This is a genomic window from Actinomadura fulvescens (assembly GCF_039533225.1).
In the GTDB taxonomy this organism is placed as follows: Bacteria; Actinomycetota; Actinomycetes; order Streptosporangiales; family Streptosporangiaceae; genus Spirillospora; species Spirillospora fulvescens.
On the sequence record NZ_BAAATD010000011.1, the window covers coordinates 1 to 351,428 of the forward strand.

General features: G+C 71.1%; 301 protein-coding genes, 1 other RNA gene and 3 pseudogenes. 141 read left to right on the plus strand and 164 right to left on the minus strand.

Annotation, left to right across the window (positions count from 1 at the left end; all coding sequences use genetic code 11):
• Nucleotides 1-132 precede the first annotated feature (132 nt).
• On the minus strand, nucleotides 133-1,539 hold the full coding sequence (locus ABD333_RS33765) for a serine/threonine-protein kinase (RefSeq protein ID WP_344546612.1): 1,407 nt from the start codon (nucleotides 1,537-1,539) through the stop codon (nucleotides 133-135).
• Between the two features lie 133 nt (nucleotides 1,540-1,672).
• Nucleotides 1,673-3,409, minus strand: a complete 1,737-nt coding sequence (locus ABD333_RS33770; RefSeq protein WP_344546613.1) for a serine/threonine-protein kinase — start codon at nucleotides 3,407-3,409, stop codon at nucleotides 1,673-1,675.
• 186 nt (nucleotides 3,410-3,595) lie between these two features.
• Between ABD333_RS33770 and lysX the strand changes: the two genes are divergently transcribed.
• Nucleotides 3,596-6,898, plus strand: coding sequence for a bifunctional lysylphosphatidylglycerol synthetase/lysine--tRNA ligase LysX (lysX, locus tag ABD333_RS33775; protein ID WP_410555794.1), 3,303 nt, complete (start codon nucleotides 3,596-3,598; stop codon nucleotides 6,896-6,898).
• 4 nt (nucleotides 6,899-6,902) lie between these two features.
• On the opposite strand, the gene ABD333_RS33780 is transcribed toward lysX, so the two are convergent.
• The 6 genes from ABD333_RS33780 to ABD333_RS33805 all read right to left on the minus strand — a co-directional run bounded on the left by ABD333_RS33780 (nucleotide 6,903) and on the right by ABD333_RS33805 (nucleotide 13,325).
• Complete coding sequence (locus ABD333_RS33780) at nucleotides 6,903-7,496, minus strand: hypothetical protein (protein ID WP_344546615.1); 594 nt, start codon at nucleotides 7,494-7,496, stop codon at nucleotides 6,903-6,905.
• Between the two features lie 49 nt (nucleotides 7,497-7,545).
• Nucleotides 7,546-7,926 (minus strand): hypothetical protein, encoded by a 381-nt coding sequence (locus tag ABD333_RS33785; RefSeq protein ID WP_344546616.1) that lies wholly within the window; start codon nucleotides 7,924-7,926, stop codon nucleotides 7,546-7,548.
• A gap of 134 nt (nucleotides 7,927-8,060) precedes the next feature.
• Nucleotides 8,061-11,594 (minus strand): hypothetical protein, encoded by a 3,534-nt coding sequence (locus tag ABD333_RS33790; RefSeq protein ID WP_344546617.1) that lies wholly within the window; start codon nucleotides 11,592-11,594, stop codon nucleotides 8,061-8,063.
• A gap of 86 nt (nucleotides 11,595-11,680) precedes the next feature.
• Complete coding sequence (locus ABD333_RS33795) at nucleotides 11,681-11,887, minus strand: PspC domain-containing protein (protein WP_344546618.1); 207 nt, start codon at nucleotides 11,885-11,887, stop codon at nucleotides 11,681-11,683.
• Nucleotides 11,888-12,027: 140 nt separating this feature from the next.
• Entirely contained in the window at nucleotides 12,028-12,669 is a 642-nt protein-coding gene (locus ABD333_RS33800; RefSeq protein WP_344546619.1) for an HAD family hydrolase, read from the minus strand.
• Complete coding sequence (locus tag ABD333_RS33805; protein ID WP_344546620.1) at nucleotides 12,666-13,325, minus strand: MBL fold metallo-hydrolase; 660 nt, start codon at nucleotides 13,323-13,325, stop codon at nucleotides 12,666-12,668. Before ABD333_RS33805 ends, ABD333_RS33800 begins: the two co-directional genes overlap by 4 nt.
• Before the next feature lie 117 nt (nucleotides 13,326-13,442).
• On the opposite strand from ABD333_RS33805, the gene ABD333_RS33810 reads away from it, so the two are divergent.
• On the plus strand, nucleotides 13,443-14,507 hold the full coding sequence (locus ABD333_RS33810) for a phosphotransferase family protein (protein ID WP_344546621.1): 1,065 nt from the start codon (nucleotides 13,443-13,445) through the stop codon (nucleotides 14,505-14,507).
• Nucleotides 14,504-15,610: an Rv3169 family protein gene (locus ABD333_RS33815; protein WP_344546622.1), complete on the plus strand. Its 1,107-nt coding sequence runs from the start codon at nucleotides 14,504-14,506 to the stop codon at nucleotides 15,608-15,610. The genes ABD333_RS33810 and ABD333_RS33815 overlap by 4 nt, the downstream gene beginning before the upstream one ends.
• A 1-nt stretch (nucleotide 15,611) precedes the next feature.
• On the opposite strand, the gene ABD333_RS33820 is transcribed toward ABD333_RS33815, so the two are convergent.
• The 4 genes from ABD333_RS33820 to ABD333_RS33835 all read right to left on the minus strand — a co-directional run bounded on the left by ABD333_RS33820 (nucleotide 15,612) and on the right by ABD333_RS33835 (nucleotide 18,041).
• Nucleotides 15,612-15,809 carry a hypothetical protein gene (locus ABD333_RS33820; RefSeq protein ID WP_344546623.1) on the minus strand — a complete coding sequence of 66 codons (198 nt, stop codon included), beginning with the start codon at nucleotides 15,807-15,809 and terminating at the stop codon, nucleotides 15,612-15,614.
• Between the two features lie 112 nt (nucleotides 15,810-15,921).
• Nucleotides 15,922-16,212, minus strand: coding sequence for a Fe-S cluster assembly protein HesB (locus ABD333_RS33825; RefSeq protein ID WP_344546624.1), 291 nt, complete (start codon nucleotides 16,210-16,212; stop codon nucleotides 15,922-15,924).
• A 91-nt stretch (nucleotides 16,213-16,303) separates the two neighbouring features.
• A complete protein-coding gene (locus ABD333_RS33830; RefSeq protein ID WP_344546625.1) occupies nucleotides 16,304-17,260 on the minus strand; it encodes an LLM class F420-dependent oxidoreductase in 957 nt (318 codons plus the stop codon).
• Nucleotides 17,261-17,273: 13 nt separating this feature from the next.
• Entirely contained in the window at nucleotides 17,274-18,041 is a 768-nt protein-coding gene (locus ABD333_RS33835) for an SDR family oxidoreductase (protein WP_344546626.1), read from the minus strand.
• 163 nt (nucleotides 18,042-18,204) lie between these two features.
• Between ABD333_RS33835 and ABD333_RS33840 the strand changes: the two genes are divergently transcribed.
• On the plus strand, nucleotides 18,205-18,645 hold the full coding sequence (locus tag ABD333_RS33840; RefSeq protein WP_344546890.1) for a Zn-ribbon domain-containing OB-fold protein: 441 nt from the start codon (nucleotides 18,205-18,207) through the stop codon (nucleotides 18,643-18,645).
• A 25-nt stretch (nucleotides 18,646-18,670) separates the two neighbouring features.
• Nucleotides 18,671-19,828 carry a lipid-transfer protein gene (locus ABD333_RS33845; RefSeq protein ID WP_344546891.1) on the plus strand — a complete coding sequence of 386 codons (1,158 nt, stop codon included), beginning with the start codon at nucleotides 18,671-18,673 and terminating at the stop codon, nucleotides 19,826-19,828.
• On the opposite strand, the gene ABD333_RS33850 is transcribed toward ABD333_RS33845, so the two are convergent.
• Entirely contained in the window at nucleotides 19,815-20,222 is a 408-nt protein-coding gene (locus tag ABD333_RS33850; protein WP_344546627.1) for a DoxX family protein, read from the minus strand. The two genes, ABD333_RS33845 and ABD333_RS33850, sit on opposite strands and share 14 nt — an antisense overlap.
• 90 nt (nucleotides 20,223-20,312) lie before the next feature.
• Here ABD333_RS33850 and ABD333_RS33855 point away from each other — a divergent pair, with 90 nt between their 5' ends.
• Genes ABD333_RS33855 through ABD333_RS33865 form a run of 3 tightly spaced genes read left to right on the plus strand, consistent with a single transcriptional unit; the run spans nucleotide 20,313 to nucleotide 23,610 of the window.
• The gene (locus ABD333_RS33855) at nucleotides 20,313-20,954 is read left to right on the plus strand and encodes an ATP-binding cassette domain-containing protein (RefSeq protein WP_344546628.1); all 642 of its coding nucleotides are present in this window, start codon (nucleotides 20,313-20,315) and stop codon (nucleotides 20,952-20,954) included.
• Nucleotides 20,951-23,026 (plus strand): YhgE/Pip family protein, encoded by a 2,076-nt coding sequence (locus ABD333_RS33860; protein WP_344546629.1) that lies wholly within the window; start codon nucleotides 20,951-20,953, stop codon nucleotides 23,024-23,026. Before ABD333_RS33855 ends, ABD333_RS33860 begins: the two co-directional genes overlap by 4 nt.
• Nucleotides 23,027-23,031: 5 nt before the next feature.
• A complete protein-coding gene (locus ABD333_RS33865; RefSeq protein WP_344546630.1) occupies nucleotides 23,032-23,610 on the plus strand; it encodes a TetR/AcrR family transcriptional regulator in 579 nt (192 codons plus the stop codon).
• A gap of 7 nt (nucleotides 23,611-23,617) precedes the next feature.
• Here ABD333_RS33865 and ABD333_RS33870 read toward each other — a convergent pair whose 3' ends face one another.
• On the minus strand, nucleotides 23,618-25,192 hold the full coding sequence (locus ABD333_RS33870) for a serine/threonine-protein kinase (RefSeq protein WP_344546631.1): 1,575 nt from the start codon (nucleotides 25,190-25,192) through the stop codon (nucleotides 23,618-23,620).
• Between the two features lie 50 nt (nucleotides 25,193-25,242).
• Nucleotides 25,243-25,719, minus strand: coding sequence for a MarR family winged helix-turn-helix transcriptional regulator (locus ABD333_RS33875; RefSeq protein WP_344546632.1), 477 nt, complete (start codon nucleotides 25,717-25,719; stop codon nucleotides 25,243-25,245).
• Nucleotides 25,720-26,393: 674 nt separating this feature from the next.
• On the opposite strand from ABD333_RS33875, the gene ABD333_RS33880 reads away from it, so the two are divergent.
• The 3 genes and pseudogenes from ABD333_RS33880 (at nucleotide 26,394) to ABD333_RS33890 (ending at nucleotide 28,344) form a co-directional block, all read left to right on the plus strand.
• Nucleotides 26,394-26,558 carry a hypothetical protein gene (locus tag ABD333_RS33880; RefSeq protein ID WP_344546633.1) on the plus strand — a complete coding sequence of 55 codons (165 nt, stop codon included), beginning with the start codon at nucleotides 26,394-26,396 and terminating at the stop codon, nucleotides 26,556-26,558.
• Between the two features lie 433 nt (nucleotides 26,559-26,991).
• Nucleotides 26,992-27,189, plus strand: a pseudogene (locus ABD333_RS33885) (helix-turn-helix domain-containing protein); the annotation flags it as partial.
• A gap of 252 nt (nucleotides 27,190-27,441) precedes the next feature.
• On the plus strand, nucleotides 27,442-28,344 hold the full coding sequence (locus ABD333_RS33890) for a helix-turn-helix domain-containing protein (RefSeq protein WP_344546892.1): 903 nt from the start codon (nucleotides 27,442-27,444) through the stop codon (nucleotides 28,342-28,344).
• A gap of 18 nt (nucleotides 28,345-28,362) precedes the next feature.
• Here the strand turns inward: ABD333_RS33890 and ABD333_RS33895 are convergent, their stop codons facing one another.
• Genes ABD333_RS33895 through ABD333_RS33915 form a run of 5 tightly spaced genes read right to left on the minus strand, consistent with a single transcriptional unit; the run spans nucleotide 28,363 to nucleotide 34,687 of the window.
• A complete protein-coding gene (locus ABD333_RS33895) occupies nucleotides 28,363-29,937 on the minus strand; it encodes an acyl-CoA synthetase (RefSeq protein WP_344546634.1) in 1,575 nt (524 codons plus the stop codon).
• 39 nt (nucleotides 29,938-29,976) lie between these two features.
• Entirely contained in the window at nucleotides 29,977-31,134 is a 1,158-nt protein-coding gene (locus tag ABD333_RS33900; protein ID WP_344546635.1) for a thiolase domain-containing protein, read from the minus strand.
• Nucleotides 31,127-32,167, minus strand: coding sequence for a thiolase domain-containing protein (locus ABD333_RS33905; protein ID WP_344546636.1), 1,041 nt, complete (start codon nucleotides 32,165-32,167; stop codon nucleotides 31,127-31,129). The genes ABD333_RS33900 and ABD333_RS33905 overlap by 8 nt, the downstream gene beginning before the upstream one ends.
• The gene (locus tag ABD333_RS33910) at nucleotides 32,164-33,132 is read right to left on the minus strand and encodes a Zn-ribbon domain-containing OB-fold protein (protein ID WP_344546637.1); all 969 of its coding nucleotides are present in this window, start codon (nucleotides 33,130-33,132) and stop codon (nucleotides 32,164-32,166) included. Before ABD333_RS33910 ends, ABD333_RS33905 begins: the two co-directional genes overlap by 4 nt.
• On the minus strand, nucleotides 33,122-34,687 hold the full coding sequence (locus ABD333_RS33915) for an acyl-CoA synthetase (protein WP_344546638.1): 1,566 nt from the start codon (nucleotides 34,685-34,687) through the stop codon (nucleotides 33,122-33,124). Before ABD333_RS33915 ends, ABD333_RS33910 begins: the two co-directional genes overlap by 11 nt.
• A 135-nt stretch (nucleotides 34,688-34,822) precedes the next feature.
• Here ABD333_RS33915 and ABD333_RS33920 point away from each other — a divergent pair, with 135 nt between their 5' ends.
• Nucleotides 34,823-35,632 (plus strand): crotonase/enoyl-CoA hydratase family protein, encoded by an 810-nt coding sequence (locus tag ABD333_RS33920; protein ID WP_344546639.1) that lies wholly within the window; start codon nucleotides 34,823-34,825, stop codon nucleotides 35,630-35,632.
• Between the two features lie 90 nt (nucleotides 35,633-35,722).
• Entirely contained in the window at nucleotides 35,723-36,154 is a 432-nt protein-coding gene (locus ABD333_RS33925) for a hypothetical protein (RefSeq protein WP_344546640.1), read from the plus strand.
• Between the two features lie 121 nt (nucleotides 36,155-36,275).
• Here ABD333_RS33925 and ABD333_RS33930 read toward each other — a convergent pair whose 3' ends face one another.
• The gene (locus ABD333_RS33930; protein WP_344546641.1) at nucleotides 36,276-36,866 is read right to left on the minus strand and encodes a Uma2 family endonuclease; all 591 of its coding nucleotides are present in this window, start codon (nucleotides 36,864-36,866) and stop codon (nucleotides 36,276-36,278) included.
• A gap of 146 nt (nucleotides 36,867-37,012) precedes the next feature.
• Here ABD333_RS33930 and ABD333_RS33935 point away from each other — a divergent pair, with 146 nt between their 5' ends.
• Together ABD333_RS33935 and ABD333_RS33940 are read left to right on the plus strand one after the other, a co-directional pair.
• Nucleotides 37,013-37,390, plus strand: a complete 378-nt coding sequence (locus ABD333_RS33935; protein ID WP_344546642.1) for a helix-turn-helix transcriptional regulator — start codon at nucleotides 37,013-37,015, stop codon at nucleotides 37,388-37,390.
• 40 nt (nucleotides 37,391-37,430) lie between these two features.
• A complete protein-coding gene (locus tag ABD333_RS33940; RefSeq protein ID WP_344546643.1) occupies nucleotides 37,431-37,856 on the plus strand; it encodes a VOC family protein in 426 nt (141 codons plus the stop codon).
• A 47-nt stretch (nucleotides 37,857-37,903) separates the two neighbouring features.
• Here the strand turns inward: ABD333_RS33940 and ABD333_RS33945 are convergent, their stop codons facing one another.
• Together ABD333_RS33945 and pgfA are read right to left on the minus strand one after the other, a co-directional pair.
• Nucleotides 37,904-39,013, minus strand: a complete 1,110-nt coding sequence (locus tag ABD333_RS33945) for an NAD(P)H-dependent flavin oxidoreductase (RefSeq protein ID WP_344546644.1) — start codon at nucleotides 39,011-39,013, stop codon at nucleotides 37,904-37,906.
• Between the two features lie 95 nt (nucleotides 39,014-39,108).
• A complete protein-coding gene (gene pgfA / locus ABD333_RS33950) occupies nucleotides 39,109-40,149 on the minus strand; it encodes a cell envelope lipid trafficking protein PgfA (protein WP_344546645.1) in 1,041 nt (346 codons plus the stop codon).
• Between the two features lie 133 nt (nucleotides 40,150-40,282).
• On the opposite strand from pgfA, the gene ABD333_RS33955 reads away from it, so the two are divergent.
• Genes ABD333_RS33955 through ABD333_RS33965 form a run of 3 tightly spaced genes read left to right on the plus strand, consistent with a single transcriptional unit; the run spans nucleotide 40,283 to nucleotide 43,898 of the window.
• Nucleotides 40,283-41,782 (plus strand): MFS transporter, encoded by a 1,500-nt coding sequence (locus tag ABD333_RS33955; RefSeq protein WP_344546646.1) that lies wholly within the window; start codon nucleotides 40,283-40,285, stop codon nucleotides 41,780-41,782.
• Nucleotides 41,783-41,787: 5 nt separating this feature from the next.
• Nucleotides 41,788-42,600, plus strand: coding sequence for a glycosyltransferase family 2 protein (locus ABD333_RS33960; RefSeq protein ID WP_344546647.1), 813 nt, complete (start codon nucleotides 41,788-41,790; stop codon nucleotides 42,598-42,600).
• Nucleotides 42,597-43,898 carry an acyltransferase family protein gene (locus tag ABD333_RS33965; RefSeq protein WP_344546648.1) on the plus strand — a complete coding sequence of 434 codons (1,302 nt, stop codon included), beginning with the start codon at nucleotides 42,597-42,599 and terminating at the stop codon, nucleotides 43,896-43,898. Before ABD333_RS33960 ends, ABD333_RS33965 begins: the two co-directional genes overlap by 4 nt.
• A 1,002-nt stretch (nucleotides 43,899-44,900) precedes the next feature.
• Here ABD333_RS33965 and ABD333_RS47650 read toward each other — a convergent pair.
• The 9 genes and pseudogenes from ABD333_RS47650 to ABD333_RS34010 all read right to left on the minus strand — a co-directional run.
• Nucleotides 44,901-48,113 (minus strand): annotated as a pseudogene (locus tag ABD333_RS47650) (alpha-(1->3)-arabinofuranosyltransferase domain-containing protein); the annotation flags it as partial.
• Between the two features lie 54 nt (nucleotides 48,114-48,167).
• Nucleotides 48,168-49,559, minus strand: a complete 1,392-nt coding sequence (locus ABD333_RS33975) for a glycosyltransferase family 4 protein (RefSeq protein ID WP_344546649.1) — start codon at nucleotides 49,557-49,559, stop codon at nucleotides 48,168-48,170.
• Nucleotides 49,556-50,350 (minus strand): glycosyltransferase, encoded by a 795-nt coding sequence (locus tag ABD333_RS33980; RefSeq protein WP_344546650.1) that lies wholly within the window; start codon nucleotides 50,348-50,350, stop codon nucleotides 49,556-49,558. Before ABD333_RS33980 ends, ABD333_RS33975 begins: the two co-directional genes overlap by 4 nt.
• 30 nt (nucleotides 50,351-50,380) lie before the next feature.
• Complete coding sequence (locus tag ABD333_RS33985; protein ID WP_344546651.1) at nucleotides 50,381-50,512, minus strand: hypothetical protein; 132 nt, start codon at nucleotides 50,510-50,512, stop codon at nucleotides 50,381-50,383.
• Nucleotides 50,512-52,221 (minus strand): MmpA family trehalose lipid delivery protein, encoded by a 1,710-nt coding sequence (locus ABD333_RS33990; protein ID WP_344546652.1) that lies wholly within the window; start codon nucleotides 52,219-52,221, stop codon nucleotides 50,512-50,514. Before ABD333_RS33990 ends, ABD333_RS33985 begins: the two co-directional genes overlap by 1 nt.
• 70 nt (nucleotides 52,222-52,291) lie before the next feature.
• Entirely contained in the window at nucleotides 52,292-54,514 is a 2,223-nt protein-coding gene (locus tag ABD333_RS33995) for an acyl-CoA dehydrogenase family protein (protein WP_344546653.1), read from the minus strand.
• A gap of 55 nt (nucleotides 54,515-54,569) precedes the next feature.
• On the minus strand, nucleotides 54,570-56,093 hold the full coding sequence (locus ABD333_RS34000; RefSeq protein ID WP_344546654.1) for a hypothetical protein: 1,524 nt from the start codon (nucleotides 56,091-56,093) through the stop codon (nucleotides 54,570-54,572).
• 75 nt (nucleotides 56,094-56,168) lie between these two features.
• Nucleotides 56,169-57,137, minus strand: a complete 969-nt coding sequence (locus ABD333_RS34005) for an EI24 domain-containing protein (protein WP_344546655.1) — start codon at nucleotides 57,135-57,137, stop codon at nucleotides 56,169-56,171.
• A 57-nt stretch (nucleotides 57,138-57,194) separates the two neighbouring features.
• Complete coding sequence (locus ABD333_RS34010) at nucleotides 57,195-57,770, minus strand: TIGR03086 family metal-binding protein (RefSeq protein ID WP_344546656.1); 576 nt, start codon at nucleotides 57,768-57,770, stop codon at nucleotides 57,195-57,197.
• Nucleotides 57,771-57,835: 65 nt separating this feature from the next.
• Here ABD333_RS34010 and ABD333_RS34015 point away from each other — a divergent pair, with 65 nt between their 5' ends.
• The 3 genes from ABD333_RS34015 to ABD333_RS34025 all read left to right on the plus strand — a co-directional run bounded on the left by ABD333_RS34015 (nucleotide 57,836) and on the right by ABD333_RS34025 (nucleotide 61,679).
• Nucleotides 57,836-58,603, plus strand: coding sequence for an AraC family transcriptional regulator (locus ABD333_RS34015; protein ID WP_344546657.1), 768 nt, complete (start codon nucleotides 57,836-57,838; stop codon nucleotides 58,601-58,603).
• Nucleotides 58,604-58,811: 208 nt separating this feature from the next.
• Nucleotides 58,812-60,359 carry a peroxidase family protein gene (locus ABD333_RS34020; RefSeq protein ID WP_344546658.1) on the plus strand — a complete coding sequence of 516 codons (1,548 nt, stop codon included), beginning with the start codon at nucleotides 58,812-58,814 and terminating at the stop codon, nucleotides 60,357-60,359.
• A gap of 96 nt (nucleotides 60,360-60,455) precedes the next feature.
• Complete coding sequence (locus ABD333_RS34025) at nucleotides 60,456-61,679, plus strand: LuxR C-terminal-related transcriptional regulator (protein WP_344546659.1); 1,224 nt, start codon at nucleotides 60,456-60,458, stop codon at nucleotides 61,677-61,679.
• Here ABD333_RS34025 and ABD333_RS34030 read toward each other — a convergent pair.
• The 7 genes from ABD333_RS34030 to ftsE form a co-directional block, all read right to left on the minus strand.
• Complete coding sequence (locus tag ABD333_RS34030) at nucleotides 61,666-63,756, minus strand: glycoside hydrolase family 15 protein (protein ID WP_344546660.1); 2,091 nt, start codon at nucleotides 63,754-63,756, stop codon at nucleotides 61,666-61,668. The two genes, ABD333_RS34025 and ABD333_RS34030, sit on opposite strands and share 14 nt — an antisense overlap.
• 661 nt (nucleotides 63,757-64,417) lie before the next feature.
• Nucleotides 64,418-64,790, minus strand: a transfer-messenger RNA (tmRNA) gene (gene ssrA, locus ABD333_RS34035).
• 332 nt (nucleotides 64,791-65,122) lie between these two features.
• A complete protein-coding gene (locus ABD333_RS34040; RefSeq protein WP_344546661.1) occupies nucleotides 65,123-67,060 on the minus strand; it encodes a penicillin-binding transpeptidase domain-containing protein in 1,938 nt (645 codons plus the stop codon).
• 9 nt (nucleotides 67,061-67,069) lie between these two features.
• A complete protein-coding gene (gene smpB, locus ABD333_RS34045; protein ID WP_344546662.1) occupies nucleotides 67,070-67,543 on the minus strand; it encodes an SsrA-binding protein SmpB in 474 nt (157 codons plus the stop codon).
• 4 nt (nucleotides 67,544-67,547) lie between these two features.
• Complete coding sequence (locus ABD333_RS34050; protein ID WP_344546663.1) at nucleotides 67,548-68,753, minus strand: S41 family peptidase; 1,206 nt, start codon at nucleotides 68,751-68,753, stop codon at nucleotides 67,548-67,550.
• A gap of 87 nt (nucleotides 68,754-68,840) precedes the next feature.
• A complete protein-coding gene (gene ftsX / locus ABD333_RS34055; RefSeq protein ID WP_344546664.1) occupies nucleotides 68,841-69,746 on the minus strand; it encodes a permease-like cell division protein FtsX in 906 nt (301 codons plus the stop codon).
• A gap of 63 nt (nucleotides 69,747-69,809) precedes the next feature.
• Nucleotides 69,810-70,499 carry a cell division ATP-binding protein FtsE gene (gene ftsE, locus ABD333_RS34060; protein WP_344546665.1) on the minus strand — a complete coding sequence of 230 codons (690 nt, stop codon included), beginning with the start codon at nucleotides 70,497-70,499 and terminating at the stop codon, nucleotides 69,810-69,812.
• Nucleotides 70,500-70,848: 349 nt separating this feature from the next.
• On the opposite strand from ftsE, the gene ABD333_RS34065 reads away from it, so the two are divergent.
• Nucleotides 70,849-71,034, plus strand: a complete 186-nt coding sequence (locus tag ABD333_RS34065; RefSeq protein WP_344546666.1) for a hypothetical protein — start codon at nucleotides 70,849-70,851, stop codon at nucleotides 71,032-71,034.
• Between the two features lie 17 nt (nucleotides 71,035-71,051).
• Here ABD333_RS34065 and ABD333_RS34070 read toward each other — a convergent pair whose 3' ends face one another.
• Nucleotides 71,052-72,101, minus strand: a complete 1,050-nt coding sequence (locus ABD333_RS34070) for a DUF8094 domain-containing protein (protein ID WP_344546667.1) — start codon at nucleotides 72,099-72,101, stop codon at nucleotides 71,052-71,054.
• 115 nt (nucleotides 72,102-72,216) lie between these two features.
• On the opposite strand from ABD333_RS34070, the gene prfB reads away from it, so the two are divergent.
• Together prfB and ABD333_RS34080 are read left to right on the plus strand one after the other, a co-directional pair.
• The gene (prfB, locus tag ABD333_RS34075; RefSeq protein WP_344546668.1) at nucleotides 72,217-73,332 is read left to right on the plus strand and encodes a peptide chain release factor 2; all 1,116 of its coding nucleotides are present in this window, start codon (nucleotides 72,217-72,219) and stop codon (nucleotides 73,330-73,332) included.
• A 348-nt stretch (nucleotides 73,333-73,680) separates the two neighbouring features.
• Nucleotides 73,681-74,595: a DUF8094 domain-containing protein gene (locus tag ABD333_RS34080; protein ID WP_344546669.1), complete on the plus strand. Its 915-nt coding sequence runs from the start codon at nucleotides 73,681-73,683 to the stop codon at nucleotides 74,593-74,595.
• Nucleotides 74,596-74,603: 8 nt separating this feature from the next.
• Here the strand turns inward: ABD333_RS34080 and ABD333_RS34085 are convergent, their stop codons facing one another.
• A complete protein-coding gene (locus ABD333_RS34085) occupies nucleotides 74,604-79,436 on the minus strand; it encodes an NAD-glutamate dehydrogenase (protein WP_344546670.1) in 4,833 nt (1,610 codons plus the stop codon).
• 198 nt (nucleotides 79,437-79,634) lie between these two features.
• Nucleotides 79,635-81,395 (minus strand): serine/threonine-protein kinase, encoded by a 1,761-nt coding sequence (locus ABD333_RS34090; protein WP_344546671.1) that lies wholly within the window; start codon nucleotides 81,393-81,395, stop codon nucleotides 79,635-79,637.
• Between the two features lie 343 nt (nucleotides 81,396-81,738).
• Between ABD333_RS34090 and ABD333_RS34095 the strand changes: the two genes are divergently transcribed.
• Nucleotides 81,739-82,491 carry a C40 family peptidase gene (locus tag ABD333_RS34095; protein WP_344546672.1) on the plus strand — a complete coding sequence of 251 codons (753 nt, stop codon included), beginning with the start codon at nucleotides 81,739-81,741 and terminating at the stop codon, nucleotides 82,489-82,491.
• 55 nt (nucleotides 82,492-82,546) lie between these two features.
• Nucleotides 82,547-83,143, plus strand: a complete 597-nt coding sequence (locus ABD333_RS34100; RefSeq protein WP_344546673.1) for a hypothetical protein — start codon at nucleotides 82,547-82,549, stop codon at nucleotides 83,141-83,143.
• A gap of 248 nt (nucleotides 83,144-83,391) precedes the next feature.
• On the opposite strand, the gene ABD333_RS34105 is transcribed toward ABD333_RS34100, so the two are convergent.
• A complete protein-coding gene (locus ABD333_RS34105; RefSeq protein ID WP_344546674.1) occupies nucleotides 83,392-83,991 on the minus strand; it encodes a winged helix-turn-helix transcriptional regulator in 600 nt (199 codons plus the stop codon).
• 211 nt (nucleotides 83,992-84,202) lie between these two features.
• On the opposite strand from ABD333_RS34105, the gene ABD333_RS34110 reads away from it, so the two are divergent.
• Nucleotides 84,203-84,520 carry a hypothetical protein gene (locus ABD333_RS34110; RefSeq protein ID WP_344546675.1) on the plus strand — a complete coding sequence of 106 codons (318 nt, stop codon included), beginning with the start codon at nucleotides 84,203-84,205 and terminating at the stop codon, nucleotides 84,518-84,520.
• Between the two features lie 33 nt (nucleotides 84,521-84,553).
• On the opposite strand, the gene ABD333_RS34115 is transcribed toward ABD333_RS34110, so the two are convergent.
• Nucleotides 84,554-84,937, minus strand: coding sequence for a hypothetical protein (locus ABD333_RS34115; protein ID WP_344546676.1), 384 nt, complete (start codon nucleotides 84,935-84,937; stop codon nucleotides 84,554-84,556).
• On the minus strand, nucleotides 84,934-85,302 hold the full coding sequence (locus tag ABD333_RS34120; protein ID WP_344546677.1) for an ATP-binding protein: 369 nt from the start codon (nucleotides 85,300-85,302) through the stop codon (nucleotides 84,934-84,936). The genes ABD333_RS34115 and ABD333_RS34120 overlap by 4 nt, the downstream gene beginning before the upstream one ends.
• Before the next feature lie 148 nt (nucleotides 85,303-85,450).
• Between ABD333_RS34120 and ABD333_RS34125 the strand changes: the two genes are divergently transcribed.
• The 6 genes from ABD333_RS34125 (at nucleotide 85,451) to ABD333_RS34150 (ending at nucleotide 87,656) form a co-directional block, all read left to right on the plus strand.
• Entirely contained in the window at nucleotides 85,451-86,284 is an 834-nt protein-coding gene (locus tag ABD333_RS34125; protein WP_344546678.1) for a helix-turn-helix domain-containing protein, read from the plus strand.
• Complete coding sequence (locus tag ABD333_RS34130) at nucleotides 86,272-86,445, plus strand: DUF397 domain-containing protein (RefSeq protein WP_344546679.1); 174 nt, start codon at nucleotides 86,272-86,274, stop codon at nucleotides 86,443-86,445. The genes ABD333_RS34125 and ABD333_RS34130 overlap by 13 nt, the downstream gene beginning before the upstream one ends.
• Nucleotides 86,446-86,463: 18 nt before the next feature.
• A complete protein-coding gene (locus ABD333_RS34135) occupies nucleotides 86,464-86,637 on the plus strand; it encodes a DUF397 domain-containing protein (RefSeq protein WP_344546680.1) in 174 nt (57 codons plus the stop codon).
• A gap of 15 nt (nucleotides 86,638-86,652) precedes the next feature.
• Nucleotides 86,653-86,826 (plus strand): DUF397 domain-containing protein, encoded by a 174-nt coding sequence (locus ABD333_RS34140; RefSeq protein ID WP_344546681.1) that lies wholly within the window; start codon nucleotides 86,653-86,655, stop codon nucleotides 86,824-86,826.
• A gap of 18 nt (nucleotides 86,827-86,844) precedes the next feature.
• Nucleotides 86,845-87,042, plus strand: coding sequence for a DUF397 domain-containing protein (locus ABD333_RS34145; RefSeq protein WP_344546682.1), 198 nt, complete (start codon nucleotides 86,845-86,847; stop codon nucleotides 87,040-87,042).
• 95 nt (nucleotides 87,043-87,137) lie between these two features.
• A complete protein-coding gene (locus ABD333_RS34150; protein ID WP_344546893.1) occupies nucleotides 87,138-87,656 on the plus strand; it encodes a PepSY domain-containing protein in 519 nt (172 codons plus the stop codon).
• 72 nt (nucleotides 87,657-87,728) lie between these two features.
• Here the strand turns inward: ABD333_RS34150 and ABD333_RS34155 are convergent, their stop codons facing one another.
• From ABD333_RS34155 to ABD333_RS34175, 5 genes are all read right to left on the minus strand, one after another.
• Nucleotides 87,729-89,693: an acetoacetate--CoA ligase gene (locus ABD333_RS34155; RefSeq protein ID WP_344546683.1), complete on the minus strand. Its 1,965-nt coding sequence runs from the start codon at nucleotides 89,691-89,693 to the stop codon at nucleotides 87,729-87,731.
• Nucleotides 89,694-90,066: 373 nt separating this feature from the next.
• The gene (locus tag ABD333_RS34160; protein WP_344546684.1) at nucleotides 90,067-90,792 is read right to left on the minus strand and encodes an HAD family hydrolase; all 726 of its coding nucleotides are present in this window, start codon (nucleotides 90,790-90,792) and stop codon (nucleotides 90,067-90,069) included.
• Nucleotides 90,793-91,120: 328 nt separating this feature from the next.
• Nucleotides 91,121-92,749: an L-glutamate gamma-semialdehyde dehydrogenase gene (pruA, locus tag ABD333_RS34165; RefSeq protein ID WP_344546685.1), complete on the minus strand. Its 1,629-nt coding sequence runs from the start codon at nucleotides 92,747-92,749 to the stop codon at nucleotides 91,121-91,123.
• Between the two features lie 158 nt (nucleotides 92,750-92,907).
• A complete protein-coding gene (locus ABD333_RS34170) occupies nucleotides 92,908-93,417 on the minus strand; it encodes a DUF6912 family protein (RefSeq protein ID WP_344546686.1) in 510 nt (169 codons plus the stop codon).
• Between the two features lie 37 nt (nucleotides 93,418-93,454).
• A complete protein-coding gene (locus tag ABD333_RS34175; protein ID WP_344546687.1) occupies nucleotides 93,455-94,090 on the minus strand; it encodes an HAD family hydrolase in 636 nt (211 codons plus the stop codon).
• A 61-nt stretch (nucleotides 94,091-94,151) separates the two neighbouring features.
• Between ABD333_RS34175 and ABD333_RS34180 the strand changes: the two genes are divergently transcribed.
• Complete coding sequence (locus ABD333_RS34180) at nucleotides 94,152-95,354, plus strand: acyl-CoA dehydrogenase family protein (protein ID WP_344546688.1); 1,203 nt, start codon at nucleotides 94,152-94,154, stop codon at nucleotides 95,352-95,354.
• 459 nt (nucleotides 95,355-95,813) lie between these two features.
• Here ABD333_RS34180 and ABD333_RS34185 read toward each other — a convergent pair whose 3' ends face one another.
• On the minus strand, nucleotides 95,814-96,710 hold the full coding sequence (locus tag ABD333_RS34185) for an N-acetylmuramic acid 6-phosphate etherase (protein ID WP_344546689.1): 897 nt from the start codon (nucleotides 96,708-96,710) through the stop codon (nucleotides 95,814-95,816).
• Nucleotides 96,707-97,669 (minus strand): MurR/RpiR family transcriptional regulator, encoded by a 963-nt coding sequence (locus ABD333_RS34190; RefSeq protein WP_344546690.1) that lies wholly within the window; start codon nucleotides 97,667-97,669, stop codon nucleotides 96,707-96,709. Before ABD333_RS34190 ends, ABD333_RS34185 begins: the two co-directional genes overlap by 4 nt.
• A gap of 61 nt (nucleotides 97,670-97,730) precedes the next feature.
• Between ABD333_RS34190 and ABD333_RS34195 the strand changes: the two genes are divergently transcribed.
• The 3 genes from ABD333_RS34195 (at nucleotide 97,731) to ABD333_RS34205 (ending at nucleotide 101,401) form a co-directional block, all read left to right on the plus strand.
• Entirely contained in the window at nucleotides 97,731-98,858 is a 1,128-nt protein-coding gene (locus ABD333_RS34195; RefSeq protein WP_344546691.1) for an N-acetylglucosamine kinase, read from the plus strand.
• 252 nt (nucleotides 98,859-99,110) lie between these two features.
• Nucleotides 99,111-100,757: a glycoside hydrolase family 3 protein gene (locus ABD333_RS34200; RefSeq protein ID WP_344546692.1), complete on the plus strand. Its 1,647-nt coding sequence runs from the start codon at nucleotides 99,111-99,113 to the stop codon at nucleotides 100,755-100,757.
• Nucleotides 100,758-100,798: 41 nt separating this feature from the next.
• Nucleotides 100,799-101,401 carry a Uma2 family endonuclease gene (locus ABD333_RS34205; protein WP_344546693.1) on the plus strand — a complete coding sequence of 201 codons (603 nt, stop codon included), beginning with the start codon at nucleotides 100,799-100,801 and terminating at the stop codon, nucleotides 101,399-101,401.
• A gap of 48 nt (nucleotides 101,402-101,449) precedes the next feature.
• On the opposite strand, the gene ptsP is transcribed toward ABD333_RS34205, so the two are convergent.
• The 7 genes from ptsP to nagA all read right to left on the minus strand — a co-directional run bounded on the left by ptsP (nucleotide 101,450) and on the right by nagA (nucleotide 107,169).
• Nucleotides 101,450-103,147 carry a phosphoenolpyruvate--protein phosphotransferase gene (gene ptsP, locus ABD333_RS34210; RefSeq protein WP_344546694.1) on the minus strand — a complete coding sequence of 566 codons (1,698 nt, stop codon included), beginning with the start codon at nucleotides 103,145-103,147 and terminating at the stop codon, nucleotides 101,450-101,452.
• Between the two features lie 56 nt (nucleotides 103,148-103,203).
• Complete coding sequence (locus ABD333_RS34215; protein WP_344546695.1) at nucleotides 103,204-103,476, minus strand: HPr family phosphocarrier protein; 273 nt, start codon at nucleotides 103,474-103,476, stop codon at nucleotides 103,204-103,206.
• Nucleotides 103,477-103,494: 18 nt separating this feature from the next.
• Entirely contained in the window at nucleotides 103,495-104,187 is a 693-nt protein-coding gene (locus tag ABD333_RS34220) for an HAD family hydrolase (RefSeq protein ID WP_344546696.1), read from the minus strand.
• On the minus strand, nucleotides 104,178-104,627 hold the full coding sequence (locus ABD333_RS34225; protein ID WP_344546697.1) for a PTS sugar transporter subunit IIA: 450 nt from the start codon (nucleotides 104,625-104,627) through the stop codon (nucleotides 104,178-104,180). The genes ABD333_RS34220 and ABD333_RS34225 overlap by 10 nt, the downstream gene beginning before the upstream one ends.
• A gap of 34 nt (nucleotides 104,628-104,661) precedes the next feature.
• Nucleotides 104,662-104,898, minus strand: coding sequence for a PTS sugar transporter subunit IIB (locus ABD333_RS34230; protein WP_344546894.1), 237 nt, complete (start codon nucleotides 104,896-104,898; stop codon nucleotides 104,662-104,664).
• A 67-nt stretch (nucleotides 104,899-104,965) separates the two neighbouring features.
• Nucleotides 104,966-106,009: an SIS domain-containing protein gene (locus tag ABD333_RS34235; protein WP_344546698.1), complete on the minus strand. Its 1,044-nt coding sequence runs from the start codon at nucleotides 106,007-106,009 to the stop codon at nucleotides 104,966-104,968.
• An 8-nt stretch (nucleotides 106,010-106,017) separates the two neighbouring features.
• Entirely contained in the window at nucleotides 106,018-107,169 is a 1,152-nt protein-coding gene (gene nagA, locus ABD333_RS34240) for an N-acetylglucosamine-6-phosphate deacetylase (RefSeq protein WP_344546699.1), read from the minus strand.
• 163 nt (nucleotides 107,170-107,332) lie between these two features.
• Here nagA and ABD333_RS34245 point away from each other — a divergent pair, with 163 nt between their 5' ends.
• The 4 genes from ABD333_RS34245 (at nucleotide 107,333) to ABD333_RS34260 (ending at nucleotide 112,141) form a co-directional block, all read left to right on the plus strand.
• Nucleotides 107,333-108,712 (plus strand): PTS transporter subunit EIIC, encoded by a 1,380-nt coding sequence (locus tag ABD333_RS34245; RefSeq protein ID WP_344546700.1) that lies wholly within the window; start codon nucleotides 107,333-107,335, stop codon nucleotides 108,710-108,712.
• A 528-nt stretch (nucleotides 108,713-109,240) separates the two neighbouring features.
• Nucleotides 109,241-109,981 carry a GntR family transcriptional regulator gene (locus ABD333_RS34250; RefSeq protein ID WP_344546701.1) on the plus strand — a complete coding sequence of 247 codons (741 nt, stop codon included), beginning with the start codon at nucleotides 109,241-109,243 and terminating at the stop codon, nucleotides 109,979-109,981.
• Between the two features lie 35 nt (nucleotides 109,982-110,016).
• Complete coding sequence (locus tag ABD333_RS34255) at nucleotides 110,017-111,438, plus strand: PTS transporter subunit EIIC (protein ID WP_344546702.1); 1,422 nt, start codon at nucleotides 110,017-110,019, stop codon at nucleotides 111,436-111,438.
• A 262-nt stretch (nucleotides 111,439-111,700) separates the two neighbouring features.
• Nucleotides 111,701-112,141: an Rv3235 family protein gene (locus tag ABD333_RS34260; RefSeq protein ID WP_344546703.1), complete on the plus strand. Its 441-nt coding sequence runs from the start codon at nucleotides 111,701-111,703 to the stop codon at nucleotides 112,139-112,141.
• Between the two features lie 49 nt (nucleotides 112,142-112,190).
• Here the strand turns inward: ABD333_RS34260 and secA are convergent, their stop codons facing one another.
• Entirely contained in the window at nucleotides 112,191-115,043 is a 2,853-nt protein-coding gene (gene secA / locus ABD333_RS34265) for a preprotein translocase subunit SecA (protein ID WP_344546704.1), read from the minus strand.
• Between the two features lie 183 nt (nucleotides 115,044-115,226).
• Here secA and ABD333_RS34270 point away from each other — a divergent pair, with 183 nt between their 5' ends.
• Entirely contained in the window at nucleotides 115,227-115,565 is a 339-nt protein-coding gene (locus ABD333_RS34270) for an HGxxPAAW family protein (RefSeq protein ID WP_344546705.1), read from the plus strand.
• 137 nt (nucleotides 115,566-115,702) lie between these two features.
• Here the strand turns inward: ABD333_RS34270 and ABD333_RS34275 are convergent, their stop codons facing one another.
• The 7 genes from ABD333_RS34275 to mtrA form a co-directional block, all read right to left on the minus strand.
• Nucleotides 115,703-116,884 (minus strand): winged helix-turn-helix domain-containing protein, encoded by a 1,182-nt coding sequence (locus tag ABD333_RS34275; protein ID WP_344546706.1) that lies wholly within the window; start codon nucleotides 116,882-116,884, stop codon nucleotides 115,703-115,705.
• A gap of 79 nt (nucleotides 116,885-116,963) precedes the next feature.
• A complete protein-coding gene (locus ABD333_RS34280; RefSeq protein WP_344546895.1) occupies nucleotides 116,964-117,671 on the minus strand; it encodes a response regulator in 708 nt (235 codons plus the stop codon).
• Between the two features lie 222 nt (nucleotides 117,672-117,893).
• Nucleotides 117,894-118,571 (minus strand): ribosome hibernation-promoting factor, HPF/YfiA family, encoded by a 678-nt coding sequence (hpf, locus tag ABD333_RS34285; protein WP_344546707.1) that lies wholly within the window; start codon nucleotides 118,569-118,571, stop codon nucleotides 117,894-117,896.
• 672 nt (nucleotides 118,572-119,243) lie between these two features.
• Nucleotides 119,244-119,786, minus strand: a complete 543-nt coding sequence (locus ABD333_RS34290; RefSeq protein WP_344546708.1) for a ComF family protein — start codon at nucleotides 119,784-119,786, stop codon at nucleotides 119,244-119,246.
• Nucleotides 119,787-120,031: 245 nt separating this feature from the next.
• On the minus strand, nucleotides 120,032-121,816 hold the full coding sequence (locus ABD333_RS34295) for an LpqB family beta-propeller domain-containing protein (protein WP_344546709.1): 1,785 nt from the start codon (nucleotides 121,814-121,816) through the stop codon (nucleotides 120,032-120,034).
• Nucleotides 121,813-123,465 carry an MtrAB system histidine kinase MtrB gene (mtrB, locus tag ABD333_RS34300; RefSeq protein ID WP_344546896.1) on the minus strand — a complete coding sequence of 551 codons (1,653 nt, stop codon included), beginning with the start codon at nucleotides 123,463-123,465 and terminating at the stop codon, nucleotides 121,813-121,815. The genes ABD333_RS34295 and mtrB overlap by 4 nt, the downstream gene beginning before the upstream one ends.
• Nucleotides 123,466-123,520: 55 nt before the next feature.
• A complete protein-coding gene (mtrA, locus tag ABD333_RS34305) occupies nucleotides 123,521-124,198 on the minus strand; it encodes an MtrAB system response regulator MtrA (RefSeq protein ID WP_151558308.1) in 678 nt (225 codons plus the stop codon).
• 310 nt (nucleotides 124,199-124,508) lie between these two features.
• Here mtrA and ABD333_RS34310 point away from each other — a divergent pair, with 310 nt between their 5' ends.
• The 10 genes and pseudogenes from ABD333_RS34310 to ABD333_RS34355 form a co-directional block, all read left to right on the plus strand.
• Nucleotides 124,509-125,627: a hypothetical protein gene (locus ABD333_RS34310; RefSeq protein WP_344546710.1), complete on the plus strand. Its 1,119-nt coding sequence runs from the start codon at nucleotides 124,509-124,511 to the stop codon at nucleotides 125,625-125,627.
• Nucleotides 125,624-126,373 (plus strand): DUF4129 domain-containing protein, encoded by a 750-nt coding sequence (locus ABD333_RS34315; RefSeq protein WP_344546711.1) that lies wholly within the window; start codon nucleotides 125,624-125,626, stop codon nucleotides 126,371-126,373. The genes ABD333_RS34310 and ABD333_RS34315 overlap by 4 nt, the downstream gene beginning before the upstream one ends.
• Nucleotides 126,370-127,608, plus strand: coding sequence for a DUF4350 domain-containing protein (locus ABD333_RS34320; protein ID WP_344546712.1), 1,239 nt, complete (start codon nucleotides 126,370-126,372; stop codon nucleotides 127,606-127,608). The genes ABD333_RS34315 and ABD333_RS34320 overlap by 4 nt, the downstream gene beginning before the upstream one ends.
• Before the next feature lie 74 nt (nucleotides 127,609-127,682).
• On the plus strand, nucleotides 127,683-128,642 hold the full coding sequence (locus tag ABD333_RS34325; protein WP_344546897.1) for an AAA family ATPase: 960 nt from the start codon (nucleotides 127,683-127,685) through the stop codon (nucleotides 128,640-128,642).
• Complete coding sequence (locus ABD333_RS34330; protein WP_344546713.1) at nucleotides 128,642-129,952, plus strand: DUF58 domain-containing protein; 1,311 nt, start codon at nucleotides 128,642-128,644, stop codon at nucleotides 129,950-129,952. The genes ABD333_RS34325 and ABD333_RS34330 overlap by 1 nt, the downstream gene beginning before the upstream one ends.
• Nucleotides 129,953-130,530: 578 nt before the next feature.
• Complete coding sequence (locus tag ABD333_RS34335; protein WP_344546714.1) at nucleotides 130,531-131,043, plus strand: DUF6879 family protein; 513 nt, start codon at nucleotides 130,531-130,533, stop codon at nucleotides 131,041-131,043.
• Nucleotides 131,044-131,053: 10 nt separating this feature from the next.
• A complete protein-coding gene (locus tag ABD333_RS34340; protein WP_344546715.1) occupies nucleotides 131,054-131,911 on the plus strand; it encodes a helix-turn-helix domain-containing protein in 858 nt (285 codons plus the stop codon).
• Nucleotides 131,912-132,204: 293 nt separating this feature from the next.
• The gene (locus ABD333_RS34345; protein WP_344546716.1) at nucleotides 132,205-133,020 is read left to right on the plus strand and encodes a radical SAM/SPASM domain-containing protein; all 816 of its coding nucleotides are present in this window, start codon (nucleotides 132,205-132,207) and stop codon (nucleotides 133,018-133,020) included.
• An 8-nt stretch (nucleotides 133,021-133,028) separates the two neighbouring features.
• Nucleotides 133,029-133,856, plus strand: coding sequence for a protein kinase (locus tag ABD333_RS34350; protein ID WP_344546717.1), 828 nt, complete (start codon nucleotides 133,029-133,031; stop codon nucleotides 133,854-133,856).
• A gap of 501 nt (nucleotides 133,857-134,357) precedes the next feature.
• Nucleotides 134,358-134,507 (plus strand): annotated as a pseudogene (locus ABD333_RS34355) (DUF397 domain-containing protein); the annotation flags it as partial.
• A gap of 283 nt (nucleotides 134,508-134,790) precedes the next feature.
• Here ABD333_RS34355 and ABD333_RS34360 read toward each other — a convergent pair.
• Nucleotides 134,791-135,786, minus strand: coding sequence for a stage II sporulation protein M (locus tag ABD333_RS34360; protein WP_344546718.1), 996 nt, complete (start codon nucleotides 135,784-135,786; stop codon nucleotides 134,791-134,793).
• 73 nt (nucleotides 135,787-135,859) lie between these two features.
• Here ABD333_RS34360 and ABD333_RS34365 point away from each other — a divergent pair, with 73 nt between their 5' ends.
• Entirely contained in the window at nucleotides 135,860-136,996 is a 1,137-nt protein-coding gene (locus ABD333_RS34365; protein ID WP_344546719.1) for an RDD family protein, read from the plus strand.
• Between the two features lie 72 nt (nucleotides 136,997-137,068).
• On the opposite strand, the gene ABD333_RS34370 is transcribed toward ABD333_RS34365, so the two are convergent.
• The 4 genes from ABD333_RS34370 to ahcY (ABD333_RS34385) all read right to left on the minus strand — a co-directional run bounded on the left by ABD333_RS34370 (nucleotide 137,069) and on the right by ahcY (ABD333_RS34385) (nucleotide 142,151).
• On the minus strand, nucleotides 137,069-138,328 hold the full coding sequence (locus ABD333_RS34370; RefSeq protein WP_344546720.1) for a M14 family metallopeptidase: 1,260 nt from the start codon (nucleotides 138,326-138,328) through the stop codon (nucleotides 137,069-137,071).
• Nucleotides 138,329-138,554: 226 nt separating this feature from the next.
• Nucleotides 138,555-139,136, minus strand: a complete 582-nt coding sequence (locus ABD333_RS34375) for a hypothetical protein (protein WP_344546721.1) — start codon at nucleotides 139,134-139,136, stop codon at nucleotides 138,555-138,557.
• 25 nt (nucleotides 139,137-139,161) lie between these two features.
• On the minus strand, nucleotides 139,162-140,418 hold the full coding sequence (gene ahcY, locus ABD333_RS34380; protein ID WP_344546722.1) for an adenosylhomocysteinase: 1,257 nt from the start codon (nucleotides 140,416-140,418) through the stop codon (nucleotides 139,162-139,164).
• A 302-nt stretch (nucleotides 140,419-140,720) separates the two neighbouring features.
• On the minus strand, nucleotides 140,721-142,151 hold the full coding sequence (gene ahcY, locus ABD333_RS34385; protein ID WP_344546723.1) for an adenosylhomocysteinase: 1,431 nt from the start codon (nucleotides 142,149-142,151) through the stop codon (nucleotides 140,721-140,723).
• A 140-nt stretch (nucleotides 142,152-142,291) separates the two neighbouring features.
• Between ahcY (ABD333_RS34385) and ABD333_RS34390 the strand changes: the two genes are divergently transcribed.
• From ABD333_RS34390 to ABD333_RS34400, 3 genes are all read left to right on the plus strand, one after another.
• Entirely contained in the window at nucleotides 142,292-142,627 is a 336-nt protein-coding gene (locus ABD333_RS34390; protein ID WP_344546724.1) for a MerR family DNA-binding transcriptional regulator, read from the plus strand.
• A gap of 41 nt (nucleotides 142,628-142,668) precedes the next feature.
• A complete protein-coding gene (locus ABD333_RS34395) occupies nucleotides 142,669-143,385 on the plus strand; it encodes a TetR/AcrR family transcriptional regulator (RefSeq protein WP_344546725.1) in 717 nt (238 codons plus the stop codon).
• 138 nt (nucleotides 143,386-143,523) lie between these two features.
• Nucleotides 143,524-144,504: an NAD(P)-dependent alcohol dehydrogenase gene (locus ABD333_RS34400; protein ID WP_344546726.1), complete on the plus strand. Its 981-nt coding sequence runs from the start codon at nucleotides 143,524-143,526 to the stop codon at nucleotides 144,502-144,504.
• Nucleotides 144,505-144,519: 15 nt separating this feature from the next.
• Here the strand turns inward: ABD333_RS34400 and ABD333_RS34405 are convergent, their stop codons facing one another.
• Nucleotides 144,520-147,342, minus strand: a complete 2,823-nt coding sequence (locus ABD333_RS34405; protein WP_344546727.1) for an AAA family ATPase — start codon at nucleotides 147,340-147,342, stop codon at nucleotides 144,520-144,522.
• A 254-nt stretch (nucleotides 147,343-147,596) separates the two neighbouring features.
• On the opposite strand from ABD333_RS34405, the gene ABD333_RS34410 reads away from it, so the two are divergent.
• Nucleotides 147,597-148,820 carry a PucR family transcriptional regulator gene (locus tag ABD333_RS34410; RefSeq protein WP_344546728.1) on the plus strand — a complete coding sequence of 408 codons (1,224 nt, stop codon included), beginning with the start codon at nucleotides 147,597-147,599 and terminating at the stop codon, nucleotides 148,818-148,820.
• Between the two features lie 15 nt (nucleotides 148,821-148,835).
• Here the strand turns inward: ABD333_RS34410 and ABD333_RS34415 are convergent, their stop codons facing one another.
• From ABD333_RS34415 to ABD333_RS34465, 11 genes are all read right to left on the minus strand, one after another.
• The gene (locus tag ABD333_RS34415) at nucleotides 148,836-149,777 is read right to left on the minus strand and encodes a dienelactone hydrolase family protein (protein WP_410558534.1); all 942 of its coding nucleotides are present in this window, start codon (nucleotides 149,775-149,777) and stop codon (nucleotides 148,836-148,838) included.
• A 194-nt stretch (nucleotides 149,778-149,971) separates the two neighbouring features.
• Nucleotides 149,972-150,643, minus strand: coding sequence for a response regulator (locus ABD333_RS34420; RefSeq protein WP_344546729.1), 672 nt, complete (start codon nucleotides 150,641-150,643; stop codon nucleotides 149,972-149,974).
• Between the two features lie 21 nt (nucleotides 150,644-150,664).
• Nucleotides 150,665-152,326: a sensor histidine kinase gene (locus ABD333_RS34425; RefSeq protein WP_344546730.1), complete on the minus strand. Its 1,662-nt coding sequence runs from the start codon at nucleotides 152,324-152,326 to the stop codon at nucleotides 150,665-150,667.
• Nucleotides 152,327-152,771: 445 nt separating this feature from the next.
• Nucleotides 152,772-153,746, minus strand: coding sequence for a cation diffusion facilitator family transporter (locus tag ABD333_RS34430; RefSeq protein WP_344546731.1), 975 nt, complete (start codon nucleotides 153,744-153,746; stop codon nucleotides 152,772-152,774).
• On the minus strand, nucleotides 153,747-154,895 hold the full coding sequence (locus tag ABD333_RS34435; protein WP_344546732.1) for a bifunctional phosphoglucose/phosphomannose isomerase: 1,149 nt from the start codon (nucleotides 154,893-154,895) through the stop codon (nucleotides 153,747-153,749).
• 12 nt (nucleotides 154,896-154,907) lie between these two features.
• Entirely contained in the window at nucleotides 154,908-155,090 is a 183-nt protein-coding gene (locus tag ABD333_RS34440; protein WP_425546956.1) for a Trm112 family protein, read from the minus strand.
• Nucleotides 155,087-156,436, minus strand: coding sequence for a phosphomannomutase/phosphoglucomutase (locus ABD333_RS34445; protein WP_344546733.1), 1,350 nt, complete (start codon nucleotides 156,434-156,436; stop codon nucleotides 155,087-155,089). Before ABD333_RS34445 ends, ABD333_RS34440 begins: the two co-directional genes overlap by 4 nt.
• Nucleotides 156,437-156,546: 110 nt before the next feature.
• Nucleotides 156,547-156,927 carry a DUF3499 domain-containing protein gene (locus ABD333_RS34450; protein WP_344546734.1) on the minus strand — a complete coding sequence of 127 codons (381 nt, stop codon included), beginning with the start codon at nucleotides 156,925-156,927 and terminating at the stop codon, nucleotides 156,547-156,549.
• An 86-nt stretch (nucleotides 156,928-157,013) separates the two neighbouring features.
• Nucleotides 157,014-157,715, minus strand: a complete 702-nt coding sequence (locus tag ABD333_RS34455; protein WP_344546735.1) for a response regulator — start codon at nucleotides 157,713-157,715, stop codon at nucleotides 157,014-157,016.
• Nucleotides 157,712-158,947, minus strand: coding sequence for a sensor histidine kinase (locus ABD333_RS34460; protein ID WP_344546736.1), 1,236 nt, complete (start codon nucleotides 158,945-158,947; stop codon nucleotides 157,712-157,714). The genes ABD333_RS34455 and ABD333_RS34460 overlap by 4 nt, the downstream gene beginning before the upstream one ends.
• A complete protein-coding gene (locus ABD333_RS34465) occupies nucleotides 158,944-160,698 on the minus strand; it encodes a substrate-binding domain-containing protein (protein WP_344546737.1) in 1,755 nt (584 codons plus the stop codon). The genes ABD333_RS34460 and ABD333_RS34465 overlap by 4 nt, the downstream gene beginning before the upstream one ends.
• Nucleotides 160,699-160,909: 211 nt before the next feature.
• Between ABD333_RS34465 and ABD333_RS34470 the strand changes: the two genes are divergently transcribed.
• The 3 genes from ABD333_RS34470 (at nucleotide 160,910) to ABD333_RS34480 (ending at nucleotide 163,119) form a co-directional block, all read left to right on the plus strand.
• A complete protein-coding gene (locus ABD333_RS34470) occupies nucleotides 160,910-161,338 on the plus strand; it encodes a metallopeptidase family protein (RefSeq protein WP_344546738.1) in 429 nt (142 codons plus the stop codon).
• Nucleotides 161,339-161,599: 261 nt separating this feature from the next.
• Nucleotides 161,600-162,496, plus strand: a complete 897-nt coding sequence (locus tag ABD333_RS34475) for an esterase/lipase family protein (RefSeq protein WP_344546739.1) — start codon at nucleotides 161,600-161,602, stop codon at nucleotides 162,494-162,496.
• A 131-nt stretch (nucleotides 162,497-162,627) separates the two neighbouring features.
• A complete protein-coding gene (locus tag ABD333_RS34480) occupies nucleotides 162,628-163,119 on the plus strand; it encodes a winged helix-turn-helix domain-containing protein (RefSeq protein WP_344546740.1) in 492 nt (163 codons plus the stop codon).
• A gap of 10 nt (nucleotides 163,120-163,129) precedes the next feature.
• On the opposite strand, the gene ABD333_RS34485 is transcribed toward ABD333_RS34480, so the two are convergent.
• The 6 genes from ABD333_RS34485 to ABD333_RS34510 form a co-directional block, all read right to left on the minus strand.
• Nucleotides 163,130-163,666: a hypothetical protein gene (locus tag ABD333_RS34485; RefSeq protein ID WP_344546741.1), complete on the minus strand. Its 537-nt coding sequence runs from the start codon at nucleotides 163,664-163,666 to the stop codon at nucleotides 163,130-163,132.
• 114 nt (nucleotides 163,667-163,780) lie between these two features.
• Nucleotides 163,781-164,293: a hypothetical protein gene (locus ABD333_RS34490; RefSeq protein WP_344546742.1), complete on the minus strand. Its 513-nt coding sequence runs from the start codon at nucleotides 164,291-164,293 to the stop codon at nucleotides 163,781-163,783.
• Between the two features lie 178 nt (nucleotides 164,294-164,471).
• Nucleotides 164,472-165,935 (minus strand): DUF5719 family protein, encoded by a 1,464-nt coding sequence (locus tag ABD333_RS34495; protein ID WP_344546743.1) that lies wholly within the window; start codon nucleotides 165,933-165,935, stop codon nucleotides 164,472-164,474.
• On the minus strand, nucleotides 165,936-169,346 hold the full coding sequence (locus tag ABD333_RS34500; protein WP_344546744.1) for a glycosyltransferase: 3,411 nt from the start codon (nucleotides 169,344-169,346) through the stop codon (nucleotides 165,936-165,938).
• Nucleotides 169,347-169,582: 236 nt separating this feature from the next.
• The gene (locus tag ABD333_RS34505) at nucleotides 169,583-169,846 is read right to left on the minus strand and encodes a WhiB family transcriptional regulator (protein ID WP_067487041.1); all 264 of its coding nucleotides are present in this window, start codon (nucleotides 169,844-169,846) and stop codon (nucleotides 169,583-169,585) included.
• A 205-nt stretch (nucleotides 169,847-170,051) separates the two neighbouring features.
• Nucleotides 170,052-171,038 (minus strand): hypothetical protein, encoded by a 987-nt coding sequence (locus tag ABD333_RS34510; RefSeq protein WP_344546745.1) that lies wholly within the window; start codon nucleotides 171,036-171,038, stop codon nucleotides 170,052-170,054.
• 232 nt (nucleotides 171,039-171,270) lie between these two features.
• Between ABD333_RS34510 and cofD the strand changes: the two genes are divergently transcribed.
• Together cofD and ABD333_RS34520 are read left to right on the plus strand one after the other, a co-directional pair.
• Nucleotides 171,271-172,218 carry a 2-phospho-L-lactate transferase gene (gene cofD / locus ABD333_RS34515; RefSeq protein ID WP_344546746.1) on the plus strand — a complete coding sequence of 316 codons (948 nt, stop codon included), beginning with the start codon at nucleotides 171,271-171,273 and terminating at the stop codon, nucleotides 172,216-172,218.
• Entirely contained in the window at nucleotides 172,215-173,501 is a 1,287-nt protein-coding gene (locus tag ABD333_RS34520) for a coenzyme F420-0:L-glutamate ligase (RefSeq protein WP_344546747.1), read from the plus strand. Before cofD ends, ABD333_RS34520 begins: the two co-directional genes overlap by 4 nt.
• Before the next feature lie 6 nt (nucleotides 173,502-173,507).
• Here the strand turns inward: ABD333_RS34520 and ABD333_RS34525 are convergent, their stop codons facing one another.
• Entirely contained in the window at nucleotides 173,508-174,566 is a 1,059-nt protein-coding gene (locus ABD333_RS34525) for a substrate-binding domain-containing protein (protein ID WP_344546748.1), read from the minus strand.
• A 211-nt stretch (nucleotides 174,567-174,777) separates the two neighbouring features.
• Here ABD333_RS34525 and ABD333_RS34530 point away from each other — a divergent pair, with 211 nt between their 5' ends.
• The 4 genes from ABD333_RS34530 (at nucleotide 174,778) to ABD333_RS34545 (ending at nucleotide 180,635) form a co-directional block, all read left to right on the plus strand.
• On the plus strand, nucleotides 174,778-175,743 hold the full coding sequence (locus ABD333_RS34530; protein WP_344546749.1) for a C40 family peptidase: 966 nt from the start codon (nucleotides 174,778-174,780) through the stop codon (nucleotides 175,741-175,743).
• Between the two features lie 142 nt (nucleotides 175,744-175,885).
• Nucleotides 175,886-176,764 (plus strand): DNA-3-methyladenine glycosylase family protein, encoded by an 879-nt coding sequence (locus tag ABD333_RS34535; protein WP_344546750.1) that lies wholly within the window; start codon nucleotides 175,886-175,888, stop codon nucleotides 176,762-176,764.
• A gap of 260 nt (nucleotides 176,765-177,024) precedes the next feature.
• Nucleotides 177,025-177,984, plus strand: a complete 960-nt coding sequence (locus ABD333_RS34540) for a LysR family transcriptional regulator (protein ID WP_344546751.1) — start codon at nucleotides 177,025-177,027, stop codon at nucleotides 177,982-177,984.
• Nucleotides 177,985-178,073: 89 nt separating this feature from the next.
• On the plus strand, nucleotides 178,074-180,635 hold the full coding sequence (locus ABD333_RS34545; protein WP_344546752.1) for a bifunctional FO biosynthesis protein CofGH: 2,562 nt from the start codon (nucleotides 178,074-178,076) through the stop codon (nucleotides 180,633-180,635).
• A 78-nt stretch (nucleotides 180,636-180,713) separates the two neighbouring features.
• Here ABD333_RS34545 and manB read toward each other — a convergent pair whose 3' ends face one another.
• The 3 genes from manB to ABD333_RS34560 form a co-directional block, all read right to left on the minus strand.
• Nucleotides 180,714-181,781, minus strand: coding sequence for a mannose-1-phosphate guanylyltransferase (manB, locus tag ABD333_RS34550; RefSeq protein WP_344546753.1), 1,068 nt, complete (start codon nucleotides 181,779-181,781; stop codon nucleotides 180,714-180,716).
• Nucleotides 181,782-181,827: 46 nt separating this feature from the next.
• The gene (locus tag ABD333_RS34555; protein WP_344546754.1) at nucleotides 181,828-182,961 is read right to left on the minus strand and encodes a glycosyltransferase family 4 protein; all 1,134 of its coding nucleotides are present in this window, start codon (nucleotides 182,959-182,961) and stop codon (nucleotides 181,828-181,830) included.
• Nucleotides 182,962-183,113: 152 nt separating this feature from the next.
• Entirely contained in the window at nucleotides 183,114-183,821 is a 708-nt protein-coding gene (locus ABD333_RS34560) for a class I SAM-dependent methyltransferase (RefSeq protein ID WP_344546755.1), read from the minus strand.
• Nucleotides 183,822-183,913: 92 nt separating this feature from the next.
• On the opposite strand from ABD333_RS34560, the gene ABD333_RS34565 reads away from it, so the two are divergent.
• Nucleotides 183,914-184,906 carry a lysylphosphatidylglycerol synthase transmembrane domain-containing protein gene (locus ABD333_RS34565; protein WP_344546756.1) on the plus strand — a complete coding sequence of 331 codons (993 nt, stop codon included), beginning with the start codon at nucleotides 183,914-183,916 and terminating at the stop codon, nucleotides 184,904-184,906.
• A gap of 2 nt (nucleotides 184,907-184,908) precedes the next feature.
• Entirely contained in the window at nucleotides 184,909-185,232 is a 324-nt protein-coding gene (trxA, locus tag ABD333_RS34570; protein ID WP_344546757.1) for a thioredoxin, read from the plus strand.
• On the opposite strand, the gene ABD333_RS34575 is transcribed toward trxA, so the two are convergent.
• From ABD333_RS34575 to ABD333_RS34585, 3 genes are all read right to left on the minus strand, one after another.
• Nucleotides 185,207-186,298, minus strand: coding sequence for a glycosyltransferase family 4 protein (locus ABD333_RS34575; protein WP_344546758.1), 1,092 nt, complete (start codon nucleotides 186,296-186,298; stop codon nucleotides 185,207-185,209). The genes trxA and ABD333_RS34575 overlap by 26 nt on opposite strands.
• A gap of 13 nt (nucleotides 186,299-186,311) precedes the next feature.
• The gene (locus ABD333_RS34580) at nucleotides 186,312-187,223 is read right to left on the minus strand and encodes a glycosyltransferase family 2 protein (protein WP_344546759.1); all 912 of its coding nucleotides are present in this window, start codon (nucleotides 187,221-187,223) and stop codon (nucleotides 186,312-186,314) included.
• 81 nt (nucleotides 187,224-187,304) lie between these two features.
• Nucleotides 187,305-189,413 (minus strand): hypothetical protein, encoded by a 2,109-nt coding sequence (locus ABD333_RS34585; protein ID WP_344546760.1) that lies wholly within the window; start codon nucleotides 189,411-189,413, stop codon nucleotides 187,305-187,307.
• A 147-nt stretch (nucleotides 189,414-189,560) separates the two neighbouring features.
• Here ABD333_RS34585 and ABD333_RS34590 point away from each other — a divergent pair, with 147 nt between their 5' ends.
• The 5 genes from ABD333_RS34590 to ABD333_RS34610 all read left to right on the plus strand — a co-directional run bounded on the left by ABD333_RS34590 (nucleotide 189,561) and on the right by ABD333_RS34610 (nucleotide 197,945).
• Entirely contained in the window at nucleotides 189,561-190,448 is an 888-nt protein-coding gene (locus ABD333_RS34590; RefSeq protein WP_344546761.1) for a TIGR03089 family protein, read from the plus strand.
• Nucleotides 190,449-190,512: 64 nt separating this feature from the next.
• Nucleotides 190,513-191,937 carry an LCP family protein gene (locus tag ABD333_RS34595; protein WP_344546762.1) on the plus strand — a complete coding sequence of 475 codons (1,425 nt, stop codon included), beginning with the start codon at nucleotides 190,513-190,515 and terminating at the stop codon, nucleotides 191,935-191,937.
• A gap of 17 nt (nucleotides 191,938-191,954) precedes the next feature.
• Nucleotides 191,955-193,190: an acyltransferase family protein gene (locus ABD333_RS34600; protein ID WP_344546763.1), complete on the plus strand. Its 1,236-nt coding sequence runs from the start codon at nucleotides 191,955-191,957 to the stop codon at nucleotides 193,188-193,190.
• 78 nt (nucleotides 193,191-193,268) lie between these two features.
• Entirely contained in the window at nucleotides 193,269-196,775 is a 3,507-nt protein-coding gene (locus ABD333_RS34605) for a CDP-glycerol glycerophosphotransferase family protein (RefSeq protein ID WP_344546764.1), read from the plus strand.
• A 165-nt stretch (nucleotides 196,776-196,940) separates the two neighbouring features.
• A complete protein-coding gene (locus ABD333_RS34610) occupies nucleotides 196,941-197,945 on the plus strand; it encodes a CDP-alcohol phosphatidyltransferase family protein (RefSeq protein WP_344546765.1) in 1,005 nt (334 codons plus the stop codon).
• Nucleotides 197,946-197,955: 10 nt separating this feature from the next.
• Here ABD333_RS34610 and ABD333_RS34615 read toward each other — a convergent pair whose 3' ends face one another.
• Complete coding sequence (locus tag ABD333_RS34615; RefSeq protein WP_344546766.1) at nucleotides 197,956-199,539, minus strand: hypothetical protein; 1,584 nt, start codon at nucleotides 199,537-199,539, stop codon at nucleotides 197,956-197,958.
• A gap of 311 nt (nucleotides 199,540-199,850) precedes the next feature.
• Between ABD333_RS34615 and ABD333_RS34620 the strand changes: the two genes are divergently transcribed.
• Nucleotides 199,851-201,218 carry a glycosyltransferase family 39 protein gene (locus ABD333_RS34620; RefSeq protein WP_344546767.1) on the plus strand — a complete coding sequence of 456 codons (1,368 nt, stop codon included), beginning with the start codon at nucleotides 199,851-199,853 and terminating at the stop codon, nucleotides 201,216-201,218.
• Here ABD333_RS34620 and ABD333_RS34625 read toward each other — a convergent pair.
• The 3 genes from ABD333_RS34625 to ABD333_RS34635 are packed head-to-tail and all read right to left on the minus strand — an operon-like array spanning nucleotide 201,215 to nucleotide 204,900.
• Complete coding sequence (locus ABD333_RS34625) at nucleotides 201,215-203,185, minus strand: glycosyltransferase family 2 protein (RefSeq protein ID WP_344546768.1); 1,971 nt, start codon at nucleotides 203,183-203,185, stop codon at nucleotides 201,215-201,217. The genes ABD333_RS34620 and ABD333_RS34625 overlap by 4 nt on opposite strands.
• A 45-nt stretch (nucleotides 203,186-203,230) precedes the next feature.
• Entirely contained in the window at nucleotides 203,231-204,403 is a 1,173-nt protein-coding gene (locus tag ABD333_RS34630) for a glycosyltransferase family 4 protein (protein WP_344546769.1), read from the minus strand.
• Nucleotides 204,400-204,900: a hypothetical protein gene (locus tag ABD333_RS34635; protein ID WP_344546770.1), complete on the minus strand. Its 501-nt coding sequence runs from the start codon at nucleotides 204,898-204,900 to the stop codon at nucleotides 204,400-204,402. Before ABD333_RS34635 ends, ABD333_RS34630 begins: the two co-directional genes overlap by 4 nt.
• A gap of 313 nt (nucleotides 204,901-205,213) precedes the next feature.
• On the opposite strand from ABD333_RS34635, the gene ABD333_RS34640 reads away from it, so the two are divergent.
• Together ABD333_RS34640 and ABD333_RS34645 are read left to right on the plus strand one after the other, a co-directional pair.
• A complete protein-coding gene (locus ABD333_RS34640; RefSeq protein WP_344546771.1) occupies nucleotides 205,214-207,451 on the plus strand; it encodes a bifunctional glycosyltransferase/CDP-glycerol:glycerophosphate glycerophosphotransferase in 2,238 nt (745 codons plus the stop codon).
• 57 nt (nucleotides 207,452-207,508) lie between these two features.
• Nucleotides 207,509-210,931, plus strand: coding sequence for a bifunctional glycosyltransferase/CDP-glycerol:glycerophosphate glycerophosphotransferase (locus ABD333_RS34645; RefSeq protein ID WP_344546772.1), 3,423 nt, complete (start codon nucleotides 207,509-207,511; stop codon nucleotides 210,929-210,931).
• Nucleotides 210,932-210,943: 12 nt separating this feature from the next.
• On the opposite strand, the gene ABD333_RS34650 is transcribed toward ABD333_RS34645, so the two are convergent.
• The gene (locus ABD333_RS34650; protein WP_344546773.1) at nucleotides 210,944-212,932 is read right to left on the minus strand and encodes a PIG-L family deacetylase; all 1,989 of its coding nucleotides are present in this window, start codon (nucleotides 212,930-212,932) and stop codon (nucleotides 210,944-210,946) included.
• A gap of 273 nt (nucleotides 212,933-213,205) precedes the next feature.
• Here ABD333_RS34650 and ABD333_RS34655 point away from each other — a divergent pair, with 273 nt between their 5' ends.
• From ABD333_RS34655 to ABD333_RS34720, 14 genes are all read left to right on the plus strand, one after another.
• Nucleotides 213,206-213,958 (plus strand): glycosyltransferase family 2 protein, encoded by a 753-nt coding sequence (locus ABD333_RS34655; RefSeq protein ID WP_344546774.1) that lies wholly within the window; start codon nucleotides 213,206-213,208, stop codon nucleotides 213,956-213,958.
• Nucleotides 213,955-214,353, plus strand: a complete 399-nt coding sequence (locus ABD333_RS34660) for a DUF2304 family protein (protein ID WP_344546775.1) — start codon at nucleotides 213,955-213,957, stop codon at nucleotides 214,351-214,353. The genes ABD333_RS34655 and ABD333_RS34660 overlap by 4 nt, the downstream gene beginning before the upstream one ends.
• Entirely contained in the window at nucleotides 214,350-215,594 is a 1,245-nt protein-coding gene (locus ABD333_RS34665) for a lipopolysaccharide biosynthesis protein (protein ID WP_344546776.1), read from the plus strand. Before ABD333_RS34660 ends, ABD333_RS34665 begins: the two co-directional genes overlap by 4 nt.
• On the plus strand, nucleotides 215,591-217,618 hold the full coding sequence (locus ABD333_RS34670) for a DUF6077 domain-containing protein (protein ID WP_344546777.1): 2,028 nt from the start codon (nucleotides 215,591-215,593) through the stop codon (nucleotides 217,616-217,618). Before ABD333_RS34665 ends, ABD333_RS34670 begins: the two co-directional genes overlap by 4 nt.
• 51 nt (nucleotides 217,619-217,669) lie before the next feature.
• On the plus strand, nucleotides 217,670-218,032 hold the full coding sequence (locus ABD333_RS34675) for a phosphomannose isomerase type II C-terminal cupin domain (RefSeq protein WP_344546778.1): 363 nt from the start codon (nucleotides 217,670-217,672) through the stop codon (nucleotides 218,030-218,032).
• 12 nt (nucleotides 218,033-218,044) lie between these two features.
• Complete coding sequence (locus tag ABD333_RS34680) at nucleotides 218,045-219,094, plus strand: acyltransferase family protein (protein ID WP_344546779.1); 1,050 nt, start codon at nucleotides 218,045-218,047, stop codon at nucleotides 219,092-219,094.
• A gap of 110 nt (nucleotides 219,095-219,204) precedes the next feature.
• A complete protein-coding gene (locus ABD333_RS34685) occupies nucleotides 219,205-220,374 on the plus strand; it encodes a cytidylyltransferase domain-containing protein (RefSeq protein ID WP_344546780.1) in 1,170 nt (389 codons plus the stop codon).
• A 13-nt stretch (nucleotides 220,375-220,387) separates the two neighbouring features.
• Nucleotides 220,388-221,287: an N-acetylneuraminate synthase family protein gene (locus ABD333_RS34690; protein WP_344546781.1), complete on the plus strand. Its 900-nt coding sequence runs from the start codon at nucleotides 220,388-220,390 to the stop codon at nucleotides 221,285-221,287.
• Between the two features lie 69 nt (nucleotides 221,288-221,356).
• Nucleotides 221,357-222,316, plus strand: coding sequence for a glycosyltransferase family 2 protein (locus ABD333_RS34695; protein WP_344546782.1), 960 nt, complete (start codon nucleotides 221,357-221,359; stop codon nucleotides 222,314-222,316).
• Between the two features lie 18 nt (nucleotides 222,317-222,334).
• Nucleotides 222,335-223,699 (plus strand): alpha-2,8-polysialyltransferase family protein, encoded by a 1,365-nt coding sequence (locus tag ABD333_RS34700; RefSeq protein WP_344546783.1) that lies wholly within the window; start codon nucleotides 222,335-222,337, stop codon nucleotides 223,697-223,699.
• Complete coding sequence (locus tag ABD333_RS34705) at nucleotides 223,696-224,880, plus strand: acyltransferase family protein (protein ID WP_344546784.1); 1,185 nt, start codon at nucleotides 223,696-223,698, stop codon at nucleotides 224,878-224,880. Before ABD333_RS34700 ends, ABD333_RS34705 begins: the two co-directional genes overlap by 4 nt.
• A gap of 18 nt (nucleotides 224,881-224,898) precedes the next feature.
• Complete coding sequence (locus ABD333_RS34710) at nucleotides 224,899-226,512, plus strand: glycosyltransferase family 39 protein (RefSeq protein ID WP_344546785.1); 1,614 nt, start codon at nucleotides 224,899-224,901, stop codon at nucleotides 226,510-226,512.
• Entirely contained in the window at nucleotides 226,509-227,480 is a 972-nt protein-coding gene (locus tag ABD333_RS34715; RefSeq protein ID WP_344546786.1) for a glycosyltransferase family 2 protein, read from the plus strand. The genes ABD333_RS34710 and ABD333_RS34715 overlap by 4 nt, the downstream gene beginning before the upstream one ends.
• On the plus strand, nucleotides 227,477-228,619 hold the full coding sequence (locus ABD333_RS34720) for a hypothetical protein (RefSeq protein ID WP_344546787.1): 1,143 nt from the start codon (nucleotides 227,477-227,479) through the stop codon (nucleotides 228,617-228,619). The genes ABD333_RS34715 and ABD333_RS34720 overlap by 4 nt, the downstream gene beginning before the upstream one ends.
• Nucleotides 228,620-228,641: 22 nt before the next feature.
• Here the strand turns inward: ABD333_RS34720 and ABD333_RS34725 are convergent, their stop codons facing one another.
• Together ABD333_RS34725 and ABD333_RS34730 are read right to left on the minus strand one after the other, a co-directional pair.
• Nucleotides 228,642-229,871: a DUF6716 putative glycosyltransferase gene (locus ABD333_RS34725; RefSeq protein WP_344546901.1), complete on the minus strand. Its 1,230-nt coding sequence runs from the start codon at nucleotides 229,869-229,871 to the stop codon at nucleotides 228,642-228,644.
• A gap of 2 nt (nucleotides 229,872-229,873) precedes the next feature.
• Nucleotides 229,874-230,896 carry a hypothetical protein gene (locus tag ABD333_RS34730; protein ID WP_344546788.1) on the minus strand — a complete coding sequence of 341 codons (1,023 nt, stop codon included), beginning with the start codon at nucleotides 230,894-230,896 and terminating at the stop codon, nucleotides 229,874-229,876.
• 211 nt (nucleotides 230,897-231,107) lie between these two features.
• Here ABD333_RS34730 and ABD333_RS34735 point away from each other — a divergent pair, with 211 nt between their 5' ends.
• From ABD333_RS34735 to ABD333_RS34765, 7 genes are all read left to right on the plus strand, one after another.
• The gene (locus tag ABD333_RS34735) at nucleotides 231,108-232,232 is read left to right on the plus strand and encodes a glycosyltransferase family 4 protein (RefSeq protein WP_344546789.1); all 1,125 of its coding nucleotides are present in this window, start codon (nucleotides 231,108-231,110) and stop codon (nucleotides 232,230-232,232) included.
• A gap of 143 nt (nucleotides 232,233-232,375) precedes the next feature.
• Nucleotides 232,376-232,966 carry an HD domain-containing protein gene (locus tag ABD333_RS34740; protein ID WP_344546790.1) on the plus strand — a complete coding sequence of 197 codons (591 nt, stop codon included), beginning with the start codon at nucleotides 232,376-232,378 and terminating at the stop codon, nucleotides 232,964-232,966.
• A gap of 32 nt (nucleotides 232,967-232,998) precedes the next feature.
• Nucleotides 232,999-233,484: an SRPBCC family protein gene (locus tag ABD333_RS34745; protein WP_344546791.1), complete on the plus strand. Its 486-nt coding sequence runs from the start codon at nucleotides 232,999-233,001 to the stop codon at nucleotides 233,482-233,484.
• Nucleotides 233,485-233,528: 44 nt separating this feature from the next.
• Entirely contained in the window at nucleotides 233,529-234,227 is a 699-nt protein-coding gene (locus ABD333_RS34750) for an acetoacetate decarboxylase family protein (protein WP_344546792.1), read from the plus strand.
• The gene (locus ABD333_RS34755; protein ID WP_344546793.1) at nucleotides 234,224-235,060 is read left to right on the plus strand and encodes an SDR family NAD(P)-dependent oxidoreductase; all 837 of its coding nucleotides are present in this window, start codon (nucleotides 234,224-234,226) and stop codon (nucleotides 235,058-235,060) included. The genes ABD333_RS34750 and ABD333_RS34755 overlap by 4 nt, the downstream gene beginning before the upstream one ends.
• Nucleotides 235,061-235,154: 94 nt before the next feature.
• Nucleotides 235,155-237,710: a HelD family protein gene (locus ABD333_RS34760; RefSeq protein WP_344546794.1), complete on the plus strand. Its 2,556-nt coding sequence runs from the start codon at nucleotides 235,155-235,157 to the stop codon at nucleotides 237,708-237,710.
• A 74-nt stretch (nucleotides 237,711-237,784) separates the two neighbouring features.
• A complete protein-coding gene (locus ABD333_RS34765; protein WP_344546795.1) occupies nucleotides 237,785-238,444 on the plus strand; it encodes a TetR/AcrR family transcriptional regulator in 660 nt (219 codons plus the stop codon).
• Here ABD333_RS34765 and ABD333_RS34770 read toward each other — a convergent pair.
• The 3 genes from ABD333_RS34770 to ABD333_RS34780 are packed head-to-tail and all read right to left on the minus strand — an operon-like array spanning nucleotide 238,441 to nucleotide 240,802.
• Nucleotides 238,441-239,652 carry an NADH:flavin oxidoreductase/NADH oxidase family protein gene (locus tag ABD333_RS34770; RefSeq protein ID WP_344546796.1) on the minus strand — a complete coding sequence of 404 codons (1,212 nt, stop codon included), beginning with the start codon at nucleotides 239,650-239,652 and terminating at the stop codon, nucleotides 238,441-238,443. The two genes, ABD333_RS34765 and ABD333_RS34770, sit on opposite strands and share 4 nt — an antisense overlap.
• A gap of 47 nt (nucleotides 239,653-239,699) precedes the next feature.
• Nucleotides 239,700-240,110 (minus strand): ester cyclase, encoded by a 411-nt coding sequence (locus ABD333_RS34775; RefSeq protein ID WP_344546797.1) that lies wholly within the window; start codon nucleotides 240,108-240,110, stop codon nucleotides 239,700-239,702.
• Nucleotides 240,111-240,142: 32 nt separating this feature from the next.
• Nucleotides 240,143-240,802, minus strand: coding sequence for a TetR/AcrR family transcriptional regulator (locus tag ABD333_RS34780; RefSeq protein ID WP_344546798.1), 660 nt, complete (start codon nucleotides 240,800-240,802; stop codon nucleotides 240,143-240,145).
• 181 nt (nucleotides 240,803-240,983) lie between these two features.
• On the opposite strand from ABD333_RS34780, the gene ABD333_RS34785 reads away from it, so the two are divergent.
• Both ABD333_RS34785 and ABD333_RS34790 read left to right on the plus strand, forming a co-directional pair.
• Nucleotides 240,984-241,421 (plus strand): nuclear transport factor 2 family protein, encoded by a 438-nt coding sequence (locus ABD333_RS34785; protein ID WP_344546799.1) that lies wholly within the window; start codon nucleotides 240,984-240,986, stop codon nucleotides 241,419-241,421.
• Nucleotides 241,422-241,451: 30 nt separating this feature from the next.
• Complete coding sequence (locus tag ABD333_RS34790) at nucleotides 241,452-241,943, plus strand: metallophosphoesterase family protein (protein WP_344546800.1); 492 nt, start codon at nucleotides 241,452-241,454, stop codon at nucleotides 241,941-241,943.
• 2 nt (nucleotides 241,944-241,945) lie between these two features.
• Here ABD333_RS34790 and ABD333_RS34795 read toward each other — a convergent pair whose 3' ends face one another.
• From ABD333_RS34795 to ABD333_RS34820, 6 genes are all read right to left on the minus strand, one after another.
• The gene (locus ABD333_RS34795; RefSeq protein ID WP_410557638.1) at nucleotides 241,946-242,797 is read right to left on the minus strand and encodes a glycosyltransferase family 2 protein; all 852 of its coding nucleotides are present in this window, start codon (nucleotides 242,795-242,797) and stop codon (nucleotides 241,946-241,948) included.
• Nucleotides 242,798-242,935: 138 nt separating this feature from the next.
• Entirely contained in the window at nucleotides 242,936-243,778 is an 843-nt protein-coding gene (locus ABD333_RS34800) for a CDP-alcohol phosphatidyltransferase family protein (RefSeq protein ID WP_344546801.1), read from the minus strand.
• Nucleotides 243,779-243,785: 7 nt separating this feature from the next.
• The gene (locus tag ABD333_RS34805) at nucleotides 243,786-244,841 is read right to left on the minus strand and encodes an iron-containing alcohol dehydrogenase family protein (protein ID WP_344546903.1); all 1,056 of its coding nucleotides are present in this window, start codon (nucleotides 244,839-244,841) and stop codon (nucleotides 243,786-243,788) included.
• A 146-nt stretch (nucleotides 244,842-244,987) separates the two neighbouring features.
• Nucleotides 244,988-245,719 (minus strand): phosphocholine cytidylyltransferase family protein, encoded by a 732-nt coding sequence (locus tag ABD333_RS34810; RefSeq protein WP_344546802.1) that lies wholly within the window; start codon nucleotides 245,717-245,719, stop codon nucleotides 244,988-244,990.
• A gap of 2 nt (nucleotides 245,720-245,721) precedes the next feature.
• A complete protein-coding gene (locus tag ABD333_RS34815) occupies nucleotides 245,722-246,393 on the minus strand; it encodes a DUF5941 domain-containing protein (RefSeq protein ID WP_344546803.1) in 672 nt (223 codons plus the stop codon).
• Nucleotides 246,390-248,021, minus strand: a complete 1,632-nt coding sequence (locus tag ABD333_RS34820) for a CDP-alcohol phosphatidyltransferase family protein (RefSeq protein ID WP_344546804.1) — start codon at nucleotides 248,019-248,021, stop codon at nucleotides 246,390-246,392. Before ABD333_RS34820 ends, ABD333_RS34815 begins: the two co-directional genes overlap by 4 nt.
• A 130-nt stretch (nucleotides 248,022-248,151) precedes the next feature.
• Here ABD333_RS34820 and ispD point away from each other — a divergent pair, with 130 nt between their 5' ends.
• Nucleotides 248,152-249,681: a 2-C-methyl-D-erythritol 4-phosphate cytidylyltransferase gene (gene ispD, locus ABD333_RS34825; RefSeq protein ID WP_344546805.1), complete on the plus strand. Its 1,530-nt coding sequence runs from the start codon at nucleotides 248,152-248,154 to the stop codon at nucleotides 249,679-249,681.
• A gap of 3 nt (nucleotides 249,682-249,684) precedes the next feature.
• Here ispD and ABD333_RS34830 read toward each other — a convergent pair whose 3' ends face one another.
• Together ABD333_RS34830 and ABD333_RS34835 are read right to left on the minus strand one after the other, a co-directional pair.
• The gene (locus ABD333_RS34830; RefSeq protein ID WP_344546806.1) at nucleotides 249,685-250,482 is read right to left on the minus strand and encodes a hypothetical protein; all 798 of its coding nucleotides are present in this window, start codon (nucleotides 250,480-250,482) and stop codon (nucleotides 249,685-249,687) included.
• A gap of 114 nt (nucleotides 250,483-250,596) precedes the next feature.
• Entirely contained in the window at nucleotides 250,597-251,595 is a 999-nt protein-coding gene (locus tag ABD333_RS34835) for a glycosyltransferase family 2 protein (protein ID WP_344546807.1), read from the minus strand.
• A 292-nt stretch (nucleotides 251,596-251,887) separates the two neighbouring features.
• Between ABD333_RS34835 and ABD333_RS34840 the strand changes: the two genes are divergently transcribed.
• From ABD333_RS34840 to ABD333_RS34870, 7 genes are all read left to right on the plus strand, one after another.
• Nucleotides 251,888-253,561 (plus strand): LCP family protein, encoded by a 1,674-nt coding sequence (locus tag ABD333_RS34840; RefSeq protein ID WP_344546808.1) that lies wholly within the window; start codon nucleotides 251,888-251,890, stop codon nucleotides 253,559-253,561.
• A gap of 155 nt (nucleotides 253,562-253,716) precedes the next feature.
• Complete coding sequence (locus ABD333_RS34845; protein ID WP_344546809.1) at nucleotides 253,717-255,336, plus strand: aromatic acid exporter family protein; 1,620 nt, start codon at nucleotides 253,717-253,719, stop codon at nucleotides 255,334-255,336.
• 127 nt (nucleotides 255,337-255,463) lie between these two features.
• Nucleotides 255,464-256,903, plus strand: a complete 1,440-nt coding sequence (locus ABD333_RS34850; protein ID WP_344546810.1) for an MFS transporter — start codon at nucleotides 255,464-255,466, stop codon at nucleotides 256,901-256,903.
• A 4-nt stretch (nucleotides 256,904-256,907) separates the two neighbouring features.
• Nucleotides 256,908-258,266 carry a guanine deaminase gene (gene guaD, locus ABD333_RS34855; protein WP_344546811.1) on the plus strand — a complete coding sequence of 453 codons (1,359 nt, stop codon included), beginning with the start codon at nucleotides 256,908-256,910 and terminating at the stop codon, nucleotides 258,264-258,266.
• Nucleotides 258,267-258,309: 43 nt separating this feature from the next.
• The gene (locus ABD333_RS34860; protein ID WP_344546812.1) at nucleotides 258,310-258,861 is read left to right on the plus strand and encodes a 2Fe-2S iron-sulfur cluster-binding protein; all 552 of its coding nucleotides are present in this window, start codon (nucleotides 258,310-258,312) and stop codon (nucleotides 258,859-258,861) included.
• Nucleotides 258,858-259,844 (plus strand): FAD binding domain-containing protein, encoded by a 987-nt coding sequence (locus ABD333_RS34865; RefSeq protein WP_344546813.1) that lies wholly within the window; start codon nucleotides 258,858-258,860, stop codon nucleotides 259,842-259,844. Before ABD333_RS34860 ends, ABD333_RS34865 begins: the two co-directional genes overlap by 4 nt.
• Nucleotides 259,841-261,886, plus strand: coding sequence for a xanthine dehydrogenase family protein molybdopterin-binding subunit (locus ABD333_RS34870; protein WP_344546814.1), 2,046 nt, complete (start codon nucleotides 259,841-259,843; stop codon nucleotides 261,884-261,886). Before ABD333_RS34865 ends, ABD333_RS34870 begins: the two co-directional genes overlap by 4 nt.
• Before the next feature lie 168 nt (nucleotides 261,887-262,054).
• Here ABD333_RS34870 and ABD333_RS34875 read toward each other — a convergent pair whose 3' ends face one another.
• Complete coding sequence (locus ABD333_RS34875) at nucleotides 262,055-263,224, minus strand: acyl-CoA dehydrogenase (protein ID WP_344546815.1); 1,170 nt, start codon at nucleotides 263,222-263,224, stop codon at nucleotides 262,055-262,057.
• Between the two features lie 64 nt (nucleotides 263,225-263,288).
• On the opposite strand from ABD333_RS34875, the gene ABD333_RS34880 reads away from it, so the two are divergent.
• The 4 genes from ABD333_RS34880 to ABD333_RS34895 all read left to right on the plus strand — a co-directional run bounded on the left by ABD333_RS34880 (nucleotide 263,289) and on the right by ABD333_RS34895 (nucleotide 266,042).
• A complete protein-coding gene (locus ABD333_RS34880; protein WP_344546816.1) occupies nucleotides 263,289-264,632 on the plus strand; it encodes a UDP-glucose dehydrogenase family protein in 1,344 nt (447 codons plus the stop codon).
• Nucleotides 264,633-264,716: 84 nt separating this feature from the next.
• Nucleotides 264,717-265,370, plus strand: a complete 654-nt coding sequence (locus ABD333_RS34885; RefSeq protein WP_344546817.1) for a DUF2975 domain-containing protein — start codon at nucleotides 264,717-264,719, stop codon at nucleotides 265,368-265,370.
• Nucleotides 265,370-265,597: a helix-turn-helix domain-containing protein gene (locus ABD333_RS34890; protein ID WP_344546818.1), complete on the plus strand. Its 228-nt coding sequence runs from the start codon at nucleotides 265,370-265,372 to the stop codon at nucleotides 265,595-265,597. The genes ABD333_RS34885 and ABD333_RS34890 overlap by 1 nt, the downstream gene beginning before the upstream one ends.
• Before the next feature lie 25 nt (nucleotides 265,598-265,622).
• Nucleotides 265,623-266,042 carry a CoA-binding protein gene (locus ABD333_RS34895; RefSeq protein ID WP_344546819.1) on the plus strand — a complete coding sequence of 140 codons (420 nt, stop codon included), beginning with the start codon at nucleotides 265,623-265,625 and terminating at the stop codon, nucleotides 266,040-266,042.
• Between the two features lie 491 nt (nucleotides 266,043-266,533).
• Here the strand turns inward: ABD333_RS34895 and bfr are convergent, their stop codons facing one another.
• Both bfr and ABD333_RS34905 read right to left on the minus strand, forming a co-directional pair.
• Nucleotides 266,534-267,031: a bacterioferritin gene (bfr, locus tag ABD333_RS34900; protein WP_344546904.1), complete on the minus strand. Its 498-nt coding sequence runs from the start codon at nucleotides 267,029-267,031 to the stop codon at nucleotides 266,534-266,536.
• Nucleotides 267,032-267,133: 102 nt separating this feature from the next.
• Nucleotides 267,134-267,412, minus strand: a complete 279-nt coding sequence (locus ABD333_RS34905; protein WP_344546820.1) for a (2Fe-2S)-binding protein — start codon at nucleotides 267,410-267,412, stop codon at nucleotides 267,134-267,136.
• 165 nt (nucleotides 267,413-267,577) lie between these two features.
• Here ABD333_RS34905 and glgX point away from each other — a divergent pair, with 165 nt between their 5' ends.
• From glgX to ABD333_RS34930, 5 genes are all read left to right on the plus strand, one after another.
• The gene (gene glgX, locus ABD333_RS34910; RefSeq protein ID WP_344546821.1) at nucleotides 267,578-269,692 is read left to right on the plus strand and encodes a glycogen debranching protein GlgX; all 2,115 of its coding nucleotides are present in this window, start codon (nucleotides 267,578-267,580) and stop codon (nucleotides 269,690-269,692) included.
• On the plus strand, nucleotides 269,685-271,940 hold the full coding sequence (gene treY, locus ABD333_RS34915; RefSeq protein ID WP_344546822.1) for a malto-oligosyltrehalose synthase: 2,256 nt from the start codon (nucleotides 269,685-269,687) through the stop codon (nucleotides 271,938-271,940). The genes glgX and treY overlap by 8 nt, the downstream gene beginning before the upstream one ends.
• 3 nt (nucleotides 271,941-271,943) lie before the next feature.
• The gene (gene treZ / locus ABD333_RS34920; protein WP_344546823.1) at nucleotides 271,944-273,713 is read left to right on the plus strand and encodes a malto-oligosyltrehalose trehalohydrolase; all 1,770 of its coding nucleotides are present in this window, start codon (nucleotides 271,944-271,946) and stop codon (nucleotides 273,711-273,713) included.
• Between the two features lie 241 nt (nucleotides 273,714-273,954).
• The gene (locus ABD333_RS34925) at nucleotides 273,955-274,626 is read left to right on the plus strand and encodes a response regulator transcription factor (RefSeq protein ID WP_151558558.1); all 672 of its coding nucleotides are present in this window, start codon (nucleotides 273,955-273,957) and stop codon (nucleotides 274,624-274,626) included.
• Nucleotides 274,627-274,724: 98 nt separating this feature from the next.
• Nucleotides 274,725-276,002: an ATP-binding protein gene (locus ABD333_RS34930; RefSeq protein WP_344546824.1), complete on the plus strand. Its 1,278-nt coding sequence runs from the start codon at nucleotides 274,725-274,727 to the stop codon at nucleotides 276,000-276,002.
• Nucleotides 276,003-276,005: 3 nt separating this feature from the next.
• Here the strand turns inward: ABD333_RS34930 and ABD333_RS34935 are convergent, their stop codons facing one another.
• Nucleotides 276,006-276,593: a GtrA family protein gene (locus ABD333_RS34935; RefSeq protein ID WP_344546825.1), complete on the minus strand. Its 588-nt coding sequence runs from the start codon at nucleotides 276,591-276,593 to the stop codon at nucleotides 276,006-276,008.
• Between the two features lie 206 nt (nucleotides 276,594-276,799).
• On the opposite strand from ABD333_RS34935, the gene ABD333_RS34940 reads away from it, so the two are divergent.
• Both ABD333_RS34940 and purE read left to right on the plus strand, forming a co-directional pair.
• Complete coding sequence (locus ABD333_RS34940) at nucleotides 276,800-277,939, plus strand: 5-(carboxyamino)imidazole ribonucleotide synthase (RefSeq protein WP_344546826.1); 1,140 nt, start codon at nucleotides 276,800-276,802, stop codon at nucleotides 277,937-277,939.
• Nucleotides 277,936-278,427, plus strand: a complete 492-nt coding sequence (gene purE, locus ABD333_RS34945; protein ID WP_344546827.1) for a 5-(carboxyamino)imidazole ribonucleotide mutase — start codon at nucleotides 277,936-277,938, stop codon at nucleotides 278,425-278,427. Before ABD333_RS34940 ends, purE begins: the two co-directional genes overlap by 4 nt.
• Before the next feature lie 409 nt (nucleotides 278,428-278,836).
• On the opposite strand, the gene ABD333_RS34950 is transcribed toward purE, so the two are convergent.
• Both ABD333_RS34950 and ABD333_RS34955 read right to left on the minus strand, forming a co-directional pair.
• A complete protein-coding gene (locus tag ABD333_RS34950) occupies nucleotides 278,837-279,817 on the minus strand; it encodes an adenylate/guanylate cyclase domain-containing protein (RefSeq protein ID WP_344546828.1) in 981 nt (326 codons plus the stop codon).
• 63 nt (nucleotides 279,818-279,880) lie between these two features.
• Nucleotides 279,881-280,726, minus strand: coding sequence for a biotin--[acetyl-CoA-carboxylase] ligase (locus ABD333_RS34955; RefSeq protein WP_344546829.1), 846 nt, complete (start codon nucleotides 280,724-280,726; stop codon nucleotides 279,881-279,883).
• A gap of 299 nt (nucleotides 280,727-281,025) precedes the next feature.
• Between ABD333_RS34955 and ABD333_RS34960 the strand changes: the two genes are divergently transcribed.
• Nucleotides 281,026-281,805: an enoyl-CoA hydratase/isomerase family protein gene (locus ABD333_RS34960; RefSeq protein ID WP_344546830.1), complete on the plus strand. Its 780-nt coding sequence runs from the start codon at nucleotides 281,026-281,028 to the stop codon at nucleotides 281,803-281,805.
• Nucleotides 281,806-281,807: 2 nt separating this feature from the next.
• On the opposite strand, the gene ABD333_RS34965 is transcribed toward ABD333_RS34960, so the two are convergent.
• On the minus strand, nucleotides 281,808-284,405 hold the full coding sequence (locus ABD333_RS34965) for a phosphoenolpyruvate carboxylase (protein ID WP_344546905.1): 2,598 nt from the start codon (nucleotides 284,403-284,405) through the stop codon (nucleotides 281,808-281,810).
• Between the two features lie 133 nt (nucleotides 284,406-284,538).
• Between ABD333_RS34965 and ABD333_RS34970 the strand changes: the two genes are divergently transcribed.
• The 4 genes from ABD333_RS34970 (at nucleotide 284,539) to ABD333_RS34985 (ending at nucleotide 288,975) form a co-directional block, all read left to right on the plus strand.
• On the plus strand, nucleotides 284,539-286,131 hold the full coding sequence (locus tag ABD333_RS34970; protein ID WP_344546831.1) for an acyl-CoA carboxylase subunit beta: 1,593 nt from the start codon (nucleotides 284,539-284,541) through the stop codon (nucleotides 286,129-286,131).
• Nucleotides 286,128-286,394, plus strand: coding sequence for an acyl-CoA carboxylase subunit epsilon (locus ABD333_RS34975; protein WP_344546832.1), 267 nt, complete (start codon nucleotides 286,128-286,130; stop codon nucleotides 286,392-286,394). Before ABD333_RS34970 ends, ABD333_RS34975 begins: the two co-directional genes overlap by 4 nt.
• 177 nt (nucleotides 286,395-286,571) lie before the next feature.
• The gene (locus ABD333_RS34980) at nucleotides 286,572-287,621 is read left to right on the plus strand and encodes an NYN domain-containing protein (protein ID WP_344546833.1); all 1,050 of its coding nucleotides are present in this window, start codon (nucleotides 286,572-286,574) and stop codon (nucleotides 287,619-287,621) included.
• Nucleotides 287,622-287,709: 88 nt separating this feature from the next.
• A complete protein-coding gene (locus tag ABD333_RS34985; protein ID WP_344546834.1) occupies nucleotides 287,710-288,975 on the plus strand; it encodes a YncE family protein in 1,266 nt (421 codons plus the stop codon).
• A 114-nt stretch (nucleotides 288,976-289,089) separates the two neighbouring features.
• On the opposite strand, the gene ABD333_RS34990 is transcribed toward ABD333_RS34985, so the two are convergent.
• Both ABD333_RS34990 and ABD333_RS34995 read right to left on the minus strand, forming a co-directional pair.
• Nucleotides 289,090-289,575: an RrF2 family transcriptional regulator gene (locus tag ABD333_RS34990; protein ID WP_344546835.1), complete on the minus strand. Its 486-nt coding sequence runs from the start codon at nucleotides 289,573-289,575 to the stop codon at nucleotides 289,090-289,092.
• 64 nt (nucleotides 289,576-289,639) lie between these two features.
• A complete protein-coding gene (locus tag ABD333_RS34995) occupies nucleotides 289,640-292,669 on the minus strand; it encodes an AfsR/SARP family transcriptional regulator (protein ID WP_344546836.1) in 3,030 nt (1,009 codons plus the stop codon).
• A 315-nt stretch (nucleotides 292,670-292,984) separates the two neighbouring features.
• Here ABD333_RS34995 and ABD333_RS35000 point away from each other — a divergent pair, with 315 nt between their 5' ends.
• Nucleotides 292,985-293,800, plus strand: a complete 816-nt coding sequence (locus ABD333_RS35000) for a hypothetical protein (RefSeq protein ID WP_344546837.1) — start codon at nucleotides 292,985-292,987, stop codon at nucleotides 293,798-293,800.
• A 9-nt stretch (nucleotides 293,801-293,809) separates the two neighbouring features.
• Here ABD333_RS35000 and ABD333_RS35005 read toward each other — a convergent pair whose 3' ends face one another.
• The 10 genes from ABD333_RS35005 to ABD333_RS35050 all read right to left on the minus strand — a co-directional run bounded on the left by ABD333_RS35005 (nucleotide 293,810) and on the right by ABD333_RS35050 (nucleotide 301,301).
• On the minus strand, nucleotides 293,810-294,223 hold the full coding sequence (locus ABD333_RS35005; RefSeq protein WP_344546838.1) for a TadE/TadG family type IV pilus assembly protein: 414 nt from the start codon (nucleotides 294,221-294,223) through the stop codon (nucleotides 293,810-293,812).
• On the minus strand, nucleotides 294,220-294,666 hold the full coding sequence (locus tag ABD333_RS35010) for a TadE/TadG family type IV pilus assembly protein (protein ID WP_344546839.1): 447 nt from the start codon (nucleotides 294,664-294,666) through the stop codon (nucleotides 294,220-294,222). The genes ABD333_RS35005 and ABD333_RS35010 overlap by 4 nt, the downstream gene beginning before the upstream one ends.
• The gene (locus ABD333_RS35015; protein ID WP_344546840.1) at nucleotides 294,663-295,052 is read right to left on the minus strand and encodes a TadE/TadG family type IV pilus assembly protein; all 390 of its coding nucleotides are present in this window, start codon (nucleotides 295,050-295,052) and stop codon (nucleotides 294,663-294,665) included. Before ABD333_RS35015 ends, ABD333_RS35010 begins: the two co-directional genes overlap by 4 nt.
• 29 nt (nucleotides 295,053-295,081) lie before the next feature.
• Nucleotides 295,082-295,288, minus strand: coding sequence for a hypothetical protein (locus tag ABD333_RS35020; protein ID WP_344546841.1), 207 nt, complete (start codon nucleotides 295,286-295,288; stop codon nucleotides 295,082-295,084).
• 27 nt (nucleotides 295,289-295,315) lie between these two features.
• Nucleotides 295,316-296,233, minus strand: a complete 918-nt coding sequence (locus ABD333_RS35025) for a type II secretion system F family protein (protein ID WP_344546842.1) — start codon at nucleotides 296,231-296,233, stop codon at nucleotides 295,316-295,318.
• Nucleotides 296,230-297,201 carry a type II secretion system F family protein gene (locus ABD333_RS35030; RefSeq protein WP_344546843.1) on the minus strand — a complete coding sequence of 324 codons (972 nt, stop codon included), beginning with the start codon at nucleotides 297,199-297,201 and terminating at the stop codon, nucleotides 296,230-296,232. Before ABD333_RS35030 ends, ABD333_RS35025 begins: the two co-directional genes overlap by 4 nt.
• Nucleotides 297,202-297,217: 16 nt before the next feature.
• A complete protein-coding gene (locus ABD333_RS35035) occupies nucleotides 297,218-298,519 on the minus strand; it encodes a TadA family conjugal transfer-associated ATPase (RefSeq protein ID WP_344546844.1) in 1,302 nt (433 codons plus the stop codon).
• Nucleotides 298,520-299,431 carry a hypothetical protein gene (locus tag ABD333_RS35040; protein ID WP_344546845.1) on the minus strand — a complete coding sequence of 304 codons (912 nt, stop codon included), beginning with the start codon at nucleotides 299,429-299,431 and terminating at the stop codon, nucleotides 298,520-298,522.
• 2 nt (nucleotides 299,432-299,433) lie between these two features.
• Complete coding sequence (locus tag ABD333_RS35045; protein WP_344546846.1) at nucleotides 299,434-300,387, minus strand: hypothetical protein; 954 nt, start codon at nucleotides 300,385-300,387, stop codon at nucleotides 299,434-299,436.
• 212 nt (nucleotides 300,388-300,599) lie between these two features.
• On the minus strand, nucleotides 300,600-301,301 hold the full coding sequence (locus ABD333_RS35050; RefSeq protein ID WP_344546847.1) for a TetR/AcrR family transcriptional regulator: 702 nt from the start codon (nucleotides 301,299-301,301) through the stop codon (nucleotides 300,600-300,602).
• 131 nt (nucleotides 301,302-301,432) lie between these two features.
• On the opposite strand from ABD333_RS35050, the gene ABD333_RS35055 reads away from it, so the two are divergent.
• Together ABD333_RS35055 and ABD333_RS35060 are read left to right on the plus strand one after the other, a co-directional pair.
• Nucleotides 301,433-302,350 (plus strand): NAD-dependent epimerase/dehydratase family protein, encoded by a 918-nt coding sequence (locus tag ABD333_RS35055; protein ID WP_344546848.1) that lies wholly within the window; start codon nucleotides 301,433-301,435, stop codon nucleotides 302,348-302,350.
• Nucleotides 302,351-302,472: 122 nt separating this feature from the next.
• A complete protein-coding gene (locus tag ABD333_RS35060; protein WP_344546849.1) occupies nucleotides 302,473-307,134 on the plus strand; it encodes a type VII secretion EssC family protein in 4,662 nt (1,553 codons plus the stop codon).
• A gap of 19 nt (nucleotides 307,135-307,153) precedes the next feature.
• Here the strand turns inward: ABD333_RS35060 and sigJ are convergent, their stop codons facing one another.
• From sigJ to ABD333_RS35075, 3 genes are all read right to left on the minus strand, one after another.
• On the minus strand, nucleotides 307,154-308,017 hold the full coding sequence (gene sigJ, locus ABD333_RS35065) for an RNA polymerase sigma factor SigJ (RefSeq protein WP_344546850.1): 864 nt from the start codon (nucleotides 308,015-308,017) through the stop codon (nucleotides 307,154-307,156).
• 97 nt (nucleotides 308,018-308,114) lie between these two features.
• Complete coding sequence (locus ABD333_RS35070) at nucleotides 308,115-310,241, minus strand: helix-turn-helix transcriptional regulator (RefSeq protein ID WP_344546851.1); 2,127 nt, start codon at nucleotides 310,239-310,241, stop codon at nucleotides 308,115-308,117.
• A complete protein-coding gene (locus ABD333_RS35075) occupies nucleotides 310,238-310,945 on the minus strand; it encodes a TetR/AcrR family transcriptional regulator (RefSeq protein WP_344546852.1) in 708 nt (235 codons plus the stop codon). Before ABD333_RS35075 ends, ABD333_RS35070 begins: the two co-directional genes overlap by 4 nt.
• 151 nt (nucleotides 310,946-311,096) lie before the next feature.
• Between ABD333_RS35075 and ABD333_RS35080 the strand changes: the two genes are divergently transcribed.
• Nucleotides 311,097-311,447, plus strand: a complete 351-nt coding sequence (locus tag ABD333_RS35080; RefSeq protein WP_344546853.1) for a nuclear transport factor 2 family protein — start codon at nucleotides 311,097-311,099, stop codon at nucleotides 311,445-311,447.
• 33 nt (nucleotides 311,448-311,480) lie between these two features.
• Here ABD333_RS35080 and ABD333_RS35085 read toward each other — a convergent pair whose 3' ends face one another.
• Both ABD333_RS35085 and ABD333_RS35090 read right to left on the minus strand, forming a co-directional pair.
• Nucleotides 311,481-312,674, minus strand: a complete 1,194-nt coding sequence (locus tag ABD333_RS35085; RefSeq protein WP_344546854.1) for a threonine synthase — start codon at nucleotides 312,672-312,674, stop codon at nucleotides 311,481-311,483.
• A gap of 11 nt (nucleotides 312,675-312,685) precedes the next feature.
• Complete coding sequence (locus ABD333_RS35090) at nucleotides 312,686-313,144, minus strand: nuclear transport factor 2 family protein (RefSeq protein ID WP_344546855.1); 459 nt, start codon at nucleotides 313,142-313,144, stop codon at nucleotides 312,686-312,688.
• A gap of 150 nt (nucleotides 313,145-313,294) precedes the next feature.
• Here ABD333_RS35090 and ABD333_RS35095 point away from each other — a divergent pair, with 150 nt between their 5' ends.
• The gene (locus tag ABD333_RS35095) at nucleotides 313,295-313,792 is read left to right on the plus strand and encodes a VOC family protein (protein WP_344546856.1); all 498 of its coding nucleotides are present in this window, start codon (nucleotides 313,295-313,297) and stop codon (nucleotides 313,790-313,792) included.
• A gap of 29 nt (nucleotides 313,793-313,821) precedes the next feature.
• Here ABD333_RS35095 and ABD333_RS35100 read toward each other — a convergent pair whose 3' ends face one another.
• From ABD333_RS35100 to ABD333_RS35120, 5 genes are all read right to left on the minus strand, one after another.
• On the minus strand, nucleotides 313,822-314,589 hold the full coding sequence (locus ABD333_RS35100) for an MOSC domain-containing protein (RefSeq protein ID WP_344546857.1): 768 nt from the start codon (nucleotides 314,587-314,589) through the stop codon (nucleotides 313,822-313,824).
• Nucleotides 314,590-314,680: 91 nt separating this feature from the next.
• Entirely contained in the window at nucleotides 314,681-314,995 is a 315-nt protein-coding gene (locus tag ABD333_RS35105) for a hypothetical protein (RefSeq protein ID WP_344546858.1), read from the minus strand.
• 269 nt (nucleotides 314,996-315,264) lie between these two features.
• Nucleotides 315,265-317,295 carry a hypothetical protein gene (locus ABD333_RS35110; protein ID WP_344546859.1) on the minus strand — a complete coding sequence of 677 codons (2,031 nt, stop codon included), beginning with the start codon at nucleotides 317,293-317,295 and terminating at the stop codon, nucleotides 315,265-315,267.
• A gap of 46 nt (nucleotides 317,296-317,341) precedes the next feature.
• On the minus strand, nucleotides 317,342-317,584 hold the full coding sequence (locus ABD333_RS35115; RefSeq protein WP_344546860.1) for a hypothetical protein: 243 nt from the start codon (nucleotides 317,582-317,584) through the stop codon (nucleotides 317,342-317,344).
• A gap of 152 nt (nucleotides 317,585-317,736) precedes the next feature.
• Complete coding sequence (locus ABD333_RS35120) at nucleotides 317,737-318,009, minus strand: WXG100 family type VII secretion target (RefSeq protein ID WP_151558621.1); 273 nt, start codon at nucleotides 318,007-318,009, stop codon at nucleotides 317,737-317,739.
• A gap of 492 nt (nucleotides 318,010-318,501) precedes the next feature.
• Between ABD333_RS35120 and ABD333_RS35125 the strand changes: the two genes are divergently transcribed.
• Complete coding sequence (locus tag ABD333_RS35125) at nucleotides 318,502-319,290, plus strand: SAM-dependent methyltransferase (RefSeq protein WP_344546861.1); 789 nt, start codon at nucleotides 318,502-318,504, stop codon at nucleotides 319,288-319,290.
• A gap of 193 nt (nucleotides 319,291-319,483) precedes the next feature.
• On the opposite strand, the gene ABD333_RS35130 is transcribed toward ABD333_RS35125, so the two are convergent.
• Entirely contained in the window at nucleotides 319,484-320,023 is a 540-nt protein-coding gene (locus tag ABD333_RS35130) for a hypothetical protein (RefSeq protein ID WP_344546862.1), read from the minus strand.
• Between the two features lie 418 nt (nucleotides 320,024-320,441).
• Nucleotides 320,442-321,560, minus strand: a complete 1,119-nt coding sequence (locus tag ABD333_RS35135; protein ID WP_344546863.1) for a CobW family GTP-binding protein — start codon at nucleotides 321,558-321,560, stop codon at nucleotides 320,442-320,444.
• 79 nt (nucleotides 321,561-321,639) lie between these two features.
• Between ABD333_RS35135 and rpmG the strand changes: the two genes are divergently transcribed.
• The 4 genes from rpmG to rpsN are packed head-to-tail and all read left to right on the plus strand — an operon-like array spanning nucleotide 321,640 to nucleotide 322,593.
• Complete coding sequence (gene rpmG / locus ABD333_RS35140) at nucleotides 321,640-321,804, plus strand: 50S ribosomal protein L33 (RefSeq protein ID WP_344546864.1); 165 nt, start codon at nucleotides 321,640-321,642, stop codon at nucleotides 321,802-321,804.
• Nucleotides 321,801-322,052: a type B 50S ribosomal protein L31 gene (locus ABD333_RS35145; RefSeq protein ID WP_344546865.1), complete on the plus strand. Its 252-nt coding sequence runs from the start codon at nucleotides 321,801-321,803 to the stop codon at nucleotides 322,050-322,052. Before rpmG ends, ABD333_RS35145 begins: the two co-directional genes overlap by 4 nt.
• Nucleotides 322,052-322,288, plus strand: coding sequence for a 50S ribosomal protein L28 (gene rpmB / locus ABD333_RS35150; RefSeq protein WP_344546866.1), 237 nt, complete (start codon nucleotides 322,052-322,054; stop codon nucleotides 322,286-322,288). Before ABD333_RS35145 ends, rpmB begins: the two co-directional genes overlap by 1 nt.
• Nucleotides 322,288-322,593, plus strand: a complete 306-nt coding sequence (rpsN, locus tag ABD333_RS35155) for a 30S ribosomal protein S14 (protein ID WP_344546867.1) — start codon at nucleotides 322,288-322,290, stop codon at nucleotides 322,591-322,593. Before rpmB ends, rpsN begins: the two co-directional genes overlap by 1 nt.
• Nucleotides 322,594-322,709: 116 nt before the next feature.
• On the opposite strand, the gene ABD333_RS35160 is transcribed toward rpsN, so the two are convergent.
• Both ABD333_RS35160 and ABD333_RS35165 read right to left on the minus strand, forming a co-directional pair.
• Nucleotides 322,710-323,015 carry a hypothetical protein gene (locus tag ABD333_RS35160; RefSeq protein ID WP_344546868.1) on the minus strand — a complete coding sequence of 102 codons (306 nt, stop codon included), beginning with the start codon at nucleotides 323,013-323,015 and terminating at the stop codon, nucleotides 322,710-322,712.
• Between the two features lie 3 nt (nucleotides 323,016-323,018).
• Nucleotides 323,019-324,050 carry an SPFH domain-containing protein gene (locus ABD333_RS35165; RefSeq protein WP_344546869.1) on the minus strand — a complete coding sequence of 344 codons (1,032 nt, stop codon included), beginning with the start codon at nucleotides 324,048-324,050 and terminating at the stop codon, nucleotides 323,019-323,021.
• A gap of 174 nt (nucleotides 324,051-324,224) precedes the next feature.
• Between ABD333_RS35165 and ABD333_RS35170 the strand changes: the two genes are divergently transcribed.
• A complete protein-coding gene (locus ABD333_RS35170; protein ID WP_344546870.1) occupies nucleotides 324,225-325,997 on the plus strand; it encodes an acetyl/propionyl/methylcrotonyl-CoA carboxylase subunit alpha in 1,773 nt (590 codons plus the stop codon).
• 195 nt (nucleotides 325,998-326,192) lie between these two features.
• Nucleotides 326,193-327,521: a hypothetical protein gene (locus ABD333_RS35175; protein ID WP_344546871.1), complete on the plus strand. Its 1,329-nt coding sequence runs from the start codon at nucleotides 326,193-326,195 to the stop codon at nucleotides 327,519-327,521.
• Nucleotides 327,522-327,547: 26 nt separating this feature from the next.
• Here ABD333_RS35175 and ABD333_RS35180 read toward each other — a convergent pair whose 3' ends face one another.
• The gene (locus tag ABD333_RS35180) at nucleotides 327,548-327,988 is read right to left on the minus strand and encodes a GNAT family N-acetyltransferase (RefSeq protein WP_344546872.1); all 441 of its coding nucleotides are present in this window, start codon (nucleotides 327,986-327,988) and stop codon (nucleotides 327,548-327,550) included.
• An 18-nt stretch (nucleotides 327,989-328,006) separates the two neighbouring features.
• On the opposite strand from ABD333_RS35180, the gene ABD333_RS35185 reads away from it, so the two are divergent.
• The gene (locus tag ABD333_RS35185; protein ID WP_344546873.1) at nucleotides 328,007-328,351 is read left to right on the plus strand and encodes a DUF5313 family protein; all 345 of its coding nucleotides are present in this window, start codon (nucleotides 328,007-328,009) and stop codon (nucleotides 328,349-328,351) included.
• Nucleotides 328,352-328,377: 26 nt separating this feature from the next.
• On the opposite strand, the gene ABD333_RS35190 is transcribed toward ABD333_RS35185, so the two are convergent.
• Nucleotides 328,378-329,763, minus strand: a complete 1,386-nt coding sequence (locus ABD333_RS35190; protein WP_344546874.1) for an NAD(P)H-quinone dehydrogenase — start codon at nucleotides 329,761-329,763, stop codon at nucleotides 328,378-328,380.
• An 88-nt stretch (nucleotides 329,764-329,851) separates the two neighbouring features.
• Between ABD333_RS35190 and ABD333_RS35195 the strand changes: the two genes are divergently transcribed.
• The 3 genes from ABD333_RS35195 to ABD333_RS35205 all read left to right on the plus strand — a co-directional run bounded on the left by ABD333_RS35195 (nucleotide 329,852) and on the right by ABD333_RS35205 (nucleotide 332,917).
• Entirely contained in the window at nucleotides 329,852-330,304 is a 453-nt protein-coding gene (locus ABD333_RS35195; protein ID WP_344546875.1) for a gamma-glutamylcyclotransferase family protein, read from the plus strand.
• A gap of 115 nt (nucleotides 330,305-330,419) precedes the next feature.
• Nucleotides 330,420-331,220 (plus strand): purine-nucleoside phosphorylase, encoded by an 801-nt coding sequence (locus ABD333_RS35200; RefSeq protein WP_344546876.1) that lies wholly within the window; start codon nucleotides 330,420-330,422, stop codon nucleotides 331,218-331,220.
• The gene (locus ABD333_RS35205; RefSeq protein WP_344546877.1) at nucleotides 331,217-332,917 is read left to right on the plus strand and encodes a phospho-sugar mutase; all 1,701 of its coding nucleotides are present in this window, start codon (nucleotides 331,217-331,219) and stop codon (nucleotides 332,915-332,917) included. The genes ABD333_RS35200 and ABD333_RS35205 overlap by 4 nt, the downstream gene beginning before the upstream one ends.
• A 30-nt stretch (nucleotides 332,918-332,947) precedes the next feature.
• Here ABD333_RS35205 and ABD333_RS35210 read toward each other — a convergent pair whose 3' ends face one another.
• From ABD333_RS35210 to ABD333_RS35255, 10 genes are all read right to left on the minus strand, one after another.
• The gene (locus ABD333_RS35210) at nucleotides 332,948-333,601 is read right to left on the minus strand and encodes a PH domain-containing protein (RefSeq protein ID WP_344546878.1); all 654 of its coding nucleotides are present in this window, start codon (nucleotides 333,599-333,601) and stop codon (nucleotides 332,948-332,950) included.
• A gap of 96 nt (nucleotides 333,602-333,697) precedes the next feature.
• Entirely contained in the window at nucleotides 333,698-334,771 is a 1,074-nt protein-coding gene (locus ABD333_RS35215) for an adenosine deaminase (RefSeq protein WP_344546879.1), read from the minus strand.
• A 61-nt stretch (nucleotides 334,772-334,832) separates the two neighbouring features.
• Nucleotides 334,833-336,125: a thymidine phosphorylase gene (locus tag ABD333_RS35220; RefSeq protein ID WP_344546880.1), complete on the minus strand. Its 1,293-nt coding sequence runs from the start codon at nucleotides 336,123-336,125 to the stop codon at nucleotides 334,833-334,835.
• Nucleotides 336,126-336,138: 13 nt separating this feature from the next.
• Nucleotides 336,139-336,555: a cytidine deaminase gene (locus ABD333_RS35225; RefSeq protein WP_344546881.1), complete on the minus strand. Its 417-nt coding sequence runs from the start codon at nucleotides 336,553-336,555 to the stop codon at nucleotides 336,139-336,141.
• 77 nt (nucleotides 336,556-336,632) lie between these two features.
• Entirely contained in the window at nucleotides 336,633-337,874 is a 1,242-nt protein-coding gene (locus ABD333_RS35230; RefSeq protein ID WP_344546906.1) for an ABC transporter permease, read from the minus strand.
• 77 nt (nucleotides 337,875-337,951) lie between these two features.
• Nucleotides 337,952-339,064, minus strand: a complete 1,113-nt coding sequence (locus ABD333_RS35235) for an ABC transporter permease (RefSeq protein ID WP_344546882.1) — start codon at nucleotides 339,062-339,064, stop codon at nucleotides 337,952-337,954.
• Complete coding sequence (locus tag ABD333_RS35240; protein WP_344546883.1) at nucleotides 339,061-340,605, minus strand: ABC transporter ATP-binding protein; 1,545 nt, start codon at nucleotides 340,603-340,605, stop codon at nucleotides 339,061-339,063. The genes ABD333_RS35235 and ABD333_RS35240 overlap by 4 nt, the downstream gene beginning before the upstream one ends.
• Before the next feature lie 124 nt (nucleotides 340,606-340,729).
• Nucleotides 340,730-341,779 (minus strand): BMP family lipoprotein, encoded by a 1,050-nt coding sequence (locus tag ABD333_RS35245; RefSeq protein WP_344546884.1) that lies wholly within the window; start codon nucleotides 341,777-341,779, stop codon nucleotides 340,730-340,732.
• Nucleotides 341,780-342,154: 375 nt separating this feature from the next.
• Nucleotides 342,155-343,681, minus strand: coding sequence for a M20 family metallopeptidase (locus tag ABD333_RS35250; RefSeq protein WP_410558435.1), 1,527 nt, complete (start codon nucleotides 343,679-343,681; stop codon nucleotides 342,155-342,157).
• Nucleotides 343,668-344,834 carry a glutamate--cysteine ligase gene (locus ABD333_RS35255; RefSeq protein WP_344546908.1) on the minus strand — a complete coding sequence of 389 codons (1,167 nt, stop codon included), beginning with the start codon at nucleotides 344,832-344,834 and terminating at the stop codon, nucleotides 343,668-343,670. The genes ABD333_RS35250 and ABD333_RS35255 overlap by 14 nt, the downstream gene beginning before the upstream one ends.
• A 419-nt stretch (nucleotides 344,835-345,253) precedes the next feature.
• Here ABD333_RS35255 and ABD333_RS35260 point away from each other — a divergent pair, with 419 nt between their 5' ends.
• Entirely contained in the window at nucleotides 345,254-346,513 is a 1,260-nt protein-coding gene (locus ABD333_RS35260; RefSeq protein ID WP_344546885.1) for a D-alanyl-D-alanine carboxypeptidase family protein, read from the plus strand.
• A 177-nt stretch (nucleotides 346,514-346,690) separates the two neighbouring features.
• Nucleotides 346,691-347,131 (plus strand): nuclear transport factor 2 family protein, encoded by a 441-nt coding sequence (locus tag ABD333_RS35265; RefSeq protein WP_344546886.1) that lies wholly within the window; start codon nucleotides 346,691-346,693, stop codon nucleotides 347,129-347,131.
• Nucleotides 347,132-347,141: 10 nt separating this feature from the next.
• Here the strand turns inward: ABD333_RS35265 and ABD333_RS35270 are convergent, their stop codons facing one another.
• Genes ABD333_RS35270 through ABD333_RS35285 form a run of 4 tightly spaced genes read right to left on the minus strand, consistent with a single transcriptional unit; the run spans nucleotide 347,142 to nucleotide 350,910 of the window.
• Entirely contained in the window at nucleotides 347,142-348,203 is a 1,062-nt protein-coding gene (locus tag ABD333_RS35270) for a YihY/virulence factor BrkB family protein (RefSeq protein WP_344546887.1), read from the minus strand.
• A gap of 38 nt (nucleotides 348,204-348,241) precedes the next feature.
• Nucleotides 348,242-348,778 carry a 2'-5' RNA ligase family protein gene (locus ABD333_RS35275; RefSeq protein ID WP_344546888.1) on the minus strand — a complete coding sequence of 179 codons (537 nt, stop codon included), beginning with the start codon at nucleotides 348,776-348,778 and terminating at the stop codon, nucleotides 348,242-348,244.
• 58 nt (nucleotides 348,779-348,836) lie between these two features.
• On the minus strand, nucleotides 348,837-349,901 hold the full coding sequence (trpS, locus tag ABD333_RS35280; RefSeq protein ID WP_344546909.1) for a tryptophan--tRNA ligase: 1,065 nt from the start codon (nucleotides 349,899-349,901) through the stop codon (nucleotides 348,837-348,839).
• Between the two features lie 19 nt (nucleotides 349,902-349,920).
• Nucleotides 349,921-350,910, minus strand: a complete 990-nt coding sequence (locus ABD333_RS35285; protein WP_344546889.1) for a hemolysin family protein — start codon at nucleotides 350,908-350,910, stop codon at nucleotides 349,921-349,923.
• Between the last annotated feature and the right edge of the window lie 518 nt (nucleotides 350,911-351,428).

Sequence of the window (351,428 nt, forward strand, 5' to 3'; positions counted from 1 at the left end):
AGCGGCGTCCAGGTGCGTGCATCGCGGGGGCGGAGGAGGGAGTCGGCCCGGGTTTGGCCGTCGACTGACGACAACTCCGCGAGGTGCGTGCCTGGGCGTCGCGTAGTAGGGCAGCTGACTTCGAGACGCGCCCTAGGGCGCCTGGCGCCCCGCCTCGTGCACGATGGCCGAGTCGTGGCCCTGGACGCCCAGCGCCGTGCCGTTGCGCTTCTGGCGCAGGATGAACGCCCCGGCGAGGACGGCGACCACCACCAGGATCACCGCGATCGTGACGATCACGACGGTCTTCGTACGCTCGCGCCGACGGCCCTGCGGGGGCTCGATCGGCTGCGACCACCGCGCGGGCTGTGCCTCCCAGGGCGCCGCCGCGCCCTGCGGGGGCGGGGGCGGCGCCCACTCCGTCTCCGCCAGCGTCCGCGCTTCCGGCTCAGGTGCCCGGTAGGGGGCGGGCCGCTGCTGCCCGGAATCGCGCTGCTGAGGCTCGGGCCTGTGCCACTGCCCGTCGTTGCCGTGTCCGCCCGGGTGTCCGCCCGGGTGTCCGCCCGGGTGTCCGCCTGGGTGTCCGCCTGGGTGCCCGCCCGGGTGCCCGCCGGGGCCTCCGTCCTCGCGGGTGACGGCCTCGATCTCGGTCGAGTCCAGCACCGTCTCCGCGGCGAGCTCCACCGGCGCCGCGAACCGGTGCGACGGTTCGTCCAGCACGGTCTCGTCGGCCGCCGGCGGCGCCACCGGCATCGTGGCGACCTCGGTCAGCAGCGGCAACGCCTGCGGGCCGGTCATCCGGTACCGCGGCTCGCGCGCGAGCAGTCCCTGCAGGACGCGCGACAGCGGACCGGCGTTGCGCGGCGGCGGCACCGGCTCGCTCAGCGCCGCGGCCAGGGAGGACATCGCGTCGGACCGTTCGTACGGCGAACGCCCCTCGACCGCCGCGTACAGCGTCGCCCCGAGCGCCCACAGGTCCGACGCGGGCACCGCCCGCTCGCCCTGCGCCCGTTCGGGCGGGATGTAGGCGGGCGAGCCCATCACCAGCCCGGTCTGGGTGAGCGTCGCGTCGCCCTCCACCTGCGCGATGCCGAAGTCGGTCAGCACGACACGCCCGGCATCGGTGATCAGCACGTTGCTCGGCTTGACGTCGCGGTGCAGGATGCCCTTCTCGTGCGCGTGCCGCAGCGCCGCCAGCATCTGCAGCCCGATCTCGGCCGCCCGCCGCGGCGTCAGCGGCCCCTCCTCGATGACGTCCTGCAGCGACCGTGCCCGGACCAGCTCCATCACGATCCAGGGCCGCTCGCCCTCCTCGACCACGTCGTGCACGGTGACGACGCCCGGATGGGTGAGCCGCGCCGACGCCCGTGCCTCCCGGAACGTGCGCTGGTACAGGACATCGCGCTCGGACGTGCTCAATCCCGGCGGGAGAACGACCTCCTTGACCGCGACCTCGCGGTCCAGCATGACGTCGTACGCACGCCACACCGTGCCCATCCCGCCGCGGCCCACCACCGCCTCCAGGCGGTAGCGGTTGCCGAGCAGATGACCCTCTCCCATGGCTAAACGGTCCTCCGCCGGTCTTCCAGGTCGCCCACCACCATGAATGGCGACCTTACCGACTCGATCTAACAGATCGGCATACGTCCCCCGAGGTCAGCGGCCCTGAGCATGCCGCGCGGACCGGCCGGGGTCAGTCGCCGGCCGGCTTGAAGTGCTCGTAGACCGGCTGCAGGTCGGCGATGGTCTTGTCCCAGTCCTTGTCCGGAGCGCAGATCAGGATGGCGTAGCCGTAGCCGTTCGCCACGAAGCCCCGGTTGAGGACGTGCATCTTGCCGCGGGAGGTCCGGTGGGTGAACTCCCAGTCGGCGGACTTGGCGCCCTTGTCGGTGTCGGGCACCGGCGGGTGGTCTCCCGTCTTCTCCATCCGCAGGCGCTCGTACCCGCTGAACCCGCTGCCGCCCCTCTCCTGGTTCTGCCAGTCGACCAGGGCGCTGGGGTTCGGGTCTTTGGTCTGCCCGATCTGGATGTAGCTGCGCCGGTCGGGCGAGTAGAAGAAGTCGCCTCCGGACTTGCGTTCGGGGGTCCTGCTCCAGTCGTCCGGGATGGCGATCTGGTAGCCGGTCCGGTCCTTGTAGGGGCGGAAGCCTTCCGGGACTCCGGCGTTGGGCTTGGGAGTCGCGGAGTTGGTGGGCGTCGTGGACGGAGCGGTCTGCTTGGGCGTGCCCTTGCTGGTCGACGGGGTGGTCCGGGGCTTGTCATCGCTGCCGGGCTGGGCGAGGGCGAAGCCGATGATGGTGATCAGGACGACCACGACGACGGCGGCGACGATCAGGGCGTTGCGGCTCAGGGGCAGCGCGAGATCGCGGGAGGGGCCCTGGGAGGGCCTGTTGGAGACCGGCTCGGTCACCGGAGGGAGGCCGGGTGGCTCGGCCTTGGCGGCGGGGGCCGGAGCGGGGGTGAGGCGGGTCCTGGCTTCGGGGAGCGGCCGCTCGACGGCGGTCCGCTCCGCCCTCTCGGCGGCCGTTTCCCCGGCCGTCCCCTCGGCCATGAGGTCTTCGAGGGAGACCTCCACGGCGAGGGTGCGCTGGGTGTCGACGGTCTCGCGGCGGACGATCTCGTCGAGCAGGGCGCCGGCCTCGATGGCGTCCATGCGCTGGTCGGGGTTCTTCTTGAGCAGGCCCTCGATCACGGGGGCCAGCGGTCCGGCGTTGGCGGAGGGGTCCGGGTCGTCGGAGATGATCGCGACGAGGGCGGCCATGGGCTCGGCGCGTTCGAAGGGGGACTTGCCCTCGACCATCGCGTAGAGGGTGACGCCCAGGGACCACAGGTCGGAGGCCGGGCCGGCGACGCGGCCGCGGGCGCGTTCGGGGGCGATGTAGGCGGGGGAACCCATGACCAGGCCGGTCTGCGTCAGCGTGGCGTCGCCCGAAGCGGTGGCGATGCCGAAGTCGGTCAGGACGGCGCGGTCACCCCGGGTGACGAGGACGTTGCTCGGCTTGACGTCGCGGTGCAGCACGCCGGCGTCGTGCGCGGCGTGCAGGGCCGCGAGCATCTGGCGGCCGATTTCGGCCGCGCGCCGGGGCGCCAGCGGCCCCTCCTGCTTGATGACCTGGTCCAGGGAACGGGCGTGGATGAGCTCCATGATGATCCACGGCCGGCCGTCCTCCTCGACCACGTCGTAGACGGTGACGACGCCGGGATGTCCCAGCCGTGCGGCCGTGCGGGCTTCACGAAAAGTGCGCTTGTATTGGACGCCGCGTTCCTCATCGGTGAGACCATGCGGCAGGATGACCTCCTTCACCGCAACGTCACGACCGAGGACCTCATCGTGAGCCTGCCAGACCGTGCCCATGCCACCGCGACCGACCTGGGTCACCAGGCGGTAACGGCGAGCGAGCAACCGCTCCCCGGTGGTGTCATTCGGCATATCCGCGACCATACCGACTTTTGCTGACAACTCTTGTACCCGGCCCGTGAGCCGAGTCCCCCCACTCTCTCACTACGACGCCCGTCGCGCCCCAGAGGTTCGCGGACACTGATGATCGACAGAAGCGTGATGCCCGTGACACCCGGTACAAATAAGAGACCTAGGCAGCATCGCGACGGGGGGATGATGGCGGAGACCGGCCTGCGCAACGGTTGGCAGCGCCTCATCGAGGCGGTGCCGACCGGTTTCTTCTGGTACACGCGGCTGTCGGGCATCCTGTCGCTGGTGTCGTGGATCTCCTACGGCCTGATCGTCGACCTGCTGGAGTTCTGGGCGCTGCGGTGGCTCAACTTCCTGTTCATCATGCCGAGCGTGCCGGTCGCGCTGATGTGGATCCTGCTCTCGATGGGCGTACGGCGGCGCAAGAAGGCCGCCTGGCGGATCCTCATGCTGATGTACGGCTTCTTCGCGGTCGTGAGCGCCCTCGGCGTGCTGACGAAGGTGCTGGGCGCCGGCGACGGGGATCCCGACCAGCCCAAGCTGGTGGCCCTGGTCATCACCGCGGTCCTGTACGCGTCCGTCGTGTCGCTGCTGGTCGCCGCGCGCGGGCAGTTCACCACCGTGCCCGACCGGGCCAACCGGCGCATGGCGGCGATCGTCTTCTCGCTGCTGCTGATCGTGACCGGTGGCGTGGGCACGATGCTCGTCACCCTCACCGACACCAACCCGAAGGGCGGCTTCTGGACGCATCCGCTCTACGTGCTGGCGCAGACCGTGCTCGGTCCCCGGGCGACCGGCGCGCCGATCTCCGTCTCCGTCCCGATGTGGGTCGACGGGAGCCTGTGGGTGCTGGGCACGGGCCTGCTGCTGATCACGCTCTGGGCGCTGTTCAAGCCGGGGAGCCGCGACGCGGTGCTCAGCCCGGAGGAGGAGATCCCGGCGCGGGCGCTGCTGGCCGAGTACGGCGACCAGGACTCGCTGGGCTATTTCGCGTTGCGGCGTGACAAGGACTTCATCACCGCACCCAACGGCAAGGCGGGCATCGCCTACCGGGTAGAGGGTTCGGTCTCGCTCGCAAGCGGTGACCCGCTGGGCGATCCCGAGTCCTGGGACAAGGCGATCGAGGCGTGGCTGGGCGAGTGCCGCAACCACGCGTGGATCCCCGGCGCGGTGAGCGTCAGCGAGCGCGGCGCCCACATCTACCGGCGGCACGGCTTCGACGCGCTGGAGCTGGGCGACGAGGCGATCATCGATCTGACCGACTTCAGCCTGGACGGCCGCGAGATGCGCCAGGTCCGCCAGGCGGTGCGGCGGGTCGAACGGGCCGGTTACACGGTACGGATCCGGCGGCACTCGCAGATCCCCGACTGGGAGATGGCCAAGCTGATCCGCAGCGCCGACGCCTGGCGCGGGGAGAACACCGAACGCGGGTTCTCCATGGCGCTGGGACGGCTGGGCGACCCGACCGACGGCCGCTGCGTGATGCTGGAGGCGTTCGACGCCGACGGCGAGCTGCGCGGCCTGCTCAGCTTCGTGCCGTGGGGCCGGTCGGGACTGTCGCTGGACCTCATGCGCCGCGACCGGTCGGCGGAGAACGGCCTCAACGAGTTCATGGTCGCCAAGCTGGCCGAGCGGGCGGCGACCGTCGGGGCCCAGCAGCTGTCGCTCAACTTCGCGATGCTCCGGTCGGCCTTCGAACGCGGCTCGCAGATCGGCGCCGGGCCGGTCGCCCGCGTCTACTACCGGATGCTGTCGTTCGCCTCGAAGTTCTGGCAGCTGGAGTCGCTCTACATCTCCAACTCCAAGTACAACCCCCACTGGTATCCGCGTTTCATCTGCTACATGCAGAGCCGCGACCTGGTGCGGCTCGGTCTGGCGTACGCGCGCGCCGAGGGCTTCGTGCCCTCGCTCAACCGGCCCAAGCTGGAGCGGGTGGCCAACGCCGCGCCGCCGGCCTCGCTCGTCTCCAAGATCAAGGAGATCGAGGAGACCGCCGACGCCGCCCGCGCGCCACAGCGCCGGCTGTCGGAGCAGGAGCGGGTCCGGCACGCCAAGCTGGCACGGATCCGCGAGGCGGGCATGGAGCCCTATCCGCTGGGTTTCCGGCGCACCGACCACGCCGCCGAGATCCGCCGGCGGTTCGCCGGCCTGGCGCCCGATACCCGGACCGGCACGACGGCGGCGATCGCCGGGCGGGTGGTGCTGGCCCGCCAGCACGGCAAGCTGATCTTCGTGACGCTGCGCGACGAGACCGCCGACCTGCAGGTCATGCTGACGCAGGAAGCTCTCGGCGCCGAGTCCCTCCGATCGTGGAAGTCACTGATCGACCTCGGCGACCAGGTCGGCGTGCGCGGCGAGGTCGTCACCTCCAGGCACGGCGAGCTGTCGCTCCTGGCCGCCGACTGGCAGCTGACCGCCAAGTGCCTGCGCCCCCTGCCCAACAAGCGCAGCGGACTGTCCGACCCCGAGGCCAAGGTCCGGCAGCGGTACGTCGACTTCATCGTCAACGACGACTCGCGCAGGATGCTGCGGATGCGCGGCGACGCCGTCGCGGCCGTCCGCGACTGCCTGCGCGACCGCGGCTACCTCGAGGTCGAGACCCCGATGTTGCAGCCGATCCACGGCGGCGCGACGGCCCGCCCGTTCACCACGCGGATCAACGCCTACAACATGCAGCTCTACCTGCGGATCGCGCCGGAGCTCTACCTCAAGCGGCTGCTGGTCGGCGGCGTCGGCAAGGTCTTCGAGCTCAACCGCAACTTCCGGAACGAGGGCGTCTCGCACAAGCACAACCCGGAGTTCACGATGCTGGAGGCGTACGAGCCGTACGGCGACTACGACACCATGGCCGAGCTCACCCGGAGCCTCGTCGTGGCGGCGGCCAAGGCGGCGCTCGGCACGACCGTGGTGGTGCGCGACGGCGTGGAGTACGACCTGGCCGAGCCGTGGCAGGAGATCACCGTCTACGGCTCGGTGTCCGCCGCCCTCGGCGAGGAGATCACGACCGACACGCCCCTGCCGGCCGTCCATCGCATGGCCGAGAAGGCCGGGTTCACCTTCGACTCCGACTGGGGGCAGGGCAAGGTCGTCCAGGAGCTCTTCGAGGCCCTGGTCGAGGAGGAGCTCAAGGCGCCGACGTTCGTCCGCGACTACCCGGCCGAGACCTCGCCCCTCACCCGGCCGCACCGCGACGACCCCCGCCTCGCGGAGAAGTGGGACCTCATCGTCTTCGGGCTCGAACTGGGCACCGCCTACTCCGAGCTCATCGACCCCATCCTGCAGCGCAGGCGGCTCACCGAGCAGTCCCTCCAGGCGGCCGGCGGCGATCCGGAGGCGATGGAGCTCGACGAGGACTTCCTGCGGGCGCTCGAATACGCCATGCCGCCCGCGGGCGGCATGGGCATGGGCATCGACCGGCTTCTGATCACGCTCACGGGGCGCAGCATCCGCGAGACGATCCCGTTCCCGCTGGTCCGTCCGGGTTCCTGACGCGTCAGAGACGCCGCGGCGACGGACGGAGGCCGTAGGCGGCCAGCCACAGCCTGGCCCTGCCGCGCTCCCGTTCCTCGCGAACGAAAAGCGCGTCCGGCGACGCGTCGGTGGGAACGCCGGGAGCGGCGGGCTCGGGCGACAGCGTCAGCCAGCGCTCACGGTCGTCGCCGGGCTCCTCGCAGAGCAGCTCGCCGAACGCCTCGTCCGCCGGCACGACGTCGCCGAGCGCCAGATCGAGGACGAACGGGCCGTCACCGAGCCGTCCGTACAGCGCACCCGCGAGCTCACCGAGATCGATCGGCACCGGCGCGAGCCGTTCGCCTTCGCCGGCGCCGTCTCCCAGTGCCTGGACCAGCTGCTCCGCGAGCTCACGGTCACCCGCCTCGCCGCGCGCGTCCAGCGCCTGCAGGCACTTCTCGGCGAGCGGCCGCGCCTCCGGGACGGTCTGGCCGAGTGCGGCCACGAGAACGTCGCCCGCGTACTGCAAGACCGGCTCCAGCGGCCGGACGCGCAACAGCTCGACCCCGGCCGCGCCACGCCCCAGGCTCGCCGCGCCGCGCAGCGCCTCCCGTGCTCCCTCGTCCCAGTCGGTCACGAGTCCTTTGTACAGAACCCGGGTGACGGGTGATGAGGTGTGCGGAAATTCACCGGTCCGGGCGCTTGTCCTCGACGTGGACGACGGTGAGAGCGTGCCCGTCCTGGTCGCGCTTGGACCTGCCGAGCAGCCCGATCACCACGTCCTCCGGCGCCTCGACCTCCTCGGGCGAGACGTAGTTGAGCACGTCGTTGTGGTGGCCGTACACGACCCAGCCGGGGTCGACCTCCAGGTCGATGGTGCCGAAGTCGGCGGCCGGGCTCCCGGCCTCGACCGGCCCGTACTCCCGCAGGATCTCGGTGGCCTGCGCGGCCAGGTCGTCCTCCGGCTCCATGAGGATCACGCACGTGCCGTTCTCGAACATCACCCACGACTTCTCGTCGCCCACGATGACACGCCGCCACACGTCGACCATCTCGATCGTCTCCACGGGACGGATCATGCCTCATGCCTCCGACATCCGGCATCCCCATTTTGATCCGCCCTGATCCGGCCTGACCGATTCGCCTAGGGCGTGTCTCGAAGTCGGCGCCCGTAGTAGGGCAGCTGGCTTTGAGACGCGCCCTAGCCCGGCGCTGACTCGCGGTAGGCCTCGACCGCGTACCTCAGCCGCGCTCCCACGAGGAGGTCCTCGTCCTCGGGGCAGCCGAGCAGCTCGCGGGCCCGTTCGAGCAGGGCCTCGTCGGTCAGGCCCGGCTCCTCCTCGGCGATCTGGCGCACGATCTGGACCAGCTCCGGCCGCTTGTACGCGACGATCGACCGGCCTCGCGCCACGGTGACCGGCCCGGCGGGCGGCTCCGGGTCCGCCTCGGACGGCGGGGCGGGGGCGGCCTGCAGCGCCCCGGGCACCGGCGGGACGAAGCGCGTCAGAAGGATCTCGAACAGCGGCGCCGTCGGCGTGACCAGGTCGCGCAGGTCCTCCGGAAGGAGATCGGCGGGCACCTCGTCGTCCGGCGCGGGCAGCGGGTCACCGCTCTGACCGACCAGGATCACGCGCGGCGCGGGCCAGAGGAGGAAGAGCGCCTCGGCGCCCGCGTCGTGCTCGCCGTCGATGATGACGACGTCGAACGAGTCGGGCTCGACCGAGACGAGGCCGGGGATCTGCCAGAGCGGAGCGATCCAGGCGGGGACGGCGGGCGCGGCCGGGTCGAACCGCTCCAGGCAGGCCTCCCACGCCTGCGCCCCGGCGAGCGCGTCCGTGAGTCCCTCCAGCTGCGCCTCGGCCTCCGCGAGCGCGGCACGCAGGCGGGTCTCGGCGGCCGAACACGGCAGCTCGGCGAGACGCGACGAGGCGTACGCCCATGCCCACGCCTGCTCCCAGCGCCGTACGGCCGGCGCCCCTGCGAGCAGGCCCGCGAGTTCGGGGTGGGCCGCGCGAAGCCGCTCGTACAGCCCCTCGCAGCGGACCTGGAGCGCGCGTTCGTGCCGTACCTCGGCCAGCGCCGCCAGCGCGTTCGCGTACGCGGCGGCGTCGCGGTCGTCGATGGCGGTCACCGCGGCGACCAGCTCGGGCGGCGCGCCGTCGGGAAGGTTGCCGATCGAGTCGCGGAGCGCCGTCAGGTCGGCGGTGGCGCGGTTGACCCGAAGGCCGAGCAGCGCGTTCTCCAGCGCGACCAGATAGCCGTGCCACTGGAACGGGTGGGTGACCTGGACGCCCATGCCGGCGAGCAGCCCGCACGACTCCTCGATCGCGGGCAGCACCTCCCTGACGACGGTGAGGCGGTCGTGGGCGCGGGCGAAGAACTCGACCCGTTCCTCCGTCGACGCCTCGGGGAACGTCGCGCCGACCGCCTCCCACACGTAACGCAGCTCCTGGCACGACATGCGGATCATCAGGTGGACGAAGACGACGTCCAGCAGTTCCGGCGTGGTCGGCGGCAGGCCGTCGACCCTGGCGCCCTGCAGGAGCGGCTCCGCCTGCCGCTGCGCGGCGGACCGCAGCGGGCCGCGTTTGAGCATGCCGCCGTCGGCGAGGTGGTTGCGCAGTTCCTGCGCGGCGGCCGCGAGCCGCCGCAGATCCGGCTCGCCGGGCGGCAGGCGGACGTCGCGGCCGGCGATCGACGCGAGCGCGTGCCGCGCCCACTCGGCCTGGGGCGCCATCTCGGCGACGCGCGCCCAGACCGTCGGGCGGCGGTTGCTCAGCGCGTCGGCGAACGCGCGGGCTGCCGGGTCGGCCGGGTCCCAGTCGCGCGGATGGCCCGTGAGCCCCAGCCGTTCGAGGGCGCGGGTCACGGTGGCGGCGCATCCGTCGAGCCGGGCGAGGAAGGTGACGTCGCACTGGCGCAACCGCTGCGACAGCTCGGTCTGCGAACGCTCCGCCCGCGCGGCGGCCGCGGCCTCCGCCTCGATCAGGGTCCGGACGTACGCGGCGCTCGGCAGCGAGCCGGGATCGACGTCCCGCTGGATGGTGCGGGCGCGCCGCCGGGGCGTCTCCTCGCCCAGCAGCCGCTGGAGTTCGGCGGCCTGGGCCGCGTTGATCGGGGGCTTTTCCGGCATCCCCGCCAGCGGCGGCAGCCAGGAGTGTTCGGGGGCCTCGGCCGCCAGCCGCCGTTCCAGCTCGGCGCGGGCACCCCGGTAGCCCGGCGCGAGGTCGACCACGTCGGTCGCCTCGGTCAGCGCCAGCCGTTCGCGCAGCTCGGTCACGGTACGGTCGGCGGCGGCGCCGCGTTCGGCGAGGCTGTCCTCCCAGGCCCGGTGGCGGTGCGCGTCGTGCGCGATCCTCCGTGACCTCAGCCGCTCGACGACCTCGGCGTCGTCGGTCGTCGCGCACAGCATCCCGATCTCGGCGGGCAGCGCCGCGTGCAGCCGGTCGGCCTCGGGACTCGCGACGAGCACGCGACGCCCGCGCGTCAGCAGCCCGGTGAGCAGGTCGGCCGCCGAACGCGGCGTGCGTTCGGCGACGTGCAGGATGCGGGCGTTCGGCCCGGGCGCGAGCAGGCGGGCGATCCCGGCGGGCACGCGCGCGCCCGGCCGCGACAGCCAGGCCAGCAGCGCCTCGTAGTGGTCGGCCAGCCCGCCGCGGTCGGGTGGCCGCACGACGATCGCGGGTGCCAGGCGCAGCTGCGGGATGGGCGCCGCGCCCTGTCCCGGCACCCAGTCCTCACGGAAGACGGCCGCGACGTCGCTGGCGCTGAAGGCGACCGTGCACCACTTGCGGAGCACGTCGGAGACCGAGGCGCGCAGCCCGAAGCCCTGCCCGGCCTGCACCGCGTCCCACACCCAGTCGGTGCGCGCGGGCCGGAAGCCGGGCACTCCCCCGAGCAGCTCGCGATCGCGCAGCGCCGTGTGCCCGGCGAGGACGACGTCCACCCGTTCGGTCCGCTCGTCCACCACGATGCGCACGGGCGTGGTCAGCAGGTGGTCGCGGACACCCGGTCCTTCGCCCGGCTGCCACGTCAGCAGGCCGGTGGCGAGCACGACCTCCTGCCCCTGCGCGGCCAGGTCGCGCAACGTCCGGTACCAGTGCCGCAGGCCCAGCCAGCCGTCGAACTCCTCGATCACGGCGGGCGGCGACAGCGGGATCACCGGGATGCTGAACAGCACCTCGCCCGGTCCCGCCTCGGCCTCGACGTAGACGTCCCCCGGCAGCTCCGAAAGCCAGTGGACCTGCCCGTACGCGTCGACATCGCGCGCCACCCCGCGCCGTGCCCGGGACAGCTCACGCAGGTACCGCAGCAGGCCGACCGCCTCGTGCATGCTCCCGTCGTCCTCGCGGGTCGGCTCCGCCCCGCCGTGGAGATCTACCTGCGCCTCACGCGGCTCCCGGACGCGGTCGCGCGGCGCCCGCACGGTGTCGCGTGGCGGTGTGCCGGACGCTTCGTCCTCGACGGGCTCGACCGGCTCCACGTACGTCTCGGGCGCGTCGTACGACCGGCCGCCCTCACCCGGGCGCGGCCGTCCCGCTCCGGCCCCCCTGTAGAACGGCCTGGAGACGGCCGGGGGCGGCTGCGGGCGCTGTCGCGGAGCCCCGGGCGTTCCGGGCGTCCCGGGCATCCCGGACGACCCGGGTGGCGGCCACGGCAGGTCGCGGTGACGCCGCCCGCCCCCCGGCCGGGAGGGCGGCCCGGGAGGCTCGCGGAGCGGGCCCTGGTCCGGCACGGTGACACCTCTCGCCCGAAGCGAACTCTGTGCCCCGATCTAACACCCCGCAATGCCCTACTCCAAGAGGCTTCGTGGTCCTTTGATCAGTAGGACGTACGGGCGCGGTACTTGTCCTCACTGGGCAACATGACCCAGAGGACGAGGTAGACCACGAACTGCGGGCCCGGCAGGACGCAGGACAGCAACGCGAGCGCGCGGACGGCCCAGGCGCTCATCCCGAACCGCCGTGCCAGGCCCGCGCAGACCCCGCCGATCATCCGGCCGTGGCGCGGACGGTAAAGGCCGTTCATGTCGTTCTCCCCGCTTCAGATTGATCCGTATGTACCCGCTGAGCTGCGGCTACGTGTTCCACACTACGAATCGGAAAGGCGGGCCTGGATCGGCCGAACGGCTTGTTCTACCCCCATACTCCGGGATTAGGGGATTCCCCTTAGGGGGCCACCAGGGCGGGAAGCGCGGTCAGGTCGTCCAGTACGAAACGGCACCGCGCGAGGGCCTCGTCGTCCTCCTGGATGTGTCCCCACGGGCCGCGCCGGAGAAAGGCCACCTGCATCCCGAACGCGAGGGCCGGGCGCACGTCGTTGTCGATGCGGTCTCCCACATATAGAACACGTTCTGGTAGCAGGTCGGCCAACTGCGCGCAGCGTTCGAAGAACTCCTGGGCGGGCTTCTCGACGCCCCAGATCTCGGAGATCCCGATGACGTCGGCGTCGAGGCGGAGGGCCGCGAGCTGCTCGGCCGCCTCGGCGGGCTGGTTGCCCGCGATGCCCACGTAGACGCCCCGGGCGTGCAGGCGGGCCAGGCAGTCACGCGCGTCGGGGTAGAGGTCGGCGGCCCCGAAGCCGTTGGGAACGCCCGCCTCGGCCCGCTTCTTCTCCTCGACGGCCAGGTCGAAGCCCGGCCGGAAGTACTCGAAGAGGTCCATGTGCGTGCCGCCGGTGGCGAGGACGGCGCCGAGCTTGGTCAGGAACGTGTGCCGGGGCACGCCGAGCCAGTCGGCCCAGCGGCCGTAGATCTCACCCTCGTTGACGAGGGTCTCACCGATGTCGAAGAAGACGGCCTCGATCTTCACTCGGCGACCGGCCCGGCGCCCAGCTCGACGGAGTCGCCCGGCGTGAGGCGGCGGAAGTCCTTGCCGGCCTCCTTGGCCGCGTTGCCGACGTGGGTCTGCATCACCATCAGGCCGTTGTCGTTGAGCAGCCCGTCGTGGATGACGAAGGCACGTTCGGGGTGGACGGCGCGCGCGTACTCGTACAGCTCCGGGACCTTCATCCAGGGCGCGTTGCCGGGCAGGCAGAGCGTCGGAACGGGCTCGGACGGGACGGTGAGCGCGTCTCCGGGATGGAAGACCTCGCCGTCCACCAGGAAGCCCACGTTGGGGATCGGCGGGATGTCCGGGTGGAGGATCTCGTGGTCCTCGCCGTACACGTGGATCTCGAAGCCGGCGGCCGTCACGGCGTCGCCGTGCCCGACCTGGTGCACGCGGCTTCCGAGGTCGGCCAGGTTCTCGGCCACGACGCGCGAGGTCCACACCTCCAGCATCGGGTCGTCGGCCATCGCCTTGCGGAGCGCGTCGGGGTTGAAGTGGTCGAAGTGCTCGTGGGTGATCAGTACCGCGTCGGCGCCGGTGAGGGAGGTGGACTCGCTGAACGCACCCGGGTCGATGACGAGGGTCCGGTCGTCCTTCTCCAGCCGTACGCACGAGTGTCCGAACTTGGTGAGGCGCATTGACCGATTTTTTCATGCCGCCGAGTGGGCCTTCCACCGCCCGTATCGGAGCGACGGCATTGACCGCCCCGCGCCCGGTTGATAGAACACGTTTCAGTTTCTGTCTTGGAGGCGGCGATGCCCGTTCCCGACCAGCGCGACCCCGAACTGACCCGGCGGGTCCTGACGCAGTGGCTGGACCGGCATCTGCCCGGGGTCCGCATTCCCATGATCGAGACGCCGAAGACCAGCGGGTTCTCCAGCGAGACCCTGCTGTTCGACGCGTCCTGGACCGAGGACGGCGCGCAGCGGCACGAACCGTTCGTCGTGCGCGTGGCGCCCCTGCACTACCAGATCTTCCCCGAGCCGCGGTTCGCGGAGCAGTACCGCCTGATGCGGGTGCTCGACGAGCGGACGGACATCCCGGTACCGCCCATCCGGTGGTACGAACCGTCGGCGGAGCCGCTCGGCGCCCCGTTCTTCGTGATGGGCCGCGTCGAGGGCGACGTGCCGACCGACATGCCGCCGTACCACCAGGACGGCTGGGTCACCGAGGTCGCGCCCGAGGAGCGCGCGGCGATGTGGTGGTCACCGCTGGAGATCATGGCGACGCTGCACCGGCTGGACGTGGACGCGCTGGATCTGGGGTTCCTGGACCAGCCCGCCTGGGGCGCCACGGGCCTCGACCAGCGCCTCAACTACTACGAGCACTACCTGCACTGGGCCTACGACGGGCCGCAGGAGACGGCGCTCCGGGCGCTGGAGTGGCTGCGCGCCAACCGGGTCGACGAACCCGACCCGCCCGCCGTGCTGTGGGGCGACGCCCGGATCGGCAACATCATCTTCCGCAAGGGCGAGCCCCGCGCGGTCCTGGACTGGGAGACCGCGATGCTGGGCGCCCCCGAAGAGGACCTGGCCTGGTACATGTTCCTGGACCGGCACCATTCGGAGGGGATCGGCGTGCCGCGGCTGGTGGGCTTCCCCTCCTACGAGGACACGGTGACCCGCTACGAGACGCTGCTCGGCCGTCCAATGCGGCACCTGGACTACTACGAGGTGCTCTCGGGCTTCAAGTTCTCGGTCATCATGGCCCGCATCGGGCAGGCGATGATCGACTTCGGGTGGATCGAGCGCGACCACGACTTCCCCTACGACAACAACTGCACGCGGCTCCTGGCGCGCATCCTCGGAGGACTCCAGTGACGCTCTCCCCGCTCGACGACTACCCGATCCACCAGGCACCGGAGGTCATGCGGCACGTCACGACCTCCGACCGCAACTTCTACGACCGCTACTACTTCAACGTGCACGGCTGCTCCGACGAGCTGATGCTGATCATCGGCGTCGGGCAGTACCCGAACCTCGGCGTCGCCGACGCGTTCGCGGTCGTGCGGCGCGGTCCGGCGCACAAGGTCGTCCGGGCGTCGCGCGAGCTCGGGCTCGACCGGATGGACACCAGTGTCGGCCCGTTCCACGTCGAGGTGATCGAGGGCCTCAAGAGGCTGCGCGTCGTCCTGGACGACAACGAGCACGGCCTCGCGTTCGACCTCACCTGGGAGGGCACGATCCCGGCGCAGCTCGAACCGCGCCACTACCTGCGCTGGCAGGAACGGCTCACCTTCAACACCCAGCGGCTCGCCCAGACCGGCCGCTGGAGCGGCACCATCGTCGTGGACGGCGAGCGCGTCGATGTCACCCCCGACCGCTGGTGGGGGTCGCGGGACCGGTCGTGGGGCGTCCGTCCCGTCGGCGAGCCGGAGCCCCCGGGCATCCAGGTCAAGAACGCGGGCACGTTCTACTGGCTCTACACGCCGATCCAGTTCGCCGACCACACGATCCTCGGCATGATCCAGGAGGACGAGAAGGGGCGCCGGCTCATGGAGGAGGCCGTCCGCGTCTGGCCGGACGAGGCGCGCGACCCCGAGTACCTCGGCCGCATGGAGTACGCCCCCGTCTACGCGGAGGGCACGCGGGACGTGGTCACCGCGACGCTGGCGTTCAACCCGCCGGGCGGCAAGCCGTTCGAGATCCGGGCGACTCCGATCCTGCCCGTGCACCTGATGGTCGGCACCGGATACGGGCTGGAGTCCGACTGGAAGCACGGCATGTACCAGGGGCCGGAGCTGAAGGTGCAGGGTGTCTCCTACGACACCCGCAAGGAGGAGGACGCCGCGCGCATGTGGGGCCTGGTCGACGCCGTCGCGCGCTATGAGTACGCCGACGGCGCGGCTCCGACGGCTTCCGGGACCGGCCACGGCCTCTTCGAGTACTGGGCGCTCGGGCCGCACCCCAGCTTCCCCGAGTGAATCAGCGGGCGGCGAGCACGATGGCGAGGACGGCCAGCCCGAAGGCCACGGTGGTCAGCACGAGGAATGCGACGACGACCGCGCAAGCCAGGCCCTTGGGCTGGTCTCGCCAGGTCCCGTAACGGTCGCGCACCTGCTGGTCGAGCTCCTCACGCGTCGGCCCGCCGTCCGCCGGGTCGTCGGCATGCGGCGAAGTCACGCGGCCCAGTCTCGCAGACGACGCCGGGGCGTAGCCGCCCTTCCCGGTGACTGAACGTGGCGGGGCGCCGGCCCCACTGGACCGGCGCCCTCCGCGAAGCCTGTGGGGCGGGTCAGGCGGACGTCCCTTCGGCGATCGTGAAGGCCACGTCACCCTGCGGATCGACGGCCGCGTCGAGGGTCTTGTCGTCGAGGAGTTCGGCGACGCCCGACTCCAGGTAGACCCGGGCGCCCTCCTCCTCGACGACCTGGTCGCCCGCCTCGGGCGCCGGAGCGACCGAGAGCTGCAGCGCGTCGGACCCGTCGATCCCGGGCTCGATGCGGATGCCGGTCTCCGGCGGCATCTCGGGGTTGGCGGTCACGGTACGTATCACCTGAACGGCACCGCTGGTCAGCGTGAGCACGATCAGCTCCTCTGGAAATTCGCAGGTCGGGCGGTTGACCTGGCCCACCCTCCCCGCGAATCCCAGCCGTAAACCGCCGAGATGGAAGTGATCAGGCGTCCGGGGCGAGCGCGCGCACCGCCTCGACCGGCGACAGGCCGCCGCCGGGCACGACCGCGAGCACCGGCGTGGTGAGCCCGTTCGCCACGTACTCCCGGACGCGGGCGCGGCAGGCCTCGGGCGGGCCGTGCACGATCAGGTCGTCGACGACCTCGTCCGGGATGACTTCGAGCGCCTTCTTGCGGTCGCCCGCCGCCCAGGCGTCGTTCATCGCCTTGAGCGCCTCGCCGCGGCCCAGCCACTCGTGGAACGCCTTGTAGACCGGCACCGTCATGTACGCGGCGATCATCCAGCGGCCGATCGCGCGGGCCTCGTCGGCGTTCCCGGTCGGGCACACGAACAGGCGCGCGATCAGCTCCGGCTCCTCGCCGAGCTCGGCGCGGACGGTCCGGACGTCCTTGGGCGCCAGCCAGTTGGTGATCGCGCCGTCGGCCTCACGGGCGGCCAGCCGCAACATGCCGGGACGCAGCGCGGCCAGCACGATCGGCGGCGGGGTGTCCGGTGCCTTCTCCAGCTTGAAGCCCTTGACGGCGAAGGTGTCGTACTCCTCCTTCACCTTCTCCCCGCTGAGCACGCGGCGCAGGAAGCGCAGCGTGTCACGGGTGCGCTTGTAGGGCTCCTCGAACGGGATGCCGTTCCAGCGCTGGACGATGGTGTCGGACGAGGTGCCGATGCCCAGCACGAAACGGCCGGGCGCGAGGTCGGCGAGCGTGGCGGCCTGCTGCGCCAGCAACGCCGGACCGCGCGTGTAGACCGGCACGATGGCGGTGCCGAGGCGCGTTTCCGCCGCCCACTGCGAGGCGAGGGCGAGCGGGGTGAACGCGTCGGTGCCATTGGTCTCGGCGGACCACGCGTCGGTGTAGCCCAGGGCGGGCAGCGAGGCGACGATCTCCTGGTGCTCGGCCAGCGAGAGGCCGGTGAGCGGAACGGTGAGTCCCCAGCGCGACATGTGTCAGATCACCTCAGGCGATGGAGGGGCGGATGAGCGCGCCGCCGTCGACGACCATGGTCTGCCCGGTCATCCAGGAGGCGGTGTCGCCGGCCAGGAACACCGCGGCGTTGGCGATGTCCTCGGGCTCGCCGATGCGGCCGAGCGGCATGTACTTGCTGATCGCCTCCTCGTTGTTCTCCCACAGCGCGCGGGCGAGGGCGGTCTTGACCAGGCCGGGCGCGATGCAGTTGACGCGCACCTTCGGCGCGAGCTCCATGGCGAACTGCCGGGACAGGTGGATGACCGCGGCCTTGGTGGCGTTGTAGTAGCCGATGCCGTGCTCGGTCACCATGCCGCCGACCGACGCGATGTTGATGATCGAGCCGCCGCGCTCCTGCATGGACTTCTTCCAGGCCAGCTGGGTCCACTGGACGACCGCGAACTGGTTGACCTGGACGGTCTTCTCGGCGGCGGCGGGCTCGATGTCGACCATGTGGCCGAAGTGCGGGCTGGTCCCGGCGTTGTTGATCAGCACGTCCACGCCGCCGAACTCGGCGATCGCGGCGTCGAAGCAGGCGGCCGCCTGGTCGGCGTCGCCCACGTGGGCGGCCTTGGCCAGCACGCCGACCTGCGGATGGGCGGCCCGGATCTCCTTGGCCACCTCGTCGAGCGACTCCTGCCTGCGCGAGGACAGCACGACGTTCGCGCCCTCACCTGCCAGGGCGGTCGCGATCGCCTTGCCGATGCCGCGGGAGGCACCCGTGACCAGGGCCGTCTTTCCCTGCAGTCCAGTCCGCATTCGCACTCCTCGTGTCGCACCGAAGGCCGCCTCGCAGCCCCACCAGAATCCGGCTCGGTTTCACTGTACCGAAGTGACTGACGAGTCAGTTAGCTCAGGGGGCCGAAACGGGCCTCCTTGATTTGAGCGGTCGCTTGGTTGGTAAGCTGCCCCGGTGAGCACCATGAAGGAACGGCGCCCCGCCGTCGACGGCTGGTTCACGACCGACGCGGGGGACGTCCGGCTGCTGGGCACGCGCTGCGCGAGCTGCGGTACCCCCTACTTCCCCCGAAACGAGCTGGCCTGCCGCAACCCCGGCTGCACCGGCCCCAAGGACGGCTCCGAGCTGACGGAGTACGCGCTGTCCAACCGCGGCACGATCTGGTCGTACGCGGACGCCCGCTACCAGCCGCCGCCCCCGTACGTCTCACCCGCCCCCTTCGTGCCGTACACCATCGCCGCCGTGGAGCTCGCCGAGGAACGCATCGTCGTGCTCGGGCAGACGGTCCCGGGCGTCGGCGTGGACGACCTGGAGGTCGGCATGGAGGTCGAGCTGACCACCGGCACGCTGTTCGAGGACGACGAGGCCGAATACACGGTGTGGATGTGGAGGCCCTGTGGCTGACCAGATCGCCGTCCTGGGCGCCGGGATGCATCCCTGGGGCAAGTGGGGGCGCAACTTCGTCGAGTACGGGCTGGCGGCCGCTCGCGCCGCGCTCGCCGACGCTGGCCTGGCGTGGCCTGACATCCAGTACGTCGCCGGAGCCGACACCATCCGCAACGGCTACCCGGGGTTCATCGCGGGCGCGACCTTCGCCCAGGCCCTCGGCTGGTCCGGCGCCCGCGTCTCCAGCTGCTACGCCGCCTGCGCGTCAGGCGCGCAGGCCATCGACAACGCACGCGCCAGGATCCTGGCGGGACTGTGCGACGTCGCCCTCGTCGTGGGCGCCGACGCCGCGCCCAAGGGGTTCTTCAAGCCGGTCGGCGGCGACCGGCCCGATGATCCCGACTGGCTGCGCTTCCGGCTCCTCGGCGCCACCAACCCGATCTACTTCGCCCTCTACGCCCGCCGCCGGATGGCCCTGCACGGCGCGACGCTGGACGACTTCGCCGCGGTCAAGGTGAAGAACGCGCGGCACGGGCTGGCCAACCCCAACGCCCGCTACCGCAAGGAGGTCACGGCGGAGGACGTGGCCGGGTCGGCCGTGGTCGCCGACCCGCTGCGGCTGCTGGACATCTGCGCGACCAGCGACGGCGGCGCCGCCCTGGTGCTCTCGTCGATGGACTTCGCACGCCGGCACGCGGGCGGCGACCCGGTGCGCCTCGCGGCGTTGTCCACGGTGACGCCGACGTTCCCCAAGACCCTGCTCGACCTGCCTGACTTCGCCACCGACTCCGCGATGACGGTTCCCGAGCCGGACCGGCCGTTCCGCTCCGCGCTCGCGCACGCCGCGTACGAGGAGGCGGGCATCGGACCCGGGGACCTCTCCTTGGCCGAGGTGTACGACCTGTCCACGGCCCTTGAGCTGGACTGGTACGAGGACATCGGCCTGTGCGACGTCGGCGGGGCCGAGGAGCTGCTCCGTTCCGGCGCCACGGCGCTGGGCGGACGGGTCCCGGTCAATCCCTCGGGCGGCCTCGCCTCGTTCGGGGAGGCGATCCCCGCGCAGGCCATCGCCCAGGTCTGCGAGCTGACCTGGCAGCTGCGCGGGCAGGCCGAAGGCCGTCAGGTCGAGGACGCCCGGGCCGGCATCGCCGTCAACCAGGGCCTGTTCGGCCACGGCTCGGCGATCATCACCGTTCGCTGACGCCGTTGTCCTTGCCGGTGTCCTTGCCGGCACCGTAGGCGACCAGCAGGGCCCACCCGATCAACGGAGCCTGCACCGGCAGGCGGCCGTAGACGACGGCGCGCAGCGGGAGCGGGCGGTGGCGCCAGTCGCGCGCCATCTTCACGTTCGCCGGGAAGACCGCGGCGAAGAGCGCCGCCGCCGCGAGCGCGCCCTTACGGCGCGTCCTCGGGCAGGCGATGGCCGCCGCGACGGCCAGCTCGGCCGCGCCGCTGAGGTGGGTCCACGTCCGCGCCCTGCCCGGCAGCCGCTCGGGAACGATCGCGTCATAGGGCCACGGCACCAGGAAGTGGCTCGTCCCGGCACTGGCCATGAACGCGGCGAGCCGGCGGGCCGCGCGTGACGAATCAGACATGCGCCGAGTCTGGCAGAACCTGACGATCACCGTGGGCCGGCGGTATATTTGCTTTTGTACTGACCGGTCAGTTCAAAGGAGGCGGCGGCGATGGCGGCGCGGGTCGAAACGCGGGGACTCTCGCTCCGCGGGCCACGGGGATGGGTCTTCCGTGAGATGTCGCTGACCGTTCCGGCCGGGGGGCTGGCGGCGGTGAGCGGGATCGCGGGCACCGGGCGCACGGCCCTGCTGCTGACCCTGGGCGGCCGGATGAGGGCCACCGAGGGCAGCGGCACGGTCGGCGGCCGGCGGCTCGGGCGCGACGTCCAGCGGGTCGCCGCCCTGGGCGTGATCGCCGGGGTCACCGAGCTCGACGCCTCGCTGACGGTACGGGAGCACGTCAGCGAGGCCCTCGACCTGCATGAAGGGATCTTCGGCAGGTGGCGGGGACGCGACGCGCGCATCAGGGCGGCGCTCGGCCGGGCCGGGCTCGACGTCGACCCCGGCACGCTCGCCCAGGAGCTCGCCCCTGACGAAGCCCAGCTGCTCGGCGCGGCGCTCGCCCTGGCCGGCGGGCCCGGCCTGCTGCTCCTCGACGACGTGGACGAGGGCCTGCCCGCCGAGCGGCAACGCGGGCTGTGGCGGCGGCTGCGCACGATCGCCGATTCCGGCGTGACCGTCGTCGCGACGTGCCACGACCCCGCCCCGGCCCAGGACGTCGCCCAGATCATCGAAGTGGAGCCCTCCCGATGAGACTTCCCGCGCTGACGTCGGGCGCCCTGGAGCTGCGGCGCTTCGGGCGCAACCGGCTGACCCGGGTCGCGGTGGCCGGGCTGGTGCTGCTGCCCCTGCTCTACGCGGGCCTTTACCTGTGGTCGTTCTGGGACCCGTACGCCCGTCTCTCGCACGTTCCGGTCGCGCTCGTCGTCGACGACAAGCCGGTGACGGCGAACGGCAAGACGGTCCACGCGGGAGCGGACCTGGCCGACGAGCTCAGGAAGCGCAAGGTCTTCGACTGGCACACGGTCGGACAGGACGCGGCGGACGACGGCGTGCGGTCCGGCAAGTACTACCTTGCGCTCACCATCCCGTCCGACTTCAGCTCGCGGATCGCGTCCCCGAGCCGATCCGGAGCTCCCCAGGCGGCGGCTCTGCGGCTGCGGCTGAACGACGCCAACAACTACGTGGTCGGGACGCTCGCGCAGGCGGCGTTCAAGGAGGTCAGCACGGCGGCCGGAAGCGACGCGGTGCGCGGTTACCTCGACCAGATCTTCGTCTCGTTCGGCAAGCTGCACGGTGAGCTCGGCAAGGCCGCGAACGGCGCGGGACAGCTCGCGGACGGCTCCGGCAAGGCCCACGACGGCGCCGGCAAGCTGGCGGGCGGGCTCGGCAAGGCCCACTCGGCCGGCGAGCAGCTGACCTCTGGACTCGGCACGCTGCACGACGGCACCGGGCAGCTGGCGGACGGCAGCAGGCAGGTGTCCGACGGCATGAGCCAGTTGACGGCGGCGGTCGACAGGGCCGCGGAGGCGGTGGTGCCGCTGCTGCGCGAGAACGCCCCGCAGATCCGTTCGGCCGCCTTGCTGGTGGCGAAGGGAGCGGACCGACTGGCGGACGCCGCCGGAACGCTTCCCGCCCGTTCCAGCGAAGCCGTGCGCGACGCGGAGAAGGCACGGGCCGAGCTCGACCGCCATCTCGCCGCCCACCCGGAGATCCCGGCGGACGTCCGGCACAGGCTGACCCGGGCCGCCGAGCAGGTCGTGTCGGTGGCGCGCCAGGTCGACAGGTACGTCCAGGCGCACACCGCCGACCTCAGGAAGCTCGCGGCCGACGCCCGCGAGGCCGAGCGGCTGGCACGCGAGGTCGCCGCGAACGCGCCCACCCTCGCCGACAGGATCGAGGCGGCGCGGAGGAACGTGGACCGCCTGAACGGCGGCGCACGCCAGGTCGCCTCCGGTGCCGCCCGCATCGACGCGGGCACCGGCAAGGCGTTCACCGGGACGTCCGAGCTGACCAGCGGACTCGGGCGGCTGTCGGAGGGCGCCGTCACCCTCGACACCGCGCTGCTGCAGATCTCCGAAGGCAGCGGCGAGCTCGCGCGGGGGCTCAAGGACGGCGCGAAGCGGGTGCCGTCGTACGGCGAGGACGAACGCGGCGACCGCGCCGAAATAATGAGCAGCCCGGTCCGGTTGGCCAGCGCCACCGACAACAAGGCGCCCAACTACGGCACCGGCTTCGCCCCGTTCTTCGTGCCGCTCGCGCTGTGGGTCGGCGGGATGGTCATCTACATGATGCTGCGGCCGCTCAACCCGCGGGCCCTCGCCGGTACCGCGCCAGGCTGGCGTGTCGCCCTGGCCGGCTGGCTGCCCGCCGCCGCGATCGGGGTCGCGCAGGCCGGGGTCGTGCTCGCGGTCCTGCGCTTCGGCCTGGGCCTGGAGGCCGAGCACTGGGCCGGGCTGATCGCGTTCCTGGCGCTGGCGTCGGCCGCGTTCCTGGCCGTGATCCAGTGGGTGAACGCGCGCTTCGGGCCGGTCGGGCGCGTCCTCGCGCTCGCCCTGCTGATGGTGCAGCTGACGTCCGCCGCGGGTACGTACCCGATCGAGACGAGCCCCGGCTTCTTCCAGGCGGTCCAGCCCTTCCTGCCCATGCCGTGGGTGGTCTCCGCGGTCCGTCACCTGATCGGCGGCGGCGACCTGACGGCGGTGTGGCAGGGTGGTGCGGTGCTGGTGGCGTTCCTGGCGGGCGGGCTCGCGCTCACGGCGCTGGCCGCCCGGCACAACCGCGTGTGGACGATCGAGCGGCTCCACCCCGTACTGAGACTGTGAGGCCCATGAGCAGGACGGCGACCCGCGAACGGCTGTTCGCGGCGGCGATCGAGCTGATCGCCGCGCAGGGCTTCACCGCCACCACCGTCGACCAGATCGCCGAACGGGCGGGCGTCGCCAAGGGCACGGTCTACTACAACTTCGGGAGCAAGGCCGCGCTGTTCACGGCACTGCTCGACTACGGCATCGAGCGGCTGTCGACCACGCTGCGCGAGGCGGCCGAGGGCCGCAAGCCGCTGGACGCCCTGGAGGCGGTCGTCGGCGCCGAGCTGGCGTTCATCGGCGAGCACGAGTCGTTCGCCCGGCTGCTGATCGCCGAGGCGTGGCGGTCGGGCGGCGGCGACTGGCGGCACGCCGCGCGGCTCATCCGCGAGCAGGCGATCGGCGTGGTCGCCGAGGTGCTGCGCGCCGCCGTCACCGCCGGCGAGCTGCGCGAGGACCTCGACGTCGGCATCGCCGCCTCCGCGGTCTTCGGCATGGTCATCACCGTCGCGCTCGACTGGCGCACGCTCCAGCCGGAGCGCCCGCTCGACGACGTCCACGCCACGCTGATGGATCTCCTGCGCGGGCGCCTGGCGGGCTGAGGTCCCGCTAGCGGGGACGGAAGACGCCGCCGACGAGCTTCTGGTTGTACGGCACCTCTCCCACACAGCGGTACACGCGGTCGCCCCGTTCGAACTGGCTCTGGGAGGGCGGGATTATCGCCACGTCCCATTTCCACGACCGGTACTTGGCCGCCCGGCCCTGGAACGACCGCAGCAGGACGTTCCTGGAGCAGACCTTCCGCACGGTCGGGTTCCGTCCCAGCAGGTCCCGGTCGCCGGTCTCGCCGTCGGACGGCATGAGCGCGATCGCGAAGACCTGGCGGCCGTGCGGTTCCTTGCAGTCGACCCTGCTCATCGACAGGATCCAGCCGTTCACCCAGACACCGCCGCTCCAGCACTCCGCGGTCCGCGTGCAGCGGGCGCGGGCACCGGGCACGAGCGCGGCCGGGCAGTTGGCGGTCACGGTCTCCACGCCGTAGAGCTTCTTGTCGGCGGCCGCCGTGTTGGCGTTGCCGGTTCCGGTTCCGGTACCGCTGCCGGTGCCCTTGCCGGGCGTGGTCCCGCCTCCCGTGCCGTTCCCCGTGGCGCCCGGATTGTTCGGATTGGAGCCCGTACCCGAGCCGGAGTCCGGCGCGAAGGCGATGAGCGCGCCCGCGCCGAGGATGCCCGCTCCCACCAGCGCCGCCGCTCCGAGTACGAGGCCCTGCGACAGTCCCCGCGCCTGCGCCCCGGATGGCGCGGGATCGGACACCGGCTCGGTGGTGTGCCCGCCGAGCTCGGGAGGAGGTGCCAGGACGGTGCGCAGCGGCGTCTGCGACTGCAGGTCGGCGGCGGCCAGCGCGTCCCGGAGCGCCTCGGCGGTGGGGATGCGGGCGTTCCGGTCGAACGCCATGGCCCGCCGGAGGACGTCGGTCAGCGCGGTGGGCACGCCGGGCAGGTCGGGTACGGGCCGCTGCTGCGCCGCCATCAGCGCCGCGATGCTCAGCTGCCGGTCGGGCGGGAAGTGCGGCGGCCGGCCGGACAGCAGCGCGAACAACGAGGCCGCGAGGGAGTAGACGTCGCCCGCCGGGCCGGGCTCGTCCATCCGGAACGCCTCGGGCGGCGCGTACGCGGGCGTCAGCGCCTCGCGGGTGGCCGAGGACTCCATGCCGGGCGTGGGCATGCTGGCCAGCCCGAAGTCGGCGAGCCCGGGGTTGCCGTACTGGTCGACCAGGATGTTGGCGGGTTTGACGTCGCGGTGCAGCACCCCGGCGGCGTGGGCGGCGGCCAGTGCGTCGGCGATGTTCACCCCGATGTCGCGTACCTCGGCCGGCTGGAAGGGACCGCGGTCCTGGAGACGGTCGTTCAGCGAGCCGCCTGGGCACAGCTCCAGGACCATGTACGGCCGCCCGTCCGCGAGCACGCCCGCGTCGTACACCGCGACGACGTGCGGGTGACCGGACAGCCGCCCGGCCGCGGTGACCTCCCGCATGAAGCGGCGCCGGTCCCGCTCGGACGTGAGCGGACGGCTGTCGATCTTCAGTGCCACCTCGCGCCGCACGGAGAGCTGGCGGGCACGGTAGACGGTGCCGAACCCGCCCGTGCCCAGCGTCTCGACGAGCTCGTAGCCGGGGATGTTCATGATGCCGTGCCGCTCCTGGAATGCCGGGATTGCAGCACCCTAGTTGATCGCTACGGCAGCTCGCGGACCTCGTCGATGACCTTGGGCATCATCGCGTTGTTGTCGGTCACGTAGTCGAGCAGGAACCGCAGCTGCTCGTCGGTGAAGCCGTCCAGCTTCGCGCCGAAGGCCCGCCCGATCGGCTCGAAGTACCGCGCGAAGCGCCCGACGCTCTCAGGGACGAGCTCGATGATGACCCGGCGCCGGTCGTCGGGGTCGCGGGTGCGCCGGACGTAGCCGGCCTTCTCCAGCCGGTCGATGACGGCGGTGATCGCTCCCCCGGTGGTGATGCCCATGAGCTGCGCGAGCTGGCCCGGCGTCTGCGGCCCGTCCAGCGACAGCGCGTTGATGCACTGCGCGTCGGTGACGTTCATGCCGGCCTTGCTGGCGGTGGTGTGATGCAGCAGTACCGTCCACATGGTGCCGCGCTGGATCGCCTGCTGCAGCTCCCGCTCCATCCGCGCCCGCTCCGGGTTCGACACGTCCACCCCAACTCTCTCGTATACCGAGAGACCCTATCAGCCGGTCATGAGGGCGGACATGCTGAGGGGTCTCCTGCGGCAACAGGAGACCCCAACGCCAATCGGTCCCGCCCGAGCCATCAGACCGGATGCATCGATTGGGTGTCCCGGCTGCATGAACGCCTGAGCGGCCATGCTGGGGACACCCCAAGGAAAGTCGGGGCACGCCTTGTCCGGCAACCCCTTCGCAGTCCTGGAAACACCCGATCGGCAGGGGACGAACACTCTCCACTGGTTGACCTGCACTTATGCCCGTTCAATCGAACGTCGCCGTTGTTCCGTCCGTGCGCCGTCCAGTTGCTGCACGCACGTCTGGCCTCTTTGGCCGGGCAGATTGCGAACAACTTCGTCTTGACAGGACCGAGGAGCAGAAGCTAAGCGGACTCGCTTGTGCAGACTTCGAACAATGTGGAGAAGCCGAACGCTTCCCGATTCCGCGGAGAGTCGGCCACGATGAGGCAATAGGACGAAGGTGGGCCGGATCCGTCGCGGCGGCAACCGCGTGCGGTGACCACAGTTGCCTTCCCTCGTTCAAGAAATCCCGCCCGAGCCATTCAGAGAGGAATGCGCCCATGAATCGCTCCGCCACGCCGTGTGGAGACGCCTGCTTTCCCACACCTCGCGGACGTGCCGCTGTAAGGGTGTCGCTGGTCATCGTTCTCGTCGTGGTCCTCGTCGAACTGGGGATCGGCCTGCGAGAGGCCGGCCTGCTCGCGGTCTGCGCGGGCCTGGCCGCGACCGAGCTGGCCGCTCTTCTGTCAGCCGCCGTTGGCCGCCTGCCGCGACTGGTGCTTTCCCGGCGCTGAGGAAGGCCGCCGGTGAGCCCGCCGGCAGGAGTGTGCGATGCCACGACCGGAAAATCCTCTCGACTCCGCCTCCGGCCCGGTGGCTGCCTTTGCCATCGCGCTACGGCGACTTCGCGCTGAAGCCGGCGCACCGAGCTATAGAACCATGGCGGCCCGCTGCTTCTACGGATACACCACCCTGGCGACCGCAGCGTCAGGACGGCGGTTTCCGACGTGGGAGATAACGCGCGCTTACGTCGTCGCCTGCAATGGCGACCTGCGCGAATGGGAGCGACGATGGCGGGATACGGCCAGGGCGCTCGGTCTTTTGGGCAACGAACGGGAGGAGAGATCGCCGCCGGCCGGCCTACCGGAAGGAGGTCCGCCAGAACACGACCAGCCGGTCGCGGCCGTCGACCCGGCGCAGGCCAAAAGCCTGCCCGAATTGATGGGAATGCTGGGTCAGCTGCGTGGCCGGGCCGGGCTCAGCCTGCGACAGCTCGTCGAACGGTCCCGCGAGCATTCCGGCCCGGGGCGCGCCGCCACTGTGCTGGCGCGCACCACCGTGTCGGAGTTCCTGCGGGGAACGCGCCCGCCCCGGCTGCGGGATGTCGTGCGGATCGCACAGCTCTGCGGGGCGACGCCATCCGAGCTGGACGCCTGGGCCGCCGCCGCTCACCGCCTCCTGTCACCGGAGGCGTTGACGGCGACGTACGGAGAGGGCTCGCGTCCCGAGGTGCCGCCGCGGCCAGGTGGCCCGTCACGCCCAGGTGGCCCGTCACGCTCGGGTGATCGGAGCGAGGGCCTCAGCTCCGTTCCCCGCACACGTCCGAAACTTCTGGCGGCGAGCAGCCCGGACACCGGTACGGCCCGGACCGACACCGCTCAGTCCGAGACCGCCACCGTGCTCGACTTCTCGCGTCGGGGCGGCCCGACGGTGCTGCGCATCCTCCTCGGCTCGCAGCTGCGCAAGCTGCGTGAGGCCCGCGGCATCTCCACCGAAGAGGCCGGCTACGAGATCCGCGGCTCGCACTCCAAGATCAGCCGGATGGAGCTCGGCAGGGTCGGGTTCAAGGAACGTGACCTTTCCGTCCTCCTGACGCTGTACGGCGTCGACGACCCGGCCGAACGCGCGTCGTTGCTGGAGCTCGCCCGCGAGGCCAACACCCCCGGCTGGTGGCACCGCTACGGCGACATCCTCCCGAGCTGGTTCGAGGTCTACCTCGCGTTGGAGGAGGCCGCCTCTCTGATCCGTACGTACGAGGTCCAGTTCGTACCCGGGCTCTTGCAGACTGAGGATTACGCTCGCGCGGTGGTCCGGCTGGGCTTCCCTGAGGCGTCAGACGACGAAGTGCAACGCCGCGTACGGGTACGGATGACCCGCCAGGAACGCTTCACCTCACCGGACGCTCCCCCGCTCTGGGCCGTTATCGACGAAGCCGTGCTGCACCGTCCGCTCGGCGGCGGCAACGTGATGCGCGCCCAGATCGAACACCTGATCTCCATGGCCGAACTGCCGAACGTGACGCTCCAGGTGGTGCCGTTCGGCGCCGGCGGCCACGCGGCCGCGAGCGGCACGTTCACCGTCCTGCGGTTCGCCGAGCCCGGTCTGTCCGACGTCGTCTACCTGGAGCAGCTCACCACCGCTCTCTACCTCGACAAGCCCGCCGACGTCTGCAGCTACATGGAGGCCATGAACACGGTCTGCGTCTCCGCCTCGCGTCCTGACAAGACCGTCGGGCTCCTCAGAGAACTGCTCGACTCCGACAGTTTCCATCAGGAGACGCCGCACGCCGATGCTTCTTGATGCGGAGATCGGGGGTGTTCAGGCCTCCTCGGCTATCTTCTTCGCCCAGCGGTAGTCGGCCTTGCCCGCGGGAGAACGTTTCATCTCCGTGACGAACGCGTAGGTACGGGGGACCTTGTAGCCCGACAGCTCCTTGCGGCAGTGGGCGTCAAGGTCGGCGGGCGACGGAACCCTCCCGGGTTGCGGCTGGACGACGGCGGCCACGCGGCTGCCCCAGCGTTCGTCGGGGATGCCGGTGACCACGGCGTCGTAGACGGCCGGATGGCCCTTGAGGACCGCCTCGATCTCCTCGGGGAAGACCTTCTCCCCGCCGGTGTTGATGGCCTGCGAGCCGCGGCCGTAGACCGAGATCGAGCCGTCCTCCTCGACCGTGGCGATGTCGCCGGTCAGCAGCCAGCGCTTGCCGTCGACCACGGGGAACGTGCGGGCCGTCTTCTCGGGATCGTTGTAGTAGCCGCTCGCGATCCAGCCGGAACGCGCCACCTGGCCGATGACTCCGGAGCCCGGCTCGACCACCTTGAGGGCGTCGTCCAGGACCGTCACGTTCTCCACGTCGGGCGCGAAGCGCAGGCCCTTCTCCGGGGTCGAGCCCGCGACGGCCGCGGCGGTGGAGCCCGACTCGGTCGAGCCGAAGCGGTCCATGATCATGGCGTTCGGCAGCGCCCGCTCCAGGCGCTCGCGGACGGTGCCGGTCAGGATCGCGCCGGTGGAGACGTAGGCGAACAGGCTGGACACGTCGTAGGAGGAGCCCGGCCGCTCCAGCTCCTCCACCATGGGGATGGCCATGGCGTCACCGGTGATCGTGACGGAGTTGACCTTCTCGCGCTCGATCGTCCGCCAGACCTCGCCGGCGTCGAACTTGCGCGTGTAGACGACCGTGGCGCCCATCCACCAGGAGATGAACGTGGCCATCTGCGCCGCGCCGTGCATGAGCGGCGCGATCGGCATCATGATCATCGGGCCGGAGTTCACGGCCAGGTCGACCACGTCCCGCGGTTTGCCGGGACGCGGGAAGGTCGGGTTCCAGAATCCGAAGAGCAGGTTCTCCATGCTCCACATCACGCCCTTGGGCATGCCGGTCGTCCCGCCGGTGTAGATGATGTAGGTGTCGTCGCCGGACCGCGCAGGGAAGCCGCGCGTGGCGGGCTGCGCGGCGAGGGCCTCCTCGTACGGGACGGCGCCGGCGACGGCGGACGGGCCGTTCACCGCGATGAGGTGCCGCAGCTTCGGCACGTCCGGGACGGTCGCCGCGACCCGCTCGTCGAACTCGGCGTCGTAGACGAGCGCGACGCTGTCGGAGTCGCTGAGCACGTAGCGGAGCTCGCTCTCCACGTAGCGGTAGTTGACGTTGATGGACACGGCCCGGATCTTGAACGCGGCGAGGATAGCGACCGCGTACTCGATCCCGTTGTAGAGCTGGACGGCGACGTGCTGCCCCGGCCCGACGCCGGCGCCCCGCAGGTGGTGCGCGAGCCGGTTGGCCTCGGCGTCCAGCTCGGCGTAGGTGAGCCGCCGGTCGCCGCAGACGAGCGCGACGCGGTCCCCGATCGCGTCGGCGACTCCCTCGAACAGATCCGCGTGGTTGAACTCCATCGGGCTTCCTCCGGAGGGCGGGGTGGGTGGGAAGGGACGTCAGGGCTTCTCGCTGCCGACGATCCACATGGCGAAGAACTGGGCCCCTCCGCCGTACGCGTGGCCAAGGGCCCGGCGGGCGCCCTCGACCTGGTGTTCGCCGGCGAGACCGCGCACCTGCAGGGCCGCCTCGGCGAACCGGATCATCCCGGAGGCGCCGATCGGGTTGGACGAGAGCACGCCGCCGGAGGCGTTCCACGGGATGTCGCCGTCGAGCGCCGTCGCGCCGGACTCGGTGAGCTTCCAGCCCTCGCCCTCGCCGCAGAACCCGAGGTTCTCCAGCCACATCGGCTCGTACCAGGAGAACGGCACGTAGACCTCGGCGACGTCGAGCTCGCGGCGCGGATCGGCGATGCCGGCCTGCCGGTAGACGTCGGCCGCGGCGTCGATGCCGCCGCGCGGGTTCACCGTGTCACGGCCCGCGAAGAAGATCGGCTCGGACCGCATCGAGGTGCCGTGCACCCAGGCGGGCCTGTTCGGGGCCTTGCGCGCGGCGTCCTCGGAGGCGAGCACCATCGCGCACGCGCCGTCGGACGACGGGCAGGTCTCCAGGTAGCGGATCGGCTCCCAGAGCATCGGGGTCGACTCGACCATCTCGCGCGAGATCCCCGGGATCTTGAGGTGGGCGTAGGGGTTCTTCAGCGCGTTCTGCCGGTCCTTGACCGCGACGAGCGTGCCGATGTGTTCGGGGGCACCGGAACGCCGCATGTACGCGCGGATGTGCGGCGCGAAGTAGCCGCCCGCCCCGACGACCAGCGACGTCGAGTAGGGCGTGTTGACGGTGAGCGCCCAGGTGGCGTTGGACTCCGACTGCTTCTCCCACGCCACGGTGAGGACGCGGTCGTGCACGCCGCTCTGGATGAGGCTCGCCGCGACGTTGGCGGTGGAGCCGCCGACCGAGCCCGCCGTGTGCACGCGCATCATCGGCTTGCCGCGGGCGCCCAGCGCGTCGGCGAGGTAGGCCTCGGGCATCATGACGCCCTCGAAGAGGTCGGGCGCCTTGCCGATCACCACCGCGTCGATGTCGGACCAGGTCAGCCCGGCGTCATCGAGCGCGCGCCGTGCCGCCTCCCGGACCAGCCCGGCCATCGAGACGTCCAGCCGCTTGGTCTTGTAGGCGGTCTGTCCCACGCCGATGACCGCGCACGGGTTACCCATTGTCATCTCCCGAAAGGACGCACACGAGGTTCTGCTGGAGGCACGGGCCGGACGTCGCGTGGCCCAGCGTCCGGGTCGCGCTGCCGTCGTGAATGCGGGCGGCGGCCTCACCGATGCGGATGAGGCCGGTGGCCATCACCGGGTTGGCCGACAGCGCGCCGCCGGACGGGTTGACGGTCACCTCGTCGCCGAGGCCGAGCGCCTCGCGCAGGATCAGCTCCTCGTGCGTGAACTGCGCGTGCAGCTCGGCGACCTCGATGCCGGTGGCGCCCGCCTTCTCCCCCGCGATCCGGGTCGAGTCCGAGACGGTCAGATCGCGGACGCCGGGCAGGTGCGCCTCGCTGCGGTGATCGATGCCGGTGATCCACGCGGGCCGTTCGCACAGCTCGCGCGCCTTGTCTCCGGCGGCGAGGACGATCGCGGCGGCGCCGTCGGCGTCCGGCGCGATGTCGTACGGGCGCAGCGGTGCGACGTCGTGACCGGCGTCGTCCGGATCGGGCAGGTGCAGGGCGAACGGGTTGTCACGGCCCGCCGCGCGCGACCGGGCGGCGACGGCGCGCAGGTCGTCCTCCTTGGCGCCCGAGCGCTCCAGGTAGGCACGGGCCTGCACGGCGGCGAGCGAGACCTGGTCGATGCCGAGAGGCGCCAGGTAGTACGGGTCGTACTGCTGCGTCATGATCTTGCGCAGCGTGCCCTGCGACGGCTTGCCGAAGCCGTACACCAGAGCGGTGTCGATCTCGCCGTGCAGCAGCTTGACCCACGCCTCGTACAGGGCCCACGCCGCGTCCATCTCCACGTGCGACTCGGTGATCGGCGGCCAGGCGCCGACGGCGTCGAGCGCGGAGACGAACGAGAACGGCGCGCCGGCGAGGTAGTCGCACGAGCCCGAGCAGGTGAAGCCGAACCGGCGCAGCCCGGTGCGTTCCTTGATCTCGGTGATGACCGGCGCGAGCAGCTCGACCTCGGAGCTCCCGGTGTCCTCGGCGGTGTGCCGGGTCTGCACGAACGCGACGACGGCGATATCCCTGGTCATACGTAATCCTTGATCGCGTCGAAGGGGACGTCGGGCTCGTCGAGGGGCTCGAACCACTTGATGTTCGACATCGACCTGCCCCACTCGTCGCGGGGTCTCCAGGCCGCGCGCACCCGCATGCCCATCCGGACCTGGTCCGCCGGGATGCCCGCGACGAGGGCGAGCATCGTCAGGTCGGCGCCGTCGAGCAGGATGTAGGCCGACACGAACGGCACTTCGGGGGCGCGCGGGTCGGGCAGGTTGTTGACCGCGAACGTGGTGACCGTGCCGGTGTCGGCGACCTCGACCTCCTCGGTGGTCGGCACGCCGTCCTTGGGGCACAGGCCCTTCATCGGGACGATGACCTGCTCGCAGACCGCGCACCGATGGCCGATGAGCCTGCCCTGGGAGACGCCCTCCAGGAACCGGTCGAGCGCCCGCCCGGCCCGCAGGTCGTACTCCAGCCGGGTGGGCGAGTTGATCATCGTGACCTCGGGCTCGAAGCACGCGATGTCGTTGATCGATCCGGTCCGCTTGCCGCGCCCGCGGTATTTCGGCCGTACGCGCATCCCGGTCTTGAGGAAGCGCGGCGCCTCGGCACCCTCCGCCCGCGCTCCGACGTCCAGCGCGTGCAGCATCGCGGTGTCGGCGCCGTCCGGCTGGATGAGCGCCCAGGCGAACGGGTGGTCGAGCGGGTGCACGTCGAGCGGCCGCGGCACCCATGACCAGCTCCGCACCGTGCCCGCCGGGCCGACCTCGACGAACTCCGAGGTCACCTCCTCGCCGGTGTCCGGGTCGTACTCCAGCGGCGGGAAGAGCACCTTGCCCGCCCGCGTGCGCACGCCCACCAGGCGGCCGTCGCGCAGCTCGCTCAGGAACCGGCCGATGACCGGCCCGACCGACCGCGTGTAGCCGCCGGGGAACTCAAGGACGTGGTTGGGGGCTTCGGGGCTAGTCGGGGTGGGTTGGTCGGGCCTAGATCGCACTCTCGCGGTCCTTCCAGTACGGGTCGCGGAGCTTTCTCTTGAGGAGCTTGCCGTTGGGCTCGCGCGGCATGGTCTCGATGAAGTCGATCGACCGCGGCCACTTCATCCTGGCCAGGCGGCCCTCCAGGGAGGCGAGGATCTCGGCGGCCAGCCCAGGCCCCGGTTCGCAGCCCGCCGCGGGCTCGACGACGGCCTTGATCTGCTCGCCCCACTCGTCGTCGGGGATGCCGAAGACGGCCACGTCGGCGACCTTGGGATGCAGCGTGATCTCGTTCTCGATCTCGGCCGGGTAGATGTTGGCGCCGCCGGAGATGATCATGTCGGCCTTGCGGTCGGACAGGAAGAGGAAGCCGTCCTCGGTCAGGTAGCCGATGTCGCCGACCGTGAAGTGGTCGTCGAGCCGGTTCTTCTCCGTCTTCTCCTTGTCGCCCTTGTACTCGAAGGAGGTGCCGGCCATCTTCATGTAGATGGTGCCCGGCGTGCCCGCCGGCACCGGCCGTCCCTCGTCGTCCACGATGAGCAGCTCGCTGATCGGCCAGGCCTTGCCGACCGTGCCGGGGTGGGCGCGCCAGTCCGCGGGCGAGGCGATCGTGCCGCCGCCCTCGGTGGCCGCGTAGTACTCCCAGATGCAGTCGCCCCACCAGTCGAGCATCCGCTGCTTGATCGGGACCGGGCACGGCGCGGCGGCGTGGATGGCCCACTTCATGGACGAGACGTCGTAGCGCTTCTTGGTCTCGTCCGGCAACGCCAGCAGCCGCTTGAAGTGCGTGGGCACCATGTGGGTGTTGGTGACCTGGTAACGCTCGATCAGCCGGAGCGTCTCCTCGGCGTCCCACTTGTCGACGTACACCAGCGTGTGGCCCATCTGCAGCGCGGTGCCACCGAACTGGGTGACCGCGGTGTGGTAGTTCGGCGAGGTCACCAGGTGCGCCTGCGGCTCGTTCCCGGCGGGCCGCCCGGCGGGCATGCCGAACATCGACAGCAGGAACGTCATCAGTTCGGCGCTGTCGTCGGGGTCGATCCCGGCGAGCCTGCGCTTGACGCCCTTGGGCCGCCCGGTGGTCCCGGACGTGTAGTGCATGGTCGCGCCGTTGCTGCGGTCGGCGGGCAGGGTGTCCGGCTGCCCCTCGACCAGCTCGTCGAACGGGCGGAAGCCCTTGACGGCGCCGAACGCGAACGTGCGATGCGCCTCGATCCCCGACTCCTTGGCACCCCGCACGCCCTCCGCGGCGTACCGTTCGTGCACGAAGAACGCCTTGGCCTCGCTGTCGGCCACGATGTAGCCGATCTCGGGGCCGGTCAGATGCCAGTTGATCGGTGTGTAGTACCAGCCCGCCTGCAGCGCGGCCAGGTAGAGCACCAGCCCCTCGACGCCGTTCGGCACCAGGCCGCAGAAGCCGTCGCCGCCGCGCAGCCCGAGCTCCCGCAGGCCGTGCACCACCCGGTTGGCGCGGGCGAGCAGGTCACCGGCGGTGTATTCGGTTCCCTCCGGATCGACGGCCGCGATCCACTCCGGATCGGCCTGCGCCAGCCGCCAGAATCCCAACGATCCCATCGGATCTCCTTAGCACGGTCGGGATGCCAAAGTAGATCACGTTCTCGTTTTCTGAGGCAAGACCTGTTGACGCGCCGATCTCACTACTAGAATCTGTTCTTGTTTTGAATCCGCCGAGCGACCTGGGAGGACGCCGTGGAACGGCTGCCGATCAGCACCGAGCACTGCACCGTCGAGCGGGACGGCCACGTCGTCATCGTGACGATGAACCGGCCCGAGGCCCGCAACGCGCTGAGCTCGGCCATGCTCGTCGGTCTCGCCGACGCCTGGGCCTACATGTCCGAGACACCCGAGGTGCGCGCGGGAATCCTCACCGGCACCGGCGGCCAGTTCTGCGCGGGCGCTGACCTGAAGGCGATGGGCACTCCGCCCTCCGATCCGAAGGTCCAGGAGCGCATGCAGCAGATCTCCAACTTCCATTGGAAGGGCCTGCTCCGCGAGGGACGTCCTACCAAACCCCTCATCTGCGCGATCGAGGGCTACGCCGTGGCCGGTGGCACCGAACTCCTGGTCGGCACCGACCTTCGCGTCGTCGCCGAAGACGCCACCCTGGGCCTGTACGAGGCGAAGCGCGGCCTCTTTCCCATGGGCGGGTGCGCGATCCGGCTCCCCCGCCAGATCGGATACGCGGCCGCGATGGACATCCTGCTCACGGCCCGTTCGGTCACCCCGCAAGAAGCCCTCGCCATGGGGCTCATCAACAAGGTCGTCCCAAGCGGCACCGCACTCCAGGCGGCCCGCGAACTGGCAGCACAGATCGCCGAATGCGGCCCCCTCGCCGTCCAGGCGATCCTCCACACGTACCGCGAGACCGAACACCTCTCCGAGGAGGAGGCCCTCAAGATCTCCGACGAGATCGGCTGGCCGGTCATCGGTTCCGAGGACGCCAAGGAGGGCTCCAAGGCGTTCAAGGAGAAGCGCCCGCCCACCTTCAAGGGCAAGTGACCGAACCCCGGTTTAGGTCGCCCTAAAACCGGTGCCCCGATTGCCCATCCCTCCCGTGGCAATGCCACAGGTGTCACAGGAGGGCTGATCATGGCACTACACCTAGGACGCAGGCGGCGGGACGAGCCGGCCACGGAGCAGCGCCCGCCCCTGCGGCAGCGGCTGTGGCCCCGCCGCACGACCGCCGACGCCGAATCCACGGCGACGCGAACCGTGGTCGTAGAACGCCGCCCGCGCCGGTGGCCCCGGCGCCGGATCAACCCGGTGAGCACGATGATCATGGCCGCGGGCTGGGCGGCGGCCCTCATCCTCGCCCTCGGGATACTGCTCACCTGGGGCGACGCCAACCCGGGCAACACCCTGGTCGACGCGACCCTGGACGCCGGACGCTGGCTCGCGACCCCGTTCCACGACGCGTTCACCCGTTCCGACCCCGAACATCAGCTCTACCTCAACTGGGGGATCGCCGCCGCCGTCTACTACGCGATGGCACGCGTCGTCTCCTGGCTGATCCGCTTCTGATCGTCGGCGCGCCTGCCGACACCCGCTCTGATCCGAGCAGGCGCGCCGCACCAGCCCTGGACGGCCTGCGCTCCCCCGCCGCGCAGGCCGTTCAGCGCGCGTTTGCGGCAGGCGCGCGGGCCTACTGGAACTCGCTCGTCTCCAGCGCGAAACCGAACGGCTCGGGGAGGTCGATCGCCTTCCCGAAGCTCAGCCGGATGTCCTCGCGGTAATCCTCGCCCTCACCATCAGGGTCGCTGAACAGACACACCGTCTTGTTCATGCGGTCCACCAGCAAGTAGAGCGGAATCCCTGCCTTGGCATAGCAGTGCCGCTTGATCCAGCGGTCCATCTCAGGCTTCGCGGAGGTCACTTCGATCACCATCGCGACGCCGTCCGAGGGCATCCAGACGGGAGCGCCCCAGAACAGCCCGAGCTCATTGGGCCCGACGACACCATCGGGAACGAGATGGTTCTTCGTGCACTTGTCGCCGCGGACCAGCTCCAGACCTTTGTTGCCTGAGAAGTCCATGCGTCTACTGGAGCGCTGGGCGATCTGCCAGCCGATGACGGCCAGGATTCCCTCATGATCTCCAATGGGGGGTGGCGACACGACGATTTCCCCTTCGATGAACTCCGCGCGATATCCCTCCGGCGTGTCCAGCTTCAGGAACCCGTCGAGAAGCGCCTGCTCGTGAGCGCCCCTTGGGTCATGCTCCGCACTGGCGGTCATGCCACACTCCCTGTCCGGCCGTCCCTCCAGCATAGGGACCGGCACGGAGGAGGAGGCGTGGGACGCCGAACGGCGGCGGGGCATACTGGGGTGTGGTCTCTGTTCCGCCTGCTCGGCATCTTGTGCGTGCCAAGGACCTTGCTGACGTGCGTTACTTCGAGCGGTTGACGGTGGACGACCTGGCGCGGGCGGCGGGGCTTTCGCGTTCGCACTTCAGCGCGGAGTTCCGGCGGGCGTTCGGGGAGTCGCCGCACGCCTACCTGCTGACGCGCCGTCTGGAACGTGCCGCGGCCATGCTGCGCACGACCGACCGGTCGGTGGCCGACATCTGCGTGAGCGTGGGGCTGCAGAGCATCGGCTCGTTCACGACCAGCTTCAACCGCATGTACGGCATGTCGCCGACGGCCTACCGTGACTGCTTCCCGCCCGCGTCGGATTTCGCGCTGATACCCGCGTGCGTTCTGCGCGCCTACGGACGTCCGCAGAACAGGACGTTTCGAGAAGACGCGGCCCGACCTCGCTGATTAGCGTCGAGGGCGACGGATCAGAACGGACGGAGAGTTGATGATGAAGATCGCCAACGCGCAGTTGTGGGTGCACGACCAGGACGAGGCGCTCGCCTTCTACACGCGGAAGCTCGGCATGGAGGTCCGCGTCGACGTCACCATCCCCGAGATGGGTTTCCGGTGGCTCACCGTCGGGCCCGTCGGGCAGCCGGACGTCGCGATCGTGCTCATGGCGGTGCCCGGCCCGCCCGTCATGGACGCCGCCACGAACGAGCAGGTCCGTGACCTGATGGCGAAGGGCTTCGCGGGGACCGTCTTCTTGGCCACCGACGACTGCCGCGCCGCGTTCGAGGAGCTCACCGGGCGCGGGGTCGAGTTCGTGGAGGAGCCCGGCGAACGCCCGTACGGGGTCGATTCGGCCTTCCGCGACCCGTCCGGCAACCACATCCGGCTGACCGAGGTTCGTCATCCGGCCGTGGCCTGAGGTAGGGGACGCTCCGGCCGGGTGGGCGGCCGGAGCGTCTTCCGTGGTCAGGCTTCGGTGATGGTGTTGAGGCGTTCGATCGCCTCGACGTACTCCTCGATCAGGTCGTAGACCACCTGGGCGGCGGGCTTGACCTGGTTCATCGAGCCGACGATCTGGCCGACCGGGAACGTGACCAGCTCGCCGTCGCCCGACCGGGCGATGCGGGGCAGTGCGTCGGCGACCAGCATGAACTGCATGGGCATCGGGAGGTAGCCCGGCGACTTCTCGCTCTCCCAGGCGTCGGTCCAGGCGGTCTTGAGGAAGCGCGCGGGCTTGCCCGTCCACGCGCGGGACCGCACGGTGTCGCGGGAGGTCGCCTTGAGCAGCTTGGGCAGCGCACGTTCGGGGGTGTCGGCCTCGTCGACCGTCAGCCAGATCGAGCCGGTCCAGGCGCCGTCGGCGCCGAGCGCCATGCCCGCCGCGAGCTGGCGGCCACGGCCGATGCCGCCGGCGGCCAGGACGATCGTGTCCTTGCCGACCGCGTCCACGACCTCGGGGATGAGGACCATCGTCGAGACGTCGCCGGTGTGGCCGCCCGCCTCGGTGCCCTGCGCGACGATGATGTCGACGCCGACCTCGACCTGCTTGCGCGCGTGGCGGGCGTTGGAGGCCAGGCCCGCGACCTTGACGCCGTGCTGGTGGGCCAGCTCGACGACGTCGGCCGGGGGCGGGCCGAGGGCGTTGGCCAGTAGGGCGATGGGGTGCTTGAGGGCGACCTCGACCTGCGGGCGGGCGGTCTGGTCGGTCCAGCCGAGGAGCGCCTTGTTCGCCTTGTCGGTGGACGGCTCGACGCCGTGCTCGGCGAGGAGGTTCTCCAGGAACTCCCGGTGCTCCTTGGGGATCATGCCCTGGAGCTTGCCGAGCAGTTCGTCGGCGTCGCCCAAATCGGCGCCCTCGTACTTGGCGGGCATCACCACGTCCACGCCGTACGGCTTGCCGCCGACGTTCTCGTCGATCCATTTGAGCTCGAGCTCGAGCTCCTCGGGGGTGAAGTACAGCGCGCCAAGCACGCCCATGCCGCCGGCGCGGCTCACCGCCGCGACGACGTCGCGGCAGTGACTGAACGCGAAGATCGGGTACTCGATGCCGAATAGTTCGGTGACTCGTGTCCGCACACTCCGAACGATAGGGCCACGGTCATCAAACTGCAACAGGTTCTATTTTGGGGACTTTGCTTCGGCGGTGTTCTTAGAACACGTACTAGACGCGGTCAGGGGCGACCGATCGGCGGTGGCTCGGCGTTCTCCTCGGCCGGCTGGACCTCGCCGAACTTGCCGTCCGCCCGCCGGACCGGGTTCTTCGGCGGCAGCGCGGCCCTGCGCTCGGCGACGCGGCCCGCGACGACCCCGAGGACGACCAGGAGCAGACCCAGCAGGAGCGCGCCCACCGGCACGTAGACCCGGACCCCGGCGATCAGGAAGGCGTGCTCGTCGGCCTGCTCGACCAGGCTCTTCTCGCCCTGCTCGGTGGTCCGGAGATCGGCCGACGCGACCGTCATCCGCCCCCGGCCGTCCGGGGTCTGGACGAAGCTGTGGATCGCCTGCCGCACCTTGATCGGGACACCGGTGCGCGGGTCGACCCACTGGGTGATGGTCGACTCGAAGTAGCGGTCGACCTTCTGGGAGGGGCTCTTCTTGCCCAGCCCCAGCCACTCGCCCGGCATCTTGAAGTTGACCTTCTGGGTCAGGGTGACCGGGACCCGCCGGGTGAACCTGTAGGCCTTGACGCCCTGCACCCGCTCCTCGGCCTCGAAGCGCATCGGCACCTCGCGGCGGGTGGTCATGTCGAAGAACGGGTAGTCGCGCTTCTCCACGTTCGCCACCGGGAAGAGCAGGCCGTAGCCGGTCATCCGCACGTTGGTGTCGCCGCCGATGTTGGTGCCGCAGCAGTTGACCAGCTCCGAGGAGCGCCGGTCGAAGGCGATGCGGTAGCCCTGGACCTCGATCATCTTGTCCGGGTGGGCCTTGTCGAAGATGTTGGTCGAGGAGTCCCACACCGCGATGTCGTTGTCGCCGTTGTTGGCGCGCACGTCGCCGCGGACGGTGTTCTCGGCGACGAGCGTGACGTTCTTGCGCAGCTTGAGCGTCGCGGTGTCGAAGTAGGAGGCGTTCGGCGCCTCGAGCTGGGTGCGCTGGTAGCGGTTGAGCGGCGCGCGCACCAGCTGGTCGGCGACGTAGAACCGCACCAGCGGCACCAGCGCGAGGAAGAACGCCCCGAAAACGATCAGGACCAGGCCGAGATTCCGGCGCATGTCCAACCTCCCGGCGGGCGTCTCACGACAGGTCATCCACGATCACGAGGGTCCGGCCCCGGCGTGTGCGCGTTACCCTACAGGACCACCCAAACCACCCATCCAAAAGGCCATTTCCGCAGAAGGCGCCCTCGTGAACACCGGTATCCGCATCCCGGGCCGCCGCCGGCCGACGCCTTCGGGGCGCCGCCGGCCGGTGCTCGCGGGGCGCCGGCCGGGCCGCCGCTGGCTGGCGCTGGCGGCGGTGCTGACGGCCACGTTCATGGACCTGGTGGACGTGACGATCGTGAACGTGGCGCTTCCGGCGATCCAGCGCGACCTGCACGCGGGGTACGCCGCAGGCCAGTGGATGGCCGCGGTGTACGCGCTCGGCTACGCGCTGCTGTTGATCACAGGTGGGCGCCTCGGCGACATCTTCGGGCGGCGGCGGGTCTTCCTGGCCGGGATCGTCGGGTTCACGGCCGCCTCGGCGGTGGCGGGAGCGGCTTTCTCCCCCGGCATGCTGATCGGCGCCCGCGCCGCCCAGGGCGTGTTCGCCGGGATCATGGTGCCGCAGGCGCTGTCGGTGATCACCGTGCAGTTCGCGCCCGGACGCGAGCGCACGCTGGCGTTCAGCCTGTACGGGGGCTTGCTCGGCGTCGCCCAGGTCAGCGGGCCGATCCTGGGCGGCCTGCTGACCCAGTACGGGGGCACGCTCGGCTGGCGGGCGATCTTCTTCGTCAACCTCCCCGTGGGCCTGGCGGCGCTGGCCGGCGCCGCGCGGTGGATGGACGACTCCCGCGCCGAGCCGCCGCCCCGGCTCGATCCGGCCGGGGTCGTGCTGGTCGGCGCGGCGTCGCTGCTGCTGACGTTCCCCCTGGTGCAGGGGCGGGAGTACGGCTGGCCCTGGTGGTGCGCGGCCCTCCTCGCCGGCACCCTGCCCGTCCTGATCTTGTTCGCGGCGCACGAGCGGAGGAGCGCGAGTCCCCTCGTACCGCCGCTGTTGTTCGCCCGGCGTTCCTTCACCGCCGGGCTGGTTCTCACGCTGGCCCTCTTCTCCGGCGTCGCCGCGTGCTTCATCACGCTCACGTGGGGCCTGCAGTTCGGGCTCGGCTGGTCACCGATGCGGGTGGCGCTGACCGGCCTGGCGTGGCCCGCCGGGGTCGCGTGCACGGCCCAGTTCACGCACCGGCGCGGTCACCGCCACGCCCGCCGGCTCGTCGGCGCCGGGACCCTGATCATGGCCTCCGGCCTGGCCGGCCTCAGCGTCCTGACGATGACGGCGGGCCGGGATCTCACGCCCTGGCCGATGGTCCCGTGGCTCTTCGCGGCCGGGCTCGGGATGGGCCTCGCGCTGCCGATCCTGGCGAACGCGGTGATCAGCGAGGTTCCCCACCACAGCGCCGGGGCCGCCTCGGGCGTCTTCAACTCCATCACCCAGCTCGGCGGCGTCCTCGGGGTCGCGGCGGCCGGGCTCCTCTACTTCGGCGCGGCCCAGGCCCCCGAGGGCACGCCGCGGGCCCTGGCGTTCAGCTCGCTGGCCCTGCTGCTCGCCGCCGCACTCTCCGGTTTGCTACCGAGACGTATCGCATCCGGTGAGCCGGGCCGACTACCCTTCATCGACACCGCCGACACCTCCGGGAGGCCGCGCTGACGCCGATGCGGGTGACCGTCGTGGTCCCGACCCGGAACTCCGCCCGCACCCTGGAGCGGTGCCTGGCCTCGGTGCGCGCGCAGACCCACCCGGTGGAGCTGGTGGTGGTCGACAACGCCTCCGCCGACCCGACCCCCGAGATCGCGGCGGCGCACGCGGACGTGGTGGCGGACCACGGCCCCGAACGCAGCGCGCAGCGCAACCACGGCTGGCGGACCGGCACCGGGGAGATCATCGCCTTCGTCGACTCCGACATGGTGCTGGAACCCGAGGTCGTCGAGCAGGCGGTCAAGGTCTTCGCCACCGAACCCGACCTCGGCGGCCTCGTCATCCCGGAGCTCTCGTTCGGCGAAGGATTCCTGGCCCGCTGCCGGGCCGTCGAGAAGCGGTCCTACCTCGGGGACGAGACGGTCGAGGCGGCGCGGGTGTTCCGCCGGTCGGCGCTGGAGCGGGTCGGCGGGTACGACGAGGGCCTGAGCGCCTTCGAGGACTGGGACCTGGCCGACCGGGTGGCCGCGACCGGCCTGCGCATCGGCCGGGTGACGGCGGTCGTCTGGCATGACGAGGGCCGGATCACGCTGCGGTCCGCGTACCGCAAGCGCCGCTACTACGGCCGCTGGCTCCCGGCCTACCGGTCCCGTCCGCACGCCCGGTCGTTCGGCCGCGGCCGCTCCGCGCGCACGCTCCTGCGGCAGGGCTCGCCCCACCACGTGCTCGGCCTGGTCGCGCTCAAGATCGCCGAAGCGCTGGGGCTGCTGCGCGGCTCCCGCCGCCCCTCGGATGACCGCGCCCGCTCGGATAACCTTCGGCCACCGTGACACTCGCAGCCCCCCGACCCCAGGCCGCCCGGGACGATCGGCTTCCCACGATCTCCGGGCACCACGCCGCGCTCGACGGCCTCCGCGCCGTGGCGGCGCTCCTGGTGCTGCTCTTCCATGTGGCGGCGAGCACGGGCTATCTCAGCCGGCAGGGCGCACTGCCCGCGCTGCTGTCGCGCGGCGAGATCGGGGTGCCGATCTTCTTCACGCTGTCGGGGCTGCTGCTCTACCGGCCCTGGGCCGCGGCGGCGCTCGGACTCCGGCCTGCGCCGGGGACGGGCGGCTACCTCTGGAAACGCGCGCTCCGGCTACTGCCCGCCTACTGGGCGCTGGTGATCGTCACCATGGTGATGTACGCCGAGGACCACCTCACGGACTTCTGGACCTGGCTCACGCTCGGCACTCTCACCTACAGCTACGACCCGCATCCGTGGTGGAACAACTACCTCGGGCCCAATGGGATGGGTCAGATCTGGAGCCTGACGGTCGAGGCGGCGTTCTATGTGGCGCTGCCGCTCCTCGCCCTGCTGCTGCGGCTGTGGGCGGAGCGGGCCGGGGCGGACGTCGGCGCGCGCGCCCGGCGGCTGCTGTACGGGCTGGGCGGCTATTCGCTGGTCTCTTTGGTTTACGCGCTCGCGGTCTCCTACACCTCGAACGAGGGTTTCTACGGCAACTGGCTCCCGCGCTACCTGGCCTGGTTCGCCATCGGCATGGCCTTGGCCGTCCTGTCGGTCTGGGCCCATGCAGAAGCCGAACACGACCAGGCCTCAGGCGAGTACGGCCAGGGCCAGAGCAGCGAGCGGCCGGTGGGCCGGTTCTGCCGTACGGTCGCGGCGTCATGGGGCATGTGCTGGGTCACGGCCGCGCTGCTCTACTGCGTGGCTTCCACGCCGCTCACCGGAGTGTCCCGCTTCATCCCCGCGAACGCCTGGACGACCGAGCTGCACATCGTGCTGTACGGCCTCGTCGCCGCGTTCCTGATCGCCCCGGTGGCGCTGGCCCCGGCGGACCATCCGGCGATCCGGCGGGTGCTCGGCAACCGCGTGATGGCGTTCCTCGGCAAGATCTCCTACAGCGTGTTCCTGTGGCAGTTCGTGGTCATCTACGTGTGGTTCGACCTCACCGACCATCCGCCGTTCACGGGCAACCTGCTCGTGGACTTCCCCGTGTGCGCGCTACTCACGATCGGGGTCTCGACCCTGAGCTACCACCTGGTCGAAAGTCCCGCCCGGCGGCTGGGTTCGGGGCGGCGGCCCTCCGTTCACCGGGAGCCCGTCGGGGACGGTGTCGCGGGGTGACCGCCCGTCCTCGGCGTCGTCCGCCGGGGTGATCGGCACCCAGCGGAGCTCTCCAGCGCCGGGCAGCCAGATGTCGGGTTCGCGCGAGGCGGCGAGCAGGGCCACCAGATAACCCACCACCAGGAGCCCCAGCAGCTGCGGTACGGCGTCCCGCAGGACGTCCGGCACGGCGCCCTCCGCACCTCGGCGGGTCAGCCACGTGCCGAGGGCGACAGACCCGCCTCCGGCCACCATCGGCGCCGCGACCAGCCAGGACGAGCGCAGCCGACGGGCGGGAGCGGAGCTTCGGCCCTGCGCCCACTGCGCCACCACGGCCACGACCACGGTCAGCGCCAGACCCGCGAACCCCGCCAGCCAGAAGCCGAGGCCCGCGGCGAGCCCGAGCACCGCGACGCGGGCCGCCCGGCCCGGCCTCCCAGCGGGCGCCGGGACCTCCTCGCGGACGGGCTGGCGACGCCAGAACGCCACGAGGAAGAGCACGAGCAGCAGGTTCAGGCCGAGGAAGAGCGCGATCCGGTAGAGCCCGTCGGGCTTGTAGGTCAGCTTGACCACGCCCGCCGTGCCCGCCGGGACCTCCCAGGCCTGCCGCCACCCGTCCAGGCGGACGGGCCGCAGTTCCCGGCCGCCGACCTCGGCCTTCCACCCGGAGTTGAAGTTCTCGTTCACGACCAGGTACGAACGCCCCGGGGTGTCGACCTCGACCTCGCGCAGGCCCTTGTCCCAGCCGCGGACCTGCACGGCCTGGCTCGCCTGGGGCTTGGCCGTGGCGAGCCTGCCGCCTGGGTCCACGACCATCGAGTCCACCCGGTAGGCGGTGCCGCCGGCGCCGATCCGGTTGTCGCCCGCCACGACGCGGACCGGCTCGCAGGTCTGGAACCGCATCAGCCGCCCGCCCAGCACGTCGTCCACGGTCCCGGTGAGCCTGGTGCGGCTGGAGGCGCCGTTGACCTGCACGGTCGGCCCGTACCCGCAGGGCGTGGTGAACGGCTTGAAGCCCGAGGCCGTGAGCGGCGCCACGCCCGGCACGGTGACGTCGCTGATCTGGAGGGGCACCTGCGAGGACGTGAACCTGAGCGTGATCCGGTCGGTCCGGATCGGGTCGAAGCGCAACCGGCCGTTCTTGTCGACCAGGCCCTCCCGGACCTCGCCGTTCGCTCCGGTGACGGTGACGCGCAGCGCCGCCCGTGCCCCGGCGGGCCGGGCGACCGTCACCTCGCCGAGTTGCACCGCCCCGTCCCAGCCGATCTTGAGCGTGGGCGCGCGGTCGTCGCCGGCGGCCAGCCAGGTCGTCGCCGGATCGCCGTCGAACGCCGACCGCGGCAGACCGGCCGGTTCGCGCGTCCAGGACGAGCTCGCGCTCACGGTGACCTTGGACCCGGACCGGGTGAGCCGGTCGATCATCCCCGGCTCGGTCAGCACCGCGTTGCCGCTGACCCTCGCGGTCGTTCCGGCCGGTGAGGAGAAGATCCGGTTGAACGTGTTGCCCTCTTCGTCGTCCTTGCCCAGCTCAGGCGAGCAGACCCAGCGGGACGAGCCGCGCATGCACTCCGACCTGGGCGGCACGGAGCGCGCCATCAGCTGGGCGGGCGCCTCGTTCCGCTTGGCCGGCGCGGCGGGCATGCGGAGGTGGCGGGACGCCCGTACGCCCGGGACCGTGAGCTCGGAGACGGCCACCCGGGCGGCGGCGGGCGACACCGGCTCCTTGGCGAGCTTCAGAATCCGGACGCGCAGCCAGCTCGTCCGTCCCGCCGGGGCCCGCAGCCGCTGCGGCTGCGCCGTGGGCTGGACGTCCTGCTCGATCGTGCCCGCCTGGGTGTCGACCGCGACGCGGGCGGGCGCGGGGCCGAGGAACTCGTTGCGCACGAACGACGCGTCGACGCCCTGGCCGGGGTCGAGCGGCTCCTGGAAGTCCACGCGCAGCCACTGCTGGAGCGGGCCGTTCCAGCCGCCCGTCGTCCAGTGGGTGCGCGGGTCGCCGTCGAGGGCGGCCGACGGCAGCGCGCCCGGGTCGTCGAATCCGCCGAGCGTGCCGGGATCGGCCGCCGAGGACGAGGCCGTGACGTTCTTGATCCCCTCGTACGCGGCGGTCGTGCGGTAGCGCAGCCACCCGGGTTCCTCCGGGTCGGCGCCCTGCCCGCGCGTGTCCGCCCGGGTGCCGTCGGCCGTCTTCGTCGCGGCGATCTGGCTGCGGATCTCCCCGAGGTTGCGGTCGCGCCAGCGCAGGGCGTCCGACACGACGGGCGCGGCCGGGGCCGCCGGGTCGTCGTCGCCGAGCAGCACCGGGCGCCCTTTGAGCGCGCCGTTGTCGGCGAGCGAGAGCAGGCCCTCGGGCGAGCCGTACATCCGGACGGCCTGGCCCGCGTCGAGCATGCTGACGACGTCGTCGGCCTCGCCCACCTCGTAGATCTCGACCGGCAGGTACCGCTGGTCGAACGAGCCGACCGCCTCGTCGCCGCCCCAGCCGCCGACCGGCTGGTCGCCGAACGACGCCACGCGCCTGATGCCGGGCGAGGTCTCCAGGGCCGTGTGGACCCGGGCGGGCCAGGCGCCGCGCAGGTCCGGCCGGGCAAGATCGTTGCGGACGAGCAGGAAGCGCACGCCCATGCGGGCCAGCACCTCGGTCAGCCCGGCGGAGCCGCGCCCGGCCGACACACGCTGGTCGATGGCGTCCATCAGCCGTGCGTAGCCCGGGGAGCCCTGCGGGACGAGCTGCCGCGCTCCCCAGCGGGTGCTGAGCAGCGGCTGGACGATGTCGTCCATTGGGCGTCCCCAGGTGTACTCCCCGAAACGGGCACCCGGCACGGCCAGCACGGCCTGCTGCCCGGCCCGCCCGTTCAGCCAGTTCGCGGCCTGCTGCCAGTACTGCGGAACGGCCGGAAAGTCGCCCGGCCCGGCCAGGCCGTTGGTGAGCGCGGGGAACGACACCGCCGCCAGCGTGGCGCCCGAGACCGCGAACAGGCCCAGCCGTGCCCTCGGGCGTCGCAACGTCCTCGGCAGGTGAACGAGTCCGAGCGCGAGCGGCAACCGCACCAGGCCGTCGAACTTGTAGAGGTTGCGCAGCGGCGCCAGCGGCCCGTCCAGCAGGTCGCGCATCGGCGCCGCGAGCGGCCCCTCGATCCGGCTCACGTGCCCGGCCGCGATGATCGCGACGCCGGCGAGCAGGACGAGCAGCAGGAACGTGCGTTCGGGCAGGTCACGCCGGGCCAGCCCGGCCAGGCCGAGCGCGGCCAGCACGGCGGTCACGATGATCAGGAACGTGCCGGTGGAGAGCTGGAACCCGACCGGCAGCGACGAGGCGTCCAGGTAGTTGATCCAGCGCTCGGCGCCCCGCAGGACGTCGATCAGCCCGGTCGGGCCCGTCGTGGTGTCGGCCTTCTCGGTGTAGCCGAGCCAGGAGAAGCCGTACCGCCCGGTCAGCACCAGCGGGGCCAGCCACCACGCGGTGGCGAAGCCGACGGCGGCGCACCACCAGGCGAAGAGGCGCAGCCGTCCCGGCGTCCCGCGCGGACGGGTGAGGAGGTAGATCGCGGGCACGGCGAGCACGGCGATCGTCGCGGTGCCGTTGATCCCGCCGCACAGCGCCACGGCGACGCCGGACCGGGCGGCGGCCCGCATCCGGCTGCCGCGCCCGTCGCCGACCGAGACCAGCGGGAGGATGATCCACGGCAGCATCGCCAGCGGGAGGTACTCCCAGGAGGCCTGGCCGAGCGCCGAAAGCCCGTGCGGCCCGAGCGCGTAGGCCAGCGCGCCCACGAGCCGGCTGACCGGGCCGCCGAGCCCGAACCGTTCGGCCAGCCGCTTGGCGCCGAGGAAGGCCGCGCAGAGCAGCAGCGACAACCACAGCCGCTGCGTGATCCACGCGGGCAGCCCGATCAGGTCGCCGAGGGCGTAGAACGGGCCCATGGGGAAGAAGTAGCCGGCCGCCTGGTTCTGGAGCTGGCCGAACTGCGCGGGGTCCCACAGGTGCAGCGCCCGGCCGAGGAAGCCGAGCGGGTTGACCGCCATGTCGATCTTGGTGTCGGCGAGGATGCGGCCCGGCCGGGTGGAGGTCACCAGAACGATCAGTGCCAGACAGCAGATCGCGGTCCGGAACCGTTCGCGCAGCCGTTCGTCGAGGCCCTCCCCGTCGCGTTCGGGCCGCTGCGCCGGCTCACGGTCGGCGTCGGAGAGGCGGCTCGCCAGCCGGTCGGCCCACGCTCCGCTACCGGTGGCCATGCCGCTCGCCCTCCTCCCTGAACCGAACCCCTGACCGCACGGACCGGGTGCGCCTCAGCGGGCCGGACCCTCGCCGCGACCGGCCTCGCCTCGACCGGCCTCGCCGCGACCCGCCTCGCCGGGATCGGCCTTGCCGGGACCGGCACCGTCGTCGGGACGGCCGAGCAACCGCTCCGCCGGGGTGGCGATCCGTACCTGGAGCACGTCGCCGTGGTCGCGGAGCAGCTCGTCCCTGACCGGTCCCTCGACGACGCGGGGGTGGTCGTCACCGTACCCGCGTACGACGTGTGCGTCGGCATCCCGGGTGGCGCTCGTGCCCGTGCGGATCGCCGCCGCGATCAGCTCGCCCATCCGGCCGGCGGTACGGCTCCAGTCGAACTCCGCGGCCCAGGCACGGCAGTCGGCGGCGACCCGCGCCCGGCGCTCCGGGTCGCCCAGTTCCTTGAGCACCCGTTCGACGGTGCCGGCCAGCTCCTCCTCGTCCGGGACCAGCCAGCCCGTCACCCCGTCGCGGATCGCGTCGCGCAGGCCGTCCACGTCGTAGGCGACGGTCGGCACGCCCAGCGCGGCGGCCTCGGCCACGCACAGCCCCCAGCCCTCGCCCCGCGAGGCGCTCAGATGCAGGTCGGCCCGGCTCACCAGGGCCGCCTTCTCCTCCTCGGACACGAAACCGTGCAGGACGACGGTCCCGTCGAGCCCGCGCGCGGTGATCTCCGCCGCGAGCCGGTCGTGTTCGGGTCCGCGCCCGACGATGCCGATCCGCAGGCCGGGCCACTGCGGGCGGAGCCGTTCGGCGAGATCGAGCACCCGGTCGACCCGCTTGTGCGGCACGAGCCGGGTCACGCACACCAGGTCGGGATCACCGACCGGCTCGGCCCTGACGATCCGGTCCGGAAGCGTGACCCCGACCGGCACCAGGTAGACCGGTCCCGTCCAAGCCAGCCGTTCCCGGAGCGCGGTCAGCGTGGTCAGCGAGATGGCCGTGCACGCGTGCCGCCGGTAGGTCCGGCGCGCGACGGGGCCTTCGAGCATCCGTCCCACCCAGGCGAGCCAGGCGGGGAAGTAGAGGCCGAACTGCTCGTCGTGCACATGGAAGATCGAGCAGAAGACCGGCACCCGCCGCGGCAGCACCCAGGGGGTGAAGAACGGGATGCCGTTCTGGCAGTCGACCACCGCGTCGAACCGGCGCCGCCGGAGCAGCAGCCAGAGCAGCACCAGCGGATAGACCGTGAACCTGCCGCCCGTGCGCACGAAGTCCACGCCTTCGACCCGCTCGCGGCGCCGCTGCCCGGGCGCGCGGCACGTCACGTACGTCACCCGGGCGCCCTCGGCCGCCAGGCGCCGGGCCAGCTCCCAGGCATAACGTTCGGCACCCCCTGCCGAGGGGTGCCAGGGATCCCGCCAGTTGACGATCGCCAGCCGGCGGCCCGGGACGCCGCCGGTCATCCCGGCCCGGAACGGCTGGACTCGGTGACCGGGAACGCCGGAGCGACGGGCGCGGCCGTCCAGACCGGGGAGACCTCACGTGCGGCGCTGAAGCGGATCCGGGCCAGGTCGCGCAGGCACGAGAACGAGTGCCTGCGGACCGAGAAGGTGGTGCCCGGCACGTCCCGCCACTCGACCGGCAGATCGGTGATGGCGGCGCCGCGGCGGGCGCAGTGCATGAGCAGCTCGACGTCGAACGCGAACCCCGAGGTGCGCAGTTCGGCGGCGGCGGCCCGGGCCAGCGGCCCGGCGAAGAACTTGAAACCGCACTGGGTGTCGGTCACCCCGCCCGCGAGGTCGCGGATCAGCAGGTTGAACGTGACGGCCCCGAACTTGCGCAGCGGGTGGCTGTAGTCCTCGACGCGCGACTGCGGATGGCGGCGCGAGCCGACGACCACGGGATGGCCCGCGTGCAGCAGGCCGACCGCGGTCTCCAGCGCGCCCAGACCGGTGGCCATGTCGGCGTCGCAGAACCCGACGTACGGCGCCCGGGTGGCGAGCAGCCCCTCGCGGACCGCCGCGCCCTTGCCCCGCCGCGCGCATTGGACCAGCCGTACCGGCACCGGACCCGCCCAGCGACGGACGATCTCCGGGGTGCCGTCGTCGCTGGCGTTGTCGACCACGATCACACCGGTGGGGAAGGGCAGCGCCTCCAGCGCGGCGCTGAGCCGGGCCAGGCCGTCCGGAAGCCGGGTCGCCTCGTTGTACGCGGGGACCACGATCTCCAGGAGGGAGGACTCGGCTGCGTCCATGGCACCTTCGGTGACGCCTGGAGGCGTCGCTCAGCGCGAGCCGTAGTGGTAGAGCGGCTTGATGACGGGGTCGCTCTGGGAAGCGTTCGACACCTGCACGACGAACACCGACGCGAGGGCGGCCAGCACGACGCCGACCACGGCAGCGATCGTAATTCGCATCAGGGGGTCCTTCTACGTCGGGGGCGGCGGAGGAAGCAGGGGGTCAGCCTACTGGCTGGTACGAAAAATGACCAGAGAATCACGCCTATCACGATTGTCCATGCCAGTACCGCCGACCACACGGGGGCGCCGCCGTCCTCGGCCTTCACCGGGGCCTCGATCCGGTAGAGCACCAGATCCGGCCGGTCCAGGACCGGCGTCGCCCCGGCGAGCCTCTGCCGGGCCGGATTGGCCGCCGACGTCTCCGCGTCCAGGGCCACGTACCGGATGCCCGCCGCCCGCAGCCGTTCCGTCAGCGGCCCACCGGCGCGCACGGCCTCGTCCAGCCGCCGTGCCCGGGGGTCCTCCGCCCGGACCGTCAGCGAGCCGATCATGACGGCGTCACTGATGATCACCCGGCGGCCGAGATAGCGCGGCAGGGCGTCCAGGCTCGTCCGCCCGCCGTTCCAGCCGTACGAGCGGTACGTCGCCCACGGCAGCACCAGCACGTCACCGGGCACCGAGTCGGCCTCGACGAGCGTGCGCGCGGCGGCCCACTCCGCCGGGTAGTCCACGGCCTTGAGGCGGCCGGCCGCGCCCCAGGCCAGCGTGGGCAGCAGGACGACGGGCGCGAGGATCGCGAAGATCGCCAAGACGGCCCCGGAGGTGTCCGCCCAGCGCCCCGTGACGGCCCGTTCGACGAGGACGCCCAGGCCCACGGCCACCAGCACCGCAAGCGGCGCCACGTACTGCTGCCCGTCCCGCAACACCGCGAAGCCCGGCCAGAGACCGATCGCCCAGCGCAGCAGCCCCGGCACGACCGCCCCCAGGGAGGCCAGCACGAACCCGGCTCCCGCCGCCAGCGCCACGCCACGCGCCCAGGCCGAGCGGCACCACCGCCCGTACGCGAGGACGGCCGCCACGACGACGAGCAGCCAGGCGGCCGCGGTGATCGGCGCCCCGTAGCCCGCCGGCACCGTCTCCCGGTTCCACGCGCCGCCCAGCAGGAAGAGGCTCCCGAGCGCACCGAACGGCGTGTCGGCGCGCGCCGCGAAGGCCTCCACGCCCACCCCGTCGCCGGGCATGCCCGCCGGTCGCAACCATCCCGTCACCAGCCACGGCAGGCTCAGCACGACGAGGGCCGCGGCCGTCCGCGCCAGCGCCCGGCCCCGTTCCCCGCCCACCGCCGCGACGGCCAGCGCGGTCAGGGCGGAGATCGCCATGGCGGCGAAGCCACCGATCGCCGCCGGTATCAGCGCCCGGACGAGCCGCGCGCCGCCACCCGGTTCGGCCGACCGGGCCGCGGCGCCCACCACCCAGGGCAGCGCCGCGTACCCCAGCAGGAAGGCCCAGTGGCCCAGCAGCAGCCGCTCGGCGACGAACGGGTTCCAGGCGTAGAGGACTCCCGCCGCCAGCCTGGGCGCGAGCCGTTCTGAGGGCACCAGCGACGCCGCCGCCGTGCAGGCCATAACGAAGATCGCGAGGAGCACCAGCTTCTGCACCGCGTCGGCCGGCAACACCGTGGCCAGCGCGGTGACGAAGGCGTCGCTGGGCACGTGCCGGGGCACCGTGCCGGTCAGCCCGAAGGTCATCCGGGAGAACACCGGGTCCGGCACGAAGACCATGTCGAACGACAACACGAAGCCCGGCGCGAGACCCGGCCCGATCGCCAGCAGTCCCAGCACCAGGCCGGTGAATGCGGCCACCCCATGCCGCGCGCGCCCCATCATCGCGCTTGGACGCTACCCGATCTCCGCACCCCGCCGGTCGGCGCCCGGAGTTTCAGGAGCCGCAGGCGCGCTACGGGAGGCCCTGCGGTAGGTCGCGGGGCAGGCCGAGGATGCGTTCGCCGATGACGTTGAGGTTGACCTCCGTCGTACCGCCGCCGATCGTCATCGCCCGGGAGGCGAGCAGGTAGCGCGTCCATTTGCGGTGCAGGCCGGTGCCCTTGCCGCCCGCGCCGTGAACGGGCCGGTGTGACGTCAGCGCTCCCTCCGGCCCCAGCAGGCCGAAGCCGTACTCGGTGACCTGCTGCCCGTGCTCCATCGCGACCAGCTTGCGCACGTTCGCCGTCGCGCCCGGGTCGGTGCCCGAGAGCTGCTTGAGGGTGGCCCGCAGCCCGAGCAGGGCGAACGCGTGCTCGTCGCAGGCGAGGCGGCCGAGCTCGGCACGGACCAGCGGGTCGTCGGCGAGGCCGAGCCCGGTCGCGAGCCTGACCAGTTTGGGCAGGTCGCCGCCGAGCTGGAACGAGCTGGTCAGGCCGACCCGCTCGTTCGCCAGGGTGTTGCGGGCGACCCGCCAGCCCTCGTTGACCGGGCCGACCACGAGCTCGTCGGGCACGAGGACGCCGTCCAGGAAGACCTCGTTGAAGACCGCGTCACCGGTGCACTCGCGCAGCGGGCGGACGTCGATGCCGGGCGAGGTCATGTCCACCAGGAAGTAGGTGATGCCGTCGTGCTTGGGCCGGTCCGGGTCGGTGCGGGCGATGCAGATCCCCCACTGGGCGTCGCGGGCCAGCGAGGTCCAGATCTTCTGCCCGGTGATCCGCCAGCCTCCTTCGACGCGTTCGGCACGGGTGGTCAGCCCGGCCAGGTCGGACCCGGCGCCCGGCTCGCTGAACAGCTGGCACCAGATGATCTCGCCGCGCAGCGTCGGCGGCAGGAACCGTTCCCGCTGTTCGGACGTGCCGTACTGGACGAGCGAGGGCACCACCCAGGCGGCGATCATGAGCGGCACCGGACGGACCCCGGCGGCCTTGAGCTCCTGCTGGATCACGAGCTGCTCCAGCGGCCCGGCGGCCCTGCCCCACGGCTTGGGCAGGTGCGGTGTCACCCAGCCGCCGCCGGCCATCGCGGCGCGCTGGGTGAGCGGCTCCATCGCGGCCAGGTCGGCGACCTGGCCTCGGATCTCCGCCCGCAGTGTCTCGGCATCGGCCCCGGTCAGTTCGATGTCCATCGGACGCCGGACGCCCGCGACGGCGAGCGCCGCCACCTCGGCGTAGGCGGCGGACGTGCGGCCGAGCAGGGCCCGCAGCGTCAGCGCGCGGCGGTAGAGAAGGTGGGCGTCGTGCTCGAACGTGTAGCCGATGCCGCCGTGCACCTGGATGTTGCCCTCGGCGCATTCCACGGCCGCGTCCGCCGCGAGGGCGGCGGCCACGCCGACGGCGTAGGCGCGCTGCCGCTCGTCCGGCTCCCCGAGTGAACGCGCGGCGTCCCAGACGGCGGCGCGTGCCCGTTCGAGAGCGATGAGCATGCGGGCGCACCTGTGCTTGACGCCCTGGAACTGCCCGATCGGGCGGCCGAACTGCTCGCGCAGCTTGGCGTAGGCGACGGCGTCGTCCAGGGCGCGGCCCGCGACGCCGCACGCCTCGGCACCGAGGATCACCACGGCGAGGGCACGGGCGCCGCTCCCGGTGACGAGCCGTCCGGCGACGGGCACCTCGGTGACGGTCACCGCGCCGACCGGGCGGGTGAGGTCGAGCGCGTCGAGCGGCTCGACCGTGACGCCGGTGTGCGCGGCATCGACGACCGCCCAGCGGTCACCCTCGACCGGGAGCACGAAGAGCTCGGCGAGCTGCGCGCCGAGGACCGGCTGGACGGTGCCGGAGAGCCGCCCGTCCCGTTCGGTGAGCGCGCCGGCGAGCGCCACGGCGGCGATACGGGAGCCGTCGGCGAGACCGGGCAGTAGCTCGGCTCCGAGCTCGCCGGAGCCGCCCGAGGCGATGATCGCGGAGGCGAGGACGGTGGGCACGTAGGCGCCCGGCGCGACGGTCCGGCCCAGCTCTTCGAGCGCCACCGCCTGATCGAGGAGCCCGAACCCCTGCCCGCCGTGCTCCTCGGGCAGGTGCAGCCCCAGCAGTCCCTGCCGGGCGAGCGCGCTCCAGAACTCCGGGTGCGCCGGCGGCCGTCCCTCGTCGGCGGCGGCGACGGCCGCGCGCACGGCCCGCGACGTGACATGCCGCTCCGCGAACCCGCGTACGGACTCCGCCAGCGCCTCGTGCTCCTCGGTCAAGCCGATCGCCATGACTCGCACCTCTCGTCGGGGTGCGCCACAGCTTATTAGAACGTGGTTCGGCCGTTCAGGGCACCACCTTGAGCTGGGCCACGAACTGGTTGAGATCCGGCCACAGCTTGCGGTGGGTGTTGGGCAGCGACGCGAACACCACGGCCGGGGACGGCCGGCCGGTGTCGATGACCGCGGCCAGGACGACCTCGCCGGTGGCCCGCACGCCCGCGCGCTTGTAGGTGAGGTACGAGGCGATCAGCCAGCCCTTGTGGCCGCCGATCGTCAGCGGCTGCGAGGCCAGCGGCGCCTTCCTGTGCGGGAAGGCGTAGTAGTTCTGCTCGAAGCCGTTGGCGGCGAGCGCGGTGACCGTCTTGACGCTCTGCGGCCCCTTGTAGGCGCTCCGCAGCGTCGGGATCAGCGTGCCGGTGAGCAGCTGGCCGTACCACATCCGGCCGCCGCGCTTCTCGGTCACGAGGATCTGCTGGCCGGACCAGCCCGTGACGCCGAGCTTGTTCTTCTTGGTCGGAACCTGCCAGGGCGCGGCGAGCCTCGGGTAGGAGAGCCCCGAATGCGCGTCGGTGACCCGTCCGAGCGGCCTGCTCGGGCGTCCGGTGAACCTCTGGAGCGTCTTGTCGGGCGGAAACTGGACCTTGGGCACGTCCTGGGCCGGCGGGTTGCCGGCGGCCGGACGTCCGGGCTTGCCCTCGGAGGCGGCGGGCGCGGTGTCGTCGCGGTTCTTGAGGAAGTAGACGCCGCCTGCCGCCACGACGGCCACCGCCAGCAGCCCGACCCCGGCGATCAGGACCAGCCGCGACCGGCCGCCCTCGTCCTCTATCACGTCGTGACGGGACGGCGCGGACGGCGCGGACGGCGCGGACGGCGCGGGCGCGCTCGCACGTTCGGCCGCGCCGGAGTCACTGGAAGTGGCGGCGGCATCAGGAGCGGCGGACGCGCCAGACGCGGCGGCGTCCGGCGCACTCGGCTTGTCCGAACGCCCGGACCGGCCGAACCGGCTGCGCTTGCCGCCGTCGCCGGCGGTGCCCAGCATGGCGTCAGCGGAGTCTTCGTTGTCCATCCAGTCCGGCATCTGCCAGTTGCCGGAGCTCGGCTTGCCCGGCTTGGGCGGCGTGGCCGGCCCGGTCGGCGTGACCGGCGCGTACAGGCCGTTGCCCGCACCGCCGTCGCCGCCCTGCCCGTCGAAGAGCGAGCCCTCCCACGCCTGCTGGCCACCGGCCGTGGCGGCGTCGGCGGCGGCCGCGGGCTCCTCGGCCGACGCGGCGGGCTCCTCGGCGGGCTCGTCACCGGCCGGCACGGGGGCGACCATGACGTCGTCGGGTTCGGCGGTCGACTCGACCTTGCCCCACACGTCGTGCGGGGGCTCGGCGGCCGGTTCGGCGGCCGGCTCCGCAGCCGCGCGGGGCGGGGCCACCACCTCGGGCATCTTGGCCTCGGCCTCGGGGAACGTCATCCTGGCCGGGGGCTCCTCGCCGCCCGTCACGGCCGCCGCCCCCTCGCCCCGGTCCGCCTCCTGGTCACGCCCGGCGGCATCATCACTCGTTTCGGTCCAGCGCACGACGCGCTCCCCCTGATCGGACATGCGGCACACGTTACGCGAAGATCAGCATTTGCGGACCGGCCGGTAATCACGCTCAGGACACATCTTCCTATCGCATCAGTGATGTCCGGAGATGTCACGTTCACCCCCCGTGACCAGCGGATTGACCGCCAAACGCTCCCTGGCCAGCAACGTTCCGCCCGCCACGGCACCCGGCATGGCGAGCACGGCGCCGAGCGGGATGAGGAAGACCACAAATGTGGCCGCCCCGAATCCCACCGCCATCAGCCGGTTTTGCCTGAGGATCGCGAACCGCGTCTTGCGGCGAACGCCACGCCGTTCGAGCGCGATCGACGTGAGCTCGCCCGCCAGGAAGTAGCCGGAGACGCACGCCGCGACGACCGGCACCACGGTCTGGCCGACGACCGGCAAGAAGCCGCACGCGAAGAAGACGGCCGCGAAGCACAGCGCCACGGCGCCGAGGAGCAGCGCGTCCCTGATCGCCCGCCCGATCTGGACCATCAGCGGCTCGTCCGGGTCGGGCGGCGCGCCGCCCTGCGACTCCTCCACGCTCACCGCGATGCGTTCGTAGAACGGCTCGCCGACCAGCAGCGTGATGGCGGTGAACGTGATGATCGCCAGGAACAGCGCCGCACCGAAGATCGCGATCCCGGCGACCACCCGGACCGACGACCGCGCGGTCTGCGACCAGTCGTCGGCGAAGGGCGTCACCCAGCCGGCCAGCGCGTCCAGGTTCCACCCGAGCGCCGTCAGCGCCACCATGTAGACGATCAGCACGATGAGCGCCGGAATGAGCCCGAGCACCCACTGCCGGGGGTGCCGCGCCACCCAGGCGAGCCCGCGGAACAGGTAACCGACGCCGGTGAAGAAGGCGGCAGGCCCCCGCTTGGGCGGCGGCCCCTGCACCTGCTCGTGTGCGTGCCCCGGTCCGCGTCCCCGCGCCTGCCCTTGCCACTTCGCCTGCGGCGGTGGCTGCGGTGGCTGCGCACCGGGGCTCGGCGGCGAGCCGGAGTAGGACGCCGGGCCGGCGGGCTCGGGCCGCCCGGGATCGTACGGTTGGTTCACGCGCCCCACGCTATCGGGCCGGGCGGACGACCCGAGCGGAGTGCCTCGATCGAACGGTCAGGGGGTCCAGCGGGGGTCGCGTCCCGACAGCGCCAGCGCCCGCTCGAACGGGTCGCCGGAGTCCAGCGCCACGGGGTCGGCGAATCCGTCGTACTCCCGGTACATCTCGGCGTGCTCGTCCACGACCTTCAGCAACAGCTCGCCGACCGCGCCGGAGACGCGGAACTCCTGCCCGGTGGCCTTGGCCACGTCCCAGCCGTGCACCGCCATCTCCTTGATGATCAGTTGCGCGACCTCGGGAGCCGGGGACATCGCGAAGCCGAGATCGATCTCGCCCGTCCAGGCCGCCGGGTCCGACCAGGCGGCGACAGCCCGGTCGAGCTGCGCCGCGTACGCCTCGGCCCAGCCCTCCTCTCTCGCGAAGTCCCGTTCCAGCAGGGCTTCGGGAATCGGACGGCGCCGGGCCCGGCACTCAAGCCCGTGCGCGGTGTAGAGCACCCAGTGGTTGACGAGGGTCCGCACGTCGAACTCCGCGCACGGGGTCACCTCGTCCAGTTGGGCGGCCTTGACGCCACGCGCGATCCGAGCGGCCTCGGCGGCGCATTCCTGCATATGCGTGTGGAGTTCGTTCATAGGTAAAACCCTAGGTAAACGCACTGATCGCCCTCTTGAAGAAACGCGCCAAGTAGGCTGGGCCGATGAGCCCGCGAGGTCTGCTGCACCCGGACGAGAGCGCCTCGTTCGTCACCACGGCCACGCGCGAACCCGCCGCCGGGGCGGCTGCGTTCGTGGAGTTCTACTGGCACGTCCGCTGGCGCGCCCCGGAGCCGCACGACACGAAGGTCCTCGCCCATCCGAACGTGCACCTCGTCTTCGAGGAGCCCGAGCCGCTCGTCTACGGCGTCGACCGGGGGCTGTTCGTCCGGCGGCTGGAGGGCGAGGGGCACGTGCTGGGCGTCAAGTTCAGGCCGGGCGGCTTCCGCTCGTTCGCCGGCGGGCCCGTCCTCGACCTCGCCGACCGGCGCGTCCCCGCGAGCGAGTTCTTCGGTCCCGAGGTGACCGGCGCCCTCCGGGCCGTCCTCGACGCCGCCGACCCGGCGGCCGAGGCCGAGGCCTTCCTCCTGCCCCGCCTGCCCGCACGGCCGGACCCGCTGGCGGAGGAGGTCGCGGAGATGGTCGCCCGGATCACCGACGACCCCTCGCTCACCCGGGTGGCCGACGCCGCCCGTACCCTCGCCGTCTCGACCCGCACGCTCCAGCGCCTCTTCGCCGAGTACGTCGGCGCGAGCCCCAAGTGGGTGCTGCGCCGGGCGCGGCTCCATGAGGCCGCGGCCCGCGCCGACGAGGGCAGCACGGTCGACTGGGCCGAGCTGGCCGCTGACCTCGGCTACTCCGACCAGTCCCATCTGACCCGCGACTTCACCGCCACGGTAGGTACGTCACCGGCCGCGTACGCGAGGGCCTGACGGCGCGTACGCGCATGGCACGCGCCTCCGCTTTCGCACAAAGCCCCTAGGGGCGGGCAGATCCCCTGGGGGGATGCGAAACCCCTGGGGGAACGGGGTTCCCCTGGGGCGATTGCCCGCGCCGATCTCCCGGCCAGAAACTTCGCGCGACACGGAGCGAACTTCGCAGGCGCATGTGGCACCTGCTGCTCCGCGAGGGAGTTGCGCGATGAAGCCTTCGTATGAGGACACGGGGCACGAGAGCCGGGGGTTCAGCAGGAGGACGTTCCTGGGCGGCCTCGGGGCGGGGGCCGTCGTCGCCACGCTCGACCCGAACGCGGCGATCGCCGCGGCGAGCCGGGCCAGGGCCCAGGGCGTGCTGGCCAACAGCTTCGGGCGGATCTTCCGGCTGCCCGGGTTCGCGGAGGCGAACGACCGCGTGCGGGGCGGGCTCCTGGAGATGGGGAAGGCCGGCGGCCTGCTCGACGCCAAGGACCCGCTGCACGAGGGTCCGATCCGGCTCATCACCAATCCCGAGCTCAGCCCCAACAACGTCGACAACCCGTTCCATACCGCGGGCACCACGTTCCTGGGGCAGTTCCTCGACCACGACATGACGTTCGACGAGACCTCCCGGCTGGGAGTCCCCACGAGGCCCGAGGACTCCCCCAACACCCGTACCCCGTCGTTCGACCTCGACTCGGTGTACGGCGGCGGACCCACGGCGACCCCGCAGTACTACGACCCGGCGGACCGCGCGAAGTTCAGGCTGGAGAGCGGCGGGCTGTTCGAGGACCTGCCGCGCCGCGCCGACCGTTCCGCGATCATCCCGGACCCGCGCAACGACGAGAACCTGATGATCGCCGGCATGCACGCCGCGTTCCTGCGGTTCCACAACCGGGTCGTGGACCGGCTGCGCGCGCAGGGCACGCCGCCGACCCTGGTGTTCGACACCGCGAGGCGCACGGTCACCTGGCACTACCAGTGGATCATCCTGCACGAGTTCCTGCCGCAGATCGTGGGGCAGCCGCTCATCGACCACATCCTGCGGTTCGGGAGGCAGTTCTACCGGCCCGCCGCCCCCGCGTTCATCCCGGTGGAGTTCCAGATCGCCTACCGGTTCGGGCACAGCATGATCCGCCCCTCCTACCGGGCCAACCTCGCGGGCGACAACGGGCAGCCGTTCTTCGGCTTCATCTTCGACCAGGCCGGGCAGGGCCAGGCCGACCCGGTCGACCTGCGCGGCGGCGCCCGCGCGCCCCGGCGCTTCATCGGCTGGCAGACGTTCTTCGATTTCGGCGACGGTCAAGTGCGGACGAACAAGAGAATCGATACCAAACTCTCCACACCACTGTTCAACCTGCCGTTGCAGACCATCCCCAGCGGAGACCCGCCGACCTCCCTCGCCCAGCGCAACCTCCTGCGGCACCTCACCTGGTCGCTGCCGTCCGGGCAGCAGCTGGCCCGCACGATGGGCATCCCCACGGTGAGCACGAGCGAGCTCGCCACGTTCGGCATCGGCCTCGAGAGCAACGCCCCACTCTGGTACTACGTCCTCAAGGAGGGCGAAGCGCTCGGCGACGGCCGGCTCCTCGCGGGCGTCGGAGCGCGGCTCATCGGCGAGGTCTTCATCGGTCTCCTCCAGCTCGACAGGGCGTCCTACCTCGCGGCCGACCCACGGTGGCGGCCGACTCTGCCAAGTCGTTCGGCTGGCACGTTCGCCATGGTCGATCTGCTCAGGTTCGCGGGCGTCGACCCCGCGAGCCGTCGCCAATAGAAAGGTCTGGCCTTCGAGGTCGGCGAGTACCAAAATCCAATCCAAGCGCGGACACCACGACACTGGACTACTTACAGAACAGCTCCGAACATGGGCGTGACTCAGGTAGCCCTGCGATCACCCAACCGTCTACTGCGCGAGGCCCTCGCCACCTCGCTGGCCACCCGGCCCGACCTGGCCGTGATAGGTGCCACCGAGCGGCTGTCCGACCTGCTCTGGCTGTGCCGCCTGCGGCCGGCCGACGTCGTCCTGATCGACCTCGGCAGCGAGTTCGCCGAGGCCGATCTGGAAGGCGTGCACGCCCTCCGCGCGACGAGCCGGACCCTCGCCATCGTGCTCACCTACACGCGCCTGTCCCCCGACGCCGTCACCGCGGCCGGGCGGGCGGGCGCCACCCGCCTCGTCCCGCACTCCCGCGGCATCCAGGCCGTCATCGAGGCCGTCGTGCAGGGTCCCGCACCGCCCCGCGACGGCCCGCCGGCGCTCCTCACCGACCGGGACCTGCAGGTCCTCGCCCTGATGAGCGCCGGCTACAGCGTGAAGGAGATGGCCCGGCTCATGGGCGTGTCCACCTCCACGATCGAGAACCACAAACGCCGCATGTTCGCCAAGCTCAGCGCGCACAGCCAGGCCCACGTGGTGGCACGCGCCGCCCGCATGGGCCTGCTGTGGTCGGCGCCGCGCGGCACCGCGCCGCCCCGGCTCAGCCGCGCCCGCGTGGTCCTGGTGATCGGCGCTCCCGGCGAGCTGCGGGACACCGTCGTCCTTACGCTCCTGCGGCACGCGATCCCCGTCATGATGCTCGGCCGCGGGACCCTCACCGCCGAGGACGAGCTCATGCGGTTCCGCGAGCTGATCACCACGGTGCTCATCAGCGGCCCCGACAGCGACTGGCGTGCCGTCCGCCACCTCGGCACCCGCACCGTCACCGTGATCGCCGGCACCGAGCAGCCCACGATCGCCGAAGAGCTGATCCGCGGCGCGGACGCCGTCGTCCCGGCGGGCGACGTCCCCGAACAGCTGGCCTTCGTGGTCGCCCTCGCGTCCCAGGGCTACGCCACCACCGACGCCGCCCGCGAGATGATCCGCTCAATGGCCGCCCGCTTCCCCTCCGTCCGCGCCAGCCTGACCGCCCGCGAGATCGACATCCTGCGTTCGATCGCGAGCGGCCACTCCGTCCGCCAGACCGCCGCCGCCCTCGGCATCACCAGCAAGACCGTTGAGAACACCCAGGCCCGTCTCTTCCGCAAGCTCTCAGTCCGCAACCGCGCCGAGGCCCTGGCCGTGGCCTACTCCCTCGGCCTCATCACCCACGACTGACGCAGAGGGTCGTCTTGTAGCGGCAGGCGACGATGCGGGGCGTCTCCACCGGCCGGCCGGCGTCGATCGAGTGCGCGAGCCGGACGAACTGTGCGTGCGACCAGGCCAGCGGGGTGGCCGCGAAGGTGTTCTCGCCCGGTGTGAAACGTCCGCTCCCTGCCGGCGGGGTGTGGTCCCAGACCTGTTCGGCCATGACCTGGGACTCCTGGGCCACCCTGGCCATGGTGTCCAGATAGCGCTGGGCGGGCTGCCGGGCGGCGAGGGCGTACTCGCCCCGTTCCCCGGTCAGCAGGGGCCAGCCTCGTCCGACCGTCTCGCCGGACCCGGACGGCACCGGCTCCCACTGCGTGCCGTCACGCCGTTCGCCATACCCGTCGAAGCTCGACCGGTGCCAGAACGGGCCGTTGGACGTCCGGTACATCAACCTCGCGTCGATCACCCGCAGGGTCGACAGGATGCCGGGGTCCTTGGCGGACCTGACGCCCAGCCGGACCATCTCCAGGAAGCTCGGATCGACCACCCGGCGCTGGTCGACCAGCGGCCCGCCGTCGGCGATCTGGATGGGCGCGCCGGAGTTCGCGTCGCCGTTGTCGGTGATCCGCAGATAGTAGGGCTCCGCCGACAGCGGCCCGTTGCGCGTCAGCGTCCACCGGTCAAGATCGCGCCGCCACTGGTCGGCCGTGCGCAGATAGCGGGCGGCCAGGCCGGCCGCGCCGTTGCGGCGCGCGAGGTCGGCCGCGGCGACCAGCCCCGCGATCTCCGCGGCGATGGTGGCGGGCGAGTAGCCGCCGATGTTCTCCCATCGTTCCTGGTCGGTCCGGGGTCCGCGGGCCAGCAGGAAGTCCGCCGACCTGCGCACCCGAGCCCATTCGGCGCGCCCGAGCTGGTGGGACAGCACGATGGGGAAGGCGACCTCGTCCATCTGCAGCCCGCCGAAGACCGGTTCGCCGTCCAGCCGCGCGTTCTGCGGGAACGAGCCGTCCGGGCGCTGCTGCCGGGTCCACAGATGGTCCAGGGCACGGTTGGCCGCGGCCCGGTCGCCGGCCGCGAGCAGCGCCGTGGCGATCTGGTACTGGTCGCGGGACCAGACCGCGATGTAGACGGGCAGGTGCTGTAGCTCGTTCGCCCAAGCCCAGGGCCGGGAAGGAGCGGCGACGAACCCCCCTCGGAACGTCTTGTCCTCATGCGCCGCCAAGTGCATCACTGAGGCGGTGTAAGTAAAACGCCAAGCCTTGGCCGCCGAAGGGATCGGACGCAGCGAGGCGAGATAGTCATGCCACTCATCCGAGTAGGCCGACCGCGCCGATGAGAAGCCGCGCCCCAAAGATGCCTGGGCCGTCGCAAGCGCCGTCTGAGGCCGGGCATCGAATCCCAGGGCCAGAGTCAGCCGCTGGCCTCCCGGCAAGCCCGTGAGCCGCGTACGGCCGATCTGCACCACATTTCCACGCTGAGTGGCACTGTAGGACCAGTCCATCCGATGGTCGCCCTGCAGGTCCGTCCAGCCATCGCTGCGATCGGCATAACCGCTGGACATCTTGGTAAAGCCCGGAGAGACCAGCACCGCGCTGCTAAGCACTCCATCGGTGGCCACAAGCCCGCCCTCACTACGGCCGGTGTCGTCGTTGGCGTTGAGCCCCAAGCCGGCATCGTGCAGGACGTACACCGTGTACGGGCGGCCGGTGAGCGACTCGAACCGGACATCGGCCAGCACCGCCGACCGGCCCGGGTCGGCCACGTAGGTCTTGGTGATCCGGTACTTGCCGGACTTGGCCGTGTTGACCTGCTGGTAGACCAGGCTGCGCGGGTCGGCCAGCCGTACCCGGGAAACGGTGTCGCGGTCCTCCCGGTCGGTGAAGGTGGCGCCGTCCGACACCACCAGCTGGGTGTCACGGGTCGCCGGCGTGTCGATGCGCGGGAAGAAGACCTCGGTCAGAGCCCCGTCGTTCAGCGTGTACCAGACCTTGCTCCTGGTGTTCTTGGCCGTCCCGAACCCGTCCTTGTCCCCCGCCGCCCAGGTCGACGCCTTACCAGGAGCCCCAGGCGCAGGATCGGCCTGCGCGCCCCTCGCAAACCCCATCCCCGAGGCCACCAAGACCACGCTTACCGCCACCACGGTCATACGGCTGCGGACCAAAGAGTGACGGCGCATCGGGGCTCCCTCTCCTCAACGGCGACACCCCCAATCCTCTGCCGTCCCACCGGTTCCTCAACCCCATGTCCGCTTCCGGCCCGGTTCCGACCGGCCCCTAACACCAAAAAGGCTGTTGACCTGTGAGAACGCAGATCAACAGCCTTTAGAGGATCACTCAAACCGCGAACCCCAGCCCGCACGACCGGAGGCGGAGCTTCCTGGGACGAGTCTGGGGGCGTCCCAGGAAAACACTGCGGCCCACGGCGAGGGCGAGCGAAGCTCGCCGAGCGCCATGGGCCGACTCGCGGACTTCCAGGCTCATGCTCAAACCCCCCGCCCATCGGCGCAGCGCGCGCTAGCGCGCGAGCACCCCGGGGGTCTGGGGGTCGCCCCCCAGGTAAACACAGCGGCCCACGGGGAAGCCGACCGAAGGTCGGCGACCATCAAGGGCCGGCTCGTGGACTTCCAGGCTCATGCTCGAACCCCCGCCCACCGGCGCAGCGCGCGCTAGCGCGCGAGCACCTCGGGGGTCTGGGGGTCGCCCCCCAGGTAAACACTGCGGCCCACGGCGAAGGCGAGCGAAGCTCGCCGAGCACCATGGGCCGGCTCGTGGAGGTGGCGGGAATCGAACCCGCGTCCTTCGATGATGAGTCAGGGCTTCTCCGGGCGCAGCCTGCTAGTCGTTTTCTCAGCCCCGGCACTCACGCAGGCAAGTTGCCGACGGGCTCAGCCACTGTTAGATGTTCCTGTGATCCCCGCGGCCGGGATTACAGGTGGAGTCTCCTAGCGATGCCAGACCCCGGGTCGGAGACTCTCCCGGGCTGACAGAGTCGCTACTCGCCTCAGGCGGCGAGAGCGAACTCGGACTGCTTCTTGTTGGCAGTTATTGGTTTGCTGTCACAGGATTTACGAGGTCACGACAGCAACCCTCGGCCCGCTTCCCCTGGCTCGACCTACCGAAGTCGAAGCCGGTCACCCCCATGTTGAATTGTCAAGACGGACGCCGAGACGTCCGCAGCAAGACGCTACATGGATAACGCGGTCGGTGCCAACGGCATTCCCGGGGAGCCGGGGGGCCTGAAAAAAGTGACGCCCCGGTGGGCGACGATCTAGTCGCGCCCACCGGGGCCGACCGGCAGGGTCGGGCCGGTCCGGACGGCAGAGCCTCCCCCGAGACGAGGCTCTGGTCTCATCACGGCGACTGAGTCCGCAACCCCCCAAGCGGTGTCTCAGTCACCCATAAAGACGCACGGGACCCCCGCTCAGGTTGCGACCAGAACGTAAAGAGATAACAAAGTCGCAACGATTTGGCTCAGCGACCGGCGGTGGGGGCGATGCTCGGGATGCTGCGCGCCAGGAACCGCTGGACGAGGGCGGCGGTGTTGACCTTGCCCTCGACGGCGATCGCGAAGGCGTACTCGGGGCGGGAGCCCACGAACCACGAGACGGTCTTGCCGTTGGCGACGACGGTGGCGGTCACGCCGGACACCTGGCCGACGTTGGCGTCCCTGGCCGTGCCGCGCGAGACCGAGGAGCGCATCAGCGACTTGAGGTCGAGGACGGCGGTCGCCGCGAGCGGCTGGCCGGTCACGCCCGCCTGCGCGTCGCGGGGGTTCTTCAGCATGAACCCGGGACGCCAGTACCCGTTCCCGGCGGCGCTGGCGGCCAGGGCCATGGCCAGCGGGCTGACCTGCACCCCGCCCTCACCGATCATCATCGCGGCCTTGTCCGCCGCGTTGGCGGGCGCGGGCACCGTGCCGGTGAACGCCGGGACCGACATGCCCCAGTCCTTGCCGAGCCCGAACCTCGCGGCGGCCGCCATGAGGGCCGAGGTGTCCAGCCGGCTGCTCAGGGCGGCGAGCGTGGTCGCGCAGGACAGGGCGAAGTTGGATTCGAACGTGTTCTTGCCGCGAGCGGGGGCCGGGTTGGTGAACGTCCGGCCGCCCACCTGCACCGAGGCCGGGCAGTCGGTCTCGGTGTCCTTGGTCATGCCGCTGTTGAGCAGCGCCTCCGCGCCGACCATGCCGAACGCGAGCCCGGGCGGGTAGCGGCCTTCGAGGGCCTTGTTCTGCCCGTTGGTGCGGTGGTTGGCGACGGCCTGGACGGCGCCGCTCGCGGGATTGACCACGGCCATCGACGCCGGGTAGGGCAGGTCGGCGAGCGCGTAGTCGGCCCGCCTCTGCACGGCGCGCACCAGCGTCGTCTGGACGGGCTGCGGGTCGGTGCCGGGCCACGAGCGCAGCTCTTCGACACTGCGTCCGGTGGCGTCCTGGGCGATCACCCGGACGGTGGGGGTACCGGCGAGCCGGCGCTGCATGAGCAGCTGCAGGCCGCTGACGCCGATCGTGTCGCCCGGCTGGTACGGGGCGCCGACCTGCTGGAGCCGGTCGTTGGTGGCCGGGCCGAGCTTGCCGACGAACTCGGTCGCGGCGACGGGGTCGATGGGGGCGTTGACGGGCTTGACCTGCAGCCCGCGGACCTGGCCGAGCAGCCGCTCGATGCCGCCCGCGGACCCCGCCTCGACCGTCAGCAACTGCAGGAACTTCTCCGGCGGGGCGGAGCGGATCCGGCCCAGCAGCCGCTGGGTGTCGAGGGTGCGGTTGCCGCGGAACGGCAGCGCCTCGATCATCGCCTCGATGGTCTTCTTCGGATCGGCCAGCTCGCCGGGGACGACCCCGATGATGTACGCCGGAACGGTGCGCAGCAGGGAGGCGCCGTTGGTGTCCTGGATGGCGCTGCGCCGCGACGTCTGGGAGACCACCGCGAGCCGCTGACCCGCCCTGAGCCTCGGATGGATGATGGACGGATCCCAGACGACCTTCCACTTGCCCTTGATCCGCTTGAGCTTCATCACTCCGGTGTAGGTCCAGGGTTCGCCGTTCTCACCCAGGTCGATCTTGACCGCGAAGCGGGCCTCGGCGTTCTCCCCGTTCTTGGCGATGGCCCGGCCCGGCTTCTTGCCGGCCGGTACGGGCTGCCCCAGGGCCAGCTTCATCGAGGCCGCGTCGAGCTGGTTGCGCAGCCCGGCGAGCGCGCGCGCCACCTGGGCCCGGTCGGCGCCGACCGTGTGCTTGGCGGCGGCGGCGTAGTTCTCCACCTGCCATGCCACGAGGAAGTCGCGCACGGTCGGCATCGCCGACTGCTCGGCGAAACAGGCGGAGGTACCGGCGCCCACCAGCCCCGCGCAGGCCGCCACCGAGATCACCCGGCGCCGCACCGTCGGCACTCCCCTGCGGCCTCGGTTGCTCATGGACACCCTTCACCGTCTCCTGAGCCGGGCCGCGTTCGCTCGCTGCATCTCCCGGTCGGCTTCCCGCTTCGCGATGGCCTGGCGCTTGTCGTACGACTTCTTACCACGGGCCAGGCCGATCTCGACCTTGGCCTTACCGTCCTTGAAGTACAGCGCCAGCGGGATCAGCGTCCAGCCCGGCTCCTGCGACTTGACGATGATCTTATGGATCTCGCGTTTGTGCAGCAGGAGCTTGCGGGGGCGCTTTTCGGCGTGGTTGGTCCAGGTGCCCTGCACGTACTGCGGGATGTGGACGTTCTCCAGCCACACCTCGCCGTCCCGTACGTGGGCGTAGCCGTCGACGAGCGAGGCCCGTCCGGCGCGCAGGGCCTTCACCTCGGTGCCGAGCAGCACCATGCCCGCTTCCCACGTGTCGTCGATGTGGTAGTCGTAACGGGCACGCTTGTTCTGGGCGATGTTCCTACGCCCTGTCTCACGTGGCACTCAATCAGCCTCGGTCTCTGTTCATTGCGCCGCCCGAGCCCGCCTCCGGCAGCGTCGCGAGCAGTCCCCGCAGCACCGCCTGAGCCCGCTGCTCGGCCGCGCGGGGCGGGCGGTCGGCGGAGACCGCCACATCCGGGTCGATCCCGACACCGTCGAGGTTACGACCGCTCGGTGTCCGGTAGCGACCCACGGTGAGCTCGATCGCCGAACCGTCCGCCAGCCGGATCGGCTCCTGCACCGAGCCCTTCCCGTACGTACGCGATCCTACGATCACCGCGCGGTCGCGGTCGCTCAGGGAGCCCGCGACCACCTCGGCGGCGCTGGCCGTCCCCGCGTCCACCAGCACGACCAGCGGGGTGCCGGTGTCGCCCGGATCGGTCACGTTCATCCTCTCGGCCGGACGGCCCTGCCGCTCGTACGTCACCACGAGACCGCCCGGCAGGAACGCCGACGCCGTCTCGACCGCCTCCCGCAGCAGCCCGCCCGGGTTGCCGCGCAGGTCGAGCAGGACCCCGCCGCGGCGCCGGTCCGGGGTCTCGGCGAGGGCACCGCGCACCTGGCGGCCGACCCCCTGGGTGAACGCGCCGACGCGGATCAGCCGCATGTGGTCGTCGAGCGGCACCACGGACACGTCCGCGCTGGTCACAGCCGTACGAACGAGGGTGAACCGGTGCTCCCTGCGATCCCGGTCGACGGTCAGCCGCACATCGGAGTCCGGGGTGCCGCGCAGCGCCGTCGCGACCTTGGTGACGTCCCAGCCGTCGGCCCGGTCGCCCCCGACACCAGTGATCACATCGCCGACCCGGACGCCCGCGCGGGCCGCGGCCGAGCCGGGCTGGACGCTGGCCACGCGGACCCGCCTGTCGGTCGCCTCCGCGTCGTCGGCGGCGCCCAGCCAGAGCCCGACGCCGCTGTAGCGGCCGGTGAGCCGGCCGCGGAAGTCGTCGTACTCCCGCGCCGAGTAGTAGCGCGCCCACTTGTCGCCGAGACGCTTCAGCATGGCGTCGATCGCGGCGCGGTCGAGCTCGCCCCGGTCGACCGGCCGCGCCGCCTCCTGGCCGATCTTGGCGGCCGCCTCGTCCAGCAGGGACCGTCCGGCGGGCGCGGCCCGCTCGGCGTCTCCGCCGGTGACGACTCCGGCGGAGTAGGCACAGATGACGGCCACGGCCACGGCGGCTGCGCGCAGCACACGACCGCTGAACCGGAACATGCGGCCAAGTGTAGACACCACCGCTCCGGCCGGCGTCCCGCCGGGCTCACGCGCCGGGGCCGACCGCCGCGCGCCCGGCGGCGCTCATCAGATGCGCAGGTAGCGGCGGAGGGTGAGGAACGACGCGAGGGCGCAGAGCAGCACACCGAAACAGATCGTGGCGACGATGACCAGGAACACGGTGAACCAGGTGAGCTGGCTGGCGAACCCGATGTTGCCGGCCAGCCGGTCGACGAGCGCGACCTTGCTGCCTATCAGCAGGACCGCGGAGATGAGGCCACCGGCCAGGCCCGCGATCGCGCCCTCCATGATGAAGGGCAGCTGGATATAGGTGTTGGACGCGCCGACCAGCCGCATGATCCCGGTCTCCCGGCGGCGGTTGAACGCCGACAGCCGGACCGTGTTGGCCACCAGCAGCACCGCCGCGACGAGCTGGATTCCCGCGATCAGCAGCGCCGCCCACTGCAGGCCGCCGATGATCCTGAAGAACTTCTTCAGGATCTCCTGCTCGTTGATGACCTGGTCGACGCCCTGGCGGCCGAGCACGGCCTGGGCGACCTGCTTGTACTGCTCGGGGTCCTTCAGCCGGATCCGGAACGAGTCGGGGATGTCACCGGGCTTGGCGCTCTGCACGAAGCCGGGGGTGCTGGCGAAGCGGTCCTTGAACCGGGCGTACGCCGCCTCCTTGCTCTCGTACTCGATCTTCGCCACCTGGGGCAGCTTCTCCAGCTCGTCGCGGAGCGCCTCACGCTGCTGCGGCGTGATGTCCTTCTTGCCGCACGTGGTGTTGGAGCTGGTCTTGGCGCACAGGAAGACCGATACCTCGATCTTGTCGTACCAGTAGCTCTTGGAGGACTTGGCCTGTTGGCTGAGCAGGATCCCCGTGCCCAGCAGCGCCATGGCGATGGCGACGGTGATGACGAGGGAGATCGTCATCGTGAGGTTCCGGCGGAGACCGATCCAGATCTCCTGGAGAACGAACTGTGCGCGCATGCCTCGCTGTCCTTGATCGCCTGTGCCCCGACTGGAGCGTGGAAAACTGGGGGCCGGCCGGCCTCAGTAGGCCTGGCCGTAGACGCCGCGCGACTGGTCGCGGACGACCCTGCCGTCCTCCAGCTCGACGACGCGCTTGCGGAAGGCGTCGACGATCGCGGCGTCGTGGGTGGCCATCACCACGGTCGTTCCGGTGCGGTTGATCCGGTCGAGGACCTTCATGATGCCGATCGAGGTCGCCGGGTCGATGTTCCCGGTCGGCTCGTCGGCCAGCAGGATCATCGGCCGGTTGACGAACGCGCGGGCGATGGCGACGCGCTGCTGCTCACCGCCGGACAGCTCGTCCGGCATCCGGTTGGCCTTGCCCTCCAGCCCGACGAGGTCGATGACCTCGGGCACGACCTTGCCGATGAAGCGCCGCGGCTTGCCGATCACCTCGAGGGCGAACGCGACGTTCTCGAAGACGTTCTTGTTGGGCAGGAGCCGGAAGTCCTGGAAGACGCAACCGATCCGGCGCCGCAGGTGCGGCACCTTCCAGTTGGTCAACCGGCTGAGGTCCTTGCCCGCCACGTGCACGTGACCCTGGGTAGGACGCTCCTCCTTGAGGACGAGGCGCAGGAAGGTCGACTTGCCGGAACCCGACGGACCCACCAGGAACAGGAACTCGCCCTTCTCGATGGCGACGTTCACGTGCTGGAGGGCCGGCCGGTTCTGGGTCTTGTAGACCTTGGTGACGTTGTCGAAATGGATCACGGCTGCATCACGGCGGTTCAGTCTAGGGGTCTGAGAACGGTGACGCCGGGAACCCCGGACGAATCCGGGACGGGAGCGACTCCGCTGCGCCGCCCGGCCGGGTGACCAGGTGGCTTCCGAGCACTATAGAGGGGACCGTCAACTGCCTCGGCCCATATCGGGGCGTCTGAGGGCACGGGAAGCGCCACCGGGCACGGCGTGTCGGCCCCGGAACAACGAGCGCCTTCCATACCACCGACTCCCGACGTACGCCGGTTCATGCCCTTTGAGCTCTCGGACTTGCCGGAACGACCATACAGTCCGGCTACGCTGGATGATGGCGAATTGCACGGAGATAGGGGCCCACGACATGAGCTGCGAACACCTGATCTGCGCTCGATGCTCGGGCCCGGTGGTCGAGGGACGGTGCTCGACCTGCCGGATCGCCCGTGACGAGATGCACCGCCACGGCCTGTCCGTGCCACCGGCCCTCGTTCTGGCAAGCCTGGTGGCCCTGCTTTTCGTGGCACTCGTCCTGCAACGCCTCGCCGGCTGACCCCGCCGCCGGGGTCGTCATTTGGGGGGTGGGGTGACCGCCCGGGCGAGGGCGCCGGTTTCGGCGATCACGTCTGCCTTGCCCTGCACTTTGCCGTCTCCGCTCACCTTGACCGGGTCGTACGCGGCGAACTGGAAGATGTCCGTCGTCTGGATCTCGGTGCCCTTGACGGTGCCGTCCAGCAGGTGGGCGACGTCCGGCGGGATGGGCGGCTTGCTCTTGTCCTTCTCCTTGGCCTTGGTGATGCTGTTGCGCGAGAGCGCGTAAAGGACCAGGCCGCTGCCGTTCTGGGTGCGCAGCGGGAAGAACGGGAAGGGCGTGGCCACGAAGACCGTCTCCAGGACCAGGCCGTGGTCCTTGGCCTTCCGGCGGTCCTTGCGGGTCTGCGAGTAGTAGCCGGTGGTGAACGACCCGGCCTTCATGACCTTGGCGGCCACGCTGTCGGGGCCCTCGGCGGCGAGCGTGGCCTGGATGCCGGGCAGCGCCCGCGGCTGGATCAGCACCGAGGACTCGGTCGGCGCCAGCGCGGTGGCGTAGCCCTCGGCGTCCACGGCCACCTTGGGCGCGCGGGCCTTGGGCGCGAGCAGCGTGGTCAGGCTCAGCTTCCAGCCCTCGGCGGGGCTGCGGCGGACGAACGCCATGTAGGTCTCGCGGGTGCTCTTCCTGTCGCCCTTGACGGTCCTGGCCACCTGCGCCACGAACCAGTGGGGATAGGACGTCAGCTTCGGCACGTACAGCTTCGGGGTGCCGTACTCGTACTCCCGGACGGCATCGCCGTCGAAGGCGGCCTTGCGGTATTCGGCGGCGGTCAGCATGGCCTGGCCGTCGGTGACCCAGCTCAGCGCCAGGCGCTCGTCGCCCGCGGCCCTGGCCACGTTGTCGTCGATCGTGAACGTGCGGAAGTGGCGGGTGGCGACCTGCGGGGTGAGGGGCTCGGGGGTCGGCGTCGCCGTCGTGATCGTGGCCTTGGACGGCCGGGCGGCGGAGCCCTCGCCACCGGCGCAGCCGGTGACGGCGAACGGCACGGCCAGCAGCATCGCCGCCACCGTCCGCGAGACCCTCAGCACCCGCTCTCGCCCCCTGGTTCCGTCCCGGACCACACCTCGCTGACCCGTGATTCTGCCATCAGCCGGGGCATGGCCGGGCGTTCGGGCACTACCGGGACGGCGATAAGCTCGACCTGTGGCAGGCATCGAACCCGAAGAACAGCTCAAGGAGCTCGGCTCGACCCTCGCCGGCATCGAACAGGTGCTGGATCTCGACGGCATGCGGCGTGACATCGCCGAGCTGCGCGAGCAGTCGGCCGACCCTGACCTGTGGAACGACCAGGAGCGCGCCCAGTCGGTGACGCGCCGCCTGTCGTACCTGGAGAGCGAGCTGGGCAAGGTCGAGGGCCTCCGTCAGCGCCTCAACGACCTCCCCGTCATGTACGGGATGGCGGCTGAGGAAGGCGACGAGGACGTCCGCAAGGAGTGCGACGAGGAGCTCGCGTCGCTCGTCAAGGCCATCCAGGCCCTTGAGGTCCGGACGCTGATGTCGGGCGAGTACGACTCGCGTGAGGCGCTGGTCACGATCAACGCCCAGGCGGGCGGGGTGGACGCGGCCGACTGGGCCGAGCAGCTCCAGCGGATGTACCTGCGCTGGGCCGAACGCCACGGCTACCCGACCGAGGTCTACGACACCTCCTACGCCGAAGAGGCCGGGATCAAGTCGACCACGTTCACGGTCAAGGCCCCGTACGCCTACGGCACGCTGCGCGGCGAGCACGGCACGCACCGGCTGGTGCGCATCTCCCCGTTCGACAACCAGGGACGCCGCCAGACGTCGTTCGCCGGCCTGGACGTGGTGCCGGTCGTGGAGCAGAGCGACCACGTCGAGATCGACGAGAGCGAGCTGCGGATCGACGTCTACCGGTCCTCCGGCCCGGGCGGGCAGGGCGTCAACACCACCGACTCGGCGGTGCGGATCACCCACATCCCGAGCGGCATCGTGGTCTCCTGCCAAAACGAGCGCAGCCAGCTGCAGAACAAGGCCACCGCGATGAACGTGCTGCAGGCCAAGCTGCTGGAGCGCAAGCGGCAGGAGGAGGCGGACAAGATGTCCGCCCTGCGCGGTGAGGGCACCAGCAGCTGGGGCACGCAGATCCGCAACTACGTGCTGCATCCCTACCAGATCGTCAAGGACCTGCGCACCGGCGTGGAGGTCGGCAACCCGACCGCCGTTCTGGACGGGGACATCGACGACTTCATCGAGGCGGAGATCCGCTGGATGCGCCAGCAGGAGACCGCGGCTTCCTAACCGCCCGCGCGCGGCATGGTCCGCGCCCGTTCCCGCACCCCCGGGCCCGTCCGCGCACGCGTTACGGATTCCCCTGCGTGACCATTCGGTCACTCTGCGATGATGAAGTGGAACGAGGCGTACTCCCCGTTCAGGCGGGGCAGGCTGGCAATGACCGGTGATCACTTAGGCCACGATCACCGGGCCGTACCGCGAGGCCGTCTCGGCCGCGGGTTCCTGATCTCCGTCGGGCGCCGGGGCGGTTCCGCTCTTCCTGACCGCTGCAGTGGGATCAACCCGGCGCCCTTCGGGCCTTTCTCCGGTCTACACTGACGCGGCACACTTCCGAATCGTCCGCTGAGGTGGGAATTGCTCCGACTGTCGGCCCCGGTGCTCGCCGGGGGTGCGCTCGCGGTACTCGCCACGGCCTGCTCCGGCGACTCGCAGGTCCCGGCGGCCCGGGTCGCCGAACCCGCCGACAAGCCCGTGGTCACCGCGGACGAGGCCGGCCGGATCCTCAAGGACTGGACCGCCCGGCACAACAAGGCCGTCACGTCCGGCGACGAGCGGCTCTGGCGGTCCGCGGTCACCGGCGGGCTTGAGGCCCCGGTCAGCGCCCGCGTCCGGACGTACGGCCGCCTCGCCGCCTCGACGCGCATCACCCTGCTCAACCCGGTCCTGTACGTGCCGAGGCAGACCGGCGGGGCCGCGTCGAAATGGTTCGCGGTCGCCGCCCTGCAACGGTCCGGCGGCAAAGAGCAGCAGATCCTCGCCCTCTTCGTCCGTTCCGGTGACAAGGACCCGTGGCGCGCCGCTCACTGGCTCACGTTCAAGGGCAAGCCACCTGAGCTGGCCTACGACCCCCAGGGGTACGCCATCCCGGCCCCCGACCGCGGCCTGCCCACCGCCCACGCCGCCTTCCTGGCCTCGGGCGACCGGTCGGCGTTCACACCCGACGCCTACACCGCCGGCGCCCGTACCCCCTCGTACGGCAACTGGCGAGCCGACCCCGGCCGCGTCTCGCCCGACCGCGGCGGCTCCTGGGCCCTCCGCACCAAGGACGGCGGCTCGCTGGTCTGGTACGGCCTCACGCAGCAGCGCACACTCACCGGCGGGACAGAGCAGGCCCTCCCCACCGACATCCGCAACCACCTGATCCGGGCCAAGACGAAACCCGGCGGCACAGTCAGGGCCAACTGGCAGTGGCTGGCCATCGGCTACGCCCCGCCAACCGGCAAGGCCACCGTCCTAGGCGAATCAGTCTCCCTAACCGCCGCCCACTAACCAGCCTGCTAGAGCAGTGAACTCGCAGTAACCAGCGTGCGGATGGAGCCTAGGGCGACTGACAGGGTGGCCAGGTCGAAGCTGTCGCTCTCCCAGATCTCGGTGAGGGTCTGCTGTGCGCGCAGGACGGCGGTCTGGTTCTTCTGGACCCAGTTGGCCAGGCGTTCCTCAGGCTGGGCTCCCGGCATGCTGGCGACCAGCACGTCACGGGTGAGGGCCGCGTGCGCCGCGTAGAGGTCGTCGCGGAGGGCGGAACGGGCCATCGAACGCCAGCGGTCGTCGCGCGGGAGCGCGATGATGCGTTCGCGCAGGCGGCTGAGCTGGAGCCGGTCGGCTAGGTCGAAGTAGACCTCGGCGACCTCCTCGACCGCGCGCCCGGTCTCGTGCGCGACGCTGACCAGGTCGAACGTGGAGTAGGCGGGCACCATCATCGCGGCCCGTTCGGCCAGCTCATCCGGTACGCCGCGTCCGGCGAAGCCGTCGCGGCGCTGTTCGAAGCCGGCGAGGTCGAGGCCCACCAGGAGCTTGGGCAGCTGCGCGCCGAGCGTGTACGCGCCGGCGGCGAAGAAGTCGATCGAGTCGCGGATGTCGAACGGGGGCCGCCGGTTGTGCAGCAGCCAGCGGGCGCCGCGCTCGGTCAGCTTGCGCCCCTCCAGCAGCATCGCGATCTGGGTCGACTCGTCCACCTGGTAGGACATGGCCTCGACCGACTGCCAGAAGCGCGGCATGTCGAAGACCTCGCGGGCGACCAGGTAGGCCCGCGCCACGTCCTGCGGCGAGGCGCCGGTCTCCTCGTTCATGCGGAACATGAACGTGATGCCGCTGTTGTTGACCAGGTCGTTCACCACGGTGGTGGTGATGATCTCGCGGCGCAGCGGGTGCCGGTCCATGTAGTCGCGGAAGCGGTCGCGCAGCGGGGTCGGGAAGTAGTCGACCAGCCAGGACCGCAGGTACGGGTCGTCGGGCAGGTCGGAGGCGACCAGGTCCTCGTCGAGCGTGAGCTTGGAGTAGGCCAGCAGCACCGAGAACTCCGGTCCGGTGAGGCCACGCCCGGACTGGCGTCGCTCGGCCAGTGCCTTGTCGTCGGGCAGGAACTCCAGCCGCCGTTTGAGCCGCCCGGCCCGTTCGACCTTGCGCATGTAGCGGGCGTGGACGTGCAACATCGACGGCGCCTGGGCACGGGCCGCCGCGAGCGTCACGTTCTGGGCGTAGTTGTCGCGCAGGACGAGGTCGGCGACCTCGTCGGTCATCCCGTACAGGAGGTTGTCGCGCTGCTTGCCGGTCAGCTCGCCGTCCCGGACCACCTGGTCCAGCAGGATCTTGATGTTGACCTCGTGGTCGGAGGTGTCCACCCCGGCCGAGTTGTCGATGAAGTCGGTGTTGACCAGGCCCCCGGCACGGGCGAACTCGATGCGGCCGAGCTGGGTGAGGCCGAGGTTGCCGCCCTCGCCGATCACCTTGCAGCGCAGGTCGGACCCGTCGACCCGGACCGGGTCGTTGGCCTTGTCGCCGACGTCGGCGTTGTTCTCGACCGTGGCCTTGACGTAGGTGCCGATGCCGCCGTTCCAGAGCAGGTCGACGGGTGCGCGGAGCGCGGCGTGGATCAGCTCGAACGGGGTCATCGCGAGCACGTCGCCGGGGATGCCGAGGACCGCCCGGATCTCCGGCGTCAACTTGATCGACTTCAGCGTGCGCGGGAAGATCCCGCCGCCCCTGGACAGCAGCTCGGTGTTGTAGTCGGCCCACGAGCTGCGCGGCAGCGCGAACATGCGCCGGCGTTCCTGGAACGACACCGCCGGGTCGGGGTCGGGGTCGATGAAGATGTGCCGGTGGTCGAACGCGGCGACCAGCTTGATGTGCTCGCTGAGGAGCATCCCGTTGCCGAAGACGTCACCGGACATGTCGCCGATGCCGACGACCGTGAAGTCCTCTTTCTGGATGTCCTTGCCGAGCGACCGGAAGTGGTACTTCACCGACTCCCAGGCGCCGCGCGCGGTGATCCCCATCGCCTTGTGGTCGTAGCCGACCGAGCCGCCGGAGGCGAACGCGTCGCCGAGCCAGAAGCCGTACGAGGCAGCCACCTCGTTGGCGATGTCGGAGAACGTCGCGGTGCCCTTGTCGGCGGCGACCACCAGGTAGGTGTCGTCGCCGTCGTGCCGGACGACGTTGGGCGGTGGCACGACCTTGCCGTCGACGAGGTTGTCGGTGACGTCGAGCAGGCCGGAGATGAACTCCCTGTAGCACGCGATCCCCGCCTGCATGAACGCCTCACGGTCCGCGCCGGGATCGGGCAGTTGCTTGCCGACGAAGCCGCCCTTGGCACCGGCCGGGACGATGACGGTGTTCTTGACGGCCTGGGCCTTGGCCAGCCCGAGGATCTCGGTGCGGAAGTCCTCGCGCCGGTCGGACCAGCGCAGGCCGCCGCGCGCCACGGCGCCGAACCGCAGGTGCACGCCCTCGACCTTCGGCGAGTACACGAAGATCTCGTACTTGGGCCGCGGCTGCGGCAGGTCCGGGATGCGCTGCGGGTCGAACTTCAGCGACAGGTACGGCTTGCGCTGGTAGTGGTTGGTGCGCAGGGTCGCGTTGATCATCGACAGGTAGGCGCGCAGGATGCGGTCCTCGTCGAGGCTGGCGACCTCGTCGAGCTTGCCGTTCAGCTCCTCGGCGATGCCCGCGCTGCGTTCCTCCTCGCCGCCCGACAGCGTCGGCGCCAGCCGGCTCTCCCAGAACCGGATCAGCAGCCGGGTGATCGCGGCGTTGGCCAGCAGCACCTGTTCGATGTAGCGCTTGCTGAACGTGGTGCCCGTCTGGCGCAGGTAGAGCGCGTACGCGCGCAGCACCATCGCCTGCCGCCAGTTGAGGCCGACGTGCAGCACCAGGGCGTTGAAGCCGTCGTTCTCGATGTCGCCGCGCCAGAGCGCGGCGAACGCGTCCTGGAACAGCTCCTTGATGTCCTCTTCGGCCACGCCCGCGGGCGGTTTGTAGCGCAGGCCCAGGTCATAGATCCAGTACGGGCGGTCCGGCTCACCGGTGACGATCTCGTACGGGCGTTCGTCGACGACCTCGACGCCCATGTTGGTCAGCAGGGGGAGCACGCGCGACAGCGAGATCGGCGGCCCCAGCCGGTAGATCTTGAGGCGGCGCTCGCCCGGCTCGGCGCTGAACGGCTCGTACAGGTTGATGGAGGTCTCGCCGTCTCCGCTGAGCTCCTCCAGCCGCTTGAGGTCGGCGACCGCCGTGCGCGCCGGGAAGTCGGCCTTGTAGCCCTCGGGGAAGGCGTCGCCGTAGCGGCGGGCCAGCGCGCCGGAACGTTCCTCGCCGCACTGCTCGACGATCGCGTCGGCCAGGTCGTCCTCCCACGAACGGGTCGCGGCGGCGAGCCGTGCCTCCAGTTCGTCGGCGTCCACGTCCGGGAGCGGGCGGCCGCGCTCGCCGCGCACCACCACGTGCAGACGGGCGAGCATCGACTCGGTCACGTTCGCGCTGTAGTCGACGCTGACGCCGTCGAACGCGCGGCGCAGTATCTCCTGGATGCGCAGCCGGACCTTGGTCGTGTAGCGGTCGCGCGGCAGGTAGACCATGCACGACATGTAACGGCCGTACAGGTCCTTGCGCAGGAACAGCTTGAGCTGGCGGCGCTCACGCAGCCGCAGCACGCCGAGCGCTATCGGCAGCAGGTCGTCGACGGAGATCTGGAAGAGCTCGTCGCGCGGGTAGCTCTCCAGTATCTCGATGAGGTCCTGGCCGTCGTAGCTGTCGGCGGTGAACCCGGCGAGCTCCAGCACCTCGTCGAGCTTGCGCTTGAGCACCGGGACGTGGGCGATCGACTCGCTGTAGGCCACGTGCGTGAACAGGCCGAGGAACCGGCGTTCGCCGACGACCTCGCCGTTGTCGTCGAACTTCTTCACCCCGATGTAGTCGAGGTAGAGCGGCCGGTGCACCGTGGACCGCGAGTTGGCCTTGGTGAGGACCAGCAGGTGCTTCTCGGTGGCCTTCTCGCGCACCTCGGGCGGCAGCGCGGCGAAGCTGTCGGACTCGCGCTTGTCGCCGCGCAGGATGCCGAGGCCGGTGCCCGGCTCAGGACGCAACGCCGTGCCGTGCTCGGTCAGCGTGTAGTCGCGGTAGCCGAGGAACGTGAAGTGCCCGTCGGACAGCCAGTCGAGCAGCTCGACGCCCTCCGCGAGCTCCTTCTCCGGCAGCGGCGGCGCGTTCTCCCGGATCGCCAGCGCGATCTCACCGGCCCGGGAGCGCATCTTGGGCTCGTCCTCGACCGCGACCCGCACGTCCTGCAGGACCCGCAGCAGGTCACGCTCGACCTGCTCCAGGCGGGCGCGGTCGCTGGTGCGGTCGACCTCGATGTGGATCCAGGACTCGTCGATGTCGGCGTCGCTGTCGAGCTTGCCGCGGAAGGCCTTCATGTGGCCCGCCACGTCCCGGTCGACGCCCAGCAGCGGGTGGACGATGAGGTGGGCGGTCAGCTCGTGCCGGTTGAGCTCCATCGTCACGCTGTCGACGAGGAACGGCATGTCGTCGGTCACGACCTGGACGACCGTGTGGCCGGGGTCCCAGCCGTACTCCTCCAGCGTCGGCGTGAACACCCGGACCTTGGCGCGTCCCTGCGGCCGTTCCTCGCCCAGCACCCGGTGCGCCATGGCGGGGCCGCAGATGTCGGCCGGGTCACGGGAGAGGAGGTCTTCGGGTGCGACGTGCCGGTAGTACAACCGGAGGTACGCGACCGCCTCCTCGAGGTCGCCTCCACGGGCGCCGACTCCCTGTGCCCACGTCTCCGCCGCCCGCCGGAGCAGGTCGTCCTTCGCCTGATCGAGCTTGCCGCCCATCAATTCTCCCCTTGAGACCCTTCGCCACATCGTTGTGGCGCCGCTCACTGCGCCAGCGTAGCCAGGAATCGCCGCAAAGCCGACCAGCGGGGCCGCGACTCGATCGGGGCATCGCCCGCCGTGCGACCGGACGGTCGGTTCGTCATCCTTTGGTCGTTCTCAGACAATTCGCCGTTCTCAGACAATCCCTGCTCGTCCTCAGGCCGATCCGTTCGTTCCCCGGCCCGGCGACGCCTGACCGGTGCCGGAGCCCGCCGCGGCCGTGCCCGTCGTCTTGCCGCCGCCGCCTCCGCCTTCACCCTCGCCCGGATCGGTCGGCTCACTTGTCGGCGGCGTCGTGGGGGGCGTCGTGGGCGGCGTCGTCGGAGGTGTCGTCGGCGGCGTGGTGGGAGGCTTGGTCGGCGGCGTCGTGGGAGGCGTCGTCGGCGGCGTGGAGGGCGGCGTGGATGGGATCCGCGTGGGCGACGGGTTGGTGGTACGCGTCGACTGCTGCGGGCGGGGCACCGTGGTGGAGGGCGAATCGTCCGGCAGGCCGGAGTCGGCGGGCATGTCGGCCGGGAGGTTCTCGGCGGGGTTGCTCGCCGGGTTGGCCGGGCTCTCGCCGCCACCGAGCGCGAGGGCGATCGAGGTGACCGCCACGGCGAGCAGGACGGCCGCGGCCGCGCACAGCGCGGCGGCCTTGGCGGGAACCCTGCGCATCATTCGCGGACCCGGCCGCCTGGCGGCGGGCGCCACGCCATCGGCACCACCCGGAACGGTCTGCTCGCCGAGAACACCCGCGTTCTCCGCGATGAACTCGGCAGGAGTCGGCAGACGCTCGGACCCGCCGCGACCGGACTTGGCACGACCGAACGCGCCACGACGAGACTTGACGCGACCGGACCCGTCTCGTCCGGTCTCGACGCTGCCTGACTCGACGCGGCCGGAGTCAAAACGATCGGAGTCGCCGGAGTCGAAGCGATCGGAGTCGTCCGCCACGGCTCGTACCGCCTGGGTCTCGCCAGGTGCGGCAGCCGCTGCGGCGGCGGCCTTGCCCGCCGGAGCCGGTCCGTCGTCCTCGCCGAGCTCGGCGGCCAGAACGCTGCCGACGGCGAGGATCGCGGTGCCGTCGTCCTCCCCCGCCGCGGCGACGACCGGGGTGGAGACGGTGGTGTCCTCGTGACCGAGCAGCCGCATCAGCACCTGCCGTGCCTGCGGGCGGCCTGCGGGGTCCTTGCTGAGGCAGTCGCTCACCAGCTCGCGGAGCGGGCCCTCCAGCGTGCCGAGCCGGGGCTCGTGGTGCAGGATCCGGTTGATCACAGCGGGAATGGTGTCCTGGCCGAACGGGGCCTCGCCGGTCGCGGCGAACACCAGCGTCGCCGCCCAGCAGAACACGTCGGCCGCGGTGCCGATCTCGTCGCCCTGGAGCTGTTCGGGCGCCATGTACGAGGGGGTGCCGATGACCTTGCTGGTCAGCGTGGTGGAGCCGCTGATGGCCCGGGCCACGCCGAAGTCGATCACGCGCGGGCCGTCCGGGCCGATCAGCACGTTGTGCGGCTTGAAGTCGCGGTGGATGATCTTTGCCTGGTGGATCGCGGACAGCGCGGTCGCGGTGCCGACGGCCAGGCGTTCGAGGGCGGCGCCGCCCAGCGGACCGTCCCGCGTCACCAGCTGGTTGAGCGACGGGCCGGGGACGTACTCGCTGACGATGTAGGGACGCTCGCCGTCGGCGTCGGCGTCGATGACCTGCGCGGTACAGAACGGCGCGACCTGCTTGGCGACGGCGAGCTCGCGCAGGAAGCGCGCACGCGCCTTGTCGTCGGAGGTGAGCTCGGCGTGCAGGAGCTTGATGGCGACGCGCCTGCCGTCCTCGGCCTCACCCAGGAAGACGGTGCCCTGACCGCCCTCGCCCACGCGTCCTATCAGGGCGTACGACCCCAGTCGCTCCGGATCCCCGGATCGCAGCGCCCCAACCTCCATGCGTGGAACAGCCCCTCTCTCGACTTGATCGCACCAAACCGGACCGCGTCCCCGAACGGCGCAGGCCGACCTCCCGTTTGTGGGACGCCCCAAACCCAGGAAAAGTTGACCCGGCTCAGCGACCCTACGGTGTGATCTGCCCGGGCCGCTCCCTCTCCGGCCACATTTGACGCGGACGGCCAGCCTAGTCCCGAACACCCCTTCCGCGATACCGCCACGAAAAGACCATTGCACGCGAAACCGCAGGCAGCGAAGGGTTTTTTCAGGAATTTCATGAGTGTGGTTCGACCGCGCCGGGTAGATCGCCGCCTGACGATCTTCGTTGTGAGGAGGTTAGACAGGCATGTCCATCCCGTTAAAGACCGTCTGCTACGCGACCACCGTCGCGCTGGCGATGTCCCCGGGCATCGCCCAGGCGGCCGAGCTCACCCCGGCTGACCAGATCCACAAGCCGGCCGCGCCCGGAGCCGAGGGCGCTGTGCACGAGGCACCGGACGCACCCGCCCAGCACACGAGCCGGTCCGTATCCGGCAGGATCGCCGCGGCACAGGCCTCCGCCAGGATCGGCACCGCGAGAGCGGCGAGCCGATTCCACCTCGCCTGGGCCGCACAGCGCACGACACTGCTGCCAGGGCGCAAGGCCCGGACGCCGATGCAACAGGCCGTACGCAAGAAGCGAGCCCAGCTGGAGGCCAAGTGGCAGAGGCGCGCCGACCGTGCCATCAGGTTCGCACTCGCCCAGCGAGGCCGCCCGTACGTCTACGGCGACACCGGGCGCCGCGGCTTCGACTGTTCCGGCCTCGTCCAGCAGGCCTGGCGGCGCGCCGGGGTCTCCATGCCACGCGTCGCGGCCACCCAGTACAGGAAGATCCGCACGCGGGTCCCGCGCGCCAAGCTGCGTCCCGGCGACCTGGTCTTCTTCCACAGGCTCGGCCACGTCGGCATGTACCTCGGCAAGTCACGGTTCATCCATGCGCCGAGCACCGGACGCCGAGTGAGCGTCGAGCGGCTGAGGGGCCACTACCGCAGAAGCTACGTGGGGGCCGTGCGTCCCGGCTGGAAGCCGCTGCCGGCAATCCCGGCACGCCCGCACTGAAACCACGCCGGACGTGCGCCGGGCCGCCCGGCGCACGTTCGGCCACAATGACCCCATGACCACACTCGACGGGCGCCGTGTCTACACCCGCGCGGACCTCATGGAGGCGCACGGCCTCGGCCGCAGCACCCTGGAGAAGTGGTACCGGGAACGCACCGCGAACGGTCACCCGGAAGCCGCCGGAACGGTCGGCTCCCAACTCGCCTGGGACGCCGAGGCCTGGGACCGCTGGTACGCGTCCCGCGACGACGCCCTCCCACCTGGCCTGGTCACCCGTGACGACCTCATCGCCAGACACAACCTGTCCCGCCACACCCTCAAGAAGCTCTGGGCCGACCGTGCCGAGAACGGCCATCCCCAGCCCGTCCATCAGGTCGGCAAGGCTCTCTACTGGAATGAGTCGGAGTGGCTCGCCTGGTACGAGTCGTACGTCCGCCGAGCTCCCACCACCGCGCCGGACGACCTGGTCACCCTGGCGGAGGCCGCCCGCATCCTGGGCTTGGCCCAGTCAAGCGCCACGGTCTACGCCAAACGCCCGCCAGCCGGCTGGCCCGAGCCCGCCGAAGAGCAACCCTTGGGAGGCGGCCGGATACGCCGCCTCTACCGCCGCCAAGACATAGAAACCTACGCCGCCACCCGCCAAACCCCGTAGAGCAAGCCCCTCGCGAGCGCTCGGATGGCCCCATTAGGCCTACCGCCCCACCCCCAAACTGCGGCTCCGCCCCTAGACCCCCGTGGTGCAGCCCTTCGGTACGCATGCGCGGCCTCCCGCTGGCGCCGCCGGGCCGAGGCGTTTCACCTTTCAGTCCGGCCGAGTCGACCGCCGCCCAGGCCGTGATTCTCTGGAACCTTGATCCGATTGCCGGGAGATCCTCAGCGGGCTCTCCTCAGAACTGGCGGTCAACCCCCGTATAGCAACCGGTTGAGGGCCGCACGGTCGCCCACGAAGGCCACGGTCCCCTTGGTCAGCGCGGCGTCGAGCGAGTCTGGATCGGCCAGCAGGCCGCCGAGCGTCTTGGGGTCCGTACGGAGCGAGATGTCGGCCGTGGCGGGTTCACCGCTCTGTACCTGGACGTCCCCGGAGTCGACGGAGACCGTCCATACCGAGCCGTCGAGTTCGAGGCGACAAACGATCGGCGGCGCCGCCGGGTCGGGACGGGCATGACCGCGCAGGAAGATCAGCACCGAGGTGGCGCTGAGTGAGGTGGGCTCTGGAGGTTGGGGGGCGTCGATCCCCCAGTCGCTCAGAGCCAAGACGACCGGTTCGAGCTTCCGGCCCCACTCCGTCAGTTCGTAGACCTGCGGGCCTGTGGTCGACGCCAGTTTGCGGCGATGGATCACCTCGTGACGTTCGAGTTCGCGAAGCCGGTCGGCAAGCAGGTTCGAGCTGGCGTTGGGCAGAGCGTGCCGCAGCTCGGAGAAGCGTTGAGGCACCAGGAGCAACTCCCGGACGACCAGCAGGGCCCACCGCTCCCCGACGACGTCCAGGGCCCGAGCCATCCCACATGAGTCCCGATAGCTACGGCTGGTCGGCATGGCTCCCGCTCTCCTCGATCTGTCTTGATCCAAACGTACCACTCACAGAGGTTGTTTTTCACAACTCCTCATGGTTAGTGTTCAGCATCAACCCGACCGACAGGAGCATGCGATGAGCACTTCGCTTTCGACCCAGACCCCGGCCTCGGCTCACGAGCCCCAGCACGCGACAGTCGTGGACCCCGATGCGCACCAGGTCTTGTTCGAGAACGACCACGTTCGGGTGGTCCACGCCCGCGCCTCTCACGGCTGGGAAAGCGCGATGCACTCGCACCCGCCGATGCTGGTGGTCAACCTCGGCTCCGGGCGCCAGAAGGTGACCTGGGCGGATGGGTCAACGCAGATCGTGGATCTGAACCCTGGCGCGGTCGTCTGGCAAGAGGACGCTTTCGACCACGCCTGGGAGTTGCTGGCGGGCGAAGTGAACGTGATCCTCGTTGAGGTCAAGTCGGCATCCGCCGGAACACAGGCGTCAGGTAGCAGCCTTCAATGAGACACACCCAGGCGACGATGCGGCCATGGAGTCTCACTGAGGACGCCATGGCCCCGGGCCGTCATCAGAAGAAAGCGCCACGAAGAGTTCGAGGGTCTGTATGGCGCGCCTGATCGGCGTGCAGGGGACGTAGATATAAGTCGGCTGGCCGTCACCGCTCAGCACGTTGTAATGCCATCCCCGCCGGTCGATCTTCGCGGCGGCGACCCATAGCGCGCCATCGGCATTGTGGAGCCGCAGCGTAGGAATGTCGTGGTCGTAGAGTCGTGAGCACGCCCAGCCGCGCTTCTCCATGAGCGTGCCGAGCGTGTCCAGCCGAACGCATGCCCCGAACTGGTACTGCCAGGAGCGCTCGATTTTCACGTCAGACCGTGCACCCCACCATGCGTAGAGGCGTTCGAAGATGCGCGCGATCATTTGCCGATCTCCGCGAACACGATTTTTCCACCCTCGGCCACAGGACGCGTGCCCCAGCGAACGACCAGCTCAGAGATGATCATTAGTCCTCGACCGCCCTCCTCCATGCCGCCTGGAAACTGAATGACCGGAATCTTGTCTGATTGGTCCCATACTTCGATCACCAGGTGTTCCCGCCAGGGATAAGCCCGGACGACTATGTGATCATCTGGCGCTGACTGGCGCCACGCGTTCGTGGCCAGCTCCGACACGATCAGCCGGGGCAGGAAGTCATCGAAGTGGAGCGCCCCAGCGATCATCGCGACGTGATCCCGCGCCGATTTAATGGCTTCCGGCTCCGGCCTGAGAATGATCGTTTCGTTCATGCGGCGAACCTCCACTTCCGACTAAGAACATTCAGCCACCACGTTTGTGCTCTCCGTAATAAACTGCTGGTCACAGGCGACAAGAAACCGGGTGACCCGCCCACTTGGTTGGGTTCCGCTTGGGTCCCGGTTGAGGGAGGATGAGGACATGGGTGGCCAGCGCAAAACTCCAGAGCGCAAGCGCGGAACGGTGTCGCCTACGCTGCTCGCGTTCGGCCGGAGGTTCCGGCGCTTCCGGGAAGCGAAGGGATGGAGCCAAGAGAACGCCGCGCGCAGAGCCAACAATGGGGAGGGTGTGACAGGCCAATACATCGGGGCCGTCGAGAACGGTCGGACTCGATGTACGCGAGAGTTCGCGCGGAGCATGGACGACGCGATGGGAGCCGATGGCCAGCTCCTAGAGCTGTGGAACGACCTCGTTCAGGACGCGACCTTCCCGACGTGGTTCGACTGGCACACGGTCGAAGCGGCAGCCGCGCAACTCCAGGGCTATCAGCCGCTTCTGGTTCATGGCCTTCTCCAGACCCGCGCCTACGCCTGCGAGATACTTCGTGGGAACGAAACGCAAGTCGAGGCGCGAATGAAGCGACAGAGCATCCTCACGCGAGAGGAGGAACCACCTCCGGTGTTCTCCCTGGTGCTCGACCAGGTCGCTCTGGAGCGTCCCGTGGGACCGCCTGAGACGATGCGAGAGCAGTTGCAACACCTGGTGGCCATGAGCGCCCTCCACAACGTCACGATCCAGATCGTGCCGAGCAGCGGAACCCACGACGGAAACAGCGGAGCCTTTACGCTGGCAACGATGGAGGACAGGAGCGAGGTGGCCTACGCGGACATGGCGGCGCGCGGCATGACCCTCAGTGACCCGGAGGACATCGCCATCGTCACGAACTCTCTGATAGAGATCCGTTCCCTTGCCCTGCCGGTAGACCAGTCCCTAGAAGTGATTCATAGAACGGCGGAAGAACGATGGAGCAACTGAACTGGCGTAAGTCCAGCTACACGACGTCGAACGGCGGAGAGTGTGTCGAGCTGGCCAGCCTGAACAACGCGGTCGCCGTACGCGACTCCAAAGACCCCGACGGCCCGGTCATCCTTGTCCACCGAGCAGCCCTGAGGCGAGCCATCCGCGAAGCCAGCTAAAGGCGGCGAGGAAGAGCGATGGAGCAACTGAAGTGGCGCAAGTCCAGCTACACCACCTCGAACGGCGGAGCTTGCGTCGAGCTAGCCAGCCTGAACGATGCGGTCGCTGTGCGTGACTCCAAGAACCCGGAGGGTCCGGTCATCTTTGTCCACCGCGCGGTGCTGAGGCGGGCGATTCGCGAGGCGAGCTGAAGGCGGGGAAGAGCGATGGAGCAACTGAACTGGCGTAAGTCCAGCTACACAACGTCGAACGGCGGAGACTGCGTCGAGCTGGCCAGCCTGAACAACATGGTTGCCGTGCGCGACTCCAAAGACGCTGACGGCCCGGTCATCCTTGTCCACCGAGCAGCTCTGAGGCGAGCCATCCGCGAAGCCAGCTAAAGGCGGCGAGGAAGAGCGATGGAGCAACTGAAGTGGCGCAAGTCTAGCTACACGACGTCGAACGGCGGGAACTGCGTCGAGCTGGCGGGTTTGGACGACGCGGTTGCTGTGCGTGACTCCAAAGATCCTTACGGCCCGGTGATCCTTGTCCGCCGTGCGGCGCTGAGGCGGGCCATTCGCGAAGCGGCTGAAGGCAGCCTTTGGCGCGCAAGGTGACATAGTGCCAGCGGTCGGGGACGTGACGTAATCAGTGCAGCGTAATCGGGGTGTGACCAGGGTAGAGCTGGGGCATGAGGATCTCTACGTTGGTCATGGCCGTGACGGTTGCGGTGGCCGCGCCCGTCTTCGTGGCCGGGTGCGGGACCGAGCCCGAAGCCGCGATGTCGGTGTCGCCGACGTCCCAGCCGGCGGTCTCGAAGGCGGGCAACCTCGATCGGGCTGCCGTAACCGCGCTGAAGGCAGTGCCGGGAGGCTCGCTGACCTCCATTGAGACCGAGGGTCCCGGTTGGGAGGTACAGGTGGTGACGCCTGACGGCACCGAGCGAGAGCTGATGGTCACCGCCGACGGCGGCCGGGTCACCCGCAACGAGGCGAAGCAGGAAGACAAGGCCGACAAGGACAAGCACCGCAAGCGCATCCAAGCCGCGAAGCTCGATTACCGCGCAGCGGCCAGCAAGATGCTCTCGGCCGTGCCCAATTCCTCCATCACCGAGCTCAACCTGGACACGTATCGCGGTACGACGGTCTGGGAAGGCGACCTAGAGGACTCCAACAACGCCAAACACGAAGTGAAGATCGACGCCGCCTCCGGCAAGGTCCTGGTCAGCTAGTCACACACGCTGGATGCCCTCGTTCTGACGTGCGCCGTGGACGTGCACCGCTGAAGGGGTGAGGGTCTGGGGTCAGTCGGTTTTGGTGTAGTGCTTCAGGACTTCGGGGTTGGCCATGGAGTCGGGGTTGGCGGCCTGGTCGACCGGGGTTCCCAGGAGGATCTTGCGGACGGGGATCTCCAGCTTCTTGCCCGAGAGGGTGCGCGGGATGCCGGGGACCTCGTGGATCTCGTCCGGAACGTGGCGCGGCGAGAGGGCCGAACGGAGTGACCGCTTGAGGCGGGCGATCAGGTCGTCGGTGAGGGCGGCGTTCTCGGCGGGCTGGATGTAGAGGATCAGACGGCCCTCCCGGCCCAGGTGGCCGGTGTCGATGACCAGGCTGTCGGCGATCTCGTCGAAGGCCTCCACGACGCGGTAGAAGTCGGCGGTGCCCATGCGGATGCCGCCGCGGTTCAGGGTGGAGTCGGAACGGCCGTAGATGACGCAGCCGCCGTCATCGAGGATCTTGATCCAGTCACCGTGGCGCCAGATGCCCGGGAACGTGTCGAAATAGGACTCGCGGTAGCGCGCCATGTCCGGGTCGTTCCAGAAGAAGACGGGCATGGACGGCATCGGCTCGGTGAGGACCAGCTCGCCGACCTCGTCGATGACGGGGGTGCCGTCGCCCGTGTAGGCCTCGACCTTGGCGCCGAGGCCGCGGCACTGGATGACGCCCGCGCGCAGGGGCAGGAGCACGGAGGGGCCTACGAAGCCCGTACAGATGTCGGTGCCGCCGGAGAACGAGCCGAGGAGCAGGTCCTTGCCGATCGCTTCGTAGACCCAGCTGAAACCCTCGGGCGGCAGCGGGGAGCCGGTGGAGCCGATGCCGCGAAGGGCCGACAGGTCGAAGGTCTTGCCCGGCTGCTCGCCCGCCTTGAGCGAGGCCATGATGTAGGGCGCGCCCACGCCGAAGTAGGTGACATTGGTGTCGGCCGCGAGTTTCCAGAGGTCGACCGGAGCACCGTCGTACATGACGACGGTGGAGCCTACGAGCAGGCCGCCGATGAGGTAGTTCCACATCATCCAGCCGGTCGTGGTGTACCAGAAGAACACGTCGCCGTGGCCGAGGTCTTGGTGGAACGAGAGCGCCTTGAGGTGCTCCAGCACGACGCCACCGTGGCCGTGGACGATCGGCTTGGGAAGGCCGGTGGTACCCGAGGAGTAGACCACCCAGAGGGGATGGTCGAACGGGACGTCCTCGAACGCCAGGGGGTGGCCGTCGCGGGGAAGGTCGCTGTAGGGGACGCCTACGCGAAGGTCAGCGGCCGACGAGGCCGGGTCGAGGTAGGGGACGAGGACGGTCGCGGAGAGGGTCGGGAGGGCGTCTTCGATCTCGCGGACGACGTCCATGCGGTTGAAGTGCTGGCCGTTGTAGGCGTAGCCGTCGACGGCGATGAAGACCTTGGGTTCGATCTGCGCGAAACGGTCGATGACGCTGGACGAGCCGAAGTCCGGGGAGCAGGACGACCAGATTGCGCCGAGCGACGCGGTGGCGAGGAAGCAGACCAGTGCCTCGGGGATGTTGGGCAGGTAGGCCGCGACCCGGTCGCCCTTGCCGACGCCCAGCTCGGCCAGTCCGGCCCGTACCTCCGCCACGTGCAGCGCCAGCTCGCGATAGCTGAGCAGGCGGTGCCCGCCCGCCTCGGAGCGGAAGACCACGGCGGTCTCGTCGGGGGTCTCGTCGGCACGCCGGAGGGCGTTGGCGGCGTAGTTGACGGTCGCCCCGTCGAACCACCGCAGCCCGTCGACCGGCATGCGGCCCTCGGAACGGACCGGGCCGTCGCCCCGGTGGCCGACCACCTTGAAGTAGTCCCAGATGGAGTCCCAGAACGCGTCGACCTCGGTGACCGACCAGCGCCACAGCTCGTCGTAGGTGTCGGCCAGGATGCCGCGGTCCCACAGCCAGTGCAGGTAGTGCGTCACCTTCGCGTTGGCGACGACTTCCTCCGACGGCTCCCAGAGCCGAGCACCCTCGGGGGTCAGTTCGTCCTGCGACATTCGACCGGCCTCCTATCCCCACCGCGCCGCGCCGCGCGGTTTTCCCAGCATCAGGCCAGCATGCATGCCCCTGCAACCCGGCTTTCAACCGGGGTCGGCGATCATCATCCGCCGGCCCACCCAAGACGCCGCCCGCCGCCACCAGCGCACCACCCGAAACGGCGCCCCGACGCCGCTAGCGGACCATCCGCGACGGCGAACGGCGCCACCACCGCGCCACCCGCGACAGCGCACTGCGCCACCAGCGGGCCACCCGCGACAGCACACGGCGCCGCCAGCACGACGCCCGGGACGACGCATGGCGCCACCAGCGCGCCACCCGCGACAGCGCACTGCGCCACCAGCGGGCTGGTCGGGACGGCGCACGGAGCTGTTAGCGGGGCGCCGCGGGGCCTTCGGCGAGGGACGTCACCGCGCGGAGGACCGCGTCGGTGTCGGCGAGGGTCGGCAGGACGACCTCGGCACCGGCGGCACGCAGCTCGGTCTCGGTGGCGCTGCCGGTGGCGACGGCGATGATCGGCGAGCCCGCGATGTGGGCGGCCTGGACGTCGCGCGGGGAGTCGGCGATGAAGACCGTGGTCGACTCGGTGAAGCGGGCGCCGTGCTTCTCCCCCGCCCGGGACCGCGCCACCTCCAGCAGCGCGGCCTTGCTGTAGACGCCGTTCTCGTAGCCGCCGACCTCCAGGTCGAGAGGCCCGGCCAGGCCGAGCTCGGTCACCTTCAGAACGGCGTTGGGCTGGATTGACCCGGTCAGCACGGACTGGACGGTGCCGGGGAGGCGGGAGAGGGCGGACACGGCCTCGATCGCGCCCGGCAGTACCCGGCCGTGGGCCTTGAGGTCGGCGCGGCGGGCCGCGAAGGCCTCGGCGAGCGCGGGCATGAACGCGGGCAGATGATCGTCGGTGGTGACGATGTCGTTGAACGCGAGCGTCTCGAAGATGATCTCCGACTCGGTCCGGCCCGGCGTCGGGGCCAGCCGTACCAGCGGCCTGCCGGTGGTCCGCTGGAACGCCTCGGCGTAAGCCTCCCGGGTGACGCGCCCCACGTCCACCAGGGTGTGATCGATGTTCCACAGCACCAGGCGGTTCAGCGTTGCCATCCCGTTCCTTGCTCGCCGTCCAGAGACCAGCGTCGCGCGCGGCCCGCCCGCCGGTGCGGGCGAGCTAATGGTCGGCCCTCGGCCCTGCTCCCCGCAAGCCGACCACCCACGCCGCCGCCGCGACCACACCCCCACCGCCAGCGTCTGAGCGGACTACCAGGCCGGGCCGCTGCCGGGCGTGCGCGAACCCTGGAGTGCGGGGCCGGACGCATGCAGGGCAGGGCGAGCGGGTGCCGAACCAGTGCGGGCAGGTGTGGCAGGAGCCGGGCGGATGCGACCGGGCGGGGGTGGGTGCCGGGCGTTGGTGAGGGGCCCGGCACCCCGGGCGTCAGCCCATGTGCGGGTAGCGGTAGTCGGTCGGCGGGGCGAAGGTCTCCTTGATCGACCGGGTGTTGACCCAGCGGATCAGGTTGAACAGCGAACCGGCCTTGTCGTTGGTGCCGCTGGCGCGGGCGCCGCCGAACGGCTGCTGGCCGACGACCGCGCCGGTGGGCTTGTCGTTGACGTAGAAGTTGCCCGCCGCGAAGCGCAGCTTGTGGGTCGCCTCGGCGATCGCCTGCCGGTCCTGCGCGATCACTGCTCCGGTCAGCGCGTACTCCGCGATGCTCTCCATCTGGTCGAGCATCGTGTCGTAGTCGCGGTCCTCGTAGACGTGCACGCCGAGGATCGGGCCGAAGTACTCCTTGGTGAACAGGTCGTCGGTCGGGTCGGCGGACTCCAGCACGGTCGGGCGGACGAACCAGCCCTCGGAGTCGTCCAGGCCGCCACCGGCGAGGATCTTGATCGAGTCCAGGCCCTGGGCCCGCTCGATCGCCGCCTTGTGCTTGGCGAACGCCCGTTCGTCGATGACCGCGCCCATGAACGCCGACAGGTCCTCGGCGACGTTGCCCATCGTGAGCGCCTCGACCTCGTCGCAGAACTCGTCGCGCATCCGCTCCCAGATCGACCGCGGCACGTACGCGCGGGAGGCGGCCGAGCACTTCTGGCCCTGGTACTCGAACGCGCCGCGCACCATCGCGGTCTTGAGCACCGCCGGGTCGGCCGACGGGTGGGCGACGATGAAGTCCTTGCCGCCGGTCTCCCCCACCAGGCGCGGGTAGCCCTTGTAACCCGCGATGTTCTCGCCGACGGTCCGCCAGAGGTGCTGGAACGTCCCGGTGCTGCCGGTGAAGTGGATGCCGGCGAGCTCGGGGTGCGTCAACGCCACGTTCGACACCGCCTGGCCGTCGCCGGTGACCAGGTTGATCACGCCGGGCGGCAGGCCCGCCTCCTCCAGCAGCCGCATCGTGAAGTGCGCGGCGAACTGCTGCGTCGGCGAGGGCTTCCAGACCACCACGTTGCCCATGAGCGCGGCGGACGTGGGCAGGTTGCCCGCGATGGCGCTGAAGTTGAACGGGGTGATCGCGAGCACGAAGCCTTCGAGCGGACGGTACTCCATCCGGTTCCACACGCCGGGCGAGGAGGACGGCTGCTGGGTGTAGAGCCGGCGCGCGTAGTCGACGTTGAAACGCCAGAAGTCGATCAGCTCGCAGGCCGAGTCGATCTCCGCCTGCTGGACCGACTTGGACTGCCCCATGACGGTCGCGGCGTTCAGCGTCGACCGCCACGGCCCCGACAGCAGATCGGCGGCCTTGAGCAGGATCGCGGCCCGGTCGTCGAACGACAGCGCGCGCCACCCGGGCGCGGCCTCGCGCGCGGCGTCCACCGCGGCCCGCACGTCGTCGTCGGTCGCGTTCCTCAGCTGGCCGAGCACATGCCGATGGTTGTGCGGCTCCACCACGTCGACGGGCGCGCCGCCGCCGAGCCGCCGCTCGCCGCCGATCGTCATGGTCAGGTCGATCTGCTCGCCGCCGAGTTCCTTGATCTTGGCCTCGAGCGCGGCCCGCTCGCCGCTGCCCGGCGCATAGCCCTTGACCGGCTCGTTCACCGGTACGGGCACGTTGGTGACGGCATCCATCTGATCGCTCCCAGAAATCCGACATCGTTGTCGATACGCACGCTTCGTCGCACGGGACGGGTGCCTCATCGCGGCCCTGACGACCGGAGATCTACCCGCCTGGCGACGGCGTCTACCCGCACCCTATGAGATCTCGCCCAATCGCTCCGATTCGGCGCTCAGGCGGTCAGATCGCCCAGCTCCTGCGTGGCGTACCACATGAGCTCGTGGCCCTCGGCGCCGTCGACCGTGAAGCGCGCGTCCTCGTCGCCCGCGTCGGCGGCGGCCAGCGCCTCGACGGCCGCGCGCACGTCGGCCTCGGCGGCGGGGTCGTCCACGTGCCCGGATGCGATCTTCTGCCACGGAACGGCGGCGCTCACCCGGACCAGCGCACGGGAGTCGTCGGCCAGGGACGCGTGCCCCCGGGCCCATTCGACCTGCTGGTCGGGCACCTCGGCGGCCAGCACCACCCGGCGGGCGGGCACCTTCGGATCGTCGGCGAGCAGCCGCAGCGAGGCCCGGGCGGCGGCGGTCATCGCCGCGTACTCCAGCTCCTCAAGGTCGCCGCCGGCGTACCACTCGCGGAGGGCGGGCGTCACCGCGTAGGCGGCGAGCGGCGCGGGACCGGCCTCGCGGGCCTCCAGCAGGCGAGCGAGTCCGGCGAGGGTGGACGGCAGGTAGACGCGCATGACGATCAGCCAGTCTGCCAGACTGGACGCTCTGTGGTCAGACCGACAGGCCCAGCCCGCGGAGCGCGTCGAGGGTCTCCGCCGGGCCGGTGTGCAGGATGCCGCGCATGCCGAGAGCCTCGGCGGCGGCGACGTTGTGCTCGATGTCGTCGATGAAGACGCAGTCGGCGGCCGTCAGGCCGAGCAGCCGGACCGCGTGCTGGAAGATCGCCGCGTCGGGCTTGCGCAGCCCCACCTCGCAGGAGATGACCACCGCGTCGAACAGGTCCGCGAACAGGTCGCGCGGGTAGTCGTTGCCCCACGAGTTGGAGAGCAGGGCGGTGCGGGTGCCGCCGCCGCGCAGGGTGCGGAGCGCGTCGTACATCGGCTGGACGGGGGTGAACGCGGTGAACATGCGGGCGATGAGGCCCTCCGCGACGACCGGGCCGCCGTCCACGGTGAGCAGTTCGGCCGCCAGCAGGCGTTCGAACTCGGCCGGGTCGAGCGTGCCGTCCTCCAGGCCGTGGATCGGGTTGGTGCCCTCCCCGTCGTAGGCCTGCCTGACCCAGGCGCGCATCACCGTGCGGTACTGGTCGGTGTCGATCCGGTCGGCGGCCAGCCAGGTGGCGATGGCGTCGTTGAGCGGCGAGGTCAGCACCCCGCCCCAATCGGTGATCACAGCTTTGACGGTCACGGCCCGATCCTAGGCGCTCCCGGCCCATGGAACCGAACGGCGTTCTGCCACACTGGCGGCCATGGACTTCGAACCCAGCCCGAAGGCACGCGATCTCCAGGTCACACTTCAGGAGTTCATGGACGAGCACGTGTACCCGGCCGAGCCGGTCTACGCGGCCTGGCGCGCGGCGAACGATCCGCACGCGCTGCCTCCCGTCGTCGAGGAGCTGAAGGCCGAAGCCCGCCGCCGCGGCCTGTGGAACCTCTTCCTGCCGGACGTGTCGGGCCTGTCGAACCTGGAGTACGCGCCGCTCGCCGAGCTCACCGGACGGTCTCCCGACCTGGCGCCCGAGGCGGTCAACTGCGCCGCGCCGGACACCGGGAACATGGAGGTCCTGCACATGTTCGGCACCGAGGAGCAGCGGAAGCGGTGGCTGGAACCGCTGCTGAACGGTGAGATCCGGTCCGCGTTCGCGATGACCGAGCCGGAGGTGGCCTCGTCCGACGCCGCCAACATCACCACCTCGATCGTCCGGGACGGCGACGAGTACGTGATCAACGGACGCAAGTGGTTCATCACCGGCGCCGCCGACGAACGCTGCAAGATCTTCATCGTCATGGGCAAGACCGACCCGGACGCGCCGGCGCACCGGCAGCAGTCGCAGATCCTGGTGCCGCGCGACACCCCGGGCGTGCGCGTGCTGCGGCACCTGCCGGTCTTCGGCTACCAGGACCAGCACGGGCACTCGGAGATCCTCTTCGAGGACGTGCGCGTCCCGGCGGCCAACCTCATCGCGGGCGAGGGCGACGGGTTCATGATCGCCCAGGCGCGGCTGGGACCGGGCCGCATCCACCACTGCATGCGGGCGCTGGGCATGGCCGAACGGGCCCTGGAGCTGATGTGCCGCCGCGCCGTCGACCGCGTCGCGTTCGGCGGGCCGCTGGCCGAGCAGGGCGTCGTGCAGCAGCAGATCGCCGAGTCGCGGATGGCCGTCGAGCAGGCCCGGCTGATGACGCTCAAGACCGCCTGGCTGATCGACAAGCACGGCGCCAAGGGCGCGCGGACCGAGATCGCGGCCATCAAGGTGATCGTGCCGCGCGTCACGCACCAGGTGCTCGACCGGGCCATCCAGATCCACGGCGGCGCCGGCGTCTCTGACGACACCCCGTTGGCGGCGATGTACGCCTGGGTACGCGCCATGCGCATCTTCGACGGCCCAGACGAAGTCCACATCCGCACCGTGGCACGACAAGAGCTGCGTTCCTACCGCCCTCGGCCCTGAGCGCTCGCGTGACAGTGACAAGCGCATTGCCCGGCCGTCACGCGAGCGCGCGGCGCTGAGCGGAGAGCGAGCCGCAGGCGAAGCACTCCGCGAAGATCGCGAAGCGATGTCGCGCTCGCCGCTTTTGCGGTTCGGCGGCCGAGCCGCCAGGCGAGGCCGCTGAGGCCGCGAAAGCCAATGAACACAGCCAAAAAAGATCATGCGATCGGCGGAGGGATGCCGATCGCATGATCGTCAGGCGGGGACCGTCGGGTTCGGGAGCGTTCGGATTCGGGAGCGTTCGGACTCGGGGAACGTTCGCGTCAGGACACGTTCGGGTTGAGGACGTTTGGGTCGGAGACGTTTGGTCGGGTGGTCTTGCGTCGAGGGACGTTCGGGTCGGGGGGCAGGGAGCGGGGATCAGGGAGCGCGGGGCCGCGCCTCAGCCCGCGCGCTCGCGCGCGCCGGCCGAGCCGGGGCCTACGCGGATCTCAGGCGCTGTAGCGCCTCTCGTACTCCTCCGTGGGACTCCTCCAACGCGACTGTGGCGCGCGCTGCCGGGACCTCGCCCAGGAGCGAGACCAGCGCGACGCGGGTGTCGCCTCCGGCCTCGGTGAGCGCGTTCTCACAGGTGAGGGCGTCCAGGCCGGTCGCCTCGGTGAGAATGCGCACCAGCCGTGCGCGGAGCTTGGCATTGAGCGCGTTCACGCTGACCATCAGGTTGGAGTAGGTCCTACCCAGCCTGATCATCAGGGTGGTGGAGAAGGAGTTGAGCACCAGTTTGGTGGCGGTGCCCGCCTTCATCCGGGTGGAGCCGCTGATCACCTCGGGTCCGGTGGCCAGCCCGATGTGCACGTCGACCTCGTCGCCGTAGGGTGTGTGCGGATTGCAGCTGATGAGCGCCGTGTGCGCCCCGGCGGCCGTGGCGGCGCGCAGGGCGCCGACGACGTAGGGGGTGCGGCCGCTCGCGGCGACGCCGATGGCGACATCGCCCGGCTGGACCTCGGCGGCGTCCCGGGCGCCCTGCTCGTGGTCGTCCTCGGCCTCCGAGACCGCCTGGGACAGTGCGCGGGGTCCACCCGCGTGGTGTGCGACGACCCGGCCCCAGATGCCGAACGTCGGGGGCAGCTCGGCCGCGTCGAGCGCGGCGAGCCGTCCGGACGTTCCGGCGCCGAAGTAGTGCACTCTGCCGCCCGCCCGCAGGGATTCCACCGCGAGATCCACCAGCCGTGCCAGGTCGGGCAGCACGGCCGCCACCACCAGGTGGACCGTGGCGTCCTCGCTGTTGATACGGCGGAGCACCTCCAGGGTGGGCAGCGTGTCGACGTCAATGGTCCGTGGGTTCCGCCCCTCTGTGGGGAGTTCGCAGTCGATCACCGACGCCTCCGGTCGGGTCGCACGGTCCGCCCACGGACCGCCTCGTACGTGGCCTCAAGGGCCTTGCGGGTCTGCCCGAACGTGCGCTGGGCCACCCCGACGAAGACGCAGTCGACCACGGTCAACTGTGCCAGCCGGCTGGCGGTCGCGCCCGATCGGAACGTGGTCTCCCGGGCCGCCGTCGTCAGGATCAGGTCGGCTACTTCGGCGATCGGGGACTTGGGGAAATTGGTCAGGGCTACCGTCGTCACCCCCTTGCTCTTTGCTACCTCCAGCGCGTCGATGGTCTCCACCGTCGCGCCCGTGTGCGAGATCCCGATCGCGACGTCCCCGCTGCCCAGCACCGCGGCGCTGGTCAGCATGATGTGGGCGTCCGACCAGGCGTAGCAGACTCTTGCGATGCGATGCATCTTCTGCTGGAAGTCCTTGGCGACGAACGCGCTCGCACCGACGCCGTAGACGTCGACGCGTTCCGCGCCCACGATCGCGTCGACGACCTGCTCGAGCACCTTGATGTCGAGCTGGGCCGCGGTCTCTTCCACGGCCCGGGCGTCGGCGAAGGTCACCTTCTCCACGATCTGTTCGAGGGAGTCGTCAGGACTGATGTCGCTGCCGATGACCCGGCCGCCGGAGGCGCTCTGTGCCCTCCCCGCCTCCGTCGCCAGGGTCAACCGCAGCTCTGGATATCCATGAAACCCGATCGCCCGGCAGAACCTGATGACCGTGGTCTCGGAGGTGCCACAGTTCTGGGCGAGTTCGGTGATGGTGGAGTTGGCGACCCCTTCGGGATCGTCGATGACGCGTTGCGCGACGCGGCGCTCTGCGGGGGGAAGCGAAGGAAGCAGCGAACGCACCCGCACCACGGTGCTCAGCGGCGTCGTCTCCTTGACGACCGCGTCGACCTTGGGTGCCCCGGTCTCCCCTATGCCCCCGGGCTCTGAGCCGGTGGGTTTCCTCATGATGGAAATTTTCTTACTTGTCGGATGTCACGTCAACGGTAGAAAGGGCTACGGTCGCCATGTGTTGACCCATTTGGCCGGTCCTTACGTGATCGGCATAGACGCGGGTGGCACGAAGACCCGCTGTGTCGTACTAACGCTCGGGGGCGCTCTGGCCGGTTCCGGAACCGGTCCCGGAGCCAACCCCAATTCCGGCGGCGATACCGCGGGTGCGCTCACCACCGCTCTCCAGACGGCGCTCGGTGACCTGGATCGGTCCCACATCCTCGCCGGCGTCTTCGGGATCGCCGGGGCCGGGTCGGCCGGCCGTCCCGCCGCGGTCAGCGCGGCGCGGCGGGCCTGGCAGGCCGTCGGGCTGCGCGGCTCGCCCGCCGTCGTGACCGACATCGCGGTGGCCTTCGCCGCCGGCACCAGCGCACCGAAGGGCATCGTGGTGTTCTCCGGTACCGGTGCCGGGGCCGCGGTCATCAGCGACGGCGCGATCGTGCAGCGCGCCGACGGCTACGGCTGGCTGGTCGGCGACGAGGGCTCGGCCGTCTGGCTGGGCCGGGAGGCGGTCCGGGCCGCGCTGGCGGCCTACGACGGACGGGGGTCGCCGACCCTGCTCACCGAGTCGGTGCCGCGCGCGCTGCTCGGCGCGGCCGTCGTCACGGAGATCGACTCCAGTCGTCCACGGCCACGGCACGAACGGCCCCTGGCACTGGCAGGCGCACCCGCTCTCGCCTCCAGACCCGCTCCCAGGAGTACTCCGGCGACCGTTCCGAGAGCCTCTCCGCCGGGGGCGGCCACGGCGACGCTCGACGAGCCCCCGGCGCACGCCCAGGCGACGCCGAACCCGCAGCTCGCCCAGGCGATCATCAAGGAGGTGTACGGCCGCCCACCCGCCGCGCTGGGCCGTCTCGGCCCGGTCGTCGCGGCCGCCGCGGCCGCAGGTGATCCGGTGGCCCGGCGGATCACCGAGGAGGCGGCCCAGTGGTTGCTGCGCGACGTCGACGCGGTCCGGCCCGCGCTCGCCGATCCGTACGCCCCGGTCGTCATGCACGGCTCCGTGCTCCGCGACGGCCCGGTCGCCGAGGCCGTCCGCGACGGGCTGCGCGACCGGTTCGCCGCCGATCCGCGGCGGGCGGGCGACGGCGCCGTCGGCGCGGCAGGCCTGGCCCTGCGCCGCCTCGGCCACGCTCTGGCGTAGGTCCGAGCCGTCCGCGCACCGCCGATGCGCTTTGAGGCACCGGCCCCGGTGGTACCAACCGATATGGCTGCGTAACCCCGCGGCGTCACCCGGCCTGCTTTTCCGCGACGTGTTCTCGCGGTGGGCCCCCGCGTGTCCTCAGCATGCCGTGAGTCCGCCGCGCCGCGAGTCGACATGGCGCGCGAGAGCGGCTAACGTCGCGGGGTCAGATCACAAGACCGTAACAATGACCATGTCCGGGAGCCTGGTCCAGTGCGCGCTCCACGTTCATCCGCCGTCGTGACGTCCGCCGCGATCGCGCTCGCCGTGCCGCTCGCCGCGAGCTGCGGCGGCGACCCCGCCAAGGACGACTCACCGGGCGCCGGGCGCTCGTCCGCCGCCCCTGCCCCGGCCAGCCCGCAGGCCTCCTGGATTCCCGGGTTCGTCGCCGACATGAGCGTGCCCGAGAAGGTCGGGCAGCTCTTCGTGCCGACGTTCTCCAGCCAGGCCGACGCACAGTCGATGATCAAGCGCTACAAGGTCGGCGGGTTCATCTACTTTCCGGGCAACATGCGCACCCCGGAGCAGACCGCGGCGCAGTCCAACGCCCTGCAGAAGGCCTCGAAGATCCCGCTGGTGCTCGGCGTGGACGAGGAGCAGGGCATCGTCTCGCGCACCCCGTTCATCACCTCGTTCCCGGGCAACATGGCGCTCGGCGCGACCGGCCGTCCCGCCGACGCCCGCGCCGCCGCCCAGGTCACCGGCGCCGAGCTGCGCGCCGTCGGGATCAACCAGAACTACGCGCCGGTGGCCGACGTCAACGTCGACCCGGCCAACCCGGTGATCGGCGTCCGGTCCTTCGGCTCGGATCCGGCGCTCGTGTCGCGGCTGCTCGACGCCGCCATCCAGGGCTACCAAGCGGCGGGCGTCGCCGCGACGGCCAAGCACTTCCCCGGGCACGGCGACACCTCCACCGACAGCCACACCGGCCTGCCGGTGATCAAGCACTCCCGCGCCGAATGGGAACGGCTGGACGCGCCTCCGTTCAAGGCCGCGATCGCGAGCGACGTGGACGCCATCATGTCCGCGCACATCGTGGTGCCCAAGCTCGACGGCTCCGGCGACCCCTCGACGCTGTCGCGCAAGGTCCTGACCGGGCTGCTCCGCGACTCCCTCGGCTTCAGGGGCGTCATCGTCACCGACTCCCTGCAGATGCAGGGCGCGCGCACCAAGTACGGCGACGCCTCGGTCCCCGTGCGCGCGGTCAACGCCGGAGCCGACCAGCTCCTCATGCCGCCGAGCCTGCCGCGCGCCTACGACGCGGTGCTGACGGCCGTGCGCACCGGCAAGATCTCCGAACGCCGCCTGGACGAGGCGGTGTCGCGCATCCTGCGGCTCAAGGAGCGGCGCGGCCTGTTCCGCGGCACCCGCGCCGACCCCGGCCGCGCGAGCCAGATCGTCGGTTCCAGGGCCAGCAAGGCCACGGTCCGCCAGGTCGCCGAGCACGCGGTCACGCTCGTGCGCAACGAGGGCGGTCTGCTGCCGCTCAAACGGGGTTCCGTCTACGTGTCAGGTCCCCGGAGCGACGTTCTGGCCGCCGCCCTGCGCCGCGAGGGCGTCCGTACCGTCGGCTCGGCCACCGACGCCGACGCCGCCGTTCTCACCACCCTCGACGCGGGCGCCGCCACCACCGCCGACAGGGTCGGCGCCCTCGCCTCCCTACCGGTGATCGTCGCCGCGCTCGGCCGGCCGTACGACCTCGACAAGGCGGACCGGGCCAAAGCGGCGCTCGCCACCTACTCCTCCGGCTCGCCCTCCCTGGCGGCCCTCGCCAAGACACTGGCGGGCACGATCAAGCCGACCGGCAAACTCCCCGTCCCCGCCGCCGGCAACCCCCCAGGCACCGGCCTCACCTACTGACCCGCACCGGTAACGTGACGCGGAGAAGCGAGGTGCCACCCATGTCGTTGCCGAGCTGGGCCACGGACCCGAAGTCCTTGCTGCTCACGGAAGATCAGTATGAGAGCCTGCCCGACCACGTACGCCGGTCGATCGAGGTCATCGACAACCATGTGGTCTTCCTGCACTCGGGCTCACCGGAGCATTCGCGGGTGGCGCGCAGGCTGGCCGACATCATCGAACGCGCCCGGCCCATCGACCCGTGCGTCGAGGTGAGCACGGACGTCGACATGCATTTCCGCCGGCGGCGGCGCGACCCCGAGGGCACCTGGTTCTCGTTCCGTCGACCGGACGTCACAGTGCATCGCTGCCTGGAGCGCGGCAGCAGGCTCACCAGCCGAGACGCTCTCGCCGTCGTCGAAATCGTCTCTCCTGGCAGCGAGCACACCGACACCGTCCAGAAGGTGGCCGAGTACGCGCGCGAGCAGATTCCGGTCTATCTCGTCGTGACGCTCGACGAGAAGCTCTATGTGAAGGTCATCCGCGAGTACAGACTCGACTGGTCGGGGATGAGCTACCAGCTCGTCGCCGCCCACGAGGACGAGCTCGAACTCGACGTGCCGTTCCCGGTGGCGGTCCTCTTCAGCGAGCTCGATCGTCGGTGATGGAGGGCGGCCGCCGCGCAGTGCGGCCGCCGCGGGGCCGGAAAAGGCTTAGAGGCCTAGGGCGGTTAGGGCGGGGAGGTTCGCGCGGGCCGCTTCGCGGGCGGCGTCGGCCGTGCGGGCGTTGCGCGCGGCCACTGCGGCTTCGCGGCATTCGGCCAGGGTGTGCCGGGCGAGGGCGGCTCGTACGAACGGCAGGGACGGGGCGCCCATCGACAGGGAGGTGACGCCCAGGCCCGTGAGAACGCAGGCCAGGGCGGGGTCGCCGCCGGCCTCGCCGCAGACGCCGCAGCCCTTGCCCGCCTCGGCGGCGGCCTCGGCTGTGATCGCGATCAGGTCGAGCACGGCGGGCTGCCAGGGGTCCTGGAGGTGCGCGAGGCCGCCGATCTGGCGGTCGGCGGCGCAGGCGTACTGCGTGAGGTCGTTGGTGCCGAGGCTGAAGAACTCCACCTCGGCCGCCAGGTCACGGGCGCGCAGGGCGGCGGCCGGCACCTCGATCATGATGCCGGGGTGCTCGATCCGGGCGTCGCGGCAGGCCTTGGCGAAGTAGGCGGCCTCCGCCGCGTCGGTCACCATCGGCGCCATGACCTGCAGCTTGGCGGAGCGGCCCGCGGCGGCGCGGGCGAGGGCGCCGAGCTGGGCCGCCAGGACGTCGGGATGGTGCTGCATCATGCGCAGGCCGCGTTCGCCGAGGGCAGGGTTGGGCTCGTCACCGGGAGGCGGGAGGAAGGCGAGGGGTTTGTCGGCGCCGGCGTCGAGCGTACGCACGACCACGCGCCCGTCGGGGAACGCGTCGAGGACCTTGCGGTAGGCCTCTTCCTGCTCGGCGTCGGTGGGCGGTGCCGAACGGTCGAGGAAGAGGAACTCGGTCCGGTAGAGGCCCACGCCCTCGGCACCGTTGGCCAGCGCGGCCTCCACGTCCTGGGGGCCGCCGATGTTGGCCAGCAGCGGGACCCGGTGGCCGTCCTTGGTGGCGCCCGGACCGGTGGACTCGCCGAGCGCCGCCGCCCGGGCCTCCGCCGCGGCCAGCGCCGCCGCGACCTCGGGCTCGGACGGATCGACCTGGACGGTGCCGGCGGCGCCGTCCACCAGGACCCGGCTGCCGTCGGCGAGGCCGGTGGCGCCCGGCAGGGCGACCACGGCGGGCACGCCCATCGTGCGGGCGATGATCGCCGTGTGGCTGGTCGGGCCGCCCTCCTCGGTGACGAACGCGACCACCAGCCGCGGATCGAGCACCGCGGTGTCGGCGGGCGCCAGGTCACGCGCGACGAGGACGAACGGCTCGGCCGACTCAGGGACGCCGGGCATCGGCAGGTCGAGCAGGCGCGCGACCGTACGGTCCCGGATGTCGTCGAGGTCGGTCACCCGGGCCGCCAGGTACTCCCCGGCGCCGGCGAGCAGCTCGCGGTAGACGCCGAACGCCTCGAAGACGGCGCGGGCCGCGGCGACGCCCTCGCCGACCTTGGCCTTGACGCCGTCGGCGAGGCCGGGGTCGCGGGCCATCAGGGCCTGGGCGTTGAGCACGTCCTGCCCCTCCTTGTTGCCGGCCTCGGCGGCACGGACACCGCGCGACTCCAGGTCGGCGGCCACGGCGGCGAGCGCGCCGAGCGCCCGCTCGGTCTCCGCGGCCGCGTCCCCGGCATGGCGGGAATCGGGCTCGGGCTCGGGCACGGCGCCCGCGACGGCGCGTACCGGCCCGACACCGACGCCCGGGCTGACCCCGGCTCCCCGCAACACGCTGGGACTCATCTCGCGCACCCTCCGGCGATGAAATTCAGGACAGGGACGAAGCTGCAGGGGAAGGCTCAGGCCTGTTCGGGCTCGGGCTCGGAGAGCAGCGCTTCGAGCTCGTCCAGGAGGGTCTCGGCGCCGTCGCCCTCGGCGGCGATGACGATCTCCTCGCCGTGCCGGGCGTCCAGGCCGAGCACCGACAGGATGCTCTTGGCGTTGACCGGGTCGCCGCCGCGCTTGGCCACGGTGACGTCGCCGTCGGCCCTGGCCGCGGCCTGGACGAACAACGCCGCGGGCCGGGCGTGCAGACCCACCCTGGATTCGATCTTGACGTTACGCTGCGTCACTGGAACAACTCCTCATGTTCACTCCGCGCCCGGGAGGCCCCAGGCACGGAGGTCGACTTCCGTCATGTCCGCCACCACCCGGTCCGCCGCGGCCAGCGCCGCCGCGGGCTGGGTGGTGGTGATCCCCACGCAGGTCATACCCGCAGCCTTCACCGCGGCCACTCCGGCGGGGGCGTCCTCGAATCCGAGCGCGTCCCGCGGCGCCACCCCGAGGGCGTCGCACGCGGCCAGGAAGCCCTCGGGATCAGGCTTCCCGTTGGCCACGTCGTCGGCCGTGACCAGCACGTCCAGCAGGTCCTTGATGCCGAGCCCCTCCAGCAGGCCCTCGGCGTACCGCCGCACGCCCGAGGTCACCACCGCCAGCGGCACACCGCCGGCGTGCAGCGCACGGACGAGCTCGACCGCGCCCGGCACCGGCTGGACCGGCGGCATGTCCGGTCCCGTCTCGTACGAGACGACCTCGTGGAACAGGTCCTCGACGGTGCGTCCCGGGAACAGGTGCAGCAGCTCGGCCAGCACCTCCCGGCCGCGCCGCCCGGCGAACGAGGCGATCAGCTCGTCGTCGTAGGCGATGCCGTTCGCGGCGAACATGCGCGCCCACATCTCGCGGTTGCGCGGCTCGGTGTCGATCAGCGTTCCGTCGAGGTCGAAAACGGCGGCCTTGAGGTCGGTACGGCGCACGCCGGCGGAGTCGGTGGCCTTCAGCTCCATGTGAAGAGCTCGGCCCCCTTGTCGACCTCGCCGGACTCGGCCACGTCGGACAGTGCGTCGGCGTTCGCGTCCAGCGCCACCACCGCGCAGATCGGCGAGCGGCCGCCCGCCTCGATCGCGGCGGGGTCCCAGCCGATCAGCGGCTGCCCGGCGGTCACCGCGTCGCCCTCGGCGGCCAGCAGCTCGAAGCCCGCGCCCTTGAGCTGGACGGTGTCGATGCCCAGGTGCACCAGCACGCCGTGGCCCTCGGCGTCGACGACCACGTACGCGTGCGGGTGCAGCTTGACGATCGTGCCGGTGACCGGGGCGATGGCCTGGCCCGGCGCCCGCTCGGGGTCGACGGCGGTGCCCGGGCCCACCATGGCCTGGGCGAACACCGGGTCGGGCACGCCGGCAAGCCCGACGACGCGCCCGCTCACGGGCGACAGAACTCGCGTCATGAGAACACTCCTTGTCGAGCGTGGGATCGGGACGTCAGTCGAGAATGTCCTCGATGTCGCTGGCGATGGTGTCGGCCTCCGGGCCCACGACCACCTGGACGACGGTGCCGCTGCGCATGACGCCGAACGCGCCCGCGGCCTTCAGTGCCGGCTCGTCGACCTTGCCCGCGTCCTCGACCTCGGTGCGCAGCCGGGTGGCGCACGGCTCGATCTCGATGATGTTGTCGGCGCCGCCCAGCGCCGCGATGATGGCCTCGGCCTTGTCCATGATCATTTCCTGCCTTCGGTCTGTCAGGTGCGGTGCTGTGGTGGTGCGGTGCTGTGGTGCGGCGGCGGGCTCAGTCGGTCTGGGTGACCTTGTTGAGCCCGCGCGGCACGTCGGGGTCGAGCCCGAGCCGGCGGGCCAGGTTCTCGACCAGGATCTGGCCGGGCACGATCAGGCCGAGCGGCGCGACCCACTCGGGCAGCGCGGGACCGGGCAGGGCGAGCGAGGACGCCTCGGCCAGTCCCGTGCCGCCGCCGATGCCGTACGCGCGGGCACCGGCGGTCGTGACGCGGCGGGCCAGCGCGATCGTGCCGGACAGGGTCGGGCCCTCCTCGGCGGCGACCAGCAGCGCGGGCGTCTGGGCGTCCACCACCGCGATCGGGCCGTGCAGCAGGTCGGCGTACGAGAGGCCCATGGCGTGCAGGTAGCACGCCTCCTTGATCTTGAGGGCCAGCTCCAGCGCGGTGCCGAACGCGATGCCGCGGCCGGACACCACGGCACCCGGCACCTGGGCGAGCTCCTCGACGATCTCGGGCAGCGCCGGCGACGACTCGGTGATCGCGATGAGCCGCCGCACCTCGTCCGGTACCCGGCGCAGGTCGTCCACCTCGGTGTCGGCGCCCAGCCCGAGGCCCAGCACCGACAGCGCGGCCAGCTGGGTGGTGTAGGTCTTGGTGGCCGGCACCGCGAGCTCGTCGCCCGCCTCCGTCAGCAGCGCGACCTCGGCGGCCTCCGCGAGCGGCGAGCCGGCGCCGTTGGTGATCGCCACGGTCCGGGCGCCGTTGCCGGCGGCCCAGTCCAGGGTCTCGACGATCTCCTCGGTCTTGCCGGACTGGCTGATCGCGACGGCGAGCACACCGGACAGGTCCACCTGGCGCCGGTAGGTCGTCGCGATGGACGGCGCGGCCAGGGTGGCGAGGCGTCCCGTGTGCGCTTCGACCAGGTACCGCCCGTAGACGGCGGCGTTGTCGGACGAACCGCGTGCGATGAACAGCACCTGGCGCGTCTCGCGTGCGAGCCGCGCGATGTCGGCGGTCCGTGGCAGCAGGGCCTGGAGTGTACGGCGCAGCGCCTCGGGCTGCTCGCCGATCTCAGCCCGCATTCGGCTGGTGGTCATGATCCCCCTCAGAAGGCTTTCTGCCCGTTGATCCACGTCGTACGCGCCCGGAGGTCATCTCCGAGCCAGACCAGATCGGCGGCGGCGCCGGGGGCGATGCGGCCGAGGTCCGTACGTTCGATGAGGTCGGCCGGGACGCGGGTGGCGGCGTCCACGGCGGCGACCAGGTCGATGCCGATGCGCACCGCGTTGCCGACCGCCTCGTCCAGGCGGAGGCCGGAACCGGCGATCGTGCCGTCGGCGCGCAGCGGCGGCCCCGACTCGGGCAGCTCGATGGGTTCGCCGCCGAGCTCGTAGGTGCCGGGCGGCATCCCGGCGGCCGCGGCGGCGTCGGTGACGAGCACGACCCGGCCGGGCGCGGACCGGAAGACCAGCTTGCAGACGGCAGGCGCCACATGGTGCAGGTCGACGATGAGCCCCGGGTGCAGGCGGTGGTCGACCAGCGCCTGCACGGCGACGCCGGGATCACGGTGGTGGACGCCGCTCTGCGCGTTGAAGATGTGCGTGACCTTGCGGGCGCCCGCGTCGGCCGCGCGTTCGACCTGCTCGGCGGTGGCGTCGCTGTGACCGACGCTGACCAGGACGCCGTGGCGGGTCAGGGTCTCGATCGCCGCGAGCGCGCCGTCCCGCTCGGGGGCCAGCGTGACCAGCTTGACCAGGCCGGTCTCCAGCAGCGTCGCGATCGCCTCGGGCGTCGGGTCGGCGAGGAGGCCGGCGTTGTGCGCGCCCCTGCGCTTCTCCGCGAGGAACGGGCCTTCGAGGTGGACGCCGAGGACCTTGGCAGCGGCAGCGGGCAGACCCGGCAGCAGGTCACGCGTGCGGCGCAGCGCTTTGGCCTGGACGTCGACGGGGGCGGTGATGAACGTGGGGAGGAACGAGGTCACCCCGGTCTCGGGCAGGCGCCGGACGACGGTGTGCCAGCCGTCCTCGCCGGCGTCGGCCAGATCGTGCCCGAAGAACCCGTTGACCTGAAGATCGACCAGCCCGGGAGCGAGAACGCCGTCCCGAAGGTGCAGGTCAGGCGGGTCGTCCGGGACGCCCTCGCCGACCTCGGAGATCACACCGTTCTCGACGCAGACGAATCCCGGAGAGAGTACGCGGGTAGGACCACCATCGGCGGGGGCAGTGATCAAGCTGTTCGCAGTGATCAGTTGTGACATGCGCGATTACTCTCCGTGATGCTGGAGTCGCTCTCTGCTGTTGAACGACTACTGGTCTAGTCCGGACTAGACCAGTACGAACCATACTCCACACATCGGATAGAGCGAAGATGTCGGGCCGAACTTCATGTGCTCGGGCCCACTCGGGGGAGGTCATCCGCTCATGAGTTCCACGGCTGCCACGACCGGCGGCGGGGCGCGCGGCGCCTGGTCGGCCACGTTCGCGGTACTGCAGCGCATCGGCCGGAGCCTGATGCTCCCGATCGCGGTGCTGCCCGCGGCGGGCATCCTGCTCCGCCTGGGCCAGGACGATCTGCTCGGCAAGGACGGGCTCGGCTGGAACCGCATCGCCGAGGTCTTCGCGGCGGCCGGTGGCGCGCTGCTCGACAACCTGGCGATCCTCTTCGCTGTCGGCGTCGCGATCGGCTTCGCCAAGAAGGCCGACGGCTCCACCGCGCTGTCGGCGGTCGTCGCCTACCTGGTCTTCGACCGCGTCTCCAAGGTGATGTTCTCGCACACCGACACGCTCAAGGGCGACGTCGTCCAGTCGGTGATGCAGGACGGCGCGGCCAAGGAGGCCATCAACTACGGCGCCAAGAACCCGACCCAGGTGCTGGGCGGCATCGTGGTCGGCATCATGGTCGCCCTGCTCTACCAGCGCTTCTACAGGATCAAACTCCCGACGTGGCTGGCGTTCTTCGGCGGCCGGCGCTTCGTGCCGATCATCAGCGCGGCCTGTGCGCTGCTGCTGGGCGTGCTCTTCGGGTTGATCTGGCCCACGCTGGGCGGCTGGATCGACGACTTCGGAGACTGGATCACCGGCCTCGGAGCGGTCGGCGCCGGGGTCTACGGCATCTCCAACCGCCTGCTTCTCCCCTTCGGCCTGCACCACATCCTCAACACGCTCGTGTGGTTCACGTTCGGCTCGTACAAGGCGCCCGACGGCGCGGTCGCGCACGGCGAGATCAACCGCTACCTGGCCGGCGACCCGACCGCGGGCACCTTCCTGGCCGGGTTCTTCCCGGTGCTGATGTTCGGCCTGCCCGGCGCGGCGATGGCCATCTGGATGGCCGCGCCCAAGCACAAGCGCAGCGCCGTGGGCGGCCTCATGATCTCGGCGGCGCTCACCGCGTTCGTCTGCGGCGTGACCGAACCGATCGAGTTCTCGTTCATGTTCGTGGCGCCGGTGCTCTACGCCATCCACGTGGTGCTGACGGGCATCTCGATGTACATCCTCGCCGCGATCGACGCCCAGCTCGGCTTCGCGTTCTCCGCGGGCCTGATCGACATGCTGCTGAACGCGACCAAGAGCAACACCCGGCATCTGTGGGCCGTCATCGGCCTCGGCATCATCTACTTCTTCCTCTATTTCGCGATCTTCTACTTCGTGATCACGAAGTTCAACCTCCCCACCCCCGGCCGCGAACGCGAAGAAGCCGCAGCCGCCGACGGCACCGTAGGCGCCCTCATCGACCAACCCACCGACAACACCGACGGCAACACCAAGAGCCCCAAGAACAAGCCCCACCCACCCGGGGGCTGACCCTCTTCTATCGTCAACCCCGCAGGTGGGGCGATGGAAGTGAAACCACGTTCTGTGGATAACTCCGCGGGACCACCGGGGCATGGAGGCTGACGCGGCTGGCGCCACGCCTGCAGCCGACATGGCAGGCGCCACGCCTGCAGCCGACATGGCAGGCGCCACGCCTGCAGCGGGCATGGCAGGCGCCACGCCTGCAGCGGGCATGGCAGGCGCCACGCGCGGCGGGCACGGGGTCAGCGGGGAGTGGAGGGTGGGTTTACCACTGGTCTAGTGGCTGACCTTGGGTCGCATTGATCGGGGACTTTGAGCGACGGGACGGGGTGATGGGGCGGGAGGGGTTCGCCGGAGTTGGAATTGTGATCTTCTAGCGGTCTGACCTGCGGGTTTGCTGACCGTGACGTAATCCGGCCGTTATTCATCTGTGCATTGACAGAGGTTAATTTTGTGTGGTCTAGTCCGGCCTAGACCAGTACTGACCTGACTTGACCAGTACTCCCGACCGGACTCCCCGGCCCACGAGGATTCCCCGTGACAGCGATCGATCCACACAGTCCCGTACCCAAGTACTTCCAGCTCCGCGCCATCCTGCTCGACCTCATCGAGACCGCGGAACTGCCCGTCGACGCGCCGATTCCCTCGGAGCGGGAGTTGTGCGCGGAGTACGGACTGTCCCGGATGACCGTTCGCCAGGGGGTCGACCAGCTGGTGACCGAGGGGCGCCTCTACCGGGTGCCGGGCAAGGGCACGTTCGTGGCCCGGCCCAAGATCGAGATGCCGCTGCGGCTCGTCTCGTTCACCGAGGACATGCTCAGCCGCGGGTTGCGGCCGGGCGCGATCGACCTGGCCCGGCGCACCGTCGCGGCCGACGCACGGCTGGCCCGCCTCTTCGAGGTCGAGGCCGGTACCGCCATCCATGTGATCGAACGCCTCCGGACCGCCGACGGCGAGCCGATGGCGTTGGAACGTTCACACATCCTCGCCTCCTTCGCCCCCGATCTGCTCGACCGGCGTCTTGCGGACCGCTCCCTCTACGGCGTGCTCGAGGCGGTGTACGGGCTGGTCTTCGACGCCGGAGACCAGACGATCGACGCCGCGCTCGCCGACGCGGCGGAGGCCAAACAACTCCACATTCCCAGGGGCAGTGCCGTGCTGCTCCTTCAGCGGCGCTCCTATGCCGGGGGCGTCTGCGCGGAACTGGGCGTGTCGACCTACCGGGCCGACCGCTACCAGATCCACACGGCCCTCGGAAATCCCCCGACGCGCTCCTAGGCGCAGCCCCCCGGTAAATCGAGGAGGAACCCCTGATGAGTTCGACAACCGCCGTGGGCACCGTGCCCGGCGGCAGCTCCAAGACACTCGCGATCCTGCAGCGCATCGGACGCAGCCTCATGCTGCCGATCGCCGTCATGCCCGCGGCCGGCATCCTCTTCCGGCTCGGTCAGGGCGACGTGATCGGAAACGACGAGGCCAAGGACCCCTGGCTCAGCTTCGCCGGGGCCGACCGGGTGGCGGAGATCTTCCTCGCCGCCGGTGGCGCGATCTTCGACTGGCTGCCGCTGCTGTTCGCGGTGGGCGTGGCGATCGGCTTCGCCAAGAAGTCCGACGGCTCGACCGGCCTGGCGGCCGTGGTGGGCTACATGGTCTTCCACTACGTCAGCATGACGATGTTCTTCCACACCTTCGCCGACGACAAGCTGATCTTCCCGAGGATCACCAAGGCGCTGTTCGACCCGGACAACCCGGGTACGCCCAAGCCCGCCATCGACTACGCCGCCGCGAACCCCACCCGGGCCCTCGGCGGCATCGTCATCGGCATCGTGACCGCGCTGCTCTACCAGCGCTTCTACCGGATCAAGCTGCCGGTCTGGCTCGCCTTCTTCGGCGGCCGCCGGTTCGTGCCGATCATCACCTCGTTCGCCGCACTGGTGCTGGGCCTGCTCTTCGGCTGGATCTGGCCGGTCCTCGGCAAGTGGCTCACCAACTTCGGCGAGTGGATGGCCGACAACAGTGAGATCGGCGCGGGCATCTACGGCGTCATCAACCGCGTCCTGCTGCCGCTCGGCCTGCACCACATCCCGAACAACGTCGTGTGGACGCAGATCCCCGACTGCACCGTCAACGGCAAGGCCTACAGCGGCGACCTGCTGTGCTACCTCGCGGGCGCGCCGGACACCGGCTGGTCCATGACCGGCTACTTCCCCGTGCTGATGTTCGGTCTCCCCGCCGCCGCGATCGCGATGTGGCGCGCGGCTCCGAAGCACCGCCGTCCGGCCGTCGGCGGCATCATGCTCTCCGCCGCGCTGACCGCGTTCGTCACCGGCATCACCGAGCCGATCGAGTTCGCGTTCGTCTTCATCGCCCCGGTGCTCTTCGGCATCCACGCGGTCCTGACCGGCATCTCGATGGCCGTCGCGGACATCCTCGGCATGAAGCTGGGCTTCAGCTTCTCCGCGGGAGCCATCGACATGATCATCAACGGGTCCAAGGACAACACGAAGAACCTGATCGGGTTGATCATCATGGGCCTGATCTACGCGGTCATCTACTACGCGCTCTTCACCTTCGTGATCAAGAAGTTCAACCTCGCCACCCCGGGCCGCGAGCCCGAGGGCGAGGAGTCGGTGGCGGCCGACCCCGCCGCCGACCCGGAGCTGGCGGCCGGCGAGAACGAGAAGAAGGGCCGGTCCCGGCGTGAGAGCACGGCCGCGGACACCTCGGCTCCCTGACACATCCGGGACCTCCAGCCCACACCGGTCCCGACCCCGAGTCCTCTCCTGACTCCCTGAGAGGACTCACCCCGCGGCGGCGGGGCGTCCCGCGGACGCCCCGCCGCCGTTCTTCATGCTCAGCCCCATCTCCAAATGCTCGGCACCATCTCCGACACCCGAGCGGACCGGTGTTACAGCCGGGGCCGCAGGTGGCCATGGTGTATTCATCCGCCGGGCCGTGCCTCTTGTTGTCGTCGCCGAACGACAGGAGGTCAGCAGCATGCCAAGGCGTTACATCAGTGCCGAGGACGACCGTTCGGGCACTGCCACCGGCTACGCGATCGACGGGGCGCTCGCTCTGCAGGAGGTGCGGCGGCCGCCAGAGCTTCGGCATACCGTCGAGGCCACGTTACGGCTCGTGGCAGAAGTACTGGCCGGGATGAGGCCGGTACGCCAGCTCACCAGCCGCGCATTGCCCGAGGTCTGTCTCGCGGTTGCCGCGCACCAGGTTCCGCTGGCGGCGGGCGTACGGATCGTTCCGCCTCGCATTCTGACGTCGTGGCTGCAGCAACCCGTGCCGAACGCCGTGGAGACGGGAGCCGTCGTCGTCATCGACGGGCGGGTGCGGGCGTTGGCGCTGCGGCTGGAACACCGGAGGGGGCGCTGGCGATGCGTCACCGTCGAGACCGCCGACCGCGGAAGGCCCCAGGCGTTTCCGTGAGAACGACGAAGCGGCCTCCCGGTCACCCGGGAGGCCGCTTCAGGGTCGATCAGTTGTTGCGCGGGTCGCCGTGGCAGCGCTTGAACTTCCGGCCCGAACCACAGGGGCAGGGGTCGTTGCGGCCGACGCCGGCGTACTCGTCCGCAGCGTCTTCGCTGTGGGTCTCCACGCCGCCCTCACCGTCGACGGTGGGGCCGGTGTAGTCCAGCTTGGCCGGGCGCTTGGGCTCGTCGAGCCCCTTCGCCTTGATGTGCGGCGCGTCGTCCTCGGGGACCTCGTCCACCTCGGCGTCGTCCGCGGGCTCCGCGGTCTTGGAGACCTCGACCGGGGCGGCCCCGACGGTGGGGGTCTGCGGCTGGTCCTCGACCTCGACCTCGAGGTTGAAGAGGTAGCCGACCGACTCCTCCTTGATGCCGTCGAGCATGGCGTTGAACATGTCGAAGCCCTCGCGCTGGTACTCGACCAGCGGGTCGCGCTGCGCCATGGCCCGCAGGCCGATGCCCTCCTGGAGGTAGTCCATCTCGTAGAGGTGCTCGCGCCACTTGCGGTCGAGCACCGAGAGGACCACGCGCCGTTCGAGCTCGCGCATGACCTCGGAGCCGAGCTCCTCCTCGCGCTTGTCGTACGCGGCGTTGGCGTCGTCGCGGATGCGCTCGGCCAGCGTCTCGGCGTCGAGGCCGGAGATGTCGCCGCCGACCTCCTCGCTCAGGTCCTCGACCGTGATGGAGATCGGGTAGAGCTGCTTGAACGCCTTCCACAGCTTGTCGAGGTCCCACTCCTCGGCGAAGCCCTCGCCGGTGGCGCCCGCGACGTAGCCGTCCACCACCTCGTTGATCATCCGGCGGACCTGCTCGTGCAGGTCGGCGCCTTCGAGCACGCGGCGGCGCTCGGCGTAGATGACCGTGCGCTGGCGGTTGAGCACCTCGTCGTACTTCAAGACGTTCTTGCGCATCTCGAAGTTCTGCTGCTCGACCTGGCTCTGCGCCGACCTGATGGCGTTCGAGACGATCTTGGACTCGATCGGCACGTCGTCCGGGATGTTGAGCCGGGTCATGATCGACTCAACGCGGGCGGAGTTGAACAGCCGCATCAGGTCGTCCTCAAGGGACAGGTAGAAGCGGGACTCGCCCGGGTCGCCCTGACGGCCGGACCGGCCGCGCAGCTGGTTGTCGATACGGCGCGACTCGTGCCGCTCGGTGCCGAGGACGTAGAGCCCGCCGGCGTCGACGACCTCCTCGTGCTCGCCCTGGACGGCCTCCTTGGCCTTGTCGAGGGCCTCGGGCCAGGCGGCCTCGTACTCGTCGGGCGTCTCCAGCGGGCTGAGCCCGCGCTGGTGCAACTCCAGGTCGGCCCGGAAGTCGGGGTTGCCGCCGAGCATGATGTCGGTGCCTCGACCGGCCATGTTGGTGGCGACGGTGACGGCGCCCTTGCGGCCCGCCTCGGCGACGATCGCCGACTCCTGCTCGTGGTGCTTGGCGTTCAGCACCTGGTGCGGGATGCCGCGCCGCTTGAGCATCTTGGACAGGCGCTCGGACTTCTCGACCGAGGTGGTGCCGACCAGGACCGGCTGGCCCTTCTCGTGCCGCCCGGCGATGTCCTCGACGCACGCCTCGAACTTGGCCTGCTCGGTCTTGTAGACGACGTCGGCCACGTCATCGCGGATCATCGGCTGGTTCGTCGGGATCGGCACGACGTTGACCTTGTAGGTCTTGTTGAACTCCGCCGCCTCGGTCTGGGCGGTACCGGTCATGCCGGACAGCTTGCCGTAGAGACGGAAGTAGTTCTGGAGGGTGATCGTGGCGAGCGTCTGGTTCTCGTCCTTGATCGCCACCCCCTCCTTGGCCTCGATGGCCTGGTGCATGCCCTCGTTGTAGCGGCGCCCGTGCAGGATGCGGCCGGTGAACTCGTCGACGATCAGGACCTCGCCGTTCATGACGACGTAGTCCTTGTCCTTCTTGTAGAGCTCCTTGGCCTTGAGGGCGTTGTTGAGGAACGAGACGAGCGGCGTGTTCTCGGGCGCGTAGAGGTTGTCGATGCCGAGCCAGTCCTCGACCTTCTCGACACCGGCCTCGGTGATGCCGACCGTGCGCTTCTTCTCGTTGACCTCGTAGTCGCCGGGGCCGTACTCGTCGACCTGGCCGGCGGTGCTGACCAGCTCGGCCCGCTTGAGCCGCGGCGTGATCTTGGCGAACTCGCCGAACCACTTGGAGTTCTGCTCGGCCGGGCCGGAGATGATCAGCGGCGTCCGGGCCTCGTCGATCAGGATCGAGTCCACCTCGTCGACGATGGCGAAGTTGTGGCCGCGCTGGACGCACTCGTCCAGGCTCCACGCCATGTTGTCGCGCAGGTAGTCGAAGCCGAACTCGTTGTTGGTCCCGTAGGTGATGTCGGCGTTGTACGCGGCGCGCCGCTCTTCCGGCGTCATCTGCGGGAGGATGACGCCGACCTCGAGACCCAGGAACTGGTGAATGCGGCCCATCCACTCGGCGTCGCGCTTGGCCAGGTAGTCGTTCACCGTGACCACGTGGACGCCGTCGCCGGACAGCGCGTTCAGGTAGGCGGGGAGCACACAGGTGAGGGTCTTGCCCTCACCGGTCTTCATCTCCGCGATGTTGCCCAGATGCAGCGCGGCGCCACCCATGACCTGAACGTCATAGTGGCGCTGGCCGAGCACCCGCTTGGCGGCTTCTCGAGCCGTCGCGAACGCCTCGGGCAACAGCTCGTCCAGGGTCTCGCCCTCGGCGATGCGCTCCCGGTACTTGTCGGTCAGCTCACGCAACTCGGCGTCGCTCATCTCGAGGAAGTCTTCCTCGATCGAGTTGACCTGATCCGCGAGCTTCTTGAGCTTGCGCAGGGTCTTGCCTTCGCCCGCGCGAAGGATCTTATCGATGACTGGCGGCACTCTCGGAGGCTCCTTGCAGATCGTGGTTCACCGCGACCAGCGGCACGCACACCACACGTACGATGCCATCGTAGGCGAGTCCAAGGATGGTCTAGCTCACGCGACGGCGCAATCCAGGCCGCGTTCTGTTTGATCGGCGCGCTACGCGGAAGATCTACAAATGCACCTGAGGGGAGGCGCTTGATGTCTGACGAGTCGTTCGGATCGCATGCCGGCCGGCCCAGTTCGTGGGTCGCCGTCACGATCGTCTTCATCGGTTTCGTGGTGGGTGGGGTGGCCCTGACCTTGGGCCCCAACTGGGTGGTCTTCTGGATAGGGGCCGCGATCGTCGTGGTCGGCAGCGTGGTGATGGGCGCCGTCCACATCTTCTCCGACGTGGTGGTGGACGCTCCGCGTGTCATCCCGGAGATCGTGGACTATTCCCTCTTCGGCAGCCGGACCGACCGGCGCCGCGGCGGCAAAGCGGGCGAAACGCTCGACAAGCCCAAGGCCACCGATCCGCACCAGACACCGCACGGCTGAGCTTCCGCCCGGCTCGATCCCGGGTTTTCCAGCCGAGCAGCCCGTCTTGCCGACCGACGCAAGGCGGGCTTCCGCGTTCCTCGGCTCAGCTGGCCCAGCCGCGCCTCAGCGCCTTGTCTCACCCGGCCGACCTCGGCTCAGCTGGCCGCGGACAGGTTCAGGGCGGGGAGCAGGTGGGGCGGGTCGAGCCTTTCCACCCGGACGTTGTCGCAGGCGACCCAGGTGGCGGCTTGCCAGAGGGCGGTGGAGAGGGCCTGAAGGGTGGTCTCGGTGCGGGCGGGTGTCGCGGTCGCCCACGGTTCGAGAGAGACCTGGCGGGCGATGAGGGTCTTGCCCTCGCGCGCGGGATCGACGCGGCCCAGGAGCCGGCCGCCTGCCAGCAGGGGCATGGCGAAGTAGCCGTGCACGCGCTTGGCCTTGGGAACGTAGGCCTCAAGCCGGTGGTCGAACCCGAAGACGCGCGAGGTGCGGGCACGGTCCCAGACCAGGGAGTCGAACGGGGACAGCAAAGTGGTGGCGTGCCTGCCCCGTGGTGGAGCGGCCAGCGCCTCGGGATCTGCCCACGCGGGATGCTTCCACCCGTGCACCCGGACGGGAACCAGCTCCGTGGCGTCGATGACGGAGGCCACCTGGTCGCCCCTCAGCCGGAAGTAGTCGGCCAGGTCGGCGCGGGTGCCGACGCCCAGGGCGCGCCCGGCGTGGGAGACCAGGCGGGTCAGGCAGGCTTGGTCGTCCGGGTCCTGAGCGAGGAGCTCCTCGGGAACGGCTCGTTCGGCCAAGTCGTAGACGCGCCGCCAGCCGACGCGCTGGACGCAGACCACCTCGCCGATGTCCAGCAGCCACTCGATCGCGATCTTGGCGTCGCTCCACTGCCACCAGTCGCCGCCCGCCTTGGCGCCGCCGAGCTCCTTGGTCGTGAGCGGCCCGTCGGTGCGGAGGCGCCCAAGGATCTCCTCACGCGGTCCGTCGGGGACCTTGTGCCAGCGCAGCCCCCGGGCGCGGTAGGCGCGACGTCGGAACGCGAACGACGGCCACTCGGAGATGGGCAGGATGCTGGCGGCGTGGGCCCAGTATTCGAAGGTCGCGCCGCCGCCCCAGTAGGCGTCCTCGACGGTCGCGCGCCCGACCGCGCCCAGCCGGGAGTACGGGACGAGCTCGTGGGAACGCGCGAGCACGGAGATCGTGTCGAGCTGGACGGCACCGAGGTGCTCCAGCAGGGCCGGGACTCCCCCGCCGCGGCGTCCGGCGGCGCCCAGCAGGCCCTGCGCGCGCAGTTGGAGGCGGCGGACTTCGTCGGCGGTCAGTTCAACGTGGCTCACGCCGCGATCGTAAGGCACGACACCGACAAAACGCCTTCGGCGGTGGCGGTGGCGGTGGCGCCGGTGGCGGTGGCCAGGGTCAGGTGATCTCTAGGAGCTTCTCTCGGACGGCGTAGACCACGGCCTCCATCCGGGAGTGCAGCTGGAGCTTCTCCAGGATGTTGCGGACGTGGTTCTTCACGGTGTTCTCGGAGATGAAGAGCTCCTTGGCGATCTCCCGGTTGCCCAGGCCGCGGGCCACCAGGCGGAGCACCTCCATCTCGCGCTCGGTCAGCCGGGGCGCCGGGACCTGCTGGGTGCGCTCCTCGCTGCGCTTGGCGAGGGAGGCGAACTCGGTGATCAGCTTGGACGCCATCGAGGGGCTGATCAGGGACTGGCCGCCGTACACGGCGCGGACCGCCTGCGGGACCTCGTCGATGGAGATCTCCTTGAGCAGGTAGCCGCTGGCCCCCGCCTTGATCGCTTCGAAGAGATCCTCCTCCTCGTCGCTGATGGTCAGCATCACGATCTTGGCACTGGGCGCCGCGTCCTTGATCGCCGTGCAGGCCTCGATGCCGGAGCGGCGCGGCATGCGGATGTCCATCAGCACGACGTCGGGGAGCAGGTCGCCCGCCATCTGCACGGCCTCGTGGCCGTCGCCGCCCTCGCCGATGACCTCGATGTCGGCCTCGCCCTGCAGGACCATCTCAAGGCCGCGCCGGAAGAGCGCGTGATCGTCGACGATCAGGACCCGGATCGGATCGGCGGCGGCCTCGCTGTCGGCCGCGGCGGAGTCGCCGGCGGCCACCTGACGGGGTACCGCCGCGGCGCCGCGAGTCTCGGGATTCTCGCTCACCTGAGTCGCGACGTGGAGGAGACGCCGCTTCCCCCCTTCACTGTGCGTGATCTTGGGTCGTGTGGAGCGGAGTCCGGGGCCGTCCGGCGAGGACGGGCCCCGGACTCCGCGTCCGCGGCTTGCGCTTTCTAGATCATGACATGCTCTGGACGGTGACGTGACGCATGTGCCACATCACTCTTCGACAAGGCGGATGACGCCGTAGTCCCAGCCGCGCCGCCGGTAGACGACGGAGGGCTGACCGCTGGCCTTGTCGCGGAAGAGGAAGAAGTCGTGGCCCACCAGCTCCATCTCGAAGAGAGCCTGCTCAATGCCCATGGGCTCGGCCTTGTGGAACTTCTCGCGGACGACGATGGGACCGTCGCCCTCCATGGAGATCGGGACGAGATGCTCGTCCGCCGCGAGGTCGGCGGGCTCGTAGGCGTCGAAGTCGGGTTCGGGTTCGGCGACCTTCGTCGCGGTGGCCGGGGCGACCGGCTCGGCCGGGAGCTCGGGCGGCAGCTGCTCCATGGTGGCCAGCTTCGCCGGGGACTTGCCGTGGTGGGCCTTGTGGACCTTGCGCCGGTCGCTGTCACGGCGCAACCGGGACTCGAGCTTGTCGAGCGCCAGGTCCAGGGCACCGTATCGATCGTCCGCCGCGGCCTCGGCCCGGATGACCGGCCCGGTCTGGTGGATCGTGAGCTCGACCCGCTCACGCCGGTCGGCCTGGCGGGGATTACGCTCCTGCGACACCTCCACATCGACGCGGATGACCTTCTGGTTCAGCTTCTCGATCTTGGAGAGCTTGTTGTCGACATGCCGCCGGAACCTGTCGTTGACGTCCGTACGGCGGCCCTTCACGATGATGTCCACGCGGGACCCCCCTTCTCCCGGAAATAACGGGCTCCCGTTGTTCGGGGTCGCACCCGCCCGGCCGACCTGGTCTTCGTCCCCACATCCGCCTGCTGAGGGGCTCGCGGCGCTTTCGCCACTACTGCCCTTCTCTCGCTTCGGGGGATATCGGATCCCCCGGCGAGGCAGGACTTACCTCTAAGGCGCACCGTGATCGGTCGACGAGAAGTCGCCTTACGTGGGCCGTTTCGCCTGCGCCTGGCATCGGCTAGCCGGACCGCCTGTCGTGCCCTCTCAGAGCACTGCGATCCGACGCAACCACGGACCCGGGCGGGTGCCATGTCAGGAACGCTAACCCCTTACGCCACGAATGTCAGGGGGGTGAACGGAGGAAAAACTCACACACCGTCATCGGGCGAGGTCAGATCGCCACTCTCGAACGTCCCCTCGACGGCGCTCACATGCCGTGAATCCCCGCGTGCACAGGGCCTGCCGACCTCGGCACCGACCCAGGTCACAGGCATCTGACCACCCGGTGAGTTTGGAAAATTCGACCGTAATGATGACGGCACGTGACCGTTGATACCGCAAGCATCTACCCACTCGCGACATGTCGGGCGATGTTCCGTGACTGTGGGTAACTAGTTGCCGCCTCGGCAGCCGCGAGTGAAGAAAGTCACCATGCCCAGGTGGTCACCATCTTCGTGGCGTCGCGGCGACGGTCGCACCGCCGACGACGTCAGCCCCGGCCGCCCGCAGAGCCCGCGCCGCCTCCGCCAGGGTCGCCCCGCTCGTGACCACGTCGTCGGCCACCACGACCCGCCTTCCCGCCACCGGACTCACCACCTCGAAGGCGCCGGCCAGGTTGGCCGAGCGCGCCGTGCCGGACAGCCCCGCCTGATCGGCCACGTGCCGCCTCTGCCGCAACGCGTTCACCCGTACGGCCCGTACGCCCGCGGCGTGGATCTCCCGAACCGCCACGGCGGCCATCCGGCCGGTCGCGTCATGTCCACGCTGCCGCACCACCGCAGCCGAGGACGGCACCGGCACCACGACCGGCACTCCCGTGCTCTCCACGGCGCTCTCAGAGCCGCCCATGCCCCGTGCGCCGGCCTCCAGGGCGGCGAGGACGGCGAGGACGCTCCGGGCGAGGGCCCGGCCAAGCGGGCGGGCCAAGGCCGTACGGCCCCGTTCCTTGTGCGCGACGATCACGGCGCGGGCAACGCCCTCGTACATCGAGACGGTCCAGAGCGGCGGAAGCCCGGGCGGAGCAGGGGCGGGCCGCACCTGGCGAGCAGCTCCGCCCAAAAGCTCTCCGCAAGGCCCGCAGAGGGACCGGTCGCGGATGCCGCAGCCAGCGCAAGCCTGCGGAAGAACCAGGTCCAGAACGGTGTCAAGCAACCCCATGGCCGACAACATGCGGACGACGATGTCCGATGGCCCGAGGCAACACCAGAGCTCAAGCGAACTGTGGATAACTCTCAGCGGGAATAGCTGGGATCGGAGCCGTCGATGGGGCAGGTCCACTCGCTGAACTGGTCACGGGCCGACTGCTGGTAGCAGATCCGGTTGCGCGGGCCATTGCGGGTGCCGATGTAGACAGGCGCGCCGGGTGAGGCGGCGATGGATTTGGGCTCGCCCTGGATACCGCCGCCCAGCGGGCTTATGGCGCTGCCACTGACCGGGACGAGGTAAGGCAGTACCTGGGACTCGGACCGCCTGCGCCCGAGTACGGCGAGCGTTCCGAACTCGCGCCAGGCCAGGTCGATGGCGGCCTCCAGCTCGGAGCTGACGGGCAGGAACCCGCCCGCGTTGACGGCGCCGTTCTCCTCGTAGTCGATGCGCCCGAGCTGTACCTGGGTGCGCCCGTCGACCTTCACGATCGCGGCGGCCCGGACGCCGTCGCGGGCCACCCGGAACGCCAGGACCTCACGGCCGTCGAGGCCCCAGATCTCGACCTGCCGGAACGGCTGGCCGCGCTTGCGCATCCACAGCCAGGACTTGTTCTTGGCCGTCTCGACCACCCACAGCTGGTTGCTGCGATCCCACGTGGGCGCGGTGAAGTACGAACCGGGCCGCCGGTGCGTCAGCAGCGTCTGGAGCGCTCGTGCCTCTTGCAGGCCCTCGGTCAGGAGCACCTGGCCGCGGTCCTGGCTCAGGCCGGCCGCCTCCGCCATGTCGGGCGCGACCGCGGGGCGTATGAGGCGGTGGGCGAGGCTCTGGGTGAGCGGGTTCTCCTTGCCGGCGGCAAGCCCGCTCAGCAGGCCCTTGGACCCGATGAAGTAGGGCGTGTCGGTGCTCAGCACCTCGTCGCCGTCCGGGGTGTACTCCTGCCAGGACTGGATCGGCTGGGTGGCCTTGTGGCCGTCGGGCGCGACCTCCCTGCCGTCGATCTTGAGCCGCCACTGCTTGATCTCGGGCAGCTGGCGCATCGTCCAGCTGAGCTGGGCCGACATCTGCTCCGGATCGGCGCCGCGGGCCTCACGGCTGAGGTCGATGGTGGCGACGCCGTCGTCGATGCCGACGCCGCCGCGCAGCTTGGTGCCGGCCGGGAATGCGTTGACCACCGCGGGGCTGAGCCAGGACGTCGGCCCCGCCAGCAGCGCCCGGACCAGGTGGGAGGCCAGGTGCCGCCGGTTGGCCACCGGCAGGAAGATCCCGTTGGGAACGAGCCGGGTCCGGTCGGGCGTGAAGAAGTACAGGTTCATCGAGCGGAACGCGCGGTCGACGTCGGCCTTGGTGAGCAGCACCTCCGTGGGCAGCCCGGTGATCCGCCACGTTCCCGGCCGGGTGCGGGTCAGCTGGAAGGTGACGTCGACCGACCGGGGATCGGCGGTGTACTGGCCGTCGGCGGTGATCACGCCGAGCTGGTCTCCCGTGAGCTTCACGGTGGCCTGCGTGTCGCTCACCTTCTCGGTCCGCGGCTCGAACCTGGCGTCGCGGAAGACGGTGACCGTGGGCCGGGAGCCGGGCTGCCAGTTGGTGTTGCCGGCGAGGTACTCGCGCGCCACCCTGTGCCCGTCGTCGAAGCTCGCCGACGCGTACAGGAAACCGGAGACGATCTGCGTCGGCGACCAGCCCGCCCGCGGCCGGACCGGGATGAGCCGGACGTACTGGTCATCGGCCTGCTCGGCCCGGTCGGCGGCCTTGCCGGACAGGACCCGGCCGCCGCTGGGCACGGTCGCGCAGCCGGTCGCGCCGGCGCTCACGCACGCCGTCACGACCGCGGCGGTCACGAGGACGGCACGGCACGAGAAGCCGATCACTCGCCCACCTCCAGCTCCGCGAACAGGGGCCGCGAGGCCCCGGCGCCCGGCGGTACGAGCGGCAGCGGCGAGCCGCGCAGCTCGGCCCCGGCGACCCGCGGCAGCGACAGGCGGAACTGCGAGCCCACCCCGGGCTCGCCCCAGGCCTGCAGCCAGCCTCCGTGCAGCTGCGCGTCCTCGCGGGAGATCGACAGGCCGAGGCCGGTGCCGCCGGTGGTACGGGCGCGCGCCGGGTCGGCACGCCAGAACCGGTCGAACACCATCTGGCCCTCCCCCGGTTTCAGTCCGACGCCGTGGTCGCGCACCGCCACCGCCACCGCGTCGCGGTCGGCGGCGACCGACACCACGATGTCCTCGCCCTCGCCGTGCTCGACGGCGTTGACCAGCAGGTTGCGCAGGATGCGTTCGACCCGGCGGCGGTCGACCTCGGCCATGCACGGCTCGCCCGGCAGCTGGAGCACCACCTTGCTGCCCTTGCGCTCGGCCAGCGTCTGGGAGTCGCCCACGGCGCGCAGCACCAGGTCGCGGACGTCGACCGACTCGGCGTCCAGCGTCGCGGCCCCGGCGTCGTGGCGGCTGATCTCCAGCAGGTCCGCCAGCAGCGACTCGAACCGTTCGAGCTGGCTCTGCAGCAGCTCCGCCGACCGTCCCACCGACGCGTCCTCGAACGTGTCGCGGTGCTCGTAGAGCATGTCGGCGGCGATGCGGATGGTGGTCAGCGGCGTGCGCAGCTCGTGCGACACGTCCGACACGAACTGCCGCTGCACCTGCGACAGCTCCTCCAGCTCGCCGATCTTGTCCTGGAGGTTGGCGGCCATGTCGTTGAACGAGGTGGCGAGGCGGGCCAGGTCGTCCTCGCCGCGCACGCGCATCCGCTCCTCCAGCCGCCCGGCCGCCAGCCGCTGGGCGCCCTGGGCCGCCAGCCGCACCGGGATGACGACCTGCCGCGTGACCAGCGAGGCGATCGCGGCCAGCAGCAGCACGAGAACGGCGCCGACGACGATCAGGGTGCGCTGCACCTCGGTCAGCGTCCGCTGCTCCTCGGTGAGGGGGAACAGGTAGTAGAGCTCGAACTGCCCTGCCCGTCCGCCCACGATGAGGCCCCGCTGCGACGGCCGTTCGGAGTCGGTGTAGCGCAGCGTCCCGTACGTGCTGGCGGTGGTGAAGCGGGCATTGGCCTTCGCCTGCCAGAGCTCCTCGCGCAATCGCCGGGGCACGCTCTCGGGCTCCAGGCCGTTGGTGCCCCAGCCGTCGACGAACTCGTTGGTGGTGTCGCGGATGTAGACCTCGTACAGGCCGGACGGGCCGCTGCGCGCCCGGAGCCCGTTGACCACGCTCTCGACCCGGCTGCCGGTCTCGGCGGAGCTCGCCAGCTCGCGCCGGACCGCGGCGAGGCCCTCGTCGAGCTGGCCGATCGCCGTGTTGGTCTTGGTGTCCATGAGCGCCGCGGTGATCCGCAGCTGCAGGAAGACACCGAGGATCGCCACCACGATCGCCGAGATGACGAGCGTGGAGGTGACCACCCGGACCTGGATGGAGCGGCGCCACCGCGTGTAGAGACGCCGGGCCACACCGCGCACGACCCGGCGGAACGTGACGAGCCCGCGCCGCACGTTCCGCTTGATCGCCGTCCTGCCGATCGCGCTCATGGCCGCCATGGCCGTGGTTTCCTGCTGCTCACCGGGGGGGCCTGGACGGGGCCGGCTAGGCCGGTCCCGCCTTGTAGCCGACACCGCGGACGGTGACGACGATCTCCGGCCGCTCCGGATCCTTTTCGATCTTGGCTCGGAGCCGCTGCACGTGCACGTTGACCAGGCGGGTGTCGGCGGCGTGCCGGTAGCCCCAGACCTGCTCCAGCAGCACCTCGCGGGTGAACACCTGGCGCGGCTTGCGGGCCAGGGCGACCAGCAGGTCGAACTCCAGCGGGGTGAGCGGGATGTGCTTGTCGCCCCGCTTCACCGAGTGCCCCGCCACGTCGATCGTGATGTCGCCGATCAGCAGGGTCTCGGGCGCGGGCTCGTCGGTGCGGCGCAGGCGGGCGCGGACGCGCGCCACCAGTTCCTTGGGCTTGAACGGCTTGACGATGTAGTCGTCGGCGCCCGACTCCAGCCCGAGGACCACGTCGACGGTGTCGCTCTTGGCCGTCAGCATGACGATCGGGATGCCGGATTCGGCGCGGATCTGGCGGCAGACGTCGATGCCGTCCGCGCCGGGAAGCATCAGGTCGAGCAGCACGAGATCGGGCCGCGTCTCCCGGAACGCTTCGAGCGCCTTGTCGCCGTCGTGGACGAACGACGGCTCGAAGCCCTCGCCCCTCAGCACGATGCCAAGCATTTCGGCGAGCGCGAGGTCGTCATCGACGACCAGTACACGTCCTCTCATGGCCCTCATCGTCACAAAGTCGGGGTTCGGTGGAGTGGGGTGGTGAGAAACACACCTTGGCGTGCAAGGTTACCCGCGTTTGCCTTGTACATGACCCGTCCCGGAAGGCCGGATCGTAAACAGGGACTCCCGAACGCCGCCGCGGGTTGACCTGGATTCGCCCTGAATTCCGACACCGGTGGGGATGTGCTCCCGTCACCCGCCCTTTGTGCGGACAAGCCTCCCTTGGCTCATGACAGGATGACGAGAACTTCGACAGGCCGCACTTCGCACGTTCGCCACCGCACCGGGACGCACTGGGAGCAGAGAGATGCCGGGACCGAAAGGCTGGGAGCCGGGCGACGCCCCCCTGCTGGGTGGCGACGTCCCGTTCCGGCCGATGTCGATCTCGGAGATGATGGACGGCGCGATCGCCGGCATCCGCCGCCATCCGCGGGCGGCGCTGGGCTCCGCCGTGGCGGTGACCACGGTGATCCAGGTGATCGGCTCGCTCACGGCCTACTACCTGGTGGGGCCCGAGGCGAGCGGCGGCATCACGCGCAGCAGGTTCTGGCAGGACGTCGGCACCCAGCTCTGGCTCGGCGCGCTCGGCATGACCCTGTCGGCGTACGGGATCATCCTGCTGGCGGGGTTCCTCGGCCCGGTGCTGGGCCGCAGCATGTTCGAGCGGCCCGCCTCGTTGCGGCAGGCCTGGCGCGACACCCGGCCCCGGCTGGGCCGCCTCGCCGCCGTCTCGGCCGTGATCATCCTCGCCTCGCTGGCCGGCCTGGTGCTGCCGATGGTCCCGTTCGCCCTGCTCGTCGCCGCCGAGGCCCATCCGGCGCTGACCGTGCTGGCCGGGGTCATCGCGATCCCGGCGGGCGTGGCCCTCATGGTCTGGCTGTACAACCTGCTGCTGCTGGCCGCGCCCGCCGTGGTGCTGGAGCGGCAGACGTTCACCGGGGCGCTGCGGCGGGCCACCGCGCTGTCGCGGGGCCGCTGGTGGCGGACCTGCGGCACGCTGCTGCTCACCATGATGATCACGTTTTTCATGGGGTTCCTCGCGCTGCGGATTCCCTTCCTGGTCATCGACATGATCTTCTTCGACCGGGACCCGCACGGCACCGAGCTGGTCCTGAAGCTCGCCCTGGACACGGCCGGCCGCATCGTCAGCTGGTCGGTGGTGCTGCCGTTCGACGCGGGAGTGATCGCGCTGCTCTACTTCGACCGCCGGATGCGCCGCGAGGGCCTGGACCTCGACCTGCGCACCCGGCCTCCCGACGATCCGGTGCACGCGCCGGGCCGCGCGGCGGAGCAGGCGGCGCACGACGCGGCCGAGTCCGTTCCCGCGGGCGGCGGCTCCGGCGATGACGGATTCTTCGACCTGTGGCGGCCCAGCCCGCTGATCACCCAGCCCCCGCCGCCCGCCGACCCCCGGGGCTTCTCATGATCATCGATCCGATCGGGCGGGACGAGGCCCGGGAGCTGGCCCGCCGCGAGCTCGACAAGCCGATCTACAACCAGGACAGGCCGTCCTGGCTCGAACGGCTGTGGCAGCGCTTCACCGACTGGCTGAACGGCCTGTTCAGCGAGGCCTCGGCGCCGCAGGCGCACGGCAACGGCGGCGGCTGGATCTCGATCCTCATCATCGTCCTGATCCTGGCGGCGGCGATCGCGATCGTCGTGTGGCTCATGCGCGGCCGCCGCAACACCCGTTCCCGCAAGGCGCCGCTCCTTGAGGAGACGCCCTCCGCGGCGCGCGACCACCGCGACGCCGCCGAACGGCACGCCGCCGCGGGCGAGTGGGCGGAGGCGATCCGGGAACGGCTGCGCGCCATCGCCCGTGATCTGGAGGAGCGGGCCATCCTCGGGCCGAGGCCGGGCCGGACCGCCGACGAACTGGCCGCCGAGGCCGGGCAGGCGCTGCCGGATCTGGCCGCCGAGCTGCTCGCGGGCGTGCGGATCTTCGACGACGTCTGGTACGGCGATCGGCCGGGCACGGCGGAGGGCTACGCCACGCTGACCGCGCTTGAGGAACGTGTCCGCGCCACCCGTCCCCGCCCGCTCAAGGACAGCGACCAGGACGGCGGCGATGCGGAGGGCGGCGGCGGAGGCGTCCTCCAGGGCGCGGAAGCCGCGGCGGGCAGCTGGCGAGCACCGTACGTTCCGGCTGAGACCGGCGGTGAAGGACGATGAGCGACACGATCAGCGCGCCCGCGCGGCCCTCGTCCGGCGGCCCGGCTCCCAGCAGCGGAGGCGCGGGCAGCGGCGAGACGACGGCGCGGCAGGTCGCGGTGCGCCGCTGGCGGACATCGCGCGGCATCGTCTTCGTGATCCTCGCGATGGTGCTCGTGGCGATCATCCTCGCCGCGCTCAAGCCGACGGTCACGCCGCAGTTCCTCGACCCGACCGAGCCCGGCCCCGGCGGCAGCCGGGCCCTCGTCGAGCTCCTCAAGCAGCGAGGCACCCCCGTGACGGTGGCGCGCGGCGCGACCGACGCCGTGTCTCGGACCGGCCCCTCCTCCGTCCTGGTGGTCACCAGGCCGGAGCGCCTCACATCCGCCGACGTCGACCGCCTGCGCGGGGCGTCCGGCGACGTCCTGCTGGTCGAGCCGAGCCGCAGGCTGCTGGAGGCGCTGGCGCCCGGCGTGTCGCCGGCGGCCGAGTCCTTCGAGGACGTGGCCGAGCCGGGCTGCTCGCTGCCGGCGGCCACGCTCGCGGGCAAGGTCGACTTCGGGCGTTCGGAGACCTACGAGCCGCCGCGCGGCGCGACCGGCTGCTACCGCGCCGACGAGTACCCGCGGGTCGTCCAGCTGCCGGCCGCCACGGCGGGCGGCCGGACGGTGACGGTCCTCGGCGCCGCCGCCCCCCTCACCAACAGGTACCTCGCCGACGAGGGCAACGCGGCGCTGGCGATGAACCTCGCGGGCGCACGTTCGTCCGTGGTCTGGCTGATCCCCGACCTCCCGGCGGCGGGCACGGGCGGCGACCGGTCGATCCGCGACCTGCTCCCGCTCGGCGTCAACCTGTTCTTCTTCCAGCTGATCGTCGCGGTCGTGCTGATCGCGCTGTGGCGGGCGCGGCGGCTCGGCCCGGTGGTGGCCGAGGCGCTGCCGGTCGCCGTCCGTTCCGCCGAGACGGTCGAGGGACGCGCCCGGCTGTACCGTGCCCACCACGCCCGGGACCGCGCCGCCGCCGCCCTGCGCGCGGGCGCCCTCGAACGGCTCGTTCCCCTGCTCGGCCTGCCCCGCGGCGCCGCGCAGGACCCGGCCGCCGCGACGGAGATCGTCGCGGCGGTCGCCCGCCGCACCGACGCCGATGAGACGGCGGTCGGCGGGGCGCTGTACGGTCCTGAGCCCGCGGACGACGCGCAGCTGGTGTGGCTCGCCGACGTCCTCGACGACCTGGAAAGGCAGGTTCGGCAATCGTGAACAATCCCGTGGAGCTCGCCAAGGACGGCGGGCCGCCCGCCGACACGCCGGGGTACACCGGGGCCCCGGCCGCGGTGGACACCGAGCAGGCCGCGAGCGCGCGGGCGGCGCTGACCGCGCTGCGCGCCGAGGTGGCCAAGACGGTCGTCGGCCAGGACTCGGTGGTGACCGGCCTGGTCATCGCGCTGCTGTGCCGGGGCCACGTGCTGCTGGAGGGCGTGCCCGGCACGGCCAAGACGCTGATGATCCGTACGTTGTCGCACGCGCTCGACCTGGACTTCAAGCGGGTGCAGTTCACGCCCGACCTGATGCCCGGTGACGTCACCGGCTCGCTGATCTACGACAACCGGACCGCGGAGTTCGAGTTCCGCGAGGGCCCGGTGTTCACCAACCTGCTGCTGGCCGACGAGATCAACCGGACGCCGCCCAAGACGCAGGCCTCGCTGCTGGAGGCGATGGAGGAACGGCAGGTGTCGGTCGAGGGCTCCGCCCGCCCGCTGCCCGACCCGTTCGTCGTCTGCGCCACGCAGAACCCGATCGAGTACGAGGGCACCTACCCGCTGCCCGAGGCCCAGCTCGACCGGTTCCTGCTGAAGCTGACCGTTCCGGTGCCGGCCCGCGACGAGGAGATCGCGATGCTGCAGCGGCACGCCGCCGGGTTCGACCCGCGTGACCTGTCGGCGGTCACCGCGGTCGCGGGCGCGGCCGAGCTCGCCGCCGGACGCGCCGCCGTGCGCGGCGTCCACCTCGATCCCAAGGTCGCGGCCTACGTCGTGGACATCTGCCGGGCCACCCGGCAGTCCCCGTCGCTGCAGCTGGGCGTCTCGCCGCGTGGCGCGACCGCGCTGCTGGCGACGGCGCGGGCGTGGGCGTGGCTGTCCGGCCGCGACTACGTGACCCCGGACGACGTGAAGGCGCTGGCCCGCCCGACGCTCCGCCACCGGACGCAGCTGCGTCCCGAGGCCGAGCTTGAGGGCGCGACCGCGGACGGCGTGCTGGAGGGCATCCTCGCCCACGTCCCCGCACCGCGCTGATGGCACTGACCGGACGCCTGGGGCTGCTCGCGCTGCTCGCCGCGGCCGTCCCGATCTTCCTGCCGAGCTGGTGGACGCTGCTGGCGATCTGGGGCGTCCTGCTGCTCGGCGTGCTGCTCGACCTGGCACTGGCCGGCAACGTGCGCGCGCTGCGCTTTCACCGGACCGGCGACACGAACGTACGGCTCGGCCAGACCGCGCACGTGGCCCTCATCGTCGAGAACCTCGGTGACCGCCGGGTGAAGGCGCGCCTGCGCGACGTCTGGCCGCCGAGCGCCAACGCGACCCCGGACGGCTCCGGGGACGGGCGCACGGTCATCGTCAACGTGCCGCCGGGAGAACGCCGCCGCGTCGACATGACGCTGGTGCCGTCGCGGCGCGGCGACCGCAAGGCGGTGACCGTGACGGTCCGGTCGGTCGGCCCGCTGGGGCTGGCCGCCCGGCAGCTGTCGCGTTCCGCGCCCTGGACGCTGCGCGTGCTGCCCGGGTTCCCGTCGCGCCGCCATCTGCCCGCCAAGCTGGCCAGGCTGCGCGAGCTCACCGGGCAGCACGTGGCGCTCATCCGTGGCCAGGGCACCGAGTTCGACTCGCTGCGGGAGTACGTCGACGGCGACGACGTGCGTTCGATCGACTGGCGGGCCACCGCGCGCCGCGCCGACGTGGTCGTACGGACGTGGCGTCCCGAGCGCGACCGCCGCATCTACCTCGTCCTCGACACGGGCCGCACGTCCGCCGGACGCGTGGGCGACATCCCGCGCCTGGACTGCTCGATGGACGCGGCGTTGCTGCTCGGCGCCCTGGCGTCCCGCGCCGGAGACCGCGTCGACCTGCTCGCCTACGACCGCCGCCTGCGCGCCCGGGTGGAGGGCGCCTCGCGCACCGACCTGCTGCCCGCCATGGTGCAGGCCCTCGCGCCGATCGAGCCGGAGCTGATCGAGTGCGACGCCGCCGGGATGGTCTCCACGCTGATGTCGCGGGTCCGGCAGCGCTGCCTGGTGGTGCTGCTGACCGAGCTAAACACCGCCGCGATCGAGGAAGGCCTGCTGCCCGTACTGCCGCGGCTCACCGCGCGGCATCTGCTGATGATCGCCTCGGTGTCCGACCCGCGCGTGGGCGAGATGGCCGCCGCGCGCGGCGACCTGGCCGCCGTGTACGACGCCGCGGCCGCCGAGCACGCCCGGGCCGAACGCCGCCGCCTCACCGCCGAGCTGCGCAAGTACGGGGTCGAGGTCGTCGACGCCCCTCCGGACCAGCTGGCCCCCGCCCTCGCCGACGCGTACCTGGCCCTCAAGGCCGGCGGCCGCCTCTGACGCACCCGGCTCCCAAAGGCCCCCAAAGGCAAGGTCCCTCGCTCCGCTCGGGGCTCCCCCCATTGGGGCTCCCGCCCCAAACCCCAGCTGGGGGCTCCGCCCCCAGACCCCCGCCCCTTCCACTCCAGAGTGTCCTCTAGATCATTCTTTTTGGCGTATGGCGAAGTAGACCGGGGCTTCTGTGTTCGGGCCATCAGAGGATCTTCCTGGCTTCATTCGAGCCTGTTCGCGGGATCGTGCGTACGTGCCGTGGAGGAGTAGATGAATGGCCGATCGGCGTCTTGACGGCTTGAAGGTTCTCAGGTGAAGCTCCTCCTGGAGATGCAATCTGATGCAATCCCCCAATCTGGATGACGATCTTCGTCTTACCTTCTACGTCAAGGACCTTAATTCCAAGGGAACGCAGGACTGTCCGACCATCTACAGGACTAATCGGGACACGTGGGGAGTGCAGGGGGAGGAGCCGGCTGGAGAGGGGATCAGGGCTCAACTTCACGGCCTGAAACCGTCCGAGACGCTCGTCGAAGTCCCTGACACCCTGATGGACCCGTTCGTGCGCCAGTACGTGAAGGAGCGATATGGAGTCGATCTCGGCCCAGCGGCGGGGGGAACTGCTTAGCTCCGCCCGCGACGTGGTCAAGTTGGAGCTTCGTGACCACTACGCGATGGACGCGGAAACTCTGGAGGCATACCGGTGCGGAGATCACGACGTCGTGAAGGCGGCCTACGCGGAGACCGCTGAGGAGATCGCCGACATGCTCGCGTCGGGCCGGTCTTGGCGCCGGGTGCGGGTGGTGTCCGAGCCGCTCTCGGAGTATCAGCGGATGGCCGTGGAGTTCAGCGGGGTCGCCGTGGATGCCGGGGAAGAACTGCGTTGGCTGCCCAGGCGGCTCGTGTCGGCGGTCGCTCTACCGGGCAATGACTGCTTCGTGCTGGATGGGCTCGCCGCAATGTTCAACATTCTGGACGGAACGGGAGACCGGGCAGACATCCAGTACAGCGCTGACCCGGCCGTTGTGCGGTTTTGTGCTGATGCGTTCGCGACAGCATGGACACTCGCGACGCCGCACCGCGACTACCACCCCGAATAGGGCCCTCCGCGTGTCCGAATCGGCCGCCGCCGCCAGGAAGGCGTTCGGGATCAGACTTCGGGATATGCGTAAGGACGCACGGCTGACAGGCCGGGAGTTGGCAGAGGCGACCGGGATGCATCCCACGAAGGTGTCCCGAATCGAGCATGCCCGGCAGAACCCGTCTGAGGATGACATCCGGGCCTGGTGCATCGCCTGCGGCGTAGCCCGCCAGATTCCGGAGTTTATCGCTGTCCACCGCGAGGTGGGGCAAATGTGGGTAGAACACCGGCAGGCGCTCCGGCAGGGACAACGAAACCTTCAGGCGGCAGGGACTCCGCTGTACGAACGCACAAAGCGACTGTGCGCCTACGAGGCCATCGTGGTCCCAGGCATCTTGCAGACGCCTTCCTACGTGCGTGAGCTGTTGACGATCAACGCCATGTTGTACGGACTGCCCACAGACGAGATCGAAGCTGCCGTGCAGGCGCGTTTGTCGCGCCAGCACCTTGTGACGGCCGGTACCGGCAACAGGTATTCATTCGTTGTGGAGTCCGCCGTATTCGGCTACGTGTACGGCAATGCCCAGGTGATGTGCGAACAGCTCGATTTCCTTTTGACCGTGACACGGTTGCCGAACGTTGCCCTGGGCATCATCCCCTCCGGCCCCGCCCGCAAGGTATGGGGTGGCGAGTGCTTCTACATCTTCGATGACGCGATGGTGCGGAGCGATATGTGGTCTGGCGCCTTTCGCGCTTCAAGGCCGGATGAGATCGCGTTCTTCGTGAAGGTGTTCAATCTGCTTCGCGAACAGGCTGTGTACGGCCACGCAGCCCGAGAACTGATCGAGGCCGCGAAGATCCGCTTGCAATCTGGTGAAACCTTCTAGAGCTGGCCCTGAACAGGCGCTTAGCGTCCTGTGCATGAGGCAGCGGAATCACGACGAACACCTTCACAGACCGTACATGTGATGGCTGGCTGCCCTCAGTGCGCTGATACGCCGGAGCATTCCCCACCGTAGAGACTCCTCCGGCGGGCGGTGTCAGTTCGTTCCCAACGGCACCCCGTGACCCGTCCGTCTGGAGGCAGCAGGCGTGATAACCAGTCGCGCCCCGGGGCTTTCTTGAGGAGGAAGCCGTGACAGCTGTTCTTGAACCGCCTACCGAGGTGACCGCGCCAAGATTGCTGTGGCTTGACCTGACTCGACAGTGTCCACTCGGCTGCGTGCACTGCTACAACGCGTCGGGCACGGAAGGAACGCACGGCACGATGACCCGTGAGGACTGGGTCCGCGTGGTGGACCAGGCGGCGGGTGTGGGCACCCGCAAGATCCAGCTCATCGGCGGTGAGCCGACGATGCTCCCCGACGCCGCTGAACTGGTCGCCTACGCCCTGGACCTGGGCTTGGACGTCGAGGTTTTCAGCAACCTTGTCCACGTCTCCGACGGGTGGTGGAACCTGTTCCAGCGCGACCGGGTATCAGGCGCCACGTCGTACTATTCCGACGACGCCGACGAGCACAACGCGATCACCGGCCGTCCGAGCCATGCGCGGACACGGGCCAACATCGAAAAGGCGCTCGGGCTCGGTGTCTCGATGCGAGTCGGCATCGTGGCCGTCAGCGACACGCAGCGCGTGAGCCAGGCTCGACGAGAGCTGGAGGCCCTGGGAGTGACCAAGATCCGCGTCGATCGTGCTCGACAGTTCGGCCGAGCCGCCCAGGGGCAGCCTCCGGACATGGCTGAACTGTGCGGTCAGTGCGGCACCGGCAAGGCGTCGATCAGCCCGACCGGGGACGTCTCCCCATGTGTCATGTCCGCCTGGATGAGCGTGGGGAACGTCCATACCACGTCGCTGGCCGATATCGTCGGCGGCACTGCCATGGCCCAGGCCAACGCCTCCATCCGATGCGTCGCCGGTTCAGGCGACGGCTGCGACCCTGACAACGAAGAGTGCAGTCCTGGCTCTCCAGGTAGCTCATGCGACCCAAGGACGTGAAGGACTAGATGAGTCCCAGCCTTCCCGGCTCGGAGTTCACCGCGCTGATCCATCCGCACACGGGCGACGTGAGCGAGATGCAGCCGACCTCGCGGGGAAACAACTCGGCCGTCACAGCCCTGGTCGACTGCGAGAAGGGAGCGTTCTTCGTCAAGGCCGTCCCTAACCGGCCCGGCGGACGCCGCGACTCTCTGATCCGGGAAGGACTCATCAACCCCTTCGTGGTGCCTATCTCTCCGGCGCTGCGGTGGCAGGCCGAAGATTCCGAGTGGATCGCGCTCGGATTCGAGGTCATCGAAGGACGCCGCTCGGACTTCACACCAGGATCGGCAGACCTGCCAGCGATCATCGACATCCTCAACCGGATCGGCGAACTCTATCTACCCGAGATCGCCCAGGGCTGGCATGAGACGCGATGGAACCGCTTCGCCACTGAAGCCGACGCCGAACTGTTCCAGGGTCAGAGCCTGCTCTACACCGACATCAACCCCGACAACCTCTTGATCGGGCAGATCAGCACATGGGCCGTTGACTGGTCGTGGCCAACCCATGGTGCGGCGTTCATCGATCCCGCTTGTCTGGTCGTGCAGTTGATAGCGGCCGGGCACGACGCCGGACCCGCTGAGACGTGGGCGGCTGAATGCGCGGCTTGGACGAACGCAGACCGCCAAGCAATCGACGCCTTCGCTGCCGCGAATCTGCGTATGTACCGCAGGTTCGCAGACCGGAACCCTGACGCAACATGGCTCCAAGCCATGGCGACAGCCGCTCACGAATGGGCGGCATATCGAGATGTCCCGGTAGACCGTGACCAGGTCTACGACGCCCCTCGCTGAAACCAGCGTGTAGTACTTCCACAGTCAGTCTGCCGCAAAGCGCTCCCGGCCTGGTCGAGCTGGCGCCGGTTTCGTGTCGATCGTTTGTAGGTAGCCCACTAACGCATACAGCGGCACCTCCGGCCGGCTGATGGTTCGGAACCTGGTTCGTGTGGGCTCGGCGCTTCCAGACTGGCAGAGGTTTTCGACCGGCACGCCGCGAAGATGATGCGCTCCCAGGCCACTGGCATCAGCCGGCAGGACCGGTTCGGGCAGGCGCTGGCCGACCTGCAGGCCGACAACGACCTGTCGTGGGGCTTTCCCCTGATGTAGTAGTTCTGGCCACCGTCCGCCGAGGTGACCTCTACGGGCATCTTGTGCGCGCGGGCGGCGGCGAACAACGCGTTGAGACGCGTCATCGCCGCATCGCTCGTCCGTCTGGCGGTGTCGCTCTCGGATGGCTCGCGTGGCCGGTCGATGCTGGGCATTTGATGATCTCCTGTCTCTTCGTCTTCCTACAGCGAGGGAGGCGGAGGCGGCACCTGCGTTGAGCTGACATCGCTCGCCACTGACACCGTGGGCCTCAGAGAAAGCAAGGCCCCCGACATGCCATACCTGGAGATGAGCCGTAAGGCGCTGGGCTCTCTCCTCAAGGCTGTGAAGGCTCTCTAGAAGAGAACCGAAGGGGGAAGGCCGCTGACGAGGCGGCCTTTTCCATGCGTGAAACCTTCTGCGAGGTGTCCGATGTTGCGGTGGGTAACCGCCAGGCAAGAGCCTGGATCCGGCGGAGCGCTCTGGGATTCTTCTCGCTCTTCTGGATACAGCGGAGCGTGACACGGGGGGTGCGGGGGGCGGAGCTCCCCGCTGGGGTTTGGGGCGGAGCCCCAATGAGCGCAGCTCCGAGCGAAGCGAGGGACCGATTCGCTTAGGGGCAGCGGGGCTTTGGTCCGTTCGGTCAGCCTGCGGTGGGGACGGTGTCGGGACGTTCGGGGCTCTCTCCGGTCTCACCCTCGCGGACGGCGCGGCGGCCGAGCACGATGACGTACGCCAGGAACGTGACCTCGGCGACCACGCCGATGCCGATGCGGAGCCAGGTGTTGTGGACCCAGCCGGTCACGAAGCCCTCGATCAGCCCGGAGACCAGCAGGACGACGATCAGCCCGAGCGCGATGCTCATCATCGCCCGGCCCTCCTCGGCGAGTGCCTGGGCACGGGGCCGGCGGCCCGGGTCGACGATGGTCCAGCCGATCTTCAGCCCGGCGGCGACGGCCAGGTAGACCGCGGTCAGCTCCAGCAGCCCGTGCGGCAGGATCAGCCCGAAGAACACGTCCCCCTTGCCGTGGGCGATCATCAGCCCGGCCATCACCCCGAGATTGAGCTGGTTGGCGACCAGGACGATGATCGTCGGAATGCCCAGCAGGATTCCGAAGATCAGGGCGACCGCGGAGACCCAGGCGTTGTTGATCCAGACCTTGAACGCGAACGACGCCGCCGAGTGCTCGGTGTAGTAGTTGGCGAAGTCGTTCTCGACGATGTCCCGGATCTGGCTCGGCGTCCCGATCGCGGCCTGCACCTCCGGGTTCTTGACGATCCAGACGGCCAGCGCCAGGGCGAGCAGGTTGCCGAGCAGCGCGTTGCCGGCCCACCACCAGCGCAGCCGGTACGCGGCGGCCGGGAACGAGGCACTGAAGAACCGGGAGACGTCCCGCCACATCGGTGCCTGCGCGCCCGCCACCGCCGCGCGTCCACGCGCCACCAGGGACGTCAGGCGCCCCACGAGCAGCGGATCGGGCGAGCCCGACCGGACCACCGACAGGTGCGTCGCGGTGCGCTGGTAGAGCTCGACCAGCTCGTCGACCTCGGCACCGGTCAGCTTGCGGCTGTTGTTGACCAACCGCTCCAGACGCTGCCATTCGTCGTTATGGGCGGCCACATAGGCATCGACGTCCACCTGGGGAGAGTAACGTGTCCGGTCATCGACCGGGCAAAATGGACCTCCCCGGCGCCCGACGCAGGAGGAGTACATGGCCGAGCTCGTCACCGGTGAGGCCGTCGCGGTCGAGATCAAGGTCGCGCGGCTCGCCAGCCGGGCCTGCGCGCTGCTGCTGGACCTCATGCTCCAGCTCGTGGTCCTCAACTTCGCGCTGGGGCTGGCGCAGATGACGGCGCTGGTCGCCGACGACGCCTGGACCGCCGGGCTCGTCATCCTGATCACCGTCGTGGTGCAGGTGGGCTATCCCTGCGCCTTCGAGACGATGACCCGGGGCCGGACGATCGGCAAGCTCGCGCTGGGGCTGCGGGTCGTCTCCGACGACGGCGGGCCGATCCGGTTCCGGCAGGCGCTGGTCCGAGCGCTGGCGGGGTACGTGGAGTTCTGGGCGCTGGCGGGTGCTCCCGCGTTGCTCGCGTCGCTGTTCAGCAAGCGCGGCAAGCGCCTGGGCGACCTCTTCGCGGGCACGGTCGTCATCCAGGAACGGGTGTCCAGCACGTCGATCTACGGTCCGATCGCCGTGATGCCGCCGCAGCTGGCCGGGTGGGCTCAGACGCTGGAGCTCTCGCAGTTGCCGGACGAGCTGGCGATGACGGCCCGGCAGTACCTCGCCCGCTTCTGGGACCTGCTGCCCGAGGTGCGCGACGCGCTGGGCCAGCGGATCACCGACCAGGTCACCGCCCTGGTCAGCCCGCCCCCGCCGCCCGGCGTACGCCCCGAGATCCTGCTGTCGGCCATCCTGGCCGAACGGCGGCGCCGCGACGAGTGGCGGCTCGCGCAGCGCAGGGCCCGCCGGATGCGGATCGCCGGGCAACACCCGACCGGCTGGCCTGGTCAGGCCATTCCCGCCCCCGCGATGGCCATGGCGGGCCCGGCTCCCGTGCCCGCTGCGCCTATGGGTCCGCCCGCACCGCCGCCGTTCAGTGGCCCCGTGCCAGGCCGTCCCGCGTTCCTGCCTCCCACCAACTACGGCTCCGGCCCGTACCAGGAAGTCCTGACCCAGCCACCGCCTGGATACCGGCCGCCGCCCGGACCTCCGCGTCATCCACCGCCACACCCCTACCCGTACGGCTCTCAGCCTCAGGGTCAGCAGCCGCCCTATCCGCGGCAAGGCCCGCCCATGGGGCCTCCGCCGCAAGGGCCTCCTAGGCCTCCACAGGAGCATCCGTAACGGCTCACGCCGACCGTTCCCACCGGGGCTTAGCGGCTCCGGTGGGATCGGCCGGCGGGGGTTCCGAATCGGTTAGGGCGTGCCGCAGTACTGCTGCTGCTTGCCGATGGCCCGGTACGGGCAGTCGGCGTACTCGGTCAGCGTGAGCAGGGCCTCGCGGTTGCGGGAGGTCTCACGCTCGATGATGGACGGCGACGGGTAGAAGCTGCTGCCGTACATCTCGAACGTGTAGGAGAAGATGCGCTGGTTGCCCCAGAACCAGTCGTCGGTCGTGCCATCGGTGATGTAGAGGTCGCTGGACTGCTGGGGTGTGTAGCGGTTGGAGCTCGCCATCTGGCGTCCGATGGTGCGGTGGGTCGCCTCCTCGTCCGCCGACAGCGCGCCGGGCACGGTGTCGGCGTAGGTGTAGCCGAACGGCCACAGCACCAGCTCACCGTAGGAGTGGATGTCCAGGAAGATCTTCAGCTGCTGGACGCCGCCCACGACCCGGCTGCGGGTGAAGTTGGCCAGGGCCTTGGTTTCCGGCTCGGACTCGGCCGACGGGCCGCGGTAGGTCTCGCTGGCGGTGTTGCCCGACGAGCCGCCGCAGCAGCCCCACCGGTAGGCGAAGTTGCGGTTGAGGTCGATGCCGCTTCCCCGCCGGTTCTTGCGCCACATGCGGCCCGGCGAGGTGTCGCTGGTCATGTCGTAGACCTGGCCGTCGGGGTTGGAGATCGGGATGATCCAGATCTCCCGGGTGTTCACGATGTTGGTGATGCGGCTGGTGGCGTTGTACTCCTTGGTCAGGATGCCGATCAGGTAGAGCGCCTGCTCGTTGGTGAGCCGCTCCCGCGCGTGGATGTTGGCGATGTACAGCACCTCGGGCTCGGCCTCGTCGGCATTGACGTTGTCACTGATCTTGACGCCGACGATGTCCCTGCCCTGGTACGACTTGCCCGCGACGAACTTGCGCGCGATCTGCGGGTAGTTGGCGACGACCTGGTCGATCTCGGCCAGCGTCTCGGCGTAGGTGTGGTACGAGGTGGCGGCGCGCGGAGCCGGGCCGGGAGCGGGGAGCAGGCTGACCTTGAGCCCGAGCCGCTTGATGGCGCCGACCTCGGCCGGGATGGCGCTGACCTCGACCGAGCCGTCGGCGCGGACGTTGTCGATCGCGGCGCCGGTGCGGGCGAGCTGGGTTCGCTGCTGGGCCGTGGTCGCACCTGTCACCAGGTACTGCCTGGACGGCGAGTCGGGAGCCGGCGGCGCCGCTCCGGCACCGGACTGACCGGCCAGGACGATGAGGAACGCCGCGAGGACCGCGGCGATGGAAGCGAATCTTCGGGGGATCACCATGTGACGGGACACCTGCCATTCGCATGTGCGGGGTTTCCACAGGAACGAGCGCTCGCGGGTGCCGTCACGATGACCGGTACGGCGTTCTTTTACAATGGTGGCCGCCGTGCCCCAATAGAAGGCCAAGTTCGCCGTCCGGGCAGGTCAAGGCTGGTTTTGGTGGCCGCCGTTCAGTCCCAATCAAAATCGGACTGAAATTTCACCGGCCTCCATTGAAAATATGTGATCAGGTGAGATTGGGCGGCGATCCGAGCTCGGTCAGCTCGATTCCCGGCGCCGCCACGACCACGTCTCCGGCCAGATGGACCATGGCCACCTCGCCGGTCGCCAGATCGGTCACCTCGTACCGCTCGACCGGCAGCGGAGCGGTCTCGGTCTCGTGCGTCTCGATCTCCGCCAGCCGCCAGCGCCAGCTGCCGGTCAGCGCCGACAGCGCCGGCCCACTCAGCCGAACGAGCCGCACATCGGCCTGCTCGCCCTTGCCCAGCCGCAGCGTCCGGCCCACCGCGACGAGAAACCCGGGCGACTCCCCGATGAACGCCGCGGCGCGTTCGCCGTGCTCGGTCGCGGTGTCCGCGCCCGAGGCCGCCCGGACCCAGGCGAGCTCGTGACCGGTCACGCCGCCCCGGATCCACCAGTCGGGGGTGACCAGCTCCACCCGGATCTGCCGCCACCGTCCGTCCACGACCAGGTCGAGCCGCAGCCCGTCGGAGCGCTCCCCCACATACCGCCACCCGCCCGCGCCCGGGGCGCACTGAAAGCGCTCCTCAAGCTCTTCTTCGAGGTGAAGGTAGGTTCCACGCGGCACTCGGAGGACGTTACCCCAACGGCGGTCAGGAGCCGATGCGCCAGGAGAGGAGGTAGTCCTCCTGCTCCGGGGTCAGGGTGTCGATGCCGATCGACATGGAGGCCAGCTTGAGCCGCGCCACCTCGGTGTCGATCTCCTTCGGCACGTCGTGCAGGGCGGCCGCGAGCCCCTCGTGCTCCTTGGCCAGCCAGGCGCAGGTGAGGGCCTGGTCGGCGAACGACATGTCCATGACGGCCGCCGGATGGCCCTCGGCGGCGGCGAGGTTGACCAGGCGGCCCTCGGCCAGCAGCACCAGCCGCCGGCCGTCGGCGAGGACGTACTCGTCGGCCTGGGGCCGTACGCCGCGATGAACCTCGACGGCCAGCTCACCGAGAGCCCGCACATCGATCTCGATGTCGAAGTGGCCGGAGTTGGCCAGGATCGCGCCGTCCTTCATCACCGCGAGATGCTCGGCGGCGATCACGTCGCGGTTGCCGGTCACGGTGATGAAGACGTCGCCGTGCTCGGCGGCCTCGGCCATCGGCTCCACGGCGAAGCCCTGCAGCGCGGCGTCCAGTGCCTTCACGGGGTCGATCTCGGTGACGACGACGCGGGCTCCCAGACCACGCGCGCGCTCGGCCAGGCCCCGCCCGCAGTAGCCGAAGCCCGCGATGACGATCGTCTTGCCGGCGAGCAGGGTGTTGGTGGCCCGGATGATGCCGTCCAGCGTCGACTGGCCGGTGCCGTACCGGTTGTCGAACATGTGCTTGGTGTCGGTGTCGTTCACCGCCACCATCGGGAACCGCAGCACGCCCTCGCGCGCCATCTGGTGCAGCCGGATGACCCCGGTCGTCGTCTCCTCACAACCGCCCTTGACCGTGTCGAGCAGATCAGTCCGGTCGATGTGCAGCGTGTTGACGAGGTCGCAGCCGTCGTCGAGCACCAAATCCGGCCCCGTCTCCAGAGCCTGATGGATATGCCGGTAGTAACCCTCACGGTCGATGCCCGAGCGGGCGAACACCTCGGCGCCGTACTCCTGGACGAGCGCGGCCGCGGTGTCGTCCTGCGTGGACAGCGGATTGGAGGCCGCCAGCGCGACGCTGGCGCCGCCCGCCTGCAGCGTACGGATGAGGTTCGCGGTCTCGGTCGTCACGTGCATGCACGCCGCGATCCGGAACCCGTCCAGCGGCCGTTCGGCGGCGAACCGGTCCCGGATCTGCCGCAGCACAGGCATCGCCCGGTCGGCCCACTCGATCCGCTTGACGCCCTGGTACGCCAGCGAAGCGTCCGCAATGTCGCTCATCAACCCCCCTGAGAAGGAGCCGCCGGGGCGGACACAAGTCCGCCCCGGCTGCTTTTCACTTGCCCTGCATCAACCACAGACCAGCGTTGCGATCGCGTCCGAAGGCAGTTCCGAGCCTGCGAGGAACTGATCGCGGAGCGAGCCGCCAGGCGAGTCGGGCGCGATGCAGCGATCGCCGCGACGCCCGTTGAAGAAGGGCGCTCCAGCGCCCGACGCCGAGGGCAACGCAATAAAAACTGAGCGATCGCCGCGACGCCCGTTGAAGGAGGGCGCTCCAGCGCCCGACGCCAAGGGCGACGCAATCAGTACCTGTAGTGGTCGGGCTTGTAGGGGCCCTCTACGTCGACGCCGATGTATTCGGCCTGCTGCTTGGTGAGCGTGGTCAGCTTCACGCCGAGCGCGTCCAGGTGCAGGCGGGCGACCTTCTCGTCCAGGTGCTTGGGCAGCACGTAGACGCCGACCGGGTACTCCTCGGTCTTGGTGAACAGCTCGATCTGCGCGATCACCTGGTTGGTGAACGAGTTGGACATGACGAACGACGGGTGGCCGGTGGCGCAGCCCAGGTTCATCAGGCGGCCCTCGGCGAGCACGAGGACCGTGTGGCCGTCCGGGAAGCGCCACTCGTGCACCTGCGGCTTGATCTCGGTCTTGACGATGCCCGGGACGCGGCCGAGCCCGGCCATGTCGATCTCGTTGTCGAAGTGCCCGATGTTGGACACGATCGCCTGGTGCTTCATCCTGGCCATGTGGTCGGCCGTGATGATGTTGAAGTTGCCGGTCGTGGTCACGAAGATGTCGACCAGGTCGACGACGTCCTCCAGCGTGGTGACCTGGAAGCCGTCCATCGCGGCCTGCAGGGCGCAGATCGGGTCGATCTCGGTGACGATCACGCGGGCGCCCTGGCCCTTGAGCGCCTCGGCGACGCCCTTGCCCACGTCGCCGTAGCCGGCCACGAGCGCGACCTTGCCGCCGATCAGCACGTCGGTGGCGCGGTTGAGGCCGTCGATCACCGAGTGCCGGCAGCCGTACTTGTTGTCGAACTTGGACTTGGTGACCGAGTCGTTGACGTTGATCGCCGGGAACGCCAGCGTGCCGGCCTTGTGCATCTCGTACAGCCGGTGCACGCCGGTCGTGGTCTCCTCGGTCACGCCCTTGATCGCGGCGGCCGTCTCGGTCCAGCGGCCCGGACGCTCGCCGATCGTGCGGCGCAGCGTGTCGAGGACGATGCCCCACTCCTCGGGGTCACCCTCGTTGGCGGACGGGACGGCGCCCGCCTTCTCGTACTCGGTGCCCTTGTGGACCAGCATCGTGGCGTCGCCGCCGTCGTCGAGGATCATGTTCGGCGGGGTGCCGTCGGGCCAGGACAGCGCCTGGTCGGTGCACCACCAGTACTCCTCCAGCGTCTCGCCCTTCCAGGCGAACACCGGCACGCCCTTCGGGTCGTCGACGGTGCCGTCGCGGCCCACGACGACCGCGGCCGCGGCGTGGTCCTGCGTGGAGAAGATGTTGCACGACACCCAGCGGACGTCGGCGCCCAGCTCCACCAGCGTCTCGATCAGCACGGCGGTCTGGATCGTCATGTGCAGCGAGCCCATGATCTTGGCCCCGCGCAACGGCTTGGCCTCGGCGTACTCCTTGCGTACCGCCATCAGACCGGGCATCTCGTGCTCGGCGAGCCGGATCTCCCGGCGCCCGAAATCGGCGAGCGACAGATCGGCGACCTTGTAGTCCATGCTTTCGTTGCTCCTTGCGTCCCTGGATCGGCGCCCACCGCGCCCATGACTGTGGGTCCGTTCGCGAGTCTAGGCATGCCCGGGAGCCCAAGGCACGTCCGGGGGCGACTTTCTGACACTAATTTGTCAGAATCACCCTCATGCGTATCACGGAGGCCGCCCGGCGGCTCGGAACCTCGCCTCGAATGCTCCGGTACCGCGAGGCTCTCGGGCTGTTGCCGCCCACGCGCGAGCAGAGCGGCCACCGGCGCTTCGGTGACACCGAGCTGCGCGCGGTCGCGCTGGCGCTCGCGTTGGAGAAACGTTACGACGTAGGACCGGCCGAGCTGGCATTCGGTCTGCGCGTACTGGCCGAACCCGAGGTCCAGGCGCGCGTACGAGAGCTCGGTGAACGGATCGGCCGCCTCTCCGCCCCGCCCACGCGGGCTCTCGACTTCGAGAAGGAGAAGGCCCTCCGCCTGCTCCGCCGCCGTTGAGACTTACCGTGTACGGATAGAGTGCGCCGGGAGGAAGATCCATGACCCCACGGACCGACGCCGACGAGCCGGCCGAGCAGCCTCGTATCCCGCTGACCCGGCGGCGGGTGCTGCGTGCGGCCGTGCGGCTCGCCGACCGCGACGGCCTCGACGCGCTGACCATGCGGCGGCTCGCGCAGGAGGTCGGGGTCGAGGCGATGTCGCTCTACCACCACGTCGCCAACAAGGAGGCCGTCTTCGACGGCCTCGTCGAGGTGGTCCTGGGCGAGATCATGGCGGCGGTGGAGGAGGTCAAGGCCCCGTCGCCCGGCGAGGACTGGCAGGCGGCGTTGCGTGCGCGGATCCTCGCCGCCCGGGAGGTGCTCCTGCGGCACCGCTGGGCTCCGCAGGTACTCGAAACGCGCACCACCACGAGCCCGGTCTTCATCGCTTACGTCGACCACGTCGTCGCCATTCTCCGGGCGGGCGGGTTCTCCTTCGAGCTGGCCCACCGCGCGCTGCACGTCCTCGGCAGCCGCGCTCTCGGGTTCACCCAGGAGCTGTTCCGGCCCGACGGCGTCCAGACCGCGGGCGCCGAGGCCGCCGCGATGATCGAGCAGCTGGGCGGCCGGTTCCCCAACCTCGCCGGGATGCTGGCGGACGCCGTCCACGACGATCCGGACGGCACCCTGGGCTTCTGCGACGACCAGTTCGAGTTCGAGTTCGCGCTCGACCTGATCCTCGACGGGCTGGAACGGCGCCGCGCCGCCGGTTCGTGATCTTTTCCGAAAGGCATTCCGAACGGGACTGAGCGTCCCCGGCCTTGCGCGGCCCTTGACTCCCTTACGCCGTACGATAGCCTTACAACGTATGACGACCTTACGGCGTATGACGGCCGTTTTGTAGAGGGAGACGCCATGAAAGCCTGGAGCTGGGATCGTTATGGTCCGCCCGACGTGCTGGGTCTCAGGGACGTCGACGAGCCCCGCATCGCCCGGGACGAGGTGCTGGTGCGGGTACGGGCGGCGTCCGTCAACCCCTACGACTGGCGCCACGTGCGGGCCGACCCGAAGCTCGTCCGGCTCAGCATCGGCCTGCGGCGTCCGAGACCGGGCCTGGTCCCCGGCGCCGACCTCGCCGGTGTCGTCGAACGGGTGGGCGACGAGGTGACCGGACTGCGTCCCGGCGACGAGGTCTTCGGGGAGGTCCGGCTGGGCTCGTTCGCCGAGGCCGTCGCCGTCCCGCACGACAGGCTGGCCCTCAAGCCCGCCGACCTCACCTTCGAGCAGGCGGCGTCGGTGTCGATGGCCGCGCACACCGCGCTGCAGGGCCTGCGCGACGTGGGCGGGCTCGCCGCCGGGCAGCGGGTGCTCGTCAACGGGGCCTCCGGCGGCATCGGCACGTTCGCCGTCCAGCTCGCCAAGGCCCTCCAAGCCGAAGTCACCGGCGTGTGCAGCACCCGCAACCTCGAACTGGTCCGTTCCCTGGGCGCGGACGACGCCGTGGACTACACCCGCGAGGACTTCACCGAACGGAAGGGACGGTACGACCTGCTCCTGGACATCGTGGGCGACCGGCCGCTGGCGCGGCTGCGGCGTCCCCTGACCTCCCATGGAACGCTGGTGATCGTGGGCGGCATCGCCTCGCCGCGTGGCGGGTTCCTCGGCCCGGCGGCGCAGATGCTCCGTGGAGCGCTGGCCTCTCCCTTCGTCAGCCAGCGCATCGGCGCCGTCCGCTGGAAGCCCAACTCCGCGGACCTGCGGTTCCTGGCGGAGCTCATGGAGAAGGGCCAGGTCACGCCCGTCATCGACCGGACCTGGCCGTTCGCCGAGCTTCCCGAGGCGCTGCGCTACGTCGAGCGCGGCCACGCCCGGGGCAAGGTCGCCATCACCTTCTGATCGTGGCTTCGCGGCTCATCTGACCAGGCGGGCCAGTTCGACCCGGGAGCGGATGCCCAGGCGGGTGAAGACGTTGCGGAGGTGGTGGTCGACGGTGCGGGGGCTGATGACCAGACGGGTCGCGATCTCGCGGTTGGTGGCGCCGTCGGCGACGAGGCGGGCGATTCTCAACTGTTGCGCGGTGAGGGCCTCCAGGTCGGCGCTGTGCGCGGGAGGCGGGTCGACGGCCTCGCCCGCAGCGCGCAGTTCGGTCCGGGAACGCTCCGCCCAGCGTTCTGCGCCCTCCTGCTGGAACAGGTCCAGCGCGTTGCGCAGGTGCTCGCGGGCGTCCCGGGGCCGGCGGTCCCGGCGGAGGCGGTGGCCGTAGAGCAGTTCGGTGTGCGCGAACTCGTGCCTTGAGTCGCAGTCGCGGTGCAGCCGCAGTGCCTCCTCGAAGTGCGCGCTCGCCGTCGCGGCGTCGCCGGCCAACAGCGCGCGGCATCGTTCCGCGAGCGCGCGCCCGGCCCGGCTGCCCGCATCCGTCACCCATCTCTCGTACGCGGCGAACGCCCGCTCCGCTGATCGCTCCCAGTCGCAGCGGACGGCGGCTTCGACGAAGTGCGGGATCGCCATGATCCGGATGGTGCCGTGCGCCGACCCCGGCCCGGTCAGCTGCCGGAGCCGGGCCGCCGCGTCGGCGGGGCGGTCGTCGGCCAGCGCGAGGCAGGCCAGGGCCCAGGTCGCGGAGGCCGCCGCCCGGGCCAGACCACGGCGGCCCACAGCGTCCCCCATCTCGTCCAGGCGCCGCATGGCCGTCGCCGTATCGCCGTGGAAGGCCGCCAGGAGGGCGAGGATCGCGAGGAACTCGGCCTCGCGGTTCCGCTGCCCGGCGGCGCGCGCGGCCGACAGCCCCTCCGCGGCGACCGCCATCGCGACCGGGTAGCGCCCCAGCGAGATCTCGCATTGGGCGAGGATCGCCAGCGCGCCGGGAACCAGGGCCGCCCCGTTCCGCCGCGCGCCGGTCACGGCCTGGGTCGCCAGGGTCCGGGCTCGGTGGCGCCGCCCCAGCACCAGGGCCGCGATGCTCGCCCAGACGCGCGAGTCGCAGTCGTCGCCGGTCTCCGCCAGCAGCAGGACGCGGCCTAGGTGGGCGGCGGCCTCCCGGTGGTGTCCTTGGAAGGTGCTGTCCATCCCGGCGAGGAAGGCGCGCGCCAACTCGGCGCCGGTGCCGGTGCCGGGCCGCAGGTGTGCCGCCCGTTCGGTGACCAGCGCGTGCGAACGATGGTCGCCGGCCATGTCCGCGGCCTCTCCCGCGCGGACGAGCGCGTGTGCCGCCCGGTCATCGTCGAGCCGTTCGGCCGCCTGCAGCAGGAGGTCCACGGCGGTCGCCGGTACGCCGTCCGTCAGCTCGATCTCGCCCTGCAGAAGGTCGGCTCGGCCTGTCAGCTCGGCGGTGTCCGCGCAGGAACGGGCTTGGACGAGCAGGACGCGGGCTCGCCGGGGGCGTCCGGCCGTCCACGCGTCGGTGGCCGCGTCGAGAAGACGCTCGGCCTTGCTCCGCCCCGTCGTCAGGTGTGCCGCGCGTTCCCAGACACGGCTGGAGTCGGCGAAAGCGCCCAGTGCCCGGGCGTACGACGCCGCCTCCGCGAGCTCGTCGGCGAGGCGGGCGTCGGGTTCCTGGGCGAGCGCGGCGCGGTGAAGGCTCCGTTGGGGACGATGCCGTTCCTGGTCCAGGACCGAGGCCAGCAGGGCATGGGCCGACCTGCGTTCGGCGAGCGGCGCGTCGGCGTACAGGCAGGACCGGACCAGCGGGCTCGCCGTCTCGACCGTGTCGCCCTCGATCCGGATCAGCCCCGCGTTGCGCGCCGCTTCGAGTTCGCCCAGGTTCAGGCCCGCCGCGGCCGCGGCGCGGGCGGTCGTGGCGAGGTCGAGCCGTTCGCCGGCCGCGACCAGGACCGTGAGGCGCCGCGCGTCCGCAGGCAGCCGGCGGAGCCGCCGCCGGTAGTAGACGCGCAGCGCGCTGTCCCCCGGGAGTTCGCGAGGCGGCGGTGCGGCACCGGTCAGCTGCGCGGGCGTGAGGGCGCCGGCGAGATCGACCAGGGCGCGCGGGCAGCCGACGGCGAGCCCGGCCAGCTCTTCGGCCAGTCCTTCGCCGAGGACACCGCGTCCGCCGGACCGGTCCGCCAGGACGCGCAGGCTCGCCGTGTCGTCCAGCGGGCCGACGAGCAGCCGGGGGATGTCGTCGAGCGGCTGGCGCCCGGCGATGACCGGCGGATCGTCGCGCAGCGCGAAGAGCATCACGATCGGGTCGGCGGAGATCCGGCGGGCCGCGAACGCGAGCGCCTCCAGCGAGATCCGGTCCAGCCACTGGACGTCGTCGACCCAGCAGAGCAGCGGCCCGCCGCGCGCCGCCTCGACGAGGAGCGCGTGCACCGCCGCGGGCAGCGTGCGGGCCGCGTCGGCGGGATCGGCGCCGCCGGCCAGCGCGGCGGTCAGGCTCGCCGCCTGGCCGGCCGGCAGCCGCGCCAGGAGATCCGGAAGCCGCACCAGCGGCTGCACGAGCCCGAGCAGCCCGGCGAACGGCACCGCGGCCTCGTGCCGGACGCCCCGCGTGCCGAACGTCCGGACGTCCGGGGCCGCCCTCCGCACGGCCTCCGCCAGCAGTGCCGTCCGTCCGAGCCCGGGTCCGGCGGCGATCGTGAGCGCTCCGCCGCCCCCGCCGCGGGCCCGGTCGAGCAGGCGGCCGAGCACGTTCACCTCGCCGTCCCGGCCGTGCAGGACGACCGGTGCGGTCCTGTCCTCCGTGCGATCGTGGTCCGGCCCGGCGAACCGAAGCGGGAGCGGGCTTCCAGGTCCCATGGCGCACCTTCCTTCCACGGCGTGGCGCGGACCCGCCGCGGAGCGTGCGGGCCGCAGGACGCGTGTCGGCCCACAGACCAGCACGGCGGCCGGGGCCGGTCCAGAGCGGAGTCACAATTCGGGGACGCAGCGCAATGAGAGGGCCGCGCGGTTGTGTGCGAGCACAACCGGACCGCGCCCGGAATGTGCCAGGGTGGCCCTGTATCGCCGGGCGATGGCACCATGAGCCGGGTCCCGCGTGGAGGTGACGGGCGATGACGACGAACGGCCGGACCGGCTCCGACCGCCGCGCGATCATGCGCACGGTCGTGCTGCGGCTGTCGGACCGCCTTCCCCAGCTCGCGGACCGGCTCTCCACCGAGATCCGCGGCGGCGCGGGCGGGCATCGCCCGTGGAGCCGCGACGACGATCTCCGGGAGGCGTGCGTCACGGGGCTCGGGCACAGCCTGGCGACGATCCTGGACCCCGGCCGCGGGCGGGCCGATCTGTGGTGGGCCGAACGGCTCGGCCGGCGGCGGGCCGAGCAGGGTCAGCCGCTCGACCAGCTGCTGCGTTCGTACCGGCTGGCCGGGCGGGTGTTCTGGGAGGCGGTCGTCGAGGTGGCCGACCAGGAGGACCCGGCGTACCTGCCCGTCCTCCTGCGCGAGACCAGCCGTACGTGGGAGGCCATCGACCAGCAGTCCGGCGCGATCATCTCGGCCTACCACCGGACCGAGCAGGAGCTGCTCCGCCGCGGCGAGGAGAAGGTGCGGGCGGCGATCGACGCCCTGCTCGACGGGCGGGGCACCAACGGCGGTGTGCTCGCCGACGCGGTGTCGCTGCTCGGGCTCGCGGCGCAGGGCAGGTACGCGGTCGTCGTGCTGAGCCGGCCGCTGCCGGACGCCGCGGGACCGTCCCGGCCCGATGAGCGGAACGGGATGCGCTTCCTCTGGCGGATGCGCGCCCAGGGGCAGGTCGCCTTGGTCTCACTCGGCTCGGCGGATCTCGACGAGCTGGCCGAGGCGCTGCGTCCGCACGTCCTGGAACACGCGGGCGTGAGCACGGTCGTCGAATCCCTCGCCGACGTGGGAGCCGCCCGCCGCCTCGCCGAGACGGCCCTGCGCACCTGCCGGGCGGACGGCGCCGAGGTCGCCGTGCTCGAACGGCGGCTGCCGGAGTCGCTGCTGGCCGCCCAGCCCCGGCTCGCGGCACGGCTGGACGAAACGGTCCTCGGCGCGCTCGACACGCTGACGCCCGCGCACCGCGACGAACTGCTGGACACGCTGATCGCGTGGCTCGACGCCGACGGTTCGGCGGCTCAGGCGGCGAAGGCGCTCTACTGCCATCCCAACACCGTGCTCAGCCGCTTGCGCCGCATCGAACGGCTCACCGGGCGCCTGCGCGGGCGGCCACGCGATCTGGTGGAACTCGCCCTGGCGTCGAAGGCCAGACGCCTGTCCGGCGACGGCCGCGAGACGCGGCCGCCGCCGGAGCGGTGATCATCAGGAAGGACGTCAGGTGAGCGGGCAGGTCTCCTGGAACTCCGAGACGGTGGAGTCGCTCGGGATCGGGCAGAGGAACTTGTCGTAGCGGGTGTCGTCGTCAACGAACCGCTTCAGCCACGACAGGCTGTATTTCGCGATCGTGGTGTTGCTGGTGTTGGGAGCGAGGTGGGAGGCGCCCCTCAGCTCGATGTAGGCCCGTTCCCGCGCGGAGGTCAGCGACCGGTAGAACGGCTCGGAGTGCGACGAGACCGGGGCGACCGTGTCGTTCTGCGCTCCGATGATCATCGTGGGGACCCGGACGGACGACCAGTTCTTGGTCGTGTTCCAGGGGGTGAGCGGGATGGCGGCCTTGAGCGCGGGCATGTCGTTCGCGAGCTCCAGCGTGCCGCCGCCGCCCATCGAGTGGCCCATGGCCGCGAGCCTGCTCATGTCGATGCGGCTACGGACGGAGCTGCGCTGGGTCAGGTACTCCAGCGCGGCCGCGAGCTGGCGGCCACGGCTGGCGGGCTGGTCGAACCGGGAGAGGGTGTCGATGGTGAAGATGACGAAGCCCTGCGAGGCCAGCCGCGGCCCGTACCAGGCCATGGTGCTCTGGTCGGCGGTGAAGCCCGGCGCGATGGCGACGGCACCGAACGTGCCCTCGGCGGTGCTGGTCGGGTAGTAGATCGTCCCGCCGCCGAAGCCGGAGACGCTGATCGAGGAGACGCTGGTCTGGGACGTGGCGAACGAACCGCGCGATGCCGTGATGCTCTGCGGGGTCGGGTCCGGGCCGCGCTCGTAGGGGTTCTCGGCCGCCGCGGCGGCGCTCAGCGCGACGCTGGAGGCGGGGGTGTCCGCCGCGGTCACCACGGTGACGGCGGCGGTGGCCGTGCCCGTGAGGGCCAGCGCCGCCAGGCCGAGGCCGAACCGCTTGCGGGTACGCGTCGGGCGGGATGGGGTGGGGGGTCGCACGTCGATGCACTCCTGAGTGGGGGGAACCAGCCCGGTTTGACCCGTTTACGGCTGGCTTCTACGGATATCGACGTCCGCAATTGTCGAGACCCCGCATCATCCGCGCATCGGCGAAATCACCGGTCTCGCATCACCGGTCTCGCACCACCGCCGGCTCGGCGCGACCCCGGCGCACCAGATGCCGTCAGGTGCCGTCAGGTGCTGCTGGCCCCCGGGACCACCAGGCCCGACTCGTACGCCAGCATGACGGCCTGGGCGCGGTCGCGCAGGCCCAGCTTGGTGAAGACCCGGGCGACGTGCGTCTTGACGGTGTGCTCGCTGACCACCAGGCGGGCGGCGATCTCGCCGTTCGAGAGGCCTCCGGCGATCAGCACCAGCACCTCGGTCTCGCGGGCGGTCAGCGTGGCGAGCTCCGCGGGGGCCTGGGGACGGTTGCGGCGCTGCGTCGTGAACTCGCGGATCAGGCGCCCGGTGACCTGCGGGGCCAGCAGCGAGTCGCCGCGGGCGACGACGCGTACGGCCGAGACCAGCTCGTCGGCGGTGGCGTCCTTGAGGAGGAAGCCGCTGGCGCCCACCGACAGGGCCTCGTAGACGTACTCGTCCACGTCGAACGTGGTCAGCACCAGCACGCGGACGCCGTCGGCACCGGGCTGCGCCAGGATGCGCCTGGTGGCCTCGATGCCGTCCATGCCCGGCATCCGGATGTCCATGACCACGACGTCCGGCCGGCCGGCCTCGGCCAGCCGCACCGCCTCGCGGCCGTCACCGGCCTCGCCGATGACGGAGATGTCGGGCTGGGCGTCCAGCAGGGCGGCGAAGCCCGCGCGCACGATCGTCTGGTCATCGACGATGATCACCTTGATCATCGTGTCGGCTCCAGGCGGAGCTCAGCGATGGCCGGGTGCCTCAGAACCGGGATCACGGGTCGGGTTCCCTTCCCTCGACAGCGGGAGCTCGGCCTCCACCAGGTAACCGCCCGCCGTGGCCGGCCCCGCGGAGAAACGTCCGCCCAGCATGGTCGCACGTTCCCGCATCCCGACCAGCCCGTGTCCGCCGCCGGAGTCCGCGGGAGGCGCGGCTTGGAGACGAGTCTGCCCGGTCTGACGCTCCGGCGCGCCGCCGGGTTCCACGTCATCTCTCCGCGTGGCGGCCGGATCGCGGTTCAAGATCATGGTCGGCGCCGAACCGCCGTCGTCCCGTACCCGGACGGCCAGCCGGTCGGGCAGGTAGGTCAGATCCACGTGCACCTCGGCGCCGGGCGCGTGCCGCCGCGCGTTGGTGAGCGCCTCCTGCACGATCCGGTACGCCGACAGCTCGACCGTGGTCGACAGCGTGCGGGGGTCGCCGTGGACCTCCAGATCCACCCGGCCGCCCGCGCCGCGATGCTGGTCGATCAGGTCCGGCAGCCGGTCCAGCCGGGGCTGCGGCGCCGTCTGCGACTCGGGCTCCGGCTTGGCGTCGGCGCGCAGCACGCTGAGCAGCCGCCGCATCTCGACCAGCGCCTCCCGGGCGGTCTTGGCGATCTCGGTGTAGCCCTCGCGGGCCTCCGGGGACAGGTCGTCCATGGTGTACGGGGCGGTCTCGGCCTGTACGGCGATCATCGACACCGAGTGGGCGACCACGTCGTGCAGCTCACGGGCGATGCGGGCCCGTTCCCGCATGACCGCCTGCTCCCGCTGGACGGCGGTCAGGCGTGTAAGGGTCTCGTTGTTGCGTTCCGCCGCCGCCGCCTCCGTACGCCCGGCGCTCTCCACCGCGCGGCGGGCGTCGCCGAGCCCGATCGCGGCCAGTACCGCGACCACGGGCGCCGGCCAGGGGATCTCGTCCAGCGTGGTGGTCGCGAAGTAGACCACCGCGACCGTGGCCAGGCTGCCGACCGCGAGCGCCCCGGCGGACTGGCGCGGCAGCCGCCGTCCCAGCGCGTACAGCGTGTAGAGGGCCGCGAAGGTGGTGGTGATCAGCAGCCCCTGCCCGGTCAGCAGGCTCGCCGCGAACGCCGCGAGCGCCACCGCCGCGACGGGCCGCAGATACTCCTGCCGCCACACCAGCGGCAGCGTGGCCGCCACCGCGAACCCGCCGGCCACGCTCAACGGCGATCCGGTACGCGGCGCGAGCTCGGCGAGAGCGGCGATCGTCAACGCCAGCCCGGTGAGCGGCGCGAAGTACCAGGACGCGGTGAACTCTGCCCAGGCGTTGATCCACCGCGGCAGCGGCGCGGTGCGTGTCGTGGGTCCCGGCAGCACCGCGGTGCCGTCCGGCGCCATGGCGGGAGCGCCGTGCTGGCGGCGGCCCGGACCGTACAGCTTCGCGCCGAGGCTTCTGCCGACCGGGCTCAGCAACCGGCCGAGCCCCGTGATGATCCACAGGAGCAGCTGCCCGAGACCGGCGACGATCCGCCCGGACAGGCGCCAGGCATGGTGGGCGAGCGCCGGCCCGAACTCGGCGGCCATCGGCGTGGACTGCTCCCCCCGCGCGGCCGGATCGCCGGTAGGCGGTGGGTGGCCACGCGTACGGCGCGGGGCGTTGCCGGAGTGGTTGTCGCTGGTCACTCATCCATACTGTCCCTTTTACCCTGATGCTCACCTCACCGTGCGGTGTTATGCGCGAGCCCCGAGTCCCCCTAGAGGACGACACCGTTTCCCTCCTTTTGGGGGACGTAAGGACGATCCGGCCGAAAGTAATGTCTTAACTGTGACCGACGCGGCAGCCCCACCGACATAGGGGGTTCGGCGGAGCTGCCGTGGGTCACACCAAGAACCGTCCGGCTTCAGGGGTCCGGACGGGGAGCATGGGAAGGCGCCCTCGCTGGTCGTCCGTGGGCGTGTCTCTCCGAGACACGGCCGGTCCTACCTGGGCTGGGGTCGATCGGCGCGAAACGGCCGGCCGGCGAGGGAAACGCCTTCCCCTACCCCACCAAAGCCGTTCATCAAAAGAACACGAATCAAACAAACGGCTCCCGGGCGAGAAGTCTCGCCCGGGAGCCTTTGTGTGTCGTCACGAGGAGGGTGTGGGGGTCTCCGGGGTGGACGTGGGCCTCTTGGGCTGGGCGTCGTCGAGGGCGGGCTCAAGGTAGATCAGGCGGGCCTCGGGGAACTGGGCCCTGATCTTGGCTTCGGCGGCGTCGATGCCGCGGGCGACCTCGGCAGCCGTGTCGTCGTGCTGCACGGCGATCTTGGCCGCGATCAGCATCTCCTCCGGGCCGACGTACTGCGTCCGGATGTGGATGACGCGGTCGACCTCCTCGACCGACTCGAGCGCCTCGACGATCCGCTCCTCGGCCTCGGGGTCCGCGCCCTCACCGATGAGCAGGCTCTTGGTCTCGATGGCCAGGATGATCGCGATGGTCGCCAGCAGCACGCCGATGGCGATCGTGCCGACGCCGTCCCAGACGAGGTTCCCGGTCAGGACGGCCATGGTCACGCCGAGCAGCGCGAGGATCAGGCCGACGAGAGCGCCCAGGTCCTCCAGGAGGATGACCGGCAGCTCGGGAGCCTTGGACCGGCGGATGAACTGCCACCACCCGCGCTCACCGCGGACCGCGTTGGACTCCTTGATGGCGGTGCGGAACGAGAAGGACTCCATGATGATCGCGATGATCAGCACGCCGAACGCCCAGCCCGGGGAGCTCATCTTCTCGTCCTTGTTGTGCAGCGCGTGATCGATCTTGTGGTAGCCCTCGTACAGCGAGAACACCGCGCCGATCGTGAACAGCACGACGGCGACGACGAACGCGTAGAAGTACCGTTCCCGGCCGTATCCGAAGGGGTGCTGGGGCGTGCGCGCCCGCTTCGCGCGCTTGCCGCCGAGGAGCAGCAGGCCCTGGTTGCCGGAGTCGGCGACCGAGTGGATGCCCTCCGCCAGCATCGACGACGAACTGGTGAACGCGAACGCCACGAACTTGGCGGTCGCGATCCCCAGGTTGGCGACCAGCGCGGCGACGATCGCCTTCGTCCCGCCTTCTGCACTCATCTACGCAATCCTCGCCTTGAGCTCTTGGATGGCCGGCACGGGCGTGGGGTCCACGCCCAGCGCGATGGCCAAGTAAACCGTCACATAGTCCCCGAGCGCGATCAGCGTAGCGATCCTTTCCAGCGGATGCTCCCCCTCCGCGGCGATCTCGGTCACCGCGACGCCGCGGTCGCGGGCCAGGCCGATCGAGACCTCGCGCCGCTTGAGCACCTGCGGGTGCTCGTCGAGGTCGCGCAGCACGACCAGATGGAGCCCGTTGTCGACGTCGTCGGCGCGGTCGCGGAAGAAGTCGGCCGGATCCGCGGAGCCGCCGGAGCTCCCCGAACGCCCGAAGAAGCCGTCGAACGCCATCACCTGGTTGTGGTCGGCCTCGGGCAGCTCACCGTGCACGCCGGGGTATTTGGCGTTCTCGTTGAGCTGGCAGCAGAAGCGGTAGGCGGCGGTGCCGGCGAGCGGCGACGTGCCCCAGACCATCGGGATGTCACCGGCCAGCTCCAGCGCGACGCGCTTGGCCGGGTTGACGAACGACTCGCTCCCGGGACGGCAGCGATGGGAGACGTCCTCCAGGAGCGTGGCCGTGGACTCCAGCACCTCGTCCGGAACGTCGGCCAGCCCGAGCGTGCGGGCCGCGAGCAGCAGCGGCACGGTCAGCCCCCACAGCGTCGCGCGCGGCTGGCCCACCGAACGCACCGGGACGAACAGCGCACGGCTCTGCGCGGCCATCTCCGAGAGCGGGGAGTCGGCGCAGCCCACGAAGAGCAGCCGGGCCCCCCGGCGGGCGGCCTCGACGGCGACGGAGAGCGTCTCCTCCGTCCCGCCCGAACACGACACCGCGATCACCAGGTCGGCGGCGCCGACCCAGCCGGGCAGCCGGTAGCCGCGGACGGTCACGATGGGAGCCGCGCAGCCCAGACCGCAGACCGCGGCCAGGACGTCGCCGGAGATGCCCGAACCGCCCATGCCGGTGACGACGATCGCCCGCGGGCGGCCGTCCTCGGCGAGGCGGTCGATGCCCGCTTCGACGGCCGCGCGCGCGGCCTCGCGGATCTGCGCCGCCGACGACGCGACCTGGCGGAGCATCCCGCCCGGATCGGCCGCCTCGATGGCCGCGGGGTCGTCCAGTGCGGCCGGGTCGGCCGCGTCAGTCACCGTCCACCCCGTTCACGGGGCGGGGGTGCGGGCCTCGTCGACGAGGAGCACCGGGATGTCGTCGCGTACGGGATAGGCGTAGCCGCAGGAGCCGGTGCAGACCAGCTCGCTCGCCCGCTCGTCCTCCCGCAGCCCGCCGCCGCAGTTGGGGCAGGCCAGGATCTCCAGCAACCAGGAGTCGAGCCGCACGGTCACTTCCCCCTCACGATCGCCAGGACCTCGTCGCGGACGGCGGCCATGGTCTGCTCGTCGTCGGCCTCGGCGTTCAGCCGGAGCAGCGGCTCGGTGTTGGAGGGCCGCAGGTTGAACCACCAGTCGGCGGCGCCGACGGTGAGCCCGTCGAGCTCGTCGATCGTCACGCCCGGCCGGCCCGCGAACGCCTCCCGGACCTGCTCGGTGGTGGCGGCCTGGTCGGCCACCTCACTGTTGATCTCGCCGGACGCCGCGTACCGGTCGTACTCGGTGAGCAGTTCGGACAGCGGCTGCTCCTGCCCGCCGAGGGCGGCCAGCACGTGCATCGCGGCCAGCATCCCCGAGTCGGCGAACCAGAAGTCGCGGAAGTAGAAGTGCGCCGAGTGCTCGCCACCGAACACCGCGCCGGTCTCGGCCATCGTCTGCTTGATGAACGAGTGGCCCACCCGCGTGCGCACCGGGGTGCCGCCGTGCTCGGTGACGACCTCCGGCACGGACCTGGACGTGATCAGGTTGTGCACGATCTTGGAGCCGGGGTGCTTGGCCAGCTCGCGGGTGGCCACCAGGGCGGTGATCGCGGACGGCGAGACGATCTCGCCCCGTTCGTCCACGACGAAGCACCGGTCGGCGTCGCCGTCGAAGGCCAGGCCGATGTCGGCGCCGGTCTCGCGGACCTTGGCCTGCAGGTCGCGCAGGTTGGCCGGCTCGATCGGGTTGGCCTCGTGGTTGGGGAACGTGCCGTCCAGCTCGAAGTAGAGCGGCACCAGGTCGATCGGCAGGCCCTCGAACACCGACGGCACCGTGTGGCCGCCCATGCCGTTGCCCGCGTCCACCACGACCTTGAGCGGGCGGATGCCCGACAGGTCGACCAGCGTCTTGAGGTGGTCGGCGTAGCCCTTGAGCAGGTCGCGCTCCGTGACCGTGCCCGGCTTGCCGTCGTAGGCGGGCACGCCCTTCTCGACCAGCTCGCGGATCTCGCCGAGCCCGGTGTCGCGGCCGATCGGCTTGGCGCCCGCGCGGCACAGCTTGAGGCCGTTGTACTTGGCCGGGTTGTGGCTGGCGGTGAACATGGCGCCGGGCAGGTCGAGGCTGCCGCTGGCGTAGTAGAGCATGTCGGTGGAGCCGAGCCCCGCCTCGACGACGTCCGCGCCCTGGCCGGTCGCGCCGCGCGCGAAGGCCTCGGCCAGCGGAACCGAGGACTCCCGCATGTCGTGGGCGGTGACGACGGCGCTTGCGCCGGTCACGCGTACGAACGCGGCGCCGACCGCCTCGGCGGTCTCGGCGTCCAGTTCCTCCGGCACGATGCCGCGGATGTCGTACGCCTTGAAGATCTTGGCGAGGTCGCCCACTCCTGCTCCCTATCCGAAAAGGCTCTGCCGCGTGCGGCACTCCTCGTGCGAGTTCCGAGCCTACCGGTGACCGTCCCCACAGCCGGTCACGCCTGGGCGAACGCGCGTGGTCAGTCCTGAGGGGTGGGGGTCCCCGCGGAGTCGGAGCGCAGGACCCGCAGGTGGCCGCGGCGGCCGACCTCGGTGCCCTGGCCGACGGGTTCCTGACGGCCGCCGGTCGCGGGCTTGGCGGCCTCCCGTACGGCGTCCGCGAGGGCTTCCAGATCGTCGTCGCTGGGCTCGGTCTCGGCGCCGACGGGCAGCCGGACGAGTTCCCACCCCATGGGGGCGGTGAGCCGTTCGGAGTGCTCCGCGCACAGGTCATAGCAATGCGGCTCGGCGTACGTGGCGAGCGGCCCCAGTACCGCGGTCGAGTCGCGGTAGACGTACGTGAGCGTGAAAACTGCGGGCGCCTTGCAGGCGGTGCGGGAGCAGATGCGGACGGGGCTCACGATGGCCGACCGTACCCCCCTCCCGCCGCCTCCGCCACCACCCGCGTACACGTGTCGCCGTTACCGGGCTATTTCTGACGTAGCGGCTACATTCCGTGCGGTGATCGCGGCGGCGTGTCGGCGGTGCCGAGCCAGCGGGCGATGGCGGCGCCACGGGAACGGACGCCCAGCTTGGCGAAGATGCGGTTGACGTGGTTCTTGACGGTGTACTCGGAGACGACCAGCAGCGCGGCGATCTCGCCGTTGGAACGGCCGCGGGCGATGAGGTCCATCACCTCGGCCTCGCGCCGGGAGAGCCCGAGCTCGGCCCGCCGGTCGGCGGGCCGGGGCCGCCCCGGCGGCCCGTCGCCGCTCCCGTCGCGCAGCGCCGCCACGACGGCACGGCTGGCCTGCGGGGACAGGGGGCTGCTGCGATCCGAGACCGTGTCCACGATGGCCTGGACGAGCTCGTCCGCGCCGAACGCGCCGTGGACGAGGTAGCCCGACGCGCCGTTGCGGATCGCGGCGCCGATCACCTCGGCGTCCGAGTCGTACGAGAGCATGAGCACCTTGGCCAGCCCGCTCAGCGGCCCGGCCGCGGCCACCCCGTCCATCACGGGCATCCGCACGTCCAGCAGGACGAGGTCGGGGCGCACGCGCCGGGCCAGCTCGATCGCCTGGGCGCCGTCGGAGGCCTCCCCGACGACCTGGACGCCGCCCGACTCCAGCAGGGTCGTCAGGCCCGTCCGGACCACGGGATTGTCGTCCACCACGAGCACCCGGACCGGGCGCGGCTCCTGGGAGGTCATGAGGCCCGTCTTTCCGGCGGGGGCGCCGCCGCGGCCGGAGACGGCAGCGAGGGAACGGTGACCACGATGGTCGTCCCGGCCCCCGGGCGGGAGTCGACGGTGAGCCTGCCGCCCACCTGACGTGCGCGTTCTTCCATTCCGACGAGCCCGTAGTGGCCGTCACGCGTGTACAGGCGCAACCCCTCCCCCGACGGCACGGCGAACCCCCTGCCGTCGTCCCGTACGGCCAGCTCGACGCCCTCCGCCGCGCGGGCGAGGCGGACGTCGACCCGGCGCGCGCCGGCGTGCCTGGCGACGTTGGCGAGGGCCTCCCTCATGATCGAGATGACCTCGTACCGGACCATCAGCGGCACGTCGTGGTCGCCGGGCGTTCCGGGGACGACGTCGAAGCGGACCGGGATCCGGTGGTGCGCGCTCCATTCGGCGGTGATCCGCCGCACCGCCACGTCCAGCGGCAGCGTGCAGGCCTCGTCCCGCAGGTCGGCGATGAGCCCGCGGGCCTCGCGCGTGGCGACCTGGAGGGCGGCGACGATGTCGCGCGCGGTGTGCTCGGCCCTGTCGGGCGAACGGCGGATCCAGGTCGGCAGCGCGGTGGCCGACATCGTGATGCCGTGCAGGGTCTTGGCCAGCGAGTCGTGCATCTCACGGGCCAGCCGGGTGCGTTCCTCGGCCGCCGCGGCGGCGGTCCTGGCGTTGCGCAGCGCCGCCTCGGCGTCGGCGTACTGGTCGAGCAGCCGCCGCAGGCACACCCCGGCGCAGGCCGCGACCGGGTAGAAGCCCGACAGCAGGATCGCCGTGTCCGGACGTCCCGTGACCGGCTCCCCCAGTGCCACGGCCGCGTAGCTGAGGGCGATCTGGGTCACGCAGACCACCAGCACGGGGCGCCAGGAGTACAGGACGCCGGCGATCGCCGAGGTCGACACCGTGAACAGGAAGAACGCGCCGAAGACCCCGCCCTGGACGAGGACGGCGGCGGCCGGCACGGCGTCCGCGCAGCACAGCACCGGCCAGCGCACGAGCCAGGTCAGGACCGGCCGCCAGGCGAGGACGGCGGCGGTCGACAGCACGGCGATCGTCGCCGCGGTGAGGACGAGGCCCGCGTCCAGCCGGGCGGCGGGCATCAGTGCCAGCGCCATGGCGAGCCCGAGCAGCCGCAGCGAGAGCACCGACCGGAACGCGACCCCCAGCCGCACCCAGGTGGTCGAGCCGTTCACGGGCGCACCGGCGTTCATGGGCACACCGGGTCGCCGTCGGCGATGCGCATGCCGTCCGACCGCCGGAAGAGCCCGATGAGCCGGCGGAAGTTGTCGATCTTGAAGGCGCAGCCCGCGGTGGCCCGCGTCGCGGTGCGCAGCTCCGGCGCGATCGTGCCGTCGAAGTCCAGCACGATCACGTTCACCGGGCGCTTCCGGTCGTAGGACCGCCTGACCTGCCGCAACGCCGCGGGGTCGGCGGGTCCGCCGCCCTTGTCCGCCCCCGAGGTGAGCACCAGCACGACGTTGAGCCTGTCGGGCACGTAGGTGCGCGTCACCTCCCGCTGCGCCGCCCGGATCGCCTCGTACAGGCGAGCCCTGCCGTCCGTTCTCGGCCGGACCTTCCGCAACGCCCCCTGCAGCCGCAACCGGTGGGCCACACCGCCGGTGTCGACGTCGCCGAGCTCGCGGACGGGGGCCAGCGGGACGTACGGGCGCCCCCGGCCGGTCGACACCGTCCACAACCCGAACGCGCTGCGGTCGGCCATCGCCGCGAACCCCGCGCCCAGCGCGTTCATCATCTTGGTCAGCGGCTCGGCGGCCGGTTCGGCCCGCCCGCCCGCCGGGGGCCGACGGACGATCTTCGGCTGGTCCACCACGACCAGGATGTTGGTGACCCGCGCGAAGGCCTCCCAGACCCTGCGGATGCGTTCCGCCGCGCCCGGCCCGGCCACCGCCATCCCGCCGGGCGCCTGGGCGGTGCCGACGGGTCCGCGCAGCCCCACCCGCTGGAGGTCGCCGATCGTCCGGGCGGAACGCAGGGCGGCTCGGAACTCCAGGGCGATGCGCCTCTTGTCCGGGTTGGTCGTGACGACCGCGAAGGGAAAGTCGAGGTAGGGCGTGCGGTCGTCCGGGTAGACGGCGCGCATGCCGCCGGTGGCGGCGGCCGCACCGCGGTTCTGCGACCACACCAGCTGCTCGGGCAGGACGGCCACATGTACGTGCCCGTCGGTCTTGTTCTCGGCACGCAACCGTCGTCCGGCCCCCGCCGCGGGCAGGAGCTTGGTCGTACGGAGCTTCCTGGCGAAGCCGTCGAGCCCGCCGGACGTCTTCTCCAGCGCCAGCAGGGTCGCCATCCCGGTGCCCGTCCTGTCCGGGTCCAGCATCCGCAGACGCAACGTTCCAGCCGGACCGACGTTGCCGACGCCTGCCCTGCCGTTGCCGTTGCCGGGGGTCGCGTCGCCGCCGCCCTTGCGGGACCGGACGCCCGCCGTGAGTTCCTGCCAGGTCAGCTTCTCCAGGCCGGGCTCGGCGGAGCCGTCGGGCCGGGCCGGCAGCGCGAAGACCAGCGGCGAGGACGCGACCGAGACCACGTCCTTGCCGGGAGCCGCCCGCTTCGCCTTGGACCGTGCGAGGTCGACCCACAACGACGAGTCGGGAAGCCAGGCGTCCGGCGGAGTCCGGCCGCCGGCGAACGACGCCGAGGTGCGATCGGAGTCTCCGGCCGCGACCCGGACCATCGCGCACCGCGCCTTGGCCCGCTGGTCGGCGTTGTAGCGCTCGGCCACGGTGGTGGCGGCGGGGGCGATGACGGGATCCACCGTGACGGCGAGCCACTGCGTCCGCCCGTCGCAGCCGGGCCCGCCGCGTGTCAGCGCCCAGCCGCCGGCGCCGAGCAGCAGACCGGCGGCCAGCGCGATGGCCGCCGCGACGGTGAGGCGATCGTGGTTACGCCGGGGCTGGACCATCGGGCCGGCCCCCGGCGGGGACCATGGGGATGATCCATCCATGTCAGTCTCCCCGGACGGCGCCGTAGAGCAATGTCGTCCTCGCGCCGCCCACTGTGGCATAGCTTCCCGAACAAGATCAGACGAATGCGCTCAATTTCTGACGAAAGCGCCCAACTCCCCCTAGATCACCAGTCAGAGGGCGTGGGCGCTGACCCGTTGTCAATGGCCAGGGAAGGAGGAACCAGGGAGCCGGGCGGGTAGTCTGGTCCACGTGCGATCCCGTGTGGCAGGCGTGCGTCGCCGCGACCGGTACGGCCGCGGCCTCCGTGGCCCTCTGACACCCCCGCAGGCGCCGGTCTCCCGCACCCGCGCGGAGCGCTTCGACGACCTCGTCCGCGACGAGGTGCGCCGGCTGGAGCAGCGCTGGGGGCGCGAGCTCGCCCAGGTCGAGTTCGCCGTCGACGACGTCCCCGACCTCGAACCCTGGTTCGACGGCCCCGTCCCGCTCGGGCAGACCGTGCCCGGCGACAACGGCCGTCCCGTCCGGATCGCGGTCTTCCGGCGGCCGATCGAGGCCCGCGCCAACGGCGACCGCGAGCTCGGCAGGCTCATCCGCGACCTCCTCGTCGAGGAGGTCGCCGACCTGCTCGGCCTCTCCCCCGAGTCCGTGGACCCGAGCTACGACACCCCCGACGACTGACCCCGAACCCGACCGCCCGTAGCGCCCGTAGCGCCCGTAGCGCCCGCGAACCCTCGTGACGCGCTGCGGGCGTTTGTGCGCCCTGCGGCAGGGTCGCGGCGCCCTGCGCATGCTCACAAGGTGCGCGAATTCCGTGGTGACCTGCGGGGCCTTCGGGATGGTGCCCAGGGCCCTGGCGTGGCGCGACGGCGAGCCGTCATGATCACGGCATCGTCATGATCATCCGGGTCATGGCCATGTCGTGTCATGAAGGGCCCGCGCATGCCCCCCTCACCGCGCAAGGCCGCGTCGGCGATCGCCGTGCTGGCCGCCGCCGGCACCCTGAGCATCCCGGTCGACGCCGCCCACGCCGCCCACGCCGCCCACGCCGCCCACGCCGCGCCGTCCGGAGCCGTCTACTTCGTCCACGGAATCGACTGGAACCACTCGCGTGCGGGAGACGCGCGGGTCGACTGCGAGAGCGCCTGGAAGGCGGCGAAGGCCGCCCTCAAGCAGCGCGGCTGGACCGGCGGCCTGGTCACCTGGGGCTTCTACGCCAAGGACGCCCGGTGCACCCGCAAGTTCAACGGGAACCTCAACACCCGCGTCCAGGAACTCGGCCGCAGGCTCGCCTGGGACATCCACGACCACTACACCAAGCGGGGCGAGCCCGTCGACGTGGTCGCCCATTCGATGGGCGGCATGGTCGTCCGCGCCGCCATCGAGGGCGTACGGCGGTACGGCCGGAACGCCGACTGGCCCGACCGGCTCCAGATCAAGGACGTCGTCACGTTCAGCACCCCGCACACCGGCACCAACTGGGCCACCACGTGCGCGGTGCTCCGCCGCTGGAAGCAATGCGGCGACCTGCGTCCCGGCAGCGGCTTCATCAAGTGGGCCGGGCAGAACCCGCAGGCGAACGGGGGCACCGACTGGACCCTCATCGGCGCGAGCGACGACGACCTGGTCACCAGCGGCTCGGCGACCGGGATGCGCGCGAGGCACAAGTCGATCTACGCCTCCGGCCAGGGCCTGGAGCACGGCACCGTGAAGAACAAGGGCACCGGCAACGGCTGGAAGTCCCGTTACACCGACGACTACGGGACGACGTGGCGCAATCGCACCGGCCCCGGACCCCTCCGGCTGATGTACGACGCGCTTTTGTCCAGTGCCCATTGATTTGAGGGCCAGTTGATTCGAGGGCGCATTGATAGTGCCACGGCACTAGCGAAATGGGGCCGCCGGCGCCTTCCGGCGGCCCCGTGACGCCGACCAGAATCTGATCCGTGCCCCGGACCAGGAGGACCGCCGTGCCTTTCCGTTCGCCCGACAGGACCAAAGCATTTCCGAAGGCCGACTATGTGATCGTGGTCGCGGAGAACCTCGATGACGAGCACCGCGCATCGATCAACCGGTTGCTGAGCCATGGCGCGACGGTCGTGGTCGTGCGCGAGCTCGGCGCCGCTGCGCAGTGGCTCGCAGAGGCACCGCCGGAGGATCCCGGCCTCGTCCAGGTGGGCGATCTGGAGATCCATCTCGGCGAGCGGCGGGTCCGCTGGCGGGGCCGGCAGCTGGGACTCAGCCGGCGGGAGGTCGAGATCATGAGCCATCTGGCCCGGCCGCCGGGCCGGGCCAGCTCGTTCGCGGAGATCACCGAGCGGGTGTGGGGCACCCGGACCGGCGTCGAGCCGACCGTCGTGCACTGCGCCGTGCGGCGGCTGCGCCGCAAGCTCGAAGAGGCGCAGGCGACCGTACGGGTCGAGTCCGTGCGCGGTTTCGGCCTCCGGCTCGTCCCGGAGTGAGCGCGGCTCGTCACATCTCCGGGTCGCCGTCCTCCGCGCCCTGACCCGCGCAGGCCCTGAACCCGTACCGTTCGGCGAACGCACGCATGTTCTCCTCCAGCGGGTTCGCGGTCAGCGAGCCGTCGATGATCTTCCGTGCCGTGGTGCGGTCGCCCGCGCGGAAGGCCCGATCGGCCCGGCCCGCGTCCTCGGTGAGGCGCGCGGCCATCCGCTTGGCGGGCTCGACGAACTCCCGCCGCAGCCGCGCGGCGTCCGCGGGCGGTGGCGGGACGGCCTCGATGCGCGCGGCGGTGCCCGACATGGAACGCGCGGCCGCCGCGAGCTCGGCGACCTCGTCGGCGAAGGTGTCCACCCGCTGCCCTTCCAACGCGGTCTCGGCGGCGACGCAGAGCGCGTCCACCGTGGCGATGTACCTGGCCTTGGCGGCGGCGGCGTCCTTGTCGGCCGGGTCACCGCCCGCGGCGTGCGCCCATACCCCGGCGCCCGCCGTTCCCAGCAGGACGAACGCGGTCAGCGCGGTGACGCGGGCACGACGGCGAATGGTCACGGTCTCCTCCGTTCGCGCGGCGCCGGAGACCTCCGCCGGGCGTTCGCGGCGAACGCGAACGCCCGGACGGAGGCCGGCGCGGAGCAGGTCTTCTGTCCGAGGGCCAGGACGGCGTCAGCAGCGGATGCGCTTCTGGTCGGACTTGCCGTATAGGGAGCGGGTCTGGCTGCCGCGCAGGACGGACCAGGCGTGCACCTGCGCCTTGGTGCGGTACAGCTGGCTGCCGCCGGAGCACTTCCACGACGCGACCAGCTTCTTGGTCAGCGCGTGCGAGGCGTTGCCGTCCTTGTGGTTCTTCTTGGCCTTGCTCCGCCAGACGCCGAGGCCGCGGTACTGCTGCAGCTCGACCTTGAACTCGATCTTGCGGCCCCAGCCGCCCTTGTTGCAGTGGATCTGCCGGCCGGTCTTGATGTACTTGCCGGTCTTGTAGGGCTTGAGGGCCTTGTACCAGCCGCGGCACTGCGGGTGGTAGCCGGTGTCGAACTTCTTCTTGCCGGACCAGCCCGCCGCCGAGGCGGTGTCCTTGGAACCGGTGTCGGCCGCCGCGGCGACGGGGCCGGTCACCGCGAGCCCGGCACTGGCCGCGACGCCGACGACGGACAGTGCGAGGAGACGCTTCGTCTTCATCAGGTCTTTCGCCTTTCTGTGCGACAGGACCCGCCGACATCACGTCAACGGGAGCCGGGAACAGAATGACAATCCTGATAATGGCGTTTCAATGGCGGTTCGTCGTCGGCTCGACGTCATCCGGAAAATAGTGCCCAGGCATCAAAATAAATGGCCCCGGAGCATCTTTACCGGCCGTTCAGGGAATGAGCGCGGTCTGGGAGTCGCCGACCGGCGGCAGGGTGACGGTGGTGGCGGCCGGGCCGATGGGCAGGATCGTGAGGAGCCCGGTGTCGCCCTTGCCCGTGGAGAGGGTCCGCGCGGCGTGCACCGGGCCGGAGCCGGGTCGCGGAACGATCAGCGCCCCGTAACCGGCGCCGCCCGGGCGCGGCCCGGCGAGCTTGATCTCGACCGTCCTGCCCGCCCCGATCCGCACGTCCTGTGGCGTGCCCTGGCCCTGCGCGTCCACGGCGGTGACCCGGACGGTGGCCGCACCGGCGGGCGCGGTGAGCTGCAGGTACGCCGCGAAACGGTTGTCGGTGACCAGCCCGCCGTGCGGGCCGAGCGGGAGCGTGGCGGTGCCGAACGCGACGTCGGCGCCGCGCTGCGCGGACAGGCCCGCCACGATCGGCCGGTCGGACACGAGCCGGACCGCGGCGGGCTTGCCCGACAGGGCACGGTCGAGATCGAGCGGGGTCACCGTCTCGGCGGGGGCGTCCAGCACGTCCTGCCCCTGGGGCGCGAACGCGCCGCTGGTCGTGATCACCTGGATCCGGATCCTGGCGTCCTGCTCGCCGGGCACGCCGACCAGCAACTGCCGCCGCCCGCCGCCGCCCGGCACCCCGGGGACCACGAGCGACGTGGCGGGCGCCGGCGCCTGCGGCATCCACTCGATGCCCTTCTTCTCGCCGATCCGCACCCGGACGGAGGCGGCGACCCTGCCGGTCGTGGCGCGCACGCGCAACGCCAGGTCGCGCGCCGTGGTCACGATGTCCCCGAGCCCCTCGGCCGATCCGCCGATACGGACGATCTTGGTGCGGTACGGCTCGACCGGGGTGCCGTGGCCGTCCACGGTGTCGAGCGGGCCCTCGCCCGACAGCGCGGTGACGTCGACCGAGGCGGGCTGGGCGTCCACGTTGGTGAGGTAGAGCTCGATGCGCTCGGCGGCGACCGGACCGGGGCCGAGGAACCACGCGTCGGTACCCGGGCGGGCGCACCTGGTGCCGGCCAGCCCGCGATCGGGACCGCCGCCCCAGTGAACGGTCCGTTCGGCCTCCAGCCCGGCGGCGAGCGCGCCGCCGCCCCGGACGGTGTAGGAGTCGTTTTCGGCGCGGCGTACGTCCTTGGCCCAGGACGTTCCGGCGTTGGGCACCGAGGCGACGGGCTTGCCGTCCGTCGTCTGGACGACGTCCACCCGGCCGCCGCCGGACCCGGCTCCCGGCGAGCCCTTGGGCGGCGTGAGCACGCTCATCCGCCCGTCCTCGCCGCCCCAGGGGCAGACGAGCGACGCCCACGTCACCGGCGCCTCGGCGCTCTTGGCCGCGGCACGCGTGCGTTCGGCGGGCCGGGACAGCGTCGCGGCACCGTACAGCGCGAGCACGGCCACCAGAACGAGTGCCGCGGTGGCGTAGCGGAAGCCCAGCAAGCGCAGGATCTTGTCCATCTACGATCGCTCCTCGGACGGCCCGGTCTCCGGAACGTCCACGGCCTCGATCGGACCCGCGCCTTCCGGCGGCGGGGGAACGGCCGGCGCCGGGACCGTCACGCCCTCGGCCGGCTCGAACCCGGCCGCGGGCTCGTTTTCGGGCTCGGCCTCGGCTTCGGGCTCGGGCTGGGGCCGGACACGACGGCGAAGGCCCTCCGACCGGCGGGCCAGCGACCCCGCGGCGGCCCGTGCACGGCGGCCCCGCGCCCGGCCGTGCCGCCCGTGGCCGCCGGGCGCGAGCTGGCCTTCGAGCTGAACGCCCGGCAGCGCCAGCACGGCGACCACGAGGACGGCGATGCCCTGGACCGCGACCCACAGGTGCCGCAGCAGCATGCCGCGCGACAGCTCGAACTCGCCGCCGCCCGCGGGCAGCTCGTACCCCTGGGCCCAGCCGTCCACGGTCGTGGACTTGACCTCGGCGCCGTTGAACTCGGCGCGCCAGCCGCCGTCGGCGGGCTCGGCGAGCAGCAACGTCCGCGGCCCGGTCCCGGCCGGAACGGTCACGGTCGCGGAGGCCGCCGGGACCTGCCCGACGGCCAGCGGCGTCACGGTGTCGTCGTCCAGCACCATCAGCCGGCCCGCCGCCGAGGGAAGCCGCCAGGCACCGAAGTCGCGCGTGCGGCTGAGCCGGCTGAGCTCGGGGTTGGCGTCGAGGACCGCGGTGAGTGCGTCGCGTTCGGGCCGGGGCACGAGAACGTACTGGACGCCCATCCTGGTCAGCGCCCGGGCGTCGTCGGTGCGGCCGCCCGCGATCCCGGCGACGAGGCCGTCCATCCTGCGCCGGGCCGTCTCGTTCACCGGCGTCTCGGCCTCGCCGAGCATCGGCTCGCGTCCGCGCACCACGGTGTAGACGACCCGGCCGGAGCCTTCGCGGTGCATGACCAGCGTGCGCGGCGCGGTCGGCGCGTTCACGAACGCGGGGATGACGTCGGGGTCGACCTTGCCGATCGGGCCGCCCGCACCCTGGACGATCCAGACCCCGGCCGCGAGCGCGGGCACGCTGAGGGCGGCGAGCACGACCAGCGCCCCGCCCGCCTGGTAGGTGAGGTGCCGGCCGGCGAGGACCTCCACGCCGCGCTGCACCGCGGCGGTCGCGGCCAGCAGCACGCCCGCGGCGGCGAAGACGAGCGCCACGCCCGGCCAGGCGGGTGCCTCGTCGGCGCCCTTGGGCACCGTCGCCATGCTGACCAGGATCGCGGTGAGGCCGCCGAAGATGGCCAGCAGCCAGCCCGCCAGTACGGCGGTCCGGCGGCTGCGCAGCGGAAGGGCGCAGACCGCGATGAGGAGCAGCCCGTACATCGTCCAGCGCGCCGGGGTGCCCGGGCCGCCGGGGTTGAGCGCGAGCAGGTCGCGGGCGGTGGCGGCGGGCGTGGCCGCCGTGTGCAGTCCCGCTTCGAGCAGGAACCGGGACGGATGCAGCAGCAGCCCCACCGTCCACGGCAGGAGCAGCAACGGCGGCGTCGCCAGCGCGATGACCAGGTTGCGGCGGCTACGGACCCGGCCACGGCCACGCGTGCGCCCGGCGAAGAGCATCCAGGTCAGAGCGCCCGCGATGAGCGCGAGCAGCCAGGTCAGCGGCACGAACGCCATCGCCACCGTGAGCAGCAGCGCGACGCCCCAGGCCGCGCGCCTGGCCCGCTTGTGGCGCGCCACCGGGTCGGCGGGCGCCGTCTTGCGCGGCAGGCCGTACATCCGCGCCACCTGGACGGCGATCAGCGGGAGCAGCACGATCACCACGGCGGTACCGAGCCGGCCGCCAGCGATGGCACCGGTGGCGGCGGGCAGCAGCGCGTAGACGGCCGCGAACCAGGCCCGGACGTAGGGCGCGGGGATGCGCCGGCGGGGGTGGTGGACGCGGCGGCCGGACACCCGGTCGTCGGAGATGACCAGCCGGGCGGCGAAGTAGGCCGCGAGCCCGGCCATCGGAACGCTGCCGAGCAGCAGCACCGACACGACGATCCAGGGCTTGCCGAACGTGAACGTGGAGAGCAGCGCGAGCACGCCCACGTACGGCGGGCTGCCCTCGTCCGAGCCGAGGCCCACCGGATGCCATCCCGAGACGTACTGGCCCCACAGCTCGTCCGCGCCTCCCCAGGCGGGCACCAGCGCGCCGCCGCCCAGCCGTCCGGCGGCGGTGAGAAGCGACCGCTCGGCGGCGACCGAGACGGCGGTGAGGCCGAGGACGAGCACGAGGCCCGGATGCGCGAGCAGCCGCCGGACCACGCCCGGCCTGTCGGGGACGAAGGCGTCCTCGTCGTCGTGGCGGCGGCCTGCGGCGTTCTTGGCGGCGAGGTGGTCGGCCACCGCCTCGATGGTGCGGCGCAGCGCCACCCAGCGGGCCTGGTAGCGCTTGATGGAGTGGTAGACGTGCCGGCGGCCGTCGGACCGCGCCGCGCGTGCGCGCATCAACCGGCGCGGGCCGCGCAGCACGTCGCCGAGCGCGGCCAGCTCGTCCTTGGCCGCCTGCTGCTGCTTGACCAGGAGCAGGAACAGCACCCGGGCGAACGTCGACCACAGGTTGCGCGCCAGTGCCCTCGCCATCGGGAACGCGGGCAGGTTGGCCAGCAGCGTGTAGAGAGCGTTGCGCCGGTCGAGTCGCCGCGGCGACTCGACCGACAGGCCGATCTCGCGCAGGCCCCGCCGGGACGCCTCGGCGTGGAAGACCACGGCGTCGCTGACCGCGACCACGCGATGCCCGGCGGCGTGGGCCCGCCAGCAGAAGTCGAGGTCGTCGCGGAACAGCCCGTACTCGGTGTCGAAGCCGCCCAGCCGTTCCCACACGTCGCGGCGCACCAGCATCCCGGCGCTGCCGACCGACAGGACGTCCTTGATGCCGTCGTGCTGCCCCTGGTCGAACTCGCTGCGGTCGAGGCCGGTCTCGCGGCGTCCTGCGCCGTCGATGGTGACGCCCAGTTCGAGCAGCACGCGGCGATCGGTCCAGTCACGGAGCTTGGCGCCGAGGACGGTCGCGTTGGGATCGGTGTCGGCCACCCGCAGCAGCAGCGCGAGCGCGTCGTGCGCGGGCGCCGAGTCGTCGTGGAGCAGCCAGATCCACTCGGTGCGGGGCTCTCCCGGCGAGTCGTCGGGGACCGGGATCGAGGCCGCGGGGTGGCGCAGCGCGGCGGCCACCGCCGAGCCGTATCCGGTCGCCGCGGGCAGCGTGAGCACGTTGCCGGCGCCGACGACCTCCGCCAGCACGGCGGGGCCGCGGTCACGGCTGCCGGTGTCCACCGCGACGAGGCGCTGCACCGGTCGTGTCTGGGTCAGCAGCGCCTTGAGGGTCTCCGGCAGCCAGCGGGCACCCTCGTGCGCAACGAGGACGGCCGTGACGACGTGGCGGTCGGCTGGACGAGGGGGTGGGGTCGACAAGGGGCGCTCGCGGGGTCGACGGGCAGCAGCCGTGCCGGCCATGGGCCGGCACGGCTGACCACTGTACGCGTGCCCCGGGAGACCCGCCCGGTTATCCCCCTAGATCGGGGAGGGCCCCCTAGAACAGATCGGGGAGGTCCCTTCGGCCGAGGGGCGGGGGCTCACCCCGGTCCCTTGGCCGAAGGGGCTTCCGGACAGGCCCTGGCTCCCCGTCGCGGGGGCCAGTGCCTGCCATCTCAGACGGCCTGGCGCTTCAACTTACGGCGTTCGCGCTCGGACAGTCCTCCCCAAATACCGAAACGTTCATCGTGCTGAAGCGCGTACTCCAAGCACTCTGCCCGCACCTCGCATGCCCGGCACACCTTCTTGGCCTCGCGAGTGGAGCCGCCCTTCTCCGGAAAAAATGCCTCCGGGTCCGTCTGCGCGCACAGCGCGCGCTCCTGCCAGCCCAACTCTTCACCGTCTGTGCCGTGCGCCAGCGGGATCACTACCTCGCTCACAGCGCACCTCCTAGCCCGTGGAGCCCCCTGGTCAATGCCTTCCCTCAGCTCCATCCCCCGAGAAGGCATAGAACTACACGCACGAAATTACACGCGTGTGATGGCCGCTCCGTCAAGCGGAACAAGTTTCCGGGGGGACATAGGCGGCTATTTGGGTATCGACGCGATCGAGATTGACCAGTGATCAGTTACGGCCGTCAGAAATTCACTGCGGCGGACGGTTGTCGCGGTACCAGTCGCCGCCCTCTTCGGGCCGTTGCTCGCCCTGCTGCGGCTGTTGCCCGTATCCGGGCTGACCGTATCCGCCGGACTGGCCGCCCTCGCCCTCGGAGGAGCCACCGTAGGCCCGGGTCCACTCCCCGGCGCCCTCTTCTTCGGCCGGGGGCTGCTGCTGGTAACCGGGCTGGCCGTACTGCTGCTGGCCTTGGTCGTAACCGCCCTGCTGCTGCGCCTGCGGGTCGTAGCCCGCCTGCTGCTGCCCGTACTGCTGCTGCCCGTACTGCTGCTGGTCGCCGTAGCCCTGCTGCTGCTCGCCGTAACCCGGCTGAGGCTGGCCGTACCCCTGCTGGCCGTACTGCTGCTGGCCATAGCCCTGCTGCGCCTGCGGGTCGTAGGCGGCCTGCTGGCCGTACTGCTGCTGCTCGTAGCCCTGCTGCTGGCCGTACTGCTGCTGGCCCTGCTGGTAGCCGTAGTCGGGGTAGGCGCCGGGCACCTGCCCGGGAGCCGCCGCCTTGGGACGCGCGGGCTGCAGGCTCTGGAAGACCGTGAAGACGAACCAGCCGCCGATGCCGATCACCGCCAGCTTGGCCACGCCGACGAGGAACGCGGCGAGCTTGGTCGAAGCGCTGACCTTGAACCCGAGCTCGCTGTCACCGCCGGCGAGCATGCCCGCCAGCCAGGAGATCACGGTGAAGAGCGCGATGCCGCCGAGCACGCCGAGGGCGCCCAGCACGATCATGCGCGCCTGCGGGGTCGGCGGGTCCTGCCAGGTGACCAGGAACACGGCGAGCACCAGGAGGCCGACGACGGCGACGTGGGTGAAGGTCCCGTTGGAGATCTCGGACAGCGCGCTGTACTTGAAGCCGTCGCCGGACAGCAGGTCGATGATGCCGGCGAGCAGTTGCAGCCCGGCAGAGGCGACCAATACCCAGGCGGCCGGTTCACGCAGACGCTGGACGGCTTCCTTGTTCACGACCATCTCTCCAGACAGAGGAAATCGGTTTCCGACCCAAAGCTTTGCACATCGGGCCGCCCGGCGTCCGCCGGGCAATGATCGTCCCTACGTCTGTTTACCCATGGCGCGTCTCGTCCGCGTCTCGCCCGGCCCACGAAACGGCCAAGGAGAGCGCGCGGGTGCCTAGGAGCGGCACAAGAACGCCGACCGGCGTCGGAGCCGGGGGCCCGCGCGCCCTAGGCTGGCCCGCATGAGGATCGTGGCGCTGGCGGGCGGCATCGGCGGGGCCCGCTTCCTGCGCGGACTGCGGGCGGCCGCCCCCGAGGCCGAGATCACAGTGATCGGGAACACCGGAGACGACATCACGCTGTTCGGGCTGCGGGTCTGTCCCGATCTGGACACCGTGATGTACACGCTCGGCGGCGGCATCAACGAGGAGCAGGGCTGGGGCCGGACCGGCGAGAGCTTCACCGTCAAGGAGGAGCTGCTGGCGTACGGGGTCGGGCCGAGCTGGTTCGGGCTCGGCGACCGCGACTTCGCGACCCACATCGTGCGCACCCAGATGCTCGCGGCCGGCTACCCGCTGTCGGCCGTCACCGAGGCGCTGTGCGACCGCTGGCAGCCAGGCGTACGCCTGATCCCGATGACCGACGACCAGGTCGAGACGCACGTCGTGATCGACGACTCGGAGCAGGGCGGCCAGGGCCGCCGCGCGATCCACTTCCAGGAGTGGTGGGTGCGGCTGCGCGCCTCGGTCCCGGCCGAGTCGATCGCGCTCGTCGGCGCCGAGGACGCCAAGCCCGCGCCGGGCGTGCTGGAGGCGGTCGAGGCCGCCGACGTCGTGCTGTTCCCGCCGTCCAACCCGGTCGTGAGCATCGGCACGATCCTGTCCGTGCCGGGCGTCCGGGCCGCCGTCACGGCCAAGACCGTGGTCGGGGTCTCGCCGATCATCGGTGGCGCGCCGGTACGCGGTATGGCCGACGCGTGCCTCACCGCGATCGGCGTGGAGACCTCCGCCCAGGCCGTCGCCGAGCTGTACGGGCCTGAGCTGGTGAACGGCTGGCTGGTGGCCGAGGCCGACTCCGGCGTCCGGGTCGAGGGCATGCGGGTGCGGTCCCGTCCGCTGCTGATGAGCGACCCGGAGGCCACCGCCGCGCTCGCCCGCGCCGCGCTCGACCTCGCCGGGGAGCTGGCGTGAACGTGCGCGTCTTCGGGCTCCCGGGGCTTCCGGAAGTGCGGGAGGGCGACGACATCGCCGCCCTCGTCCCGGACGAGGCGATCGAGGACGGCGACATCCTCGTCATCACGTCCAAGATCGTGAGCAAGGCCGAGGGCCGGGTGCTGGTCGCCGCCGACCGGGAGAAGGCGATCGACGCCGAGACCGTGCGGGTGGTGGCCCGCCGCACGCACGCCCACGGCGAGACGCGGATCGTCGAGACCCGGCAGGGACTCGTGCTGGCCGCCGCCGGTGTGGACGCCTCCAACACCGCGCCCGGCACCGTGCTGCTCCTGCCCGCCGACCCGGACGAGTCGGCCCGCCGCGTCCGCGCCGCGCTGCGCGAACGCACCGGCGTCAACGTCGCCGTCATCGTGTCCGACACGCTCGGCCGCCCGTGGCGGATCGGCTTGACCGACGCCGCGATCGGGGTCGCGGGGCTGGCGCCGCTGGACGACCTGCGCGGCCGGGACGACGCGTACGGCAACCGCCTGGAGGCGACCGTCACGGCGGTCGCCGACGAGCTCGCCGCCGCCGCCGACCTGGTCAAGGGCAAGCTCGACGGCGTGCCGATCGCCGTGGTCCGCGGCATGGGCGGCCTGGTGACCGAGGAGGACGGCCCGGGTGCGCGCGCGCTGGTACGGCCGTCGTCGGAGGACATGTTCCGCTACGGGTCGTCCGACGTGCTGCACGCGCGGCGCACGATCCGGGAGTTCACCGACGAGCCGGTGGACCCGGCTGCGGTCCGCCGCGCGGTCGCCGCCGCGATCACCGCGCCCGCGCCGCACCACACGACGCCCTGGCGCTTCGTCCTGCTGGAGTCCGCCGGCGCCCGGATCGAGCTACTGGACGCGATGCGCGACGCGTGGGAGGCCGACCTGCGCCGCGACGGCTTCTCCGAGGAGTCGATCACCAGACGGCTGCGGCGCGGCGACGTGCTGCGCCGCGCCCCGTACCTGATCGTGCCGTGCCTGGTGATGGACGGCTCGCACGACTACCCGGACGCGCGGCGGGCGGGCGCCGAACGTGAGATGTTCGTCGTCGCGACCGGTGCGGGCGTGCAGAACCTGCTGGTCGGCCTGGCCGTCGAGGGGCTCGGTTCGTGCTGGGTGTCGAGCACGATGTTCTGCCGCGACGTCGTACGGGAGGCACTGGACCTGCCGGACGAGTGGGATCCCATGGGCGCGGTGGGCGTCGGGCACGCCGCCGCTCCGCCGCGCGACCGCCCGCCGCGCGGCCCCGAGGCGTTCATCGAGGTGCGTTAGAGCGGGTCAGCGGCTGGACCAGGAGCGGAGCGCCTGGTCGATCTCCTTCTGGGTGGGCAGGCGCAGGACGCGCGGCGCGGTCTCGCTGAGGCCGTGCTCGCGCGCGTACGCCGCTCCCATCGCCCCCTCGGGCGTACGGAAGCCGAAGCGCTGCAGCGTCTCGCGGGCCGACCGGGAGCCGAGCGCCGACAGGAAGGCCGCCGCGCCGTCGTGCCGGAGCGTGTCCCTGGTGGTGATCGCGAACGGATGGTCGAGCATCAGCGTCCCCTCGCGGGGAGGCAGCGCCACCACCGGATTGGGCCGGTGCGCGTCGTTGTAGGCGACCACGGCCTGTTCGGAGGTCACCGCCAGCGGGCGGACGAACCGTTCCATTCCGGCCAGGTCGTTCAGCGGGGTGACGTCCGTGCCGCGGCGCAGGTCGCCGACGACCCGCGCGTTCACCGGCTTCTTCTGGACCTGCGCGAGAGCGATCATGGCCACGGTGCCGGTCATGTCCTTCGCGGGATCGGCCGTGCGGCGCGCCAGCGAGATCCCCGACGCCTTCCGGCCGAGGAGGAGCCGCCAGCTGGGCACCACGCCGGCGTCGCGGAACTCGGCGTCCACCGGGCGGGTGGTGGCCAGCACCACGGCCGAGGTGGCGAAGGAGGGCCCGCCCACGGGGACCTCCTGGTGCCCGGCACGGCGCGCGACGCCGAGCCACAGCGACGACTCGGGGATCCAGGCGTCGCCGCGCCGGGCGTCCGTGTTCTTGGTCGCGTTCGTACGGACGTAGTCGGCCGGGGCGACCGCCGTGATCTGTGCCCGGACGCAACGGCCGCCGACCCGGCGGGACTCCACGTTGAAGCGCTCGGCCACGGTCCGCAGCGCCGGAGCGATCTCGGGCTGCGCGGCGATCGTCACCTCCAGCGGAGCGCCGCTGCACGGCTGCGAGAACGCGCCGAGCGCCCAGGCTCCGCCACCGCCCACGCCCACGGCGAGCAGGGCGCCGACCGCGAGGAAGACGGGCAGCCGGCGACGGCGCGCCGGTAGCCATCCGGCAGACCAGTCATTCGCCGTTCTTTCCACAGAAGCACTCATCCGTCGCAGAAGCCATGTCAAGATCGTTATGACCCTCGTCCGGGGGTCACCCGAAGAGATCCACCCAAAGATTACGAGTAATGCCGGCGGCAACGACCGACCGGCTTGTCATAGAGAGCGGCGATGGAGTGATCCACCGCCGTTCGCCCCGCTGGGCGCGGCGGCCATGCCGGCGCGCCCGAAAGGAGTTCGCTCCCCCATGAAGCAGCGAGCACGACTCATCATCGCCTCGGCGATAGCCATAGCCTGCGGCGCGGCGGCGCTCCTCGCCGTCGCCCTCGGCACCGGAGGGGGCTCGGCGACGGCCGGCAACGTCAGCGCCGCCGCCGACGGCCCGCGCGAGTTCCCGACCACCGCCGGCCTCGGTGGACGCAAGGTCAAGAACCTCAAGGCCGTGCAGTACAAGCAGTACCCCAAGGGCACCAAGGTCCAGATCAAGTGCCAGGCCTGGGGCACGCTGGCCTACGAGTCGTACATCTGGGACAAGACCACGGACGGCCTGTGGATCCCGGACCACTACGTCAAGACCGGCTACAGCAAGTTCGTGCCCGGCATCCCGAAGTGTGACAACGACAAGCCGACGGCCGGTCCCGGCTACGGCAAGCCCGTCTTCGAAGACCCGCGGTGCACCAAGCCGGGTGCGGTCCACGGCCGTCAGAGCCAGGCCGCGGCGCGCAAGGTGAAGGGCTCCACCAAGGGCACCTCCAAGCAGAAGGTCGAACGTGTCGTCAGGGCGGCCCTCTCCCAGACCGGCAAGAAGATCCCGTACGCCTGGGGCGGCGGCGGCTTGGGCGGCCCGAGCTGCGGCAACCCCAAGGGCCACTACCGCGAGAGCGCGGACGACTACCTCCGCTACGGATACGACTGCTCGGGCTTCACGGCCTACGCGTTCTGGAAGGGCGCCGGCAAGGACATCGGCCCGGCGACCGGATTCCAGTTCACGAAGGGCAAGAAGGTCTCCTACAAGAACCTGCGCCGCGGCGACCTGATCTTCTGGGGCGGCGGCACGAACGGCTGGAAGACCACCCACGTCGCGCTCTACCTCGGCAAGGGCAAGATCGTCGAAGCCAAGTGGCCGCGCACCACGACCAGTGTGCACGTCCGCAAGTTCACCAAGTCCGCGGAGAAGGACCTCGCCGCGTACGCCATCCGCGTCTTCGCCTGACCCCGAAGAAAGCGCGAGGCCCCAGAGAACGGCCGGGCAGGGGCTGAGGAGCCGCCTCGCGGCCGGGCGATCCCCGGCGGCGAGGCGGCTCCGCCGTTTCCGGGCGTGTCCGCTCCCCCGGCGGTGGCACACTTGCGATGCGATGTTGGAACGAGAGTGGCGGCCGCCCTGGCCGGTGGACGTGCGGCGGGCGCTGGCGCCGCACCGCCGGGGCCACGGCGATCCCGCGTTCCAGATCGATCGCGACGGCACGATCCGGCGCGCCTCGTTCACTCCGGACGGCCCCGGAACGCTCGCCCTGCGCGACTCCGGCGCCGTCATCCACGCGGCCGCCTGGGGACCGGGAGCCGCCTGGCTCCTCGACGGGCTCCCCGATCTCCTCGGCGCCCGGGACACCCCCGAGGACTTCGTGCCCGACCACCCGCTGCTCCGCGACCTGATCGGGCGGAGCCCCGGCCTGCGGATCAGCCGTACGAACCGGGTCTTCGAGGCGCTCGTGCCCGCCGTGCTGGAGCAGAAGGTCCTGGGCCTGGAGGCCTTCCGGGCCTGGCGCTATCTGCTGCGGCGGTTCGGCGCGCCCGCTCCCGGCGCCCCGGACATGCGAGTGCCCCCGCCGCCTGAGGTGTGGGCGCGCATCCCGTCGTGGGAGTGGCACCGCTCAGGTGCGGAGGCGGTACGGGCACGTACGATCATCGGCGCCGCCCGGGTGGCGGCCCGCCTGGAGGCCGATCCCACCGAACGCAAGCTGCGTTCGCTCCCGGGCATCGGGGTCTGGACGGCCGCGGAGATCAGGCAGCGGGCGCTCGGAGATCCCGACGCCGTCTCGGTCGGCGACTACCACCTGCCCGGGATCGTGGGCTGGGCTTTCACCGGCCGTAAGGTCGACGACGACGGGATGCTCGAACTACTGGAGCCGTACGCGGGGCATCGGTACCGGGTCACCCGGCTGCTGGGATCGTCCGGTGCCGGGCCCCCGAGACGCGGGCCGCGCCTGGCCGTGCGTGACTACCGCCACTTCTAGCCTGCCTGCGCCGCATCCAGAAGTTGTCGCGGGCCCAGTCGAGCCCGTCACGGGAGTCGGAGCCGAAGAGCGGGCCCAGCACGGCGAGTGCGGCGAAGAAGATCACGAAAGCGAGCATGGGACTGTCCTTTGGGTCGTGATGGATGAGCCCTGGCCGGGGCTCGGGGGACGTTCCCGCGCGGTGTGCCTCCAGTCTGACCTGCCGGAACCTTCAGGTCCAGCGACCATTTCTGCATGGAATGTGTAAGAATCTCTTCACTATGTTGGATCTGGCCAGGTTGCGGATACTTCGCGAGCTCAAACAACGCGGGACCGTAGGAGCCGTCGCCGACGCCCTCGGCTACAGCCCCTCGGCCGTCTCCCAGCAACTCGCCCAGCTGCAGAAGGACGTGCGCGTCCCCCTGGTCGAAAAGGTGGGCCGCCGCCTTCGCCTCACCGCCGCCGGCGAGATCCTCGCCCAGCACGCCGAGTCACTGCTCGCCCAGGCCCAGCGCGCCGAAGAGGCCACCGTCGCCGCCGGCGGCCGCGTAGCGGGCACCGTCAAGGTCGTCGGCTTCCAAACGGCCCTCCTCCACGTCCTGGCCCCCGCGCTGCCGGCGCTCAAGGCCGACTACCCCGACCTGTGCGTGGACGTCCTGGACGAGGAGCTCAGCCGGGTCCTGCAGTCCCTCATCCTCCAGGACATCGACATCGTCCTGACCGACGAGTACTCGCACCTCCCCCGGCCCATCCGTTCGGAGCTGACCGCCGAGGCGCTCATCACCGAGCACATGCGGATCGCCCTCCCCGAGAAACATCCCCTCGCCGTGTCCGGCGCCCCGGTCCGCCTTGCCGACCTCTCCACCGCCGCCTGGGCGACGGGCCACGTCGGCACCAATCACTCCGACCTGCTGGAGCGCACCTGCGTGGACGTGGCGGGCTTCCGTCCGGACATCCGCCACCGCTCCAACGACATCCTGCTCATCTTCGCGATGATCACTCACGGCGCCGTCGCGTTCGTTCCCGACCTGGCCCTCGCCGAACGCGAGCCCGGCATCGTCGTACGCGAGATCGCGGAGGCCGACGTCCTGCGCCGCATGGTGATGTGGACCCGGGCGGGCACCGGGCTGCGCCCCTCCGTCCGCGCCGTGATGGAGGCCCTCCGCCACTCCGCCGACACCCTGGTCGAAGCCCGCCCCAGCCTCATCCGCGGTCAGGGGCGGCAAGCGGATCACGGGTAGCAAGGGAATACGGGAGAGCGTGCGCGGGCTGTAGCCGACGGGCAGGGGCGCCTGGACGCACAATATGACGTTTGGCATAGAGTGCGGGCATGGACGCTGGTGTGACGGACTCCGCGCTTCGCCGGGCGTTGGCTCGTGCGCGGGACGGCAAGACGCTCGATGTTTCCGAGGCCACCACTCTGCTGCACGCGCGGGGCGCGCGGCTCGACGATCTGCTGACGTACGCGGCGCGCGTGCGCGACTCCGGGCTGGAGGCCGCGGGACGGCCCGGCATCATCACCTACAGCCGGGGCGTGTTCATCCCGTTGACCCGGCTGTGCCGGGATCGATGTGGTTACTGCACGTTCGCCACGGTGCCGCACAAGCTGGACGCTCCCTACCTGAGCCCGGACGAGGTCGTGGAGATCGCGCGGCAGGGCGCGGCGCTGGGGTGCAAGGAGGCGCTGTTCACGCTCGGCGACAAGCCCGAGGACCGGTGGAAGCCGGCGCGGGAATGGCTCGACGCGCACGGCTACGACGACACGATCTCGTACGTGCGGGCGATGGCGATCCGGGTGCTGGAAGAGACGGGATTGCTGCCGCACCTGAATCCCGGGGTGATGAGCTGGCGCGACTTCCAGCGGCTCAAGCCGGTCTCGGCGTCCATGGGGATGATGCTGGAGACGACGGCGACGCGGTTGTTCAGTGAGCGGGGCGGGCCGCACTTCGGGTCGCCCGACAAGGACCCCGCGGTCAGGCTGCGCGTGCTGGAGGACGCCGGGCGGACCAACACGCCGTTCACCACGGGCATCCTGATCGGGATCGGCGAGACGCTCCAGGAGCGGGCCGAGTCGATTTTCGCCATCAGGAAGACGATGCGGGAGTACGGGGCGATCCAGGAGGTCATCGTCCAGAACTTCCGCGCCAAGCCCGACACCAAGATGCGGGCCACGCCGGACGCCGGGCCGGAGGAGCTCGCGGCCACCATCGCGGTGGCGCGGCTGGTGCTCGGATCCAAGGCGCGCATTCAGGCGCCGCCCAACCTGGTGGGCGGCGAGTTCGCGTTGATGCTCCGGGCGGGGATCGACGACTGGGGCGGGGTCTCGCCGGTCACCATCGACCACGTGAACCCCGAAAAGCCGTGGCCGCAGATCGACGAGCTGACGGCCAGGACGGCGGAGCTGGGCTTCACGCTGAGGGAACGGCTGCCGGTCTATCCCGAGTACGTGAAGCGCGGCGAGCCCTGGCTCGACCCTCGGATGATGGGGCATGTCGCGGCGCTGGCCGAGGCCTCCACCGGGCTCGCCGATGAGGAGAAGATTCCGGAAGGGCGGCCCTGGCAGGAGCCGGACGGGGGTTTCGAGGCGTTCGGGCGCACCGAGCTCCACGTCGAGATCGACACGACCGGGCGGACGAGTGACCGGCGGGACGACTTCGACGAGGTCTACGGCGACTGGGACGCGCTCAAGGACCGCATGTCGGCGCCGCAGCGTTTCGACGCCGACATCAAGGCGGCGCTGGCGCGTGCGGAGGCCGATCCGGCCGGGCTCAGCGACGATGAGGCGCTGGCCCTCCTTCACGCGGACGGTCCCGAACTGGAGGCGCTGACCAGGCTGGCCGATGGGCTGCGGAAGGACGCGGTCGGCGACGACGTCACCTATGTGGTGACGCGCAACATCAACTTCACGAACGTCTGTTACACGGGCTGCCGGTTCTGCGCGTTCGCCCAGCGCCGGACCGACGCGGACGCCTACACGCTGTCGCTGGAGCAGGTCGGCGACCGGGTCGACCAGGCGTGGGCCGCGGGCGCCACCGAGATCTGCATGCAGGGCGGCATCCACCCCGACCTGCCCGGCACCGCCTACTTCGACCTCGCACGCGAGGTCAAGAAGCGGGCTCCGGAGATCCACCTCCACTCCTACAGCCCGATGGAAGTGGTCAACGGCGCCTCCCGCACCGACCTGTCGGTACGGGAGTGGCTACAGGAGGCCAAGGCCGCCGGTGTCGACTCGCTGCCCGGCACGGCCGCGGAGATCCTCGACGACGAGGTCCGGTGGGTGCTCACCAAGGGCAAGCTGCCGACCGAGCAGTGGATCGAGGTCGTCACCACCGCGCACGAGGTCGGCCTCCCGACCACCTCGACGATGATGTACGGGCACGTCGACACGCCCTCGCACTGGGTCGCGCACCTCAAGCTGCTGCGTTCACTGCAGGAGCGGACGGGCGGGTTCACCGAGTTCGTGCTTCTCCCGTTCGTGCACCACAACTCGCCCATCTACCTGGCCGGTCTGGCACGACCGGGGCCGACGGTACGGGAGAACCTCGCCGTCCACGCGCTGGCCCGGATCCTGCTGCACGGCGCCATCCACAACATCCAGACCTCATGGGTGAAGCTGGGCGACGAGGTGGCGACCCGGGTCCTGCAAGGCGGCGTCAACGACCTCGGCGGAACGCTGATGGAGGAGACCATCAGCCGGATGGCGGGCTCGGAGAACGGCTCGTTCAAGACCATCAGCTCGCTGGAGGCCATCGCCGCCGCCGCAGGACGGCCCGCCGTCCAACGCACGACCGAATACGGCCGCCCCTCCCCTGAACGCATCGAGGCCGCCCGCAAAACCGACGGCGTAGGCCACTTCGGCCGAGGCCTCTCGCTGCCACTCGTCGGAAGCTGAATGAGAGAGGCTCCCCGCTATCGCGTGGGGAGCCTCTCTCCTCCGATCCAGAGCCGTCGAACCGGTACCCATCTGACGTCAGGCATCGGTGCTGAAGCGGACGGCGGTGGGGGGGAGGGCGATGCCGGGCCATAGGCGCAGGCCGTCGCGCAGTTCGTTGCCGGGGCCGACCAGGGCGCCGTCGCCGAGGATGACGCCGTCGAGGACCGCGCCGGGGCCGACGCGGGCGCCGCGGCCGACGACCGAGTCGCGGACGGTCGCGCCTTCGGCGACGAACGCGCCGTCCTGCAGGACGCTGCCGATCACGGTGGCGCCCGCCTCGATCTCGGCGCCGCGGCCGATGGTGGTGCCGCCGCGGACGACGGCGCCGGGAGACACGATCGCGCCGTCGAGCGCGAGGCTCTCGCCGGGGTCGCCCGGCATCGCGGCCGAGGCGATCCGGCCGAGGACCAGGTCGCAGGAGCCCTGGACGAACGCCTGCGGGGTGCCGACGTCGAGCCAGTAGGCCGTCTCGACGTAGCCCATGACCATGGCGCCGGAGGAGATGAGGGAGGGGAAGGTCTCGCGCTCGACGGAGACGACCTCGTCCTCGGGGATGGTGTCGATCGCCGAGCGGCGGAAGACGTAGCAGCCCGCGTTGATCTGGTCGGTCACCGGGTGCGGGGTCTTCTCCAGGAACGCGGTGACGCGGCCGTCCGGATCGGTCGGCACGCAACCGAAGCGGGAGGGGTCGTCGACCCTGGTCAGGTGGAGCGTCGCGGCGGCGGCGGCCTTCTCGTGCAGCTCGACCTGGGCGGACACGTCGTGGCCTGACAGGATGTCGCCGTTGAGGATCAGCACAGGCTCGTCGGGACCGCAGGTCAGCGCGCGGGCCGCGTTGCGGATGGCGCCGCCGGTGCCGAGCGGCTCCTCCTCGCTGACGTAGGCGAGGTCGACGCCGTGCGCGCCGGTGCCGAACGCGGCCTCGAACATCTCCGCGCGGTACGAGGTCGCGAACACGATGCGGTCGACTCCGGCCGCCCGCGCGCGGGCGAGCTGGTGGGCGAGGAAGGCCACCCCGGCCGTGGGAAGCAGCGGTTTGGGGGTGGAGATCGTCAAAGGTCGCAGCCGGGTTCCCTGGCCCCCGACCAGAAGAATCGCTTCCACAAGCCTCCTTCGCATGGTCCGAGGCCCGAGCCTACTGGTCGGGCGGCTACCGGGGTGACGCGACGGCTCGTTCGAACGAGGCCATGTGCGCCTTCGCCGACGCCTCCCAGCTGAACTGCTGCGACCGTTCGTAGGCGGCGTCGGCGAGCGTCCGGCGGCCGGCCGGATCCTCGATCAGGGCGGAGAGCGCGCGGCAGATGTCCCAGGCGTCCGGCTCGGTGTAGGCCACGGCCTCGCCGCCGACCTCGGGCAGCGGGCCGCGCCGCGTGGTCAGGACCGGCGCGCCGCAGGCCATCGCCTCCAGCACGGGCAGTCCGAAGCCCTCCCCCCGGCTGGGCAGCGCCACGGCCAGCGCCCCGCCGAAGAAACCGGGCAGCATGGGCCAGGCCAGGTAACCGGGACGGACGACCTTCAGCTGGAGCGGGACCGTCGCGAGCGCCGCGTCGACCTCGTCGTCCCAGCCGCCGCTGCCGGCCAGCACCAGCGCGGGCGGATCGGGGTGGTCCGACACCGCTCGGACCCAGCCGCGGATCAGGTTGGGGACGTTCTTTCGCGGTTCCAAAGCCCCGAGATAGGCGATGTAGGAGCGGCCGTGCAGGCCGAGCCGGTCCGACACCTTCTTGATCTCGACCTCGTCGGGCCGGCGGAACACGTCGTGGTCGACGCCGTGGTAGGCCACGTCGATGTGCGCGGGGTCGGCGCCCAGCAGCCGCACCAGCTCGTCGCGGGTGGCCCGGGACGGGGCGATCATGCGGGTGGCGCGCCGCGCGGCGGTACGGGTCGCGGACTTGATGTAGGTCGACCGCACCGGGTCGTGGATCTCCGGCTCGGCGAACACCGTCACGTCGTGGATGGTGACGACGGTCGGGCGCCCGGCCCGGGTCGGCAGGATGTAGGCGGGCAGGTGGATGACGTCGGCGGCGACCTGCTGCGCCACGTACGGCAGTCCGGTCTGCTCCCACGCCAGCCGGGAGTCGCGGTGCGCCAGGGCGGCCGGGCCCGCCACGATCCGTGCGTTGGGCACCAGCTTGCCGTAGCGCTGCTCGTCCGCGCGCTGGCAGGCGATCGCCAGGTCGGCGCCGAGCCGGTCCAGCGCGACGAGCAGCCCGTCACAGTAACGGCCGAGCCCGCCGCGGTCGGCGGGTACGGCCGTGGCATCGACGAGGATCCGAGGCGCCACGTTGCCCCCTTTGATGTCCCGTTCTCGCGGCGTGGCAGGGATCACCCCCGCCTCTTCAGAGCCTACGCCGATCGTGCCCCAGCGGAAGTCAGACCGGCGCTCCAACACGGCTCAACATCGCTTGTGAGATCCGGGGAAAACCGCCGGGACGTTCAGGCGCGCTTGCGGGCGTGGATCAGGACGATGCTGCCGCGTTCGTTGGGCGCCCGGCGGTCGGTGAGGGCGACCAGCGGCGCGAGCGGGGCGGCGGCGTTGAAGCCGACCCTGCCGCCGTACGTCGACAGCGACAGGTAGAGCCGCTCGGCCGCCGGGGTCCGGAACTGGTAGGAGTGGCGGACCAGGTCGAGGCCGCGCTCGTCCATCAGCTTGCCCAGCGTCTCGTGCGTGTAGGTGTGCTGGACGTGGTACTTGGCCTTGTGCGCGTCGCGCAGCTTGGGCCACGCGTCGGCGCGGCTCAGCACGTCCGCCGACATGAAGATCTCGCCGCCCGGCCTCAGCACGCGTGCCATCTCGTCGAGGGACCGGCCGCCGTCGTCGAAGTGCTCGATCGCGCAGACCGAGAGGATCGCGTCGAACGAGCCCTCGCCGAACGGCAGCCGCAGCGCGTCGCACTCGATCAGCGCGGGCGGGTGCGCGAGCGTCCGGCCGTACAGCATCTTCTTGCGCGCGAGGTCGATCGACACGGCGTGCGCCCCGCGTTTGCGCGCCTGCCCGGCCCAGTAGCCGTCGCCGCCCGCGACGTCGAGGACCCGCTTGCCGTCGAGGTTCCGTCCCATCCAGGCCAGCAGCGTCCCTGCCTCGCGGTACCGGCAGACGTGCACCTGGTGCCCCATGAACGCGACCACATCCGAAAGTTTCATCGCCGACCACTCTAGAGCGGCCCTGCCGGTGGACCCGGCCGGTGTGCCCGCGATGACGCCGGTCGCGCGGTGGGCTGGCCTACCCTTGGCAGGTGATTTCCAAGGCCGTGGCGATGCGGATCGGGCGGGTGCTGCTCGTGCTGCTCGCGCTGGGCTTCTGCGCGTACAGCCTGATCGACCAGTGGGACGCCACGGTGCGCGCGTTCGAGCAGATGTCGGCCGTCACGCTGCTCGGCGCGTTCGCGGCGGGACTCGCCGGGCTCTTCGCGTGGACGCTGAGCTGGCGGGTCTTCCTCGCCGGTCTCGGCTCACCGCTCCCGGTCAAGGCCATGTACCGGATCTCGTCGATCTCGCAGCTCGGCAAGTACGTCCCGGGCAAGGTCTGGGCGCTCGTCACGCAGATGGAGCTCGCCCGCGAGTACGACGTGCCGCGGGCGCGCAGCTTCGGCTCCACGCTGCTCGCCATGGCCGCCTCGCAGGCGACCGGGCTGGCGATCGCCGCGAGCACGCTGCCGCTGACCTCGGCGGCCGCCCGCGACCGGTACTGGTGGCTGTTCCTGCTGACCCCGGTGGTCCTGGCCGGCCTGCACCCGAAGATCGTCACCTGGGGGCTGAACACGCTGCTCAGGCTCGTCCGGCGGCCACCGCTCGAACATGCGGTGAGCCTGCCCGAGACGTTGCTCGGGGCGTTCTGGGCGGTGCTGGGCTGGATGTTCTTCGGCGTGCACCTGTGGTCGCTGTGCGCGGCGGTGGGCGGTGACGGGCGCGGCCTGCCGTTCCTGGCCGTGGGCGCCTACGCGCTGGCCTTCGTCGCCGGGTTCCTGGTGTTCATCGCGCCCGGCGGGATCGGCGCCCGCGAGGCGGCCATGGTGCTGGTACTGACGCCGGCGCTGCCCGCGGGCGCGCCGATCGTGGTCGCGCTCGCGTCGCGCGTGCTGCTGACGCTGGCCGACCTGGTGAACGCCGGGCTCGCCGTGCTCATCGGCGGCCGGCCGCCCAAGGCGACGGCACGGCGTGTCCCGGGCGACGGGAATGAACCGGCACCCGGCACACTTGTCACGGGTACGCAGCCGAATAAGGAGTGACCGTGACCGCGCCGATTACCATCACCGACGCCACGTTCGAAGAGCAGGTGCTGAAGAGTGAGACCCCGGTCCTGGTGGACTTCTGGGCGGAATGGTGCGGTCCGTGCAAGATGATCGCGCCCGTGCTGGAGGAGATCGCCGAGGAGTACGCCGGCAGGCTCACGATCGCCAAGCTCGACACCGACGCCAACCCGGGCGCCATGGCCTCGCAGGGCGTGATGGGCCTGCCCACGCTGAACCTCTACAAGAACGGCGAGGTCGTCCAGCAGATCGTCGGCGCCAAGCCCAAGCGGGCGCTGCTCAAGCTGATCGACGAGCACCTGTGAGCGTGCCGAGGTAGGCGGTCCAGAGAGGCTCGTGGTCGACCGGGCGGACGCCCTCCCGGAGCCTCTCTGGCTCGCCCGTCGCGTAGAAGCGCTTGAGGGCGTCGGCCAGCGAGCCCACGTCGTCCGGCTCGCACACGAGGCCGTCGACGCCGTCGCGGATCTGGTCGGCGAATCCGCCGACGCGGGTGGCGATGACCGGCACCCCGTGTTCGTAGGCCATCCACACGTTCTGTGAGGCCGTGGCGGCGCGGTAGGGCAGCACGAGGGCGTCCGCCGCCTCGAACAGGCCCGGCACGTCGGCCGCCGGAACGTATCCCGGCCGCAGCTCGACCCGTCCCGTCAGCTTGAGCTCGGAGATCAGCCGTTCGGTCTCGTCGAGGCCGCCCCAGAACTCCCCCGCCACGGTGAGCGACACGTCCTCAGGACCGGCCGCCAGCGCCCGCAGCAGCACGTCCAAGCCCTTGTAAGGCCGGACGATCCCGAAGAACAACAGCCGGTTGCGCACCCCTGCCGCGCGTTCGGCGCCGCCGCTCGCAGGGGTCGGCAGGTGAGCGGGCATCTCGGCGACCCGTACAGGGTGGCCCGTCAGCCCCCGCGCCAGCTCGGCCTGCTGCTCCGAATGCACGAGAACGCCGTCCACGCGGCGCAGCAGCGCTTTCATCAACGGCCGGTCGTACGCCTTGCGCTCGTGCGGCAGCACGTTGTGGCACAGGGCCACCACCGGCGTCCTACGCCGGAGGCCCGCGAGAATCCCCAGATACGACGGGACCTGCACGGGGCTGAGGACGGCCAGCACCACCAGGTCGTACGCGCGCAGCGACCGGCCGGTGCGCCACCAGCCGTCCGGGCGGCGCCAGTCGAGCTCGTGCCGGGTGCCGGGGAACGGTTCGCCCTCCGGCTCGGAGATCGTCTGCTGTCCCGGATAGAGGCACGCGGGGTACTGGGCGCGCCACGACTCGATGGCGACGTCGTGGCCCGCCGCGGCGAGCCGGTGCGCCAGCTCGGTGGTGTGGTGCGCGCCGCCGCCCTTGTAGGGGAACGCCGGGCCGATGATCGCGATCCGCATGGGAGGCCGCCGCCTAGGTGTCGTTGCGCGAACGGACGATGAGGTCGGCCAGCAACGCCAGCGAGGCGATGAGCATGCCGGTGATGAAGATCATCACGGTGTTGTTGGCGAAGTAGCCGAAGTGCACGACCATGTCGAACACGCCCTTGACCAGCCCGATCACCAGCAGCCACAGCGCCGGCGGCATCAGCACCTTGAGCGGGTTGAAGTACATGACCATCCGCAGCACCTGCAGGATGTATCGGTAGGCGTCCTTGGTGAAGTGGAACTTGGACTTGCCCGCCCGCTTGAAGTAGTCGATCGGCACGTACCGCACGTCGTGCTGGTTCGACAGGAACGCGATGGTGATCGTCGTGACGCAGGAGAACCCTGGCGGCAGCAGCCGCAGGTAGGGCAGCGACACCTGGCGGCGGAACGCACGCAGCCCCGAGTTGAGGTCGGGGATCCTGGTGTTGGTGAGCCGCTCGGCGACCTTGCGGATGAACCACTTGGCGGGCACCCGCAGGAGCTTGTGCGTGCCCTCCTCGCTTTTGCGCGCGCCGACCACCTGGTCGACCGAGGGGTCGGTGTCGAGGATCTCGACCAGCTCGGGGATGCGCTCGTTGGGGTAGGTCATGTCGGCGTCGGTCCACACGACGATCTCGCCGCGCGCCTGCTGGGTGCCGATGCGCCGCACCGTGCCGGAGCCGCTGTTGTGGTGGAACGGGATGATCCGCATGTTGGGGAAGCGCGGCGCGGCCTCCTCCAGCCGGGCCAGCGTCGCGTCGGTCGAGCAGTCGTCGACGGCCAGCAGCTCGTAGCTCTTGCCGCTGCCGTCCATCGCCTTGCAGATGCGCTCGACCTCGTCGATGACGTGATCCTGCTCGTTGTAACACGGCAGCACGATCGTGACGTGCACGGCACTGTCGGTGGGCTGGGTACTCACGCACGGCGAGAATACTCGCCCTGAGCACCTCGCGAGGCCGTGTCCTGCCGGGGAGCGGCCCCAGAGGACGTTTCCAGCCCCCTACCGGGAGGGTTCGGACATCCAGACGTTGACGTTGAACGTCCAGGAGCCGTCCGGCGCGTCCACGAGCGTGCGCTCGTCCTGGCGCGTCCGCAACTCCACGATCTTGGTGGGCGTGCCGTAGAGCGCCACCTGCCCGGCCTCGGCGCCGAGGATCACCGGCCGCCGGCCGGCTGCCTGGATCCGGCCGACCACCCGCCAGACGTCGGCGGGCCGCGCCCGCTCCACGGTGCGCGCGGCGGGCAGGCCGCACATGCTGCGGATCACCTGCAGGAAACGGTCGGCGGTGACGCGCTCGACCACCACGATCGAACGGCCCGGGCCGAACTTCTCGCACATCCCGCGCACCGCCGCGACCTCGCCCTGGTCGACCCTGGTGAACATGAACTTCCCGGACGCGATCGCGATGGGCACCGCCAGCATGAGCACCCCGGTGATCGCCGCGGCGTTGGTGACGTGCCGCCCGTACCCGACCCTCCGTACCCGCCGGAACGTCCAGGCCAGTCCCCAGACCGCGAAGAGCAGCAGGCCGGGGATCACCACGCCGATCAGGCGCCGGGTCGCCCACGGGTGGTCGGGGGTGATGCCCGGCCTCCACAGCACCTGCAGCGTGGTGAAGACGATCACCGCGTACGGCAGCAGCCACTCCGGGGAGCGGCGCCGCAGCAGGCGGCGCGCCAGCAGGGCGGCGCCGAACGTGGCGAGCAGGACCGCCGGGATGCCGAGGTACCAGGTCACCCAGTAGAGGGAGAGCTCGGAGTACTGCCGGGTGCCGTCGAGCGGCAGTCCGGCGAGCTTCTGCGTCGCCTCGATGAACTGGGCGTTGAGCCTGTCGTCGTCGTTGGTCGGCACCCGCCGCACCGTCTGCACGTGCGGCCGGACGGCCAGCGCGATCATCACCAGCACGGTCAGCACCGCGGCCGCGTCCGGCAGCCGGCCGGCCGAGATCCGCGCGCCGAGCCGCCGGAGCCGCTCCCCGCTGCGCGGCGCGCGCAGCGCGACGACCATGACGGCGGTCAGCGCGACCAGGACGGCGGTGCCGAGCAGGAGCGGATCGACCGAGGCGTGCAGGTAGTCCAGGTAGGGGCGCGACAGCGTGAAGCCCTCGATCAGGCCCGCGCCGACGCCGATGGCCAGGCCGAGGATCAGCGGCACGCCGGTCCGGCGGCGGCGCGCGATCAGGAGCCCGGCGATCACCACCACCGGCAGCACGTCGCGCAGCCCGTCGATCCGCACCAGCACGATCAGCCCCAGTGACAGCCCGGCCAGGAAGGCCTTGACCCGTGCCGACCGCGGCAGGCCCCGGGTGGCTTCGGCGCGCACGTCGTACATCAGGCACAGGCCGCCGAGCAGCAGGATCAGCGCGGGCAGTTCGCTGAACGTGGAGCGGGAGATCCACAGCATGGGCAGCGTCAGCGCGAGGAAGAGGGCACCGGCCGGGGCCCATCGCGGACCCACCAGCCGGGCGGTGAGCCCCGCGAAGGCCAGCACGGCGCACGCGCCGAGCAGGGGCGCCATGGCCAGCAGGGCGGGGGTGCCGCCGATCCAGCCGCCGAGCGCCAGGATCATCGGCAGCCCGGCCATGAACTGGGGCCAGATCACGTCGCCGCGCTGGTAGAAGGCCGGGCTCTGGTACTCCAGCGCCGGGTCGCCGCCGCCGAACGCCCAGTGCGTCTGCGGGATCGGCAGGGAGCCGTGGTCGTTCAGCCAGGTGGCGAACTGCACGTACGAGGCCGGGTCACGCCGGACGATGACCTGCTCCGAGCACATGATCATCTGCAGGACCAGGAAGGCCAGCGCGATCGCCAGCACCGCGCCGGTCACCCACCAGGGCACCGGCACGCCCCGGTCCGCCGGGTCCGCTCGTTCCGGCGAGCCCGAGCCCGAGCCCGCCTTGTCCTGGTCCGCCGGGCGGTCGCGCAGGCCCAGCCAGACGACGACGGCGGCGACCGGCACGAACATCGCGATCGCCGGGCCAGGCCGGAACATGCCGGCCAGCAGCAACGGCAACGACACCATCAGCCACGCTACGACCAGCAGGGCCGGGGCCACGCTGATCCTGGCGAGCAGGCGGCCCGCGCTCGTCGTTCCGCTCTGTTGCGCCCCCATGGCTATGTCTCGCCACCCCGGTCTCGTCGTTCGTCGATGCGGAGCGTAGCGGTCCTGAGCACCGCCCTACCGTGATCGGGTGGCGAGTCGGGCCCTTCCTGCGGGCGGGCGGAACGGCGGCGCGGCACCCGGCGTACTGTCTGGCCCATGCCTGATCTCGGATCCGACCTGGGACGTGACGGGGGTCCCGAACGCGGCCCCGCGGACCTGCTCCGGCGGCGCGTCACGGCCGACCCGTCGCGCCCCCTGGTGACCTTCTACGACGACAAGAGCGGCGAACGCGTCGAGCTGTCGGCCCGGACGTTCGACAACTGGGTGGCCAAGACGGCCAACCTGCTGGTCGACGGGCTGGCCGCGGAGGCGGGCGGGCGCGCCGTGCTGGCGCTGCCGCCGCACTGGCAGAGCGCGGTGTGGCTGATGGCCTGCTGGTCCGCGGGCCTCCACGTCGAGGTGGTCGACCCGGAGGACGTCCGCTCCGGCGAACCGGCCGGGGGCTCCGGGCCGTACCTCCTGGCGGCCGCCGAGGAGGTGCTGGGAGACGTGGTCGACGACCGGGAGGCCGAAGAGATCATCGGGCTGTCGCTGCACGCGCTGGGCGGTCCGCTCACCGACTCCCCCGGCGGGGTGGTCGACTACGCGGTGGAGGTCCGCGCCTACGGAGACCGGTTCGTTCCCGGCCCGGACGTGACGCCGGAGTCGCCCGCGGTCACGCTGATCACGGCTACGGACGCACCCACAGGCACTGTGACAAAGACCACATTCAGTGGGGCGGAACTGGTGCGTGAGGCACGTGCGGCCGCCGCGAAATGGGGCCTGGACGGGCACGACAGGGTCTTGGTTGACATGTCGTTCGCCACACTTGACGGGCTTCTGACTGGCCTGCTTGCACCACTAGCCTCGGGTGCTTCCGTCATAATCCAACGAAACTTCCACAAAGACGCCCTAGATCGACGAGTGAGGCTGGAACATGTGACCGTGGTGGCCGGTGTGCCCGGATGGAATGACGCATCCGGGTCCGTGCGCCGGCTCACCTGACCTAGTCTCTGTCTCTGTTTCCCGACCCCCTGAGAGCGCGGGCCCGCCCCCACCCACGGAGCCGATGAACAGCAACCCCATGTACATGGAGTACGTCGACGACGCCGATCCCAGCGGACCGGCGCCGGAGCGACGTGGCTGGCGCATCCTCGGATGGGTGTCGGTCGGCCTGTCCGCCGTCATGGTCGCGGGCAGCCTCGCCGCGTACGGCGTCTACTACAAGACGATGGGCAACGTCGCGCGCGAGGACGTGAACGCCAACGTCGGCCCCAACCGGCCGAAGAAGCTCAACAACGCGCTCAACATCCTGCTCCTCGGGTCGGACACCCGCGCCGGCGGCAACGCCAAGTACGGCCGGAGCATGAAGAACGAGCCGCCGCGCTCGGACACCATGATCCTGCTCCACCTGTCGCCCGGCGGCGGCCAGGCCATGGGCATCAGCTTCCCGCGCGACCTGATGATCCCGATCCCGTCCTGCAAGACCAAGAACGGCACGACGCCCGCGACGAGCCGGGGGCAGATCAACTCCGCGTTCACCAACGGCGGCGCCTCCTGCGTCATCAAGACGATCGAGGGCATCTCCAACATCAAGATCGACCACTTCATGCAGGTCGACTTCAACGGCTTCAAGGCGATCACCAATGCCGTCGGCGGCGTCGAGGTGTGCCTGCCCAAGGCCGTCAACGACCGGCAGTCCCGGCTCAAGCTGGGCAAGGGCAAGCACACCATCAAGGGCGAGACCGCGCTGGCCTACGTGCGCGTGCGGCACGGCCTGGGCGACGGCTCCGACACCGACCGCATCAAGCGGCAGCAGAAGTTCATGGGCTCGCTCGCCAACAAGGCGCTCAGCGCCGGCGTGCTGAGCAACCCGAGCAAGCTGCTCTCGCTGATGAACGCGGCCACCAAGTCGCTGACCACCGACGAGGACCTGACGCCCCGGGTGATGATGCAGATCGCGCAGGGCATGCAGGGCATGACCTCCGGCAAGCTGCGCTTCGTCACGGTGCCGTCCGGCCCCGACCCGGCCGACCCCAACCGGGTGGCGCTCACCCAGCCCACCGCCACCAGCTTCTTCACCGCGGTGCGCAACGACAAGACCGTGGCGAGCGAGCCCAAGGCGGGCACGTCCAAGATCTCTCCAAGCCAGGTGCGGGTGCGGGTCTACAACGCCAGCGGGATCGAGGGCCAGGCCGGGCGGGTCATCACCGCGCTGGAGGCCCAGGGCTTCCACGCCAGTCTCGGCGGCAACAGCGGCAGCGCGGCGACGACCAAGGTGCTGTACGGCTCCGGTGCCGACCAGCAGGCCTCCTTCCTCGCCAAGCTGGTGCCCGGCGGGCCCAAGCCGGCCGCCCGCACCAGCGGCGGCAGCCCCGGCGTCGTCGACCTCGTGGTCGGCAAGGACTGGACCGCTCTCAAGAGTGTTAAGGCCGGTATCCCCAAGCAGCAGGGGGAGATCCGCGCGACCGACGACATCTGCAAGGGGAGCTGACCCACCCCGGGATATCAATGACCTACACCGCCAGGCCCTCTGCCGTACCCCAGCCCGCCGCCGGGGCCAACGCCGAGCCCGCTCCCGCCGCCGGGTCCGTTCCGGCCGCCGGGCCGGCCCCCACCGCCGATCCGGCCGCCACCGCCGCTCCCGCTCCCGCCCGCAAGGAACGCGACCCGTTCTTCGACAACGCCAAGTTCCTGGCGATCCTCCTGGTCGTGGTCGGCCACGCCATCGCGGGACTCATGCACGTCCCGCTGGCCAAGGGCCTGTACCTGTTCATCTACATGTTCCACATGCCGCTGTTCATCGTGATCACCGGCTACTTCTCGCGGAACTGGACGTTCGCCGGCGGCAAGGCGCGCAAGCTGATCACGAACGTGGGCGTGCCGTACGTGGTGTTCGAGTTCGCCTACTCGACCTACGACTGGCTGGTCGGGCGCAACGAGCTGGAGATCAGCCTGCTCAAGCCGTACTACCTGACGTGGTTCCTGTGCGCGCTGTTCCTGTGGCGGCTCTCCACGCCTGTCTGGCAGCAGATCCGCTGGCCGCTGGCGGTGGCGATGGGCTTCTCGCTGCTGTCGTACATGAGCGAGCTCGGCGGCACGTTCAACATCCACCGGGTCATCGGGCTGCTGCCGTTCTACGTGCTCGGCCTGATGCTCAAGCCCGAGCACTTCGAGCTGATCAAGAAGTCGAAGGCCCGGGTCGCCGGGTTCGCCGTGCTGGGCGCCGGGCTCGCCGCCGCGTACCTGGCCATGGACCGGATGTCCAAGGGCTGGGTCTACTGGCGCGACCCCCACTCGCACTTCAACGTCGACAACGTGACCGGCAGCGTCATGCGGCTCGCGATGTTCGCCTGCGCGACCGTGCTGCTGTTCGCGTTCCTGGCGATCGTGCCGCGGCGCCGGATGTGGTTCACCTCACTGGGCGCCGCGACGCTCTACGCCTACCTGCTGCACGGCTTCGTGACGCGGCTGCTGAGCTTCGCCGGCTGGTGGAAGCTCGACTGGATGGCGACCACCCCCGGCGTGCTGGTCGTCATCGCCGGGGCGCTGGTCGTCGGCACGCTCCTGTGCAGCCCGCCCGTCGTGCGCTGCATGAGCTGGGCCCTCGAACCCAAGATGACCTGGGCGTTCACCCCGCTCAAGCGGCCCGGCGGCCGGGCCCGCGCCGCCTCCGCGACGGGCAGTAAGATCGAAAGCACGACCGGTCACGAACAGGCTGGATATCCTTCGAGATTCGGAAGATAGTCGTCGTCCCGGCCGCAGGGTCACGCGTCTATACGTATATGAGCGTCTGCCTCCCGCCGGCGCATACCGAGGAGAACCGTGTCACCGCTGCTGAGCGTCGTTGTGCCGTTCTACAACGTCGAGCTGTACCTCGAGCCCTGCCTTGAGTCGCTGGCCCGGCAGACGCTTCGCGACCTCGAGGTCGTCATGGTCGACGACGGCTCCACCGACGGCAGCGCGGCGATCGCCAAGGAGTTCGCCGCCAAGGACGGCCGGTTCCGGCTCGTGCAGCAGGAGAACCAGGGGCTCGGCCCCGCCCGCAACGCGGGCGTTCCGCACTCTTCGGGCAAATACCTGGCCTTCGCCGACAGCGACGACATCATTCCCCGCTACGCCTACGACCTGATGGTGTCCTCTCTGGAGGAGACCGGGTCCGACATCGCCTGCGGCGGGGTGCGCCGGTTCGGGGCGAACGGGCTGCAGCTGTCGGCGATGCACGAAAAGATCTTCCCGATCGACCGGAAGGCCACCCACGTCCGGGAGTTCCCCGAGCTCCTGCGCGACCGCACCGCGTGGAACAAGGTCTTCCGCAAGTCGTTCTGGGACGCGCACGGCTTCACGTTCCCCGCCGGCCTGTATGAGGACGCTCCCGCCACCATCCCCGCGCACGTCCTCGCGAGCAGGGTCGACGTCCTGCGCGAGGTCGTCTACCACTGGCGGATCCGCGAGACCGGCGCGCGGTCGATCACGCAGCGCCGCACCGAGCCCGGCAACCTTGAGGACCGCATGCGCTCGGTACGCGCGGCGGCGGCCTTCCTGAGGGAGCACGCGCCCGACCTCAAGGACGCCTACGACGGGTTCGCGCTGTCCGACGACATCCGCATCTACGTCAACGTGTTCGACCAGGGCGACGACGTCTACCGCGAGACGTTCTTCGACCTCGTCAACGACTTCCTCGACACCGTCGACCCGGGGCTCTACGCCGGCCTGCCCGCCATCGACCGGCTGAAGTTCCACGCGGTCCGGCAGCGGCTGTCGCCCGAGCTGCTGGAGATCGTCTCGTTCGCCAAGAGCGACCCGATGCGCAACAGCGCGATCCAGCGGGCGGGTCACCCGGGCCGGTGGTACGGCGACTACCCGTTCCTCGGCGATCCGCGCTTCCCGGACGACCTCTACGAGCTCGGCGACGAGCTGGAGCTCAAGACCGGCATCGACGAGGTCACCTGGCACCAGGGCCGGCTGCGGATCGAGGGCCACGCCTACATCAAGCGGCTGGACGCGCCCGCGCAGGCCGACTCGGAGATCGAGGTGGAGATCCGCGGACGGGTCTTCCGGCTGATCCCCAAGGTCATCCGCCCCGCGGTGACCCGCGTCCGCCGGCCGGACGTGACCGCGGGCAGCGGGCAGGCCACCGCGTGCCTGGACTGGTCGGGGTTCGTGGTCGAGATCGACCCGGCCAAGCTGGGCACCGGCGGCGGCAACCGGCACGTCTACGTCACGGTCACCACGCACGGCGTCAAGCGCCGCGGCGCGCTCACCGGGCCCAAGGGCCACGGCTGGTATCCGAAGGCCCGCCTGGTCGAGTCCGGCCGCGTCGTCAAGCCCAAGTACGCCAACCGCGACCTGGTGATCGGCGTGCAGCCGGTCCGCAACCAGGTCACCGAGGTCACCGTCGAGGGGCCGCTGGTCCACCTCACCGGCTGGGTCCGGCGCGAGGACGCCGCGTACGTCACCGACGGCCATCTGGAGATCGCGTTCCGGCAGGGCATGACCACGGTGCGCCGCCCGGTCACCCGCACCGGCGACGGCCCCGGTGGACGCGTCCAGTTCACCTCCACCATCGACCTCGCCGAGCTCGCGGCCGAGACCGGCGCCGGTGACGCCACCGCCTCGCTCGACTCCATCGAGTGGGACGTGTCGGTGCGCGCGAAGGGACGCGCCAGGCTCCGGCTGGCGGTGTCGGCCGACCTGATGGACGTGCGCGGGCACGTCGCGGGCCACGAGTACGACATCATCGCCACCAAGTACGGCAACCTGACCCTGGTCGAGCGCACGCCGCGCCTGGTCGTGACCGACGTCGACTGGCTCGACGGCAGCACGGTCCGGCTCACCGGCTCGTACGCCGAGGAGGGCGACCGCCCGGACCGGCTCATCATGCGCCGGCGCCGCAGCAACGACTCGCACGAGCTCCCGCTGAGTTGGGAAGACCACTACTTCACGGCGCTCGTCAACGCCGAACGGCAGACGGCGCACGGCCTGCTGCCCCTGCCCAGCGGCCGCTGGGACCTCTACGCGCCCGGCCCGAACGGCGACGAGGTCAGCGTGGCCATGGACCGGGCGGGCCGCGACCGCCTGCCCGAGCCGCGCTTCGTCGGGATGCACGAACTCCAGCTGACGACGCAGCGCGGCGACCTGCTGCACCTGTGGATCCGCACCGCGCTGTCGGACGAGGAACGCGGCCAGTACAACCAGCGCGCCATGCAGCAGAAGTACTTCTCGCCCACGAGCACCGCGCCGTTCCGCGACCTGGTGGTGTTCGAGAGCTACTTCGCCCGCCAGTACTCCTGCAACCCGCAGGCGATCTACGAGGAGATGCTGCGGCGCGACCTCGGCTTCGACCTGGTCTGGGCGACCGCGGACGGGCAGTTCCGCGTCCCGGGCGACGGCAGGGTCGTGCTGCGCGGCAGCCGCGAATACTACGACCTCGTCGGCTCGGCCCGCTTCGTCGTCAACAACGTCCTGCAGATGCAGGGGTACGCCAAGCGTCCCGGCCAGACCTACCTGCAGACCTGGCACGGCACCCCGTACAAGCACATCGGCTACGACCTGGTGCAGAACGGCCGCATCGCCAGCGGCACCACCAAGCTCAGCCGGTTCCAGGAGGACGTGCCGCTCTGGGACTACCTCATCTCCCCCGCGCCGCACGTCACCGAGATGTTCCGGCGGGCGTTCCGGTACGAGGGCGAGGTGCTGGAGACCGGCTACCCGCGCAACGACATGCTCTTCGGCGCCGACCGCGAGGCGCGTGCCCGGGCCGTGCGCGAACGGCTGGGCATCCCGGCGGACCGCCGGACCGTGCTGTACGTGCCGACGTGGCGCGAGGACATCTGGCTCACCGGTGGCCGGCAGGCCGAGCTCGTCCTCGACACGGGCCTCATCGCCGGCGCGCTCGGCGACGACCACACCGTGCTCGTCCGGCAGCACCACATGGTCGCCGACCGGACCGTCGGCATCGGCAGCGAGGTCATCGACGTCACCCGCTACCCCGACATCAACGAGCTCTACCTGGTCGCGGACGTGGTCATCACCGACTACTCCTCGGTGATGTTCGACTATGCCGCCACCGGCCGGCCGATCCTGTTCTTCACGCCCGACCTGGACTTCTACCAGGACGAGCTCCGCGGTACCTACTTCGACCTGACGGAGGAGGCCCCCGGTCCGCTGCTGCGGGAGAACGACGAGGTCGTGGACGCCCTCAGGTCCCTCGACACCGTCACCTCCGAACACGCCGCCGCCTACCGGGCGTTCCGCGAGAAGTACTGCGCGATGGACGACGGTCACGCCGCCGCCCGCGTCGTCGACCGGCTCCTCGGTGTCACTCTGTGACGAGATGGTCACTATCGATGGTCACACCGGCACAGCGAGGTAACATCTTTACCCCCAGCCGGTGATTCCTGGGACGGCGCTGACCCGAAGCGACGATGATCTTGGGATATCGCCCCGTGCGGCGTAGGGAAGCCTCGTCTATCCGTCATGAAAGGACAGCTCTCCATGTCGAAATTCACGCTCGATGACGTTCGTGAGCGGACGTACAAAGCGCGTGACGCATGGTGGACGGTACTGCTGGTCGACCCGCTCGCCGCACGGCTGGTCCGGTTCACCGCCAACCGCACCAACATCACCCCCAACCAGCTCACCGTCGGCGCCCTCGTCCTCGGCCTCGGCGCGGGCGCGAGCTTCGCGCTGGCCTCCTGGCCCTACCTGCTGCTCGGCGCCCTGCTCTACCACCTGTCGTTCACGCTCGACTGCATGGACGGCAAGATCGCCCGGCTGAAGGGCACGGGCTCGGTCTTCGGCGCCTGGCTCGACTACATCTTCGACCGCGTCCGCGTCCTGGTCTGCGCGATCGCCCTCATGGGCGGGCAGTACGCGGCCACCGGCAACGTCGCCTACGTCTGGGCGGCCGTCGGCGTGGTCTTCCTCGACATGCTGCGCTACATGGACGCGCTGGAGATCTACAAGGTCCGCTCCCAGATGCGCGCCCAGCTCCGGCGCCTCCAGGAGGAGGCGGAGCTCCTCGAACTCGCCCACAAGCGCGCCAACGGCGAGGACACCCCGGTCATCGACCCGATCGAGCGGCTGCTGAGCCCGGACCCCGAGGCCGACATGGAAGACCAGGTCGTCGGCGACCAGCCGACCCCGGCCGCGCTGCTCCAGCAGGGCTTCAACCAGCAGTTCCCCTGGTACGCACGCATCCGCAACGTGCTGACCCGCACCCGCATCCGCCCGCACCTGATCAGCGGCATCGAGTTCCAGATGGGCGTCTTCATCGTCGCGCCGGTCGCCGCCGCGGTGATCTCCGGCGCGATCATCCCGGTGGCGGCGCTGGCCGGTGTGGGCATGCTGGCCTTCGAGCTGTTCATCATCTACAAGTTCTGGCTCTCCAGCCGCGACTACAGCCGTACCCTCGGCACGCTGGAGCGGAAGGTCGCCGACCTGCGCGCAGGCTTTCCCCACGAGCACCAGCCCAGCCTGACGGCCGCCGACAGCGCCTGAGACGGCGTTTCTAGGTCTCGGCGTTCTGTCGGCTCGGCTCGTCGTCCGCGTCGTCGTCCATGCCCTCGTCGTCGGCCTCGCCGTCGGCCTGCGGCGGAACGACCGGCGCGTCCTTGCGCTTGATGAGGGAGACGGGCTTGATGAGCGAAACGGGCTTGGGGACGACCGGTGCCACGGCCGTACGGGGACGGCGGGCGAGCGTCAGCCCGGCCGCCAGGGCGGCGAAGGGGATGGCCGGGAGAATGTAGCGGTAGTCGAAGTCCGCCGTCGCCGCCGGGACCACCAGCAGCGCGAGGGACACGCCGAACGGCAGCAGCACGTCGCCGCCCAGACGGCGCGCGCGAACGAGGACACCGAGCAGGCCGACGGCCATCAGCGCGCCCAGGTACGGCCCCCGCATGAAGAAACGATCCTGATAGTCCCGTACCCACGCGCCATGCGGCTCGACGACTCTGGCGTCGCTGGTCTCGCCGCCGTACGGGTAGGCGTACATGGCCTGCCAGCTCGTCAGCGAGGCGCCCACGGGGAACTCGTACTGCTCGACCGTGCCCCGGGTGGGGTAGTAGGTGCGGTCCCATTCGAACGAGCGGATCGTGTCGCGCCAGATGACGGCCACGTAGTCGCCGGGCTGCTTGGTGATGGCGGCCATCGCGAACTCACCCGCGAGCTTGTTGGCGTCCGGGTTGTACATCTTGCCGGGCAGCTGCTTGAAGCCGGAGTTCCAGCCCCAGAGGGCCTGGAAGGCGGGGGCCACGTCGGGGTCGCGCGGCAGGCCGTCGCGGCAGAAGATGGCCACCTCGGGCCGGGGCTTGATGATCGAGCAGTCCGCGAAGTCGACGGTCCGGCCGTACAACCACACCTTGTCGGTGGTCGTCAGCGCGAACTTGCCGTGCGCCTCCTGGAACCACGACATGTACACCACGAACGGGATCGCGGCCGTCACCACGGTGGCGGCCATGGCGCGCCACCCCGCGCGGCGGATCAGCATGCACAGCAGAACGACCAGCAGGAGCGGCAGCCCGATGGACCGGACGAGCGCGGAGAACGCCAGCAGCAGCCCCGCCAGCGCCCCCGTCCACCAGCTCATGCGGCGGCGCCACATCACCACCGTGATCCCGGCGACCAGCAGGAAGGTGAACAGGCCGTCCGACATCAGCAGGTGTTCGAGCTCGATCTGGTACGCGTCGTACAGCACCGGAACGGTGACCAGCGTCGCGAGGGCGCCCGGCGCCCACGTCCACCACCGGGGCCAACCGGCGCGCAGGCCCCGCCACACCAGCGCGTAGACCATGACGCCCGTCAGCACGCCGAGGGCGTGCTGGACGCTCAGCACGACGGTGAAACTGTGGAACGGCTTCAACAGCCACAGGAAGACCGAGTAACCGCTGGGACGCAGCCGGGCGGGTTCGAACTTCAGGGCGCCGTCGAGATAGGTGGGCGAATCCCCGAACCACAGAGGCGAGGGATAGCCGAGCATCACGACCCAGCGAACGGCGATCGACCCGCCGAGAACGACCAGGAAGAGCCCATGGGCCAGGAGGAAGCGGCCTCCGCCACGCGCGATCCCGAACAGTCGCCCTCTGTCAGCACCCACCGTGGTGGCACTGTCACTCAAACCGGCTCCGTGAACATGTAAAGGGCCTCCAGCACCGAGAGGCGCGACCACATCGAGCAGCATATCCGCGTCGGAGGCGACCACCGGACACGAACAGTGAGCTTCACACTTTCCGTCGCGCTTACGCGTTCCCTGGGTAAGATCTCGATCTCGATGCTGTCGCCGACATCGGGGGATGTGTGGCCGCGGGCTCTTGTCTGGCCGACCGTGTTCTGCGAGGACGCGCACGGTCGGAGGGCCTGCCCTGGTCTTGGTTCGTTCCACTTCTGCCGGCGGTCACCGCTCTGCTGGTGACCGGATGGCGGCTCGGCACGCCGACCTACTGGCGCGACGAGACGGCGACGATCACGGTCGCACGGCGGTCGCCCGGTGAGATCGTCGACCTGCTCGGCACCATCGACGCCGTGCACGGTCTGTACTACCTGCTGATGCACCCCGTGGTGACGCTGTTCGGCACCGGCGAGGTCGCGACCCGGCTGCCCTCCGTGCTGGCGGCGGCGGTCGCGGCGGCGATGACCGCGCTGATCGGCGCGCGGGTCGCGGACAGGTTCGTGGGACTCGTCGCGGGCCTTCTGGTGGCGGTGTCGCCGGCCATCTCCCGCTACGCGCAGGAGTGCCGCCAGTACATGCTCGCGACGGCACTGGCCGCCGTCGCCACCTACCTCCTCGTCCGTGCGCTGGAACGAGGTGATCGCCGCTGGTTCGCGGCCTACGCCGTCTCGATCGCGCTGCTCGGCTGGCTCCAGATCTTCTGCCTCCTGCTGCTGCCCGCCCACGCGGTGACGGTGGCGACCACGCGTGAACGCACGTTGCCGCTGATCCGTCGCTGGCTCGTCTCGGTCGCGTTCCCTCTGGCCGCCACCGTGCCGCTCGTTCTGGTGGCCCTTCCACAGCGACGGCTCCAGGTCGAGTGGATCAGCGAGCCCGACCGGGGCGCCGTGGAGCTACTGCTGAAGATGGTCTCGGGGTCGTCGTGGTCGATCGTCCCCGTGCTGGTGCTGCTGGGCCTGGCCCTGGTCCGGCCGGTCCGGCCCGCCGGTCCCGTCGACCCGCGCTGGACGGCCGCCGCCTGGGCCCTGCTGCCCCCCGCGATCCTGCTCGGCGCCTCGTTCGTCGTGCCGAGCTACGTCTTCCGGTACGTGCTCTTCTGCGTCCCCGCGATGGCGCTGATGATCGGCCTGGCGCTGCGCCGGCTTCCGGTCTGGGCCGCCGGCCCGGTGGCGCTCGCGCTGGCGCTGGCGGCGGTCCCGATGCATCTGGACGTCCGCGAGCCGGACGCCCGCATCGACGACACCCGTTCCCTGGCCGCCCTGCTGCGCGAGCACCAGGCCCCCGGCGACGCGATCGTCTTCAGCGACCAGCGGTTCCGCCGCGTCACCGCGCCCTATCCGGACGCCTACCGCGGCCTGAACGACCTCGCCCTGGCCAGGACCGGCGCCGCGACCGGCACGATCGACGGCAAAGAGGTGAGGCCCGCCGAACTGGCCCGCCGCCTGGCCACCGTCGATCGCGTCTGGTTCGTCTGGCGGAGATTCGTGTCCGCGGCCCCGGTCGACAAGGCCAAGTTCCGCCTGATCACCCGAGACCGCGACGGCTTCCGCAAGGTCGTCCGCTACCGCTACAAGGGCGGGACCGTGACCCTGTACGAACGTCGCTAGCGGGAGCGCAGGCGACGCGCGATGCGGCGGACCTTGCGGGCCATCGGACGCTCCACCACCTTGATGGCGAGGGCGCGGCGGTTGGTGCCGTACGGGGCGGCTTTGCGGAAGATGCCGCTGGGCGACGCGTCCGGCAGTCCGGCACGCGGCAGAGGCACGCGGCCGCGCAGGCGCACGCCGTCCACGGAGATCTCCAGCCACGTGTCCCACCGGCCGGGCGGGCAGCCGCGCAGGTCGAACTCCGCGGCCACCTCCAGCCGGTGCGCCGCGCTCACGCCCTCGGCGGCGGCCTGCCGGGCGGGTCCGTCGCCGCGGCGGACGGCCTCGGCCGAGACCCGTACGGCGTGGCCTTCGGGGAGGGCGCTCGGGATGCCGCCGCTCACCCGCAGGCGGCCGTGCCCGTCCCACCGCACCTCGTCGATCTCCAGCAGCCGGGCCGCCTCGTCCGGTACGACCCGGAGCGCCAGCGTGCGCCAGCCGGGGTCCACGACGGCGGTGACGACCGAGCCGGAGGCGACGAGCCGCGGGCCGGGCAGCGTGACGTCCTCGGCTGCGAGCAGCCGGCGGGTGACGGTGAACCCGCCCACCCGGACCTCGACGTGCACCTCCCAGACCCCGTCGGCCGGCGCGTCGCCGGGGCCCAGGGGGATCGCCGCCCGGAAGGCCCCCGGCCCCTCCTCCGGCACCCGGGACGCGCTGATCCGGCGCGTCCCCGGCTCTCCGGAGCCGTCCGGGCCGCCCTTGGCGCGCAGGACGATGGTGATCTCCTGCGGCTCGTCGACGCCGATCAGCTCCACCCGGCCCGCGAGCTCCAGCGCGCCGGGCCGCCAGGCCACCTCGGTGAACCGCCGCTGCACGCGCAGCAGCCGGTCGCTGATCTCGTAGCAGGAGTCGGGGATCGCCGACACCGGGTCCTGGAAGTAGGGATAGCGGGCGTAGAGGCCGTCGCCGACCACGGCCGGGGCCGCCCGCCCGCCGTGGTGCTGGAACTCGATGATCTCGCGGAGCTCGGTGCGGCGGCCGTGCTGCACGCAGTACGCGATCAGCTTGGTGTGCACCGGCAGCAGCGCCGCCACCGAGGGCGTCAGCCACCGCTTGAGGACGTCGGCCGCCGCCTCCTCCGCGCCGCGCTGCTCGGCCTCGTCCTGCGTGAGGTAGTGCAGGTGGAACCGATGGTGCAGCACGTCCCACTCGATGTGCCGGGCGATCAGGCGGTCGTACAGGGGCCCGGGCGGGACGTGCCGGTCGACCACCTCCATCAGCTCGACCATGCGCGGGAAGTAGGCCGCCGCCGGGGCCCCGCCGTTCTGCATGACGCTGGTGCCGTCCTCGCGGTCGACCCAGTAGTAGCAGTCGTAGTCGCCGACCACCGAGAACGAGCGCGCGTGCAGGAAGGCGTGCGCGGAGAAGATCACGTCCTCGCCCGACAGCACCCCCTCGGCGAACCGCACGCCGTTGCTCCGCAGCGGTTCCGTGCGGAACAGCTTCATCACCGCGAGCGTGCCGTACAGGTCCGGGGTCTTGGCCAGCGTGGTGGACGGCACCGTCCTCGCGAAGATCGCCTTGGGCACGCCCCGGCCGACCCCGACGTACTTGCCGAACACCACGTCGGTGCCGTTGGCGTCGGCCATGCCGCACATGCGCTCCAGCGCCTCGGGCCCGAGCCAGTCGTCGGCGTCCAGGAAGAAGACGTACTCCCCTGCCGCCCGGTCCAGGCCCACGTTGCGCGGTGCCCCCGGCCCACCCGAGTTGTCCTGGTGAACGACCGTCATCCGCGGGTGCCGCGCGGCCATCCGGTCGAGCTCGGCCCCGCTCCCGTCGGTGGAGCCGTCGTCCACCGCGATGATCTCAACGGCGTCCGTGCCCGGGCCGAGTGACTGATCGAAGACCGAGTCCAGTGCGCGGCCCAACGAGGCCAGGCAGTTGTAGACCGGTATGACGACGGTCACTTTAGGCCGTTGTTCCATACCGTTAACGCTAGCAACGCAGGGACACTGCCTAGGCTTTATCCGCTATTCAGCAACACCGGACGCACGGGCCTTGACGGCGAGCAGGTCGGTGAAGAGCCGCTCCCACTGGTCGACGATCGGCTCGGGGCCATAGCCCGCCGCGGTCTCCAGGCCCGCCGTGCGCAGCTTCTGGCGCAGCGGCTCGTCCTCGATCAGGCGGGCGATCCCCTCGGCCAGCGCGGTCACGTCACCGGTCGGCACGAGCAGGCCGTCGACCTCGTTGGTCAGGATCTCGCGCGGGCCCACCGGGCAGTCGAAGCTGACGACGGACAGGCCGCAGTTGAGGGCCTCCAGCAGCACCATGCCGAAGCCCTCGGACCGCGAGCTCATGGCGAAGATCGACGCCTTGGCGAGCTCCTGGTCGAGCCGGTCCGACGGGCCCATGACGTAGACGTGGTTGTAGAGGTGGCGCTTCAGGACCATCGCGCGGAGCCTCTTCTCCTCCGGGCCGTCACCGATGATCCGCAGCGTCCAGTCGGGGTGCCGTTCGATGACCTTCTCGAACGCCTCGACGAGCAGGTGGAAGCCCTTGTTCTTGTCCAGCCGGCCGGCCGCGACCACGATCTTGCGTGACTGGTCGGAGCGCGGCACGTCCAGGGAGTGCAGGGCGTTGGGGATGCGGCCGATCCGGAGGGAGTCGCCGAACGCCTCGGTGTAGGCGGCGTGGTCGTCCTCGGTGAGCGTGACCAGCGCGTCGAACGACGGGTAGGCGCGGTCGATGGCCTCCCGCCACTCCCCCTTGTGCGCGGAGAGGTGGGAGTGCTCCTGGATGACGCGGACCAGGGCGGGATCGGCGTACCGCTCCACCACCAGGTTGATCGTCGGACGGGTGGAGACGAGCACACCCTCCCGGGGCTCGCGCAGGTAGTTGATCAATCCGCTCACGCGGCGGCGCGACTCCTCGTCACCGGAGACGCCCGCCGGGAAGTGCCCGTGCCAGGAGGTGTCCTCGTCGGCCAGGTCGTACGGCCCGCGCGGGACCTCCGGGCGCACGTCCACGATCGGGACCAGCCGGACCCGGTCGTCCAGCGGGAAGACCGTGTCGTCCTTGCGGCGGTGCATGGAGCCGATCTCGACCTCGTGGCCGCGCGCGACCAGGGCGTTGGCCTGGTTGAAGACCGTGCGGATGGTGCCACCGAGGACGTAGGCGTTGAGGACCAGATAGGTGATCTTCATGTCGCGCCCTTGTCGCTCTTGTCATTGTGATGACACCGGATGGAGAGGTTGTCGCCGTCGGTGAAATAGGGCCGGATCGACAACCGGAACGGCTTGGTCATCGTCTGCATGGGAAAGGTGACGATGTGCTTTTTGCCGGGCATATCGTCGTCGTACTTGCCCACCCGGAGCGAACGGCGCTCTCCGTTCACGGACGCGACCAGGTGCAGATCCCAGTGCTCCCAGCGCAACGGGCCGGGGCACATGAGCGCGGAAAGCGGAATGTCCGCCTCGAAGCGGGCGCCGTCCATGGCGATCGGAATCGTGAAGTCGGCGGGATTGCCACCGGAATCGCGGCCCGCCAGGCCGCGCACCTTGCCGAGGGCGCGCCTCCAGATGGCCGGTCTCGCCTTCCGGCGTTCGCGCGAGGACAGCCGCAACCGCCAGGGCGCCTCCGCCCAAGGCTCGGCGGAGACGACCTCGCCGACGATTCTGATGCGGCCGTCGCGCGGCCACACCTGCGCCACTTCAGCGTGCGCTGTCATCGTCTCGGCACCCCCGTCCGGACGTCATTCAGGTCTTCTTCAGGTTTCACATCGAAGTGTGACAGATGACGTGTTGTGCCCGGAACCCAGAGATCGTTCTCATCTCGTCACCGTCTGTCGACCGGTGTTTCGCCACCGGGGCGGGAACAACAGGTAAAGCACCGCCATCCGGTAGATGGCCACCATCACCCCATATGTGCCGTTACAGTCGATCCTTACGGCAGTCCCATGCAGGCTGCCGCGCAGCGCGACCCCATCCCCCAGTCCCGAACCCGTTCCCGGAGCCATGGCAGACAACCCGAGCCCCGCCCCCGCCGCCGGCTGGCAGTCAGCGAACGCCACCGTTCCCTCACTGAGCGTCATCGTTCCCGTACACCGCGTACAGGGGTATATCCGGCAGTGCCTGGAATCAATCCTCGCCTGTGACCTCCCCGGCCTTGAGGTCATCGCGGTGAACGACGCCTCGCCGGACCGCTGCGGGGAGATCCTGGACGAGATCGCCGCCCGCGACCCGCGGGTACGGGTACGCCATCTCACCGAGAACGTGGGGCTCGGCGAGGCGCGCAACATCGGCCTGGACCTGGCGACCGGCGACTACGTCTGGTTCTTCGACAGCGACGACTACGCCACCGAGGGGGCCGTGCACGCGATCGTCGACCGGCTGGCCCGGACCCGGCCGGACGTGCTGCTCTTCGACTACGCGCGCGAGTACTGGTACGGCAAGGTCAAGCGCAGCGTGATCAACGAGCTGTTCCGGGTGCCCCCGCCGCCGGACGTGTTCACCTGCGCGGAGCGGCCGACCGTGCTGCGGTTGATGATGACCGCCTGGAACCGCGCCATCCGCCGCGAGTACCTGCTGGAGCTCGGCCTGCGGTTCAGCCGCGGCTACTACGAGGACTACAACGTCACCTACCCGGTGCTGCTGGCCGCCGAGAAGATCAGCCTGCTCGACCAGGTCTGTTACATCTACCGGCAGCGGCGGCGCGGCGCGATCACCAAGACGCGCAGCCAGAAGCACTTCGACGCGTTCCCCCAGTACGACCGGGTGTTCGCGTTCATGGACCGGATGGGGCCCGAGGCCGACCAGTTCCGCGCCCGGATGTTCGACCGGGCGATCTGGCATCTGCTGGTGATCATGGAGGCGGACGACCGGGTGCCCGAGGCGGACCGGGCCAGGTTCTTCGCCGGCATATCGGAGATCTACCGGCGCTACCGGCCGGCGGACCACGTCATGCCCGACGACCCGATCCTCGCCAAGAAATACGTGCTGATCGGGAAGAACGACTTCAAGGGCTTTGAGCGGCTGCACGCCAGGCTGCGGGCTCGGGCGCTGGCAGGCAAGGTCAAGCGCAAGGCCAAGGCGGTCGCCAACAACTCCAAGCGCCGCGGCATGCAGGCCTACTACCGTTCGCAGCTGCGGCGTCCGATCGACGAGCACCTCGCGGTGTACGCGGCGTACTGGTACCGCGGCTACGCCTGCAACCCCGCCGCGATCTACGAACGGGCCACGGAGCTCGCGCCGCACGTCAAGGGCGTCTGGGTGGTCAAGCCCGAGAACGTCGCGGACATGCCCAAGGGCGTGCGGTACGTCGTGCAGGGCTCCAAGGCGTACTGGCGCACGATGGCCCGCGCGAAGTACTTCGTCAACAACGTCAACTTCCCCAACGCCCTGGTGAAGCGGCGCGGCCAGGTCCACGTGATGACCCAGCACGGCACACCGCTCAAGAAGATGGGCCTCGACCAGATGCAGTACCCCGCCGGCGGCGGGACGATGGACTTCGAGGCGCTGATCAGGCGGGCCGACCGGTGGGACTACCACGTGTCGGCCAACCCCCTGACGACCGAGGTCTGGGAGCGCAGCTTCCCCTGCGACTACGAGATGCTGGAGATCGGCTACCCGCGCAACGACCGGCTGGTGCGCGCCACCGCCGACGAGCGCGACCGGCTGCGCGCCGAGATCGGCATCCCGGAGGGCAAGAAGGCCGTCCTCTACACCCCGACGCACCGCGACTACCGGCGCGACTTCTCGCCCACGTTCGACATCCGGCGGTTCGCCCAGGAGCTCGGCGACGAGTACGTGCTGCTGCTGCGCGCGCACTACTTCTACAAGCCGGAGGCCGAGCTCTGGGACCGGGAGCGCGTCATCGACGTCTCCGCGCACCCGTCGGTCGAGGACCTGTGCATCGCGTCCGACGCGCTGCTGACCGACTATTCGTCGATCATGTTCGACTACGCCGTGCTGCCGGACCGGCCGATCGTGATCTTCGCCGCCGACTGGGAGACCTACCGGCTCACCCGGGGCGTCAACTTCGACCTGACGGAGTTCCCGCCGGGTCTCGTGGCCCGTACCGAGGAGGACCTGCTGAAGGGCTTCCGGTCCGGCACGCCGTGGGGCGAGGCCGCGGCCCGGTCGCGCGCGGCCTTCCGGGAACGTTTCTGCCCTTGGGAGGACGGCCGGGCATCCGAACGGGCGGTCCGCCGGGTCTTTCTCGGTGAGGACGTCCCGAACCCGCCCCGCGGCTAGCCGTCCGCCGTCCCATCCTGCCCCTTCGCCCTTCGCCCCCGCTAAGGAGCTCCCTTGGTGCCCGACCTCATCAGCGTGATCGTCCTCGCCCGCCGTTCCGGCGCGGACCTGGCCGAGACGCTGGCCTCCCTCGCCGCGCAGACGTACGGCACGCTGGAAGTGCTGGTGGTGGACGGCGGCACCGGGGCCGGCGCGGACGTCACGCTTCCCGACGACCGGTTCCGGCTGATCCGGGAGGGCGCTCCGGGGCGCGGCACGGCGCGCAACATCGGCGTGCGCGCGGCGACCGGGGAGTTCCTGGCCTTCGCGGAGGACGGCGACGTCCTGCCGGAGAACGCCCTCGAAGTCCTCCACTCGGCTCTGGCCGCCGGTAAGTCGGACTTCGCGGCGGGCAACGTCGGCGTCCGGCACGAAGGGGGCACGCGCCCCTCGCCGGTTCACCGCGAGGCGTTCGCCAAGAGCCTGTCCGGTACGCACATCCGGCGGCACGAGGAACTCCTCCAGGACCGGTACGTCACCAACAAGCTGTTCCGCGCCTCGTTCTGGGAGCGGCACGGCCTGGAGTTCCCGGACGTCAACCGGGACGACGATCTCGCGGTCGCGGTGCCCGCGCACTTCCTGGCCGACGCGGTGGACGTCGTCGCGCGGATCGTGATGCGAAGGTCCGCCGACGTCCAGCCGGCGCCGAGCGCCGTCCCGCAGGACGCCGCCGACGGCTTCACCGCCGTGGAGGCCGTGCTCACCCGGCTCGACGGCCGGTGGAAGCCCAAGGAGCGGCGCCGGTTCCTCGCCGCCGTGCTCGACCGCGAGCTGCGCGCCTTCCTGGACGGGCTGCCGGACACGACCGACGAGGAACGCGACCAGGTCATCGCGCAGGCGGCGGCCCACGCCGAGTGGCTGGACCCCAAGGCGCTCGCCGAGGTACCGGCGATCACCCGGCTGAAGTGGCACCTGGCCGCCCAGAAGAAGCGGACCGAGCTGGTCAAGGTGGTCCGGTACGGGCGCGGCAAGCCCAACCCCTCGATCGTCCGCGAGGGCCTGCACCGCTACGTCGTCCATCCGTACTGGAAGGACGAGGCGATCGCGGTGCCGCAGGAGCTGTACCGCGCCCGCACCGAGGTGGCGCTGCGCGGCCGGGTGCACACGGTGGCGTGGCGCGACGGCAAGCTGGTCGTCTCCGGCGAGGCGTACATCAACTCGGTGAGCTCGCGCCGCCGCTGGGCCGCGATCAAGGGCGTCACGCTGCGGTCGGGGCGCCGCCGGATTCCGCTGCTCGCCCGCCAGACGCCCAAGCCCGGCAAGAAGTCCGGCGCGTGGACCGGGTTCGAGTTCACCCTCGACCCCAGGAAGCTGCGGCGGCGCGGCGCCTGGACCGACGGCGTCTGGGACGTGGAGGCCACGGTCTTCAACTCGGGTGTGCTCCGTTCGGCCCGCCTGCGCGGCGGTACGAGCGGCAGCGGCGCCCGTCCGCCGTACCACTACGTCACCGACGACGTGCGCGTCGTTCCGCAGGTCGTCGACGGGACGCTGCGCGTCGCGGTCGAGACCGTCACCGCCAAGGCCACCGCGCTCCGCTGGGCGGAGGACGCCCTGGAGGTGGAAGGCGTCGTCACCACCGGGGCCGCGCCCGCCGAGGTGTCCCTCGCGCTGGGTGACGACCTCGTCCGGACGCCCGTCAGCACGCACGGCGACGGCCGGTTCACCGCCGTCGTACCGCTGCCGCAGGGCTCCGGTGGCACCGACCCGCAGGCCATCGACGACACCCGCGACTGGGCGGTGCTGCTGGACGGCCGCCCCCTGGTGCTGGCGGAGGGCGTCGCCGACCTCGAACGGCTCGTCGGCGCGCAGGAGGTGTTCGCTGGACGCGGCGCCGCGGGTTACCTGCGGCTGCAACTGCGTACGGCACGGCTGCTGGTCACCGCGGCGGACTGGCGCGATGACGGCACCCTCGTGCTCGCCGGGACGCATCCGGTGTACGACGGCGGCGACATCCTGGTCCGCAGCCGGGGACGTCGCAAGGACTACCCCTTCACTATGGCGAAGGCCGAGGACGGCGTGCTGACCTGCGAGGTGCCCGTCGCGGCGGTGCCGAGCGTCGCCGGTGTGCTGCCGCTGCGCCAGGGCCGCTGGGACGTGCTCTTCCGGCCCCCGGGCGGCCGTCCGCTGGCCGTCCGGACGACCCCCGAGGTCGCGGCGGGACCGGCCGAGTCGATCGAGGTGGCACGGCGCGGCTACGCGCTGGAGCACCAGGGCACCGGCCTGGTCGTCCACGTGACCTCGGACCTCGGCCAGGACGAGAAGGGCAGCGCCGCCGCCATGCGCGCGGAGGCGCGCAAGCGCGTCGCCAAGGACGGGCTGCGCGACACCGTGCTGTTCTCCTGCTTCAACGGCCGCCAGTACTCCGACAGCCCGCGCGCGATCCACGAGGAGCTCGTGCGGCGCGGCGTGGACCTGGAGCAGCTGTGGGTCGTCAACGACGGCCAGGTGGAGCTGCCCGGCACGCTCCAGGCCGTCCGGCTGAACGGGCGGGAGTGGCACGAGGCGATGGCCTCGTCGCGCTACATCATCACCAACCACCGCCTCGGCGACTGGTTCCAGCGCCACCCCGACCAGATCGTGCTGCAGGCCTGGCACGGCACCCCGCTCAAGAAGATCGGCCGGGACCTCAAGGAGGTGCACTTCGCCTACGCGCCGGGCATGAAGAAGGCCCTCCAGGCGCAGACGCAGGCCAAGTCGGCCGACGTCCCGGCCACGCCCAACCTGCCGGAGTGGACGCACCTGCTGTCGCCCAACCCGTTCAGCACCGAGATCTTCCGGCGGGCGTTCGCGTTCAAGGGTGAGATCATCGAGGCCGGGTATCCGCGCAACGACGTGCTCCACCACCCCGAGGCCGACCGGATCGCCGCCTCCGTGCGCGCCAGGCTCGGCATCCCGGAGGGCAAGAAGGTCGTGCTGTACGCGCCGACCTGGCGGGACGACCAGTACTACAGCCGGGGCCGTTACAAGTTCGACCTGCGGCTCGACCTGGCGCGCGCGCAGGCCGCGCTGGGGCATGACCACGTGCTGCTGGTCCGCCTCCACAGCAACGTGGTGGACGGCGTTCCGGAGGACGGCAACGGCTTCGTCTTCGACGTCTCGCTGTATCCCGACATCGCCGAGCTCTACCTGGTCTCGGACATGATGGTCACGGACTACTCGTCGGTGATGTTCGACTTCGCCAACACCCGGCGGCCGTTGTTGTTCTTCACCTACGACCTCGCCGACTACCGGGACCGGCTGCGCGGCTTCTACTTCGACTTCGAGAAGGAGGCGCCGGGGCCGCTGCTGGAGACCTCGGACGCGCTCATCGAGGCGATCCGCGACGCCGGGACCGTGAGCGAGGACTTCGCGGGCGAGTACGACGCGTTCGTCCAGCGGTTCTGCCCGCTCGACGACGGCAAGGCGGCGGCCCGGGTCGTGGACCGGATCTTCAACGCCTGATCGCCGGGCCGGCTAGCCGGTCTCGGCGACCTCGCGCCAGCCGCCGAAGGCCGCCGCGCCCGGCGCCTGCTGCCGGTTGACCAGGAGGCGGCCGTGGTGGCCGAGCGTGACGACCATGGCCCGGCCGGTGGCGTCGACGGCGACGGCGGGCCCGCCGACGATCGGGCCGCCGAGGGGCGTCCACGGACCGAACGACCACCTCGTCGCGAGTGCGGACCGGCCGCCCCGCCCGGCCGCCGGGGCGTTCGTCACGGCGCAGTTGGTTCCGGTGGGCACGCTGCCGCGCGCACAGATCACGGCCCCCGTCCCCGTGGCCGCCAGCGCGGCTCCGTCGACCCCCTCGACCCCGCCCACGCGCCGCGGTGCCGAGAACGTGCCGTCCCGCTGGGCGGTCTGGAGCAGGTAGTCGCCGGAATGCGGGTCGCGGTGCATCAGCTGCGTGGCACCACCGGGCCCGACGGCCAGCCTGAGCGGCCCGGCGGGCGAGGTGTGGCCGATGTCCTCGCCACGGACCAGCCTGCCCGTGCCGTCCTCACGCCAGCGCACCACCGCGCCGGGGCCTGCCTGGTGGAGCCAGGGCGGGCCTTTCGGGTCGTCGTCGGAGGCGGCGAACACCTCGACGGGCGACCGGCCGGCGGGCGTCACGGCCAGGCCGTCGCGCAGGTTGCGGCCGCCCAGGTCGCGCCAGCGGCCGAACTCGTGCTGCCGCTTGCCCTGCTTTCGCATCGCGAGCGTCCCCGTGCCCGTGCGGACCAGCACCATCACCCTGCCGTCGGCGGTCGCCGTGACGGCCGGTGACCCGGTGAGCTTGCGGTCACGCTCACGGCCCGGCGTGCCCAGCTGCGTCACCTGCCACGCGTTCGCCCGGCCGGCCTGGAAGAGCACGATCCCGTGGGCGTCGTCGCTCCGGCGGGCGGCGACGGTCCAGCGGTCGCCGACGACGCCGACGCTGACCGAGGGGGTGAGCGGGAAACCCGGATCGATCCGGATCGGCCCGGTCCACTGCTCGGCCGTCCGCTGCGACCACACGTACAGTCCGCCCTGCTCGACCGCGAACGCGCGCAGCAGGCCGTCCGCGCCGCGGGCCAGCTGGACGCCGCCGCCGGGCCACCGGTGGTACATGCGCTGCGTCCAGGCCCAGTACTTGCGGAGCTTCTTGTCGCTGATCAGCCGGTCGTGGCTGCGGTAGGCCTCAAAGGCCAGCTTCTTGCGGGCCCGCTGGCCGGGACCGAGGTTCACCGGGAGCCGCAGGACCGGGTAATCGACATAGCCGACCTCGACCAGGCGCGGATCGCCCGCGCCGCGCACCGCCTCGGCGGTGAGCCGCGCGGCGGCGACGTGGTCCTTGTGGTCGTGCCCGTCCGGCTGCGTGTCCTGATAGCGGACCACCGTCGAGTCGAACGTCCTGATGAGCGACTGCAGGGCGGCCAGCAGCTCGGCGCGTGTCACGCAACGGGCGAACGGCGAGCCGGGAGGCACGACGGTCGGCACGCAGAACGTGCCCGTCGTGTCCTTCTGGAGGCGCCGCAACGCATGCTTGCCCTCTGTGCCGGGACGTGCGTCGGCTCCGTCCGGCAGCCGGAACCAGACCAGCCGCACCTTCGGCCGTTCCACGAGCGTGTCGACCTGGACGGTGAGCGGGCCCGCCGTCATGGCGTCGCGGCGCCAGCGGTCCTTGACGCCCGCCATGTTGGCGTACGCCAGCCGGATCCCGCGCTCGCGGCTGGCCGAGTACTCGTACGGGTCGTACGCCTTGGCACGGCCCTCGCCCGCGGTCACGAAGACCGTCGTCGTGTCATGCCCGGCGGCGACGACATCCTGGATGTCGGGATTCATGAACAGCAGATCGTCGTCCTCGTGCGCGACGACGTGCAGGAACCGGTCCGCCCGGCCGATGCCGTCGGGAACGGCCGCGGGCTGGGCGGGCACGGTCACCCGCCGCGTGCCGCTCTCCGTCCCGGCGAACCAGAAGCCTCCGAAGGCCAGGCCGGCGCCCAGCACACAGACCGTACCCGTAACGAAGCCCGGACCACGGGCACCCCCACGAACCCCCACGCGCGGCGCTCTCCCCGAGACGGGCGGGCTGGCGCGCCCGCGGTGACGTGAGACCTATGGGCGGCAAGTGTGGAGGAGATTGGCCTACCGCCGCAAGATCAAAACTTGCGGAAATTTCAGGCAACCTTCACAAGGGGTTAGGGCGTCATTAGTGCGAGATCCGCGCCGGGACCGTAGGGCTCCGGCGCTCACAGGGACGGGGGAGCCGCCATCATTGCGATGTCCGAACGCCGGGAGCCCGGCGTCCGACGGCTCGCGACGACGCTCGTCGTCGTACCGGCGCTGAACGAGGAGCACGCCATCGCCGGCGTCCTCAAGGAGCTGGCCGTCGCCTGCCCCGACGCCGACGTGCTCGTCATCGACGACGGTTCGTCCGACGGCACGGCGGCCCAGGCCGCCGCCCTCGGCGTGCCCGTGGTCCGGCTGCCGTTCAACCTCGGCGTCGGGGGCGCCATGCGGGCCGGCTACCGGTACGCGCTGCGCCAGGGCTACCAGGCGGTGGTCCAGGTCGACGCCGACGGCCAGCACGACGCCTCGTACATCCCGCGGCTCGTCGCCGAGCTCGACACCGCCGACCTGGTCATCGGGGCGCGCTTCGCGGGCGAGGGCGAGTACTCGGCCGGACGCGGGCCGCGCCGCTGGGCGATGAGCCTGCTCGCGGGCGTGCTGTCCAGGCTGGCCGGGACGCGGCTCACCGACACCACGAGCGGGTTCCGGGCCGCCGGACCCCGGGCCATCCAGCTGTTCGCCGAGCATTACCCGGCCGAGTACCTGGGCGACACGGTCGAGTCGATGGTCATCGCCGTGCGGTCCGGCTACCGGGTGCGGCAGGTGCCGGTCGCGATGCGGCCGCGCGCCGCCGGCCAGGCCAGCCAGTCCTCCCTGCGCGCGACGATCTACCTGTTCCGGGCGGTCGTCGCGCTCGGGCTGGCGCTGGTGCGCCGCTGGACGCCGGGCTCGCCCGCCGCATGAAGGCCTACCATCTGGGACTGATCGGTGCCGCGATCGCCCTCTTCGTCATCTTCGAGATGTTGCGCCGCCGCCGGCTGCGCGAGAAGTACGCGATCACGTGGGTCGTGCTCGCGGTCGTCATCGTGCTGCTCGCGGCGTTCCCCAGGATCCTGTTCTGGGCCGCCGACCTCACCGGGGTCGTGGTCCCGGCGAACCTGCTGTTCTTCGGCGCCAGCCTGCTGCTGCTCGCCATGAACGTGCAGCTCAGCTCCGAGGTGAGCCGGCTGGAGGACAAGGTGCGCACGCTCGCCGAGGAGCTCGGCCTGCAACGCCTGCGCATCGAGCAGATCGAGCGGGCCGGGGAAGCCGGAGAGGCCGAGCGGGCCGAGCGGGCCGAACCCTCCGACGGCCCATGACGGCTCGGACGCGCACGTCGGTCGCCTCCGGAACGATGACCGTCGGGGCCGGGCTCGTGCTGCTCGGCGTCTCGGCCACCGTCTATCTGGTGTTGTCGGCGCGGGCGGTCGGCCCGCGCGAGTTCGCCTCGGTGTCGACGTTGTGGACGCTGGTCTACACGTTCGGGATCGGCGCGTTCCTGCCGTTCGAGCAGGAGCTCGGCCGCGCCCTCGCTGGACGCACCGAGGTCGGCCGGGGCGGCGCGCCGGTCGTCGTGCGGACCGCCCAGGCGGCCATGGTGACCCTCGCCGTCCTGCTGGCGGCGGGCGCCCTGCTGTCCCAGGCCCTGGTCGGCCGGCTGTTCGACGGCAGATGGACGCTGCTGTTCGCGCTGGCGGTCGCGGTCGCCGCGATGGCGGCGCAGTACGTCACGCGCGGGGCGTTCTCCGGCTCGGGCCGGTTCGGCTGGTATTCGGCGCAGCTCGGAATCGAGGGCGGAGTCCGGATCGCCGGGTGCGCGGTGCTGTTCGTGGTGGGCGTGCATTCGGTCGGGCCGTACGCCTGGCTGCTGGCTCTGGCCCCGCTCGCGTCGGTGCTGCTGACCGTTCCGGGCACGCGTGGAGCACTGACCCCCGGGCCACCGGCGCCGTGGGCGGAGGTCTCCGCCAACCTGGGCTGGCTGCTGGTCGCCACCGTGTGCGCCCAGGGCGTCGCGAACGCGGCCATGGTCGCGATGGCGCTCCTGGCTCCTGGCGGCGACGCCGCCGGTCAGTTCCTCGCGGCGTTCGTGATCGCCCGGGTACCGCTGTTCCTCTTCCAGGCCGTCCAGGCCGTGCTGCTCCCCGGGCTGGCGCGGGCGCTGGCCACCGGCGACCGGGCCCGGTTCCGGCACGAGTCGCGCCGGGTGCTGACCGCCACGGGCGCGGTCGCGGTCGCGGGCGTGCTCGGCACCGCCGCGCTGGGACCCCAGGTGCTGCGGCTGGCGTTCGGCGCGGAGTTCGCGCTGGGCCGCGCCGACCTGGTCGTGCTGGCCGCCGCCACCGGGCTCTACATGATCGCCCTCGTCTTCCAGTCGGGCGTGGTCGCCCTCGAACGGCACCGCGACAACGCGGTCGGCTGGGCCGCCGCGCTGGCCGTCTTCGTGCTCTGCTGCCTGATCCCCGTGTCCGCCCTGCACCGGGTCGAGCTGGCCCTGGTGTCCTCGTGCGCCGTCGCCGCCTGCCTGCTCGCCGTGCGGCTCCGTGATGGAGTGAAGCCTTGACCGACCGTCTGCTCGACCGGCTCTCGGACCTGGCGGTCGTGGCCTTCGCGGTGTGGACGGCCGTCTACCACGCGGGGCTGCTGTTCGACCCGCCCACGTGGGTGCTGCTGGTCTGCTGGCTCGTGGTGCTGGCGGGGCTGGGCGGGCTGTACGCGTGGCGGCTCCCGTCGTGGACGGCGGAACGGGCTCCGGAGACGTCCCTTGACCGGCCGCCGCTGGGTTATTGGGCATTCGCCGCCATCGCCACCGGAGTAGTCGCGGGAACGGCGGCGGGGCTCCACAAGTCCGGCGTGCCGTGGTGGGTGGTCTGGGCGGCCGGGCTGCTGAGCGTCGCGGCCACCGCCGCGGTCTTCGTCGGCGCCCGGGGCGGCGCACACGTCCTGCGCGGCGGGGACGAGGAGGACGAACCCGCACGCGGCATGACGGCGGTGCCCGTGCTGACCGCCGCCGGTTTCGCGATCGCTTCGCTGTTCCTCGTCAACACCGATGGAGACGACGCGTTCTTCGTGTCCCGTTCGGTGTGGACGGCCGCCCACGGCCGGGTTCCGCTCCAGGACGTCATCTTCACGCAAGGCGAGCTCCCGCCGATCGCGGGCGAGCCGCCGGTCTCCTCCATCGAGGTCCTGGTCGGGGCGCTCGCCCGGGTGCTGGGCGTGCCCGCCGCGTCCTTCCTGTGGTACGTCGCGCTGCCGGTGGCCGTCTTCCTCGCGGTCTGGGCCCTCTGGCGGCTCGTCCGGGAATGGGCGCCGCGGCGCCTGCTCGCCTGCTTCGTGGTCGCCGTGGCGTACCTGGTCTGGGCGGGCGAGAGCGCGGGCTCGCTCGGGGCGTTCCACCTGCTGCGCATGTGGCAGGGCAAGGCGATGTTCGTGTCGGCGCTCATCCCGTTGCTGTACGTCTACCTGACCCGGTGGGCCGAGCGGCGTTCGCCCGCCGCGCTCGCGCTCGCCGCGACCGCCGGGGTCGCGGCGACCGGACTGTCGTCCACGGCGGCACTCCTGGTCCCGCTCGTGGTCGCGGCGGTGGCGGGACCACTGATCATCACGCGCCGGGTCGGTGCCGGGGTGGCGGCCGCGGCGGCGCTGGCGTACCCGGTGGGCGCGGGGCTGCTGGTCACGCTCACGCACAGCGGCGGCGAGATGGTCGAGGGCCGCGCCGCCGGCGCCGCCGCCAGTTACGCGGTGGTCCTGCTCGCCGGGGCGCTCGGCGTGATCGGCGGATGCGCGCTCTGGCTGAGCCCGTGGCTGGCCCGCCCGGGGGCGCCCGCCCTGATCGCCGGTGGGATCGCGGCCGTCACCACCGTGCTGCTGGTCACCGGGCTGCTGGAGTTCATGGGCTCCGCGACGGGCGCCGGACCGGTGATGTGGCGCACGCTGTGGGTCGTGCCCGCGCCCGTGCTGGTCGGCCTCCTCGCCACCGTCACCCTGCCCAGGGTGCTCGCGCGTGGCCCGGCGACGGCGCGCCGGTGGCTCGTCCTGGCACCCGCCGCCCTCGTCTGCGCCGCCCTCGTGGTGGGCGGCCTGCCGCTCTGGGCCCGGGACGCCGGGACGCTGGTCGAAGGTCGTCCCTCCTGGAAGGCCGTTCCCAAGGAACTGCGCACCTCGCGGGTGGTCGTGAGGGAAGCAAAGGCACACCAGGGACAGGCAGAGGGACAGCGAGACGGCGGCGCAGTGGTGCTGATGCCGCAGCGCTACATGCGGACGGTGCCGATGTTCGCGATCGGGGCGAACGCGGTCAGTCCCAACAGCCATCACCTGCACATCCTGGGTGCGTCACGTACGTTCACCGACGACCGGAAGCTGCTCACCCGCCTCGTCCAGTCGCCCAGGAGCCGCAAGCCGGCCGCCGGACCGGTCCGCGAAGCGCTGCGCCGCGTCCAGGTCACCGTGGCCTGCGCCCACCGCGCCGACACCGCGGCACTGCGGATCATCGCCGCCGCCGGGTACGGAGGGCGGCGCGAGATCGGTGGCCTCGTCTGCCTCTTTACAGGCGGCGTCGCGGGCGACGTTCACCCAGGGAAACCCTGACGTCCCCTCACGTACGACCGCAGTTAGCCGAGGACGTCCACCATCTCCGGGATGACCGACCAAGCAACGGACCTTTCGATCATTACCGACGAGCGGCCCTGGGGCCGCTTCGAGCGGTTCACCCTGAACGAGCGGTCCACCGTGAAGATCATCCACGTGGCGCCGGGGCAGCGTCTCAGCCTGCAGCGGCACCGCCACCGCGACGAGCTGTGGGTGGCGCTGGACCGTGGCGCGGTGTTCGAAGTGGCCGGGCAGCGGATCGTGCCCGAGGTCGGCGAACGCGTGCTGATCAAGGCCGGGGACACGCACCGGATGGGCTCCTCGGGCCCTGCCGTGCGCGTGCTGGAGATCGCGTTCGGCGAGTTCGACGAGGACGACATCGAACGCCTCGAAGACGCCTACGGCCGCACCTGACCCCGCCGTTCCGTGGCCGCCTCCGCGGGCAGAGACCCCTACTTCGACAACGCCAAGTTCCTGGCGATCCTCCTGGTCGTCGCCGGGCACGCCGTGGAGGACCTGCGGGACGTGCCCGCCGTCCGCGCCGCGTACCTGCTGGTCTACCTGTTCCACATGCCGGTCTTCATCATGCTCACCGGCTATCTGTCGCGGCGCTTCACCTTCTCGGGGGGCAAGGCGCGCAAACTGATCGGCAATCTGGCCGCGCCCTATGTGATCTTCGAAATCCTCTACTCCGTCTATTTCTGGTCGGTGTCGGGCGGCAAGCCGCTGGAGATCACACTGCTGCGGTCCTCGTACGTCATGTGGTTCCTCATGGCGTTGTTCTTCTGGCGGTTGTCCACCCCGGTATGGCAGCAGATCCGCTGGCCGCTGGGCGTGGCCATGGGCATCTCGCTGCTGTCGTACATGACCGCGCTGCCCAAGGAGCTGACGCTGCACCGGCTGCTGGGGCTGCTGCCGTTCTACGTCCTTGGGCTCATGCTCCGGCCCGAGCACTTCGAACCCCTGAAGACGGCGCGGGCCCGGCTCGTCGGCGCGGCGGCCATGTGCGGCGCCCTGATCGTCCTCGCGACGGCCGGCCGAGAACTGAACAACAGCTGGATCTACTGGGAGAAGGGGCACGAGGCCCTCGGCCTCAGCAACGTCGAGGGCACGGTCATGCGCACCGGGTTGCTGCTGGCGGGCACGGCCCTGGCGTTCGCCTTCCTGGCGATGGTGCCCGCGCGACGGACCTGGTTCACGCCGCTCGGCGCGACGACCCTCTACGCGTACCTGCTGCACGGCTTCGGAATCCAGGTGCTGCGCAAGACCGGCGTATACGACATCTCGGCACTGCACTCGGTGGCCAGTGCCGCCGTCGTGGCCGTGGTCGCCGCCATGATCGCCACGGTGCTGTGCGGCAGGCCGGTCGTCCGCGCCACCCGCTGGCTGATCGAACCCAGAATCGATTGGATCTTTACAGGCCTGACATATCCGGCAAAACCAGATCAACACCGGCCGGTCCGAGTCAAGCGTTAGAACGACCGACCACGGCCGTTCATATTCGGGTCACCCCTGCGCACACCAGCCTCTCTAGCGTGTTTTTGCCCTTTTCAAAAGCGTTACCCCATCAGTAAGGAAGAAGCCACGTGCGCGTTGTCTGCGTCATCCCCGCACGCGGCGGGTCAAAGGGCATCCCCCGCAAGAACCTCGCCCTGGTCGGCGGACGGCCGCTCGTCGTCCGCGCGGTCCAGGCCGCCCTGGCCGCGGCGCTCATCGACCTCGTCGTGGTCAGCACCGACGACGCGGAGATCGCCGCCGCCGCGCGGGCCGCCGGAGCCCGGGTGGTCGACCGGCCGGACGAGCTCAGCGGCGACGTCGCGTCCTCGGAGTCGGCCCTGCTGGACGCACTGGACCAGCTGGCCGGCGACGGGGGCGGCGCGCCCGAGGTCACGGTGATGGTCCAGTGCACCAGCCCGTTCATCGACCCGGCGGACCTCGACGCGGCCGTGCGGACGGTGCTCGACGGCGCGGCGGACTCGGTGTTCTCCGGGCTGGAGACGCACGAGTTCCAGTGGCGGTCGGTGGCCGACCGCGGCGTCACCGGGGTGGGCCACGATCCCGGCCACCGGCCCCGCCGGCAGGACCGGCCCCCGCACTACCGCGAGACGGGCGCGTTCTATGTGATGCGGACCGCGGAGATGCGCATCCACCGCCACCGCTTCTTCGGGCACATCGAGGTCCAGCCGGTGCCGCTCGCGCACGCCGTCGAGGTGGACACACCGGCCGACCTGGAGCTCGTCCGGCTCATCGCGCCGGTCGTCGACCGGCCCGGCCCGATCGACGTGGACGCCGTGGTCACCGATTTCGACGGCGTGCACACCGACGACCGCGCGACGGTCGACCAGGACGCCCGCGAGAGCGTCACCGTCAGCCGGTCCGACGGCATGGGCGTGTCGCGGCTGCGCGCCGCCGGCGTCCCGTTCCTCATCCTGTCCACCGAGGTCAACCCGGTGGTGGCGGCGCGCGCGGCGAAGCTCCGGGTGCCCGTGCTGCACGGCCTGGACGACAAGGCCGCCGCCCTGCGCAAGTGGATCGCCGACAACGGCCTGGACCCCGCGCGGGTGGCCTACGCCGGCAACGACGTCAACGATCTCGGCTGCCTGGCGCTCGTCGGCTGGCCGATCGCGGTCCCGGGCTCGCACCCGCTTGTGCTGGCAGCGGCCCGCGTCACCCTCACCCGACCCGGCGGCGCCGGGGCGGTCCGCGAGCTCTGCGAGCGCGTGCTCCAGGCCCGCACCTCCGAACCCAACTCCTAAGGACGAAGACGATATGAGCAAGGCAGCGACCGCCACCGTCCCCAAGCCGGTCCAGATCGGCGGCCGCACGGTCGGCGCCGGCCAGCCGGTCTACGTGATCGGTGAGATCGGCATCAACCACAACGGCGACGTCGACATCGCCCGCCGCCTCATCAACATCGCGGCCGACGCCGGCTGCCAGGCGGTCAAGTTCCAGAAGCGCACGCCGGAGATCTGCGTCCCGGTCGAGCAGCGCGGCAAGATCCGCCAGACTCCGTGGGGCGAGATGACCTACATGGAGTACAAGGAGCGGGTCGAGTTCGGCACCGACGAGTACCAGCAGATCGCCAAGTACGCCGCCGACCGCGGCATCGACTGGTTCGCCTCCCCGTGGGACGTGCCGTCGGTGGAGTTCCTGGAGAAGCTCGACGTCGTCACGCACAAGGTCGCCTCGGCCTCGGTCACCGACCACGAGCTGCTGCGCGCGCTGGCCGCCACCGGCAAGCCGATCATCCTGTCCACCGGCATGTCGACGCTGGCGGAGATCGACGCCGCCGTGGACATCCTCGGCACCGACGGGCTGGTCATCCTGCACTCCACCTCGACCTACCCGCTGCCGCCCGAGGAGGCCAACCTCCGGACGATCGGCACCCTCCAGGAGCGCTACGGTGTCCCGGTCGGCTACTCCGGCCACGAGCGCGGCCTGCAGATCTCGCTGGCGGCGGTGACCATGGGCGCGGTCATGGTGGAGCGGCACATCACCCTGGACCGCACCATGTGGGGCTCCGACCACGCCGCCTCGCTGGAGCCGACGGGCCTGGAGCACCTGGTCCGCGACATCCGGATCATCGGTGAGGCGCTCGGTGACGGCCAGAAGCGGGTATTCCCCGGCGAGGAGGAGCCGAGGGCGCGCCTGCGCCGCACCACCGCCTGAAGCCGTCCACCCGCGGGCCGGTGACGCCGCCGGGCCCGCGGTGTCGTTTCGCCGAACGGAGTCCACCAAGTGACCACCCTGTCGGTCATCGTGCCGATGCGCGACGTCGCGCCGTACCTGGGTGACCTGCTGCTCAGCCTGACCCGCAACACCCGGGACGACTTCGAGTTCATCGTGGTCGACGACGGGTCGCGGGACGCCACGCCTAGCATCCTCGCCGACCAGGCCGAGCGGGTGCCGGGCCTGACGGTGATCAGGAACGAGCGGTCGCTCGGCCTCAGCGGCGCGCGCAACCGGGGGCTGGCGGCCTCGTCGGGACGGCTCATCACCTATCTCGACGGGGACGACTGGCTGGCCCCCGGCTACCTGGCCCGGGCGGTCGAGGCGATCGACACGATCGGCTGCGACTACATCAAGACCGACCACATCCAGGTGTTCGGCCGGCGGCGCGAGCTGCACCGGGCGCCCCAGGGACGGCGCGGCGTGAAGCTCGACCCGCGCGACGGCATCATGCCCGCGCACGGCAAGACCATGGTCGACTTCCCGTACGCGTGGTCGGGGATCTACCGGCGCGAGCTCGCCGACGACGGGCTGCTGACCTTCGACGAGGAGCTGCTCACCGCCGAGGACCGACCGTGGATCTGGCGGCTGCACCGCACCGCCGCCTCGTACGCCGTCGTCTCGCTCACCGGCGTCTTCTACCGGCGCGAGGTCTCGGGCTCGCTCAGCCAGGTGGGCGACGCGCGGCAGCTGCACTTCTTCGACGCGTTCGACAAGGTGATGGCGCAGCTGGAGACCGACCCCGAACGCGACCGGTTCCGGCGCAAGGCGGTGCAGACCTACTGCGCGATCATCGCGCACCACCTGAACGAGCGGGAACGCCTGACCCCGTCCCTCAGACAGGCCCTGCGGACCAGGGCACGGGCCACGCTGCGGGCCCTCCCGCAGGAGACCCTCGCCGAGGTACGTCCCGGACTGGGCCGGGAACGCCTCACCCTGTTCGCCGAGACGCTGGGAATCGGGCTCTGAGCCGTGACGCAACTCTTCATGACCTCGACGCTGTTCAGCGCGATCACTCTGTCGGCCGCGATCGACGCCGGGGCGTTCGGCCCGCGCGACCGCCGGCGGGTGCTGCTGGTCAGCAACAACAGCGCGATGCCCGAGTTCGCCACGCCGGTCGACCAGGTGCCGGGCTTCGACACGCTCGCGCCGCGCTTCGACGACGTCATCTCGTGGAACGCCGAGATCGCCCCGCTGCATCCGAGCGGCTGGGAACCCCGGATGGAGGACCTGCCCGTCTGGGAACGGATGTTCCGTGACCGCTGGGGGCTCGGCGACGAGCCGGTCGAGCTGGTCACCGAGTCGATCGCGGTGCCGCCCGCGCGCTCGCTGGCCGCGATCTTCTTCGACGCGGTGGTGACGGTCTACTCCGACGGGCTGATGAGCTACGGCCCGACGCGCAACGCGCTCCCCCACGGCATCGGCACCAAGATCAGCCGTCAGCTGCATCTCGACCTCGTGCCCGGCCTCGAACCGCAGCTGCTGCGCGAGTACGGCGTGCCCGCCGAGGTCATCCCCGACGAGCCGTTCCGCTCGGTCCTCGACAAGTTCCACGCCGGGGTCGCCCCGGCCATCGCCGCGTACGGCGACGGCCTGGACGGCGCGCCGATCATCATCGGGCAGTACCTGTCGGCACTCGGCATCCTCACCGACGAGGAAGAGGACGACCTCCACCTGGAGATGCTGCGCGGCACCGCGGCGCGCGGCCACGGCACGATCCTGTTCAAACCGCACCCGGGCAGCCCCGTGCGCGCCACCGAGCGGCTGTCCGCCGAGGCCGCGCGGCTGAACGTCCGGCTGCTGATCATCGACGCGCCGGTGCCGGCCGAGGCGTGGTGCGCCGCGATCCGGCCCGAGCTGGTCGTCGGGTGCTTCTCCACGGCGCTGGTGACCGCGGCCCGTTACTACGGCGTGCCCGCGGCGGCGGTCGGCACCGGGCTGCTGCTGGAACGGCTGAAACCCTATGAGAACAGCAACCGCGTCCCGGTGACGATCGTCGACACGACGATCCCGCGACTGGCCGAGGACGGCACGCTGCACGAGCCCCGGATCGGCGCCGGCGCGATCGCCGCCGAACTCGTCCCGCTCGTCGCCGCCGTCACGTACTGCATGCGCGCCTCCGCCCGTCCCGACCTGCGGGCCCGGGCGATCGCCCATCTCGACGCCCATCAGGGCGCGGAGCTCACCCGCTACTTCAAGCGCCGCCGCCTGACGACGCTGGACCTGCCCGGCGGCCTCGCCCAGTCGCATCCGCGCGTGCTCAACTCCGTGCTGCCGCGCAGCAGCCGGCGGCGGCAGCTCGCGATCGCCGCGCTGCGCCGCGCCGAGCAACTGCGGGCGCGGCCGAAATGACCGACACGACGGCCGCCCGCACGACGGTGCTCGTGCCACCCGCACGAGACGAGCCGAGACCGGCCGAGACCACGCCGGGCCGGAGCCGTCAGGGCGGCGACCGCCTGCGCGCGCTCGACGGCATGCGCATCATCGCCGCGCTGATGGTCTGCTTCTACCACTACACCGGACGGGGCGGCACGGTGTCGGAGTCGTGGGGCGAGTCGCCCCGCGCGCTGTTCCCCGACCTGTCGTCGATCGCGGTCTACGGCAACCTCGGCGTCGAGTTCTTCTTCGTCATCAGCGGGTTCGTCATCTGCATGAGCTGCTGGGGACGGTCGCTCGGCGACTTCTTCCGCTCCCGCGTGAGCCGCCTCTACCCGGCGTACTGGGTCGCGATCGTCCTCGTCACCGCCGCGTCGCTCGTGCTGCCCGCGGTGGCCAAGCCGGTACGGCTGGACGAGTTCCTGGTCAACCTCACGATGCTGCAGCAGCCCGCGGGCGCCCACCGGGTGCTCGGCGTGTGCTGGACGCTCTGGGTGGAGCTGCGCTTCTACCTGCTGTTCGCGCTCTTCGTGGTCTGGCGCGGCGCGACGTACCGGCGGGTGGTGCTGTTCTGCTGCCTGTGGCTGGTGGCGGGCGTGCTGACCCGGGGCACCGACCTGGAGATCCTGCGCGAGATCACGGTCGACTCCTACGCGCCGTTCTTCACCGGCGGGCTCGCGCTCTACCTGATCCACCGGTACGGGAGCGACCTGCTGCTCTGGGGCATCGTGGTGATCAGCTGGCTGCTCGGCCAGTACTACGTCACCGGCGACATGTGGAGCCCCGACGCGACCGGATCGTTCGCGCAGCGGTCGCCGTACGTGATCCTGCTGGTGGTCACGCTCGCGTTCGCCTCCGTCGCCGCGGTCGCGCTGGGCTGGTTCCGCTGGGCGGGCTGGCGCTGGCTGACCACGGCGGGCGCCCTCACGTACCCGTTCTATCTCATCCACGAGCACCTGGGCTGGTTCGCGATCCGCGTCCTGCACCGCAAGCTGGACGTGGCCGCGCCGGTGACGCTGCTCGCCACCATCGCGGGCATGCTCCTGCTCGCGTACGCGATCCACCGGCTGGTGGAACGGCCGGGCGGCAAGCTGCTGAAACGGGTCCTGGTCAAGCAGGCCCGCGAGTTGCCGGCACGGCTGAAAGCCACGGGCTAGGCGCCGATGCTGAACCGGATGACGGGCGGCTCGGCAGGGGCGGCCACCGCCGCCTCCGAACCGGCGGCCGTCATGGAGCGCCGCCGCTTCACCTCGGTCCGGCGGCGCTTCACCGGAAGGTTCACGGTTCCGCTGATACCGGCGGTGGCGGCGCTCGTCATCTCGTTCCTCGGCATCTCGGGACCCTCGTTCTGGCTGGACGAGGCCGCGACGCTCAGCATGGCGCGCCGCGACCTGCCGGACTTCACCCGCGCCGTGACCGAGCACCTCGACCTGGTGCACGCCGGCTACTACCTGGTGATGCGGCAATGGCTGGAGATCTTCGGCTACACCGAGCTCGGCGCCCGCTCGCTGTCGGCGCTGGCGGCCTGCGTCGCCGCCGCGGGGATCACCGCCCTGGGCAGGCGCTGCGCCTCGACCTGGGTGGGACTGGTCGCGGGGCTGGTCTACGCGGGCAACGTCACGGTGACGCGGTACGCGCAGGAGGCACGGCCGTACGCGCTGGCCACCGCGATGGGCGTGGTCGCCACCTACGTGCTCGTCCGCGCCGTCCAGTCGCCGCGCTGGTGGTGGACCTGGCTGGCCGCGCACGCCGTCGCCATGGTCCTGGTCGGAGTGCTCAACCTCTTCGCGCTGCTCCTGGCCGCCGCGCACCTGCTGATGCTGGCCGGGGGATTCCTGTCGCGCGTGACCAGGATGCGGGTCTTCGTGGGCTGGTGCGTCTCAAGCCTGATCACCGGCCTGGTGCTCTACCCCTTCGTCACCAAGGCGCAGAGCCAGAAGCACCAGGTCGCCAGCATCCCCTACCCGACGTCCGAGGACGTCTGGAGGCTCGTGGAGTTCCTCTCCGGGCACGAATCGCTCATCTGGGTGTCGCTGGCGGCCAGCGGGCTGGGCCTGCTCGCCGGGCTGCGCCGCGCGGGCTGGGTCCGCCGCGAACGCGACGTTCCCGCGGCTGAGGGCCTGCCGGCGCCGACGTTGAGCGCGCTCGCCGCGCCATGGCTGTTGTTGCCGCCGGTCATCCTGCTGACGGTCTCCGTGGCGACGCCGCTCTACCGCCACCGCTACATGGTGGTCTGCCTGCCCGCGCTCGCGCTGCTGATGGCGGCGGGCCTGGTGTGGACGGCACGGCTCTGGCGTCCCCTGCCGCTCGCGGGCCTGGCGGCGTTCGCCGTGCTCGTCGTACCACCGCAGTTCAAGATCCGGGAAGCGGACGAACGGTGGGACGACCTGCGCACTCCGGCGGCCGTCCTGAAGAGGCACGCGCACAGTGGGGACGCGGTGCTCTTCCTCACGCCGGCGATGCGCTGGCGTTCGGCGGGATATCCGGACGCCTACCGCGGGCTGGACGACGTGATGCTGGCGCAGACCCCGGCCCAGGCGGGAAACCTCGTGGGCGCGGACACGCAGCTGGAAGTCATGAAGCGACGGCTGTGCCTGAAGCAGCGTGTCTGGGTCTTCTGGGACCTCGCGGGCAAGACGCCGCCTCCCGCCTGGGTGCAAGCCCGTCTGCGGTTCGTCGGCTACGCGGGGGCCTTCCTCCCATCCGGCGAGTGGCGCTTCAAGCGGGGCAAGCTCACTTTGATGACCCGGTCCATGGACGCCGGCCCGACGAAAGGATGCCGGTCATGAGCGACATCGCGGTCTCGGTCATCGTTCCGGCGCGCGACGTCGCGCCGTACGCGCCGGCGATGTTGCGCGGGCTGGCCGGGAACGTCCGCGACGACATCGAGTTCATCGTCGTCGACGACGGCTCCGCCGACCGCACCCCCGAGATCATCGACGACCACCGGGCGCGGCTGCCGGGCCTGGTGTCCATCCGCCACGACCGTCCGCTCGGCGTCAGCGCCGCCCGCAACCGAGGGCTGGCCGTGGCCTCAGGGCGCTACATCACGTTCCTGGACGGCGACGACTGGATGGCGCCGGGCCATCTCTTCGCGTTGCTGGCCGCGATCGAGGCCCTCGGGTGCGATTTCGTCCGCACCGACCACGTCCAGGTGTCGGGCCGCCGCCGGACGCTCTTCCGGGCCCCCGAAGGACGCCGCGACACGGTCTTCTCCCCGCGCGAGTCGATCATGCCGCCGCACGAGCCCACGATGGTGGACTACCCGCAGTGCTACAACGGCATCTACCGGCGGGAGCTGGCCGAGGCCGGGCTGCTCGGCTTCGACGAGCGGCTGCACACCGCGGAGGACCGGCCGTGGATCTGGCGGCTGCACCGTGCCGCCGCGTCGTACGCGGTCGTCTCGCTCGCGGGCGTCTTCTACCGGCGCGACGTGCCGGCCTCGCTCACCCAGATCGGCGACGAGCGCCAGCTGCACTTCTTCGAGGCGTTCGACAGCGTGCTGGCCGGGCTCGCCGACGACCCCGACGGCGACCGCCTCGCCCGCAAGGCCGTCCGCAACTACTTCGCGGTGATCGCGCATCATCTCAGGAAGGAGGAGCGCCTCACCGCCGAGATGCGCGCCCGCCTGCGCGAACGGGCCGCGACGGCGATGCTCGGCGTGCCCGGCCACCTGCGTACCGAGGTCCTTCCCGCCATGGGACGCGAACGCATGGAGCTCTTCGAGCGAACGCTCGGGATCGGACTGGAGCCATGACCGGTCTTTTCACCGCCCGCACGGCCTCGGGACTGTTCGCCCTCTGCGCCGCCGTGGACGCGGGCCTGCTCACCGGGGCGCCGCGGCGGATCCTCGTGCTGGCCCGCACGGGCGAGATCCCCGAGCAGGAGCCCGCGCTGGACGAGCTGCCGGGCTTCGCCACGCTGGCCTCGCGGTTCGACGAGGTGATCGACTGGTCGGCGGAGATCGCGCCCCTGCATCCGGGCGCCTGGGCTCCGCCGCGCGACGAGCAGCCGCTGCTGGCCCGGCTGCTGCGACGGAGCTGGGGGCTGGGCGCGGCACCGGTCGAGCTGGTGACCGACTCGATCACCGAGGGTCCCGCCCGCGCGCTCGCCTCGATCTTCCATGACGCCCCGCTGACCGTGTGCGAGCCGGGGCTCGCCGCCTACGGCCCCACCATGGGCGCCCTGCCGGGTGGCGTGGGCAGCCGCGTCGCGGGGCTGCTTCACCTTGATCTCGTCGAGGGCCTCCGGCCGCTGTTCCTGGCCGAGTACGCGCCGCCGGTCACGGCGATACCGGCCTCCTCCTTCCGCAAGACCGTGGCCGAGGTCGCCGACGCGGCCGACGAGCCCGCCGTACCGGAGGTGCTTCGGCTGGACGACGTCGAGGCCGACGGCACTACCCCGCCCGAAGTGCTGTTCGCCCGCTCCACCCCGTCCCTCGTCACCGGCTCGTCCAGCGCTCTGCTCACCGCGGCGCGCCTCTACGACCTGCCGGTGGCCGCCACCGGTGTCGCGCGGCGGCTGGAAGAGCTGCCGCGCTACGACCATCCCGACCGGATTCCACTGGCGATCCTGCACGCGACGCTTCCCGAGCTGACGAGCGACGGCGAGCTACGCGCTCCGGCCGCCGTTTCCGGCGATCGGCTGGCGTCGCTCGTCACCGCGATCGCCTACTGCATGCGCGCGACCGTCCACGCGGAGCGGCGTGAGGAGGCCCGCGCGTTCCTGGAGGAGATCGCCGACGGCCCGATGGCGCGGTACTTCTCGCGTTCGCGCCTGGACGAGCTGCGCCTGGTGCCGCGGCCGCTCGTGCCCGAGCCCGCTCCGGCTCCCGACCCGCCGCTCGACCAGAGGCGCCGCCGCGGCATCCGGCTGCGGCGGCGAACCGTCCCGTAGCCGCCCGCCGATCAGGGCGTGGTCAGGCCTTCAAGGCGCGCTGACGGGCCTGGCGCACGGCGGAGATGACCTCCATGGCGGCGGGCGCCTCCAGGCGCATCCTGGCCCTGCGGCGGGCACGGGCGCCACCGGGATACGGCAGGCGGACGGGAACGGGCAGGGCGCCGGTCCGTGCCTGCGCGACCAGGCCGGAGAGATGGGCGGTCCAGTCGTCGTCCACCGGGTCGTGGAAGTAGTTGGCGGCGCACCAGCTCTGGTCGGGGGTACGGAAGTCGGCGGCCTCAAGGTCGGCCAGGGTCCCGAGGCAGCCGCTGCCCTCGAACACCAGATTGATCATCTCGGCGTTCACCCCGAAGTCGGACAGGACGAGGAGGGGCACCTGAGCGGCGATGGCCTCCAGGGCGGCGGTGGAGCTGACCGTGACGAAGCCCGCGGCGTGCGAGAGGTGCTCGCGCATGGGACCGGTGTCGAAGGTCAGAGCGCCCGAACGCGCCGCCCCCTCGGCCACCAGCTCGCGCCAGAGGAGCTCGTAGTGGTGCAGCTCGCGGTGGGTCTGCTGCTCGTCGGCCCAGGCACGGAGCTTGACGACGGGGCGCAGGTCGGGGCGCCGCTCGGCCAGCGCCGCCAGCGCCAGGAGGACGCGCCGCCGTTCGCCGCGCGCGACGGGCACCTTGGCCTGCGTGGCGAAGACGACACGGTCGCGCCGCGCCTTGGGCGGCGCCGGATCGAGGAACGGCAGCCGGGCGCGGCCGACCGTGCCGCGGACGCCGAGGCCGCGGGCGATCTCGGTGAACTCGGCGACCTCGCGATGGCTGTGCACGATGAACAGGTCGGCGGCCGACCGGAACAGCCAGGCCCGCTCGCTGGCGGGCACCGAGATCCCGGGGAGCCCGGAGACCAGGACGGGCCGGGGTCCGCCGCGACCCAGGATGATGCCGGTCAGCGTCTCGACGACGGGGCCGGTGCAGGCGAGCAGGACCACGTCGGGTTCGTACTCGGCGAGCACGCGGCGCAACCTGCGGGCGGGGAGCACCTCCGCCTCGGCGGTCATGCTCCCGTTCAGCGCGGCGCGGATCTGGTCGGCGGACGGGGTGATCGGGGATCGCACGACCGCGGTGCGCGCGGTCCAGCCGGGCGGCAGCGCGTCGAGCAGGCAGGCCGCCCACTTGAGGTAGGAGTCGGAGTCGGCCAGCGCGAGCACCCGCACGGTGGACGGCCGCGCGCCCGAGGGGAGCTCGGTCGACGGGGACACGGTCAACGGGTGGTCCCCGGGCCGTCGAGGAAGAGACTCAGGTGCTCGCGCAGCGCGGCGTCGGCCCGCTCGGTCCACCATTCGGCGGGAACGGTCACGCCCTCGATCGTAGTGCCGTTGCCGCGCAGGACGAGCCGGAGCGACGTCAGCGCGGTCGACGGAAGGCTGATCACCCGGTGCTCGCGGGTGAGCCCGCGCAGGCAGACCTCGACCGGCGGTCCCGGCTCGGCCACCGAGACGCGCGGGTCGCGCCGCAGCTCGGCCAGGTCGGCCGGGTCTTCGCGCCGGTGCGGACGGTAGGCGATCGGCTCGACGGCCGCCAGACCGGCGATCCACTCCAGGTAACGCTCCCGGTGCACCAGGCCGTTCGCCACCAGGGAGCTGCCCAGGACGACCTGCCGTTCCTGCGGCGGGGGTCCGGCGGGCCGGCTCCGCAACCACGGGAAGTCGTGCGCGACGACCTCGATCCCGTGCGCGGTCACCGCCGTGCGCAGCTCCTCCGGGACCGGCAGCGCCGTGAAGACGACCACGCGGCCCGCCCGGCCGAGGGCGCGCAGCCGGGTGGCGGCCGCGAGGCCCAGCGCCTGCCGGGCCATCGTGGGCCGGGCACGCGCCCGGATCAGCGGGCGCGGGTCGGGGGCGGCGAGCAGTTCGAGCAGGTGGATGGTGGCCAGGCCGTCATCGGCGATCACCAGCCGCTGCGCCCGGAGCGTCAGCAGCCGCCGCTGCACGGTGCCCGAGAAGGCGTCGCCGATCACCAGTGTCCCCGTGCCCGCCGGCAGCGGCACCCGCGTGCCCACGTGCACGCCCGCGAGCCCCCGGTGCGGTCCGAGCCGTTCGACCTCGGCCGCCGTCGCCACCAGCGGGTCGACGCCCGACCGCAGCACGACCTCGGTCCCGTGGCCGAGCAGGCCGGCGTGGTGGGCCTCCACCGCCGACAGCAGCTGCAGCGGTGACTCCACCCAGGCCTTGGGGGCGTGCTGTCCCCGCCGGAGCGCGGGCGGCGACGATGAGAGTACGGACACTCTGCGCATTGTGGTTCGGTTTCGCGACGGGAAGGTGAACCTCCGTACAACGGCATGGGGACATTGCGTCTAGGAGGGGTCAGAAACGCCCATGGGGCCCGCTCACCGCCCTGCCGACGTTCATCCGCGGTCACCCTCCCGTACGGCGGGAATTCGCCCGGCGCGCCCACAATCGCCCGGAAGGACAGTGTCTCCCCCCAGGAGTGAGCCCATGCGGGTCTGCGTGTGCACCATCGCACGTCATCCCGAGGACGCCCGGGTACTGCACCGCCAGATTCGCGCCCTGCTCGACGCGGGTCACGAGATCACCTACATCGCGCCGTTCCGCGCCTGCAACGTGACGCCCTGGCGCGAGATCAGCCCGGTGGACGTGCCGCGGTCGACGGGCCGGCGGCGCCTGGCGGCCCTGCGTGCCGCGCACCGCGCCCTGGCCGAGCACTCCGTGTACGCCGACGTCGTGCTGCTGCACGACCCGGAGCTGCTGATCTCGCTGCCCAGGGCGGTGCGGCGGCGGACCGTGGTCTGGGACGTCCACGAGGACACCGTGGAGGCGCTGACCGAACGCGGGCACCTGCTCCGGCCCGTCCGCCCGCTGCTGCGCCCGTTCGCGCGGCGGCTGGAGGCGCGCGGCGAGCGCCGGCACCGGCTGCTGCTCGCGGAGGAGGGCCACCAGGCCCGGTTCGGCCGGCCGCACCCGGTGGTGCCGAACACCGCGCGCGTCGCGGCGGAGCCGCCCGCGCCCCCTGGCCCCGGCCGGGCGGTCTACGTCGGCCGGCTGTCGGCCGGGAGCGGCACCCACGAAATGATCGCGCTGGCCCGGCTGCTGGCCGCCGCGGGCGTGATGGTCGAGCTGATCGGCCCCGCCGACCCGCAGGTCAGGCCCGCGCTGCGGGAGGCCCAGCGGGAGGGCGTGCTGCGGTGGTACGGGTTCGTCCCGAACGACCGGGCCCTGCGCATCGCCGAAGGCGCGACGGCCGGGCTCTCGCTGCCGCGCCCCGAGGCGGAGGAAGCGCGCCCGGTGCCCGCCAAGGTCATGGAGTACATGGCCCACGGCGTACCGGTGGTCACCACGCCGCACCCCGCGACGGTGGCCGTGGTGAAGCCCGCCGGCGCCGGGATCGTCGTCCCGCACGGCGACCCGCGGGCCGCCGCGGACGCCGTGCTCGAACTCTCCAAAGACGCGAGCCTCCGCACCGGGATGGGCAAGCGGGGATACGAGACGGCCCGCGCGCGCTTCAACTGGGCCGTTCACGCCGGGGAGTTCGTCTCGCAGCTGGAAGCCTGGGCCGGACGGTCACCCGTTCCGCAGCCCGTCCCCACCGAACCGCTCGGCTGACGACCGCGCCGCTCCGCTGAACAAGGGCGGACCGCTCCACTGAACAGGCGGATCGCTCCGCTGAACAGGCGGGCCGTGAGCGCCGCCTGCCCGCCCTGTGTGAGGCTGGAGACCTGGCACAACGGGCAGAACGGAGCGCGCGAGTGGAGACCTTCACCTCCTGGCGGACCTGGGACGAGGCCAAGGCGGATCTGGCGGAGCTGCCCGTGGACCTGCCGGCCGTGGAGAAGGCGGCGACGGCGGCTCAGCGCTGGCACGGCGACCAGCGGCGGCCCACGGGCGTGCCGTACGTCGAGCACCTGCTCGAAGCCCTCGAAGTGCTGGTCCGCGGCCCTCAGGTGACCTCCTCCGACCTGCTCGCCGCCGTCCTGCTCCACGACGTCGTCGAGGACACCGGCGCCACCGTGAGCGAGGTGGAGGCCGAGTTCGGGCCGGTCGTCGCCGAGCTGGTCGACTGGGTCACCAAGCCCCCGGCGGCGGGCGCGGGCCGGCAGGCCAAGCGCGCGGCCAAGGCGGCGTACCTGCGGAGGCTCGGCGAGGCGCCGCGCGAGGCCGTGCTGGTCAAGCTGGCAGACCGGGTCAGCAACGTGCAGCGCCTCTACCAGATGCCGCCCGACTACCAGCGCCGCTACTACGCCGAGACGGTGACCTACATCCTGCCGCTCGCCGCGGCCGACCCCTGGTTCGAGCGGTGGTACGGCGAATGGCGTGAACGGTTCGCCCATCTGCGCTGACCGGTTCCGCCCGTCCCTGAGATGATCTCGGCATGGACAGGGAATGGGTGGTCGAGGAGAGCGTGGCCATCAAGGCGGAGCCCGCGGCGGTGTACGGCGCGATCGCGGATCTGCGGCGGATGGGCGAGTGGAGCCCGGAGACGTTCGCCGTGTGGGTACGCGGGCGTTCCATCGAGACGGGCACGCGGTTCGTGGGCTTCAACCGGATCGGCTGGCGGCTCTGGTTCACCACGGGAGAGGTGAGCGCCGCCGTGCCCGGGGAGGTCTTCGCGTTCCGGGTGGCGAGCTTCGGGATGCCGGTGGCGCTCTGGGGTTACCGGATCGAGGGCATCGGCGACGGCTCGACCCGCCTGACCGAGTACTGGGAGGACCTGCGCCGCGACAGCCGCGGGGCGGGGTTCGTCTCGCTGCTCGGCAAGGTCTTCACGGGCGTGCCGGCCGAACGGCGCGCTCAGGTCAACCGGGTCGGCATGCGCGCCACGCTGGAACGGCTGAAGGCCGCGCTCGAATCCCGGTGACCCCCGTAGTGACAGGAAAATAAGAACCTGTTCTACTAAGCGGTGTGAGTCATGTGATTCAGGGTGAGCGGGTCACCATGCCCGTCCGCATCCGGGACGCCGCGGTGGCCTCGGCGATGTTCGCCGTGCCCGCCGCCCCGGCCCAGGCCGTCATCGACTACTCCGGCCTGCGGGTGGCCACGCCGCTCCCTGGCCGCCGCCGTGCCGTCTGCTCGCTGGCCTTCATCCGCTACGCGGACGGTGATCTGGGCCCGTACCACGAGTTCGCGGTGGCCTTCCTCGTACGTCCACCGGGCGGCGGGCCCGTCGGCGCGTTCATCCACTGGCTGCCGGTCAACCAGGAGTTCACGCTCGACGCGGGCCGGACGATCTGGGGATTCCCCAAGGAGATCGCCGACATCCCCATGGACCTCACCAGCAGGATCAAGCGGTGCGCCGTGCGCCTGGGCGGCCGCACGGCGCTCGAGCTGGCCGTGAGGCCCGGCCTGCCGGTGCCGTCCGGAGCCGGGACACCGAAGGTCGACGCGTACTCCTGCCTGGACGGGGTCACCCGCCGCACCCCGTGGACGATGTCGCCTTCCGGGGTCCGGTTCCGGCCGGGCGGAGCGAGCCTCACGCTGGGCGATCACCCGGTGGCCGACCAGCTGCGCGGACTCGGTCTCCACCGTGCCCGCGCGCTCAGCAGCAGCACGGTCGCGCACCTGACGATGGAGTTCGCCGACGCCGCGGAGGTCCGGCCATGAACGAGGACGAGACGGCCGCCCGGACCGCGTGGGGGACGTTCCTCCCTCGGGGGACGCGGACGGCCCTGGTGACCGGCGCGGGCGGCGGGATGGGGGCGCTCGCGGCGCAGCGCCTGGCCGCCGCGGGCTGGGACGTCGTCGCCGTGGACGTGGACGAGGCGGGCCTCGGCCGCACGGCGGCACGTTCTCCCAACATGTACACGAGGGTGTGCGACGTCGCGGACCCTAAAGCCGTCGAGGCCGTCGTGGCCGAGACGGGCACGCCGCACCGGGTCCTGCACGCGGCGGCCATCGGACCCTTCGGCCCGGTCCTGGAGCAGCCCCTGGACGAGGTCGAACGGATCATGCGGGTCAACTACCTCGGCACCGTCCATGTCGTCCGGGCGACCCTGCCGGGCATGCTGGCTCTCGGCCAGGGGGAGCTGATCCTCTTCTCCTCCCTCGCGGGATGGCTGACCACCCCCATGACCGCGGCGTACGCGGCGGCCAAGGCGGCGGTCAACGCCTACGCCGAGGGGCTCGTCCGGGAGCACGGCGACAGCGGGGTGAAGATCCGCTGCGTGTGCCCCGCGCAGGTGGACACCCCGATGCTCCGCCAGATCGTGGCGCGGTACCCGGCGGTCGGCCGGACGCGGGCCATGCCGGCCCGGCGGGTCCTCGACGAGATCGACCGCTCGCTGGCGCGTCCGGCCCGTGACCTCTACGTTCTGCCCGGCGGCCGGGCCCGGACGGCGGTGTTCCTCCAGCGGCACGCCCCCGGCCTCGCCGAGCCCGCGCTGCGGCAGGCCGCCCGGCTCGGCCGGCGGCGTTCCGGGGCCGCCCGGACCGCGTGACAGGTCACCCTTACCGCATAAGCTGTCTCTTTCGCCCCTCCGTGGGGTACGGGGAGAAAACCCCCGTGGAGCACAGTCGCGAGGAGCCGCCTGCATGTCGTCCCCGGTCACCGGCCGGTCGGCCTCGGCCAAGACAACGGTCAAGGACCAAGAGATCGCCGCCGAGCAGCGGTACGTCGACCAGGCGTACGAACGGCTCGACGAGATGCGCGCCGACGCCCAGGCCATGCTCCGCGAGGGATACCGCCAGTCGCTCGCCGGCACCAAGGGGTCGCTGGTCGACCGGGACGCCATGGTGCACCAGGCCGCGCTGCGCGCCCAGGCGCTCGACATCGCCGACGACGGCCTGGTGTTCGGCCGGCTCGACCTGACCGGCCGGGAGATCCGCTATGTCGGGCGCATCGGGGTCCGCACGTCCGAGCACGACTCGCTCGTGATCGACTGGCGTGCCCCCGCCGCCGAGGACTTCTACCGCGCCACCCCCGAGGACCCGCGCGGCGTCGTCCGCCGCCGGGTGCTGCACTCGCGCGGCCACACGGTCGTCGACCTTGAGGACGATCTGCTCGATCCCGAGGCCGCCGACGGCCTCACGATCGTCGGCGACGGCGCGTTCCTCGCCTCCCTCGCCCGCACGCGCGAGGGCGCGATGCGCGACATCGTGGCCACCATCCAGCGTGAGCAGGACGAGGTGATCCGCGCTCCCGCCGACGGCACGGTGCTCGTCCGCGGCGCCCCCGGCACCGGCAAGACGGCGGTGGCGCTGCATCGCGTCGCCTACCTGCTGTTCCGGCACCGCCGCCGGTTCGGTTCCCGCGGCGTGCTGATCGTCGGCCCCAACCGCCGCTTCACCGCCTACATCGAGCGTGTCCTGCCCTCGCTCGGCGAGGGTTCGGCGAGCCTGCGCTCGCTCGGTGACCTGGTGGACGGCGTGACCGCCACCGGCCACGACTCCCCCGCGCTGGCCCGGCTCAAGGGTGCGGAGACCATGGTGCGGGTCCTGCGCCGCGCCGTCGCCGACCAGGCGCCGGGCGCGCCCGACGAGCTGCGCGTCGTCTACCGCGGCGTGGTCGTACGGCTCGACAGGCAGCGCCTCGACAAGCTGCGCAACGAGGTGCACCGGCGCAGCCGGGGCAGCGTCAACGCCGCCCGGGGCCGTGCCGCCGAAGTGCTGCTGGAGGCCCTGTGGCAGCAGTACACCGACATCGGCGGCCACGAGGAGCCCGCGCCGCCCGGCCAGGAGAACCTCGCGCTCTGGAACGACCTGCTCGCCGCCGACGGCCTCGGCGACCTGGACACGGCGGACGGCGGTGCGGCGGACGGCGGTGCGGCGGACGGCGCGACGGGCGGCGCGGCGGCTCAGGGCGGGAACGGCTCCGGCCCGGCCAAGAAGCCGGAAGGCAAGCAGGCCGAGTTCACCGCGCGCGTCCGGGAGCAACGGGCGTTCACCGACTTCCTCATCGCCTGGTGGCCGATCCGCCGGCCGCTCGACGTGCTGACCGCCCTCGGCGACGAGGACCGGCTGCGCCGCGCTGCCGCACGCGACCTCGACCGCGACGCCGTCGCCCTGCTGGCGGCCTCGTGGGCCGACCCCGGCACGCTCAGCTACCAGGACGTCGCGCTCCTCGACGAGATCGACGCGCTGCTCGGCTCGCTGCCCCGTCCCGCCCGCCGCAGGGCCAAGGCGGCCGACGACGACCCGTACGTCGTGGACGGCGTCAACATCCTCACCGGCGAGGAGGTCGCGGACGACGACTGGGAGCCGGAGATGCGCGAGCTCACCACCTCGATCGAGCGCCTCGAACAGTCCCGCCGGGTCGATGACGGCGTGGTCGACGAACGCCCCGAATACGCGCACATCGTCGTCGACGAGGCGCAGGACCTGTCGCCCATGCAGTGGCGCATGCTCGGCCGCCGGGGCCGCCAGGCCAGCTGGACGATCGTCGAGGACCCCGCGCAGAGCGCCTGGGAGGACCTCGCCGCCGCCCGCACGGCGATGGAGTCCGCGCTCGGCGCTGACCAGGCCGGGGGTCGTTCCTCCCGGTCGCGGCGGGGCAGGGGACGTTCCCGCAAGCCGCCTTCGACCGCGCGGCGGGCCCGCTACGAGTACGAGCTGACGACCAACTACCGCAACTCGACCGAGATCGCCGCGGTGGCGACCCGGGTGCTCGCGCTGGCCCTGCCCGAGGCACGCCCGGCCCGCGCGGTGCGCACCTCCGGCATCGACCCGATCGTCCGCGCCGTACCGGAGCGCGAGCTCGCCACGGCGGCCCGCGCGGCGGTCGAGGAGCTCCTCGACCAGGTCGAGGGCACGATCGGGCTGATCGTTCCGCTGCCCACGGCCCCGGCCCGCCCGGGGAACGCGCAGCCGGATCTCTTCTCCGCGCAGAGTGTGAACGGCGCCGGCGCCGCCTGGAGCGCCGCCGATCGGGAACGGCTCGCCGCCGGCCTGCCGGAGCGGGTCCAGGTGCTCGACGTGCTGGAGGCCAAGGGCCTGGAGTTCGACGCGGCGGTGATCGTCGCGCCCGAGACCGTGGCGGCCCAGTCGCCGCGCGGCCTGCGCGTGCTCTACGTCGCGGTCTCGCGTGCCACGCAGCGGCTGACCGTGCTCACCGGCGACCCGAAGTGGACCTCGATCCTCACCACGGGCTGACGGCACGGTAGTGGTGAGCGGCGACCGGCCGTTACGCTGACCAGAAAGCTGACCGCTTCGTGTCCTGGAGAGGTATGAGCGGCCGAAACCCCGCCCCACGCCGCAGCTATGGGGGCCGCACGGCCGAAGAGCGCCGTGCCGAACGGCGGGAACGGCTGCTGGGCGCGGGTCTGGAGCTCTTCGGCACCCAGGGTTACGCCGCGACGTCGATCGAACGGCTGTGCTCGGCCGCGAGCGTGTCGACCCGCAACTTCTACGAGGAGTTCAGCGGCCGTGAGGAACTGCTGGCGGCGCTCCACCTGGAGCTGAACGAGCGGGCCCACGCCGCACTGAGCGAGGCGGTCGCCGAGGCCGCCCCCGAAGACCTGCCCACCCGGGTCGAACGTATCGTGAGCGCCTATGTCAGGGTCACGGCCAGCGACCCGCGCTGGGCCCGGATCAGCTTCGTCGAGGTCATCGGGGTCAGCCCGGAACTGGAGGCCCTCCGGCTGGAGTGGCGGGAACGCTGGGCCGACATGATCGTCGCCCTGGCGGACGACGCCGCCGCGCGCGGCGAGGCCGTCGCCCGCGACTACCGGCTGACCGCGATCTCCATCATCGGCGCGGTCAACAACCTGGTCCACCACTGGTCCGCCCGCGGGCAGGACATCCCGCTGGACGCCATCACCGCCGAGCTCACCCATCTGATCCTGGCGGTCACCACCACCCCGGACCGGCGTGACGCGGCGCGCTAACGCCTGCGGCGGAACGCGTCGAGGCCGCTGACGGCGGTGTAGCGCAGCATGCTGCGCACGGGATGGCGACCGGGATCCGGATCCTGGCCGCGGCCCATGCGCCAGAGCTGTTCGGTGTGCCAGGCGAGCTCGCTCATGCCGTCCAGCCGCCGGATCCCCACCCGGCGAGGCGTCACGCCGCTGCTGACGCCGTCCCCCGCCAGCAGCCGTGCGGGTAGGTCGGGCGCCAGCGCCATCGGACGGCCCAGGCCGATCAGATCGACGGCCCCGCTCGTGACCGCCTCCTCCATCGCGGCCTTCGTCCGGAAGCCTCCGGTCAGCATCAGCGGAACGGACGTGCGGGCACGCACCCGCTCCGCGAAGTCCAGGAAGTAGGCCTCCCGTGCCCGCGTGCTTCCCCGCACGTCGCCGGTCAGCAGCGCGGGCGACTCGTACGTCCCGCCGGAGATCTCCAGCAGGTCCACGCCCTCGGCGCCGAGGACCCCGGCCACCTCCATCGACTCCTCCCAGGTCAGTCCGCCCCGCTGGAAGTCGGCGGAGTTGAGCTTCACCGACACCGGCACGTGCCCGCCCGTCGTGGACCGCACGGCCCGTACGACCTCGACGAGGAACCGGCGGCGCCGTCGCGGGTCCCCGCCCCACGCGTCGTCGCGCCGGTTGGTCAGCGGAGAGAGGAACTGGCTGATCAGATAGCCGTGCGCCGCGTGGATCTGCACTCCGGTGAAGCCGGCCCGCACCGCGATCCCCGCCGTGGTGGCGAACCGCGCGATCAGGCCTTCGATCTCCGCGTGCGTGAGCTCGCGCGGCCTCGCGAACGCGCCGCCCAGCCCGCGCACCGCCACCGGCGACGGCGCGACCGGCCGCCGGGAGAGATACCTCGGCGACTGCCGTCCGGCGTGGTTGATCTGCATCCACACCTCGGCGCCGCCCGACCCGGCCGCCGCGGCCCACGTCCGCAGGCCCGGCAGGTCCCGTTCGTCCTCGACCGACACGTTGAGCGGCTCGCTCAGCGCCGTCCGGTCGACCGCCACGTTGCCGGTCATCAGCAGCGAGGCCCCGGAGCCGGCCCACCGCCCGTACAGCCGCACCAGGTCGTCAGTGGGCGCGTTGGCGCGCGTGGCGAGCTGCTCGCTCAACGCCGCCTTCGCCAGGCGGTTGCGCAGCACAGCGCCGCAGGGCAGTTCCAAAGGCTTCGCCAGCACGCTCATCGGTCAAGCATGGGGACGGAGAACGGCCCGGCGCTTGAACGAACCTGCTATCCGCCGAGGGCGCCGAGGGCCGTCATCATGCCCATGGCGTCGGAGACCACCCAGTATTCGGCGAGCAGGCCGTTCTCCACGCGGAAGATGTCCTGGCCCTTGAGGGCGACGCGGGTGCCGGGCGGCGCGGTGGCGCCCGGGATGCCGCCCTTGTACGAGCCGTGCAGGGTCCACTGGGCGGCGATCATCCCGTCGCCGAGCACCGGCCCCACGTCCAGCGAGGTGCTGATGTCGTCGAACATCTCGTGCGACTGGCGGACCTGGGCGACGAACTCCCGCGGACCGTGCACGTCGAGCGCGGGCCAGTGCCCCACGGCCGCCGGGGCCAAGATCTCCTCCGCGACGGAGAAGTCCCCCTGCCACAGGTCGAACAACCACCGCCGGTAGAGCTTCTCGTTGGTGTCCATGACCCCATCGTGCGTACGCGTACGCAAAAATGTCAAACGGCCCGTGCGATCAGCGCGTCCACCAGCGCGGCGAGATCACCCGCGAACGAGTCCCCACGTCCGGGCGCCGTCCAGTAGCCGTGCAGGGCCGCCAGCGTCGGATAGGCCGCCGGGTCGACCGCCGCGGGCACCGAGACCTGGCGCGGCGCCCTCCCCTCCGGCCGTGCCCGTTCCGCCCGCTGCACCAGATCGCCCACCAGGAAGCCCCACACGATCCGGTTGGCCTCCGCCGCCTGCGCGAGCGTCAGCCCGCACGCCTGCCAGGCCGAGTAGATCTCCTCCAGCAGCCACAGGATCGACGGCGCCATCAGGTCGCCCTTGACCAGCACGTCCACGATCCATGGCCGGGCGGCCAGTTCGTCGTGCTGCCAGGTCAGCACCGCCAGCAGCCGTGCGCGCGGATCGTCCGGCAGCTCGGGCCGGGGCAGGTCGAGCACGACCCGGTCCATGACCAGGACGAGCAGTTCGTCCTTGTCGCGCACGTGCCGGTAGATGCTCATCGGCGCGGCGCCCACCGCCTCGGCGACCCGCCGCATCGACAGCGCGCCGCTGCCCTCGCGCTCGACGATCTCCTGCGCGGCGGCCACGATCCGGTCCCGTGACAACCGGGCAGGCCGTCCCCGCCGCCCCTGGGACACGTTCCGCTCGCTCACCCCCGCAGTCTGTCACCCGCCCAGACCACGATTCTTGATCTTGTTGTTTCGAAACCGGCCGGACTGGATGGACGGCTACAAGCGCCCAGTCCAAGCGGCTCGGCCTGAGCTCCATCCGCAAGCACGTCGACCTGCCCGCCGCACGCCAGGGATGCTGACCAAGCGCTTGCTATCATGCGGCATGCCCATGTCGCCCGCGGAACTGTCCGACCGCTTCGAGATCGGCGAGGTCCTCGCCCGCTACGCGCTGGCGGTCGACTCCGGCCGCTGGGACCTGCTGGACACCGTCTTCACCGCCGACGCCACGCTCGACTACAGCTCGTCCGGCGGCGTCACCGGCTCGCTGGAGGAGGCGAAGGCCTGGCTGGCGAAGGTGCTGCCGGCCTGGCCCGGCCGCCAGCACCTCATCGGGGCGACGCTGATCGCCTTCGGCGACGACCGGGCCGAGGTCACCGCCTCGTTCACCGACACCCTCGCGCCGAGCCGCGACGCCATCGAGGCCGACAGCCCCGGCCTCATCCGGGGCGGCGGCTGGTACCACCACCGCATGGTCCGGACGGCGGGCGGCTGGCGCAGCCGCGAGGTCGTCATGGAGCAGCTCTGGCGCACCATGCGGTGAGCAGGGCTCCCAGCTGGGCAGAATGGCCGGATGAGAGTCGTCGCGATCTCGGACACGCACGCGCCGCGCCACTGGAAGTCCTGCCCGCCCGCGGTCGCCGGGCACCTGCGGGACGCCGACCTGATCCTGCACGCCGGTGACGTCTGCACGGCCGACGTCCTCGACGAACTCTCCGCCTACGCGCCCGTCCACGCGGTGCTGGGCAACAACGACGGTCCCGACGTGGCGGCGTGGGGCGCCCCGGAGACCCTCCGGCTCGACCTGGACGGCCTCACCGTCGCGATGATCCACGACAGCGGCCAGGCCAAGGGCCGCACCGCCCGGATGCGGCGCACCTTCCCGGACGCCGACCTCGTGGTCTTCGGGCACTCCCACATCCCGATGGACGAGACCGGCGACGGGGTGCGCGTCTTCAACCCCGGCTCCCCCACCGACCGCCGCCGCCAGCCCCACGGCACGATCGGCCTCCTCGACATCGAGAACGCCCAGCTGCTGAAAGCCGAAATCGTCCCCGTGACCTGAGGTCAGATGATCGGTGGTCGGCCGGTGCGGGCCATGCGCCAGGCCGTGCGCCAGGAGATCGGGCGGCGCGGGCCGGCGGGCTTGCGCCAGCCTTCGGCGAAGCCCGTGAACCACGGCTTGAGGGCGCTCGGCTTGCGCTCACGCAGGACGGTCATGGCGACCCAGACCGCGAGGTAGGTCAGCGCCAGGGGCCACGGCAGGTTGCGGCGGGCGAGCCAGACGCGGTTGCGGGCGTTGTAGCGGTAGAACATGTCGTGCCGGGTGGGCAGCACGGCCGGGTGGAACATCACCGCGGAGGCGTCGTAGACGATCCGGTAGCCGGCGTTGAGGGCTTGCCAGGCCAGATCGGTCTCTTCGTGCGCGTAGAAGAAGTCCTCGGGAAGGCCGCCCGCGGCGTCCCAGGCGGCGCGGCGGACCGCGCAGGCACCGCCGAGGAACGTGGTGACCTCGGAGGAGCGTTCCGGGTCGCCCGCGCGCAGCCGCGGCACGTGCCGGCGCTCGCCGCGGCCGCCCTCGGGGTCGCGGACGCGGAACGAGATGATGCCGAGGTCCGGATCGGCGGCGAACCGGTCACGCAGGTAGGCGCCCAGGCGCGGGGACCGGTACCAGCCGTCGTCGTCCAGGAAGAGGATCACGTCGCCGCAGGACGCCTCGACGCCGCGGTTGCGCCCGGCGGGGATGCCGACGTTCCTCGGCAGCTGGACGGGTTTGACCCGCTCGTCGTCGAACGGGGGGAGCGCGGGGTCCGGCACCGGGTCGACACCGTTGCCGACCAGGACGACCTCGACGTCAACGTGCTCCTGTTCGAGGGCGCTGCGCACCGCCCTGGCCAGCTCCTCGGGACGGTTACCCATCGTCAGCACGACGACCGACAGCTTCAACGAGATGCTCCCTGCCACTCCGCGATCATGCACGAGTCTGTCACCTTGATGTCACCTTTGTGCAAGATCGCATTCGGCGCGCGGTGATCTCCCGTTCGTTGACGGGGGATCTCACTTGAGTCTCCGGGACGCCAGGATGCTGACCAGATGCAGGAGGGTCTGCAGGACGGCGACGGCGGCGACCGCGACCGTGAGCACCCGGATCGCGGCGGGCGTGTCGTTGCCGAGCACCGTGTCGAGCGCGGCGGCGGCGACGATCAGCAGCGAGAGCTCGACCGCGCCGATGATGCGGTGGAAGCGCAGCATGGACGCGGCCTGGCGGGCGAGCGCGATGCCGGTGGAACGGGGACGCAGCGCGCGGTCGCCGCCGACCGGGTCGGCGGGCAGGCCCGACTTGGCCCGGGCCACCACGACGTTGTCGGTCTCGGCCTTGATGAGCGCGGCACCGAGGGCGGCGAGCAGCCCGAGCTCGACCCAGCCGCCGTTCTCCCAGCCGCCCTGCGCGGCGAAGCCGAGGCCGATCAGCAGCGACACCTCCGACAGGTAGTGGCCGATGCGGTCGAGGTAGACCCCGGCGACCGAGGTCTGCCGCAGGTAACGGGCGACCTCGCCGTCCACGCAGTCGAGCAGCAGGTAGATCTGGATCAGCAGGGCCCCGCCGAGCGCGGTCCAGAGCGTGGCGGTGCCGGTGACCGGCAGCGACACCACGAGGCCCGCCACGATGCCGCTCAGCATCATCAGGTAGGTGAGCTGGTTGGGGCTGAGGCCGAGGCGGAGGAAGATCCACGCGAAGTACGGGGAGAGGGTCCGCATGTAGAGGCGGCCGGCCCAGTGTTCCTCGTTGCGCCGTTCCTTGAGCCCGGGCGGCTGCCCGTACCGGCGGATGTCGGCGATCGTGGCGGTCCGGCGCGACGGCCGAGGGTCGTGGTCGCCGGGCGCACGCGTGTCGGCCATGGGCCGCTCAGCCTCCGTGGACTTGGACAAACTCTTCCACCGCCTTGCGGACCTCGCCCTGGTCGAGGGCGAGATGCTCCAAGATCGTATAGCGGCCCGGCCGGGTCTGCGGGGCGTAGTGCACGGCTTCGGCGAACTGGCCGACGGTCAGCCCCACGTCGCCCGGCGCCTTGGGCAGGCCGTGCCGGTCGAGACAGGTGATGATCTCGGCCAGCCGTTCCCCGCCCACGCCGAGCCGCGTGGCGCGCAGGTGGTAGCAGAACGCGGCGCCGAGCCCCGCCAGCTCGCCGTGGTTGGCGGTGCCGGGGTAGAGCTGGTCGATGGCGTGCAGGATCTCGTGGTCGCCGCCGCTGGCCGGCCGCGAGTCGCCGGCGAACGACATCGCCATGCCCGACAGCACCAGGCTCTCGGCCAGCACGGTCAGGAACCGGTCGGACTCGATGGACTCGGGCTGGTGCAGCAGCGCCTCGGCGGCCGTCCGCGCGACCGTGAGCGCCATGCGGTCGACCGTCTCACCGACCTCCTCGGCGGCCAGCAGCCAGTCGTCGACCGCGGAGAAGTTGCTCACCACGTCGCCGATGCCCGCGCGCACGAGCCGTTCGGGCGCCGCCCGCACGTAGTCCAGATCGACGATCATGGCGAGGGGCATGATCACGCCGAACGAGCCCTTGCCCTTGTCGTGGGTGAGCGAGGCGACCGGGGAGCAGATGCCGTCGTGCGACAGGTTGGTGGCCACCGAGACCATCGGGATGCCGGACAACGTCGCCGCGTACTTGGTCGCGTCGATCGTCCGCCCGCCGCCGATGCCCACGACCGCCTCGTACGAGCCGGCCCGCAGCTTGGACCCCAGGCTGACCGCCGCGTCGACGGTGCCGCCGTCCACATGGAACACCTCGCAGTCCGCCAGCGACGGCCGCACGTGCTCGGTGATCTGGTCGCCCTGCCCCGGGCCGACCGCGATCGCCACCCGCCCCTCGGTGACTATCCGCTTGTCGGCGAGCAGCTCGCCGAGGGCCGCGATGGCGCCGCGGCGGACGTCGATGGACAGCGGTGCGTTGAGCATCCGCGTCAGCAGGGGCATGTGCCTTCCTTTTCCGGCGATCGCGGCGGTCACGCGGGGGCGCCGCCGCCGGATCCGGCGCCGGGGCGCCGGACGGGCCGGAGGTCGGGTGTCCGGTCAGGGCAGTGAGCGGTGCGAAGGCGAGCGGATCAGTACGTCCGGGCGATCCGGCGGGCCTTCTCCAGGTCGTCGTGGTTGTCGACCTCCACCCAGTCGACGGCGCCGATGGGAGCGACGCAGATCGTGCCGCCACGGTTGACGAGCTCCTGGTAGCCGTCCTCGTAGTAGAGGTCGGGGTCGCGTTCCCAGGTGGCCTTGAGCGCGTCGGCGAGGGGCTGCGCGGCGGCCGGCTCGATGAGCGTGGCGCCGATGTACTCGCCCGCCGCGGTGGCGGGGTCCATCAGCTTGGTGATGGTCTTGAGCTCGCCGGCCTCGTCGAGGGTCACCTTCATCTCCTCGTCGGCCAGAGTTTTCACGTTGTCCACGGCCAGGAGGATGTCCGGACCGCGGTTGCTCAGTAGCGTCTTCTCCACGCCCACCGGATGAACGGTGTCACCGTTGACCATGAGGACGCCCTTGGAGAAGTGCTCGCGCGCCAGCCACATGGAGTAGGCGTTGTTCCACTCCTCGGCCTTGTCGTTGTGGACGAGGGTGAGGGACACGCCGTACCGCTCCTCAAGGGCGGCCTTGCGTTCCTCGACCGCGCCCGCGCGGTAACCGACGACGATCACGACGTCGGTCAGCCCGACCTCGGCCAGGTTGCCCAGCGCGATGTCGAGGATGGTCGTCTCGCCGTCGACCGGCACCAACGCCTTGGGCAGCGTGTCGGTGTACGGCCGCAGCCTCCTGCCCGCGCCCGCCGCCAGCACCATCCCGATCATGCTTAATCTTCCTCCAGGTCGACGATCACGCCACTACCGCGTCCGGTCCGCGTCCACGTCGTGACGCTCTCGCTGCCGAACAACACGCCAAGGTAGGCGGCCAACGCAGCGTACGCGAACGGGAGAAGCCCGGAGAGGCCCACGAAGGCCACAAGGAGCATGCGGCCCTCCCAGCCGAAGCCGGCGCGGAAGACCCAGTCCTGTGGCCAGAGCCGCTGGCGGGTGCGGTACACGGTGTCGTAGTGGTGGTACGCGAGCACGGCGATCAGCGCGAAGATCAGCGGTGCCGACACGCCCTGTGCGAACCCCAGTACGGCGAGGTAACCATACTCGATCGCGCGGATGATCGGCGGGACAAGCCAGTCAAGTCGCCCGTTGTGCAGGTGACTGCAGGCGGGCCCGGTCAGCAGCAGCGCCACCACCGGGGCGAACAGCGCGGGGGTGTTGTCGTCGCCCACGCCGGTCGCCAGCAGCACGCCCGTGACCACCAGCGCGATCACGGCGCCCGGCAGCGGCGGCAGCAGACCGCGCGACAGCTTGCCCAGCCCCACGCAGATCGGCCCGTCGTCGCGGTAGGCCCGCAGCTGCCGGGTGGCGAACGCGGCGGCGTTCTGGGCGCCCGAGCCCGGCGTGCCCGGGTCCTGGGTCATCGAGTCCTCGGTCATGACGGTCATCGCGCGATCGACCTCATCACTCGTCCGGTCAGCGTGTAGAGGGCCGCGACACCGCCCCACAGCAGGAGCGCCACGAAGGTCACCCGGGCGTTGAACAGCGCGGCGGTGATCGCGATCAGGGCGAACCGCTCGCCGATGGGCAGGACGATGATCTTCTTGGCCCAGTGCAGCGCCCGGACCCGCGACGTGCTGCGGGACAGCCGTGCGGCGAGGCTGCCCGCCGGCTGCGCCCCCTGAGGCTCGTCCGCGGGCTGCTGCACGAGGCTCTGGTCGGGCTGGTCGGGCTGGTCGGGCTGGTCGGCCTGGCCGGTGGCCTGCGCCGTCGCGCCGTCGTCCGGCGAGGTGAGCGGCATCGTGGGCAGTGGACGGGCCGCCCGTACGCGGTTGCTCGCGCCGTACGAGAAGTCGATCATGTGACGGACCGTCTGCAGCGCCAGGGCGGCCACCGCCAGGCCCCAGACATCACCGCCGTGCACGCTGGTGCCGACCGCGGCGGCCGTGGATCCGACCGCCAGACCGGCGAACACGACGTACTCCTTGGCCCGGTCGAAGACGGCGTCGAGCCACGCCCCGAGCGTGCTGAACTGCCGGGTGTAGCGGGCGAGCTGGCCGTCGACGCAGTCGAAGACGAACGAGAAGTAGAAGAGCACCCCGCCGACGATCATGCCGGTGCGGGTGCCCGCCGCGAACCAGACGGCCGCCACCACCGCGATGCCCATGGAGATCGACGTCACCATGTTGGGCGTGAGCCCGCGCCGGGCCGCCCAGCGCGCGATGTAGCGCGAGTAGGTGCTGACCGCGAACGTGGTGAAGAAGCCGTCGTTGCTCTTGACCGCCGCCGCCAGGCGGATCTTGTCCTCGTTCACGGCGTCGAGCGCCGCCTTCGCGGCCGCCGCGTCCTCCTCGCTCGCGGCGCGGCGGCAGACCAGCCGCGGGTCGCCGCACCGCGCGACCGGCACCCCGGTACGCACCAGGCCGATGAGGAGCAGCTCGATCGTCTCCGGGGCGCGCCCCGCCGCGCGGCCACCTGGCTCCGGCTCGGGGGTCAGGCGTTCCAGCGCCTCGGGGTCGGCCAGGAGCGACGCCAGCTCGTCGGCGACGTCGGCGAGCGCGCCGACGCGGTTGCGGGCGACCCGCAGGGCGCCCGGGAACCCGGCGTTCGGCTCGGTCACCCGGTGGTACGGGGAGCCCGCCGAGGCGATCCGGCCGCGCTCGGACCGGACGGGGGTGGCCTCGTCCGGCGGCGGCCCGGTCAGCGCGGTGGCGGGTCCCCTGGAGTCGAGCAGCAGGCGGGCCAGCGGCTCGTCCCCCGTGACCAGGTCGCCGGTCAGGACGACGATCGGCTCCTCGGTCCGGCGGGCCAGCCAGGCGATCTCGCGCAGATCGCCGATCGTGCCGTCGGACTCGATGACGTCGTGGCCGTCCTTGCGCAGGGCGGGTGCCAGCTCCGGCCGGGTGATGATGTGGTGTTCCGGTACTTTGAGCGTGGCCAGCCGGGCGCACAGCCGCGCCAGCAGGGTCGGCCGTTCGGCGTCACCGGTCTCGTCCCCGTAGGGCAGGGCCGCCGTGGGACACGGATCATGGCCTCCGGCGATCCGTCCGGTCGCGAGGATTACCGCTACGGTCATCGGCGCCTCCGGCGGGCTGGGTGGTCGGGTCTGCGGGTGGACGGCGCCCCACGGCCGTCGGCCACGGCCTCAGGGGCAGTTGCTCAGCGTAGCGGTTTGACGACTATTTGAAGAGGAAAGGGGAACGGCGATGCGGACGGTCGCGGTGATCCTCGCCGGCGGCACCGGGCAGCGCATGGGCGCCTCGCGGCCCAAGCAGCTCATCGAGGTCGGTGGTCGGCCGATCCTGGCATACGCGATCGAGGCGTTCAATGGCCATCTGGGTGTGGACGAGGTACTGGTCGTCATGGCCGCCGGCCACGTCCGCACGGCCGCGACGATCGCCGCGCCGTTCCACAAGGTCACGGGGCTGATGGAGGGCGGTGACACCCGTACCGCCTCGACGGTGGCGGCGCTGACCGCGCTGACCGGCCGGTCCGACGACACCCGGGTGCTCTTCCACGACGCCGCCCGCCCGTTCGTGGACCCCGGCGTGATCGACCGCGTGCTGGAGGCGCTGGTGGCGTACGAGGCGGTCGCGGTGGGCGTGCCCTCCGCGGACACGATCGTGGCCGTCGAGGACGGTCTCGTGCTGTCCATGCCGCCGCGCGAGTCGCTGGCGCGTTTCCAGACCCCGCAGGGCTTCCGGCTCGGCACGATCCGCAAGGCCTACGAGCTCGCCCTGGCCGACCCGCTGCCCGCCGCGACCGACGACTGCGGGATCGTCCACCGTTACCTGCCGGACGTGCCCATCCGGGTCGTGACGGGCAGCGAGCGCAACCTCAAGGTCACCCACCCGCTCGACGTCGTCATCGCCGAGCACCTGGCCGCCGAACCCGAACGACGCCCCCGGCTCCCCGGAGGACAGATGATTTTCGAGAACGCGCCCGCCGTCATCGGCCACCGCGGTTCCGGCTCGGGAGACGTGCCCCTGCCGCCGCTACCGGTCGCCGGCGCGGCCGGGAACCCCGACCCGGAGACCGTCGCCGAGAACACGATCCCCTCGATGCTGGCCGCGCTCGACGCGGGCGCGTCGTGGATCGAGATCGACGTGACCCGCACGGCGGACGACGAGCTCGTGCTGCGCCACGATCCCACCCTTCCCGGCGGCGCCTTCCTGATCGACACGGCGGCGGCGGACAGCGGCCTGCCGCGGCTGGCGGAGGTGTTCGACGCGCTGCCGGCCGGGGTGCCGGTCGACGTGGACGTCAAGACGATCCTTGAGGACGCCGTGGACGCGCCGTCCAGGCGTACCGGAGCCCTCCTGGCGCCCGTGCTGCGCCGCGAGGCCGAGCGTCGCCCGCTGCTGGTGACCTCGTTCGACCCGTCCCTGCTTCTTTACCTGCGGGACGAACTGCCGGGCGTGCCGCTGGGGTTGCTGACCTGGCTGCGGTTCCCGCTGTGGCACGGTGTCGCCGCCGCGGCGGGCCTCGGCCTCCAGGCCATCGGCGTGCACACCGAGTCGTGCGGCTTCGGCCACCCCGACACCCGCCTACGCCCGCTGGAGCACATCGTGGACGTGGCACACAAGGCCGACCTGGAGTTCATCGCCTGGTGCCCGCCGCCGCAGGACGTCCACGCCTATGCGGCCGCGGGCGTGGACGCGCTGGTCGTCAACGACGTCCCCGGCGTCGTCGGTGCCCTCGAAGCCCTCGGAGCCGTCGAAAGCCCTTCCAGGTGAGCCCTAGCGGGAGCCGCCGCCGTCCCTGAGGTCGTCTCCGCCGTACATCCGGGTCCATTCCCCGGGCTCGTCGTCCGACGACGATGGGGAGCCCTGAGACGGCTTCGCGGGAGGCGGTGGCGGCGGTGGCGCTTGGGAGGACCCGGGTACGGGATAGCCGCCCGGACCAGGACTGGCGCTCGGGCTCGGGCTCGGGCTCGGGCTCCGGCTCGCGCTCGGGCTTGCTCCGGGGCTCTGCGGCTGCCCGTACGGCGGCGGGACCGCGCCAGGGCCATGACCGTACTGTTGCTGCTGCTCCCGCCCGTACATCGGCCTCGGCGCCCCGGGCATGCCAGGCGGCGGCCCCGCCAGGTGCTGAGGCGCCGCGGCGGCGTGCGCGCGGGAACGCCAGCGCGACGGCACCAGCGAGCCGGCCAGCAGCACCACGCCGACCAGGAACGGCACGCCGAGGAGCGACATCGTCATGACCGGAGAGGTGTAGCGGTCGGGAAGCACGTCGACCTTGTCCGACGCCCAGATCGGTTTCAGCAGCCAGACCACGCCGTACGCGGCGAAAGCCACGCCGGGGATGAGCGAGGCCAGCGGCGAGAGCCGCGACGCGACCAGGACCGCGACCACGACGGCGGTGAGGGCCAGGACGGCGCCCGCGACCAGCCCCGTGGACGTCGTCGAGGCGAACTGGACGTAGTGACGGCGGTGCTCTTCCAGGCGTTCGAATCCGAGGGCGAGCCCGGCGCCGACCAGGGGCGTGGCGATCACCCCGGCCAGGACCCCCAGCCCGTGACGCGCACCGTTCGACATGGCCACCTCCTCGTCCGGCCGGCGGCATGATCCGCCGACCTAATCCTGAGACGTGGCTTTATCTACCCGGGTTCGCCCGTTCGGTCTGGTTCTTCCGTTATCGAGAGGATCCGTTCAGGGTTTGTTGGGGGTGGGCTGGCCGAGCCCGGGCGGACTGGTCAGGAAACCGACCCCCCACGAGACGTGCATGGTGGCGAACACCAGCGGCAGCCGGACCCAGGCCGAAACCGGCAGTCCCCGGCCCTCCACGGCGGCGCCCGCGACCATGGCGACCGCGTAGCCGCCGGGCAGGAGCCAGCCCGGCCAGATGCCGAACGCGCCCGCGACCGTGCCCGCGGTCATCGCCAGGACCGCCAGCGGCGGCGCCAGATAGCGCAGGTTGAGCGTGCCCTGGTGCTCCCGGCCGACGACGCGGCGCCAGCGGCCGGTGTGGAAGTACTGCTTGGCCAGAGCGCGCAGGTTGGGGCGTGGCCGGTAGGTGACACGCATGCGCGGGGTAAAGAAGATCTTTCCGCCGCTCTGCCGGATCCGGTGGTTCATCTCCCAGTCCTGGGCGCGCACGAACGTCTCGTCGTAACCGCCGACGCGCTCCAGGGCGCTGCGCTTGAACGTGCCGAGGTAGACCGTCTCGACCTCGCCGGCCTCGCCGCCGGTGTGGAACCGCGCGTTGCCCACGCCCAGCTTGGAGGTCATCGCGCGGGCCACGGCCTGCTCGAACGGCGTGACGCCCTCCGCCGCCATGATCCCGCCGACGTTGTCCGCGCCGGTCTCCTCCATCGTCTCCACCGCGGCCCGCACGTAGTCGGCCGGCAGCAGGGAGTGGCCGTCCACCCGGACGATGATCGAGTACTGCGACGCCTTGATGGCGATGTTGAGACCCTGCGGGGTGCGGCCGGTCGGATTGGCCACCACGACGATGCGCGGATCCTCGGTCGCCAGTTTGGCGGCGATCTCCTCCGTGCGGTCCCGGGACGGTCCGATGGCGAGGACGAGCTCCAGCTCGCCGGGGTAGTCCTGGGTCACGATGCGCCGGACGGCATCGGTGAGATGCCGTTCTTCGTTGAGCACGGGCATCACGACCGACACCGCGGGCCAGGTCCGGTCTTGTGTCATCTGCTGGACGCCGTTCATTGGGCTGTGCGCTTGGGGAGACGGATTCATACAGTGCTCTGGGCCGTTACGGGCTGGCCGGAGGGCCCTTCCTCTCTCGTGCTGGCTCCGGTCATGACGCAGCTCACGACACCCTGGCCGGGTGTGGCCGCCTGGGAGGGAGGTCAAGACGGCGCCACGTTACTCCAAGGACACGAGTCCGAGGTAGCGAACGGACGGGTGTTCCCCACTTTAAGGTGGTGACGACGCGCGTCAGACGACGCCGATTCGGTCTCGGGAGGGGGCGGCGGCCAGCATGGCTGACGGTCACGACGCCGGCAGGGACTCCGGCAAGGACGCCGATCCGTTCGAGCGGTACTTCCGGCCCCGCCCGGGCGACGGCGCGGCGGAGGGCGATCACGAGGACGGCGAGGACGGCATCGAGGGCGTCACCGTCGACGGCACGCCCGCGCCCCGCGTGGCGGTCGAGACCCCGCGCGGCCCGCGCCGGCCCGGGCCGGGCCTCAGCCCCCGGGCCGCGATGAGCGCCCGGCGGCAGCGCCGCTTCCTGATGCTGACCGGCACCATGTCGGCGTTCGTGCTGCTGACCGCGGGCGGCGCCTGGGGCTTCCAGAACTACGTCACCAGCGCCATCGACAAGGTCAAGGTCGGCGGGCTCGGCAAGGACAAGGACGCCCCGAAGGGCGCCATGAACATCCTGGTCGCCGGCGTCGACCGCCGCGAGGGGCTCACCCGCGCGCAGCAGAAGGCCGCGCGCCTGGGCAACGAGCCGGGCGAACGCTCCGACACGATGCTGCTGGTGCACGTCTCCCGTAACCATGATCGCGTCACCGTCGTCAACCTTCCGCGCGACTCGTACGTGACGATCCCCGCGCACAAGTCCAACGGTTCGGAGGGCGCGAAGGGCAGCAAGGTGCCGGCCCGCGCCGGCAAGCTCACCTGGGCCTACCAGTTCGGCGGCCGTGATCTCATGGTCGACACGATCAAGCAGGCCACCAACGTCTCGATCGACCACCTCATCGAGGTCAACTTCTACGGCTTCGTGAGCATGGTCGACGCGCTCGGCGGCGTCGACGTGTGCACCGAGGAGCCCATCGACGACCGCAAGAGCGGCCTCAAGCTGGCCGCGGGCAAGTCCCATCTGGACGGGCTCAAGGCCCTGAGCTTCGCCCGTGCGCGCTACTCCCTGACCGGGGGCACCGACCTCGGCCGCATCGACCGGCAGCAGCAGTTCATGTCGGCGATGATGAAGCAGGCCCTCAGCAGCAAGACGCTGAGCGACCCGGTGAAGTCGACCAAGTTCCTCAACGCGGCGCTCAAGTCGCTGACGGTGGACGAGAAGCTCGCCAAGAACCTGCCCAAGCTCGCCGACCAGATGAAGAACCTGTCGACCGACCACGTCACGTTCGCCAAGATCCCGCTGTCCGACCCGGGCCACAACACGATGTTGTGGAACGCGCCGAGCCCGCAGTCGACCGTGCTGTGGGACCAGAACCGCGCCCGGGAGCTGTTCGGCCGGATCAAGCGCGACCAGCCGCTCGTCGAGCCGCCCAAGCCCGCGCCCAGCGCGACCCCGCAGGACCGGAACGCACCGACCGTGCCGCCCGGCGACATCCAGGTCCTCGTGCGCAACGCCGTCGGCACGCCGGGGCTGGCGCGCCGCGCGGGGGGCGACCTGGAGAAGGCCGGCTTCAACGTCACCGTCGTCCAGGGCGTCGCGCGCCGGGGCCTGGCGAGCACGGTGATCCAGTACGGCCCGGGCCGCAAGGACTCGGCGGCGACCCTGGCCGCCGCCATTCCCGGCGCCAAGATCAAGCAGGTCGACTCGCTCGGCTCGCGCGTGCAGGTCCTGGTCGGCGCGAACTGGAAGGGCGCCCAGAAGGTCAAGGTCAAGAAGCCCGCCACGCCCGGCGCCCCGTCGAACTCCGCCCTGGAGACCGGGACGGCGACGTCCAAGCTCTGCAAGTAGCCAAGCTCTGCAGGTAGCCAAGCTGCAGGTAGCGCGCCGGAGGCGGCCCGACCGGCGTGTCGGAGTTCACCCACGTAGGGCACGTTCGGGCGTTTTGCTGAAGGTTTGCCGGAAAGAGGAATTCGTCCGCCCCTGGATCGTATTAACACAGGTCTATGCCCTTGCGAACGTTCCAGACCATCTTTCCTCGTTCCGGACGGCCGCCCCTGCGGGTGGCCACCGAGACGCAGTCCACCGTCTACCGGATCGCGCGGCTCACGCTCACGGCCATGGCCGCGTACCTGCTGGCGCTCTGGCTCCTTCCCGCCGAGAGCCCCGCGCCGCTGCTGGCGCCGCTGACCGCGCTGCTCGTCGTCCAGCACTCGGTGTACGAGACGATCAAGTCCGGCATCACCCGGGTGGCGGCGGTGACCTCGGGCGTGGTGATCGCGCTGCTCTTCGCCGGGCTCGTCGGCTTCTCGTGGTGGAGCCTCGGGCTGAGCATCCTGGCCGCGCTGGTGCTCGGCCATGTGCTGCGCCTGGGCGACCACATGCTGGAGGTCCCGATCTCCGCGATGCTGATCTACGCGCTGGGCGCGGCGACCGGCGCGGGCGCGACCGAGCGGGTGGTGGAGACGCTGATCGGCTCCGCCGTCGGCCTGGTGGCGACCGTGGCGGTGCCGTCAATCCGGGTACGGCCCGCCGAGGAGGCCGTGCAGGATCTCAGCCACCGGCTGTGCACGCTGGTGACGAGCATGGCCGACGACCTGCGGCGCGGGCCCTCGGAGACCGACGCCGACCACTGGCTCAGGGAGTCGCAGGGGCTGTTCCACGACATCGGCCGGGCGGACGAGGCGCTCGACGCCGCCGAGGAGAGCGTCCGGCTCAACCCGCGCGCCCGCCAGCTGATCGACGCGGGCGTGGCGCTGCGCAACGCCGTGGAGACGATGGAGCACTTCACGCTCTCGCTGCGCGGGCTGGCCCGCGCCCTGGTCGACAGCGCGAAGGTCGAGACCGGCGACCAGCTCATCCACGAGCCCGAGATCCGTGACCAGCTCGCCGACACGCTGGGCGAGGTCGCCGCGAGCATCGTCGCGTACGGCCGGCTGGCCCGATCCGACCTGCGCCGCAACGCCCAGCCCGTCGACGCCGAGCGGGAGCTCGAACACCACGTGGCGGCCGCGCGCGGGCTTCGCGACCAGTTCTTCGCGATGCTGCGCAGGCGCCCCGTGAACGATCTCCAGTGGCCGCTCTACGGGGAGGTCGTCACGCAACTCGACCGCCTGACCGACCAGCTGCGCGCCGAGCACCGCGCGCGTGCCCGCGAGCAGTGGCGGCGGCGGCGCGACACGGCGGAGCGCCACCTGGCGCCGCGCCAGGCCGACGCTCTCCGCCAGGCACGGATGCGGCTGCGCCGGGCCGCCGGGATCGCCTCCAGGCCCACGCCCGCGAACGCCGACGAGGCCGGTGCCCACCGCGACGAGAACCCGCGCGAGCACACCGGTGAACGCGAGGGCGGGCGCGGTCTTGAGCGCGGTCTTGAGCGCGGTCTTGAGCGCGAGCGCGGCCGTGGGCCCGTCCGCGGGCCTGGGCGCGACCGTGGGTCCGGCCATGAGCGCGGGCGTGACCGCGAGCGCGACCGTGGACCCGGACGTGGCTCCGGGCGCGAGCGCACGGCGGGTCACGATCGGGAACGCCGTTTCGCTCGCGAGCACGACCGCGAGCACGGGCAGGAACAGGCCCGCGCACAGACCCGTCGAACCGCCGCATACCTGGACAGATACCGCCTCCGCTAGGCCAGGCCATCCAGGTCAAAGGTCGTTAAGCAGACACACCCCTCCCGGTCAGACGAGGTTTGATCGACTCTGGATCGACGAGATACGCAGCGGCGTGCATGTCGTCGAGCGAACGTGGGGAGTCGCCATGACCGACGTGATGACCGACCGCGTTCGGACCGAGATCCCGGCGAGGCTGGACCGGCTGCCCTGGTCGCGCTGGCATCTCATGATCGTCGTCGGTCTCGGGACCGTCTGGATCCTGGACGGCCTTGAGGTCACCATCGTCGGCAACCTGGCCCCGCAGCTGGCCAAGCCCGGCAGCGGCCTCGACATCACGGCCCAGCAGGTCTCCGGGCTCGGCGCCGCCATCTACGTGGCCGGGTCCTGTACCGGCGCGCTGTTCTTCGGGTGGCTCACCGACCGGTTCGGCCGCAAGAAGCTCTTCATGATCACGCTGGCCGTCTATCTGGCCGGCACGGCGCTCACCTCGCTGTCGTGGACGCCCTGGTGGTTCTTCCTGTGCCGGTTCATCACCGGGCTCGGCATCGGCGGCGAGTACGCGGCCATCAACTCGGCGGTGGACGAGCTGATCCCGAGCAGGCACCGCGGGCGCATCGACATCATCATCAACGGCAGCTACTGGCTCGGCGCGGCCGGCGGCGCGCTGCTCACCGTGCCGGTCCTCACGCTGCTGCCGGTCGGCGTCGGCTGGCGCGCGGCGTTCGGCCTGGGCGTGGTGCTGGGGCTGCTGATCCTGGTCGTCCGGCGGCACGTGCCGGAGAGCCCGCGCTGGCTGATCATCCACGGCCGTACGAAACAGGCCGAGGACCTGGTCGGCGGCGTGGAACGCGAGGTCGAGAAGGACACCGGCGAGTCCCTGGCGAAGCCGGGCAAGAGCATGGTCATCCAGCAGCGCACGAGCGTGGGCTTCGGCGAGATCGCCTCCACGCTCTGGCGGCGCTACCCCCGGCGGGCGATCCTCGGCTTCTCGCTCTTCATCGGGCAGGCGTTCCTCTACAACGCGATCACGTTCGGCTACGCCGACATCCTGACGTCGTTCTACGACATCGACACCCACACCGGCTACTTCTACGCGGTGATCGCGTTCGGCAACTTCCTCGGGCCGCTCCTGCTGGCGCCGCTGTTCGACTCGGTCGGCCGCAAGCCCATGATCAGCGGCTGCTACATCGGTTCCGGCGTCCTGCTGCTCGGCACGGCCTGGTTGTTCGACGCCGGGGTGCTGACCGCGGTGACCCTGACCGCGTGCTGGTGCGTGGTGCTGTTCTTCGCGTCGGCCGGCGCCAGCTCCGCGTACCTGACGGTCAGCGAGATCTTTCCGATGGAGACCCGCGCGCTCGCCATCGCGTTCTTCTACGCGATCGGCACCGCGGCCGGCGGCATCAGCGGCCCGCTGATCTTCTCGACGCTGGTCGGCAGCGGCGTGCCGCGCGACACCGCCCTCGCGTTCTGCATCGGCGCGCTGCTGATGATCGCGGCCGGGCTGGTGGAGGCGATCCTCGGGATCAAGGCGGAACGCAAGGGCCTGGAGGAGATCGCCGAACCGCTGACGGCACGGCGGGACTGAACGGGTGAAGGCCTACCGCGGCATCGTCCTGCACTTCACCGGAGATCCCGCCGCCGACCCCGCGAACGCCCGGTTGCTCGACGACGGCGCGCTGGTCGTCACCGACGAGGGGCTGGTCGACCGGGTGACGCCGTGGGCGGAGCTGCCCGGACGACTCCGCGACGAGGCCGTCCAGGACTACCGCGACGACCTGATCCTGCCGGGGTTCGTGGACGCGCACGTCCATTCGGGCCAGATCGACGCGATCGCGAGTCCGGGCGGCGATCTGCGGGACTGGCTGGAGCGTCATGTCTACCCGGCCGAGCGCAGGTTCGCCGACGAGGAGTACGCGCGCCAGGCCGCCGGAGACTTCCTCGACCGGCTGCTGGCGGCCGGAACCACGACCGCGTGCGTGCACACCACGACCTTCGCCTCCTCCACCGGCGCCTTCTTCGCCGCCGCGCACGAGCGTGACCTGCGCATGGTGGCCGGAAAGGTGCTCATGGACGCGGGCGGCCACGCCGAGGGCGGCCCCGTTCCCGACGACTACCTCGACCCGAGCGTCCAGCAGGCCGAGCAGGACTGCCGCGAGCTGATCGACGCGTGGCATGGCAAGGGCCGATGCCTTTATGCGATCACGCCGCGCTTCGGGCCGACCTCGACCCTGGAGTTGCTGCGGATGGCCGGCCGCCTCTTCCAGGAGTACGCGGACCGCGGGCAGCCCGTCTGGGCGCAGTCCCACCTCGCGGAGACCAAGGACGAGGTCGACACGGTGCTCGAACGATTCGCCGCTCTCACGCCGCGTTCATATCTGGACGTGTACGACAAGTGCGGTCTGGTCGGGCCGCGGAGCGTCTGGGCGCACTGCCTCTGGCCGGACGACGTCTACCGGACCAGTGCCGGCGGCGGGCAGGACTGGCAGGTGCTGAAGGCCCGTCAGGCCGGCGTCGCGTTCTGCCCCACGTCCAATCTCTTCCTCGGGAGCGGCCTGTTCCCGTTGGAGCGGACGCGTAGGGCAGGTGTACGCGTGGGGCTCGGAACGGACGTCGGCGCCGGAACCAGTTTCTCGATGCTCGAAACCATGAACGAGGCGTACAAGGTGATGGCGTTGCAAGGCGACCACCTGCCGGCCCTGCGCGGTTTCTATCTGGCCACGCGGGGCGGCGCGGAGGCGCTGTGCCTGGAGGACCGGATCGGCGGCTTCCAGCCCGGTGGCGAGGCGGACTTCGTCGTCCTGGACTTCGCGGCGACCCCGGTGCTCGAACGCCGCACCGGTACCGCCGGCGACCTCGTCGAACGGCTCTTCGCGCTGGCGATGCTCGGCGACGAACGCGCCGTCAAGGCGACCTACGTGATGGGCCGCCGTACCTGGGAGAACACGTGAACAGCCACGGAATCGAGCATGTGATCCAGGGTAGGAGCGTCCTATGAACAGCACGAACACCTCGGCCGAGCCGCCGGTGCACGCCGAGATCACCTTGATCGTCAACGGGCGCGAGCATCGGCTCGCGGTCGACACCCGGGCGTCCCTGCTGGACGTGCTGCGCGAGGAGCTCGGGCTCACGGGGACGAAGAAGGGCTGCGACCACGGCCAGTGCGGCGCCTGCACGATCCTGGTCGGCGGGCGGCGGGCGAACGGCTGCCTGGCGCTCGCGGTCGCGCACGACGGCGCCGACATCGTGACCGTCGAGGGTCTCGCCGACGGCGGCGAGCTCAGCCCGATGCAGGCCGCGTTCGTCGAACGGGACGCCTTCCAGTGCGGCTACTGCACGCCGGGCCAGCTGTGCTCGGCGACCGCGGTCCTCGACGAGGTGGCGCGGGGCTGGCCGAGCGTGGTCACGCCGGACGTGGCCGCCCAGCCCGAGCTCGACGAGGACGAGATCCGCGAACGGATGAGCGGCAACATCTGCCGCTGCGGCGCGTACCCCAACATCGTCGCCGCCGTCCGGGAGGCCGCTGGGCACGGGGGCGGGCGATGAGGCCGTTCGCCTACGCACGCGCGCAGAGCGCGGACGAGGCCGTCTCCCTGCACGACGGCGACACGCACTACCTGGGTGGCGGCACCAACCTGGTCGATCTGATGCGGCTCGGGGTCGAGCGGCCCGCCAAGCTCATCGACGTCACCCGGCTGCCGTACGACCGGATCGAGGAGAACGGCGGCGGGCTGTTCATCGGCGCCGCGGTCTGCAACAGCGACCTGGCCGCCGACCGGACCGTCCGCGACCGCTACCCCGTGCTCGCGGAGGCCGTGCTGGCCGGCGCGTCCGGGCAGATCCGCAACAAGGCGACCGTCGGCGGCAACCTGCTCCAGCGCACACGCTGCTCCTACTTCCAGGACGTCACCAAGCCCTGCAACAAGCGCGATCCCGGGAGCGGCTGCCCGGCCCGCGAGGGCGAACACCACAACCTCGCGATCCTGGGCCACTCCCCGCACTGCGTCGCCACCCATCCGTCCGACATGGCGGTGGCGCTCACGGCGCTCGACGCGTCCGTCCGGGTGCTCGGGAGTGCGGGCGAGCGCGGCGTTCCGCTGAGCGACCTCTACCGCCTGCCCGGCGACGACCCGTCCCGCGACACGACGCTGGAGCTCGGCGATCTCATCACCGGCATCCAGACGCCGCCGCTCGGTATGGCGTCGCGTTACCGCAAGGTCCGTGAACGCGCCTCGTTCGCGTTCGCGCTCGTCTCGGTCGCCGTCGCGCTGGACATCGCGGACGGCACGGTCCGCGACTGCCGGGTGGCGCTCGGCGGCGTCGCGCACCGGCCCTGGCGGGCCCGGCGCGCCGAGGAACTGCTGCGCGGCGCCCCGGCCACCGAGGCGAGCTACCTGCGCGCCGCGCAGGCCGAGCTGGAGGCCGCGCGGCCGCTTCGCGACAACGGCTTCAAGGTGCCGCTCGCGACCAATCTGATCGTACGCACGCTGTCCGAGCTGACGGCGTCCGAACAGGGGGATGAGTCATGAGGTCGCTGGAACGGGTGGAGGCCCGCGCCAAGGTGACCGGCGCCGCCCGTTACGCGGTCGAGTATCCGGTCGAGAACGCCGCGAACGTGGTGGCCGTGGCGGCGACGGTCGCGCGCGGTGAGATCGAATCCGTCGGCGCCGAGGAGGTGCTGGCGCTGCCCGGCGTCCTGGCGGTGCTGTCGTGCGAGAACGCGCCGAAGCTGCAGTCGGTCGACGACGCCGAGCTGGAGGTCTTCCAGTCCCGCAGGGTCGCCTACCGGGGACAGCTGGTCGCGGCCGTGGTCGCCGAGAGCCTGGAGACGGCCCGTGCCGCCGCGGCCCGGCTGCGGATCGGCTACCGGGCCGAGGACCACCACGTTCTCCTGGAGGACGCATCTGACGACTCTGACGACTCCGACTTCTCCGTCGACATCGAGCAGGGCGACCCGGAGACCGCGTTCGCCGGGGCCGCCGTCTCGGTCGACGCGACGTACACGACCCCCGCCGAGCACAACAACCCGATGGAACCGCACGCCACGCTCGCGGCGTGGGACGGTGACGAGCTCACCGTCCACGACTCCAACCAGGGCTCGACGACCGTGCGGGACGCGCTCGCCCAGATCTTCGACCTCGACCCGGCCCGGGTGCACGTCGTCTCGCCGCACGTGGGCGGCGGCTTCGGCTCCAAGGGCACGCCACGCCCGACCGTCGTCCTGGCCGCGATGGCCGCCCGCGCGGTGGGACGGCCGGTGAAGCTGGCGTTCACCCGGCAGCAGATGTTCCCGATGACCGGCTACCGGACGCCGACGATCCAGCGGGTGCGGCTCGGCGCCGACGCCGACGGCACGCTGACCACGATCGTGCACGAGGTGACCCAGCAGGCGTCGACGATCCGCGACTTCGACGAGGGGGCGACCAAGCCCATGCGGATCATGTACCGGGCGCCGCACCGCCGGGCCGCCCACCGGCTCGTCAGGCTCGATGTGCCCTCGCCCTCGTGGATGCGCGCGCCCGGCGAGTGCCCGGGCATGTGGGCCCTGGAATCGGCGATGGACGAGCTGGCCGTCACGACCGGGATCGACCCCGTCGAGCTGCGCGTCCGCAACGAGCCGGAGACGTCCCCGGAGGACGGCTCGCCGTGGAGCTCCCGCAACCTGGTGGCGTGCCTGCGCGAAGGCGCCGAACGTTTCGGGTGGGCCGATCGCGATCCCATGCCCTGCGCCCGCCGCGAAGGCCGCACCCTCGTCGGCACGGGCGTCGCGTCCGCCACGTATCCGGTGAACCGGGAACCCAACGAGGCCACGGCGCGCGCCGAGCCGGACGGCCGCTTCACCATCCGCATCGCCGCCGCCGACATCGGCACCGGCGCCCGCACCGCCCTCACGGTGATCGCCGCCGAGGCGCTCAAGGCCGAGCCGGACCGGGTCACGGTCGAGATCGGCGACAGCGATCTGCCCAGGGCCTCCCTCGCGGGCGGTTCGACGGGCACCATGAGCTGGGGCACCGCCGTGCACCGCGCCTGCGAGGCCCTCCTGGCCGAGCTGGACGTGCCCGTACCGCCGGAGGGCGTCGAGGTCACCGTCGGCACCGAGGACGAGCTGAAGGCCGAGGAGAAGTACGCCCGCCACGCGTTCGGCGCCCACTTCGTCGAGGTCAGCGTCGACATCGACACCGGAGAGATCCGCGTGCCCCGCATGCTGGGCGTCTTCGCCGCCGGGCGGATCGTCAACCCCGTGACCGCGCGCTCCCAGCTCCTCGGCGGCATGATCATGGGGCTGGGCATGGCGCTCATGGAGGAGAGCACCACGGACCGCGAGTTCGGCGGCTTCCTCAACCACGACCTCGCGCAGTACCACGTGCCGGTCTGCGCCGACGTCCGCGGGCTGGAGGCGGTCTGGCTCGACGAGGAGGACCGGCACCTGAACCCGATGGGGGCGAAGGGCATCGGCGAGATCGGCATCGTCGGCGCCGCCGCGGCCGTCGCCAACGCCGTCCACCACGCCACCGGCGTCCGCGTGCGCGACCTCCCCATCACCCCGTCCCGCCTCCTGCCGTCCCTATGAGGCCAGGGCCCGCTCGACCTCCTCGTCCACCAGGTCAAGATTGATCGCGAACGCGGCCGCGCAACGATCACCTCCGCCGCCCAGGATGTGATCATCCGATCCGTCCGGCAACCTTTGTTGCAATTACCGGGAATCGGAGCGCCGTGCCGGCGGAGGCGCCGATCGCGGCTACTTGAGGAGCTGGCGGGCCATGACCATGCGCTGGATCTGGTTGGTGCCCTCGTAGATCTGGGTGATCTTGGCGTCGCGCATCATGCGTTCGACGGGGAACTCGCGGGTGTAGCCGTAGCCGCCGAGGAGCTGGACGGCGTCGGTGGTGACGTCCATGGCGACGTCGGAGGCGAGGCACTTGCAGGCGGACGAGACGAAGGTCAGGTCGGGGACCTTGTCGCCGTGCATGGCGCGCTCGGACTTGATGGCGGCGTGGTAGGTGAGCTGGCGGGCGCCTTCGAGGCGCATGGCCATGTCGGCGAGCATGAACTGCACGCCCTGGAAGTCGGCGATCGCCTTGCCGAACTGCTTGCGCTCCTTGACGTAGCCGACGGCGTAGTCGAGCGCGCCCTGGGCGATGCCGAGGGCCTGCGCGGCGATGGTGATGCGGGTGTGGTCGAGGGTGGCGAGCGCGGTCTTGAAGCCGGTGCCCTCCGCGCCGATGATGCGGTCGGCGGGGATGCGGACGTTCTCCAGGATGACCTGGCGGGTGGGTGAGCCCTTGATCCCGAGCTTCTTCTCCTTGGGACCGAACGAGACGCCCTCGTCGGACTTCTCGACGACGAAGGCGGAGATGCCGCGAGTCCCGGCGGCAGGGTCGGTGACGGCCATCACCGTGTAGTAGTCCGACACCCCGGCGTTAGTGATCCACATCTTGGCGCCGTTGAGGACCCAGTGATCTCCGTCACGGACGGCCCGGGTCTTCATGCCCGCGGCGTCGGACCCGGCCTCAGCCTCCGACAGGGCGTAGGAGAACATCGCCTCGCCCTTGGCAACGGGATTCAGATACTTTTTCTTCAGCTCTTCGGAACCCGACAACAGGATCGGCACCGTGCCGAGCTTGTTGACAGCCGGGATCAACGAGGAGGAGGCGCAGGCGCGGGCCACCTCCTCGATCACGATCACGGTGGCCAGGGCGTCGGCACCGGCGCCCCCGTACGCCTCCGGGACGTGCACCGCGTGCAACTCGTTCTGCACCAGCGCGTCCAGGGCCTCCTGGGGGAAGCGGGAATCCTCGTCGACCTCCGCTGCATGCGGGGCAATCTTGGCATCGGCGAGCTCGCGGACCGTCCGGCGGAGGAGCTCCTGCTCCTCGGACGGGGCGTACGTGGGAAAGTCGGGACTCATAACACGCATGCTACCGGCCGGTACACTCCCCCGGTCTAGCAGGAAGAAGTCGAGAGGAGACACCGTGGCCCATCGCCTCACGGTGATCGGAACCGGATATCTGGGCGCCACCCACGCGGCCTGCATGGCGGATCTGGGTTTCGAGGTCATCGGTCTCGACGTCGACGAACGCAAGATCGCGCGGCTGTCCGCGGGCGATCTCCCGTTCTACGAGCCCGGGCTCGAACCCGTGCTGCGGCGGAACCTGGAGAACGGGCGGCTTCGCTTCACCACGTCCTACGACGAGATCGCCGAGTTCGGTGACGTGCACTTCCTGTGCGTGGGCACGCCCCAGAAGCTCGGCGAGTACGCGGCCGACCTGACGTACGTGGACGAGGCCGTCAACGCGCTGGCGCCGCTGCTCCGGCGGCCGTGCCTGATCGTCGGCAAGTCCACCGTGCCCGTGGGCACCGCGGAACGGCTGGCCGAACGCATCGCCCGGCGGGCCCCAGCGGCCGGCGACGCGGTGCTCGCCTGGAACCCGGAGTTCCTCCGTGAGGGCTTCGCCGTCCAGGACACCCTGCACCCGGACCGGATCGTCATCGGCGTGCCCGGCGACCAGGGCGCCGCCGACCACGCCGAGAAGGTGCTCCGAGCGGTGTACGCGCCGATGCTGGCCGCGGGCACGCCGTTCATCGTCGCCGACTACCCGACCTCCGAGCTGGTGAAGGTCTCCGCCAACGCCTTCCTGGCCACCAAGATCTCGTTCATCAACGCGATGGCCGAGGTCTGCGAGGCCGCGCACGCCGACGTGACCAAACTCTCCGAGGCGCTGTCCTACGACGACCGCATCGGCGGCAAGTTCCTGGGAGCGGGGCTGGGGTTCGGGGGCGGCTGCCTGCCCAAGGACATCCGCGCGTTCATGGCCCGGGCCGGTGAGCTCGGCGCCGACCAGGCCCTGACGTTCCTGCGCGAGGTGGACGAGATCAACATCCGCCGCCGGATCCGCATGGTCGATCTGGCCCGCCACCAGCTCGGCGGCTCGTTCATCGGCCGTACGGTCGGCGTCCTCGGCGCGGCGTTCAAGCCCAACTCCGACGACATCCGCGACTCGCCCGCCCTCGACGTGGCCGCGTCCATCCGCGGGCAGGGCGCCACGGTGACCGTGTACGACCCGCAGGCGATGGACAACGCCCGGGGCGCCCAGCCCGACCTCACGTTCGGCGGCTCCGCCCTGGAGGCGGCCAAGGGCGCGCACGTGGTGCTCCTGCTGACCGAGTGGCCGGAGTTCCGCGACATGGACCCCGCGGAGCTCGGGGCCGTCGTGGCCGAGAAGAACATCCTGGACGGCCGCAACGCCCTGGACCCCGAACGCTGGCGCGCCGCGGGCTGGAACTACCGAGCCCTCGGCCGCCCCCAGGTCCCCTGACCCGTGGCCGCACCCGGCCGTTGACATATCGAAAGTCGATGTTATCGAATAACGATAGCATCGACTTTCGATATGGAGGCAGCCATGCGCCTCAAGTCCACCGACCAGCCCCCCAGGTACGCCAACCTCTTCGAGCCCTTCGCGACGATCATCAGCTTCATGCTGGCCCTGGTGGCGGGCATCGTGGTCGTCTTCGGCCTGACCACCGCCTTCGGGAGCGGCAGCCTGCTCGGACTGGGCGACTCGTCGGTCTGCGTGACCGGACGGCCCGGCGCCTACATCCCCGATCAGGAGAGCCTGCCGCCCTTCCTGAAGCCGGGGGTACGGCTCTCCATGACCGAGCTGGACGTCTGCCAGGACGACGCGGGCCCGGGATTGCAGGCGCTCCACGTGGCCACCCGGCTCCCCTCCTTCCTGGTGTACACCGGCGCCCTGGTGCTGCTCTGGCGGCTCGTCCGCGCCGCCATGCGGTTCGGCCCGTTCAGCCGGGTCAACGCCCGGCGGCTGCGCTTCATCGGCTGGTGGGTCGGGGGCGGTGGCGCCGTGGCCGTGATCTGCGAACGCACGGCGCACTGGGCGCTGGCCCAGCGGATGTTCAAGGACGGCCCCGAACTGGTCGCCACCGTGACCGCCGCCATCCCGTGGACGCTGATCGTCACAGGCGTCGGCCTGCTGACCGTCGCCCGGATCCTGGAGGTCGGCGTGCGGATGCACGAAGACCTCGAAGGCACGGTGTGATGGACGAGCACGCCGTCGAGGTGCACCTCGACACGATGCTGGAGCGGCGCGGGATGACCCTCGCAGAACTCTCGGCCCAGGTCGGGGTCACCGTGGTGAACCTCTCGATCCTCAAGAACGGGCGTGCCAAGGCGATCCGCTTCACCACCCTGACCCGGATCTGCGAGGTCCTCGGCTGCCAGCCGGGCGACCTGCTGACGGTCCGTTCCGTCCCGCCGGAATCCTGATGCGGACGGTGATGTTGTCGTGGACATGGCTGACTACGCTGACCCGGCGGTGATCCGGCGGCTGCTGAACGAGACGAGGACGTGGGCGTTCGTGGGCCTGGGAGACAACCCCGCCCGCGAGGTCCACACCCAGGCGCGGCTCCTCCAGCAACGCGGCAAAAGGATCATTCCCGTCCATCCGGACGGACGGACCGTGCTGAACGAGCCGGGCTACGCGTCACTGGCCGACATCCCCGCCGCGGAGGGCCCCATCGATGTCGTCGGCGTCTACCGGCGAGCCGAATACGCGGGCGCGGTCGTGGACGAGGCGATCGCCGCCGGAGCCAAGGCCGTCTGGCTCCCCCTGGACGTGATCGACGAAGCCGCCGCCGAACGCGCCCAGGAAGCAGGCCTGGACGTGGTCATGGACCGCTGCCCCGCAGTCGAATGGGCGTTGCGTAGATAGGCTTTCGCGGCCTCGAGGTCCTCGCCTGGCGGCTCGGACCCCGAACCGCAAAAGCGGCAAGCACGACATCGCTTCGCGATCTTCGCGGGGAGCTTCGCCTGCGGCTCGCTCCCCGCTCAGCGCCGCGCGCTTGCGTCGCACACTGAGGTGGGCGTCATGCCTGCGGGGCACACTGAGGCCGATGCCAAGCCTCGTTGAAAGCCCCTCGCCACCGTGGTGGCGAGGGGCTGAAACACAAGCGGCCCAACGGCGGAGAGGGTCTCAGCCGCCGTCATGCATTCTCGGCTTGATCAAGTGTCGCAGCGAACGCGCTACCTGAGTGGGGAGCGAGCCGGAGGCGAAGCTTCCCGCGAAGATCGCGAAGCGATGTCGCCCTCCCGCTACACCCCCCACCCAACCGCCCTTCCAAAGGACAAGCTTCGCTTGGCAGCCGCTTTGCGGTTCGGGTTGGAGCCGCCAGGCGACAACCAGAGGCCGCGAAAGCAATGAATTCAGACTGGTTCGGAGATGCTTTCGCCGGGGCCTTCGGTCAGGCGGAGCAGGTAGTTCTGCTCGCCTAGCGCCTTGACCAGGGCCAGCTCGGTCTCCAGGTAGTCGACGTGCTCCTCCTCGTTGGCGAGGATGTCCTCGAAGATCCGGGCCGAGGTGACGTCGCCGCGGGAGCGCATGAGCTCGATGCCGGGGCGCAGGCGGGCGACCGCCTCCATCTCCAGCTCCAGGTCCGCCTTCAGCGTCTCGACGACGGTCTGGCCGATCTTGAGGGTGTTGAGCTTCTGGTAGTTCGGGAGCCCGTCGAGGAAGAGGATGCGGTCGGTCAGCCGCTCCGCGTGCTTCATCTCCTCGATGGACTCTTCGCGGCTGTGCTTGGCCAGGCGGGTGAAGCCCCAGTTGTCCTGCATCTTGGCATGCAGGAAGTACTGGTTGATCGCGGTGAGCTCCGCGGTGAGCTGCTCGTTGAGCAGCGCGATGATGTCCTTGTCGCCTTCCATATCGCCCATGCTTCCATGTCCGGATCGATGTGGACAGCACTAGGGCCCGCCCGGCGCGTGTTTTCTCGATCACGGTCGGGGCGGGTGCCCGGGGGACGCGGCTCAGGCGGCGGTCGTGACGGTGCTCCCTCTCTCGGCCATTTCCGGTACGAGAGGCTGCTCCGGAACGACCTCCAGCGGGAGGGGGCCGCCGGTCATGGCGTCCACCAGGTCGCTGGCGGTCCGGTACTCGCTGACCATCGCGTGCAGACGCTTGGTGCAGGAGCCACAACCAGGCTTCATGCCGCAGGCCGTCTTGACGTCCTTGGCGGTCCTGCAGCCGTCCGCCATACAGCCGCGTACGTCGTCCTCTGTGACGGCGTTGCAGATGCAGACGTACATGAGCCTGGGGCCTTTCTCGTTAGGGCAGCCTCAATAAGGTTAGGCAAGCCTAACGGTACCCAGGAATGTCCGATCTGGCCAGTAGCCTCCCTTTCGGTGTGAGCCAACCCTCATGGGGAAGCATCCGTTCGCGACTAGGACCCCTCGGCCTGGAAGGCGAACGACATGGCGGACGTTTGGCCCGGCGACGCTTACCCCCTGGGAGCTCATTTCGACGGCGCGGGCACCAACTTCGCCGTCTTCGCCGAGGCCGCGGACCGCGTGGAGCTGTGCCTGTTCGAGGACGGGACGGAGTCGCGCATCCCGCTGCCGGAGGTGGACGCCTTCGTCTGGCACGGGTACCTGCCGGGGATCATGCCGGGGCAGCGCTACGGCTACCGGGTGCACGGGCCGTACGAGCCGCGGGAGGGCCACCGCTGCAATCCGAGCAAGCTCCTGCTCGACCCGTACTCGATGGCCATCGAGGGCAAGGTGAGCTGGCACGAGTCCTGCTTCGGCTACGACTTCGGGAACCCCTGGTCGCGCAACGATCTCGACTCGGCGCCGCACACCATGCGGTCGGTGGTGGTCAGTCCGTACTTCGACTGGGGGGACGACCGGCCGCCGCGCACCCCGTACCACGAGACGGTGATCTACGAGGCCCATGTGAAGGGCCTCACGATGCGCCATCCCGAGGTCCCGCCGGAGGCGCGGGGGACGTACGCGGCGCTGGGGCATCCGGTGATGATCGACTACTTCCGCGATCTCGGGATCACCGCGGTCGAGCTCATGCCGGTGCACCAGTTCGTGCACGACGACTTCCTGCTCAAACGGGGCCTGCGCAACTACTGGGGCTACAACACGATCGGCTTCTTCGCCCCGCACAACGACTACTCCGCCGGCGGCCAGCGCGGCGAGCAGGTGCTGGAGTTCAAGGCCATGGTCAAGGCCCTGCACGAGGCCGGGATCGAGGTCATCCTCGACGTCGTCTACAACCACACCGCCGAGGGCAACCACCTGGGGCCGACGCTGTCGTTCCGGGGGCTCGACAACGCCTCGTACTACCGGCTGGTCGACGACGATCCGCGGTTCTACATGGACACGACGGGCACGGGTAACAGCCTGCTCATGCGGAGCCCCCACGTCCTCCAGATGATCATGGATTCGCTGCGGTACTGGGTCACCGAGATGCACGTCGACGGGTTCCGGTTCGACCTCGCGGCCACGCTGGCCCGGCAGTTCCACGAGGTGGACCGGCTGTCGGCGTTCTTCGATCTCGTTCAGCAGGACCCGGTGGTCTCGCAGGTCAAGCTGATCGCCGAGCCGTGGGACGTGGGCGAGGGCGGCTACCAGGTCGGCAACTTCCCGCCGTTGTGGTCGGAGTGGAACGGCAAGTACCGCGACACGGTGCGGGACTTCTGGCGCGGCCGGCCCGCGACGATGCCGGAGTTCGCGTCGCGCCTGGCCGGGTCGAGCGACCTGTACGCCGAGGACGGCCGCAAGCCGTTCGCCTCGATCAACTTCGTCACCTGCCACGACGGCTTCACGCTCAACGACCTCGTCTCGTACAACGTCAAACACAACGACGCCAACGGCGAGGCCAACCGGGACGGCACCGACGACAACCGTTCGTGGAACTGCGGGTACGAGGGCATGGTCGAGGATCTTGAGGTCCTGTCCCTGCGCGAACGGCAGAAGCGCAACCTTCTCGCGACCATGTTCCTGTCGCAGGGCGTCCCGATGTTGTCGCACGGTGACGAGCTCGGCCGTACGCAGCGCGGCAACAACAACGCCTACTGCCAGGACAACGAGCTGACCTGGGTCAACTGGGACGACCTGCTCGTGCACTTCCCGCTGCAGGACTTCGTGCGGCGGCTGTCGCGGCTGCGCGCCAAGCATCCGGTGTTCCGGCGCCGCCGCTTCTTCCAGGGCAAGCGCGTCATGCGGGCGGAGACCGAGCTCCAGGATCTGGTCTGGTTCACTCCCGGAGGGCGGCAGATGTCCGAGGCCGACTGGTCGGCCGCGTTCGCCAAGTCGATGCAGGTCTTCCTGAACGGCAACGCGATCATCGAACCCGGCCGTCGCGGCGAGCACATCCGCGACGACTCGTTCCTGCTGATGTTCAACGCGCACCACGAGGATCTGAGCTTCACGCTGCCGCCGGGGCGGTACGGGGGGATGTGGGCCAAGGTGATCGACACGGCTGATCCGATGCTCGCCGAGGACCAGGGTGCCGCCGTCAAGGCCGGTGAGTCCGTCCTGGTCGAGCAGCGTTCGGTGCAGGTGTTGCGCCGTGTCTGAGCCCCCGGAGTTCCCCGCCGGCACGTACCGGCTGCAGTTGTGCGGGGTCGGTGACGAACCAGGCCGCAGGTTCGGCTTCCCCGAGGCGGCGGCGCTCGCCCCGTACCTCGTCGCGCTCGGCGTCTCGCACGTCTACCTGTCGCCGGTGCTGCGGGCGGCGCCCGGATCGACGCACGGGTACGACGTGATCGATCACGAACGGCTCGCGGCGGAGCTCGGCGGCGAGGACGGCTTCCGGGCGATGGTGGCGCGGTACCGTGCGCACGGCCTGAAGGTGCTCGTGGACATCGTTCCCAACCACATGGCCGTGCCGATGCCGGTGGACCTCAACCGGCCGCTGGCCGCGGTGCTGGCGGACGGCCCGTCCTCGCCGTACGCGCGGTGGTTCGACATCGACTGGGAGGCCGGCGGCGGCCGGATCGTGCTGCCGTGGGACGGCGAGCCCAACTACCGGCGGTTCTTCGACATCTCCGGGCTGATCGGATTGCGGCAGGAAGATCCCGAGGTCTTCGACCGCACCCATGACCTGACGCTGCGGCTGGTGGACGAGGGGCTCGTCGACGGACTGCGCGTCGACCACCCGGACGGGCTCGCCGACCCGCGCGGCTACCTGGGGCGGCTGGGCTCGCGGGCGCCCGCGGCCTGGGTCCTGGTCGAAAAGATCACCACGGGTGAGGAGGAGCTTCCGGGCGACTGGCGGTGCGCGGGCACGACCGGCTACGACGCGCTCGGCATGGTCGGCGGGCTGTTCGTCGATCCGGACGGGGAGAAGCCGCTCACCGACGCCTACGTCTCGTTCACCGGCGGGCCGCCGGGGTTCACCGAGGTGGAGAACGCGTCGCGGCGGTACGTGGCGGAGCACGGGCTGCGTCCGGAGATGGCGCGGCTGCACAAGGTGCTCTGCAGGACGCTGCCGTCAGAGTCGCCCGAGGCCTTGGAACGGGTGCTGTTCGAGCTGCTGATCGCGGTCCCCGTCTACCGCGCCTATGTGGTTCCCGGCGAGGAGCGTGCGGGGGCACCCGGGCAGGCGGCTGAAATCTTGGACCAGGCCGCTCAGACGGCGCGGGCTCACCTGCCCGAGGAGCTGCACGGGCTGCTGGAGAGGGTCGTGCGGCTCGCGCTAGGGCTGGATCGCCCGGACGGAGAGGACGAAGGCGACGAGTTCGTGGTGCGGTTCCAGCAGACGTCGGCGCCGCTGGCCGCCAAGGGGGTGGAGGACACCGCGTTCTACCGCTGGTCGCGGATGGCGGTGCTGAACGAGGTGGGCGGCGACCCGGAGCGGTTCTCGGTGGGCGCGGCCGACTTCCACTCGTTCTGCGGCAGGATCGCGCGCGACTGGCCGCGCACGATGACGACGCTCTCCACGCACGACACCAAGCGGCAGGAGGACGTGCGTGCCCGGCTGGCGGTGCTGGCCGAGCTGCCCGCGGTGTGGGCCGAGGCCGTACGGCACTGGCACACCTGGTTTCCCGAGGGGGTCCCGCTGGAGCCGGACCTGGAATACCTGCTGTGGCAGACGCTCGTCGGAGCGTGGCCGGTCACCGAGGACCGGCTGGCCGGCTTTCTGACCAAGGCCATGAGGGAGGCCAAGACCCGCACGTCCTGGGTCGACGGCGACCCGACGTACGAGGAGGCCGTCCTCGCGTACGCCCGCCGGGTCCTGGCGGACGCGGACCTGGTCGGGAGCATCACCGACCTCGTCGGGCGCCTCGCGCCCTACGCCCGGGTCAACAGCCTCGGCCAGAAGCTCGTCCAGCTCACCATGCCGGGCGTTCCGGACGTCTACCAGGGCTGCGAGCTGACCGGCCTGTCGCTGGTCGATCCCGACAACCGGCGGCCGGTCGACTACGGGCGGCGGCGTGCGCGGCTCACGCGGCTCGACAGCGGCCGCGGGCCGAGCGACATGGACGACGAGAAGCTCCTGGTGACGGCGCGGGCGTTGCGGCTGCGGCGCGACCATCCGGAGTGGTTCGGCGGCGCGTACGACCCGGTGACCGTGGCCGGTCCCGCCGCCGATCACGCGGTGGCGTTCCGGCGCGGCGCGGCGGTGACCGTGGTGACCCGGCTGCCCGCCGGGCTGGAGCGGCGCGGCGGCTGGGGCGGCACCGCCGTCGAGGTCACCGCCGAGGCCTGGCGCGACGTCCTGACCGGCGTGGTGCACCAGGGGCCGCGGCCGCCCCTCTCCGAGGTGCTCGATCCGCTGCCGGTGGCCCTGCTGATCCCCGATCGAATCCCCGCGAGTGAGTGATCGATGACCATGACGTTCGAGGTGTGGGCGCCGGGCGCCGAACGGGTTCGGCTGGCGACGGGCAGCGGTACTGAGCTCGTACGCCATGCGATGCGGCCTGTGCGAGGACGAGCGGGCCGTTGGCAGGCCGAGGTCGCTGACGCCGGTCACGGTACGGACTACGGCTTCGTCTTGGACGACGCTGATGAGGTGCTGCCGGACCCTCGTTCCCTCTGGCAGCCCTACGGGGCGCATGGCGTGAGCCGAGTGTACGAGCACGACCGCTTTCCCTGGACGGACCAGCGGTGGCGGGGCCGGCCGCTGCGGGGCAGCGTTCTGTACGAGTTGCACGTCGGCACGTTCACTCCCGAAGGCACCCTCGACGCGGCCATCGGCAAGCTCGACCACTTGGTGTCCCTCGGCGTGGACGCCGTGGAACTGATGCCGATGGCCTCTTTCCCGGGGACGCAGGGGTGGGGCTACGACGGCGTTCACTTGTGGGCGGTGCATGAGCCGTACGGCGGCCCCGACGCGCTGAAACGCTTCGTCGACGCGGCGCACGGGCGCGGGCTGGCCGTCGTGCTGGACGTCGTCTACAACCACCTCGGGCCCAGCGGCAACCGGCTGGGGAGTTACGGCCCCTACTTCACCGACTTCTACGCCACGCCCTGGGGTGACGCGGTGAACTTCGACCGTGCGGGTGCGGACGAGGTCCGGGCGTTCGTCGTCGAGAACGCGCTCATGTGGCTGCGCGACCACCACATCGACGGGCTGCGCCTCGACGCGGTGCACGCCATCGCCGATGGCCAGGCCGTTCACATCCTGGAGGAGCTGGCGATCGCGGTGGACGGGCTCTCCGCGAGCCTCGGCCGGGAGCTGTTCCTGATCGCCGAATCCGACCTCAACGACCCGCGGCTGGTCAGCGCGCGGGAGGCGGGCGGTCACGGGCTCGACGCGCAGTGGAGCGACGACTTCCACCACGCCCTGCACGCCGCGCTGACCGGCGAGCGCCAGGGCTACTACTCCGACTTCGGGTCGATGGAGACGCTTGCCAAGGCCCTCACGCGGGTGTTCGTTCACGACGGCACCTGGTCGACGTTCCGCGGCCGGCATCACGGGCGGCCCGTGGACGTGCACAGGATTCCCGGCCACCGCTTCCTGGCGTACCTCCAGAACCACGACCAGGTCGGCAACCGGGCGACGGGCGACCGGATCGGCGCCACCGTGCCGCCCGGTCTGCTCAAGGTCGGCGCGGCGCTGGTCCTGACCTCGCCGTTCACCCCGATGCTGTTCATGGGAGAGGAATGGGCGGCCGGCACGCCCTGGTGCTACTTCACCGACCATGTCGAGCCCGAGCTGGGCCGCGCGATCAGTGAGGGCCGGCGGCGGGAGTTCGGCCGGCACGGCTGGGCGGGCGAGGTTCCCGATCCACAGGCTGTGGACACCTACCGGCGATCGATCCTCGACTGGGCCGAACCGGGCAAGCCCCGGCACCGCGAGCTGCTCGAATGGCACCGGTCGCTGATCGCGCTCCGGCGTGCCTCGCCGGAGCTGACGGACCCGCGCCTGAACGAGGTGAACGTCGCCTTCGACGAGGAGGCGCGCTGGCTGGTCGTCCGCCGTGGCCGGCTCACGGTCGCCGCGAACCTCGGCACCGGCGCGGCACGCCCGCCCGTCACCGGCACGCGCGTGGTCCTCGCCTCGGACCCCGGCGTGCACCTCGACCGCTCCGGAGCGGGCGCCGCCGGAGCGGGTCTCACCCTTCCGGGTGCCTCCGTCGCGATCGTCGCCTAGACGGTCCGCTGTCGCGATCATCTCCGTTCCGGGAGTGAGACCCCGGTCTAGATCGTCGTCCAGGCCGTTCCGGGGACCGCGACGAGGGCCGCGCCAGAGGGACTGGTGGGGCAAGAGTGGCGATTATTTCCCATTTCGTTGCGAAACGTATGTGTTCATGGATGTACTACGAGTGGCAAACCGCAGGTCAAGAGCGTGGCGGTAGCCGGGAAACGTTCATGAATGGCCATACGATCGGTCCATGACCTCAGTACTGCTCGCCGAGGACGACACGTCCATCTCCGAGCCTCTCGCCCGTGCGCTCCGGCGAGAGGGCTACACCGTCGAAGTGAGCCCGGACGGGCCGCAGGCCCTGGAGCGTGCGCTCGGCGGTGGCGTGGACCTGATCGTCCTCGATCTTGGACTGCCCGAGCTCGACGGGCTCGAGGTGGCACGCCGGGTCCGTTCGGAGGGCCACGGAGTGCCCATCCTCATCCTGACCGCCCGTGCCGACGAGGTCGACACGGTCGTCGGTCTGGACGCCGGCGCCGACGACTACGTCACCAAGCCGTTCCGGCTGGCCGAACTGCTCGCCCGGGTCCGGGCCCTGCTGCGCCGCGGCAGCACCGAGACCCCGATCGTCCAGGGGGTGCGGATCGACGCCGAGTCGCGCCGGGCCTGGATGGGCGACCAGGAGCTCCAGCTGACCACCAAGGAGTTCGACCTGCTGCGGGTGCTGGTCCGGGACGCCGGGAAGGTGGTGACCCGCGAACAGATCATGCGTGAGGTGTGGGACACCAACTGGTGGGGCTCGACCAAGACCCTCGACATGCACATTTCCTGGCTGCGCCGCAAGCTCGGCGACGACGCCGGCAGCCCGCGCTACATCACCACCGTGCGGGGTGTCGGGTTCCGTTTCGAGCGAGGCGACTAGCTTCCCGTCCTGATCACGCAGTCCTGCACCGGGCCGCCGCCGTACGCGGCGCGGGTGCAGGGCTGCACGGTCATGGCTTCACCCCGTTAAGGAGCCAGATGAGGCGTCGGCTGCTCTTCTCGACGCTCGCGGTGGCGGTCGTCGCGATCCTCCTGCTCGGCATACCTCTCGCGTACGCGACGCACAAGCTGATCTACGAGGAGGCCCAGCAGTCGCTGGAACGTGAGGCGTCCTCGATCGTCGGCGGCGTGCTGTTCAGCCTGGAGTCCGGGCAGAACATCACCAGCGAGAAGATCGCGCAGGAGTACCACGGCCGCTACATCGTGATCACCATGCCGGGCAACAAGGTGATCACCGCGGGCGCCCGGCCACCGGACGGCGCGGGCCTGCTGACCGACTCGCGGACCCAGTCGGGCGTGCACGTCCAGGTCTCCCAGGAGGCGTCGGAGGTGCAGGACGAGGCGCTGCGGCAGCTGCTGCTCATCGGCGGCCTCGCCGCGCTCGGCATGGCCGTGACGGTCGGTCTGGCCATGTTCCAGGCCCGCAAGCTGACCGTTCCGCTCACCGATCTGGCCGAGACCGCCGACCGGCTCGGCTCGGGCAACGCCCGGCCACGACGGCGGCGGTACGGGATTCCCGAGGTCGACCGGGTGGCCGAGGTGCTCGACCGCAGCGCGGTCCGGATCGCCGACCTGCTGGCCGCCAGCCGCGAGTTCGCCTCCGACGCCAGCCACCAGCTGCGCACGCCGCTGACCGCGCTGTCCATGCGGCTGGAAGAGATGATCGAGGCGGCCGAGTATCCCGACGTGGTCCGCGAGGAGGGCGCCGCGGCCGTCGCCCAGACCGAACGCCTCGTCGCCGTCGTGGAACAGCTCCTGGCCCGGGCCCGGCACGACCGCACCGGCGCCGCCGCGGCCCTGCCCATCGACGACATCATCGCCCAGCAGGTCGAGGAGTGGCAGCCGATCTTCCGCCGCGACGGCCGGGAGCTGCGCGTCACCGGCGACCGGAGCCTGATCGGCATGACCAACCCCGAGGGGCTCTCCCAGATCATCGCCACCCTCCTGGACAACTCGCTGGTCCACGGCGGCGGCACCGTCACGATCAACACCAAGCCGGGCGTCGGCTCGGTCATGGTGGAGGTCGGCGACGAGGGCCCGGGCATCCCGCCCGAGCTGGAGCACCGGATCTTCGAACGCAGCGTCAGCAGCGGCCGGGGCACGGGCCTCGGGCTCTATCTGGCCCGTTCGCTCGCGATCGTGGACGGCGGCAGGCTGGAGCTGATGTCGCCGAGGCCCGCAGTCTTCGGCGTCTTCCTGCGCCAGCCCGCCGAGGCCCAGCTGGCCGAGCAGCGGGTGGTCGTCGGCCCCACCTGAGCGTCAGTGGCTCTGGGTGTACTCCGCGACGCCCTCGGACCGGTGGGCGTCGATCGGGCGGCCGAGCGGCGACAGCGAGTGCCCGTTGACCGGCTGGTGACCGGGCGCCGGGGCCGCCTCGGGGAGCCCGGAGGCAGGGTCGACCTGCGGCGAGGTGACGGGCAGGAACACCCACTTCTTGTACGACCAGAAGCGGAACAGCGTGGCCACGCCGGTCCCGATGATCAGCGCGGCGTTGTAGGCGATCGCGCCGGTCTGGTCCAGGACGTAGTGGGTGAAGCCGATGAACAGCTGGGTGATCACCAGTCCGACGCCGTTCAGCGCGAAGAACAGCACGTACTCGCGGCCGAGGCCGGTGCGGTCACGGTGCCGGAAGGTCCAGAAGCGGTTGGCCACGTAGGCGAACGTGGTGGCGACCACCGTGGCGATGGCGTTCGACGACAGCGGGCCCATGCCGAGGCCGGAGTCTGCGTGCAGGACGTTGCTGAGCCCGATCGTGATGACGAACGCGACCGCGCCGACGCTGCCGAACTTCATGAGCTCGTGCACAATGTGCGCGAAACGGCGATAGAGGTTGGCGACGAGGCTCACGAAGGGGAGTCCTTCCGGGCTGCGGCTATTGCACGGTGGCTGCGAAGGCACAACGAGAATAGACGTATGGTGCCCCCGGGACGCCAGAACATGAACGTTTCACACTACCTGGGCGATTCCCTGCCCAGAGTTCAGACGGCCACACCCAGTCCGACGCTTGAGACGCCACGTTCGTTCACTCTTTGGCGGCCGATAACCTTTCCATCGTGAGAGATCCAGCTCAGGGCCCCGTCGTGGGGATGGCCGGGGGCGGGCAGCTGGCCCGGATGACCCAGCAGGCGGCGATCGGGCTCGGCGTCAACCTGCGGGTGCTCGCCGGTTCGCCCGGCGAGTCGGCCGCGAGGGTCTGCGCCGACACCCGGATCGGCGATGATCGTTCTCTGGACGACCTCGCCGCGTTCGCCAAGGGATGTGACGTCGTCACGTTCGACCACGAACACGTGCCCGGGGACCACATCCAGGCCCTGGAGGCCGCCGGAATCCCCTGCCGGCCCGGGGCCGGCGCCCTCCTGCACGCCCAGGACAAGCTGATCATGCGCGACCGGCTGAGCGCACTCGGGGCGCCCTGCCCGCGGTACGGGGACGTGGCGGACATCGAGGCGTTCGCCCGCGAGACCGGCTGGCCGGTGGTGCTGAAGGCCACCCGGGGCGGCTACGACGGCAAGGGCGTCTGGGTGCTCGACGGACCGGACGACGATCTCGTGCAAGACCTCCTCGCACGCGGTCTGAGCCTGATGGTCGAGGAGCACGTCCCGTTCCGCCGCGAGCTGGCGGCCCTGGTCGCCCGTTCACCGCACGGCCAGGGCGCCGCGTACCCCGTCGTCGAGACCGTCCAGGAGAACGGGATCTGCGTCGAGGTGATCGCCCCCGCGCCCGGCCTGGACGACGAGCTCGCCGCGCAGGCCCAGCGGCTCGCCCTGGAGATCGCCGAGAGACTGGACGTGACCGGCCTGCTGGCGGTCGAGCTGTTCGAGACCGACCGTGGCCTCCTGGTGAACGAACTGGCCATGCGTCCGCACAACTCCGGCCACTGGACGATCGAGGGTTCGCGCACCTCCCAGTTCGAGCAGCACCTGCGGGCCGTCCTGGACCTGCCGCTCGGCGACACCAGGCCGACGGCGCCGTACGTCGTGATGGCGAACGTGCTGGGCGGCGACGACCCGGACGTCTACTCCCGCTACATCCACGTCATGGCGCACGATCCGGGCGTCAAGGTCAACCTCTACGGCAAGGAGGCGCGCCCCGGCCGCAAGATCGGCCATGTCACCGCGCTCGGTGATGATCTCGCCGACGTCCGTGCCCGGGCCCGCCACGCCGCCGACTACCTTCGCTGGGGGCCGAGATGACACTGGTCGGTGTGGTGATGGGCAGCGACTCCGACTGGCCGGTCATGAAGGCCGCCGCCGAGGCGCTGGACGAGTTCGGCGTGCCCTACGAGGCCGACGTCGTCTCCGCGCACCGCATGCCGCACGACATGATGCGGTACGGCACGGACGCGGCCGACCGGGGTTTGCGCGTGATCATCGCCGGGGCGGGCGGCGCCGCCCACCTGCCCGGCATGCTGGCCTCGGTGACCCCGCTGCCCGTCATCGGCGTTCCCGTGCCGCTGAAGTACCTGGACGGCATGGATTCGCTGCTGTCGATCGTCCAGATGCCCGCCGGAGTCCCGGTGGCGACCGTCGCCGTCGGAGCCGCCCGCAACGCGGGCCTCCTGGCCGTCCGCATCCTGGCCGCCTCCGACGAAGCCCTCCAGACGAAGATGAAGGCCTTCCAGCAAGACCTGTACGCCCAAGCCAAAGCCAAAGGCACCCGCCTCCGCGAAACCCTCCAGTAACCGCCGCCGCAGGTCAACGCCCGCCTCAACGTGTCCTCTGGCCCGTCTGAGTCCATCGCTTTCGGGCCCTAGCGGCCTAGCGGCCTCCCGCGCCCCGGCGCTCTCGCCCGGGGCGCTTTTCTCTGCCGGACGTGGTCCACGAAACGAGATTCCACTTCCCCGCGCCTACCTGGGCGTTTGACATCCCAGGCCCGCGTGGGGAGCGACATCGGCCTTCCCCAACAAGCCCAGCCCGGCGTACGGGTGGGGGGCTTGTCTCTCTCGTCTCCCGCCCGACAACCGCAACCCCGCGCGCGAACGCGTTGGCTGAGCTGGAACGAGCCGCAGGCGAAGTTTCACGCGAAGATCGCGAAGCGATGCCGCGTTCGCCCCGGGCACGGTTTGGCCCATGAGCCGCCAGGCGAGGCGGTCAAGGCCGGGACCGGCGAAGAACAAAAGGCTGGATGATGCCCAGGCCGCGGACGGGGCGGCGGACTATGCGGGTGATCTCGAAGGCGGGGTCGTCGGCCAGTTCGGTGGCGAGGGCGTCGTCGATCACGACCGAGCCGGGGCGGGCCAGCGAGGTGAGGCGGGCGGCGAGGTTGACCGTGGTGCCGAAGACGTCGCCCATCAGCGGGAGGACGGGGCCGTAGGCCACGCCCACGCGGACGTCGGGGACCTCGGTCTCGTCCTTGATCGCCTCGGCGATGGTGAGGGCGATCTCGCCGCCTAGGCGGGGGGAGTCGGCGCTGAAGAGCACCTCGTCCCCGAGGGTCTTGACCAGGCGGCCGCCGCTCGCGGCGACGATGTCGGCGGCGGTCTCCTCGAAGCGTTCGACGACGCGGGCGAGCTCCAGTTCTTCCAGTTCGCGGCTCATCTGGGTGAACGAGACCATGTCCGCGAAGCCGACCGTGGTCTGCAGGCGGGAGGCGCCGTCCTGGGTGGCGACCGCCGCCATGGCGCGGGTGCCCGCGGCGGCCAGCTGGCGGCGCCAGGCGTGCACGACGAGCGGTTCGAAGTCGTCGATGTGCTTCTCGGCGATCTCGACGATCATCTTGACCGCCTCGTTGGTGGGGGGTTCCTCGTTGCCCATCATGCTGCTGAGGAGGTTGACCTGCCATTCGGCGAGCCGGGTCATGGTCTGGCCGAACGCCCGGACCAGCCGGATCACGCCCTCCTCGTCCAGCACCCCGTCGTCCATGAGGCGCTTGATGCGGGTCAGCGCGGCGACGTCGCCCTCGGTGTAGGCGATGGCCTCGTCCGGCATGGAGGGGTAGCCGAAGGCCCGCCAGAGGCGGCCGGAGAACTCCTTCGTCACACCCGACAGGCGGACGGCGTCGACCCGGGTGTAGCGCAGCTCGCCGCCGAGCAGAAGCTCCTCGATCTCCTTCGGGTCCGGCATCTCAGCCATCTCCCGCACCTCCTCCCCCGCGACATATCGTGGCAGACTCGGCACCGCCGAGGCGATCAGACCTCAGCGGACATGCACCACATCCCCGGCGCTCACCGCGCGGTCGCCGACGACCAGGCGGCCCGCGTGGTCCACGTCGCCGGCCACGCCGCTCAGCGTCTCGGCACCGGGCAGGTCCACGCGGACCGTCCGGCCCAGGGTGACGCAGAGTTCCTTGTAGGCCGTACGCAGCCCGCTCTTCTCGGGATCACCGTCCAGCTCCGTCCATTCGCGGTACCAGCCCTCGAACCGCCGCAGGATCGCGCGCAGCAGGGTCGCCCGGTCGGCGAGGGGGGCGCCCTCGATCGCCAGGGAGGTGGCGGTGGGCACGGGGAGCTCGTCCTCGCGCAGGCTCACGTTGAGGCCGACGCCCACGATCACTGCGTCGTCCACCCGCTCGGCCAGGATCCCGGCGAGCTTGCGTTCGCCGACGAGCAGGTCGTTGGGCCATTTGAGCCGTACGTCCACGGCGACGTCGCCGTGTGCCTCGCCGAACTCCCCGGCCTCCACGCGGGCGGTCATCCGCTGTACGGCCGAGGCCGCCGACACGCCGGTCAGCAGCGGGATCCAGCCCAGGCGGTCGACCGGCACCGCGGGCCGCAACAAGATCGAGAACATCAGGCCGGAACGGGCGGGCGCCGCCCAGCGGCGGCCCTGGCGGCCGCGGCCCGCCGTCTGGAGCTCGGTGGCCAGCACCGTGCCCTCCGGGGCGCCCTCGCGCGCCGCCACCGCGAGGTCGGCGTTGGTGGAGCCGGTCTCGGCGACCACGCGGACGTCCCGCCAGAGCCCGCCGTCCCGGACGAGCGCGCGTCGCAGCGCCGTCTCGTGCAGCGGCGGCCGACCAAGATCACCATATGCGGACTCGCTCACCCGTCCCATCCAACCCCACTGCCGTCCGATGGCAATCCCCCACCCCGCCCGCGATCACTGGCGCCGAGGGTGTGTTTCATAGGTCGCGTCCGTAGCGAGCGGCGTCCAGGTGCGTGCATCGCAAGGCGGAGGAGGGAGTCAGCCCGGGTTTGGCTGTCGACCGCTTGTCCGGGGTCCCCGCCGAAACGCGGAGCTCTGCGGAGCGTTTTGGTGGGGTGGGGCGACAACGCGGCGAGGCGCGTGCCTGGGCGTCGCGCAGTAGGACAGGGGCCTATGAAACGCGCCCTAGAGTGGCGGACGTGGATGGAGTGACGCTACGGCGCGACGAACTGAACGAACACGTCGCTGAGATCGTGCTGGACCGGCCGGAGGCGCTGAACGCGCTGTCGACGGCGATGGCGCGGCGCCTCGCCGCCGTGTGCGCCGAGGTCGCCGCCGAACGTTCGGTGCGGGCGGTGGTGCTGAGCGCGGCGGGTGAGAAGGCCTTCTGCGTCGGTGCCGACCTCAAGGAACGCAACGCCATGACCGACGAGGAGATCATGGCGCAGCGCCCGGTCTTCCGGGCCGCGTTCGGCGCGGTGCTGGACCTGCCGCAGCCGGTCGTCGCCGCGGTGCACGGCTACGCGCTCGGTGGCGGGTGCGAGTTCGCGCTGTCGTGCGACCTGATCGTGGCCGACGAGACCGCGGTGTTCGGGTTGCCGGAGGTCGGCGTGGGTCTGGTGCCGGGCGGCGGCGGAACGCAGCTCGCGCTGCGGCGGCTCGGGCCCGGCCGGGCGGCCGATCTGGTGCTGACCGGCCGCCGGCTGGGCATCGAGGAGGCGCAGGCGTACGGGCTGGTCGACCGGCGGGTTCCGGCCGGGACGGCGGGCGACGCGGCACGGACGCTGGCCGCGTTGATCGCGCGCAACTCCCCGACCGCGGTACGGGCGGCCAAGCGGGCCATGCGCCTCGGCGCGGGCAAGGACCTGCCCTCGGCGCTGGACGTGGAGGAGAACGCCTGGCGCACGGTCGCGTTCTCGCCCGACCGCCGTGAGGGCATCGCCGCGTTCAACGAGAAGCGCACGCCCGACTGGCCCTGACCTCAGCCGGTGTTCTGGAGGCCTGCCGCCACGCCGTTCACCGACAGCAGCAGGAGCTCCTCCAGGTGGCCGCGTTCGGCCTCGTCGGTGACGCCGTCGCGGAGCGCGGACAGGGCGCGCAGCTGCAGGTGCGAGAGCGCGTCCACGTACGGGTTGCGCAGCTCGACCGCCCGCGACAGGACCTTGCGGTTCTCCAGCAGGCGCTGATGGCCGGTGACCGCGAGGACGAGGGATCGTGTGCGGTCGTATTCGGCGAGGACGGCCTCGGCCATCTCGGGCCGCCCGCCGAGCGCGAGATAGCGTTCGGCGATGGCGCGGTCGGACTTGGCCAGGCTCATCTCGGCGTTGTCGAGCAGGGTGGCGAACAGCGGCCACGCGTCGTACGCCTCCTGGAGCTCGCCCAGGTCGGCGCCGTCGCCCGAGACGGCCGCGAGCCCGCTGCCCAGGCCGTACCAGCCGGGCAGGTTGACGCGCGTCTGCGTCCAGGCGAACACCCACGGGATGGCCCGCAGGTCCTCCAGGCCGCGGGCGGCCTTGCGCCGGGACGGGCGGGAGCCGATGCGCAGCTCCGCGATCTCCTCCAGGGGGCTGACGCGGGCGAACCACTCCGCGAACCCCTCGGTCTCGATCAGCTCGCGGAACGCGGCGCGGGCCGCGTCGCTGATCTTGTCGGCGAGCGGCCGGAACCGAGCCGCGGCCTCGCGGGCACGGTCCTGCACGGCGTCGGTGGACGCCATCAGGATGGCGTTGGTGACCTGTTCGACATGGCGGCGGGCGATCTGCGGGTGGCCGTACCGGGCGAAGATGACCTCACCCTGTTCGGTGACCTTGAACCGGCCCGCGACCGAGCCCGGCGCCTGCGCCAGGATCGCGCGGTTGGCGGGGCCTCCGCCGCGGCCGAGTGAGCCGCCGCGGCCGTGGAACATGGTCAGCTTGACGTCGTTGCGGGCCGCCCACGCGGTCAGCGCCTCCTGGGTGTCGTAGAGCCGCAGGGTGGCGCTGGTCGGACCGAGCTGCTTGGCCGAGTCGGAGTAGCCGAGCATGACCTCCATGCGCCGTCCGGTGCCGGCCAGCCGCCGCTGGACGGCGGGGATCGCCAGCATGCCTTCGAGCACGGCGGGCGCGCGCTCCAGGTCCTCGCCGGTCTCGAACAGCGGGATCACGTCGAGCACGGGCGCGTGGTCGGCGCCGAGCGAGGCGGCCAGCTCGTGGACGTTGGCGATGTCCTGCTCGGAACGGGTGAACGAGACGACGTAGCGGCTGCACGCCCGGACCCCGAAGCGCCGCTGGATCCAGGCCACCACGCGCAGGGTGTCGAGGATCTCCTCGGTCATCTCGCTGCGCTCACCGCCACCGCGCAGCTCGGCGAGGGCCTTCTCGTGCAGCTCGCTATGCTGGCGGATCTCCAGCTCGGCCAGGTGGAACCCGAACGTCTCGACCTGCCAGATCAGGTCCTGAAGCTTGCCGTACGCCTGGCGGTCGGCCCCGGCCTCGACCAGCGAGTCCTGAACGAGGCGCAGGTCGGCGAGCAGGTCGTCGGGCGAGCCGTAGGCCAGGTCGGCGTCGCGCTCGCGCGTCGCCGCGATCCGGTCCGCCGCGTACAGCAGGAACTGGCGGTGCGGCTCCTCCGGGGAACGCTTGGCGATCTCGCGGATGCGTCCCGGCTGGCCGGTCCGCGCCGCCGCGAGCGCGTTGCGGAGCGCGGCCGAGGGCGGCGTGGTGCCCTCGTGGACGGTCAGCTCGCGGCCGATGCGGGTACAGGCGTGCTCCAGGCCGAGCAGCACGTGGTCCGCCTGGATCATGACGGCCTCACGCGTGACCTGGGCGGTCACATACGGATTGCCGTCGCGGTCACCGCCGATCCAGCTGCCGAAGCGGAGATAGGGGCGGACGCGAGGCGGGCGCGCCCCGGCCCTTTCCGGGTCCAGTGCGGCGTCCAGCGACCGGTAGATCCGCGGCACCACCCGGAAGATCGTCTCGTCGAACGCGGCCATCGCGGTACGGACCTCGTCGAGCGGGTCCATCTGGGCGTGGCGGCGCAGCGCCGTGCGCCAGAGGAGGTCGATCTCCTCGCGCAGCCGCCGTTCCAGCTCGTCGCTCTCGCCCGCGCCGGGCTCGGCGTTCAGCCGGGTCAGCAGGTCACTGATGCGCTGGATCGCGGTCACGACGGCGCGGCGGCGTGCCTCGGTCGGGTGCGCGGTGAAGACCGGCCGGAACTCCAGCCCCTCGATCACCTCCGCGAGCCGGTCGCCGCCCGCCGCGCGGATCTCCTCGACGGCTGCCTCCACCGAGCTGCGCACCGGCTCGGCGTCGCGGGTGTCGCGTTCGCGCAGCGTGCGGACGCGGTGGTGCTCCTCGGCCAGGTTGGTGAGGTGGAAGTACACGGTGAACGCCCGCGCGACCTGTTCGGCACGTTCCAGCGACCAGCCGTCGACCAGCGCCGCCACGTCCTCGATGCCGGTCTCGCCGCGGCGGGCCGCGATCACGGCGTGGCGCAGCCGTTCGACGTCGTCGAGCAGTTCCCTGCCGCCGTACTCGACCAGGCTGTCGCCGAGCATGGCGCCCAGCAGCCGGACATCGCGGCGGAGCGGTTCGGGCATGTCCTGCCGGAGGGTGTCGCGCGTGTTCGTAGCCACGGAAACCAGCCTAGTGAGGCACGGAACCGGCACCCGACACCGCGTCCGTACGACCCGGTAGCGAGGCCCCGGTCAGCGTGCGGTTACCCTGACCCCCATGGCGATGGAAGCCCCTGAACCCGCCGTGGACATCGACATCCACACCACGGCCGGAAAGATCGCGGATCTGGAACGGCGCCGGTACGAGGCCGTGCACGCGGGCTCCGCGCGCGCGGTGGAGAAGCAGCACGCCAAGGGCAAGATGACCGCCCGGGAACGGATCGACGCGCTGCTCGACCCAGGCTCGTTCGTCGAATTCGACGAGCTGGCCCGGCACCGCTCGACCAACTTCGGCATGGAGAAGAACCGCCCCTACGGCGACGGCGTGGTGACCGGCTACGGCACCGTCGACGGCCGGCCGGTGGCGATCTTCAGCCAGGACTTCACGGTCTCGGGCGGGTCGCTCGGCGAGGTCTTCGGCGAGAAGATCTGCAAGGTCATGGACCACGCCCTCAAGACCGGCTGCCCGGTGATCGGGATCAACGACTCCGGTGGCGCGCGGATCCAGGAGGGCGTGGTGGCCCTCGGCCTCTACGCGGAGATCTTCAAGCGCAACGTGCACGCGTCCGGCGTGATCCCGCAGATCTCCCTCGTCATGGGACCGTGCGCGGGCGGCGCGGTGTACTCCCCCGCGATCACCGACTTCATCGTCATGGTCGACCAGACCTCGCACATGTTCATCACCGGGCCGGACGTGATCAAGACGGTCACCGGCGAAGAGGTGACGATGGAGGAGCTGGGCGGCGCGCACTCGCACAACTCCAAGTCGGGGGTGGCGCACTACCAGGGCTCCGACGAGGACGACGCGATCGAGTACGTCAAGGCGCTCCTGTCGTACCTGCCGTCCAACAACCTCGGCGACGCGCCGGTGTTCGACACGGCGGCGGACGACGGCGAGGCCGGCGACGGGCTCGACCTCCTCATCCCCGACTCGCCCAACCAGCCGTACGACATGCACACCGCCATCGAGCACGTGCTCGACGACGGCGAGTTCCTGGAGGTTCAGGAGCAGTTCGCGCCCAACATCATCGTCGGCTTCGGCCGGGTGGAGGGCCGCTCGGTCGGCGTGGTCGCCAACCAGCCGATGCAGTTCGCCGGCACGCTGGACATCGACGCCTCCGAGAAGGCGGCGCGCTTCGTGCGCACCTGCGACGCGTTCAACATCCCGGTGCTGACGTTCGTGGACGTGCCCGGCTTCCTGCCCGGCACCGACCAGGAGTGGAACGGGATCATCCGGCGCGGCGCCAAGCTCCTGTACGCCTACGCCGAGGCGACCGTGCCGCTCGTCACGGTGATCACGCGCAAGGCGTACGGCGGCGCGTACGACGTCATGGGCTCCAAGCACCTCGGCGCCGACATCAACCTGGCCTGGCCGACCGCGCAGATCGCCGTCATGGGCGCGCAGGGCGCGGTCAACATCCTCTACCGGCGCGAGCTGGCCGCGGCCGACGACGCCGACGCGCGCCGCGCCGAGCTGATCACCGAGTACGAGGACAGGCTGGCCAATCCCTACGTCGCGGCCGAGCGCGGTTACGTCGACGCGGTGATCAAGCCGTCCGAGACGCGCGGCCAGGTCATCAAGGCCCTGCGCGCGCTGCGCGACAAGCGCAAGAGCCTGCCGCCCAAAAAGCATGGGAACATACCACTGTGAGCACCGCCGGAGAGGACTCGACGCGCGCCCCGTTCCTGCGGGTCGTCCGGGGCGAGCCGACTGCCGAGGAGATCGCGGCGCTCGTGGCCGTGCTCACCGCCCGGGCGCGGACCGCCGCCGCCGCGCGGGCCCGGGCCGAGGAGCACGCCGCCGCCCGGCCCTCGCGCTGGGCCGACCATTCCCGGCGGCTGCGCGGACCGGCGGCCGAGGGGCTCCGGCAACGCGGCGCGGGCGCGTGGCGGGCGAGCGCCTTCCCGCGCTGACCGGACGTGACGGGCGCGCCTTCCCGCGCTGACCGGACGCGGCGAACGGGCAGCGCCTTCGCACGCTGACGGGTCGTCCCGCGCAGGTGTGCCGTGACGGCGAGCGGAAATCATCCAAGGACATGTAACCGTGGTTCGCGCCCTCGGAAGGCCTCTGCACGAATAAGGTGAAAGGCCATGGCCACCTCGGAGTTCGTCCCACAGCCCGCTCGATACGCCGTCTTCGTCGATGCGGGGTACCTCTACGCGGCCTCCGGTGCGCTGCTGCTGAGCTGTAGCTCCAGACGCGAATACCGGGTGGCCGCGGAAAAGCTGATCAAGGCGTTGACCACCCATGCCGACGATCAGTTGGTGGGCGAACTGCTGCGGGTCTACTGGTTCGACGCGGCGCCCAAGCGGCAGCCGACGGTCGACCAGCGAGTGATCGCCAATCTGCCGCTGGTGAAGCTCCGGCTGGGCAATCTCAACGCGCAGGGCCAGCAGAAGGGCGTGGACGCGCAGTTGCGCGCCGACCTTGAGGCCCTGGCGCGGCATCGTGCGATCACCGATGCGGTGCTGCTGGCCGGCGACGAGGACATGCTCCCCGCGGTGGAGGCCGCGCAGCGCTACGGCGTGCGCGTGCACCTGTGGGGAGTGGAGCCGACGCACGGCTCCAACCAGGCCGAGTGGCTGGTCTGGGAGTCCGACACCGTCGAGGTCCTGCCGGCCGACTTCCTGCGCCCGTACTTCACCAAGGCCAAGGTCCTGCCCGTTCCCACCTCCGCCGCGGCGGCCGCCGTACGCGACGCCGCCGCCGTCGCGCAGGAAGGCGCCCGCACGGCTCCGGTGCCGTCGCCGTCCCAGGTGTTCGCGGGCCGCGCCCCGGCGGTCAAGCCCGTGCCCGCCGCGGCCCTGAAGAACGCGGTGCCCCACGCCGGCCACCATGTGATCCCGGCCGCCACGACGTCCACGACCGACGGCAAGCTCGGGCCCGACCGCGACCACATGCTGGAGATCGGCGAGCATGTCGCCCAGAAGTGGATCTTCGAGCGGGGCCGGGACAACATCCGGGACCTGCTCCCCGGCCCGATCCTGCCGCCCGTCATCGACAAGGAACTGCTGATCGAGGCGGAGAAGGAGCTGGGCAGCTCGCTGCGGCCCTACCAGGAGGCCCGGACCTGGCTGCGGGACGGCTTCTGGGAGCGCGTCTACCGCGAGTTCGGCATCGGGATCGGCAAGTCCGACTGATCCCGCTACGCCACACCGTGCACCCCGCCTCAGAACTTTTTGTGACGAGTTCGACACGCCGCGTCGCGGAACCGATACAGTCCCGGCCGTGAGTGGGGGAACCGCCATGGCCGGACACGACACCGGACGCCGCGCCCGGCACCGCACGGCCACCGTGACCATGGTCGGCATGGCGGTCGTCGTGGCGCCGGTCGCCGCCGCCTGCGAGTCGCCGGCGCCGTTCTATCCGCCGGGCGCCGGCTCGCCCGACGCCCCGGTGATCGGGCTGGGCGGGCCCGCTCCGTACATCCGGAGCCCGTCGCCCGCGCCCGACGCGACGCGCAGGACGAGGTTCAGGTCACCGGCCGGGGAGGGTGCGCCCGCGGCCGGCGTCTACGCGGCCACCGCCCCCGGCCGGCTCGAACCGGCCGTCCGGCGGTTGCCGGCACGGCTCTTCGTGCCGAACGGGCGCACCGGCACGATCGACGTCGTCGACCTGCGCAGCCTCAAGGTCATCGGACGCCTGCCCGTCGGCGGCACGCCGCGCCGGATCGTGGCGTCCTGGGACCTGCGCCGCCTGTGGGTCATCGACGGCCACGACGGCACGCTCGTGCCGATGAGCCCGCGAAGCGGCCGTCGTGGCCGTCCGGTCAAGGTCGGCGGCCAGGGCGTCCGCCTCTACTTCACCCCTGACGGCGGCGAGGCGCTCGTGCTGACGGGACGGCCGGGGCGGATCGAGCTGCGCGATCCCCTCACCATGCGGTCGCGCGGCCGGATGCGGTTGCCCTGCGACGGCGCCGAGCACGCCGACTTCTCGGTCACGGGCACGTTCATGGTGGCCAGCTGCACCCCGTCCGGGCGCCTGGTCCGCGTCGACCCCGCGCTCCGCGAGGTCACCGGCACGCTGGAGCTGCCGCGTGGTTCGGCTCCCGGTTCGGTACGGCTCGCGCCGGACGGCCGTTCCTTCTACGTGGCGGACTCCGCCAAGGGCGGGGTCTGGGTGATCGACGCTCTGGCGTTCACGGTGCGGAGGTTCATGCCGACCCGGCCGGGCGCGTACGGGCTCACGTTCAGCCGCGACGCGCGACGGCTATTCGTCCTCGGCACCGGGACGTTGTCCGCCATCGACCTCGCCGCCCGGCGGGTCGCCGCCCACTGGCGGTTGCCGGGAGGCGGTTCGCCGGAGCCGGGCGGGATCTCCTCCGACGGCACCGCGTTGTGGCTGTGCGAGCCGCGAACGGGCGTGGTGTACGCGATGTCCACGCGTACGGGACGGCTCGTCCACACCGCGAGGGTCGGCGGCGTGCCGCAGGGCATGATCGTCTATCCGCAGCCGGGCCGCCATTCGCTGGGAGGCACGAGCATCTACCGCTGACCTCTCCAGAACGTGCGGAGGCCCGTCCCCGGGGGTGGGGCGGGCCTCCGTGCCACACCGGGACAATGTCTAGAAATCACTCGTCGGCAGTCCCCGGTCGCATGGCCGGAAGGCTCAGGTCCGCAGGTTGGCGAACCAGTTACGGGTGTCGCCGGGCACGTGCGGGAACCTGCCCTCCACCGTCGCCTTGAGGTCGGCGATCGTCTGCCCCGCCAGCTCCGCACGCCAGGCGAGCTCCGCACGGCGCATGGACTGGGAGATCACGCACGTCGCCCGGTAGTCGGCGTCCTCGCGCCCTCCCGGACCCTGCCGCAGGATCTCCTCGCAGCGGAACGCCTCCTCCGGGCCTTCGATCGCGGTCACCACGTCCATCACCGTGATGTCCTCGGGCTTGCGCGCGAGCCGGAACCCGCCGCGCGGCCCGGACGTGGACGTGAGGATGCCGGCGCGCGCGAGCGCCTGCAGCTGCTTGTTGAGGTAGGCCGCAGGCAGCTGGTAGAACGCCGCCAGCTTGGCCGCCGTCACAGCCTGCCCGTCGTCCACCCAGGTCAGGTTGAGGCAACTGTGGAGCGCCCACTCGACGCCCTCGTTCATCCGCATAACCTGGACATTACACATCCAGGATGACGGCTCGCAAGCTCGCCCGCCTCGCACGGACGTCGGGTCAGCGGGCGGAGACCTGGTGCCACTGCGGGAGGAGCTCCTCCATCAGGGCCTCGGTCTCCGGCTGAAGCTGGTCGAGGAGAGGGTCGCGGGCCACGCGGTAGCGCAACTCGTCGACGACCACCTGGACCTGGGCCTCGTCGCCGGTGGCATGGGTGGCACGGAGCAGATCGCGCCAGAGGCCCTCGTCCTCGGGAGCCAGGCGGAGTCCCGCACGGGCCGCGCCGACGGCGCCCCGGGCGTCGCCCTCTTCGAGGCGGAGGACGACCAGGCGATGGGCGACGTCGATGACGCGGGCGCTCGCCTCGTACTCCAGATCGTCGGACGCCAGCCAGCCGTAGCGGCCCCGGGGCCGGTCGGCGAGTACCGGGCCGCGGACCAGGTCGAGGGCGTAGGACATGTAGGCGGTCTCCGAGGACGGCTCGGCCGCGGAACGCCAGACCAGCCAGCGGAAGACCGCCCAGTCGACCCGGACCTCGGAGCCGAGGCGGATGCGGCCCCGGTCGTCGTAGTAGAGGTTGGGGCGGCCGCGCGCGTCGCGGCCCAGCCAGTCGGAGACGCGGGCGACGCAGGCGTCACGGACGCCGGTGGTCACGCCGCGAGGCCAGATCGCGCCGCTGAGGACCGTGGGATGCACGCCCCCGGGATGGGTCGCCAGGTAGACCAGGACCTCGGTGCACAGGGCACGGCGGCTCTCGTCCATCGGGCCCGGGGCGTCGACCTCGATCGGGCCGAGGAGGCGGATGTCGACCGAGGACTGGCGGGTGCCGGGCGGTTCGGCGCCCGCGATGTCGGACGGGTCGGCCAGCGGCACCGAGTCGAGGCGCCTGGCGGTGCGGAAGAGCTCGAACACGCCCCGGTAGTGCTCCTCGGGGATCAGCTGCGCGTCCACCTGGAAGCCGAGGACCCCGGCCTGGAGCCGCGCGTCGGCATCGACCTCCCAGGTCCAGGTCGCGCCCTGCACCTCGCCGGGGACGATGTAGCCGGCGGCCATCCGGGTACCGGTACGGGCGAGCGCCACCAGGCGGTCGGCCTCCCGTTCGGTGGGCTGGTCCGCCATGATCAGGTAGTGCGGCATCCACGCCTCGCCGAACACCCCGCGGCACCGGCCCGTGAGCACCGAGTCGACACCGGAGGCGGCTAGCGCCTGCCGCACCTCCTCGCTGCGGCCTTCGAGCTCGGGCAGGGCCTGGTCGAGGGACGCGACGGTCCGGACGCGGTCGGGCGCGATGTCGGCGAGCCCCTCGCCCAGCTCGGCGCCGAAGCCGACGAGGGTGATGCGCATGTGGTCCGACCAGCGGTTGGTCGCCAGCTCCAGCGCGAGGGCGGCGAGCACGGCACGGCGGGTCTCCACGGGTCCCTGCAGGGCGATCAGCCCGTGCGCGGCCTCCAGGTCGACCAGGATGCGGCCGTTCTCGTTGGTGCCGATCGAGACGAGGCCGGGGTACGGGGCGAGGACGTCGCCTAGCTCGGCGGCCCGCAGGCCGGTCGTGGCGTCACCGCGCAGCCGCCACACCTGCCCGTCGTCGTAGGCCTCCCACGGCGCGGGCGGGTTGCGGTCGGCCGGGGCGATCCACAGGTCGAGGCTCTCCTTGCCCAGATGCACCCCGTACACCGTCGGCATGGCGCGGCCCTGACCGCCTCCCTCGGCGGCCATCGCCCTGGACAGCTGCCGCAGGCCGAGGTCGAGCAGCTCGACGGCCGCGGGGTCGGCGCCGACGCGCAGGGCCTGCTCGGCCTTCGCGGCCCGGCCCTCCGGTCGTGCGATCATCTGCCCGAACGCGCGGTGCCACAGCTGCGTGCGGCGCCGCCTGCCGAGCGCGCTGAGCAGCCCGGCGGCGAGGAGCGAGGCCGCCGCCAGCCCATGCGGCCATTCGAGGTCGAACGGGAGCGGCGCCTGGTCTTCCTGGTGCTGCCCGGGCACGGTGGCGCCGCCGGTGCCCGCGCCGCCGCCGAGCTCTTCAGTGGGACGAGGCGCCGGGACGTGCGGGGCGGGCCTCTCCGGTGCCGGTGCCTGGGAGGCGGGCGGCTCGGGCGCCCGGGTCGCCGGCGGCGGAGTCGCGGGGGCCTCGGTGGCGGGCGGCTGCGTCGCGGCGGGCGGCTGCGCCGGAGGCTGCGCGGGAGCGGGCTGCGCAGGCGCCGGACGCTCGGGCGCGGGCTGCTGGGGCGCGGGTTCGGGCGGGCCCGCGTGGCCCGTCCGGAAGTAGTCGTCGAGGTCCTTCACGGGAATGACCTGGGCGCCCGTCGCGTCAGCGGGCATCTCCAGGATCCAGCCGGGGCGGATGAGGCTGGCGATGTTGAGCTTCGACCCGTCCGGCTGCACCCGGCCCTTGTTGAGCGCGAAGATCTCCTTGTAGCGGCGGCCCTCCCCCAGGCACTTGTCGGCGATCTCCCACAGGCTCTCGTGATGCCGCCCCTCCGGCGGCTGCACCCGGTAGATCTTGGTCGTCGGCGACTTGGCCATCGGCTGCACGACCGGCTCGGCGGCCTGTTCGGGGGCGGCGGGCGGCGCGACTTCGGTCGCCGTCATCGGGCGGAACTCCTGCGCCTCTGCCTGCGTCTGTACGGGCCGTTGCGCGTGCAGCTCCCGGCCACTGAACGCGGGCATGATCGCCGATGTCGCCGTGAAGAGCAGCAGCGCCGCGACCACGAGCCGGTGAACGAGCGACTGCGTGCCGCCTGCCAGCGGTACCCGAGCGGGCACGCCCACGCCCCGGATGCCCGCGTACACCTCGACGAGCACGCACAGCGCGAGCTGCAGCCACGCCAGCCAGACCAGCGCGACCAGCACGGTGACGAGCGAGCCCGGCCCGATCTGCTGGGTCAGGTCGGACGCCGTCGGCACCCGGCCCGGAACCGGCGGCTCGAAGAACGTCAGCAACGCCCACGGCACACCGCCGACGAGCGCGAGCAACGCCGTGATCGCGCCGACCCCGGCGGCGATGTCCCCGAAACCGCGACGTCCCCGGACCCGCACCGGTGGCCTGGGCCCCCGCCCGGTGCCCGAACTGCCGGGCTGTCGTGTCAGCATCGCACCCCTTGCTCGCCCGTCCGGTACTGCTCACCGGTCCGTGCCTGCGCAGACGTCGCCAATGTCATCGTAGACAGCCAGCTCCAACGCGCAATGCCGAACCGGTAACTATCTCGCGTCATCAACCGAGCACGTTACGCACCATCGGCCTCATCCTTGACACCGGATCCGCACACCTGGAAATCTCCCTGTCGAGCACCACCAAGACCCCGCGCTCGCACGTTCCCGACGACTTACGGAAGAGACGTGATGGCGAACGCGATTGCTCGATCTCCGCGACGAAGCAAGGCGATCATTTTGGGGTGCACCTGCCTCATGACGACCGCCCTTCTCTCACCCACGCCGGTGACAGCCGACACCCTGACCTCACAGAGTGCTCCAGGCTGCTGCGAGGCACTGCCCATGGTGGCCTTCGCGACTCCTGAGGTATCCGTTCTCGGTTACCGGGGTCTGCTCAAGAAATCCGTTCCGCAGGGCTGGGCCGGGACTGACCGGACACCGACCTTCTACATTCCCCGCAACAAGAAGATGCGGCTGGTCGGCGTCCTTGGCGTTCCGCCATTGACCAAGCGCAGCAGAGGACGGTATCGCTTCGAACTTGAGTGCCTGGCGCCCAATTACCGGAAGGCCACGGCGTGGACCTGGGTCAATGTGCCGGGCAGCCCGCACAAGAGCCCGGCGTCGCCCATCGTTCCCGCAAGGAACGTCTACGGGAGCTTGAACAGCGGCAACTGCACCAACGGATTCGTCTGGTTCCAATACGACAAGGGCGACGCTCGTTACAGGCTGACCAGTGTGTTCAACCTCAAGCCGGCGAGGAAGCGCTCCGTTCCGCGTCAGATCACGGTCTGGAAATGGGTGACCAGCGGACAGGCCGCCACGGTGCGCCGCACCGGCAAGTACCCCATGCCGAAGGGCACCTATGTGGGCCAGTACTTCTTCACCAACCTGGCCTACGCCAACAAGGTCCGGGGGCATTTCCGCGGACACCGGCTGGTACGCGGCACCCTTCGTTCGTCCGATCTGCTCTTCTTCTACACCGAGAACAAGCGGACCGACACAGGGATCGTCGGCGGGTTCTTCCGCAAGCAACTGGCTCAGCCCAGGAGAACGTTCAAGGTCGTCAGGTAGCACCGGCCGTCACGGCTCATCGCCTGTGATCGGCTGAGCGGACGCGGTCGAGCTCATGGTGAACGCGCCGAAGCCTGGCACGATGCTGAGGAACTGGGGGTTGACCGTGAGCTCGACGGTCACCTCCACCTCCTCCTCGGTGGCGCCGCACGAACGTCCGGTGATGTTGTCGTCGTAGTCGCTCAGCAGCGCGCACGCCGCGACCTCGGCCCGGCCGGGATCGATCACCGGCTTGCCCGTCTCCCGCAGCTTCGCCTCGTTGATCTGGTTGGCCCCGGCGCGGGCGGCCTGCTCGGCCATGTCGGCGGCGCGCTGCCGGGCGTGGATCGCCAGGCCGCCGTCGACGAGCAGGCCCGCGAGGAGCAGAACGGTGGGCGTGAACAACACCACGTACAGCGAGACCGTGCCGCGGTCGTCGGTCATCGTGGGTCACCGCCGTTGCCCGTGCCTCGATAGGTGTAGGTGTCGATGGGCGCGACGGACGTGCCGCTCAGTCTCTTCGTGCCGGGAAAGCCGATGAACGCGAGGTCGCCGAGGTCGACGTCGCAGACCACGGTGACCGAGACCTTGCCTCCGGGCCCCCAGTCACCCGTGTCGACGGTGACGTTCGGCCCTCCAGAGCACCACTTGTTGCCGCGGAGGTTGAGCGCGGCGGTCTCCTGCGCCAGATTCTCGGCGGCGCCCGCGCTCCGCGCCACCGAGGCCGCCCGGACGGCGTCCCGTGCGGCGCCGTCCACCTGGCTCTTCGCGTCGACCATCCGCCCCGCTCCGGCGAGCAGCAGGAGGAACGCGACGAACAGCGGCGTCACCAGGACCATCTCCAGCGACATCGAGCCGCGGTCCCGGTTCCGGTCCTGGCCGTTCATCCGCCCGCACCCTGACAGGCGACGCTGCCCTCGACATCCGGGCGGAAACACTCGATCGGACCTTGCGATCGTTGCGACACGCGGAAGGTCATGAACGGGATGACCCGTACGGCATAGCCGCTGACCTCGATGCCTCGTTCGTCCGCCCCCTCCAGCGGCGTCACCTGGCGGCCGCTGAGCAGCTGCGATCCGATCTTGTCGACATCACCGGCGGCCTTGGCGACCGCCGAGCCCTCCCAGTCCGCCCCCACCGGCTGCGTGCGCGCGACACGCGCGCCTGCCTGTGCGGCGGCGAGGGCGACATGGCGTGCGTGAAAGACCATCGCGAACTGGACCACGATCAGCAGGACGAGGATGAGGACCGGAGTGAGCAGCGCCCACTCCATCGCGGACGCGCCCCGGTCCCCGCTCGCGCTCAGCCGGTGTTGATGCTCCTGGCCTTCTTCTCGATCGTCTGGAAGATGATGGCGCCGATCGCGATCGCGATGCCGGCGAGGAGGGCGGTGATGATCGCCCATTCGATCGCGGAGGCGCCCCGGTCCGTTTCGGCGCGCGCCTTCTCCACCCTGGCGCCCAGCAGGGCACGCAGATAGGCGATGGTCGGGTCGTTCAGGGGATTCACTGTTTCTCCTTTGCGGAACGGGGTTTCTCATGAGGCCATCACCCGCATTACGGCCGGGTAGACCAGGAAGACGAGGAATCCGGCGCAGAGGAAGAGCTGCGCGACGAGCATCGACTGGGACCGTTCTCCGGCCTTGCCCTCCAGCTCCGACAGCTCCCTGCTGCGCATGGAGGCGGCGCGGGCGGCGAGGGACTTGCGGACCTGGGCGCCGTCGTCGGCGACGAGGGCGAGGGCGCCGGCGAGGTCGCGCAGCTCGGCGATGTCGAGCTCGTCGCCGAGGCCGCCGAGGGCCTGCCAGGGGGTCTGGCCGGTGATGCGCGCGTTGGCCAGCGCGTCGCGGATGCGGAGCATCGCCCAGCCCTCGCCGATCGCGGAGGCGGTCATGAGGGCCTCGGGGACGCCGCGTCCGCCGGCGAGGTTCATCGAGACCAGGTCGAGGAACGCGCCGACGACGTGCCGGAAGTCCTGGCGGCGGGCGGTGGCCTCCTGGCGCAGCTGCATGTCGGGCATGAAGAAGAACACGATGGCGAAGATGGCGCAGAGCCACACCGGCACCTGGATCGACGCCCCCAGGCCGAGCAGCGCGAAGTAGGCCACGACGACCGGGATGAAGAGCAGCGCGGCGGCGGGCAGCATGAACTTCGTGGCGAGGAAGCCTTCGAGCGACTTGTCGGTGATGGCGAGGTCGGCGCGGATCGAGCGGAGCTGCCAGCCGCGCGCCTCGCACAGCCGTACCAGCTCGCGGCCGACCTTCGCGCGCAGGCCGCCGACCCGTTCGAGGGTGGGCGACATGCGGCGGGCACGGGCGTCCTCCTGGTCGCGGCGGCGCGCGGCGTCGTAGGCGGCGAGGCGTGCGGCCAGGCCGGGCCGGGCCGGGAAGACGGCACGCACGAGCAGGTAGAGCCCGAGACCGGCGAGGGCACCGGCCAGCATCGCCCCGTTCACTGGGCACCGCCTCCGCCCGCGTCCATGGTGTGCCGCCCGCGCAACGTGGACGACTCCGCCGCGCGGTCGCCCTGCCAGCCCGCGACGGTCCGCGGCATCTCGCCGGGCACGCCGGGCCGCGTCTCGCTGGTGAGGAAGCGGCCCGGCAGCTCGTGCTTGGAGAGCCTGCGCAGCCACAGGAACCCGGCGGCGTAGAGCGCGATGACCAGGCACAGGACGAGCTGCCCGAGGAAGTCGTCGTACGGCTCCACGTACGAGTGGTTGAAGATCGCCAGCAGCAGCGCGGTGCCGACCGAGACGCCGACGACGATGCGGACGCTGCGCCGGGTGGAGCGCCGGTCGGCCTCGACGCGGCGGCGCATGTCCAGCTCGGCGCGGGCCGAGGACGACAGCGCGCCGAGCATGTCGCGCAGGCCGGGGCCGCGCAGTTTGGCGTTGAGGATGAGCGCCGCGATGACGAGGTCGGCCGAGGGGTCGTCGAGGTCGTCGGCGAACCGCCGCAGCGCCTCGGGCATCGGCACGCGGGTGTGCAGGCGGTCGACGAGCGTGCGGAGGGGTTGCTGGAGGGCGGGCGCGGCGGCGCGGAGCGAGGCGGGGATGGCCTGCTCAAGGCCGACGGCGCCCGCGATGGTGTCGCGGAGCGACTCGGTCCAGGCGGCGAGGCCTTCGAGGCGGACCATGGCCTTGCGCTCCTCGGCCGCGCCGCCCGCCAGGCCGTTCCAGGCGAGCACGAGGACGCCGGTGCCGATCGCGGCGATCGGCCAGCGGGTGAGGACCAGGACCAGCAGGCCGACGATGACCGCCACGGCGGTACGGGTCGTCAGGGTCTTGACCAGGTCCTCGCGGCTGCGGCCGCGGACCGGCCCGGGGCGCCTCGGCAACCCGCGGATCGCGACGACCAGCAGCAGGATCCCGCCGCCGACCAGGCCTCCGGCGACGATGGCGAGGAGCACGTCCGGCGCGTACATCAGCCGCCCCCGGGGTTCACCACACACCTCCGAGGGAGGTGTCGTAGCCGTACTCGGCCAGCTCGTCGGCGCACGCGATCGGCGCGGCGGGCAGCGCGTACCCCTCCGGGCCGAGCGCGAAGATCTCCGAGGAGAGCACCCGGTTGTCGACGCCGGTGACCTCGCGGACGCTCGCCACGTAGCGGCGCAGGCGGCCGCCGGTGGCGTAGTCGTTGCGCTTCTCGATGAAGACCACGAAGTCGATGGCGCCCGCGATGAGCATGTGGGTGGCCTCGACCGGCAGCCGTTCCACCGACTGGATCGCGTAGGTGGCGATGCGGTTGAAGACCTCCATCGAGGAGTTGGCGTGGATCGTGGACAGGGAGCCGTCGTTGCCCTGCGTCATCGCGTTGAGCATCGTGACGATCTCGTCGCCGAGCACCTCGCCGACGATGACGCGCGAGGGGTTCATGCGCAGCGAACGGCGGACCAGCTCGGCCATCGTGATCGAGCCCTGGCCCTCGGAGTTGGGCAGCCGCTGCTCGAACGCGACACAGTTGGGGTGCAGCTCGGGGAAGGCGTCGAGGCCGAGCTCCAGGGCGCGCTCGACGGTGATGAGGCGCTCGTGCGGCGGGATCTCGTTGGCGACGGCGCGCAGCAGCGTGGTCTTGCCGGCGTTGGTCGCTCCGGCGATCATGATGTTCTTGCGGGCGAGCACGGCGGCCTTGAAGAACGCGCCGAGCTCCGGGCTGAACGTCCCGTTGCCGACCAGGTCGCTCAGGAACACCTTGCCGAGGCGGGCACGGCGGATCGACAGGGCGGGCCGGACGGCCACGTCCATCACCGCGGACAACCGCGACCCGTCCGGCAGCCGCAGGTCGAGCTGCGGGTTGGCGGTGTCGAACGGCCGCGACGACAGCCCGCTGTAGGCGGCCAGTATCTGGATGAGCTCGACGAGCTCCTCGTCGGTCTCGGCCACCGGCTCGCCCATGACCTCGCGTCCGTCGGCGTAGCCGATGAAGACCCGGTCGCAGCCGTTGATGTCGATGTTCTCGATCTCGGGGTCCTCCAGCAGCGGCTGGAGCCGGCCGACCCCGAACAGGGCGGCGTGCACGCCCGCGGCGAGCGCCTCCTCCTCTTCGGCGTTCGGCGGACGGCGGCCCGCGGTCAGCTCGCCGCGCGCGAACTCCTCCAGCACCTGGCCGATGAGCGCGCGGGCGAACTGCCGTTCGTCCTCACCGGACATCGGCGGCAGCCCGCTGGCGGCGTCCAGCCGGCGCTGCTGGGCCAGCCGGTCACCGACCTCCTGGCGCAGGCGCTTGACGAGGCCGTGGTCCACCTAGCGGCTCCCCTCGTCGACGCGTCCGACCGGCACCTGCGGCGCCGGAGGGATCTGCGGTGTCCCGTTGTGGGCGGCGTGCCTGCCGGCCGGCCCGCCGTGGAGCGTGGCGAGACGGCCGACCAGGTCGCCGGCGACCTCGCGGGCGGACCGGATGAGCAGCGAACGGTCGAGCCGTCCGCCCCAGCTGCCCGCCAGCAGCTCCGCGCCCTTGGGGTCGAGCGCCAGCCCGCCCAGCACGGTGACCGTCGGCAGGGGCGGCCCCGCGGGGGCGTCGGCGGCGTGGCGGCCCTGGGCGCTGGTGATGACACGGTCGACCTCGGCGAGCTGCGCGCGGAAGTCGCGCGGGTCGGCCAGCACGATGACGCCGATCGGCGGCCCGCCGCGCAGCTCGGCCGAGAGCGCCGCGACGCGTTCGCGGAGGTGGGCGACCTGCTCCAGCGTCGCCCGCGTGAACAGCAGGACCAGATCGGCCTCGCGCATGAGGTCGAGCAGCGGCGTGCCCGCGCCGAGCCGGCCGCAGTCGGCCAGCACGTCGACCGGGTCGAGCCCGGCGAACGCGCGGCCCAGCGGTCCCCACAGCCAGGTCATGCCCTGCGCCTGTTCGGCGCCGGTGATGCCGACGAGCACGTCCAGGCCGCCGACGAGCCGCTGGCAATGCTCGGCGATCTGTTCGGAGCGCAGTCCGCGCCGGGCGGTGGCGGCGAGGCTGAGCAACCCGCGCGAGGGGTTGAGCATGCCGCCGCGCTCGTCGCCGCCGGAGGCCGCCGCGGGCAGCCGGTAGACGAGGTCTCCGCCGGCCTGGTCACATTCGGCGACGAGCACCGGGCGCGGCCATACGGCACCGAGGGCGACGGCGGCGGTCGTGACGCCCGGCGCCCCTTTGTCGGCCGCGAGCGCGATGAGTGCCACGGTCAGTTCCCGCCTGGTCCAGTGCCGTTGCCGGTGCCATCGCCCGTGCCGTTGCCCGTGCCGTTGCCCGAGCCATCGCCCGTGCCGTTGCCGGGGCCGGGATTCTGGGTGTTGCCGTTGCCCGGGGTCTGTTCCTTGTCCGGGTTGGGGCTGGCGGGCCGCTGGGGCGTGAGCTCCGTGCCCGGCGGGAGCAGGGCGAGCGCCACCGCTCCGGCCGAGGCCGCCTGTGCGATCGCCGCCGCCTCACCGGGCGGAACGGCGACGTTCACCGGCGTCTGGTCGCCGCGCAGCCGGTCGCTCTTGCCGGAACCGCCGATGCTGACCACGATCGCGTTCGTCGAGAGCACGGTGCCCGGGCGCGGGCCGCTCGAACCCGTGCCGGTGCCCACCGCGTACAGGCTCACCCGGGCGCCGCCGTCCAGTTCCCTCACGCCCGCCGGGAGCTGGCCGGGCTTGAGGGCGAGGCCCACGATGACCCGGCCGCGCTCGGCCTCCGGGGCCTCGCTGACCATGCCGTTGGTGAGCAGTGCGCCCTTGACCAGCGGTACGGCGGCGTAGGTGCGCGTCACCTTCGCGCGCTCGGACCACCGGATGAAGTACTCCACGCCGGTGTCGCCGACCTGCACCTCCTGGAGGGCGCTCGGCGGGATGCGCTGGCCCGCCGCGACCGGCTGGACGATGCGGATGGCCGACACCCGCTGGCCGCTGGCCATCACGAGATACGCGCTGGCGAGCGCGCCGCCGAGGATCAGGAGGACGGCGAGCGCGGCGAGCGCCGGTTTGCGCTCGCGCGGCGCGACCGGAAGCCGCTGCCCGCCGGAGGTGCCCAGCCCGGACTGCCCGAGACCCGCCCGGCCCGTGCCCGCGTTCGCACCGGTACCTGCGGAGACTCCACCCGCGACGGCCGATTGATTGCCCTTCATCGCCCTCGCCACGTGCTCCTTCCCGTCCCCCATGGACTCCCGCGTCCCGCGAGATCCCACATCATCGGGGCGATCCATGCTCGCGGGGGGCGCGACGCCGCGTCAATGGATTCGGTGAGGTGAAGCCGCAACGTAACGCGAAATCCGGAGATGACCTGGCGATTCGTCAATCACTTCCGTTCTTACGCCCGGTCACTTGAATCACTGACAGCTACCGCAATGGCCAGTTTGTTAATACCAAAAGGTCAGAACCTGAAGCCGATGAGACGTCCAAGCGTCGTCACCGTGTGGTCGAAGTAGCCGATCCGATTCTCGACCACGGTCTCGAACTGCCCGAAGAGCTCGAAGCTCACCGTTCCGTAGAGTCCCGCCCAGGCCATCAGCGCCCGCGCCGCGACGTCGTCCGGCACGTTCATCGTCACCGCCGCCCGGCCCCGCGCGAGGTCCGCCTCGATCGAGGCCGGCGCCGGCGGCAGACCGGCCGGCGGGTCGAGCTCGCCCGCCTCGTGCGCCTCGGTGACGATCCGCGCGAAGACGATCGTGTCCCGCAGCGCGGCGGGCACGGTGTCCTGGGGCGCCTCGTAGCCGGGCACCGGAGAGCCGTAGATCAGCGCGTACTCGTGCGGGTGCGCCACCGCCCACTCCCGGATGGCGCGGCAGACGGCGAGCCATCGTGCCCCGTGATCGCCTGGACGGCACTCCGCGTCGGCCCGCTCGACGACCTCGCCGACCGCGTTGTAGCCATCGGTGATCAGCGCCGTCAGCAGGTCGTCCCGGCTGGGGAAGTACCGGTAGATCGCCGAGGAGACCATGCCCAGCTCGCGCGCCACGGCGCGCAGCGACAGCCCGGTCGCGCCGTCGGTGGCCAGGTGCCTGCGGGCGGTCTCGGTGATCTCGTGGATCAGCTCTGCCCGGACGCGTTCCCGGGCGGTACGGCTCGCGCTCATGAGCCGAGGCTAGCAAAGCACCGGACTGTTTCGAGAGCGCTGCTCTTGACGAATGCTGCTCTCTTGAGAGAGCATTGCTCTCGAAGCGGAGCGACGAACTCGGCTCACCTCTGATCGAAGGACTGGTTCTCATGGGCAAGCATGTGATCGTCGGCGCCGGCCAGGTGGGCGGGCAGCTCGCGGAGCTGCTCACGGCGCAGGGCCACGACGTCACCGTGGTCACCCGTTCGGGCTCCGGCCCGGAGGGCGTCCGCAAGGTCGCGGCGAACGCCGCCGACCGCGACCGGCTGATCGAGCTCGCCCAGGGCGCGGACAGCCTCTACAACTGCATGAACCCGCGTTACCACGAGTGGGGCAAGATCTGGCCGCCCGTCGCCGCCTCCCTGCTGGCCACCGCCGAGCAGACCGGCGCGGCGCTGGTGACGCTGGGCAACCTGTACGTGTACGGACCGGAGAACGGCCCGATGACCGAGGACCTGCCGCAGGACGCCCCCGGCCACAAGGGCCGGATCAGGGCGAAGATGTGGGACGACATGCTGGCCTCGCACCAGGCCGGCCGGGCGCGGGTGACCGAGCTGCGGGCCTCCGACTTCTACGGCCCCGGCAGCACGGACAACTCCTACATCGGCTCGGTCCGGTTCGTACGGCCGTTGCTAGCGGGCAAGCGGGTCACGTTCCTCAGCGACCCGGCCATCCCGCACAGCTGGACGTACCTGCCGGACGTCGCGCGGGCGCTGGCCGTCGCGGGCACGGACGAACGCGCCCTCGGCCGCGTCTGGCACATCCCGACGGCTCCGGCCTTCACCGCCAGGGAGTTCGGCGAGCGGCTGTGCGAGCTGGCGGGCGCCCCCGCACCGCGCATCGGCACGATGCCCAGGCCCATCTTCAACGCGATCGGGCTGGTCAACCCGATGATGCGCGAGCTGCGGGAGACCCGGTACCAGTTCGACGCGCCGTACATTCTCGACTCGTCGGCGTTCCAGGACACCTTCGGCGTCACGCCGACTCCGCTGGACGAGGCGCTTAAGGCCGTCATCGGCGCGGCTTAAGGACGGCCTCGTGTCGTCCCGAGCCGCTCGGCGGGCACCTGTAAATAAGCTGGCCCGAATTAAGCTGGCCCGAGCGGCAGCGCCGCCCTCGTACGGGGGCGGCGCACTCTGGAGGGGCTTGAATGCGGATCTCGTTCACGGCGCTGACCGGCCAGGGACCCCGGGATGTCGTGATCAATGTCGACTCCGGCGCGACCGTGGACAACGTCGCCCAGTCGCTCTTCGCCGCCCTGGACGCGGCGGCGCCAGCGGCACCGGCGGCACCGGCGGCGGTGCCGGCCGGCGACGTCCCGGCCGCGCACACGCCCCGCTTCTCGAAGGAGTCGGTGCGCCCCCAAGGCGGAGCGCCGGTGCGCGCCCGAGGCGGCGGGCCGGGCACCCGGGTCGACACCCGGAAGGCCGAGCGGCGGACGTTGTGGATGAACGGGCGCATGCTCGACCCGCAGGCCCCCGCCGTCAAGGAACTGCGGGACGGCGCGGTCATCGCCGTGGAGCAGCGGACGGCCGCCGCGACCGTGCTGGCAGAGCCCACGGGCCTGGTCGAGGTACGCGTGGTGAGCGGCCCGGCGGCGGGTTCGGTGCACCGGCTCGGCCTGGGCGCCTCCACGCTGGGTTCGGGCACGCCGGACGAGGACGTGGACATCGCGGTCGACGATCCGCTCGTTCCCGCCAGGTCGCTGCGCATCACGGTCGAGCCGCACGCCGTCCACGTCGAGCCCTCCGCCCAGACGCTCGCCCGGGGCGTGCTGCTGGACGGGGAGCCGCTCGCCGCCAAGGCCACCTGGCCGATCGGGGGCATGCTCGCGATCGGTGGCAGCATCCTGACGCTCGCGCAGAGCTCGGCACCGGACACCCATCTGGAGCCGCTGCCCGAGGGCGGCCTCGCGTTCAACCGCCCGCCGCGCCTGCACCCCGCGCACCGCACGCGGCGCCTGGAGGTGCCCAAGCGGCCCGAACGCAATCCCAAGGAACGGCTGAGGCTCTTCGGCGCGCTGCTGTTCTCGGCGTTCGGGCTGGTGATGGCGTTCGGGCTGGGCCAGTGGTGGTGGGCGCTGTTCGCGCTGGCCTGGCCGGTGATGACGGTCGGCGAATGGATCGGCGACCGCGTCCACGGCCGCAAGTCGTACAAGAAGGCGCTGAAGGAGTACCACCGCAAAACCGCCGAGTTCGGTGGCGAGCTCGACCGGCTGCGGCACGAGGACCAGGCGGAACGCCGCGCCGTGCACCCCGATCCCGCCGAGGTGCTGCTGACCGCGACCGGTCCCCGGCGCAGGCTCTGGGAGCGGCGCGCCACCGACCCCGACGTGCTCCACCTGCGGCTCGGCGTCGCCGACCTGCCCGCGCGGATCGAGCTCGCCGGGCTGGAGTCGGCGGGACCGGAGGCCGCCGACCTGCGGGTGCCGGTCGCACGGCTCGTGCCGGTCACCCTGCCCCTGCCCGAGCTGGGCGTCATCGGCATCACCGGCACCGCCGCCCGCGAGTCGCGCCCGGCCTCGCGCGCGCTCGCACGCTGGCTGGTCGCCCAGGCCGCCGCCCTGCACAGCCCGCGCGACCTGGCGATCGTCGTGATGTGCGCCGACGAGCAGGCCGAGGAGGAGTGGAACTGGGTCCGCTGGCTGCCGCACGCGGCGCCGCGCGAAGGCGAGGAATGCCTGGCGCTCGTGGGCACCGACCCCGAGTCGGTCGCGCACCGCGTCACCGAGCTGGCGATCCGGGTCACCGAACGGCGCAGGACCGCGCAGGCGGCGTCGGCGTCAGGTCTGTTCGGACAGGGGAAACCCGCCGAGCTGGTCCCGTACAACATCCTCATCGTGCTCGACGGCGCACGGCAGCTGCGGCGTGTGCCCGGCATGCCGATGTTGCTGCAACGCGGCGCCGAGTACGGCCTGAACGCGATCTGCATCGACGACGAGGAACGGCTGCTGCCCGAGGAGTGCACCGCCGTCGCCGCCTGGGACCCGGAGAGCCCCGAAACGCTGCGGCTGCGCGGCCAGGGCCTCGACGCCATCGGACCCGTCCTCGCCGACCAGGTGTCCGCCGCGTGGAGCGACCGGGTCGCGCGGGCCCTCGCCCCCGTCCGGGACGTGTCGCGTGAGGACGCCGAGGAGACGATCCCGGCGCAGGCCCGGCTCCTGGACCTGCTCAACCTGCCCGACCCGACGGCCGACCACGTGGTGCGGGCGTGGAGCGTCACCGGCGGGCGGTCCACCCGCGTCCCGATCGGCGTCGGCACCGACGGCGTGTACGAGGTGGACCTGCGCACGGACGGTCCGCACGGCCTGATCGCCGGCACGACCGGCGCCGGCAAGTCCGAGCTCCTCCAGACGCTGATCGCCTCGCTGGCCCTCACCAACCGGCCGGACGAGATGACGTTCGTGCTCATCGACTACAAGGGCGGCGCCGCGTTCAAGGACTGCGCCCGGCTGCCGCACACCGTCGGAATGGTCACCGACCTCGACGGCCATGCGACCGAACGCGCCCTCGAATCGTTGTCCGCCGAGTTGCGGCGCCGCGAGGAGATCCTGCTGAACGTGGGTGCCAAGGACATCGAGGACTACAACGACCTGCGCGCCATGAAGGCCCATCCGGACCAGGGCCACTCGTTCACGCGCAGCGATCTGGCCCCGATGCCGCGCCTCGTCATCGTCATCGACGAGTTCGCGGCGATGGTCACCGAGCTGCCCGACTTCGTCACCGGCCTGGTCGACATCGGCCGCCGTGGCCGTTCGCTCGGCGTGCACCTCATCCTCGCCACGCAGCGCCCGGCGGGCGTCGTCACCGCCGACATCCGCGCCAACACCAACCTGCGGATCGCGCTGCGCGTCACCGACCCGGACGAGTCGACCGACGTGCTCGACTCCGCCGAGGCGGCACAGATCTCCAAGGTCACCCCCGGCCGCTGCTACATCCGTTCCGGCGCGTCTTCCTTGCACGCGGTGCAGTCCGCGCGGATCGGCGGCCGCCGCCCCGGCAGCGGACCCGCCGTCGCCGCGCCCGCCACCGTGCTGCCCGTGCCGTGGCAGGGCCTCGGCCGGCCGCTGCCCGCGCCGCGCGAACCTCTCGACGACGCGGGCATGGTCACCGACCTGGCCGTCCTCGTCCAGGCGATCGCCGAGGCGGCCCGCCGCGAGGACATCGAGCGGCAGCCGTCGCCGTGGCTGACGCCGCTGCCCGACAAGGTCAGGCTGGCGCCGCGCACCGCCGCGGGAGGCTCGGTCGTGGACGTCCCGCCGATCGCGTTCGGCATCACCGACCTGCCCGCGATCCAGTCCCGCGAGCCGCTCGTCCTGGACCTCGCCGCCGGCGGCCACCTCTACCTCGCCGGGGCGTCGCAGTCGGGGCGTTCGACCGCGCTGCGCACGATCGCCGGGTCCCTCGCCGGGGCGTGCTCCCCGTACGACGCGCACCTCTACGCGATCGACTGCGGCGCCAACGCGCTGCTGCCGCTGGTGTCGCTGCCCCACTGCGGGGCGGTCGTCGGCCGCGACCAGCTCGACCGGGTCGAACGGCTCATCACCGCGCTCGCCGCCGAGGTCGCGCGGCGCCAGCAGCTCCTCGCCGAGGCGGGCTTCGCCTCGCTCGCCGAACAGCGCGCCGCCGTCGCCGCGCCGGACCGGCTCCCGTGGATGGTGCTGATGCTCGACCGCTGGGAGGGGTTCGTCGGCGCGTTCGAGCACTACGACTACGGCCGCCTGGTGGACGCCGTGCTGCGGCTGCTGCGGGAGGGCGCGGCGGTCGGCCTGCGCGCCGTCTTCACCGGCGACCGCTCGGGGCTGAGCGGCCAGGTCTCCACGGTGTTCGACCGCCGCCTCATCCTGCGCATGGCCGATCCCAATGACTACGGCTACGCGGGCCTACAGGAGAAGCAGGTGCCCGCCGAGATGCCGCCCGGCCGTGCCCTGGAGGTGGCCGGGCCCGGCGTGGCGCCTCGCGAGTCGCAGATCGGCCTGCTCGGGGACGACCCGTCCGGTACCGCCCAGGTGGCCGCGCTGCAGGACATCGCCCGGGTGTGCGTCTCGCGCTACGGGCGGCTGCCACGCAGGCAGCGGCCGATCCACGTCGACGAACTCCCGGTCCGTGTCACGTACCGGGAGGCGATGGCGCTCGACCAGGAGTACCTGGCGCCCTCCGCGCTGTGGGCGCTGGTCGGTGTCGGCGGTGACACCCTCGCCCCGGTAGGCATCGACCTGCTGAACGAGGGGCCGGGGTTCGTGGTGGCCGGGCCGCCGCGTTCGGGCCGCTCCACCACGCTGCGCACCATCGTCCAGTCGCTCCTGGACCCGTCGGTCGCGGGCGGCCTCGTCCCGGTCGTCATCATCACCCCGCGCCGCTCGCCCCTGCGCCTGCTCGACGGCCGTCCCGGCGTCCTCGGCCTGCTGTCGGCCGACTCCGAGGAAGACGACCTGACCTCGGCCATCGGCGACGAGCACCGCTACGTCGTCGTGGTCGACGACGCCGAACTGCTGGACGAGACCGAGCTGGACGATGCCCTGCGCACCGTCCTGCGCACCGCCCGCGACGGCGAGCACGCGGTCGTCATCGGCGGCACGACCGAGGATCTGGGACGCGGCTACCGCGGCTTTCTCTCCGACGCCCGCCGGTCCCGTTCCGGGCTGCTGCTGTCGGTCGACAGCCCCGAGGACGGCGACCTCTTCGGCCTCCGCCTGCCCCGCAACGCCACCTTGGGCGGCCCGACCGGCCGCGGTCTCTTCGTCGCCGCCGGTGCCACCACCCAGATCCAGGTGGCCCTTCCCCCGCCCGTGGGCGGCGACCGGCCCGAATGACGCAGGGTGCGGGTGAAGGTCAGGGGGTGGGCACGCGGATGTCGAGCCCGTCCAGCCGGTCGAGGTCGGCCAGGATGTGGATCTCGACGATCCGGTCATCCGTGATCGTGAAGGACTGGACGGCGACGACCCGGCCGCCCTGGACCCGGACGATCCCGGGCACGCCGTTGACCAGGACCGGCTGGGACTGCCGCGCCCCGCTCCGGAACATGAGCGCCTGCTCGGCCACGGCCGCCGCGCCGAAGACCGGCTTGCCGGCGGCACCGATGTCGGCGCGCAGCACGACGTCCGGGTCGAGGACGGCCACCAGCGCCTCGAAGTCGCCGCCGCGGGCCGCCGCGAGGAAGGCGTCCACGACCTCACGCTGGCGGGCCACGTCGGCGTCCGGGGCGGGGGCGCCCTGGACGCGGCGCCGGGCGCGGCTGGCCAGCTGCCGGGTCGCACCCGGGGACCGTTCGACGATCGGCGCGATCTCCTCGAACGGCACCGCGAACATGTCGTGCAGCACGAACGCCAGCCGCTCGGCCGGGGCCAGCGTCTCCAGCACGACCATGAGGGCCAGGCCGACCGAGTCGCCCATGAGCACTTCCTGCTCGGGGTCGATGGCACCTGTCACGACCGGGTCCGGCACGTACACGTCGAGCGGGTCCTCCCGGCGGGACGAACGGGAGCGCAGCTGGTCGAGGCAGAGCCGCGAGACGACCGTCGTCAGCCAGCCGCCCAGGTTGCCGATCTCGGCGGTGTCGGAACGGCTGAGGCGGAACCAGGCCTCCTGCACCGCGTCCTCGGCCTCCGCCAGCGAGCCGAGCATCCGGTAGGCCACCGACTTCAGATGGGTTCGGTGGGCCTCGAAGAGCTCCGCCAGCTGGTCGTTCTGGTTCACCTTGTCCTCCGTTGCGAAGATTCTGCGATCGTAACCGGCCGGTCCGCCGCCTCCCGCGCGGGGTGTCCGGCGAAACCTTCGCAGGCGGATTCAGCTCTCAGCGAACACGATCACGGCCACGGTCGCGGACGTGATCGCGGTCGCGGTCGAGGAGGGCATGGCGGCCCGCCACGCCGAGCTTGCGGTACACGTGCCGGGCGTGGGTCTTGATCGTGTTGACCGACACGTAGAGGTGAGCCGCGATCTCCTTGAGCGTGAGGTCGCTGCGCAGATACTGGAGCACCGCCAGCTCACGGTCGCTGAGGAGATCGGCGGCGACGGCCCGGGGCTCGCCCGCGATCTCGGCTGCCGTCTCGGCGAGCAGGTCGACCAGCCCCAACGCGCTCGCGAACGAGGCGATCCGTTCTCTGGCCGCCGCGACGTGCTCGGCCGCCCGCTCGGGCTCGCCCTGCCCGAGGTAGCAGCGGGCGAGCATGAGCGAGGCGAACGCGGCCATGCTGTGGTCGGGTCCGAGGCGGTCGATCAGAGCCCGGAGCGGCTCGGGATCGCCGGTCAGCAGAGCCTTGAGGATGACGTACTCGGGGACGGCCTGCGGACGCGGACGGCCGGGCGCCTCGGCATACGCGGCGCCCGCGAGCCCCAGCCTGACCCGGGCCTCGGCGTGATCGTCCTCGCGGTACGCGGCGAGCCCGCGGAGGGCCTCGACGGCCATGGCGAGCCGGGGCGGAGTCCCCTTCGGCCAGAGCTCTTCGACGTCGTTCAGCAGCTCCTGGCATTCGCGCGTACGACCGGCCAGCAGCAGACCGCGTCCGAGACTGATCCGCGCCTGGGTGGCCGTCATCGGCGCAGGCCACCGCCGGACGGCCTCCCGTCCATGCCGCAGCGCCGACGCGAGGTCGCCGCGTTCCCGTGGCAGGCAGAGCCGCCAGACGTCCGCGGGCCTGCCGGGCGGGGACTCGCGGCGCGCGATCCGGCTCCAGCGGTCGCGCTCGTCCCGCCGCCCGAGACCGCACCACACCTCCAGCGCCCGGTCGACGAAGTCTCCGGCCGCCGCGTCGATCGCCTCGTCCGGGAGCGCCTGAAGCCACCTCTCCATCGTGTGCCAGCCGCGCGCGTCGTCGAACGCCCGCCCGATCAGGTCCACGGCGAGGCCGTGGTCACCCGCGCGGAGGGCATGGTCGATGGCGCTGTCCCGGTCGTCGTGCTCGGCGTACCAGAAGGCCGCCGACCGGTGCGCCTCCCGTTCCCGTTCCGGATCGTGGGCGGACAGGCGGCGGGCGACCGCCCACCTGAACGGCCGCTGATAGCGGAACCAGGCTCCGTCCTCCTCGGCCAGGAGGAAGACCCCGTCACCGCGCAGCCGGTCGACGAGGTCCGCCGCGTTGCCGTGGACGGCGTCCGCGAGCCCGATCGAGAACCGTTCCAGCACCGCCGTGTCCAGGACGAACTCACGCAGGTCCGGCGCCAGCCCTGCCCAGACGTGGTCCAGGAGATGGTCGGCATCGGCGGCACGATCGGGCGTTCCCCGGCGCAGCCCGCCCGCGGCCAGCGCCAGGCCGCCCGCCCACCCGTCCGTGCTCTCGACGAGGGCCGCGACCTGGTCGTCCCCGGCGTCCACGCCGAACGTTCCGAGCAGCAGCCGGCGCGCCTCCTCCTCGTTCATCCGCAGGTCGAACCAGCCGAACGTGGCCAGCCGCCCCGCCAGCGAGAGCTGGTCGAACCGCAACGGCGGCCGTGCCCGGCCGGCGATCACCGTGGTGAGCGCGTCGCCGGCCGTCCTGACGAACAGGTCCAGCTGCTGGTGAACGGACGGCTCGACGATCTGCTCGTACTCGTCCAGGACCAGTACCGGCCGTTCGCCGGAGGCGGCCACGCGTTCAGCGAGCGCCGCCGCGAACGCGTCACTTCCGGGCGCGGCCTCGTCTGCCCCGGCACCTGACTCGTCTGCTCCGGCACCTGACTCGCCGGTGATGGCCGCGGCCACGTGGATCCAGAAGCGGGCGGGGTCGTTGTCACGGGCGTCCACCGTCAGCCAGGCGGCCGGAGCGGTCTGCGTCCAGCGGGTCAGGAGCGAGGTCTTGCCGGTACCGCTCGGACCCAGCACCAGGATGACGAACGCCTCGTCCGCCGCGGCCTGGAGGCGGGCTTCGAGACCGGGGCGTGCGATCAGCGGACGGAGGGGCCGTGGCGGGCGCAGCTTGGTCTGGACGACGGGCGTGCTCATCGGGGCGGGGCGAGGCCGAGCGACCTCGTCAGGTCGAGCATCTCGTCGCGGAAGATCGAGGCGGTCGGGTGCGCGAGCGGGCGCAGGTGACCGTAGATCTCCAGGGCGATCAGGCCGTGCATGCGCCCCCAGACGCGCAGGGCGAGCGCGACCGCGGCGGCCGGGAGGTCGGGGAACCGCTCCCGCGTCGCTTCGACGAGCCCGGGCTCGAAGTCCGACCACTCGTACGTGCCGGACTGCCGGGATTCGGCCTGCGGCCAGGCGGCGGCGACCAGACCGGTGAGACCGGTGCAGGCGCGGTGCGCGGCCTCGCGTGCCGGGCCGCCCTCGGGCGCCTGGTACCCCGGCACCGGGTCTCCGTAGATCAACCGGAAGCCCTCGGGGTTGGCGAGCGCCCAGGTACGGACGGCCTCGGCCCAGGCCAGCACCCGTCCGCCCGGGTCGCTCTCGGGCACGGCGTCGCGCGCGGCCTCCACGGCGTCGACCAGCTCGCCGTAGACATCGCCGATCAATGTGGTGATCAGGTCGTCACGGGTGGCGTAGTAGCTGTAGATCGCACCGGCCGTCATCCCCATCTCGCGGGCGATGGCGCGCAGCGAGATGGCGTCCGGCCCGCCGGCGGCCATCAGCTTCAGCGCGATGGTCTTGATCTCGGCGCTGGTCTCGGCGCGCAGCCGGGCCCGCCGGCTGATCGGCTCCCTCACCCTTGACAGTCTACAGCGTTGCACTACTGTGCGGCGTAGCTACATTGAACGCCGTGTACTAAACCAACGCCGTATAGGATCTGAACGTGGAACGACCCGACCCGTCGCCCTCTACCAGGGCACGCTCGGGCCCTCTCGAAGGAGTCACACCATGAACGTTCCGGAACTCATCCAGAAGTACATCGACACCTGGAACGAACGCGACGACGCACGCCGCGCCGAGTTGCTGGAGGCCGCGCTGACCGAGGACGCGGTTTACAGCGACCCCGACCACGCGGGCCTCAACGGTCGGGGCGAACTGTCGGCCGCGATCGGCAAGGCTCAGGCGCAGTTCGGCGACCTGGCCTTCGCCGTGGACAACCTGGTCAACGTTCATCACGACAAGGCGTTGTTCAGGTGGCGGCTCGGGCCGGTAGGAGCGGACTCCGCGGTGGCCACCGGCTACGACTATGTGGAGTTCGCGGACGGCCGCATTAGGCGCGTCATCGGGTTCTTCGAATGACCTAGGGCCTCCTCGCCGAAGCGAGGCGGCCCTTTAGACGCCCGGCAGACCGGCGGACTTCAGACGGCGCAAAACGGAATCCCAGGCGGGATCGATGGGGTCGAGCGGCCGTTCGCCGACGCCGGTGTCCTTGAAACCACTGGACGTGGCGATGCAGACGACCGGCCCTTCACGTTCACCCCTCTGCCGGAGCCCGGCCAGGCTGCTGGCGGAGGAGAGTTCGTACCAGAGGCCCGTCCGGGACAGTTCGCGCTGCGCGGCCCGCATCTCGTCGTCGGTGAGGCTCAACGCCGCGCCACCGCTGTCCCTGACGGTGATCACGCCGCGGTAGCCGTTGAAGTCGCAGTCGATGGCGTACGCGTCGGTCGGTCCCGCCTTCAGGTGGACGGCGGGAAGCCCCTGGGCGACGGCACGGGCGAGCGGAGCTCCGGCGGCGGGCTCACACGCGTACATCCGAGGGGCGCGATCTGTCAGGCCGAGCAGCCGCAGCTCGGTGAAGCCCTTCCACACACCGAACAACAGCTCGCCGTATCCAGTCGGCACGTAAACCGCCGAGGGGATGCCGATCTCGCTGAAGACCTCGTACGCGATCGTCTTGTAGCCCTCGGGGCCGTACGCGTGCCCGGTGTGTGTCTCGGTCAGGTTGCTGAGCGGGTGAAAACCCAGCTCGTCTACGATGCGACGCATCAGGGGCCTGCGTTCCTCCTTGGCCACGGGCAGCACATGTGCGCCGTACGCGCTGACGAACGAGCCGACCGCCGGAGGCGTGTCCGCCGTGGCCAGAACGATGCAGGGCAGGCCCGCCCTAGCCGCGAACGCGGCGGCCGACGCGCCGTGGTTACCCGACGAGGCCACGACCACGCCGGGAGCGCCGATCGCCGCCGCGGCGCTGACCGTGCACCGGTTGATGCGGTCCTTGTGGCTCCACGTCGGGTTGCGGGACTCGTCCTTGATGAAGACACCGTCCTCAAGCTGGATCAGCGGCGTACCGCCCTCGCCCAGGCCGGGTGCCGCCAGCGGCGGCAGGATCGGCGCCCACTGGTCGAGGTCCCCCGGGTGCCGCGCGAACAGCTCACGCGGCACCCGGGCGTAGTCATAGTCGACCTCGACCGGGTAGGCGATCTCCTCGGTGCTCGTCTCCGGGCATCCGCGGACGAGTGGCGGAGTCAGCGGATAGCGGATGGACGTGTCGAAGAGAGAACGCTGGCCGTTGGCGAGGGAGCTCATGTGAGCGGAGTTTATGGCTCGAAAATGACCTTGGGTGAACCGGTGTGCCACACGTTGTCGATGCGCAGCCGCCCGATGAGCCATCGCTCGCCGTCGCGGACGAGCTCGACCGCGTAGATGTTCTTCAACAGAGCATGCTGCGACCCGTCCTGAAGCACGTGCTGCGCCTCCACGAGCGCGGTGAGCTCCGCGGTGTCGCCGTCGATCCGTACGCGGGGATTGGTGACCGTGTGCGTGGTGTCGACACGCCCCCGGAACAACCCGAGGATCGTGTCCACGATCGTGTCCCTGCCTGTCATGAGCTCACTCGCGATCCCGGCTTTCCGAGCCGCGGGACGAAAATCGAGCTCGGCGTCCTCGGCGAAGGCCGAGGCGAACAGCTCCCGATCCTTCAGATCCTGGCCCAGCCCGAACCGGTAGAGCGCGTCGACGATCTCCACCCGGTCCTTGAGCTCCCGGATTTCATCCATGGCGTTGTCCCCTTCCTGTCGCCGAGACCAGCAAGGCCGCCGAGCCGTCCCATCCCCAAGCGAGGGGTGAGTCGCGCCGAAAAGGGGGTGAGGCGATGACTTCCGGGTCCGCGCGTGGTCTAACCCAGCACAGACCCAAGGGAGATCGCCATGCAGAAGATCACGACGTACCTGTGGTTCGACGACCAGGCCGAAGAGGCGGTCGCCCTCTACACCTCGGTCTTCAAGGACTCACGGATCACCGACGTCCAGCGCTTCGGGGACGCCGGCCCGGGCCCCAAGGGTTCGGTGATGGTGATGAGGTTCGAGCTCGCGGGCCAGGAGTTCATAGCGCTGAACGGCGGCCCCGAGTTCACGTTCAACGAATCGGTCTCCCTCTACGTCGACTGCACCTCCCAGCAAGAGGTCGACGAACTCTGGGAGAAGCTCACAGCCGACGGCGGCCAGGAAGGCCCATGCGGCTGGCTGAAGGACCGCTTCGGCCTGTCCTGGCAGATCATCCCCAGAATCCTCACCGACCTCCTGGCCGACAAGGACCCAGCCCGCTCCGAACGCGTGATGAAGGCCATGTTCACCATGAAGAAGATCGACATCCAAGCCCTGCAAGCCGCCTACAACAGAGCCACGCCGCCCAATGCCCCACGATGATCAGCACCTTCCGGGGGCGAAATCCCGCATCACGAACACACCGCCCCCACCCTCAGAGTTCCGAGCCTCCGCGGCACGCCGAGCCGCCCGAACATGATCGCCCGCCCGCCCTCAAAACCGCGGGTGCGGTACTTCGCGAGCGTCCTCAGCGGCTCCCGCGTCCGCCGCCCCGTGTCCTGATCGGTGTTGACAATGACGCACCGCGCGCAAGGCCGGATCAACTCGATCTCCACCTCACCCACCGAGATCCTGGAAACCGCGTCCTCCCCGTACGCCCCCAAGCCCTCCACCACGATGTTGGGCCGGAACCTCCGCATCGGCACCGGCTCCGCCAGCCGCCCGTTCAGATCATCGAGAGACTCCACGGACAACACCGAGACGGGCTCGCCGTCCCCATACGTCATCGAGCCGCCACGCTTGGCCGTCCGCACGCCGGCGAACCGCACCAGCCGAACGTCCTCGCGAAGCACCTCACCCAACCAACCGGCCACCTCATCGCCCTGGTCCACACCCAGGCACTCCTGCCCGTGCACGGTCACCTCACGTACCGGCCCACGCTCCGGCTCGTACACCAGCGTCGAGTCACCCGCCTGAACGGTCAGCTTGACCCCATCGAACGAAGGCCGCAGCCGAGCAAGCCCAGGAACCTCCCGCTGCGACAGATGTCGCCCACCCGGCCGTATGACCATGAACTCACGGTCATACCTCAACCCGGTAGCCAGCACCTCGACCTCGGACACCGCCGTCCCACCCGCACTCTTGATGGGAAACACATTCAACTCCCGAACAACAACCACCCACCGAACGCTACGACCCATACAAGCCAAAAGCCAGAAATCCGAGCTCTATCTGACACAACTTCGTCAGATAACCGCCGCAGACCCGTTGTCACCGCAGCGGCTTCGGCGTGCACTTATGGATCTGTCCAAACCGCTTCTGCGCGATCCGCATGAAATCCACCATGTCCCGCACCGCATCCCGCCCACGCACCACAGGCGCAAAATCAATGCTGATCCAAGGCCTCTCGTCACCGCATTTGAACAGCGCGATCACGAAGTTCGGACGTGGATCTGCACCTGCGGTAGGCCGGACCACTGCCAGCCCGCTCCCAAGGTCCCCAGGAAGCCGGTGCGGTGACTTATCTTCCGCATTCTGCTGCTGCCGTCGAAGCACCTTCTCGCCGTCGTTGTACGACCAGTCCAAGCCGAGTGGCGCCTCACGTCCAGGAGCACGGGTCAGACACAGCCCATTGTCAGTCTGCGGACCCGACCATCGAGAAGTCAGGTGCATCAGGCCCGTGACTCGACGGAACGCCAGTTCGGGGACCAAGTCACAAAGATACGGTGGTTCATCCGATACAGGTCGAAGGTCGGGTGGCGACGCATTTATCTTGGGGGGCGACGAGTTGCTGCAGGCCACTGTTGCGAACGCCACGCAAGCCCCTACCAACATGCCGCCTGCGCGCATCGTGGTCACCTCTGGAAACTCGGCGCAACGTTGCGCCCTTCGGCATCGCGATAGTGCCCAGCAGTCTCAGTCATTCCGTTCTGCATCGAACCCAAGAATCGATCTCGAAGATCGGCGACATCGGAGTGAGTACTCGCCCAGCGTAGGAACTCCTCGAGCTCCTCAGTGGTCAGAGATTCAAGAGGACGGATTCTGGGGGTTGGTCCGGAGGTCGCGAAGGGTTTGCCCTTGAGGTCCGCCGGATCGTAGCGGCCATGCGTGGCCACTGATGCCGCGATCATTTGACTGAGGAGCTTCTCGATGGCTTCTGTGTTGGTCTTGGGCGCGAAGATGGTGCCGCTCGGTTTCCCTGCCAAGTACTTGGTGATTTGGGAGGAGAGAGCTGCCTGGACTTGGTTTACCAGGAGTCCGGCGGCCTCGCCGGCGACTGGGAAGCGCTGTGACGCGCCGGCCAGTGCTTTCTGACCTCCGATTCCAAGCGCCATGTCCACGTAGGTCTTTATGCGCTGAAAGTCCGCCGCCAACCGGGTCTCTTCTCCGCGCAGAGCCTGAGCGTGAGCCTCCATGAGGTGCCCGAACATCCAGCCCTGAGCGACAATCACGCTCTCGAGATGACGGGACCGCCGGGCGATCGAGGTGTCGATCGAAACCCTGGCGTGGGCGATCTGCGCTCTCAGGAGAGAGTCGAACGAGTCGGCATCGCGAACCACGTCCAGGAGGAGGTAATCCAGGTCCAAGTCGGACATAGGAGTGCTGCCGGTTTGAGCGCCGAACCGGAAGGACTGGTAGATGTCGTTCATCTTAGTAATGTGGGCGGCGAGGACCGCGGCCATGTGCGGGCGCAGACCGGCGAGGTCATCGATCCCTTGGACCGGAGCGATCACACCCTTGACGTCGAGGTCAAAGGCGTACTCCATTCGGCTCTGATCCAGCGCCTTGAGCTGACCGTTGTTGACGACGTAGAACTTCCTGGCGTCGGTGGACAGGTGTTTACCTGCTGTGAAGGCCAGGCGTTCGGAGTCTTTGTCTTGGCCTGAGGCGGCGGTTTGGAGGGCCTTGCCGAGGGCGGCGCCTTGGTCGGTTTGGCCCCAGAGCTCTCGACGGTCGCGGAGCAGGTATTCGAGGTTGGAGAGCCTCATGCTCGCCGGGGCGTCCAGGGTGTGCGGGCCCATGGGGCGGTAGTCGAGGAGGGCTTGGGCGCCCTCACGGCCTGATGCGGTGGCGGCGTTGAGGAGGGGGATCAGGAAGTCGGTCTTTTCTGAGGTGTATCTGCCGTGTAGGTCGGGCAGCGGGAGGTACTTGCGGACGGTCCGGTCGTAGTCGGTCATGCCGCCGCCGACGAAGTTGATGAAGCGTGGCGAGAAGCGGGTGTCGCCTGCGGCGGCGAGGAGGGTCGACAGGGACTGGTAGCCCACGTATCCGTACGGCGGTCTGCTGCCCGGTGGGAAGGTCGTGCGGCCCGCTTCCATGAGCTGGGTCAGGAAGGCGTCGCCTACGTAGGCGCGGCGGTCGGGGTTTGTGGCGAGGGCAAGGCTGCGTCCTAGCAGGGCCAGGACGTTGCGGTTGCCGTTGATGGTGAATGCGGCGGGGAGCTTAAGGAGGTTTACGGCACCCAGGGTCTCGACGAGGGCTTTGGCCAGGGCCGGCGTGATGTCGTTCGGGTCGTAGCGGCTCAAGGCTTCGAGGGCCTTGCGGTCGCCTTTGGCGGCGCGCTCCAGGAAGGGCGCCAGGCGGCGGCCTTCGCCGTAGGCGACCTGGTCGGTGTAGCGGTCGGGGAGGGTGATGAAGTTGCCGTCAGGGCGGCAGACGCTGAACGTCAGCTGCCGGCGGTCGAGATCGTGGGCGAGTGTGTTGCGGCGGCGCAGATCGGCCGCGGCCTCCTGCGCCCAGGCGGCGATTCGTTTGATCTCCTGGGCGGGGGCGGTGCTGACGCCGGCGCCGTTCAGTGCCTGCCAGAGCTGGTCGGCGAGCTCCGCGAGCTGTGGTCCCGCCTTGGTCATGTCCTGCGTCAGCCGCTCGAACTGGGCGAGCTTCACGCCACAAGTGTCGGGCCCGAGCCAGTTGTCCGCCACCGTCCACCTCTCAGCCGGCCAGGGGGCGGCCGATCTTTTGCTGAACGAGGTCCAGCGCCTTGCGGATCTGGGCGTGGAGTTCGGCGTCGCTGCGTTCGAGCCGCCGTTCGAAGGACTTGGCGGCGACGCCTCCCACCCAGGCGTGGTCGCCCATGGCCTGGCGTGGCCGCGTGAACGCGTGCCAGTGGTCGTTGGACAGTTGCTGGATGCGTCCCAGCAGGAGTAGCAGTCTGAAGCGCTCGGCCTCGTCCACGTCCGCCTCCGATCTCTCGGAAGAGACTGCCATCCGGGAACCCGGCCTTACGGTGCTGGTGACGCAACGGAACCAGACCGTTACCCAGAAGAAAAGCGCGGGCCCCGACCTCGGGGGGATGGGCCGGGACCCGCGGTCTCGCGGAGGCGGCGTCAGCGCGTGGCCGCCTCGATGTTCTGCTGGGAGCGCTTGATGTCCTGGCTGCCCTGCTCAAGGGCGACGGCCATCTTGTCGAAGGCCGTCTTGGCCTCCATCCAAGCACTGCGGAACCGGTCGGCGCCCGGCCCCCACCAGATCTCGGTGCTGCTGACCGTGCGACCGTTGAGGTCCTTGATCAGAGCGTCGAGGTTCTTGGAGTGCTTGCTGAACATGCGGGACAGGTCTTCCAGTGCCCCGATGCTGGCGCCGCGCTTGTCACCGCTCATTGCACCGATCCCTTTCGCCGCACTACCGGAAGAATGGCTGCCAGCCTACGCCCCACGGATCACAGTAATCCACCCGTCCGACGGCTCACACCTGCCGATTCGGTCGTTTTCCGGCGAAGCGGAGGTGGCCGGAAGCGGCCACCACGGCTCGCTCGCCGTCGCGACCGCCGTCACACAGCGCAGTTGATTGACGTGCATTATTACCGAACGTCAATGTACGTGCCATTCAGGTCGGGTTTCTCATCGCTAGTGAGGGATTAAATGTTCCCCGGCATCCGGGAATGACACCTTGCCATTGTTTGGGTGCACAATTCGTTCCGCCGACCGGTGCCGGACCCTCGCTGTCTGCTCGGTACGGATCGTCGGTCGGTGGTCAGAGGGGCAGGTCAGGCGGGGGATCGTTTTCCGGCCGAGGGCGGCCAAAGAGGGGGTGGCGGACGGGCGGAAGTGCAAAGATCTTGGGGAAGTACGTCCTGAGAGCGAGAACCGGCGATGAGCACCCCTCTCGAAATCGACAGCACCGTGCCGCACTCGGCTCGCGTCTGGAATTACCTGTTGGGGGGGAAGGACTACTACCCCGTCGACCGGCTGGCCGGTGACATGTTGTGCGGCCTCTTCCCCGGCATGGTCGACCTGAGCCGGCACTCCCGCCAGATGCTCGCCCGCGCGGTGCGGTGGCTCGCGGGCGAGGCGGGGATCCGGCAGTTCCTGGACGTCGGCACCGGGCTCCCCGCGCTCGACAACACGCATGAGGTTGCCCAGCAGGTGGCTCCGGACTGCCGGATCGTGTACGTGGACAACGATCCGCTGGTGCTCGCGTACGCCCAGGCACTCCTCACGAGCACTCCCGAGGGGATGACCGGCTACGTGCAGGCGGACGCGCGTGAGCCGGACCAGATCCTTGCCTCGGCGAGCCGGATGCTGGACCTCGACCAGCCCGTCGCGCTCATGCTGATGGGCATCCTGGGCCTAGTCAGCGACTACGACGAGGCTCGTTCGATCGTGGAACGGCTGATGGCGCAACTGCCGCCGGGTAGCTATCTGGCGCTCTATGACGGCACCGACACAGACCCCGCGTACGTGGAGGCCCTCAGGCGCTACAACGCCAGGAGCGGCGTAGTTCCCTACATCGCCCGCAGCCAGGAGTTGATTGCGCGCTACTTCGACGGACTTGACGTAGTGGAACCTGGCATCGTTCCGGTTTCGAGATGGCGTCCGGAGGCGCTGGCCGAGCCGCCCGAGGTGGCCTGCGCGGGCGGAGTCGCACGCAAGAACACCTGAACGCCTTCGCAGAGAGCTCAGGACTCCTGCTGATGTGCCGGATCGTGGTCTCGCCCTACACCGAGGTCCCGTCGGTACGTGGACTACATGGCGAAGCCTCCGGCAAGCGGCCCGCACAGAGACCGGGCGTTCTTGGCTGGACGGCCTCGCAACGCGGCTTGTCAGCCGTCCTCGTTGCGCTGGCAGCGAGGTGTCAGTGGTGGTCGGGGTCGTTGACGGGGTGGACGGACGGGTCCAGCACTCGTTCGGCCACCAAGGTGATCTGCTCGCCCTGTGTCGTGAACTCGAACCGGCGTCGCACCGACTGCGTGAGCCGACCGTTCTCGTAGCGGACCTCGGTGTGCTCCGTGGCCTCCAGCGTGATTCGGTCGCCCGTCCGTACGGCACGGTCGGCGTTCAGGCGCGTGCGCGCGTCGGTGTACGCGGGGCCGCCTTCGACGGGGGCACGGTTGCGATTTGCCAGTTCCCGTAGGGCACGCTCCTGGTTGCGTACCACCACAGGCGAGATCCGGACGCCGAGTACCTCGGACGGGCTCTGCCGTACGCGGCTCCGGGGCTGCTGGACCAGTGCCTCCGAACGGCGCTCCAGCAGTGACCGCGCGGCCATGGTGAGCTGCCGCTTGGTCTCATAGTCCACGGTCGGCCGGTTCACGGCCGGGGCCGACGACGGCAACACCACGCATGCGGCGATGACGACGGCCATCGCCAGGCCGGAACGTGTCCCGCGGGCCATCGGTCTCCTCTGGTGATCAATCGCGAAGATACACCGGCGGAACCCCGGGCGGGAGAGGCGAATCCACCCAGAATCATCGCGTCCCATACCGCCCAGAACCGCCAGCCCGATAGCCGTGGACAGCCACGACCCGACCGTCCAGAACATCGCGAGCGAGGCGACAGGGCAGCCGCCTCCAATCCTCCCAAACGTCCCTACCCCACCGCCCGGGTACGCCAGAACGGACCGTCCAGGACGCTGAGGATGCGGGGTCCTGGGCGGTGCGAGCGGTCGTCTAGAACAAACCTCGATCAGGCCGCTACCGATGGTGCAGGACGACCATGGCCCGATCGAACGCTGAGAAGGGACGACGGGGTTCCAAGAGCGTTCACAACATCCCTGCGACCCGGGACGAGGCGTTGATTGGGTCTGGACGGGGTTAGTCGAGGACGGGGGCGAACGGGTCGGCGTAGGCGGACCAGGCTTCGGAGCCCGCGCGCATCTCTGCTTCGGTCAGGAGGCAGCGATCGAGGAGGTGTGTCAGGGCGGGGCGGTCCAGTTCTGGGCCGGTGAAGGCGAGCAGCTGGGTGCGGTCGCCGGTCTGCGGGCGCCAGTCCAGGGACGCGGCGGCCCGGCGGGCGGGCGTGACCTTGGACCAGGCGAGGTCAGAGCGGGCGGCGAGCCACTGGCCGCGGTCTTCGATGGCCAGCAGACCGGAGACGCAGTCCCAGCCCAAGAGCAGGTCTGAACGGTTGGCGATCCAGAGGCGTCCACGGCTGCGAACGGCGCAGGCCGCGAGATCGTCGATCGCCTCGTACAGCCGCACGGGGTGGAGCGGGCGCGGGCGCCGCCAGATCATCGTGGCTACGCCGTCGGAGTCCTGGTCGACCGGCAGGCGCAGGCTCTCCGGATCGACGCGGGCCGCGAGGGTCTCGGCGTCGAGCGGGCCGCGCGGGGCCGTGAGCCCGTCGAGTGGCGTGACGGGAGTGCCGGCGCCCAGGTGTTCGAGGACGGTACGCGCCAGGACGACGTCCTCCGGCTCACCGGCGCCGAGGACGAGGGTCGACGCGTATTCGATCTGGCGTACGAGGACCTCCGCGACGTACCGTTCGTCCTCCTCGGACGCCGTCAGTGCCCGGGCGCGCAGGCGTTCGCCGCAGCCCAGGTCGTTCAGCAGGCCTGTCGGGTCCACTGCCGTGAGCACGCCCGCGAGGTGAACGCCCGGCACCTTGGCGACTTGTTCGGCGACGGCACGTGGTTCGACCGAACCCCAGGTCTCGATGACGAGCAGGCGTGACTCGCCGGCAAGGTGCTCGATCACGGGCAGCACGTCCTCGCGGATGGTGCATGAGACGCAGCCGTGCGCGAGCAGCACGTCGACTCGTTCTCGCACTCCCCATGCGTCCAGTACGACGCGTTCGACCTGTCCATGGCCGATGCCGCGCAGGTCGTGGTGAACGGCGACGGAGTGTGGCGTGGCCGCCAGGAGCCCACGTACGGCCTCGGCCCGCACCTCGGCGTGCAGACCCGCGACAACGACCACCGGAATGCTCGACATCCTGCTTGCCCTCCCAGGAATGAAAACGGTTATCATTATGTTTGCACAGTCACGGAAGTGCCGCCGACAGGAGGGATGCATGGCCCGGAACGAGCTACGGCCCGTGATCAAGCTCAGGTCGACCGCGGGCACCGGTCACACGTACGTGACCACCAAGAACCGCCGGAACGACCCCGACCGCCTGACGCTCCGCAAGTACGACCCGATCGTGCGCAGGCACGTGAACTACCGGGAGGAACGATGAAGAAGAACATCCACCCCGACTACCGGCCCGTCGTGTTCCGCGACCGCGGCGCCGGCTTCGCCTTCCTAACGCGTTCGACGGCGGCCTCCGACCGCACGGTCGAGTGGGAGGACGGCAACACCTACCCCGTCGTCGATGTGGACGTCTCCTCCGCGAGCCACCCGTTCTACACGGGCAAGAGCCGCGTGCTGGACTCCACCGGCGCGGTGGAGAAGTTCAACCGGCGCTACGCCCGGGGCCGCGGCTGATGTCGCGACGTTGTCAGCTGACCGGCCGCGGACCGGGGTTCGGCAGGCGGGTGTCGCACTCGCACCGCCGGACCCCGCGCCGGTTCGACGTGAACGTACAGCGCAAGCGCTACTGGGTCCCGAGCGAGCGGCGGTACGTGACGCTCACGTTGAGCACCAAGGCCATCAAGACCATCGACAAGATCGGCATCGACCGGGCGGTGGCCCGGATCAGGGCCCGCGGAGAGAAGGTCTGATGGCCAAGAAGAGCAAGATCGCGGCCAACGAACGGCGGCGCGCCGTGGTGGAACGCCATGCCGCCCGCCGCGCCGAGCTCAAACGGCTCGTCCGCAGCCCCGGTGTCGATCCCGAGATCCGCGCCGCGGCCGTGCGCGAGCTGAGCCGCCAGCCCCGCGACGCCAGCCCCACCCGGATCCGCAACCGTGACGCCGTGGACGGCCGCCCCCGTGGCCACCTGCGCAAGTTCGGCCTCAGCCGGATCCGCTTCCGCGAGCTGGCCCACCGAGGCGAACTCCCAGGCGTCCGCAAGTCCAGCTGGTAGGCGACCCCACAGGCCGCGTGGGTGACCCAGGCTGATGGGGCCCCACGCTTTTCTGTTCTTGGCTCCCGCGCGTGTCGGGTTCCTGCGTTCCCGTCACCCGGCACGCGCGGGTCATGTCAGTCCGTTTGGCTCTCCAAGGCGGCCACTCGGGAGCGGGCCTGCGCCATGGCCTCGTGGTAGCGCGTCTCCCACTCCGGATCGTCGTCCGGGATGGAGGCGATGACCTGACGGCCCGACTCGGTCCGCGTGTTGTCGGCGAGCCGGCGTACGACGACCGTGGTGACACCGCCGACGGCCTCCGTGTGCGCCTCCCACCGTACGGCCGCCGGTTTTGACTCGGCGGTGCCGCGCAGCCCGTACAGCAGCAGAACGATCACCGCGGCGAGCAGCGCCAGGGCCACGAGCAGGATGAGGAATCGCACGGGTCACCTCCTTGGCAGCAGGGCACCGTTCGGGTTGCCGGGCGCGTAGACCGTGATGCCCTGCGGCAACGCCCGCAGTTCCTCGATCCTCGCGCAGGTCGGGCACTTGTTGTAGCCGTCCTGGCGTGCCTTGTTCGCGGCCGCCTCGGCCTTCGCGGTGGCGACCCGGGCCTGCGCCTCGCTCACCTGGGCGAACGCGGCCTGCGCGCGGTCGACGGCGTCCTGGACCTTCTCCGGCAGCGTCACGCGCACCAGGTTGAAGTGGAGGTTCGTGACGAACTTGCCGCCGAGCGTGCTCTCCAGGTCGGCGGCGAGACTGGTGTTGATCGCATGCTGCACCTTGGCGATGTTGGCGTTGTTGCTCTGCGCCTGCCCTCCGCCGGCCGGCGGCTTGAGCGGGTCGGCGGCCGCGGTGTTCTGGACGAGCGCGCAGGACGACACCAGCTCGGCGCAGCGGAAGCTGTTGATCTGGCTGCGCAGATCGTTGTCGATCACGGGGCGCACGATCTGGTTGAGGAACGCCGACCAGCCCTTGTCGCCCTCCCACGCGAAGTAGGAGTCGCCGTCCACGCCCCGGAACTTCCGGGTCCCGAACTTGTCGTCGAACGACTTCAGCGTCTGGTGGTCCAGGTTGAGGGTGAAGTAGAGCGTGCCCTCGATGCCCATGTTGACGCCGTCGGAGCTGGGCACCGTGACGACGTCCACGCCCTCGCGCTCCTGCTGCGAGGCCTTCGAGGTGATGGTGTAGAACCGCTGCTGCGCCGGGTACTTGTGGACCTTCGAGTACAGGCCGATCCAGGTACGGCTCGATCCGGGGTCGAGGACCTGCCGGATCCTGTTGTTGTCGAAGAAACCTCCGTTGCGGACGATGGCGATCTCGCCGCCGCCCGTCCGCTCGTACCCGCTCAGCAGGCCGTTCAGCAGCGGCCCGCCGACCAGGACCAGCACCACCGCCAGGATGATCGCGTTCCGGCGGCTCGGCGCCTGGAAGCGCCGCGCCCCTCGTGCTCGCGGTGTGTTCTTCGCGTCCGCCACGTCCCGCTCCTCTCCGCCACCGAGCTGATCGTGCCCGGGGGCATCGGTCAGACGGGGGGCGCGGCCTCCTGGATCCCTTGTGCGGCAAGGGCAAAACCGCAATAAGGAGGGGCTTACGAATTTGTCGGAGAGTGATTATCTAGACTGCGTGCGAGGTTCAGGGAGGAGACCCACGTGCGTAAGGTCCTGATCGCTAACCGTGGTGAGATCGCGGTTCGTATTGCCCGTGCCTGTCGCGACGCGGGTTTGGCCAGTGTCGCGGTGTACGCCGAGCCGGATCTGGACGCGTTGCACGTTCGGGTCGCCGACGCGGCGTTCGCGTTGGGCGGGTCGACGGCCGCCGACAGCTACCTGGACATCGACAAGCTGCTGAAGATCGCCGCCGAGGCGGGCGCGGACGCGGTGCACCCGGGATACGGCTTCCTGGCCGAGAACGCCGACTTCGCGGCGGCGGTCCAGGCGGCGGGGCTGACCTGGATCGGCCCGCCCCCGGCGGCGATCACCGCGCTGGGCGACAAGGTGCAGGCGCGGCACATCGCGCAGAAGGTCGGTGCGCCGCTGGTCGCGGGTACCAAGGACCCGGTCTCGGACGCGGCCGAGGTGGTGGCGTTCGCCCGTGAGCATGGCCTGCCGATCGCGATCAAGGCCGCCTACGGCGGTGGGGGCCGCGGGCTGAAGGTGGCCCGCACCCTGGAGGAGATCCCCGACCTGTACGAGTCGGCGGTACGCGAGGCGGTCGGCGCGTTCGGGCGCGGTGAGTGCTTTGTGGAGCGCTATCTGGACCGGCCGCGGCATGTGGAGACCCAGTGCCTGGCCGACATGCACGGCAACGTCGTGGTGGTGTCCACCCGCGACTGCTCGCTGCAACGCCGCCACCAGAAGCTCGTCGAGGAGGCGCCCGCCCCGTTCCTGAGCGACGAGCAGGTCGAGCTGCTGTACACCTCGTCGAAGGCGATCCTGCGCGAGGCGGGGTACGTGGGGGCGGGCACGTGCGAGTTCCTGGTCGGGCAGGACGGCACGATCTCGTTCCTGGAGGTCAACACCCGGCTGCAGGTCGAGCACCCGGTCACCGAAGAGGTCACCGGCATCGACCTGGTCCGCGAGATGTTCCGCGTCGCCGACGGCCAGCCCCTCGGCTACGGCGACCCGGTGCTGCGCGGCCACTCGATCGAGTTCCGGCTGAACGCCGAGGACGCCGGCCGCAACTTCCTGCCCGCCGTGGGGACGCTGACCCGGTGGGAGCCGCCGTCGGGGCCGGGTGTGCGGCTGGACTCGGGCTACGTCCAGGGGCAGACGGTGCCGCAGGCGTTCGACTCGCTGATCGCCAAGCTCATCGTCACCGGCGCCACCCGGCAGCAGGCCATCGAACGCTCCCGCCGCGCCCTGGCCGAATTCGCCATCGAGGGCATGCCCACCGTGCTGCCCTTCCACCAGACCGTCCTCGACGATCCCGCCTTCGCACCCGCCGGCCAGGACGAGCCGTTCACCGTCCACACCCGGTGGATCGAGACCGAGTTCGACAACCAGATCCCGCCCTACGACGCGGGTGTGGCGACCGACGAGCCCGAGGCGGGTGAACGTGAACGGGTGACCGTGGAGGTCGGCGGCAAGCGCATCGAGGTCGTGCTCCCCGCCGGCTTGGGCGCCTCGGCGCCGGCCGCCACCGGCAGGGCGGAAGCTCCGGCCAAGCGGCGCGGCGGCAGGAAGGGCGGCGGCGCCCAGGCCTCCGGCGACTCCCTGGTCAGCCCCATGCAGGGCACGATCGTGAAGCTCGTCGCCGAAGAGGGCGCCACGGTGGCTGCCGGGGACACGATCGTGGTCCTGGAGGCCATGAAGATGGAACAGCCCCTCACCGCCCACAAGGCCGGGACGATCACCGGCCTGGCGGCGGAGGTCGGCCAGACCGTTTCCAGCGGCGCCGTCATCTGCGAGATCAAGGACTCCTGAGCATCGCGTCACGCCGAACGACGAGCGCCCCCGCCACTCCGGCGGGGGCGCTCGTCGTTGACCGGGTATGTCGGTGTTCTCTGGGGGTATGGCCTGGGTCACGCCCCTGACCTGCGGCGACGGGGCCTGCGACGCGGAACCGGAACGGAGCGTGCCGTGAACTCGTCTTACCAGGTGAGGAGGCTGACTGTCATCATGAGTCCCGAGCTTCGGACGAGGCGCCCGGCACGCCGTTTCGCGGTGCCGGCGATGATCGCCGCCGTCATGCTGCTGCTCTTCGGCTTCGCGGCTCCGGCCCGGGCCGACGACGTCTCACTGATCGCCAAAGGCCTGACCGATTCGCGCGTCTATGTGACCACCACCTCCGGCGCGTCACTGTCGGACGCCGACAAGGCCGACATCAACGGCGCGTTCGCCAACGAGGGGGCCGCCGACGTCCGCGCCGTCGTGGTCAAGCCCGGCCACTCCCGGCAGGACCTGGGACAGATGCTCAAATCCGTCGCCAACCGGGTCGGCAAGGGCAAGACTTATGTGGCCATCGACGCCAACGGCCGGGAGATGGTCGGCATCTCCAAGGAGCTCTCCAGCTCCGAGATCAACCAGCTGATCGCCCAGACCTCCGGCGGCGGGGTCAAGTCCCGGCTCACGCAGTTCGGGTCGCTCGCCGAGGAGAAGGCCGAGGACCAGGCCCGCTCCAGCATGATCGGCGCGTTCGTCACGCTGGCCGTGGTCATCCTGCTCCTGGCGGCCGCGTTCGCCGCGTTCCTCGTCGTACGCAACAAGCGCCGCAGGCGCGAAGAGCAGCAGATGGCCGAGCTCAAGCGAGGTGTCGAGGAGGACGTGACGCTGCTCGGCGAGGACATCGCCAGGCTGGACCTCAACGTCATGGACCAGAAACTCGACCCCGAGATCCGTTCGGACTACGAGCGGGCCATGAACTCCTACGACGCGGCCAAGACCGCGACGAGCCGGGCTACGCACCCACAGGACATGCAGGCGGTCACCACGGCCCTGGAAGACGGCCGCTACTACATGACCGCGACGCGCGCCCGGATGGCCGGTAAGCCGGTGCCGGAGAAGCGTGCCCCTTGCTTCTTCAATCCCAACCACGGCCCGTCCACGCAGGACGTCATGTGGGCTCCGCCCGGCGGCGCGCCCCGTTCCGTGCCTGCCTGCGAGGCCGACGCACAGGCCGTCCTCAGTGGGGGCAACCCAGACATCCGCATGGTCCCCTACGGCGACGGCCGCCGTCCCTACTGGGACGCTGGCCCTGCCTACGGCCCCTACGCGGGCGGCTACTACGCCTCGTACGGCGGTCTGGATCTGCTCAGCGGCATGATGATCGGCACCATGCTCGGCTCGATGATGGGCGGCTTTGGCGGCATGTACGGCGGCTATGGCGACATGGGAGCCGGTGACATGGGCGGCTTCGGCGGCGACGGTGGTGACATCGGCGGCGGCTGGGACTTCGGCTCCGGCGACTTCGGAGGCGGCGGAGGCGGAGGCGACTTCGGCGGCTTCTAGCCTGCCGCTCTGTGCGTGAATGCCTGTTACTCGCCGAGCGGGTAGTCGTAGCGGATGAATCCGTGAAAGCGCGCCACCTTGTCGTACAGCGCGCGTGCGGGGGCGTTGTCCTGCTTGGTCGTCCAGTACAGGCGGGCGGCGTCCCGCTTCCGGGCTTCGTCGGCCACCTGCTCGATCAGGAGCCGCGCGGCGCCCTGACCGCGCGCCGTCTCGTCGACGAACAGGTCTTGCAGGTAGCAGGAATCCGCCGACCAGAAGGTCACGTGGAACAGGTAGTGCGCGATGCCGACCAGCCGCCCGTCCGACCATGCACCGATGCCGTGCAACTCCGCGCCGCCCAGCAGCCGCCGCCAGGTCTCTTCATAGCCCTCGTCGGGCACCGCGGTGCGGTAGAACGCCTTGTAGCCGCGCGCCAGGACTTCCCAACCGGCGCGGTCCTGAGGCCGCAACGGGCCGATTTCGATCATGACCGCTCATCCTCGCACATGGTCGTGTGGGGATTTTGGGGGAATGACTCTGGGGTGGCCCGGTTGGATGGGGATCCGGGGGGTTGGCGGCGTGTTCGTTACGCGCTGGGGTTTCGGCTGCCCGCGGAGAACCGGGACTGGGTGCGGCATGACCTGACCGACGCGGGGTGGCGGGGGCGGATGGTGCTCCGGCATCTGGCGATCATGGTGCCGGTGTGCGTCGGGCTCGGGTCGTTGCCCGCGCAGTGGTGGATCCGGGTCATGGTGGGGATGCTGGCGCTTGTGGCCAGCACGTTCACCGTGGTGATCAGTGCCGACGAGCTGCGCAGGTCACGGCTGCGGCAGCACGGGCTCGATCAGTAGGCGGCTCGATCAGTAGGCGTGCTCGATCAGTAGGCGTGCTCGGTCATGAGGCGGCGGGCGGCCTCGGTGATGCTGCCCGACATGGAGGGGTAGACGGCGAACGTGTGCGCCACCTGGTCGACCGTGAGGTGCTGCTGGACGGCGATGGACAAGCCGAGGATCAGCTCGCTCGCGCGGGGGGCCACGATCACGCCGCCGAGGACGATGCCCGTGGACGGGCGGCAGAAGAGCTTCACGAAGCCGTCCTCGAAGCCCTGCATCTTGGCGCGTGCGTTGCTGAAGAGCGGCAGCATGACCGTCCGGGCGTTCACCTCGCCGGCGTCGACCATCTTCTGGGACACGCCGACCGAGGCGACCTCGGGGTCGGTGAAGATGTTGGAGGAGACCCAGCCCAGCTTGAGGGGCTGGACGGCCTCTCCGAGGGCGTGCCACATCGCGATGCGGCCCTGCATGCCCGCGACGGACGCCAGCATGAGCACGCCGGTGCAGTCGCCGGACGCGTAGATGTGGGGGACGCTGGTACGGGAGACCTTGTCGACCTCCACGAAGCCGTGCGCGCTGAGGCGGACACCGGCCTTCTCCAGGCCGATGCCGCGGGTGTTGGGCACCATGCCGACCGTCATGAGGCAGTGCGAGCCCTCGATCTTGGTGCCGTCCTCCAGCGTGACGATCACGCCGTCGCCGGAACGCTCCACGGCGCCGGCGCGCGACCGGGACATGACCTTCATCCCGCGGCGCAGGAAGACCTCCTGCAGCACGGCCGCGGCGTCGGCGTCCTCGGAGGGCAGGATGCGGTCGCGCGACGAGACCAGCGTCACCCTGGAGCCGAGGGACAGGTAGGCCCCGGCGAGCTCGGCGCCGGTGACGCCGGAACCCACCACGATCAGGTGCTCGGGGAGCTCCTGCAGGTCGTACAGCTGCCGCCAGTTGAGGATGCGCTCGCCGTCGGGCTCGGCGCCCGGGAGCACGCGGGGCGTGGCGCCGGTCGCGACCAGGATGATGTCGGCGCGCAGGTGACGGTCGCCGACCGCGACGACATGGGGTTCGGCGAGGCGGGCCTCGCCTCGGACGATCTTGACCTCTTCGTAGGCCAGCCGCTCGGCGACGTCGAAGGACTGCGCCCGCGCCAGGTCCTTGACGCGCTTGTTGACGGTGCACATGTCGGCCTCAAGGCCGCCGACGATGCCGTCGGGGCCGCCGCTGAAGCGAAGCCCGAGACCCGCGGACTCCGACATGACGGCCATCCGGGTCGAGGTGGCGATGAGCGTCTTGGAGGGCACACAGTCGGTGAGCACGCACGCCCCGCCGGGACCGTCGCGTTCCACCACGGTCACGTCGGCGCCGAGCTGCGCCGCGACGAGGGCGGCCTCGTAGCCGCCCGGGCCTCCTCCGATAATCACGATGCGGGTCACGGCTTCTATTGTTCTCTACGCGAGGTAGTGACTCGACCGCGTGGGCAACCACCTGCGGTCGCGGGAAATGCGCGTACGCTAGGCGACCGTGGCACTGTACGCGGCGTACGCCTCCAACCTGGACCCGGACCAGATGGCTTCCCGGGCTCCGCACTCGCCCATGCGCGGCACCGGCTGGCTGTCGGGGTGGCGGCTCACCTTCGGCGGCCAGGACGTCGGCTTCGAGGGGGCCCTGGCGACCGTCGTCGAGGACGACGGCGAGCAGGTCTTCGTGGTGATCTACGACGTTCCGGCCTGGGACGAGAAGGAGCTCGACTCCTGGGAGGGTGCGGCCCTCGGCGTCTACCGCAAGATCAGGGTCCGGGTGGAGACGCTGGACGGCGACGTGCTCTGCTGGATCTACGTTCTCGACGACTACGAGGGCGGGCTCCCGTCGGCGCGCTATCTCGGCATCCTGGCCGACGCCGCCGAGGCCGCCGGGGCTCCCGACGACTACGTCAAGGATCTTCGGACCCGCCCCTGCAAGTCACTGGGCGACTGACCACCGCCCGCCGGGCGGCTGACCACCGCCCACTGGGCGACTGACCACCGCTCGCCGGGCGACTGGTCGCCGCCCGCGCGCGGCCGCCGTCAGGCCCGGCGGTAGTGTCGGCTGAGTGAGCAACGACGCTTTTGCACTGGCACGGGGCGCGGCCGACGAGCTGCGCGCCCGTACCTCGATCGACTCCTTCGACGTCGCCCTGGTGATGGGCTCCGGCTGGGTCCCGGCCGCCGACGTGCTCGGCGAGCCGATCGCCGAGCTGGCCGTGACCGACCTGCCGGGCTTCGCTCCGCCCGCCGTGGAGGGCCACGCGGGCCGGATCCGCGCCGTGGAGGCCGGAGGACGCCGCGCCCTGGTCTTCCTCGGCCGTACGCACCTGTACGAGGGCCGCGACGTCGAGCCCGTCGTGCACGGCATCCGGACGGCGCTGGCCGCCGGAGTGCGGACCGTCGTCCTCACCAACGCCGCCGGTGGCCTCCGGCCCGAGAACCAGCAGGTGGGCGACCCGATTCTGATCGCCGACCACCTCAACCTGACCGGCGCGAACCCGCTGACCGGTGCCACGTTCCTGGATCTGACCGAGGCCTACTCGTCCCGGCTCCGCACGCTGGCCAGGGAGGTCGACCCGACGCTGGCCGAGGGCGTGTACGCGGCGTTCCGGGGGCCCACGTACGAGACCCCGGCCGAGATCCGCATGCTCCGGACGCTGGGCGCCGACATGATCGGCATGTCCACGGTCCTGGAGACCATCGCGGCCCGGGAGGGCGGCGCCGAGGTGCTCGGCATCTCCCTGGTGACCAACATCGCGGCGGGGCTGTCCGACCAGCCCCTCGACCACGAGGAGGTCCTCGCCGCGGGCCAGGCGGCCGCCGTCCGGATGGGCACGCTCCTGCGCACGGTGATCACGAAGCTATGAGCGACCACCGCGACGCCGCGCGCGCATGGCTGGCCCAGGACCCCGACCCCGAGACGCGCGCCGAACTGCAGGAGATCCTCGACGCGGACGACACGGCGGCCCTGGCCGACCGGTTCGGGGCCAGGCTGGAGTTCGGCACCGCCGGCCTTCGCGGTGAGCTGGGCGCAGGCCCCAACCGCATGAACCGCGTCACGGTGATGCGCGCCGCCGCCGGTCTCGCCGCCCGCCTGACCGCCACCGAGGACGTGCGGGCCGCGGCCGCCGGCGAGCCGGGCGAGCGCCCCGGAGTCGTGATCGGGTATGACGCGCGTCACAACTCGGAACGGTTCGCGCTCGACACCGCGGCGGTGATGGCCGGAGCGGGACTGCGCGCGTGGGTGCTTCCCCGTACGCTGCCCACGCCCGTACTCGCCTATGCCGTACGGCATCTGGGAGCGGCGGCCGGGATCATGGTGACGGCCAGCCACAACCCGCCTCGCGACAACGGCTACAAGGTCTACTGGAACGACGGCGCACAGATCGTCCCGCCTGTGGACGCCGAGATCTCGGCGGCCATCGACGCGGTGGGCCGGGTGGACGAGCTGCCCCTCGGTGACGACTACGAGCGGCTCGGCGACGAGATCGTCGAGGCCTATCTGCGCGCGCTCTCCCATCTCCCGCTCGGTGACGCCCGTGACGTGAACGTGGCGTACACGCCGATGCACGGCGTGGGCGGCGAGACGCTTCTCCGCGCGTTCGGCTGGGCCGGATTCCCGGCGCCTGCCGTCGTCGCCCAGCAGGCCGAGCCGGACCCGGACTTCCCGACCGTCGCGTTCCCCAATCCCGAGGAGCCCGGCGCGATGGACCTGGCGCTCGGGCTGGCCTCCGCCTCGGACGTGGACCTCGTCATCGCCAACGACCCGGACGCCGACCGCTGCGCCGTCGCGATTCCGGCCCGGGACGGCTGGCGGATGCTGACCGGCGACGAGGTGGGCGGGCTGCTGGCCGAGCAGACCCTCCGGCACACCAAGGGCGACGACCGGCTGGTCGTCACCACGATCGTGTCCTCGTCCCTGCTCGGCGCGATCGCCCGCGAGCACCGGGTCCGCTTCGCCGAGTCGCTCACCGGCTTCAAATGGATCATGAAGGCGGGGGCGCCCGGTGACCGGCTGGTCTACGGCTACGAGGAGGCGCTCGGCTACAGCGTCGGCGGCGACGACGGGGTGATCGTCCGCGACAAGGACGGCATCGGGGCGGCCCTCACGGTCGCCGCGCTCGCGGCGGCGGCCAAGCGCGACGGCCGCACGATCGAGGACCTGCTGGACGATCAGGCCCGCCGCCACGGCCTGCACGCCACCGGCCAGCTGTCCGTCCGCGTCGCCGACCTGTCGCTGATCACCGATGCCATGGCGCGCCTGCGGGCCGAGCCGCCCGCCCGCCTCGGCGGCCGTACGGTCGAACGCGTCGACGACCTGGCCGAGGGCGCGGACGGCCTGCCGCCCACCGACGGCCTGCGGTACGCGCTCTCGGCGGCGGCCTCCGGAGGCCGGGCCCGCGTGGTCGTACGCCCGTCCGGCACCGAGCCCAAGCTCAAGTGCTATCTCCAGGTCGTGCTCCCGGTCGGCGACGGCGATGATCTCGCCGCTGTCCGCGCGCTGGCCGCCGACGAGCTGGAGGCGCTCCGCACAGATCTCGCCGCCACGCTGCGCCTCAGCTGAGAGCCTCCCCGGGGCCGACGCAGTCGAAGGCTAGGTGATCATGGCGGCCAGGAGGGCGACGATCACGGCGGCGGCCGGGACGGCCAGCGCGGCCACGGCCGGGACGGACCAGGTCACCGCACCGGTGGGCTTGCCGTCCGCCTGCTGGGCGGCCTTGCCGGGGTTGCCCGACCGGCCGGCCTTGGGACGGTGGCGGTCGGCCATCTCGGTCAGCTGCTGGGCCGCGTAGGCAGTCGGGGTGCGGGTCCGCAGCGCCTCGGCGGCGCCCGCCGGGAGCTTGCGGGCGTCGCGTTCGGCGCGGGCCTGTGCCCTGGCCTGGGCACGCGGCGAGCTCTGCAGCGTCCAGGCGCGTGACACGAGCTCGGTGCCCCCGGCGCCGACGTAGTGGACCTTCACCGAGTCGGTGCCCTCGATCTTGCGTACGGCGCCCCACGGGACGCGTACGTCGCGCAGGGGATTGCGGAAGGTGAGACCGCTCTCGTCGCCGACGATGGCGGGCCGCAGCCCGAGGACGTACGCGACGCCGCAACCGAAGATCAGCACCATGGCCATGACCAGGGCGGTCAGGGTCCGGCCGCGCCACACGATGTCGACGAGGTTGAGGGCGGCGAACGCCACCCATGCCCACGCGCCCACCCGTGCGGCGGTGGAACGGAATCTCAGCTGCGGGGACCCGGTCGTCATGGCTTCGATCATGCCAGGGAAACCGGGTCCCCCAGGTCAGCCCCGGTCACCCCTCGTCAGCGCTGCTCAACGCTGCTCAACGCTGCTCAACGCTGGTCAACGCTGCTTGAGCCGCTCGTAACCGGGCTTGATCACCCGGTTGATCAGCTCCAGCCGCTCGTCGAAGCCGACGAACGCCGACTTCATCGCGTTCACCGTGAACCAGCGCAGGTCGTCCCAGCCGTAGCCGAACGCGTCGACCAGCTTGGCGAACTCCTCCGACAGCGTGGTGCCGCTCATCAGCCGGTTGTCGGTGTTGACCGTGACCCGGAAGCTGAGCTGGCGGAGCAGGCCGATCGGGTGCTCGGCGATCGACTTGGCCGCGCCGGTCTGGATGTTGGACGTCGGGCACATCTCCAGCGGGATGCGCTTGTCCCGCACGTACGCCGCGAGCCGTCCCAGCTCGGGCGCCCCGCCGTCCACCGTGATGTCGTCGATGATCCGCACGCCGTGGCCGAGCCGGTCGGCGCCGCACCACTGGATCGCCTGCCAGATCGACGGGAGCCCGAAGCCCTCGCCCGCGTGGATGGTGAAGTGCGCGTTCTCGCGCTGGAGGTACTCGAACGCGTCCAGGTGGCGGGTGGGCGGGTATCCGGCCTCCGCGCCCGCGATGTCGAAGCCGACCACGCCCTCGTCGCGGTACCGCACCGCCAGCTCGGCGATCTCCATGCTGCGCGCCTGGTGCCGCATCGCGGTCACCAGCGTCCCGACCCGGATGCCATGGTCACGGCCGCCCGCCGCGAAGCCCGCGAGGACGGCCTCCACGACCTGTTCGAGCGAGAGCCCGGTACTGGTGTGCAGCTCCGGCGCGTACCGGACCTCGGCGTAGACGACGCCGTCCTTGGCGAGGTCCTCGGCGCACTCGTAGGCGACCCGCGTGAGCGCCTCCACCGACTGCATGACCCCGACGGTGTGCGAGAACGTCTCCAGGTAGCGCTCCAGCGAGCCCGAGTTGGACGCCTCGGCGAACCACGTCCGCAGCCTGCCGGGATCGGTGGTGGGCAGATCCGCGTACCCGCCGTCGCGGGCGAGGTCCACGATGGTCTCGGGGCGCACCCCGCCGTCGAGGTGGTCGTGCAGGAGCACCTTGGGTGCGCGCCGGATGGCTTCGAGAGTGGGACGTTCTTCCATCTCCTGAACCTACCCCCAGTCAGGACCGCTGATCGCCGTCAACTAGTGCCAAGTCAGGGCGTCAGGCGACACGGTCGATGATCAACGGCAGCAGGTCCTGAGCGCCCGCCTCGGCCGTGCCCGCCTCGGCCACTTCGTAGGCACCGTCCAAGGACTCCAGGGCCCGTTCGAAGCGGCTCGCGTCGTCGGCGTGGAGGGTGAGGAGCGGCTGCCCGGCGGTGACCTGGTCACCGGGCTTGGCGTGGCAGATGACGCCCGCGCCGAACGAGACGGGGTCCTCCTTGCGGGCGCGTCCCGCGCCGAGGCGCCAGGCCGCCACGCCCACCCCGTAGGCGTCCAGGCGGGTGAGAACGCCGGTCGCCGGGGCCGTGATCTCGTGCGTCTCGGCCGCGACCGGCAGCGGGGCGTCGGGGTCTCCGCCCTGGGCGGTGATCATCCTGCGCCAGACGTCCATCGCGGAGCCGTCCCGCAGCGCGTCGGCCGGGTCCTTGCCGCCGTCCAGCCCGGCCGCCGCGAGCATCTCCCTGGCCAGGGTGACGGTCAGCTCCACCACGTCGCCGGGCCCGCCTCCGGCCAGCACCTCGACCGACTCGGCGACCTCGACGGCGTTGCCCACCGCCCGGCCGAGGGGCCGGTCCATGGCGGTCAGGAGGGCGACCGTGCGCAGGCCGTGGTCGGTGCCGATGCCGACCATGGTCTCGGCCAGCTCGCGGGCGTTCTCGACGGTCTTCATGAACGCGCCGGAGCCGACCTTGACGTCCAGCACCAGCGCGCCGGTGCCTTCGGCGATCTTCTTCGACATGATCGAGGAGGCGATCAGCGGGATCGACTCGACGGTGCCGGTCACGTCGCGCAGCGCGTACAGCTTGCGGTCGGCGGGGGCCAGGCCGCTGCCCGCCGCGCAGATGACCGCGCCAGTGCCGCGCAGCACGTCCAGCATCTCCTCGGGCGTGAGCGACGCGCGCCAGCCGGGGATCGACTCCAGCTTGTCGAGCGTGCCGCCGGTGTGGCCGAGCCCGCGTCCGGACAGCTGCGGCACGGCGGCGCCGCACGCGGCCACGAGCGGCGCCAGCGGCAACGTGATCTTGTCGCCGACCCCGCCGGTGGAGTGCTTGTCGGTGGTGGAACGATCCAGCACGGACCAGTCCATGCGCTCGCCGGAACGGATCATCGCCTCGGTCCAGCGGGCGACCTCGGCGCGGTTCATCCCGTTCAGCAGGATCGCCATCGCCAGCGCCGACATCTGCTCCTCGGCGATCGACCCGCGCGTGTAGGCGTCCACCGCCCAGTCGATCTGCTCGGGGGTGAGCTCCCCGCCGTCCCGCTTGGCGCGGATGACATCGATGGCGTCCACGGATTCCTCTCGTTCAGGCTCGGTTGATCAGGTCGTCGGGGCCGAAGGCGTCCGGCAGCACCTCCGACATCGGCAGGACGCCACGGGTGGTCTCCAGCAACATCGCCGGGCCGCCGTGCTCCCACAGCAGCTGCCGGCAGCGCCCGCAGGGCATCAGTGGGTCGCCGTGCCGGTCGACCACCGCGACGGCCACCAGACGCGGCCGTTCGCCGTTCTCGGCCTTGTCCGGGCCGTGCAGGGCGCTGACCAGGCTGCACTCGGCGCACAGGCCCACGCCGTACGAGGCGTTCTCCACGTTGCAGCCGGTGAGCACGCGCCCGTCGGCGGCCAGTCCGGCGGCGCCCACGGGGAAGTTGGAGTACGGCGCGTACGCCCGCCGCATCGCGCTCTCGGCGGCCGCACGCAGCGCCTTCCAGTCGATCTCGTTCATGGGTCCATGCTCCCGCACCCCGGGCGCGCCGCGTCCCGCCCGGGTGACCAGGCGGGACACGGGCAGGACACGGGCGGTCAGTGGCCCTCGCCCCGGCGGTACCGCAGGCCGTTGGCCGCGGGCATCCGCAGGCGCTGCGACGCCATCGACAACACCAGGAGCGTGGTCAGGTGCGGCGTGTAGGTGACGATCTCCTTCGGCAGCGAGTCCGTCGCCAGATACCAGGCCAGCAGCATGGCGCCGACGACGATCGCGGCGGCGGCCTGGTAGATCTGGCGGCGGCGCCGGGGTCCGGCTGCCTCCAGGTCGACCTGGGCCGTCACACCGCGGCGTGCCGGCACCAGCCGCCACATCGCGTATCCGAACAGGACGACCGAGACCATCAGCAGCAGGGCGTGCACCGCGCCCGTGGCGCCGCGCTGCTGGAGGGCGTCGGTGTAGCCGAACAGGCCGGTGCCCGCCGCGAGGCCGCCGGGCCGCCAGTTACCGAAGATCATCGCTGCCAGGCCGATGTAGCCCCGGCCGTTGGTCTGGTTCTCCTGGTACTGCGACGAACCCACCATCGCCAGGAAGACGCCGCCCAGGCCCGCGAGCGCCCCGGAGATCACCACCGCCGTGTACTTCATGGTGTAGACCCGGACGCCCAGCGACTCCGCCGCGTACGGGTTCTCGCCGCACGAACGGATCCGGAGGCCGAACGAGGTCCGCCAGAGCACGTAGTAGGTCAGCGGGATCAGCGCCAGCGCGATGATCGTCAGCGCGGACAGGTTGGTGGTGAGGCCGCGCGCCAGACCGGCCAGGTCCGACAGCAGGAACCAGTGCTTGTCCTCCAGGTCGCCCAGCGGGCCGCCGACACCGGGCAGGCTCACCGTGGGGAAGTCGGGCAGCGGCGGCGACTGCGTGGCGCCCGCCCCCGGCTCGCCGAGGAAGAACATGGTGGACAGGTAGCGCGCGACGCCCGGGGCAAGGATGTTGAGCGCGACACCGGAGACGATGTGGTCGACGCCGAACGTCACCGTGACCAGGGCGTGCAGCAGCCCGCCGGCCGCGCCCATCGCGACGCCCATGAGCAGGCCCATCCAGGCGTTCCCGGAGAAGTACGCGCCGTAGGCGCCGCCCCAGGTGCCGAAGATCATCATGCCTTCGAGGCCGAGGTTGACCACTCCGGCGCGTTCGGCCCACAGACCGCCGAGCGCGGCCATGCCGATCGGCACGCCGAGCGCGAGCGTGGTGCCCACGGTGCCGCTCGAGGTGATCGCGTTCTCTCCGGTGAGCACGCGCAGGAACACCAGCACGACGAAGATGCCGCCGAGGATCATCGCCACCCGCGCGACGGGATGGCGGTGCGCCGGCCGCTTGGGGCCGTCGTCGATCGGCTGGGCTTCGGTCAGCGTGGTCACGCCGCCACCTCCTTGCCCGCGGAGTTACGGTCGGCCAGTTCGGTGGCCACCGCCTGTTGCTGCCAGCGCAGCCCGAGGCGGCGGACGATCTCGTACACCACGACGACCGAGAGCAGCACGGCCGCCTGGGTGATGGCGACGATCTCCTTGGGGATCTCGTTGAACTCCAGGATGTTGGAGGACTGGTCGAGGAAGGCCCAGAGCAGGGCGGCGAACGCGATGCCGACGGGGTTGTTGCGCCCCAGCAGCGCGATCCCGATGCCCACGAAACCGATCCCCCCGGGGAAGTCCAGCGCGTAGGTGTGCGAGGAGCCGAGGAGCTGCGGCATGCCGACCAGTCCGGCCGCCGCGCCCGACAGCACCATGGCCACCACGACCATGCGCCTGGCGTCCACGCCGCTGGCGACCGCGGCGCTCGACGACAGGCCGGTGGCGCGCAGGTCGAACCCGAACCGGGTCCGGTTGATCACGACGTGGAACGTGATGCCGACGGCCACGGCGAGGATCACCAGCCCGAAGATCTTCAGATTGGCTCCGGGGTAGGGGATGCCGCCGACCTGGCCGGACGAGCCGATCGGCTCGGTGCCGATGTTGTCGCTCCCCGCGACCTGCCTGCCGAGCCGTTCGGTCTGCAGCAGGTAGGCGATGATCCCCGTGGCGATGAAGTTGAGCATGATGGTCGAGATGACCTCGCTGACCCCGCGGGTCACCTTGAGGAGCCCGGCGATGCCGGCCCACATCGCGCCGACCAGCATCGCGGTCAGGATGATCACGAGCTGGTGCAGGCCGGCGGGCAGCGTGATCGCGCCGCCCACGGCCGCCGACAGCATCGCCGCGAGCCGGTACTGGCCGTCCACGCCGATGTTGAAGAGGTTCATGCGGAACCCGATCGCCACGGCGATGGCGGCCAGGTAGTAGATCGAGGCGTCGTTGATGGTGTTGACCATGCTGTCGGGCTGGGTGCCGAACTCGATCATCGCCTGGAACGTCGACGGCGGGTTGAACCCGCTGATCGACAACACCAGCGCGGTGACGATGACCGAGAAGGCCAGGGCCACGGCCGCCGCGAGGACGGTCAGCGCCAGCGGCGAGGTCTTCAGCCTGTTCACGAATCCCCCTCCGTCGATGCGCCGGTCATCGCCGAGCCGAGCTGCTCGGGCGTGACGGTGGCGGGATCGGCCTCGGACACGATGCGGCCGCGCAGGATCACGCGCAGGGTGTCCGACATGCCGATGAGCTCGTCCAGGTCGGCGGAGATCAGCAGCACCGCCAGGCCCTCCGCCCGCGCGTTGCGAAGGTGCTCCCAGATGGCGGCCTGCGCCCCGACGTCTACGCCCCGGGTCGGGTGCGAGGCGATCAGGAACTTCGGCTCGCCGGACATCTCCCGGCCGACGATGAGCTTCTGCTGGTTGCCGCCCGACAGCGCGACCGCGGTCACGTCGATGCCGGGCGTGCGTACGTCGTAGTCCCTGACGATCCGGCTGGTGTCGGCGCGCGCCCCGGACCGGTCGATCCAGAGACCCTTGACGTTGGGCCGCTCGGTCTGATGGCCGAGGATGCGGTTCTCCCAGAGCGAGGACTCCAGCAGCAGCCCGTGGCGGTGCCGGTCCTCGGGGATGAAGCCGATGCCCGTCTTCCGGCGCCGCCGGGTGGGCCAGGACGTGACGTCCTCCTCGCCGAGCCGGATGGTCCCGGCGTCGAGGGCGCGCATGCCCATGATCGCTTCGACGAGTTCGGCCTGGCCGTTGCCCTCGACCCCGGCGATGCCGAGGATCTCCCCGGCGTGGATCGTCAGGGTGACGTCGTCCACGACCGGGCGCCCGCCCGCGCCGCGTACCGTCAGGCCGGTCAGCGTCAGGACCGGCCGGTCGGTCACCGTCGACTCGCGCAGCTCCGGTACGGGCAGCTCGCTGCCCACCATCAGCCGCGCCAGGTCGCGCGCGGTCGTCTCGGCCGGGTCCACGCAGTCGGCGACCGTGCTGCCGCGCCGGATCACGGTGATCGCGTCGGCGACCGACAGCACCTCGTCGAGCTTGTGCGAGATGAACAGGACGGTCAGGCCCTCGCGCTTGAGGTCGCGCAGGTTGTCGAACAGCTCCTCGACCTCCTGCGGCACCAGTACCGCGGTCGGCTCGTCGAGGATCAGGATCCGCGCGCCCCGGTAGAGCACCTTGAGGATCTCGACCCGCTGCCGGTCGCCGACGCCGAGGGACTCGACCAGCCGGTCGGGGTCCAGGCGCATGCCGTACCGCTGCGCCAGTTCCCGGATCCGGCGGCGGGCCTTGCCGCCGATGCCGTGCAGCTTCTCGGCGCCGAGCACCACGTTCTCGAGGACGGTCAGGTTGTCGGCCAGCATGAAGTGCTGGTGGACCATGCCGATCCCCTGGGCGATGGCGTCCGAGGGCGAGTTGAGGCTCACCGGCTTGCCGCCGGCGCTGATGGTCCCCTCGTCCGGCTTCTGCATGCCGTAGAGGATCTTCATCAGGGTCGACTTGCCGGCCCCGTTCTCCCCCACGATGGCGTGCACCGTGCCGGCGTTGACCGTGAGGTCGATGTCGCGGTTGGCGACGACTCCGGGGAATCGTTTGGTGATGCCGCGGAGCTCGATGGCGGGTGCGGCGGCGGCCGCCGGCCGCTCAGTGGTGGACATCCCCTGCTCTCCTACGCAGTGCCCCTGGAGCCGGCGGTCCCGTGGACCGACCGCGCACGACCGGCCCGGTCGGGTGCCGTGACACCGGCACCCTCCCGGGCCGGACGCGAGCTGACCGGCACCGTCACTTGGTGGGGACGGTGATCTTTCCGTCGATGATCTGCTGCTTGAGCTCGTCCAGCTTGGCCTGCACGTCCTTGACGGCGTCGGCGTTGGCGGTCGAGTAGGCGATGCCCTCGTTCTTGAGGTCGAAGGTCACCGGGCCCGACTGCGCGCTGCCCTTGCTCGCGCTCTCGACGAAGTTGAACACCGCGGTGTCGACCCGCTTGAGCATCGAGGTGATGATGTACGGCTTCTGCGCGGCCTCGGCCGTGAGGTACTGGTCGGAGTCGACGCCGATGGCGAACTTCTTCTTCTCGGCGGCGGCCTGGAACAGGCCCACACCCGACAGGCCGGCGGCGTGGTAGACCACGTCTGCGCCGCCGTCGTACTGGCCCTCGGCGACGGTCTTGCCCTTGGCCGGGTCGGTGAACCCGGAGAAGTCGGTGCCGCGCGAGATGTACTTGATGTCGATCTTGACGCTCGGCTTGACCTTCTTGGCGCCCGCCACGTACCCGGCCTCGAACTTCTTGATCAGCGGGGTGTCGACACCGCCGATGAAGCCGATCTTGCCGGACTTGGACTTGAGCGCCGCCGCGGCGCCGACCAGGAACGAGCCCTGCTCCTCGGCGAAGACGAGGTTGGCCACGTTGGGGGCCTTCACCGAGCTGTCGTCGACGATCGCGAACTTGGTGTTGGGGTAGTTCTTGGCGACCTTGCCCAGCGGACCCGCGTAGGCGAAGCCCACGGCGATCACGGGGTTGTAACCCGACTTGGCCAGCAGGTCCAGCCGCTGCACCTTGTCGTTGTCGCTCTCCCCCTTGGTGGCCTCGATGTCCTTGATGTCGAGGTTGAGGGACGACTTGACCTTCTCAAGCCCGGTGTACGCGGCGTCGTTGAAGGACTTGTCGCCCCGGCCGCCGATGTCGTAGGCCAGGCCGACCTTGACGGTCTTCTTGCCGTCGCCGCCACCGCCGCCACCGGTCTCGGCCTTCTTGCCACCGCACGCGGAGGCGCTCAGCGTGAGCGCAGCGCCCGTCAGCGTGACGAGCGAGATCTTGAGTCCACGGCGCAAGGTAGCGCTCCTTCCATTCCCCACCCAGGCATAGCGGCCAAAACCGGCCACTCAAATCGACTGGACGCTACCTCGCGTGTGGAGCAAAACATCCCACATGCACCGTTTCGCAACGCTGTCGTTACCAATGCGTACGCATATCTCCACAGGTCACAGCAGTGAAACGGAAGTCGATCATGGCAGGTTCCACGATCGGCAAGGCGGTCGCCCGCAGCATATCGGGCCGCGTCCGGACCGCAGTCCCGACGCGCCCCGGACTCTGGTCCGGACGGCTCCCGGACCAAGGTCCCGGTCCGGCCGAGCCGCCGAACCAACGACCCCGGCCCGCACGCGAGCGCGTGACCTGAGTGGGAGCGAGCCGCCAGGCGAAGCTTCCTACGACGATCGCGAAGCGATGTCGCGCTCGCCGCTTTCACGGTTCGAGTCCGAGCCGCCAGGTGAGGACTCGAGGCCGCGAAAGCCATCCCAGAGAGCCGTCAGCGCGGTGGCGGCCATGACGCGGATGCCGACGCCGATGCAGCTCTCGTCGACGTCGAAGTCGCCCCGGTGCAGGTCGTACTCCGTCGCCGAACCCGGCGTGCGGACGCCGAGGCGGGCCAGGGCGCCGGGGATCGACTCCAGGTACCAGCCGAAGTCCTCGCCGCCGAGGCTCTGCGGCGTGGGCACCGCGGCCTCCTCGCCTAGCACCTCGGCCGACGCGTCGCGGAACATCTGCACGCTGGTCGCCTCGTTGACCGTGGGCGGAACGCCGCGGACGTACTCCAGCGAGGCCTCCACGTCGTACGCGGCGGCCACCGACTGCAGGAGCGCCTTCATCATCTCGGGCGCCCGGTGCCAGGCCTCGTCGTCCAGGCAGCGCACGGTGCCCTCGGCGATGCCGTCGTCGGGGATCGCGTTGGCGACCGAACCGGCCGAGACCCGGCCCCAGACCAGCGACAGGCTGGACCGCGGGTCGACGCGGCGCGACAGCGCGGCGGGCAGCTCGGTGACGATCTTGGCGAGCGCGTACACCAGGTCGGCGGTGAGGTGCGGCCGGGCGGTGTGGCCGCCGGGACCGGTCACCTTCACGTACACCTTGTCGCAGGCCGCGGTGATCGGGCCGGTGCGCAGCCCCAGCTGGCCCACCTCGATGCGCGGATCGCAGTGCAGGGCGAACACGCGGTCGACGCCGCAGATCCCGCCGGCCGCCATCACGTCCAGCGCGCCGCCGGGGGTCTCCTCGGCGGGCTGGAACAGCAGCCGGACCCGGCCGGGCAGCAGCCCCGCCGCCGCCTGCTGGGCCAGGAAGAGACCGGCTCCGACGACCATCGTGGTGTGCACGTCGTGGCCGCAGGAATGGGCGACGCCCGGGACCGTGGAACGGTAGGGCACGTCCTTCTCGTCCTGGAGGGGCAGGGCGTCGATGTCCGCGCGGAGGGCGACGGTCGGGCCGTCCTCCGGGCCGATGTCGCAGAACAGCCCGGTGCCGCGGGGCAGCACCTGGGGGCGGAGCCCGGCGGCGGTCAGCCGCTCGACGATCCGCTGGGTGGTGCGGTGCTCGGCGTAGCCCAGCTCCGGGTGCATGTGCAGATCACGCCGGAAGAGCGTGAGCTCCTCCTCGTGCCGTGCCAGGAAGGAGTCGAGCTGCCGCTGCAGCGCCTCCCCGCCCAGCGTGATCCCCGCCGGGGCGAGCCCGGCGGCCGATGTCCCGCGCTGCTCGGCCGCCCCTGGGGCGGTCGGTGGTTCAAGGCCGGGCATCACCCCGGGTCCGGGTGTCGTCATATGTGCCCCCTGCGCCATGGCGGAACCGAACGGCGTCCGCCCAGTGGTCTGTTCGTTGTCGGCTCCGGCGCTGGATGTGCCGTCGCGCGGAGTGCCGCGGGGAGCGCGCGCGTCGCCGGGCGGCTCCTCAGGTCCCGACATGGGCGACCTCCCCCAGCGTGACGAATCTGTCCTCTGCCAATTCCGTGATCGCCGCCCCGACCACCTGTTCCAAGGTGCCGCCGTCGGCGCGGATCGCGCGCTGGCGTTCGTACGGTGCCCCGTGTTCGAGGACCTCCCCGGCCACCTTCAGCTCCTCCGCGCAGCCGAGGCGGTCCGCCACCGGTTCCAGCTCACGGATCAGCTCGTACAGATCGTCGCGGAGCGGGGCGGTGCTTCCAGTGTCATCGGTAATGACGATGGCGTCGAGACCGTAGCGGGTGGCGCGCCATTTGTTGTCGCGCACCACCCAGGCCGCCGGCCGCGGCAGGGTGTAGCCGCGGTCGAGCTGCTGGTCGAAAAGCGTCACGAGGCTCTGGCACAACGCGGCGGCCATGCCCACCTCGCGCAGGGTGGGAATGCCGTCGAACATCCGGATCTCGATCGTGCCGAAATCGGGATGCGGGCGGATGTCCCACCACACCTCCTTGATGCTCCGGATGGTCCCGGCACGCAGCAAGGTGTCCATGTAATCCTCGAACGCCGCCCAGTCGTCCAGCAAGTGGGGTGGACCGGCCGTCGGCAGCTGACCGAAGACGACGGCGCGGCTGGACGCCAGCCCGGTGTCGCTGCCGCTCCAGAACGGGCTGGAGGCGGTCAGCGCGAGAAAGTGCGGGAGGTACGCGGACAGCGCGTTGACGATCGGGATCGCCTTGTCGACGTTTCGCACACCAACATGAACGTGCACGCCGAACGTTTGGATCCTGCGGGCCAGCCACTGCATCTGCTCGACCAGCTCGGCGTAGCGCTGGATCGGCGCCATCACCGCGTCGCGCCAGTCACTGATCGGGTGGGTCCCGAGGCAGGCCAGCGTGATGCCGCGCGCGCCGGCGGCGGCGCGCAGCTCGGCGATCGTGCCGGTCAGATCGGCCTTGGCCTCCCCGACGGTGTGACAGATATCGGTCACGATCTCAACGGTGGACTCCATGAGCTCATGGCGAATCTTGGGGTTGTCGCCGCCCTCGCTGAGCGACGGCAGCGCGGCCAGCACCTCGCGCGCGTCCTGCCGAAGGTGCATCGTCTCCGCGTCGACGAGCTGGAGTTCCCACTCCACGCCCAGCGTCGCTCCGCGGGAAGGGTTGAAGTCAATGGCCACGGCCAACCTCCGTCCACAATCCTTGCAGGTCGATGCGTGGCACGTGGCGCAATTCAGCCACCGGGTCCCTAAGCCTGGACAAACGCCGTCCCAGGCCTGCCCGAGCCGGCCCGAGGGTCGGCGTTCACTCCATGATGGCGCCCGTGCCCGCCACCCTGCGGAAGTCCATGCCCTTTGCGGATCATTTGACTCGTACGGGCGGCGGCCGATCACGGCCGGTCACCCTTTTCGGTCACCTGTGCCCCGGGACACGCCACCCGAACGAACTAGTTCTACCTGACCCAAATACGCACCCGTCACGCAATGTGACGGTAGGGCATAGGTGACAATGGTCACTTCATGACCATCGGCCGCTTCACTCCGACACGTCGCGCACAGGTATCGATCCGCCGGACGTGTCGCCTAGTCTTCGGGGAATCATGAGGAGAACACGCCGCGCCGCCACCGCGTTCACCGTGCCGCTCGCCGCGGCGCCGCTCATCGCCACGCCCGTGTTCGCGGCGGCCCCGGCGACAGCGAGCCTGGCGACAGCGGGACCGGCGGCAGCAAGATCGGCGTCCGTGAGGCCCGCGTCCGTGGACCTGGCGGCCGGGGCCCGGACGGCGCCCGCCGACCCGGTCGGAGGGCCGCAGCTGGCGAGCCGGGGAGTCGTGCTCAACCCGGGCGCGGGCGTGCCCGCCGCCCCGAAGATCAAGGCCTCGTCGTGGATCATCGCGGACGGCGACACCGGCGAGGTGCTGGCCGCCAAGGATCCGCACGGCCAGTACCTGCCCGCCAGCACCCTCAAGACCCTCACCACGCTGGCGCTGATCCCCAAGCTGGACCCCGATCGGATGGTCCGGCCCAGCCAGCATGCCTGTGACGTCGAGGGCACCAAGGTCGGCATGACGCCGAAGATGCAGTACCGGGTCTCCGACCTCTTCCACGCGCTCATGATGATGTCGGCCAACGACGCGGCGGTCACGCTCGCCGAGGCGAACGGCGGGATGCGCAAGACGCTCGCCGACATGAACGCCGAGGCCCGGCGGATCAACGCCCGCGACACCCTCGCCGGCTCGCCGAACGGCCTCGACAAGGACCTCGGCCTCACGGTGCGGACCCAGCACACCTCGGCGTACGACCTGGCGCTGATCCTGCGGGAGGGCATGCGGAACCCGGCCTTCCGCCGCTACACCGAGAAGATCAACCACTGGTTCCCGGCGCCGCCCACCAAGAAGGAGCGCAAGAAGGGCAAGAAGACCGGCGGCTACCCGATCCACACGCACAACCGCATGCTGCCGGGCCAGCCGCACGAGTACGCGGGGATGCTCGGCGGGAAGAACGGCTACACCGAGAACGCACGGCAGACCTTCGTGGCCGCCGCGCGCCGCGGCGGGCACACGATCGTCATCTCGCTGATGCGCGCGGACATGCCGCCGTCGCGCTACGCCAAGCAGCTGCTCGACTGGGGTTTCAGGGCGCGCGGCAAGGCCAAGCCCGTGGGCACGCTGGTGCCGCCCGGCGACGTGGCGCCGCCGAAGAAGAAGGACGACGGCGTCGATGCCCTGCCGGGCGTGAACGCTCTGCCCGGCGACGACTCCGGCGCCGGCTGGGGCCTGCTCGCCGCGGGTGCCGGAGGCGCCGTGCTCGCCGCGGGCGTCCTCGCCTTCGTGCTCCGGCGCCGCCGTCACGACCTTTGAGCACGACCCGCTCCTGCGGCGTCGCTTCGATCCGGTATGCCCTGATCTGTCCAGGTGGTCGGCCGGTAAGCCTTCACTGACTGGCCGGGGCCGGATGTCGGGACTACCCTCCTCGGTGACGCCGGTCGGCAGCGCCGCGGGCTGGACGGCGGGCCGGCGCCTTCAGGAGGAAGCGTCGTGTCATATCGCCTTTCCTATGCGCCACCGACCGCACAACCTGCCTCCGAGCATGAGCATCCCAACGTCACCCTGCTGCGCGACGGCTACACGGCCTTCGCCAAGGGCGATATCGACTTCATCCGCGGGCTGCTGGCGGAGCAGGTCGTGCACCGCGTACCGGGGCACGGGCCGCTCTGCGGCGAATACCGCACTCCCGAAGAGATCCTCGGTTTCTACGTACGGCTGTTCGAGCTGTCCGGAGGCACCTTCCGCACCGAGCCCTACGCGGTCATGGCGGACGACGAGAACGGTGTCGCGCTCGTCCAGACCTACGCCGAACGGCCGGGCAAGGTGCTCGACTCCCGGGCGGTGGACGTCTTCCGCATCGACCACGGCCGCATCATCGAGATAAGGACGCTGGCCGAGGACCAGTACGCCGACGACGCGTTCTGGGCCTAGACGCCGATGCCTAGACGCCGTTGCCTGTCCGGGCGCCGGTGCCCGCGGGCTTCACGTTCCTGACGCGCGTGCTCTCTTCGGGCTCGGCTGCCGCGCCTGCCGCGGCGTTCGCTTCGGCCTGCTCGTCGTCCTTTTCGGCGACCTTCGCTTCGGCCTGCTCGTCGGCGCTCAGGACGACTTTGCGGGTCGCCGTCCAGGCCGCGACGAAGAGCACGAACCGCGACACGATGTTGATCCACACCATCAGCCCGACGAGGACGGCGAACGAGGCGTAGACCGGGTTCTCGGTGGTCCTGGCGAGCAGCAGCGTGGCGACCTGCTTGAGGATCTCCAGGCCCACGGCCCCGAACAGCGCCCCGCGGATGATGCGCCGCCATGCCGCCCGGGTGCCGGACAGCCGCGAGAAGAGCACCAGGAAGATGAGCGTGTTGAAGGCGATCGCGACCGTCAGCGACAGCAGGCGCAGCATCGTGCCCGCGCCGGTGACGTCGTCCAGGCCGAGCCAGCCCAGCACCATGTTGGTGGCCTGGGACGTGACCGTCGACACCGCCACCGAGCAGATCAGCGCCACCCCGAGGAAGATCAGGACAGCGGCGTCGTAGACCTTCTTGAGCAGCAGGTTGGTGTCGCCGTTCGGGTCGTTCCCCCAGATGTCGCGCAACGACTCGCGCAGCACCGACACCCAGCCGAGGCCGGTGAACAGCAGGCCGACCAGGCCGATCACCCCGACCGCCGCCTTGGAGCTGACGACCTGCTCGACCTGGAGCTGGTCGGACAGTCCGGGCAGGAGCGAGTTGATGGCCTCGACGAAGTAGTCACGGGCCTTGTCGCTGAACATGACCAGATAGCCGAGCAGCGCGTAGGCCAGCGCGAGCAGCGGGAAGAACGACAGGAAGGCATAGCAGGTGAGGGCTGCGGCCAGCCGGTCGCCGCGGCGATCCTGGTAGCGCTCGTAGGCGCGGACGAGATGGTCGAAGACGGCCCAGCGCTCGCGCAGACCGCGCAACCGTTCCTTGCCCGTCTCCTGCAGCCCGTCGAAACGGCGCCGCAGCCCGCCGATCGCCTGCCGCATGTCCCGCCCGTACCCTGTGGAGCCGATTCGATGCGCTATCAGATGATCACGTTGCGCACGGCGCCGTCGCCCGGGCCGCCACCGTCGAACACGAAGTCGCGCCGCGGCCGCCAGACCCCGTCGTCGCCGTGCTCGTACAGGGAGAAGCCCCACACCTCGAACTCGGCCTCGTATCCCGCCAGCTCCTTGAACGCCCGGTCCATGGCCTCCTCCGGCAGGTGATGGGCCACCGTCACGTGCGGGTGGTAAGGGAAGTCGAGCTCGCGGGACAGCGGGCCCGCCAGCACCTGGCGCTGGACCCGCTCGCACCCGGCGATCCCCTCGGCCACCGCCACGAACACCACCGGGGACACCGGCCGGAACGTCCCCGTGCCGCGCAGCAGGATCCGGAACGGGTGCTCCGCCGTGGCGATCAGCCGCAGATAATTTTCGATGGCGTCCAGGTCGCCGTCGCCGACCTCGGTCGGCGGCAGGAGGGTGATGTGCGTGGGTATCGCCGACGCGAGCGGGTCGCCGAACGACCGTCGCCTGCGCTGCAGCTCGGAGCCGTAGGGCTCGGGGATCGGGATGGCCACCCCGATCGCCCTGCGCCCCGTACCCGGACCACGCGGTGTGGCGGCGTCCGGGGACCGCCTAGTGGCCACGTCCCACGAACCCCACGCGTTCGCGCACGATCTCCATGGTGCCGGCCGCGACCGCGCTCGCCCGGGCCGCGCCGCGGGCCAGGATGCGGTCCAGCTCCGCCTCGTCGCCCAGCAGCTCGTGGGTGCGCTCGCGGATCGGCCCGAACGTGTCGAGCACGGCCTCGGCCAGGTCCTTCTTGAACTGGCCGTAGCCCGAACCCTCGTACCGCCGCTCCACGTCGTCGACCGAGCCGCCTTCGAGCGCGGCGAAGATGCGCATCAGGTTGGAGACGCCGGCCTTGTTGTCCTCGTCGAACCTGACCTCGGTGCCGGTGTCGGTGACCGCGCGCATGATCTTCTTGCGCATCGGGCCGGGCTCCTCCAGCACGTCGATGATGCCCTGCGGCGACGAGGCCGACTTGCTCATCTTGGCGGTGGGCTCCTGCAGGTCGGTGATCTTGGCGGCGCCCTGCGGGATGTAGGCCTCGGGCGCGACGAACGTGTCGCCGAACCGGTGGTTGAAGCGCTGCGCGAGCGTCCTGGTCAGCTCCAGGTGCTGGCGCTGGTCCTCGCCGACCGGAACGTGGAACACCCGCTCGCCCGGGCCGGGGGTGGGCGTGTAGAGCAGGATGTCGGCGGCCTGCAGGACCGGGTAGGTGAACAGCCCGACGGTGGTCGCGTCGGCGCCCTGCTTGGAGGACTTGTCCTTGAACTGCGTCATCCGGCCGGCCTCGCCGAAGCCGGTGAGGCAGCCGAGCACCCAGGCGAGCTCGGCGTGCTCGGGCACGTGGCTCTGCAGGAACAGGGCGGACCGCTCCGGGTCGACGCCCATGGCGATCAGCTGGGCGGCCGAGACCTTCGAGCGGCGGCGCAGCGCCTCGGGCTCGTACCGCACCGTGATGGCGTGCAGGTCGACGACGCAGTAGAACGCCTCGTGCGAGTCCTGAAGCGCGACCCACTGCCGCAGCGCACCCAGGTAGTTACCGAGGTGGAACGAGTCGGCGGTGGGCTGGATCCCGGACAGCACGCGCGGTGCGGGCGTGCCGGCGGTGGGCTGCTGGGGCGCTTCGGACATGTGCACGGAACCGATTCTCTCAGGCCTCGTTCGAGGCGGCGTCGTGGGTGGCGGTGACGCCGTCGCCGGGACCGCCGTCTCCCCCATCCGATGGGACGTCCCCGCGGGCGGGGGTGTTCGGGCTGACGCGCACCCGCTCAACGCGGCGCCCGTCCATCCGGGCGACCGCGAGCCGGCTGCCGCCGGCCTCGACCCAGTCGCCCTCGGCGGGCACCTGCCCGAGGACGGCCATGATGTGCCCGGCGACGGTCTCGTAGGGTCCCGCGGGCAGCCGGATGCCGGTCTCGGCGGCGAAGTCGTCCAGGTTGAGCAGGCCGTCGACCTCCACCACCCCGTCGCGCAGGCGGCGGGCTTGTGCGTCCTTGACATCATATTCGTCGCGGATGTCGCCGATGAGCTCTTCGACAAGGTCTTCGAGAGTGACGATCCCCGCCGTGCCCCCGTACTCGTCCATGACGATCGCCAGGTGGTGCCCCTCGCGGCGCATCTCCGAGAGCACCGGCAGCACCCGCTGCGACGGGGGCAGGTACTTCACCGGCCGCACGAGCTCCCCCACCGGGACCGAACGGTCGGCCACCTCGGGCACCAGCAGGTCACGGATGTGCACGAAGCCGATCACCTCGTCGTGGGAGTCCCGGCACACCGGGAACCGCGAGTGCGGGCTCGCGGCGGCGATCCGGGCGGCCGTGGACAGCGGCAGCGCCGCGTCCAGGAACACCACCTCGGTACGCGGCACCAGGACCTCGCGCAGGGGCCGTTCCCCGGCCGCGAAGACCTCCTCGATCAGGGCCCGTTCGTCGTCGGTGAGCTGGGTGTTCCCGGCGACCATGGCGCGCATGCGGTCGGCGGTGAGCTCCTCGCGGAGCGCCTGCGGGTCGCCGCCGCCCAGCCGCACGGCCAGGTCGGTGGACTTGGACAGCAGCCAGACCAGCGGCCGGGCGACCCGCCGCGGCGGCTGAGGGGGGCCGGGCTGCGGCGGCCCCTGCCGTCGCGGCTCCATCAGCTCCATTCGTTCAGCCTTTCCAGGTTCTCCTTACAGATAGCCTGGACCGGCATCGCGGCCCCGCCCAGACCCCAGAAGCCGGCCCGCCCAAATCCAGCCAGCCCATCCCAACCAGGAGGACTCGCCAGTGAAGCTTCTCTTCGCGGGTGGGGGCTTTCGGTCGTTTGGAACCTTCTCCGGCCGAGTACCGGCCGCTGCGTGTCTGTGCAGCTAGAGGGCCGGTTTTCCTAGGCACAGAGTCAGGTCTGATGGAGCCCCATGGCGCCCCATTCGGCCCCATCCGTGGGGATCGTGTGGGGACTTGGGACCATGGCTCACGGACCGCTCGGAGACTTGGCTACCTGGCTGGCCACCCCTGTGGCCACTAGCCGAGGGGAGGATGGGGCTATGGCACTTGGGGTTGCGTCCACGGAGATGGTGTACGAGTTTGACCAGGCCAGAGGGCGTGGCGTCGTGAAGTAGGACGGCCACCGCGTGATCCTTCGAATCGACCAAGATCTCGAAGGAAAGGAAACGCGATGGCC

Coding starts and splice junctions, on each gene's coding strand:
- rpmB (WP_344546866.1), top strand. CDS start 322,052: ATGTCGCGACGTTGTCAGCTGACCGGCCGCGGACCGGGGTTCGGCAGG.
- ABD333_RS33770 (WP_344546613.1), bottom strand. CDS start 3,409: ATGCCGAATGACACCACCGGGGAGCGGTTGCTCGCTCGCCGTTACCGC.
- ABD333_RS33855 (WP_344546628.1), top strand. CDS start 20,313: ATGGCGGCGCGGGTCGAAACGCGGGGACTCTCGCTCCGCGGGCCACGG.
- ABD333_RS34155 (WP_344546683.1), bottom strand. CDS start 89,693: ATGTCGCAGGACGAACTGACCCCCGAGGGTGCTCGGCTCTGGGAGCCG.
- ABD333_RS33985 (WP_344546651.1), bottom strand. CDS start 50,512: ATGCGAATTACGATCGCTGCCGTGGTCGGCGTCGTGCTGGCCGCCCTC.
- ABD333_RS34625 (WP_344546768.1), bottom strand. CDS start 203,185: ATGGAACAACGGCCTAAAGTGACCGTCGTCATACCGGTCTACAACTGC.
- ABD333_RS33865 (WP_344546630.1), top strand. CDS start 23,032: ATGAGCAGGACGGCGACCCGCGAACGGCTGTTCGCGGCGGCGATCGAG.
- treZ (WP_344546823.1), top strand. CDS start 271,944: ATGACCATGACGTTCGAGGTGTGGGCGCCGGGCGCCGAACGGGTTCGG.
- nagA (WP_344546699.1), bottom strand. CDS start 107,169: ATGTCACAACTGATCACTGCGAACAGCTTGATCACTGCCCCCGCCGAT.
- ABD333_RS34990 (WP_344546835.1), bottom strand. CDS start 289,575: ATGCGGATGAACGAGGGCGTCGAGTGGGCGCTCCACAGTTGCCTCAAC.
- ABD333_RS34090 (WP_344546671.1), bottom strand. CDS start 81,395: ATGGAGGTTGGGGCGCTGCGATCCGGGGATCCGGAGCGACTGGGGTCG.
- ABD333_RS34140 (WP_344546681.1), top strand. CDS start 86,653: ATGGAGCAACTGAACTGGCGTAAGTCCAGCTACACAACGTCGAACGGC.
- ABD333_RS35225 (WP_344546881.1), bottom strand. CDS start 336,555: ATGAACGAGATCGACTGGAAGGCGCTGCGTGCGGCCGCCGAGAGCGCG.
- ABD333_RS34705 (WP_344546784.1), top strand. CDS start 223,696: ATGACCGACACGACGGCCGCCCGCACGACGGTGCTCGTGCCACCCGCA.
- ABD333_RS34040 (WP_344546661.1), bottom strand. CDS start 67,060: ATGAGCAACCGAGGCCGCAGGGGAGTGCCGACGGTGCGGCGCCGGGTG.
- ABD333_RS34170 (WP_344546686.1), bottom strand. CDS start 93,417: ATGCGCGTCTACCTGCCGTCCACCCTCGCCGGACTCGCTCGCCTGCTG.
- ahcY (WP_344546722.1), bottom strand. CDS start 140,418: ATGAGCGACATTGCGGACGCTTCGCTGGCGTACCAGGGCGTCAAGCGG.
- ABD333_RS34600 (WP_344546763.1), top strand. CDS start 191,955: ATGACCTACACCGCCAGGCCCTCTGCCGTACCCCAGCCCGCCGCCGGG.
- ABD333_RS34800 (WP_344546801.1), bottom strand. CDS start 243,778: ATGGCCGACACGCGTGCGCCCGGCGACCACGACCCTCGGCCGTCGCGC.
- ABD333_RS33925 (WP_344546640.1), top strand. CDS start 35,723: ATGGCACTACACCTAGGACGCAGGCGGCGGGACGAGCCGGCCACGGAG.
- ABD333_RS34455 (WP_344546735.1), bottom strand. CDS start 157,715: ATGACCTCCCAGGAGCCGCGCCCGGTCCGGGTGCTCGTGGTGGACGAC.
- ABD333_RS34890 (WP_344546818.1), top strand. CDS start 265,370: ATGGACGAGCACGCCGTCGAGGTGCACCTCGACACGATGCTGGAGCGG.
- mtrB (WP_344546896.1), bottom strand. CDS start 123,465: ATGAGCGCGATCGGCAGGACGGCGATCAAGCGGAACGTGCGGCGCGGG.
- ABD333_RS34350 (WP_344546717.1), top strand. CDS start 133,029: ATGAGTCCCAGCCTTCCCGGCTCGGAGTTCACCGCGCTGATCCATCCG.
- ABD333_RS34430 (WP_344546731.1), bottom strand. CDS start 153,746: ATGAGTGCAGAAGGCGGGACGAAGGCGATCGTCGCCGCGCTGGTCGCC.
- ABD333_RS34755 (WP_344546793.1), top strand. CDS start 234,224: ATGAACGAGGACGAGACGGCCGCCCGGACCGCGTGGGGGACGTTCCTC.
- ABD333_RS34290 (WP_344546708.1), bottom strand. CDS start 119,786: ATGTACGAGGGCGTTGCCCGCGCCGTGATCGTCGCGCACAAGGAACGG.
- ABD333_RS33870 (WP_344546631.1), bottom strand. CDS start 25,192: ATGAACATCCCCGGCTACGAGCTCGTCGAGACGCTGGGCACGGGCGGG.
- ABD333_RS34815 (WP_344546803.1), bottom strand. CDS start 246,393: ATGACCGTCATGACCGAGGACTCGATGACCCAGGACCCGGGCACGCCG.
- ABD333_RS34145 (WP_344546682.1), top strand. CDS start 86,845: ATGGAGCAACTGAAGTGGCGCAAGTCTAGCTACACGACGTCGAACGGC.
- ABD333_RS34105 (WP_344546674.1), bottom strand. CDS start 83,991: ATGGCTCGGGCCCTGGACGTCGTCGGGGAGCGGTGGGCCCTGCTGGTC.
- ABD333_RS34160 (WP_344546684.1), bottom strand. CDS start 90,792: ATGGCAACGCTGAACCGCCTGGTGCTGTGGAACATCGATCACACCCTG.
- ABD333_RS34405 (WP_344546727.1), bottom strand. CDS start 147,342: ATGGGACCTGGAAGCCCGCTCCCGCTTCGGTTCGCCGGGCCGGACCAC.
- ABD333_RS34765 (WP_344546795.1), top strand. CDS start 237,785: ATGAGCGGCCGAAACCCCGCCCCACGCCGCAGCTATGGGGGCCGCACG.
- ABD333_RS34795 (WP_410557638.1), bottom strand. CDS start 242,797: ATGGGTAACCGTCCCGAGGAGCTGGCCAGGGCGGTGCGCAGCGCCCTC.
- ABD333_RS33810 (WP_344546621.1), top strand. CDS start 13,443: ATGCCCGTTCCCGACCAGCGCGACCCCGAACTGACCCGGCGGGTCCTG.
- lysX (WP_410555794.1), top strand. CDS start 3,596: ATGGCGGAGACCGGCCTGCGCAACGGTTGGCAGCGCCTCATCGAGGCG.
- ABD333_RS34770 (WP_344546796.1), bottom strand. CDS start 239,652: ATGAGCGTGCTGGCGAAGCCTTTGGAACTGCCCTGCGGCGCTGTGCTG.
- ABD333_RS35120 (WP_151558621.1), bottom strand. CDS start 318,009: ATGAGCGGTGACAAGCGCGGCGCCAGCATCGGGGCACTGGAAGACCTG.
- ABD333_RS33960 (WP_344546647.1), top strand. CDS start 41,788: ATGCGGGTGACCGTCGTGGTCCCGACCCGGAACTCCGCCCGCACCCTG.
- glgX (WP_344546821.1), top strand. CDS start 267,578: ATGGCGGACGTTTGGCCCGGCGACGCTTACCCCCTGGGAGCTCATTTC.
- ABD333_RS33840 (WP_344546890.1), top strand. CDS start 18,205: ATGAAGGAACGGCGCCCCGCCGTCGACGGCTGGTTCACGACCGACGCG.
- ABD333_RS34365 (WP_344546719.1), top strand. CDS start 135,860: ATGGCCGAGCTCGTCACCGGTGAGGCCGTCGCGGTCGAGATCAAGGTC.
- ABD333_RS35090 (WP_344546855.1), bottom strand. CDS start 313,144: ATGGATGAAATCCGGGAGCTCAAGGACCGGGTGGAGATCGTCGACGCG.
- ABD333_RS34095 (WP_344546672.1), top strand. CDS start 81,739: ATGTCCATCCCGTTAAAGACCGTCTGCTACGCGACCACCGTCGCGCTG.
- ABD333_RS34370 (WP_344546720.1), bottom strand. CDS start 138,328: ATGGTGATCCCCCGAAGATTCGCTTCCATCGCCGCGGTCCTCGCGGCG.
- ABD333_RS34115 (WP_344546676.1), bottom strand. CDS start 84,937: ATGATCGCGCGCATCTTCGAACGCCTCTACGCATGGTGGGGTGCACGG.
- rpsN (WP_344546867.1), top strand. CDS start 322,288: ATGGCCAAGAAGAGCAAGATCGCGGCCAACGAACGGCGGCGCGCCGTG.
- ABD333_RS34535 (WP_344546750.1), top strand. CDS start 175,886: ATGTTGGAACGAGAGTGGCGGCCGCCCTGGCCGGTGGACGTGCGGCGG.
- ABD333_RS33940 (WP_344546643.1), top strand. CDS start 37,431: ATGATGAAGATCGCCAACGCGCAGTTGTGGGTGCACGACCAGGACGAG.
- ABD333_RS34000 (WP_344546654.1), bottom strand. CDS start 56,093: ATGTCCGATCAGGGGGAGCGCGTCGTGCGCTGGACCGAAACGAGTGAT.
- ABD333_RS35055 (WP_344546848.1), top strand. CDS start 301,433: ATGGGCAAGCATGTGATCGTCGGCGCCGGCCAGGTGGGCGGGCAGCTC.
- ABD333_RS34840 (WP_344546808.1), top strand. CDS start 251,888: ATGGCTGACGGTCACGACGCCGGCAGGGACTCCGGCAAGGACGCCGAT.
- ABD333_RS34930 (WP_344546824.1), top strand. CDS start 274,725: ATGAGGCGTCGGCTGCTCTTCTCGACGCTCGCGGTGGCGGTCGTCGCG.
- ABD333_RS33805 (WP_344546620.1), bottom strand. CDS start 13,325: ATGCGCCTCACCAAGTTCGGACACTCGTGCGTACGGCTGGAGAAGGAC.
- ABD333_RS34710 (WP_344546785.1), top strand. CDS start 224,899: ATGACGGGCGGCTCGGCAGGGGCGGCCACCGCCGCCTCCGAACCGGCG.
- ABD333_RS34260 (WP_344546703.1), top strand. CDS start 111,701: ATGCCAAGGCGTTACATCAGTGCCGAGGACGACCGTTCGGGCACTGCC.
- ABD333_RS34320 (WP_344546712.1), top strand. CDS start 126,370: ATGAGCGACACGATCAGCGCGCCCGCGCGGCCCTCGTCCGGCGGCCCG.
- ABD333_RS34065 (WP_344546666.1), top strand. CDS start 70,849: ATGAGCTGCGAACACCTGATCTGCGCTCGATGCTCGGGCCCGGTGGTC.
- ABD333_RS34100 (WP_344546673.1), top strand. CDS start 82,547: ATGACCACACTCGACGGGCGCCGTGTCTACACCCGCGCGGACCTCATG.
- ABD333_RS34015 (WP_344546657.1), top strand. CDS start 57,836: ATGAGCCCGCGAGGTCTGCTGCACCCGGACGAGAGCGCCTCGTTCGTC.
- ABD333_RS35095 (WP_344546856.1), top strand. CDS start 313,295: ATGCAGAAGATCACGACGTACCTGTGGTTCGACGACCAGGCCGAAGAG.
- ABD333_RS33860 (WP_344546629.1), top strand. CDS start 20,951: ATGAGACTTCCCGCGCTGACGTCGGGCGCCCTGGAGCTGCGGCGCTTC.
- ABD333_RS34465 (WP_344546737.1), bottom strand. CDS start 160,698: ATGGATGGATCATCCCCATGGTCCCCGCCGGGGGCCGGCCCGATGGTC.
- ABD333_RS34125 (WP_344546678.1), top strand. CDS start 85,451: ATGGGTGGCCAGCGCAAAACTCCAGAGCGCAAGCGCGGAACGGTGTCG.
- ABD333_RS34905 (WP_344546820.1), bottom strand. CDS start 267,412: ATGTACGTCTGCATCTGCAACGCCGTCACAGAGGACGACGTACGCGGC.
- ahcY (WP_344546723.1), bottom strand. CDS start 142,151: ATGGACTACAAGGTCGCCGATCTGTCGCTCGCCGATTTCGGGCGCCGG.
- ABD333_RS34530 (WP_344546749.1), top strand. CDS start 174,778: ATGAAGCAGCGAGCACGACTCATCATCGCCTCGGCGATAGCCATAGCC.
- ABD333_RS34030 (WP_344546660.1), bottom strand. CDS start 63,756: ATGGGGTTTGCGAGGGGCGCGCAGGCCGATCCTGCGCCTGGGGCTCCT.
- ABD333_RS34205 (WP_344546693.1), top strand. CDS start 100,799: ATGTCGTTGCCGAGCTGGGCCACGGACCCGAAGTCCTTGCTGCTCACG.
- ABD333_RS34895 (WP_344546819.1), top strand. CDS start 265,623: ATGGCTGACTACGCTGACCCGGCGGTGATCCGGCGGCTGCTGAACGAG.
- ABD333_RS35270 (WP_344546887.1), bottom strand. CDS start 348,203: ATGCGGCAGGCGATCGGCGGGCTGCGGCGCCGTTTCGACGGGCTGCAG.
- ABD333_RS35135 (WP_344546863.1), bottom strand. CDS start 321,560: ATGTCGAGCATTCCGGTGGTCGTTGTCGCGGGTCTGCACGCCGAGGTG.
- mtrA (WP_151558308.1), bottom strand. CDS start 124,198: ATGAGAGGACGTGTACTGGTCGTCGATGACGACCTCGCGCTCGCCGAA.
- ABD333_RS34850 (WP_344546810.1), top strand. CDS start 255,464: ATGACCGACGTGATGACCGACCGCGTTCGGACCGAGATCCCGGCGAGG.
- ABD333_RS34980 (WP_344546833.1), top strand. CDS start 286,572: ATGGCCACCTCGGAGTTCGTCCCACAGCCCGCTCGATACGCCGTCTTC.
- ABD333_RS34805 (WP_344546903.1), bottom strand. CDS start 244,841: ATGCTCAACGCACCGCTGTCCATCGACGTCCGCCGCGGCGCCATCGCG.
- ABD333_RS34225 (WP_344546697.1), bottom strand. CDS start 104,627: ATGACGCGAGTTCTGTCGCCCGTGAGCGGGCGCGTCGTCGGGCTTGCC.
- ABD333_RS34020 (WP_344546658.1), top strand. CDS start 58,812: ATGAAGCCTTCGTATGAGGACACGGGGCACGAGAGCCGGGGGTTCAGC.
- ptsP (WP_344546694.1), bottom strand. CDS start 103,147: ATGAGTCCCAGCGTGTTGCGGGGAGCCGGGGTCAGCCCGGGCGTCGGT.
- ABD333_RS33835 (WP_344546626.1), bottom strand. CDS start 18,041: ATGCGGACTGGACTGCAGGGAAAGACGGCCCTGGTCACGGGTGCCTCC.
- ABD333_RS33895 (WP_344546634.1), bottom strand. CDS start 29,937: ATGGAGTTCAACCACGCGGATCTGTTCGAGGGAGTCGCCGACGCGATC.
- ABD333_RS34720 (WP_344546787.1), top strand. CDS start 227,477: ATGACCGGTCTTTTCACCGCCCGCACGGCCTCGGGACTGTTCGCCCTC.
- ABD333_RS34460 (WP_344546736.1), bottom strand. CDS start 158,947: ATGAACGCCGGTGCGCCCGTGAACGGCTCGACCACCTGGGTGCGGCTG.
- ABD333_RS34315 (WP_344546711.1), top strand. CDS start 125,624: ATGATCATCGATCCGATCGGGCGGGACGAGGCCCGGGAGCTGGCCCGC.
- ABD333_RS33845 (WP_344546891.1), top strand. CDS start 18,671: ATGCATCCCTGGGGCAAGTGGGGGCGCAACTTCGTCGAGTACGGGCTG.
- ABD333_RS35010 (WP_344546839.1), bottom strand. CDS start 294,666: ATGAACGGCCAGGACCGGAACCGGGACCGCGGCTCGATGTCGCTGGAG.
- ABD333_RS34410 (WP_344546728.1), top strand. CDS start 147,597: ATGACGACGAACGGCCGGACCGGCTCCGACCGCCGCGCGATCATGCGC.
- ABD333_RS33795 (WP_344546618.1), bottom strand. CDS start 11,887: ATGAACGGCCTTTACCGTCCGCGCCACGGCCGGATGATCGGCGGGGTC.
- ABD333_RS34860 (WP_344546812.1), top strand. CDS start 258,310: ATGAACAGCACGAACACCTCGGCCGAGCCGCCGGTGCACGCCGAGATC.
- ABD333_RS34130 (WP_344546679.1), top strand. CDS start 86,272: ATGGAGCAACTGAACTGGCGTAAGTCCAGCTACACGACGTCGAACGGC.
- ABD333_RS34310 (WP_344546710.1), top strand. CDS start 124,509: ATGCCGGGACCGAAAGGCTGGGAGCCGGGCGACGCCCCCCTGCTGGGT.
- ispD (WP_344546805.1), top strand. CDS start 248,152: ATGCGGACGGTCGCGGTGATCCTCGCCGGCGGCACCGGGCAGCGCATG.
- ABD333_RS34630 (WP_344546769.1), bottom strand. CDS start 204,403: ATGAAGATCACCTATCTGGTCCTCAACGCCTACGTCCTCGGTGGCACC.
- ABD333_RS35250 (WP_410558435.1), bottom strand. CDS start 343,681: ATGTCGGGACCTGAGGAGCCGCCCGGCGACGCGCGCGCTCCCCGCGGC.
- trpS (WP_344546909.1), bottom strand. CDS start 349,901: ATGTCCGAAGCGCCCCAGCAGCCCACCGCCGGCACGCCCGCACCGCGC.
- ABD333_RS34560 (WP_344546755.1), bottom strand. CDS start 183,821: ATGAAACTTTCGGATGTGGTCGCGTTCATGGGGCACCAGGTGCACGTC.
- ABD333_RS35060 (WP_344546849.1), top strand. CDS start 302,473: ATGCGGATCTCGTTCACGGCGCTGACCGGCCAGGGACCCCGGGATGTC.
- ABD333_RS34655 (WP_344546774.1), top strand. CDS start 213,206: ATGTCCGAACGCCGGGAGCCCGGCGTCCGACGGCTCGCGACGACGCTC.
- ABD333_RS33980 (WP_344546650.1), bottom strand. CDS start 50,350: ATGGACGCAGCCGAGTCCTCCCTCCTGGAGATCGTGGTCCCCGCGTAC.
- ABD333_RS35070 (WP_344546851.1), bottom strand. CDS start 310,241: ATGAGCACGCCCGTCGTCCAGACCAAGCTGCGCCCGCCACGGCCCCTC.
- ABD333_RS34665 (WP_344546776.1), top strand. CDS start 214,350: ATGACGGCTCGGACGCGCACGTCGGTCGCCTCCGGAACGATGACCGTC.
- ABD333_RS34965 (WP_344546905.1), bottom strand. CDS start 284,405: ATGCCCGAACCGCTCCGCCGCGATGTCCGGCTGCTGGGCGCCATGCTC.
- ABD333_RS34810 (WP_344546802.1), bottom strand. CDS start 245,719: ATGATCGGGATGGTGCTGGCGGCGGGCGCGGGCAGGAGGCTGCGGCCG.
- ABD333_RS34255 (WP_344546702.1), top strand. CDS start 110,017: ATGAGTTCGACAACCGCCGTGGGCACCGTGCCCGGCGGCAGCTCCAAG.
- ABD333_RS35125 (WP_344546861.1), top strand. CDS start 318,502: ATGAGCACCCCTCTCGAAATCGACAGCACCGTGCCGCACTCGGCTCGC.
- ABD333_RS34715 (WP_344546786.1), top strand. CDS start 226,509: ATGAGCGACATCGCGGTCTCGGTCATCGTTCCGGCGCGCGACGTCGCG.
- ABD333_RS34235 (WP_344546698.1), bottom strand. CDS start 106,009: ATGACCACCAGCCGAATGCGGGCTGAGATCGGCGAGCAGCCCGAGGCG.
- ABD333_RS34590 (WP_344546761.1), top strand. CDS start 189,561: ATGCCTGATCTCGGATCCGACCTGGGACGTGACGGGGGTCCCGAACGC.
- pruA (WP_344546685.1), bottom strand. CDS start 92,749: ATGGATGCCGTCACCAACGTGCCCGTACCGGTGAACGAGCCGGTCAAG.
- ABD333_RS34835 (WP_344546807.1), bottom strand. CDS start 251,595: ATGACACAAGACCGGACCTGGCCCGCGGTGTCGGTCGTGATGCCCGTG.
- ABD333_RS35180 (WP_344546872.1), bottom strand. CDS start 327,988: ATGATCGAAATCGGCCCGTTGCGGCCTCAGGACCGCGCCGGTTGGGAA.
- ABD333_RS34790 (WP_344546800.1), top strand. CDS start 241,452: ATGAGAGTCGTCGCGATCTCGGACACGCACGCGCCGCGCCACTGGAAG.
- bfr (WP_344546904.1), bottom strand. CDS start 267,031: ATGGAAGGCGACAAGGACATCATCGCGCTGCTCAACGAGCAGCTCACC.
- ABD333_RS34395 (WP_344546725.1), top strand. CDS start 142,669: ATGACCCCACGGACCGACGCCGACGAGCCGGCCGAGCAGCCTCGTATC.
- ABD333_RS34585 (WP_344546760.1), bottom strand. CDS start 189,413: ATGGGGGCGCAACAGAGCGGAACGACGAGCGCGGGCCGCCTGCTCGCC.
- cofD (WP_344546746.1), top strand. CDS start 171,271: ATGAGGATCGTGGCGCTGGCGGGCGGCATCGGCGGGGCCCGCTTCCTG.
- ABD333_RS34885 (WP_344546817.1), top strand. CDS start 264,717: ATGCGCCTCAAGTCCACCGACCAGCCCCCCAGGTACGCCAACCTCTTC.
- ABD333_RS35185 (WP_344546873.1), top strand. CDS start 328,007: ATGGTCGTGTGGGGATTTTGGGGGAATGACTCTGGGGTGGCCCGGTTG.
- ABD333_RS34700 (WP_344546783.1), top strand. CDS start 222,335: ATGACCTCGACGCTGTTCAGCGCGATCACTCTGTCGGCCGCGATCGAC.
- ABD333_RS34335 (WP_344546714.1), top strand. CDS start 130,531: ATGGAGTCGATCTCGGCCCAGCGGCGGGGGGAACTGCTTAGCTCCGCC.
- ABD333_RS34845 (WP_344546809.1), top strand. CDS start 253,717: ATGCCCTTGCGAACGTTCCAGACCATCTTTCCTCGTTCCGGACGGCCG.
- ABD333_RS34270 (WP_344546705.1), top strand. CDS start 115,227: ATGTCTGACGAGTCGTTCGGATCGCATGCCGGCCGGCCCAGTTCGTGG.
- ABD333_RS34640 (WP_344546771.1), top strand. CDS start 205,214: ATGGCAGACAACCCGAGCCCCGCCCCCGCCGCCGGCTGGCAGTCAGCG.
- ABD333_RS34050 (WP_344546663.1), bottom strand. CDS start 68,753: ATGTTCCGGTTCAGCGGTCGTGTGCTGCGCGCAGCCGCCGTGGCCGTG.
- ABD333_RS34150 (WP_344546893.1), top strand. CDS start 87,138: ATGGCCGTGACGGTTGCGGTGGCCGCGCCCGTCTTCGTGGCCGGGTGC.
- ABD333_RS35080 (WP_344546853.1), top strand. CDS start 311,097: ATGAACGTTCCGGAACTCATCCAGAAGTACATCGACACCTGGAACGAA.
- ABD333_RS34735 (WP_344546789.1), top strand. CDS start 231,108: ATGCGGGTCTGCGTGTGCACCATCGCACGTCATCCCGAGGACGCCCGG.
- ABD333_RS34785 (WP_344546799.1), top strand. CDS start 240,984: ATGCCCATGTCGCCCGCGGAACTGTCCGACCGCTTCGAGATCGGCGAG.
- ABD333_RS34120 (WP_344546677.1), bottom strand. CDS start 85,302: ATGAACGAAACGATCATTCTCAGGCCGGAGCCGGAAGCCATTAAATCG.
- ABD333_RS35050 (WP_344546847.1), bottom strand. CDS start 301,301: ATGAGCGCGAGCCGTACCGCCCGGGAACGCGTCCGGGCAGAGCTGATC.
- ABD333_RS35130 (WP_344546862.1), bottom strand. CDS start 320,023: ATGGCCCGCGGGACACGTTCCGGCCTGGCGATGGCCGTCGTCATCGCC.
- ABD333_RS34875 (WP_344546815.1), bottom strand. CDS start 263,224: ATGAGTCCCGACTTTCCCACGTACGCCCCGTCCGAGGAGCAGGAGCTC.
- ABD333_RS35005 (WP_344546838.1), bottom strand. CDS start 294,223: ATGACCGACGACCGCGGCACGGTCTCGCTGTACGTGGTGTTGTTCACG.
- ABD333_RS34330 (WP_344546713.1), top strand. CDS start 128,642: ATGGCACTGACCGGACGCCTGGGGCTGCTCGCGCTGCTCGCCGCGGCC.
- ABD333_RS34870 (WP_344546814.1), top strand. CDS start 259,841: ATGAGGTCGCTGGAACGGGTGGAGGCCCGCGCCAAGGTGACCGGCGCC.
- ABD333_RS34085 (WP_344546670.1), bottom strand. CDS start 79,436: ATGGGCGGCAAGCTCGATCAGGCGAAGGACGACCTGCTCCGGCGGGCG.
- ABD333_RS34390 (WP_344546724.1), top strand. CDS start 142,292: ATGCGTATCACGGAGGCCGCCCGGCGGCTCGGAACCTCGCCTCGAATG.
- pgfA (WP_344546645.1), bottom strand. CDS start 40,149: ATGCGCCGGAATCTCGGCCTGGTCCTGATCGTTTTCGGGGCGTTCTTC.
- ABD333_RS34995 (WP_344546836.1), bottom strand. CDS start 292,669: ATGCTGACACGACAGCCCGGCAGTTCGGGCACCGGGCGGGGGCCCAGG.
- ABD333_RS33830 (WP_344546625.1), bottom strand. CDS start 17,260: ATGTCGCGCTGGGGACTCACCGTTCCGCTCACCGGCCTCTCGCTGGCC.
- ABD333_RS34245 (WP_344546700.1), top strand. CDS start 107,333: ATGAGTTCCACGGCTGCCACGACCGGCGGCGGGGCGCGCGGCGCCTGG.
- ABD333_RS35260 (WP_344546885.1), top strand. CDS start 345,254: ATGAGGAGAACACGCCGCGCCGCCACCGCGTTCACCGTGCCGCTCGCC.
- ABD333_RS35240 (WP_344546883.1), bottom strand. CDS start 340,605: ATGTCCACCACTGAGCGGCCGGCGGCCGCCGCCGCACCCGCCATCGAG.
- ABD333_RS34495 (WP_344546743.1), bottom strand. CDS start 165,935: ATGGACAAGATCCTGCGCTTGCTGGGCTTCCGCTACGCCACCGCGGCA.
- ABD333_RS33975 (WP_344546649.1), bottom strand. CDS start 49,559: ATGACCGGCGGCGTCCCGGGCCGCCGGCTGGCGATCGTCAACTGGCGG.
- ABD333_RS34420 (WP_344546729.1), bottom strand. CDS start 150,643: ATGATCAAGGTGATCATCGTCGATGACCAGACGATCGTGCGCGCGGGC.
- ABD333_RS34660 (WP_344546775.1), top strand. CDS start 213,955: ATGAAGGCCTACCATCTGGGACTGATCGGTGCCGCGATCGCCCTCTTC.
- ABD333_RS33900 (WP_344546635.1), bottom strand. CDS start 31,134: ATGGGTAACCCGTGCGCGGTCATCGGCGTGGGACAGACCGCCTACAAG.
- ABD333_RS34180 (WP_344546688.1), top strand. CDS start 94,152: ATGGACTTCGAACCCAGCCCGAAGGCACGCGATCTCCAGGTCACACTT.
- ABD333_RS34220 (WP_344546696.1), bottom strand. CDS start 104,187: ATGGAGCTGAAGGCCACCGACTCCGCCGGCGTGCGCCGTACCGACCTC.
- ABD333_RS34135 (WP_344546680.1), top strand. CDS start 86,464: ATGGAGCAACTGAAGTGGCGCAAGTCCAGCTACACCACCTCGAACGGC.
- ABD333_RS35210 (WP_344546878.1), bottom strand. CDS start 333,601: ATGACGACCGGGTCCCCGCAGCTGAGATTCCGTTCCACCGCCGCACGG.
- ABD333_RS35230 (WP_344546906.1), bottom strand. CDS start 337,874: ATGATCCTCGGCGGCATCTTCGTCGTGCTGGTGTTCCTGCGCGTGCTC.
- purE (WP_344546827.1), top strand. CDS start 277,936: ATGACACTGGTCGGTGTGGTGATGGGCAGCGACTCCGACTGGCCGGTC.
- ABD333_RS35015 (WP_344546840.1), bottom strand. CDS start 295,052: ATGGAGTGGGCGCTGCTCACTCCGGTCCTCATCCTCGTCCTGCTGATC.
- ABD333_RS34190 (WP_344546690.1), bottom strand. CDS start 97,669: ATGAGGAAACCCACCGGCTCAGAGCCCGGGGGCATAGGGGAGACCGGG.
- ABD333_RS34775 (WP_344546797.1), bottom strand. CDS start 240,110: ATGGACACCAACGAGAAGCTCTACCGGCGGTGGTTGTTCGACCTGTGG.
- ABD333_RS34675 (WP_344546778.1), top strand. CDS start 217,670: ATGACCGACCAAGCAACGGACCTTTCGATCATTACCGACGAGCGGCCC.
- ABD333_RS35205 (WP_344546877.1), top strand. CDS start 331,217: ATGAGCGACCACCGCGACGCCGCGCGCGCATGGCTGGCCCAGGACCCC.
- ABD333_RS34490 (WP_344546742.1), bottom strand. CDS start 164,293: ATGAAGACGAAGCGTCTCCTCGCACTGTCCGTCGTCGGCGTCGCGGCC.
- ABD333_RS35285 (WP_344546889.1), bottom strand. CDS start 350,910: ATGGAGCTGATGGAGCCGCGACGGCAGGGGCCGCCGCAGCCCGGCCCC.
- ABD333_RS33930 (WP_344546641.1), bottom strand. CDS start 36,866: ATGACCGCCAGTGCGGAGCATGACCCAAGGGGCGCTCACGAGCAGGCG.
- ABD333_RS33850 (WP_344546627.1), bottom strand. CDS start 20,222: ATGTCTGATTCGTCACGCGCGGCCCGCCGGCTCGCCGCGTTCATGGCC.
- rpmG (WP_344546864.1), top strand. CDS start 321,640: ATGGCCCGGAACGAGCTACGGCCCGTGATCAAGCTCAGGTCGACCGCG.
- ABD333_RS34400 (WP_344546726.1), top strand. CDS start 143,524: ATGAAAGCCTGGAGCTGGGATCGTTATGGTCCGCCCGACGTGCTGGGT.
- ABD333_RS35000 (WP_344546837.1), top strand. CDS start 292,985: ATGACGACCGCCCTTCTCTCACCCACGCCGGTGACAGCCGACACCCTG.
- ABD333_RS34950 (WP_344546828.1), bottom strand. CDS start 279,817: ATGGCTGAGATGCCGGACCCGAAGGAGATCGAGGAGCTTCTGCTCGGC.
- ABD333_RS34865 (WP_344546813.1), top strand. CDS start 258,858: ATGAGGCCGTTCGCCTACGCACGCGCGCAGAGCGCGGACGAGGCCGTC.
- ABD333_RS35215 (WP_344546879.1), bottom strand. CDS start 334,771: ATGGAAGAACGTCCCACTCTCGAAGCCATCCGGCGCGCACCCAAGGTG.
- ABD333_RS35045 (WP_344546846.1), bottom strand. CDS start 300,387: ATGGGGGACGGGAAGGAGCACGTGGCGAGGGCGATGAAGGGCAATCAA.
- ABD333_RS33915 (WP_344546638.1), bottom strand. CDS start 34,687: ATGGGATCGTTGGGATTCTGGCGGCTGGCGCAGGCCGATCCGGAGTGG.
- ABD333_RS33995 (WP_344546653.1), bottom strand. CDS start 54,514: ATGGCGATCGGCTTGACCGAGGAGCACGAGGCGCTGGCGGAGTCCGTA.
- ABD333_RS34575 (WP_344546758.1), bottom strand. CDS start 186,298: ATGCGGATCGCGATCATCGGCCCGGCGTTCCCCTACAAGGGCGGCGGC.
- ABD333_RS35085 (WP_344546854.1), bottom strand. CDS start 312,674: ATGAGCTCCCTCGCCAACGGCCAGCGTTCTCTCTTCGACACGTCCATC.
- ABD333_RS34925 (WP_151558558.1), top strand. CDS start 273,955: ATGACCTCAGTACTGCTCGCCGAGGACGACACGTCCATCTCCGAGCCT.
- ABD333_RS34540 (WP_344546751.1), top strand. CDS start 177,025: ATGTTGGATCTGGCCAGGTTGCGGATACTTCGCGAGCTCAAACAACGC.
- ABD333_RS34610 (WP_344546765.1), top strand. CDS start 196,941: ATGTCGAAATTCACGCTCGATGACGTTCGTGAGCGGACGTACAAAGCG.
- ABD333_RS34475 (WP_344546739.1), top strand. CDS start 161,600: ATGCCCCCCTCACCGCGCAAGGCCGCGTCGGCGATCGCCGTGCTGGCC.
- ABD333_RS34010 (WP_344546656.1), bottom strand. CDS start 57,770: ATGAACGAACTCCACACGCATATGCAGGAATGCGCCGCCGAGGCCGCT.
- ABD333_RS33765 (WP_344546612.1), bottom strand. CDS start 1,539: ATGGGAGAGGGTCATCTGCTCGGCAACCGCTACCGCCTGGAGGCGGTG.
- ftsX (WP_344546664.1), bottom strand. CDS start 69,746: ATGCGCGCACAGTTCGTTCTCCAGGAGATCTGGATCGGTCTCCGCCGG.
- ABD333_RS34760 (WP_344546794.1), top strand. CDS start 235,155: ATGTCGTCCCCGGTCACCGGCCGGTCGGCCTCGGCCAAGACAACGGTC.
- ABD333_RS34820 (WP_344546804.1), bottom strand. CDS start 248,021: ATGACCGTAGCGGTAATCCTCGCGACCGGACGGATCGCCGGAGGCCAT.
- ABD333_RS34745 (WP_344546791.1), top strand. CDS start 232,999: ATGGACAGGGAATGGGTGGTCGAGGAGAGCGTGGCCATCAAGGCGGAG.
- ABD333_RS34690 (WP_344546781.1), top strand. CDS start 220,388: ATGAGCAAGGCAGCGACCGCCACCGTCCCCAAGCCGGTCCAGATCGGC.
- ABD333_RS33990 (WP_344546652.1), bottom strand. CDS start 52,221: ATGATGGGGCGCGCGCGGCATGGGGTGGCCGCATTCACCGGCCTGGTG.
- ABD333_RS33905 (WP_344546636.1), bottom strand. CDS start 32,167: ATGACCAGGGATATCGCCGTCGTCGCGTTCGTGCAGACCCGGCACACC.
- ABD333_RS34595 (WP_344546762.1), top strand. CDS start 190,513: ATGAACAGCAACCCCATGTACATGGAGTACGTCGACGACGCCGATCCC.
- ABD333_RS34830 (WP_344546806.1), bottom strand. CDS start 250,482: ATGTCGAACGGTGCGCGTCACGGGCTGGGGGTCCTGGCCGGGGTGATC.
- ABD333_RS35145 (WP_344546865.1), top strand. CDS start 321,801: ATGAAGAAGAACATCCACCCCGACTACCGGCCCGTCGTGTTCCGCGAC.
- ABD333_RS34970 (WP_344546831.1), top strand. CDS start 284,539: ATGGCGATGGAAGCCCCTGAACCCGCCGTGGACATCGACATCCACACC.
- ABD333_RS34545 (WP_344546752.1), top strand. CDS start 178,074: ATGGACGCTGGTGTGACGGACTCCGCGCTTCGCCGGGCGTTGGCTCGT.
- ABD333_RS35175 (WP_344546871.1), top strand. CDS start 326,193: ATGAGTCCCGAGCTTCGGACGAGGCGCCCGGCACGCCGTTTCGCGGTG.
- ABD333_RS35030 (WP_344546843.1), bottom strand. CDS start 297,201: ATGTACGCGCCGGACGTGCTCCTCGCCATCGTCGCCGGAGGCCTGGTC.